This window comes from Methylobacterium brachythecii (assembly GCF_014196345.1).
Lineage (GTDB): Bacteria > Pseudomonadota > Alphaproteobacteria > Rhizobiales > Beijerinckiaceae > Methylobacterium > Methylobacterium brachythecii.
Genome location: NZ_JACIDN010000006.1, coordinates 54815 through 442720 on the forward strand (window position 1 = coordinate 54815; position 387906 = coordinate 442720).

Below are 387906 nucleotides of genomic sequence, written 5' to 3' on the forward strand. Positions count from 1 at the left end.
TGTGGCTCGGCTGGCGGCTCGTAGATGCGGTGGTCGACCGCTACTTCACCAGTGGCGAAGGCGGTCGCATGAGCATGGACAACATCCTGGTCTCGCTCGGCTTCGGCGCGCTCAAGATCGGCCTCGTCGCGGCGGGGCTCACCTACATCGCCATCCAGCTGTCGCTTCCCTACGAGGGCGTCGTCGCGAGCCTCTCCATCGGCGGCCTCGCCGTGGCCTTCGCCTCTCGCGAGACCCTGTCGAACGTCTTCGGCGCCGGCATCCTCGCCATCGATCGGCCATTCCGGCGCGGCGACTGGATCGCCACGGGCGACACCAAGGGCACCGTCGAGCATGTCGGCATCCGCTCGACGCGGGTGCGCACGGCCGATGACAGCCTGATCATCGTGCCGAACGGCAAGCTCTCGGATGCGACGGTGAACAACCTCGGCACGCGCCGCTTCCACCTGAATTCGGCCAAGCTGCCGATCCCCTATGACACGACGGTGCCGCAGATCGAGGCGCTGGTCTCCGGAGTGAAGGACCTCGTGGCCGAGATTCCCGAATCGACGCCGGAGCGCACCTCGGTCGCGGTCTCCGCGCTGAGCCAGGACGGGATCGAGGTCACGCTGAAATACGGCCTCGACGTGCGCAACGGCGCGAACGAAACCGAGATCGTGAATCGCCTGATGATGAACATCCTGCGGCTCTGCGAGCGCTTGGGCATCCGGGGCGGCGGCGAGACACCTGTCGCGGCTTGATGCGCCGTTGACGACGCCGACGAGACGACAGAGGGTGCCGCCGAAGACGGGAGGTTCCATGAGCGTCGAGAGCGGACGAGCCAACCGCATCGCCGTCGTCGGCGGGGGCTCATGGGGAACGGCGCTGGCCAATGCTGCGGCCTGCGCCGGCCGGGAGGTCACGCTCTGGCTGCGCGACCCCGTCGGGGCCATCCATATCCAGAAGACGCGCGACAACACGCGCTACCTGCCCGGCATCCCGCTGCACGACCAGGTCCAGGTCACGAGCGATGAGGGACGCGTGTCGGAGGCCGGCACCATCCTGCTCGTCACCCCGGCTCAGACGGTGCGCGAGGTGCTCGGCCAGCTGAGCCCCCATCTCCGCGATACCGCGTTGGTTCTCTGCGCCAAAGGAATCGAGCGGGGTACCGACTCCTTCATGAGCGACGTCGCCGCAGAAGCGATGCCGTCCTCGACGGTCGCCGTGCTATCGGGTCCGAGCTTCGCCACCGACGTCGCCCGCGGCCTGCCGACAGCCGTGACGCTCGCCTGCGCCAACGGCGCGGAGGCGGCGCGGTTGGCCGGCCTGATCTCCGGCCCGGCTTTCCGGCTCTATCACACTGACGACGTACGGGGTGTCGAGATCGGCGGTGCCGGCAAGAACGTGCTGGCCATCGCCTCGGGCATCGTTGCCGGACGCGGCCTCGGCGAGAGCGCGCGCGCGGCGCTGATCGCCCGCGCCTTCGCGGAGCTGATGCGGTTCTCGAAGGCCTATGGCGGCCGTGCGGAGACGCTGATGGGGCTCTCGGGTCTCGGCGACCTCGTGCTCACTGCCTCGTCGACGCAATCGCGCAACTTCGCCTTCGGCGATCGCCTCGGACGTGGTGCGACGCCGGAAAAGGCCGCGGGTGGAAAGCTCGCCGAAGGCGCCTTCACCGCGGCGGCGCTGATCGATCTGGCGCGGGCGCGCGACGTCGAGATGCCGATCGCGGAAGCGGTGGCCGACGTCGTTTCCGGCGTGTCCGACGTCGATGGGGTGGTGGCCCGGCTGCTGGCCAGGCCGCTCAAGGCGGAGCGGGACTGATCGGCGGCGAGCTGGATCAGGCCTCGCGGATGATCCCACTCGCGACCAACGCTTCGATGGCAGCCTGATCGTAGCCGGCCTCCGACAGGATCGCCCTGCCATGCTGGCCGAAGGTCGGCGCCGGCCCGTGGACTCGTCCGGGCGTCTGCGAGAACTTCACCGGCAGTCCGAGCGTCTGCATCCGGCCCGCCTTCGGATGATCGACCTCGACCACCATCTCGCGCGCGAGTGTCTGCGGGTCGCGCTGCATGGCCAGCACGTCGAGGACGGGTCCGGCCGGGACGCCGCCGTCTTCGAGCCGTGCCAGCCACGTCTCGGAATCGGCCTTCCGGAAATGCGGCGCGAGGGCCGCGACCAGATCCGCGCGATGGGCCATGCGGTCCCGGTTCGCCGCGAAGCGCGGATCGTTCGACAGCTCTTCGACACCCAGAACGCCGATCAGGCGCAGCCAGTTGGTCTGGTTGGCGGCGCCGATAGTGATCCAGCCATCAGACGTTTCGAACGCCTCGTAGGGCGCGTTCAGCGGATGGGCCGAGCCCATCGGACCGGGGGCGATGCCGGTCGCCATGGCGATGGCCGATTGCCAGTAGGTGAGGGTGATGCCGGCCTCGAACAGCGAGGTGTCGACGGCCTGGCCCTCGCCGGTCTTGAGCTTGTGAGCATAGGCCGCGAGCACGCCCATCGCAGCGAGGATGCCGGCGGTAATGTCGGTGACCGGTGGCCCGCATTTCATCGGCGGCCGGCCAGGGCCCTCGCCGGTGGTGCTCATCAGGCCACTCATGCCCTGGGCCACCAAATCGAAGCCGGCGCGATCGGCATAGGGGCCGGTGCGGCCGAAGCCCGAGAGGGCGCAGTAGATCAGCCCAGGAAAATCCTTTCGGAGCGTCCCGTAGCCAAGCCCGAGCTTCTCCATCGTGCCGCCGCGATAGTTTTCGATGAGCACGTCGGCATCGGCGAGCAGGCGGCGGAGGACTGCCTTGCCCTCCTGGCTCTTGAGGTCGAGGGCGATGCCCCGCTTGCCGCGGTTCATCATCATGTAGGCGGCGCTCTCGCCCTCGATCGAGGGCGGGACCGAACGGCGGGTGTCATCCCCGCCGTCGATCTTCTCCACCTTGATGACCTCGGCACCCATGTCGCCGAGCATCAGCCCGCAGACCGGGCCGGCCATGATGTGAGCGAGCTCGACGACGCGGACGCCCGCGAGGGGGCCCTGGCCCGTGCTTTTCTCCGTCATGCCGTCCCTTCGTTCAGCGTGAGGGTCAGGCGGCCTTCTTCAAGCCGCTCGGTGCCGTCGTGTCCGTCGACGCATCTTCGAACTTGCGCTCGGGATGCATGGTGAAGGCGAGCACGGCGCCGAGCAGGCAGAGGCCGATCGAGCCCATGAAGGGCAGCGTCCAATCCCCGGTCTTGTCGACGACGAAGCCGAACACGATCGGAGAGACGATCGCCGCTACCGCGGAGCCGGTATTCATTAGGCCGCTCGCCGTGCCGGCGTATTTCGGAGCGATGTCCATCGGCACGGACCAGATCGGACCGATCACCAACTCGGCGAAGAAGAAGCCCGACGAGAGCAGCAGTGCGACGTAGGTCAGGTCCTTGGTGTAAAACACGCCGGTCAGGCTCGCCGCGGCGCCAAGGAAGCCAACCACGATGATCGAGAGCCGGGCGAGTTTGATGCTTCCGGTCTTCTTCAGGATACCGTCGCTGAGAACGCCGCCTAGCGTGTCGCCGACGACGCCGGCGAAGAACACGCCGGAGGCGAAGAGCGCCGAGTTCTTCAGGTCGAGCCCGTAGCTCTCCTTGAAGAAGGACGGGATCCAGCCGAGGAACAGCCACAGCGTCCAGCCGTAGCAGAAATAGGTGATCGTCACCGGCGCGATGCGCTTGGTGAGAGCCCACCACGGCACGGACTGCGAGGCGCCCGGCGCGCGCGGTGCCGGGAGCACGTCGAGCTCGGCCTGCGTGATGCTTTTGTGATCGGCCGGATTGTCGCGGAAATAGATGTACCAGATGGCGACCCAGACGAAGCTCGCGAAGCCGAGGATCACGAAGCAGTAACGCCAGCCGACATGGTAGATCAGGAAGGCGACGATCGGCGGGGCGACCGCGTTTCCGAGGCGCGCGAAGGCGTGGGTGATACCCTGCGCGAAGCCGCGCTTGCCCGGCGCCGTCCAGTTTTGCATGGCGCGGGTCGCGGTCGGGAAGGTCGCGCCCTCACCGAAACCGAGCAGCACGCGGGCCAGGAACAGGCTGATCAAGCCGCCGATCATGCCCGTTAGGATCGTCGCCATGGCCCAGATCAGGCCGCAGACCAGCAGCGTGCGCCGCGCGCCGAACTTGTCGCCGATCGAGCCGCCGATGACCTGGAAGATCGCATAGGGGTAGGCGAAGGCCGACAGGATGAGACCGAACTCGGTCTTCGACATCCCAAGTTCTTTCATGATCTCGCCGCCGGCCGTCGCGACGTTTACCCGGTCGAGATAGGTGATGAAATACATCAGGCAGAGCAGCAGGAGCACGCTGTTCGTCGCGCTGATGAGCGGCGGCTTCGATTTGGCCGCGATGGGCGTCGTCATGGGCGTTTCCCTCACAAGGTTCTTTTTCGTGTTTGTTTCTCGACGCCTCCGTCGAGGGGGCGTGAACTCGTCTCTTGTTGCCCTCGCGGCCCGCAGCGGAAGTCCCTACTGGGCGAGGGAGGCTGCCCGCAACCGTGCAGATGAGCCGTCGGGCGTTTCTGCACGGCTCGCGAAGTTCGTGGCCTTGGCGAGGATGACCTCTGCGGCGCGCTCGCTGCCGGCGCGATCGACGTCGAGATTGGCCGTGACGCGGATCTGATCGCGGCCGAGCGCGCGGATACGGACGCCATCCTTCAGGCAGGCCTCGGCGAATTCGGCAGCGCTGATGCCGAGACCGGCCACCGAGAAGCAGAGGATGTTGGACTGGCCCGCGGTCTCGTCGAAGACGAGGCCCGGGGCATTGCGGACGGCCTCGTGGATGCGGTGCGCGTTGGCGTTGTCCTCGGCCAACTGGTCGATATGGTTGTCGAGAGCGTAGAGGCCTGCCGCGGCGAGCACGCCGCTCTGGCGCATGGCGCCGCCCAGGCGGTACTTCCAGCGCCAGGCTTCGACCACGAATTCCCGCGAGCCGCAGAGCACGGCGCCGACCGGGCAGCCGAGACCCTTGCTGAGGTCGATCCACGCGCTGTCGAAGCCCTCGGCATAGTCCTTCGCAGAGATCCCGGTGGCGACCACCGCGTTGAGCAGGCGGGCCCCGTCGATATGCGCCTTGAGACCCTTGGAATGAGCGAGATCGCGGATCGCCCGCATCACGCCGAGATCCCAGACCGTGCCGCCGGAGAAGCTGGTGGTCTGTTCGATGGAGATCAGGGCCGAGCGCGGCGCCGTTCTCTGCGGCACCCGAATCGCCGCCTCGGCCTGTTCGAGCGTGTAGAGCCCGACCCGGGTCGGCAGCGGCTTGACCGACACCCCGCCGATGGCCGCCGCGCCCGCTGCCTCGGTGTTGTACATGTGAGACTGGTCGTCGCAGATGATCTCGTCGCCAGCCCGGGTCTGCACCAGGATCGAGGTCAGGTTGCACATCGTGCCGGACGGCATGAACACGCCGTCCTCCATGCCGAGGATCTCGGCCACGCGCTCACACAGGGCGTTGGTGGTCGGGTCCGAACCCGACTGCTCGTCGCCGACCTCGGCGCGTGCCATGGCCTCGCGCATGCCCGGCGTGGGCTTCGTCTGCGTGTCGCTGAACAGATCGATCATGACGACGTAAGGGCCCTCTGTTCGCACGCGCGGGTCGAAAGAACGATGTCCGCCCGCCGCTGCGCCGACCGTTCCCGGCCCGCGCGGCTGCGGGCCAGGACCGTCGGCTCAGTCGTCGCGGCCGGTCCGCAGGCTCGTCATGGCGGCGAGCACGCCACCCCGCTGATGCGGGATGCCGGCCGCGTCAAGACCCATCTCGACGCCGGAAAGCGCGCCCATCAGCGACAGCTCGTTGCATTCGCCGAGATGCCCGATGCGGAAGACGCGCCCCGCGAGCTTGGCGAGCCCGGTCCCGAGCGACATGTCGAACCGATCGAGCACCAGTTTGCGGAAGGCGTCGGCGTCGTGGCCATCGGGCATCAGGACGGCGGTCAGCACGGGCGAGAATTCGGACGGTTCCTCGCAGAGCACCTCCAGGCCCCAGCCCTGGACGGCGGCGCGCGTCGCGGCGGCGAGGCGCTGGTGCCGGGCGAAGACCTGCGGCAGACCTTCCTCCAGCAGCATGGCGATCGCCTCGCGCAGGCCGAACAGAAGGTTGGTGGCCGGGGTGTAGGGAAAGAAGCCGTCCGTGTTCGGCTTCAACATCTCCTCCCAATCCCAATAGGAGCGCGCCAATGTGTTTGCCTTCGCCGCTGCCCGCGCCTTCTCGGAAATCGCGGTGAAACCGAGGCCGGGGGGCAGCATCAGCCCCTTCTGCGAGCAACTCACCGTGACGTCGATTCCCCACGCGTCGTGCTGCAGGTCTGCGGAGCCGAGGCCGGAAATCGAGTCCACGAGCAGCAGCGCCGGATGGCCTGCCTGGTCGATCGCGCGGCGCACCTCGGCGATCCGGCTCGTCGCGCCGGTCGAGGTTTCGTTGTGGACGACCATCACCGCCTTGATCGCGTGTTCGCGATCCTCGGCGAGCTTCGCCTCGACGATCGCCGGATCGGCGCCGCGCCGCCAGTCGCCGGGCACGAAGTCGACCTCGATGCCCCAGCGTGCGGCCATCTTCTGCCACAGGGTCGCGAAATGGCCGGTCTCGAACATCAGCACGCGATCGCCCGGCGACAGGGTGTTGACGATCGTGGCCTCCCAGGCACCGGTGCCGGAAGAGGGGTAGATGATCACCGGTGCCTTGGTCTGGAAGACGGCCTTGCAGCCTTCGAGGACCTCGTGTCCAAGCCGGGCGAATTCCGGCCCGCGGTGATCGATCACCTGCCGATCCATCGCTCGCATGACGCGATCGGGGACGGGGCTCGGGCCCGGAATGTTCAGAAAATGGCGTCCCGTACGCGTCGTCATAACGGCCTCCCGGTGCTGGCATCTTCCTCAAAGGCCGCCAGCTTATTCAAGCATTTTGCATTCAAAATTCGAGATGGCAAGTCAGATTTGTGGACATAATGCATGTCGACGGGTGATCCCGCCACTGCTACGACCCCAGCATGAGGAAAAATGCACATGTCCGTCACCGGCCTTGAGCCGCTCCCCGCGAGGGACGAGCGACGTGATCAGCCCGAACCATTGATGCAATCGCTGCACGGCGAGGTGCTGGAGCGGCTGCGTGACTTCATCGTCGAGGGCAATCTCAGTCCCGGCGCCCGGGTACCTGAGCGGCTCCTTTGCGAACGATTCGGCATTTCGCGAACGCCCCTGCGCGAGGCCTTGAAGGTCCTGGCCTTTGAGGGCCTGATCGATCTGTTGCCCAACCGCGGCGCGCGCGTTCGCCGGATCGGCGAGCGCGAATTGACCGAGTTGTTCGACGTGATGGGCGGCCTCGAAGCCCTGGCGGGACGGCTCGCTTGCGAGAAGATCTCGGAGGAGGCCTTCGCCGCGCTCGAACGCCTGCATCACGAGATGTACGGCCACTATCTGCGGCGCGATCTCCACGGATACTTCGCCTGCAACCAAGCGATTCACGACGCGATCGTCGCAGCGGCCGACAACGAGCCGTTGAGGACGACCTACGCGAACTTCGCCGGCCGCCTGCGGCGGACGCGCTACGCCGCCAATCTCGACGACGATCGGGACCGTTGGAGCGAGGCGATGCGCGAGCACGAAGAAATGCTCGACGCTCTTCGCCGCCGTGCCGGCTCCGAGATGAGCGACATCCTGTTCCGCCACCTCCGCAACAAGCACCGCGCCGCCGCCAAGCGCGAAGGACAGGCCGATGAGAATGGCGTCGAGGAAGCGGTGACGGCCTGAGCCAGACGGGCATTGCCCGCTTGGACACCGGATCACGCATTCAAGTTGAGAGTCTTTCCGATCATTTTTGAATTCATTTTGACGGACCTGATCCGCATGCCAGAGGCGCGTTGCGAACTTGAGCAAAAATGAATTTTGAATTATGTATACAAACGTTCGCCGAAGTGGCGATGATCCGGATAGCGACCGGTCGAATGCGATGATGGCCGGAAGGGAAACGGATCATGGACGGTGACAGCGCGAGAGGGGCTCCGAAAGTCGGACGTCTGGAGCAACGCTTGTCGCAGGCCCTTCAGGGCGACGTTCGTTTCGACGCGTTCACGCGCGGGCGCTACAGCACGGATGCCTCGATCTACCAGATCATGCCGGCGGGCGTGGTGCTGCCGAAGAGCCGCGACGACCTCGCGGCGACCCTGACCATCGCCGCCGAGCACGGCGTGCCCGTCATCATGCGGGGAGGGGGCACCTCGCAAAACGGCCAGCCGATCGGCTCGGGGCTGGTGGTCGATTGCTCGCGCCACTTCAACGCGATGACCGCCTACGACGCGGAGGCCGGCACCATCACCGTCGAGCCGGGCATGGTGCTGGAGCGGCTGAATACGCGCGTAAAGGCCGATGGCTGGTTCTTCCCGGTCGAGCCCTCGACGGCGACCCGCTGCACCATCGGCGGCATGGCCGGCAACAATTCCTGCGGCGCCCGCTCGCTGCGCTTCGGCAAGATGAGCGACAACGTGCTGGCCATGGAGGCCCTGTTCCACGATGCGGAAGCCTTCGGCTTCGGGCTGACCGGAAACGAGACCCTCGGCGTCACCGGCTCGGCCAGGGCGGAGGAACTGGCGCGGCGCATGCTCGCGCTGGCGCAGGACAACCGCCAGGAGATCCTCGACAGGTATCCGAACGTCCAACGACGCGTCGGCGGCTACAACCTCGACAGCCTGATCGAGCCTCGCCCGAACCTCGCCCACCTGCTGGTCGGCTCCGAGGGCACGCTCGCCGCGACCACCTCGGTGACCCTGAAGCTGTCGCGGTTGCCGACGCATCGGGTGCTCGGCATCTGCCACTTCCCATCGTTCCGCGCGGCGATGGAGACGACCCAGCACCTCGTCGCCCTCGGCCCAGTCGCGGTCGAGCTCGTCGACAACAACGTGCTGGTGCTCGGCGCCGACATCCCGCTGTTCAAGGCGACTCTCGCCGACATCACCCGCGGCAAGCCCAATTGCCTGCTGATCGCCGAGTTCGCCGGCGACGATCTCGATACGCTGAAAGCGGATCTGAAGCGTCTCGATGCCTGCATGGCCGATCACGGTTTTTCCGATGCCGTGGTCGAGGTGCTGGAGCCTTCCCGCCAGAAGACCGTCTGGGAGGTGCGCGAGGCCTGCCTCAACATCATGATGTCGATGAAGGGCGATGCGAAACCGATCTCCTTCATCGAGGATTGCGCGGTGCCGCTGGAGCACCTCGCCGACTACACCGACGCCGTCACCGAGGTTTTCACGAAGCACGGCACCCGCGGTACCTGGTACGCGCACGCCTCCGTCGGCTGTCTGCACGTGCGGCCGATCCTCGACATGAAGGATGCCGGCGGCGTTCGGCAGATGCGGGCCATCGCGGAAGAGACCGCCGATCTCGTGCGGCGCTACAAGGGCTCGTATTCGGGAGAGCACGGCGACGGCATCTCGCGCTCGGAATTCGTCGAGCCGCTGTTCGGCGCGACCCTCACGCGGGCTTTCGAGACGGTGAAGGACGGTTTCGATCCCGAGAACCGGCTGAACCCGAATAAGATCGTCCGCCCGCTGAAGTTCGACGACCGCTCGCTGTTCCGGTTCAAGCCGGATTACGCGGTGCAGCCGATCGAGACGGCCCTCGATTGGTCGGACTGGGGCGGGCTCGGTAGCGCCGTCGAGATGTGCAACAACAACGGCACCTGCCGGAAGCTCGCCGGCGGCGCGATGTGTCCCTCTTATCGCGCCACGCGCGAGGAGCAGCACCTTACTCGCGGCCGCGCCAACTCCCTGCGCCTCGCTCTCTCGGGCCAACTCGGCAAGGACGCCTTCACCTCGGCCGACATGAAGCGCACGATGGATCTGTGCGTGTCCTGCAAGGCCTGCCGGCGCGAATGCCCCACGGGCGTCGACATGGCCAAGATGAAGATCGAGTTCCTTCATCACTACCATGCCGAGCACGGCCTGCCGGCCCGCGACCGGGTGATCGCGGAGATGCCGCGCTATGCGGGAATTGCCGCGCGGCTCGCCCCGCTGATGAACCTGCGCAACCAGATCCCGGCGCTCGCCAAGCTCGGCGAGCAGATGCTCGGCCTCTCGGCCCGGCGCTCGCTGCCGGAATGGCGCCGGCCCTGGCGCGAGCAGGGGCCCGTTGCCAAGCCGGCGGATGTGACCGGCGAATGGCAGGACGTCATCCTGTTCGGCGACACCTTCAACCGGGCCTTCGAGCGCGAGAACCTGGAGGCGGCCGAGCGGGTGCTGAAGGCGGCCGGCTACCGGCTGCATCGCGTGGTCGCGCATTCGGGCAGCCGCCCGCTCTGCTGTGGCCGGACGTATCTCGCTTCCGGGCAGACCGACCGCGCTCGTGAGGAGGCCCGTCGCACGCTCGACGCGCTGCTGCCCTTCGTGCGAGCCGGTGCCCGCGTGGTCGGGCTTGAGCCGTCCTGCCTGTTCACCTTCCGCGACGAGTTTTTGTCATTGCTGCCCGGTGAGGAAGCGAAAGCGCTGGCCGAGCAGGCCTTCCTGTTCGAAGAGCTTCTCGCCGCCGACCTGCAGGCCGGGCGCATCACCCTGGACCTCGCCGACCAGGCCGGCCGGGTGGCGCATCTGCATGGCCACTGCCACCAAAAGTCCTTCGGGGCGATGGGGGCTGTGGAGACGGTGCTCCGCGCGGTGCCGGGCCTCGATGTGAAGGTGATCGAGTCGAGCTGCTGCGGTATGGCCGGCGCTTTCGGCTACAAGGCCGAGACCATCGACGTGTCCTTCGCCATGGCCGAGCTGTCTCTGTTTCCGGCGCTCCGCAAAGCCGGCCCCGACGACCTCGTCGTCGCCGACGGCACCAGCTGTCGCCATCAGATCCATGACGGCGTTCAGCGAGAGGCCGAGCACGTGGCGCGGGTGCTCGACAGGGCGCTGCTGTCGACCGCCGAATAAGCCTCACCGTCATTGCGAGGCGAAGCCGAAGCAATCCAGGGCCAACGGGCTGACGTCCGTGCGTTGGCCCTGGATTGCTTCGCCGCGCTCGCAATGACGGGCGTGGGCGATGACTTCCGGCGCCGGCCTGCCACGTGTAGACGGTCGGCCTTCCTCCACGGAGCCGCCCCACGATGGCCTATTGGCTGTTCAAGTCCGAACCCTCGACCTGGTCCTGGCAGCAACAGGTGGAGGCGGGGGAGGGCGGTACGTTCTGGAGCGGCGTGCGCAACCATCTCGCCAAGAACCAGATGCAGGCCATGACGGTCGGCGAGCGCGGCTTTTTCTACCACTCGAACGAGGGCAAGGCGGTCGTCGGCATCGTCGAGGTGATCAAGCCATACTATCCGGACCACACTGACGAGTCCGGCCGCTTCGGCATGGTGGACATCAAGGCCGTGAAGCCGCTGCCGCAGCCCGTCACGCTCGACGCGATCAAGGCCGAGCCGCGGCTCAAGGACATGGTGTTGGTGAACAACTCTCGGCTTTCGGTTCAGCCGGTGACGGAGGCCGAGTGGGCGATGGTCTGCGCGATGGGCGGATTGCAGAAGGGCTGACGTCTCACGAACGTGACGTTCCGCCGCTTGCATTCCGAATGAATCAGGCGTTCGCCTCAGCGCCTGGGGCCCTTTCGGAGACGCCGCCATGACAACCCGTGAACCCCTTCTGAAACCGGTACCGATCGCCGAGCTTCGGCCGACCCAGATCACGGTCGGCTACAGGGAGGTCGAGGAGAAGCGCAAGCGCTGGCGGGAGCACGATCCCGACAAGAAGGCCGCGTTCCTCGGCTCGCACATGATCCCGGTCCTGCTCGGACCGAAGAAGCGCCACTACGTCATCGACCACCATCACCTCGCTCGCGCACTGCAGGAGGAGGGCGAGGAGAACGTGCTGGTCAACGTGGTCGCCGACCTGCACGCGCTCGACAAGGACGCCTTTTGGACGGTGATCGATCTCAAATCATGGTCCCACCCCTACAACGACGAGGGTGTCCGCGTCGGCTATGCCGAGGTTCCCAAGAAGATCTCCGAGCTCGTCGATGACCCGTTCCGCAGTCTCGCCGGAGAACTCCGTCGGGCCGGCGGCTTCGCCAAGGATACGACGCCGTTCAGCGAATTCCTCTGGGCGGACTTCCTGCGCAGGCGGATGAAGCGGAAGGCTGTCGAGAACGACTTCTCGAAGGCGATCGAGGAGGCGCTCGGCCTCGCGAAGTCGATGGATGCCGGCTACCTGCCGGGCTGGTGCGGTCCGGTCGAGAGCTGACGCGACAGCGCGGCGGCTCCTGCGAACGCAGCCAGGAACGCGGCGATCACCGCGTTCCAGCCGGCCAGCGAGATCCCAAGAAAGCTCCAGGCCGCCTTGGTGCAATCGACGGGCTGTTTGACCGCAAGGTCTTTCAGGAAATCGTTGATGTCGGCCGCGGCGGCCGACCCGCCGCCGCAATCGCTCGGTCCCGGCCAAAAGCCCCACTCGGCACCCGCGTGGTAGATGCCGAGGCCCGACCCGTAGAGCATCACCAGGGCGATCAGGCCGAGGATCAGCTTCGGGCCGCGTCCCGGCGCGATCATCGCCAGCGCCGCCAGCGGCAGCGAGAGGTAGTAGGGCACACGCTCGGTCAGGCAAAGCTTGCACGGCACGTAACCCAGGACATGCTCGAAATAGAGCGCTCCACCCACCGTCAGCACGGCACCGAGCAGGACCAAGAGCGCAGCCGTCCGGGGGCGCAGCAAGGGGCCGAGGCGCATCAGAACACCACCTTGAGCGCGAAGAAGCCGAGGATGATCACCGCCACCGAGATCGCCACGACGACGTTGAGGTGCCGGTCGAGCACCGCGCGGATCGAGAGGCCGTAGCGGCCGAGCAGTCCCGCCAGCACGAAGAAGCGAGCGCCGCGGGTGATGATCGAGAGCACCACGAACCAGAACAGGCTGTAATGGGCGAAGCCCGAGGTGATGGTCACCAGCTTGTAGGGGATCGGCGTTAGTCCCTTCAGTAGGATCACCCAATGCCCGTACTTGGCGTAGGATTCCTGGAAAGTGTGGGCCTTGTCGGTCAGCCCGTAGAGCTGGAACAGCCACTGGCCGACGGAATCGAAGAGCAGCGCGCCGATCGCATAGCCGAGGAGGCCGCCGAGAACGGAGGCCACCGTCGCGATGGTGGCGTAGAGCCAGACCCTCTCCGGCCGGGTCACCGCCATCGGCACCATCATCGCGTCGGGGGGCACCGGAAAGAACGAACTCTCTGCGAAGGCCACCACGCCGAGCACCCAGGGCGCCGACGGCGTGGCTGCGAGCGCGAGTATCCACTCGTAGAGGCGGCGGATCATGGAGCTTGGGCCCGATCGGAAAATCCGCGGTCCTTTGAGCACGGCTTGGCCGCAGAGGCGAGTGTCCTCGACGTCTCGTCGTCCGATCGATGTTCCCTCAGATCCCTACGATTCCGACGAAAAGGGCGGCGATCGTCGCCCCGATGACCGGGCCGACGACCGGGATCCAGGCGTAGCCCCAATCCGAACCGCCCTTGCCGGGGATCGGCAGGAGCGCGTGCGCGATGCGCGGCCCGAGGTCGCGGGCCGGGTTGATGGCGTAGCCAGTGGGGCCACCGAGCGAGAGGCCGATACCCCAGACCAGCACGCCGATGATGTAGGGAGCTACGCCGGTCGGGAAGGCTCCGGGTGCAACGACGGCCTTCGAGACCACCGCGTAGATCACCAGCACCAGGACGAAGGTGGCGATGATCTCGGCCAGGAGGTTCGCGCCCATGTTGCGGATCGCCGGCCCCGTGCAGAAGCAGGCGAGCTTGAGATCCTTGTCCTGTGTCGCCCCCCAATGCGGCAGGTAGTGCAGCCAGACGATCGCCGCGCCAAAGAAGGCACCGATCATCTGGGCGGGGATGTAGACGCCGAGCTTGCTCAGGTCGCCGGTGGCGACGGCGGCCGCGACGGTCACGGAGGGGTTGATATGCGCATCGGCGCTGCCGGCAGCGGTGGCCACGAAGATCCCGGCGATCGTGCCGAAGCACCAGCTCGCTGTGATCCCGACCCAGCCCATGGCCTCACCCTTGGACTTCGCCAGCAGCGCCCCGGCCACGACGCCGTCGCCGAAGATGATCAGGGTCATCGTACCCAACATTTCGCCCAGGAACGGCGAGGTCATGGCGTATCCTCCTGTGTCGCGCGTTCTCGCGCTGACGTCGCTGAAGTCTTCGACCGGATCACGCCCCTCTGCCGTCATTGCGAGCGAAGCGAAGCAATCCAGCCGAACTCGTCGAGCTCCGCGCATCCCTGGATTGCTTCGCTGCGCTCGCAATGACGGGGGGGGCGGACGGAGCCCTCAATCCTCGTCGGTCTTCCAGTCGAAGGAGCGCTTCACCGCGCGGCTCCAGGCGGCGTAGATCTTCTTGCGCTGGCCGGTATCCATCTTCGGCTCCCAGCGATGGTCGACGCTCCAATTGTGCTTGAGGTCGTCGAGATCCTTCCAGTAGCCGGTGGCGAGACCGGCCGCGTAGGCGGCGCCGAGCGCGGTGGTCTCGGTGACCTTCGGGCGCACCACCGGAACGTCGAGGATGTCGGCCTGGAACTGCATCAGCGTATCGTTGGCGACCATGCCGCCATCCGAGCGCAGCTCCTTCACCGCAATGCCGGAATCCTTCTCCATGGCCTCCAGGACTTCCTTGGTCTGGAAAGCCGTGGCTTCGAGCACCGAGCGGGCGATGTGGCCCCGGTTGGCGTAGCGGGTCAGGCCGATGATCAGCCCGCGTGCGGCGTCGTTCCAGTGCGGTGCGTAGAGGCCGGAGAAGGCCGGCACGAAATAGACGCCGCCATTGTCCTCGACGGTCGCGGCGAGCTTTTCGACCTCGGCGCTCTCCTTGATCATCCCGAGGTTGTCGCGCAGCCACTGCACCAGCGAGCCGGTCACAGCGATCGAGCCCTCGAGCGCGTAGACGGGCTTCTGCCCGTCGAGCCGATAGGCCAGCGTCGTGACGAGGCCGGCGCTCGACGGGACGGGTTTCCCGTCGGTGTTCATCAGCGCGAAGCAACCGGTGCCGTAGGTGTTTTTCGCCTCACCCGGTGTGAAGCAGGTCTGGCCGAAAAGGGCGGCCTGCTGGTCGCCGAGGATTCCGGCAATCGGGACGCCCTCAAACGGCACCTTGGTCTCGCCGTAGACCTCGCTCGACGAGACGATCTTCGGCAGCATCGCGCGCGGGATGTCGAAGGCCTTCAGCATGCCCTCGTCCCATTCGAGCGTCTCCAGCGACATTAGCTGCGTGCGGCTGGCATTGGTCACGTCGGTGAGGTGCAGGCCGCCCTCTGCGCCGCCGGTGAGGTTCCAGACGAGCCAGGTGTCGATGTTGCCGAAGAGCACGTCGCCGGCCTCGGCCTTCTCCCGGGCGCCCTTCACGTTGTCGAGGAGCCAGCGCAACTTCAGCCCGGAGAAGTAGCTGGCCAGCGGCAGGCCGGTGACGTCACGGAATCGGTTGGGGCCGCCCTTCTTGGCGAATTCAGCGACGAGACGGTCGTTGCGGGTGTCCTGCCAGACCAGAGCGTTGTGCAGCGGCTCGCCGGTTGTCTTGTCCCAGATCAGCGTGGTCTCTCGCTGATTGGTGATGCCGATGGCGACGAGATCCTTGGGCTTGAGGTCGGCCTTTTCGAGGGCCTTCTTCATCACCTTGCGGGTCTTCTTCCAGATCTCCCGCGGGTCGTGCTCGACATGGCCCGGCTTTGGAAAGATCTGCTCGTGCTCCTCCTGGGCCACCGAGACGACGGTGCCCTTGCGGTCGAACACGATGAAGCGGCTGCTCGTGGTGCCCTGGTCGATGGCACCGACATATCGGCTCATGGCTCATCCCTCCCTGGGATTCGTCTGCTGTTTCGCCCCGTCGGTCTTTTGCCGGTCGGGCTCGTCTCGGTGATTACGCGGCCTGTGCGGCCTTCCCCTCGATGTAGGCCTGAAGGCGCGTCTCGCTCTCCGCACTCGTGTGCAGGCCGAGCTTGGAGCGGCGCCACAGGATGTCGTGAGCCGTGATCGCCCATTCCTGGTCGCGGAGGTAATCAACTTCCCGCGCGGTCAGGCCGCCATCGAAGGCCTCGCCGAGATCGGCGAGCGATCTGGCATTCCGAACGATGTCTCGCGTCCGTGTTCCGTAGGCGCGCGACAGCCGTCGGGCGGTCTCCGCAGGCAGGAACGGCGCCTCGGCTTTCAGCGCGTCCAGGAAGGCGTCGAAATCCGCACCGGGCATGTCGCCGCCCGGGAGGGCCGCAGCGCCGGTCCAGGCTGGTTTGAGACCGGGAAAGTAGTCTTCGAGCTTCTCGATCGCGTGTTCGGCGAGGCGGCGATAGGTCGTGATCTTACCGCCGAAAACCGAGAGGACCGGCAGGCTGCCGTTCTGGTCGGAAACGTCGAGCACGTAGTCGCGCGTGACCGCGGAGGCGTTCGCGGCGGCATCGTCGTAGAGCGGGCGCACGCCCGAATAGCTCCAGACTACGTCCTCCGGACCAATGCTTTTCGCGAAGGATCGGTTGATGCAGTCGCAGAGATAAGCGGTCTCCTCGGGCGAGATCGTCACGGCGCCGGGCTCGCGCTCGTAGGGCACGTCGGTGGTGCCGATCAGCGTGAAGTCGCGCTCATACGGGATCGCGAAGACGATGCGCTGGTCGGGCTGCTGCAGGATGTAGGCCTGCTCGCCCTCGAAGAGCCGCCTCACGACGATGTGGCTGCCCTTGATCAGGCGCACCGCTGCGCGGCTGTTGATTCCCAGCGTTTCGCCGAGCGTCTCGCTGACCCAGGGGCCGGCCGCGTTGACCACTGCCTTGGCGCGAACCGTCTCGGCGGCGCCGCTCCTCTCGTCGTGAAGTTCCGCAACCCAGGCATCGCCCTCGCGGCGGGCCGAGGCGACGCCGGTCCGTGTACGGATCTCCGCGCCGCGCAGCTGCGCATCCATGGCGTTAAGCACGACGAGCCGGCTGTCCTCGACCCAGCAATCCGAATAGACGAAGCCTTTGTTGAGACGCTCCTGCAGCGGCTTGCCCAGCGGCGACGTTCGCAAACGAACCGAAGCCGAGCCCGGCAGCGTTCGCAACCGCGCGAGATGGTCGTAGAGAAAGAGCCCGATCCGCAGCATCCAGGCCGGGCGAAGGCCCTCGTCGCGGGGAAGCACGAAGCGCAACGGCCAGATGATGTGCGGGGCGAGGCGGAGCAACCGCTCTCGCTCGGCCAGGGCCTCTCGGACGAGGCGAAACTCGTAATATTCGAGATAGCGCAAGCCGCCATGGATCAGCTTGGTGCTCGATGACGAGGTGAACTCGGCAAGATCCCCGCGCTCGCAAAGCAGCACTTTCAAGCCCCGCCCCGCCGCGTCGCGCGCGATGCCGGCACCGTTGATGCCGCCGCCAATGACCAGCAGATCGTAGGCAGTCTGCAAAACTCACTCCCGGAACTGGCGCAATGCCGATCCGGAACCATATTGCGCACTTCATGATGTTCGCAAGCGAAAATTTCAGCGTTCGCGAACGATCATTTCTGTTCGATGACATGTGCGATCGGGTGCCTTCCCTCGTCCCAGAGTAGGGAGCGGACGCGGCACGTCGCTGATCCGGTCAATCGGCAGCCGTACCTGGAGCGATTGCCGCCTCGATCCCCTGCCGCTCCATGAGCGCGGCGATGTCGGGTGGGGGAGCCCGGTCGGTGAACAGGGTATCCACCTGCTCCAGGCTGCCGACGCGCACCATTGGACGGCGGGAGAACTTGCTGTGGTCGGCGACCAGGAACGTGGTCTCGGCATGCGCCAGGATCGCCTGGGTGGCGCGGATCTCTTCGTAGTCGAAATCGAGCAGCGTACCGTCGCCATCGATGCCGCTGCAGCCGATCACGGCATAATCCACCCGGAACTGGCTCAGCGTATCGAGGGTGAGCTGTCCGAGCACGGCCCCGTCGCGGCGGATCGTGCCACCCGCCGCAACGATACGAAAATCGGTTGCCTCTGCGAGCGAGAGCGCGACGTGCAGGTTGTTGGTGACGATCGAGAGGTCGTCGTGCCGGGTCAGTTCGCGGGCCACGGCCTCGGTCGTCGTCCCGATCCCGATGAAGACCGAGCAATGCGAGGGGATCCGGCCGGCAGCGAGGCGACCGATCCGCGTCTTCTCGGCGGAGAGCGTGACCCGGCGGTCCGCGTATTCCACGTTTTCGACACTGGAGGGCAGGCCGCCGCCGCCGCGGTAACGCTCCAGGCGCCCTTCGGCGGAGAGTTCGTTGAGGTCGCGCCGGATCGTCTGCACCGTCACGCCGTGGCTCGCTGCCAGCGCTTCGATCGTCACGAAGCCGCGCTGGCGGACCGCTGCGACGATGGCCGCGCGTCGCGCCTCGACGGCGGAGGTCTCCTGACGAGAATCGGATCGGTCGGAGGCACGGGCCACGCTGTTCGGAACTCCTCTGCCGTTTCGCGGCTCGATGGGTCGACTTAACTCCCGGGCCGGGCGTGCACCATCACACCCGAGTTGCGCCCGCGGGAGCGCAATTTCCCGGCCCCGCGTGCGGGCCTGCACATCCTTCGGCGACGAATCCGCTCAAACCGGAACCAGAAGATTACTGCCAAGTTAACGCAGCAATCAAACGGTCAAGCTCCACCCGGGTGGTGGACGAACATTTGGGCAGCCACGTCATGCGCCAGCGTTACACTGTTCTCGCCGCTCTCGTCGCCACCTCGCTCCTCGCCACGCCGATGGTGATCGGAGCCAGCAACGCACTGGCCACCTCGGACAGCCCCGAGAGCGTGACCCAGGCCGTCGCAGTGACGCCCGTCGAGATCGCGCCGGTCGCCAGCGCCGTCACGCCGGAGACCTGCAACCGCAAGGTCCGCGTGGTCTATAGCGGCTACGCCAACGTGCCCGCCGGCTGCCCGACCGCCAGCCGCTGATCAGAGCCCGAAGCGCGCCCAGGCGGCGCGCTCTTCGATGGCCCCGATCCAGGCATCGGGGATCGCAGCGGCCGTCGCGCCGGGTCCGGCCCTTCGCAACAGCCGGGCGAGGAACGAGCCCTTGGCCTCGGCGACGAGCTTGAGATCGACCTTCTCGCCGAACCGCGCCCTCATCGTCGTGCGCAAGTCGCCAAGCGCATCGACGAGACCGAGCTCAAGAGCCTGACGGCCACTCCAGACCGCGCCCGTGAACAGACTCTGGCCGCTCGGCAGCCGCGGGCGCCGCTCGCTGACGAGGCTCGTGAAGAGGCCCTGCACGTCGGCCTGGATGGCCTTCAGGCGCTCTACGTCGGCCGGGTCCTCGGGCCGGAACGGATCGAGCATCGCCTTGGCCTCGCCCTGCGTGTGGACACGCCGCTCGATGCCGAAACGCTCGATGAGCTTGTCGAAGCCGAACCCCGCCGAGACCACGCCGATCGAGCCGACCAGCGAGGCCGGGTCGGCGATGATCTCGTCTGCGGCACAGGCGATCATGTAGCCACCGCTCGCAGCGACATCCTCGACGAAGGCGAAGACCGGCAGCTTCTTCTCGGCGGCCAGGGTGCGGATGCGCCGATAGATCAGGTGCGACTGTGCGGCCGATCCGCCGGGCGAATTGACGATCAGCGCTACCGCGGCGATGCGCGGCATGGCGAAAGCCCGCTCCAGGCTGGGCGCGAGCGTCGCGATGGAGAGGCCCGGACGGATCGGCGAGACCGCGCCAATTGCCCCATTGAGCCGTAGCACCGCCACGCGCGGCGGCGTCTGGCGCCATCGCGCGGGAAGGAAGCGGCGCAGGCCGTCGGCAATCACGGTGGTGCTCGGCATCGTGTTCAGATCCGGGGAAACGGGCTGATGCTCTGCGTAAAGCGCAGAGAGACGTCACGCCACTGTGATCCGCCCTCCACGCATCGGGGCGGCCACTGGTTACCATCTTGAGCAATCTTTTGAGATCGTCGCGAAAGGCCGTCACCTTCGAAGACGAGGGCCAGCTGGCGCCGCAACTGACTGATGACGTTCGCAATAAGTCCCGCCGCCGGCAACATAGGCATTGAGCTTGCTCTAGACGCCAAGGGCGGGAACTACGTGTTTCAACCCCTCTCAAAACATAAATGAGGACAAATCGACAATTCCCATTGAGCGTTGTTTATGGATCATACGCTCGTGTCGAGTCGCGATCCGTCCACGCGCTACGACCGTGCACTTGGGCGGCCACTCAGCGGAGGAAGCAAGACGTCATGCGTGCCTTACGTTTGATGATGTTGATCATCGGGATGCTCGGGGGCGCTATCGGCCTCAGCGCATCCGTCAATGCCGCGCCGATGCCAGTTGCCGGCATCGTTGCCGAGACGAGCCCAGCCCCGACGGTCGAGAAGGCTTATTACTACTTCGTCCGCCGTCGCTACTACCGTCCGCGCTACTATTACCGCCCGCGGTATTATCGCCGCTACTACTACCGTCCGCGGTATTACTATCGTCCGCGCTACTATCGTAGACGCTTCTTCTTCTGATCGCGAACCGATCACAGGCACGGCAGGGGCGCTCGCGGGCGCCCCTTTTTCATGACTCCAGGCCTCCGCCACGATGCAGGGCCTCGGCCTCCGCCGTGAAGCAGCCGGATGCATCGTGAAGCACCAGGGGCGGCAACAGCGAGAACGGTCCCCGGCTCCCCATCACGGCACCGATCAGCACGCGGATCGCCGGGCGATCGGGAGCGGTATGGATCGGGCGTACGGTGATCGTCCCGAAGCGCTTGCGCATCGCGTCGAGGCAATCGGGCAAACTGTCTGCACGATGGATCAGGCCGAGCCGTCCACTCGGGCGCAGCACATCGGCGCAGGTGCGCAGCCATGCTTCCAACCCGTCTGCCGCGAAGGTGTGAGCGGAGGCTTTCCCCGCAATCGGTGAAGGGCGATGGCGCCCTTCCTCGAAGAAGGGCGGGTTCGTCACCAGGATGTCGGCCATGTCGGGCGACAGGCCTGCCTCTCGCCGCCGCGTACCCGGCGCGAGCACGTCAGCCTCGACGACGGTGGCGCGATCGGCGAGGCCGTTCTCGCCGATGTTCTGCCGCGCCAGGGCGGCAAGCCCCTCGTCCCTTTCCACCAGGACGACGCGACAACCCGGGTGGAGCGCGGCATAGGCGAGCCCGACGGCGCCGGTCCCCGCACCGAGGTCGCAAATGACGGCGCCCGGGTGTGGATCGAACAACCGCGCCAACAACACGGCATCAGTGCCGGCCCGGTGGGCGCCGCGCGGCGGCTGGCGCAGGCTCAGACGGCCGCCGAGCCAGCGATCCGGTTCAGCGGGCTCCGTCATCGCGGAGTTCCGACGCAAGGCCGGCATCGGTGAGGATACGCCGAGCCTGCCGGACATGATCGTCGGGGACCAGAAGGCGGCGTCCGAACGCGCCGATCGAGCCCTCCATCAGACTCATATGTTCGTCCGCGACCAGGACCGGGATCTCGGCGCCTTCCAGCAGCGAGCGCGCAAAGCCGATCAGGACGACGTCGTTGGTGCGGATCAGCTCGGTCACGGGTGCGCGGCTTCCCTGCGGTAGGCGCCCGCTCTAGCATCCAACCCGAGCTCACGCACGGGTGAGGCGCGTCCGATGCGACCGCGCGCGTGTTGCGAGGCAGCACGGCCCGTGCGAAGGGGTCGCGTACGTCCGGGATGCGGGGCCCCATCCGCATGCGGACAGGTTCGCAGGCAGGTGCGTTTTGGGCGTCGTCGTTTCCCTCGATGAGAGCCGCTCCGATCCGGAAAGCTCCCTGAACGATCTCGTCGCCCTCGTCGCGGGCGGCATGGAGCGGGTCAACACCACGATCCTGTCGCGCACCGGCTCGGCCGTCACGATGATCCCCGAGGTCGCGCAGCACCTGATCGCCTCGGGCGGCAAGCGTCTGCGCCCGATCCTGACGCTCGCCTGCGCCGATCTCTGCGGCTATCGCGGAGATGACGGCGCGGTGAAGCTCGCGGCCAGCGTCGAGTTCATGCACACGGCGACCCTCCTGCACGACGACGTCGTGGACGAGAGCGACATGCGCCGTGGTCGGGTCGCCGCCCGCATCAAGTGGGGCAACGAGGCGAGCGTCCTCGTCGGCGACTTCCTGCTCGGCCAGGCCTTCCGCATGATGGTGGAGGTGGGCTCGCTGCGTGCCCTCGACATCCTCTCCTCCGCTGCCACCGTGATCGCGGAAGGCGAGGTGATGCAGCTCACCGCCGCCAAGAACACCGAAACCAGCGAGGACGAGTACCTCGCCGTGATCCGCGGCAAGACTGCCGAGCTGTTCGCCGCCGCCTGCGAGGTCGGGCCGGTTCTTGCCGAACGCCCGCGCGCGGAGCAGGCGGCCTGCCGCTCCTACGGCATGAATCTCGGCATCGCCTTCCAGCTCGTCGACGACGTGCTCGATTACGGCGGCACCAGTGCCAGCCTGGGTAAAAACGTCGGCGACGATTTTCGCGAAGGCAAGATCACGCTGCCGATCGTGCTGGCCTTCCGGCGTGGCTCCGAGGAGGAGCGCACCTTCTGGCGGCGCACGCTGCAGGACGGCGAAATCGCCGAGGGCGATCTCGAAACTGCGCTTGCCATCCTGCGCCGCCATCGCGCGCTCGAAGACACCACGGAGCGCGCCCGTCACTACGGCGCAATGGCGCGCGACGCGCTGGCCTTGTTCCCGAACGGGCCTGTGAAGACGGCGCTGCTGCAGGTCGTGGATTTCTGCATCGCGCGGGCGCACTGAAGGCGCCCGGTCAGCTCAGCTCAGCGTCGTCGCCTCGATCCACCAGCTCGGCCGCTCGGCACCGATCGCCGCCGCCGCTCGCGCTGCCGCCTGTTCGTCCGAGAAGACGGCAAACACCGTCGCGCCCGAGCCCGACATGCGCGCGAGCCGGCAACCTGGCTGGTCGCGCAGGGCGCCGAGCGCCTCGCCGATGATCGGGGCGACAGTCAGCGCAGGAGCTTCGAGGTCGTTGCGCGCCGGAGTAATGGCCGCAAGCACGCCATCCAGATCCAGACCGGCCTCGATTGCCGGGTGCTCTGCCCCGGGCAACGTCTGGCCGACGGCGAGCCCCAGCGCCTTGAACACGGGTGCGGTCGAGACCGGCACGCCGGGATTGATCAGCAGAGCCGGCAGCGGCGCCAGATCGAGCGCCGGCCCAAGATCTTCGCCAGCCCCGCGCATCATCCGCGCCCGCGGATCGAGGCAGACCGGCACGTCGGCCCCCGCAGCGCGGGCAGCCGCAATGATCGCGGGATGATTGAGCGGCAAGGCGTTGAGCTGCGCGAGTAGGCGCAGGGCCGAGGCCGCGTCGGACGAGCCGCCTCCGATGCCCGCCGCCACGGGAAGGCGCTTGTCGAGCGCGAATGCGCCGACGCGCAGGCCCGAGATGGCCGCCGCCAGATGGCGAGCCGCCCTCAGGACGAGATTGTCGTCGGTCGGACCGGCAGGCCCTGCCGTGGGACCGAAGACGTCGAGGCTCAGGGTCGCGCCCGGCTCCAGCGTCAGCGTGTCGCCGACACCGGCAAACGCGACGAGGCTTTCGAGCGCGTGATAGCCGTCACGCGCACGCCGGCCGAGGACGTGCAGCGTGAGATTGATCTTGGCCGGAGCCAGGGTGGTGAGCGCGGTCACGGAACGTCGCTGGGGCTGAACGGAATCGAAGCGCGGCCATAGGCGACCGCGCAAGACCCGGCAAGCAAGCCGCCTGCTAGCCGCCCGGCTTCTTGTCGGTCTTGTCGGCCGCGCCCGGAGGCTCGCTCGGAGCCGGCGCGCCCTTCGGAAGCTCCGGGTTTTCGGCGTTGTGCGGGGCCGCCACCGGGGCCGGGGTCTGCTCGGCCGGAGCGGGCGGATTCTGCGCCGTCACTGCCGGTTTGTCGGGATCGGGCAGGCCGTCCTTGAGCTTGGCGTTGATCTTGGCGAGGTCGTCCGGCTCGGGGTTCAGGTCCTTGGCGTGCTGCCACTGGAACTTGCCCTCCAGCCGGCGGCCGGTGCGCCAGTAGCCGTCGCCGAGGTGATCGTTGATGGTCGGATCGCCGGGCTTCAGCTCGACGGCCTTCTCCAATTCGCGCACCGCGTCGTCCCAACGGCCGAGGCGGAAATAGGCCCAGCCGAGCGAGTCGATGATCATGCCGTCGCGCGGCGATAGGTCGACGGCCTGCTTCAGCATCTTGAAGCTCTCGTCGATGTTCATGTTCCGGTCGACCCAGGAATAGGCGAGGTAGTTCAGCACCTGGGCGCGCGCGTTGGGCTGGGTCGGCGAGATCAGGTCGAGCGCCTTCTTGAGGTCGGCCTCAGCCTTGGGCCACTCGCCGGCGCGCTCGTAGGCGGTTCCGCGGAAGTAGAACAGCGTCCAGTAGCCGGCCTCCTGCGCGGGGCCGATCAACTTGATCGCACGGCTATAGGTCTCGGCGGCATCGGCGAACTTCTTGCGCGAGCGCTGGACGTTGCCCAGGGCCGAGATCACGTCGACGTTGTCAGGATGGTCCTTCTGGACGGCGTCGAGATGCTGAAGCGCCTCCTCGCCCTTGCCCATCTGCTCGAGGTTGAGGCCGATCTGGATGTCGGCATTGAGCTTGAGCGGCGAACTGGCCGGGATCTGGCCATAGGCCTCGTTGGCGCGATCGGCCTGCTTCATCCGGTCGAGCGTGTCCGCCAGCGTCAGGCGGGCGACGCCGTGATCCGGGTTCAGATAGAGGGCGAGCCGGAGGTAGACCACCGCCGGCAGCTCGTCGCCCTGCGTCGAGCCGGCGGAACCGAGCCCGTAAAGCACCTCGGAGGCGCCTTCCTGAGCCGAGTTGATCAACTGGCTCAGGGGCTTGCCGGCCTTCAGCTTGTCGAGGGCATCGGTGACGATCGGATGCCGCGGCAGCACCTTGTCGAAATCCGTATAGGCCTGGATGGCGACATCGGTCTTGCCCGCCGCAGCCTCGAAGCGGGCATAGCCGTCGACGATGCGCAGGGTGTTGTGATCGGCGTCGTAGGCCGCCTTGAGACGGCGCTCGGCCTCTGCCTTGTCGCCGACGAGGTTGGCGATCAGGCCGGCATGGTAGTCGCGAAACACGTTGAAGTAGCGCTCACCACGCAGCTTGTTCACCGTGTCGAGGGCGCGCTTGCCGTCATTGGCGCCGGCATAGGACCAGGCGGTGAGCAGGGTCGAGGTCAGGTCCGCGGCCGCGCCCTTGCCGCTGCGGCCGAAGCTCTGGCGAGCCGCCGAATATTGACCGGCCTTGAGCTGGCGAACGCCGAGCGAAAGCTGGGCGAGACCGTTCGCGCCCTCGCGGGTCGAGAGGCGCTCCGCGGCACGGAAAGCGTCGGTCATCGCGCCGTCGGCGAGCAGCGAGACGAAGGCGCGCTCCAGCAGTTCGGCGTTGCGCGGATCGCCTTTCACCGCCTCGCGGTAGAAGCTCGCGGCCGCCGACGTGTCCTTGGCGGCGCCGGCGATGTAGGCGGAGAGGAAGTTGCCTTCGAGGGACTCGGCCGGCTCGTATTCGGAGATCGGCGAGGATTCGCGCGGCTGCGCCGCCGCGGCGGAGAGGCTCGTCGGCACCGACGAGGCGAGGAGCAGGGTGAGCGCCGACAGGGTCCGGCGGCGGGCGGCGTTTCCGTTCATGATCACCAGATACGGCTCCTTCGTGCGCTGGCGAGCGGCCTGCGCCGATGTGGCGGGGGACACTAATCCCTTCCGCCGTCTCCGCAAGCCATGGCCTAACGGCGAAAGCATGGCGCGCGCGGGCGCTTCACTGCGACCGCGGTGAAGCGGTCCATGCTCGACACGAGACCTCGCAGGCTCTGCCCGGGACTGCTCGAGCTACAGGTTCGTGTAGTTCGGGCCACCCGGTCCTTCCGGGGTCTCCCAGTTGATGTTCTGGTTCGGGTCCTTGATGTCGCAGGTCTTGCAGTGGACGCAGTTCTGCGCGTTGATCTGGAAGCGGATGCCGTCGCTGGCACTCGTATCCTCGACCCACTCATAGACGCCGGCCGGGCAGTAGCGGCCGGAAGGGCCGCCGAACACGTCGTGCTCGGATGTCTTCTGCAGGGTCATGTCCTTGACCTTGAGGTGGACAGGCTGGTCCTCCTCGTGGTTCGTGTTGGACAGGTAGACCGAGGACAGGCGATCGAAGCTGATCTTGCCGTCGGGCTTCGGGTATTTGATCGGCTGCACCTCGGAGAGCGGCTTCAGGCAGGCATGGTCCGGCTTGCCGTGCTTGAGCGTGCCGAAGACCGAGGCGTTCAGCAGCGTGTTGGTCCACATCTCGAAGCCGCCGAGGCCGGTGCCGAGCGCCGTTCCATAGCGCGATAGCAGTGGCTTTACGTTGCGCACCGGCTTGAGATCGCGACCGATCGCACTGCCACGCCAGCCCTGTTCGTAGGTCGTCAGTTCGTCGCCCTGGCGGCCAGCCGAGAGCGCAATCGCGATCGCTTCGGCCGCTTGAAGGCCCGAAAGGACCGCATTGTGCGAGCCCTTGATGCGCGGCACGTTCACGAAGCCGGCGGCATCGCCGACGAGGCAGCCGCCCGGGAAGACCAGCTTCGGCACCGACTGCCAGCCGCCCTCGTTGATGGCGCGGGCGCCGTAGCCGATGCGCTTGGCGCCTTCGAAGACCTCGCGGATCATCGGGTGGGTCTTGAAGCGCTGCAACTCTTCGAACGGCGACAGAGTCGGGTTCTCGTAGTTCAGGTGCGTGACGAACCCGACGGAGAGCAGATTTTCCCCGAAATGGTACATCCAGGAGCCGCCGCCGGTCTTGTTGGACAGCGGCCAGCCCAGGGTGTGCTGCACAAGGCCGGGCTCGAACCTGTCGGCGGCGAGCTGCCAGAGCTCTTTCACGCCGAGTCCGAATTTCTGGTAATCCGCGTCCTTTGCGAGATCGAACTTGGCGATCAGCTGCTTGGTCAGCGAGCCGCGCACGCCTTCCCCGAACACCACGTATTTGCCGCGCAGTTCCATGCCGCGCGTGAAGTCGTCGCGCGGCTGCTCGTTCTTGCCGATGCCGAGGTCGCCGGTGGCGACGCCCGTGACGGCGCCAGCCTCATCGAACAGGATCTCGGAGGCTGGGAAGCCCGGATAGATCTCGACGCCGAGTGCCTCGGCCTTTGCCGCGAGATATTTCGTGACGTTCGATAGGGAGCCGATGAACTTGCCGTGGTTCGACAGCAGAGGCGGCATCACGAAATTGGGAATCCGCATCCCGCTATGCGGCGTGAGGTAGAGGAAGACGTCGCGCTGCACCTCGGTGGTGAGGGGTCGCTCGTCGTCCTGGCGCCAATCGGGCAACAGCGCGTCGAGGCCCGACGGATCGATCACGGCGCCGGAAAGGATGTGCGCGCCGACCTCGGAGCCCTTCTCGACGACGACGACGTTGATCTCCTCGCCCTTCTCGGCGGAGATCTGTTTCAGCCGGATCGCGGTTGCGAGGCCGGCCGGCCCCGCGCCGACGACCACGACGTCGAAGTCCATGCCCTCGCGTTCCGGCAACGCCATCCTCTTATTCCTCCAAGTCTTCCTTCGGCGCGTCAGACCTCACGGACGAAGCCGGAGCGGGCGCATATGCTCAAGATGTCTCTCAACCCATTCCAAACTAGGAACGCAAGTCGCCTCTGGTAGGAGAGCCCTTGGTCGACCAAGTGCAACCACAACGGCAAGTCGCGGTGCGCGGGCCGCAAGAGAGTGTTGTCCACAGCGCCGATCCGAGCCACATCAGCGCCATGGCGTCCCTCGGCCCCGATCGCTCAGACCTGATCGCGCTCCTCGACTTCCACGCGGAGGCCGGCGTCGACATCATGCTCGACGAAACCCCGCACGATCGCTTCACGGAAGCGGATCTGGCGCCGCCGGCCCGCGAAACGTTCGGCGACACGCGACGGGACGTCCCATCCGCCCCCAGGCCCGAACTCCGCCGCGAACCGCTGCCCTCCCGCGACGCGACGCCCGAGCCGAGGCCGGCGGCGCCCCGCACCTTCGGAGGATCGGCCTCGGCGAAGCCCGAGGAAGCCGCGATCGACGCGCGAGCGAAGGCCGCCGAGACCCAATCGCTGGAGGCACTCGAGGCGCTGCTGCGCGACTTCGAGGGCTGCGGCCTGCGCTTCACCGCCAAGAACCTCGTCTTCGCAGACGGCAATCCGGCGGCGCGGGTCATGTTCGTCGGCGAGGCGCCGGGCGCCGACGAGGACCGGGTCGGCAAGCCCTTCATGGGCCGCTCCGGCCAGTTGCTCGACCGGATGATGGCGGCAGTCGGGCTCGACCGGACGAGCGCCTACATCGCCAACATCGTGCCCTGGCGTCCGCCGGGCAACCGCAATCCGACGCCGCAGGAGGTCGCGATCTGCCGGCCCTTCATCGAACGGCAGATTGCCCTGGTGAACCCTGCGATTCTCGTCTGCCTCGGCGCGCCTTCCACGCAGACGCTCACGGGCACCAAGGACGGCATCCTGCGGGCGCGCGGGCGCTTCTTCCCCTACGCGCTGCCGGATGGCCGCGAGATCAGGGCGCTCGCCACGCTGCATCCGGCCTATCTGCTGCGCCAACCGGTGCAGAAGCGGCTGGCCTGGCGCGATTTCCGCGCTTTGCGGGCGGCGCTCGACGCCACGACCTGATAGGCTGCGCGGGTTCAAGCGGAACCGTATTTTTCCTCAGATCATTCTCAAGCCAGACGCCGGCCTCGCCCCGGCGGCACATCACGGGACGAGACGGCCATGCGTTGGGACGATTTCCGCAGCTCGGACAACATCGAGGACCGTCGCGGCGAAGGCGGCGGTGGCATAGGCGGGGGCTTTCCCGGCGGCGGGGCCGGCGGACTCGGCATCGGCACCATCGTGATCCTGTGCATCATCGGCTGGGCCACGGGCATCAACCCGGCGATCCTGATCGGCGGCTACTCGCAGGTCACCGGCGGCGGGGGCGGCATGCCCCGCGAGGAGCGCGCCGATCCCGACACGCAGGCGCGCCGCCGTGCCCCGCCCACCGACCAATCCGGAAAATTCGCCGCCGCGATCCTGGGCAATACCGAGGACGTCTGGAAAGAGGTGCTGCCGAACCAGACGGGCAAGCAGTACACGACCACGACGATGGTTCTCTACAAGGGCGGCACCCGCTCGGGCTGTGGTGATGCGCGGGCGGCGATGGGGCCGTTCTACTGTCCGATCGACAAGAAGGTGTATCTCGACACGACCTTCTTCCAGGATATGCAGCGCAAGTTCGGCGTGAAGGGCGAGTTCGCCTATGCCTACGTGATCGCGCACGAGGTCGGCCACCACGTCCAGGACGTGCTCGGCATCCTCGGCAAGGTCCAGGGGCGGCAGCAGAACGCGAGCAGCAAGACCGAGTCGAACCAGCTCTCGGTGCGCATCGAGCTCATGGCCGACTGCCTCGCCGGCGTCTGGGCCAAGAACTCGAACGACAAGTGGAACTCGCTCGACCAGAGCGACATCCAGGAGGCCCTGAACGCCGCCAGCGCCATCGGCGACGACAAGCTGCAAGAGCAGAGCCAGGGCTACGCCGTGCCCGACAGCTTCACGCACGGCTCGTCGGCCCAGCGGATGCGCTGGTTCACCACCGGCTACAAGAGCGGTCAGACCAAGTCCTGCGACACGTTCCGGGCGGCCTCCAACAACTGACGCCGGACCGAGTCGGCCAGGACGGGTAACGCCGGGCCGGACGTGGCGAATGTCGGATGTGGGGATGCGCCGGATTGGCCAGCGCATCGTCCTCCGAACGAAAGCGATGACGCGATGCTTCGATCGATCGAGTGGCACGCGTCGCGACGGTTTCGCTTCCGCATGACGGTTGCCGGCTTCGCGGCCTTGTCGATCCTCGGGCCGCATGTCGTGCAAGCGGGCTGCAATGCACCCGTCGCCGTCCAGGTGCTCGGTTCGGGCGGCCCCGTTTCCGACGATGCCCGCGCCAGTTCCGGCTATCTCGTCTGGATCGACGGTGAAGCGCGTCTGCTGATCGATGCCGGCGGCGGCGTCTTCCTGCGCTTCGGCGAAGCCAAGGCGCGGTTCGACACGCTCGATGCCATCGCGATCACCCATCTCCACGCCGACCACGTCACGGACCTCGCGGCGATCCTGAAAAGCGGATTTTTCAGCGACCGCAAGCGCCCCCTGCCGATCATCGGGCCGACGGGCAGCCCCGCTTTCCCCGGCATGCGCGCCTACATGGATGCCCTGTTCGATGCGCGGCGCGGAGCCTATCGCTATCTCTCAGGCTATCTCGACGGATCAGGCGGCCTGGCGAAGGCGGAAATTGCCGAAATCTCGGCAAAATCGGAAAAGCCGCAGAAGGCCTTCGCCAACGCCGCGTTCAAGCTCAGCTCCGTCGGCGTGATGCACGGCCCGGTGCCGGCGCTCGGCTACGTCGTCGAGGTGAGAGGACGCAAGTTCGCGTTCTCGGGAGACCAGGGCGGCGACAATCCCGATTTCACCGCGATGATCGAAGGGGCCGACATCCTGGTCATGGATCACGCCGTGCCGGAGGATGCAGGCCCGGTCGAGGCCGCGCTGCACGACCGGCCGAGCGAGATCGGCAAGCTCGCCAAGGCCGCGCACGTCCGGAAGCTCGTGCTGTCGCACAACATGGCGCGCAGCCTGAACGTCCTGCCGAAGAACCTCGCCACGATCGCCGAGCATTACACGGGACCGACGGTGGCGGCGGACGATCTGATGTGCTTCGAGCCAGAGGGCGACGCCAAGAAATAACGCGCTAAAGGCGCTGGCTCACTCCACCCGCGCCCAGCCCTGAGGCATCAGCCGTTCCTGTGGGCGGAAGCGGGCCTTGTAGTCCATCTTCCGCGAGCCCTCGACCCAGTAGCCGAGATAGAGATAGGGCAACCCCATCTCCTGCGCCCGGCGGATGTGATCGAGGATCATATAGGTGCCGAGCGAGCGCGAGGCCTCGTCCGGGTCGTAGAACGAGTAGACCATCGACAGGCCGTCGGCGAGCACGTCCGTCAGACAGACGGCGACCGGGCCGCCACGCCCGCGCCCGTTGATGGCGGTGTCGGGTCCGCGACGGCGATAGACCACGAGATGTGTGTCGACGTGGCTGTCCTCGATCATCATCGCGTAGTCGAGCACGGTCATGTCCACCATGCCGCCGTCGCCGTGGCGCGCATCGAGGTAGCGGCGGAACAGGGCGTATTGCTCCGAGGCCGGCCGATTGGATTCCGGCGTACCGACTAGGTCAGAGCTGCGCTGCAGGATACGCCGCTGGCTGCCGGTGGGCCGGAAATCGTCGACGAGCACGCGAACCGAGATGCAGGCGCGGCAGGTCTCGCAGGCCGGCCGGTAGGCGATGGTCTGCGAACGGCGGAAGCCACCCTGCGTCAGGATCTCGTTGAGGTCCCGCGCCCGGCGCCCGACGAGATGCGTGAACACCTTCCGCTCCTCCTGACCCTCGAGATAGGGGCAGGGGGAGGCGGCCGTCAGATAGAATTGCGGTGTGTCGCGTGGATGACTCGTCACGCCGATCGATGCCCAGGGTCCGCCGGAGCGGACGATGCCGCGCCGACTTTGGAGTGTAACGGCATCGCCGCGCCGCTCAATGGGCTTCGTGGCAAGTCCCGCCCGTTCGCTCCAGCAAATATCAGGCCCGCACCACCGCTAGTCCGAGGATCAGGTCGTGGCCGAGCCGACGATCGGGGCGCAGCAGGCCGAACAGCACGTCGACGCACCAGAGCAGGAAGGTCGAGATCGCCACGTAGAACAGCAGCGCGTGGATCGCCGCCGTCAGGATGTCCACTCGTCCGCCGCTCTCGGGAGCCACGACGCGCAGCCCGAGCATCCGCATGCCCCAGGTGCTCTGCTTCGAACCACCAACGGTCACCGCGCTGTAAATGATGCCGCTCGCGGGCAGGATCGCGAAAAGCGTCCAGCCGAAACCGAAGGTCAGCAGGCCGATCACCGCAATGGCGGTCGCCAGGATCGCGGTGAACAAGAAGATGAAGGCGATGTCGAACAGATAGGCGACCGTCCGGCCGCCGAGGCTCGCCCGCACATATGGCACGGGCAGGGGGCCGCCATATCCGGTGGCACCGTAGGGCTGAGCGTAATCGGTATGGGGCTGGTTCATCGGGCGCTGCTCGGTGAGGACCTGTCTCCCAGAAAGTAAGAGGCCCTTTCGACCGTTCCAAGGGGCGGTGCCCATGGGCTGCCGGCCCTTCTTTGCCGAGGCCTGCGAGATACGGCAGGCCCCGGCATCGTCGCGTTAGCCGTTGCTGCCGCGGCGGTAGCGCTGCGCGCTGGCATAGCGGGCGTGGAAGTGACCGCGTGCCAGATGTTGCCGCGCCCTGCCGTACCAGGCCATGCGGCGCTGGCCGATATCGGCATGGATCAGACCGCCCGAATAAGAGCCGATGCCACCGACCTCCGGCATACTGCGCAGCACGGCGAGGGTCGCGGAGACTGACTTGGCTTTCGGACGAAAATCCACGGCCGCGCCGCGATAGTGCTGCGAATTGTGGGCGTGGCGTCCGCCACAGGTCGAGGTGATCTGGATCGGACCGACGCGCGATGTCAGATGCGCGATCATGGCCCGCGTGCGCGGTTGTAGGCAGCCCATTCCACGAACCTGGGGCTGAAACGAAACGTAACTGGTCGCGGCCTGCGCCCCGGGCACGATGCCGAGCGCGCAAACGACAAGAAGGGCGAGCGAGAGCAAGCTCCGCATCCAATAGTCCTGTGGCTGTTTTTGGGAAGGCCGCTCGGCTAAGCGAAATCGCTCGCAAGATCAATGCGATAGGCTTGGGGCTGCTGACCGCTCAGCGCAGAGCCAGAGAGCGCTCGGTCAGCGCGACGCCTCGCGCAAATCCCGACGACGAAGACGGCTCACCGGCCGGCGGGATCCGCCGCCACGGCTTCTGGCGTGTCGAGATAATAGTGCCGGAGCAGATAAACGGACGCGCCGCTGACGGGGCCGGACTCCGTGGTGATCGAGTCGAGGCTCGATCCCGGCCCGAAGGCGCAGACGATCCAGCGCGCCTTCGCGGCGTCGCCGCTGCCCGTCAGCCGATAGTCGACGCGGATGCTGTCGGCGGATGAACCAGACCCGACGCGCAGGAGCGAGACGCTGGCATCGCGCGGGACCAGGGCGGGGACGGCGCGTCGGCAGACCGCCGCGCGGCGTGCATCGAGACCCCGGTCGCAGCCCGACAGGGCGGGCAGTAGGAGGACGAGGACGGCGCAGCGCGTCCTCCTGAGCAGGTCACGCACCGGCGCGCAGACGCTCCGCCACGCGCGCGGCGTAGTAGGTCAACACTCCGTCGGCCCCTGCGCGCTTGAACGCGAGAAGGCTTTCGGTCATGGCGCGATCGCCGTCGAGCCAGCCGTTCTTGGCGGCGGCCTCGATCATCGCGTACTCGCCGGACACCTGGTAGGCGAAGGTCGGCACGCCGAACTCGTCCTTCACGCGGCGGATGATGTCGAGATACGGCATCCCCGGCTTCACCATCACCGAATCCGCACCCTCGGCGAGATCGAGGGCGACCTCGCGCAAGGCCTCGAGGCCGTTGCCGGGGTCCATCTGGTAGGTGCGCTTGTCGCCAACCAGGGCCGCCTTGGTGCCGATGGCATCACGGAACGGGCCGTAGAAGGCGCTCGCATATTTGGCCGCGTAGGCCATGATCTGGACATCGCGGAAGCCGGCCTTGTCGAGCCCGGCGCGGATGGCACCGACGCGGCCGTCCATCATGTCGGAGGGGGCGATGATGTCGGTGCCGGCCTCGGCCTGGATCAGGCTCTGCTCGACGAGCACCGCGACGGTCTCGTCGTTGAGGATGGCGCCGTCCTCAATCAGGCCGTCATGGCCGTGGCTGGTATAGGGGTCGAGCGCCACGTCGGTCATGATGCCGATCTCGGGCACCGCCTTCTTCACCGCCCGCACGGCGCGGCAGACGAGGTTTTCGCGGTTGAGTGCCTCGGAACCGCTTTCATCGCGCAGGGCCGGCTCCGTGTACGGAAACAGCGTGATCGCGGGAATGCCGAGGCGCGCGGCTCGTTCCGCGTCTCGCACCACCTCGTCCACACTCCGGCGCTCGACGCCGGGCATGGAAGCGATGGGCTCACGCCGTCCCTCACCCTCGATCAGGAAGAGCGGCCAAATCAGGTCATCCACGCTCAGCGTGTGCTCGCGAACGAGGCGGCGCGACCAGTCTGCCTTGCGGTTGCGGCGCGGGCGCTGGGTGAGGTTCAGGGCGCTCGCGCCGGGAGCCGTCTCTCGCGCCGTCTCGACGGCGAGCGGGCGCGGTTCGTTCGACATGGACAACGGCTCCGGGGGGCGGATTTGGCTTCCGCGCGTCGGCGAGCGCCCTAGCACATCCCGAATCCGTCTAAAAACTGCGCGCCGATCATTTCGGCGTGTCGGATCGCCGCTCGCCCAGCCGTCCTCGGGTCGACGGAAACCGCCACACGGCCGAGGAGACACCATGACGCTGACCCTGCACGCGCACCCCTTCTCCTCCTATTCGTGGAAGGCGATGATCGCCCTCTACGAAGCGGAGACGCCGTTCGAGTCGGTTCTGCTCGATCAAGCGACGTTCGGTGCCTTCAAGGCGCTGTGGCCGATCGGCAAGTTCCCGGTCCTGGTCGACGATACCCGAGGGCAGACCGTGCCCGAGGCCAGCATCATCATCGAGTACCTTGACCTGCACTATCCGGGAGCCGAACGGCTGCTGCCGGAGGACCCGGATGCGCGCCTCGACATGCGGCTGCTCGATCGCTTCTTCGACAACTACGTCTCGACGCCGCAGCAGAAGATCGTGGCCGACCGGATGCGGGCTCCCCAGGCACACGACCAGCAAGGCGTCGACGACGCGCGGGCCATGCTCGCCACCTCCTACCGCTGGCTCGACGACCGGATGGCGACCCGGATATGGGCGGCGGCCGACATGTTCAGCCTGGCGGATTGCGGGGCCGGTCCCTTCCTGTTCTACGCCGATTGGGTTCAGCCGATCGACGCGACCCACCCGCACCTCAAGGCCTATCTCGCGCGGCTGAGGGACAGGCCCTCGGTAAAGCGGGCGATCGACGGGGCGCGGCCTTACCGTCATTTGTTTCCGGGAGGCGTTCCGGATCACGCGGATTGAGCCGCGTGTGCCAAGGTTCGCCTTGACGAAACAGGGGCCCGTCCCCTATAGCCTCGCGCCTTCAACAGGACTCCGCTGGACTTCATCGAATTCACGCGCGGGTTTTTCGAGTGCGCGGCGAGAGCCGCACATCGCTCGCAAAACAGACCGGCGCGTCGTTTGTTCGCGGAACGATACGGGATAAACGTCAATGTCGCGCCGCTGCGAACTCACGGGCAAAGCCGTGCAGGTCGGCCACCTCGTCAGCCACTCGAACCACAAGACGAAGTGCCGGTTCCTGCCGAATCTCGTCAACGTCACCCTGACGTCGGATTCGCTGAACCGCCGCGTCCGCCTTCGCGTCACCGCGCATGCCCTGCGCTCGGTGGAGCATCGCGGCGGCCTCGACGCCTTCCTCGTGAAGGCACGCGAGGTCGAGCTGTCGCAGAACGCGAAGCTGCTCAAGCGCGAGATTCAGAAGAAGCTCGGCGAGACCTCGGACGCCGCCGCAGCCTGATTGGCTCGGCCCGCCGCGGCATCCGGTTCTCTGAGAACTTTAGCCGCCGGGCGCCCTCCGCGTCTCGGCGGCTTCGTCATGCCCGACTGTGATCCATGACCGCGCTGACGCTCGTCATCCCGATCTTCGGCCTCGTGATGATCGGCTGGCTCGCGGCCCTCACCAAGGTGCTGTCCGACCGCGTCAGCGAAGGGCTGTCGGAGTACGTCTTCGCGATCGCGATTCCCGCGCTGATCATCACGACGCTGACGCGCCCCGGCATGAGCGGCGAGATCGCCTGGGGCTACTGGTTCAGCTATTTCGGCGGTGTGGCGGTCGCCTGGGCCATCGCCTCCTTCATCGGCACCCGGCGGGAGGGAGTCGACCGGCGCGGCGCGATCCTGCACGGCTTCGCGGCGAGTCAGTCGAACACGATCTTCGTCGGCGTTCCGATGATCCTGCAGGCCTATGGCGAGGAAGGCGCCTTTCCGCTCTTCATGCTGCTCGCCGTGCATCTGCCGCTGATGATGGGGGCGGCCACCTTCCTGATCGAGTCGGACGGCGACCGTTCTCTCGCGGACCGGATCAAGGGGCTCGGACTCGTCCTGATCAAGAATCCGATCTTCCTGGCGCTGCTGACTGGCATGGCCATGAAGGTGTTCGGCATCAATCCGAGCGGGATGGCCAAGACCCTGCTCACCGACATCGGCAGTACGGCCTCGACCTGTGCGCTGATCGCGCTGGGCGCCGCCCTGAGACGCTACCGCGTGCTGCACGACCTGCCCGGCGCCACCATCATCGCGGCGCTGAAGCTCGGGATGCACCCGTTCGCCGTCTACGTCCTCGCCTTCCACGTCTTCACGATGCCGCCGGCCTATGCGGGCGTGGCCGTGCTGTTCGCGGCGATGCCGGTGGGGATCAACTCGTATTTGCTCGCCGCTCGCTATCGGACCGAGCAGGGCGTCATCGCCGCCTCGCTCCTCGTCTCGACGATCGCCGGGGCCGCAACGACCGTGGGCTGGCTGATGCTGCTCGGGCGGGCGTGAGCCGCGATCAGCGATACGGGTCCAGATAGGTCGGCGCGAGTGCTTCGATCACCGCCTCCACCACGGCGATCTCGCGGTCGCAGAACGTCGTGACGTCGTCGGCGACCGGGTAGAGAAATCCGAACTCCACGGCCTTGTCGATGACGGCGTCGGTCGTGGCCTCGTGAATGTCCGACCAGGGCAGATCCGCCGTTTCGTCGTCGTCGAGCCCATCGAAGTCGACGAACGAGGACAGGCCTCCGTAGTACGTCTCGTGATCGACCCCGAAGATCCTGCCGCCGTGGCGCCCCTCGGCGACCTGCACGAAGTTGTTGCCGCCCGCATCAACCCCGACGAGATAGGCATGCCGCATCAACTCACCGCAATAGAAGTTGAATTCGCCGTCGCCGGTCGCGAGGTCGAAATCGGCGGCAGGGTTGCGGTTGCCGAGCCCAAACAGGTGTCGCGGGCCCTCGGCACGTGCCCGGAGCTTCGCGCGGATCGCCGCTTCCTGAGCGGTGGCGTCGTCGAAGAAATCGCCCGACCCGCCCTTTTCACGATGCCGGTCGGCCACGAAGCTCCAGACCGGATCGCGATACCATGAGAGGCTCAAGCCGTTCTTGCTCTTGAGAAACGCTCGATAGTCCGGCCGCAGGCGCATGCCGAAGCGGGATTCATGCGCGGCGATCATCGCGTCCGTCGCCGGCGCGAAGCCGTGATCCGACAGGACCCGGCCGAGATCGGCCGGCATCATCAGCATCGACGCCGTTGCGGGCCGCCCTCGCGGAGATGGGCGCGCCGAGAAGCTTACCTGCATCGGGATGCAGGCCTCGAAGAAGGCGGCGGGTGGTGTTTCGGACCGGAAGAACGTCGTGTTCGGCGTGACGGCGGTCTCGACGTAGTCGGGCGGCGGAGCTGCTTCGTCCTCGGCATGGAAAACGATCGAAAGCGCGACCGAGACCGTCTCCCCCTTACCCGTCACCTCGTAGCAAAAGCCGATGCGCTCGCCGTTCTCGATCGTGTCGACCGCATGCAGCTCTCGCGGGAACGTCCAGCGATCGTTCCTTTCGTCGTGGCTGCCGCTCCCGTGGGCGGTGATAGTGACCTTGCCCATGCCTTTCTCCGAAAGCGCCGTGCCGCGGCAGCCAGCCGTCAGCCGAAGAACGCCCGTTGCCGCTTCACGCCGGCCTGCTGCAGGTGACTGCGGAGCTCCGCGACCTGCTGCGCCGTGAGGATCCGTTTCGGCAGGATCTGATAGGCTCGCGACGAGATGTAGAGCAGGATCAGCTCGCCGTTCTCCTGCCACTTCACGTAATCGCCCCAGGGCAGGTCGGAGCGCATCGTCTCGCCGACGACCTCGTAGCTGCGCTCGCTCCATCTGACGTGAAGCTCTTCCTTGAGGCTGCGCTGCTCGCGGAATTGCCGGCGAACGGTCCACGGCAGGACCACCCAACGGACGAACAGGAAAAGGCCGTAGAGATAGGCGGCCATCACCAACACGGCGATCGCCGCGATCCAAGCCGCGTCACGGGATGGGGCCACGGCGGCGTAGGTGGCGAGTGCCGCGCCCATGGCAAGCACGGCGACCAACAGGATCGTACTGCGGGTGGCCATGGCGTAACGGTGATGCAGCCGGGCCGCATTCAGCGCATCCGACACGGTCAAGCGGACCACGGCCGGAGGCGCCTCGCTCATCGGGCGCCGGAGACCCGCGTTGCCGCGATCCTCGTAGGCGATCTGCGCGGCGCCGGCCGCGCCGGGGCGCCCCGTGCGTCCTCCTCGAACAGCTCCGCCAGCTTCTCGGTCATCGCGCCACCGAGTTCCTCGGCGTCGATGATCGTCACGGCGCGCCGGTAGTATCGGGTCACGTCGTGGCCGATGCCGATGGCGAGGAGTTCGACCGGCGAGCGCGTCTCGATCTCTTCGATCATCCAGCGCAGGTGCCGTTCGAGGTAGTTGCCAGGGTTGACCGAGAGCGTCGAATCGTCGACCGGGGCGCCGTCGGAGATCACCATCAGGATCTTACGCTGCTCGGGGCGACCGAGCAGGCGCTTATGCGCCCAATCGAGGGCTTCGCCATCGATGTTCTCCTTGAGCAGCCCCTCGCGCATCATCAGCCCGAGATTCTTTCGGGCACGGCGCCAGGGGGCGTCGGCGGGTTTATAGATGATGTGGCGCAGGTCGTTCAGGCGACCCGGCGACGACGGCTTGGCGCCGGCGAGCCACGCCTCGCGCGACTGGCCGCCCTTCCAGGCCCGCGTCGTGAAGCCGAGGATCTCGACCTTGACGCCGCAGCGCTCCAGCGTGCGCGCGAGAATGTCGGCGCAGGTCGCCGCCACCGTGATCGGCCGGCCGCGCATCGAGCCCGAATTGTCGAGCAGCAGCGTGACGACGGTATCGCGGAAATTGGTGTCCTTCTCCTGCTTGAAGGAGAGGGGCTGGAACGGGTCCATGACCACGCGCACCAGCCTGGCCGGATCGAGCTGGCCCTCTTCGAGATCGAAGTCCCAGGCGCGGTTCTGTTGCGCGAGCAAGCGGCGCTGCAAGCGGTTGGCGAGCCGGCCGACCACGCCCTGGAGATGGGCGAGCTGCTTGTCGAGATAGGAGCGCAGTCGCGACAGTTCTTCGGCATCGCAGAGGTCTTCGGCGTGGACCTCCTCGTCGAAGCGCGGATTGTAGACCTTGTATTCGGGGCCGATGACCTGGTTGGGGCGCGGGGTCGGCGGCCGTGAATTCTCCGAGGCCTGCTCCGAGTCGGCGTCATCGGCGTCGTCGGGGAGTTCGCCCGATGGAGCGTCGGCCGATTCGGTTGCTCCCTCGTCGAGATCCTCGGCCTCTTCTTCCGTGACCTCGATCTCGGCGCGGTCGCCCTGCGACTGCTCCTCGGCGTCGCCGCTATTGGGCTGCTGCTCGTCGTCCTGGCTCTCGGACTCGTCCTCGTTCTCGTCGTCCTCCGGATCGAACGGCGTCTCGTCCGCCATGTCGAGGGAGGTCAGGAGGTCGCGCACCGAGCGCGCGAAGGCGCGCTGGTTCTCTAGCGAGCCAATCAGGCCGTCGAGGTTCTTGCCCGCCTTCTCCTCGATATGCTCGCGCCAGAGGTCGACGATCTTTCGCGCGGCGGCCGGGGGGCGCTGGCCGGTCAGGCGCTCGCGCACCATCAGCGCGACGGCATCCTCCATCGGCGCGTCGGCGCGGTCGGTGATGTCCTCGTAGCGGCCGCCGCGATGGTAGCGATCCTCCAGCATCGCGGTGATGTTGGAGGCGACGCCGGCCATACGGCGCGAGCCGATCGCCTCGACGCGGGCCTGTTCGACGGCATCGAACACCGAGCGGGCCTGCGCATTCTCCGGCGCGAGCCGGCGGTGCACGCCGGCATCGTGGCAACCGAGGCGCAAAGCCATCGAATCCGAATGGCCGCGCAGCACCGCCACGTCTTCGGGCGTCAGCTTGCGGGCAGGCTCCGGGAGACGCGCCTTGTCGCCGAGCAGGGCAGGACGGTCGCTGGCGTAGGTGACCTCGACCTCGGAGCGCCGCGCGATCGCCCGCAGGCAGCCGGCCACGGAGCGCTTCAGCGGCTCTGCGACGGGCTCACGGTTGGCGGCAGCCTTGCTGCGGTTGGGGATGGACAAGCGTGTTCGTCCGTCAGCTCAGGGCCACGTTCACCGCGCTCTCGGGCAGCTCCTTGCCGAAGGCGCGCTGGTAGAATTCGGCGACGAGCGGTCGCTCCAGCTCGTCGCACTTATTCAGGAAGGTCACGCGGAAGGCGAAGCCGATATCCTTGAAGATGTCGGCATTCTCGGCCCAGGTGATCACCGTGCGCGGGCTCATCACGGTCGAGAGATCGCCGTTGATGAACGCGTTGCGGGTGAGGTCCGCGACGCGCACCATCCGGTTGACCAGGTCCTTGCCCTGCTCGTTGCGGTAATGGACGGCCTTCGAGAGGATGATGTCCACCTCGCGGTCATGCGGCAGGTAGTTCAGCGTCGTGACGATCGACCAGCGGTCCATCTGGCCCTGATTGATCTGCTGCGTGCCGTGATAGAGTCCCGACGTATCGCCGAGGCCCACCGTGTTGGCCGTGGCGAACAGGCGAAAGGCCGGGTGAGGGCGGATGACGCGCTTCTGGTCGAGCAGCGTCAGGCGGCCGGACACCTCCAGCACGCGCTGAATCACGAACATCACGTCCGGGCGGCCGGCATCGTATTCGTCGAAGACAAGCGCGACGTTGTTCTGGAGCGCCCAAGGCAGAATGCCGTCCTGGAAGGCGGTGACCTGCTTGCCTTCCTGCAGGACGATGGCGTCCTTGCCGACGAGATCGATGCGCGAGATGTGGCTGTCGAGGTTCACCCGCACGCAAGGCCAGTTCAGCCGCGAGGCGACCTGCTCGATGTGCGTCGACTTGCCGGTGCCGTGATAGCCGGTGACCATGACGCGGCGGTTCTTGGCGAAGCCCGCCAGGATCGAGAGCGTGGTCTCGCGGTCGAAGATATAGTCCTCGTCGCGGTCCGGAACGTGCTCGTCGGCCTCGGAGAAGGCGGGCACCTTGAGGTCGAGGTCGATGCCGAAGGCCTCGCGGACGGAGACTTCCCGGTCGGGGAGCGAGGCGTACGTGTCGTCAGAAAGCATGAATGGCCTCTTCGGGGCGCGTGCGCCCGCGTCAATCGCTGGCTTGCGCCTGGCTCTAGGACAGGCCGCTGGACGGAATATCGATGCCTTCCTTAGTCGCCGGGTCCGGCAGCCGCCAAGGGGGCTGGCCGGATATAGTTCCCGGCGACGGGATTGCCGCCCCCCGTTGGGTAGCATCCTTCATGCCGTGGGCGCGCGCCTCGATCAGCAGAGGTTGGCGGCGCGCAGCACGTCGTGGGCGCGGATGATGTCGCGCAGCCGGTCCTCGAAGGAGCGGTCGCCGCCATTGGCGTCGGGGTGGAAGCGCTTCACCAGGGTCTTGTACTGCGCCTTGATCGCCGCCGTGTCGGCCGTCTCGTCGAGGCCGAGCACGTCGAGCGCCTTGCGGGCAGCAGGCGAGAGGCGAGGGCGCATCGGTTCCGGAGGGGCACGGCGCTCCTTGCCGGCGACGCCAGCGGCCCGCAGCACACCGAGCGGGTCGGCATAGGCCCAGTCGCGTTCCGTCTCGGGCTTGCTCTTGTCCGCCGCGCGGCCACCGGTGCCCATCGACCAGGTCGGCCGATGGCCGATGATCGCGTCCTTCTGGAAGGCCTGGACCGCGTCGTCGTTCATGCCGTCGAAGTAGTTGTAGGAGGCGTTGTAGGCGCGCACGTGATCGATGCAGAAGCGAAGGTACTCGCCCTCGTGCTTGCGGCCCTTGGGGGCGCGGTAGAGGCCGGGATGCTCGCAACCGGGCACCTCGCAGAGCGCGTCGGCCGCAGCTTTGCCGGCCGCGCCTTTCCTGCCGCCGCCCTTGCCCGCGCCAGTCTTGCCCGAGTCGGCATTCGGGTCGTCGCATTTGGGCTTGATGCGGATGCTGTCGAACAGCGGCGAGTTGAGATCCATGACGACGCGATTATGAGGGGGTGGACCGGAGACACAAGTCCGACGGGCCTGATGACGCATGCGCCGTTTCGGGCTTGACGGCCACGGGCACCGATCGCCCCCGGTTCGGATCAGCCGGCGCGGCAGGCAGTTGGAGACGACGATGAGCGGCCAGGGCACGCTGAAGGACTGGATCGGACAGAGGCTGCAGGCGGAACTCGCGCCGACCCATCTCGACGTGGTCGACGAGTCCCACATGCATGCCGGCCATTCCGGCGCGCGGCCGGGCGGCGAAACGCATTACAGGGTGGATGTGGTCTCGGCCGCCTTCGAAGGGAAGAGCCGCGTCGAGCGCCATCGCCTCGTGAACGGCATGCTCGCACCGGCCTTCGAGCGCGGGCTCCACGCGCTCGCGCTCAAGGCCCGCACCCCGGCCGAAGCCGGCTGACGCCCTGCCGATGGCGCTCCAATGCACGCCGCAGATCGCCATCGACGAGGCCGAGCTCGAAGAAAACTTCGTGCGCGCCTCCGGGCCGGGCGGCCAGAACGTCAACAAGGTAGCGAGCGCGGTGCAGCTGCGCTTCGACGTGCGGCGCTCGCCCTCCCTGCCGAACGCGGTCGCCGTTCGGCTGATGAAGCTCGCGGGGCGCCGGCTCACCGATGATGGCGTGCTGGTGATCGACGCACGTCAGCACCGCACCCAGGAGCGCAACCGCGCCGACGCCCGCGACCGTCTCGCCGCCCTCGTCGCCGAAGCGGCGGTGCCGCCGAAGCCGAGGCGCGCGACGCGGCCGACGCTCGCATCCAAGACACGTCGGCTCGAAACCAAGAGTCGGCGCGGCGCTGTCAAGCGCATGCGTGGCGATACCGGCGGCGACTAGCCTGTCACGGACGACCGGGCGCGCACTCACGCAATCCCTTCCCGGACGCTTGAAGCGTCGGGGGAGTGGGGTCTGATCAATCCGGAGAAGGTTGCGAACCTAAACCGCGATCTGCCGCCTCAAACGGGCTTGCGCAACACCGCGATCCGCCCCGGTACGTCCCGTCCGCGCTGCCGCCTGACGGCCGCCTGGGAGAGGAAGGCGACGTCGAGCCCAGCACGCCTGACGGCCTCGCACAGATGGGCGTCGCCATGCGCGTAGCGACCATCCGGCCCGAGCACGACGCCGTCGCCGTCATGCGACTGGATCGAGACGGCCGCGAGCGCGCCCGGCTGCAGCACGCGGCCGATCGCCGAGAAGACCGAGGTGAGATCGGGTAGATAGATCAGCACGTCAGCCGCGATCGCAAGGTCGGCGCTCTCCGGCGGCTCCTCTGCGAGGAACACCGTCAGCTCGCCCTCGCAGAGCCGCGCGTAAAGCCCGCTGCGGCGCGCAAAAGCCAGCATTTCCGGTGAGAGGTCGACGCCGGTCAGCGACCCGACGCGCCCCGCAAGCGCGCGTCCCATCAGTCCAGTTCCGCAGCCGAGATCGAGCGCCGTCTCGAATCGGGGTCGAGCATCGCGCAGGGCGTCGAGCGCCTCGATGATCAGTTCCGGTCCGCGATAATGCAGATCGTCGACGAGGTGCCGCTCGAAGCGCGCGGCGTAGCCGTCGAAGAGCGCCCGCACATAGTCCGGCGTGATCGCGGCCAGGGCGTCGCCCGTGCCGAGATCGGCGAGGTGAAGTCGCGCTCCGAGGGCGTCGTCCGGGTCAATGTCCAGTGCCTTGGCATAGGCCGCCCGGGCGGCCTCCTCGGCGGCAGGCTCGTTCGAGGCCAGGAACAACGCCTCGCGCGCCCGGCCGAGCAGGAACCAAGCGGGAGCGTATCGCGGCGCGATCTCGATGGCCTGCTCCGCCATCTCGGCGGCAGCCCCAGCCTCTCCCTCGGCGAGACACGCCTCCGCATAGGCGAAGCGGCGGTCGGCCAGTAGGTCTCCGGAAGAGCGTTGGCGAGACATGGTGTCTGAGGCGGGATGCTGAGGGGTGGCCGCCACCTATATCCGTATCGATGCCGATCAGCGCTTCTGAATTGCTCACCCTGACACGCGAGGGCCTGTACTGCCCGCTCGGACGCTTCCACGTCGATCCGACCTGGCCCGTGGAGCGCGCGCTGATCACCCACGGCCATGCCGACCATGCGCGCTCGGGGCACGGCGAGGTGCTCGCCACGCCGGAGACGCTGCGGATCATGGCCGTGCGCTACGGCGAGGATTTTTGCCGGTCGCGGCAGGAGGCATGCCTCGGCGAGCCGATGCGGATCGGCGATGTGACGGTGCGCTTCGCACCCGCCGGGCACGTGCTCGGATCGGCGCAGATCGCGATCGAGAAGGACGGCAAGCGCATCGTCGTCTCGGGCGACTACAAGCGCGCGCCGGACCCGACCTGCCTACCGTTCGAGGTCGTGCCGTGCGATGTCTTCATCACCGAAGCGACCTTCGGCCTTCCGGTCTTCGTGCATCCCGACACCCGCGGCGAGGTGAGGAAGCTGCTCGACTCGGTCGCGTTGTTTCCCGAGCGTGCGCACATCGTCGGCGCCTACGCGCTCGGCAAGGCGCAACGGGTGATGGCCCTGCTTCGCGAAGAAGGCTGGGACCGGCCGATCCACCTGCACGGCGCGATGGAGAAGCTCACCGAACTCTACAAGCAGGAAGGCATCCCGCTCGGCGAGACGCCGAAGGTCGTCGCCGCCGAGCGCAAGGACCTGCACGGTGCCATCGTGATCTGTCCGCCGTCCTCGATCCAGGACCTGTGGGCGCGAAAATTTCCCGATCCGGTGACGGCCTTCGCCTCGGGATGGATGCGGGTGCGCGCTCGCGCCCGCCAGAAAGGCGTCGAGCTGCCGCTGGTGATCTCCGACCATTCCGACTGGCCTGACCTCTGCCGCACCATCCGGGAAATCGGGGCGGAGGAGGTTTGGGTGACGCATGGGCAGGAGGATGCGCTCGTCCACTGGTGCGGCACGCAGGGCATCAAGGCCAAGCCGCTGCACATGCTGGGCTATGGCGATGATGGCGAGGCCGAGCCCGATCCTGGCGCGAAGCCGGAGATGGAGGAGGCCTCGGCGTGAACGATTTCGCCCACCTCCTCGACCGCCTCGCCTACGAGCCTCGCCGCAATGCCAAGCTGCGCCTGTTGAAGGACTTTTTCACGAGCACACCCGATCCGGAGCGCGGCTGGGCGCTCGCGGCGATGACCGGGAATCTGAGCTTTCGCGAGGCCAAGCCGGCGATGATCCGGGCGCTCGTGGAAGAGCGGGTCGACCCGGTGCTGTTCGGACTATCGCGGAATTACGTGGGCGATCTGGCGGAGACGGTGGCGTTGATCTGGCCCACCCCGACCGTCATTCCCGGGCGGCGCGAAGCGTCGAACCCGGAATCCACGACTGGCCACGACGGCACGAGCCGCATTCCGTCACGGGTGGATCCCGGGTTCTCGCCTTTGGCGAGCCCCGGAATGACGGGGGAGAGGCGGGACGCCGGCCCCGGCCACAACAATCCGCCTCCCGACGTCCCGACCCTCTCCGACGTCGTCGAAACCCTCGCCACGACCGCTAAGAAAGACCTGCCCCGCCACCTCGCGAACTGGCTCGACGCCCTCGACGAGACCGGACGCTGGGCGCTTCTCAAACTCGTCACCGGCAACTTGCGCGTCGGCGTCTCGGCCCGGCTCGCCAAGACGGCCGTCGGGGCGCTCGGCGGCCACGAGCCCGACGCGATCGAGGAGGTCTGGCACGGGCTGGAGGCGCCCTACGAGAGCCTGTTCGCCTGGGTCGAGGGAAGGGGAGAGCGGCCCGAGACGCTGAACCCGGCCCCGTTCCGCCCGCCGATGCTCTCGCATCCGATCGAGGAGGAGGCGGACCTCGACAAACTCGATCCGGCGGCCTTCTCGGCCGAGTGGAAATGGGACGGCATCCGCGTGCAGCTCGCGGGTGGCCGCGACCGGGACGGGCGGCAGGTCGCCAAGATCTATTCGCGGACCGGCGAGGACATCACCGGCGCCTTCCCCGATCTCGCCGAAGCGATCACCTTCGAAGGCGCCATCGACGGCGAGTTGCTGATCCTGCGCGAGCACCGCGTGCAGAGCTTCAACGTGCTGCAGCAGCGGCTCAACCGAAAGGCGGTGACGCCGAAGCTGCTCGAAGAGTTTCCAGCGCATGTGCGCGCCTACGATGTCTTTGCCGACGAGGGCGAAGACCTGCGCGCGCTGCCGTTTTCGGAGCGGCGTAAGGCCCTCGAAAAACTGATCGGACATCTCGACCACGCCCGCATCGATCTCTCCCCGATCGTGCCGTTCGCGACATGGCCGGACCTCGCGGCGGCGCGGGCCGACCCGGCTTCGGCCGGAGCCGGCGAAGATGCCGACGCGATCGAGGGCGTGATGCTCAAGCGGCTCGACAGCGTCTACCAGCCCGGCCGGCCGAAGGGTCCGTGGTGGAAGTGGAAGCGCGAGCCGTTCGTCGTCGACGCGGTGATGATGTACGCCCAGCGCGGCCACGGGAAGCGCTCGTCCTTCTATTCGGACTACACCTTCGGCTGCTGGCGGGAGGGCGAGGCTGGCGCGGACGAGCTCGTCCCGGTGGGAAAAGCCTATCACGGCTTCACCGATGCCGAGTTGCAGAAGCTCGACCGCTACGTCCGCAACCACACCACTAAGCGTTTCGGCCCGGTTCGCGAGGTGGCCTATGGCCGCGAGGCCGGCCTCGTGCTCGAGATCGCCTTCGAGGGCGTGCAGCGCTCGACCCGTCACAAATCCGGCGTGGCCATGCGCTTCCCCCGCGTCAGCCGCATCCGCTGGGACAAGCCGCCAGCCGAGGCCGACCGGGTTGAGGCGCTGGAGCGGATCCTCGAACGCGGCGAGCGCGAGATCGCGCCGGGCGAGAGCATGGAGACGGATGCATGAGGCCAGCGGGCAAGGTCGGTGCGATCGAGGGGTTATCGAGCGGCGCGGCCGAGCGACAGGCCAGCGCCAGGCTCACGGTCTCGACGCCGGGCCAGGGATTTACGGACATCACCGACGCCGTCGCCGATTTCGTGCGCCAGAGCGCCCTGCGCGACGGCCTCGTCACGGTGTTCTGCCGGCACACCTCGGCCTCGCTGACCATTCAGGAGAACGCCGATCCGGACGTGCGCACTGACCTGCTCAGCTCGCTCAACAGCCTCGCCCCGCGCAATGCCGGCTGGGTGCACGGTATAGAGGGGCCGGACGACATGCCGGCTCATATCCGCACCATGCTTACCGATTCCGGGCTGAGCGTGCCGGTGGTGGACGGACGGCTCGGATTGGGAACATGGCAGGGGATCTATTTGATCGAGCACCGGGACCGGGGGCATCGACGGGAGATTCTGCTTAACGCGATCGGTCGGTAATTCAGAGTTCGGAGCCGGTCGTCGGACCGCGAGGCTCGGATGCTTTAGCCAATCGGCGATACGGCTTCGCCGGCGACGGCCCTTCGAGGAGTCCGTCGCCGGCGAGTGTCCGACAGTTAGCGGTTGCGGTGCTGGTCGCGGGCGGCGTCGTGCGACTTCATCGCGGTGAAGGTCGCGCTGTCCCGGTCGTACCGGCTAATCGCAGGACCGTTGGGGGCCGTGGCGCCGTAGGTCGGCACCTCGAGCTGGGCGCCCCAGACGTTGATCGTGCGAGTCTGCGCGAGAGCGCCGCCAGCCGAACCAACGGCAAGTATAGCAGCGATGACGATGGACTTGATCATGATGTAATCTCCTGAGTTTGGCCTGCGCTTCGGTATTGTTCGCAGATACTCAGGATTTCGGCCGACCTCACGCCAGGTTACGTCGAAGATTTCATTCGCGTGCGGTAGCACACACGCGCATTTGAAGCCTCAGGATCAGTCGCAGGCCGCCGCTACGAACGCGGTGTAGCCCTTCGCCCGCAGCACGCAGGCCGGGCAGGTCCCGCAGCCATAGCCCCAATCGTGGCGTTCGCCGCGCTCGCCGAGATAGCAGGTATGGCTGCCCTCGACGACGAGGTCGACGAGCCGCTGGCCGCCCAATTCCTCGGCTAGTCCCCAGGTCGCGGCCTTGTCGAGCCACATCAACGGCGTGTGCAGCACGAAGCGCCGCTCCATGCCGAGGTTGAGGGCAACCTGCAGCGCCTTGATCGTGTCGTCGCGACAATCCGGGTAGCCGGAATAGTCGGTCTCGCACATGCCGCCGACGATGTGGCGCAGGCCGCGTCGATAGGCGAGGGCGGCGGCGAAGGTCAGGAAGACCAGGTTGCGGCCCGGCACGAAGGTGTTGGGCAGGCCGTCCGCCGACATGGCGATCTCGGTGTCGCGAGTCAGCGCGGTCTCGGAGACGGCGCCGAGCGCGGGGAGGTCGATGGTGTGATCGGGTCCGAGACGGCGCTCCCAGCTCTCGTCGATCCGCCCGAGTCCGCTGCGCAGATTTTCGCGACAGTCGAGCTCGATCCGATGGCGCTGGCCGTAGTCGAAACCCAGCGTCTCGACGCGGGAGAACCGCTCCAGCGCCCAGGCGAGACAGGTCGTCGAATCCTGGCCGCCCGAAAAGAGGACCAGCGCGCCGTCGTCGCTCGGATCAGTCGCCGTCATACTCCGCCCAGGATAGCGGCGTCTCCATCACCTTCACGGAGGAGAGGCCCGGCAGCACCGGCTTCGTCTTATGCCAGATCCAGGCCGCGATGTGCTCGGCGGTCGGATTCTCCAGCCCCTCGATCTCGTTGAGGGTGTGGTGGTCGAGTCGCTCCAGGATAGGCTTGAACGCGCTCTCGACGTCGTAGAAGTCGATCACCCAGCCGCTCTGCGCATCCACCGGCCCCGAGACCGTGAGCTCCACGCGGTAGGAATGCCCGTGCATGCGCGAGCAGCGATGCGTCTGCGGGACGTTCGGCAGGCGGTGGGCCGCCTCGAAGGTGAAGGCCTGGGTGATCTTCATCGTGTCTCGTCCGGCGCGCGCGTCTCGATCGCGGCTGTGGCACCTGAACTCAACGACGAGCTTACTGAAGGAAAATGGTGGAGCCTAACGGGATCGAACCGATGACCTCTTCCATGCCATGGAAGCGCTCTCCCAGCTGAGCTAAGGCCCCACTTGTATCCGAAACGGTCTGGTACGGTCCGTTTCGGAGAAACCTCCCGGCGGTCGGCCCACCGGGGAGGGCGGTTCTATAAGCGGAGGTTTGCCGGGACTCAAGCCCCTTCTCCGCTCCTTTTTTCACCCCTGACAGGTGTGTCGTCAAGGCATCAGGGGCGAGGACGCCAGCGATGGCCGATCAGTTGTCGTCGTCGTTGTCGTCGTCGTTCTCGACGAGATCCGAAACGTCGTCGTCATCCTCCTCTTCGAGGAAGGTGTCGTCGTCGCTGCCCGAGGAGCTGCTCTCCTCGTCTTCACCGTCGTCGCCGTCGACCTTGGCGTCGCTGTCCTCGCTCGCCTCGGCCTCATCGAGGGACACGACCTCCGGACCCGTCTCGTCCTCGTCCTCTTCGTCGTCGTCCTTGCGGTTGACGACCGGCGCCGAGCCGCGGCCGGCAGCTGCCATCTGGAAGACCGTGCCGCATTTCGGGCAGGTCGCCGGATCGCGGGACAGGTCGTAGAACTTCGCGCCGCAATTCATGCATTGGCGCTTGATGCCGAGTTCCGGTCGGGCCACGGGGGGGAACCTCTGGAGGTCGTGTAGGGGGGAGCGCGGCCCCGTTAGTCGGCTCCTGCGAGCATGTCAAATGCCATCGCAACCAAGAGGCCCGTCGCCGGCGGTGCCGACACGTGGCGCGGGCCGGATGACGTGCGGTCGCCCCCATGGTAACCGGCCCCTTCCCGGGGATGCCCCCAATCCCCAAACAGCCCCTCAGCCCCGCCCGTGTCGCACGCCTCAGAGCCTCAGCCCGTCACAGCCTCGCCCGGAACGCCGCTGCGCGGCGCCCTGCGGCCGCCGGGCGACAAGTCGATCTCGCATCGGGCGATGATCTTCGGATTGCTCTCGATCGGGGAGACGCGGATCGAGGGCCTGCTCGAAGGCGATGACGTGTTGCGCACCGCCGACGCGGCGCGGGCTCTCGGCGCCTCGATCGAGCGGCTGGGCGAGGGACGCTGGCGGGTGAAGGGCGTCGGCATCGGCGGCCTGAGCGATCCGGAGGGCGTGCTCGATTTCGGCAATGCCGGCACCGGTTCTCGGCTGATGATGGGCGTGGTCGGCGGCCAACCCATCACCGCGACGTTCGACGGCGATGCCTCCCTCCGCAAGCGCCCGATGCGCCGCATCCTCGACCCGCTGCTGCGGATGGGCACGCAGATCGTCTCCGAGGCCGAGGGCGGCCGCGTGCCGCTGACCCTGCGCGGCCCGGCGGAGGCCATTCCGCTCACCTATGAGACGCCGGTGGCCTCGGCGCAGATCAAGTCCGCGGTGCTGCTCGCGGCGCTGAATGCGCCCGGCATCACCACGGTGATCGAAGCGGCGGCCACGCGCGACCATACCGAGCGCATGCTGCGCCTGTTCGGCGCCGAAGTCGCGGTGACCCCGCACGGTCCCGGCGGTCACGGCCGCTCCATCGCGCTCACCGGCCAGCCGACCCTGCGCGGCACCGATGTGATCGTGCCGGCCGACCCGTCCTCGGCAGCCTTCCCGCTGGTGGCGGCGCTGATCGTGCCCGGTTCGGAGGTGACGATCCACGGCGTGATGATGAACCCGCTGCGCATCGGCCTCATCACCACGCTGCTGGAGATGGGCGCCGACATCGAACGCCTGAACGAGCGCGAGGAAGGCGGCGAGACCGTCGCCGACCTGCGCGTTCGCGCCAGCCGCCTCAAGGGCGTCGACGTCCCGGCCGAGCGCGCGCCGGCGATGATCGACGAATACCCCGTGCTCGCCGTCGCCGCCGCCTTCGCGGAGGGCACCACGCGCATGAACGGCCTGCACGAATTGCGCGTGAAGGAATCCGACCGCCTGGCTGCGGTCGCCGATGGCCTCGCCGCGAACGGCATCGACTACGTGATCGAAGGTGACGACCTGATCGTCCAAAGTGACGGAAGCGCGCCGCGCGGCGGCGGCACCGTGGCGACGCATCTCGATCACCGCATCGCCATGTCCTTCCTGGTGCTCGGCTTGGCGAGCCGCGAGCCCGTCACGGTCGATGACGGGGCGATGATCGCGACGAGTTTCCCGAGTTTCACGCCGAGCATGACCGCGCTCGGCGCCGCGATTTCGGGCTAGGCCGATGCCGCTGGTGATCGCCATCGACGGGCCGGCCGCCTCGGGCAAAGGCACGCTCGCGCGGCGTCTCGCCGTGCATTTCGGGCTGCCGCATCTCGATACGGGGCTGCTCTACCGAGCGGTGGCCCTGCTGATGCTCGATGCCGGAATCGATCTCGGCGACGCGAACGAGGCCGCACGCACGGCCTCCAGCCTCGTCGCCGACCAGCTCGCCGACCCGCGCCTGCGCGAGCGGGCCATGGGCGAAGCAGCCTCACGGGTCTCCGGCATCCCGGACGTGCGAGCGGCACTGCTGTCCTGGCAGCGCCGGTTCGCCTCCGACGAGGCGGGCGCCGTGCTCGACGGGCGCGACATCGGTACCGTGATCTGCCCCGATGCACGGGTGAAGCTGTTCATCACGGCCTCGCCCGAGGAGCGCGCCCGCCGCCGGCACCGCGAACTCACCGGCCGCGGCGAGGAGACCACGCTCGCGGCGATCCTCTCTGACATTCGGGCCCGAGACGAACGAGACAGCTCCCGCAGCGCCGCGCCGCTCAAGGCCGCGGAGGATGCCGTGATCATCGACACCACCGAACTCGATGCGGACGAGGCCTTCGCCGCCGCCCGTCACGTCGTGGAACGCGCTCGCGAGCATTGAGCCCGGATCGAGCGAGTGCCTGGACACTCGCTAGGGTTGCCGTCGATCGTCGCGCCGCGTTCGCCACCGGAAAGATTGCGCACGAGCTTTCCAATCCGGCCAAGCTTGCGCTAAGTTTTTTGACACGTGTCCGGCTCGTCCAGCACGTGATAGCGCAAAGTCGGCAAATAAACGGGGAGCTGGCCTTGAGCCGCTATTTCTTCGACATTGACGACGGCTCGGTCATTCACGACGAAATCGGTCGCGAAATCCGCGATGATCGGACGCTGCGGCGCGAGGCGCTCGGCGTCGTGACGGCTCTGATGGCCGCCGAAGCAGAAGATGCCAAAGAAACAACCCTCGTCCTCTCGGCAAGAGATGAAGCAGGCAAGCTTTCTCTCAAGGTTCGGATGGTGTGTCAGGTCGAGGAGCTGTAACGGAAGAAGGTCGCGCGCGCTTCAATTCGAGAGCGACCATGTCGAGTAGCACGCGAAGCCTAAAATTGCCGTCTGAGCGAAATCTTTCGCGGATTTTTTCGATCTCTGCAACGGTTTCTACTACAAGCTGATCTTCAACGTTGGACACGGCTTGCCCTCCGCAAGATCCTGGCCCTCGGCAACAATACCAAGACTATAGGACATCAACGTAAGATGTATATGCAGAGATCGTGAAATGTCGGATACCCGACATAGCGGCTACTGAAGATTGCGACCTGAATACTCCATTTGCAGCGCTTGCATCTCAAGGGCGAAACAACCCTAAGATACTATCTAAGGTAGTGCAATCGGTCGGTCACTCTGCCTCGATCAGCCGCGCATACTCGGCTTCTGGCAAGCCGTAGGAGGTGCCGGCGACTGCTTCCAACCCGCGCCGATCCACCACGTGAATGCGGCCGCGCCGCGCCTTGATGAGCGCGCGACCCTCAATCATCTGGATCGCCACCGTCACACTGGACCGCTGGACACCGAGCACCACGGCCAGGAATTCGTGCGTCACGGCGATGTCGGAGCCGCCGAGGCGGTCCTGGCACATCAGCAGCCAGCGGGCGAGGCGCGCTTCGAGGTTGTCGGTGAGGTTGGTACGGGCCGTCTGCGCCGTCTGAATGTAGAGCGTATGCACGAAGGTGAGCAGCAGCCGACGCAGCGTCGGGCTCCGATCCACGGCCGTCTCAAGCGCTTCCAAGCGGATTCGGTAACCGCGCCCGGCGGCCTGGACGACCGACGTGTCGGGCGTCCGGTCGATGCCGAGCAGTGACGGCACCGCGCCGACCAAGCCCTCGCAGCCGAGCAGGGCTATCTCCACCTCGCCACCGCTCCTCCCGGTGACGACGGAAACGAAACCGCTCTCCGGGAAGACCAGTTCGCGGATCGGCTGGCCGGGCTCGATCAATACCTGACCGCGATCGAGCGGAACCGGCACGAGGCTGGGAACGAGCAGGGCGAGGTCCGCCGCCATGCACCGCCCGAGCAACCGGTTCCGATATGGTCCCTCCGTGGCCACCGGGGCACTTTCCATGTCCGGAGAGGGGTCACACGCGGTTTCTCGCGACGCTGCCGCCGCGCCGAGGCATGTCGGCCCTTGAATGGGATTTTCCAGTTCCAACACGACGTGCCGACGTCTCAGTCTGGTAGCCGACCGTCACGCCGTCTTGTTGGAGCGGCCCAACGGCCGTTTCAACTCAGGATTCGGATTGCGGCCATAACTCGCGATAAATGGAACCACCTGAGGTTGGTTCCGTCGGCGGCCGGATGTTTCGGTACGCTCGGACGTAGGCTCGCTCGTTCCGAAGCCTTCCGCCCGTGCAGCAGCAGCACGCGAGGATGACCGGTGTGGCGGTTCCAGCTCAAGCGGGACCCGTCGACGGACCTCGGTCGGAGACTCCCCGCCCATTTGCCTCCTCAGGGCCGTAGCGGTTCGGCCCGGTCATGCCGTGCCGGCCGAGTGTCTCGATCAGGAACCACAGGCCGGCCGCCAGCGCGGCGAGGGCGTAGGTCAGCACTGCGGCGGGGTGAGCCTCGGCCTGATCCTCGATCGGCACGAAGCCGAGCGCCGTCTGGGCCAGGGGCAGGGCGAGCCAAAGGCCGGTACGGCCGCGATCATGCAGCCGCCGCACGGTCTGGGCGAAGGCGGCGAGCCCCGGCAGGAGAGCGCCGCCCGCCGTCAGTAGGCCAGCGACGCGCCAGCCCTGCGCAGCCAGCGCGACGGAGAGGCAAGCCAACGCAGCCGTCAGCAAGCCGAGCCGCACTGCGCGCCGGCCATAGGCCCGGCGCGACAGCCGGCCTCGCGGATCGAACCAGTGCAGAGGGCTCAAGGCGCTCATCTCCGAAGGCTTGTCGCGTGAGTCGCGCCGACGGCAAAGGCCGTGTCACGTCCCCCGCGGCTTGGCGCGCCGGGTCGGCGCTTCCGAGAGCGGGTCCTCCGGCCAGGGGTGGCGGGGATAGCGCCCGCGCATCTCCGAGCGCACGGCCGCCCACGACCCCCGCCAGAAGCCTGGCAGATCGCGCGTGATCTGGATCGGGCGCTGCGCCGGCGACAGCAGGTGCAGAACCAGCGGCACCCGCCCGCCACCGAGGCTCGGGTGCCGGTCGAGGCCGAAGAGCTCCTGCACCCGGACTGCCAGGACCGGCTCCGGCCCCGATTCGTAGTCGATCGGAATGTGCGACCCCGTCGGCACCTCGAGATGCGACGGCGCTTCCGCGTCGAGCCGCGCTCGCAGGTTCCAGGGCAGCAGCGCGTCGAGCGCCCGGCCGAGATCGTCGGCGGTGACGGCGTCGCGCCCGGTACGCCCGACGATCGCCGGCGCCAGCCACTCCTCCGCGGATCGGGCGAGCGCCTCTTCCGACAGGTCCGGCCAGTCGCCCGCCTCGGCCGCCCGCAGGAACCGGACTCGGGCCAGCCACTGCCTCTGCCCCGCGCTCCGCGGCAGGCGGTCGAGCCCCAGCCCGGCCAGCCCCCGTGCGAGAATCCGCGCCGAGGCTTCGTCCGGCGGAACGGGCAAGGTGCGCTCGTCCAAGACGACCGCTCCGAGCCGCCGCCCGGTGCGCGCCCTGAGTTGGCCGGAGACGTCGTCGAAGGTGGTCGTCGTGCTCACCGTGATCATGACGGACGCGATCGCGCGAATCTCCTCAGGATCGATCGCAGCGGCGGCCAGGATGCGCGCCGAGCCGGCGCTTCCGGCCAGGTCGGCGACGACGATGAAAGGCTCTCGGGCGAGCGCGCTGGCCGGATCGAGCTGACCGGCGCGGCCCTGGACCATCACATACGCCCCGTCCTTGCCGCGCGACCGCGCGATCCGATCGGGATAGGCGAGCGCCAGGAGAGAACCGGGCCGCGACAGGATTTCCGCCGTCAGATCAGGGCCTTGCGGGGCGAGACCGGCCCGTTCGGCCTGCCGGGCCCAGCCCTCCGCGAGGCGCCGCATGTCCGCCGCCCGGCCGCCGCGCTCACGCGAGAACCGCTCCACGCGCTCCGCCAGGTCGACACCGTCGCCGCCGAGGCCACGCTCGACCAAAACTGCAGCCAGATCAGCGGCTTGGCGCGCAGCGCCGACGCCCGCGGCCGTGACCACCATCCGAGCGAGGCGCGGCGGCAGCGGCAGGGCGCGCAGGGCCTGCCCGGTCGGAGTGATCCGCCCATCCTCGTCGAGACCGCCGAGACGGGTCAGGAGGGCTCGCGCCTCCGCGAGCGCCGGGGCCGGCGGCGGGTCGAGAAAGCGCAGCGTCGTCAGATCCTTGACGCCCCAGGCGGCGCAATCGAGCACCAGGCCCGAGAGGTCGGCCGCAAGGATTTCGGGCCGCGTGAACGGCTCCAGCGCGCCCGTGCCCGCCTCCGCCCAGAGCCGCCAGCACACCCCCGGCTCGGTGCGTCCGGCGCGGCCCCGGCGCTGGTCCACCGAAGCACGCGAGGCGCGGGCGGTGACGAGACGGGTGAGGCCGTTGCCGGGCTCGTAGACCGGCACCCGAGAGAGGCCGGAATCGACAACGATTCGAACACCTTCGATGGTCAGCGAGGTCTCGGCGATGGAGGTCGCCAGCACCACCTTGCGCCGTCCCGGCGGCGGCGGCGAGATCGCCCGATCCTGCTCGCTCTGCGACAGCGCGCCGTAGAGAGGAGCCACGTCCGTTTCCGAGCCGACGCGGCCTTCGAGGCGTTCGGCGACCCGGCGAATCTCGGCCTGCCCGGGCAGGAAGGCCAGCACCGAGCCGGGGTCGGCCCTGAGGGCGCGCAGGATCGCCTCGGTGACGGCATCCTCGATCCGCGTATTGGGGTCGCGATCGAGATGGCGCGTCTCGACCGGATAGGCCCGGCCCTCGGATTCGATCACCGGCGCCTCGCCGAGGAGCCGCGCCACGCGCGCCCCGTCGAGGGTCGCCGACATCACGAGCACCCGCAGTTCCTCTCGCAGACCTCCTTGCGCATCGAGCGCCAAGGCGAGGCCGAGATCGGCATCGAGGGAGCGCTCGTGAAACTCGTCGAACAGCACCGCGCCGACGCCCGATAATTCGGGATCGTCGAGGATCATGCGAGAAAACACGCCCTCGGTGACGACCTCGATCCGGGTTCGGGCAGAAATCCTGGAGCCGAGGCGGACGCGTAAGCCCACCGTCTCGCCGACGCTCTGGCCCAGCGTCTTCGCCATCCGCTCGGCAGCACCACGCGCGGCGAGCCGGCGCGGTTCGAGCAGGATGATCTTCTGGTCGGCGAGCCAGGGCTCTTGGAGCAGGGCGAGCGGCACCCGCGTCGTCTTGCCGGCGCCGGGCGGGGCGACGAGCACGGCCGCGCTCGACACGACCAGCGCCTCGCGCAGTTGCGGCAGGACGGCGTCGATCGGCAGGGAGCTCGTTGGAGGCAGGGACATCGCCGCCGCTCGTGACGCGGAAACGGGGCCGGCGCAACAGAAGGGCCTGGAGGCGCGGTCACCGTCCCCGAAGGGCCGGCCCGCCCTCAGCCGCTACGCGACCGGACACCTGCCAGGAAAAGCGCCACGGCGGCGCGGCGCCGTTTCTCCTGGGCCACCGGATCGACCGTGATGCCGTAAAGCGCCTGTTTCGAGCTGCGGCCGAGGATGAGGTTCAGAAACAAGTCGGCGGCGATCTCGGTATCCTCGACCCGGATCTGCCCTTGGGCGGCAAGCACGTCCAGGAGACGCGCGACGGCGCGCACGCCGCGCAGCCAGCCCTCCTCGTAGGCGAGCTTCGCCATCTCGGGAAACTGCAGGGCCTGAGCGGCGATGCAGCGCGTGAGCGCGGCCGCGCCCGGCTCCTGCGAGCGTGCGAGCAGGCTGCGGCTGAGATCGTCGAGCACGGCCTCCGCGCCACCTGGCTTGGCCTGCAGGGCCTGGGCTTCGGCTGCGCTCAGAGGCGCGAGCCATTCGCGGATTCGCTCGTCCAGGATCGCTTCGAACAGCGCCCGCTTGTCGCGGTAGCGCGCATAGAGGGTCGGCTTGCTGACGCCCGCGGCCTCGGCGACCGCGTCGATCGACGTCGCGTCGAAGCCGCGCTCCATGAAGAGCTGCGTCGCCACCTCGACGATGCGCGCCTCGCGACGGGCTGCTTCCTCCCGCGTCGGGCGTCCACCGCCGCCGCGCTTCGGCGGCTCCTTCGCATCGGCGGTGGCCGACTGCGTCATCGAAAAATCTCCTTGTCGCCCGAGCCGATCGGGCGTATTGCAACGATACCGTATCGTTTCATTAATGCCTAGCGCCGATGAAACCGTTGCCCAGCGATAATCCTCCCGCCCCCGCCATGCCAGAGTCGACTCCACCGACACAGATCCCGGCTCCAGCCGCCGTGCCGGCGCGCAAGCGCCGCAAGGGTCGGGTCGTACTGATGCTCATTCTTCTGGCCGCCATTGGCGGCGGCGGAAGCTATGGTTGGCACTGGTGGACCATCGGCCGCTTCCTGGAAACGACCGAGGACGCCTACCTCCAGGCCGACAAGGTCTCGGTCGCCCCGCGTATCGCAGGCCATGTCGCCGAGGTGATGGTCGGCGACAATCAGCCGGTGAAGCCCGGCGACGTGATCGCACGGCTCGACGACCGCGAATACCGGGTGGCGCTCAAGCAGTCGGAGGCGGATGTCGAGAAGAGCCGGGCGCAGATGCTCGCGACGGCCGCCGCCATCCTGCAGCAACAGGCCCAGATCCAGTCGGCAAAGGCCGAGGTCGACAACACCGTCGCCGCCCTCGACTTCGCCACCAAGGAATATGCCCGCTACCAGAACCTGCTGCAGACCGGCTCCGGCACGGTACAGCGCCAGCAGCAGGCGGATGCGGACCTTCGCCAGAAGAAGGCTGCGCACGACAAGGCCATCGCTTCTCTCGATTCCGCGAACAAGCAGGTCGAGAGTTTGAAGGCGCTGGAGGCCAGCATGAAGGCCACCCTCGAAGGTTCGCAAGCCAAGCTCGAGCAGGCGCAGCTCAACCTCAGCTACACGACGATCACCGCGCCGATCGAAGGCGTGGTCGGCGATCGCTCTCTGCGGGTCGGGCAGTTCGTCTCGGCCGGCACCGGCCTGCTCACCGTCGTGCCGATGGGCCGCGACATCTATCTCGTGGCGAACTTCAAGGAGACCCAGACCGGCGAGATGGTGGAGGGCCAGCGCGTGACCTTCACCGTCGATGCGCTCGGCGACCACGCATTCGGCGGCCGCATCCAATCCTTCTCACCCGGCACCGGCGCCCAGTTCGCGCTGCTGCCGCCGGAGAACGCCACCGGCAACTTCACCAAGGTCGTGCAGCGCGTGCCCGTGCGCATCGCCCTCGATGCCGGCGACCCGTTGCTCGCACGCCTCCGACCAGGCCTCTCGGTCGAGGCGACGGTACACCTCCAGGACCCGATCGAACGGGTTCCCGACCGGCGCAAGCCCGTCCCGGCCCTCGTCAGCGAGGCGCTGCCGCGATGAGTGCTGCCGCGACGGCCATCGTCGCGCCGGAACGAGCTTCCGCCCGCGATTGGCTGGCGGTGTTCGGCGCCATCCTCGGCGCCTTCACGGCGATCCTCGACATCCAGATCACCAACGCCTCGCTCGCCGACATCCAGGGCGCGCTCGGGGCCTCGACGGAAGAGGGAAGCTGGATCTCGACCGCCTATCTGATGGCCGAGATCATCGTGATCCCGCTCACCGGATGGCTCGCCTCCGTGATCGGGCTGCGCCGCTACCTCGCCGTGAACACCATGCTGTTCACCGGCTTCTCGCTCGCCTGCGCGTTGTCGACCTCGCTCGGCCAGATGATTCTTTTTCGCGCCGGCCAGGGCTTCACCGGCGGCGTGCTGATCCCCACCGCCATCGTCATCGTGCGCACCCGGCTCTCGAAGAGCCAGCAGCCGATCGGCATCGCGCTGTTCGGCCTGACCGCGACCTTCGCCCCGGCCATCGGCCCGACGGTGGGCGGCTGGCTCACCGACAACCTGTCCTGGCACTACATCTTCTATCTGAACCTGATCTTCGGACCGCTCGCCGCGGCGATCCAGCTCGGCGCCTTCGACAGTGTCCCGGCCCGTTGGAGCGAACTCCTGAAAGGCGATTGGATCGGCATCGGATTCATGGCCACCGGCCTGCCGGCGCTGACCTTCGTGCTCGAGGAGGGCCAGCGGAAGGACTGGTTCGGCTCGCCGATCATCGTCAAGGCGAGTTTGCTGGCAGCGGCCGGCATCATCGGCTTCATCATCCGCGAGCTGATGGCCGAGCGGCCCTTCATCAACCTGCGGGTCCTCGCCAACCGCTCGGTGGGCGGGGCCTGCCTGCTGATGACCGTGCTCGGCGCGGTCTCCTTCGGCTCGATCTACATCATCCCGGTCTATTGCGCGCAGATCCAGGGCTACAACGCCCAGCAGATCGGCTACGTGGTGATGTGGTCGGGCCTGCCGCAGCTCCTGCTGTTCCCGATGATGCCGCTGATCATGCGGACCTTTGACGCCCGGCTGCTGGTGATCGCGGGGGCGCTATTCTTCATCGCAAGCTGCTGGATCAATGTCGGGCTGACGCACGATGTCGGGGTCGACCAGCTGATCCTGCCGCAGCTTTTGCGTGCCATCGGCCAGCCGCTCTTCGTCATCCCGCTCTCGCAGCTCTCGACGGTGGGCCTCGGACCCCGCGACACGGCGGATGCCTCGGCCCTGTCGAACATGATGCGCAATCTCGGCGGCTCGATCGGCATCGCGATGCTCTCGACCATGATCGACCGGCGCGAGCACATGCATTTCTCGGTGCTCGCCGAGGCCATCACCGTGAACGCCACGCGGACGCAGGAACGCCTCGCTGCCCTGGTCGCGGGCCTACACGGGCACATCGCCGACCCGCTCGCCGCCAAGGGCGTGGCTGTCGGCATGCTGGCACAGCAAGTCCGCCGAGAGGCCTACGTCATGGCCTATGCCGACGGGTTCTGGCTCGTCGGCGTTAGCCTCGTGCTCAGCCTCGCCGTCGTCGCCCTTCTGAAGAAACCGCAGAGGTCCTCGGCACCCGTCGAGGCCCACTGACCCTGTCCTGCCCCGATCGCGCGGTCTCCCTAGCCCGCGTGATGGACGGCCGGTCCGCGCACCGCCCCCTCGCGCGGATCGGCCGTTTCGTTTCAGAGAGCCTTTAGCCGCCGATGTCGAAGGCGGCCAAAGCGGCCATGTTGACGAGGTCGGCATCGGTAGCGCCGAGCGGAACGATCTGCACCGGCTTGTCGAGCCCGACGAGGATCGGACCGAGCACCATGGCTCCGCCGAGTTCCTGCAGCATCTTCGTGGAGATCGAGGCCGAGTGGAAAGCCGGCATCACCAGCACGTTGGCCGGCTCCTTGAGGCGGCTGAACGGGTAGTAGCGCTGCATCAGCTCGCGATCGAGGGCGACGTCCGCCGCCATCTCGCCCTCGTAGGTGAAGTCGAGCTTCATCCCATCGAGGATGCGGACCGCCTCGCGCACCTTCTCCATCCGCTCTCCCTTCGGATGCCCGAAGCTCGAGAAGGAGAGGAGGGCGACGCGCGGCTCCGTGCCGAGCTTCCGCGCGGCGCCGGCGGCCTCGATCGCGATCTGCGCGATCTCCTGCGCATCCGGCATCTCGGTGATCGCGGTATCGGCGACGAGCACCGTGCGGCCGCGTGCGAAGACGGCCGATAGACCGATCACGCGGTGGCCGGGCTTCGCATCGATGACACGGCGAACGTCCTCCAGCGCCAGCGAGTAGTTGCGGGTCGCACCCGTCACCATCGCGTCGGCATCGCCGAGGGCCACCATGGTGGCGCCGAAGACGTTGCGGTCCTGGTTGATCAGCCGGTGGCAGTCGCGCGGGAGATAGCCCTGCCGCTGCATGCGCGCGTAGAGGTGCTCGGCATAGTCGTCGTTCCGCTTCGAGAGCGAGGCGTTGTGGATCTCGATGTTGTCGCGCCGGTCGAGATCGATGCCCGCAGCCGCCGCATTCGCTTTCACGCGATCCTCGCGCCCGACCAGGATCGCCGTGCCGAGGCCCTGGTTGGCGAAGGAGACGGCGGCGCGGATGACCAGTTCTTCCTCGCCCTCGGCGAAGACCACGCGCTTCGGAAACTTGCGCACGCGCTCGAAGACACGGTTGAGCACACCGGCCACCGGGTCGCGCCGGGCCGAGAGCCGGTCGCGATAGGCCGCCATGTCGTCGATGGGCTTGCGGGCGACGCCCGTGTCCATCGCCGCCTTAGCGACGGCCGGCGGCACGGTGTGGATCAGGCGCGGATCGAACGGGACTGGGATGATGTATTCGCGCCCGAAGCGCGGCCGGCTGCCCTGGTAGGCGGCGGCGACCTCGTCCGGCACGTCCTCGCGGGCGAGAGCCGCGAGCGCCTCGGCCGCGGCGATCTTCATCTCCATGTTGATCGCGGATGCGCGCACGTCGAGCGCGCCGCGGAAGATGTAGGGGAAGCCCAGCACGTTGTTGACCTGGTTCGGATAGTCCGAGCGGCCGGTGGCGACGATGGCGTCGGTGCGGATCTGGCCGACCTCCTCGACGGTGATCTCGGGGTCGGGATTCGCCATCGCGAAGATGATCGGGTTCGGCGCCATCGAGGCGATCATCTCGGCCGAGAACGCCCCCTTGACCGAGAGACCGAACACGATGTCGGCGCCTTGCATGGCCTCGGCCAGCGTGCGCTTGTCGGTCGGCACCGCATGGGCCGACTTCCACTGGTTCATGCCCTCGCGGCGGCCCTCATAGACGACGCCCTTGGTGTCGCAGAGGATCACGTTCTGGTGGCCGAAGCCCATCGCCTTGAGCAGCTCGATGCAGGCGATGCCCGCCGCACCCGCGCCGTTCACGACGAGCGTCGCCTTGCCGATGTCGCGGCCCGTCAGGTGTAGCGCGTTGAGGATGCCCGCCGCGGCGATGATCGCGGTGCCGTGCTGGTCGTCATGGAAGACCGGGATGTCCATCAGCTCGCGCAGGCGCGCCTCGATGATGAAGCATTCGGGAGCCTTGATGTCCTCGAGATTGATGCCGCCGAAGGTCGGGCCGAGGAAACGCACCGCGTTAATGAACTCGTCCGGGTCCTCGGTGCCGACTTCGAGATCGAAGGCGTCGACGTCGGCGAAGCGCTTGAACAGCACCGCCTTGCCTTCCATCACCGGCTTCGAGGCCACCGCGCCTCGGTTGCCGAGGCCGAGGATCGCCGTGCCGTTGGAGATCACACCGACGAGGTTGCCCTTGGCCGTGTAGTCGTAGGCCTTCGACGCATCCTCCGCGATGGCGAGCACGGGCACGGCGACGCCGGGCGAATAGGCGAGCGAGAGGTCGCGCTGCGTCGCCATCGGCTTCGTCGCGATGACCTCCAGCTTGCCGGGACGGTCGCCCGCGTGGAAGGCCAGCGCCTCCTCCTCGGTGAAGGTCGGGCGCTTGCGCGGCTGGGCGGGCTTGCTCTCGGTCATCGGCATTTCCTCTTATGGTGCCGGGCCTAGCGCCCATGGGGACTGGGCTCAACCAAGACTTTCGACGATGCTTACCGCGGCACTCGACGGAGCCGCGCGAGCCGTTTCCCCAGCCGAGACGTTGCAAACGCCTGATTCAGCCGATCGCGTCTGCTAAGCTCGGCCGCATGAGCCGCCATGCCGTGCGATCCACGCCCTCCGACCCGCACGCGAAGGCCGGCGACGTCGTGACACCCAAAGAGCCGACATCGTTCGACCGCGCCGGCGCGACGCCGATGATGGCGCAGTACCTGGAGATCAAGGCGGCCAATACCGACTGCTTGCTGTTCTACCGGATGGGCGACTTCTTCGAGCTGTTTTTCGAGGATGCCGAGATCGCCTCGCGGGCGCTGGGCATCGTGCTCACGAAGCGCGGCAAGCATGCGGGTTCCGAGATTCCGATGTGCGGCGTGCCGGTGGAACGGGCCGACGACTATCTCAGCCGCCTGATCGCGCTCGGCCACCGCGTCGCCGTCTGCCAGCAGGTCGAGGACCCGGCCGAGGCCAAGAAGCGCGGGCCGAAATCGGTGGTGCGGCGAGAGGTGCAGCGCCTCGTCACCCCCGGCACCATCACCGAGGACCGGCTGCTCGATCCGGCCCGGGCCAACCTGCTCCTCGCCATCGGCCGCCGAAAGGTGTCGGAACACGCCCACGCCTACGGGCTTGCCGCGTTCGACATCTCGACGGGCCGCTTCTCGCTGAGCGAGGTGGCCGACGGTGCGCTCTCGGCGGCGATCGCGCGTTACGAGCCGCGCGAGATCGTGCTGTCCGAGGCAATCCATTCCGATCCGGCCCTGGCTCGGCTCTGGCGCGATACCTCCGCGGCCGTGGTTCCGCTGGCCCAGGCCGAACTGGAGCCGGCCTCCGCGGAGCGGCGTATCCGCGAACAATTCGGCGTGGCGACCCTGGATGGCTTCGGCCAATTCAGCCGAGCCGAGATCGCGGCGGCCGGCGCGGCGCTGCTCTACATCGAGCGCACGCAGATCGGCACCCGCGTCCCCCTCTCGGCACCGAGCCGCGAGGCGAGCGGCGCGACCCTGTCGATCGATGCGGCCACCCGCGCCAATCTCGAACTGACCCGCACGCTCTCGGGCGACCGCAAGGGCAGCCTGCTCGACACGATCGACCGCACCGTCTCGGCGGGCGGTGCACGGCTGCTCGCCGAGCATCTCGCTGGCCCGCTGACCGATCTCGAGGCCATCGGCGGCCGGCACGCGGCGGTGGCCTATCTCGTCGGCGAACCGAGTCTGTGCGGCCCCTTGCGCGACGCGCTCGCCAGCGCACCGGACATCGCCCGCGCCCTCACGCGTACCGGGCTCGGCCGGGCCGGTCCGCGCGATCTCGCGGCCCTGCGCGACGGGCTCGACGCGGCGGCGCGGATCGCCGACAGACTCGCCGAGCCCAAGGACGCGCCGAGGCTGCTGAAGGAGATCGGCGAGCATCTCGCCGGAGTTGATACAGGCCTCGTCGCCGAACTCGCGGCAGCTTTGGCCGACGAGCTTCCGCTCAACCGGCGCGACGGCAATTTCGTCCGCGCCGGCTATCATGCCGAGATCGACGAGGCGCGCAAACTCGGTCGCGATTCCCGGAAGGTGATCGCCGCCCTTCAGGCCCGCTACGCCGAAGAATCCGGCTGCCGCACGCTGCGGATCAAGCACAACAACGTGCTCGGCTTCTATATCGAGGTGCCGCAGGCGGTGGGCGAGGCTTGCCTCAAGGGCCTGATGAAGGACTTCATCCACCGCCAGACCATGGTGGACGCCATGCGCTTCACCAGCGTGGAGCTGGGCGAGCTGGAATCGAAGATCGCCGGAGCCTCCGACCGCGTCCTCGCCATGGAGGGCGAGGTTTTCGAACATCTGGCCAGCCTCGTGCTCGCTCAGACCGAGGTCGTCGCGGGTGTCGCCGAGGCCTTGGCCTCCCTCGACGTCACCGCGAGCCATGCCGAACTCGCCATCGAGCTGGACTGGGTGCGGCCCCGGCTCGACGAGAGCGTGGCCTTCACCATCGAAGGCGGCCGCCACCCCGTCGTCGAGGCGGCCCTGCGGCGCGGGGGCGAGCCCTTCATCGCCAACGATTGTGACCTCTCCGGCAAAGAGAGCGGACGCATCCGTCTCGTCACCGGCCCGAACATGGGCGGCAAGTCGACCTTCCTGCGCCAGAACGCGCTGATCGTCGTGCTGGCGCAGATGGGCGCGTTCGTGCCGGCGCGCTCCGCCCATCTCGGCCTCGTCGATCGGCTCTTCTCCCGCGTTGGGGCGGCGGACGATCTCGCCCGCGGGCACTCGACCTTCATGGTGGAGATGGTCGAGACCGCTGCGATCCTGAACCAGGCGACCCGGCGCTCCCTCGTCGTCCTCGACGAGATCGGCCGCGGAACCGCGACCTTCGACGGCCTCTCGATCGCCTGGGCCTGCCTCGAGCACCTGCACGAGACCAATGGCTGCAGGGCTCTCTTCGCCACGCATTTCCACGAGTTGACGGCGCTGTCGCAGCGCCTGACCCGGCTCGACAACGCGACCCTTCGCGTCACCGAGCATCGCGGCGAGGTCGTCTTCCTGCACGAGGTGGTGCCGGGCATCGCCGAGCGCTCCTACGGCTTGCAGGTCGCGCGGCTCGCCGGCTTGCCGAAGGCGGTGGTAGCCCGCGCCGGCGCCATACTGAAGGGCCTGGAAGCCTCCGAACGAGACCGGCCGACCCGCCGCAGGATCGACGACCTGCCGCTCTTCGCGAGCCTCGCCGACGCGCCGCCGCCCGAGCCGGCGCAACCCGTCCCGGTCGATGAGGGCATCGGCGCGCTCGTGGACGAACTCGACCCCGATGCGATGACCCCGCGCGAAGCGCTCGACGCGCTCTACCGCCTCAAGAAGGAGCGCGCCCGCAACGCTTGAGCGGCGCAAGACTGCCACGATGTTTGCGGATAAGGCCTTGTCGGGCCGTTTCCGCTTCGGGGGGGGCGCGCCCAGCGCGACCGTGATTGCTTCGCTGCGCTCGCAATGACGGCGAGGCGTAGGTTCTGATCGGCCGGAAACACTCTCGGCGCGAGGAGTTCGACCCATGGCCGCGACGAGTTCTGGCGCGACCGTCCCGCAGGGCCGGAAATTCCGCATGCGCGACCTCTTCGAGGATGCGCGTGTGATCCAGATGCTGGCACTCGGCTTCTCCTCGGGCCTGCCGCTGCTGCTCGTGCTGGGCACCTTCACGCTGCGGCTCGCGCAATCCCAGATCGATATCAAGGCGATCGGATTATTCAGCTACGTCGCGATGCCCTACTCGCTGAAGTTCCTCTGGGCCCCGACCATCGATCGCCTCGACGTGCCGTTCCTTGCCAAGCGGCTAGGGCGGCGGCGCGCCTGGATGGTGACGACACAGATCGCGACCGCCCTCGCCATGGTCCTCATGGCGTTCTCCGATCCGACCAACAGCCTCGCCCTGCTCGGGCTCGGCGCTTTCCTCGTCGCCTTCTGCGCGGCGACGCAGGACGTCGTCATCGACGGCTGGCGCATCGAGGCCGCCGGCACCGATATGCAGGGCATCCTGGCCGCGACCTCGAACCTCGGCTACCGCTTCGGCCTGATCCTGGCCGGCGCCGGTGCGCTCTACATCGCGGCCTATGGCGGCTGGACGCTGGCCTACCTGATCATGGCGGCCTCGATGTCCATCGGCCTCGTGGCGGCGCTGTTCGCCGGCCGCTACGACCGCAAGCGGGAGACGGTCGAGGCCGCCGAGCCCCCCAAGCGCGCGAGCGCGATGGACCGCATGCGCCGCGCCGTCTTCGAACCCCTGACCGAGTTGCACGGCCGCATGGGCAATGCACTGTTTGCGGTTCTGCTACTCGTCGCACTCTACCGCATGCCGGACTTCATCTCCGGCGTGATGGCGAACCCGCTCTACATCAAGCTCGGCTACGACCTGCCGCAGATCGCGACGATCGTAAAACTCGTCGGAATCTGGGTGGGCATCGCAGGCGGCTTCGCGGGTGGCTGGGCGATCTCGCGCTTCGGCATGTTCCCGGCGCTCGTCACCGGCGCTTTCATCGCCGCCGCCTCGCATCTCTCGATGGCGTGGCTCTCCACCGGCGAGCCCGAGTTGTGGCGGCTCGCGGTCACCGTCTCGATCGAGAGCCTGTGCGGATCCTTCGCCGGAATTGCGCTCATCACCTACATGTCCAGCCTGACCACACCCGGCTACGCGGCGACGCAATATGCGCTGTTCTCCTCGCTCTATGCGCTGCCCGGCAAGCTCGTCGCGGGCATGTCGGGCTTCGTGGTGGCCGCCTACGGCTATCCGGCCTTCTTCACGATGACGGCCGCCGTCGGCATCCCCGTCGTCGCGCTCTGCTTCGCGGTGGGACGCGTGCCCGAGCGGGCGAAGGCCAGCGTGGCGACGGCGTCAGGGAACCCTGTCGAGGCCCCGGAAATTTCTCCAACCGGCATTCCTGCGGCAACCGCGAGGGCGCAGACGTGAACGAGATCACCCCGGCCAGCGAAATCCTTCCCGTCCGCGTCGCGCCTTTCGCGTCGCTCAGCGACGAGGACCTGGCGGCGCTGCGCCGCGCGGTCGCCGTCCTCGAGAAGCCGGGTCTCGCCTCCCGGCTCTCGGCAGCGGCCGGCGCGCCCCTCGACATGATCGGCCGCTCGCTTCCCGCGCCGGTGACGGACGTCGTCGCACGCTCCGCGGAAGGCGCGATGCGGGCAGCCCTTCGCGTCGCGCTGGCGACGCTGCCGCACAAGGCCGTGACCCCGACCGGCTCGGAGATCGAGAAAGTGGGGGAGGAGACGGGCAACCGGTTGAGCCGCCTGTTCCAGTCCAGCGACTCGAAGCACAGAGCAATGGCCGCGCTCTCCGGCGCTGTCGGCGGCGCCTTCGGACTGGCGACCCTGGCAGTGGAGTTACCCGTCTCGACGACGTTGATGCTGCGCTCGATCGCCGAGATCGCGCGCGAGGAAGGCGAGGATCTGAGTGATCCCGAGAATGCGCTGGCCTGCGTCGAGGTCTTCGCGCTCGGCGGCAAGAGCGGCGCCGATACGGCACTATCCGAGAGTGGCTACTTCGCCGTGCGCGCGGCTTTGGCCAAGACGATGGCCGAGGCCGCCAAATACGCCGCCCACCGTTCCGTGCTCGACTCGTCCGCGCCCGCTCTGATCCGCTTCGCTTCGCAGATCGCAGCACGCTTCGGCATCGTCGTGTCGCAGAAGGTTGCCGCGCAGGCCGTTCCGGTGCTCGGTGCCGTTGGCGGTGCGGCGGTCAACACCGCCTTCATGAACCACTTCCAAGCCATGGCGCGGGCGCATTTCACGGTCCGGCGCCTCGAGCGCCGCTACGGTGCGGAGCCCGTTCGCGAGGCTTATGCCGCCGAGAAGGAGGCGCTCGGGCTCGCTTGACCGGCCTGAGGCCAGGTCACGCTGCGGGATACAGCGTCTTCAGCAACTGGTGGACGAGGCGCGCCGTCTGCACCTCGCCGCCCTCTGGCCGGCCCGGCTTGGTCGACGGATTCCAGCCGTAGAGGTCGAAATGCACGTGGCGCTTCGTGTTCGGTGCGAAGCGGCGCAGGAAGAGCGCCGCGGTGATCGCGCCGGCGAATGGGCCGCCCGAGACGTTGTTCAGATCGGCGACTTTCGAATCGAGCAGGCTCGCATAAGGCGCGTGCAGCGGAAGCCGCCAGACCGGATCGATCGCGGCACGGCCGGCGGCTTCGACGGCTGATGCCAGCGCATCGTCTTCGGTGAAGAAGGCCGGCAGGTCGGGTCCGAGGGCGGTTCGGGCTGCGCCCGTCAACGTCGCGAAATCGATGATGAGGTCCGGCCGCTCCGCTTCCGCGAGCGTGAGAGCGTCTGCAAGGATCAGCCGGCCCTCGGCGTCGGTGTTGCCGATCTCGACCGTCAGGCCCGAGCGCGCCCGCAGGATGTCGCCTGGACGGAAGGCGTTGCCGGCGATTGCGTTCTCCACCGTTGGAACGATGAGGCGCAGACGCAAATTCAGGCCGGATCCCATCACCATTTCGGCAGCGCTGAGGGCCGCAGCCGAGCCGCCCATGTCCTTCTTCATGAGGAGCATGCCGCTCGACGGCTTGATGTCGAGGCCACCGGTATCGAAGACGACGCCCTTTCCGACGAGGGTGACGCGCGGCGCGTCGGCCGGTCCCCAGGTCAGGTCAATCAGCCGGGGCGGCCGGGTCGAGGCCTTGCCGACGGCATGGACCAGCGGGAATTCCCGTTCCAGCTCCTCGCCGCTCGTCACGCTGATCGCGGCACCGAAGCGCTCGGCGAGGGCGCGCGCAGCGGTCTCGATTTCGGCAGGGCCGAGGTCGTTCGACGGCGTGTTAACGAGATCGCGTCCAGCCGCAACGGCCCGGGCGATGCGCAAGACCGCATCTGCGTCGATCGTCTCGGGCGCTGCCAAAGTCGGCAGCGTTGCCGGCGCGGCCTTGTAGCGGCTGAAGCGATAGCTCGACAGCAGCCAGGCCAGGGTGGCGTCGGCCAGGTCGATGCCGCCTTCCTCGAAGTGGTAACGCCCTTCCGGCAACAGGCCGATGAGGCGGCCGGCCACGAGGCGATCGTGGGCTGCTGCCGTCGTGTCGCCGAGCCCAAACAGCACGCGTTCCAGCCGCCCCTCCGTGCTCGGAAGCAGGCACAGACGTCCGGCCTTCGGCGCGAAGCCCGTCGTCTCGACATAGGCGCGCTGGACGGGCGTCAGACCAGGCTCGACGCGATCCCACTCGGCCAAATCGATGCAGCGGATCGGGATCGCGGCGGTGCCGGCGGGAAGGAGATCGGGAAGGAGATCGGGAAGGTCGGTTCGCATCGGCTCTGAGCGTGGAGGCGGAAAACTGGTTTGCCGGTAGGTCCGGAGCGAATTTACGGGCCGTTAGGGTTAACGGCCTATCACCAAAGGCCGGGGACGGCGATGCCGTGACCGATGGCCATTGGGAGCGGATCATGCGTGCGGCGGCTTCGAGACCTCGCGCCCTCTCGTCCTTCGGAAGGGCAGGGCGGTCGCTCGGCGCCGCGGCGCTCCTCGCGGCTCTCGCAGCCGGATGTCAGTCGCGCTCGCCCGAAACCACGGGCTCCATCGGCAACGTATCCGCGCCGCTCGCTAGCGCGCGCGGGGAGGTCGACGACCTGGGCGCCAAATACACCGCCGACCCGGCCGATGTCGGTATCGCGATGCGCTACGCCTCGGCGCTGCGTGCCACGAACCAGCGCACGCAGGCAGTCGCCGTTCTGCAGCAGACCGCCCTTCGCAATCCGAAGAACAGGACCGTGCTCGCTGCCTACGGGAAGAGCCTCGCCGATGCCGGCAGGTTCGCAGAAGCCGCCGAGGTGCTTCAGAACGCTCACACGCCGGCCCAACCCGACTGGCGCGTGCTCTCTGCGCAGGGGACCGTCGCCGACCAGCTCGGCGATCATGTCAGCGCGCAGGGATTCTACGAGGCGGCCCTCAAGATCGTGCCGAACGAGCCGACGGTGCTGTCCAATCTCGGGCTGTCCTACCTGCTCGGGCGTCAGCTCGATCAGGCGGAGACGACCCTGCGGCTGGCAAGCTCGCAACCGCGCGCCGACGCGCGCGTTCGCCAGAACCTGGCTCTGGCACTCGGGCTGAAAGGGCGTTTCGACGAGGCGGAAACCGTGCTTCGCCAGGATCTTACCCCCGAGGCGGCTGCCGCCAACGTCGCATCACTGCGTGCGGTCGCCGCGCGTCAGGCGAGCGCACAGCCCGCTCAGACGGTCAGCCGCGAATTGCCGAGGGCACCGATCGCCGCGCCGCGTAGCTGATCCGGACAGGGGCAGCCGATCCGGCCGCAGCGGTTCGCGGCCTCGGCCCCTGTCGTTACCCGGCTCCGATCACTTATAGCCGAAGACCTGGATGCTCGCCGGCATCAGGATCACCACGAACAGCACCGGCAGGAAGAACAGAATCATCGGCACCGTCAGCTTTGGCGGCAGCGCGGCGGCCTTCTTCTCGGCCGCCGTCAGGCGCTGGTCCCGGCTCTCCTGCGCCAGAACGCGCAAGGCCTGGCCCACCGGAGTGCCGTAGCGCTCGGCCTGGATCAGCGCCGTGGCGACGGCCTTCACTCCTTCAAGGCCGACACGGTTCGCCAAATTCTCATAGGCCATGCGCCGATCGGGCAGGAACGATAGCTCAGCCACCGTCAGGGCGAGTTCCTCGGCCAGCACCAGGGATTGCGTGGCGATCTCGATGCCGACGCGGCGGAAGGCGTTCTCGACCGCCATGCCCGACTCGACGCAGATGAGCGCGAGGTCGAGTGCATCGGGCCAAGCACGCCTGATCTCGGCCTGGCGCTTACCGATCAGATTGGTCAGGAACAGCTCGGGCAGCTTGATGCCAGCGAAGGTCGCCGCAATCACGATGCCCATCTTGATCGTCGGCGGCTGGTCGAGCACGTTGAGCACGAACAGATAGACCGTGGAGGCCACGGCCATCACGGCGGGCGAGACCAGGCGGAAGAACAGGAAGGCGGTCTCCGCCCCCTGGCCGCGATAGCCGGCCATCACGAGCTTCTTCTTGGACGTGTCGGTGCCGAGCCAGCGGCCGAGATTAAACCGCTCGACGACGTTCTTCATGTACGCCTTCGGCTCGGAACGCAGTGTCGACTTGCTCACGAGCTTCTCGCGTTCGCGCTGACGCAGCTGCTCGCGCTCGTCGCTGACGAGCTTCATGCGCTTGCCGAGCCTGTCCGGCTCCAGCAGGGGCTGAACCAGGGCGAAGGCAGTCGCTGCCACGGCGAAGCCCGTCAGGACCATGGCCCCGAGCTTGGGGTCGGTGAATTGTTCGAGGAATGATAAGTTCATCAGTCACAAGTCCCGGACGCGCCGACCTCGTCGGACCAGTGGTCCGGCCGCCCGCAGTTGGGCGGCCGGTGCAGCTCAAATGTCGAAATTGATCATCTTCTTCATCGCCAGGACGCCGATCGACATCCAAATGCCCGATCCAAGCAGCGAGAGCTGCCCGATATTCGTTGTCCACAGCAGCGAGATGTAGTCGGGACTGGAGAAGTAGGTGAGAAGTGCGACGAGGAACGGCAGACAGGCGATGATTGCTGCCGAGGCCTTCGCCTCCATGCTCATCGCCTGAACTCTGCCGACCATCTTCTTGCGCTCGCGTAGGACGCGGGAGAGGTTGCCGAGGGCTTCGGAAAGGTTACCGCCCGACTTTGCCTGGATACCGATGACGACGGCGAAGAAGTTGACGTCGTTGACCGGGACGCGCTCGTACATCTTGAGGATCGCATCCGACATTGGCACGCCGAGGGCCTGAGCCTCGATGGCGATCCTGAATTCGCTGCGCACGGGCTCCTGGGCCTCCCGCGCGATGATCCGCAGGCAGTCGCCCACGGGAATGCCCGAGCGGATGCCGCGGACGACGACGTCGATCGCGTTCGGCAGCTCAAGCACGAACTTGCCGATGCGTCGCTTCTGCAAGAAGCTCAACATCCAGCGCGGCAGGCCGAAGCCGCCAGCGAATACCGCCCCCAGGCCCGCGAGCAGATTTCCGCTCACGATCAGGACCCCGAAGCCGACGACGAGCCCCATGATCGCGGAAACGACGAAAAATTTCTTTCGCGACCAATCGAGGCCCGCACGGGCCAGCCGGGTCTCGAGGGTGATCTTCGTGTTCGCCTTCTTGGCCTCGATCTCCTTGAGGCTCCTGGCGACCTGCTCGCGGCGGTTGATCGCGGTGGTGCGATCGACTGCGGCTTTCGGAGCTCCGAGGGCCTTTACACGCTGTTCTGCGCGACGCTCGCCGGAGAGGAGCGGCATCAGGAAAACATACGCGACGCCGCCTGCCGCGACGGCAGCCAGACCCGCAGCGATCGAGGCGCCCGCCGCATTCATTCGTTTGCTGCCTCAGGTACGGCTGCGGCGTCGAGGGCGGCGGCAAGCGCTCGTTCCTCGCCGTAGTACCTCGCTCGTTCCCAGAAGCGCGGACGGCCGACGCCGGTGGAGCGGTGACGGCCGATCAGCTTGCCGTTCGCGTCTTCACCGAGGATGTCATAGACCATCAGATCTTGGGTGATGATGACGTCACCCTCCATCCCGAGCACCTCGGTGATATGGGTGATGCGGCGCGAGCCGTCACGTAGGCGCATCGCCTGAACGATGACGTCGACGGAGCCGGTGATCATCTCGCGCAGCGTCCGCGACGGCAGGGTGAAGCCCCCCATCGTGATCATCGATTCGATACGTGACAGGCACTCCCGCGGCGAGTTGGCGTGCAGCGTGCCCATCGAGCCGTCGTGGCCGGTGTTCATCGCCTGCAGCAGGTCGAAGGCTTCCGGTCCGCGCACCTCGCCGACGATGATGCGCTCGGGGCGCATACGAAGGCAGTTCTTGACGAGGTCGCGCATGGTGATGGCGCCCTGTCCCTCGAGGTTTGGCGGCCGCGTCTCCAGGCGGACGACGTGCGGCTGCTGGAGCTGCAACTCGGCCGCGTCCTCGCAGGTGATGACACGCTCATCCTGCTCGATATAGGCCGTCAGGCAGTTGAGCAGAGTGGTCTTGCCGGAACCCGTACCACCGGAAATGACGACGTTGCAGCGGACCTTGCCGATGATCTGGAGGATCTTCGCGCCTTCGGGCGAGATCGCTCCGAACCTGACGAGCTGTTCGAGGGTGAGTTTGTCCTTCTTGAACTTACGAATGGTGAGGCACGGGCCGTCGATGGCGAGCGGCGGCGCGATCACGTTGACGCGCGAGCCGTCGGGCAGACGGGCGTCGCAGATCGGCGAGGCCTCGTCGACGCGCCGGCCGACCTGGCTGACGATGCGCTGGCAGATGTTCATGAGCTGCGCGTTGTCGCGAAAGCGCACCGAGGTCAGCTGGATCTTGCCGGCGACTTCGATGAAGGTCCGCTCGGCCCCGTTGACCATCACGTCGGCGATGTCGTCGCGGGCGAGCAGCGGCTCCAGCGGGCCGTAGCCGAGCACGTCGTTGCAGATGTCGTCGAGGAGCTCTTCCTGCTCGGCGATCGACAGGACGATGTTCTTGAGGCCGATGATCTCCGAGACGATGTCGCGGATCTCTTCGCGGGCACTTTCGCTATCGAGGCGGGCGAGCTGCGCGAGGTCGATCGCCTCGATCAGCGCTCCGAAGATCATGCTCTTGGTGCGGAAGTAATCTTCGGACTTCTGCGGCACCGGCGGCGGGGCGGCAGACTGCTGTCGAGCCGGAGCTTCCGCTACCGGCTGAGCCACGACCGGCTCCGCGAGGCGCGCGACAGGCGCCGCCGTCATCGGCATGGGAGCCGGTGCCGGAGCTGCGGATGAGCCAGTGCGTCTGCCGAACATCGGGTCCCGCGCCTTCAGTGTGCTAGGACGCCTTGCGGCGCGAGAGCTTGGCGAGCAGCGGCTCGAGCATGTTCGGGCGGCTGCGGCGCAACTCGGCGCGGCCGGTGACGGCGGCAGCAAGGCTGCCGAAGATTTCGGCCGGCTTCGCGTTGGCCTGAACCTCAGCGATCATCTGGCCGTTATTCGCCGCCGTCCCGAACAGGGCGGGATCGAAGGGGACCACGGCGCTGAGCGTCAGGTCCAGCGCCTTGGCGAACTCGGCGGCGGCGATCTCCGGGCGCTTCGGCACGCCGACGCTGTTGAGCATCACCCGGGCGCGCGCGTCGTTCGGGCGGTTCTGCGCGAGGAGAGCGAGCAGGTTCTTCGTGTTGCGCAGCGACGCGAGGTCCGGCTGCGCGACGATGAGGATCTCGTCGGCGGCGATGAGCATGCGCCGCGTCCAGGCGGACCATCCCTGTGGGACGTCCAGAACGATGCAGGGGACGGCGGTCCGAAGAAGATCGAGCAGGGCGTCGAAGGAGGCTTCGGAGAGGTCGACCGTCCGGTCGAGGGTGGCCGGCGCCGAGAGCAGGCTGAGATTGTCGCTGCACTTCGAGAGCAACCGGTCGAGCAGGTTCGCGTCGAGGCGCTCTGGCGCGAAGACCGCCTCTGCGATGCCCTGCGGCGGATCCTGGTTGAAGTTCAGGCTCGCCGTACCGAAGGCGATGGACAGGTCTGCGATGACCGTCGCCGTGCCGTGCTCGCGCGCGATGGTCCAGGCGAGGTTGTGCGCCACCGTCGATGAGCCGGCACCCCCGCGAGCGCCGAACACCGCGATGGTCCGACCGACTGGCTTGGCTCCCGGGGCCGAAAACAGGTCCGAGACTGCCGAGATCAGGCTCAAGGGCTCGACCGGAGCCATGAGGTATTCGCTGACGCCGCGCTGGAGAAACTGGCGATAGAGCAGCACGTCGTTGACGTGGCCGATGATGATGACCTTGGTGCCCGGGTCGCAGACCTCGGCCAGCGAGTCGAGGCACTCGAGCGGACGCGACTTGGGTCCCTGGATCTCGATCATGATGACGTTCGGCGTCGGCGCCTGACGGAAGGCCTCGACCGCCGCCGCGCCGCCGCCCATCTGAACGCGGACATGCGCTTTCTGCATGCGCCGGTCGCCGACGGTGGTCTCGATCAGGGCTGCCGTCTCGGCCGTCTCGCAGAAGGCCTGGATGGTGATCCTGGGGACCGCGGCGATGATGCGCTCGTTCGGCTCGTTCGGGTCCGGCATGTGTCGCTTCCGGTTGATGGAGTCTCGCGTGTGACGGCCGAAAAGGCACGGGCCGACCCGACCGTCTAACGATACTGCCTGCTACTGGCTGCTCGTTTTCACCTCGGCCTTTCCATCCTGGTTCCATTTGGTTGATGGATCCTTGCTTTGGCGAAGCTTGTCGATGACCTGGGTCCGCCGAACCGTGTCGATACGGCCCTCTGGTCGGCCGCGGACGAGGTCCACGGGATCGGCGATCTGGGCAGCAATGTTGGAGCGCGTTGCGCATCCGAGATTCCACGAGGGCTCGTTGCGCAGGTTTGAAGCGGGGGTGCTGACGCCCAGATCCTGCGGCCACAATCCGCAGGCGCTCGCAACCTTGGCTTCCATATGCTGGAAGCTGAGCCGCACCGGCGAGGCGAGAGAGGGATCGGCGGCGGCGTAACCCGCCATAGCGATGGCGCCGTTCGGTACGCCGTTCTCGGCGGCGGCACGGCGGATCGCCGCGCCCGTCCGTTCGGCAGCGGCCCCGACAACCGGAGATGCACCGCGCGGCAGATCGATGGCGAGTTGTCCTCGCCCGTAGCGGCGATATTCGAGCAGGAAGGCATCGAGATCGGCCGATTGGCGCGGGTCGAGATGACCAGGGCCAGTCGGGAAGATGTCGAGGGTTCGGCTACCTTCAGCGAGAACGAAGGGATGGCGGGCGCGGACGTCGTACGGGTAGATCGAGCCGGTCGTATCGACGCGGTCGCTCTTGCAGGCGCCGAGAGAAGCGACCAGCAGGGCCAGAACCGCCATAGCAAGCGGCGATCGTGGCGTCGTCGAGGGTCGGAGTGCCATCGTTCGCGATCCTGATACGGCCTGGGGCCGGGCGTGAATGTCTGGAGATGTCAGGTCTGGTCAGTCGGCGATGAAGCCGACATGTCCGCGGTAGCCCTGGCCGAGAGGACGCTTGCCGGCCGAACCGTAGATTTTGTTGACGCGCCCGAGCAGCACGCCCTGGATATCGGTGGCCTCGACGAAGCCGTCGTCGGGACGGCGTGCCTGAGACGGTTGCATCGGCTTGGCGATGTATGGCGTGACCATGATCATCAATTCCGTCTCCTGGCGCTGATAGTCGCGCGAGCGGAACAGAGCGCCGAGAATGGGCAGGTTCATGAGCCCGGGCAGCCCGTTGATGGCCGTCTTCGACTTTTGCTGGATGAGACCGGCCGTCATCATCGTTGCGCCGGAAGCAAGCTCGATCGTTGTCTCGGATTTCCTAACGGTCATGCCCGGTACGGGCGTCGTCTGATCTGAGCCAGCAAATGTGTAATTGAAAGAATTTTGCGGATCGATCTCTCGAACTTCCGTGCCGACACGCAGAGAAATTCTGTTTTCGGATAGAACCACTGGCGTGAAGACCAGGGAAACACCGTAAGGCTTGAACTGCAGACCAACTTGGCAACCGGCTCCGCCAGAGCACGTGACACCTGATGGCACGGGGATTTCGCCGCCGGCCGTGAAGTTGGCCGATTCTCCGGAAATCGCCGTGAGCGTCGGCTCTGCGAGAATGCGCGAGACGCCGGCCTGCTCGAAGGCCCTGAGCGTAGCCGTAAGGCTTCCCCCGCCGCCGGTATTGACCGTTCCGGACAGAAGGTTCCCGTTCGGAAACTGAGAGCCTGACAGGGCGAGAGGGGCCGTGTTGACGAAGTTGAGGTTGGACCAACTACCGTTCACGTTGACGCCGAATTGCTTCAACGCCGTCCGCGCGACCTCGACCAATGTGACGCGCAGCATCACCTGATCCTTCTCGCGGATCGTCAGGTTGTTGATCACGGTCCCGCGCGTCGTCGCAGCTCCCCCGGCGCCAGATGCTCCTCCCATGCTTCCAGCGGCGCCGACGAAGCCGTTCGCCAGATCCATCGCACGGTTGGCATCGGACGCGGAGGCGACGGTGCCCGACAGGATGATCGAGTCGCCCGCCGATCGAACTTCGAAACGGGCGCCCGGAAAGCTCTGCAGCAGAGTCTGCTGGAGCAACGGGAGCTTGAGTTCGCGCGCGACGACCACGTCGAGCGCAGCGATCTGACGGCCGTCGCCGTCCATCACGAAGATGGAGGTCGCGCCCTCCTCCATGCCGATGACGAACACCTTGCGCGTCGATCGCACGACGGCGTTCGCGACGTTGGGATTGGCGACGAAAACTTCTTTCGCGTCTCGCGGGAGGTCGATGATCATCGACCTCCCTCTGGTCAACTCGACCTTCCGAGAGGCCGAGGACTCGTCCGAGCCGACCGACACGACCGGAGCCTGGCCGAGGCCCGAGCGGGATTGCCCTTGCGCTGCGCCCGTCGTCGCGACGGCGATGGCGCAGAGGGCTGGAACGAGCAGGCGCACGCGGTTCATCGTCATGACTGCTTTCCTCAGCGGCGCGGCTGCTGTTGGGCGACGCCGAAGCGTACGATCGTGAGGCCGGCTTCCGGCGACGCATCCGCCGCCGCCGTATCCGCCGTCTTGCCCGTATCCTGAATGCTGCGCAGAGCGAGGGTGATCGCACCGGTCTTCTGCGCGAGCGAGACGACCTCGGCCTGCGCAGGCGTCAGCGCCAACGTGGCGTTGTCTCCGGTGACGACGGTCTCGCCGTTGCGCTCCTGAACGACCTGGCCGACGGCGAGGACGCGGATGTCGGTGAGGATCGTCTGCGCGGTGGGGTCGCCGTTCGTGCCGCCTGCGACCTTTCCGATGCTGATGACGTCGACGTGATCGTTGGGCAGGACGAAGCCGCCCGCCGAGGTCGACCCGCCCCGCTGAATCTCGACTGCGACGGCACGCAGGCCCGTCGGCAGAATTGCCGACATGAAGCCACTGCCGGCCTTCACCAGCTTCTCGGCTCTGATGGGTTCGTTGGCGAGGAAGGTCATCCGGGTCATGGACCCGGCCGTCTCCTCGAGAGCCTTAGGGGCACTCGCTCGCGTGAGGTAGCCGGGTGCGAGCGCCTGGTCGGGCCATCGCTGCCAGCGCAGATCCTCAGGCTTCAGGGTCTGGCCCATCGGCAGGTCAGCCGCCGCGACGAGCACATCCGTCATCGGCAGAGCCGGGGCCTGAGCGACCGGGGAGGGGGGAGGAGGAGCCTCGTCGCCGCTCATCAAGAAGGCCGCACCGCCGCCCGCGACGAGCGCGATGGCGAGAACGGCGAGACGTGCTGGTTTCATCGGAGCTGAAGTCCTGACGACGGTGCGATCACCGTTCGAACGTCAGGTTTGGGTCAGATTCCTCAAATTAAGGTTAATCACTCATGATTGTCCGGTTTCGGCACGGTCCCAACTGCGGGTCGGCAATCAAGTCGACTTCAGCGACGGACAGGGAAGTCAACCGAAGCCCCGCCATCAACCTCCGGTTGATTTGGCGAAGTCTGAGCCGTCGTCCGGCATCGTCACACTTCTAGATTTTATCGTCTTGCTAGCGCGGCAAATGAGGGAATCTCGGCCTCAGAGGCGGTACAAATCCGACCAGAGCGCCGTGTACGGGACGACAGCGAGACCGGCGGCCGCGAGCGCGATTCCGTAAGGCACACCCGTCTTCCCGTCATGCAGATGCATCGCAAAGGGAAGGCGCCGCAGCGGCGATGGCAGCGGATGAGCCCGGGCGGCTAGGAGAAGGAGAGTCAGACCGCCGCCGAGGATGGAGGCGACAAGCAGGTAATCGAGCATGTTGCCCATGCCGATCCAGAGGGTCGTGGCAGCGGCCAGCTTGGCATCGCCTCCGCCAATCACGCCAAAAGCGAACAACGTGAACGTCACCGACAGGGTGAGGAGAGCGGCACCGACGTGCCAGCCGATCTCCGTCCATCCCAATCCCGAAACCGCCACCACGACAGCGAAGGCGGCAACCAAGGCGAGGGAAATCCAATTCGGGATCAGCATCGTCAGCAGATCGCTCGAGGCCGCATAGGCCATCAGGAACGGGAAGACGACGACGAGGCCTACCCAGCTCATGATTATTCTTTTCCTCGCTTTAAGTTCGTGATGCTGCGCCCCAGAAACGCGCGCAAGGACTGATCCGATGATCAATCCTTGCGTTACGCCAATGGCGGCGTCTAAGGCTCCCGATGAGTTGGAAACCTTAGACCGAAAGATCTTGCACGCGATCAGTTGCCGGCGGCGGTGATTTTCGTGGCGATGTCAGCGAACTTGGTGTTCAGGCTGCCGGCCACGCCCTTGACGGCGGCGATGATGGCAACAGCGATGAGGGCGGCGATGAGGCCGTATTCGATGGCAGTCGCGCCGGACTGATCGGCGGCGAAACGCTTCATGATGGTCTTCATGGGTGAATTCCTGGTCTGTCAGCTTGCGCGGTTATTGTCGGAGATCTGTTGTTCGATCTTCGGCTCACCCAATCTGCTCGGGGCGCGTTGCGATAGAGTTAAATGGTTCCGCGAAACCGCGCCTCCCACCAATGTTCGATGTCGATGGTGAAGGGAAGGTTATCGAGACCGTTGCGATCCGGCGCTTTCGGCCACTTTCCAATCACGCCGCGAGGTCACCGCCCTCTTGATGAGCGATCACAGCACCTTTTCGAGCGTGGCTTGAACGCGGTTCCTGCGCCCTCCATATCGGTGCGAGCGGCGAGCGATCGCCGCCGGGAGCGCTGCCTCGGCGGGCTTCCAGATCCACGAAGTGCCTGTCCGGACGTGCCTCGCAAGGGTCGTCCTAGGGCTTCGATGAGGTTCGCGCGAGACGATGACACGGCCTTCTCCGTTCGGGCATCCCTTTCTGTTGGGCTTCGACGAGATCGAGCAGGCTCTCGATCGAGTCTCGAAGGCCGCCAACGACGGTTACCCCCCCTACAACATCGAGCGCGTCGGCCGCACGGAGGCCGAACCAGAACGTCTGCGCATCACACTCGCCGTCGCCGGCTTCACGCGCGATCAGCTCGACGTGATGCTGGAGGAGAACCAGCTCGTCGTGCGAGGCCGCCAGATCGACGACAAGTCGCGCCAGTTCCTGCACCGTGGGATCGCGGCCCGGCAGTTCCAGCGCGCCTTCCTGCTCGCGGACGGCATGGAGGTGCTTGGCGCCGACCTGTCGAACGGGCTGCTGTCGATCGATCTCGCCCGGCCCGAACCCGAGCGGGTCATCCGCAAAATCGCGATCGCCGCCAAGGACGTGTGACGCATCACACCTGACGGAACGATCGTTTCACCCATCCGGAGTTGTCGCCGCAATGAGGCGGGACCACATCCTGGAGAACGCTCTGCCAATCGGAGGGCCACCATGAATGACTTCGACACCAACCCGACCGCTGCCCCGCAATTCAACCCGACCGAGTTCGCCTCACTCGGCGAAGGCCAGATCGCCTATGTCCGGCCCATCCGCTCGGACGAGGTGCGCCAGTTCTTCCCGCAGGCCCCGGAACTGACCCCCGGCCTCGATCTGTTCGCCCTGCTCTCGGCAAGCGGCGCGCCGATCCTGCTCGCCGACTCGCGCGACGTCGCTTTGGCGAACGCGATGGCGCACGACCTCCACACGGTGAGCCTGCACTGAGGATCGCGACGAGGGAGGCGGCCTCGGGGCCGCCTTTCCTCGGCCTAGGCGATGGCCTCGACCGCCCGCAGGATCAGATCGATATCCTGCGGGCGCGACAGGCGGTGATCGCCGTCCTTGATCAGCGTCAACAGCGTTCCCTGCGCCGGAAGCCGGTCGATGGTTTTCAAGGCGTGCACCCAGGGCACGTCCGGGTCGTTCATCCCTTGCAGGATGTGGACAGGGCAACCCGTTTCCACCGGCTCCGTGAGTAGGCAGTTGCGCCGGCCGTCTTCGATCAGCGCGCGCGTGATCGGATAGGGCTCCGGCGCATAGGACGTCTCGCGATACCAGACGCCGCGCTGCTCAATCTCGGCCCGGACCTCGGCGGGAAAGGCCTCCCACATCAGGTCATGCGTGAAATCGAGTGCCGGGGCGATCAGCACGATTCCCGCTGGCGCGGTACGGCCCTGGCGAAGCCTCTCTCGCACCGAGAGGCAGGTCACCCAGCCTCCCATGGAGGAGCCGACGAGGACGGGCCGATCATCGGCGAAGCGTTTGAGGACCGCGAGCGCATCCTCGACCCAGGTCGAGATGACGGCATCGGCGAAGGCGCCACCGGATTCCCCGTGCCCCATGTAATCGAAACGGACCAACGGCCGCTCTCGGCTCTCGGCCCAGGCGTCGAGGGCTTTCGCCTTGGTCGCGCGCATGTCCGACCGGAAACCGCCGAGCCAGACGATCGGCCGCCCCTTGCCAGAGCGGACGCGCACGGCGATGTCCCGTCGCTGTGCGCCGGTGCCGACCGGGATCGTCACGATCGGCAAATCATCCTCGGGGGGCGCCTGAATCGCCTTGTCCTGCAGCATCTTCTATCGTTCCTCGCGATGCGCCGGCGGGAAGCCTCGCGGCACCGGGGCTTCGTTTACGGAAACCTAAAGCGCGCACGCGATCTTGGCGCAATGATCGAGACCGAAATGGCCTGCTGCCGCCGGGCAGCCCGAGGCGCGGCCGAACCTTGCCGCATCGAGGCCTATCGGCCGGGATATTCTGCGTAATGAACGAGCCGAACCATACCGGCACCTTTCCGAGCGAGGCAGCACCGCTCGCCGGCCTCACCATCCTCCAGATCATTCCCGGCCTCGACGCGGGCGGCGCGGAGCGCACGACGGTCGACGTCGCCGAGGCGATCGCCGCGGCGGGCGGACGGGCCCTAGTCGCGACTGAAGGTGGCCGTCTGGTCGGTGAGTTGCAGGCGAAGGGCGGCGTCTGGGTGCCGTTTCCCGCCCAAGCCAAGAACCCGGCAGCGATGGCGCTCAACGCGCTCAAGCTCGCGCAGCTCTGCCGCAGGGAGGGCGTGAAGCTGATTCATGCGCGGTCGCGGGCGCCGGCCTGGGTGGCGCTTGGCGCCGCGCGAAGGCTCGGATTGCCGTTCGTGACGACCTATCACGGCAGCTATTCCGGGGTGAGCGGTGTCAAGGTGCTGTACAACTCGGTGATGGCGCGGGGCGACGTCGTCATCGCCAACTCGCACTATACGGCCGACCTGATCCGCGCGCGGCACCCAGAACAGGCCAGTGACCGGATCCGCGTCATCCATCGCGGGACGGATCTCTCGGTCTTCAATCCTAGCGCGGTCACGGCCGGGCGTGTCGAGGCGCTCCGCCGGACTTGGGGCGTCTCTTCGCATGAGCGGATCATCCTGCTGGCCGCCCGACTCACGGCCTGGAAGGGCCAACGAGTTCTGATCGAGGCGGCGGCGCTCCTGCGCGACCGCGGCCTCAAGGACATCGCCGTGGTGCTCGCCGGTGATGCGCAGGGACGCGAGAGCTACGAGCGGGAACTCGATGCGCTCGTCGCGGCCCGAGGCCTCGACGGCATCGTGCGACGGGTCGGCCATTGCACCGACATGCCGGCTGCCTTCCGCGCGGCCTCGGTGGTCGCCGTTCCCTCCGTCGAGCCCGAGGCTTTCGGACGTTCCGCCGTCGAGGCCCAGGCGCTCGGAACCCCTGTGGTAGTCACGGATATTGGCGCCGTGCCGGAAACTGTGCTGGCCCCGCCGGAGACGGAGGCCGGCCGACGCACGGGATGGCGTGTGCCGCCCAACGACCCGGCCGCCCTGGCAAATGCCCTCGCCGAACTTCTCGCGCTCGGTGCCAGCGCGCGGGACGCGCTGACGCTGCGGGCGAGGAACCACGTCGAGGCGCATTTCTCGCTGGAGGCCATGATTGGGGACACCCTCGACGTGTATCGGGGACTGCTCCAGCGTTAGGGCTTTTCCGGGTACCCAAGGCTCGGCGTGAACCGAAACGGGTCCTTCGAGTTGACTTGTCGGAAGGTTTTGCCAAGGTGATCCAAACCGGCCTAGCCGGTTCACGGGGTGGCCGGAACCTGCCTAGGGCGGATTCGAGGCTGCCGTTTCGTCGTTTTTCAGGAGATCAAAGCCATTCGTAGACCTATGAGAGCCATGCCGGCCCCGCAGAAGGACGGGCCGCGCGCCAACCGGGACATCCGCGGCGTCCGTGAGGTTCAGCTCATCGACCAGGACGGACAGAACAAGGGCGTCGTTCCCTTCTTCGAAGCCCTCGAAATGGCCGAGGAAGTCGGTCTCGATCTGGTCGAGATCGCGCCGAACTCCGTTCCTCCCGTCTGCAAGTTCCTCGATTACGGGCGCTTCCGCTTCCTCGAGCAGAAGAAGCAGAACGAGGCGCGCAAGCGTCAGAAGACGGTCGAGGTCAAGGAGATCAAGCTCCGTCCCGGCATCGACAAGCACGACTACGACACGAAGATGAAGTCAGTGCATCGCTTCTTCGAGGAGGGCGACAAGGTCAAGGTGACCCTTCGCTTCCGCGGCCGCGAGATGGCGCACCAGGATATCGGCCTGCGCCTCCTGGAGAGGGTGAAGACGGAGACGGCAGAGATCGCCAAGGTGGAGAGCGAGCCGATGCTCGAAGGCCGCCAGATGATCATGATCCTGGCGCCGCGCTGAGCCGAAGCGCTCGTACGGTCCAGTCGATCGACGTTATCGCCGCCTTCGAAAGAGGCGGCGTTTTCGTTCGTGGTCCTCCCACCGCCGTCATTCCGGGCTCGCCGAAAGCGAGAACCCGGATGGCCGTGGGGGCGGGGAGAGGCCCTACTTCAACAACGAAATCTGCACGTCGCCGACCCGCCGCTCGACGGCGACGGTGACGTCGTCGCCGTGCCGGTGAACGCGCAGATCCACCCGCGAGTTGCCGAGCTTGAGGTTGTAGAGCGTCACCGCGTCGAGGAAGCGCGGCAGCATTGGGTTGCGCAGCCGGATGCGGTTCTTGTCGTGCACGATCTCCAGGCCGAGACAGGAGGCGAGCAGCGCGAAGGGCGTCGCCGCCGCCCAAGCCTGCGGCGAGCAGGCGACCGGGTAGTTCACCGGCCCGCGCTGGCGGCGGCGCATGAAGCCGCAGAACAGCTCCGGCAGACGCTTCTGGTCCTGGTAGAGCGAGGTGTCGAACAGACCCTGGAAGACGCGGGTGGCCTCCGGTTTCAGTTCGTAACGGGCAAAGCCCATGGCGATCATGGCGTTGTCGTGCGGCCAGATCGAGCCGTTGTGGTACGACATCGGATTGTAGCGCGCCTCGCCCTTGGCGATCGTGCGGATGCCCCAGCCGTTGTAGCCGTCGTTGCAGAGGAGCTGGTCGGCCACCTGCTGCGCACGCTCGGGCTTCGCGATGCCCGTGAACAGGGCGTGGCCGGCATTGGACGAGCGCACGGCACATTGTCGCTTGTCGCCATCGAGCGCGAGCACGTAGGTGCCGATCTCGTCGTTCCAGAATGCCTTGTCGAAGGCCTCGCGCAGGGCGTGGGCCTGCCGCTCGAGCTTGATGGCGAGGTCCGGGTGTCCGGTCAGGACCGCGAGCTTCGCCGCGCCCTTCTTGGCGGCGTAGACGTAGCCTTGAACCTCGCACAGCGCGATCGGCGCCTTGGCCATGCTGCCGTCAGTGTGGAAGATCGAGTCGTGGCTGTCCTTCCAGCCCTGGTTGGCCAGGCCGTTCTCGGTCTCGCGGATGTATTCCACGAAGCCGTCGCCATCGCGGTCGCCGTATGTGTCGATCCACTCCAGCGCGAGTTCGAGTGCCGGCCAGATGTGCTTGATCGTGTCGAGATCGCCGGTGACGTTGTAATACTCGGCGGCCAGCATCACGAAGAGCGGGGTGCCGTCGATGGTCCCGTAATAGTGGCGGAACGGCACCTCGCCGAGCATCGCCATCTCGCCGCGACGGGTCTCGTGCAGCACCTTGCCGGGCTGGGCGTCGGCGGCGGGATCGATGGTCTTGGCCTGGGTCGCGGCCAGGAAGCGCAGCACGCCCTTGCCGAAATTCGGGTCGATCCAGAGCGCCATCATCGCGGTGATGATGCCGTCGCGACCGAAGACCGTGGAGTACCAGGGAATGCCGGCGAAGGGGTAGACGCCCTCCTGCGTCCGGGTCGCCAACATGTAGAGATCCGCCGTGGCCCTACACAGCGACTCGTTGAACTGGTCGTTCGACGAGATGATCGTGGTGATGCCCGCCGTGAGCTGGCGCTGGTCGCGCCGGTTGTCGCGATAGGCTCGAGCGAAGATCCGGCCCTCGGACAGGCCCTTGGTTGGGCGCTCGCCGCCCGCGCTGCCGGCCGCACGCGAGAGTGCCGCAGCGGCATCCTCGCCGGCGCGTTGCGCGGTCGGCACGCTGGTGAAGGCGCGGTGCGACTCGCAGACGACCCGGATGAACATCGAGGTGTGCTCCCCCGGGTCCATCGTTACCTCGAACTCGGCACGGCCCGGCTCGATCCGCTTCGGCGTTGGCCCGAAATGCACCGAGGTGCTGCGCACGATCTCGTCGAGGCCGACGTAGCGGAACTGCACGGTGGTCTCGCTCGCCACCTGGACAGAGCGCTTGCCGAACCGCGTGCGGTTCGTGCCGCGCACCTCGAAGAGGTCCCGAAAATCCGCGTCGAAGGTCACGCAGATCGTCAGGGTGCGGCGGCGCGTGTCGTAGTTGCGCAGGCCGATGCGGTCGTAGCAGGTGCCCTTGAACAGGAACTTGGTGCGCTCGATCGCGATCAGCTCGCGCGGGATCGAGGTGTCGTCTTGCGCGTCGATCCGGATGTCCGGCGTGGTCATGTCGACGCTGAGCGCGCCGTTATCATCCTGCATCACCGAGGACAGGATCAACGGCCGCTGATCCTCGACAGTGAAGGCGAGGCGCGAGAGGTAGCGCGTATCCTGGAAGTAGATCCCGTCCGGGCCGGCGAAGACGCCGATATCGCCGTGGGTGTCGAGAACCGCGAAGGCCTCGCCGTATTTCAGTGACCGCAGCGGCCGCTCCACGAGCGAGGTCTGGGTCTCGATATGGTACTGCGGGAGCGCCTCGTCGGCGTCCTGGAAGCCGAGGTTCGGACGGGTCGTAGTGTTGTCTGGAACGATGACCTTGGCCTTCGCCGCTGCCTCGTCTGCTGCCATGCCGAGTGCCCTTTGCTGCGATGATCCGAGACTGTCCGCGCCCTGGCGCGAATCATAAAGGCCGCCGGATTGACCGGCGGCCCAGTTCGGACACGTCAGTTAGGAGCAAAAACGGCGCCGGCGAGGGGCCGGCGCCGATGAAATGTCAGGCGGGGAGAGCCGCCACGTTGATCGAGGGACGGGGCGAGCCGTTCACCTCGCCATATTGCGGGCTGAAGCTGCCCGCCGTCGGCAGGTCGACGACGTTGCCGCGGTTGGCGAGCAGTTGCTCGTAGGCGGCGACGTACTTGTTGACCATCACCTCGGCGGTGAACTGGCTCTCGAAGTGCTTGCGCACGCCGGCCCGCGACAGATCCTTGGCCTTCATGCAGGCCTCGACGGCCTGATCCATGTTGTCGACCACGAAGCCGCCGACGCCGTCCTTGATCACCTCGGGGACCGAGCCGTTGCGGAAGGCGATCACCGGCGTGCCGGCCGACATGGCCTCGATCATCACCAGGCCGAAGGGCTCCGGCCAATCGATCGGGAAAGCGAGGGCGAGCGCGTTGCCGAGGAAGTCCTTCTTCTGCTCCTCGTTGATCTCGCCGATGTACTCGATCAGCGGATGATGAATCATCGGCTCGATGACGTCGTCCCAGTAATCCTGGTCGGCCTTGTCGACCTTGGCGGCGATCTTCAGCGGGATGCCCGAACGCTTGGCCATCTCGATGGCGCGGTCCGGACGCTTCTCCGGGGAGATACGGCCGAGGAAGGCGAGGTAGCCGCCCTTTGACTCGGGGTAGTACGGGCAGTTCTCCTTCGGCAGGCCATGATGGATCGTGGCCAGCCAGTTGGAATCCTCCGGCATCGGCTCGCGCTGATTGTCCGAGATCGACACCAGCGGCATGCCGGTAAAGGTCTTGTAGACCGGCATGAAGTCCGGCACGTCGAGACGGCCGTGCATGGTGGTGAGGGTCTTGTGATAGAGATCCTCGAACATCGGATACTGCAAGAGATCGATGTGGAAGTGGATGATGTCGAATTCGTGAGCCCGGCGATGCACGTGGTGCAGCATCGCGAGGTGACCCGCGGTGTGATCACGATAGCCGAGCAAGCGCAGACCCTCCGGGTGGCAAGCAGCGAGCTTGGCCGAGGTCTCGGAATCGCCGCTGGCGAACAGGGTCACGTCATGGCCCTGGCGGACCAGTTCTTCTGTGATCCACGAAACGACGCGCTCGGTACCGCCATAGAACTTGGGCGGTACGGCCTCAGCGAGCGGGGCAACCATTGCGATGCGCACGAATACGTCTCCTTGACAGGACGAAGCGAGGTGTTGGTGGGGAATGTACGCACGAGGCCTGAGCCGAACATGAACGAAACCGTAGGCTGAGATTTAAGGTTCCGCAGGCTTGGCCGTTGGGTGTGGATTTCCGGGATGAGCGAATGGAAGCGCTATCTGCAGACGGCCTTCGCGCGACCGACGGAGACGGATCGGACAAGGCTCGAGGTCCTCGCCGGGGCACGACTGCCCGACCGTTATTGGCAGGTCGTCTGCGAGCATCAGGGCCAGGTGCTCGATACCGACGGCCTGGTGTTGCCCGACGAAGGCGAGATCAATTTCGGGGTGCTACTTCTGGCACTGGCGCCGAAGAGCCTCTCGAAGTCCGATGCGTCCTACACCGTCGAGGATTGCTACCGGAGCATGGAAGATCGGTATCCGGCCGGCCTGTTTCCCTTCGCCGACGATACCGGCGGCAATTACTGGGCCTTCGACTTTCGCGCCGATCCTGCGAACCCAGCGGTTGTGTTCGTCGATCACGAAGAGAGCGGTGCGGACGGAGTGACGCTCGCCGCCGACAGCTTCGCCGCCTTCATGGCGCTGGCCGGGCAGCCACAGGACGAATAGACCGTTCGTAGCCGGCGTCGCGATCCGCGTTGAAACCCCGCAATCTTTCTGTCATAAGCCGCCCGCGTCGAACCGCCCGGCCGATAGGGCTGCCGTGGCGGTTGCCGTTGCTTCCAGAAGCATCATTCGCGCAGGAATGCCGGTCACACCGGTCGGCATCCTTTTGCGCTAGGAGAGCCAAATGCCCAAGCTGAAGACGAAATCGGGCGCCAAGAAGCGCTTCAAGATCACCGGCACCGGCAAGGTGATGTACGCCCAGGCCGGCAAGCGCCACGGGATGATCAAGCGGACGACGAAGCAGATCCGCAACCTGCGCGGCACCACGACCCTGTTCGAGGGCGATGCCGCCAACGTGAAGAAGTACTTTTTGCCGAACCAGCGCTGAGCGCTTTCCGGCGAAAATGCATCCTCTTCACCTCAGTTGAATCTGTTTTTCTAGAATCCCAGGAGATCTCCCATGGCCCGCGTCAAGCGCGGCGTGACCAGTCACGCAAAGCACAAGAAAGTTCTGAAGGCCGCGAAGGGCTATTACGGCCGTCGCAAGAATACGATCCGCATCGCCAAGCAGGCGGTCGAGAAGGGCATGCAGTATGCCTACCGCGACCGGAAGAATAAGAAGCGCACCTTCCGCGCCCTCTGGATCCAGCGCCTGAACGCTGCCGTCCGCGAGCACGGCCTGACCTATTCGCGCTTCATCAACGCCCTCGCGCTGGCCGGCATCCAGGTCGACCGCAAGGCGCTGTCCGAGATCGCCATCCACGAGCCGGCGAGCTTTGCCGCCATCGTCGAGAAGGCCAAGGCTGCGCTCCCGGCCGAGACCAAGAAGGCCGCCTGAGCTCCCAAGCCGAGCTCATCGAGCTGACAAGGCGCGGCGCTCGACAGCGCCGCGCCTTCTTTTTTTGGCCGCGCTTGCGCGACTTCGCGCAAAGCGCGAAAGCAGCGCGCGAAAGCCGCCGCCCTCGGACAAGCGATGACCGATCTCGATACCCTCGAACGCGATCTGCTCGGCCAGATCGAGACTGCCTCCGACGAGGCAGCTCTGGAAGCCGTCCGCGTCTCGGCACTCGGCAAGAAGGGCAGCGTCTCCGAGCTCCTGAAGACGCTCGGGGCGATGACGCCGGACGAGCGCAAGGAGCGCGGCCCGCTCATCAACGGCCTGCGCGACCGCGTGACCACGGCCCTCGGCTCCCGCCGCGAGGCGCTTCAGGGCGCCGCCCTCGAAGCCCGGCTCGCCTCGGAGCGGATCGACGTCACGCTGCCCCTGCGCGAGGCGCCGGAGGCGAGCGGGCGCATCCACCCGATCAGCCAGGTCATCGACGAGATCACCGCGATTTTCGCCGATCTCGGCTTCTCGGTCGCTGAAGGCCCGGACATCGAGACCGACGAGTACAACTTCACCGCGCTGAACTTCCCCGAGGGCCATCCCGCACGGGAGATGCACGACACCTTCTTCCTGGCGCCGGACCATCTCGGCCGCCGCAAGGTGCTGCGCACGCACACCTCGCCGGTCCAGATCCGCACGATGCGCTCGGTCGAGCCGCCGATCCGCGTCATCATCCCGGGCCGCACCTATCGGCACGATTCCGACCAGACCCACACGCCGATGTTCCATCAGGTCGAGGGGCTGGTGATCGACCGGCAGGCGAACATTGCCAACCTGAAATGGGTGCTGGAGAATTTCTGTCGCGCCTTCTTCGAGGTCGAGAGCGTCGGCATGCGCTTCCGGCCGTCGTTCTTTCCTTTCACGGAGCCCTCGGCCGAGGTCGACATCCAGTGCACGCGCAAGGGCGGCGAGATCCGCTTCGGCGAGGGCACCGACTGGCTGGAAGTGCTCGGCTGCGGCATGGTCCATCCGAACGTACTGAAGAATTGCGGGCTCGACCCCGACCAGTTCCAGGGCTTCGCCTTCGGCATGGGGATCGACCGCCTCGCCATGCTGAAATACGGCATGCCGGACCTTCGTCCGTTCTTCGAGGCGGACGTCCGCTGGATCGAGCATTACGGCTTCCGGCCGCTCGACGTGCCGAGCCTCGTCGGCGGCCTCACGGCCTGACCCACGATCGTCTCACGAGCCGCGGCTGAAACCCCGGCGGACCGCTCTGGCGTCCGCGAAAGACTGCACCGATGAAATTCACCCTCTCCTGGCTCAAGGACCACCTCGACACCGAGGCGTCGCTCGAAGCCATCGCCGAGATGCTGACCAAGATCGGCCTGGAGGTAGAAGGCATCGAGGACAAGGCGGCGGCCCTGAAGCCGTATGTCGTCGCCAACGTCATCAGTGCCGAGCAGCATCCGAACGCCGATCGTCTGCGCGTCTGCATGGTCGATGCCGGCGACGGGGCGCCGCTGCAGGTGGTCTGCGGCGCGCCGAATGCGCGGGCGGCCATGAAGTCGGTCTTCGCGCCGCCCGGCACCTACGTCCCCGGCAAGAACATCACGCTGTCGGTGGGCACCATCCGCGGCGTCGAGAGCCGCGGCATGCTCTGCTCGGGTGCCGAACTCGGTCTCGGCGAAGATCATGACGGCATCCTCGATCTGCCGGCGGATGCGCCGATCGGTATGTCCTACGCGCTCTTTGCCGGGCTCGATGACCCGGTCATCGAGATCAACCTGACGCCGAACCGCTCCGACTGCGCGTCGATCCACGGCATCGCCCGCGATCTCGCCGCGACCGGGATCGGCACGCTCAAGGGCGATGCCTTCCCGCAATTGCGCGGGGAGGGCGTCTGCCCGGTGCCGCTCGCCATCGAGCTCGGCGAGGACCGCGATCTCTGTCCCTACTTCACGCTGCGCCTCGTGCGCGGAGTGAAGAACGGCCCGTCGCCCGACTGGATGCAGGCACGCCTGCGCGCCATCGGGCTACGCCCGATCAACGCGCTCGTCGACATCACCAACTACCTCACCTTCGACCGCGGTCGGCCGCTCCACGTCTTCGACGCGAAGAAGGTTGCTGGCGGCCTGACGGTTCGCCTTGCGCGGGAGGGCGAGGAGCTGAAGGCGCTCGATGGCCGCACGCACCGGCTCGATGCCGAGACTGTGGTGATCGCCGACCAGAATGGCGTCGAGTCGATCGGCGGTATCATCGGCGGCGAAGCGTCCGGCTGCGACCAGACCACCACCGACGTACTGATCGAGTCCGCGCTCTGGAACCCGCGCAACATCGCCCGCACTGGCCGCCGCCTCGGCGTGATCACCGATGCGCGCTACCGCTTCGAGCGCGGCGTCGACCCGGCCTTCACACTGCCGGGCCTCGATGCGGCCACGCGCCTCGTCCTCGACATCTGCGGCGGCACCGCGAGCCAGACGAGCTTCGCTGGCGAGCCCCCCGAGAGCGACCACGTCATCGATTTCCCCTGGACTGAGGTCCGGCGCCTCGCCGGGATCGAGCTGTCGCGGGCCGAGATGAAGGTGACGTTGGAATCTCTCGGCTTCCACGTCGCCGGCAGCGGCGATCGCGTGAAGGTGCTGACGCCGTCCTGGCGGCCCGACGTCGAAGGCAAGGCCGATCTCGTCGAGGAGATCATCCGCATCGCTGGGCTCGACCGTATCGAGCCGAAACCCCTGCTGCGGCCGGAGACGAGCGCCGTGGGTCCGAAGCTCACGGTGCTTCAGCGGCGCACCCGTAATGCCAAGCGCGCCCTTGCGAGTCGGGGGCTTTTCGAAGCCGTGACCTGGTCGTTCATCCGGCAAGAGGATGCACACCTCTTCGGCGGCGGCCGGCCAGACCTCTCTCTGGCCAACCCGATTGCATCCGATCTCTCCGACATGCGCCCGAGCCTCGTCCCCGGCCTGCTGCGCGGTGCCCAGGCCAATGCCGATCGCGGCTACGGCGACGTCGCGCTGTTCGAGGTCGGCCAGTGCTTCGAGTCCGATCAGCCCGAGGGCCAGACGATCCGTGCCGCCGGCGTGCGCCGTGGGACGGCCCGCCACGCGGGCGCCGGCCGGCATTGGAGCGGCACAGTGCCCGTCGTCGACGCCTTCGAAGCCAAGGCCGACGCGCTGGCGCTGCTCACGGCTGTGGGCATCCAGACCGGCGGCCTGCAGATCGTGGCCGGCGGCCCGGAATGGCTGCATCCCGGACGCTCCGGCACGCTGCAATTCGGCCCGAAGAACCCCGTCGGCTGGTTCGGCGAGATCCATCCGAAGGCGATGAAGGCGCTCGATCTCAAGGGCACGCTCGTCGCCTTCGAGATCACCCTCGATGCGCTGCCGCTGCCGAAATACAAGCCGACCAAGGTGAAGCCGGCGCTGGCACTGTCTGACCTCCAGGCCGTCTCGCGAGACTTCGCCTTCGTGGTCGGCCGCGACGTCGCCGCCGCCGACGTGATCCGCGCCGCGCAGGGGGCCGAGCGCAAGCTCATCACGGGCGTCGACGTGTTCGACATCTACGAGGGCGTCGGCATCCCCGAGAATGCGAAGTCCATCGCGGTCGCCGTGCGGCTGCAGCCGGTGGAGCGTACGCTCACCGATGCCGAGATCGAGGCGGTGAGCGCCAAGATCGTCGCCGAGGTCGCCAAGAAGACCGGGGCGACCCTGCGCGGCTGAGGAGGCGACCATGGACGAAGCTCTCGTCGCACACCTCTCGGAAGCCAAGTTCCTTCCGAGGGATGCGCTCCAGCGTGCGATCGCGGCGCCGGACCTCGTGGCCGATGCCGTTCTGCGCGTCGTCGAAGGTTTCGCCGACGATCCGGACGCGCCGAGCGACGACGAGGCGAACCTGCTGTTCTGGGGCTTGCACGCCCTGGCGGCGGCCCGCGACACTAGGCTCTTCGCACCACTGCTCCGCCTCTTACGTCAGGATCCGGAGGCCCTCGACGGGCTGCTCGGCGATGCCCTGTCGATCACCCTGCCGCGCGTGCTCGCCGGCAGCTTCGACGGCGATACCGACGCTCTGTTCCGTCTGATCCTCGACAGCACGGTCGACGACGCCGTGACGAGCAGCGCCTTCACGGCGATGAGTTTTCTCGTCCGCGAAGGTCGTATCGCACCCGACCAAGCCAAGACCCTTATCATCCGCTTCGACGAGGCCAAGGTCGCCGTTGAGGATAGCCTCGGCTGGACTGGTTGGGAGCAGGCCATCGCCTATCTCGGCCTGGCGGAACTCGCTCCGCGCGTCGAGGCTGCGCGCAAGGACGGCCGCATCACGGACGAGTTCAGCGACCTGCCGTGGTTCCGCCGTGCCCTGCGCCAGGTCACGTCCGAGCCGCCGAGCTTCCAGTCCTTCGAGGGCGAGGCCTACGGCTATCTCGACGATCCGATCCGGCAGCTCGCCTGGACGGCGGAAGAGGCCGGCCAGCCGGTCACCAACCCGTTCAAGGATGTCGGCCGCAACGATCCGTGCCCCTGCGGCAGCGGCAAGAAGTACAAGAAGTGCTGCCTGGATGCCGAGCAGCCGGTACAGCTGCCCAGCCTCTCCTAGATTGAAAAATCAGCCGGCCGTAGGGCTTGCGAAGAAACTGTCGCTCCGGCGCGACTGTCCTGTTGTGCATCCAAATCGTTCTGTTTACAGAACGCGGTCAGCAGAGGCGGCAGAGCCGCCGAGGTCAGTTTTCGAGAGCGAAAGGACGTTCCGATGTCGAAGGAACGCGCAGCGCGAACCATTGCTGCAACCAATGGGGTTGCGCAGGACACGGCCTTCGGAGCCGTCATCTCGCCGATTCATCTCTCCACGACCTTCAAGTTTCCCGCCTTCGAGAAACCCGGCCCCTACGACTATTCGCGCCTGGGCAACCCGACCCGCGACCAACTCGCGGACACCATCGCCAAGCTCGAAGGTGGTGCGCGGGCGATCATGGTGTCCAGCGGCATGGCGGCCCTCGAACTCGCCCTGTCGAGCCTGCGTCCCGGAGATCTCCTGGTCGCGCCGCATGATTGTTATGGCGGCACCTATCGGCTGCTCAGCATGCGCGCGGAGCGCGGGCATTACCGCGTCGCCTTCGTCGATCAGTCCGACGAGCAGGCCCTCGCGGCCGCCCTCGCGCAAAAGCCGCGCGTCGTTCTCGTGGAGACCCCCAGCAACCCGCTCATGCGGGTCGTGGACATCCGCCGTACGACCGCGCTGGCGAAGGCGGCCGGAGCCCTGGCGGTGGTCGACAACACCTTTCTGTCGCCGGCCCTGCAGCAGCCGATCAGTCTCGGTGCCGATCTCGTGGTCCACTCGACGACCAAGTTCCTGAACGGACATTCCGACGTCATCGGCGGAGCCGTGATCGCCGCCGACAAGGCCGTGGGCGAGGAGCTTGCCTCTTGGGCTAACACGATCGGCGTCACGGGTTCGCCCCTCGACGCCTACCTGACCCTTCGCGGCGTCCGGACGCTCTTCGTCCGCGTGGAGCAACAACAGAAGACCGCCGCGTCGATCGCTGCCTATCTCGAATCCAGCCCCGCCGTGGCACGCGTCCACTATCCCGGCCTCGCGAGCCATCCGGATCACGCGCTCGCCAAGACCCAGCAGAGCGGCTTCGGCGCAATGCTCAGCTTCGAGCTCGCCGGCGGACTCGAAGCGGTTCGCTCGTTCGTCGCAGCGGTGCAGATCTTCACGCTGGCCGAGTCCCTCGGCGGGGTCGAGAGCCTCGTGGCGCACCCGCCGACCATGACCCATGCGGCCATGGATGCCACGGCCCTGGCGACGGCCGGCATCACGAACGGCCTCCTGCGCCTATCGGTCGGCCTTGAGGGCGAGCAGGATCTGCTGGCGGATCTCAGCCGGGCGCTGGATGCGACGACCGGGGATTGAGGGGCGCGGCAACAAGCAACTCGGCGAGGCCACTGGCCGGCCTGCTGTCGACGATCTTCACCGAGTCACGGTCTCGCCGCTCAACGGGTTCGCCGGGTCCCAGGCGTAGCTCAGCGTCTCGAACCGCATCGAGCGGGCGTCGACCATGAGCAGGCGCCCGACCAGTGGCTCGCCGAAGGGCACGATCGCCCGGATCACCTCCATCGCCATCAGCGAGCCCATGACGCCGGCCAGGGCACCGAGCACGCCGGCCTCTGCGCATGTCGGCACGGCACCATTCGGCGGTGGGTTCGGGAAAAGACAGCGATAGGTCGGGTTGGGCTGGCCGTCCGGCCCGGTCTCGTGCGCCCGGATCGTGGTGAGCGATCCATCGAACTGTCCGAGGGCCGACGTCACCAGAGGGCGCTTGGCGCGGAAGCAGGCGTCGGAGACGGCGTAGCGGGTGGCGAAGTTGTCAGAGCCGTCGGCGACGACATCGTACTCGGCGGCGAGCGTGGCTGCGCTCTCCTCGGTGAGGCGGAGGGAATGGCTCTCGATCCGAACATGCGGGTTCAGCAGCGAGACCGCCTCCGCCGCGCTCTCGACCTTCGGACGTCCGATATCCGGCGTCCGATGGATCACCTGCCTTTGCAGGTTCGACAGCGACACCACATCGTCGTCGGCGATGCCGATGGTGCCAACACCTGCGGCCGCGAGGTACTGGATCAGCGGCGCGCCGAGCCCGCCGGCGCCGACGACGAGCACACGCGCTTGCTTGAGCTTCGCCTGGCCCGGACCGCCAATGTCGCGCAGGACGAGGTGGCGGGCGTAGCGTTCGATTTCATCGGAGGACAGAGCCATATCCGGCACATAGTCAGCCGACGGCCCGCGCGATAGTCGCGTCCAATGCGGTGCGCTCGCGACAGCCCCGCGGCTCGATCTAGCCTGCCTTCGGCGCGGGCTCGGCCTCGTCCTGTTCGAGGATCAGTCCGGCGAGGTCGCCGCGCTGCCAAGCGAGGCGCATCGGAAACCCGCTCGGTCGATTGCCCGTCACCAGCTTGAAGCGCTGCGGCAGCCGATTGCGGCCCGGTATCCCGATCCGGGCTCCGGTCGTCGACATGTCGCGTAGAACGCAGCGATACTCGATGCCGTCCGGGCAGACCGCGATGGCCGGGATCAGCACGGTCTTTCGATCGAGACCGCGGCGCTCCGCGGCCGATTCCGCGATGGGCGGCGCGGACGAGGAGGGGGAGAGGGGGATCGTCCGCATGAAGACACCACCTTGCGACGACGTGATCTCGCTCAGGTTGTCATCACCCGGTCCAACCCGGATCACAACACCTCTTGCGGGTTGTCCGCAGCCCAGCGTATCCGCGCCCATGCAATTGTGTTTTGCGAGCTTTTTTAACGCGCAGGCAAGGAATTGATGCGTGTTGCAGGTGACGGCATGAACCTCGATCCGCCATCCCCGATCTCGCTCGCCCAGGCGCTGATCCGGTGTGCCTCCGTGACGCCGGAGGAGGGCGGGGCGCTCTCCTTTCTCGACGACCTGCTCAGCGGGGTCGGCTTCCAGGTCGAGCGGCCGGTGTTTTCGGAGGCCGGTACGCCGGACATCGAGAACCTCTATGCGCGGATCGGCACGGGCAGCCCGTGCCTGCTCTTCGCCGGCCATACCGACGTCGTGCCGACGGGCGAGCCCTCCGCCTGGAGTCATGGCCCGTTCTCGGGCGAGGTCGCGGATGGCGTGCTCTACGGCCGCGGCGCCGTCGACATGAAGGGCGGGATCGCCTGCAAACTGGCCGCGACCCTCGCCTTTCTGCGCGAGCGGCCGGATTTTGCAGGCTCGATCGCCTTCCTGATCACCGGCGACGAGGAGGGGCCGGCGATCAACGGTACGGTGAAGCTGCTCGCCTGGGCGCGGGAGCGGGGCGAACGCTTCGACCATTGTCTGCTCGGTGAGCCGACCAACCCGAGTCGGCTCGGCGAAATGATCAAGATCGGCCGGCGCGGCTCGCTCACAGGCGCGATCACCGTCCACGGCCGTCAGGGCCATGTCGCCTATCCGCACCGGGCCGAGAACCCGATCCCCGGCCTGTTGCGTCTTTGCTCGGCCCTGATCGCCGAGCCGCTGGATGGCGGCACCGCGCATTTCGATGCGTCGAACCTCGAATTCACGACGGTCGACGTCGGCAACCCGGCCACCAACGTGATCCCGGCGAACGCGAAGGCAGTGTTCAACATCCGCTTCAACGACGATTGGAGCGCCCACACTCTCGGAGCCGAGATCCGTCGGCGCCTCGAAGAGGCCGCTGGCAATGCTGTTCGGTTCAGCCTTGACCTTCAGCCCTCGAATTCGCCGGCTTTCCTCACCGAGCCTGACAGGTTCGTGGACCTGGTCTCAAGAGCCATCACCGCTGAGACAGGCCTCACACCGAAGCTCTCGACGACGGGGGGCACCTCGGATGCCCGGTTCATCAAGGATGCCTGCCCTGTGATCGAGTTCGGCCTCGTTGGCGAGACCATGCACCAGGTCGACGAGTGCGTAGCGGTGGCCGACCTCGAGCGGCTGACCACAATCTATGCCCGCGTGCTGGAAGCCTATTTCCCGAAGGGCGGCTCGTAGTCGACGCCGACGAAGGTCAGCCCTTGCGCCGGGGCCATCGGCCCGCACCGGCTGCGGTCGGCCGAGGCGAGGATCTCGGCGACATCGTCGGCGCTGATCCGATTGCAGCCGGCGAGCATCAGCGTGCCGACCATGAAGCGGACCTGATGGTGCAGGAACGAGCGCGCCGAGGTCGCGACCACGATCTCGTCGTGCAGGCCCATGGTGCGGACTTCGATGTCCATCTGTTCCAGCGTGCGGATCGGGCTCGCAGCCTGGCACTCGGCCGCTCGAAACGCCGAAAAATCGTGACGCCCGAGTAGCCTTCGCCCGGCCTCATGCATGAGGCCGGCATCCAGCGGCCAAGGCACGTGCCAGACTTGCGCCCTCACAATCACCGGCGGCGGACGCCGGTTGAAGATCCGATAGCGGTAATGCCGACGGATCGCCCGATGGCGCGCGTCGAAATCCTCGCCGACGATCTCCGCACTGACGATCGAGACAGGGTGGGGGCGCAGATGCGCGTTGGTGGCGTCGCGCACCGTGTCGGTCCGCCACGGCTTGGCGAGATCGAGATGGGCGACCTGATGGATCGCATGAACGCCCGCATCGGTACGCCCGGCGCAGGTGAGACGCACCGTCTCTCCTGAGAAGCGATGCACAGCCGCCTCGACAACTCCTTGAACCGTCACTTCTTCCGGCTGGCGCTGCCAGCCGCAGAACGGGGCTCCGTCGTACTCGATGACCAGCTTGTAACGAGGCATCAGGCGAGGCGCGATCCGGGCAAGAGCCGCGCGCCGCGCAGGAAATCCGAGCCCGTCGCAGACCCGCCCTTGCCAGCGCGGCGCAGTTCGAGGAGCCGCACCGCGCCCTGGCCGCAGGCAACGGTGCAGGCCTCGTCGAGCAACGTACCGGGAGTGCCCGAACCTTCCACCCGAGCCGCACGCAGCACCTTCACGCGCTCCGCCCCCTTGCCGAGATCGGCCTGGAAGAACGCTCCCGGAAAGGGCGACAACCCGTTGATGTGGTTGGCGATCTCTTTCGCCGGCTGGGCCCAGTCGATCCGCGCTTCCTCGTTGGTGATCTTGTGGGCGTAAAGCACGCCCTCATCGGGCTGCGGCCTGAAGGCGAGGTCGCCGGCGGCCAACGCAGCGAGCGCCTGGCTCATCAGCTCGGCGCCGAGCGGCATCAGCGCATCGTGTAATTCGCCAGCCGTCATTCCCTCGGTGATCGGCAGGCGCCCTTCGAACGAGACCGGGCCGGTATCCAGTCCCTTCTCCATACGCATCACGCCGACACCACTCTCGGCATCGCCCGCCATGACCGCCCGCTGGATCGGAGCGGCTCCGCGCCAGCGCGGCAGCAGCGAGCCGTGCAGGTTGAGGCAGCCGTGGCGCGGCGCGTCGAGGATCGGCTCCGGAAGCAGCAGGCCGTAGGCGACGACGACCGCGATGTCGGCCTCGTGGGCCGCGAAGACACGCGCCGCCTCTTCCGTCCGAAGCGTGACGGGCGTGTGCACCGCGAGTCCCTCGCTCTCGGCCAAGGCATGGACTGGCGATGGTCTCAGGCTCATGCCACGGCCGGCCTTAGCGGGCGCGCGGGTGTAGACGGCGGACACCTCGTGACCGTCGGAGAGGATGCGCGCCAGTGTCGGCACGGCGAAGTCCGGCGTGCCCATGAAAACGACGTGCATGGCTTTATGGCCCCGCTTCAGGCGGCGTCGCGCTTGGCGGCCTTGGCGAACTTCTTGATGACCCGGTCGCGCTTGAGCTTCGACAGGTGATCGATGAACAGCACCCCATTGAGGTGGTCGATCTCGTGCTGCAAGCAGGTCGCGAGCAGGCCGTCGGCCTCCTTCTCGACGGTCTCGCCATCGAGGTTCATATAGCGAACCTTGACCCGGTCCGGCCGCTCGACCTCGCCGTAGAACTCTGGGATCGACAGGCAGCCCTCGTCGTAGACGCGCAGTTCTTCCGACGCCCAGACGATCTCGGGATTGATGAAAACCGTCGGATCGCGGGCCTCTTCCTCCTTATTGGTGTCGATCGTGACGACGCGCTTGGCCACGCCGATCTGGATCGCGGCAAGGCCGACGCCGGGCGCATCGTACATGGTTTCGATCATGTCTCGCGCGAGCACACGGATCTCGTCGGTGATCGTCGTCACCGGCTCGGATTTCTGGCGCAGGACGGGATCGGGCAGGATCACGAGAGGTCGAACGGTCATGACGGAGAGCGGGCTCGATTGCAGCGCCGCGAAGGCGCGCTGAAACAAGGCTTTCGCATACGGGCCGCCCCGCGGACGGTCAAATCCAGGAACCTCGCCACAGCCATGCCGCCGATCGAATAGCTGCGCCATCAAACCGGCACGCCGGGGAGCGATACTCGCCGTGTAGAGTTAGGCCCCGAACTCCGCGACAGCCCCAGGCTCAACCGTGTTCCCATTCGGCACCCGACGCAGCGCCAAGCGGGCCACCCGTCGCGGCCTGAGTCAGCTCGCGAAGCTCCTGAAAGCGCCGAGCAATGCCTCCGGTAAACGCGCAGCCGCCGCCAAGCCCCGCAAGGAGCCGGTGCGCAAGCCTCCGGGGCGTTTCGTCGAGATCAGGCAGTTGCGCGTCCATTACATCGTCAAGGGCAGGGGACGGCCGGTCGTGCTGGTGCACGGGAACGGCACCATGGCCGAGGATTTCCTGATCAGCGGCCTCATCGAGCGGCTCGCCACCCACTATCGCGTGATCGCGATCGACCGGCCCGGCTTCGGCTACACCGGACGGCCGCGCGCAAAAATCTGGACCGCCGCGGAGCAGGCGGAGCTGATCCATCACGTGCTGGCTGGGCTGAAGGTCAAGCGACCCCTCGTCGTCGGGCATTCCTGGGGGACGCTGGTGGCGTTGGCCCTGGCCGCGTCCGGTCTGCGCGAGCTGCGCGGTCTCGTGCTGCTCTCGGGCTATTATTACCCGAGCCGGCGCGCCGACGTGACGATGTCCAAAACCTTGGCGATGCCGGGCATCGGAGATGCCGCTCGCGCCATGATGAACCCGGCCATGGGACGGCTCGTCGCCGCGCAATCGTTCCGGCACGCGTTCCGACCGGAGATGGTGCCGCGGCGGTTCGAAACCGATTTTCCGGTCGAGATCGCCATGAGCGCCACCCAACTCCGTGCCGCGACGGAGGATGCCTCAACGATGAACGCGGCGGCAAAACAGCTCCAGCACACTTATGCCCGGCTAGAGCTCCCCGTCGCGATCCTCAGCGGCAGTGCCGATGCGGTCGTCGACCTTCACGAGCAGTCGCGCCGGCTCCACGGCGAGATCGGCGGCAGCTCCCTGAAGATCCTGCCCGGGCTCGGTCACATGATCCATTATGCCGGGATCGGGCCGATCGGCCGCGCGATCGATACGCTGATGTCGCCTGCCAGCACGGGTGGCCAGCCTGCGAGGCGGTCCGCAGCCTCGGCCCTTTCGCCACGATCCACCTGATCCGCCGGCGCGACATCGCCCCGAGAGAGGCGAGCCGGCCTCGCTCCCTCAGAACGCCGACCGGCTCCGGATCGCCGCCGAGAGCGTGCCCTCGTCGAGGTAATCCAGCTCGCCGCCGACCGGCACGCCGTGGGCGAGGCGGGTAATGGTCAGGCCGAGATGGCGCAGGGCATCGGTGACGTAATGCGCTGTCGTCTGGCCGTCGACAGTAGCGTTGAGCGCGAGAATGATCTCCTTCACCGCCGGATCACTCGCCCGCTCCACTAGGCGCTCGATGTTGAGATGCTCGGGGCGGACGCCGTCGAGCGCCGAGAGCACGCCGCCGAGGACGTGGTAGCGCGCGCTCACCGCACCCGAGCGCTCCAGCGCCCACAGGTCGGAGACATCCTCGACCACCACCAGCATCGAGGCATCCCGGCTGCCATCGCGGCAGATCGTGCACGGCTCGCTCGTATCGACGTTGCCGCAGGACGAGCAAACCACGATGCGCTCGGCGGCGATCCGCATCGCCTCCGCGAGCGGCCCGAGCAGGGTGTCGCGCTTCTTGATGAGCTGCAGCGCCGCGCGTCGTGCGGAGCGCGGCCCAAGCCCCGGCATGCGCGCCAGAAGCTGGATCAGGCGCTCGATCTCCGGGCCGGCGACGGATTGGGGCATGCGGGCTTGCGTCGTGTGGCGAGGGGACGGCTCGCGGCATACGACGCCGCGGCCCTCGCGCAAAGCGGCCCCGTCATCCCTGGCACCTGCGTCATTCCGGGGCGCCGAAGGCGGCCCCGGAATGACGGCTGAAATCAATCTTTCTGGATTGCATCGCCAGCGCAGCGTCACCTTCACCGGAATACCCTGTGGCGAGACAAAAAAAATTTGTGGTCGACCAAAAGTTCAGTTGACGGCAAACCGTCCTCGACCCAAGCCAGACAGGATCACGGGATGGTGAACCTGCGCGCGGCGGACCTGAACGACCGCGCGGACATCCCCGGAAGACAAGCATCCAGGCCGCGATCAGGGCCCCGAGGAGAAACGGACGTGAACAACATCGGCGACTTCAACGCGGGTCATGGCGCGGAAGCGATCGGCCTGCGCAACCTGGAAGCGGTCCATTGGAATCTCGAGGCGCCCCGCCTCTATGAGGAATCCCTGCGGCGCGGCGAGGCCGAACTCGCCCGTGGCGGCGCCATCGTCGCCAATACCGGCGCCCATACCGGCCGCTCTCCCAAGGACAAATACGTCGTGCGCGACGCCTCCACCGAGGATCAGGTCTGGTGGGAGAACAACGGCTCGATCACCCCTTCACAGTTCGAGACGCTCTACCAGGACTTTCTGGCCCATGCCGAGGGCAAGGAGCTGTTCGCGCAGGATCTGTTCGGCGGAGCCGACCCGGCAAACCGTGTGAAGGCGCGCGTCTTCACGGAACTCGCCTGGCACTCGCTCTTCATCCGCAACCTGCTGATCCGTCCCGAGCGCGAGGCGATCGCCTCCTACGTGCCGGACATGACGATCATCGACCTTCCGAGCTTTCAGGCCGATCCGGCCCGGCACGGCTGCCGCTCCAAGACCGTCATCGCCATCGACTTCACCAAGAAGATCGTTCTGATCGGCGGCTCGGCCTATGCCGGCGAGATGAAGAAGTCTGTCTTCACCTATCTCAACTACATCCTGCCCGGTAAGGGCGTGATGCCGATGCATTGCTCGGCCAATGCCGCCCTCGACGAGGCCGGTGACTCGGCCCTGTTTTTCGGCCTCTCCGGCACCGGCAAGACCACGCTGTCCAACGATTCTTCGCGCCAGCTCATCGGTGACGACGAGCATGGCTGGTCGAACGAGGGCATCTTCAACTTTGAGGGCGGCTGCTACGCCAAGACCATTCGGCTCTCCCGCAACGCCGAGCCCGAGATCTACGCCACGACCGAGCGTTTCGGCACGGTGATGGAGAACGTGGTCATCGACCCACTCTCGCGCATTCCGGATTTCGACGATGCCTCGCGCACCGAGAATACCCGCTGTGCCTATCCGCTCGACTTCATCGCCAATGCCAGCGCCACGGGCCGGGCCGCGCATCCGAAGAACATCGTGATGCTGACCTGCGACGCCTTCGGCGTGATGCCGCCGATCGCCAAGCTCACCGGCGCCGAGGCGATGTACCACTTCCTGTCCGGCTACACCGCCAAGGTGGCCGGCACGGAGCGCGGCCTCACGGGACCGGAGGCGACCTTCTCGACCTGCTTCGGCGCGCCATTCATGCCGCGTCACCCGAGCGTCTACGGCAACCTGCTGCGCGAGCTGATCGCCAAGCACCACGTCGATTGCTGGCTGGTGAATACCGGCTGGACCGGCGGCGCCGTCGGAACCGGCCGGCGCATGCCGATCCGCGTGACGCGTCGGCTGCTTTCGGCGGCCCTCGACGGCTCGCTCTCGAAAGCCGAGTTCCGGCGCGACCCGTATTTCGGCCTCGCGGTGCCGGAATTCGTGCCGGGCGTCGAGCCGCACGTGCTCTCTCCGGTCAAGACCTGGCAGAACAAGGCCGCCTTTGCCGAGACCGCGACCCGGCTCGTCGGGATGTTCAAGGAGAACTTCAAGCGGTTCGAGGCGCATGTCGATGATGACGTGCGCGCCGCAGAGCCGGTGGCCTCGATCGCCGCTTGAGTTGCTGAAAATGAAGAGGCGGCAGCGAGGAAGGGGAGATCCTCGCTGCCGCCGATCGCTGAGGCGATACGGCTTACTTGCCGAGGCCGACGCTGCCGGTCACGCCGCCGACGACGCCACCCACCGCACCGAGCACGGTGCCGAGCAGGCCGCTCACGAGGCCGCCGACCTGATCGACCGTGCCGGACACGGCACCGAGTTCCTGGCTCAGGTCCACCGTGGCGCCAACGCCCACGCCGAGGCCACCACCGACGGCATCCAGCTCCGAAGCGTTGAGCTCACGGATGGTCTCGATGTTCTGCGACATAAATATTCTCCTGAAATGATAGGCTATAAGCAAGGTATTCTTTTGAGAATATCCCGCTTCAAACCTCATCACGAAGCGCTGGTTACGCGTCGCCCATCAACGGGACCATTCCCGGAGGCAGGGATCAACCCAGTTTCCTGCCACGTTTATGGCAGGTCCGGCGGATCTGATCTTTCCCAGGCCGTCCGGAGCCATCGCAAGCGATGGCCCATCCGACCGATACCGTTGAGGTTTTCAGGATCGTTGCACCGCAGCATCGGGCCGCTATCGTCTGCCCGGGCAAACCGTCGAGCGCTTGCGAGTTAGCCGCCGTAAGCCACTGTCAATGCAGCATTTTCCCAGACATGTGCGTCAGCACGCCGCAGGCTAAGGTTGCGCGGCGGCAAATTTGGGCACCGAGGAAGCCTGCAAACGGCCACGCTCGATCCGGGGCTACGCGCCAACACCGTAGTATTCTTGCCGAAATTCGGATCCGGCGCGGCGAGCCGTCAGGTTGCCGGATGGCCAACCGAATTGGGCGCGAGCTGGTTATGAGCCCAGCCGAACCTTGGCAGAAAAAAGGCAAATCAGGGCAGCGAGGCTCGGTCCGACCAACAGCCGATGCTGAGGCTGCTGGCCGGATCCGGGGCTGACTGCCGTCTATTTCCTTGCGAGGCCGCCGAGCGAGCCGAGCAGGCCGCCCGCGAGGTCCTCGACGAGGCCGCGCACGTTCGCGACGCCTCCGGCCGGGATCGAATGGACGGTGTCGATCAATTCGTTGAGGCCGCCGACGCTCACCGAGAGCGCGGACTGGCCACCGCCGACCTGATCGAGTTCGGTCAGGCTGAGCTCACGAGTGGTCTCGAAGTCCTGCGACATAAATATTCTCCGGTTCGATCCATGCACGACGAGGATTTAACCTCAGTCGCGGAAGAAGCATCTGCTCGTCTTCTTCTGAAAACATTCCAACACGCAAAATACAAAGCTGCAACACGACCGGATTTTAGCCACATCGATTGCTTCGGCGGTCACGAACGCGTGAATTTGAGAGAATTTCTCTCTCCTTCATCTCAGGCAACGGCGCAGTGAACGACGGTCACGGCTCATAAGGCGCCCCTCGATCCAACCGGCATCACCGCAGCCTGAACGCATGGGAAAGACGCTCCAACACGTTCCGATCGATGGGCTTTTCTGAAAGGAGTGCGGCGGGGTGCCGCAGCCGTCCATTGCGTCGAAGTCTCAAGTTCGCGATCATCGAGAGAAGAAATTTGCAGATAATTCAGTTTCAGAACCCCCGCAGATCGATCTTCCTGCCGACCCTATAGTTCTCGGCAGAAACATCCTCGTTTACATTGAGACCGTGGGCGGTTTTCTCCTCGGAAATTCAACCGAGCCGGCCGCCGGGACCTGCACATGACTGCAGGACATGCGCTCGGATTGCGTGGCGGTGCCTCTTGTGAGAAGCGGGCGCCGGGAAACGCCCCGCGCAGTCCCTGCGCGTCGTCACAGGTGTTCATGTCCACGCCGCTGTTCCGCAAAGAGGTTTCCGAGGCGCGCCGCAATGCGTGGCTCGGCGAGGCACAGATCGTCCAACCCCTTCCGATCCGCATCGTGGCCTATGTCTGCATCGGTCTCGTCGTCGCGACGCTCCTGTATGCCGTGCTTGGCAGCTACACCCGCCGCGTCCATGCCCAGGGGCTGCTGGCTCCGGATGTCGGACTGATCACCGTGGCCAGCCCCGTCGCGGGGCGCGTCAGCGCCTCGGGCGTCAAGGAAGGCGATCGGGTCGAGCAGGGTCGGCTTCTCTATACCGTGGACGTCGATGCGGTTTCGGCCAGCGGGCCGACACAGGAGCGCGTCATCGCGCAGCTCGGCCGGCAGAAGGAGAGCATGGAGGAGCAGCGCCGCCTGCGCGCCTCCATGGCGGGCACCGAGAAGCGCTCGCTACAGGAGCAGATCGCCAATCTCGAAGCCCAATCCGACCAGATCAAGCAGCAGGTCGAGCTTCAGGAGAAGCTGGTGCCGCCGCTCAAGGCCCGCGCCGATGAGCTGGCCTCCGCCGTCTCGCGGGGCTTCGCCCGCGCGGCGGATTTCCAGAACCAGAACTATCTCTTCATGCAATCGAGCTCGCAGCTCGCGCAGTTCCGTCAGGGCGCCCTTCAGATCGAGGGCAAGCTCGGTGACCTGAAGGCGCAGTTCGCCTCCTTCGACGAGAAGCTCGCCAAGGATCTCGCCGAGATGGATCGTGCCGCCGCGCAGCTCGAACAGCAGAAGGCGGAGAGCGAGGCCAAACGGGCCATCGAGATCCGCGCCCCGGAAAAGGGCATCCTCACCTCGATCCGCGCCCAGCCCGGCCAGAGCGTCGCGGCCGGCGCCACCCTGCTGACCCTGTTGCCGAGCGAGGGCCGGCTCCAGGCGAACCTGTTCGTGGATTCCTCGGCCATCGGCTTCATCGAGACCGGCGCCAGTGTGATGCTGCGTTACGCCGCCTTCCCGTTCCAGCGCTTCGGCCTCTATCGGGGCGTCGTCACCGAGGTGACCCGCGCTCCGCTCGAAGGCGAGGACGCCCCCGAGGAAATGAAGCGGAAGAGCAACGGCGGCGTCTACCGCATCGTGGTCAAGCCCGACGAGGACGGCGTCATGGCCTATGGCGAGCGGCGCCGGCTGGAGGCCGGGATGCGCGTCGAGGCCGATATCGCGCTGGAGCAGCGCGCCCTCTACCGCTGGCTGCTCGACCCGCTCTACCGCGTGAAGCGCAGCGTCGACCTCGTAACGGATGGCGGCAGTCAGGGGCTCGCCAAGTGAAGCTCCTCGACGGCATCTCCCAGGCCGGCCTGCAATTCGGATTCGGCCGGCGCCTGCCCGTGATCCTGCAGGCGGAGGCGGCCGAATGCGGCATGGCCTGCCTCGCCATGTTGCTCGGCTTCCACGGCCGCGAGACCGATCTCGGAGCCCTGAGGAGGCGTCACGCCCTATCGCTCAAGGGCATGACGCTGAGGAACCTGATCGACCTGTCCGGCACGATGGGCCTGGCGACGCGCGCTCTGCGGATCGAGCTGAAGGATCTCGCTCGCCTCAAGACGCCGTGCATCCTGCACTGGGGCCTCAACCATTTCGTGGTGCTGGCCTCGATCAATCGCGGCGGCATCGTCATCCACGATCCCGCCCGCGGCCGGCGCAGGCTGACCCTGGACGAGGCCTCGCGCGATTTCACCGGCGTCGCGCTGGAGGTGACGCCGAACCAGAGTTTCGTGCGCGAGAAGACGGTCAAGGGCCTCGCGCTGGGGGATCTCTTCCGAAACCTGCGCGGTATCCGCCCGGCGATGATGTCGATCCTGGCGCTCTCGATCGGCATCGAACTCGTCAACATCCTGATGCCGATCGCCTCGCAGATCGTCATCGACGAGGTCATCGTCAACGCGGATCTCGACCTGCTCCTCGTCGTCGCGCTCGGGCTCGCGCTGCTGCTGCTGATACAGCTCGCGCTCGGCGTCGCCCGGACCTGGGCGATCATGCTGACGGGCACCAAGCTGAACTATCAATGGTCCGGCAGCTTGTTCGACCATCTTTCGCGGCTGCCCCTCGACTACTTCGAAAAACGGCATGTCGGCGACGTAATCTCGCGCTTCGGCTCGCTCGCCACGATCCAGAAGGGTCTGACCACCGACCTCGTCCAGGCCGTGCTCGACGGCGTGATGTCGATCGGCATGCTGATCATGCTGTTTCTCTACGGCGGCTGGTTGGCCCTGGTGGCCCTGCTCTCCACCGCGGTTGCAGCCGGCCTGCGGGTGGCCGCCTACAACGCCTACAAGGAGGGCACCGAGGAGGCGATCGTCGCCGAGGCGCGCCAGCAGACGCATTTCATCGAGACCGTGCGCGGCATGGCGAGCGTGAAGCTGCTGGGGCTGCGCGAGCGCCGCCGCGGCACCTGGATGAACCAGTTTGTCACCGCGCTGAACGCCCGGCTGCGGCTCCAGCGCCTCGACCTCGTCTTCGGCCGCGCCAGCGAGCTGCTGGCCGGCGCCGACCGGCTGATCCTGCTCGTGCTCGGCGCGCGCGCCGTGATCGACCAGTCGATGTCGCTCGGCATGCTCGTGGCCTTCCTGACATACCGCGACCAGTTCTCGAGCCGCGTCGGCAACCTGATCAATTCCGGCTTCCAGCTGCGCATGCTGAACGTGCAGACCGATCGGCTCTCCGACATCGTCATGACCGATCCGGAAGAGCCGGCCCAGGCAGTCCCGAAGGCCGTGGAGGCACCGGCGATCCCCGGCGCAGCGCGCGGCTCCATCGTCGCGAACGGCCTGTCGCTGCGCTATGGCGCCGACGAGCCCTGGGTGTTTCGCAATCTCAGCTTCCAGGTCGCACCGGGGACCTGCTTCGCCATCATCGGCCCCTCGGGCTGCGGCAAGAGCTCGGTGATGAAAATCCTGATGGGCCTGCTCTCGGCGACCGAGGGCAACGTCCTGATCGACGGGCGCGACATCAAGGCGGTGGGAGCGGCCGCATATCGCAAGCGCATTGCCGGCGTGATGCAGAGCGATGGGCTGTTCGCCGGCTCCATCGCCGAGAACATCGCCTGTTTCGACGAGCATCCCGACCCGGCTTGGATCGAGGAATGCGCCGCCCGCGCGGCGATCCTCAACGATATCCGCAAGACGCCGATGGGCTTCGAGACGCTCGTCGGCGACATGGGTTCGACCCTGTCCGGCGGTCAGAAGCAGCGCGTCATCCTCGCCCGCGCGCTCTACCAGCGCCCAGAAATCCTCTTCCTCGACGAGGCGACCAGCGCGCTGGACGAGCCCACAGAGGCGGCGATCGCCCAGGCCCTACGCGAGTTCAAGATGACCCGCGTCATCGTCGCCCACCGCCCGGCGACCATCGCGCATGCCGATCACGTGCTGGAATTCGAGCGGTTGCTGCCGGCGCCGGGACCGGCGCTTCCCGCAAGGGCTGCCGCACCGGTCGCGTAAGGCCGCTCAGCGCGCGCCTTCGCCGACCACCGAGAACGGTCCCCAATAGGCGGGGTAGGCGCTCTGCGGAGCCGAGCCGTCGTTCACGTAGCCGAGCATCGCCTGGCGCAGGGTCTCAGCGCGACCGACATGGCGAACCAGGCACAGGTTCAGATGGAGCGAGGATGCCGGGCGTGCGACATCACAAGCGTCCTCACGCCGTTTCGCGACTCCGGCGCGAAATCAGAACGGCAGCTTCATGCCCGGGGGAAGCGGCAGGCCCTTGGTCAGCTCGGCCATCTTCTCCTGGGCGGTCGCCTCGGCCTTGCTCCGGGCGTCGTTGATCGCGGCGACGATGAGATCCTCGAGGATCTCGCGCTCGTCCGGGATCATCAGCGACGGGTCGATGGCTACGCCCTTGACCATCCCCTTAGCCGTCATGGTCACGCTGACCGCGCCGCCGCCAGAGGCGCCGCTCACCTCGACAGTGTCGAGCTCGCCCTGCAGGGAAGCCATCTTCTCCTGCATGGCCTGAGCCTGCTTCATGATACCCATGATGTCGCGCATGAGATGGAAAATCCTTCGGTTCGCACTGCCGGCGGCATCGTCTGTGAGACTCGGTCGGCGGGTGCCTTCTATGTCTTGGACGAGGTTACGAGTCCAAGCGTCGCCATGAAGATCTGGGCGGTCTTGGGCATTGCGGCGGTGCGCCGCGGCACCGGCGATACACTGAGCCGGCGCGACGTCCCTGCCGCGGCCTGGATCAGATCTCGTCGTCGGATTCGTCGTCACCCGTGGCATCGGGAGGCGGTGGGGGCACTTCCGTCACGTCGGCGGCCGCTTCCTGTGCCTTGTCGCGCACGTCGACGATCTGGGCGCCGGGGAAGCGGGCCAACACCTCACGCACCAGCGGGTGGCTCGCCGCGTCGCGATGGCGGTTTTCCTCCAGTTCGCGAGCGGCGGCGGCGAGCGTCGGCGCACCGGCCTCTCTCGATACGCTGACCAGCCAATTGCGACCTGTCCATTGCTGGAGCGCCTTGGACAGGTCGACCGGTAGGCTCGACTTCGCGCCCTGGCCGAGGCGCAGCTCGATCCGCCCTTCCTCGAAGCGCACGAGATGCACGTCGCGTTCGAGGGCGATTTTCAGGGTGATGTCGCGGCGCTCGGCGGCGAGCGCCACCACGTCCTCGAAGCGGCCGAGACGCGGGCCCTGCGGTTGCGGAGAGGCCGCGACGACGGCCTCCGGCGCGGGGGCAGGACGCGGCATCGCCGAACCGCCCGGCACGGCGGAGAGCTGAGGTCTCGGGGTATCCTGCAGCGAGGCACGTGGAGCAGGGAGAGGACGTCCGCCGCCTTCTGCGCCGGGGCCGGCACCGGACGCCGTGTCGCTCCGCAGGCTGCGCAAGGCCTCGTCGGGCGTCGGCAGGTCGGCGGCATAGGCGAGGCGCACGAGCGCCATCTCGGCGGCCGCGAGAGGGCGCGGCGCGGCCTGCACCTCGGGGATCGCCTTGAGCAGGATCTGCCAGGCGCGCGACAGTGCCCGCACCGGGAGTTTCTGGGCGAACTCGGCTCCGCGCGTACGCTCGACGTCGCTGAGCGAGGGATCGGCGGCGGCGGCCTCGGGCACCAACTTCAGGCGCGTGACGAGATGGGTGAACCCGGCAAGGTCCGAGAGCACAACCCCCGGATCGGCGCCGGAATCGTATTGCGAGCGCAACTCGCCGAAGGCGGCGGGAATGTCGCCGCGCATGGTAGCTTCGAAAAGGTCGACGACGCGGCCGCGATCGGCGAGGCCGAGCATGTCGCGCACCGAGGCCGCGCTCACCACTCCGGCGCCGTGGGCGATGGCTTGGTCGAGCAGCGAGAGCGCATCGCGCACCGAGCCTTCGGCCGCGCGCACGATGGCGGCGATCGCCTCGGGCTCCACCTCGACGCTCTCGGCCGCGCAGATCTTCTTGAGGTGCTCGGAGAGGACGTCCGCCTCCACGCGGCGCAGGTCGAAACGCTGGCAGCGCGAGAGAATCGTCACCGGGACCTTGCGGATCTCGGTGGTGGCGAAGACGAATTTCGCGTGGGGCGGCGGCTCCTCGAGCGTCTTCAGGAAGGCGTTAAACGCCTTCTCCGAGAGCATGTGGACCTCGTCGACGATGTAGACCTTGTAGCGCGCCGAGACCGGTCCGTAGCGGATGCCGTCGATAATGCCGCGAACGTCGTCGATGCCGGTATGCGAGGCGGCGTCCATCTCCAGCACGTCGAGATGGCGCGATTCCATGATCGCCTGGCAGTGCAGGCCGAGTTCCGGCATCTCCACGGTGGGGCCGGTATCGGGATGGCCAGAGCGGAGGTAGTTCAGGCCACGGGCGAGGATGCGGGCGGTGGTCGTCTTGCCAACGCCGCGCACGCCCGTGAGCATCCAGGCCTGCGGAATACGGTTCGCCTCGAACGCGTTGGCCAGCGTGCGCACCATGGCGCCCTGGCCGATCAGGTCGTCGAAGGTCTGGGGACGGTACTTGCGGGCGAGCACCCGGTAAGGCGTGACGGCGGGTGCCGGAGCCGGCACGCCGGGGAATCCCGGCTCGTCGATCAGCGTGCCGAGGGTGTCGTCCATGCCGCTTCGAATGTCGGGTTGTGCCCCCCCTGGGGCGGCGCGCTCGCCGGGGGCGAGGGTGGGAGGCTGGACAAAGACCCGCTCGGTCTCGTTAGGGCTGCTTCCTTCCGGACCTGACCCGGTTGGCGAGTGAAACGTCCCTCGCCAACCTCCCGAAGCCGTATATGGCCGGGCCGCGCGGGCGATGCAAGCCGGATCGGGCCTCGATGCCGCCTCGTCACATGAGCCAAGCAAAGGCTCGCCGGATGAAGGCGCGACCGTCCTCCAGGACCGGTGTGCCGTGGGCCATTACGACCTTCTCAGCGGGCCAAGCCAGGATGCGTTCGATGGCGGCACGCGCACTGGCGCGATTGGTGAACGCCAGCCGGAACTTGCGGGGTACCGACGGTTCGTCTGCCGTCATCAGATCCCATCGCGCGATCAGGGCACGCCAGCCCCTGAACCATCCCGGCGGAAACTGCTGGAGGAGATCTGCGAACAGGACGGTGCGGCTCGCACGATGGAAGAACACGACCTCCGTCGTGATCCAGCTGCCTCGAACGACGACAAGGTCGAGGTCGTCGCGCCATATCACTGCCGACTGCTCCGTCAGCTCGCCGTCGAAGGCGAGATCCCTACGTTTCTCGGCCAAGCCGAATGGCGCATGCAGCCTGGCGCTCGGATAGGCCAGCCGCCACTCCGACAGAAAGACGTGGTGGAGCGAATTCGGCGCGACGAGATGCCGGACTTCGCTCAAACCGTTCACCGCGCTGCGGATCTCCGCGGAGAGCGCGATGGGCGACCAGACCAGCAGCCCGCCATCCGACAGCCGGATCACGGCCATGCGGGTCGGATAGTGAAATCCGATCGCCGCGGTGACGATTGGGCCGTCGACAAGCCACAATCCTGGGCCGAATTCCTGCAGCGACGGATCGCATCCCATGGCGCCTCGATCTCCGCAGGCGATTCCGGATGCCGGATTTTGACCACATGGATCACCATCGTCGCCCCGAACTTTGCGAACTCGTCGGGACACCATGAGACAGCTCGGAACCGCCATCCTCGCCATCGCCATGCTTGGCGGAGCACACCCGCAAGCGCAGTCGGGAGACGCTGCCGCTTGGAAGGGCGCCTATCGGTACGCGTTCGACGGTGGCAGAACGGCCGGCGGGTCGCCGATCCTGATCACCTACGATCTCGCCGTGGTGCCGGGCGCCGCGCGCGGCGGATGCCTGCTTTCGGCCAGCGGCTTCCAGGCCGACGAGCGCATCGTCTGCCACTCAAGCGGTGATGCGAAGGCATTAACCGTGACGTTCCACGGTTACGAGGACGGCCGGACCGTCAACAAGTACGGCGTCGCCATCTACAAGCCGGGCCAGACCCTCTTCACGCTGGAGCGCGAGCAGGGCGGCACGATGCTGACCCAATGGGACGGATTTCGCCCGGACCTGCCGGCGGCAGCCGCCAATCCGGGCGAGTACTTCAAGGCGATCAGGCGCTGATCGCCGCTGAGGTGCTTGTCACTCCGCCTTGCGCTTGATGATCTCGAAGGTCTTGGGATCGAGCTTCAGATCAGACTTCTTGCCGTTCGCGTCGATGGCGTCGTCCACCTCGATCACGCCGTCGTCCAGCTCGATCTCCTTCCACTTGGTGAAGCCCTGCTGCTTGAGGACTTCTTCGACCTTTGTCTGCTGGTCGGCGGGCAGCTTCTGGTCGGCGAGAGCGGGCAGCGCGAGGGCGAGCGACAGGGCGATTACGGATAGGCCGAGGGCGCGAGCGGACATGTGAGCTCTCCGGATGTGAGGGAACGGCGTTCGAACGGTCCAAATCCGACACATGTTCCGCCACCGTCCCCAGCGCGACGACAGCCTGCGGTTGTCACCGTTTGGCTCCATGCCTAAGCTTCCGGCGGGACAAGGGGCTCGCTTTTCGCCATGGTCACGCGCGTCGCCACCGTGGCGTTCGAGGGGATCGAGGCGCGTGCCGTCGACGTCCAGGTGCAGATCGCGCCGGGCATGGTCGCCTTCAACGTCGTCGGCCTCCCCGACAAGGCCGTTGCCGAATCCCGCGAGCGGGTGCGCTCGGCGTTGATCGCATCGGGGCTGGCCCTGCCGGCCAAACGCATCACTGTGAACCTTGCGCCCGCCGACCTGCCCAAGGAGGGCTCACACTACGACCTGCCGATCGCGCTCGGAGTGATGGGAGCCATCGGCGCGCTGCCGAGCGACGCGCTGGCCGGCTATTGCGTCCTCGGGGAGCTCGCGCTCGATGGATCGCTCACCGCCGTCTCCGGCGTGCTGCCGGCAGCGATGGCGGCGAACGAGCGCGGCCTCGGCCTGATCTGTCCTGCCGCCTGCGGGCCGGAGGCAGCTTGGGCGGCCGGCGACATGGACGTGCTGGCACCGCGCTCGCTGATCCAGCTCGCCAACCACTTCAAGGGCAGCCAAGTGATGGCGCGGCCGGTGGCCGCCATCGCCGCAACGAGCGGGCCGCTGCCGGATCTGCGCGACATCAAGGGCCAGGAGGGTGCCAAGCGTGCCTTGGAGATCGCCGCGGCCGGCGGCCACAATCTCCTGATGAACGGGCCTCCTGGAGCCGGCAAGTCGATGCTGGCCGCCCGGTTGCCCTCGATCCTGCCGGCGCTGTCGCCGCGAGAATTGCTCGAAGTCTCGATGATCCAGTCGGTGGCCGGGCAGATCAAGGGCGGTGCGCTCTCTAACCGGCGGCCGTTCCGGCAACCGCACCACTCGGCCTCGATGGCGGCGCTAGTCGGCGGCGGCATCAACGCGCGGCCGGGCGAGGCCTCGCTCGCCCATGGCGGCGTGCTGTTTCTCGACGAGCTGCCGGAGTTCCAGCCGCAGGTGCTCGACTCGCTGCGCCAGCCGATGGAGACCGGCGAGGTGATGATCGCGCGCGCCAATCACCGCGTCACCTATCCGGCCCGCTTCCAGCTTGTTGCCGCGATGAACCCATGCCGCTGCGGGCAGGCGCTGGAGCCGGGCTATGCCTGCCGGCGCGGGCCGAACGAGCGCTGCATGGCGCAGTACGGCGCGCGCATCTCGGGTCCGCTGCTCGACCGCATCGATCTGCGCATCGAGGTCGGCGCTGTGACCGCCGCCGACCTGATCCTGCCGCCGCCGACGGAAGGATCGCGGGAAACGGCCGCCCGCGTCGCCGCTGCGCGCGAACGCCAGACCGAGCGCTTCGCCGAGCACGGCCTCGGGCCCGCGACCACGAATGCTACCTGTCCTGCAACGGTCATCGAGGCCGTGGCCGCGCCGGATGCCGACGGCACCGCCCTGATCCGCGACGCCGCCGAGACGATGCGCCTGTCGGCCCGCGGCTTCCATCGGACGCTGCGGGTGGCGCGGACCCTGGCCGATCTCGACGGCGAGGAGAGGGTGCGGCGCATCCATCTGGCCGAGGCGCTGTCGTACCGGGCTCGGGCGGACAAGCCGGTTACGGCCTGAGGCGGTCAGAACCGCGCGCGGAAATTGTCATGACGTCCAATTTCGCGGGACATCGACCTCACGCCGTCGGGTCGCGAGGCTAACCCTCCGTCTGCTCGGCGATGTAGCGGCCGAGCGCGCTCGCGGCATTGAGCATGTGAGCCCGCATGTGCCGGGCTGCGGATTCGCCGTCACCTTGGGCCATGGCGGCGAGGATTGCGCCGTGCTCGTCGCGGGAGAAACGGATGCGCTCGCCGTGGCGCAGTTGTGTCCGGCGAAAAGCCGAGAGCCGCCAGCGGATACCGAGGGCCTGTTCGGCCATGAAGGCGTTGTGGGTCGCCTGATACAGCGTCTCGTGGAAGGCTCGGTTGAAGGCGTCGTAGGCGTCGACGTCGCCGGCGGCGACGATCGCGGCCGAGGATTCGTGCAGATCAATCAAGCGGCTCCGTTCGAGAAGCGTCATGCGGTAGGTCGCCAAGCGCGTGCACATCGCCTCGATCTCGGCGGTGGTCTCGAACATGTCGGCGATCCGCTCGGGCGTCATCCGCGTGACGACGGCACCGCGGCGCGGCCGTAGCTCGACGAGGCCGTTGAAGGCGAGCTGACGCAGGGCCTCGCGGACGGGGGTGCGCGAGGCACCGAAGCGCGATGCGAGCTCCTGCTCGTCCAGCGCAGTGCCGGCAGCGAGGCTACCCGAGGTGATCGCATCGGTCAGCGCATTGTGGATGCGGTCCGAGAGCAGCTCGCGCTCCTCGATCACTTCACCTTCCATCGCCCGCGCCCTCGCTTCGCCCTGCACCGACCTGAGCCGACGCGCAACCTAAGCGTCAAGCCATGCGGCGAGCCGCCATCCCCCGTCCTTGCGATTTTTGGTGAAGCCCGGCCGTCGCTGTGAGAGGGTCTCGAGACATATCCCTCGCACGACCGGCACGAGCCGGCGGCGGTCTTCATCCATGAATACGCGAGGAAATGTTCTGCACGTTTCCGTATTCATAACGCCACGAGATCGCTTGAAAATATACGAAACTGTGCAAGATTGCGCAAATTCGCATCCGCAAGAGATGCACGCAAAACCAAAACTCGCTCGGGAGCGAAACGCCATGACCCTGACTCGCCGCCATCTCGTCGCGGCCGGCCTCGCTGCGCCGGCCTTCCTCAAGCTCGGCACAGGCGCCGCTCAGGCGGCGACCACGCTGAAGCTCTCCCACCAGTTTCCCGGCGGCACGGTCGACGAGGGCGATTTCCGTGATCGCATGTGCCGGAAGTTCGCGGCGGCGATCGCCGAGCGCTCGAAGGGCGCGCTGGAGATTCAGGTCTATCCCGGCTCCTCTTTGATGAAGACGAACGCCCAGTTCGGCGCGATGCGCAAGGGCGCCCTCGACATGTCGCTCTATCCGAGCCCTTACGCCGGCGGTGAGGTGGCAGAGCTGAATATCGGCCTGATGCCGGCGCTGGTGACATCCTACGCACAGGGCATCGCCTGGAAGAATGCGCCCGTCGGCAAGAAGCTCGCCGAGGTGCTCGATTCCAAGGGCATCATCCTGGTCTCCTGGGTCTGGCAGGCCGGCGGCGTCGCCAGCCGCGAGCGCCAGCTCGTCGCGCCCGAGGATGCGAAGGGCCTCAAGGTGCGCGGCGGTTCGCGCGAGATGGACATGGTGATGAAGCAGGCGGGTGCCGCCACGCTATCCATCCCCTCGAACGAATCCTACGCCGCCATGCAGACCGGCGCCTGCGACGCGCTGCTGACCTCCTCCACCAGCCTGATCTCGTTCCGATTGGAAGAGCTGTCGAAGCACCTCACCTCCGGCCGCGAGCGTTCCTACTGGTTCATGCTCGAGCCGATCATGATGTCGAAGACGATTTTTGCCGGCCTGCCCAAGGACCAGCAGGATCTCATCATGACCGTCGGCGCCGAGATGGAAGCCTTCGGACAGGAGGGCGCCAAGGCCGACGACACCAAGGTCGAGCAAGTCTTCTCCAAGGCCGGCGCCAAGGTGCAGGCCATCGACGAGCAGACCATGGGCAAGTGGCGTGACATTGCCCGCGACACCGCCTGGAAGGATTTCGCCGCCAAGAGCGCGTCCTGCGCCGAGCTGCTCAAGCTGGCCGAGCAGGTGTCGTGAGCCACGCTTTCGACGCCGCCACCGCGGCTCCGGAGGCGCATGCCGCCACGGAGCCGCGGGTTCCCGGCCTTCTCGGTGTCCTCGACCGCGCCATGCGGTTCGTGAACCAGGTGATCCTGCTGCTCGGTGGCGCCGCGCTCGTCACGGCCTGCCTCGTGCTCAGCTACAGCGTCCTCGTCCGTCACCTCTTCAACGAGGCGACGGAATGGCAGGACGAGATGGCGGTGTTCCTCATCGTCGGCGCCACCTTCTTCTCGGCCGCCGCCGTGCAGGCCAAGCGCGGCCATGTCGCCATCGAGGCGCTGACCGGCCTGCTCTCGCCGAAGGTGAACCGCATCCGCCTGATCCTGGCGGACATCATCAGCCTCGCCTTCGTCGCCTTCTTCACCTGGAAGAGCTGGTCGCTGTTCCATGAGGCCTATGTCGACGGTCAGACCTCGCAATCCACCTGGGGACCGCCGCTCTCGATCCCTTACGGCCTGATGGCCGCGGGGATGACGCTGCTCACCGTCCAGTTCCTGCTGCAGATCGCCGAGGCTGTGTTCTACGGCCCGAAGAGCGCCGGCTGGGCGCAGCCCAAGATCGGGCTCGGCGCCGACGTCAACAAGGACATGCATAACCGGCCCGGCGCGACCCCCGAGGGTCCCGATCTAATGGGCAAGACGGTGGGTACCGTCTCGGGAGACAAGCAATGAGCACCGCCGCGATCGGCTTCCTCTATGCCGGAGCGACGCTCGGGGCGATGCTGTCGGGCATCCCCATTGCCTTCGCTCTCGGCTTCGTCGCGCTCGCCTTCATGTTCGCGTTCATGCCGGGCGCCTCGCTCGATACGGTGACGCAGAACGTCTACGAGGAAATGGCCTCAATCACGCTGCTCTCGATCCCGCTCTTCATCCTGAAGGGCGCGGCGATCGGGCGTTCGAAGGCGGGGCAGGACCTATACTCGGCGATGCATGCCTGGATGCAGCGCATCCCGGGCGGCCTCGGCATCGCCAACGTCTTCGCCTGCGCGCTGTTTGCCGCCATGGCCGGGTCGAGCCCGGCCACCTGCTCGGCGATCGGCTCGGCCGGCATCCCGGAGATGAGAAAGCGCGGCTACTCGCCGGGCTTCGCCGCCGGGATCATCGCCGCAGGCGGCACGCTGGGCATCCTGCTGCCGCCCTCCATCACCATGATCCTCTACGCGGTGGCGGCCGAGCAGTCCCTCGGACGGTTGTTCCTTGCCGGCATCGGACCGGGCCTGCTGCTCGTCGGGCTGTTCTCGAGTTGGGCGGTCTACCGCTTCCGCTCGGAATACGCGGCGGCGAAGCTGGTCTTCGAGGGAGGCGGCCCGCGCTCGCCGATCCTCACCGAGGACCGCTACTCGATGAGCCAGCGCTTCTCGACGCTGCCGCGGGTGCTGCCCTTCGTGGTGCTGCTCACCGGCGTGATGGTCGCGCTCTACGGCGGCTATGCCACGCCCTCGGAGACGGCCGGCCTCGGCGGTCTCCTGGCTCTTGCACTGATCGCGGTGATCTACGGCGTCTGGCGGATCAAGGATGTGAGCCCGATCCTCACGGCGACGCTCCGCGAGTCGACCATGCTGATGCTGATCATCGGCATGTCGCTGCTCTACGCCTACGTGATGAGCTACCTGCACATCTCGCAATCGGCGGCCGCCGCGATCGTGGCGATGCAGCTCTCGCCCTGGCTGCTGCTGGTGACGATCCTGCTGCTCGTGATCGTTCTCGGCTTCTTCCTGCCGCCGGTCTCGATCATCCTGATGACCGCGCCGATCATCCTGCCGCCGCTCAAGGCCGCCGGGTTCGATCTGGTCTGGTTCGGCGTGGTGATGACCATCACCATGGAGATGGGCCTGATCCACCCGCCGGTGGGACTCAACATCTTCGTCATCAAGAACATCGCCCCCGACATCCCGCTCTCGGACATCATCTGGGGCACGCTGCCCTTCGTGATCCTGATGGCGGTGGCGATCGCGCTGCTGTGTTTCGTCCCAGGCATCGCCCTCTGGCTCCCCGACGTGCTGCTGCCGAGCACGCGGTAAGGGGTCACCGCACCACGATGGGTCCTCTGGGCTTCACTCCGGGGGCCGGACGCGGGGCGGTCACTCGCGGTGCAGCACGTGGTCGGCGACGAAATCCTGCAGCCGGCGCGGCTTCTGCGTGCCGACCAAGGCCTGCGGATCGTAGACCTCGGCGACCCAGTCCTCGAAGGCGATCGGGGTGTGGGCGTCGTAGTCCGCGTATGCGCAGAGGAAGCGGTACAGGATACCGGTCTTCGCGCTCCGCATATGGCCGTAGCGCAGCGACAGCTGCCGTGCGGCCTCGGGCACGGCGCGCTTCTCCTGGAAGATCAGGTACAGGGCCGCGGCCAGTCCGGCACGGTCGGCGCCGGACTTGCAGTGGATCAGGGCCGGATAGCGGATCGTCTCGAAGAGCCGCTTGAGCTCCAGCACGGTCTCTGCCTGCGGCGCCTCTCGCGAGCGCACGGTGACGTCGTGCAGGTCGATGCCGAGGTCGCGGCAGGCGTCCCGCTCCAGCGGCCAGGAACCGTATTCCCGCTGTCCTCGCAGGCAGATCACGCTGCGGATGCCGGTGCGATGGAAGCGCGCGAGTTGGCGCGGCGTCGGCTGCGCCGAGCGCCACAGCCGACCGGTCCCGACCCGATGCGCGTTCAGGTAGGCCAGCCGGAACAGGCCATGATCGGCGAACAGCATGTTCAGCCATGCCTTGGCGCGCTCGACGCGACCCTGCAGCGGCCTGTCCCAGCGGGCGACGCGGGCATGCCTCTTCAGGTTCCGACGTAGAAGTTTCTGGTATGCGGCTTCGTCCATCAGGAGCCCATGGGCGGCTGAACCTTGCCCGTCATCGCCGTCAGACGTCCCGCGTCAGCCGGAGCCACGGCTTTTCCCACTTCGGCGAAGCAAGGCCAACCGATACGTCCGCAACCCGGCGATCGTCGAGGCGACGGCGAAGCCATAGGCTCCGCCCGTGAAGTGCCTCTTCAGGACGTAGTATTTGAAGAAGACCGTGAAGGGCTCCGTGGCCATCCTGAGCAGCAGCAGGCTGGGAACCTTGTCGATCTCAGTCGTCTGCAGCCGATAATACGCGACGTTCTTCTTCATCAGGTGCGAGAGCGATCGCAGCGACTGATGCAGGACGGGGCCGCGGATGCGGCCCATATTCTTAGGCTCGAGCTTGATCTCGTCGAACACGGCGCTGTCGGGGAAACGACAGCGCGTCCTGTCGTAGAGCCTGATGTATTTATGGCTGTCGGCCAGCAGGCGCGGCTTGGACCGGCCCGGATAGACGTGCCGGATATCGAACCGGTAGCCGTGGATCTGGGGATCGGGCTGTGGCGTGCCCATGATCGCCGCGATCTCCCGGCGCGCCCCATCGGTCAGCCACTCGTCGGCGTCGAGGTTCAGGATCCAGTCGTTCGTCGCCACGTCTTCCGCGAAGCGCTTCTGCTGCCCGTATCCCCGCCACGCATTGACGTGACAGACCGCCCCGCAAGCCCGCGCGATCTCGAGCGTCCCGTCGGTACTTCCCGAATCGACGACGACGATCTCGTCGGCGATGCCGCGAACGCTCGCCAGGCATCGCTCGATCCTGTCCTCCTCGTTCATCGTAATGACGGTACACGACAGTTTGCGGCTCATGATCGCCAAACGATCTCGGGGACCTCGCCTCGGCGCTGCGGCCGGGAAAATCGGGGACGCAGCGGATCGACCGTGACGGGCACCGCCTGCGCGTGCTCAGCCCATAGCGCAGTCTACGGCATCCGTCGCCTGGCGCGAGACGCCCTCACGGCGCGGCCGGCGCGTCGCGACGACTGAGGAGCAGGCTGTCCCACAGCAGCGCGGCGCGGTGCCAGGCCAGGGCCGATCGCTGGAGGAGGGCGCCCGCGTGGAGGTGGCGCCACAGGTCGTCGTCGCGGGCGAGAAGGGCGGCGAAACGGGCGAACTCCCGGTCGTCCCGCGCGACGAGCCCGTCGATGCCATGCCGGACCCGCTCGGCCAGCGCCCCGATTCCTAGGGTGACGACGGGCAGGCCCATGGCCTGCGCCTCGGCGGCCGCGAGGCAGAAGGTCTCGTCGATCGCACCCGGATACAGCATGGCGCGAAAGCCCCGATAGGCTTGCGCCAGCGCCTCGGCGGTCTGGCGCGGGTGGAACGTCACGCCAGGCCCGAGCGCCCTGGCCGCTGCCGGCCGCAGGCTGTCCTGGGCCGTCCCGAACACGCGAAGCGTGCCGCCGAGCGCCCCATGAACCCCCGAGGCCTGCCAGGCGCGCAAAGTCCGCTCGAGCCCGCGCTGCTGCTGCGAGGCGAAGACGAAGTCCCGCGATGTCCCGTCCGAGACAGGCGCGCGCCGAAAGGTCTCGCCGAGGCCGTGCGGGATCACCTCGCGGCTGCGGAATCGGTAGAGCCGGCTCGCGGCGCGCTCGGCAACCTCCCCGACGAAAACCGCGTCGGGGCGAAGCCGCAGGATCGGAAGCAGGTAGCCTCGGCGCAGCGCCTTCTCGACGGGAAGCGGATTGTGCATCCAGAGCACCGTCCGCGGGCCGCCGGCCAACCCTTCCAGAAGCCGCGGGTCGTTGCTCGATACGGCGACGTCCGCGCGGATGCCGCGCAACTCCTCCAACGGCCGGTTGACGACACCGTCCGCCTCGACGACGCGCTCGGTGCGGGTGAGCAGCGTGACCGCGTGGCCGCGCCGCGCAAGCGCCCGGCAAAGTTCGAGGTTCGTGCTCTCGATGCCGCCCAGGCCCTCGCTCGCCGGCGTCGCGAGATCGAAGCGCGCCCGCGTCGGGCAGATGAAGAGAATGTGCATCGACCGGTCTCCCACGCCATGCCATAAACCGCCCGGATACGGCCAAGTCGAGTGATCGGGGAGCCTGCATCGGGTGGCACGTGGCCGGGCAGCGTGGAAAAGGGCGCTCGATCCCAAACTCTACCTGACGCGCGCCATGCTGCGACTCGAACGATCCGCGCCCGCGCTGACCTCGGCGATCGGCTACCACGCGATCCTCGGCCCTCCCTCGCGCTTCGACTGGCTGAGCGAGAGCCGCATCCCGACGCGGATGACGCAGGCGCCCTACGCCGAAGAATTCCGCGCGCTCAGCATCGCCAATGTCGACGCGCCGACCTGGCATCTCGGCCATCCGGGTCATTCCGCCGAGGGCGGCGTGTCGCGCTTCGGCCCGCTGGAGCCGCTGGAGGTCCGCCGCCTCGCCTCGCTGGTGCCGGACGTTATCGTGCCGGGCCACAACCTACTGCCGGTGGACGCGGCGACCGGGCGGCTCCTCGCCTTCTACGGCAGCACCGAGGTCAATTGGGGCATTGCCTATCCCGGGCTCTCGCGGCTGAAGCGCGTGCGGCTGAAGGGAGCCGCCTGGGCGATCCCGCCGGTGAAGAACTACTTCCACCTTCTCGTCGAGCACATCCTGCCCGTCGTCGACATGCTGCTCACCGAGCGCGAGCGCCTGGCTGGAACTGCGATCACCGTGATCGCCCAGCGCGACCTGCCGCTGCTCGACGCGATCGCGAAGATCCTAAAGCGGCTCGGCATCGCCATCGCCTTCGAGGAGGCGCGGCCCTTCGTGACCTACGCACCGGAGCAGTACCTGTTCTGCAAGCCGGTCGCCGCCTCGGTGGAGCACTTCTACACCTACCCGGACGCTGTCGGAGTTCTGCGGGAGGCCTTCGCCGGCCAAGCATCATCGTCACTGCCGGCCCGGGTCTACGTGCCGCGCACCGGCACCCGCATCCGCCGGCTGATCGGCGAGCCCGAGTTGATCGCGCAGCTGACCGAGCGCGACTTCGCGTCCTTTACGGCGCACAGGGGCAACCCGGAGGAGCAGATCGCCCGCTTCATGGCCGCGCGCGAGATCGTGTCTGTCCATGGGGCGGCGCTGACGAACATCGTCTGGTCGGCGCCCGGTGCGCGGGTCGTCGAGATCTTTCCGTCCAACGCGCGCAAGACCACCTACCTGCACATGGCCTCGCTGCACGACCTTGCCTATGCCCATGTCTCGGGCGGGTCGGAGAACGAGCGGCAGGATTTCATGGTCGACAGCGCCGCGGTGCTGCGCGCTCTGGGCGCTTGACCGCGTCTGCAATCAATGCGGCGACCGGCGTGCTGGCTCGCAAACATACGCCCTATTTGCGGATTACTCCGATCGTCTGCAGCGTTGGAACCGGAGCTAATACTTAAGAATTTCTTCGTATAGGACGGGGTCAGCATGGTCTTTCAGAGGGCAAACTGCCGATGGTGATTTTTGCGTTTTGCCTTCTGTGTGCAGGTGCGATTCTCAGTTTGATTACCCGTGTCCACGGCCTCGTGGCGGTTGCCCTAGGTGTCGTGATCTCGCTGGTTCTCGGCGCGTTTTTCCTGTCGTTCGAAGCCGCCCCAACCTATCCGCTCGGCGTGACCTTCATCGTCGCCATCGTCGCGCTGCAAGTCGGATATGGTCTTGGTGTGGTTTCGCGAGCTGCTCTCGATGGCCGCCTGGATCGCGCCACAAGCTCTACCGCTCGCAAGGAAATCCGGCCGGCGAAGCAGCAGTTGGGCCGCGAGTCGTAAGCCCGGACCGGCTCATGCGCGCCGCGTCGGTCGCGTCATCTCCGCCCATGTTCGAAACGCCAGGGCTTGCATTCGAACGGACGTCAGGCAGCGAGCCCGCTCACGGGAGAGGACTCTCGAGCCACCCCTGGATCATTGCATATTGTACGATTTTGGCCCGGCTATGGATGTCGAGCTTATCTGTGGCGCGCGTCTTATAAGTCTCGATGGACTTGGTCGTAATGCCGAGTCGGCCGGCCACTTCCTTGTTCGTGAACCCAAGGGCGATCAACCGTAGGACCTCGCGTTCGCGGTCCGTCAGTGTGCGTCCTGCCGGTTTACGCCCCATCGTACCCGATACGCCGAAGACTCCCGTGGGAATGATCTGGGCGGCCACGGCCGGATCCAGATAAAGTCCTCCGCGGCTCACGGCATGAACGGCCTCGATGATGCTCGAGCCCGTCGATCGTTTCAACACGTAGCCGCGCACACCCGTCGCTAGAACGCGATGAACGTACGTGGTCTCCTCGCAATCGCTGAGGATGATGACGGCCGTTCCTTCGGCATCCGTTCGGAGTTGCTCGAGGATCGCAAGTCCGCGCATGCCCGGCATTGCGCTGTCGAGGATCGCAATATGAGGGCTATAATCCAGAATACTCCGATAAGCCGCCGATCCTGTGGCGACCTCCGCCACGATGCTCAGCGTATCGATGGTGTGTAACAAGGCTCGGATACCGTCGATAAACATCGGATGTCCGTCGCCGATCACGATCTGAAGGCACTCGTCGGTTACGTTGCGCATGGCCGGACCCCTCAGAAACATTGTGTCCACAAATATTCGCGGGCCTCCGAATCTCGTGAGGCACTGTTCCTCAAGTCGAGACCTAGGACAATTTAACCCCTACTAAATCTCCAAAATTTCGCCGCCGAACGTTAGGTGCGCCGTTTTCCCTGCTCCATGGCTCCCACCATGATCAATGTTGCGGTGCAAACTTGCTAGGGCGCAAACCAGCCGTCAAGCATGGATATTACATTTATGGTCAAAAAGTCAGCTCTTTTCCGCCTATTTTTCCGGCAAGCCCCGCCGAACTAAGCCTTCGCAAAATTTGCCGCCTCAATCGCCACGCGATTGCGCCCAGCGGATATTTCCTTTTGGGCAGGTATATTTTCTGATCAGTGAAATCACGACGACAACCGCACGTTTGCGAGTGCGATGATCTGCACGAGGCGCTTTACAACCCCAGGAATGCAAATCGCATCTGTCACGGCTCGCCGTCGGTCCCGCCTGAAAGCTAGGCGTTAAGCACATGGCTTAGGGGAAAACCTGACGAAGCTGCCAATTTTCCGACAGGCTGAGCCATTGCCGCAGCGCACCAACCTGGGAATAGTTAATAAATCGTTGAGTGCTTGAGGCAACTGACGAGCCTCATGCAGCTACTGTGATCAGTCGGCTCTACACTTTTATGTATTTGTAATTCCGGCGTTCGTACTACCTCCTTCCTCTTAACGACTGACTACGAAGGAGTGGATCGCCGAAGATCCAACCGAACGCGGTACCAAATATGTCCGGAGAACATCCCGTCGGAGGAGAAGTCAGTTGTCCAAACTCTCTCTACAACTTCCTCAAGGCGATTCCGGTGCTCTTGAAGTTCGATCCGTCCGGAGGATGGGAATTAGCCAGGCAGCGGTGGCGAAGCGCGCTTTCGACATCCTCGTCGCTACGACGAGCTTGGCCTTACTGAGCGTGCTCCTGCTGATCGTTGCTTCGGCAATTCTGATCATGCAAGGCCGCCCGATTCTCATTCGGCACCCGCGTGTGGGCAAGGGGGGCGCGATGTTCCCCTGCTTCAAGTTCAGAACAATGGTTCGTGATGCCGATGCGGCTCTAGTCCGGCATCTCGCGAAAGACCCTGGCGCCATGCTGGAATGGCAGGCCACACGCAAACTGAAGAACGACCCGCGCGTAACACCACTCGGCAAAATCCTGCGTGAAACCAGTCTCGATGAACTTCCACAACTGCTCAATATCATTCGAGGCGAGATGAGCGTCGTTGGCCCACGGCCGATCGTTACGCAGGAACTGATCCGCTATGGGAGCGCCATTGCGGAGTACCAATCCGTGAGGCCAGGGCTGACCGGTCTTTGGCAGTGCAGCGGGCGCAGCGACACCAGCTACGACGAGCGGGTCATGCTTGACCGAGAATATGTGCGGCACTGGTCGATGACCGGAGACCTTGCGATCATTTTGAGAACGGTGCCGGCGTTGATGAGTTCTCGCGGCGTCTACTGACGACCCTCCTCATGTCCACGACGCCCCCCGGCGGCAGCGCGGGGGCGTCGGCCCTCTGCCGACCTGCCGGGAGGCCGTCGAACCATGCTTCGATTGAACCCGGCCTGGTCGCCGGATGCGCAGAACGATGCCCCAACTCGCCGAGCGGTCTTCTCGCTAGGGGCGATCGGTACTGCATTACGTCGTTCGCTCTGGACGGTTGTCGGAGCCATGGTTCTGTGCGTCGCGGCCGCGGCGGTCTTCTGTGTTTTCAGCACGCCCACTTACGTTGCCAACGTTCAGCTTCTGATCGAGCCGCAAAAACAGCAGCAGCTCCTCTTGTTCGAGCCAGGCATGCTGGATCTCACCCTCGACAATGCCCAGGTCGAGAGTCAGGTCGAGGTCCTGCGCTCGGAGCGATTGGCAGCCTGGGTCGTCAAGGATCTCAAGCTCGCCACGGACCCTGAGTTCCAGGCCGATCCAAGCCGCATGAATGCGCATCCCGGAGCTGGATCGTCAGGCGATGCGGATCGCGACGAAGCTCAACGCCTGCGCACGACGGTCGCAAACCTCGCCAAGCATGTCGGCGTGCGCCGCATCGGCCAGTCCTACGTCATCGAGATCTCCGCTTGGTCGACGCGCGCGGATCTCGCCGCACAGATCGCCAACGCCTACGCCAGCGCCTATCTGCGAGACCAATTCGACGCGAAGTCGCAAGGCGCCCGGCAGGGCGTGGATTGGCTGAAGCTGCGCATCACAGAGCTGCGCGGGACGTTGAACAACGCTGCGCGCGCCGTCGAAGACTTCAAGTCGAAGAACGGCCTCGTCACCGCCGGCACGAACCTCCTCGTCGAGCAGCAGCTCAGCGAGATGAACACCGAACTCGTCTCGGCCCGCGCACAGACCACGCAATCGGCAGCGAGGCTCGCCCGCGTGCGCGCCGTCGGCGGTGCGGCCGCTGGCAGCGCGTCGGTGGGCGAGGCCCTCAACAATCAGGTTATCACCAATCTCCGCGAGCGGCAGCAGAACGCCATCGCGAAGGAGGCGGAATTCCGGGACCGCTACGGGCCGACCCATGAATCGGTCGTCAAGGCGCAGGCAGATGCGGCCCAAGCCGAGACAGAGATCGCCACCGAGATGCAGCGGATCGCTCAGACCTATCTCAGCGATTACGAGATCGCGGTGGAACGTGAGCGCGCCCTCGAGGGCGAGGTCGGCAAACTCGTTGCCGTCGTGGACAAGCGTCGTCAGTCCAAGGTGGTTCTGTCCGAGATGGAGGCTCAGGCCGAAAGCTACCGGAAGATGTACCAGAACCTCCTCGAGAAACTGACGGAGACGTCACAGAAGGAAACGCTCCCGATCTCGAATGCTCGGATCGTCGCGCCAGCCAACGCTCCACTCGGAAAGAGCAGCCCGAAAACCGGGTTGATTCTCGCGCTCGGCGCCGCTTTCGGCCTGCTCGGGGGAACAGTTTACGCAACGGTGCGGGTAGGCCTCGACCGAACCGTGCGGACCGCCGAGGACGTCTCCCACGCCACCCGGCTCGACTGTTTGGGCCTGATGCCGTTCATCGCCGGAAAACGGTCCGGTGGAAAGGGCGGCAAAGTCGCCCGCCCCATCGGCTTCGAGGTGCTGGAGGCACCGTTCTCGGCCTTCAGCAGGGCGCTCCGGCGGACCAAGATCGCCATCGACGCATCTCGCGAGAGCCGCACGATGACGACGATCGGCATCGTCTCGACGGCTTCGGGAGAAGGCAAAACCAGTATCGCGCTCAACCTCGGTGCCCTCTACGCCCAGGCCCATCTGCGCACACTCCTCGTCGACGCCGACTTCCGAAAGGCCGACCTCACTCGGGCCAACGCTCCCATGGCCACGGCGGGATTGGTCGAGGTGCTCGAGAGCGACGCGGACGCGATCCAGTCGACGCGATTGCCGAACCTGGACCTGCTGCCGTTGGTCTTCACGATGCCGATCGCCCAATCGAGCGACATCCTCAGCTCGCGACAGGCAAGCGTGCTGCTCGCCGCACTGTCGACGTCCTACGACATCGTCATTCTCGATCTCGCGGCAATGCAGGATTCCGCCGACGTCAGAGCGGTGGGTCGGCTCTTGGACGGATTGCTCCTGGTTGCCGCTTGGGGGGAAACCGAGGCCGCGGTCCTGTCCGAGGCTACCCATGCCCTCGACGCAAGCGGAGCCCACGTCTTCGGAGTCGTGCTCAACAAGATCCGCGACACCGCTTCCGTTTCGCAGTCGATCTGAGGCGCGGCGATGCCATCCCCGCACCCCCGTTCCCGGAGGAAGCCTCGCAGGCTTCCTCCGGCGTCGTCAGCGTGCCTCGGCCAGCCGCGCCGGACCGTCAGTCGAGATCGCAGAGCGGCGGTCAGCGCCACCGGCATCCAGACGCTCGCCGTCGACTTTCAGCACGTCGCCCGGCTCGATGACGTCGGTTTCCGTCGCGGTGATCTCTTGTCCACCATCCTGCCCCTGGCGGACCAGGGCGAAGACCGGGTTTCGGCGCCGATCGGCCTGCGCCTGTTCCAGCATGCGCGGCGCAATCACCTCGCTGTCGGTGATCAGGTTCCGCATCGTTTCGGCTTTCTCCCCGATCTTGGCGAGCTTGGTCTGAGTCTCTCGCAGATCCGCCAGCACCCCGGTCTGGCGCTGGTTCTTCAGGTCGAGGACCATGCGCTCGTTGCGGCTGATGTCCTGACGCGATCGAGAGATGGCGAGGACGTTGTCGAGGCGGGCGCTTTCCATCTGGGCCACGGTCTGTTCCAGAGCGAGCTGCCGCGGACTGATCGACAAGCCCCGCTGGACGAGGGCGACGATGCTGTCGAGCTCCTTGCGCGCAAGCGTGACCTGACGATCCTGCGAGGCGATCTTTGCCTGCAGCGTATCGATTTCCGCCTTGATGAGCTCCTTTGCCTGGGCCAGGGCCTCAAGCTGCGACGAGAGGGCTTTGCGCCGGGCGTCGAACAGGGCCTGCTCCTCACGCATCGCATCGGCGACCGCAGGACTGCTCTTACGGGCCGTCACGGCGTCGGGGAACGTGAGCGTGGCGCCCTCCCGCATCTCCACTTCGAGGCGCGATCGGCGGGCGATCAGCGCGGTTTGCTCGATCTCGGCATCGCGCAATTCTCCGCGCGCGCTGATCGCCTCGCGGGACAGGCGCTGCATACCCAGCTCCGGCGGGCGGAAGAAGCCGCCCGCCAGGCTCACGGCCTGGAGAACGGTCAGTCGCGGCCGATAGGGATAGGCGCCGGGCTTGTCGACCTGGCCCACGACGTAGATCGGTCGGAACTGCGAGACCTCGACCGACGCGTCCGGCCGTTGTGTCAGGCCCGCCTTCTTCTGCAACCGCTCGCCGATCACCGCCGCGATCTCCTCCGTCGTACGTCCCGCCGCCTCGATCTCGCCGACGAGCGGCAAGGACAGCAGGCCGCCGGCTTCGACGGTGAACTCGCCGGAGAACGCCGTCCACTCGTAGGTCTCGCCCTTGGCGGCGCGCCACTCGTTGACCCGCAGGCGGACGCGATCCTCCGCTCCCAGCCGGTAGCGCTGCGGCGCAGCCCAGGCCGAGCCGAGCAGCGTCGTCAGCAAAGTTCCCGCAACCACCGACCGAATGACGCCATGCCTCATGGTGTTGGTCTCCTACGCAAATCCCAAGAATCTCTCCTGGAAAGAAAATATCGAACAAATCAATAATACGTGTCAACGACTATTTATGTCAGTTGGATTTTATCTTGTAAAATAACAGGAATCGAATTCCATTATCAAATGTCGACTTGAAGGATAGTTCAAATGTCGCGCATGGATATTATGTCATCTCACTCATTGCCGGTTGACGCCGCACGGGGTGCCGCGGCGCTCGCCGACCATCCGGACTCGTCGATGATGACGAGCAGCGGTGGTGCGGGGCCGACCAGCCTGCCAAGCCATAGCTTCGGCAGCATCGCGCCATTGGACATCTTGTGGGAGCCCGAATCCGCTTCCCACGGATCGAGATCAGGCTCGGATGGGGCTCGGAATGCTCGCTCGCCCGCGCCAGTCCGAAGACTGCGCATCGCAGTCGGGCTGGCGACGGCGGGTCGGCCCGATGTCGCCTGCCAGATGCTGGTGCGGCTTGGACGGCAATCGCGGCCGCCGGACGCAATCTTGGTCTCCGTGCCGACGACGGCCGATATCGGCCTCGAAGCCGCGGGAATGCCGGCCGTTACGCTGCTCGTCGGCGCACGCGGTCTGACCCGCCAGCGTAACGCCATCCTCGAACGGCTGGACGGCTTCGACCTCGTTTGCTTCCTGGACGACGATTTCGTCGTTGGCGACGGCTACCTCGCTGCGATGGAGCAGGCCTTCCTGCGAGATGCTGGCCTCGCTGGAGCGACCGGTGTCGTCCTCGCGGACGGGATCACCGGTGCCGGCTACAGCTTCGCCGATGCAGAGCGCGTGCTCGCTGCGGCGCGCAGCCCGGAGGTCTCCACCTCGGAAGTCTATAGTGCCTACGGCTGCAACATGGTCTTCAGCGTCAGCGCTGTCCGGCAGGAAGGCCTGCGCTTCGACGAAAGTCTTCCACGCTACGGCTGGCTCGAGGACGTCGATTTCAGCCGACGCATCGCCCGGTTCGGGTCGTTGGGGCGCGTCGCGGATGCCCTCGGCGTCCATCTCGGAGTCAAGGGCGGCCGCCAGTCGGGTCTATGCTTCGGCTACTCGCAGATCGCCAACCCGATCTACCTCGTGCGCAAGGGCAGCTACGTCTGGCATCGGGCTGCGTGGCTGATGAGCCGCAACGTCGCGATGAACCTGCTGCGTTCCGCGAGACCCGAACCGCATGTGGACCGCCGCGGACGCCTGGCGGGCAACGCGGCGGCTTTCGCCGACCTGCTGCGTCGTCGCCTGGATCCGGAGCGGATCGACAGCTTGTCCTAACCCTTGAGCGAAACCGTGAGAGAAGCGAGGCTTCCATGATCGAGCGCGTGGTCATCGTCAGCGACGACGCCGTCGAGAGCGGCGGAGCGGCCGGGATCGCCCTCAGTTCCGCGCGGTTGCTGAGCGGCCGGGGCATTCCGGTGACGATCCTCAACGGCAGCGGCGGCGAGGGGTCGGCGGCCCTGGGGGCGGGGATCGAGGTGCACTCGCTCGGGTCGCAAAGCCTGCTTCAAGGAAGCCGCGGCACGGCCGCCGCGCGGGGCCTGTTCAGCCGGGCCGCCATGGGGTTCGTCGACCGCTGGATACGCGAGAACGATACGCCAGGCACGGTCTATCACCTCCACAACTGGCACAAGGTGCTGTCACCGTCCGCATTCGTACCGCTGAGACGCGTCGCCGACCGCCTGCTGATGACGGCCCACGACTACTTTCTCGTCTGTCCGAACGGGGGGCAATTCGAGTTCCCGCGTGGAGAGGCCTGCGAGCGGGTCCCGCTCTCCCTCGGATGCGTGGCCACGAACTGCGATCGTCGCCACTATGCTCACAAGCTCTGGCGGGTCGGCCGCCATGTCGTTCGCGAAGCGACGTTCGACCTGGCGCACAGCCCTGCCAGCATCGTGGCGGTGCATGAGGGTATGCGCCCCTACCTGATCCGCGGGGGCGTCGCGCCGGATGCGATCGCCGTTCTGCGCAATCCCGTGCTGCCCTGGCGAACCGAGCGCATCAGAGCCGAGCAGAACCGCGAGGTCGTCTTCGTGGGGCGCCTCGAACGCGACAAAGGCGTCGACGTGGTCGCCGCGGCCGCGCGTGAAGCGAAAGTTCCACTCTGTGTCGTCGGTGACGGGCCGCTCAAGGACGAATTGAAGGCAGCCTATCCGGAGGCCCGGCTCCTGGGGTGGCGTTCGCCCTCCGAGATCTCGGCCCTCGTCGAGACCGCCCGGCTGATCGTCGTCCCGACGCGCTGGCGGGAAACCTTCGGGCTGGTCACGCTCGAGGCCGCTATGAGCGGCTTGCCGGTAGTGGTCTCTCGCCACGCCCTGATCGCGCCGGAAGTCGTCGATACCGGTTGTGCCGAGGCCTGCGATCCCGACGACCGAGTGGGACTGGCGGCACAGCTCGCACGTCTCGCCACGGACGACCTCCACGTGCGCCGCATGAGCGAGGCCGGCTTCCACCACGGGCGAAGCCTCGCACCGACGCCGGAAGCCTGGTGCGACGGCCTGATCGCGCTCTACCGCGCGAAACTCTCTTCCGCATCCGTTGAACTCCGGCCCCCTCCAACTGTGGAGGCGCTCGCCGCCCTCGGTTAAGGAAAAGCGAGATCATCAGTCTTGTGAAGAAAATCCTGTCGGTTTCTGCGCCGACCAATCAGTTGCTCGAAATTTCAGCAGCGGATTTTCAGGAACTCGAAAGCTCTCGAATAGAATCTCATTTTCGACAAAGGCGAATGACTTTGGTTTCGCGACAGCCTTCGATCGAGCAAGCATTCGCAATGCTGCCGTGATCTCTGCTGAGTCAGACCAACCTGAGGTTTCATCGTGATCGATCTGACCGGCTATCGGCTGACCTTCGACGACGAATTCAACCAACTCAGCGTATCGGCAACGGGCAGCGGCACCGTCTGGGCGGATACCCGCCCGGGCTCATTACTTCGACCCGGAGTCGATATCGGCTTCGGCCAGTCGGCCTTCGTCGATTCCAGCGCCGGGATCCAGCCTTTCTCCATCACGAACGGAGCGCTGAAGATCGAAGCGGCGCCGGCCACCGGCGCGGCGGCCGATCTGGTCTATCCCGGCCTGTGGTCGTCTGGGCTGATCCACGCGGCCGAGACGTTCTCGCAGACCTACGGCTACTTCGAGATGCGGGCCGACTTGCCCGAGGGCGCGGGCTCCTGGCCCGGCTTCTGGCTGCTCGCAGCCGACGGCCATTGGCCGCCGGAACTCGACATCGTGGAGACCTTCGGCGCCGATCCGACCACCTTGACGAACTCGGTGCATACCGAGCAGACCGGAGCGCACACCTTCCAGACCGTCTGGACCAATCAGCCGACCCTTTCGGCAGGCTTCCACACCTTCGGGGCGCTTTGGACGCCCACGACCATCACGTTCTACTACGACGGCACCGCCATCGGAGAACTCGCAACGCCGGCCGACATGCACGGGGCGATGTACCCGGTGATCGCACTGGCGATGTCGCGGGGCGTGGCAGGAACGACCGACGATCCCCGTTCGATGCTGGTTGACTACGTCCGCGCCTATTCGGCCGATCCGAGCGCGACTGCCGTGGCGCTTCAGCACATCGCCTCGCCGGACGGAGCCGACACCTCCGACCTTCACGGGGCGGTGGCGGCGGCGGTCGCGCCGCCCGCGCACGGGACGGACACCCTGATCTTGCACGTCTCCGGAGACTTCTGGAACGGTGGGCCGGAATTCACGGTCACGGTCGACGGCAAGCCTGTCGGCGGCACCTTCGACGTCACGGCCGACCATGCCACCGGGGCTCACCAGGACATCAGTCTTACCGGCGATTTCGGCGCCGGCCCCCATGTCGTCGCGGTCACGTTCGCCAACGATGCTCAGGGACAGCCGGTCTACGATCCGGCTACGGGTTGGCACGTCAACGACCGCAATCTCTACGTCAGCGGTTTCAGCTTTGATGGAGTCGAGCACGGCGTCGAGGCGATGACCGCCAACAACGCTTCCGGCGGCTGCGACTGGCTCGATCCCCACGCCGCCGTTCTCGTCAATAACGGGACGGCAACCTTCGCTTTCAACGGCGCCTCCTCTTCGACCGCCCCCCCGGGGGTGGCACCGACAGCGCCTCCCGCCGCGCCGGTGGAGACCGCTCCGAGCACTCCCGTCACCCCCACTCCTCCTGCCGTCCCCGTGGTCGCGCCCGGCTCCGATACCCTGACCTTCCACGTCTCCGGCGATCTCTGGAACGGCGGCCCTGCCTTCACGGTCACGGTCGACGGCGTGCGCGTCGGAGGGACCTACGAGGTCAGTGCCGATCACGGTTCGGGCGCACGCCAGGACGTCACGCTCACGGGTGCCTTCGGGTCGGGGCCGCACAAGATCGCCGTCGAGTTCGTCAACGATGCCGCGGGAACGCCGGTCTACGATCCTGAAACGGGCTGGCACATGAACGACCGCAACCTCTACGTCAGCGGCTTCAGCTTCGACGGAACGGAGCATGGCGTCGAAGCGATGACGGCCAACTACGCGTCGCGCGGCTGCGATTGGCTCGACCCCCACGCGGCCGTGCTCGTGGATAACGGCTCGGTCCTGTTCCACATCTGAAGCAGAGGGGTCAGGCGATGCGCGGCCGGCGCAGCATCGGCGTAGCGGCGCGACGCAGGCTGGACAAGACGCCGAGAACCGGCTCGTCGACGAGGTAGGTGAACAACGTCGCGACCAACAGGGACAGGGCCAGAAAGGCGGCGAAGACGCCTGCGAGACCAAAGTTGCCGAGCGGCCATAGTGCAACCACCGTCGCAGCGGTGAGCGTGCACAGGATCGGCACGTGGACGAGATAGAGCGAGAACGAGATGCGTCCGAGAAAGCGCATTGCCGGACTGGCGAATGCGCGGCCCAGGCGCGGTGAGCATAGACATCCGTAGACGATGAGGGCTGCGCCGATCGGTTCGAGCCCTTCGCCAGGCATCACCCGCCCAAGCCAGTCAGGCCCCATGGCGACGAGCGTCGCATGGCTGCCGAGGAAGAGACCGAGGCAGAACGACCCCACCGGCGCGACCGCACCGAGCTGACCGCGGATCCAGGCCTCCCGTAGCAGCGCGCCGAGGATGAAGCCGTCGTAGTGGAACCGGTGCATCGCGGCCGCAGCGATCCCTACCGCAACGAGGATCGCGACCCGAATCAGACCCTGCGTCCAGGCATAGACCGCGTAGAGCAGGAACGACCCGAGCAGCTCAATCCGCATGGTCCAGAGCACATTGTTGAAGAGCGATCCGCCGGTGCGGAACGTCCCGACCAGACCGTCGGAGAGCGCGGCGGCCGCCGATGGGATGAGGCCCTGATGGACCCATTGCAGCCAGGGACTCGGCGCGAGCCGATCGAGTTCGCGCGCTGCGTCCGGGATTGCCGAGAGCAGGATCCAGGCGAGGCAGACGCTTGCCGTGGCCGGCAGAGCGAGCCGCAGATACCGCAGGGGCGCCATGAGATAAACGGGCTCGCGCCGGCCGGCCGCGGAGTTCGAGACGACGAAACCGCTCAGCACGAAAAACACCGACACCGAGAACGGCCCGTTGAAGAGCGCTCCGAATGCGGTCCCGTCCGACAGGGAAGGGGTCACGCCCTCGCCGACGGCAAAGCGCGGAGCGAAGGCGCTGAGGAAATGGAAGACCACCACCACGAGAGCGGCGGCGGCGCGCAGTCCGTCGAGCTGATGCAGCCGACCGCGTGCCGGCAACGAGCCGTCGCCGCGCGCGCCTTCTGACGGCCCGCGACCCGGCATCACCCTTTCGAGCGAGGCGCCCGTCGGGAGAAGCTCGGCTCTCACGCCGGAGTCCAAGTTCGGCTTCGACTGCGAGCCGCCTTCAGCGGCATCTGCCAATTCGGTTTCGCACCGACGAAGTCGCAGTACCGCGGATGTTCGAACCGATGCAGCACGAAGGTTTTGACATGCCAATGGTCGGGCACGACGCGCTTCGCCGCCAATCCATGGATCGGTGCGATTTTCATGGCGGGATGCGCGTCGTTGAATTCGCGGATCGCCAGCAGTTCTCCGATGAACTCGCAATGCAGTTCGGAATCGTCGCCGACGATGTCGTCGAAGTAGAAGAAGGGCCGCGGAAGAAAGAGGTCGTGGCCTTCGTCGCAGAGCGCCAGCGCTTTCCGGGTCGACGAATAATAATCCATGTCGAAAGAGATGAAGCCGATCGGCGCTGGCCTCATGTCTTTGACGAACCGCTTCAATCCGGCCTCGACGTCGTCGATCACGAGCCGGGCAGTCGTCAGCCGCGCGGCCAGCGCCTCGAAATCCATGCGGAACTGCCCGGAGCGCCAGATGAACGGTGCGTCCCGGTGGTCGAGTGCCGGAGGCATTCCCTGGCCCGTGTCGAACCCGTAGGCGTCGATCCGTATTCCGAGATGGGCGCCGATCACGGCTGCCACGTTCTCCATGGCCAGGAGGCCGTTGCCACCGGCGACACCGAATTCGAGCACGCTCATCGCGTCGTAGCCGAGCGCCTTCGCCTGCCGGGCGGCCTGATAGATGCCGTAGGCGAATTGAGGTCGATCGATTGCATCGTACCGGACCTGCAGGTCGACGAACGGTGTCAACCGCAGGACGCGCCGCCGCAGGGCACGTCCGAGCCGTACCGGATCTGGAAACATCGCGACCTTTCTCGCTCTCGATCACCGGTTAGGCCGGCGCCCTTCAGGCTCGCTTTGGACTGAGCATCGTCAGGAGACTGTCCATCGGCGTCCGCACGCGGCCGGGAATCCTGGCCGCCAGCGCACGCAGGCGGCCGACGTCCTGCGCCGGGAGCGCGCCGAGGCTCCGCACGGCGACGAGGTAGACGACCGCCCCGCTCCCAATTGCGAGGGGAAGAGACAGCATCGGATCTCGCACTAGGCTGACGCAAAGGAAGGCGACGAAAGCGCAAAGCAGCGCAGCGATCAGGAGTCGCCCGAGATCACCCAGCGGGATCGGGCAACCGAGCCGGCGCATGATGAACCACGAACCCCAAGCGACCATCACGGCATGAACGGCTGCCCGTGACAGGGCAGCTCCCATCATCCCGAAGGACGGCACGATCAGGAAGCCGGCGGCGATCGAGAGCGCGGCGCCGACGAGACCGCTGACGAAGACGAAGTCGCTGCGCTCGTGCGCGTAGATCATCTGCGACCCGACCGACCCCGTCGCTCCGATGGCAGCCCCCGCTACCAGCACGCTGGCGACGGAAATCGCGGCGGAATAGGCCGGCCCATAGATGAGGGGCAGAAGCGCGGGCAGGATCGCGGCGAGGCCGAGACAGCTCGGAAACAGAAGGAAGGCCATGATCCGGGTCGCGGTGGCGTAGGCACTGCGCGTGCGGTCCGTCGCGCGCTGCCCGTAGCTCTCGGCGAAATACGGTAGCAGGCCGCCCGTCAGCAGGAGAGGCCCCTGCGAGGCGAGGTTCGAGAAGGTGAACCCGACCGTGAAAAGGGCGACTGCTTCGCTGCCCTGGTAGCGCTGCAGGAAGAAGATCTCCAACCGCGACCAGATCAGCGTCGTCGTCAGTGCGCCGGCCCACGCATAGAGCGCGAAACGTAGGGTCCGCCTGCGCAAGTCGGGGCTGATCCGGGCGCCGTGGGTCCCGATCCGGATCACCGCCGCGATCGGCAGGAGACCGCCGGCGCAATAGCCGAGCAATGCGCCCTCGGCTCCGTCGAAATGCGCTCCCGCCGTGACGGCAACGAGCTGCATCAGCAGCGAACCGAGTGTCAGTTTCGCGGCGGCGTCGAAGCGCTGCATCCCGCGCAGGAAGCCGAGACCGAAATTCGAGACGAGCTGCGTCGTGAACAGCAGACCGATCAGCCACCAGATCCGGGCCAGCGAGTCGGGGCTTGGGCCATCTGCCTTGAAACCGAGCCAGGCGAAGATGGCGCCTCCCAGCGCCGCCAGCGCGAGGCAGGGGCGCAGCAGGTAGGCCGCGAGACCGAGCGCGTCCGCATCGTCACCTCCTGCGGTCAGCTCGGGCAGATAGCGCGTCAGCGACTGGAAGATGCCGAAATCCGCGAAGGTGACGGCGAGCGTCACCAGCCAGAGCGCGTAGGCGATGACGCCCGTGTCGGTCGGCCCGAGCAAACGCGCGACGAGCACCATGCTGACGAAGCTGCCGAGCGCGGTGCAGAGGCCCGCCAGAGTAGCGAACAGGGAGTTGCGGGCGAAGCGCGATGACATACGCTACCCCGCAGGCCGATCTGCAGGGGAGGGATGTCCGGTGCCAGGGGCGGCCGGTCTTCCGCTTAAGCGCAGGCGATACGCGTCGATGGCGTGTTGGTAGACCTGCACGGTCTCATCCGCCACGCGGCGCGTGTCGAGCCAGTCGAGCTCTCGCACCGCCGCCGCACGCCAGCGAGCCAGGGCGGCGGGATCGTCGAGCAGCCCGCACAGGGTCCTGCCGAGGGTCTCGGGATCGCCCGGCGGTACCAGCAACCCGGCACGGCCGCCCTCGAGCACCTCGGGAATGCCGCCGACGTCGCTGCCCACCACCGCGCAGCCGGCCTCGCGCGCCTCCGCGATGACGAGACCGAAGGGCTCGCTGCGCGAAGCAAGGACGAAGATGTCGGCACCGCGAAAGTAGGACCGCGGGTCCGCCAGAAAGCCGGTGAAGTGGATACGCCCTCCGAGTCCGCTCGCCCGCGCCTGCTCCTCGAACCGGGCGCGGTCGGGACCGTCGCCGACGATGTAGAGGGCAGCGCTCGGATGACGCTCCGCCAGAACGCCGAACGCAGTGATGAGGTCGCCGATGCCCTTGCGGGCGTACAGGCCTGCGACCGTAAGGATGGCAGGATGCGAGAGGGTGGCGACGTCGCCCCCGTCGGGTGCCCGGCGCGGTGAATTCAGCGGCCCGTTGCGCACGACGTCGATCCTGGAGATCGAAATGCGGCGCTTGCTCATCTGCTCTGCCACGGCCGCACTCACGGCGATGACACGGTCGCCCACGCCCATCAGCACGGCGCTGCGCTGCCACTCGTTGTGGACCGTCGTGACCAGTCTCCAGCTGGCGCCAGCGCGCACGAACCGGGCAAGGAGGGCGCCGGTCATCATGTGCGCATGGACGACATCCGGCTTCCAGGAGCGGATCAGGGCCTTCAGTCCCAAGGCCGCCCGCGGCAACGTCAGAGGCTCACGCCAATTCTGGTGCAGGTCTACATGCCCGACCCCATGATCGGCCAGGAGCCTCACATAGGAGCCGCCCGCACTGGCCATGGCGACCGCGTGCCCGCGCTCGGACTGGCGACAGGCAATGTCCACGGCTACGTTCATGATGCCGTTGCCGATCTCGTGGCAGTGGTTGGCGAGATGCAAAATCCTCATGCGCGGGCGCCGGCCAGCCGGCCGGCCTCGATGCCACGCCATCCGTTATAGGCGGAGCGTAGCGCGCGACCGGTCTGGGCCAGTTCGATCGCGAGCAATCCGACGCGGCCGAGCCGCGGATACATCCGCATGACGGCTCCCTCGCGCCACAGACTGTCACGGATTCTGCCCGCGCGCCCCGATGCGACGCCGGATGCGAATTGCGTCACTGTCTCGGTGCGGCCGAAGTCGCGGGAGCGATCGGCGAGACTCAGCATGGCGAGATCGTCACGGCCAGGCCAGATCACCGCCCGCCGGAACCGGCGCCATGCGAGCGCAGCGTCATCCTCGATCCGCGTCAGCGACGCCTCGTCGAGGGTCTCGATACAGGCCAAGACCCCGGAGAAGAGGCCGCGGACGTCATCCGCGATCCGGTTCTCCCAGCCTTCGACCTGCAGATTCGAGCGTGGCTCCTCTGACGGAGACGACGCAGCGAAAGTGCGGACGCTCGGCAGGTCTGGCTCGAGGACGGCTTCGATCAGTTGCCAGAAGCGCAGGCCTGACGTGCGCATTTCCCAGGGCTTGTAGCTGTCGCTCTCGATGGAGAGGCCGCGGGTGCAGTCGAAATGAGGCGTGGCGAGGCGCTTGTAGTTGCTGCGCGCGAATTGCAAGCAGAACCAGCTCCGGTCCGGAATGCCGTCGCGCAGAAGCCGCACCGTGCTGCCATACAGCCCGGTATCGCACAGGATCACGGTCTTTCGGCCGCCGGTGCGCGCCTGCAGATGACGGCGGAAGAGAGCGTCCTGGCCGGCGATCGCCTGTCGGACGGCCACTGCAGCGGGGTCGGGAGCCATCAGGAGCGCTGCAAAAAGCTGCGGCTCGAAGCGTGCATCCCAGTCCGATGACAGGGTCCGATCGGGGCGCTGCGTGAGCGCCAGAGCGACTTCTGCCATCGGCCGCCCCTCGAACTCGCGCCCGAGTTCGGACAGCAAGGCGTCGCCTGGGTCCGGCGCACAGGTCCGAGCGGCCACGAGGCGAGAGACCATCAGGCTTTCCGCGACGACCGGCGAGGTCAGACCGGTGCGGGCTAGGAAACTCTCGTAGACGTGTCTCAGCCGCAGGCCGCCGCGGGCGCAGAACAGCAGCGTCGCTTCTTCCGGATTCGGGAAGAAGCGCAGAGAGAACCAGAGCCGTAAGCTGAATTCGGCCAGGATCGGGCCGAGAACCTCTCGACCGAAAGCTTCCGGACTGGGTACGGAGGATGCCGTCGACGACCCGCTCATGTGAGGGCTGCTCCCCGGCTCCAGAGAAAGCCGTTGCGATGCGAGAGCACGCGTTCCACCCGCGCACGCACCGCGTCCGCCTTGCGCCGGATGCGGATGTGGCGGGGCCGAACGAGGTGAAGAGTTTTCAGCCCGGCGGCCGAAGCCATCGCGACGTCGGCCAAAGCATCATCGCCGATATGCAGAACCTGATCCGCGCGCACTCCTTCCGCGCGCAGCAGTGCGGGAAACAGCGCGCCGGATCGTTTCGTCGCGCCGAGATCGGCGCTTGTATAGATCGCGGCGACCGGGTGGCCGGGCGCCAGCGTATCGAGGAGATGCTCGATGGTCGCGCCGTCGTGGTAGGTGTCGCTCGCCGCCACGACACGGCGCCCCGCTCGCGCCTGCTCTGCCAGCCACGTCAGGAACGGGCGGTTCGGCCTCAGCTGCTGCCGCTCAACTGCGAGTTCGGCCTCCCGCAGGATCGCGGCTTGACGCCCCTCAAGTCCCAAGATTGTTGCGGTCACGGCGACGAGATCCGCGAAGCGCACGTCGCCATCGGGGGTGGCGAGTTCGACGGCCCGGTAAGCTGCCCGCTGCACGCCGATCCGAGTGCGCCATACGAGCCTCGGGTCGATAGCGACGCAGTGCTCGCCGACCAGACGTTGCGACACGAGCTCGGCGATGGTTCGAAATCGGCTGCTCTCAGCCCTGTCGTCTCGGTGGAGCAGTGTGTCGAAGACGTCGCAGGAGATGGTAGTCGTGGTGTCCGAGACGCATGCGAACATCTCATTCCTTTGACGACGATCAGGTCTCGGTACCGCAGCAGCCAGCATCGAGATTTGCGACGTCAGACTTCCCGACGGGCAGCAGATCGCGAAGACGGTGAAAATCTTTTCAGCGTCAGGGAAAATCCGACGGCAATCGGCGCGCGAACTGACTGACCGGGCTGATGACGGCCCGCTAGCGTGGCCGGGCCGGAACGTCGCGGGAGCCTCGCCGCAGCCGATGACAGCGACGGCCGATCTCTGAAGGGGACCGATCCACGATGCGAGTCGCGATCATCCACTATTGGCTCGTCGGCATGAGAGGCGGCGAGAAGGTCGTGGAGTCGCTCTGCCGGATGTTTCCGGATGCCGATCTCTTCACGCATGTCTATCGCCCGGAAGCCGTCAGCGAGCTCATCCGTTCGCGCCGAGTTCAGCAGTCTTTCATCGGCTCGCTGCCGTTCCCGGCAAAACTCTACAAGAACTACCTTCCGTTGATGCCGATGGCGCTCGAGCAGCTCGACTTGCGCGGCTACGACCTGATCATCAGCAGCGAGTCTGGGCCTGCCAAGGGAATCGTCCCGCCGCCGAACTCGCTCCACATCTGCTACTGCCATTCGCCGATGCGGTACGTTTGGAACATGTACCACGACTATCGCCGATCGACGGGCGTGATGAAGCGGATGCTGATGATGCCCGCCGCGCATTACGTGCGCTCGTGGGATGCGCTGTCGGCCCAGCGCGTCGATCATTTCGTAGCCAACTCGCAGACGGTCGCGCAGCGCATCGCGCGCTACTACCGGAGGGACGCCCAGGTCATTCCGCCGCCGGTGGCCGTCGACGACTTTTACATCGAGGCGAAGGCAGGCGGGAGCGAGACCTACCTCATGGCCGGCGAGCTCGTGGCCTACAAGCGGCCCGACCTCGCCGTCGAAGCCTTCAACGCCATGGGACGCAAGCTCGTCGTCGTCGGCGGGGGCGAGATGCTGACGGAGATCCGCCGCATCGCTGGCCCGACCGTGACCGTTCTCGGGCCGCAGCCCTTCGCCGAGCTGCGACGGCTCTATGCCGAATGCGCAGCCCTGATCTTCCCCGGCGAGGAAGATTTCGGGATCGTGCCTGTCGAAGCCATGGCGAGCGGGCGTCCCGTTCTCGCCTACGGCCGCGGAGGCGCCACCGAGACCGTCGTCGATGGCGTCACAGGCCTGTTCTTCCACGAGCAGACCGTCGCGGCGATCGTCGACGGCGTCGCGCGTTTGGAACGCATGACCATCGACCCGCAGGCGATCCGGCGTCTTTCGGAGCGTTTCGCCACGCCGGTCTTCGAGCGCAGGATGCGGGCTTTCATCGAGGCGAGCCTGTCGGACGTCGTCCCGCAACGGCCTCGACCGCCCGCCTTGGTCTCGGTCGGCGCCTGAGAGATGACGTTCGAGTGGATCGGCCTCGCTACGCTGATCGTCGGGCTCCTCGGCCTCGTGCAGAGCCACCGTCTCGCCATCACGGCTTGCATCGCGGCGACGCTACTCGGGGCCGCGGCCGCCTCCATTCTGACGGCGCTCGGCTCGGCGAACCTGCCGCCCGCGCATGTGTTGCTCGGCTTCCTGATGCTCATCGCGTTGCGCCGGCCCTTCGCCGGCCGGATACTGGAGGCCTATGCCTGGCCGCAGCCGGGCTTCTGGCTACTCATGACCGGTCTCTACGCGACCCTGGCCGCCGTCTTCATGCCGCGGCTCTTCGCCGGCACCAGCTACGTCTTCACGATCGCTCGCACCGATCTCGGACCGGGCTTGCTGCTCACACAGCTCGCGCCCGTCAGCGGAAACCTTTCGCAGACCGCTTACTTCGTCGCCGACGTGCTGTGCTTCGGCGTCTTCTACGCCTTTGCGCGCGATCGGAAGTGCCATGGCTGGATCGTGCAGGCGATCCTGATCGGAGGCTGTCTCAACATCGCGTTCGCGGCGCTCGACTACGCCACCTTCTTCACGGGCACGGCCGACTTCCTGGCCTTCATGCGCAACGCCACCTACCGCATGCTCGATACGGCCGAGGTCGTCGGGTTCAAGCGCCTGGTGGGGTCGTTTCCCGAAGCATCCGCCTTCGCGACTGCGACGCTGACCTTCTTCGCCTTCACCTTCAGCCTCTGGCTCGACGGCTACCGATCCCGGATCGTCGGCGGCCTCTCGCTGCTGCTCTTCCTCGCCCTGGTCGCATCGACCTCGACGACCGCCTATGCAGGGCTCTCGGTCTATCTGGCGCTGGTCTACCTCGGCAGCCTCGGACTGCTGCTCTACGGCCGCGTCGGCCCAGCGCGGCTGGCGTTCCTCGCATTTAGCCCGATCGTCGCCCTGATCCTCGTCGGGACGATCAACCTTCATGACACGCTGACGGCCAGCATCAGCGACATCCTGCAACAGCTGATCTTCATGAAGGGGAGTACGGCTTCCGCGATGGAGCGAGCGAGCTGGAACAGTCAGGCGCTGATCAACTTCTACGACAGCTACGGGCTCGGCGTCGGCCCAGGGAGCGCGCGCGCCTCGAACATCGTGATCGCCACCCTCGCGACGATCGGGATCTTCGGAGCCTTCACCTACGCGACCTTCCTGGTCACCTGCCTCGTCGCACCTCGCTTCGAAAGGGATCCTGATCGGCGCATCGTGCGCAAAGCGGCTGCGTCGGCCTGCGCGGCCCTGTTCATCAGCGGCTGCATCGCGGGGACGACCATCGATCTCGGACTGCTGTTCTTCATCTGCGCCGCGTTGGCGGCGACCCCGGTCGACCTCGAGGCGCCGGCGCAGGGGCCGGTCCGATTGGCGGTGGCCCGGCGTCCCGTCCTCCCGCAGCGCGCTCACGGACCCGCGTCTCCGGCCTGATCGACATGGAAGGCAAAGTGGTCATGCACACCCGGCAGCGAAGCCTCATTCTGCTGGGAGGCGCGTTCCTCGCGGCCGCCGTCGTGACCAGTCCTGCGACAGCATCGGAGGGCCTCACAGGGTCCGGCCAGTCAACGAGCGGACCGTTCGCCCTGCAGCTCACGTCACCCGGGCCGACCGGGACCACGACCCATAACCAACTTCTAGGCGCTCAAGCGTCCACCGTTGCGATCGACGATGACCGGATGCGAGTGCGGGCAGACAAGGTCGCGTTCGCGGGCATCGCCAGGGGCATGCGCAGCGTGGCGATCGTGATCGGTGGCGTCTGGACACTTGCAGTCCCCGATGCGGACCAGCGCTTCACGGCGATCGTCGATCTCTCGAAGGCTGAAAATGGTCCGCTGGTCGTCGACGTCTTTGCCTGGGATGCGCCGCCGGATGATCACTCCTTCAAGACCAATTTGAGCCTGCGCGTTCATCTTTTCGTCGAGGGAGGTGCAGACGGCTCCCCACCCACCGAGAGGCCACCGGGCCACCCAGCGCATGGCCGAACCCTGATCTGGAACGAGAGCTTCGACGCGCTGTCAGCGAAGATCTGGTATGCGGGTCCAAAGCCCGACGGACAGGAATACAGCGCAGCCGCGTTCCTCGGCTACAAATCCGCGGAGGCAAGCCCTTACACGATCCGGGACGGCTTCCTCCGGGTGCGGGCGAATTACCGACCTCAGCGAACCGACACAGCGGGATTCGGCCGCCAATGGACCACAGGCCACCTCTCGACGGGCTTCCCCGACGGCTCGGCCAGCGCCGCCTTCCGCAAGGGGTATGCCGAGGTGAGGATGCTTCTTCCGGCCGGCCCGGGCTGCTGGCCCTCGTTCTGGCTCCTCGACCAAAACAGCATTCGCAACAGCGCCAAGCAGGGCGCCGTCGAGATCGACGTCATTGAGGGATACGGACACGCGACGACTTCATACGTCGCGACCGAACATGATTGGCCACCCCCTCCTGCGACCGGGCGTCACCCGATCGCGCAGAGGAACATTACGGGGCTGCCGGACTATTCGCTCGGATTTCACGATTACGGCGTCGAAATCACCGATGACGAGGTGATCTTCTACTTCGACGGCGCGGAGAAATTCCGTGCACCCTTGTATCGCGCCGCCAGCCAGTCGCCATTCTTCATGATGCTTACCCTGGCGATCAGCCAGGACTGGCCGGTCGCGGTGCCACCGTCCGGGTACTACGATCTCTGGATCGACCACGTCCGGGTGTACCGGTAGCCGTCACTTACGCGCGACGATGTAGGCGTAGCTGGCGAAGATGCGCCAATCCCGCCGTTCGACCCAGCGATCGAAGGCGCTGGCGATATGCTTGAGGACCGGGACAGCCGGGAAATAGGGCGTGCCGAAAAATGGAACGACGCAGACCTCGCTGAAACCGATCCGGGTGAGCATCGGCGCGAGCGCGGTCTCGCTCGCTCGGCAGGCCTGATAGAAGGCGGGAAACTTCGGAATCTCGTCTGGATTCCGCGTCCGGTCGATCAGGCGCAGCACCCGGCTGGTGAGAGCTTCCGGCATCGCCCTGTTGATGACGAAGGGCGGCGAGAACAGCGTCGGCACGAAGGCGAAGCCGATCCCGCCCGGCGCCAGCAGAGTGTGGACGTTCGACCAAGCCTTTTCTGCGTCGCGCACGTGCTCGAAGACCATCCGCGAAAAGATCAGGTCGTACACGCCGCGCTCGACGCCCGAGCCGTCGAGATCGCCTGCGATATCGAGCACCAGCCGCCCGAACTCGCCGGGGGCATGGCTCAATTCCTCCGCATCCAGGTCGTTGACCGTCAGATCGAACCCGAGCCGCTCGGCCTCCGCCACGGTGAAGAAGGGGTGACGACCGCCGCCGATCTCCAACACACGACGAACCTTGGCCTCCGAGATCACGCGTTCGAGGCTGGGCTTGAGGCTGGTCCAGGCATCCGCTGCACGCGGAACGATCTGGTCGGCACCAACACAGTTGCGGAGTGATTGGGGCGCTCCCCACGTCTCGGGCCCGTCGCTCAAGATCGATCCCGAGCCTACCGCCATCAGTCTCTCCACCCGGTAAAATCACACAAGCTCGACGCTATTGATAACAACCGCCTCCGGAAACTGAGGAAAAACCTGACTCGGCGCGAATGACTTGGGCTGTGTTGCCAGTTCCAGCACACAAAGGGCTCGCCCAAGGCGCTATGAATATCGAGGGCGCCCCGACGCTGCGCCGCTCATGGACGACGGCCTGTCGCGGCTGCGCAATCAAAGAACTGCACCCTGCCGAGGAACAGCAGGTGAGGCGCTGGGAGCCAAGTCGATACGAAACTCCCTGCGCAATGCCACCTATCGGCAGACGATCAAGCACATGTTCAGAACGATCGAGGGTTAAATGGCAGCAGCCCGCTTCCCGACACGCGGCCGCGGCGAGACACTAATATCCAAAAGATTCAATAGTTTGACTGGACTAATTGGCGGAGAGGGAGGGATTCACACCCCCGTCATCACTCTCCAACCTAAGCCATTGAAACGACGAATCGTTCGGCGCTTTGCGCAGATCCGCGTGTACCACCGGCGTGTACCAGCGGGAAGGTCGGCGACGGCATATCGAAGGAACGGGAGGGCTAGGGCAGCAGCTCGCGCAGAACGGCCTCCGTGTCCTCGGGTTCGACGGCGACCCGGACCGGAATTTTGATCCGCTTCGGATGCCGGAGGTTCGTGGCGTGCACCTCGATCTCGACGGCGCCGCCCGACAGGTCGTCGACCGACACGACGACCGGAACGGTCCAGGTCTCCGGTGCGATGCCATGGCGGAACAGCCTGCATTCGAATTCCCACGTGCTGTCGAGCCGCTCGGGCGTCCGCTGCCAATAGAAGACCTCGGGATCCCTGGAGCGCGGAATGAGATCGAGCGGCGAGGTGTCGAAGCGCGTCGGGGCGAATGCGGAGGCTCGGGAAATCAGGTCCGCGTCTAAGGAACGGCCGAGGGCCCTCGATAGAACACCCTCGTGGGGGAAGATGCTCGATCCGAGGGTGCCCCCCAGCAGTCCGGCCCGCGCCAGGGCCGACCCATAGATCTGATCACGCGCGGCCATGCCCGCGAGGGAACCGGCCTTCACGGCCAAGGTCGATGCGGAATTCGGGCTGACGACCGGCTCCGAGCGGAAGACCTTCGTCCAGGCGGGCGGAACGGGGGGCTGCCGGAGCCTCCTGTCGATCGCCGCCTTGGCGAGGCTGAGTACCGGCGCAGGCGGATCGGCGTCGCCGTCCTTTTCCGCGTCGTGACGCAGGAGGAGGGCGCCCTTGGCCTCGATGGACACGATGACGTCCTTCGCCGGTTCGCTGCCGTCGTTCGATATCTCCAGCTCGAAGACGACCTCGAAGGAGCGTTGTTGGAGCTGGCCCGGCAGGGTCTCGATGAGCGTTCGGGCATCGGCGATCCATCCATCGTAGGCGGCGCCGTATTCGGAGATCTCCTGCTCGGTCGGCTCCTTCCAGTCGAACGGCGCGCGAAGGTGAGCCACGGTCAGGCGACCGGGCGTTGCCGGGGGAGGGGCCTCGTAGTCCGGTCCCGGTTTCGTAAATCCGGTCGTCCGGGGGTGACGCTCCTGCAACCCGGCGAGCATTTCCTCGATCCGGTGCTGCGACAGATCCAGATAGGTCGTCGCCGGGATCGTCAGCTTGGACGCGGTGCTGCCGTCGACGGCGATCCGAGCGACGATCGACGGGCCTTGCTCGTTCGCGGCCTTGAGCTGCTTCTCGAGGTGCTGGATCTTCCTTTCCCGATCGTCGGCCTCTTGCGGCAGCTCCCAATCGAACTTCGAGGGGCGGATGGCCGGCAAATTGTGGCGACGAGCCTTGCCGAGCGGTCCGGTATCCGCGGTGATCAAAGCAACGGATTCGTCGGGGTAGGCGGCCTGGAAGGCGAGAACGTCGGCGATGAAGTTGTCGTCCCCGAGACGGGACGTATCGAGATCCTTCGGAGGAGACCATTTCGGCGGCCATTCGAGATGAAGCTCGACCGTGATGCGAGGACCCGCGGCACCGTCGGACCGCAATTCCAACGGCTCGTCCGCCTCGATCATGTCGCCGATCGTCGAAGACCAGCTGCGGGCACGCTTTTGAGCACGACCGCGGAGATCGAACTTCATCTTGTCGATCTCGCGCTGGGTGTTGCTGCAGATCGCGATCCGGACATGCCGATCCTGGGTGACCACCGACCAGTCGATGTCCTGCGGATCCTTGAAGTGCAGGAGGAAGTTCGTGTCCGGAAAATAGATCATGCGGGTGAGCGGATCGATCGACGCTGCTGGCGGCAGCTCGCGTCTACCATGATATGCCGGGGGTGTATGACGCCGCCGTCATCCCGACGGAAACGCCTCTCGATCTCCCGGATGGCGGCTCGGCTGCCGGTTCATCCCCGATCCGTCCTCATTCGAATCTGCGAAAGGGTGAAGCGGGCCGCCGTCAACTCCTCGCACTCGAGAACCTCCCCCGTTTCGGAGGTCCAATTCCGGGTTCGCTTGTCGAAGCCGAAGATCCGCAGCGTCGGATGGTCGGACAAGGCTTCGGTGACGACGCACAGTCGATAGAAGGGCTGTCGGTCGAGATCGAGCATGGCGCCGTACTCGTTGTGGGTGACTTCGCAGCCGAGCTTGCTGCCGTGAACGCCTTTGACTTCGATGCACAGTTCGAGATCGCCTTTCGACGCATCGAGGTCCCACCCCACGCCTTCGACCTCGCGGCTCACCACCCTGTAGCCGAGGTCTTCGTAGTGCTTGCGGACGCGAGCGACGGCCGCCTTCTCGATCCTCTTGCGGAGCTCCGGATCGGCCTGCCGCGCCCAGCCCTTGCCGACGGCCTTCGAAAGCGGCTGGGACTTCGGATCGGCGACGAAGGCACGGACCTGAGCCAGCCATTTCGGATCGGCCGATAGGGCCGGATAGAACGCGGGCGCGTGTCCGGGCCGGCCGGTCGTCATGGGTTGGAAGCTGAAGGTCCGCTCGTCCCGGTGCAGCAAGCGGCAACGATCGGCAGGGGCCGTCGTATTGAACGACTGGTGCGTGGGACCGCTGACCGACGCCTTTCCGCTTCGCTCCTGGACGCGGCGGTAGACGCGCGCGCCTTCATACCAGCCGACGATGAAGCGTCGGCTCTTGATCCCGGGCCAGCTTGCCGTCCAGACCACGGTGGCGCCGTCCAGAAAGTCGTCGTTTCGCGCGGCGCCGAGTTTGGTAATATTGATGGTGGCGTGATTTACAGGTGCATAGCCATACATGACATCATGTTTTACAGCGAAATTATAGATTTCCGGACCAGGACCAACATCGATGTTGTATCCGAACTTTCCGATCGGCGCGTCTCCGCCGATCAGTCCAGCGTAATTCAACATCCAAGGGATATGTAAAATGAGGATAGGTCGATCGGTCATAGCGCTTCCGACTTCGATGGATGCCCCGATTCTATTGGATATCCCTGCTTTTGACGATGAATTTCATTGCTCTCGACGCATGTTTTCCTTGAAGGGCCAATGGAACAACTTCGGGGCGGATGGATCGACGTTTCTCCGGCTTCGTCGGTCCGCTCATTTTTTCGGAACCGGTCGTCACGGGTGGCGCAGGTGCCGCGCTGGGTTCGGCGGAACGAGCCATTCCTTCGCGAGGACGGGTAGCTGCGATCGATGAGGAAGGTCGACCGCACTGCCGAACCACCGCCCCGCTGCCTGTCGGACGAGCGTACGACTCGGGCACGGGAACAGCTTCGCGCCATCTTCGGAACGGACAACCGCAAGCTCGCGCAGAACCGGGTGAGCCTGCGCTCGTTCCTTGTGCAGGACCCCGAGATCGACCAGGCTCTGACGCGCCTGTTCAACAAGCGCTGCGCGTTCTGCGAACAGAGTAGGCCGACACGCGCCTACCGGTTCCGGCCGATCGAGGAGGCGGGCCCATCGTCGGCGGCTCCTCCCGGCGATGCCGATCGTAGTCATCTCTACTACTGCTGGCTCGTGAACTCCTGGCAGAACCTCTATCCGATCTGCGACGATTGCCGCCCGCGCGAGGAGTCGGTCTTTCCGACGCTCCACCAGCGTTGCCCGATACCGAGCCGGACCCAGATCCGTTCGTACGTCGATCGGGCTCCGGCCTCCTGGCCACACCCGATCGACGAAACACCGCTGCTGCTGGATCCGTGCGGAAGCGATACCCTTGCCCGGCACCTGACGGCATTGCCGGGGGGAGAACTGGTGGGATTGAGCTCGCGCGGAGAGTTCACCATCGAGCATTTCTCCCTCAACCGGCAGCAGCTCGTCGAAGAACGGCGGTCCGCCTACTCCTTCCATCTCGATGAACTGGGTTCCATCCTGAGCGGCCGCAGCAGCTTCTCGGATGTTTCCGAGCTGTTCGATCAGGATTTCGGCGGCACCGGGTACATGCTGCTCAGGGAGATCGCCAAGAAGCTCGTCGGAGGGAAGGCGTCTTCGCAGTCCCTTTCGCCCAAGGTCATCGGCCGCTTCTTCGCGAAGCAGTTCAAACTTCCCTCGTTCGACCGGCGGCTGCGCGATGCGTTCGACGAACTCCTGCACGTCCCGGAGCAGGTCCATGTCCGTCGGAAGCGCAGTCGTCGCCCGCTACGCGGCGACGCTCGCCCGGTCGCCTTCACGATCGAGAACTACAAGGCGCTCGAGAAGATCGAGATCAAGCTGCCGGCGCAGTCCGGAACCTCGACAGCCGCCGCGCAGCTCATCGGACGCTACCCTGGATCGGAATTGGCGCCTGCGATCGTCATTCTCGGTGAGAACGCCGCGGGCAAGAGCTCAATCCTGGAAGGAATGGCGCTGGCCTTGAGCGAGCAGGACGCACGGGATGACCTCAAGCTCGTCGCTTCGGACTGCATCCTCAATCCCGAATGGATGGGAGGCCGCGCCGGTCGGCGCCCAGCTGCGTCGCTGAAGGTCCGATACGAGAACGGCGACGAGGCGACGGTCGCCGTCGGCGCCGGTTTCCCGTTCCGGGAAGGACGCGACCTCGCACGGATTCCGGTCTTCGCCTACGGCGCCTTCCGCCTGTTCCGAAAGGTCGACCGGCGAACCCGGCCATCGGCCAGGATCCGATCGCTGTTCGAACTCGACTACGTCCTTCCGAACCCCGAGCCCTGGCTCGTGTCCCTGGCGGAAACTCCGCTTTTCGAGGAGGTCGCCCGTGCCCTGAAGATGATTCTCGCGATCGATCAGGCCGTCGACGTCATCGACATCGATAGGGACAGGCAGGAATGCGCGCTCGTCGTCAGCACCACGGCGGCGGACGGCGGAACGGCGACAATCCGTACGCCGCTCTCCGCGGTTTCGTCCGGGTTCCGGGCGGTTCTCGCCATGACCTGCGACGTGATGCGCGGATTGACCGCTCTTCAGAGCAGCACCGGCACCACCTTGGCGAAGACGCGCGCCGTCGTTCTGATCGACGAGGTCGAGGCGCATCTCCATCCGAGATGGAAGATGCGGATCATCCAGGGGCTGCGGGAGGCTCTGCCCGGTGTGACCTTCATCATGACGACCCACGATCCCCTCTGTCTGCGCGGCCTCGCACCGTCGGAGGTACGGGTCTTCCGCCGCATAAGACGAACAGAACAGTACGGCTTGCCGCCGACCTTCGTCGAGCAACTGGAAGAGCTACCCCCGATGGGCGGCCTGACGGTCGAGCAGCTGCTCACCTCGGATCTCTTCCAGCTTCACACGACCGATGCTCCGGCGCTGGAGGACAGCTTCGCTCGCTTCGGCGACCTGCTGGCCCGGGAACAGGCCGGCGAACTAATTTCCGGCGACGCCGGCGCGGCCCTGCAGCGAGCACGGATGGCGCTCAGGTCTCAGATCGGCGACGCGATACCGGTCGGTTCGACGGAGGTGGAGCGCCTCATCCAGGAAGCGGTCGAACGGTATCTGCTCGATCGCCGGGGGAAGTCCCATTCCGAGCTGACGCGGCTTCGCGATGAAACGCGAGACGCGATCATCGCCGCATTGGGAGACCTTTGATTGCGTCGCGTCGATCGGGCAACCTTCGCTGGGCCAGCCAGTCTGTCGATCCCGGGGCGCACTGGCCCGAGTGAACTCGATGGCGCTCGCGCGCACTACGCTTCCGGAAGGAAAGGCACTTACCCGTTCAGGGCCTACAAGGGCAACGATGTGCGCCATGCCCTGGACGCGCTGTTCCACGGCAAGTGCGCATACTGCGAAAGCCGCTTCGATGTGACCGCCCCGGTTGATATCGAACACTTCCGGCCGAAAGGGGGCGTCGAAGGCCAAGTCCATCCCGGATATTGGTGGCTCGCGGCCGAATGGACCAACCTCCTGCCGAGTTGCATAGACTGCAACCGGAGGCGCTACCAACCTACTCCGTCGGCGTTCGCCAGCCTCAGCGCGGGGCTGGACCAAGCTCGACGCACGGGCTTCACGAGCGTCAAGACGGGCAAGGAAACCAGCTTCCCGATCTCGGCGCTCGGCGTCCGCAGCATCCAGGAACCCGCACCAGGCATGCTGACGGCCGCCCTGGCTGCCGAGCAATGTCTTCTACTCGATCCATGTACGGACGATCCCGGCCGCCATCTGAGCTTTCATATCGATCGGCTCAATCCGCTCGGCATCGTCTATCCCACCGGCGCCGGACCTGTGGTTCTGCCGGAGCCGACGGCCGCCATACCAGATGTCGAACGGGCGGCCCGAGCTGCCGGGCTCAGCGAACGCGGCGCCGTATCCATACAGGTCTACGGTCTCAACAGGCTGGCGCTCGTCCAAGAGCGGACTCGCGTCCTCAGGAAGCTCGAGTTTCTAGGCAAGCTCGTGGTCGAGCTGTCGGCGACCGCCGACGAGTTGGAAGAGATCGAGGTGCCGGACGCGGAACACCACGCGGTCCGAAACAACGCCATTAAGCGCCTCCGTGCGGGCGCGCGGAGGGCAGTCGCCGAAATCAGGAGCCAGTCCGAACCCGATGCGCCGTTCTCCGAAATGGCGAAGGCGTGGATTGCGGTGTTTCTCGCCGAAATGGCTGCTGCGAAGTCCGTGCGTCCTACAACGCCTCCGCCGGAGCCCTCACAGCCCCCGAAGCCTCCGGCATGCAAGCCGCGGGGAGTGCGACGGCTCATTCTGGATTGAAGGAGGATCCGGTACCTTGGGTCCGCGTCGAAGAGCGGTCGAGCGGAGATCCGCACGCCATGTCTCGAACGAACGCGGGCATCAGGCCGCTTCGAGGTGACGCCTCTTCAAACGGTCCGCTGCCGCCGCCGACCGGTCAGAACCGTAGTCGTAGGCGAAGACCGGAGCCGGCGACACCGAAACCGATGCGTCGGTCACGGTGTAGGGCGCCAGCTTGAGGATCTCCGGCAGAAGCACGGAAGCGGGCCAGCGGCCGTAGTTCTCGGCCTTGGTCCGCGCGGCATGGCCCTGGATCGCATCGAGCTTCTGCTCCGACATCCCGACCCGTCTGCCTTCGGTCTTGAATCGGTGCCGCCACGCATGGGAGGGGCCGACATCCTTACCGACGATGCCGAGGCTCCTGACCCATGATCCGATATGGGCGCCGACCGCCTGGTAGCGCGACGCGTTGTGGGCCTCCCGCTGGACGGGGTTGAGCTCTGGATCGAGGTCTGGCTCGTAGAAGAGCGGTCCGGCCGCACAGGCTTCGACGAATTCGAGAAATCCCTGTTCGACCACGTGGGGATGAAGAGGGATCAGCCTCGGCTTCCGATCCTTCACCCGGCCGGCATCCCGGGTGATCCGCAACGCCCAGACCCCGTCGTCGAAGACGACGTCCTCAGCCCGGAGCTGTGTGATTTCGTTCACGCGGCTGCCGGTATAGGCGCAGAGCCAGGGCACCCATCGCCGGGCGGCCCTATGCAACGGCGACACATCGTCGGGCTGCACGCGCAGACTCGCAGACAGGATGAGGCAGGCCTCCCTATCGTCGAACTCCCGCATGTTCCGGTTCCGGCCGGCGGGCACCTTCACCTTCAGGTCGCGGCTCGGATTCTCCTTGAGCTTCCGTCGGGCGACGAGCCAGCCGTAAACGGCCTTGACCGCCGCCAGATAGACATCGCGAACGGTCACGGCCTCGGGCTTCCTGCCCTTCCCGGCGTCCTTGCCTTCGAGCAGGTGGTCGAGCCATCCCGCGATCGTATCGGCGTCGATCAAGGCGAGGTCGTCGCGTCCCACGTAGCGCACCAGGCTTGCGAAGACCGGAGACCACCGCTTTCTCGTGGCTGGCGACAGCTCGGACGCGGCGGCGTAGGCCGTGAACGACGCCTGAGCGCGGAGGACCGGCTTAATGGCCGCGTGGCGTGGAAACCGGCCGGCCTCGGGATCCGGACGGAAGTCGCCGCCTGCCCAGTAGAAAGGTAGTGCCGACGCCTGAACGACGGCCTCCGCGCATTGCCGTTCGATCGCCCTGCGTGTCCGGGCATCGACGATGAGACCTCGCTCCTCAAGATAGGAATCGATGTGGCGGCCGATGTCGTGGTCGAAATGCTCTCGCTCGCTTTCGTGGAGATCGCCTTTCAGTAGCTTTCCACACATGCTCGTCAAATGATAAAAATAGTGAAGCGAGATACCTTTTCCCGTTAAAGCCAGTTTTGTTATCTTGTCGTACAAATGGCCGCCGATGGTCGCGATTTCCAATACATCAAGTTTTCGATAACCTTGCCTGAGATTGTTCCATTTTTCTTTGTACTTAAGATGAATTTCATTGTAGGCTAACTGAGCTTTGTGCATGTCTTTAGTGCGAAGGCTGATCTTTACGTGATCGCGTCCTACGAGTTCGACTAGATCCTTCGGCACGCGGCGGCGATAGTACAGCACCTCGCTATCGGGATGGGGCCAGGGCTTGAGCGGCTCTTCGTCGTACATTGTCTTCGATCCGGCGATCAGGCCGCGATCATCGCTTGCGGTTCGTAATCATTCGGTGTCCGGCGCCTACGGAGTGTTCGCGCCTAGCCTCTGTCGGCACACGATCCGCGAGTGCGCAAGCGGGGGCCAACGCTGGGTCGGGGTTCGACCGATGCGTTCTGAACGCCGATCCGGAGGTCGCCGAAGGCGTCCTTTCGGTGAAGCTGACGGATGGAGAGACCGGCGGCCTGTTCGGCTTCCCGTTCGACTAGACTCGCTGCCCGTGCCCGATCGTCGGCCGTTTCCATCTTGAGCTCACGGCGACCGATTCGATGGTGTCTGGCGGAGGCGCCTCGGGCATCCGCCGATGGGGATGGCCGCCTTCAACGCGAGCCCGGACAGCAGCGGGGACGCGGCGGCCAGATGGCTTGCGAAATCCTGATGTCCACGCCTCCTGCGGCGCTGCGAGGCCCGGGGAAGCCCCGGGGCGGCAAGCTTGCCGACAGCACTCGAAGACCGGCGCCACGAGATGTCCATTGGACCAACATGTCCAAGTGGCACCGAACGCCCGGGCGGATTGGCTGAAGTCCGCCTCACGCGTCCACACAGGTTCGATCAGCCGATTAGTTCGGCGCCAGCCTATTCGATCAGGGGTTCTTCGCGAACCAATCCGCTCGCTTCATCACGTCTTCGCAGTAGGGCGAATGAGGTCCGTGCTGTCCGTTGTAGGCGGATACCGCGTAACGAAGCGCGGTAGGCGGATCGATCCCCTGGCCTACGAAACGATCGATGTTCTGCCTGAGGAGATTGCAGCCGTACTTGATGTTCTTGTCCGCGTCGTACCACTCGCCGGTCTTCGCGAAGTCATGCGAGTACCAGTCGATCTGCATCAAACCGCGGCCCCAACCCTTTCCGTCGGTAGGCATGGAATGCCCCCACTTCGCAGGATCTCGCGGCGTCCAGTCGCCCGTGCCCGTCGGGCCGACCGGGCGCAAGATCAGGCCCCACTGCGACTCCTTGGACCCGATGGCCAGTACCACGGAAAGATCCAGCTGGCTCTCCCGGCACGCCTCGCCGATCGAAGTCCAATAGTTCGCCTTCGCAGTCTGAAGGTCCCGCTTCAACGCCCATTCCGGGTAGGGCACCGCAGCCGCGAAGACCTGGGCAGCAGCAACCTCGTCGAGCATCGTATGTAGCTCGAGCGCGGTCGATCTCGGCCCGGGAACGGAACTCTCCGCCACGCCTCCCGGAGGCTTCGGCGATGGTTGACTGCTGATCACGATCTTGACGCCCGTCGTGGGCGCGACCGAAAATTCGAAATAGTTGATCCCACCCGGGAAGAAGCCACCGAACTTGGTGTCGCCGGCGGCCACCAGCTCCTTGATCTTGTCCATCGCCTTATCGAAGGCCTCGGACGCCTGCGTGGCGCTGTCGACCGGCTCGGCCGTTTCGACGAGTGCCTTGTCGAGCAGCACCCCGGCATTCGGCATCACCGCCTCTGCAAATTCGTGGTCTTCGAGGGCCGCCACCGCAAAGTCGCTTTCGGTGACGCTCATGAGAAATTCGACTTCGTCCTTCGTAAAGGCCGGATCCCAATGGATGTTATCGGGCACATGACAATGCCCGTAGTGGCCACCCTTGGTGTTCCAGTTGGGAACACTCCTATTGTGATGCCCGGGATCGTTGCCGTCCTTGGGCGGATCCGGGTACCCGCTCGGCCATTGCTTCGGAACATCGTGGGTTTCTTCGATCCAACGACACAGTCGGCCCGCATTCTTCAGGGCGTCGCGATCCTTGTCGCGTCCAGCGAAACCAACGAGTTCGTATTGGATCGCCGAGCTCTTGTTGGTCTGCACGTTACCGGGATGTTTCAACGCGCGGGCGGCGACCGATGTATCGAGGTGCTGATAGATGTGTGTTGCATCGACGGTAAAGTGCGGGATCTTGTGATCCTGATTGTATTTGTCGAACGCGCTCTGGGCCGTGGAACCCTCTGTCGTGTGGTGAACGACCTTGAACGGGTCGTCGTTGTACTTTCCGCCCGACCACGGCAAAGGTTTCCAAACTGCGAAGGGACATATCGCCATTGAAATTTCCGCCCTGGTCGTTCTTGATTTCTGTTTATTTTATTCGATCATGCAAGTTCATGTCAATGATGTCTGTATTTCAATATGACGAAATGTTTTCTATCCTTCTCGTGCCATGAGAGTTTAAATAATTTTGAGCTCATTGTGAATAATCGGAGCTGCCGAAAGTCTAATTTTGATTCCGGCAGAGCAACAGGTCGACATTAATCGAATTCTAACGTCATTTCTTCTTCGCAACAGACCCGCAGGTCGCAGTTCAGCTTTCAGCCAGGACAGCTTGGCAACTTTGTTCAGGATTCACGCAAGCGGACCCTTGGAGCTTCCGGACATGGTCGGGAGCGGGGGCGGCGGCGACGTCTGCTTCCAAGCTTCGTCAGTCGAAGACGGACCGGCGGAAGGCCGCCCTAGTCGCGGGCCAGAATGACCGGATTGGAGGCATAGCCGTCGTCGGCCGATCGGAGTGTTCCAGGAGGACGTGGCGTCCGCGGTTTCTCAGAAGCTCTCGACCCAGGGCCTGACTTCGATCTCCCACGACCAGGCGCTTCGATGCTGGCGGAGCAGATCGACGTAGGTTCGGGCGATCGCATCAGGATCGAGTGTGCTGTCTGGACGATCGGCAGAATCCGTCCGGCCTGCAGGCCGGACACGTCCATCGACGACGGCATGCGCGACATTCATCCCTTTCGGAGCCAGCTCGCGCGCTGCGCTCTGCGCCACCCCGCGCAGCGCGAACTTGCCCATTGCGAACGGGGACGACAGCGCGAAGCCCTTCACGCCGGCCGTGGCTCCGGTCAGCAGGATCGCGCCTTTGGCGGCCGGGATCATGCGCTTGGCTGCCTGCTGGACGGAGTAGAAGGCACCGAGCGCCGTGACGCCCACGGCCCGCTCCGCCTCTTTGGGATCGAGTTCCACGATGGGGCCTCGTACCCGGCCGCTGGCGTTCTAGACCACGACCTCGGGCGCTCCGATCCGTGCCTCGGTCTCGCCAAGATCCCTCCGGAGATCCGGATTGGGGGGCGGTGCCCGTCCGACGCGCCATCATATGGAGACCGTCCCCGAAGACGCCGACGGTACCTGGCTCATTCGGGCTCGGGAAGTTGAGCCATGCGTCCACGATGCTGCTCCGCGATCTCGTCGAGCGAAACAGGTCGGAAATTCCATGCGTCCACGCCTACGTCGCTGCTCGACGGCGTTCCCGGCAGGCTGCCGTGACTATGTCCGTAGAGGGACCAGGATCCGCGGCCCGACTGGTTCCATGCCCGAAGTCCGTAATGGAAGAGCACGATCAGGCGGCCGTCGATCCGTAGCTCCGCGTAATGCTGGACCGAGGCCCACGGCAGCTCGAGGGTATGCTTCCGATCGTGGTTGCCAAGCACGAGATGGACCGCTCGACCGCGCAGGCTCGAGAAGATCTCGCGCATCCGGTTCGGGCCGCATCGATGAGCGAAGTCTCCGAGGTGCCAGACCTCGTCGTTCGATCCGACGACCGAGTTCCACCGTTCGACGAGCGCCTCGTCCATTTCCTCTACGGATGAATACGGCCGACCGCAGAAGCGGATGATGTTCGTATGGCCGAAATGGTGATCGGACGTGAACCAGATCGTCATCGGTATTCGCCGTCGGAGCCATCGTCGACTCGACTTCGAACCCCGAAATATACCTTTTTCGGATAACATGGAACTCGGCTTAATCGGCCGGCTGGCTAATCCTCGCAGCCGCCGGCGCCCCGATGCCCAAGACGCTATACTCCGGCCGGCACAAGGTGCTGGTCGAATGTCTGGTCGCGTATCGCAAGCGCGCGGGCATGACTCAGACCGAGCTCGCAAAACGTCTCGGTCTCTTTCAATCGAAGATCGCGGTGATGGAGGCTGGCGGACGGCGCATCGATCTCATCGAACTGCTGACGATCGCCGACATCCTCGAGTTCGACATCGATGAACTGATCGGCAAGGTGAGAGCGGCGGCGGACTAGGTCACCGACTCGTAAGCCCGCAACCAGATGCGTGTGGCAGCGAGCTTGACGAGGTGAGGTAGTTGGAGGCGTGCTTCTCGTAGCGTGTGGCCACGGCTCTGAAGTGCTTGAGTTTGTTGAAGAAGCGGTCGACGAGGTTCCTGTGGCGGTACAGGAAGGGGCTGAAGGCCGGCTTGCTCACCCGCCGCGTGACGGGCTTGACGTTGGCCCAGGCGCCTCGATCGGCCAGAGCCCGGCGCAGAGCGTCGCTGTCGTAGGCTCGGTCGGCGATGAGCGTCTGGCCAGGCCCGAGGCCCAGCATGGGTGCGGCGCTGCGGCCGTCCTGCGCCTGACCTTCTGAGAGCGTGACGGCGATCGGCAGACCGTCGGCGTCAACGAGCGCGTGGATCTTGGTGGTCAGGCCGCCTCGCGAGCGCCCCATGCACTGGGCTCGAGCGTGGTCCCGAGCGGTGGCAGGCGTGGCGTGCGGACCCCCTTTTTGACGTTGCCGCCGTGCTGATGAACCCGAACGGACGAGGAGTCGATCATCTCCAGGTCGCCGTCGTAGGCGGCGTCGCCGTCGTAGGCGGCCGAGACCGCCGCGAAGACGCGGCCCCAGACGCCGATCTTGGCCCAGCGCCGGAAGCGGTTGGCGTAGGTTGTTGGAGAGCCGTAGCGCTCCGGGATGTCGGCCCATGGAGAGCCTGTCTTCAGCCGCCAGTAGATGCCGTTCAGCACCCGCCGATCGTCCGCCCGAGGCACCCCGCGCGGCTTGTTCGGCGACAACGGCTGAATAATCGACCACTCGAAGTCGCTCAGCTCGTAGCGGCGCGGCGTGCTCATCCCCGCTCCTCCAAGAGCCTTGAATCAGCACTCGATCCATGCCGCCATATATTTATCAGTTCGTAACCTAGCACTTCTCCTTCGAAGGAGGCGGGAAGTGCTTTTCCAGCTCGGGCAGGATCACGGCCATGCGGGTCGCGATCATGACCCTCTCCTCTTTGAACTCGACGCTGATGCCGGCGAGCCGCTGCGTCGGCTCGTTCGTCCCGGCCGCGGTCTCCGGAGTGCTCGCCTTGCCGCAATCGATCATTGCCCCGCCGCTCATCCCGATCGGCTTTTTGGCGTTCTCGACGAAGCCGTCGACGTCCTTCCACTTGTCGCCGTACGGGATGAAGATGTGGTTCTCCCCGCCGTTGGGCAGGCCGCGAGCGACCTCCTCGTCGAGCCGGTAGGTGTTCGTGTAGCGCAGCATCTCCGGGTGGAGCTTCCTGGCCTTCCGCTCGGGCCAACTAACCTTGTTCATCGTGTTCGGGAAGCCGATGGCGGTGTAGAGGCGCCCCTGCTCGTAGGGGGCGTGCCGAGCCATGTCGGCGACCCCGATGTAGGTGCCGCCGAGCTTTTCGATCAGTGCCGGAGGCAGAGCGCAGAACGCGATGTCGTAGCGGTCGAGCTTCCGCAGGTAGTTGGGCGCGGCGCTGACGGCGAAGTCGGCGTCGATCAATTCCAGGTTTGCGCCGCCGCCAACGTAGAGGCTGGTGGGGCGGTTGCCAGAATTATTGTCGATCACGTGCGCCGCGGTGATCATCACCTTCGTCCCGTGCACGTCCAGGAGCACCGCCGACCCGATGTGGACCGGATCGCTGCGGTCGTTCGCTCCGTAGATCGGCTGCACGGCCAACGCGAACTTGGCCGCCGCGCGTGAGGCGTGCTCCTCGTTCCGCTCGCGCATCAGGGTGTTGAGGTCGGCTTGGATCGCCGGGGGTGTGCTCGTGCTCATCCCTGCCAGATAGGGATCCGACCGACCTCCTGCACGGGTCATGAGTTCGTGACCTAGGTCGCATCTCGGGACTTCAGGATCCGAGTCCACCATGGACGGTCCAGGTCCGACGGGTCATCTCGTCGTAGCCGTCGACGGGAGAGGCCAATCCGTCAGGCGCCAGCACGTACCGGAAGCCGGCAGGGCCCGCATCGTCGGGACAGAAGATGGGCGGCAACGAAGGCAGAACGAACGGTGGCAGGCCATCCCAATGCCGGGCTTTCGTCCTCAGTATTCTTGAGATCTGCTCGAGCAGAGGCTCGGCGATCTCTTCGGCCAACATCAGAGGCGGCACGAGTTCCCCTCTCGGCCAGCGGCAGAACGTCGGATCCGAGCCCGTCAAAAGCCAACGGTCTCCGTATCGGAAGCGCAGGAACTCCTGACTCTCGTACTCCGAGAAGGGGCCGGGGCTGCCCAGCAGCCTGTCGAGGCAACCATAGAGGACGGGAGCATCGATCAGATTGAAGACGGCCCGGTAGTTGGCGATCGCGAGGCGTGCACCGACTGTCGTAGCGACTGGGGAGCCGCCGCCGGCCGGCGTCCCGCCGGAGCCGCCCGGACTGGTTGCGACCGCGGTTTCGACGATGTGGCCGAGACCGCCCCGAACGCCCGGCGCGGCACCGAGGCATACGGCATAGCCGTGGAAGATCTTGCCCGCGCCGGGCACCGTCACCGCTCCGACATGCGGGTCGACCTGGTTTCGATAGCCCCGGTCCGCGATCCCCTTCACATCGCCCGCCGTGACGCTTGAGGCGTTGGTTGCTTTCGCTTCGGCCAGCACGACGCCGTGTCCACCGGTCGCCGGCCCGTCGTAGATGAAGTCGCCGAGCCGCCCCGCGAGTCCGGGAAGCAGCTCGGACGAGAGATCCAGCCAGGCGTAACCCATCTTCGCCATGCAGAGGTCGGCGAAGCCTCCGCCGAGGCGCCCGGTCAGTCCGGTCCTCTCGAAGTCCGCGATCGCCTCGAAATCGGAAGAGAGATCGAAGGAAGAGCCGGCATCGTCGACCAGATTGCCGAGGAGGGCCGCAGAACTCGTCACGAGGGCTGCCGAGACCGCCGGTGCCACGCGGCGGATGGCGGCACATTTTGCCATGGAGGCGAACAGGGCCGACGGAACGAAGTCGATCGTGCTCGGAGGGGAGGGCGGCGCGTAGCCGGTGATCGGAGTACGGGATTTGCTGAGCCGGTCGTTCGTGGTCGGTATGGCCGAAACGGTCTTCTTCGACGTGGTCCAGGGCGGCGCCATGGCAGCTCTCCCCGCTGGTCGGTCGGCGACATCGCCGATTCCAGACCTTGCGATGCTACCGCATTGCGTAGGGGAGGGATCAATCTCTTCGCGAAACCACTGCACGAACGGGCGACACGCGGCATGATCGCGCGACGGCCATCCGTCGAATCATGCGGTGGGACCAATGCCGAAGAACATCGTGGTTCTGATCGACGGAACCGGTAACGACGTCGCCTCGGACGCAACCAACGTACTTCGGCTGGCGCGGATGCTGCCGGAGAGCGACCAGCAGAAGTTCGTCTACGATCCAGGTGTCGGCACCCAGGGTGCCCCTACGAGGGATCTCGTGGGGAGGCAGTTGTTCGTCACCACGGTCGACCTGGGCTTCGGCAGCGGGGTCTACGACAAGATTGCGACCGGCTATCGGGCGATCATCGACCGCTACGAGCCGGGGGACAGGCTCTACCTGTTCGGGTTCAGCCGAGGCGCATACGTCGCCCGGGCGCTCGCCGGCCTGATCGGCAAGATCGGGATTCTGGAGCGCGGACGCGACAACCTCGTCCCCTACGCGGTCAAACTCTACGCGGCGCCCACAAACATCGGCGTGTCGAAAACCTTCACGAAAACCTTCTGCGACCGCTCGGCCGACATCCGGTTTCTCGGGCTCTGGGATACCGTGAAGTCGGTATTCAGCGTGGACCTGACGACGAAGCGGCTCACGAGCGTCTCGTTGCCTCGGACCTTCGTGAACAGGTCGGTCTCGGTCGTCCGCCATGCGGTTGCGATCGACGAGCGCCGTCGGTTCTTCAGACCGAACCTGTGGAGCGAAGCCCCGACGGTCGGAACCGCGACCGACGCGAAGCAGGTCTGGTTCGCCGGCGTCCACAGCGACGTCGGCGGCGGATACCCCATCCAGCACAATGCCCTCTCGTCGATTTCGCTTGGGTGGATGGTGCGGGAGGCGATCGAGCATGGCCTTCTGGTCGACGAGATCAGAAGGGCTCGCGTTCTGAAATCGGTGGCGGGACCAGTATCCAAACCACCCCACCTCGCAGCCATGAACGACTCCCTGGTCGGCCGATGGCGATACGCGGAATACTTTCCGAAGCAGGGCCGACCCGGACCGGACGGGGCGGGTCGGACCGGCTGGTACCTCCCGAAGGGCGAGCGCCGCTTCATCCACGAAGGTGCTTTGATCCATCGGAGCGTGATCGATCGGATGACGGGTGGCATCGGGTACGATCCTGGAAATCTGCCGGGAGCCTACGACGTCGTGGAGTGACGCGACCCGAGCCTTCGGCCGCTTGGCGGTCGTTGCGCGTCCCGGTAATGTCTCCCGGGATGCGGGCGGAGGCCTCGTCATGGTCCGTCCGGGTCCCGCGGCGATGCTTCCGCATCGCGAAGCTCGGCACGATGCCTCACGCCGCGAGACCGAGGCCGAATGTACATCCGCAGCCTCAAAGTGCGCGATCTCCGGGCGGTAGCCTCGGCCCGTCTCGAACTGCTTCATCCTGGCAGAGTCGACGGAAGGTCCGGCGCGGACGGGACGTTGCCGAGGCCACGCTTCGACAACGTCAATCTGATCCTCGGCGTGAACGGTGCCGGCAAGAGCACCTTGCTCGACGGCATCGCCCTGGGCGTCCTCTCGCCCATCATCGCGCAGGCCGGCTTCCGCCCGCACTTCCTGATCCGCCGCGGCCCCCTGGAGAAGCATGCGGATCGGGCAACGCTGGACATCGACATGGTGGTCCATCGCCAGGACGGACTGAAGAAGGGGTCCGAGGCACGTCGTCGGGTCGCAACCTCCGTCGAACGCCGGGGCGATGTGGAGCGCATCGTCGGATACGACGACAGCCATCCGATCTGGGAGGGCATGTTCAGCGAGGAGTCGCCCGCATTTCTCATCGTCGGCTACGGCGCGACGAGGCGTGTCGAGAGCTCGGCGAACGTCGATACGGCTGCGCGGAGCAGGGCGCGCCAGCTTCGCTACGAACGCGTCGCATCCCTCTTCGAGGAACAGTTCACCCTACGGCCCCTGACCAGCTGGCTGCCCGAATGGAGCAGCCGGAATCCAGGCCGGCACAAGCAGGTCGTCAACCTGATCAATCGACTGTCCGGCGAAGACGTGCGCTTCACCGGCGTTCTCGAACGTGGCGAGTACGTCTTCCGCACCAAGAGGACGGACGTCCCGTTCAGCGCCCTGTCCGACGGCTACAAGGCCTTCATCGGCTGGGTAGGAGACCTTCTCTATCACGTGTGCATGGGCTGCCCGAAAGGCATGAAGCTCGTCGACAACAAGGGCGTCGTCCTCGTCGACGAGATCGACCTGCACATCCACCCGAAGTGGCAGAGGACCATCATCCCGACGCTCGCCCGGGCGCTGCCGAACATGCAGTTCGTCTTCACGTCCCACAGCCCTCTCGTCGTCGGCACGCTGGAGCGGGCGAACATTCATCTCATCGAGACGAACAGGCTCGGACGTCCCGTGCTCCGGAGACCGGACGAGGAGATATACGGCCTCTCCGCCGATCAGATCCTGCGGTCGGACGTCTTCGGCCTCGAGTCGACGCGGGACCCCTCTTTCAAGGCCCATCTCGATGCGTTGTCGGGCGAAGCCGCGATCGGAGACCGCGAGGCCGCCATGACCTTCATGCGGCAGGTCGCCCAGGGGCAGGGCGCCGCGCTCCCGGAGGAGCCCTCCGAGCCACCCGAATGGGTAAGGCGCCTCGCCGCCAGGAGCACCTGAGGGCACGCCGCGAGATGATCCGCTACGAAACGGCCGAAGCCGAGGAGGTCGGAAGGCGTGTCGACGCGCTCGTGCCGAACTGGCGCGCCCGCGCAGCAAAGGCCACGCAACAGATGGCCGCTCAGCAGAAGTTCTCGGGGGACGGCCCTTCCTGGAGCGATGTGAAGCCGGTCTACATGCGTTTCCAGCACAACAAGTGCATCTTCTGCGAACGCCCCCTTGCCGGCGAGGTCGCCGGGAAGGTCGAGCAGGATGTCGAGCATTTCCGTCCGAAGAACGCGTTGAAGCCCTGGCCGCCCAAACAGCCGAAGGGGCAGCCCGCCCCCTACGTGTTCGGGACCGGCGCTGCGGGTGCCGGCTACTACTGGCTCGCCTACGAGCTCACGAACTATGCCGCATCCTGCAAGCCCTGCAATTCGACCAGAAAGGCGAACTACTTTCCGATCGCATCGGGCAACCGCGGTGGCGCTGGCCAGGACGTCGCCGCCCTCAACGCCGGAGAGCAGCCGTTTCTCCCATATCCTCTCGGCACGGTCGACGTGGATCCTGAGACGCTGATCGCGTTCGACGGCATCGTCGCCAAGCCCATCGCGGCCGACGGACCCGACCACCGCCGCGCGCTCGTCACGATCGACTTCTTCGGCCTCAATACGCGTGAGGAGCTCTGGGCCGACAGGTTCAGAACGATCAGCGACCTATGGACCAAGCTGGAACTGATCGAGACCTCATCGGATGCGCGGCGGGTCGAGACCGCGACGCGCGGCGTCGAAGACGTTCTGTCGGACGCCGCCCCTCAGGCGTCGTGCGCGCGGTCGTTCTACCGCCTCTACAAATCGGACCCGATTGCCGCCTACGATACGTATCTCGTCGCAGAGCGCTTCTGGCGGTCGAAGCTCCGTCCCGCCGAATCCTGAAACGACGACCCATGGTGCGGATGGCCCGACGCTCGTCGCGCTCCGAAGCGGGCAGCACCGTTCACCTGCGCTCCGATGGGCACGGCCACTCCGCGCTGAAGGCCTCGTAGGCGACTCCTGCGGCGGACAGGGGACGTGTCTCCGGCCTGGCCTCGATGAACTTCACGACGACGCCGATCGCAGCGTCGTAGGTCGATCCCGCCGGCTCGCAGAATTGCATCACCCGCTTGTACGTCTCCATCGAGCCCGTCACGTGAAAGGCCTGCAGGCGTGCGCCGTCGACGATGCCTCGAAGGTAGGAGGGGCAGAGCCACTGGCCGATCCGATCCCAATCTGCCGAGGTGCGGTCGTGGCAAATGTCGTACAGACGGCCGGCCGTGAGGCCCTCCGCGCGGACGGATCCGAGGCTTCCACTGCTCGCAACGAGAATGGCCGCGGCCGCCGCAATCCAGCGGGTGTCGAATTTGCCGTTCAATCCGTCCTCCGTCCGTCCATCCCACTCCTTACATGAAGGAGCGGCGAGACCGGCCTAAGGAATGGGACGATACGACTTCGAAGGCATCGGCCCGCGCGCGAACGTTGCTTCGTGAAGGAGCCGGATTGACGGCAGTGGCGTTTCGCGGTCCCTTCGATGAAGGCATAAATGTCTTCGACGGCCCAACCCAGGCGCCGCCCGGCAGGTGTGGAATGGGCGAGGACCTGGATCGTCTTCGGTTACGGATCGACGACGAAGCGGCTGTCGCGATGCAGGTTCGCGCAGCCAGGTCGCTTCTGTCCTGGTCCCAGGCGGATCTCGCGGCACGGGCCGGTGTGGCCACCCGAAGCGTCGCGGACCTGGAAACGCAGACCACGCGTCCGCGGCGCGAAACGCTGACGAAGCTCAAATCCGTGCTGATCGACGCGGGCATCCGCTTCATACGCAGCGATGGTGTCCTAGGCGTCACGATCACCGAGATCGCCGCGGGGCGGACCGACTGTTCGAAATCCGTCTAAATCACGCCGAAGACCAGCTTCGGTCGCCACGGTTGCAGTCGTGGAAAAGGTTCGCTCGGTCGAAATGCCGGCATCCAGCCGATGCGAATTCGCGCTTCTTGGCGAAGTTGGGGAAAACCTCGCAACACAATTGACTATCTGCATCAAAAACGCATTTCTGTTCATATTCGAAGGTCGAGCCTGACCGCGACGTGCGAAAGGCGACGCTTCGACAACACTCCTCGCCCGCCCACCTTGCATCGCCGGGCGTGGAGAGCCGGTCACGGAAGTCATCGGTTCGTCCGGCCCAGCGCCGGACCCCACGCGCGTCTCGGCGGCTAATCCCCGGCGACGCGTCGCAGCCCCGAATCTCAGAACCTTGATTGCCGCCGTCGTAACGGCGGCTCGGGAGTGCGTGCGATGCTACGATCGAATGCCAGGCTCGGCACGTCGATGCCGAAGCGACACTCTCCTCGCGAATGCCGGGCGATCCGACTTCGATCGGAGCGAAGACATCTCGCGCATCATCTCGAGGTGGTACTGGCGGCGCGACGGGACGTCGAGCGGTTCAGCTTTCGTGGGCTCGGCCACCTCGGAGCCTACGCCGCACTCGAGCCGGAAGGCCTCGCCCACGCGACCGTCGTCGGCGCCTCGGGCACGGTGACGATCCTCGCGGCGACGCGGCGGGTGCTCAAGATCGCCTCGCTGCGCTCCCGGCTTTTCGCTCTGCGTCGCCTCGCCGAGGCCTGTGGCCAGCGGGTCGTGATCGCCACACCGCAAGGTCTGCGAAACGAGATCGGACGGCGCCGGATCGGCGGCCGTCCGACATCGGCCGCGAGGTAGCGGCCATGGACGCCAGATCGGATGACGGCGTGGTCGTCGACTTCGCCGATGCCAAGCATCGCCGCAGCGCCTCTCCCGCAAGTAGTCGGAGCGTCGCTTTCATCGCCCAGGACCTGTTCCGAGGAACTGGGATGATGGAGACCGCTGGACATGCCTCGGAGCCGATCGAGATTCGGCTCGACCACCTCTGCGGCCTGACCGACGCGACGGTCTCGCGGCTGGCGGCGCTCGCGGCGGTCGGAACATTGTCGCCGGCATCGGCAGCCCGTCTTGCGCTCCGCCACGCCGAGGAGACGCGAGCGACCGGGGCCTCACGTCGATCCGAGCTACCTGCGGTGATCGACCGAACGGATCTCGTCGTGTCCGGACACCCCTGGGGCCCGTTCGCCCTCCGCCTCGGCCCTTCGTCCTCGGGCGCCTGGATCGGCTACGCCGCCTCCGAGAACGTCGACCGAATGGTCGAGATCTGTCCATGCATGCGAGGTGTCGTCTGTCTTCTGCTCGGACGAGACCATCGGGATCGCACCACCGTCCGGATCCTGAAGTCGAGCCGCTGGCGTACCGTCCTGGCGTCGCGAGCCGCTCTGCAGGCCAAGGGAGGAACCCGGGAGATCCTGATCCTCGGAGGCCTTCCATTCTCCGGGCCGGCCCGATCGCTCGCCATCGCCGAGATCGGGAGCGCTCTGGTACGGGCATCCAACACGAAGCTGCTTGCAGGTTCGGCCGTCGGCAATGCGACGACCATCCGCCGTCTCGGGTGCACGCCGGCGACGAGGGACATCTTCGTCTTCATGGAGATCGCAGTTCCCGGCCTCGTCGATATCGGCGGCCATCCCGGGGGGCTCGTCGCATGAGCGCGGCAGCCCCCGACTCCAACGCCGGCAGGCCGGCCGCCGCGGATGATCGGAGCCGAAAGGCGACGATGCGAAGGTTGCTCACACTCCTGCGATACCGCAGACGTCCGGCGGCAGTTGTCGACGATCCGGCGCGCTCCGTCATCGGACCGCACGTGTCCACTCTCGAGATCGCCCTGGCCGTCCTCTTGGCCGATGCGATCGCCACCACGCCCGGTCTGTTCGACCGCCTTCTCTGGGAAAGTCCCGTCGTCATCGTCACGGCGCCCGACGGCGAAGCGGAGGGGGTCGCCACGCTCCTGAAGGCCTGCTTCTCGGCAGGCAGGCCGCCCCTCGTTCCGCCGGCCGAGCGCGCCCGCGCGAGGCGGAACGGAATTGATCCTTCCGCGAAGCTCTCGGCCAGAATTGCAAAGGCCTTCGGTGAACGTCCGCCGTCGAGCAGCATGGACCTGGAGTTGATCGCCCGGACCTCGGTTCGCAATCCGACGACCCTCTTCGGCGTCTGTCGGCCCGGTACGGAAACGTGGCTTCCTGAACTTCTGCGCCGCCTTTGCGAACACCGCCTGACCCTCGGAGCTTTCGATCCGCTCGCTCTGGCCGTGGCTGTCGAGGCAGCGACGGGATGCCGCCTCGAAAAGCTTCCGAGCGCGGAGTTTGCCGCACGGGTCAGGCCCGACGACTTCGATCTGGCGGTCCATCCCTCTCGGGGTGCGGAGGGATCGCTTGCCCGGCTCGAGGCCATCCTGAAGCCGCGGAGGAGCGACGTGTCCGGCCCCCGGCTCTCGGAGCTGCCCGGCTACGGAGCCGCGGGCGAGTGGGGCGTCCAGCTCGCGAAGGATCTACGGGCCTATCGGGACGGTGCCCTGCCTTGGCGGGACCTCGACCCCGCGGCCCTCCTCTTCGGCCCTGCGGGAACCGGCAAATCGCTCTTCGCGCGCTCACTTGCCCGCGAAGCCGAACTTCCGTTCCTCTCGGGATCGCTGGCCCAGTGGCAAAGCGTCGGAGAGGCCCATCTCGGAACGACCTTGAAGGCCATGCGCGAGTTCTTCGCGGCAGCCAGACGACTCGCGCCGGCCGTAGCCCTGGTCGACGAACTGGATAGCTTCGGGGACAGGGCGACCTTCCTGGAGCATCACAAGAGCTATTCGATCCAGATCGTGAACGGTCTGCTCGAGTGCTTGGACAGCGGAAGCGGGCACGAGGGCATCGTGCTCATCGGGACGACGAACTACCCCTCGAGCATCGATCCCGCGATCCTCAGATCGGGACGTTTCGACCGGCAGATCGAAATCGGTCTTCCCGACCCGGAAGGCCTCGCCGGCATCCTACGCCACCATCTCGGATCCGACCTTGCCGGAGCCGATCTGGGCGAAGCTTCACGGCGCGCGGTCGGCGCGACAGGGGCCGACTGCGCCGCCTGGGTTCGTCGCGCCCGTGCGACGGCCCGCAGGGCAGGCAGGGCCATCGATTTTGCGGATCTCCTCGAGCAGATCGGGAGCGGCACGGAGGCATCCGTCGAATTCGACCGCCGAATCGCTCTGCACGAGGCTGGTCACGCGGTGGCGAGCTACGTGCTGGGCTACCCGGTCCGCGAGGTGAGGCTCGGCAGCAATGCCGCGACGGGACTGGGAAAGACTGAGATCTCGCTTGCGACGAGACACAGCACGCGCCCCGTGTTGGAGGATCTCCTCGTCTGCAAGCTCGCGGGCCGCTGCGCCGAGATCCTGTGCCTGGGCGAGGCGTCGGCCGGTTCGGTCACCGATCTTGCCGACGCCACGAGGATCGCCTGGAACATGAACTTCGAGTTCGGACTCGGGGCGCGGCTCGCTTCGGCCGATCTGCTGCCTCCCGATCCCTACGAGCGGAACGTGGTCGAGGTCGCGCTTTCCCGAGCCTCCGAGAAGGCAACCGCTGTCCTCCAGGACCGGAGGGATCAGCTCGAGGCGATCGCCGATCACCTCTTGAGGAGGCGTTGGCTGAGCTTTGCCGAAATCGAGCAGGTTCTCGACGGGGTCTCGGCCCCAGGTCCGGGCGGCATGTCCGAAACGGAACGCGAATCGGCCGAGTCGCGGCCGATTCCGGTGCCGACGATTTCAAATCGTCTGCAATCTGAGGGAGTTGACGACATGCCATAGACCACTGCTTGACTCGAAGCTCTGCTCGTTGGATGCGTAATAGGCGCCAGTCGAACGGCGCCTACAGAAAGGTCTCAGACAATGATGTTTGATCATCGCATCCGCGAGCAACAACAACTCCCTCTGCAAATCCGGTCGAACCGGATCGATGGAACCGTTTCAATGCTGAATTATACCGTAGATTCGCTCTCTCGGTACGACGGCTATTGCGCCGTGGTGGCCGATACGGGCTTCTTAGAGGAATCCCATCATGAAATTCGACAGCGCAAGATACTTTGACGACACCTACTCCCTCACGACAGACGAACCTTTCGACTCCATCCTGGAGAATGCCGCGCTTCCGCGGCCGATACCCAAGAGCGTAGGCTCCAGATACCCTTTCATGACTACGGCGATCTTCGTGGGCCACGGGCCGCTTGGATCCGCCATCGACGCACTGGGCGGCCCGGAAGCGTTGGTCAGCCTCTGCGGCATGTACTTGTACTGGATCGGAGCGCGTCAGCCCGAGGCCGGCAGGATCTACTTGGAAAGCACGACGTCATCGGCTGCCCTGGCCTCCCAGGACGCTTGGATGCGCATGCTCGAGGACATGGAATTCGGGCGGTTCCGGATCATCGTCTTCCCAAATCTCGAATGTCTTTTCGAGCACATCCCGGACGCCTACAAGTTCAATAAATACTGCAAGCAGTACGAAGTCGAGATCCACACGATGGACCGAGGTCCAACGTCGGATATGGACTTCGCGATGTATCAGTACGTGAGCCGCGAGGACCTTCTACGCCGCTCGCAGTGGTCCAAATCTCCAGCAATCTCTTCCGAAATCCGCCCGTCCGAGGCGGGACGTCCTTTGATCAACATTCCCCAGTTGGAAACGATCATTGGTCTCGCGCTCGATCCTGCCGCCGGATCGCCCTGGATGATCCTTCCGTCGGAGGACGAACGGCGGCTAGTCCTAGCCGACGAGTTCGACGCCCGAGTGTCGATCGACGGACGCAGCCTCGAAACCGGACTTTTGCGCGCCTGCAGCGACGCGCTGGACGAAGCCGAGGCAAATGACGAACCGTCGGCCTTTCCCGGGCCGCCCGCGGAAGTCACCGACCGACGCGATATCGCCCGCCGCCGCCTGCGCTCGGAAATCAACTCCGCATCGCGCGATATCGCAACCTTCGGCAGCCTGGGATGGCTGGAATGGGACGCTGTCACGACCATTCGGCAGAGCCTTTCCGCCATCGAGCTGATATCCGACGGACCTGCACGTCATCGGCTGCGTCTCTCCTTCCAGCCGGGTCTCGCTCTTCCGGATACGATCGTTCCCGGAGCCATCGCGATGGACATCGTGTCCCGCACGCAGGCGTCGTCCTTCCAGGACGGTGACCCGGTACTGCCTCCTCTGCGCCCGATGAGACCGCGGGCCGCGAGATCTTCCCGCCAAATCTAGTCGTCTGCGTCGAGGGTGATCGCATCGCGAGAGCGCTCGACGCCTGGCCTGACCAACCCTCTCGGAAGCTGCCGTCGATCCGGCGTCGGCTTCCGGTGTCGACCTCCCGCGCTTCGGGAGGTTCGGACGGCGCCTCGACGGTGCCGCTGCCCGTCGGGCTTCCCCGAACAGCACTACGCGCCGACGCGGTCGAAATCTCGCGGGCGACGGAACCCAGATCCGAAGATCTTCCGCAGCCGTCGCGCTGCGGAAACGGGCATCCGCGCCATGAGAAGTCAGCAGACCCAGACATCGCGACCGCGCAAACGGCCCCTGGTCAAGACCGAAGGCGAACAACCGAAATCGAGACCTTGCCTTTCCAAAGAGGAAAGACAGGTCGTGATTGCGATTGCTCATTGGGCCGCCGAATATGATCTCTTTCAATACGGAAGGTACAAATAATATGAAACACAAGACCATCACCAAAGTCGCCAACCTGAGCATTGTTGAGGACGTGGAATCAGTCATGAAACACAGTGAAAAATCTAAAGTGAAGGCGATCGTCCGAAGCCTGAAAAAATATTTTACTTCCGGGCCAAATCCTTCGGAAGAAGCTGGCGCGAAGAAGTTTGTCGTCTACCAGCGCAAGTCGCCGGGCAAGGAGTTCGAGAGCAGCATCGCACGACAGCTGGCCTCGACGACTGCCTATGCCAGACGTCACGGAATGATCCCGATGCCGGGGCGGCACATCTTCGCGGACGTGCTTCGGTCAGGTGCGACGCTCAACGAACGAGACGGCTTCGCGCTTCTCCTTGCTGCGATCCGCGCAGGCGGCGTGGATGTCGTTCTGGCGGAGGACGTCAGCCGCTTCTCCCGCATCGTCGGAGACCTCGCGTGGTTCTGGCGGATCTGCCGGCATCACGGGACCGAGGTCCACACGGCCAACGACGGCTTGATCGACCTGACGTCGATCGCGCTGAGCGGCTATCGGGCCGACGAAGAGCGCCGCCGGATGCTCGAGCGGACGCGCCATGGCGTCTGGTCCTGTGCGGCCAAGGGCGGGATGCTCAAGACGTCGCTCTGCTTCGGGTACCGTCTAACGGGCGATCCGGAGCGGCCGCTGGAGATCGATCCCGAGGCAGCCGCCGTCGTCAAACGCATCTACCGCCAGTATGTCCGCGGCGCCGATCCGGCCGCAATCGCGGAGAGCCTGAACCGGGACGGAGTGCGGGGACCGAAAGGGAACGAATGGCTTCCCGCCTCCATTGCTCCGTCGGGGATAGACCACGGCATCCTGGACCACTTTCTCTATATCGGGGCAGAGGTCTGGGGTCGGATCGAGACCAGGCGCGACGAGAACTTCAAGCGTAGTCGCGTGGTCCGCGATCCCTCGAAATGGATCGTCCACCACCATCCCGACCTGGAGATCCTCCGGCGCCCCCTGTGGGATCAGGCGCAGAGGCGGCGAACTGCCGACCGTGCCGCCACGCAGGCCGCCCTCGCCGCAAAGCCCAGGACACCACGGCGGGCGCCGGACGCGCCCGATGGGCCGCTGCTGTCCGGTCTGGTCCGGTGCGGGTGCGGACGTCCGATGAGCTACGGCGGACGGCCGGGAACGCTGGAGTACCTGCACTGCTCGGCGATCTTCTCCGGCGAAAATGATCACCCGGGATCGATCCTGTCGGCCGACGTGGAACGCCGCGTCCTCTCCTTTCTGGCCGACCACCCGCTCGCGGAGGGAGGAACGACCACCGGAACCGCTCCGCCCGTGGAAGGTGCGGCCGCAAGGAAGCGTATGGCGGACGAGGCCGAAAAGCTCCGGGCGAAGGGCGCCTGTCTTGAGGAACGTCTGTCCGCGCCCCCCGGAGACAGCTCCGACGGCCTGTCTCCCGACGTTGTCCGAAAGATGCAGCTTCGCCTGCGACTGCAGCTCTCGGAACTTGAAGACGACCTCGCAGCCATGCCGGAGGAGGCGCCGTGCGCTGCGAAGGTTCGCGTCGAGGGCATCGACCGGCTCGAGGCGCGCAGTGCTTCCTTCCTCGGACCCTTCCCCTTCCGTGTCCGCACGGATGCCGACACCACGCTTCGGCAGCACATCCGCGGACGCATTCATAGCGTGGCGGTGACGCCGAACGGCAGGGGGAAGGGGTACGGCCTTCGTATCGAACTCGCAGACGGGATCGATCGGGGCGAGGGGACCGAAGCTTCACCTCGAACCCATATCGAATTCGAGGTTCCTCCCTCGCATGTCGGATATGCGGCCGATCCGGAGTTCGTCGCCCGACTGACGGCAGCCGCGGAGCGGAAGGTCTTCGCCCTGGACCGCAAGGTCTGGAAGGCGGTCGAACCGCTGTTCGTAGGGCTATCTCAGAAGGGCATTGACGGCAGAGCGCTTGCGCATGCAGCGGTGTTCCTCGCCCTGACGCGCATGCCGCGTCGCCGTGCGCCCGCCTGCTTCGGGCCGGCCGAGAGCTTGAGCGGGCAGCTCGACGCGATGGGCTCGACGGGAGTCTGGAGGAGGCTTGTCGAGCAGCTCCAGGCTCTGAAGTGGCCCCATGCCGCCCATCTCGATCCGGCGGCATACGACGCCGTCCGTCGGCGCGGCGGCCAGGACAAGGCGGCCGAGCAGCTGAGAGCCTCCGCCGTCCGGCTGGAGGGCGAACAGCGGCCCGCATCCCGGCGCCCCTGCAAGCGGAGGATCCAGACCGCGAGAAGGCCGCTCCCGAGCTTCCGTCAGGGGAAAGTTGCGCGCTCCGGCAAGGACCAGAACGGCCACCGCCGAGCCAGCTGAGACCGGGGCGGGGCTCTGCGGACGGAGCCCCGCCGACTTTTCCCGTCCTCGGAGGAACAAGCCGATGAACCCGAAACCGAAGGCCCGTGAAGGCCTCGCCCATCCTCTCGCACACGAGACGGCCGGATCGAGACGTCCGCTCGTGATGGAAGGCCTCGATCGACTGACCCGTGATGGGTCCGCCGACGAAGCGATGCTGGCCGAATTGATCGGATCCGCCAGCGGCTTCCGCGTCCGGTCATCCAAGACGCGTCGGCCCCGTCCCAGCACACGAAATTCCGAAAGGCGCGCCTGACCATGTCACGAGCAACCCAGACGAAAGCCGAAACTCAGACGGCGACAACGGATACGGCCACCGTCATCAACGAGATCTTCGACAATGCGAAGAGAAAATCGAGCGCCGGACCAAGAATAGCGGTCAAGCACGACGGCGGCGGCTTCGAGCATCTCTTCAATAGCTGGATCAAGATGCAGAAGTTCTCTGCCGTATCGACCACCTCTCAGAAGAGATGCGCATTCTACTGCAGATACTCGACTTCCGGCCAAACCGAGAGCTCGATCGAACGTCAAATCGCGAACAATGAGGCGTACGCGAAGCGCAACGGCTTCGTGTTCGCGCCCAAACGCCACCTCTATGCCGATCGCGCGGTCAGCGGAGCGTACACCTACAACCGCAAGGCGCTGGACCAGCTCCTGACCGACGTGAGGAACGGTCTGATCGACGTGGTCGTCGTCGAGGATCTCGACCGGCTGTCGAGGGATCTCGGTGACCTGGGACGGATGTTCCGCACCCTGGAGAGCCGGAACGTCGAGCTGCATGCCGCGACGCGCGGAAAATGCGGCATCATGGAAGTGACGATGGTCGGCTACCTGAGCATGGAACAACGGCTCAAGGTCACGACGATCACGACCCAGGGGCGATGGCTCGCCGCGGCCGACGGCCGGAATCCGACCCAGATTCCCTACGGCTACCGCCGGTCGGCACTTGGCCCGGGCATCATTGAAGAAGAGCCGGAGACCGCCAAGATCGTCCGGCGGATCTTCGATCTGGCCGACAAGGGAGTATCGCCCGGCACCATCGCCACACTCCTCAACAAGGAAGGCGTGAAATCTCCCAAGGGACGCCTGTGGTCGCGCTCGTGTCTCGTGGGCGAGTCCAAACGGTGGCTGGGCATTCTGCGGAACACGAAGTACGCGGGCCTGTCGATCTACGGAAGGATCGAAACGCGGAGGGACCCGGACGACGGTACGGTCACAATGACGGTGCGCCATCCGTCCCGCTGGATCATCTGCGAGAACGGGAAGATCGCCCTCGTCGATCCGGACCAGTGGTTCCGCGTCCACGGCCGGCTCATCACCACGATCTGCACGAAGGTCCGGGGACCTGGCAATCGGGGCGAGTTCGTCTTCAAGGGCGTGACCTTCTGCACCTGCGGTGCGCCCATGTATGGCAGCTTCCTCCGGAAGGACCGGGCTCGGATCCTCTTCTGCTCGGCGGCCCGCCGCGGCGGTTGCAACAACAAGCGGACCGTGACCGCGCATTTCATGGAGCGCGAAATGCTGAGGATCGTGCGAGACGTCATCGCCGCCCCGGAGGCGTCGGCACTCTTCGAAACCGAATATCTCGCGAGGCGGGATCACGTCACCCGCAAGGTCGTCGCGGACCGGACGAGGCTCGAAAGCGCCATCGCCCTGCTCGAACGCAAACTCGAACGGACCTTCGACGAAGATCATTCGCGCGCCCTGAGCCCAGACCGGATCTCGAAGCTTCAGACGAGGCTCGAGAAGGAGCTGGGCGAGCTCGAGCTCGAACTGCAGAACCTGCCCGACCTGGAGGAGATGCCCAAGCTTCCGGACGGCATTGTTGCGGACTTCCGAGACGCGGTCGAGAAGCTGATCGGGAGGCTTCCGATCGAGAAGGTGGGCAGTAGCGATATGGTCCTGTTCCAGGCCCTCCGTGCCGTCGTTCGGCGCGTGGTGGTGAAGATGAAACCCAACGGCGGATACGTTCTGAAGATCGATGGGCACCTCGCCGGGCTTCTGGGCAGTTCTTCGACGGGCGTCTCGCCGACCAGGCGGCTGGTCCGAACGTGCCCCCCTCCCGGCCGAGGGTTCATGGGCGATACGGACCGCCGAACGATGTTCGAAACGATCGCCGACACCGGCAGCTACGACGTTTCCGAAGAGGACTGGCTCGTCGCGGAACCGCTGCTCGGTACGAGGCGCAAGGATGCCATACCGCAGCGCACGGTGCTCAACGCGGCTCTGTTCCACGCACGGACCCGCGTTCCGCTCAACGTGCTGCCGCCGAGGTACGGAACGCCGCACGGCATTTCCAGGGCGGTGCGCATAGTCCTCAGGAGTGGTGCCCTGCAGCGGACGCTCGAGGCGCTCGGCAGCCGCGGATCGAAAGCGGTCGATGGGCTGGACCACTCCGTCTTCGAACGCCGCCTCAAGGATGGTCGTGCAAACCGGAACGTCCGTCGTCCAGTCCGCGGGAAGACGTCGGCTTCACGGGTCGCTCCGTCGCGGAACCGACGCCGCGCGTGACGGTCGTCCAGCCGAAAAGCCCCGTCTCCTCGGAGGAGATGGTGAGTCTGCCCGGTGCGGGGGCTCGCCCGGGCGTTCAGGCGCGGCAGCATGGATCCGCCGACGCCTGAATCTGGAAGACGCGATCGTCTCGTCCCTATGGCTCGTCGGGCACGACGCAGCTTTCCGGGTGTCGCGGCACTCGGAAACGCCGCGGAGGAAGCATCCTGACGTGCCGGCCCGAATGCCCTGTAGCTACGAGGAAGCGCGATCCAACTCGCCGCCGATCACCGGAGATACGCGGCTACCGATACGTCGCAGAGCGTTCGCGTTTCACGACCGAGCAACATGCGCCATGCTGGATCGGTCGCTTCGACATAACGTCGCCCGGGAGGAGCATCCCGCAGCACCGCGGACGTCTCAAGCCGAATGGTTTTGCCCCAAGCCGCGGGGGCTTCCCGAAACGCCCTCCGTCAGATTGTCGGGTAGAGGGCATCATCCGGACCATGGACCGAAGCCTTACCGTGACCGCTCGATCGGTCTATGCTCCCGCATCCGACCGGACGGTTCCAACATCCTCATGCACCTCGTCAATCTGGAGATCGAGAACTTCAGGGCGCTGAAGTCGGTGAAGGTGGTCCTCGATCCGAAGGTGAACGTGTTCGCCGGCGTGAATGGCTCGGGCAAGTCGACCCTGCTCGTGGCCGTCGACCTGCTCTTCTCCCGCTACGTTTCGGCGATGAGCACCGGACGTCCGGTCATGCGCGGGCCGTCGGAGAAGGATGTGGCGTCGGGATCGACGAGCGTCCTTCTGGCGGCTGCGGCTGTTGACGGTAACAAGAAGTTCGGCTGGTACGCGTCAAGCAGATTCAGGGGACTGCACAATCAAACGAAGGTCGAGGGCTCTGAGGAATTCCGAGAATTCATCAAACGTCAACTTGCGAAATTCGAGACCGACGATAAGGCAAGCGTCCCGTTGTTTGCAACATATCCCGTTTCGAGAAGCGATTTCGCCGTATCGCTCAAGGTGCGCAAGGGAGACGACTACAGGCAGTCTGCCGCCTTCCAGGCGACGTCCTTCGGCAAGGCGCGCAACTTCGACGCCTTCTTCACATGGTTCCGACAAAGAGAGGACTTCGAGAACGAACGCCGGCTGGACCGTTCGGACTATCGCGATCACCAGCTGACCGCCGTACGGGAGGCCATCGAACGCCTCCTTCCGGCCTTTCGGGACCTTCGGGTCAGACGTCAGCCGTTGCGCCTCGTCGTCAAGAAGGAGAATACGGAGTTCGATGTCGAGGATCTCTCGCACGGGGAGAAGGGGCTGATCGCCCTGGCGGGCGATCTCGCCAGACGGCTCTCCCTAGCGAATCCGGGACTACAAGCTCCTTTGACGGGTTCTGGCATCGTCATGATCGACGAGCTCGAACTCCATCTTCACCCGGCGTGGCAGCGCAACGCAGTGAACGGCCTGCAGGCAGCGTTTCCCCGAATCCAATTCATCTTCACGACCCACTCGCCCCAGATCATCAGCGAGGTCCAACCCGAGCAGATCTTCCTTCTCAAGGACGGTTCCGCAGTTCCGGCGGTGCGGTCCTACGGAATGGAGAGTACCCAGGTCCTGAGAGAGCTGATGGGCGATCCTGGTCGCCCCCCGGAAGTCGAACATCAACTGCAACTCCTCGACGATCTGATCGATCGAGGCAGCCTCGACGAGGGCGAAGCGAAGTTGAACGAAATGGTCGATCTCCTCGGCGAAAACTATCCGACGCTGATGCTCGCCCGGTCGCGCATCCGACGCAGCAAAGCGCTCCGAGACTTTGAAGCACATCGCTAAGGGCGGAGAACCCGCATCGCTGACCGCTTGGAAGCTGAAGCAGACGGCGGCCGGGATAGAGCCCGCCTGGGGCGACTTCCAGAACCCCGAAAAGGCCGATGGACGCCTCCATCTCCTCGGCGAGCAAGGGGCTATCTGCTGCTACTGCATGGGATCGATCTCGGCAGGCTCGATGCATATCGAGCACCTCGAGCCGAGGTCGATCTATCCGCAAATCGCATTGGACTGGCCGAATTTGCTGGGCTGCTGCGCTCCGAAGAATGAAAAAGGATCGAAACTCGCGACGCAAAGCCATTGCGGCGAATACCGTGGGACGAGCCCGCTCCCGGTCCACCCCCTTCAACCGACCTGCGAGACACGCTTCGGCTACGAATTCGCTGGGCATATTCGGCCCGAGCCGGCGGGGGACGGCGACGCCAGCGCCACAATTACCAATCTAAATCTGAACTCCGAAACCCTACGAAATAATCGAGAGAAATTGATCCAAGATGCGTATGCGGATCTGGAGAAACTTCCTGAAGCAGTTTGGCTGACGACATATATCGACGAAATGAACGGGGTCTTTCCGCAGTTCTCTGCCATGTTCAAATGGTTTTTTGCGAACCATTGGCAGAAGGAAATGCAGGCGTTGGCGGCCGCAGAGAATGTGCCGTAATTTCGTCTATACGTTGGACCGGCAAATAAGATGGGCTTTTCGCATCACGTTCCTTATCGGATTTTGCCTAGCCGTCCGGCTTCCTCGAAATTTTTGACGGCTAAGCGTTCTCATCGCCGAACGGTCTTGGCGAAATAAGTACACGTTCCCCCCGAATCGCGTAGAAACTTCCCAAGCTCAATCGTCGGTCACTTGGGTCGTCGCGCCCCGCCGGGCGCCCAACACGACGATCGGTTCATCCGTTCGACGACTTCCCGGCTCGCTCACGCCGGGCATCCCAGGGGGAGATTGGCCGTGGGGAAACTCGTTGTGGCAAACGCGTGGTGCAATGGCGAAATCGCCTATCTGGCCTGGCGTGCTGACGGACCGATCGCCGACTGCCTCGGATTCATGGTCACCCGTGTCCACGAGACCGGCCCCGAAGCGGGTAGCAGGCGCATCCTGCCCACCTGGATCGCATTCACCGATCAAGCAAATCCCGACTGGCAAAATCAGGACAGTTCGGTCTGGCCGATCCAGCAGTACGAGTGGCGCGACCTGACGTTGCGCCGGTCCCGCGATACAGCTTCGATCCGGCCGATCGATTTCAAGGTCCACTACGAGATCCGTCCGGTCGGCCTGCCGAAGAAGGGGCGCGAAGAGGTACCGGCCTCCGATACGGCACCGTATCTCGATGCCGCCGGCAAGCCCCGCTACGAGGGACCGCAACGGAAGCTCGCCTTCGTCGGACCGGCAATGGCGACGCCCTCGATCGACGTCACCCACACTTTCGGCAAGATCCAGGCGACGTACACGAACGGCATCCTTTCGACCCAGAACCTGCTTCAACAACTGGAGGCGATATCGGGAAGCAAGCCGACGCAGGTGAAGCCGGGGCCGACGACGGGCATAACTCCCGGGCTTCTCAAGACGCTGAAGGCGCACATCCCGGTCAGGAACGATCCGCTCCGGACGTTTCTGACGGGCGACGTTCTCGGCTTCCTCCTCGCCTTCATGGACAGGGCAGCGAAGGAAACGGGCGAACTCTATGGCGCCCTCTACGAACTGCACGACCAGGAGCTCATCGGGAAGCTCGTGGATCTGACGCGCGCCGGGAAGCTGCACCTGATCCTGTCGACCGCCGGTTCAACCGATCCGAACCCCGCCAAGAACTCTCCCAAACCAAAACGGCCAGTGGTGTGGGACACGGAGAACCATGCTGCCCGGGAGGCTCTGCATGCAGTCGCCGGCGCCGACGTGCGGGATCGGCTGTTCAACAACAATTCCCACATCGGGCACGACAAGTTCATGGTCTACGTCGAAGGCGGAACGGCCAAGGCGGTGCTGACGGGCAGCACGAACTTCACGGAGACGGGTCTCTGCACCCAATCGAACAACGTCATCGTGATCGACAACGAAGAGGTCGCCGGCCGCTATCTCGAGTTCTGGAAGAGACTCCGGGACGATCCGCAACCGGCAGGTGTTCCTCTTTCAGACAAGCGAGGGCGACAGGCCATCGTCGGCCTCGCGCCGAACGGCGGTGTCCAGGGCAAGACGCTCCGGAGCGAGAATGCCAAGCCGATGGATGCGATCCGTTCGGAGGACGGCAAGACCACGTTCGAAACGTTCTTCAGCCCGAACACCCAGCAGGCCATCAAGAACAGCTCGTCGCCCACTCCAATCGACCTGGCGCGGGTCTATTCGCTGATGGAGCATGCGAAGGACGCGTTGCTCTTCCTGACCTTTCTGCCCGGCGTGGGCGGCAACCAGAACATCATCGGCAATGCCGCAGATCTGGCCGCCGCCAATCCGAAACTCCTCGTCCAGGGTGCGATCAGCGATCCGAAGGCGCTCCCTCCAAAGGCGGACGACGGCGAGACGGAGTACACGAAGCCCGACGGCACGAAAGAAAAGCTGCCGCAGCGGGCGATCTGGTGGCCCGGAGGAGAGAGCAGCCGTGTCGTCATGGTGCGGGCTGCGGCAATCACGCAGCAGACGGGTGATCTCAGGCCGGAGCTGCTCTCCGCCGGACACGCGATCATCCACGACAAGATCATCGTCATCGATCCGATGGATCCGGTGAACTGCACCGTCATCACCGGAAGCCACAACCTCGGCTACAAGGCCTCATATCAAAACGACGAGAACCTGCTCATCGTCAGGGGCAATCAGGCCCTTGCGATCTCCTACGCGATCCACGTCCTCGACGTGTACGACCACTACGTGATGCGCGCGAAGCTCCAGGATCAGCTTCGAAAGGCACTCCTCGCGAAGGGCGAGCCACCTAAGACGCAGGCAGGCGGCTTTCTCCGCAAGGACGCAGGCTGGCAGGACAGGTGGTTCGCGCCCGACCCGAAGCCGACTTCGCGGGGTTACTTTCTGCCGACTGCGGGACCATGAAGCGGAAGCATATGAAACCGGCAGGTCCGTCGCTTGAACGGCTCGATTCCCGGAAGCCGACGATGATCTGAGTCGATCGCCTCTCACACCGTCTTCATGTCGACGGCTTCCCGCTCCAGACGGACATCGCCCGCATTCGAAGGCGCGCCGGCGGATTAGGCTCGCCATCTGATCCGCGCATCCCCAATACACGCCGGGCCCCGGGTGAAACCCTTCGGCAGTCAAGGGGCCGGCCGACCGCACGGCGGGTGCACGATAGTCGCGTCGGTAAGCACTTCCGGGATGGCCAGCAGGCGAGAAGGCCTATCCAGTTCAAACCGCGATGAATTCGACTGAGGCCTTCGTGAAGGCTTCGGGTGCTTCGACGTTCGACAGATGGGCTGCGGCCAGTTCGACGACACGCGATCGCCCGAAGGTGATCGGGAGGGGTCGAGACGTCCAGCCGTCCAGCGATCAGCAGAGTAGGGGCCTTGATATAGGATATCTCAAGGCGCAGGTCGGCCTCGCGCAACGCCGCGCAGCAGCCCGCATAGCCCACTGCCGGGTTTGCGACGACCATCTCCCGAAACCGTGCGACGACATCGGGATTTGCGAACTGGGAGGGCTGTTCGACCAGATCGACGCCGGCGTCGTGGAGAAGACCCATGCCGAGGTCGGCTTCGGTCTTGCTCCGGTGCTAGTTGACGTCAACGCGAACGCTAGCGCGATCCCCCAGCGCCTGCTTGATGGCAGCGACATGCTGGACATCGTCCCGGACGGTGCGCTTGCCGATCTTCAGCTTGAAGATGTTGTGGCGCCGCGCAGCCAGCATCTGCTCGGCCTCGTCGATATCCCGCTGGGTATCTCCGCTCGCAAGCGTCCAGGCGACAGGGAAGCGCTCCCGGACACGTCCGCCGCCGATCAAGTCGGATACCGGAACGCCGAGGCGTTGCCCTTCGCGTCGAGGAGAGCCGTTTCCACGGTTCACTTGGCGATGTGGTTGCCTGCTACGCTGCGGCCGATCCTCGCCATCGTCTCGGCGACCCGACTGGCATCGCTCTCGAGCAGGATCGGGGTGATGTAGGTGTCGATGGCGAGCTTGATGCCTTCTGGGCTCTCCTCGTCGTAGCTGAGACCGCCGATCGTCGTGCCGTCTCCGAGCCCTTCGATCCCATCGGCATCCCGTGTCCTGACGAGGACGATCGACGGATGGTGCATCGTCGCCATCGCAGGCACGTGCCGACGGATGGTCGGCACGTTTCTGATGAAGGTTTCGACCTGTACGATAGTCGACATGGCCTACGCGGCCTCCCCTTTTCTGATGTGCGGGAAGGGTAGGCCGTCGTTACTGCTCGATCAAAGATCAATACGGTTCGGTGTCATACTCGTTAGGTATCGAAGCGGCGGCGTGACTTCCGTGGCATTGACGCTCGGAACAGAACGTCCGGCGGTCAGGCGAACTGAAAATCAAGTTCCCAGGACGCCACGATGGCGGCCCATCCCGCCACCGTTACCGAAAACGAAGATCCAATCACCTCGCCGAAATTCGAGCCACCTAAGCCGCCGAGATGCATCGCCGGAAATGGCCGCCCGAACATCGCCCCGTCGCTAGATTCTATCAGGCCGAAGCGTGGTCTGACGAATGTCCCCAGCGGGTAAAGGGTTCTCCCCGATCCTTCCGGGGATCGACGCAGGGCGCCCGAAAACTGCCGGGCGTCGTCCGACGTCACTCCTTCCCCGGCCCGGACGAGGGCCTCATCTAACCCGCGCAGTCACACCTTCGGAGGCCTGCCGAAACCGTCTCCGCCCGGTCGGGATCGTTGCTTCCGGTGAGCATCAAGCTCGCGCCCTGGACGATCCCCATCGCGTCCGCGTCAATCCTTCCCGTTCTCGCCGCGAAGGGACGTTTTGGATCCCGCAGGGTTCGGTGAGGCGGGGAATCTAAGTGACCAAATCCGTCATACCTTGTCGCAAGTACGTCGCAAGACACTTGTCGTAAGTCCAGACGTGTTTCGCCACATATCTATCAAGTAAGATATGTGGCGATCAAAATCTAATTCGACAGAATTGAGATAAAAGAAACATCATACAGGGAACAATTGGATAATATCCAATTGTTCCCTGTATGACAAGAATGTCTATTGAAAATCTGCAGGTGCCAACTCTCTACTACAGAAGGATTTATTATAAATGCCGTTCGATAAGTCGAAATACAGAGATATACCATACAATGTCACACCAGACGACATCGACGACTGGAAGAGATTCCCGATCTCATACCTGCATCTGATAGAAATAGCAGGCCCCGGTAATACGAAGCTTTACGCTATACGGATAAGGAGCATTGATGGCGATTTTCTGATGCCCGGAGAAACGTCTTCCGATCTCGAACATATGCATGAGAAGATCGAGCATATGCGCCTGGAGCTGTCGTTTGGTTGGGGCCAAGCGACGAAACGGACACGGGCCCTGTTGGCCGGCATTCAACGCACCCTTTGGGCAGAGCGGGAAGTCGCGGATTCAGCGCCTGCCGAGTCACCGAAGAGCCCCTCAGAGATCTACGGGAGGGTCGTCTCCGAGGAGCATGCGCAGCTGCTGGCGGAGAAGTTTCTGAAAATCGCGACCGATCTTCTCGGCCCTGAGCGCGACGAAGAGGATGTCGAGGAATGACGTGCCGAGCTTCGCTTCGCCCACGAGATGCTGGAGCAGTTCCTTCCCCTTGCAAAGTCGCAGCAGCTGACCGTCGGGCACCGTAGATCGACGATCCGCAGGGTGAACCGAGCCCATGACACTCCTTAGCAGCTCGAGCTGCCGGATCCGCTCCTCAGCGATGAGATGCGCGTACTCGTCGTCGGCAATGGACTGCCGCGCGCTCTTCGGGCCAAGGCTGTGATGGATCGCGCTCTCGGCGAAATCGTCGAGGGCCTCGTCGAAGAGAACTCTCGCTCGTTCGAGGGTCGAGCGACGAAGCTGCGTTTCGAATCCAGGCTCCGTCCGGTGCTTCGAGAAGTGGACCGCGTGTCCGATCGCGTCAGTTTTGCAGAACGCGATGTTTTCGATCTCATGGAAGCCGAGGAAGACGACCCTGCCGGCTCCGAGCTCCGCGGATTTGAAGGTCATGAACGAAGACCGGGCGTCCAGCAGCAACTCCGATCTGCCCAGCGCACTGAGCGCATCGCCGTCGCAAAGGCCGAAGTACGGGCTTTTTGGTTGGCGACGGGCCTGTTCCTCGAGCGCCGCGAATACGCCGCTATGACCGTCGGAAACATCGTCGAAGTCGTCTTGCGGCTGCTTGAACCTGACGAAGGCCGACAGCCTGGGACCCGCAAGCAGACTGAGCAATCGGGGGTCGAGGCGACCCTCGATGTAGCAGACGGCGTTTCTCTCTACGGCCGCATGGACGTCCCTGGGGCTTCGATAGTCGTGGATATCGGTGAACGTGAACCGCCGCCTCATGCCTCGACGGTCTCGCCGACGACAGCTCCTCCCCGACGCCCCGCAGCGGTCGCCCCTTCGACGAATTTGCCGATGAGGGACAGGTCGTGGGTCGTAAACAGGATCGTCAATCCCGCCATTCGTGCACTGAGCTTCTCAAGAGCTGCGAGGAGCAGTTCCGACGTGCGGCCATGCAGGTGCACGTGGAGCTCGTCGATGAGGATGATCGCCGAACGCTTCTCATGAAGCTTGAGCCAAGCAAAGAGCTGCAGCAGCATCTGTTCCCCACTGCCCAGAAGCTCGATCCCATGGGAGCGCCGGTCGCGTTCGAGATCGGATCGCTTGCCGTCCCGATCGGCTTCCTGCCCGCAGGAAAGCGGTTCGGGATCTACGAGGAGGCTCGAATACAGATGATGTTGATTGCTCGTCCGCTCGTTCGGAAACAGTTCCTTACGTATTCCAAATTGCGCGAACACGTATTTGTTCAGCCACCGAACTAGCTTTCGAAATTCCTCCGGTCGTTCCCATTTATAGTAATGAATAACCTGATGGAATAACTCGTTGTTTTTCCATATTGTCGAGAGGCGCTGGACGGATGCATAGCGCGAGCTGACCTGGCGCCTTCTATAGCTAGGTTCGACAACGCCGAAAGTCCAATTGGGCTGAAAGAACAAGACGACGGGGGCCGCCACCTCACCCTGCGAGTGATCGGGAGACCAGCGGCCGTCGTCCTTTCTGACGCTGTCGTAGAACAACTGTCCGTTCTCGTCGCATTGAGGCGGACTGTAGCCGTCTGGGCGACCGCTGAAGCCGATTGTACCTGTTGGAAGATCGTCGAACCTGGGTAGATGAGGAAGATCGAGCTGCGACAGCTGAGATGCGGCATAGCCGAACAAGATGCGAAGCAGAAACTCTCCTCGGGATCGGCCGGATTGATAAATCGCATGCAGATCCAGCACGATCCGGGTCTGTTCGTCCGCACGCGATTTCAGGTAATCCGACTGATCGCTCTGGAGCAGATCGAAAGTCGCGGCAATGCAGTCGAGGATCGTCGTCTTGCCGCACCCGTTCGGGCCGACCATCATGAAGATGTCGGCCAGGGGCCTGGGTGCCTCTTCGTTCCCCGTACGCGGACCGATGAAGGTAACGGTATGAAATCGGTCTCCGCGAAAGGGTCCGATGTTCGAAACGGAAATGCGGACGGGTTTGATCCGCCATCTGCGCGGCGGTCTCATCCTATCCTTGGCCGGCATTCCGCCCATCCATGTCGCCGCGCGCCGCACGGAGCCGGTCGCAGTTGAATGACATAGCTGCGCGCGCTCGTCCGTTCATCCTGCGCGTCGAGGGGCATCGCCCGACGTTGCATGACGAGGAGCATGAGCGTTCGTCGGCGATCGGCATCGCGAGCCTTCCGGAATCGGCCAGCGCCGAAAAACGGGCGACGCCAGCTCATCACTCTCCGGACTCGACGGCCCGGAGGGCCTCGGGCACGGCGGCACCCCAGTCCGCGCACTTGCGCGCGATGATCCGCTTGAACGCTGCGATCTCGGGCGAGGCGTCGCCGATCCGATGGCTCATGATGATAGGCGACGAGACGGCCTCGGCCAGCTCAAGGTAGCGCACGTCCTCCGTCCGCGCTCTCCGCACCGATTCCGGCACGACCGCGATCCCTTCTTCGGCCGCCACCAGCCCGATGGCGATCTGGAGCTCCCGCGCCTCCTCGGGCCAATCTATGTCGCTCCGCATGCAAGCGATCTGCTGCTCGAAAAAGCGGTTTTTGCGTCGGTCGTCACGCGGCTTCGTGCGGCCGAGGAGCGCGCGGTCGCCATCGTGGGCGAGGCACGGTCCGTAGTTCGGCGGATCGCCTCTGCACTCGAAGAAGCGGCCTACCTGTCCGGTGCCGAGATCGAGGCGATCATGATCGCTTCAGCCAACGCGGCCGGTGATCCCGAGGTATCGACCAAGATGGAGGATGCGTGATGTTCGCGCTTCCACCAAACGAACCCGACGTCGGTGATCGGGAGCCCCTGGACGCCGGGATCGACGGACTGTGCGAGATCCTCGATGCCGATCGGGAGGCGGTCATCGAGAGCTTGGCTGACATCATCCGGCGTCGCGCTGCTTTCGAAGAAGCACGGCGCCAGTTTGAGAAGGGAGGCGGTCGCGATGCCTGACTCCGTCCCACTTCTCGCCTCCGAGATCGGCTTCAAAGTCATGGACGACGAATTCCTGCTGTCAAGATTCTTCGATCCCGGGTCTCCCATGGAAAAGGAGCCGCTCGCGTCGGAGATGCGGGCGATCGCCGAGGGCCGCGACCCAACCCACGATGGCCTCGCCGGCGCGCATCCTGGACGACTGGTGGCAAGTCGCGCATCCGCTCTGGGGATATGTCGTGCTGCTCGGCCGGGTGACGGGCCATCCGTTACTCGGCAACAGCAACATCCACACGAGTGCAGTCCGAGCCCTCGCCCTCGATCTCTCATGGGCGCGCACGACGTCGCGACTCTATCGGCTCGGCACTCCGCGCCTCGCAGGATCGCCGCCGAGCACCACATGCTAGGTTGAATACGCGAGGCTTCCTTCGGCTACCGGACGGTGAAGGCATGACAGACATCCCCTATCGGAACGCCCTGATCATCGGAGCAGGGTCCGGCATCAGCGGATCCATGACGCGCCTTCTCCGTTCAGCGGGTCTGCCGGTCATCATTGCCGCGCGGAATACCGACAAGCTGACGCCTCTCGTCGAGGAGACCGGCCCAATCGCTCTCCAAGTGGACGCAAGCGATCCCGTCGGAGTAGCGCGCCTCTTCGACGAGACCGAAGCTCGGATCGGTACGCCCGAGGTCGTGATCTACAACGCCAGCGGCCGCGTGCGAGGCCCAATAGCGGATCTCGATCCCGGGGAGGTCGAGCGGGCCGTGGGGGTCTCGGCCCTCGGTGCCTTCTATTCGGTCCAGCAGGCCGCCAAGCGCATGATCCCGGCCGGCAAGGGCGCGATCCTGCTTACGGGCGCTACCGCCGGCGTTAAAGGGTTCGCTCTGTCATCGCCGTTCGCAATGGGCAAGTTCGCGTTACGGGGGCTGGCTCAGAGCGCGGCACGCGAACTTGCTCCGCAGGGCATCCATGTCGCGCACGTGGTCATCGACGGACGCGTTCGTCCGGTGGGCCATACCGATCCGGAGGACCGGCCCGACAGCACTCTCGATCCTGATGCGATCGCCCAAAGCTACATCAATCTCCTCCGCCAGCATCGGAGCGCCTGGTCGTGGGAGATTGAAATCAGGCCATGGGTTGAGAGCTTTTGACTAGTTCGGCAGCACACGATGCCGCCCACTAGTCTTCGAGTATTTCGTTCGGCAGACGGCGGCTTTGCGGGCGCCCCGGTCGTTTATTGGGTAGATCGCATAATTCCAATACGGACATTCTACGCCTATTGGACTAAACGCGCCGCTTCTCAAGGCTGGAAAGCTCAGTACGTAAGCTCGACCTTAATCATTTCGATTGCGCGGGGTGAGAAACGTTAGGTGAGGAGCACAGCTCCGGCCTTCCGCCGCAACATTTGGAGCTTGGCCCTTGTCCCCACGTCACGACTGAAAAGCTCCCTGGCAACGTTTCATCGCCTGTCGCATGTGATGCAGTTTAACATTTTTGCACTGAGAGGGAACGAAGGGAGGACCAAGAGGCTTCCATGCTGCCCACCCAATGGGCAGAGGAGCATAAAAATGCGTCGCATCGCTTTCGCCGTCCTAGCCGCAACCATGCTGGCGACCCCAGTCCTCGCCGAAAGCGCCAAGCCGGTTGCTCCGCCCGCCGAGGTTAAGTTCGCAACAGCGCCGCCGACAGCAGTGCTCAGCTACAACCTCATTGGACTGACGGTCGTAGATGGCTCCAACAGTACGGTTGGTGAGATCAAGGATCTTATTGTCAACGACGGTAAGCTCGTCGGCTACATCCTATCAGTCGGCGGCTTTCTAGGTATGGGTGAGCACTACGTCGCCGTCGAGCCGTCGTCAGTGGGTCTCACCTACGATGAAAGCGCCAAGAAGTGGGTAGCTTCGGTTAACACGACCAAGGAAAAGCTCAAGGAAGCACCGCAGTTTAAATACGAGGGCAAGTTCAAGCACTAAGGCCACTATGATCGGGAGCACTTTGAGCTCCCGATCATTTCATCCAATATTGGATGTTAAAGTATTCCTCACCTGTAGAGCGCTTGACATGTTTTGTTTGATTAAGTTCGGGCTATCTCATGCCGCGTCGGGCATCCGCTCCAGCAGCTTGTCGAGCGTGATCGGGTAGTCGCGCACCCGGATGCCGGTCGCATTGTAGATGGCGTTGGCGACCGCCGCCGCACATCCGCAGATGCCGAGTTCACCGACGCCCTTGGCTTTCATCGGCGAGGAGATCGGGTCGACCTCGTCTAAGAAGATCACCTCCTGGTGTGGGATGTCGGCGTGTACAGGCACCTCGTAGCCCGCGAGGTCGTGGTTGACGAAAAAGCCGCGGGTCTTGTCGACCACGAGTTCCTCCATCAGCGCCGCGCCAACCCCCATCGTCATCGCTCCGATGACTTGGCTGCGGGCCGATTTCGGGTTCAGGATTCGGCCGCCCGCGCAGACGGCGAGCATCCGTCGGACGCGGATCTCGGCCGTTGCGGCATCGACGCCGACCTCGACGAAATGCGCGCCGAAGGTCGATTGTTGGTACTTGTTGGCGAGGCCCTCGAACTCGATCGCGTCCTCGGCGACGAGCTCGCCGGCCTCGGCAAGCGGGAGGCTGCGGTTGCCGGAACGGACTTGGCTGTCCTCGAATACCGCGTCGTCCGAATTGAAGCCGAGCTTCTGTGTTACCGCCTCGCGCAACTTGGCGCAGGCAGCGTAAACGCCCGAGGTCGAACTGTTGGCGCCCCACTGGCCGCCCGAGCCGGAGGAAATAGGGAAGGAGGAGTCGCCGAGACGCACGACCACTTTGTCGAGGGTGACACCCATCATCTCGGCCGCGGTCTGGCCGATGATCGTGTAGGTCCCGGTGCCGATATCGGTCATGTCGGTCTCGACGGTGACCATGCCGTCGGCTCCGAGCCGGACGCGAGCGCCAGACTTCATTACCTGGTTGTTGCGGAAGGCTGCGGCCACACCTAGCCCAACTCGCCAGCGCCCATCGCGGACCTGACCGGGCGTCGCAACCCGCTTCGACCAGCCGAAGCGCTCGGCGCCGTCGCGCAAGGCTGCCACGAGCTGGCGTTGCGAGAAGGGCCGCTCCGGCTTCTCCGGATCGACCTGGGTGTCGTTCTTGATCCGAAACTGAACCGGGTCCATCCCGAGCCGGTCGGCCATCTCATCGACGGCCATTTCCAGCGCCATCAGGCCCGGCGCCTCGCCTGGTGCGCGCATGGCGTTGCTCTCGGGCAGGTCGAGCGCCGCGACACGCTCGGCCGTCATCCGGTTGGATCCGGCGTAGAGCAGCCGCGTCTGCGCGACTGCGCCCTCGGGCCGGCCGCCCACCTGGTTGCCCGACCAGCTCTCATGCCCGATCGCGATGATCGTGCCGTCTGTGTCCGCGCCGATGCGGATGCGCTGGATCGTGCCCGAGCGATGAACGGTGTTGTTGAACATTAGCGGCCGGGTCAGTGCGACTTTCACAGGCCGTCCCGCCTGCCGCGCGCCGAGCGCGGCGAGGATCACGTCGGAGCGGATCCAAAGCTTGCCGCCGAAGCCGCCGCCGATAAAGGGCGAGATTAGCCGCACCTTCTCCTTCGGCATCTTCAGCGTCTTAACGATGTCGCTGACGCTCCTGTCGATCATCTGGTTGGAGGTCCACACCGTCAGCGCGTCGCCCTCCCAGGAGGCGATGGAAGCATGCGGCTCCATCATCGCATGCGCCTCGTTCGGCGTGGTGTACGTCTCTTCGAGCCGAACCGCCGCCTTGCCGAAGGCAGCTTCGAAATTGCCGATGGCGGTCTCGGCCGGGTTGGTCTGGATCTTGGCGGCCTTGGCCGAGCCCCGCGACGCCGCGAGGTCGAAGGCGCCCTTCGCCTCGTCGTAATCGACCCTGACTAAAGCAGCGGCGGCACGGGCTTGCTCGAAGCTCTCGGCCACCACCAGGGCCACGGCCTGATGGTAATGCGCGACCTCGGGGCCGCCGAGCAGGGGTGCGGTGTTGAACTGACCCAGGCCGAGCGGGCCGGCCGTCTCGGCGGTGACGATCGTCACTACACCCGGCGCGGCCTTGGCCGTCGTGAGGTCCATGCCGGCAATGCGGCCCTTCGCGACGCCGGAGCCGACCACGAAGCCGTATAGGGGCGTCAGCGTCGGGTCGTGCCAATCGTAGGCGTAGGGGGCAGTGCCGGTGACCTTGTAGGGGCCCTCGATGCGGTCGGTCGGCTTGCCGATCACCTTCAGCTGGTCGATCGGGTTCCGGCCGGCGGGCGTGTCGAACTTCATGGCTCAGCCCCTCGCTTCGGTCAGCACGGCGTCGAGCGCGCGCTCGGCGAGCTTAAGCTTGAACGCGTTGTCGCGGGTCGGTTTCGCCTCGGCGAAGGCGCGGTCCGCGACACGCTTGGCGCCCTCCGGCAGGTCGGCCTCGGCCGCCTCGACACGCCATGGCTTCGGCGCCAACCCGCCGAACGCCACCCGTCCGCTGCCATCGCGCTGCACGATCGCCGCGACGGAGACGAGCGCGAAGGCGTAGGAGGCACGGTCGCGGACCTTGCGGTAGAAGTGGGTCCCGCCGACGGGCCTCGGCAGGCTCACCGCCGTGATGAGCTCGCCGGGTTTGAGCGCCGTCTCGACCTGCGGCGTGTCGCCCGGCAGGCGGTGGAACTCCGCGATCGGAATCGTTCGTGTGGCGCCCTTGGCATCGACCGTCTCGACGGTGGCGTCGAGCACACGCAACGCGACGCTCATGTCGCCGGGATTGGTGGCGATGCAGGCCTCGCTCGTGCCGATCACCCCGAGCTGACGCGAGATCCCGCCGATCGCCGCGCAACCAGAGCCGGGCTGGCGTTTGTTGCAGGCCTGCGCGGTATCGTAGAAATACGGGCAGCGCGTGCGCTGGAGCAGGTTGCCCGCCGTGGTCGCCTTGTTGCGCAGCTGCCCCGAGGCCCCGGCCACGATCGCGCGGCTCAGTACGCCGTACTCCTTCCGCACCCGCCCATCGGCCGCAAGGTCGGTGTTGCGCACCAGCGCGCCAATGCGTAGGCCGCCTTCTGCCGTCGGCTCGATTTTATCGAGTCCGAGACCGTTCACGTCGACGAGGTGAGCCGGCATCTCGATCTGCAGCTTCATTAGATCGAGTAGGTTGGTGCCGCCCGCGATGAACTTCGCGTCGGGCCGTGCCGCGATGGCCGAGGCGGCCTCGGCGGGCGTGGTCGGGCGCTCGTAGCTGAAGGCCCTCATCCCTGCCTCCCGGCTACTTCGGTCATGGCATCGACGATGTTGGAATAGGCACCGCATCGACAGATGTTGCCGCTCATACGCTCGCGGATCTCAATGGTGGTGAGCTCGGTCTTCGCGGTGAGATCGACCGTGACGTGGCTCGGGATGCCGGCCTCGATCTCGGCGAGCACTGCCACGCTCGAACAGATCTGCCCGGGCGTACAGAAGCCGCACTGGTAACCGTCATGCTTGACGAAAGCCGCCTGCATCGGATGCAGGGCCCCCGGCTTGCCGAGCCCTTCGATGGTGGTGATGTCATCGTCCTGGTGCATGACCGCGAGCGTCAGGCAGGAATTAATGCGCCGACCCCCGACGATCATGGTGCAGGCGCCGCACTGGCCGTGGTCGCAGCCCTTCTTGGCGCCGGTAAGGTGCAGGTGCTCGCGCACCGCGTCGAGCAGCGTGGTGCGCGTATCGAGCTGAAGCTCACGCCGCTCACCGTTCACCGTGAACGCGACAGGCGAGAGCACAGGGGGGCTGCCTACGGTCGCAGCCTCCGCGCGTGCGGTCAGCGGTAGAATGGTAAGCGCGGTGCAGGCGGACGCCCCCGCGACTACCTCCCGCCGGTTGAAGTCGAGCTCTCCGAACTGTGTCATCGCGCACTCCGAGCCGCATTCGCGAGGCGTTCGCCCGCTCGGACCGCGTTGTCGGGGCGGGGTGCTGCTGTGAATGAGGTCTAAAATAGCCCGGGTGGCGGGTTCGGCCAGTCGGAGACGGGGACATCTCTCTTCGTGGGCGCCGGATGCCGAACCATCAAGGCTATGAAGACGAAGCCCGGACTACCGTTGGACGGCGGCGTCCTGCGTTCTATCTTCGTTCTTTCCACAGGCTCCGACGAACGTGCGATTGACGCTTTCACGAGACCAGGTGATCTGAAGAAGGGTCCTTATCTCAGAGGCCCTGATGCAGACCCCTGACGCACTTCAGCTCCATGGCGAGCGGCACGAGATCCTCCTTCAGATCCGGGACGCCGCGCAGCGCATTCTCGATCATCACGGTCAAGATACCAGGCACATAGAGCCCTTCATCCGTTGCGCGTGGTTTCGTGGGTTCAAGATCACCTCGTACCGTTGGGAGGGCGGCAGGCTCGGGCGCCGTGACGGCAGATGGTGGACGCTGCCCTCCGATCGGCGCGGAGACCCGTTTCAGAACGTTATTGATATCGACGCAGGCGAGCGAGTTGCGTCGCTAGGCTGGCACGCAGATGGCCCTATCCGGGTCGACGGCTTTAGACGAGGGATCTGGGAGATCGAGCTCCTGAAAGCGGCAGGCTTGGCGGTACCGCTTCCGGCAGACGAGATCCAATCGGCATTAGTTGGCCCCCAGACTCGCAATCGCTGGGTGGCGAATGCGCAACTGGATCGCACAGTCGAAAACGTAAAGATCTTCAGTCCGTTGACCTTTTCCGTGATTGGTTACCAACAGTGCATCAGCCAGATTGTCGAGCCGGGAACCGATCTCGCCGAACTCCGTAAACTGATCGAGGATGCATACGGCGCTTCGCGAACTGCCGACGGGCAAGTCTACCTTCGTGGCGCGCCTGTTTCCTGCTTTACCTTAGAAGTGCGAAATGGCGCCCGCTTGGGTCAAACTGGCAGGCCATACGGCAGAACCGCGCTTAGATATCTAATCGGGTCCCACGGTGGTCTCGATGCTGCGGCCAGTCTATTGATGCGATACAATTATGAGCTTCGCCATTCCGCTTGGTGCGAGGAATATCTCCCTTCTCATGCATTGAGGATATTGGAACAGGAAGTCCTTTCGGTGGAGGCAGCACTAGCTTTAGCCGAGACATTGCCTGAATTACCCCATGTAACCATCTTCCATTTAGGTCCAAAACCTTCGAAAGCGCAAATGCGAAAACACCCTGAGTTGTACGGAAGCGTGGCCTACTGATCCCAGCGTCGCCGCAGCCATATTTTTTCTCGTTGTCGCATAGGATCGGCAATTGAGGCGTCGGCAGGCTCGAACCGGTGACGTAACCGTCTACGGCCATTGTGCGCCGGCTAGGCGTCGGCTCGGTCGGCACCCTATCGAAGGGTCGCGGTTTCGCCCGGCTTCAGCGGCCGATCCTCGCCGCCGGGATCGCTCACTGCGTTCAGCCGCTCCAAGTGCTCGAAGACGTGCTCGAACGCTCGTATGACCGCGTGTTCGAAGGAGCCGTCGCCGGTGCCCTGCGCCTGCTTGAGCGCGCTCAGCAGCTGCCGGTGCTTATCTCTATCGTCGGACATGGAAGGTCTCGTGGACGGCTGGCCAGGGCAAAAGGTCAATCCCGGCCCGGTCATGGCGGTTCCAGATTCGGCGCTTCGATTCACAGAGGAACCGGACCGGGGACGCACGCATCGTTCTTGTTGGCGAAAAAAACCCTTTCGGAGACTTGAACATTCAACACCAAAACCGCGGTATCTTCATTTCATGATCTCGCCTGCGGATGGAGCATTAGCATGGTCTTACCTTCGATCGGAGTTGGCCTGAGACCGCGCAGATTGGGTTTGACGCCGGTTCTTGGCCGCGATCTGTGTGTCCGCTTACTTGGCCGATACGTTGACGAAGCGGAAATTTAGCATCGCATAGGTCAAGACGTCAGAACTAAGCGTTCGCTATTTTTGTCAAGCTGGTTGACGCTTCAGTAATGCGTCGAGTCCGCCTACACGGAACCAATGGTATCCATAGCCCTCCATAAAGATACAGTGTTCGCCATCGGCTTCGGCCTCGTTGCGGTTTCCGGTCAGCAAGTCGACCAGGAGTGTGCCCTCGGGAGCCGGGATACCGGTGGCGAAGCGAACCTCGAGCGGTTGCGACGCGAGATTGTGGAGGCAAAGGACGGCATTGCCTCGCCAGTCGTAACGCAAGCCAAGAACGGCGTCGTTCCCGGTTTCTACGGGCACGACATCTCCCCAGCCGATTTCCGGAGCCTCCTTTCTTTGCCGCACCATGCTTTGCATCCATGACAATAGCGATCCGGGATCGTGGCGCTGGTCGGCGACATTCACGTGCGTGAAGCCGTAGGCACCATCCGCGATGATCGCCGTCGACGGCTTATCTGCCCTGCTGAAACCGCCATGACGCTCGGCCGTCCACTGCATCGCGGTCCGGGCGCATTCGCGTTCCTTCAACGAGAGGTCGTCGCCCATTCCAATCTCGTCCCCGTAGCGCAGCACGGGAGTGCCTGGCAGCGAGAGCATCAGCGAATAGGCGAGGCGAATGCGACGTGGATCGCCTGCTAGCATCGGGGCCAAGCGACGGCGGATACCGCGGTCGTAGAGCTGCATGTCCTTGTCCGGCCCAAACGCAGAGAAAACAGCCTGCCGCTGCCGCTCGGTGAGCCGGCCTAGGTCGAGTTCATCGTGATTTCTGAGAAAGGTGCCCCATTGGCAGGAGAATGGACGCGGCTTCGTCTTGGCGATCGCCTTGACCAGAGGCCCCGCATCACCTGCTGCGAGCGCGTAGAAGGTCGCCTGGTTGACCTGGAAGTTGAACATCATGTTCATCCGGTCAGCGTCATCTCCGAAATAGTCGAAGTCCTGCTTAGGCAGCACATTGGCTTCCGCCAGAATGATCGCGTCGCCGCGACGCCACTGCAGGAACTCGCGGAAATCCCTCAGCATGTCGAACTGCTCGCGCGGCTCGCCTTTAACATCAGCGCCCTTCTGCGCGATGACGAAGGGGACCGCGTCCATGCGAAAGCCCGAGACGCCGAGCTCGAGCCAGAAGCCCATGATCTTGAGGATCTCGGCGCGTACCTCGGGGTTCGCTGTGTTCAAATCGGGTTGGAAATCGAAGAAGCGGTGAAAATACCAGGCCTTGGCCTCCCCGTCGTAGGTCCATGTCGTCTTCTGAACGCCGGGGAAGACCATGCCCTTGTCGTAGTTGGTCGGCCGCTTCTCCGACCAGACATACCAGTCTCGATAAGGCGATCTCGGATCGGTTCGAGCCGACTGGAACCAGCGATGCTGATCCGACGTATGGTTCACCACCAGATCGATCAACACCCGCAGTCCGCGCTGACGAGCCGCGTGGGTGAAGGAGACGAAATCCCCGAGCGATCCGTAATTCGGATCGACCCCGTAAAAGTCAGAGATATCGTAGCCACCGTCGCGCTTCGGCGACGGTTGGAAAGGCATTAGCCAGATGGCCGTGACGCCAAGCCCTTGCAGGTAATCGAGTCGGCGCTCCAGCCCGACGAAGTCACCGATCCCATCACCGTCTGCATCCATGAAGCTCCGAACGGACAGGCAATAGATGACCGCGTTCTTGTACCAGAGATCGGTAATCATGAGGCAATCGTCCAGACGCGGGATCGAAATCGACCTTAAACGCTCGAGTTCTCGAAAACGTCGCTCTTTACGAATCTCCCTTCGTTAATCCATTGGCGAGGCTTAGGTGACGGCGATACGCATCGCTGAGAGGCTCGCCTATGGTGGGCGGCCGACAGATGCGAAAACGCCCGCCGCGGCGATCCGGGCGGCCCAATAAGGGTCTGGAGCTAGGCCGATACGGAAGAGGCTTCGCCACTCCAAAACCATGCAACAGGATGCAGAAGTGCGGTGACGCGGGCGGCCCGCACGGCAAGCTTCACAACCGAAAAACTAGTCGAACTCGCGACCGAGCTTCGACGGGTCCCTCACCCAAAGTCCAGCGAATGTCAGTGTAGCGGTGTAGACCGTGAGATTGTGTTCGTCGCGGACAAGCACAGTATAGGCTTGCTGATCGCCATCCTTCGGGATCTCGTCGCGAGCGATCTCAGGAAGCGAATGCATCGCCAAGGATCGGATAGCTTCGTCGCTCCCGCATTCCTGGCCGTCCTGATCTCGCATCAGCGAACGGCCATCGTGAATGTCGAAATGAAAGCGGGGCACGCGCAACTCCTGTGGAGCTGCGAAAACCGCTCCTGGGCCTGCTAAGTTGCCGTGCGATTGCGGACAGACGTGGCACTCGATTTCAATTCGAACGGTATGGGCAAAAATTATCATTGGAAACAAAAGGCCGCCGCGGCGAACCGGGCGGCCTGAGGCTTATCTGGAGCGAAGTCAGTTCGAGTTGCTGCCACCTGCGCTTCCACGCGCGCCCGGCTGGGCCGGCGAACTAGAGTTGCCTCCCGCCGCGGAAGGCGACGAGTTCAAGCCACCCGTCTTGCTGGTGCTCATGCTTTTCGTGGTCGATGTTCGCTTATGGCGGCTTCGCGCATCGGCAGGTGCCGTCATCTGAGCCAGGACCAGCGACGACAGCGCCGCGGCGCAGGCGGCGATCGTGATCTTTTTCATGGTCGATCCCAAAGAGAGTAAGGATCGACGTAACTCGCTGTTGGCGCAGATGGTTCGACGGAAACAAAGAGACGTCTATATCATCCGCAGGTACACCTTGGGCGTTTGAACGGCCGGGGATAAATTTGGGTTTCCCCCTGAGAGCGCCGCGAACAGAGGCGCACGCGCCGATGCCGAAGAAGTTGTGGCATGTCCGACATTCCGCAAGGCGGTCTACCAGGAGTGGATGATTCCAAGCCGCCGAGCTACCGGGTCATGCTCATTGGACGCCGAGGGCAACGTCAGGGCGTCTATTCCCAGTCCCGCGTAGTGGGTAAGTTTGAAATCTGACCCTATTGACCCTGTCTAGCGACTGTCGGGTGCGCGTGTCATGATGGCAGGCATGACAGTTACATCAACCCGACTTCGAGTTTCGGTGGACCAGACAGGGCGGCCGTTGGCGCCATGGTGCTGGTCGCTCCATCGCTACGGCACGAAAGAGCCTTTCATGCGCTCGACGGCTACGTTTTCGAGGCGATCGGAGGCTGAGGGCGCGGGTCGGGACGCCATTGCCAAACTGCGCCTCGACAAGCTTCGCGAAGAGCGCCAGGCTCGCCTCTAATGACCCGCACGACGTGAAACCCGCAAACCGGTCTCCTGATGGAAAGAAGCCCGCTCCAGCAATCGCCGGGCGGGCCAAGGTGCTTAGGGAGGATGATGGGATGCCTGCAAACGTCGCGCCAGACGCAACAAAGCCCGCACCGTGAAACGCCAAATGGCCGATGCGGATTTTGAAGCAGGGCGTCGAGCGGCGATCGGATCGAGAATCGCGATGACGGCATAGCCAAGGATAAAGAGCGCCAGCGCCATGCTGGGCTTGTCGCGAGCGGCCGCCACCAACGCCAGGAATCCGAGGCTGAACAGGCCGAACATTGTTACGATCTGCGCTGCTCGCGGGGCACCTTCGGTCCGAAAGCTGACGCCGCAACGGACGCCAGAAAGGAAGCCATCAGGCCATTCCGAGAAGTGATGGCTCTTAACTGACATGAGAGGCCGGCGCCCAGGCGCCGGCCTTTCTCGTGTGAGGGCGGATGCGGCCTGTGAACAGCTTCAAAGAACGTTTGGATCGACGGCGCCTCGTCCGATCGATCCTCGTTGAGCAGTAGCCGCCAGAGGGTGGGCGGCAGGGGGCTGTCCGCATTCTGACTAGAGCGCCTTCGAAGCCACCATCTGCTACTGGCCAAATCATGCCGGCCGCTTAGCAACCAAGTGAGCCGTTCACGACGGATCGTGCGGTTTCCGAAGCAGACATCCCTTCTGCTAAGTCATCGGCAGAAGTGCGGCCATTGCCGTCAATCACGAGCTTCGCCAACTGGCCTAGACAAATTCAGCTGAATTAAAAATTTGTCCGCGGTCGAAATTGATGTCCTCCATCGCGAGAAGGTAGAAGACGCCTTTAGCACCATAAAGACATTGATGTGGCGGTCGACGTCGGTACGCCCGTCCTCCGTATAGATCTTCACCATGCAATCGACAAGCACCCCAGGTTCCATGAAGACAATAATTGATAGCCGACAGGAATGTATATACGGGTAATAATCAACCTCTACAATATGCAGTAGCCTATTGAAGATTTAGAATACGTATTTTATTCTGATCCATAAGATTATAATCACTCAGCTAACGAAACAATATTCGTACGCCCTGATATAGCTGATCGGCCGCGATCACAGCACGGCCTCGATTAGCCCGAGCTGCTTGGCCTCGTTGGCCTCGATATACCAATTGTACGGCGCACGCTGAAGCACGTCCTCAATAGACACGGTCGAGCCCCGGATGAGGTTTTCAAAGCCCTCGTTCTGGATGACGATCGAGCTTTCGATCTCGTGCAACGTGGCCTTCACCGTCGCAACACAGGTCGTCAGCGGCCCATTGATCTGCAACTCCTTCGAAAGCTTACGTTCGTGGATCATTAGGCGCGTGCCACGCGTGAGGTAGCGGTTGGGACGGGCGAAGAAGCTCATGAAGGTCGTGCCAGCCGAATAGATGGCCGCTTTGCCGAGGAACACGAACCGGCGCTCTGGGCTCAGGTCGCTGTGATAGCGGATATCTTCGCCCATCATGCGCGCGACCTCAGGATCGCCGCCCAAGGTCGAGAGCTCGACCACCACTAGCGTCTTCTCCGACGCTTGCTCGAACTGCCGGCGGAAATCCCGATACATGTCATAGTCGACCGGCCCCGACAGCAGGACGGAAGGCGGACTGAAGGCCGAAGCGGGCAGGGTGTCCATGAATGCTCCTGAGGCTACGGCATCAATGTCTCTGCCGTCAGAGGTCAACCGAGCAGGCATGGAACTGCGCCCGAGCGCGTATGGTTGCACTGCAATATACAGGGATTGTCAGGGCATGTGCGGCGCTTGGTGGAAGACTGGGATGGACATGGCGATGCTGGGCTTTGAGTCCCAAGGCGTCATTGCCTAACGGATTGCACTGTTCGCGTTCGGCGGCCAAAACGCACATATCGAAGCGCAGTTGATGATCACCGAGAAGATTGCCGCAGCCAGTGACGCCGCAATGCAGCTGGCGACTGCGGCGTCGAATGCCAGGGTGATCCCTGGCTACCGCCGCAAGGCCCGAGCGATTTCTCGTCGCCTCAGCTGATGCTGCATTCACTTTCGGCCAGCCGGCGGGCCATCGTGCTCGTTCCAGTCCCATTGCAGGATGGGGCCTGTCGCGTCGCGCTTGATCGGCTAGGTTACCTCAACCGCTCGGGCAAATCTGACTGCAAACGAAGGGACAATGAGGCAGCGGCCAATAGCGTCAATCCGAATACAAGCCTAATAATCAAACACGAGCCGAGGATGATCTATATAGCGTCGTCAGCCAGCCGGCACTGAAGGATCTTCGCCTTGAGCATCGAGATCGCGACTGCTCGTCGATTTTCACAAAATTTTCCCGGCGCTCAGGCCATGCGCGGTTTAGCCTGAAGAGCGATTGGAAAGACCCAGTCGTATAAGAAATTAAAACTGAAAGCATAGAAAAGATAGAAGATTACGATTCCCAAATCGATGACAATAGCCTCCTGAAGACTGATCCCCAAATACCACGCGATGAAGGGGATCAAAAGCGTAACCAGGCCAGCCTCGAATAGTCCTGTATGAACGAGCCGGGTCATTATATTTTTCTCGACGGTTCCTTTCCATCGAAGAAGGATACGATCGAATATCATATTGTAGATGAAGTTCCAGAGCGTCGCGGTTGTCGCCGAGACGATGCCGATGACGCCCATGTGTTCCACCGGCTGCCCAAGCAGGATGGCCGATCCCGGAGTAAAGATCGCCAGCCCGACGATTTCGAACATGAGCGCGTGCCGGACGCGATCGCGGATGGTACGCATTTGGTTGATGACCTCGACTTTTGCTGTGCAGCATTCTATCCGAAGACCTGGCACTCCAAAGTTAGATAGTATCTGAATTACGGATAGATGGCCGTCTCGCTGGACCAGTTGGAAGCGTTCGTGACGGCTGCGGAACGAGGGTCGTTCTCTGCCGCCGCACGTCATCTCGGAAAGGCGCAGTCCGCGGTCAGCACGCTCGTCTCATCCTTGGAGGACGATCTCGGCGTCAAGCTTTTCAGCCGCTCGAGCCGTAATCCTCTGCTGACGGAGGCGGGCACCCGGTTGCTTCCCGAAGCGAAGCTGCTCCTCACCAGGCGTGAGCATCTGATCGGCGTTGCCCGGAGCTTCGACGAGCACATCGAGACCCGTCTGGTCGTTGCGCTCGATGAGCTTTATCCCGAGCCTGCCATCGGATCCCTTTTTGCCGATTTCGCTTGCCAATTTCCCTTCGTCGAACTGGAACTGCTGTTTCCTCACACGGAGGCCGTGACCGGACTGCTGCTCGACGGAAAGGCCGATCTCGGAGTGATGTGGCGTCGGGACGATCTGCCGCCCGAGCTTGGATTCCATACGATCGGCTGGGTCTCGCTCGTTCTCGTCTGTGGACGCGATCACCCCCTGACGCGGTCCCCTGTCGGCTGGGAGGACCTCAAACGCCATCGTCAGATCATGGTCTCCAAGCGCGGCGACCGGGGTGAACGGCACCGGCTACGGGTGGCTGCAGAGGTTTGGTGGGTCGAAAGTCACTGGGTGATCCTTCAGATCCTCCGCCAGGGCCTCGGATGGGCGTTGATCCCGGAGCACATCCTGCATCAGTCGCCGTTCGCAGCCGACCTGACGACGCCTTCGCTCGAGTTCGACGAGGGAGATCACCCGGTGGCGCTGGAACTCGTATGGCACAAGCAGCGGTCCGCAGGCCCCGCGGTCCGATGGCTTCGCGAGCAGTTGGCGAAGAGCGATGCGTGGCGGCGGTCGACGATGGATGGACCGAGCCAAGTTCACGACACCTGACGCAGCCTCCGCTGAACCCGGGCCGAAGATCCGGTCAATGTCGTCGTCGACGACCCTGATGCGCTTGCTCGACTACAGGCTCTCGAGCGCGCGGATCGCTAAACCAGCGCCAACTCGGCTCGACCGGTCGGCGCAGCCTCGGGTCTTGCTTTTCCTTTCATGGCATTGCCGGCGACGTACACCTCGGCAACGCAGCGGTCGTCAGCCATCGTCTGCAGGATGAAGAGTTCCTCGACCAGCGATTTGACCGTCCGCATCCTCAGCTCCATGGCAGGCTTGGCGCAGGAGTCGAGAACGACGATGTCGGCATCGGCTCCGGCATGGAGCGAGCCGATGCGATCGTCGAGACCTAGCGCCCGCGCGTTGCCCAGAGTCATCCGATAGAAGGAGTTCAGGGGCGAAAGACGCTGACCCTGGAGTTGCAGGACCTTGTAGGCCTCGTCCATCGTCTCGAGCATGGAAAAGCTCGTTCCGGCGCCGACATCCGTCGCGACGGACCAGCGGGCTCCGATGCGGTCGAAGCGGTCCCGGTCGAACAGACCGGAACCGAGGAAGAGGTTCGAGGTCGGGCAGAACACGCCGACGGCGCCCGTCTCCGCGAGGACCGAAATCTCTCGGTCGTCCAGATAGATGCAGTGCCCCAGCAGCGTCTTGTCGCCGAGCAGACCGTACCGGGCATAGATGTCCGTGTAGTCGACGGCGTCCGGATAGAGCGAGGTCGCGAAGGCGATCTCGTCCTTGTTCTCGGACAGGTGGGTCTGGACATAGCAGTCTGGGTTCTCTGCCACGAGCGTGCGGCTGACCTCCATCTGCTCTGGCGTCGATGTGATGGCGAAGCGCGGGCTGATCGCGTAGTGAGCGCGTCCTCGGTTGTGCCATTTCGTGATCAGGCGGGTGGTCTCGTCGTAGCTGCGCTGCGGGTTGTCCCGCAGCGCCTCGGGCGCGTTGCGGTCCATCAGGACCTTTCCGCCGATCATGCGCATGCCGCGCTCTTCGGCAGCCATGAAGTAGGCCTCAACGCTCTCGGGATGAACGGAGCAGTAGGCCACCGCGGTCGTGGTGCCGTTCGACAGCAATTCGTCCATGAAGCGGCTCGCGATCGAGGCCGCATAAAGCGGATCGGCGAATTTCTGCTCTTCCACGAAGACGTAGGTGTTCAGCCATTCCAAGAGCTGCGCCCCGTACGAGGCGATGGCCTGGGTCTGCGGGAAGTGAAGATGTGTGTCGATCAGTCCGGGCAGCACGAGATTGGGCCGGTGATCATCGATCGTGACATCGGCGGCCGCGAGGCTCTTCACCCGATCATAGTCCCCGCTCGCGACGATCGCCGCCCCGCGAACCAGCACCGCGCCGTCCTCGAAGAAGCGATAGGACGCCGTGTCGTCGACGCCGCTCGGCTCGTTGACGAAGGTGAGGACGCGGCCTCGGATCAGCAGGTCTCTCATCGCTTCTCTATCTCCCCTGGGCGGCCGTCCGGCACCGGTCGGCGGGAACGGCTCTCGTCCTGCGCAGTGCGGCCATGACGGCAGACGACGGCCGTCCGGCACGCGCCTGCGGTCGTTTCTCCCCGTCGAACCCGAGGATCTTCGTCCACCTTGCGATCTCGCCCGGCGACCAGAGATCGATCGCCTGCCGAGGCCAGCGCGGCGCCGCCGACCGTGTGGTGGAGAGCGCGGCTCCGCTTTCGGGATATTCGTGCCAGCGGCGGACCGGCGGGAACATCCCTGAAGGCCTCCAAACACTTTCAAGAGAAACTTGATAATGTCGCGGGACTGCGGCCGGCGCGATCATCTAAGGAAAGGGCATGTCCTACCTTGATAACGTGAGCGTTTTCGTCCGCGTCATTGAACTCGGAACGCTTTCTGCGGCAGGGCGCGATCAGCGCGTCACGCCGGCCGTCGCCAGCAATCGCATCAAGGAGCTCGAGCGGCATCTCGGCGTACGGCTCTTCAACCGCACCACGCGCAAGCTCACGCCGACCGAGCATGGACGGGTATTCTACAAAGGCGCGATCAAGATCATCGAGGCCGTGAAGGAGGCGGAAGGCACCGTCGCCGACCTCTCGCAGAACCCGAAGGGCGCAATCCGGATCACGGCGCCCCTCGGCATCGGGCGGCGTCTGATCGCGCCCGGCATCCCCGCCTTCCACGCGATGTATCCCGACATAGAAGTGAGGCTGCGCCTGTCCGACCACAACGTCGACATCGTGAGCGAGGGCATCGACATCGCGTTCAAGCTCGGCGTGCTCGAGGATTCGAACCTGCGCATGCGCGGCATCCTCAACAGCGAGCGGGTCATTTGCGCGGCGCCCACCTATCTCGAGAGGCGGGGAACGCCCGCGACCGCCGATGCCCTGATCGCGGACAAGCACGACTGCCTCTTGCTGCGCTATCCGGGCTCGAAGGAATATTTCTGGACGCTCCAGACGGCCGATGGCCTGCGCAAGTTCGAGATCTCGGGACCCTATGATTCCGATGATGGCGACGTCCTGACCGAATGGGCCCTTGAGGGGCACGGCATCATCAACAAGCCGCTGTTCGAGGTGAAAGGGCACCTGAACAATGGAACGCTCGTCGAAATCCTCGCGGACAGTCCGCCGGCACAGGTCCAGCTGGCGGCGATCTATCCCCACAAGCGGTTCCAGGATCCAAAGGTCCGCCTGATGATCGATTTCATGGCCGAACGCTGTCAGCGGCTGATCGGCAAGATGCTCGAGGAGAGGCCGACGAAGCCCCGTCGACAGGGACCGCGCTAGACCTTTTCGCGTTCTGTTCGGACCGAGGTCGTTACCCCTCGGTGTTGGCGCGCGCTCGTCCCGTCTTGCGGTCCTGCGGTTCGGCGAGCGTCGCCGTCAGGATCTCCGCGGCAACCAAGGTCGCGATGACGGAAGGTCGCTTGTCCTTGACCTTGCCGCCGATCGGGCAAATCAGACGATCGAAGAACTTCGTCCCTCCGGCCTCGCGCGCAAGCCAGTTGCGCAACGTCGCTCTCTTCGTCTTCGATCCGATCATGCCGACATAGACGGCATCATCCCGCTGGAGGGCCTCGGCGACGATCAGGAAGTCCAAGGCGTGATCGTGTGTCAGAACCACGAAGGCGCTTCTCGGCGGAGCGTTGCGGACGACCGCCTCCGGCATGGGCGTGAGACAGGTTTCCACGCCGAGCACGGGGCAGGCGGACAACTCCCCTTCACGCGTATCGACGAGGACGACCCGCAGAGGTGCGAGCGCGAGAGCCGCAGTCAGAACCCGTCCGACATGGCCGGCTCCGAAGACGTAGACGTGCGGCCGCGCTGCCATCTCGGCGTTGCTGCGTGCCACGAGCTGCAGGGCGGTCTCCTCCGTCACGTGCGCCAACGACAGGCCGACACGTCCGCCGCAGCATTGGCCAATCGCAGGTCCGAGCGGCACGTCGAGGTTTTCGGCGGCGAAGCCGTTGCGGAGCGCCCGGCGTGCCTGGTCGATCGCCATGAATTCCAGCTGCCCGCCGCCGATCGTGCCGTACAACCGCGTCCGCGACACCACCATCCAGGCGTCCGTATCGCGCGGCGTCGATCCAGCCGCTCCCGACACCGTGACGAGAACGCAGCTCGGCTCGGCACGCAGGAATTCACGAATGTTCTCGGTTGGAGGCAGCATGGCTTCCGTTCCTCGCCGAGTATTTATCGGCAAGGCACGCGCGCTCAGGTAGCGAGTTGGTCCTTCGAGACTTTCAATCAAACCAGGGGCAATCGATCCACGTCGTGATCGTCGTGCCGGCTGTTTCCGCCGCATGCCGCGCCATTGTGTTGCGACGCGATCAACAGATCCAGCGGATCTTGCCAAGGTCACGACACCGTCGCGCGTCCTGTTCACAGATGACGGGCTGCCGGTCCGACCTGCTCGCTCGCGGCCGTCGCACCCGCGCCCGGCGGCTCGCGACGAATGTATTGGAAAAGTTGAAACTGTTTAATCTCGACGCGCGGAATGTCGACCTAGCTTAGTTTCTCCCGAATCTGCACTGTCCGCCATCGCGACTGAAAGCAATGCAGCCATGCATAGCTTTTCCAACGGCCCGGCCAGCACTTCGGCCGGATTCGTCTTCGCGAGACCAGGATCACGAGGCGGGACATACACGCGCTCGGATCACGTAGTGTTCGGCGGCGCGTAAGACGTCCGCCAACGGGAGGATAGAATGTTGGATCGGCTGTTCAAGCTGAGCGAGAACGGCACGTCCGTTCGCACGGAAGTCATTGCGGGCATTACGACATTTCTCACGATGTCGTACATCATCTTCGTCAATCCCGACATTCTGTCGACAACGGGCATGGACCGAAGCGCGGTCTTCGTCGCGACCTGTCTCGCCGCCGCCCTCGGGACACTGGTCATGGCCTTCGTCGCGAACTGGCCGATCGGTATGGCCCCGGGCATGGGCCTGAACGCCTTCTTCGCCTTCACCGTGGTCGCAGCACTTGGCTTCACCTGGCAACAGGCTCTCGGCGCCGTTGCCATCTCCGGCGTCATTTTTTTCATTCTCACGGTCACCGGCATCCGGAGTTGGCTGATCGTCGGCATCCCGCATTCGATGCGCAGCGCGATCGCCGTCGGCATCGGACTGTTCCTCGGCATCATCGCGATGCAAAGCGCCGGTATCGTCGTCGACAGCCCGGCAACGCTGGTCACCCTCGGCGACCTTCACAAGACCGGTCCGCTGCTCGCGATACTCGGGTTCCTGATCATCGCCGTCCTCGACGCCCTGCAGGTGAAGGGCGCGATCCTGATCGGCATAATCATCGTGACAATTCTGTCCTGGCTCCTCGGCGCCGGCGAGTTCCGGGGCGTCTTCTCCACACCCCCGTCGATCCTGCCCACCTTCATGCAGCTCGACATCGTCGGCGCGATGCACGGCGGCCTGTTCCACATCATCCTCGTGTTCGTCCTGGTCGAAGTCTTCGACGCGACGGGGACCCTGATCGGCATCGCCAAGCGGGCCAATCTGATCGAGGAAGGCAAGCCGAACCGCCTCAGCCGCGCGCTGCTCGCCGACAGCACGGCGATCGTCGCAGGCTCGCTCCTGGGGACCAGCAGCACCACGGCCTATGTCGAGAGCGCCTCCGGCGTTCAGGCAGGCGGAAGAACCGGGCTGACGGCGCTGATCGTCGCCCTGCTGTTTCTCGCCGCGCTGTTCATCTCGCCGCTGGCGACCTCGGTCCCGAAATTCGCGACGGCACCGGCGCTGCTCTACGTCGCCGGCCTGATGATGCGCGAACTGGTCGAGGTCGACTGGGACGATGTCACGGAGGCGGCACCCGCAGCGCTCACGGCTCTCGGAATGCCGTTCACCTATTCGATCGCGAACGGCCTCGCTTTCGGCTTCATCAGCTACGTCGGCATCAAGGTCTGCACGGGACGATGGAAAATGCTCCATCCGGCAACGGTGATCGTCGCAGCTCTCTTCGTGATCCGGTTCGCGTTCTTCTCGGGCCACTGAGACTAAAGAGCGATCGACAGCTGCCTTCAGGCTATCGGGGAATAGAACCCGGCCCAGATCACTGGGCCGGGTTTTTTGCGCGCGCGTCGTTCACCGAACGATACCGGGGCGCGACCCAAGGCGTGGATTGGCGACCGCGTGCCGACTTCGGCGGGCCTGAGTCGTTCATTCCACCGCGTTCGCGAGGTCGCCTCGGGCGGGCTTTCAGCCGCAACGCCCGGACCGAGATCGAACTGACATCTGTGCTCCGCCCGATCGGGCCGAGCTTCGACCGGGCCGGTCGAGCTACGAGAGACAACTGAGAAGACCACGATGCGGCGGTTCCGAGGTGGCATATGCGGGTAGGCCACATTGAGCGGAACCGCGTCGAGGCTGGACGTGTGGTCACCGTGCTCAGGCCGCCAATCTCGAAAGGATCGCAGGCGGCGCGGAAGTGCCGATGTCGGCGACAGGGACGCCATCGCTACCTTACCGCACGCCGCTCGGCAAAATGACGCCATCCCGTCATGCCGGGCTCTGACCGAAACCGGTCGGAATCCCGCACGACGCGATGGCGTGAAACATCGAAGGCGGCGTGACGCCGCGAGGATCGCCTATCGACCGTTCTCGAGCCAAGCTGCGATCTGGGCACGCTCGTCGAGGGTCATCTCGGAGACGTTGTTCGGCGGCATGCTGTGGGTCAGCACCGCCTGATGGCGGATGGCTTGCGCCTGCCGCGCGATCGCTCCTTCGGAATCGAGGAGGACGCCTTTCGGAGCGATGCGGATCCCGTCGAATGCTGGCTCTGCCGCATGGCACATCGCGCAGCGGCCCATGACGAGTTCGACCACGTGCTCCGGAGGCGCCGAAAGTGCGGACACCTTCGTTGGCGTCGGTGCCGCCGACGCGGTCACGACCGTCGGCGAAACCTCTGCCCGGGCGGGCAGGCCAAGAAGCGATCGGCCGCCGGCGCTGCCCGTCAGAGCGACGGCGAAAGCGGCGGCAAGTCCTGCAGCGGCCGCTCCCCACGCCCACCAGGGGGAACGATCATGATCGGCATGCCGAACGTTGTAGAAATAGCGGATCACGGCGCCCGACGCGGTGATCAAGGCCACGACCAGCGGGATGGTGGCCCGGCCGTCGAACAACATCGGATAGTGGTTCGAGATCATCAGCAGCACGACCGGCAGCGTCAGATAGTTGTTCTGCATCGAGCGCTGCTTGGCCTGCTTGCCGAGCGCCGGATCGGGCTTCTCGCCCTTCATCAGCGAGGCGACGACCTTGCGCTGGTTCGGGATGATGATGAGAAACACATTGCCCGCCATCCAGGTCGCCATCAGCGCACCCGTGTGGATCAGGGCGCCGCGGCCGCTGAACACCTGGGTGAAACCGTAGGCGGCGGCGGTGATGACCACTAGGCCGATGGCAGCGAGAGTGCCTTCGTTGCGTCCGAGAGGCGACCGGCAGATGCCGTCGTAGATGGCCCAGCCGACCGCCAAGGCACCGACGCCCAGGCCGATCGCCGAGGCCGGCGAAAGATCCAACACCGCCGGATCGACCAGATAGAGCTTGGACTGCGCGTAGTAGACCCAGGCAAGCAGCACGAAGCCCGACAGCCAGGTCGTGTAGGCCTGCCATTTGTGCCAGGTCAGATCCGGCGACATGTGGGACGGCGCGACGAAGAACTTCCGCATCTCGTAGAAGCCACCGCCATGGACCTGCCAGGCCGCCGCGCCTTCGCCCGCCGGAATGTCCGGGGTCCGCTTCAACGACGCGTCGAGATGCATGAAGAAAAACGACGAGCCGATCCAGGCCATCGCCGCGATGATGTGGAGCCAGCGCAGCAGCAGGCTCCCGTATTCCCAGACAAAACTATCCACGACGCGGTCTCTCCTGACTATCGCGTCGATCGTAGCGGTCCGTCCCGAATTGAAAGCCTTCGAAATTCCCCTTCAGTTTCCGAATTTTTCGGAAGATCGACGGCATCACGCTTCGCCGTCGATCTGAGATCTTCAATCCGGCAGTAGCGCCGCTCGGAGGAACCTGTCGCTGTCAGCCGTCCATCGGAGGCGGCGAGGGCAGCTTGTCGCGTAACCGCAGCCACGCGATTTTCTCGATCTGACGAAGTGCTTCCTTGAACTCCTGCTCCACGTCGTTCCGCAGCCGGTCGTCGAAAGCCGCAAGGATCTCCTGCTTGTTCCGACCTTTGATGGCCATGATGAAGGGATGACCGAAGCGGGTCTGATAGGCCGTGTTGAGCTCTTGGAAGCGCGCCAGTTCCTCCTTCGTCAGGGTATCGAGCCCCGCACTGCCCTGTTCTGTGGTCGACGCGTGCGTGAGCTGGCCGGCCAGGGCGAGCCGCCCGGCCAGTTCGGGGTGCGCGAGAATGAGTTCCCGCTTCCGATCCCTCGGCAGCCCCCGAAGGACGCCCACGAGAGTGGCATGGAGACCTTCGGCCAGGTCGTCGCGGTCACGCAGCCCCGTCCGCCAAGCCCGGACGGCGATCTCGGGCGTATCCTCGAAGATGTCGCCGAAGCGCGCCACGAACTGGCCCTGGCTCATGCGGCTCGGCGTCAGCCCCTTCGGGGGATGATGCTCGATCCAGTGCCGGGCAATGTCGATGCGCCGCGGCATCCAGACGCCTTCGTGCCCGGCGACGTAATCGAGGAAGCGCACAAGCGAGGCCAGTCGCCCCGGGCGGCCGATCAGGCGGCAATGCAGCCCGACCGACATCATCTTCGGAGCGGTGGCGCCTTCGGCATAGAGCGTGTCGAACGTGTCGCGGAGATAGGTGAAGAACTGATCGCCGGAGTTGAAGCCTTGCGGAGTGGCGAACCTCATGTCGTTGGTGTCGAGGGTATAGGGCACCACGAGACCCGTGCCGGCCTCGCCGCCGATCCAATAGGGCAGGTCGTCGGCATAGGCGTCCGATAGGTAAGCGAAGCCCCGTTCGATCCCCAGCTCAAGCGTGTGGACGGAGGATCGCCCCGTGTACCAGCCGAGGGGAGGCGACCCCGTGACCTCTGTGTGCAGACGGACCGCCTCGTCCATGGCGGCGGCCTCGGCCTCGCGGGTGAAGTCGCGGTAGTCTATCCATTTCAGACCGTGGCAGGCGATCTCCCAATCCGCCTCGCGCATGGCCGCGACCGCCTCGGGGTTTCGCGCGAGCGCGGTAGCGACGCCGAAGACCGTCACCGGCACGCGACGCTCGGTGAAGAGCCGCCACAGCCGCCAGAACCCGGCCCGCGAGCCGTATTCGTAGATCGACTCCATGTTCATGTGCCGCTGGCCAGGCCACGGCACGGCACCGACGATCTCGGAGAGGAACGCTTCCGACGCAGCATCGCCGTGCAGGATGCAGTTCTCGCCGCCTTCCTCGTAGTTCAGCACGAACTGGACCGCGACCCGCGCGCCACCGGGCCAATTGACCTGAGGAAGTCGACGGCCATATCCAATCATGTCGCGGGACGTCTGCATCTTCGATCCTGTACGCGGCAGCACTTTTCGGCGCTCTTTCGATGCCCCAGGATAACGGGCCCGTGCCGGACGGCTTTTCTGATTTTTTTGAAAGACTTTCGGCAATCGCCCCGTAGTGCGCCGCCGAGAATATGCGGCACTATCGGACGGACCAAAAAGCTGTCTCAATTGAACTGCGTTCACGCCAGCCCGATCTGAGATCGCCGCTAGACTTTGTACCAATGCACGCAGTTCTGCAGGAGCGCGTTGGAGATTTGCGTCGAGAAATTGCGACGGGCCGTGATGGGTCCGTTGCAACGGAAGCAGACCGCGATCGAGTGGCGCGGCCGCATAGGGCCGGCGGCCATCGTCATCGAAAGGCACCGCGCCGGGAAGGATCAACCTTCGCGTCACGCTGCACACTAAAGAAGAATACGTCCATCTCGAAGAGACGGAAAAGCGATCGAGCACGGCACGCGGCAATAGACCGTGTGTATCGATCGTATATTTATTAGGGGGAAGCTAAAGTGCTTTTGCGTGTACTCGCGGCAACCGCGCTATTTCTCGTGCCGACATGTCAGGCCTTCGCGAAGGACTTCGGCGACAACGAGCCGGCGGAGGTTCGGACCGCTCCACCGAAAGAGGCGCCGTTCTTCCTGTTCACCGATACACAGGTGAGCTTCCGCTATCAGTTTCCCTCGGCCGAGCCGGGCGTTCAGGTGCAGCGGGCGGATGGCAGCTTCGCCACGCGTGGCATCCCGAAATACATCACCAGCATCTCGCATGCCGATGCTTGGGCCTACGGCACCAACTTCTTCTCGCTCGACATCCTGAAGTCGGCCAACCAGGACCCGGCCGGCACGACGAATGCGCCCGGCGGCTTCGCACAGTACGATTACGGCGCGACCGAAGCCTACGGCCTCTACCGTGGTACGCTCAGTTTGAACGCCCTGACGGGCACCAAGGCCTTCGTGCTCCCCGGCATCGTCAAGGACGTCTCGCTCGGCTTCGGCTTCGACGCGAATTCCAAGAACACCGCCTTCGGCCCGAAGAAGCGTGACGTCGTCGGTGGCTTGACCTTCTCCGTCGACGTGCCGACCGGCTTCCTCAACGTGTCGGTCAACGCCTACAAGGAGTGGAACCGCAACGGCTTCAACCTGCAGCCGAACCGCGACGTCAGCTTCGACACGGTCCCCGAGTTCGAAATCGTCTACAACTTCCCGCTGACTTTCATTCCGGGTGTCCCGCTCTCGGTCGCGGGCTTCAACAACATCGTTATGCCGAAGGGGCGGGGCGTCACGGACGTCAACGCCTTCGCCTTCAATCCGAAGACCGGCGTCGAATTTCTCTCGCGTACCAATCTCGTGCTCGATCTCGGCAAGCTGATCTGGAATCAGCCCAACAGGCTCGATGCCTTCGTCGGCTTCGAATACTGGTACAACAAGTTCGGCAACGTCGAGCGCGCAGACTTCAAGGGCACCGAGCAGAAAAGCTTCCTGGCCGGATTTGCCATCCATCTTTTCTGACCGGCGACAACCATCGGCCGAGCGACATTCCCGCTCATGAGACGGAAGCAGCACAATAGGCTGCTTCCGATTGCTTTTTGCATTTGCTGATCGTCTCTCGCCGCACGGAGAGCGACCGAAAGATTGACCGAGAGCGGATCAAGAAGCCGTGTCGCCTCCCGACGATGGCCCGGCTTTCGAAAAGTTCGGAAGCTGATTCCAGGTTCTAGCCGCGCGAAGATCGGGCCCTTTGGCTAGGTTGGATCGCTGGGGCACCCGACAGAACGGCCGAACCCATGGCCGATCCCGGATCTTTGGGATGGACCGTCGTCTGGCCGTGCCAGATTTCGAGACCCGGAGGCAGCGGCATCATTCGTCCCGCGTGCCGATATCAGCGGAGTTTGAGTGGATCCATGGCCCGTTCCTATCATGGCCCTGCGGGTGGGTTGCCCGACCAGTCCACCTTGCACACCGGTCGAGCCGTGTTCACGGAAGCCTACGCGGTCATACCGATGGGCGTCATGAGCGACATCGTCACGAGCGCTCTGCCGCTCTGGCGTGGAACCCGAGCCTGGATCCTGGCGCGGCCGATGACGGGCTTCTCCGAGACCTTTTCCCAGTATCTGGTGGAGACCGCGCCCCAAGGCGGCAGCGATCGTCCGGAGCCCGACCCGGGCGTCGAAGGCGTGCTCTTCGTGGTCGAAGGCGAACTGACCGTGACGTCAGCTGGCCGGCCGCAGCGCCTCGAAGCCGGCGGCTATGCCTATCTGCCGCCCGGCGCCGATTGGTCGGTCCGGAACGAAGGCGGCGTGCGCGCGCGCTATCATTGGGTCAGAAAACGCTACGAGGCGGTCGAAGGCCTCGACGTTCCGGAGGCATTCTTCACCTCCGACGACACCATCGAACCGGTCGCCATGCCGGGCACGGACGGTCGCTGGGCTACGACGCGCTTCGTCGATCCCACCGATCTCCGCCACGACATGCACGTGAACGTCGTCACTCTGCAGCCCGGAGCCGTCATTCCGTTCGAGGAAACGCACGTCATGGAGCACGGGCTCTTCGTGCTCGAGGGCAAGGCGGTCTATCGGCTCAATCGTGACTGGGTCGAAGTGGAGGCCGGCGACTTCATGTGGCTGCGCGCCTTCTGCCCCCAGGCCTGCTACGCCGGCGGCCCGGGGCCGTTCCGGTATCTGCTCTACAAGGACGTGAACCGGCACGTCGGCTTCGGCAAAGCGGGGGTCTGACATGGCCACCGAAGCAAGGACATTGACGCTCCGTCCGCTGACCCGTGAGGCCTTCGCGCCATTCGGCGACGTGCTCGATCTGCGCGGCGATCCTCCGAGGCCGATGAACGGCGAAAAGGCTCTGCGCTATCACGCGTTGGGCAGCGCGTCGGTCGCTGGCGACGAGGCGCGAGTCGTCATCAGCATGGTGGTGTCCAAACCGGTCTCCGGCCTCGTCGAGGTCGCGATGGTCGAACGCCATCCACTCGGATCCCAGGCCTTCATGCCGCTGGGGGAGGGGCGTCTCCTCGTCATCGTTTGCCCAGACGAGGATGGCCGGCCCGGACAGCCGCAAGCATTCGTCGCAGCAAGCGGGCAGGGCGTGAACTACCACGCCGATGTCTGGCATGGCGTCCTTGCGCCGATCGACAAGCGGCAGAGCTACTTGATCGTCGACCGCGACGGTCTGGGGAATAATCTGCAGGAGCACTTTTTCGACGCACCTTGGCTGATCCAGTTGCCAGGATCCGGCCTCGATCTCGACGGTGCAGCGAAGTCCTGATCGGCAAGTTGTTCGGAGCGGGCATCGGGGGCGAAATGTTCGTCCTGAAGCCTCCGGGCCTCATCGGGGGACTGCTGCGGTAGGACGCGCCGAAGAGCGGTGCGGGCTTCCGATATGTTCGTAGGAAGCTTCCAGATTTGCGGTGTAGCTGGCAGCAGCCCGCATAGATGAGATCTGTCCGAAGAATAGGCTCTACGGGCCCGTTGGGCCTCGTTGCACATCGAGACCCGAGGAATTCACATGGCACCGTCGGCTTCCCGTCGCCTCACGACCCACGTCCTCGACACGGCCGCTGGACGGCCGGCGGCAGGTCTGTCGGTGAAACTATGGCGTCTCGTAGGGGAAGAGCGGACCATCGTCGCGAGCGTCCAGACGAATGCGGACGGCCGATGCGACGCACCGCTGCTCGCCGACGAAGCCCTGCAGCCGGGCACCTACGAGATCCTTTTCGACGTCGGCGAGTATTTTGAGCGAAACGGCGTCGCTTCGAACTTTCTGGATCTGGTCCCGGTACGCTTCCAGGTCGCCCCGGCTTCGGAAGGCCCGGCGCACCTGCACGTGCCGCTGCTGATCTCACCCTACGGCTACAGCACGTATCGGGGCAGCTGATCGACCGGCGGCAGCGACAGAGCTCTCGGGGCAGACACGAAGACGCCCACCACGGCGAACCGGGTGGGCCGAAGTCGTCGATAAAGCGACGCCATGAAGTACTGAGCTCGGTACCGGATGATCGGGAGCCGAAGCCGCTGACATCTGCGGCATCGGCCTTCGCGCGTGCTTCCAGCCGGCTCCCCCGCGATCTTCAGAGGTCCACGTCGATCGCGATGCCTCTGGCAACGGCCAGATCGACGACGGCCGACGCGACGGCAAGATCCTGGAGCCCGACGCCGGTCCCGTCGAACAAGGTGATCTCGTCGTCGCTGCGACGGCCCGGATCCGTGCGATTGATGACGGCGCCGATCTCGACGATCCCGTCTGCGCTCAGCAATCCGCGCCCGACGGCATGCTGCGCCTCGCCGATCGTGATCGACTGGGCGATCTCGTCGGTAAAGACGGTCGCAGCCGCGACGAGCTCCGCCTCAACTTCCTGCTTGCCCTTCGTATCGGTACCCATGCAGGCCAGATGGGTGCCGGGCCGGACCTGCGCGGCCTTCAGGATCGGCTCGAAGGAGGAGGTGATCGTGATGATGACGTCCGCCTGCCGGCCGAGCTGATCGAGATCGACGCTCTCGAACGGCAGCCCGCGCTCCTTCGCCACCGAGGCGAGCCGCTCCAGAGCCGCAGGCTCGATGTTCCAGCCGATCACCTTCTCGAAGGGGCGCTGGTCGAGCGCCGCCTTGAGTTGGAAGGTCGACTGATGGCCGGCGCCGATCATGCCGAGCACCCTGGCGTCCGGCCGGGCGAGGTACTTGATCGAGACGGCCGAGGCTGCCGCCGTGCGAAGCGCGGTCAGCAGGTTGCCGCCCACGGCCGCGCGACAGCGTCCGCTATCCGCATCGAACAGGAAGACTGTCGACTGGTGGTTCGTCAGCCCCTTGTCGATATTGCCGGGCCAGAAGCCGCCCGACTTCAATCCGAGCGCCAGGCTCTCGCGATCGAAGCCGGACTTGAAGCCGTACAGGGCGTCGGCGTGCCCGATGGCTTCCCGGATGACCGGGAAGTTGTAGGCCGACTTCCTCGCCATCGATCCGAAGACCTTCTCGACCGCAGTGAAGCAGTCTGCGGGCGAGATCAGACCCGCGATCGCACGTTCCGGAACGATTATCATCGGCATAGCTCGTTCGAATCAGAGAGGGGATGCAGTTCGGATCGCGGCGGGATTAGTACGCCTTGCCACGGGCAGAGACCGGCCAGAGCGTTTCGACCTTCCCGTTGCGGACACCCACGTACCAGTCGTGGACGTTGCAGGTCGGGTCGCAGTGGCCCGGAACGAGGCGGAGCTTCTCGTTGATCTTGAGGACGGCGTCCTTGTCCTCGACGACCCCGTGCTCGTCGGAGCACTTGATGTATTTGACGTCGTCGCGGCCGAACACGAATGGCAGGCCACTGTCGACCGACTGCGCCTTGAGGCCGGCATCGACGACGGCCAAGTGCTGCTTCGCGTGGCTCATCACGGACGTGAGGATGAACAAGGCGTTCTCCCACTCGCCCTGGTCGATGCGCTTGCCGTCCTTGTCGTGGATGCGGCCGTAATCGGCATCCATGAAGGCGTACGACCCGCACTGCAGCTCGTTGAACACGCCCGACTTCGATTCGAAGTAGTACGACCCGGTACCGCCGCCCGACACGAGCTCCGGCTCGAGATCGATCGCGACTAGGGCGTCGACCGCCTCCCGGACCTGGGCGATGGCGGTGTCGAGCTTGGCCTTGCGATCCTCGAAGCTGTCGATGTGCTGCATGGCGCCCTGGTAGGCCTGCAGGCCTGCGAAGCGCAGCCCCGGAGCCGAAGCGATCGCCTTGGCGATCTCGACCACGGCCTCACTCGTCTTCACGCCGCAGCGGCCGGCGCCACAGTCGATCTCGACGAAGCAGTCGAGGGTCGTCCCGTGCTTCTGCGACGCTGCCGACAGGTCGGCGACGTTCGCGAGATCGTCCACGCAGACGATGACACGACCGCCGAACTTCGGAAGTCGAGCGAGGCGGTCGATCTTCGCGGGGTCGCGGACCTGGTTGGATACGAGGATGTCCTTGATGCCGGCCCGGGCGAACACCTCGGCCTCGGAGATCTTCTGGCAGCAGACGCCGACCGCGCCGCCGAGCTCGATCTGAAGCTTCAGGACGTCGACCGACTTGTGCATCTTGCCATGGGCGCGATGGCGCATCCCATGCGCCTTCGCATAGTCGCCCATCTTCTTGACGTTGCGCTCGAGCGCATCGAGGTCGAGGATCAGACAGGGCGTCTGGATGTCGGCTTCGTCCATCCCCGGCAGCGCCGGCACGTCGAAGCCGACTTCGAGGTCTGCAAGATTGGTGTGGGCGTTCATCGTTGCTGTCCTCAGTTCCAGGGCAAGTTGTCGAGGTCGACATTGCCGCCAGTGATGATCACGCCGACCCGCCTTCCGGCGAATGTCGTGGGATTTTTCAGGATCGCGGCGAACGGTACTGCGCTTGAAGGCTCCATCACGATCTTCAGACGCTTCCAGATCAGCTTCATCGCGTCGACGATCTCCTGTTCGGAGGCGGTCTGGATGTCGGTGACGTGGTTCCGAACGAAGTGCCACGTGAGATCCTTCAGAGGGACCTTCAGGCCGTCGGCCACGGTGTTCGGCGCATCGTCGGCGATGATGTGCCCAGCCTTGAAGCTGCGGTAGACATCGTCCGCCTGCTCTGGCTCGGCGGCGTAGATCCGCACCTTCGGCGCGAGATTGGACAGCGTCAGGCAGGTTCCGGAGACCATGCCGCCGCCGCCGATCGGTGCCACCACGGCATCGAGTTCGTCGACCTGCTCGATCAATTCGGCCGAGCAGGTGGCCTGCCCGGCGATGACGCGTGGATCGTTATAGGGGTGCACGAACTCGGCGCCGGTCTCGGCGACCACCTCGGCGAAAACCGCCTCCCGACTGGAGAGCGAGGGTTCGCACTCGACGACCCGGCCGCCATAGCCCCTGACCGCATCCTTCTTCGCCTGCGGCGCCGTGCGCGGCATGACGACCGTGCAGGGCACGCCCCGGCGACCGGCCGCGTATGACAGGCAACTGCCGTGATTGCCGCTGGAGTGAGTCGCGACGCCCCTCACGGCTTGCTCGTCCAACAGCCCGAAGACCGCGTTCGAAGCGCCTCGGGCTTTGAACGCTCCGGCCTTCTGCAGATTCTCGCATTTGAAGAACAGCTGCGCGCCGGTCAGCTCGTTCAGGATCCGCGACGTCAGGACCGGCGTGCGGTGCACGTACGGCGCGATGCGACGCCGCGCCTCCAGCATGTCTTCGAGGGTCGGAATGTACATGGTTCCGGCTTCCGTCATGCCGCCTCTCTCTGGATGGCTGCGTGGCCCTGCCGGTAGAATTCCTGGGCCGCAGCGACGCCCGAACCCAGCCGGATCGGGAGACCCAGATCGACGAGTACCATCTCGGCCGTCGCGATCCCGGACAGCGCCATCACGTCGGTCAAGCTGCCGAGATGACCGATGCGGAAGACTTTCCCGACGACGTCGCCCAGGCCCGTTCCGAACGACACGCCGTAGGCGTTGAGCGCGTGGGCAACGAACCTGTTGGCATCGAAGCCGTCCGGGACGCGGATGGCGCTGACCGTATCGGAATGGAGGTCCGGTCGGACGGCACAGAGGTTCATCCCCCAGGCTGCCACGGCCTGTCTGACGCCCCCGGCGATGCGGTGGTGCCGGGCGAAGACGTTCTCGAGACCTTCCTCGAGCAGCATGTCGCAGGCGATCTTGAGCCCGTTCAGCAGCCCGACCGGAGGCGTGTAGGGGTAGGCATCGTTGGCATACCCTTTCGCCATGTCGCGGATGTCGAAGAAGGTCCGTGGAAGCTTGGCAGTCTGAATGGCCTTAAGCGCCCGCTGCGAAAACCCGACGATCGCCAGGCCCGGCGGCAGCATGAAGCCCTTCTGGCTCCCGGTGACCGCGACGTCGACACGCCAGTCGTCCATCCGGAAGTCCATCGAACCGATCGAGCTGACGCCGTCGACGAGGAAGAGCGCGGGGTGCCGGGCTGCGTCCATGGCTTCCCGGACCGCACCGATGTCGGAACGGACGCCCGTCGCCGTCTCGTTGTGGGTCGCGAGGACCGCCTTGATGCGATGCTGCTTGTCGGCCGCGAGAATCTCTTCGAACCGGGCGGCCGGGACACCTTCACCCCATTGCTGGGGAACCACGATCACGTCCAGTCCATGGCGCTGGCACATGTCGATCCAGCGATGGCTGAACATCCCGTTGCGGGTCGCCAGCACCTGATCGCCGGGCGACAGGACATTGCTGATCGCGGTCTCCCAGCCACCGGTTCCGGTGGAGGGAAACACGAAGACTTCGGCCTGAGTGGTCTTCAGGACCTTCTTCACCCCTTCGAGCGCGGGCTTGAGGATCTTCCCGAAGATCGGGCTGCGGTGGTCGATGGTCGGCATGTCGACCGCCTTCCGGAGCACCTCGGGGATGTTCGTCGGGCCGGGAATGAAGATTGGGTTCTGGGTATTCATGATCACGTCCTTGCCTCGGACGAACAATTACCACGAGCCGGAAAAGCGGTATATTTTTTTAAAAACGTTTTTCATTCTGACGAAGAAGTCTGTTTGTGCAGCAACAGGAATAGCTTACATTTTATCGCTGTGCGTGATCGATTTTCACGATAGGTGCTTCTGAAATTCCGAAGGGTCGAGGAGCTGCAATGGACAAGCCGATCCGCCGCCGTGGACGTCCGAAGAGCATCAAGCCGGTCGAGCAGCCTTCGGGCATCCAGGCGCTGAACAGGGCTCTGGACGTCCTCGAAGCACTCGTCGAGCATGAAGGCGTGACGCTGACGGAACTTGCCGGCTATCTTGGGCAATCGACGGCGACCATGCACCGCGTGCTCAACACCCTGGAGAGCCGGCAGTACGTCGAGACCGATCCGAAGAGCCAGGAATGGTTCGTCGGTCCGGAAGCATTCCGGCTGGGCTCGGCATTCCTACGGCACACCAACATCGTCGAACGCAGTCGTCCCGTCCTGCGGGAGCTCATGGCCAAGACCGGCGAGACAGCGAATCTGGGGATCGAGTCGGACGGCGTGGTGCTCTTCGTGAGCCAGGTCGAGACGCACGAGACGATCAGGGCGTTTATCCCGCCCGGGACGAAATCGCCGTTGCACGCGTCCGGTATCGGGAAGGCGCTCTTGAGCACCTTCGACGAGAAGGCGCTCGCGACGTACCTGCGTACCGCGGATTTCGCCCGTTTTACGAACAGGACGATCGGGGGAGCCGAGGATCTGGCGGCAGAGATCCAGAAGACGCGAACGCTGGGCTATTCCATCGACGACGAAGAGCGGACGACCGGCATGCGCTGCGTCGCGGCTTCGATCTTCAACGCCTACGGGGAGGCGGTGGCCGGGATATCCGTCTCCGGACCGACGGTCAGAGTGCATGAAGCCCGGATACCCCAGATCGGGAAATGGGTCGCGGGCGCGGCCCGTGATATTTCCGAGCGCCTGGGCGCCAATAGGGCGGCCCAATCAGGCTAACGCTTCAATGTGCGCCGTCACTTCGTTCAAGCGGTTCGGTTGTGAGCCGCCGAATCGAAGAGACGCCGCATTCAAGACGCCTCCTCCAATCAAGCGAAGGCTGTGTCGGGCAAGAACCGAAAATTTACTTCGGATGGCCGCGTAGTTATGCCGCTCGAATGTTACTCAGGAACCGCTCTACTTCGCTGGTGAGGCATTCCGACTGGCGCGAAAGGTTCGCGGCGGCTCCCACGACTTGGGCCGACGACGTGCCGGTTTGTTCTACGGCTCCCGCCACCTCGGCGATGTTCGTGGTGACTTCGTCCGTGCCGATCGAGGCCTGCGCGACGTTTCGAACGATCTCCTGCGTCGCCGCGCCCTGCTCCTCCACCGCCGCGGCGATCGAGGTCGCAACGCCGCTGATCTCGCGGATGCGTTTTGTGATGCCCTCGATCGCCAGGACCGAGTCGCCCGTGGCCGCCTGAATGCATCCGATCTGCGCGGTGATCTCGTCGGTGGCTCGCGCCGTCTGTCCGGCGAGATCCTTGACCTCTGCGGCGACGACGGCGAAGCCGCGGCCCGCCTCGCCGGCCCGTGCCGCTTCGATCGTCGCGTTCAGGGCCAAAAGGTTTGTTTGGGCGGCGATCGAAGCGATCATCGCGACGGCGTCGCCGATGCGCGTCGCCGCCCCGCTGAGTTCCTTGACCAGAATTCCGGTCTGATCGGCCTCGGACACGGCCTGGTGGGCGAGCCTCGCCGAATTGTCCACCTGTCGGCCGATCTCCTGCACCGAGGATCCAAGTTCCTCGGCTGCGGCCGCCACGGTGCTGACGTTCGAGGATGCCTGTTCGGCCGCCGCCGCCACGTTGAAGGACCTGCTCGCCGCTCGGGTCGCGACGGCCTCCATCGTCTGTGCCGTCGCATGCAGGTCGCCGGCCGATGCCGAAACAGAGCCGACGATGTTGCCGACGACGGACTCGAAACTGTCGGCGATGCCATTCATCATCAGCTTGCGCTGGCCATCGGCGTCGCTCTGCGCCACGGCAACTTCCCGCTCCAGCGCTTCCTTCCTGATCAAACCTTCCTTGAAGCCGGTGATGGCCCGGGCCATCGCGCCGATTTCATCGGCTCGGGCAGTGAACGGGATTGTGACCGTCAGGTCGTTCCCGGCCAGCGCGGTGACAGAGGAGGTGATCCGTTGCAGCGGTCGCACGATAATCTGCCGGAGCAGCACGGCAATTGCCGCGGTTGCGAGCAGCGCAGCGACGGCGGCCAAGGGTGCGGCAAATCTCTGCTGCCGAAACGTCTCGGACTTCAACTCGGATGCAAGCAGAAGCCGGCGCTGTTGCAGTTCGGTGGCGCGATCGGTGTCCTTCATGACCTGTTCGAGAAGCGGCCATGCTTCTCCGGATCGCTCGATCTGCATTGCTGCGGCGTTGGTGGCGGGATTCAATGCCAGCGAAACCTGGCGATCGTAGACCGTACGCGTGAGCTTCTCGACGGCCTGCCGAAGGCTTGCGGTCACGGACGCCATGTCATCGTCGCCGAGGCTCAGCGCTTTGAGGTTGACGAACTGCCCATCGATCTGAGTCAGACGATCGCTGTAGATATTCTGCAGATAGCCACTGCCGGTGATCGTCATTCCGCGGACAAGGGCCTGCACATCGACGATGTGCATCTGTATTTCGCGAAGGACGACGGTTTTTTCCCATTCACGATTCGTGGACTGAGACACTGTCTCGACGTTAGATTGACTTATATAATTGTAACCGGAATAACAAATAATGATTCCCGCCAAAATCGCATTGGCGATAGCGAACTTGGCGATTATGCTGAGTTTGGACATGAGAGCACCGAACAATCTTGCGGTAACTCGTAAGAATTTAAATAGTATAATATAATTTATTGTAAACTGCGCAAAATACTGCGGAAAGCGCCATGTTGATCTGAGCTGGAATTCTAATTGTGCAACGAATGCTGATCGCTCCGATAATTTCGATCGCCTTGCGCGGCCGGGACTCCGCCCAGGGCCATTAGCAATCGTAGTGTGCAGATGAGCTATTTCTACATTTCGATCATCTTGCGTCGGACGTGAACGTCAAAATTTCCGAAGGTCCTTGCGGAATTTTCCAACGTTCCCGACGCTGCGCCAGAGAGAGCCGAACCGTGGCCGCGTCCGGTCAGGCGCCCGTGGCGCGACGCTTACCCAACAGCGGCCGCACTTCCTCCAGCATCGCCATCATGATCGCAGGCACGCCTGCCATCACGAACACATTCTTCATCCGGAAGCCGGGAGCCTTCGCCATCGGGCTGACGATGAGATCCGCGCCGAACGGGATCCGAGCCATACGGAGGCGCGCGGCGTTGAGCTTGCCAGGTTCGAGACGCTCGAGAAGCATCGCCCTTGCGCGCGGGTCGACATCGATCCCGACGCCGAACGCGGAAGCGATGCTGTCGGCCGTCACGTCGTCGTGGGTCGGCCCGATCCCCCCGGTCGTCAGGACGTAGGTATACCGGGTTCGCAGCGCATTCACGGCGTCGACGATCTCGCTGCACTCGTCCGGAACGATGCGGACTTCGCGCAGGTGGACGCCGACCTCGGTCAGCATGTCCGCGATGACGCCGAGGTTTTGATCCTTCGTGTGGCCGGACAGGACTTCATCCCCGATGAGGATAACGGCGGCGGTAGTGGGACGCTCGGTCATCACGGAACCTTCGGATTCCAGCGAGAGCCTATGCGACCGCGGCCGGCTTCTTGACCGACTGAACCGCCATGAGGATGGCTTCGGGCGTGCACGGCGCGTCGAGCACTGGATCGGATCCCGGACCGCCGGCGGCTCTTACCGCATCGCGAACCGCGAGCCAGACCGAGAACCCGAGCAGCATCGGCGGCTCCCCCACCGCCTTCGATTTGAAGATGCTGTCCTTCACGTTCTCGTTCTTGAAAAGGCGCGTCGTGAACTCCGCAGGCACGTCGTTGGCCGTGGGGATCTTGTAGGTGCTCGGCGCATGCGTCAGCAGCTTGCCGTTCTTGGGGTGCCAGACCAACTCCTCGCTGGTGACCCATCCCATGCTCTGAACGAAACCGCCTTCGACCTGTCCCACATCGAGCGCCGGGTTCAGCGATCGACCGGCATCGTGGAGCACATCGGCGCGCACGAGGCGCCACTCGCCGGTCAGGGTATCGATCATCACCTCGCTGATGGCAGCGCCGTAGGCGTAGTAGTAGAACGGGTTTCCGCTCATGGTTTCGCGGTCCCAGTGGATCTCGGGCGTGGCATAGAACCCGTCCGACCAGAGCTGGATGCGCGAGACGTAGGCTTTCGCCACGAGCTCTTCGAAGCTGAGGTTGGTTCCGTTGACTTGGACCCTGCCGCCACTGAGGACGACGTCCTCCGGCTCGCCGCCGTAGATCTGGGAGGCGAAGGCCTCGAGACGCCTCCTGATCTGGCGTGCAGCGTCCTGAGCCGCCTTGCCGTTGAGATCGGCGCCGGTCGAGGCCGCCGTCGCGGACGTGTTTGCGATCTTCTGCGTATCGGTCGCCGTGGAGCGGACGCGCTCGAACCGCACGCCGAGCTCCTCCGCGACGACCTGGGCGACCTTGGTGTTCAGGCCTTGCCCCATCTCCGTGCCGCCGTGGTTCACGATGATCGAGCCGTCCGTGTAGACGTGGACCAGTGCCCCTGCCTGATTGAGATGGGTGAGGTTGAACGAGATACCGAACTTGCAGGGCCCGATATTGATGCCCTTCTTCAGGACCGGGCTCGACGCGTTGAACCGTTCGATCGCTTCCCGCCGCGCCCAGTAGCCGCTCGTCCGGAGCAACTCGCCCGTCAGCTCGTGGATGACGTTGTCGACGATCACCTGGCCGTACGGCGTGACGTTGTTCTGGCGGCGGCCGTAGAAGTTGGTATGCCTCACGGTGACCGGGTCGAGGTTCAGCGCGCCGGCGACACGGTCGAGGATCGCCTCGATCGCGAAGGCTCCCTGTGGGCCTCCGAAGCCGCGGAAGGCCGTGTTGCTTTGCGTGTTGGTCTTCGCCGTGTAGCCGCGGATGGCGACGTTCGGCAGCCAATAGGCGTTGTCGAAATGGCAGATCGCCCGCGTCATAACCGGGCCCGACAGATCGGTCGAGAACCCACAGTTCGAGATCATGGTCAGATCGGCTGCAATGATCAGCCCAGTGGCGTCGAAACCCACCTCGTAGTCGTATTCGAAGCCGTGTCGCCGGCCCGTGATCATGAAGTCGTCGTCGCGGTCGAGCCGCAGCTTGACAGGCCGGTTGAGCTTCGCGGCCGCCATGGCGACGACGCAGACGTGGAGGCCGGACTGCGACTCCTTACCACCGAACCCGCCACCCATGCGCCGGCACTCGACGTGGACGCGGTTCGCAGGCACGCCGAGCGCGTGGGATGCCATCAGCTGCATCTCCGACGGATGCTGCGTCGAGCACTGGATCTTGACGCCGCCATCGTCAGCCGGCGTCGCGTAGGCGATCTGGCCTTCCAGGTAGAACTGCTCCTGCCCACCCAGACTGAGGGTGCCCTTCAGGCGATGCTCGGCGGTCGCCATCGCCTCCGCCGGATTGCCGCGCGTCAGATGCATCGGCGGCAGGATGAAGCTCTGCCGGGAAACCGCCTCCCTGGGATCCAGGACGGCCTCGAGCGGCTCGATGTCGAGAACCTTGCTGGCCTTGGCAGCCGCACGCCGTGCGATCAGCCGGTTCGTCGCAACGACGGCGAAGACGGGCTGCCCGACATACTGCACGGTGTCCTTCGCGAAGATCGGGTCGTCGTGCACGACCGGACCGCAATCGTTCACACCGGGTATGTCGGCGGCTGTCAGGACGGCCACGACGCCGGGAATGGCACGCAGCGCCTCTATGTCGATCGACTTCAGCCGTCCATGTGGGATCGGCGACAGGCCGAGCGCGACGTGGAGCGTTCCTTCGGATTCCGGAATGTCATCCGTGTAGTAGGCGCGGCCGCTGACATGGAGATGGGCTGACTCGTGCGGGCGTGAGATTCCGACCTGCGCGACGGGCGTTCCAACGAGTTCGCTCGGCTCGAAATGCTTGTTCATCGCCGCCTCTCACTGCCGCATGGTCGCGTAGATGCTGGTCTGATCGGGCGCCAAAGCCGGTAGCGTTCCGCTTCTGGTCTCCAGCCAGAAGCGTTCGAGGAGGTTCGCCACGACGAGGGTGCGATAGTTCGAGCTGGCCCGCAGATCCGTCATCGGCGTGAACGCCGAGACAAGGGCGGCCTTCGCCTCTTGGAGAACCGCCTCGGACCAGTCGCTCCCGACCACCACCGCCTCCGCTTCGGATGCGCGCTTCACGGTGGCGGCCATGCCGCCGAAAGCGAACCGGGCCTGGGTGATCGCACCGTCGGCAGAGCGCTCGATCATCAGGCCGGCACAGAGAGCCGAGATGTCGGAATCGTAGCGCTTGGAGACCTTGTAGACCCGAACCTCCTGGCCGGCGGCCGGCAGCGGCACATCGATGCGCTCGAGGAATTCGCCCTCTCTCATCTCGTTCTTCATGTAGTCGAGATAGAACCGGTCCAGCGGTATCCGACGCTGCTCCTTGTTCTTCCGGAGGATCAGCTCGGCGCCGAGCGCCATCAGGGTCGGGGGACCGTCCCCGATCGGCGAGCCGTTCGCGACGTTGCCTCCGATCGTCCCTGCATGACGGACCGGTGGAGAGGCGAAACGGGTGTGGACCTCGCTGAGCGTCGGCCAGTGGGCCACGAGTGCCTTGAACGCGTCCTCGAGGGGCGTGGCAGCCCCGATGCGGAGATACCCGTTGCTCCGCTCGATGACCTTCAGCTCATCGACGGCGCCGATGTAGAGCACGTCGCCGATGTCCCGCATCTGCTTGTTGACCCAAAGCCCGATGTCGGTCGCGCCGGCCAGAAGTCTGGCTTTGGGTTCGGCTTCTCGAAGCTCGGCGAACTCCGCGAGGGTCCGTGGCGCCCAGTATCGCGCCTGCGAGCCTTCATAGCGTGCCGATGCCTCTCCGATCTGCAGCAAGGCCCGCTCGATACGCCCGGTGTCGATCCGCTTCCTCGGTAGGTCGAACATCAGTTGTCCGGCCTCCAGGATCGGACGATAGCCGGTGCAGCGACAGAGGTTGCCGGCGAGATCGTCCGAAAGCTCCGCGCGGGTCGGATGCGTGCCGGCCTCACAGTGCTTCTCGTATGTGGCGGTCAGCGTCATGACGAAGCCGGGCGTGCAGAAGCCACACTGGGAGCCGTGGCATTCGACCATCGCCTGCTGGACCGGGTGGAGGGCATCGTCGTCGTCGCCTTCGGTTGCCTGCCGAAGGTCCTCGACCGTCAGAAGTGCGCAGCCATCCAAGGTGGGGAGAAACTTGATGCATGCATTCATCGGTCGGACCGACAGCCGACCGATCCGCACGGCATTTGTGTCATCGGGAGTCGGGAGTCCCCCGGCGCTCACCGGAGCCATCTCGGCGACGAGCACCGTACAGGCCCCGCAGTCGCCTTCAGCGCACCCCTCCTTGGTCCCCTTCTTCCGCGCGGTCTCCCGCAGCCAATCGAGGACCGTCGCTGTCGGCTCGGCATCAGCGATCTCAACGATCCGACCGTCGTGATAGAAACGAATTGGGGCTCTGGCCTGCATCCTGACGTTTCCTGACGCTTCTTCTCTCCTCCGCGGCCCCGAACTTCGAGCGTACGCGGAAGTTGCCGGTCTCGATCAATCGGCGGCAAGAGCCCCGCGCCCGGACCTGGAAGTCGTTCCGGATCGGGGCACCTGGCCATTGCGCTCTGTGAACGCCCATCCGGCCACCAGACGCGCTCATTCGTGCGACGATCGCTCCCGACGGGAGAGTGAACGGGATGTCTAATCGCGCCTCCCTAGCCCAGCCAGACATGAAATCCGTGAACACCTTCCAGCGGAATCGAAGTCCCGAGCCGTGGTTCGCGGGAGAGGAGAGCCTTTCCGAGGAGCACGGCTACGCTTCGAAGCTACCGGTCGTTCGGTACGAAACCCTGAAACACCTTCCGAAAAAGCAGAGAAATAGAAGGGCGGCCGGCAGGACTGCAGCGGCGATCACTCAACGCCAGATTTTTGTCAGACGACTGATTTCGCTTGTTGAATCTGTGTTCCGAACCGGATCCCAACGTGGATTTTGATCGCGAGATGTCGAAGCCATCGACATGGGAACTGCATCTCGATTGCGATGCGCAAACCAACTGCCGCCTTTCCGATCGAGATTAATTCGCTAGCGTCGAAACTGAAGCGAAGAAATCCGGCGGAACGGACACTGCAAGTTGATCTCACTCGAAAGCATCCGGACGTTCATCCGTGCAGCCGAGTCCGGCAGCTTTTCGGCGGCCGGCCGGCATATGAGGATCTCGCCTTCGGTCGTCAGCTACCGCGTGCAGTGCCTCGAAGATCACCTCGGCTGCCTGTTGCTGACCCGAACGACCCGCAACATGAGCCTCACGGACGCCGGTCGACAGTTCTACGACCATTGCGTCGACGTCCTCGCGTCGGTCGAGGCTGCGGAAAAGAGCGTGGAGACGGCCGGGGCGAGTCCCCGCGGAGTCTTGAAAGTCGCGGCGCCGCTCTTGCTGGGCAGCCAGGTCGTCGCTCCTCTCATCCCGCGGTTCCGTGAACGCCATAGCGAAACCAGCGTGAACCTCAGGCTGTCGGACAGCTTCGTCGACTTCGTGCAGGAATCCATCGACATCGGAATTCGGATGTCGGTGATGGCGGATTCCAGTTTCACGCTGAGGAAGATCGCCGAGATCGAACGGGTGTTCTGTGCCTCGCCCAGCTATCTCTCGGAGGCGCCACCGCTCGAACGGTCCGCCGATCTCCTGAACCACTCCTGCCTGCTGCTCCGGTTTCCGGGATCCGAGCAATACCGCTGGACCATGACCGAACAGGACGAGACCATCACCCTGCCGGTGGCCGGGGAGTTGGACGCGGACAATGGGGAAGTTCTCACGAAATGGGCGCTCGACGGCTTCGGTATCGCGATGAAGCCGCTCTTCGAAGTCGCCCCTTACTTGGCAGACGGTCGTCTGGTTCAGGTTCTGCCGGCAGTGTCACCGGTCTCAGTCACGCTCGGACTGCTCTACCCGTCCCGCAAACTGCTGCCGAACCGGGCCAAGACGTTCATCGGCATGGCAACCGAAGAGATCCGAAGACACCTCGGACAACAACTGGCTCTGGTGGGACGTCAGCTGCCATGACGGATCGCGGAGCACGTCTCGCGTGACGAGGAGCCAGATAAAGGGCTTGCCGTGCCGAGGGCACGGCAAGCCAAGGTTCTGGGAGGAAATGCCTCGGACGCGTGCGGTCGTTGAGACGCGGCGGATGCATGCTCAAAGCTATACGCCGCCGCAGATCCGAATAGATTGCTATTCTGGAAGCTGCTTCTGCTATTCGGCAATGCTCTTCGCCCGACCCTTCAATCCCCCGAATCTGTTGGCGACACCTAACGGGAAATCCACAAACCCGCGCAGGCCGGCATCTGCTAGCGTCCTCCGGTCGAGGTTGGCGACCTCCCGGTTCGGCTGACGGCCGTTCCGTCGTCGTCGGCCAAGCGGACCGAAAGGGATCGACGCGATGATGCCGAAGAGCATTCTGGCAATTCAAGGAGCTTCGTCAGAGGTCGTTCAAGAGCTGCTTTCCTCTTGCGCGCGTGATTGGACAGCCGCCGGTGCTCGGGTCGTCGGAGTGATCGAAACCCGTTGTCCCCGCTCCAATCTCAGAAGTCTGCGGGACCTGCGAACAGGCACCGATTACGTCACCGAGCAGGATCTGGGACCGGGATCCACTGCCTGCCGCCTGATCGCCGATGGGATCATGGACGCCTGCGCATCGGTTCAGAGGCAGATCCTCGCAGGATGCGACATCGTCATCTTGAGCAAATTCGGAAAGCTCGAAGCGAAGCGGACCGGTTTGGTGGCCGCCTTCACGGCAGCGGTCGAGACCGAGACGCCGGTATTGACCGCCGTCTCCCCGACCTTCGTCGAGCAGTGGTCTCGTTTCGCCGGCAACCTCGCCGCTTACGCGCCTCCGAGCCTTATCCCGCTCAACGCTTGGTGGGCAGGCTTCCGACGCCCCGACGACGGAGTGGCGGAAGCTGCCCAGGAGATCTCGATGCAAAAGCAGCGCACCCAGCAAAGGTTTCCCATCGTGCAGGCTTCGGCAACGCACTGAAGATCCGACGGTTTCGAACAAACGGCTGTATCGAAATCGATCGCCTGCATCCGGTTCGGATCTCAAAATCTGGCCCGCCACCGATGCGAAGGCAGTATCGTCGAATTTTCGAAGGTGTTTCGCTAATTTTTGGAAAGCTCTCCACGACGTTTCGCCATACGATTTTCGACAACCTCCGTAAGCGAGGAATCGAAAAAAATCATGGAGGAGACCGCCGTGACCTCAATGACAGAGGAGAGGGCGACTGGCCAGAATCCCGAAGATGAGAGGCTCGGCGTTTGCGCCAATCTCGCCTACGGACTTCAGCATGTCCTGACGATGTATGGCGGAATCGTCGCCGTACCATTGATCCTCGGCCAAGCGGCCGGGCTCAGTTCGAACGATGTTGGGCTTCTCGTCACGGCTTCGCTGTTTACCGGCGGCCTCGCCACCATTCTTCAGACCATCGGCTTGCCCTTCTTCGGCAGCCGCCTGCCACTCGTGCAGGGCGTGTCCTTCTCCGGCGTCGCGACCATGATCGCCATCTCGGGCAACGGCGGCATTCCAGCGATTTTGGGAGCGGTCATCGCGGCTTCGACAATCGGCCTGCTGATCACGCCGGTTTTCTCACGGGTCACCCGGTTCTTTCCTCCGCTCGTGACCGGGATCGTCATCACCACGATCGGGCTGACGCTCATGCCAGTCGCGGCTTTCTGGGCTATGGGAGGTAACAAGACTTCGCCGGACTTCGGTCGGCCGGCCAACATCCAGCTCGCCGCCGTGACGCTCGTGATCGTCCTTCTGCTCAGCAAGCTCGGGAGCGCATCGATCTCCAGGTTGTCCATCCTCCTCGCGATCATCATCGGCACCGGCGTCGCGTACGCAGTCGGAATGACCGACTTCTCGCAGGTAATGAATGGGCCGTTCCTAGCCCCGCCGACGGTCTTCCACTTCGGTTATCCCACCTTCGAGGTCGCAGCCATCATCTCGATGTTCATCGTGATCATGGTGACGCTCGTCGAAACGTCGGCCGACATCCTGGCCGTAGGCGAGATCGTCGAGACGAAAGTCGATTCTCGGCGGTTGGGCGACGGACTCCGGGCCGACATGCTGTCGAGCATTCTCGCTCCCATCTTCGGGTCGTTCACGCAAAGCGCCTTCGCCCAGAACGTGGGCCTCGTCGCCGTCACCGGCGTGAAGAGCCGCTACGTGGTGGCGACCGGCGGCACTTTCCTGGTCGCGTTGGGACTGCTGCCGGTGATGGGCCGCATCGTCGCGGCGGTACCGAGCTCCGTTCTCGGAGGGGCCGGCATCGTTCTCTTCGGAACCGTCGCAGCGAGCGGCATCCGCGCGCTGTCCAAGGTCGACTACGAGAACAACATGAACCTCGTGATTGTCGCGACGTCGATCGGCTTCGGCATGATCCCGATCGCGTCCCCGAGCTTCTACGAGCACTTTCCGGCCTGGGTCGCCACCATCTTTCATTCAGGCATCAGTTCGGCTGCTTTGATGGCGATCGTCCTCAACCTGCTCTTCAATCACCTCAAACTGGGAAACTCGGATCAGCAATCGGTCTTCGTGGCGGGGACCGAGCGAACCATCCGGCATCAGGACATCGCTCGCCTTCTCGACGGCGACCGCTTCCTCAACGGCAAGCTTTACGACGCGAAAGGCACCGAGATACCGGTCGTCGCCGCCAAAGTGCACTGATGGTCGAGTGAGGACAGTCGAGAAGAGTGCCGGGCAAGGCCCCCGATCGACGCCGACGATCGATGTTTCGAAGCTCCAAAACCATCGCTTCCTCCGGTAGAGTCGCCAGACGGATCGCGGTCTGCTGCCGGTTCGGCGGACACCGTCCTAAGTTAGATTGACCGGGTTCTCGAATTCGATGGGGCTGAGCCAGCCGATCGTCGGGTGCCGCCGCACCATTACGAGAAGATCCAAACCGCGCATCGCATTGGAGAACGCCAAATCGCGTAGAGCCATTTTGGACGGAGTCTTGCTTACGAGCTAGGCCATGGATCTGAGTGGCATCACGTCGATCATCGAGCCGAAAAGGCCGGACGTCCTTCCGGATTGGCAGGACGGAGATGCGTGGCTCGCCGGAGGCACGTGGCTGTTCTCGGAGCCGCAACCGCATCTACGCCGGTTGATCGATCTCGCGGCACTCGAATGGGCTCCCAGCACGGTCTCTGATGAAGGCCTTGCCTTGGCCGCGACTTGCACGATCGCGCAGCTGGATAGGCTCGAATTGCCGAGTGGGTGGATCGCTTCCCCGCTGATCGGAGAGTGCTGCCGCGCGCTGCTTGGCTCCTTCAAGATCTGGAATCGGGCCACGGTCGGCGGCAACCTGTGCATGGCCTTGCCCGCAGGACCGATGATCGCGCTGACAGCCGCACTGGACGGCGTCTGCACGATCGTCTCGCCGAACGCAGCGGAGCGGCGCGTGTCGGTGATCGATTTCGTGCTCGGGCCCCAGAAGACCACCTTGGGGCGGGGCGAGATTCTGCGAAGCATCTCGATGCCGGCTGAAGCGCTCGGTCGGCGCACCGCATTTAGGCGGATCTCGCTGAGTCCGAATGGCCGCTCCGGGGCCTTGGTAATCGGTACACTGGATGCGGACCAAAACCTCACGCTGACCATCACGGCATCGACGCGTTGTCCGGTGCAGATCGCGATTGGACCAACTCCTTCGGCGGACACGCTGCGGGAAGAGATCGCGGGAGCGATCGCCGAGGCCGATTGGTACGACGACGTGCATGGGGCGCCGGACTGGCGACGTCATGTGACGTTGCTTCTCGCGGAAGAGATTCGCCGGGAACTCGCGCGATGAGGCTGACGGTGAATGGGCAGGCGCAGGAGGCCGCGCCCTTACCCGGGCAGTGTCTTCGAACCCTCCTGCGAGAGCTCGGCTGGTTCGGCGTCAAGAAGGGTTGCGATGCCGGCGATTGCGGCGCCTGCACGGTCCATGTCGACGGCGAACCCGTGCATTCTTGCCTGCTCCCCGCCTTTAAGGCGGAAGGCAGAGCCGTCACCACGGTCGAGGGCTTGGCGGGGACCTGCCGGCCCGGAGGGGGCGCGCCCGAGAACCGGCATCCGATGCAGGAGGCCTTCTTGAATGCGCAGGGCTTCCAGTGCGGCTTCTGCACACCCGGCATGATCATGACGGCCGCTGCGCTCGATCAGGCCCAGCGGCGGGATCTCGGCACGGCGCTGAAGGGTAACCTCTGCCGCTGTACCGGCTACCGCGCCATCCGCGACGCCATCGCGGGAACGGCTCATGCCGAGGCGCCGCAATCCTGCGAGGCGCCGGTCGGGCGCAATCTGCCGGCGCCCGCGAGCGCGGCCGTCGTCGCGGGGAGGGCGGCCTATACGCTCGACCTCGCCGTCGACGACCTGCTGCACCTCAAGGTGCTGCGCTCTCCCCACGCCCATGCTCACATCTTACGGATCGACCGCGAGGCGGCGCTCGCCGTGCCGGGCGTCGTGGCGGTGTTCACCCACGAGGACGTGCCCGCGCAGCGCTTCTCCACCGGGCGTCACCAGATCAGGGCTGACGACGCGCCCGACACGCTGATGCTCGATCCGATCGTCCGGTTCGTCGGCCAGCGGGTCGCCGCAGTCCTGGCCGAGAGCGAGGCGGCGGCCGAGGCTGGCGTTCGCGCGCTCGTCGTCACCTACGCGCCGCGCGCCGCCTTGCTCGATCCCGAGATCGCGCTGACCGCCGACGCACCGCTCGTGCACGACCCCGGCGACCGCGAGCCACCTCGGCCGGGGGAAGACGCGCCGCCGATTCATGCCCACCCGAACCTCGCCGCCGAGGTGCATGGCGCGATCGGCGACGTCGAAACGGGCTTCGCCGAGGCCGCCCTCGTCTACGAAGAGGAATACGTCACTCAGCGCGTGCAGCACGCGCATCTGGAGACGCATGGCGCGATCGGCTGGCGCGATGCCGAAGGCCGGCTCGTGGTGCGCTCCTCGACTCAGGTGCCTTTCCTGACCCGCGATGCGCTCTGCGACCTGTTCGGGCTTGAGCAAAGCCGGGTGCGGGTTCTCTGCGGGCGGGTCGGTGGCGGTTTCGGCGGCAAGCAGGAGATGCTCACCGAGGATCTCGTCGCCCTGGCGGTGCTTAGGACCGGACGGCCCGTGAAATGGGAGCTGACCCGCCAGGAGCAGTTCACGGCGACGACGACCCGCCACCCGATGCGGGTTCGGGTCAAGCTCGGCGCTCGGAAGGACGGCACGCTGACCGCGATCTCGCTGAAAGTGCTCGCCAATACCGGTGCCTATGCCAACCATGCCGGCGGCGTACTGCACCATGGCTGCAACGAGTGCATCTCCGCCTATAACAGCCCCAACAAACGGGTGGAGGGCTACAGCGTCTACACGCATACGCTGCCCTCCGGCGCCTTCCGCGGCTACGGCCTGAGCCAGACCATCTTCGCCATCGAGTCGGCCATGGACGAGCTCGCGCGTGGGCTCGGAATCGACCCGTTCGAAATGCGCCGCCGCAACGCCGTGCGCCCGGGCGACCCCATGGTCTCCACCAGCCTCGAACCGCACGACGTCGAGTACGGCTCCTACGGCCTCGACCAGTGCCTCGACCTCGCTCAGGCCGCGCTCGCAGAGCATTCCGGCGAGGCGCCGCCCGATCCGTCCTGGCTCGTCGGAGAGGGCATGGCGATGGCGATGATCGACACCATCCCGCCGCGTGGACACTACGCCCATGCCCGGATCCGCCTGGAAACGGACGGCCGCTACGCGCTGTCAGTCGGGACGGCCGAATTCGGCAACGGCACCAGCACGGTGCATGGTCAACTCGCGGCGCAGGCGCTTGCCACAACGCCGGACCGCATTCGGCTGACTCAGGCCGACACCGATGCCGTTCCCCACGACACGGGCGCCTATGGCAGTACCGGCACCGTGGTAGCGGGACAGGCGAACCATCGCGCCGCCCTGGCACTCTCGGTCATGATCCGTGAGGCCGCCGCCGCGCGGCAAGGCGTCGACCCGGACGCGTGCCGGCTAGCGATGGATGCGGTCGAGACGCCGATGGGACGCGTCCCGCTCTCCGACTTCGCACCGATCGAAGCGACCGCGACGGCCGATGGCAGCCCACGCTCGGTCGCCTTCAACGTCCAGGCGTTCCGCGTGGCTGTGCACCCGGCGAGCGGCGAGGTGAAGATCCTGGCGAGCATTCAGGCGGCCGATGCCGGCGTGGTGATCAACCCGATGCAGTGCCGCGGCCAGGTGGAGGGCGGCGTCGCCCAGGCGCTCGGCGCAGCGCTCTACGAGGATTACCGCTTTGCCGAGGATGGCAGCGTCGTCACGCAGACCTTCCGCAACTACCACATCCCGGCCTGCGCCGACGTCCCCGAGACTCGCGTGCTCTTTGCCAAGACCTATGACCGAGTCGGCCCGCTGGGCGCCAAGTCGATGAGCGAGTCGCCTTACAACCCGGTCGCGCCCGCGCTCGCCAATGCGATCCGCGACGCCACGGGAGCACGGCTGACAGCGACGCCCTTCGCACCGGACCGCATCTTCCGTCAGGTCATGCAGGCAGTCGCAGACCGGGAGGCCAGGGCAAAAGCTGACCGCTCCGAAGCCATCGCCGTCGCGAGTCTGTGAGGGCGGCAACTCTGGCGCGTTCTCTCGTGCCTTGACGAGCGCGCCCCCGATGGCTCCCGGTGCAGCCGACGGAATAGGAGCGCGCCGTCGCAACGAGGCAAATGGATTGACCTACCCGCGTGATTTGATCGGCTACGGACGGACACCGCCGAAGGCCCACTGGCCAGGCGGCGCCCGCATCGCCGTGCAGTTCGTCCTCAACTACGAGGAGGGCGGGGAGAACAACATCCTGCACGGCGATCAGGCCTCGGAAGCCTTCCTGACGGAAATCATCGACGCGCACCCCTGGCCCGGCCGGCGGCACATGACGGTGGAGTCGATCTACGAATACGGCGCGCGCGCCGGCTTCTGGCGGATCTGGCGCCTGTTCACCTCACGCGGAATTCCGCTCACGGTGTTCGGCATCGCCACGGCGATGGCCCGGAACCCCGAGGCCGTCGCCGCCATGCGCGAGGCGGATTGGGAGATCGCCAGCCACGGCCTCAAATGGATCGACTACGCCCATTTCGAGCGCGCGGCGGAAGCGGCGGACATGGACGAGGCGATCCGCCTGCACACCGAGATCACCGGCGAGCGCCCGCTCGGCTGGTACACCGGGCGTTTCTCCGCCCAGACGCGCGACCTCGCGATGGAGCGCGACTTCACCTACCTCGCCGATTCCTACGCGGACGATCTGCCCTACTGGATGCAGGGTCCGAAAGCGCCGGCCCTCATTGTGCCGTACACGATGGAGGTCAACGACATGCGCTTCGCCGTGGCCCAGGGCTACAATACCGGCGAGCAGTTCTTCACCTACCTGCGCGACACCTTCGACGTGCTCTACGCCGAAGGGGCCGAGACGCCGAAGATGATGTCGATCGGCCTGCACTGCAGACTGGTCGGGCGCCCCGGCAGGATCGCGGGGCTGATCCGCTTCCTCGACCACGTCGCGGCGCATCAGGACGTCTGGCTGACGCGCCGCATCGACATCGCCCGGCACTGGATCGCCAACCACCCGTCCGCTTGAGCGGCAGTTTGCCGCCGGGGCGTCGATGTGGGGGCGTTCCGCTCAGGTCGTTCTCTCCGAGAAGATCGCCTTCTTGACGATGGCATGGACGCCCCAGTTGCCGTCCACGACCTGCGTGATGCCGAAATCGACGGCGATCGACATCAGAGAGATCGCCTCGTCCTCGGTCAGCCCCTTCGCGTGCATCAGGAAGGACCGCATCTTGCGGAAGGCATCGCGCATGGCGAGGTCGATCGACGACTTCGAGAAGATCGCGTTCTGCGCGTCCGGCCCGAGGTCCTTCAGGTAGTTCGGGTAGCTGAAGCCCGAGAGCACCCAGTCGTCCTTGGTCTCGATCATCGGGAAGTCGAGCGCTTCCAGCGAGGTGCCGGCGAGATCGGCCTTCTTGTGAAGGATGAACTGGAAGGTGCCGGTAAGCGAGCACTCGATGGCCGTGCCGCAGAGCTCGGAATCGCCCTGGCTGGCATGGGGATCGCCCACCGAGAACAGGGCGCCCGACACGGCGACCGGGTAGTACATCGTGGCGCCCTTGCCGATGCGCCAGTTGTCGATGTTGCCGCCGGTGTAGCTCGGCGGAATCGAGTTCACCATGTCGGCCTCGGCCGGCGCGAGGCCCATCGTGCCGAAATGGGGGCGGATCGGCACGCGGATGCCCTTGAGCACGTCGTAGGTGCGCTGGGTCTTGCTGTGGTCGACGGGAATGCCCGGATAGTCGATCGTCGGGTGCAGCACGCCGTTGGGGTCGGTCACGCCCGGCCAGGGGAAGTTGTAGACGGCCTTCGCCCAGTCGCGACCGCCCGAGGCATCGACCTCGTAGATCGTGATGACCTCGCGCTTCTTGCCCTCGAGCATGTCGTCGTAGTGGTAGCCCCACCAGGCGGCTGCGTTGCTGCCGAAGGTCGAGCCCTTGAACTTCGGATTGGCGCACGGACGCGGCGCGACGTCGAGGATGCGCACCTCAAGCACGTCACCCGGCTCGGCGCCGCGGATCGCCACCGGCCCCGTGCAGATATGGACGCCGAGGCCGCCGCCAGGGCCGAGCTTGGCATCCTCGGGGCCAGCGCCGCGGCGCGCGACGCCCTTCTTATCCTTGGTCCAGAGAAACACGCTCTCGGCGCCGGGATCACCCGTCACCATGCGCTCGGCATCGTCGTTGGAATGATGGGTCAGGGTCTCGATGGTGACGTAGTCGCCCGAGGCGATCTCGACCTGCGGCTTCAGGTTCTTGCTGAAATAGCCCCAGTGCACGGTCTCCGCCGAGGCCGGCAGATGGTAGTGCGCGGATTGCGTGACGGCCTTGCCGCTCGCCTGGGCAAGGGCAGGGCTGACGAGCGAAAGACCGCCCGCGGCGATGGCAGCCGCGCCGCCCGAGGCCACGAAGCTGCTCTTCAGAAAGGCACGGCGCTCCGGCTGCATGTCACGCTGATAGCGGAGGCGATGCTCCGCGAAGGCTGCACAGGTCGGATCGTCGCCAAGGCACATCGTGTCTCTCCGCAGCTGAAAGGTCCCGAGCCGTGTATGCAAGGCAGCCGCCAAGCTCGCCCCGGCCGCTCCGTCTTTCGCTCAGCCGGGTTGAGCGGCGAGGTCAGGCTGACGCTTCATCAGATAGGCATAGACGCCGTAGCCCAGCGCACAGCCGATGAACCAGGTGAAGTTGGCGAGGCCCTCTAGGCCGGGAAGCACGGCACAGAGGGCAGGCACGAGGGCCGAGGGAATGATCGCCATCACGGCGGCCCGGTTGTAGCCACCCTCGTACCAGTAGGCGCCACTCGGGCTCATAGTGTAGAGGTCGTCGACGATGACTTGCTGCTTTTTCACGATGAAGAAGTCGACGATCAGGATGCCAAAGAGCGGCCCGATGAAGGCGCCGAGGATATCCAGCGTGTAGTGGATCACAGCCGGGTTGTTGTAGAGGTTCCACGGCGTGATGAAGATCGAGCCGACGGCCGCAATCATGCCGCCCATCCGCCAGGAGATCACCTTCGGCGAGACGTTCGAGAAGTCGAAGGCCGGCGAGACGAAGTTCGCGACGATGTTGATGCCGATGGTCGCCGTCATGAAGGTGAAGGCGCCGAGCACCACCGCGAACGTGCTGTCGATGCGACTCACCGTCTCCACCGGATCGGTGATGAGGTGGCCGAAGACCGGCAGCGTCGTCGAGGTGGTGATGACGGTGAGCAGCGAGAAGCCGAGGAAATTTACCGGCAGCCCCCAGAAGTTGCCCTTCTTCACCGCCTCGAAGCTGCTGCCGTAGCGCGAGAAGTCGCCGAAGTTCAGCATGGGTCCCGAGAAGTAGGAGACCACGAGCGCGATGGCGTTGAACATCACGGGTACGGCGTCCCAGCCGGTATATTTCACCTCGCCCAGCGTCAGCCCGACATTCGAGATGCCCGCCTTCGCGACGAGATAGGCGGCGAGAGCGATCATCACGACGTAGACGGCCGGACCCGCCCAGTCGATGAACACGCGGATCGCCTCCATCCCGCGCCAGAACACGATGGCCTGCAGCACCCACAGCGCCATGAACGAGGCCCAGCCGAGGGTCGAAAGCCCGGCGAAGCCATGCTGTTTGAGATCGCTGTAGGGTTCGAGGTTCGGGAAGAACTTGAGCGCGACGATCATGAAGGCGGCGGAGGCGAGGTAGGTCTGGATGCCGTACCAGGCGACCGCGATCAGCCCGCGAATGATGGCGGGAATGTTGGCGCCCTTCACGCCGAAGGAAGCGCGGCAGATGACGGGGTAGGGCGTGCCCGTTACCTGACTCGGCTTCGCGACGAGGTTGCAGAAGAACTGTACGATCAGGATGCCGATGATCAGCGCGACGAGCACCTGCCAGCTCACGAGCCCGAGCGAGAACAGACTGCCGGCCGTGACGTAGCCGCCGACGCTATGCACGTCGGACATCCAGAAGGCGAAGATGTTGTAGGCGCTCCAGGTCTGATTGCGCAGCGGCGCCAGATCCTCGTTGACCAGATTTTCGTCGTAGGCCGGCTTGATGATGACTGCGGGATGCTCGTCGGGGATGGCTCCCCCATGCGCGGTCTCGCTCGCCCCTGCCATGATGCCCCCGGTGTGACCGTCGCCAGCGCCTCGCCCTGACGGCGCAATCGGTGTGCCAAGCCGAAACGAGGCCGGGGCCGCCAGTTACTTGGTTCGACCTGCGAGCAACGCAGCGAGATCCGAGCCGAGGCCGATGCTTTCCATCGCTGCTCTCGCACCGACCTGCGTGATCTTGGCGCCGGGAGCGGCGAGAACTGCACGGGTGCCAGCCTCGACCGAGCAGATCACCGGGACGGACAGGTGAGGTTGGATACGCGCGGCGAGACCGGCCAGAGCCGCTCCCCCGAGGATCACGACTTCGGCGCCGTCCTCCGAGACGCAGAGCCCGCAGGCCTCTGCCAGATGAGCGAGCGCCAAATTCGGATCGCGGGCGATCTCGCCGCCAGTCGGCGCGATGGTCCGCACACCGGTGAAACGATCGGCGAGGCCCATGACGGCAACGATCTCGCGCAGCATCGCCTCCCAGAGTGCGCCTCCGGTGACGATGCCGAAGCGGCCGGTCTCCGCTGCGGCCCGGCATGACGCCTCGACCATGCCGACGACCGGCACCGGTGAGACTTCCTGCAGCGCGTAGAGTCCCGGATCGCCGAAGCAGGCGAGGTACACCGCGTCGCAGCCCTCGACATGCTCGGCGAGACAGTCGAGCGCCGCGTGACCCGCGATCGCAAGCGCCGCGCGGCTCGCGATGTATCGTGCGCCGAACCGTGCCGTGACTGGGACGACATCAACGGACGGGGCGGCAATGCGTCGGACATGGCTGGTGACCAGATCCGTGACGTTCTCGCTCGTATTCGGGTTGATCAGGAGAATGCGCACGAGGTCTCGCTGAGCGGGAGGCCATCAACAGTCGTACAAGGCCTAGCGGAATTCGTGCCTCTTGCTGGCCTCCGTACGCAGTCGCGAGCGGGCGATGGCGCGGCCAACGCTCGCGAGGGGAGCCTCACGGTCCTTGTCGTCCCGTTACGCCGCACCGAGATAGGCGGCTTCCAGGCCCTTGTCCCCCGACAGCTCCGCGGCGGTTCCGCTGGCGACCACGCGGCCCTGCTCCAGCACGTAGCCGCGATCGGCGACCGTGAGGGCCAGCGCCGCCATCTGGTCGACGATGAGGATGGTGACGCCCTCGTCGCGCAACTCCGCCACCGTTGCGTAGAGCGCGTTGATCATTGCCGGAGCGAGGCCGAGGGAAGGCTCGTCGAGCAGCAGGATGCGCGGATGCGCCATCAGTCCACGGGCGATGGCGAGCATCTGCTGCTCGCCGCCCGAGAGCAGGCCCGCACGACTCTGGGCACGATCGCGCAAGCGCGGAAACCGGTCGAGCAGGCGTTCGATCTCGGCTGGATCGATCGCCTTGCCGCGCCCGAAGGCACCGAGCCGAATGTTCTCGACGACGTTGAGCTCCGGAAAAACCTGGCGTCCCTCCGGCACCAGGATCAGCCCGAGCCGCGCGATCTGGTGCGCCGGAAGCGCGTTCACGCGACGGTCGTCGAACACGACGGCGCCGTCCACCGGGCGCAGCAGGCCTGCGAGGGCCCGCATCGCGGTGGACTTGCCGGCGCCGTTCGCGCCGAGAAGCGCGACGGTCTCGCCGGGGCGCACGTCGAGCCCGACCCGGTCGAGGACGGGCGCGGCGCCGTAGCCCGCCGTCAGGTCCAGGACGGAAAGAACGGCATCGGCCGGCCCTTGCCAGGGCGCGCCGCGTGGCCGTGCCGGCGTATTTGCGCCGCCGAGATAGGCGCGCAGGACCACCGGATCGCGACGAATCTCAGCGGGCTTTCCCTGCGCGATCGGCTTGCCGGCATCCATGACGAGGATGTGGTCCGAAATCCCCATCACCAGCGGCATGTCGTGCTCGACCAGCACCACGGCGATACCGTGATCGGCGATCCTGCGGATCAATTTCGCGAGCGTGTCGGTATCGGCGCGGGAGAGACCTGCGGCAGGTTCGTCGAGCAGCAGAACGGCCGGCCCACCGGCGAGCGCGCGGGCGATCTCGACGAGGCGTCGGTCGACATGGGCCAATTCAGCGGCCGGGCGATCGAGCGAGCCCTGGTAGCCCACGAAGGCGAGAAGCGCCGACGCCGCTTTGCGATCCTCGGCACGCACGAGGCGTGAGAGGCGGCCCGGGGCGAAACCGAGAGCGACGTTGTCGACCACCGCCAGCGATCCGAACAGGCGCGTGGTCTGGTAGGTGCGCGCGATACCGGCCCGGGCAATGACGTGCGCCGGCCTGCCGGCGAGGTCGCGGGTTCCGAGCCGGATCGCGCCGGTGCTCGGGCGATAGAAGCCCGAGATCATGTTCAGCACGGTCGTCTTGCCGGCCCCGTTCGGTCCGATCACGCTGGTGACGGCGCCCGTCAGAGCCGTGACGGCGACGCCCTCCGCCGCCGTGATCCCGCCGAAGCGGATGCCGATCCCCTCGACGACGAGCGCCTCGCCCGCGGCAGGCTCGAGTAGCTGAACATCCGCATCGGCACTCTCGACCCGCTCGTCGCGGGCGCGAGGCAGCAGGCGCCCGAGGCTTCCGACGAGGCCCGACGGCACCAGCCAGAGCACGGCCAGCGTCACGAGGCCGAAGAACAGTAGGCGGTATTCGGCGAGCCCGGACAGCGCTTCCGGCAGCAGCACAGTGACCAGGGCGCCGAAGAGCGGACCGAGTACGGTTCCGGCGCCCCCGACGATCACCAAGAGCACGAACAGGATCGATTGCGAGAACGGGAACGAACTCGGCGCGATGAACAGCATCAGCGGCGGCAGCACGGCACCGGCGAGCCCGGTCAGCGCGGCGGAGATCGCGAAGGCGAGGGTCTTCACGCGAACCGGATCGAAACCGAGCGCGGCAGCGGCGACGTCGGCGTCGCGTACGGCGCGCATCGCCTGGCCGAGGCGGCTGCGGGCGAGGGCATGAAAGCCGAACAGGCTCAGCGACGCCGCGAGCACCGCTAGCGTCGCCAGACCGGCCGGCGACAGAGGCGCGCCGAGCAGGGTGGGCGCATCGGTGACCACGAGACCGTTCTGTCCGCCGGTCAATTCCCCGCCTTCGATCAGGCCGTGCTCGACGATGAAGCCGAAGGCGATCGTCAGCATGGCGAGGTAGGGGCCCTTCACCCGCATCGCCGGTACCGCGACGAGCGCGCCGACGACGGCCGAGACAATCGCCGCCGCCGGCAGCGCCAGCCAGAAGCTCACCCCATTCAGCGTCAGGATAGCACTGGCATAGGCGCCTATGGCATAGAAGCCGGCATGACCGAAGGAGATCAGCCCGGTCAGGCCGAGCAGCACGTTGAGGCCGACGCCCGCCACCGTGGTGAGCGCGACCAGCGCGATCACGAAATGGCTGTAGCCGGAGGTCAGCGCGATCAGGCCGAACGCGGCGGCGGTGAGCGCCGCGATGCAGAGCCGCATCGCCATGGCTGAGCGAAGACGGTGCATCGGGTCAGACCTTGTTGACCGCAGCGCGGCCGAGCAGGCCGTCGGGGCGCAGGGCCAGCGCCAGGATGATCACCGAGAACACGACGAGCTGCGTGTAGGTCGAGCCGAGGGTCGCGGTGACGCCGGCCTCGACCAAGCCGTAGAGCAGGCCCGCCAGGATCACCCCAGTCGCCGAGCCGATGCCACCGAGGATCGCCACGGCAAAGGCCTTGATGCCGAACAGCGTGCCGAGTTCGGCCGAGACCGAAAACAGCGGCGCGATCAGCAGGCCGGCGACGCCCGCGAGCGTCGCCGAGAGGGCAAAGGCGCAGGCGACCGTGCGGCGGACGTTGATCCCCATCAGCCGCGCCGCATCGGCGTTCTGCGCGACCGCGAGCAGGACGCGCCCGAGATCGGTCTTGCGGAACACTGTGCGGATCGCGAAGGCGACGGCGAGCCCCACCACCGGGATGATCAGCTGCAGCGGGTAGACCCCCGCTCCGAGGATCTCCACGGGCTTACTGGCCAGTGGCGAAGGCAGGCTGCGCGGCTCCTTGCCGAAGGTGAAGAGAAGGGCGTTGTCGAGCACGATGCCGCCCGCAACCGTCGCTAGCAGCCAGGCATCCGATCGGCGCTCGACGAAGGGCCGCACCAGAGCGGCCTCGACGAGCAGCCCGAACAGGGCACAGCCGATCAGCGCCGCGACGACCGCGACGGCCATCGGCCAGCCCAACGTGATCCCGAGCCAATAGGCCAGCACCGCGCCGAGGGTGACGAAGCTGCCCTGGGCGAAGTTCACGGTGCCGGACACGGCGTAGGTCACGTGGAAGCCAAGGGCCACGAGCCCATACATGCTGCCGAGCCCGAGGCCGCTGACGAGGATGGAGGTCAGCATCGCAGCGGCTTCAGTTCGTCACGGCGACGATCTCGCCGTCCTTGAAGCGGGTGAAGACGTAATCCTTCGGCCCCAGGGCATCGTGCTGCTCGGGCGAGAACGGCTTCTCGTAGGTTTTGATCAAGCCCTGGTAGGTGCCGATCTTGTAGAAGCCGTCGCGCACCTTCGGGCCCTCGGTCGAGCCGGCGGCCGCGATGGCGAGCGCCAGAAGGTGGGTCGCGTCGTAGGCATTGGCGATGCCGACCGCCGGCGTCACGTCGGCCATCGACTTGATGGCCGGATACTTTGCCTTCAGCGCGTCGAGCACGGCCGTCGCCTTCGGCGACGAGTTCCCGGCGAAGGTGAAGGTCTGGACGAAATGGACCTTGGCGGCGCTCGGGCCGGCGAGTTCGTCGAAGCGGCCGCCCGCGGGGCCCCAATGCGAGACCACCGGCACGGCCCAGCCCATCCGGTCAAGTGACTTCACCACCTGCGCCGAGGGGCCGACATTGCCGACGAGGAATAGCGTGTCGGCACCGGCCTCCTTCAGCCGCGAGAGCTGGGGCACCATGTCGACGTCGTTGGCCTCGTATTTCTCGATGCCGGCCGTCGGAAGGCTCGCCGCCTGCAGCGCGTCCTTGAGGCCCTTCTGGTTCGACTCGCCCCAGGCGTTGTTGACGAGGATCATGCCCGGCTTCTTGGCGCCGTAGGTCTTCACCGCGTAGGCGACGAGCGCCTCGTCGACGAGGGCGTCGACCGCCGAGACGCGGAATGCGAAGTTGTCGGCGGCGCCGTTACGGGTGATGCCGGTTCCGGCCGCCCAGGGGCCCAAGAAAGGCACCTTCATCTGGTTTGCGATGGGCACGATCGCCATGGAGACGGGCGTATCGAGGCCGCCGACCACGGCAACCACGCCGACGCGCTGGATCAGCTCGCGGGCGGCCAGCACGCCTTTCGAGGGATTTGCCTCGTCGTCGCGCGCAACCAGCTCCAGCGGCCGGCCGAGGACGCCGCCCTTCGCATTGATCTCGTCGATGGCGAGCCCCATGCCGCGGGAGATCGCTTCGCCCGACTTGGCGGATTGTCCGCTCAGCGCAGTGACGAGGCCTATCTTGACGGTGTCGGCCGCCTGCGCCCCCGCGACGGCAAGTCCGAGCAAGGCGGTCGTTGTCACCACGATGCGGCGTAGGGAGCGAGGTAGGAGGGAGGACATGGCGCGTCTCCGAGCAGGGGCGTTCGCCTTCAAGCGCAACGCCCGTGCCACCCGAGGTCACGGCGCATACCGGCACAGGGCCTCCGGTCATGCACGTTTCCGAGCAGCCCGTGCTCAATCCATCGTCAAAGTGCATACACTTGCTGCATGCACTTTTTCGAACTTTGCGGCAGTCTGGTGAGAGAGGAGATCACGCGATGAGCGAACCGAGACACGCCGACACCACGGCCCGCGATGCGGCCAATGTCACCGCCTATCTCGAAGCCTCGATGGTGCCCGATCCCGAGACGGCCGCCCGCTACATGGCGCCAGGCACGAAGATTGTGTTCACCGGCGCGAGGGTCTTCGACCACCCCAACGGGGTCACGGCGTTCAACGCGGGGCGCTATGCCTGGGTGAAGAAGCGCATGGAGCGGCTCGACGTCGTTCCAGGTGACGGCGTCACCACCGTCTACAGCCTCGGCACGCTCTACGGCGAATGGCCCGACGGCACGCCGTTCGAGGGCAACCGCTACGTCGACCGCTTCACCGTGCGCGACGGCCTCATCGTCACGATGGAGGTCTGGAACGACAGCGCCGAACGCCTGCTGACCAAGCACGGCATCACGGCCTGAGGGCCGGGGTCAGGCCACTCCGTCTGCCGATTCGACGTAGGGGGCCAGCAGCCGGGCGAGATCGCGCTCGCGCGGGGTCTGCGGCACGATGCGGGCCCGCTCTGCCACCGCGTCGAGATGGTGGTCCATGAGGGTGCTGGCGCACTCGGCATCGCCCTCGACCAGGGCGGCCACGACGTCGCGATGCTCGCTCACGGCGCAATCCGAGGAATGCGGCCGGCTGTAGAGCGACAGGATCAGGGCGCAGCGATAGGCGACCTCGGCCACGTACCGGCTCAGCACGGGACTTCCGGTCATCTCGGCCAGCATCAGATGAAACTCGGTGGCGAGCCGGATCGACACCGCCTCGGGGCCGCTTCTGGCGTCTTCCTCGCGCTTGATCTGGTCGAGAAGCGTCTGGCGCTGCTCCGCGCTCAACCGCCCCGCAAGACGGCGCATCACGAGCCGTTCCAGCCCGATCCGCACGTCGAAGGTGTCGCGCGCCTCATCCCAGCTCGGCGTCGCCACGACGGAGATCCGATTGCGGCGCAGATCGACCAGCCCCTCGCCCGCGAGCCGGCCCAGGGCCTGCCGCGCGATGGTGCGACTGACGCCGAAACGCTCGCCGAGAGCATCCTCCGGCAGGCGGTCGCCGGGAGCAAGCGCCCGCTCGACGATGGCCCGTCGCAGGGCGCGGCAGATCGAGCCGACACGGTCGCCGTTCTCGGACACTTTCGTAGTGCTGGTCATCGAAACCGTGGTGCAATCCGTCATGCATTCGTCTGGCCGCGATCGGGCTCAGGGCTCGTCGATCACGCTGACATGCGCGGCCACGACCTTCCACCCGTCCGGAAAGCGCACCCATGTCTGGCTCTGGCGGCCGACCTTTCCGGGGGCGTTGCCGCGTCGGAACAAGGTCATGGCGACGGCATGGTCGCGGCCATAGGTGGTGATCACCGTGTCCGACAGCTCCCGGTCCAGTCCCCGGGACGGGCGCGAACGCCGGAAGGTGCGGATGGCATCCATGCCGTAGAGGTTCTCGCCTCCGCCGTACCGGATCGTGCGCGGATCGTCGTGGAACAGGGCCTCCAGCGTCGGGACGTCGTTGCCGACGAGCGCGGCCTCGTAGCGGGCGAAAGCCGCCTCGACCTCGGCCTTCGCCTCGGCATCGTCGATCTGCATCGTGGTCACGTCCTTCAATCCAGCTTGGCGACCGGAGCCCGCACCAGCCCCTCGCGTTCGAGATGGCGCGCCACCCGCAACGCCACCTCCTCGCGCCACGGTGCGGCGATGATCTGCACGCCGAGGGGCAGCCCGTCATCCGGCCAGACCGGAACGGCGACGACCGGCAGCCCGATGAACGAGATCGGCTGCGTGAAGATGCCGAGATTGGCCCGGACCGGCAATTCGACGCCATCGAGCACGAAGGTCTTCTGGCCGAGGCGCGGTGCCCGGCAGGGCGTGGCCGGCGCCAGGATGACGTCGACCTCACGGAACAGGTCAAGCACGGCGGCGCGATACCAGCGGCGGAAGCGCTGGGCACGTTCGACGAACGGCGCCGGCATCACCGCGCCGGCGATGAGCCTGTCGCGGACGGCCGGGTCGAAATCGCCGCCGCGCTCGCGCAGCCGATCGAGATGGAGGGTCGCGCCCTCGGCCGCGGTGATGAGATAGGCGGAGGCGCGGGCGCGCGCCGCTTCGGGGATGTCGACGGTCCGTTCGCATCCGAGGGCGCTGGCGAGCGTCCGAACCGCCTCGAAGGCCTCTGGATCGCCGCTGCGCGCGAAGTATCCGCCGGCCACGGCCACCCGAAGCCCGCCGATGCCGGAATCGACAGTGGGAGCCGTCGGCTCGATGCCGCGATCCGCCACCACGGGATCGGCCGGGTCCGGCCCCTGCATCGCGTCGAAGGCGAGGGCGAGGTCCTCGACGCTGCGCGCCATCGGCCCGAGATGGTCGAGGCTGCCGACAAAGGGAAAAGTGCCGCCTCGGCTGAGCCGGCCATAGGTCGGCTTCAGCCCGAAGCAGCCGCACAGGGCCGACGGCACGCGAATCGAGCCGTTGGTGTCCGAGCCCAGCACCAGCGGCACGAGACCCGCCGCGATGGCGCCACCGGAGCCACCGGAGGATCCGCCGGACATATGGCCGAGATCGTGCGGGTTGCGGGTCGGCCCGTCATGCAGGTTCTCGCCGGTGAAGTCGTAGGCGTATTCGCCCATGTTCAAAGCGCCGACGAGGATCGCGTCCGCCGCCTCGAGCCGAGCGATCAGCGTCGCGTCCCGCTCGGCGGGGGCCCGCTCACGATTGATCTTCGAGCCGGCGCGCGTCGGCAGGCCGGCGACGTCGAACAGGTTCTTCACCGCGAACGGCACGCCGGCCAGAGGGCCGAGCGCCTCGCCGCGCGCCCTGGCGGCATCGAGCGCGTCCGCACGCGCCAGGGCGCGTTCCGAGACGACGTCCGTGAAGCTGTTCACGCGCCCGTCGAGCCGGGCGATACGCTCCAGGACAGTGCTGGTGACCGCATGCGCGCCGACACGGCCCGCCGAGACAGCGGACGCGATCTCTGCGGCCGAAGCCGTGCCAAAATCCGTCATCGCATCACGCCTCGTACACCGGAGCCGCCTCGGCTTCGTCAGGCAGCGCGAAGCCGCCGACGAGGGCGGCCGCCGCCTGGAGCACCTTCAGGTTCGCGACGATGGCTGGCGCCCAGTTCGGCTCGATGGTCAGGTCGAGCAGACCGAGGCCTGCCTGCAGATAGGCTTCCGGATCGAACTCGGGTCTCGTCTCTGTCGGCAAGGCAGCCCTCCGGGAAACCATCGTTGGCATCGGCTATGCTGGCCGCCTGCAACGCTCGCGCCACTGGACGTCGGGCGCGGCCGCCGATCCGAGTCCAGGGCGAAGGAACGCGATGACCGAATTCAAGCCGCTCAATCGATTCTCCGTCGAACCCCTGAGCCGGATGACGCGCCGCCTCGCCGACGTAGCGGGCGGCCGGACCGAGCCCGATCTCGTCATCACCGGCGCGCACGTGCTCTCGACCTATTCCGAGCGCATCCTGCCAGACCGCGAAATCTGGATCGCCGGCGGCCGGATCGCGGCGGTGAAAGCCGCCGGCTCACACACGGGTGGCGCTCCTCGCTACGACGCGGCCGGCGGATTGATTGCGCCCGGATTGGTCGATCCGCATCTCCACATCGAGAGCAGCATGATCACGGCCTGCGCCTATGCCGAGGCCGCGTTGATCAACGGCACCACCACGATCTTCTGCGACAGCCACGAGATCGGGAACGTCCTCGATTCCAAGGGAATCGAATGGATGCTCGAGGATGCCCGCGAGGCACCCCTCAACATCTACCTGACGGTGCCGAGCACGGTACCAGCGACCACTCCGGCCATTGAAACGGCCGGCGGTGATCTCACGCCCGAGAAGATCGCGGCCCTGTTCGATGCGTGGCCCGAAGCGCTCGGACTCGGGGAGAAGATGGACTTCGTCGCCGTAGCGATGGGCGAGCCGCGTGCGCACGCGATCATCGCGGCGGCGCTTGAGCGGGGACGCCCGGTCTCGGGCCACATCTACGGGCGCGACTTCGTGGCGGCCTATGCCGCGAGCGGCGTCACCGACACGCACGAAGCGATCGATGCCGACATCGCCGACGACCTCCTGGAAGCCGGCGTCTGGATTTTCCTGCGCGGGGGGCCGCCAACGACGCCCTGGCATTCGCTGCCCAAGGCAATCGGCACGGTGACCGAATACGGGGCCGCCTGGAAACGGGTCTGCGCCTGCACGGACGACCGCGATGCCGACGACCTGCTGAATTTCGGTCTCGACTGGGTGGTGCGCGAGGCTGTGCGCATGGGCATCCCGAAGCCGGCCGCCTGGGCGATGGGCTCTCTGCATCCGGCTACGCGCTATGCGCTCGATGGCGAGATCGGCGGTCTCGGCGGGGGGCGCCGCGCCGATCTCGTGCTTCTCGACGACGACCTCGTGCCGCAATCGACCTGGTATGGCGGCGAGCTTGTCGTGGAGAGCCGCAAGCCAACGCCGCGCCTGGAGGCCGCGCTGGCGAGGCCGTATCGCTATCCTGGGCCCGCCTACGCGACGATACACTTGCCCGATCCGCTGCCCGCGCTCGTGCCGCCGCTTCCCGCCGGACCGTGCATGGTCAACGCGATCCGCACATCGCTGCCCGGCATCGAGCTCGTGCACGAGCGGATCGCACTGACACCGGGCGCGGACTGGGCCTCGACCCTCGCGTCGCACGGCCTCTGCCACGTCGCGGTGGTCGAGCGGCACGGGCTCGGCGGCAACGTCGCGCATGGCCTGCTCAGCGCCTTTGGCCTGAGGGCCGGCGCAGTGGCGAGCAGCGTCGGGCACGATTCGCACAATGGCATCGTCGCCGGACTCGACGAGGCCGACATGCGCATAGCGCTGCAGGCCATCGAGGCCGTCGGCGGGGGCGTGAGCGTAGTCGAGAACGGCCAGGTCGTCGCGCTGGTGCCGCTGCCGATCGCGGGGCTGCTGTCGGACAAGCGGGTTGACGCGGTCGCGGAAGAGGTGAGGGCACTGAAGGCTGCCTGGGAGAAGGCCGGCTGCGCGATCCCCTATATGGGCTTCAACCTGATCCCGCTCTCGGTGATCCCGCAGATCCGCATCACCGACAAAGGACTCGTGCTGGTGCCGGAGATGCAGCAAGTGCCGCTTTTCGAGGCGGCCTGATCACGCGCGCAGCGCGTCGACATAGGCTCGCCAGCCGCCATGCTGGGTGATGTCCCGAGCGCCCGCAGCCGCGTGCGCCTCGCACAGGAAGCCGGTGACGGAGCCGCCATCGGCGAGGGCAATCTTGCCGATCCCAAGCGGGGCCGGGATCGCCGCGACGAAGCGTGCGAACCCCTCGGGCGGGAGCGACCAGATCTCGATCTCGATTCCGGGTCCGTAGAAGCCGGGATCGCGAACCAGACCTGGCTTCGCAGGCTCGGTGCCGGGCAGGGCATAGAGCCGATAATCGGCCTTGGTGCGCGCCTTCCGCTGCAAGGTCGCGCCGAGCGCGACCAGCTCTCCGTTGAGCGGCAGACGCGAGAGATGGGCACCGACCACGGCGAGCGAGATGGCCGTTTCCGCCTGTCTCGGCTCCGCCAGACTGGGCAGGACGGCTTCACGGTCGAGGCCCGAGCCGCAGGATGCACCGCGGTGAAGTGCGTCGGCGACGGGCGCCAGTGCATCGTCGCTGCCGCCCGGGCCGACCAGCGTTACGCCCGCCGGCAGGCCATCACTCCGGAAGCCTGCCGGGACGGCGATCGCGGCAAGGCCGAGCAGGTTGGCGAAGTTGGTGTAGAGCCCCAGGCGGCTGTTGAGCGTGATCGGCTCCGCCTGCATCTCGGCGACCGTGTAGGTGGTGGGGGCGGTCGGCAGCAGTAGCAGATCGACGCGCGCGAAAATGGCCTCGGCCTCGCGCTTCAGTGCCTCGAACCGATAGCGGCCCTTGAAGGCATCGACGGCGCTGAAGCGCTCGGCAGACGCGACGATGGCGCGCACGCTCGGATCGAAATCATCGGCATTCGAGCCGAAGAACGTCTCGACCGCTGCAAGCCGCTCGGCCACCCACGGGCCGCCATAGAGTAGCTCGGCGATCTCACGGAGAGGACCGTAGTCGAACGGGACGGCGATGGCGCCCTTGGCCTCGAGCCGCGCCACCGATGCGTCGTAGAGCCGCTCGGTTTCTCGATCGCCGAAGAATTCGCGATCGGTCCCCGTCAGAACGCCGAAGCGGGGACTGGCCGGGAGTGCGGCGGCCTCGATGCGGCGCGCGTAGCTGTCTGCCGGATCGAAGCCTTCGGCGATGCGGCGGATGGCGATGCCATCCGCGACGCTGAGCGAGAACACGGTGATGCAGTCGAGGCTGCGGCAGGCGGGCACGAGGCCGGTCGTGCTGAGTAGGCCCGGTGTCGGCTTTATGCCGACGAGGTTGTTGAAGGCGGCGGGCACTCGGCCGGAGCCGGCGGTGTCGGTGCCGAGCGCTAAGCTCGCAAGACCCGCCGCGACCGCCACCGCGGAGCCGGAGCTCGACCCACCGGAAATGTAGTCGGCGGAGAAGACGCTGCGCGGAGCGCCATAAGGAGACCGCGTACCGTTGAGGCCGGTGGCAAACTGGTCGAGGTTGGTCTTGCCCGTGACGAGGGCGCCCGCCTGCTTCAGACGCTCGACCACACGGGCGTCGTGCTCGGGCGTGTAGGCGAAGGCAGGGCAAGCGGCTGTGGTGGGAAGGCCCGCGACGTCGATATTGTCCTTCACCGCGAAGGGGACGCCCCAGAGCGGGAGCGAATTCGGCTCTGGATGCTCCGCCATCAAGGCGCGGGCCGCGGCGATCAGAGCCGCGCGGGGCAGCGCCGTGATGAAGATCGCCGGATCGGTCGAGGACTCCATCCGGTCGGCGACGATGGTCGCTACATCGACCGGGCTCATCGATCCCTCGGCGTAGACCGCGCGCAGAGCGGCGAGCGTCAGCATCAAGGGAAGGCCAAGGCTCGCGCCACTCTGCTCACCAGCGTGCATTGCTGCCTCTCATGTATACATGCGGGAGGGCTGACCACGGGACAGCCTGCATCCGTCGTGCCGTGCGTCCACTCGAGCAAGCCTGCTGCCACGTTCGCGGGAACGCGATCGCATTCATGTCTCCGCCAGGGCCCGGGCACCCTCCTGGGCCTCGACAGGGGGATCCGACACCTGCTCGGCGAAGCGTCGGATCAGCCAGCGGCCGGCTGGACCCGGCGGCCTGTCGGTGCGGTAGATCGCGGTGAAGGGCAGGCGGCGGTGCTTGGCTTCCGGCATGTGCAATTCGACCAGACGGCCGGCATCTAGATCGGCCTGGACCATGTGGGCCGGCATGCTGCCCCAGCCGATGCCGGCCAACAGCAGCGTGTGCTTCGAGCTGAGGTCGGACAGGCGCCAAGTGCGGGTAGCGACCACGCCGAATTCCTGGCCCTCCGACAGAGGCGAGCGGTCGGCGATGACGAGCTGGATGTGATCCCGCGCCGCGCCCGGCGTCGAGGCATCCGCAGTGGCGAGCGGGTGCGAGGGCGCCGCGACCTGCAGCATTTCGACGTCGCCCACTGCAATGTGCTCCAGAGGGTCGCTCGCTCGGTCCCACAGCTCCACGCCGATGCCGATCACCGCGCGGCCAGTCGAGACGTATTGCTGGATCGCTCCGAGCGCCTCGACGTTCAGCCGCAAGGCGACCGTTGGAAACTGCACCTGGAACGCACGGAGGGCATCGACAAGCCGCTCACCCGGCATCAGCACGCTCACGACGAGACTGACCTCGGCTTCCAGGCCGCTCAGCATGCCGCTGACCTTCGCCCTCAAGCCATCGAGACTGTGAGTCACCGTGCGCGCCTCGGCCAGCACGGCGTGGCCGGCTTCCGTCAGCTGCGGCTTACGGGTCGATTCCCGATCGAACAACGGCAAGCCGAGCTGCAGTTCCAGATTGGCGATGGCGTAGCTGATCACCGATGTTGCCCGGTTCAGCCGGCGCCCGGCCGCGGCGAAACTCCCGGTCTCGACCACGCACAGAAAAACCCGAAGCTGATCGAGCGTCGGGGTTCCGACGGCCGCCATGCCGAACTCCTCGAACGATGCGCCGATCGGCGCTTCGAGGAGTTCGGCAAGCAAGCCTGAAGCCGAAACCGTGGCCCTGGAGCCTCGATGCGGCAGACGCGAAAAAGCCGGCCCCTGCGGACCGGCTTTGCGAGAGACCGTTTGGCGTCTGCGTTCAGCGGGCGCTGCCGGAGCGGTGGGCACGTGGAGCGGCGATCGAACTGGTGGTGTAGATCCCTTCCACCGAGACCTCGCCGGGGGCTTGGCGGTACGACCGGCCGTCGTAGCCCGAGAGGTTGGAGGCGGCGGCGCTGCCCTCGAAGCCACCCGGAGCCGCAGCGGCCGGGATGCCGGCAGGAGCGGTGTAGCTCTGGGCCGAGGCGACGGCCGGCAGACCAGCGACCAGGGAAAGGGCGAGAACGGAAGCGGTGAGGATACGGGACACGGCGGGCTCCATCAGTTCGGTGTGGCGGCCTGTTGCCGTCATCTGATGGAGTGAAAGTGGACCCGCGCAGCTCCTCGCAAAACCCGAATAAGATCGATGGAAACGTTCGAAAAAATCGAAAAGACATCGATCGGCAAGATCGGTGCCCCGTCAGTGATGCCCCGCCATATGCTGCCCGATCGCGCCGACCTCCGCCTCCGCCGCCAGCGTCTCGTAGACGAGCCGCCCCTCCGACATTACGACGATGCGGTCGGACAATTCGAGGATCTCATCGAGATCCTCGCTGATCAGCAGGACCGCCGCGCCGCCGTTCCGCGCGGCGACGATCCGGTTGCGGATCTCGGATACTGCGGCGAAGTCCAGGCCGAAACACGGGTTGACGACGATCAGGAGATCGACCGGATCGGTCAGCTCCCGAGCCAGGACCGCACGCTGGACGTTGCCGCCCGAGAGCGTAGCGATCGGCGCTTCGGACGAGGCGGTCTTCACTTTGAAGCGGGCGATGAGGTCCTTGGCGCGCCGTGACATGGCACCCTTGTCGAGCCACAGGGTCGGCGGCTTCTGCGGATCGTCGCCGCGCCTGTCGAAGGCCCGGAAGGCGAGGTTCTCGGCCACCGACATCCGCGGCGCGCAGGCGTTGCGCAGCGGCTCCTCGGGGATGAAGCGCACGCGGCGCGAGCGGCTCTCGACCCGCTTGCCAGTATAGGGCGTGCCCGCGACGACGACCCGGCCGCCGGTGGCGCGGATCTGGCCGCCGAGCACGTCGGCGAGTTCCTTCTGTCCGTTGCCCGACACGCCTGCGATGCCAACGATCTCCCGCGCCCGGACGCGCAGGTCGTCGATGGCGATGTGGCGCAGGCCCGAGACATCCGTGGCGGTCACCTTCTCCACGCGCAGGATTTCGCGCTCGGGATCCGGCTCGCCGAGGCGCGCGGCGATGGTCCGGGTCGTGCGCTCGCCGATCATCATCGCCGCCATGTCGTCGCGCGACAGGACGCCGACCGCGCCGCCGCCGACGAGCTTGCCGCGTCGCAGGACGCTGAGTGAGCGGGCGAAGGTCTCGACCTCTCGGAATTTGTGGCTGATCATCAGCACGCTTAGATCGCCGCGATCCGTCATGGCGCGGAGCAGGCCCAGGACCTCCTCGGCCTCGGCCGGGGTGAGCACCGAGGTCGGCTCGTCGAGGATCAGGAAGCGAGCCTTGAGATAGAGCTGCTTGACGATTTCGAGCTTCTGCTTCTCACCGGCCGCCAATTCGGCGACCGGGCGGTCGAGGTTCAGCTTGAACGGCATCCGCCCCATGAAGTCGGCGAGCGCGGCTCGCTCCGAGGACCAGTGGAGGATCGCCGGGGCATCCGCGCGGGAGATCACGAGGTTCTCCGCGCCGGTCAGCGAGGGCACTAGGGTGAAGTGCTGGTAGACCATGCCGAGGCCGCGCGCCTGCGCGCCCTTCGGGTTGGTGATCTCGGCCTCGCGGCCATCGACGAGCACCGAACCTGACGTCGGCGCGTAAAAGCCCATCACGCATTTGACGAGGGTCGACTTGCCGGCGCCGTTCTCGCCGAGCAGGGCGTGGAAGCCGCCCGGCTCGATCTTCATCGAGACGTCGTCGAGGGCGGTGAAGGCGCCGAAGCGCTTCGTCATGCCGATGGTCTCGACGCCGATGGCGCCGGTAGCGGGGGCATCCGGCTCCATCGTGGTCAGCCCATCGCCGCGAGGAGCGCCTCGGAGGAGGCGATGGCGCCGAACACGCCGCCCTGCATCGTCACCATCTTCAGCGCGGCCTCATGGTTGCCGGCATCGGTGGCGGCCGTGCCGTCGGTGACGATGACGCATTCGAAGCCGCGGTCATTGGCCTCGCGCATCGTCGTGTGCACGCAGACATCCGTGGTGATGCCGGTGAGGATCAGGTTGCGGATGCCGCGCTGATTCAGGATCAGCTCGAGATCGGTGGCGCAGAACGAGCCCTTTCCGGGCTTGTCGATGATCGGCTCGCCGGGGAGGGGCGCGAGTTCGGGGATGATCTCCCAGCCGGGCTCTCCGCGCACCAGCACGCGGCCGCAGGGGCCGGGATCGCCGATGCCGGCGCCCATCTGGCGCGAGCGCCAGAGCTTGTTGGCCGGCAGGTCGGCGAGATCAGGACGATGGCCCTCACGGGTGTGGATCACGTGGTAGCCGAGCCGGCGCGCGGCGGCGAGCAGGCTGCCGATCGGCCCGATGGGCGCACGGGTGAGCGCGAGGTCGTAGCCCATCGTATCGACATAGCCGCCGACGCCGCAGAAGTCGGTCTGCATGTCGATGATGACGAGCGCCGTGTTGTCCGGCCGCAGGTCGCCGTCCCAGGGCCAGGGATAGGGCTTAGCCTCGGCGTACCGGCCGTTGGTCGGCATTCCTGCGGCGGGCATGGGGCTGGCGCTCATTCGGCGGCCTCCTTGGTTTCGGAGCTTGCCGTCTCGCCGAATGCCCGCGTTGGGGCAGGGAAGCCGCAGCTCGTCCCGTCGACGACCTGGACCTGGTCCTCCCAGGGCAGCCGGTACCGGCCGGCGGCGAGGTCGTGCATGTAGGTGTAGGGGCAATCCTGCGCACCGCCCTTCACAGCCGTGTAGCCGCGGTGGCCGAACTGGTAGATGTTGTTCTCGACGCCCCAGTGGATGCGTGCCTCGCGCACGAGGTCGGGCCGGACCTCCGCCGTGATGATCTCGTCGACCCGCCCCGTCGTGCCATGGGCGATGACAGTGCCGTCGAAGTTCACAATCATGCCTTCGCCCATGGAGTCGAAGCTGCCGTCCGTGCCGCACATGCAGACATTGGCGGTCACCATCAGGTTGCAGAAGGCGTTGGACTGGTTGGTGAAGCGCCAGGATTGCCGGATCGGCGCGGTGTAGCCGGCGGTGCGGATCATGATCTCCGCGCCCTTGTAGGCGCATTCGCGCGCCATCTCCGGGAACATGCCGTCGTGGCAGATGATTAGCGCAAGCTTGGCGCCCTTCGGCCCGTCGATGACCGGGATTCCGAGATTGCCGGGCTCCCAGGGCTCGACCGGCACCCAGGGATGCATCTTGCGATAGTAGAGCTTCAGCTCGCCCTGATCATCGATGACGACGCCGGAATTGTAGGGGTAGCCGCCGGGATTGTACTCCATGATGGAGAAACAGCCCCAGATCCTGTTGTCGATGCAGGCCTGCTTGAAGGCGGCGACTTCCGGCCCGTCGAGGCTGCACATGATCTCCGGGTTTGTGTCCATCGACAGCCCGTGCAGGGCGTATTCGGGAAACACCACTAGATCCATCGTGCCGAGATTGGCGCGGGCCTTGGCCACCAGCTCGACGATGCGCGCGGTCTGGGCCGCGAGGTCGGCCTTGGTGACGACGTTCGGCAGCTGCAGCTGCACGAGGCCGATGACCACGCCGTTGGGCGATTTGTTCAGTCCGCCAAGTCCGTTCATGGCAGGTCCTATTTCGAGAGGGAGAGCTCGCCCGGAGCACCGGCAAGCGCCCGCTCCGTGGACGAGGTCGCGATCAGCAGCGCGAGGGTGAGCACGTAGGGCGCCGCGTAGAACAGGTAATACCCCTGGGAGATGCCGACGGATTGGAGCGCCGGCCCGAGGGCGCCGGCCCCACCGAAGAGCAAGGCCGCGCCGAAGCAGGCCAGCGGGTTCCAGCGGGCGAAGATCACGAGCGCGACCGCCATCAGGCCCTGGCCGGAGGAGACGCCCTCGTTCCAGGAGCCAGGGTAGTAGAGCGAGAGATAGGCGCCCCCGATCCCGGCGAGCACGCCGCCGGCGGCGGTGGCGTAGAGCCGGACCCGGTCGACGTCGTAGCCCATGGCGCGGGCGGCATCGGCGCTGTCGCCGACGACGCGCACGATGAGCCCAGCCTTGGTATTGCGGAAGGCCCACCACAGCAGAACCGACAGGGCCGCCCCGACGAGGAAGAGCACATTGACCCTGAGCGCCGCCTGGACTTGCGGCAGATCCGACCAGAAGCCGAACGGGATCGCCGGCAGGGGCGGTGCGGAGGGTTGGATGAAGGGCTTGCCGAGGAAGAAGGCGAGGCCGGAGCCGAACAGCATCAGCGCGATGCCGACGGCGACGTCGTTCACGCGCGGCAGGCGACAGACGAAGCCATGCAGCAGGCCGAAGGCGCCTCCGGCCAGCCCGGCGACGGCAACGCCTGCCCAGGGCGAGTCCGTCAGCACGGCGGTGGCGTAAGCCGACATCGCGCCGAAGACGAGGGTGCCCTCAAGGCCGAGATTGATCCGGCCCGAGCGCTCGGTGATGGTCTCGCCGAGGCTGACGAACAGGAACGGCGTCGAGACGCGGATCGCCCCGCCGATCACGGCGATGAGGACGCTCCAGAGACCGAGTTGATCGCTCATCGGTCCTGCCTCACGCCGCGGCGGATGCGGCGGGCGCAGGCATCGTCTCTGCCTTGGCCTGCCAGAGATGGGGGCTGAAGATCTTGAAGCGGCCGTAGAGCGTCTCGCTCATCAGCACGATCAGGAAGAGCAGGCCTTCGAGGACCAGCACCGTCGCGTCGGGCAACTGCATGCGCCGCTGGATCAGGCCGCTGGAGGCCTCGATGCCGCCGAGCAGGATGGCGACCGGAATGATTGCGATCGGGTTCTGCCGGGCGAGGAAGGCGACGAGGATGCCGGTATAGCCGTAGCCGGCCACAAGGGTGCCGTTGGCGGTGCCCTGCACCGCGGCCACCTCGAAGAAGCCCGCGAGCGCCGCGAAGACGCCCCCGAGGGCCGTGAAGCCGACGATGAGCCGGCCGACGGGCAGGCCCTGGATCTGCGCGGCGCGGACATTGCCGCCGGCGATGCGCGCAGCGAAACCGAGGGTCGTGCGATCCATCAGGATGTAGGCGAGGATGCAGGCGATCACGCCGCAGCCGAGGCCCCAATGCACGCCGATCACCGGCATCGGCGGAAGCATGAAGGCATCGCCGATCGGCAGGGTCGAGGGCTTGTTGAGGCTGGTCGGATCCCTCAGCGGGCCCTCGATCAGATGGTTCGCGATCGCGATGGCGATGTAGGACAGGAGCAGGCTGGAGATGGTCGCGTTGACCCCGCGATAGGCCTGGAGCCAGCCGACCGAGCCGATCCAGACGGCACCGGCAAAGGCGGCGGCCAGCGCCATCAGTGGGATCGCGATCACGGCCGGAAACGCCGCCAGGGGCTGAGCGAAAGCCGCCGCGGCGAGGCCTCCGAGCACGATGGCGCCCTCGCCGCCGATCACGACGAGGCCGAGCCGAGCCGGCAGGGCGACGCAGAGCGCCGTGAACAGCAGCGGCGCGGCCCGCTGCAGGCTGTTGCCGAGGGCGAAGGAGGAGCCGAAGCCCGCGCGATAGACGAGATCGACGAGTTGCAGCGGCGACTTGCCCAGCGCGAGCAGGAAGACGCCGAACAGCAGGAAGCCGGCCACCGCCGCGGCGACCGGGATCGCCACGGCTTCGGACCGGCGCGCGAGCCAGGCGCGCACCTGAAGTCCCGTCGAAGGCCGGGCGGCCTGCACCGGCATCACCGAAGGAGCAGCATCCGCGACCACGTGCAGGGCTCTCCGCGAACGAGGAAGATCAGTGAGAACGGCGCCGCAGAAAGCGTGCCATGCGGCGCCGTTGGCCCAGCGTCAGACCGAGCCCTTCACGCCGGCGACGAGGTAGTTCGTGCTTTCGAGCTCGGCCGCCTTCTCGGGATAGGCCTTGCCGGCGGCGACGATCTCCTTGCCGGTATTGTCCTTGAGCGGGCCCTTGATGATCTCGTAGCCACCCTTGAGCATCTCGGCCTTGACCGCGTCGGCATTCTTGCGCGCCGCCTCGCTGACCCCGGGCCCATAGGGGCTCATCTTGACGAAGCCATCGGCAAGGCCGCCGCGCACGAAATTCTGGGGCACCTTGCCGGCCTGCATCGAGGCGATGAAGTCCTTGTAGATCGGCAGCCAGTTCCACTCGGCGCCGGTGAGGTATTTCTGCGGGGCGAGCGGAGATTGGTCGACGTGGTAACCGCAGACGAAGGCGCCACGGCGCGCCGCCGTCTCGACCACGACCTTCGGGCTGTCGACGTGGCAGGTGACGACGTCGGCGCCGCCATCGATCAGCGCGTTGGTGGCCTCGGCCTCCTTGACCGCGAGCGACCATTCGCCGGTGAAGATCACCTGGCAGGTGATGCTCGGATCGACGCTCTGCGCGCCGAGCAGGAAGGCGTTGACGTTGTTCAGCACCTGCGGAATGGGCTTGGCCGCGACGAAGCCGATCTTCTTCGACTTCGAGGCATGCGCCGCAACGATGCCGTTCAAGTACTGGCCCTGGGCAATGTAGCCGAAGTAGGAGCCGGCATTCTTCGGGTCTTTGTCCGACCACAGGCCACCGCAATGGCGGAACTGGATCTTGGGGTTCTTCTTGGCTTCCGCCAGCAGGTAGGGCGAGTAGTAGCCGAAGGAGGTCGGGAAGAGCAGCGTCGCCCCGTCGAGATTGATCATGCTCTCCATGGTCTTCTCGACCGCGTTCGTCTCGGGAACGCGCTCTTCTTCCGTGATCTCGATACCCGGCATGCCCTTCAGCGCCTTTGCGGCCTGGGCATGAGCTTGGTTGTAGCCGTAATCGTCCTTCGGTCCGACGTAGATGAAGCCGACGGTCAGGGAGCCGGCAGCCCGGGCACGGCCGAAGGGAAGCGCGCTCAGAGACAGAGCGCCTGCGCCCTGGAGAAGAAATCGGCGAGAGAAGGGGCGTGCGATCACGGCGAACCGTCCGTTTCGGCGTTAGGCGATGCAATATCGCGAAACTAAGCCGAGCCCGGACTGCGAAGAAGCCAAGATTATTAGCAATGAACCGAGGTCGATCTCCCTCGGCAGAGGCCCGATAGACTCGGAACGCGCCCAAAATTACGGCCGTGTATGCACGGTTTTCGACCAGCGGACGAAGACTCGCGGACGGTCTCAGTCGGCACGCCGCAAAGGCCGGCGACCGCAATTCGTGACGGCAAAAGAAAACCGGCGGCCCGATCGGGCCGCCGGTTTCGAGGGGGGAGCCTGCGCCTTTTGGCGAGAGGCTCAGCGGGCCTGACGGCTGCGATCCGGCGATGCCTTGCGGACCGAACCGGTGGTGTAGGCTGTGTCGTCGGGAGCAACGCGATAGCCGCGACCGGCATTGGCGCCCGCCGTAAAGGCGGAGCCTTCGAGGCCGCCGGGGGCGGTGGCGGTGGGGATACCGGCCGGTGCGGTGTAGCTCTGCGCGAAGGCGGAGGAGGTGAGGGCGAAGCCGAGAGCGGCGCCCAGGATGATGCGTGACGTCATAGCGAGAATCCCTGGTTTGACCCGGCGCCGCTTGACGAACGGCGGCGCTTGATCGAGTTCCCAGAAATTGTGCAACCGTGCCTGCAAAGACAACACGCCTTGCTCGACTATTATGCACAATGTTCGTGCACACATCGCGGACCTTTGCTTGCTGCGATTGACCGCCGTCGCATAAAGCAAAAATAAATCAAATACTTGGTGGCAAAATCCATGCTTTTCCGGCCGATGCAGGCGGATTGGCACGCTTCTTTCGCCAGAGTGCCTTTTCGCACAGCTCGATCGCTGAAAAACGGCAGCGCCCGCGTGCCGATACCCACCGCTGACGCATCGGTGCCGGGGGCAGGCGAGATGCCGAACGAGAGCGGCCCGCGAGCCTGAGCCGCGAGCCGCCTCGGGGTGATGCGGGATGGGGTGGTGAGGCGGCCGGCTCAGCCGCGGCTGATCGTTGCCTCGATCTGCCCGTGCGGCTCGTCCGTCGGCAGGAAGACGGCGCCGGGGTTTTCGAGCCCGAAAGGCGCGAGATTGATCGGGATGTAGTGCTTGTTCGGCATCGCGAAGCTGATGTCGGCGATCTCGGGAACCGCCGCGAGCACGGCTTCGGCCATGCGATACATCGAGTCCTGAACCCCGTAGGAATAGGTCGTGCCGAACACCTCGATCAGGATGTCGAGTACCTTGGCGTTCGTCGTCGTGTAGTCGGCCGGGGCACTGAGCCAGGTCCAGGTGGCGTCCATGGCGGTGGCGGCGATCCGGTCCGTCGTGTCGGCCAGCGTGCGGTACTCATCGTTCACGAAATCGACCCAGCCGGACTGCGTCGTCTTCATGAAGGTGAAGCCACGCAGGCCCGATTGTAGGACTGCCTTGTCGCGGCTCGCCACTAGCTTGACGTAGCCGAAGCCATTGCCGTCGAGGGTGAAGACGTGCCCATGCGGCTTGCCGTCGAAGGCATGACGGCGCCAGCGCGTCTCCTTCGCCTCGATCTGCATTTGCTCGACCTGCGGGTAGGTGTCGAGGAAGAGCTTGGCGACGGCCTCGATGAACGCCTCCTTGTCGAGGGAGATGTTTTTGGCCGCCACGACGTTGCAGATGTTCTTCACGCTGTCGGTGGCGACGCAGGCCCGGTTGTCGCCCTCGGTCCACGACGCATCGAAAGCGCCCTTCATCAGCGCCGTGATGTTGAGTTCACGCGGGGTGTGATGGTCGCCATCGCGCGTGAGCCGCATTACCCGCACGCGGCCCTTGCCGTATTTCGAGGCGGTCAGGGGCATGGTCGTCTCCGGAAAGGTCCAGGGTCGGGGGATCAGTGCTCGGACTTGGCGGCCTGTGCCTTGGCAGCCGCGCGGGCTTCCTCGGCGCTCTGCAATCCGTTGAAGAACAGGTTCAGGAGCACCGCCGAGATCGCGCAGAGCAGGATGCCGGATTCGAGCAACGGGTGCAGCGCATGCGGCATCTGCTTGAAAAAGTTCGGGGCGACGAGTGGGATCATGCCGAAGCCGACCGAGACGGCCACCACGAACAGGTTGTTGCGGTTATGGGCGAAGTCGACCGCCTGGAGGATGCGAGCTCCCGTGGCGCCGACCATGCCGAACATCACCAGTCCCGCGCCACCGAGCACGCATTGCGGCACCGCCTCGACGACTGCGGCGAGCTTCGGGATCAGGCCGAGCCCCAGCATGATGAAGCCGCCGACCACGGCGACGTAGGGCGTGCGCACGCCGGTGACGCCGACCAATCCGATGTTCTGTGAGAACGAGGTGTACGGGAAGGTGTTGAAGACGCCGCCGATGATCGTCCCGAGGCCGTCCCCGCGAAGGCCCTTGGTGAGGCGCTTCTCGTCGACCGGGTCGGCGCAGATCTCGGCGAGCGCCAGGAACATGCCCGTCGACTCGATCATCACGACGACCATCACGATGCACAGGGTGATCACCGAGACGAGATCGAAGGTCGGGAATCCGAAGGCGAAGGGACGCACCACGTCGAACCACGGCGCGGTGGCGACATGGCTGAAATCGACGAGTCCGAAGAAGCCCGCCACGACCATGCCGACGATGATGCCGATCAGCACCGAGGCCGAGTTCACGAAGCCGGCGCCATAGCGGGTGATCGCCATGATCAGGCACAACACGAATGCCGCGATGCCGAGAAAGACCGGTGCTCCGTAATTCGGATTGCCAACGCCGCCCGCGGCCCAGTTCACGCCGACCTTCATCAGCGAGATGCCGATAACCAGGATGATCGTTCCGGTCACCACTGGCGGAAACAGCGGCAGCAGCCGCCCGACGAGCGGTGCGACGAGGAAGGCGAACAGGCCTGCGGCGATCACCGCGCCATAGATGCCGGTCAAACCGATCTCCGGGCTGCTGCCCATGGCGATCATTGGGGTCACGGCTGCGAAGGTCACGCCCATCATCACTGGCATGCGCACGCCAACACCGGGCAGGCCCCAGCTCTGCACGAGGGTTGCGAGACCGCCGGCGAAGAGGTCCGCACTGACCAGCATCGCGATCTGTTCCGGCGCCAGCTTCAGCGCACGTCCGACGATCAGCGGCACGGCGACGGCACCTGCATACATGACGAGGACGTGCTGCAATCCGAGGAGCCCGAGCGCAACCGGCGGCACCTTGTTGACCGGCGCAGCGGCCGCTTCGACCGGGGCGGGATCCGGCGGATCGATCACGACATCGGGGTGGACGGCAGTGTTCGTGGCACTGGTCATGGGAGCGACGCCTCGGCCTCAACAGATCCCCGGCGCGGGTTTCCTCGTTCCACTGGGCAAAGCGTGTGCCACGGGCACGGCAAACCGCAGGGGCGCTCGATCACAATGGCTTGCCGGCAACCGACCGGCCCGGCGATGCGCCATCGATGCCGGATTCAAGTGCATCTGCATGTATCTTGCGCGCCGTTGGGCATGGCGTGAGCCGTCCGTCCGGCTGGCCCGTTGCCTGCACCGGAGCAGGTTGCAATTCATTGCCATCGCACCCCATCCCAGCGAAAGCCGGCTGCCATGACGACGTCGCTCTCCGATCTCAACGCCGCCCCTTCGGCGGACTTCGTCGGGACGCTCGGCGCGGTATTCGAGCATGCGCCCTGGATCGCAGAGGCGAGCGCGGCGCAGCGGCCCTTCGCGACGGTCGGCGCGCTCTATGCGGCGATGATCGACGTGGTCGAGCGCGCAAGCGACGCACAACGGCTCGCCCTGCTGACCGGGCATCCGGAGCTCGCTGGGCGGGCAGCCCGCTCCGGCGAGATCGCACCGGATTCGATCGCGGAACAGGCGGCGGCCGGGCTCGATCGCATGTCGGACGCCGAATACGCACGGTTCGAGGCGCTCAACGCCGCCTATCGCGAAAAATTCGGCATCCCGTTCATCCTGTGCATCAAGCGGCACGGGCGGGCCTCCCTACTCGCTCATTTCGAGGCACGGCTCGCCTCCGTGCCCGACGTCGAGCGGCGCACGGCCGAAGCGGAAGTCATGCGGATCGCTGCGATCCGTCTGAACGCGCTGGTCACCGGTGACGGTCCCCTCCAGACGACCGGCCGGATCTCGACCCACGTGCTCGATACGGTCCAGGGGAAGCCGGCGGCCGGCGTGACGATCGAACTCGTCGAGATCGTCTCGCCAACGGAAACCGTTATCGTGGCGCGCGCGCTGACCAATGCGGATGGCCGGACGGACATGCCACTGGTCGGCGGTCGGCCGGTGCCGATCGGAACCTACGAATTGCGCTTCAGCCTCGGCGATCATTTCCGGCGCGTTGGTCCCGCCCTCGGTCTCGACCTGCCCGAGCCGCCCTTCCTCGATATCGTGCCCCTGCGGTTCGGGGTCAGCGATCCGGAGGGCCATTATCACGTGCCCCTGGTGGCGACCCCGTGGAGCTACCAAACCTATCGCGGAAGCTGAGCCGCATTCGACGTACCGAAAGCGGACGAGGCTCGCAGCCGGCATAGCGCTTGCTGCCCGTTGGATGAGCCAATGGCTCGTCCACTCAGCTGCGAGAGAAACCATCCATGCGTATCCCCGGCGTCGCGATCGGACTCGGTCTTCCTCTCACGGCATGGCTGGTCGCCGCCCTCGTTCTCTCAGGCAGTGTCGTCTGTGGGGCTTCTGGAGTTCGCGCTCAGGGGAGCCTGACACCGCCCGCGGGTCAGCCTCGGATCACGGCGCCCGGCGGCCTTAGGGGACGGGCAGCGCACCGGCACAGGCGGCACCGCCATCACCGATAGGGAACAATTCGGAGCCCTAATCGATTTTCCATAAGTACGACAATGACTTGCCTATCGTTTAGGCACTTATGGAAGGTTCTTGATCATGCGTAGGACATTCTCCGCCGCAATGTTTGTGTGCGGGATGGCGGCATTGATGGGTCCAGCCCTCGCCCAATCGACCGGCGCTCCCGCCGGCAGCGAGCCGGCAACGGCTCCGGGCGGCACGGAAGGGATCGCCGGAGCCCGCAACGAGCGCGAGGCGATCCGCAGCGGCGACGCCATTCCTGCTCCTCGCGGCGTCGGCGAACCCGCTCCGCCGCCGCCCGGCGCGGTCGTGGTGCCGGACCAGCCGCCGCCCGCGCCGCGTCCCTGATCACCGAGCAATGCTGAAAGCAGAAGCCCCGCCGGAGACGATCCGGCGGGGCTTCTCGCATCGGGCTGGCTGACTGCGACTACTGGGTCAGCTTGTCGTCGATACCCTTCACGTACCAATTCATGCCGAGGATCATCGGGTCGGGGGCGTTGTCGCCCTCCTTTACGGCGACCGAGCCATCCTGCTTGAGGACCGGGCCTTGGAAGGGATGGATCTTGCCGTCGGCGATCGCCTTCTTGGTCTCCTCCGCCATCGCCTTGACGTCGTCGGGCATGTTGGTGAATGGCGCCAGCACGACCATGCCGTCCTTGATGCCGCCCCAGGTGTCGTGGCTCTTCCAGGTGCCGTCGAGAACGGCCTTGGCCTCGGAGATCACGTAGCCGTTCCAGTCGTCGGTGATCGAGGTCAGCTGCGCCTTGGGCGCGAAGCGGAACTGGTCGGAGGACTGGCCGAAGGCGAGCTTGCCCTGCTTCTCGGCCTCCTGCAGCGGAGCCGCGGAATCGGTGTGCTGGGTCAGGATGTCGGCGCCTTGCGCCAGCAGCGCCTTGGCCGCCTCGGCCTCCTTGCCCGGATCGAACCAGGTGTTCACCCAGACGATCTTCACCTTGATGTTCGGGTTGACCGACTGCGCGCCGAGCATGAAGGCGTTGATGCCGCTCACCACCTCGGGGATCGGGAACGAGGCGATGTAGCCCACCGTCCCGGACTTGGAGAGCTTGCCGGCGATCTTCCCGCAGACATAGCGGCCTTCGTAGAAGCGTGCCGAGTAGGTCGAGACGTTCTCCGAGCGCTTGTAGCCGGTGGCGTGCTCGAACTTCACCTTCGGGAATTTCTTGGCGACCTTCAGGGTCGGCTCCATGAAGCCGAAGGAGGTGGTGAAGATCAGGCTCGCACCGGAGCGAGCCAGCTTCTCGATGGAGCGCTCGCTATCCGCCTCGGGCACGTTCTCGAGGAAGGTGGTCTCGACCTTGTCCGGCATCGCCTCCTGCAGCGCCTTGCGGCTGAGGTCGTGCTGGTAGGAATAGCCGAAATCGGCCACCGGCCCGACATAGACGAAGCCGACCTTCAGCTTCTCGGCCGAGAGAGCCGGCGCGATCTGGCCGATCGCCATGGCTGCGCCGACCAGCGCGCCGCCGAACTTCGTGAGACTGCCCCGCATCTTGGTTTCCTTCTTGAACGTCACCGGCGCAGGCGGCGGCCTTCTGGACCGATCGCGGGTGCCGCTCACCGGCTCGGCGTGAACACGCGTCCGAGAGCAGCGGGGGCGAGGGAGCCGCCTTGGCGCTGTCCGAGCGAGAGCAAGACCAGGGCCAGGATCGTCGCCAGATAGGGCACCGCCGAGAGGAGCTGGCCCGGCAGGCCGAGGCCAGCCGCCTGGGCATGGAGCTGCAGAACCGTCGCACCGCCGAACAGCAGAGCGCCGGCTGCGACCCGCAGCGGCTTCCAGGAGGCGAAGACCACAAGCGCGAGCGCGATCCAGCCGCGTCCGGCGGTCATGCCGGGGGACCAGAACGGCGTGTAGGCGAGGGAGAGGTAGGCTCCGCCGAGCCCGGCGCAGGCGCCGCCGAACAGCACGGAGAGGAAGCGGACCTTGCGGACATGCAGTCCGAGCGCGTGCGTCGCCACGTGGTCGTCGCCGATGGCGCGCAGGGTCAGGCCCTTGCGCGTGTGCCAGAGGAACCACCAGACCGCCGCCACCAGCCCGGCGGCGAGGTAGACGAAGGCATCCTGCCCGAACAGCAGCTTGCCGACACCCGGCAGGTCGGTCAGCCCCGGGATCTGCAGGTGGGGCGCCGGATCGCGCTTCACGCCAACATAGCTTGCCCCAACGAGCCCCGAGAGGCCGAGGCCAAGGATGGTCAGCGACAGGCCGGAGGCGACCTGGTTCGCGGCGAGCCCGACCGTCAGGATACCGAATAGCGCCGAGAGCAGCAGGCCGCCCGCGGCGCCTCCGAGCGCACCGAGGAGGGTCGAGTCGGTCTGCATCGCCACGGCGAAGCCTGCGGCTGCGCCGAAGATCATCATGCCCTCGACGCCGAGGTTCAGCACCCCGGAGCGCTCCACGACAAGTTCGCCGATTCCGGCGAGGATCAGGGGCGTTGCCGCCGCCAGAACCGTAGCGAGCACCATCTGGACGATATCGAGGGTCATGCCGGGCTCCGAGGCAGGCTCTTCACGCGATCGCGCTCACGGAAAAACACGGCTCGACGGGCCCCCCGGCACAAACCGCACGTGGTAGCGTGCGATCACGTTCGCCCCGAGCACGAGGCCGAGCAGCAGACCCTGGAAGGCGCGGGTCAGATCGAGGGGCAGCCGCAGGTCGATCTGCGCGCCCTCGCCGCCGATGGTGGTCAGCGCGATGACGACGGCGGCGACCAGGATGCCCGGCGGCGAGAGCCGGCCGAGGAAGGCGACGATGATCGCGGTGAAGCCGTAGCCCGGCGAGATCTCGGGCTGGAGCTGACCGATCTTGCCCGCGACCTCGGCGATCCCAGCAAGCCCCGCGGCGCCGCCCGAGATGGCGAAGGCGGCGAGCGTCAGCCGCGCGTCGGAGAATCCGGCGAAGCGCGCCGCCCTTGGGCTCGATCCGACGAGGCGAACCTCGAAGCCGAACAGGGTGCGCGCCAGCACGATCGTCGCCAGCACCACGGCGACGAAGGCGATCAGGACGCCGGCATGCAGCGCATCGCCCTCCATGAGGTAGGGCAGGCGCGCCGCCGGATCGAAGCCGACGCTCTGCGGGAAGTTGAATCCCGCCGGATCGCGCAAGGGACCGCGGACCATGTAGTCGAGCAGGAGCTGGGCGACGTAGACGAGCATCAGGCTCGTCAGGATCTCGGAAACGCCGAGGCGCACCTTCAGGAAAGCCGGGATCATCGCATAGGCGGCGCCGGCCAAGGTTCCGGCGATCAGCATGGTAGGCAGGATCCAGAGGGTCGCGCCCTCCGCGCCATGCGTGAGAATGCCGACCCAGCCGCCGACGAGGCCGCCGACCACGAACTGGCCCTCGGCACCGATATTCCAGAGGTTGGCGCGGTAGCAGAAGGCGAGACCCGTCGCGATCAGCGCCAGCGGCGCGGCCTTCAGCGCGATCTCCTGCAGCGACCAGACCTCGCTCAGCGGCGTCACGAAGTAGGTGACGAAGGCCTGTCCCGGCGAGACGCCGAGCGCCGCCACGGCGATGCCGCCGATCAGCACGGCCGCAACGAAGGCCAACGCCGGCGACAGGATATCGAGGACGGGGGAGCGGCGGGTGCGAGGGACGAGGTCGAGGCGCATGGTGGCGATCGCTCAGTGCGCGTGAGCCGGCACGGGAACCGGCGCCGTCTCGTGGACCAGCGGGAGGTCGCCTACGGGAGCGGCATGATCGCTCGAACCACCCATCAGCAGACCCACGGCCTCGCGGCTGGTTTCGGCGGTCGGGATTGCGGGCGAAAGCGTTCCGTCGTGCAGGACGGAGATCGAGCCGGCGATCTCGAACAGCTCGTCGAGGTCCTGGCTGATCACGAGGATCGCGGCGCCCCGCGCGGCGAGGTCGATCACGGCCTGGCGGATGTGAGCTGCGGCGGCCGCATCGACACCCCAGGTCGGCTGGTTGATCACCAGCACGCCGGGCTCGGCCAGGATCTCGCGGCCGACCACGAATTTCTGCAGGTTGCCGCCCGACAGCGTGCCGGCCGCCGGGTCTGGACCAGCCTTGCGGACGTCGAACGCATCGATGACGCGCTTGGCGAGATCGCGGGCCGAGCCGAGCTTGAGCAGTCCGAACTGGGTGAGCGGCGCCGTCGCATAGCGCGAGAGCAGGGCGTTCTCGGAGAGGCTCATCAGGGGCGCTGCGGCATGGCCGTTGCGCTCCTCGGGAACGAAGCTCGCGCCGAGCCGGCGCCGGGCGTTGATGCGGAGGCCGCCCACCGGCTTGCCGTCGATCCGAACGGCGTCGGGGGAGGGTGCCCGCGTCTCGCCCGACAGGGCGGCGAAAAGCTCGGCCTGTCCGTTTCCGGCGATCCCGGCGATGCCGAGGATCTCGCCGCCGGCAACGCTCAGCGTCACGTCGCGCAACGAGGTCGCGTGCAGGCCGGGAGCGGGGAGGGTGAGGCGTTCGAGATGCAGGCGCTCCTTGCCCGGCGCGACGCCCTGGCGCGGTGTCACGTCGCGCACGGCCGTGCCGACCATCATCGCGGCGAGGGAGCGGGCGGTCTCCTCGCGCGGATTGCAGGCGCCGACCACCTTGCCGCCGCGCAGGATCGTGGCGCGCACGCAGAGCCGGCGGACCTCGTCGAGGCGGTGCGAGATGTAGAGCAGCGCGCGGCCCTCTTCGCGCAGCCGCTCCAGCACCGTAAACAGCATCTCCGCCTCGCCGGGCGTCAGCACCGAGGTCGGCTCGTCGAGGATGACGAGGCTCGGGTCCTGCAACAGGCAGCGGACGATCTCGATGCGCTGGCGCTCGCCCGCCGAGAGCGACCAGACCGGCCGGCTCGGATCGAGATGCAGTCCGTAATCGTTGCCGAGCTTGGCGATGCGGTCCGCGAGCGCCTTGCCGGCGAGTTCCTTCGGCATGACGAGGGCGATGTTCTCTGCGACCGTCAGGTTCTCGCAAAGCGAGAAGTGCTGGAACACCATGCCGATGCCGAGCCGGCGGGCGGCTTCGGGGTTGGGCAACTGCACGATGTCGCCCTTATGGGTGACGACGCCCTCCGTCGGCTCCAGCAGACCGTAGAGGATCTTCATCAGGGTCGACTTGCCGGCGCCGTTCTCGCCGAGAAGGGCGTGGATCTCGCCCGCACGGATTTCGAGGTCGACGCCGTCATTGGCCGTGAAGCTGCCGAAGCGCTTCACGATGCCATAGGCACCGAAGAGGGGGGTCGGCCCTTCCTTGGGGCTGATCTTGGCAGGAGAAGCGGGCGCAGCATCCATCTCAGGAAGTGCCGAACAAGTCGTGTGCCAACCGGGTGTGCTCTTCCCGCAGTTTGCCGGTATCGAGCCCGAGCGGGTGCCCGTCGATCACCCGCCACTGACCGGCGACCATGACCCGGTCGGCCCGATAGGCGCCGCAGAGCACGAGCGTGGCTAGGGGATCGTGCCCGCCGGAGAAGCGTAATTCGTCCAGCGTGAACAGGGCGAGGTCGGCCTCGCGACCTTCCTCGATCCGGCCGATGTCGGAGCGGCCGAGGCAGGCGGCGGATCCCTCCGTCGCCCAGCGCAGGGCGTCGAGATGCGTGACCTTCTCCGCGCCGTAGGTCAGCCGGTTGAGCATGAGGGCATGACGCACGCCCTCCATCAGGTTGGAATTGTCGTTCGAGGCCGAGCCGTCGACGCCGAGGCCCACCGGCGATCCGGCGGCTTCGAGCTCGCAGGTGCGGCAGCAGCCGGAGGCCAGCGTCATGTTCGAGGTCGGGCAATGGCACACGCCGACACCGGCTTTGCCGAGCCGCACGACCTCCTCGTCGTTGAAATGGATGCCGTGCGCTAGCCAGGCCCGGGAACTCATCCAGCCGACCTCTTCGAGATAGTCGACCGGGCGCTGTCCGAAGGCCTCCAGGCAATAGGCGTCCTCGTCCAGCGTCTCGCCGAGATGTGTGTGCAGGCGGCAATCGTAGCGGTCGGCCAGCGCCGCGCTCTCGCGCATCAGCCGCTTGGTGACGTTGAAAGGCGAGCAGGGCGCGAGCCCGATCTGCACCATCGCCCCGGGCGAAGGGTCGTGGAACAGCGAGAGCACGCGCTCGCTGTCGGACAGGATGGTGTCGTCGTCCTGCACGAGGCTGTCCGGCGGCAGGCCGCCGTCGCGCTCGGACAGGCTCATCGAGCCGCGGGTGACGAAGGCGCGGATGCCGAGCGCCTTGGCCTCCTCGACCTGGATGTCGACGGAGGATTCGAGGCCCTTCGGGAATAGGTAGTGGTGGTCCCCCGCCGTGGTGCAGCCCGAGAGCAGCAACTCCGCATAGGCGAGCCGCGAAGCGAGGCGGAAGGCCTCCGGGGTGAGCCGATGCCAGATGGTGTAGAGCGACTTCAGCCACGGAAACAGCGGCTTGTTGATCGCCAACGGATGCGCGCGGGTGAGCGTCTGGAAGAAGTGGTGATGGGTGTTGACGAGCCCCGGGATGACGACGTGGCGCGAGGCGTCGAAGGTCTCGTCCACCGGCCCCGCCGGTTGGCCTCCGGAGACAACACGCTCGACGATGCGCTTGCCCTCCACCACGATGCCGCCGCCGGCATCCTTTGCCAGGATGGCCAGCGGCGTCTTGATCCAGAGTCGACGTCCAGTCCCGTCGTGGCCGTTCATTCGATCTCCTCAGGCGCGATCAACCGGGCGCAAGGCACGTCCCATGCCGTATCTCAAGATCGAACGAGGGTACCGGTTCAGAAGATGTGAATTGCGATACCAGCGAGGAAGCTTTTCTCCTCCGTGCCCTTGAAGGTCGGCGTCTCCTGGTTGCCGAACTTGTTGAGCCAGTACTGGAAGCCGATGAAGGCATCGAGCTTGTTGGGCTGGTTCCAGACCATCTTGCCAACGTCGAGGACGAGGTTGGTCCGCGACAGGAATTCGAGGCCGGTCGGCGGATTGAAGGGGAAGGCAGAGATCTGCGACACGCCGCGGCCCTTCGGCAGGACGATGTTGTTGAAGCCCGCAACCGAGAGCGGCACGCCCGGAATGAAGGTCAGCGGGAAATTGTAGACGATCTCGAACTCGGGGACCGTGTCGAAGCTAACGTCCCGGTTCGGCTGCAAGTTGAAGCCGTTTCGGTTCCATTCTTTGTAGGCATGGGCCGAAACGTTCAGGAAGCCGGTCGGCACGTCGACGGAGAAGGTCAAGCCACCGACGACGTCACGCTTCTTCGGGCCGAAGGCGGTGTTCTTCGAATTCGCATCGAAGCCGTAGGCGAGCGAGACGTCCTTGATGATGCCGGGGAACGAGAAGGCTTTGGTACCCGTCAGCGCGTTGAGGCTCAGCGTACCGCGATAGAGGCCGTAGGCTTCCGTCGCGCCGTAGTCGTACTGCGCGAAGCCGCCGGGCGCGTTCGTGGTGCCGGCCGGATCCTGGTTGGCCGACTTCAGGATGTCGAGCGAGAAGAAGTTCGTGCCGTAGGCCCAGGCATCGGCATGCGAGATGTTGGTGATGTATTTCGGAATGCCGCGGGTCTCGACGCTGCCATTGGCCTTCGTGACCTGAACGCCGGGCTCGGCGCTCGGAAACTGGTACCGAAAGCTGACCTGCGTATCGGAGAACAGGAAGAAGGGCGCTTCCTTCACCGGCGCCGCGGCCGCGACCTTGTCCTTCGTCACCACATCGAGATCGGCAGCCATGCCAGATCCTATCAAACCGAGCGACAATGCAGCCGCCGTGAGCCCCCTTGCGAACATTGTTGTTCTCCCCATTTCGCAAAACTGCGTAGGGAGCAGCAACCGATATGCCATCGCGGCACGGCGATCGGAGGACGGAACCGCCCGTCGCAAAATTGCAACAATTCCAGTCTGGCCAGAGCTGCTCCCCTAGGGAGATCGGTCGTCAGGCACCAGCCGCTCGGCCGATCCAACGCTGCAATTGGCGCTCCGATGCATGTACGTTAAATGGGCTTACCGGTATGGCTGAGCTTGTTTTGTACACCGACTGCATCATGAATGATCTCCGTGCCCCCGGCGCGAACCTCGCTCGATGCGTCGATGCGTCGATGCGGCAGCGGCGCAAAAGTTCGAAGGCATAGCCGAAAGCTGCCTTGACGGCCCGTTGCAGCGCGCTCGGTTCTCGTCTTATTCATCCCCGCGGGCATGCGCCCCGACGTGACGGTGCATCGGACATCGAGACCCAGTGCCTGAGTTCCCGACACGGGCGGATAGCCTCTCGCATGCCATCGCCGAGGCGATACTGTCGGGCGAGTTCGCGCCGGGCACCCATCTCGACGAGCAGGTCCTCGCCAAACGCTTCGGGGTGTCGCGCACGCCTGTTCGCGACGCCCTGCGGCTGCTCAACGGGACCGGGCTGATCGATCTGAGGCCTCGCTTCGGGGCGACCGTCCGCACGATCACGCCGGACGAACTCGACATGATGTTCATCGCCATGGGCGAGATCGAGGCGACCTGCGCGCGTCTGTCCACCTTGAGCATGAGCACGGCCGAGCGCGGCCAGTTGCGGCTACTGCACGAGCGGATGGGGATGCTCGCCGAGGCCGGCGATCACGATGGCTATGTCGTCGGCAACCAGGAATTCCACGAGCGGCTCTACGAGGGCGCTCACAATTCGGTCGTCGACGAGATCGCCCGCAACCTGCGGCGGCGCCTGACGCCCTATCGCCGCTTCCAGTTCCAGGCGCCGGGGCGGTTAGCCCGCTCACATGCCGAGCATGGCCTCGTCGTCCGTGCGATCCTCGCCCGCGACGCAGCCGCCGCGAACTCGGCCATGCTGGTCCATATGAGCATCGTCGAGGATGCGTTCGAGCTGGCGCATGCCGGGAGCTTGGCTGCACGAGAAGCGGCCGGCGGAGGCTTCCGGGACCAGGGGAAAAAAGCGCCACCAGCGCTGACGACCAAAGCGCGCCCGTCGCGCTGAAGGCCCGCACACCCGCCGGATCAACCGAAGCTGCTGCCCATGCGATCGACAGGGTGGCCGAAACTTCGCGCATGATTGGGACCGGATTGAGCAGGCCATTCGCCGACACTGCATACATGATGGCACCGGCCGGCCCGACCGATGGCCCGCGAGGATTTTCGCATGCACCGCATCCTCACAGCAGAGCCCTCGCCGCTTCCGTTCGATCCCGCGAGTACTGCGCTGGTCATCATTGACATGCAGCGTGACTTCCTCGAGCCCGGCGGCTTCGGTGAAAGCCTCGGCAACGACGTGTCGTTGCTCTCGGCCGCGGTCCCACCGGCCAAGGCACTGCTCCTCGCGGCCCGTGCCGCCAGGCTGCTCGTCGTGCATACACGCGAGGGACATCGCCCGGACCTGTCCGACGCACCGCCGTCCAAGCTGGAGCGCGGCGAGCCCACCGCGCGGATCGGAGCGCCCGGCCCGATGGGGCGCATCCTGATCCGCGGCGAACCGGGCCACGACATCATCCCCGAGCTGAAACCGCAGGACGGAGAACCGGTCATCGACAAGCCGGGGAAGGGCGCCTTCTACGCCACCGAACTCGCGGAGGTCCTCCAGGCCCGCAACATCGCGACGCTGATCGTCTGCGGCGTCACTACGGAAGTCTGCGTTCACACGACGGTCCGCGAGGGCAACGACCGCGGCTACCGCTGCGTCGTGGTCGGGGACGCCTGCGGCTCGTACATCCCGGAATTCCATGCGGCCGGGCTCGCGATGATCAAGGCACAGGGCGGGATCTTCGGCTGGGTCTCGACCTCCGATGACGTGATCGCGGCGCTCAGCCCGTCAGGCTGAAGAGCCTTACTGAAAGTGGCGGCACTTCCCGGCTATTCTATTTTCTCGAACGTATCGATCGATCTTATTCGGCTGTTTCGCCAACGCTTCGGGGGCCATCTTCACTCCATCAGATGACGGTCACCGGCGAACGGTCTCCGCCAGCCACACGATCCGATGGAGTTGACCATGACCCGTTTCGTCACCGCCGCCGCTCTCGCCCTGTCGCTCTTCGCCGCCGGCACCGCCGCCCAGGCTCAGAGCTACACCGCGCCCGCCGGCATCCCGGCTCAGGCCGCAAGCGTTCACGGCCGGTAATACAGGCATCGCTCCTGACATCCCCGAGACCGGCCCCGACACTCGGGGCCGGACTTCGCTTGTCGGGGATTACTTCGGCTCGGCGTCGCTCACCGCGTGTGTCCAGGCGCCTTCCGGCTTCTTGGTGATCACCGGCTGGTCGGTGCCGCCGGAGAGCAGGATCGAGACAGTCCGGTCGAAATCGGCCGGCGCGAGTTTGCCGCCCGAGGTGTCGAGCAGCTTGGCGATCTCGCCCATCATGCGCTTCTGGTGTTTTTCCGTCTGCGCGCCGCTGGTATCGTTCTCCAGCACGATCCCGGCCGCCTCGTCCGGATGCTTGGCGGCATAGGCCCAGCCCTTCTCGGAGGCGGCCACGAACTTGCCGAGCTTGGCAACGAAGGCCTTGTCTTTCAGCTTCGATTCCAGGGCGTAGAGGCCGTCCTCGAGCGTTGCGACGCCCTGGTCTTCGTACTTGAACACTACGAGCTGCTCCGGCTTGAAGCCGGCATCGATCACCTGCCAGTACTCGTTGTAGCTCATGGTCGAGACGCAATCGGCCTGCTTCTGGATCAGCGGGTCGACGTTGAAGCCCTGCTTCAGCACCTTCACGCCGCCGGGCGAGCCGTCGGTCTTGAGCCCGAGCGTCGCCATCCAGGCCAGAAACGGGTATTCGTTGCCCGAGTACCAGACGCCAAGCGTGCGACCCTTCAGGTCGGCCGGCGTCTTGATGCCGGTTTCGGCCCGGCAGGTCAGCATCAAGCCGGACTTCTTGAAGGGTTGGGCGATGTTGACGAGGGGCACGCCCTTCTCGCGGGAGGCGAGGGCGGAAGGCATCCAGTCGACGACGACGTCGGCACCGCCGCCCGCGATCACCTGGGGCGGGGCGACGTCGGGGCCGCCGGGCTTGATGGTCACGTCGAGGCCGGCCTCCTTGTAGAAGCCCTTGGCCTGCGCGACGTAGTAGCCGGCGAACTGGGCCTGCGTGACCCATTTCAGCTGGATCGTGACCTTCTCCGCCGCCTGGGCGCCCCCGGTCACCATTGCGATCATCGCCGCCGCACCGGCCAGCGACCTCATCCTGCGTCCTATCGCCATCGTCCTGGTCTCCATCACGAAACGAGATCCCCTTCGGCCGTTGCGGCCGGTGCCCGTCGTCAGCGCGCCGCGCGCATGGACGGATGCCAGCCGGTCGCGGCGCGCTCGGCGAGCGCGATCGCGCCGTAGAAGGCCGAGCCGGCGAGCGCCGCGAGGGCGATCTCGGCCCAGACCATGTCCAGGGAAAGCCGCGCCGCCTCGATCGAGATGCGGAAGCCCATGCCGACGATGGGCGTCCCGAAGAACTCGGCAACGATCGCGCCGATCAGCGCCAGCGTGGCGTTGATCTTGAGGGCCGTGAAGATGAAGGGGAGCGCCTGCGGCAGGCGCAGACACACCAGCGTCGTGAGGTAGCCGGCCGCGTAGGTGCGCATCAGGTCGCGCTCGATTCGGCCCGTGGCGGCGAGGCCCGCTCCCGTCTGAACCAACATCGGGAAGAAGGTCATAACGGCCACGACCGCGGCCTTGGAGGGCCAATCGAAGCCGAACCACATCACCATAATCGGTGCGATGCCGATGATCGGAAGAGCCGAGGCGAAGTTCGCGACGGGAAGCAGGCCGCGCCGCAGGAACGGAACGCGATCGGCGAGGACCGCGGTGCCGAACCCGGCCGCGCAGCCGATCGCGTAGCCGGGCAGGGCGGATTTCACGAAGGTCTGAACGAAGTCAGCCGCGAGCACCGGCAGCGCTCCGCCGAACCGTGCCGCGACCATCGATGGGGGCGGCATCAGCACCGCCGGCACGCCCGCGCCGACCGTGATCAGCTCCCAGAGCACGACAAGCAGGAAGCCGACGAGCAGCGGCACGGCGAGCGCCAGCAGCCCACTGGGTTTTCGCTGCTGCGCCGCCAGCCCAGCGAGGTCGCGCGCCGCCAGAGTCGCGGCCAGCCACAGCAGAAGTGTCCCGAGCCAGAAGCCCGATCCCGCCTGGCCTGCAATATCCGGGCTATGCGCCAAGGCCGACAGTCCAAGACCACCGGCCACGGTGGCGACCGAGAGGATGATGGTGCGGTTCACCTGCCGGCTCATCGCGACCTGACACCCATGGCGCGGTACGTCGCGGCCTCGGCGAGGGCGACTGCTTGGACGAGCAGCGCGGCGAGGAGCGCCGCTCCGATCAACGCAGCCCAGATCTGTACGGTCTGCCCGTAATAAGAACCGGCGAGGAGGCGGGCGCCCAGGCCGGCCTGCGCCCCGGTCGGCAGTTCCGCGACGATGGTGCCGACGAGGCTCGCCGCCAAGGCGATCTTTAGGCTCGCGAACAGGTAGGGCAGGGCGCTCGGCAGCCGCAACCGCAGCAGGATTCCGGTCTGCGAGGCGGAGTAGGTCCGCATCAGGTCGCGCAGCATGCGGTCCGGGGCGTTAAGCCCCTTTACCATGCCGACCGTGACCGGGAAAAAGCAGAGATAAGCCGCGATCAGCGCCTTCGGCATCAACCCGTCAATGCCGACCGCGCCGAGCGCGACGATCACGATGGGCGCCACGGCGAGGATCGGTACGGTCTGCGAAGCGACGATCCAGGGCATGATGCTGGCCTCGACGCTGCGCAGATGCACGATGGCGATGGCGAGCGCGATGCCGAGCGCGGCACCGATAGCGAAGCCGAGCAAAGTCGCCGACAGCGTCACCCAGCCGTGGAAGAGCAGGCTGCGCTTGGAAGACGGCGCGAAGCCGAACACACCCTTCCAGAGTTCGGCTGCGACCTGATGCGGTGCGGGCACGACCGGCCGCTCCTGCTGCATCGTCGCCGTGGCGACGGCCTGTAGATCCGTGGGATTGCCCGCCCGGGCCAGGGCGTCGAAGGTGCCAGTCCAGTTGGCCAGCAGCGCCGAGAGATACCAGACGATCACGATTGTCAGGACGACGGTGGCGATGGGGAGCGCATTGCCCTCGGCCAGGGTTGCTCGTGCCACTGGGCGGGCAGGGGGAGCCAGCGCCTCACTCGTCATAGGCATGGCCCGCGCGGAGGCCTTCCCGCACGCGATGGGCGATGGCTAGGAATTCGGGCGACTCGCGGATCTCCAGCGGGCGCTGGCGCCCGAGCCTGGAGCAATCGACCACGTCGATGATGCGGCCTGGACGCGGCGACATCACTACGACGCGGCTCGACAGATAGACGGCCTCCGGGATCGAGTGGGTGACGAACAGGACCGTCTTGCCGGTCTCCCGCCACAACGAGAGCAGTTGCTCGTTCAGGTGATCGCGCACGATCTCGTCGAGCGCACCGAACGGCTCGTCCATCAGCAGGAGTTGCGGATCGAAGCAGAGGGCTCGTGCGATCGAGGCGCGGCTCTGCATGCCGCCGGAGAGTTGCCAGGGAAATTTTTTCGCGAAGCCGCCGAGATGGACGAGGTCGAGATAGCGCCTCACGCGCTCGCGCCGCTCGGCCTTCGGCACGCCGAAGATCTCCAGCGGCAGCGCGACGTTCCGCTCGATCGTCCGCCAGGGATAGAGCGCCGGTGCCTGGAACACGAAGCCGTAGTCGCGCCTCAGCCGGGCGGCCTCGGCGCTGACACCGTTGACCCAGAGTTCGCCGCCTGTGGGCTGTTCGAGGTCTGCGACGCATCGGAGCAGCGTGGTCTTCCCGCAGCCCGACGGGCCGATGAAGGAGACGAACTCGCCGGCCGCGATCGCGAGATCAACGCCGGACAGCGCGTAGACCGGGCCGTCGGCCGTCTCGTAGGTCAATGAGAGATCGCTCACCGACACAACCGCGCGGGCCGGCTCCGGCGCCCGATCCTCGGTCGCATCGGCGTCGGTCGGGGGCACGGTTCTCAAAGCGGCTGCGCTGGCACGCGGCATGGCGGACCTGATGGGCGGTGGGGTCGGCTGAGACGGTCCACTCCGGGACGGGGCGGAACCGTGTCGAGGCGCCGTCTCCCGGAGATCGAGCATTTTCCGTGCCTCAGGCGAGGCGAAGGGCGGCACGGCGCGCTTCCGCCGCCCAGCCGTTGCCGAGTCCCTCGACACGCTCTGCCGCGCGCAGCGTCCGCAGGTCGGTGCGCTCGTTCGGCACGGTGTAGTAGCGGCGGCTGGCGTAGACGAGCGCGTCGTTCGGCGCTCTGTCGGCGAGGGCGATCACCTCGCAGAACAGCACGTCGTGGGTCGCGACGCTGGTGCGCGAGACGATGCGGCAATCGAACGAGACGAGGGCGCCGGCCAGGACCGGCGCGCCGGTCGATCCGGCGGTCCAGCGCGCCGCAGCGAACCGTTCCGCCATCGGGGTCCTGCCGCCGAAGGCATCCGCCACCGTCCTCTGTGCGGCGGTGAGCGTGTTCACGCACAGGCTCGTGTTGCCGCTGAACGCCGCAAAGGCCGACGAAGAGCGGTTGAGGCAGACGAGGAGCGTCGGCGGCGTGTCGCTGACGCTGCAGACCGCGGAGGCCGTGAACCCGGCCCGGCCGCCGGGACCGTCCGTGGTGACGAGATGCACCGCGCTGGCGAGCAGGGCCATCGCGTCGCGATAGGCCAGCGCGGTAGTGTTCGTGTCGATCGCAGTCATCGCGATGGCCTCTCGCAGAGCGGTCTCACGGCCGCGCCAGGAAGCGCAGCAGCGCTTCGTTGAAGAGATCGGGACGGGTCACGCTGTGGGCGTGGCCGCCATCGATTGCGAGCTCGAGACGGGCATTCGGCAGTCCGGCTGCCAGACGCTCGGAGGCGGTGTAGGGCACCAGCACGTCGTCGCGTGCGGCCATGACCAGGGTCTCGTGTGGGATATCGCCGAGGCGCCCGGTGAGGTCGTAGGATTCGAGCGCGCCGATCCGCGCCAGGGCATTGGCCTCGCCAGGGAAATGGGCGATCCCATGCGCCTCGTCGGCGGCCAGGCGCTCGGCATTCGCCGCAATCCAGGGCGCCGGATAGAGGAAGATCGCCTGGGCTCGAACGAAGGCCTCGACCCCAACCTTGGTCAGCAGGGCCTTGCGGGCAGCGAAGCAGCGGCGGGTGGCCGGCGACATCGTCTCCCAGCCGTTGATCACGACGATGCGCCCGACGCGATCCGGGTGATCGAGGGCGAGCTGCAGCCCGATCAGGCCGCCCAGAGCGTGGCCGACGATGTCGGCAATTCTGACATCGAACCGGTCGAGCGCCGTCAGCATGTCGCGGGACATCTCCGCGATGTCGTGGCCTGGTTCGAGTTGATCCGGCGAGCGGCCGGTGCCGCGGTGATCGTAGGTGACGACGCGCAAACGCTCCGTCAGCGCCGCCATCTGCGGCGCGAAATATCCGGAGGAGCCGCCGAGCCCGGGCGAGAGCAGCACCGTGCGGCCGTCGCTCCGGCCCTGGACCTCGCAATGGATCGGCGCGGCCATCGGCTCAGGCCGCCTTGCCGAGATGCGCGACCGAGGCGATCTCGATGAGCGCGTCGGGCTTCACCAGGCCACACTGGATGCAGTAGCGCGCCGGCTTCTCGTTGGGGAAGTACTCGGCATAGACCGCGTTTATCGCGGCGTAGTCGGCCCAGTCCTTCAGGAAGATGTGGTTGAAGGTGACGTCGTCCATCGTGCCGCCGGCGGCCGTGACGACGCCCTTGATCGTCTCCAACACATGCCGCGTTTGGGCAGAGGCATCGCCGACATGGACGACGTTGGCCTCCGCATCGAGCGGCAAGGTGCCCGAGACGTAGAGGACGCCATCGGCGAGCGTGCCCGGGACGTAGGGCGCCAGCGGCTTGCCCGTTCCGGGCGGGATCACGACGGTCTTGGGCATTCTGGGACGATCTCCGCTGTCGGGACGGATCACTCGGCAGCGAGGGCCGCGCCGGGCTTCAGGGCCGCCTCGAATGACGCAACATCCGAGACCCAGCCGAAAAAGGTCTCGATATTGAACAAGGCGCTCTCCTGCAGGGACGGTGGACCGGCCTGATAGGTCGCGTCGGCAAGGACGATGCCGAAATATTCGAGAAAGAAACCGTCCCTCAGCGTCGACTCGACACAGACATTCGTGGCGATCCCCGTGAAGACCAGGGTGCGAATGCCTCGGGCGCGCAGCAAGCTGTCGAGCTGAGTATTGTAGAAGCCGCTATAGCGCGGCTTCGGCAGCACGATGTCGCCAAGCTCCGGCGTCAGCTCGTCGACGAGGGCATAGTCCCAGGAGCCCTTCGAGAGCAGGCGCTGGTTCAGCTCCGGCCGACGGCGCATCGTCTTGAGCGCGTTCGACTTGTGCCAGTTCGGCGAGCCCGGCCCCCCGGCCTCGATGTAGTCGGGGTCCCAGCCGTTCTGGAACCAGACGATCGGCATGCCCGCTGCTCGGGCAATTACCACGGCCTTGGCGATGGTCGCGATGACCGGGCCCGTCGCCGAGACGTCGAAGCCGGCAATGTCGAGGTAGCCGCCCTTCGAGGCATAGGCGTTCTGCATGTCGACGACGATGAGCGCGCTGGCCGCGACCTCGAAGGCGACCGGCTCCGGCCGGGCCGGCAAGGTGATGCTGCCGTAGCGACCGGCCGGGTCGCGGTATCCCGCGGGGGCTATATCCGACATCAGGCTACCTGCGGGAGCGGTGCGGCGGCGCCGGTAATGTGACGACGCGTCTCCATCAGCGGCTGGATCTTCTGGCCGAAATCGTCGAGCCCTATGAGGAAGTCGTCGAAGGTCAGGAGCACGCCGCCGGTGCCGGGCACCGTCATGACCTCGTCGAGCAGGCGCGCGACCGTGGCGTAGGAGCCCACCAGGGTACCCATGTTGATGTTCACGGCCGAGGTCGGGTCGGCCATCTGGCGGACATTGGTGTCGCTGCCGGATTTCGTATCGGCGGCGCCCTGGACGCCGAGCCAGGCGATCGCCTCCTGGTCGGCGCCGGCCTTGTAGTGCTCCCACTTAGCGAAGGCCGCCTCGTCGGTCTCGTCCGAGATGATCATGAATAGGACGTAGGAGGAGACCTCGCGGTCGGTCTTGGCCTTGGCTTCCTCCAGCCGCGCCACGGTCGGCGCGAAGGCGGTGGGCGTGTTGATGCCCTTGCCGAAGCAGAAATTATAATCCGCGTAGGTCGCGGTGAAGGCCATGCCCGCGCTGCTCTGCCCGGCGCAGATTATCTTCATATCGGCCTGGGGGCGGGGGCTCAGACGGCAATCGTCCATCTGGAAGAACTCGCCCTTCAGATCGCTTTTTCCTGTCTCCCAGAGATCGCGCAGGATCTGAGCGTATTCGGAGAGATACTCGTAGCGCCGGGCGAAATACTCGTCGCCGGGCCAGAGGCCCATCTGCGAGTATTCCGGCTTCTGCCAGCCGGTGATCAGGTTGAGGCCGAAGCGGCCGTTCGAGACCGAGTCGATGGTCGCGGCCATGCGGGCAACGATAGCCGGCGGCAGACATAGGGTCGGGGCGGTGGCGTAGAGCTTGATCCGACTGGTCACGGCGGCGAGCGCCGACATCAGCGTGAAGGAATCGAGGTTGTGGTCCCAAAACTCCGTCTTCCCGCCGAAGCCGCGCAGCTTGATCATCGACAGCGCGAAGTCGAGGCCGTAGCCCTCGGCCTTCAACGTGACCTGCTTGTTGAGCTCGAAGCTCGGCATGTATTGCGGAGCGTTCTCCGACAGCAACCAGCCATTGTTGCCGATCGGGATGAAGACGCCGATGTTCATGGGTTCGGTCATGGCCACCTCGCATGCCCGCGCCACCACTGCATTCGGTCCGTGAGATCCCGTTAGACGCCGATCTCACAACAGTCGAACACGCTCGATGACTTGCGCTGAACATGACGCTAGCGAGTTGGACCGGATGGTCAAACTCCAGATCGGCGGAATTTGACCATTTGCACAAACTCTCCGCGCGATGCCCGCGCAATGATCGGACTTTGCTTATGGCAGCGGCGAAATGACGAGCCGTCCGACGGCCGTTCGCCTTCGAATCAAGAGAGGTTGAGGCTCGCCAGGATCAGGCGCTGCGTGCTCGCAACAGTGGCTTCGAAGAAAGCCTCATCCGACAGCGAGCGCCCCGTGATCGCATCCACCTGTGTCGCGAAGTCGGCGTAGTGCTGCGTGATCGCCCAGATCGAAAAAATCAGGTGGTAAGGGTCGTGGCGCGCGATGCGGCCTTCCGCCATCCAGTCCTGCAGCACGGCCACCTTGGTCTCGACGAGTGCGCGCAAAGGACCTTCGAGCTCCAGACGCAGCAGCGGCGCCCCCTGGACGATCTCCAGGCAGAACAGGCGTGAAGCCTGCGGCTCGTCACGCGACAGCGCGATCTTGGTGCGGATGTAGGCGCGCAGGGCTTCGGCAGGCTCGCTCCGCGCATCGAGCGCCTTGAGGGGATCGAGCCAGACATCGAGCACCCGCCGGAGCACCGCGACGTAGAGGATGTCCTTGGAAGGGAAGTAATAGAGCAGGTTCGTCTTCGAGAGACCTGCGCGCTCCGCGATCTGGTCGATGCTCGCCCCATGCAGGCCGAGTGTGGAGAAAATCTCCAGCGCCGCATCGAGCACGGCATCGCGCCGGATCTCGCCATCACGCCGACGACGACGCTGCACGGCTCCGCACTCAGATCCGGCCAAGACGCTAGCTCCACTTCGGCGGCACCCGCGATTACCCTACGCCTCCCGCGTGGTCGAGGGTGTCGAACGGACGAGCAAGTGAGCGACGATCGCAAAGCGCGCGATCGCGATCGGAAGAACCGTGACGATGGACGTCAGCCTGTCTGGTCACGGCCAACAACGAAGAAAATCCGCCGATCGCCTCAAGGCACGACACTATATCCGCGACGATCGCGTCACGCTCAAGGTGGAGACCCAGACCAACAGGGCAGCGGCGCTGAACGCCGCTCCCAGCGCCGAGACGCCGAGCCAGCCGGTCTCGGCATAAGCCGTGGTTGCGGCGATCGCTCCGAGGGCGCTCCCGATCGAATAGAAGACCATGTAGCCGCCCACGAGCCGGCTTCGCGCTTCGGGATGGAGGGCGACGATCATGCTCTGATTGGTGACGTGAACGGCCTGCACGGCAAGATCCAGCAGGATCACACCGACGACCAGACCGGAGATCGAACGCGGCAGGAGCGCGATCGGCGCCCAGGATGCGAGCAGAAGCGCGAGCGAAACGCCCGTCGTCCATTGGCCCAGACCGCGGTCTGCGAGCCGGCCTGCCCCCGTCGCGGCCATGGCCCCCGCCACGCCGACGAGGCCGAACAGTCCGATCTGGGTATGGGAGTAGGAAAAAGGTGCGACGCTGAGCGGCAGCACCAAAGCCGTCCAAAAGGTGCTGAACGATGCGAAGATCAGGAGCGCGAGGACGCCGCGGACCTTGAGGACTGGCTCGCGGACGAAGAGGGCCGGGATGGAGCGAACCGTGGCTGCGTAGCCCTCGGTGCGTCCCGGCGCTTGCTCTTTCGGCAGGACCCGGCCGAGCAAGCCGACCTTGGCCAGCGTCAGAAAGGCGGAGGCCCAATAAACCCCCCGCCATCCGCCGAGATCGGCCAGCCATCCGGCGACGAAGCGTGCGGCGAGGATGCCGATCACGACGCCGCTGGTCACCCGCCCGACAGCGCTGCCGCGCGCATCCGGCGTCGCGAGGGTCGCGGCGAAGGACACCAAGACCTGAACCACGACGGCCAGCAGCCCCACCGCTGCCAAGCCGGCGAACAGAATTGCTTCCGTCCGGGCCGTGGTCACGGCGAGCAAGGCGATGACCGAAAGCAGGCCCTGGCCCAGGATGAGACGGCGGCGGTCGACGAGGTCGCCGAGCGGAACGATGGCGATCAGACCGAGCCCGTAGCCCACCTGCGTCAGGGTGACGACGAGGCCGACCCTGGCCGGAGAGATCCCAAGATCGCGCGCCATCGCGTCGAGCAGAGGCTGCGCATAATAGACGTTCGCGACGCTGAGGCCGGCCGCCACGGCAAAGACCAGCGTCGTGATCCCCGACAATCCGCCCGGCGGCCGCGAGGGGTGGCGGCTCTCATTGGCAAGACGCATGACGATCCTCCGCGCACGGCAACTGGTCTTAAATTGAGACCAGTTGCCGTGCGCGAGATCCAGTTCTATTTTAGAACCAGTTTGGGCCGAGAGAGGCGCCGTCGTGGTCAAGCGGGTCAGCCTGTGGAATGCCGGATGCCCGGTGGCGCGCGCCCTCGACGTGATCGGCGACTGGTGGTCGCTCCTGATCATCCGTGACGCCGTCGATGGCGTGCGGCGCTTCAGCGAGTTCCAGAGCGGCCTAGGTATCGCAAGGGGCGTCCTGGCGACTCGGCTTCGCGACTTGACCGAGCGGGGCATCCTGGAGACGGCGCCCGCTTCGGATGGCACTGCCTATCGGGAGTATGTCCTGAGCGAGAAGGGGCGTGGCCTCTTCCTCGTGATCGTCGCCCTCCGTCAGTGGGGAAAGGATAACCTCTATCGGCCCGAAGAGCTTCGATCCTCGCTGGTGGATCGTCAGACAGGGCATCCAGTCGCGCGTTTGAAATTGCACGCTCTCGATGGTCGGCCCCTCGGGTGGAGCGACACGCGCGTCGACAAGATGATTGAAATCTATCCGAAGGCCTGATCCGTCACAGCGCTCCATTTTACTGAAGATCGCCCTAGCCGATCCATCGGGCTGTCCGCTTGTAGGAGCGACGAAGATTGTTCCGACGACCGTCTAGGGTCGACACCCGCTGGAACGCCGACGTCTGCTTCAGATCCTCGGGCAGCCCGAAGCCGTCAGTCCGTTATCGGCCAGCTCCTGCCGACAGCTTCGCGCCCATTTGCGTCGTAGCCGGCGATCCAAAGCTTCCTCGAAACCAGACGTTAGTTCTGCCGAAGCTTCGGTGGCCGTGCGTCCTTGGCGATCAGTCAGGCTTAGACAAAGCCGATAACAAAATTCGTATCAATCTACATGAACCGGTCCGCTCCGCCGGATGCCTCGATCGTGTCGCCTGTGACGAAACCGTTCCGGCTGGACACCAGGAAAGCAGCGATGGCGGCGATTTCCTCGGGCGTCCCAGCGCGGCCGATCGGCGTCATCTCTGCGCCGACCCGGGCAAGGACCTCGTCATCGCTGAGACTGGCCAACTCGGACCGATTGCGGCGGACGGCCGGAAGCATGTTGTTGGCCCAGTTGTCCGTGGCGACGGCGCCGATCCCGATCGCGTTGACCAGAATACCGTCTGCTGCAACTTCGAGCGCCAGGGACTTCGTCAGGTTGTTGATCGCTCCGCTGAGCACATGCGAGATCAAGAGCTTTGGATTCGGATAGATCCCGCCGATCGAAGACATATTCACGATGCGGCCCCAGCTCTTCTCTTTCATGTGTGGGATGGCGGCCTTGCAGAGCCGACGCATCGAGACGAGTTTCAGCATCGTCATCTCGTCCCAGTCGCTTTCGGACGAGGTCATCAAGCCGCCGGCATGCGCTCGGCCGGCATTATTCACGAGGATGTCGAGAGAGCCGACAGCGGATAGGGCAGCCTCCACGACCCGATCGGCTGCCCCGGCGCTGGCGACGTCGATCGCGAGCGAGGCGACCTTTGCCCGGCTCTTCTGCTGAAGTTTCGCCTCGGCGGCTTCGAGCCGGTTCTGGTCTCGCGCGACGATCAGCACGGAGGCACCGTTCGCCACGAGTTCTTCCGCGACCGCGAAGCCGATGCCGGTGCTGGCGCCAGTAACGACGGCCGCGCGGCCGGTAATGCCGAGTTCCATGACGTGATCCTTATTTTCGATTAGTTTGGAAGACGGGTATTCTTCGTCTCCGGCAGAAAGCAGAGCGCGGATAGAGAGAGCAAATACAGACAGGTGAGCGCCAGAACGGTGGGCTGATATCCGCCTAGACTAGAGAAAAGAAATGCCGTCAGCACGGGGAGGGGAAAGGCAACGAGGCGGCCCAGGTTGAACACGACGCCTGATGCCGTGGCCCGAATGCGTGTCGCGAACAGCTCGGGCAGATAGATCGGCATCCATGAGAAGACGCCGAGCGTGAATATTCCGAGGATGAAGACTGCGATCAAACTCGGCAACAATGCCGGCGGCACCAAATACATCAGGATGCCGGATAGAATGGCGCCTCCGAAGACGCAGGACATGTACAGCTTGCGTCCAAGCGCCTCGGCCAGGAAACCAGCCGAGATGTAGCCCACGATGGCCCCTGCATTGTAGACGAGGGCGCTTATGCTGGCCCAGGTCGCGGCATGGCGGCCCTCCTTGGCGGCAATCGCGCCGATGAAGGGGCCAGTGAGTGCGCTGATCGCGTAGAAGACCGACACGGTCACTGCTGCCATGACGAGGGTCGCGATCGCCCGGGAACGGGCTTCCCGATCCTGAAGAAGCTCGATCACGGTGAAGTCCCGCTTGGTCGGCGCGGATCTCCGCTCGGCGACCGCCTCCTGCCAGAGCTTCGATTCACCGACCTCGCGACGGATGTAGATCAGGGCAATTGCCGGCAGGACGCCGATCACGAACATCAAGCGCCATGCGTCGGGTCCGAGCGGCTGGATGAAGAGCCACAGTCCCGCAGCGAGGAAGAAGCCGAACCCATAGCCGGATTGCATGACTCCGAGCGCCTTCGCTCGGGCGTGGTCCGGCCAAGTCTCGGCCACCAACGCCGTGCCCGTGCTCCATTCGGAACCGAGAAACAGTCCGGTGAGAAAGCGCAGCGAGATCAATGCGCCGATCGAATAGCTGGCGGCCGTCAGTGCGGTGAAAGCGCAGTAGCCGGCGATCGAGATCATCAGCATTTTCTTGCGGCCGACATAGTCCGCCAAGATGCTTCCGATGACCCCTCCGACCGCCCAACCGGCGAGCGTGGCGCTCAGTGCAGTCCCGATGCTGAGCCTTACCTCATCGGGGCCTGCGTTCGGGATGAGCGACGCGATGGCCGCGCCGCCGACGAGGATGAGGGTGCTCGTCTCGAAACCGTCGAACATCCAGCCGATGAAACTGCTGGTCAGCACACGTCGTTGAAGGGGCCCGATAGGCCCATCACCTGTCATTGTCACAGCGTCCTCCCGTCCAGTCTTCGCTGGATCGCTCGTGTTGTCCGCGATGAAGCGGCTTCAGTTTTTGATTTCGGCTCGCATGCGCCGGTTGAAGACCGGAAGAGCGAGCCCGCAAATCTCGAACCTGCTGAGGATCGGGAGGAGGAACGCCGAGGCGCCGTGGCGGTAGAGCCAGCCCACGTCGCCGGCCAGGATCGCCTCCCGCTCTTCTAGGTTCAGCGGCACGGTCGCCAGCGCGTCCGCGGGTTCGGACTGCATCCGCGCCCGAAAGGCGCTGTCATGCAGGACGCGGCGGCAGAGCTTCTCGACTTGATAGGCGCTCATCGGCCGACGCCTTTCGGAGTCCAGGCCGCGAAGGCGTTACCCAGTTCCGGCTGATTGACGAGGATGTCGGGCGTGGCCGGACCGACCGCGCCGAGCGCGGCTATCCAGGTGAGGAGCTCTCCGGCCACGTTCCCGGCTTCGAGCATCCGTTCCTGGCTCGCAGCCTCGATCAGGGTTTCGATGCGTCCGGTCCGGATCTGTTCGAGCACCCAACTCGCCCAGTCCGGGTCGGGGACGCCGAAGGTCTTGTTCTCGAAGGCGCGGGGTCCGCCGATCTCCAGGCTCAGGGAGCCGCTGGCGAGGATGGCGACTCGCTGCTCGTTGCTCCAACTCGCGATGGCCTCCGCCAGCGAGCGGCCCAGGCGATGGCAACGGCGGCTGCTCGGCAGGGGTGGGACGATGCAGTTGATGAAGACCGGGACGATCGGAACCGACATCTCGGGCGTGAGAAAGTGAAGTGGAACGAGGTGCGCGTGGTCAAGCTGGAACTCGAGCGAGCGCGCGACGTCGAATGCGTCCGCGACGAGGTGGCCGAAGAGATGCCGGGCGAGATCGGAGGCGACCTCAACCTCGTACCAGGGCATCTCCGGTGTCTGGTCGCTCGGTCCGGCCGTGCGATCCGCCAGCCCAATCGCGAAGGTGGGCCAGTTGTCGAGAAAGAACGTATTGAAATGATCGTTGCTTATGGAGACGATCACGTCCGGGCGTGCCGCCATCAGATGTCGTCCGATCTCGCCGAAGAAGCGCGCCGTTTCGGAACGCTCCCCGTTCGCCTTCACCTCGGCCACGAAGCTCGGGGTATGCGGCACGACATAAGCTGCGACGATGTCCGCCAAGAGCATCCGCCTTCATGAGTGTCCGGCGCGCGATGCGTCCGGCAACGCGAGACGAATGCGTTTCACAGCTATGGGGCTTGGAGTCTTTGGCGCTTCGTTTCAGACTCCTGAAAACGGGAGCGGCTCAGTAAGCATCGGAGAGCCGCGAGACGTACCAGCTTCGAGCCGCCCGCCAGTCCCGCGACGACACTCCGCTCGGGAGCAGGTCGAGGTATGGTTCGAGGAGCGCGCGTGCCTCGTCCCGACGACCATGATCGGTGAGAAGCTTCACCAGATCGAACACGACCCGCAGGCCGAGAGCGGGGGCTTCCTGACGTTCGGCGATGTCCAGAGCCCGCCTCAGCTCGCGCTCGCGCGAGGCCGGAGTGGGATTGGTGATCTGCGCGCGAACCCGCAGAAATTCTGACCATGCCCAATGGGCCTCGTCTCGGCCGTCGTCGACGCGATCAGCCAATCGCAAGAACGCTTCGCGGGCGGGATGATCGACATCGGCGTTGATGAGCAGATCCGTGACGAGCGTCGAGTAGAGCGGATCGAAGTCCATGCCGCTGGTAGACGCGAAGACACGCTCGATGCGGGCTTGCGGACGTTCATCGTTGCCGGTCGTGGCCCAGGCCATGAACAACTCGCCGTACACCGTCCAGAACCCGAGGCCATGCCGGCTCGCGGTCTGGACGAGCAGCGGCGCCGCGCGTTCGACGGCAGTCTCATCGCCGTTCAGGGCATGAACCATGCACCAGCCCTCGGCGAGCGCGCAGCAGAGCGTGCAAGCGTGGTCGAGCGCGCGCGCTTTTTCCAAGGCGTCACGCGCAACGTCGATAGCCGTCGCGAACTGACCTTCGATCCACAATATGCGCGAAAGGAAGGCGAGCCCGGCGACGCGTTGGTCGAGACCGAAGCGAAATCGCTGAATCGGAGGGTGCCGATCGTACCATCCGAGTGACGTCTCGATCAGGCGGCGTCCCTCGGCATGTTGGCCCAGGAAATGATGGGACACGCCCGCGATACGCTGCCCTGCGGCGAAGGCCTCACGGTCGTTTCCAAGACTGGCCCGCTCCATCATCTCTCGTGCATGGCGAAGCGAGCCCGCATAGTCGCCGCAGCGCAGATGAAAGAGCCACAATCCGTAATGAGCCTGGAGCCCGACTTCGACGTCGGAGAGTTCCGTGGCGAGTTCGAGGGCACGGCTCCAGGCATTCCTGGTCTCGGCGACGGGGCCTTTTGCCCATGTCAGGCAGGCGCCGAGCGCCGTCTGGGCGGCCATCTCGGCCTGAGAATGGATCGGACCCTGGATCGCGATCCCGCCGAGAATCTCGGAGATCCGGCGTTGGCCTTCATCGTGTTGGGAGTGCTGAATCCAGAATGGCGCCGAGTGTGAGAGGATCGTGACGCCCAGGTCGACATCGCCGGACGCGGAAAGCGCCCAGTCGAGGGCGGCCCGGATATCGTCCAGGCCGGTCGCGTGACGGTTCAGCCAGTCTTCGGTGGGCAAGATCCGCCAATCGACGGAGGCTTCCTCGGACATCGCGGCCGTGAAGCTCGCGTGCCGACGGGCGATCCCGTCGACCTCGTTGCTCTCGGCAAGCTTCTCCAGCGCATCGAAGCGGATCGTTTCCAGCATGTGGAAGTGGGGCTCCGGCCTCCCGGCATCGACGAGAAGGAGGGATTTTCCCTCGAGCTCACCAAGCGTGTCTGCCGTCTGCCACTCCTCTTCCAGGTTCCCCGCCGCAACCTGATGCGCGGCCTCTGGAGTGAAGGCACCCGGGAATACAGCTAGGCGCCGGAACAGCCGCTTCGCCTCTGGGCTGAGCAGATCGTGGCTCCAGTCAACCGCGTTGCGCAGCGTGCGGTGCCGGGCCAGAACCGTTCTGCGCCCGGCGGTCAGAAGCTTGAATCGATCGTCCAGTCCGGTGAGCACGCCGGTCACGCCGAGCGCGGCAACCCGGGCCGCCGCGAGCTCCAAGGCGAGCGGAATGCCATCAAGCCGGCGGCAGATCTCACTGACATCGCAAGCATTGGTGTCCAGAAGCTGGAATTCGCGGGCTCTCTCCTTCGCCCTTTCCACGAAGAGCTCCACCGCCGGATGTCCGAGCGCCTCGCTCGCTTCGCGCATGGTCTTGGGCGGCACCGCGAGCGGACCCAGCCGAAAGACATACTCTCCCGGCATGCCGAGTGGTTCCTGGGCCGTACCAAGGACGCTCAGATTCGCGCTGACTTGCAGGAGGTTCGCCAAGACTTCGGCGGCCGCCTCCACAACATGCTCGCAATTGTCGACCACCAACAGGATGCGGCGGTGTTCGACGTAGCTCCTGAGCCGACCGGGCTGACGTAGCACCGAAGCCGGGATGGAGAGCGCCGTGCCGATCGTTGGCCAGACGAGTTGGTCCTCGGACAGTTTGCCGAGCTCCGCCAGGAATACGCCATCAGGAAACGCGGGGACGAGCCGACGACCGACCTCGTTGGCGAGCCGCGTCTTGCCGACGCCTCCCGGTCCCACGATGGTCACGAGCCTGGCGCGACCCAGGAGCCCCTCGATCTCCGACACCTCCGTCGATCGGCCGATCAGGCTCGTGATAGCGTTCGGCAGGCTGCAGGTCGCAGCGCGCTGGGGCAGATCGGCATGGAGTTGCACCTGCCCCTCGACCGCATCCGTTCCGAGCAGAAGGCGGTAGCCGCGTCCGAACTCGGTCGAGAGCAGGTCCCTGTCGGGGCCGAGCGCCTTCCTGAGCGCAGAGATCTGCGCTTGGAGATTGTTCTCCTCGACGACCGCCCCGCTCCAGACCTTCTCGATGAGCTCGTCTTTTTCGACCAGACTGCCGCGGGCTTCGACGAGCACGCAGAGGAGATCGAAAGCGCGCGCTCTCAACTCTACCCGGTAGTCCCCTCTCACGAGGATACGCATCTCCGGGTAGATGCAGTGGCATCCAAACCGGTGTCCCAACCCGTTGGATTGGCTTAGTTCAACAGACAAAGGCGCGCGTGCTCGCATCCGACGAACCTAACGGCGCTACTCGCCCGTGTCTCGATGTGCCGCCCTTAGCAAAGGTTCTCGGAGAAAGTTCCGACCAGCGAACCCAAACGGGCGGCTGAGCGCCCAAACTAGCCGCCCGGACCAGCACCGGCGCTTATCCAGAGCAGCCGTTCGTCGGCCGTCCGGCAGCTTCGCCGTGGTAGTCCCTGGGGTGACGATTGAGCTTTACCGCCGTCGGCGCGTTCACTCCGTGTCCTCACCCAGACGGGAGCCTCGATGTCGAGCCTATCCGAGCGAAAGGCTCGCCTGATCGTCCACGGCGATCAGCCCTACAATGCCGAACCGCCTCTGGGTCGACTGCGCGCCTCCTACCGGACTTCGGCGGAGAACTTCTATGTCCGCTCGCACGGCGATCTTCCGGACCTCGACTTAGAAACCTGGCGCATTGCCATTTTTGGCGGAGCTGGTGTCAGGCAGGAACTTTCGCTGCACGACCTGCAGACCCGTTTCCCGGAAGCTGTGGTCACGGCAACAATGCAATGTGCGGGCAATCGTCGCGCCGACATGCGCGCGGTTGCCCCGGTATCGGGCGATCCATGGGATGCCGGTGCTATCGCGACGGCCGCTTGGACCGGAGTCCGGCTCGGAGACATCCTGCGCGAGGCGGGTGTTGCGGATGGTGCGGATCTCCACGTGGCCTTCGAGAGCCATGACATGGTGGAAGGACGCCCGTATGGAGCATCGATCCCACTCCGCAAGGCAATGGCGCCCGAAACCTTGCTCGCCTACGCCATGAACGGCGAGCCCCTGCTCCCCGAGCACGGCTACCCAGTCCGCGCGGTCGTGCCTGGCTTCGCCGGCGTTCGCAGTCCGAAATGGCTCCGGCGCCTCACCGTGCAGGACCACCCGTCCGACAACCCAATTCAGGCCGAGGATTACAAGCTGTTCCCGCCCGGCGTGACCGCAGAGACGGCGGACCCGACCAAGGGGCATACCATCGACACGATGCCGCTCAACGCCGCGATCTGTGATCCCGAACGCGGAGCCACCCTTAAGGCCGGACGGAACCGGGTTCGTGGCTACGCAGTAAGTGGCGACAGAGCCATCGTGCGCGTCGATGTTTCCGGGAATGGCGGCCGGTCCTGGACGCAGGCTGATCTGGAGCACGAACAGGATGCGCCATTCGCCTGGACGTTCTGGAGCGTAGAACTCTATCTGGCTCCAGGCGAGCATGAGCTCGCCGTTCGCGCTTGGGACATGGCCGGCCAGACGCAACCCGCGCTGCCGACCGACACCTGGAATCACAAAGGTTACCTTTGCACCTGTTGGCACCGGGTGCGGATCAGTGTGATCGATCAGAACATGAGTAGCTTGATCCCCGCTTCGAATGGCCCAGGCGGCCCGTGAACGGACGGGTTCGCGACATCCGCTCTGTGACGTATCCGCCGCAAGGGAGCGGACCGGCAAAGATCCAACCAACTCAGCCGCTCTACTTCCGAACTTAAACTAGTGGCCCGGACCAGCACCGGCGCTTATCCGGAGCAGCCGTTCGTCGGCCCGCCGGCAACTTCAATTCGGGATGGCTAGCGGAAGTTGGCTCAACGCCTACAAGCGGACCTTCGGCTTTGCGCCCATGGCGTCTCTCGACGAACGCTGTCAGCACCACCAAACCAGATATCGATAAAAACACCTCGGCCTGCCGCAATGAAGCGAGCAATCCAACCAGGTTTCGTCCGAGAATTTTGATGCCGGCAAATGCCTTTGCCGCCGAGGGGACCATTCCTCATCGAAACTCCTGGATTATGAGCAGGCGCGCTCTGTTAGCCTCCAGCCCGATACCGACGGATCGATGCCGCCGTTCGGGTATTGAGACGGATCGCTGGAAACAGACACGACCGATCAGCAAAGCGCGCTTCGGCAGAGCGACGCGCAAGCTCGACTTGTTGCGCTCGACAGCGATCGAAGCCGCTTCGAGAAACTCTTTGAGACGATTGATGACGGTTTCTCGGTTGTTGATTGCGTCATTGATTGCAGCGCGCTCCGCTCGCGGAGGCTTCACCCCGGGGAACCAACGCGGGCCAGAGCCGGTCTCCGGAGAGAAGATCGTTCGAACGGAGAGACCACCATGCCTTTCATTGCGGCCCATGACGGCACACAGCTCTTCTGCAAGGATTGGGGAAGCGGTCGGCCGGTGGTGCTGATCCACGGCTGGCCGCTGGACGCGGACATGTGGGAGTTCCAGCAGCTGGCGCTCACCGAGGCGGGCCTGCGCACCGTCGCCTACGACCGCCGCGGCTTTGGCCGTTCGGATCAGACCTGGTGCGGCTACGATTACGACACCTTCGCCGACGACCTGAAGTCTGTGCTCGACGCCCTCGATCTGCAGGACGTGGCGTTGGTCGGGTTCTCGATGGGCGGCGGCGAAATCGCCCGTTACATGAGCCGTCACGGCGGCGCCCGGGTGACCCGAACGGCGCTCGTCTCGGCGGTGACGCCCTACATGCTCAAGGCCGCCGACAACCCAAAGGGCGTTGACGCATCAGTGTTCGACGGCATGATCGCCGGGCTGAAGAACGACCGTCCGAACTTCATAGCGACCTTCTCCAAGACCTTCTTCGGGGTCGGGATGATCTCGTCTCCGGTCTCGTCCGACCTGATCCAGTGGACCGGCAACCTCGCGATGCTCGCCTCGCCGAAGGCGACGATCGCCAGCGTGACAGCCTTCGGCGAGACCGATTTCCGCGCCGACATGAGCGCGTTTCACGTGCCGACCCTCGTCATCCACGGCGATGCCGACCAGACCGTACCGATCGACGTGTCGGGCAAGGCCACAGCCGCCTCGATCCCCGGTGCCGAACTCGTCATCTACGGAGGCGCGCCGCACGCCGTGCCGTTCACCCATGCCGAGCGGCTGAACAGGGATCTCATCACCTTCCTGAAGGGCTGACCCGCTTTCCGCTCACCACGATCCGAGGAACCATGACAACGAGCCCGATCCTCCAGCCCGTCACGATCGGTGACCTGGAACTTAAGAACCGCATTGTGATGGCGCCGCTGACGCGCAGCCGCTCGTCGACACAGGGCGTGCCACCGGATTTCGCCCAGGATTATTACGGCCAACGCTCGAATGCCGGCCTGATCATCTCGGAGGCGACCAACATCTCGCCTCAGGCCGTCGGTTACGCCTACACCCCCGGCATCTGGACCGAAGCGCAGGTCGAAAGCTGGCAGAAGATCACATCGACGGTCCACGCCAACGATGGCCGGATCTTCCTGCAACTCTGGCATACTGGCCGCATCTCGCACCCGGACGTTCAGCCTGACGGTCAGCTCCCGGTCTCGGCTTCGGCGATCAAACCGACGGGCAGCGCTTTCACCGAAGGCGGCATGAAGGAGCACGTCACGCCGCGCGCGCTCGAGACCGACGAGATCCCCGGTATCGTCGAGCATTATCGCCGCGCCGCCGAGAACGCCAAGCGCGCCGGCTTCGACGGCGTCGAGATTCATTCCGCCAATAACTACCTGCTGGAGCAGTTCGTCCGCGATTCCACCAACAAGCGCACCGATCGGTACGGCGGCTCGATCGAGAACCGCCTGCGCTTCCCGCTAGCGGTGGTCGAGGCCGTCACCGAGGCCTGGGGCGGCGGTAACCGCGTCGGCATCCGCCTCTCGCCCGCCACCACACAACCTGGCGAGACCCCGCTCGATTCGACCACGCACGAGACCTTCGGCGCCTATGTCGACGCACTCAACGCCTACGGTCTGCTGTACATCCACACGATCGAAGGCGTGACCCAGCAGACCCGCGACGTGCCGGACGGCGTCGACTTCCTTGACCTGCGTCGCCGGTTCGAGGGCGCCTATATCGGCAACAACCAGAACACCCTGGATCTCGCTGAGAAGGAACTAGCCGAGGGCCGCGCCGATCTGTTCAGCTTCGGCCGGCCTTACCTCGCGAACCCCGACCTAGTCGGGCGGCTGGCGAGCGGGGCACCATTAGCCGAGGCGCCCAAGCAATATTGGTACGGCGGCGGTGCGACCGGCTACTCCGACTGGCCAGGCATGGACGGGCCGGTGCTGGTACGGCGCTGATTGCCCTTCGGAGATCAGCCCATCGCCGACCGCGACCGACTCGATCTCCATTATCTGGTTAGCATCGTGCCGGAAGTCGAAGAGCACCCTCGATGCCGACGTCGAGGGGCCTTCATGCCACCGGGCCGGATCGCGCCAAAAACTGTCGTTCGAGTTGGTTTTACGACCGCCTCGAAGCGGACGTAAGCGCTGCAACTGAGAAGGTTAGATAACTCCTAGTCCGTCTTCGAACGCCATTTTTAACAAGTGGACGTTCGGCAGGCGCGAGCCGTCAAGAGCAGCGTCGCCCGGATGCGTGGCCGTGCCGACTATCGGCACGGCCTCAGATTGATCCTCAATTCACTACGCCGGCACGACTAGGTTCTTGCGCGTCGGCAGCCCGTCGATGTTGGCACGCTCCAGCTTCGTATGCGCTTGCACGAGGGCATGCGGAGTCAGGGCCATCCACTGCGCCAGTGAGAGATCGGCGTAGTTTGGACTGCGGAACATCTCGAGAAAGGTCAGCTTCTCGCTGCCGGTATTCTCGATGTAGTGACCCATGGCGAACGGAACGTAACCAACATCCCCAGCTTGGTAATCGAAAGTGCGTGCCTTCGATTCCGATCCGAACACCGTCATCCGGCCCTTTCCCGAGAGGTAGTATTGCCACTCGTCGCCGTTCGGATGCCAGTGCATCTCCCGCAAGGCCCCGGGTTCGAGCTCGAAGAGGGCGGCGGCAATCGTCTTCGAGGCTTTGAACAAAGACGAGTCGGTGATGCGCACCGTACCGCCCTTGGTTCGAATGGGATCCTGCGCGGTCATGCGGTGGACGAACGGGTTCGGCACGGGACCGGCGCCCTCCAATCTGTCGCCGGCCAGCGTGCCGGGTTTCGGCGCGGGGAAAATGTACAGTTCCTTCTCGGGAATGTTGGCGAACGCGCTCTCGGGAAGGCCGAAGTTCTTGGCGAGCACATCCTTGGGCGTGTGCGCGAGCCAATCGGTGATCAAAAAGGTGGAATCCTCGGAGAAGGCGCCGTCATCGAAGACGAGGAGGAACTCGCAGCCGTCGACCTCGCTCTCCAGCCCCTGGATCGAGTGCGGGATGCCGGAGGGGAAGTACCAGAGGTCGCCTTCACCCAGATCGTCGGCGAAGGTGCGTCCGTCCTGATCGATTGCGGTGACCCGCGCCTTGCCCTTCAGCATGTAGGCCCACTCGGCTTCCTTGTGCCAATGCATCTCCCGGACGGCATTGGCCTTGAGCCGCATGTTGACGCCGGACATGGCCTTGGAGATCGGCAGTTCGCGGATGGTGGTTTGACGAGCCCAGCCGCCCTCTTCGAGCCGCATATGGCTGTCGGCGAACGACCATTTCAGGTTCGGCAGGGTCCCGTGATCGGTCTTGGGCGGCGCGACGGTCCAACGGTCCTGCGCCTCGCGGGCCGGATTGCGAGGGCCGAGCACGTCCGCGCCGTCACCCCCTCGAATGGGGATTGGGCCATCCGCGGTTGCGCCTTGCGCTCGTGGGCTTGTCGGCATGGTCGCTGCTCCGACCGTGGCGGCTGCGATGAAGCCGCGACGTGACATGTCGTCCATGAATGGTCCTTGATTCGAGCGGATGAACGGGCTGTCATTGATCGTGAACGTCTCGCGGGCGACCATCCTGGCCGCGTGGGAGACGTCCAGCGCGAACGCTGCAGCTCACGTCTTGTTCGATCCGGTTCGTCCGCTGGGGCGACTTGGTGCGCCCTTTTCCTTGGTCTTGCGATCCGGTGCCGGACAGTCGACAGCGGAAATCCGGTCACCGCCTCGAACGATTAGCGTGGTGTGCCTGAAACTAATCGCGGCCCGAGCCCGTAGCCATACTGGAAGAACGATCGTTTCCACGCGCGAAGCCCTGGCTTCAGTGCGCGATGAGTATTGTCGAAATACTGCAACGTAGATAATAAGTCTGCATTTATTGAACAACAATAGAATGATCTTGTTGCCCTGTCGGCTGGATAAAAAATTCGGCTTTACAGGAGAAATCTCATGAACAAGTTCACGCTTGCCTTGACCGCGTTGACCGCCCTTGGCGGTGTCGCCTTCGCGGCCGGTTCAGCCACGGCTGCACCGATGTCCGTCAATGGCATCCAGTCCGAGAGCGGCGTCACCCAGGTGCGCATGATGCAGGGCGATCGAATGATGATGAAGAAGCGCATGATGCGGAAGAAGATGATGAAGCGCCGCATGATGAAGAACCGTATGATGAACGGCGGCATGTGATCTTACACGCCCGATACTTCCGGAGGTCCCTGAACAGGGACCTCTATCTGGCGGCCACGATTTCGAGGATGACCGCTTGGCCCGAACCTACTTGACCCACTCTGCGCCCGAGACCGGCGAAGTCGAGCGTCGCCGTTGGATGTTCCGGCATCCCGTCGTCATCCGCATCACACACTGGATCAATGCGATCTGTCTTCTGGTCTTGCTCATGAGCGGCCTGCAGATCTTCAACGCCCATCCGGCCCTGTACTGGGGCAACATCTCGACCTTCGACACGCCATTGATGGCGATGTCCTCTACCGAGGACGACCCGCCCAAAGGCGTCACGACAATGTTCGGGAAAACCTTCGACACCACCGGCTGGCTTGGCTCCTCGGCGGGTGCCGACGGCGAGCCGGCGGATCGCGGCTTTCCCTCTTGGTTGACCTTGCCGAGCGACCAGGATCTTACCGGCGGCCGCTCCTGGCACTTCTTCTTCGCCTGGGCCTTCGTCCTGAACGGCCTCGCCTACCTGCTCTACGGGGTGATCAGCGGGCAGCTTCGTTTCCGGGTCATCCCGTCCCGCGACCAGGTCCGCCATTTCGGCGCGTCGGTGTGGGAGCACGTGACGCTGCGTTTCCCGCAAGGCGACGAGGCCAAGCGATACAACGTCATCCAGAAGCTCACCTACCTCGTGGTCCTGTTCGTGCTGCTGCCCGTGCAGGTGCTGGCGGGCCTTGCGATGTCTCCCGCGATGGATGCGGCGTTCCCATTCCTGCTGACGCTGTTCGATGGACGGCAGTCGGCGCGCACGGTCCACTTCGTCGTGGCGGGGCTGCTGGCCCTGTTCGTGATCGTACATGTCGCCTTGGTCGTGCTCTCCGGCTTTTGGAACAACATGCGCGGCATGATCACCGGCTGGTTTGTGATCGAGCGCAAGGTCGTGCCGGCCGGCGTCGCAGGGGAGCCCAGGGCATGAGTCTTCGTCCGAGCCGACGCGCCCTCCTGACTGGGGCCTCAGCCGTAGCCGCTGCAGCCATGCTCGGCGGCTGCGACCGCCTCGGCAACACGGAATGGTTCCAGCGCACGCTCAAGACCGGAGAGGACGCCAACCTCTTCGTCCAGCGCCTGCTCCTGACCGAACGCTCCTTGGCCCCTGAATACGCCGAGGCCGACATCTCGCCGTGGTTCAAGCCGAACGGCACCGAGGACCCGCCGGACAAGCCCTACAAAGCCCTAGCGAAAGGCAAATTCGCCAAATACCACCTGGAGGTCGCCGGCCTCGTCGAGGCCCCCTTCAAGTTGTCCCTGGCGGAGCTCCGTAAGCTTCCGGCTCGCACGCAAGTCACCCGGCATGATTGCGTCGAGGGCTGGAGCGCTATCGGCAAATGGACCGGGGTGCCGCTCGCCGATCTTCTGACTCGGGCCAAGCTCAAGCCGGAGGCGCGCTACGTCATGTTCCACTGCGCCGACACGATGGATCACGGCGAGGATGACGGCGGATCGGACGACGCGCAGGATGCCGGCTCCGACGAGATGACCCCCGTTGGCAACGCCAACCCGGCCATGACCAAGCAGGCGGGCACCGGGGAGAGCAGGAAGGATGCCGGTGGCCAGCAGGGTTCGGCAGAGACCGGAGCCAGCGGCGGATCGCCGGTCAGGTACTACGAGAGCCTCGACCTTGTGGACGCGTTCCATCCGCAGACGATCCTCGCCTACGACATGAACGGCAAAGCACTTCCCGTTTCGAACGGCGCCCCGCTGCGGCTGCGCGTCGAACGGAACCTCGGCTACAAACAGGCGAAGTACGTGATGCGCATCGAGGTGGTCGAGAGTTTTGCCCACATCGGCGATGGCAAGGGCGGATATTGGGAGGATCAGGGCTACGCCTGGTACGCCGGAATCTGACTGAAGCCCCAAGCGAGGTGGCTGGCGAACGGCAGGGCTAGGGAACGTGCTCGCCGAGCTTGAGCCGTCTGTCTCCGTCCTTCCCGATCCAGTTCTGGCGCTGTCCAGCTCAAAAGCCGGGAACAGTTCGGATTGGGTACGGTTGCTCGCAGGACCGCATGCGTCGTCGCACGGTTCCCCACCCTTCCCAAATACTGAACGAGGCCACCGTCTGCGGGTCTCGCAGGAGCCGTTTGATGAAAGCACTGTGCTGGCACGGCAAGAACGATATTCGCTGCGATACGGTGCCGGACCCGATCATCGAGGATCCGCGCGACGTCGTCATCAAGGTGACGTCGTGTGCGATCTGCGGCTCCGACCTCCACCTCATGGACGGTTTGATGCCGACCATGAAGAGCGGCGATGTGCTCGGCCACGAGTTCATGGGCGAGGTTGTCGAAGTCGGCGGGGCGCACAAGAAGTTCAAGAAGGGCGACCGCATCGTCGTGCCCTTCAACATCAATTGCGGCGAGTGCCGACAATGCAAGCTCGGCAACTTCTCGGTCTGCGAGCGCTCGAACCGCAACGCCGAGATGGCCGCCGAGCAGTTTGGCTACACTACGGCAGGCCTATTCGGATACTCCCACCTCACCGGTGGCTACGCTGGCGGCCAAGCCGAGTACGTCCGCGTTCCCATGGCCGACGTCGCGCCGATGCTGGTGCCGGAGGGCATGGACGACGAGTCCGTCCTCTTCCTTACCGACATCCTGCCGACCGGATGGCAGGGCGCAGAGCACTGCGAGATCCAGGGCGGTGAAATCATCGCCATCTGGGGTGCCGGCCCGGTCGGGCTGTTCGCGATCCAATCGGCCAAGATCATGGGGGCAGAGCGCATCATCGTCATCGAAGCGGTGCCGGAGCGCATCGCAATGGCGCGCAAGGCTGGGGCGACCGACATCATCGACTTCGAGCACGAAGACGTGTTCGAGCGGATCAAGGAGATCAGCAAGGGCGCAGGCGCCGACGGCGTGATCGACTGCGTCGGCATGGAAGCCTCCGGCCATGGCGGCATTAGCGGCGCGCTCGCGGCTGTCCAGGAGAAGCTGACGGCGACGCAGCGGCCCTACGTGCTCGGTGAGGCGATCAAGGCGGTACGGCCCTGCGGCATCGTCTCGGTGCCCGGCGTCTATGGCGGTCCGGTGCCGATCAACATGGGCTCCGTCGTCCAGAAAGGTCTGACCATCAAGAGCGGTCAGACTCACGTGAAGCGCTACCTGAAACCACTGACTAAGCTGATCCAAGAGGGCAAAATTGACACTACGTCGATGATTACCCATCGCTCGACGAATCTCGCTGACGGGCCGGATCTATACAATACTTTCAAGGACAAGAAGGACGGTTGCGTGAAGGTGGTCTTCCACCCAAGCTAACTTTGCTCAGCCGTAGTCGAATTTTCTCCTGATCAATTCCGCGAGGATAAACATGACTTATCTGCGATACGCAGCCGATATCGAGAAGCCCGCCGCGGACGAGCAGGAGACGATAGACGGCATCGTCAAGGGGATGACGCAGCAATCCGAGACGGTCGAGGCTCGCGAGCACCATGCCGTGCGGGCGAGCCACGCCAAGAGTTCGGCATGCGTCACCGGAGAACTGACGATTTCCGCCGGCCTGCCGTCGGAATTGGCGCAAGGTTTGTTCGCCACGCCCGGGACCTACCCCGTAGCGGTGCGGTTCGCACAGGGCCCCGGAGAGACGCTCGGCGACCGCGTCTCTACCCACCGCGGCATGTCCATCAAAGTGTTCGACGTGCCCGGCGAGAAGCTGCCCGGCCACACCGTCGACACCCAGGACTTCGTGCTGGCGACCGGCACGACGTTTCCGTCCGGGACTGCGGCCGGCTTCCTTCGTGACGGGACCGTCATCGGCAAGGCTACAGGGCTACCGGAGGGGGCCAAGAGCGCCGTCTCTTCGACGATGCGTAACCTCAACAAGGTGTTGCACGCGTTCGGGACCGAGAGTGCGCTCGCCGACTTCTTCGGCCATCCCTACAGCCATCCTCTGGCCGACAGTTACTTCAGCCAGGCGCCAGTGCTTTACGGCGACTACGTGGCCAAGCTCGGCGTGGTGCCGGTCTCGCAGGCGCAGCTCGCCCTAGCGGAATGGCGCCTCGACCCTCACGAAGACGAGAATGGCTTCCGGCATGCCGCAGCCACCTTCTTCCAGGAGAACGAGGTGGTCTACGAGCTAAAGGTGCAGCTCTGGGCGGACGCGGAGAAGCAGCCCATCGAGGACGCGTCGGTCGATTGGCCGGTCTCGATTAGCCCCTACCGGACCGTCGCGACGCTGCGCCTCCCGCGCCAGGACGCCTATGCCCCTGTCCGGGTTCGCTACTTCGACGAGGTGATGACCTTCCGCCCGGCCCACAGCTTAGCGGCGCATCGTCCGCTCGGGTCCGTCATGAGGGCGCGGCTGCAGGTCTACCGGGCGCTGAGCGCCTTCCGACACCGCGAAAACGGGGTGGCCTCCGAGGACACGTCAAGCGTCGAGCAAATCCCGGCGGTGTCGTAGCTCGTCCGTGCCTGCCGAGCCCGGATGTCATAGGATTGGAATAGCGAAAATGTCGAAAGTCGATCAGGCGCGCGTGGGTCTCGCCACCCTCCTCATGGGAAGCGTCATGCTGACCGCGGCCTCGGCATGGGCTGAAGGCAACCTCACCAAGGTCGCGAGCTTCGAGCATCAGGTGACAGGCGTCACCGTCGCGAAGGACGGGCGCATGTTCGTCAACTTCCCGCGCTGGAGCGAGGATGCCCCAGTCTCGGTCGCCGAGCTCAAGGATGGAAAACCGGTCGCCTACCCCGATGACGAGTGGAATTCCTGGCGCAACGCGAAGAAGGACGAGGTCGACCCCAAGAACCACTTCGTCTGCGTGCAGAGCGTCGTCGCCGACGGACAGGATCGACTCTGGGTCGTCGACGCGGCCGCGCCGGCGATGGGGGCCGTCGTCAAGGATGGCGCCAAGCTCGTCGGCATCGACCTGAAGACCAGCAAGGTCGTGAAGACCATTCCCTTCGACACCAGCACCGTGATGCAGGCGTCCTACATCAACGACGTACGCATCTCGCCCGATGGCAAGACGGCGTTTCTCACCGACTCGGGTGCAGAGGGCGCTCTGATCGTCGTCGACATCGACAGCGGCTCCGCCAAACGCGTCCTGTCGGGTCATCCCACGACCATGCCGGACAAGTCGGTGACCGTGGCCTACGACGGCAAGGCATTGCGCCGGCCGGACGGGCGCGGCGTCGAGTTCTCTGCGGATGGCATCGCCCTCTCGCCTGATGGCAAGATGCTTTACTGGCAGGCCATCAAGGGCAAGACGCTCTACAGCATCCCGACCGATGCCCTGACCGGTTGGGCGACCGCATCGTTCGTCCCTGAGCTTCTAAGCGACCGGACGCTGGGCTCCAAGATCGTCACGGTCGGCGAGAACGGACCGGCCGACGGCCTGCTAATTTCTAAGAAGGACGGTCGAATGTACGTGTCCTCCCCGCAGGACAATGCGGTGAAGGTACGAGATCTCGCCGGGACAAATTCCGGACTGACGACACTGGTCCAGGATCCGCAACTACGCTGGCCGGACACGTTCTCCGAAGGGCCGGACGGCGCGATCTACGTGACGACATCACACATTCAGGACTCGGCCGACTACAAGGCGGGCGCGCCCATCACGCTTCCGAGCGAACTTTGGGCGATCAAGCCCGGCCAGGATGAGGTCACAGGTTCAGCAGGATCGCGGTAGCGCTGGGGCCCAGCCCTTCTAACCTCCCTTCGGCTCGACGGCGTTCGGAAAGAAATCAACTAGCCACCAGCAACGCGCTCCGCCGCCCTAGCCGCCATCTTCCGAGCGCGTTCCTCGGCGGCGTCGGCGGCGTCCATGGCATCGTCTAAGCGCTCGGCCCTGCCACGGGTCTCGCAACGCTGGCGAAGCTCGTCGAGTTCTTCCTCTGTTAGGTGCTCGATGCCGATGTAGCGGTTTTGGGCGGCGCTCGCGCGGATGAGTTCGTCGAGCTTGGCCTGGATTGCGGCACCATCGCGATTCTGAGAGTTCTGAATCAGGAACACCATCAGGAAGGTCACGATTGTGGTGCCCGTGTTGATCACGAGCTGCCACGTCTCCGAATACTGGAAGGCAGGCCCGCTGATTGCCCAAGCGACGACAGAAGTAACCCCGAGCGCGAAGGCGATAGGATGGCCTGCCCATTTGGCGACCTTGCCGGCGAAAGCGGTGAAAATCTTGGAGCGGCTCAAAGACAGTCTCCTAGGGCAGGAGACCGCCCCCCGACGTCCCTCCGGCTCAGCTAAGCCGCAGAATATTGCTGTGGTTCCCTGAGGTGCAGGACCACTCTGCATGGGATCGGCCGCGATGAGCCCTGCGCTGCAGCTCGGACCGTTCAAAGGGTCAATTACTAGGGGTCTGAGTTCTGCCTGTCCTTGACGTCATCGTGGTATCCTGAACCGATGGTCCGCTTTTTGGCGGGCAGATGCCAAGAGCAGTCGTTCTGCTTCCGGCCCGAGGCGGCGGAAAACATCGTGCTTGCTTGCAACTGACCGGACCAGTGGATTGGCCATCGCCAAACGCCCATCTAACGATGGAAGAGAGGTAGATGGTCATTTTTCAAAGGATCTGACCCACTATCGCAAATGGATTGCTAGCCGCTGCAGAAGCGAATTTTCGGAAGCGAGATGAATGCATTAGGCCGGATCGGGCCGTGACTCGGTACCGACTTCAAACGAGGCTTGTCGGCCTCTGGATCATGCTGCTCGCGTCGGCGGCGGCGACGGCATACCTGCTGTTTGGTCTCTATACCCAATCGACGGCCGTGCAGGTGTCGCAGGCCGAGCTTGCTGTCGGGCGTGCCTGTCGCGCGATCATCGACCGCTATAGCCTGTCATTGGGTCAGAAGACGACGGACGGGAAGGCGGCCGACCTTCCGCGCATTGTATCGGACGCTTTGAGCGGGTGGCCCGGTATCGAAGGCGGGATCTGGAGCAACGCCGACGGTTCGCTGGCCTATGCCTTCCCAACCTATGAGGGCTCAGGCCCCAAACTGGATCTTCCGGAGGCTGAACGCGGGTCGATCGCCGCAGTGAATGCGGAGACTCGGCAGCTCGGACGTTCAGTCGTTAGCCACCGGTTGACCCGGACGCAGGCACTCCTGGTGCAGGCATGTCCGCTGCACGGTCCCGTTCCAGGGCTGACCGCCTGGACGATGACCCGGGCTCACGTCAACGACGGTCCGGCCTATCCACGCTTTCTGGCGGCCCTTGGTTTCCTTGCTGTAGCGGTGATCGGTTCCGCGGGATTCCTCGGACATTTTCTCTACGGCTACGCCCGTCGCATCGCGCGTCTGGAGGCGGCTCTGGAGGCCCCGAGGAGCGACGGTTCCGATCTCGCTCACCTCGAACCTACAGGCGAATACGAGCTCGACCGCCTAGTCGACGCTCTAAACGCAGCGGGCACTCGCCTTAAGGAAGCACGTGAACAAGCCGTCGCGGCCGAGCGAATGGCCGCCGTCGGGAGGCTGAGTGCCGACGTGGCTCATGAGATCCGCAATCCTATCGGGGCAATGCGCCTGAAGGCCGAGAACGCCTTGGCTGCCGGAGATCCGGTGCGGGCCAAGGCCGCGCTTGGTGCGATCCTAGGCCAGATCGTACGAGTGGAAACGCTGCTGCGCGACCTTCTTAGTCTGACCCAGGCGCGCGCGCTTGTGCGCGCCCCGACGGATATCCGCGCCCTTCTTGTGGAGACCTCCCAGCTGCACGAAGATTTTGCGCGGCAACGCGGCGTTCATATGGTGATGGACTTTGAAGGACTGCCCTCTTCGGACCGCCCCCACATCGATCGAGAGCAGGTTCGACGTGCGCTCGACAATCTTCTGCTGAACGCCCTGCAGCATGCGCCGCCGGATAGCCTCGTGAGCCTGAGCGCTCGTCGGATCATCCGCGAGGGTGCGCCGCGCCTGCATCTGCTCATCTCCGACATCGGACAAGGGATCGATCCGGCGATGCGGTCGCGTCTCTTCGAACCTTTCGTTACGGGACGATCCGACGGTACGGGCCTAGGCCTCGCGATCGTGAACAAGGTTGCGCTCGCCCATCGCGGAAAGACGATGTTCCTCGAAGGAGAGGGCGCGACCACATTTTGGCTGGACCTGCCATGGCAACCATCCTGATCGTCGATGACGACGAGGCCCTGCGCGATGGGCTCGCCGAAACCGTGACGGATCTCGGACATACGCCGCTAGCGGTCCGGTCCGGATGCGAGGCGGTGGCCACGCTTGCGCAACAACCCGTAGCCGCCGTTCTCCTCGATCTGCGCATGCCGGGCGATCTCGACGGGATCGCAACCCTGGGGCAGATCCGAGCTCTGTCCGATCCGCCGCCCGTCACTGTCCTCACGGCGTTTGCGAGTCCGGCCAACACAATCGAGGCGATGCGACTCGGCGCGCACGATCATCTTACCAAGCCGATCGGCCGCGCCGATCTTGCCGAGAACCTCGCATCGATGTTGCTTTGCAGTCCCACCCACATCGCAGAGGAGCCGGCGTGCGAGGCAGCCAACGGTCTGATCGGTTCAAGCGAGGCGATGCGACGCGTTCAGAAGGCGATTGGCCTTCTCGCCGACAGCGGCGCCACGGTGCTGATCCAGGGGGAGACCGGCACGGGAAAGGAAGAGGTCGCGCGCGCGCTCCACGCCTTCTCGGCCCGGCGCGCCCGGCCCTTCGTTCCGGTCAACTGTGCGGCGACACCTGCCGACCTGCTTGAGAGCGAGTTGTTCGGTCATGTCCGCGGCGCCCTGGGCGGAGCAACGTCCGATCGCGCGGGAGCCTTCCACCTTGCAGAGGGCGGTACGCTGTTCCTGGACGAGATCGGCGACATGTCCCCGATGATGCAGGCGAAGATCCTGCGGGTCATCCAGGACAGGATGGTAACGCCCGTCGGCGGAAAACCAGGTCGGGTCGATGTCCGCGTGGTCGCCGCCACTCACCAGGACCTGCAGGGCATGGTCGCCGAAGACCGTTTCCGCGCCGACCTTTACTACCGCCTCAACGTCATACCCATCGTCATTCCGCCGCTACGCGAGCGGCTGGCCGACATCGTGCCGCTCGCGGAACATTTTCTGGCTGTGTCGGGAAAGCGGCTCGGCGACACCGCCTCCACGCGCCTGCTTTCCCACCGCTGGCCCGGCAATGTCCGGGAGCTGCGCAACGTCGTCGAACGCGCGGCGGTGATGACGCGCAGCCGTCTCATCGAGGCGTCGGATCTCGATCTCGCAACTGCAACCTCGTCGCATCGTGCGAACGGCATGATCGAAATCGGCATCGAGGCGGATCTGCCCGGGGCTGTCGCGCGTCTCGAATGCGCGATGATCGTGGCAGCCCTTTCCGAGGCCGGCGGGAACCGGACAAAGGCGGCGCGGCGTCTCGGGATCCAACGGCAACTTCTGTACGCGAAGATCGAACGCTACGGCCTCGGCGGAGCGCCGGACCTCGACTTGTCGCGAGATACGACAGCGACTGTCGCGAAAGCCGACGATCTGGACGTGCTGGGCAGCGTATAAGTCTCTGATCGGATAAAATTTTCGCGTCCAGCCTATGCGCCGGCTCAGACACGGGGAACAGAGCATTGCCCCCTGCGTCGAGCGATCACACAGAGCAGGCGAGCACGTCTCCGCCTCTCGTCGAATAGCTGGCGGACGCAAGAATGACCGACTGGAACGGCACGACGGCCGCAGCGAATAGCTCGCTCCCTGTGGTCGCGGCCGAATAGAGCCGTCGATGAGCACGCACGACGATATCCTGGTCTTCGCCCATGTGGGCGACTTGCACCTGATCGAGCCGGATGCGCAGAATACCTCCGACTACTGGGCCATTCTTGCTCACCTCGAAGAGCTCGACGGGCTCGATTTCGTCTTCCTTCCCGGCGACAACGCCGACAACGGGCGCACCGATCAATACGAGCTCGTCCGTATCGGCCTCGACGGCTTGAGCCTGCCCGTGCACGTCATCACGGGCGACCACGATATGGAGTCGGGCAGCCTCGACGCTTTCTACGGCGGCCTCGGGGTGCGGCAACTGCCCTACGCGGTCACGGTCTCCGGCACGCGCTGCCTTTTCCTCGATATGTGCGGACCGGGCTCGGGCGGCCCCGACTTCCGGCTCGGCGGCTACCAGATCGCGTGGCTCGAAGCGGAACTTCGCGGGGCTGAAGCGCACGGCCGGGACTGTGTCCTGTTCATGCACAGCTACCCGGCCGACCTGACGGATGCCGGCGAGGCGACGCGCGTCGCCGACCTCGTCCACCGCGGTCCCGTCCGCCTCGTCGAGATGGGGCATACCCACTACAACGAACTCTCAAACGACGGCCGTACCATCTACGCCGCCTGCCGCTCCACAGGACAGATCGAGGAGGGGCCGGTCGGCTACGCCGTCGCGGCGGTCGATCGCGGCGTCGTGTCCTGGCGGTTCAGGGAACTCGGCCAACCCTGGCCCTTCGTTCTCATAACGGCGCCCGCCGACGGACGGCTTGCCCAGTCTGAGGATCACCGCGTCGCAGGCGAGACGGAGATCCGCGCCGTTGTTCTGGGCCATGACCGCATCGCGGCGTGTGAGTACAGGATCGATGACGGTCCCTGGAGCCCGATGCGCTCCGACGAGAACGACCGTCGTTACCATGCCTATGTCGATTGGCCGGCCGGCGGCCACCGCCTCGCAGTCCGCGCCCACGATGCCGGTGGCGCCTGTGACGAGGACATTGTCGAGCCGGCAGGTGCCTCCTTTGCGCTCGCGACCTCGAAAGGGATCGGCAGCGACGCAGACGCGCTTGGACCTTGGCCCGATCGGGGCGTGCTCGGCACGCAGCTGGGGCCGAACCGCAACGGGCGGCACTGGTAGCGCGGCACCCACCCCCTGCCTTCACTCCGAATACCTGCAAGGACGGCCGACGCGATGGGCGCTCTCACCCTGACACCCAACCTCGCGACCTGGGGCATCGCCGGCCTCGCTACACTCGGCGTGATACTTCGTCCCTTCTCCTGGCCGGAGGCGATCTGGGCGGTGCTTGGCGCGGCCGCCCTCGTGGCCCTCGGCCTGCTCGCGCCTGCCACCGCCCTCGACGGCGTCCTGAAGGGCACAGACGTCTACCTGTTCCTCGTCGGCATGATGCTGCTCTCCGAGATCGCCCGGAAGGAAGGCCTGTTCGACTGGCTCGCCTCGCACGCGGTGCAGACCGCCAGAGGCTCTGCAACGCGCCTTTTCCTGCTCGTCTACGTCGTCGGCACGGTGGTGACGGTATTCCTGTCGAACGACGCCTGTGCGGTGGTGCTCACGCCCGCCGTCTTCGCCGCAACCAAGGCCGCTGGGGTGAAGCAGCCGCTTCCCTACCTGTTCATATGTGCCTTCATTGCGAACGCGGCGAGCTTCATGTTGCCGATCTCCAACCCGGCCAACCTCGTTGTCTTCGCCGAGCACATGCCGCCGCTCGGCCGGTGGCTCGCGACGTTCACTCTGCCGTCGCTGCTTGCTGTCGTGGCGACCTACGTCGTGCTCCACCTTACGCAGAGGGCGCATTTGAACGCCGAAACAGTGTCCACCAACGTGCAGATGCCGCGTCTCGCGCTCGGCGGTAAGGTCGCGGGCGCCGGCATTGCCGCGACCGGCGCTTTGCTAATCGCAGCGTCCGCCTACGGCCTCGATCTTGGACTGCCGACCTTCGCCGCGGGACTGGCCACCACGCTAGTCGTGCTCCTGATCAACCGAGGCGGCCTCGTAGAGGTCGTCAAAGACGTCTCCTGGAGCGTGCTGCCCCTGGTCGCCGGCTTGTTCGTCCTGGTTGAGGCGCTGGAGAAGACCGGCGTGCTCGGCATGCTCGCCGACGTCCTGAAGCGGTCGGCGGAGACGAACCCCGCCACGGCGGCCTGGGTCGGCGGCGCCATCGTGGCGTTCGGCTCCAACCTCGTGAACAACCTGCCGGCCGGGCTGCTCGCCGGCGCCGCGGTCCAGGCCGCTCACGTCTCCGAGAAGGTCGCGGGCGCCATCCTGATCGGCGTTGACCTCGGGCCGAACCTTTCGGTGACAGGCTCGCTGGCCACCATCCTGTGGCTCACCGCGATCCGCCGCGAGGGCCAGGATGTCTCGGCCTTCGCCTTCCTGAAACTCGGACTCCTCGTGATGCCGCCGGCGCTCGTGCTGGCGCTCGCCTCCCTGATCCTCGTCTGACGCCCGAACCGCTTCGATCCGGAGACGTGCCCGCGTGACCGCCGCCTTACTCTACCCCTTCATCATCGTCGCCGGCATCCTTCAGGCGCTCGGCAACTCGATGAACGCCCAGCTGCGCGGGCATCTCGTCAACCCGTTCCTGGCGGCCTCCGTCTCGTTTCTGCCGATCGTCTTCGTCTTCGCGACGCTGTTCCTCGTCATGCCGGCACCGCTCCCAAGCATGGAGAACCTCGCCTCCATGCCGTGGTACGCACCGCTTGGCGGTGTGGCAGGCGCGGTGGCGGTGTTCGGCGGCCTCGCCTTCGTCGACAAGGTCGGTGCCGGTCCCTTCAACGGCTTGACCCTCACCGCCAATATCCTGACCTCATTGGCGCTGGATGCCTTTGGAATGTTCGGTCTGCAGGGAGGAGGCTTCAAGCCGATGCCCTGGCTCGGCGGTCTGCTGATGGCGATCGGCGTGTCCTTCATCGCCCGGGCGACGCCCGGCGACACTCATGAGCAGGATGCCGGTCACGGTCTCGACGGCCGGCTCCTCTACCCCTTCATCGTCGTCGCGGGCGCGCTGCAAGCGATCGGCGTCGTCTGGAACGCGCAGCTGCGGGGTGCCCTCCTCAACCCGTGGCTCGCCGCGACGGTATCCTTCCTGCCGGTGGTCTTCGTGTTCGTGTTGGTCTTCCTGCTGCTCCCGAAGCCGCTCCCGCAGCGGACGGACGTCGAGGGCGTGCGCTGGTGGATGCCGCTGGCCGGCCTCACGGGTGCGGTCGCCGTGTTCGCCGGTCTCCTGTTTGTGGACAAGGTCGGGGCGGGCGCCTTCAACGGTCTCCTCATCACCGCCAACCTATTGACGTCCGTCGCTCTCGACCATTTTGGCTTGCTCGGCATGAAGCAGGTCACCGCGGGTCCGTCGCGTCTCGGCGGTGCGACCGTGATGGTGGCCGGCATCGTGCTCATCTCCGTGTTCTAACGGCAGGACCGATGATCAACGGACTATCCTGGCTGGTGCGCCGGGAGGTTTTGCTCCTTTCGGCCGGCGCCCTGCTGGCCGCGGGAGCTGCAGCGGCTTGGTACCTGCTGCAGGCGACGGTGTTGACGGTTGCGGTCGCTCCCCGTGACGGGACCGAACCGGAGCTGATCAAGGCCTATGCCGATGCCTTGGACTCTGGCGGAGAGGCGGTCCGGCTCAAGATCCTGTCCTTCGACGATGTGCGCGAGAGCGCCGCCGCCCTCCAGGACGGGCGTGCCGATCTCGCCGTCGTCCGGCCCGACGTTCTCCTGCCGACAAACGGGTTGACCCTGGCGATCCTTCGGGACCAGGCGATAATCATCGTCTCACCCGAGCAGGCTCCCATCAAGGCGTTCCCCAAGCTTGCGGGCAGACGGCTCGGCATCGCCGCGCACCGAGACGCCGATCTCCTGCTGCTCAAGAATCTCCTGGGGTATTACAGCTTAACCCTCGACACCGAGACCTCGGCACTCCCCGCGCGCGACCGGACGGTACGTCTTGTCCGGGTCGATCAAGACGCGGTGGCGGCGGCCTTCCGCGAGAAGCGCATCGACGCATTCATCAGCATCATCGCGCCCTCGGCTCCGAAGGCGCTCGCCCTCGTAAACGCCGCGCGTTCGGTCGCCCGAGGCGGCAAGGTGGAGTTCATCACAGTCGAAGACGACGGTGCTGTCATCGAGCGATTCCCCCGACTGCAGTCCGTGACCGTACCGGGCGGTCTGTTCGGGGGAGACCCGAAGCTGCCGACTGACGATGTGAAGACGGTGGGCGCCTCCTACCGGCTCATGGCCCGAGCCAATCTGAGCCGCGTGGTTGCCGCCGACATCACCCAGCAGCTCTTCGAGAAGCGCACGGCTGCCGCAGCGAAGACTGACGCCGCCGAATACGTCCAGGCGCCGGCCTATGACACCACGGTTGCCGCCACGAGCGCGCGCATACCGATCCATCCAGGCGCCGTCGATTACTACGAGCGAGAGCAGCACGGCTTCGTCGAGCGGTACGGAGACACTCTCTATCTACTCGGCGCTATCGCTGGCGGTCTCGTGTCGGTCCTTGCCTGGATACGCCAGCGCCTCGTCGGTTTAGGTCGTGAGCGGATCGATGAAGTCATCGACAGGCTGCTTGCCCTGACGGAGGAAATCCAAACGGTGCAGGACGCTACGCGGCTGGGGGCGCTAAACGCTGAGATCGACGGCTTGGCCGCGAAGGCGGCCCGATACGCTCGCGCTCGTGAGCCAGACGCACGCACAATGTCGGCGGTCGCCATCGCCATTGAGACGGCACGGTCGACCTTGTGGAACCGGTTGCGCTCAAGGCCAACCTAGAGCTTCGGTTGGAGACGCGCATGAGTGGTGCCGCGGGCGGAAGGCTGCTTTCCCGTTACCTTTGCCCGCAAGCAGCCGGTCCGCTAACGGCCATGATCGGCCCATCGTCGGACGCCCGACCGTTACTCCTCGCACCGTGTCGTTCAGGTGCTCTGTCCCGCCGCCTTCAGAATCAAAGCCGCAACCTCATGAGGATGCGACACGATCGGAAGGTGGCTCGATGGCAGTTCCACGGTCGTGGCGTTCATACGCTTCGCCATGAACCTCTGTAGATCCGCGTGAATGACCCGGTCGTCCACCGATATGGCGTAGTAGGAGGGCTTCGAACGCCACGCAGCTTCGCTGACCTTGCCGAGCATCAACTCCTTACGGAACGGCGTCTGAACAGCATAAAGCGACTTGGCTTTGCGCGTCGGCACGTCAGGGGCGAAGTCGTGGATGAAAGCCTCTTCGGTCAGTCGTCCTTCGTCGCCATCGAATACGATACCTGCGGAGGCAGGCACGGCCGGATATTGCTTGGTCAGCGCCGTGTAATCTTCGTTGGCATCGGGCGCGCGCGCGGCGATGTAGACAAGCGCCGAGACATTCGGATCCGTCCCGGCTTCCGTCACGATGGTTCCTGAAAAGGAATGTCCCGCGAGCACGGTCGGTCCCTTCTGGCGTGCAAGGACTTGGCGACAGGCCGCGACGGCTTCAGGCAGGCTGGTCAACGGGTTCTGAACCGAAGTGACGTTGAGACCGCGGTCCTGGAGGAGCGGAATGACGTCTAGCCACGACGAGCCATCCGCGAAGAGGCCATGAACAAGGACGACATTGGCGGCCTTCGGAACAACCGGTTGCGCTCTCAAGCTTGTAGGAATCAAAGTAGATGCCAGCAACGAGGCTGTCATGACACGCCTGTTGATCTGCATTTCGAAATCCTGATGCTAGGTTTTGGTGTTTTGCGGAATTTTGACCGCCGCCGGAGCGTCCCCGGCGGACGTGCTTGCGAGCGTAAGCCGGCAGTTCGAGGCAAGTGCCGGACGGCTCATGCGATGCGTCGACGGGCGCCTCAGCCGGGATGGGCCTCTGCCCAGCGCCCGTTCTGCGTGCGGCCACCGAACCCGTAGGCGTCGCCGTCGACGGCATGCACGAACACGTAGCTTTCCCCGTGGATCTGTCCGAGGATTTGTTTCATTCCCTCGAAAGCGGCCGCCACAAAGCTCGTGGTCTCGCTCTTCACGTTGCTCTTCTCGGTGATCTTGATGTCGAGCCAGAAGGCCGACAGCCCATCATCCGTTGGGCGGCGTCCAGCAATGAACCAGCCGTCCGGATCGGCCTCTTCCACCAGAACGGCCGTGACATTCGCGTCCTTTCCGAGCCTCTCGGCTCCTAGGGTTCTGGCTAATTCTGCGATCTGCACGCGGAGTTCTGGCCGCGGCTGCGGCGTTACATAACGAACTACTATCATAGGCATTGCGAAATCCTCGATGGAAGACGCACGTGCTTGACATGACTAACATCATAAGAGAAAGTAATGAATTATTGTTTTTCCCATTGCGAAACGCGATCATGCTCGATCTGGTGTCGGTTCGGCTCTTCGTCCTTGCGCTAGACCTTGGCAGCCTGACGCGCGCCGCCGAGGCCGCGGGCACCGTCCAACCCGTCGTCAGCCAGCGGCTCAAGGCGCTCGAGGCGACGCTGGGTCGAAAGCTTCTCGATCGCTCCCCACGCTTCGTTCGGGCTACGGAAGACGGCCGCGCATTTCTTGAGAAGGCGAGGCTTCTCCTCCGGAGCCACGACGAAGCCATGCGCTTCACCGAGGCCCCGGCCGTCCGGTTCTCCCTCGGGTTTAGCGATCATGCTCTTGGGCTCGGGATCGAGCCGGTGTTGCAAGCCGTTCGCAGTGCTCTGCCGGGCAACGCCATCATCGACGTTCGCATGGGGCTTTCTCAAGATTTGCGGCCCCGTTTCGACGCAGGACAACTGGACGCGATCGTCATCCGGCGGGAAAGCGGAGGCAGAGAAGGCGAGGTTCTCGGCAACGACCACTTGGGCTGGCGCGCGGCACAGGGCTGGTCGCGTTCGGCGGATGGCCCTCTACCGTTGGCGACGCTCGGTATGCCCTGTGGCGTCCATGAGGCTGCAATCCGCCTGCTTGACCGCGCCCGCATCCCGTGGCGTGAGTCGTTTCAAGCAAGCAGTTGCGCAGCGCTGTGTGCTGGCGTCCGGTCCGGGCTGGGCGTCGCGCTTCTGGGTGACGCAGCGTGCGATGGGATGCCGGACGCAGGGCCGGCTCTCGGTCTCCCACCGATCCCGGCATCCGAGATCGTCATGTTCGGACGAGCGGGCTCGCCGATCGTGGGCGATGCGTTGCGCGCATTGGAACTGGCCATCCGCAAGCGTCTTCGCTGAAACCGCAGCGGGTCAGCGAAAGGAAGGCGTCATCAGACGCCGATGAGGGTCGGCAATCGATCCAGAGAGGCCTGATGTGCCAGAGGGATTGGCGCACCCTCCGGAGCCGTCATGCCGATGCGGTCATGCCAGAAGGTCGGGAGCCCGACAGCCGCCGTTCCGATGAGGTCGTAGGCGGAGCCTGCCACGAAGAGGCAGCGCGATGCCCCGACCCCGAGCTCGTTCAGGCCGAGCAGGTAAGGACGTGGGTCCGGCTTGTAGAAGCCGGCTCGCTCCGACGTGACCAAGCAGTCGAACGCCACTCCCACCCGGCTCGCGGCGATGCGTCCCAGATGCTCCGAACAGTTGGTAACGATGCCGAGCGGCACCGACCTGGCGGCGAGCTCCTGCAAGGCCTTCGTCACGCCCGGCCAGGGTTGCAGCTCGCCGTAGCGCTCGGCGAGCTGCGCGGTGGCGCTTCGCGGCAGGCCGACCGCATCGGCCGCTTCGGACACCAGATCTTCGTACGGGCGATAGCCGCCGGTGCGGTATGTGTTCCGAAGATACTCGCTTCGCCACCGCAATCCGAGTTCCTCACCCCCGGCCACGGAATTCCAGAGCGACCAGCTATCCAGCAGGGCAGTCAGCAGGTCGAATAGGACGGCGTCGTAACGTTGCTCTGACATTGGCAAACTCCAGATCGATGCAGAGACTTTCGGGTGGCGCGCTGGAAGTCGCGATCAGGGAGCACGCGCGGCAATCGCTTCGACTTCCACGAGGTAGCCGTGATGAAGCTCTGGCACGGGCACGATCGTTCGCGCGGGTTTCGCTTGACCGAAGACCTCGGCGTAGATCCGATTGAAGGCGGCCCAGTTCTCGACGCCGACGATGTAGGCCGTGACGCGGAGCACGTTCCGCGGGCCACATCCCGCCTCGGACAGGATGGTCAGGACGTTGGCGAGGGCCTGCTTGACCTGCCGATCGAAGGGTTGGTCGGCGGTCTGCGTACCATCCGGGCGTGATGCGAGCTGCCCGGAGACGAACACGAGATTCTGCCACGCGGTCGCGTGGGCGTAGTGGCCGGCCGGGATGGCTGCGCCGGTCGTCGCGATGTGCTCGATCGGATCCGTCATGGGGCGCTTTCTTACCAGCCGTTGATACGGGGCCAGATCGCGCCGATGCGACCGGCCGCGTCGAGCACGTGATAGCAATCGTGCTGTGCGCCGGTGGCGCAGGCATGGTTCGGTAGGATGCGGACGCGCGATCCGACCGGCAGTTCGGGAAGCGCCGCATCAAAGCCGGACCGTAGGGCGACGACGCCGTGCTCCTGGTTGGCGTCCGCAACGATGAGATCGTCGTAGGGTCGGCCGGACAGGTCGCAGACCACGCCATAGCTCTGGTCGCACGTCTGCTTGGCGGTTCCGCGGTCCCGCGAGAGCGCCATCCAGCCGGCGTCGATGATGATCCAGCCTTTGCGGCGCTGGTGGCCGATCACGGAGGCGAGCACGGACAGGGCGATGTCACCCATCGCTACGGAGCCGACGCCAGCCTGGTAGAGATCGCCGAACATGAAGACGCCGGCCCGAACCTCGGTGATGCCGGTTAGGTCGCGGGCATAGCGTGCCGTCGGCGTTGAGCCGATACTCACCACGGGACACGGTAGGCCCGCAGATCGCAATGCTCCGGCTGCCGTGACGGCCGCCAGGCGCTCTGCCTCCGCGGCGGCGGCGAGGGCTACGCCGTCGTTCAGTCTGTAGCTGTCGCCGGCATGGAGAAGAACGCCGCGCAGAGTAGCGCCCCCCGATGTTAGACATCGACCAATCGCGACGAGCGTCTCCGCATCACCTGGCGAGACCCCGGAGCGGTGGCCGTCCGCATCCACCTCGATGAAGACGGGGAGCGGGTCACCGATAGCGCGGACATGTGCGGCAACAGCCTCGGCTTGCTCCACGCTGTCGAGAATGATGACGAGATCGACACCGCGTGAACGGAGCGCCGAGACGCGACCGAGCTTCGCCGGGGCGATCCCGACCCCGTAGATCAAGTCCGTCACACCGCCCGCGGCGAAGTACTCCGCCTCCCGCAGTGTCGAGACCATTGCAGGGCCTGCCGGTCCCGACATGGCGATTCGGGCGACGTCAATGGATTTGGCCGTCTTCAGGTGCGGCCGAAAAACGGTGCCAAGTCCCTCGATATGCGACCGCATGGCTTCGACATTCGATCGGAGCTTTGCCTCATCGAGCAACAAGCAAGGCGTCGGAATCTCGACGAGGCTTGTGCCATTCGACGCCGTGCGTGGCTCTGGGGAAGTGGCTGCGGACATCATCAAGACCATGATCGCGGCGGTTTTCGCCGCCTCAGAGACCACGGCCTGCGGGCGCTGCCTATTAACGCGAACTGTTTGCTCGATTAAGCTTCGACTTAATGCTGACTACCGACGATCTCCGTTTCTTTGCCGCGATCGTGCGAGCGACGTCGCTCGCTGCCGCTGCCCGGGATCTGAACGTGTCGCCGCCAGCCGTGACCCAGCGGCTCCGTGCGCTCGAAGAGCGGCTCCGGGTGCATCTGGTCGATCGGTCGGGACGACAACTCACACTGACCGACGAGGGCGAATTGCTCGCCGAACGCGGACGGCTCGTTCTCGAAGACCTGGAAGACCTCGACGACGCCATCGCGACCCGTCGTGGCCAGGTCAGAGGACATCTGCGTGTCATTGCTTCGCTGGGCTTCGGGCGCCGGCACGTGGCACCTGTCGCCTCCCAATTCCAGGAGGATCATCCGGAACTGAAGATCGATCTCATCCTTTCGGATCGCCTCGGCGGCATCCCGACCAGCGGCTGGGATCTGGCCGTTCACGTCGGCGAGCTCGACCACACTGCTTCGAGCCTGGTGATGCGACATCTCGCGCCGAACGAAAGGTGGGCCTGCGCAGCGCCTGACTATCTCCATCGAAACGGCACGCCCGGCGAGCCGGACGCGTTGCATGCCCACGCTTGCATCGCCCTTCGCGAAAACGACGAAGACGTGACCCTCTGGCGCTTCGGATCGATCCACGGCCTATCCGTGGGGAGCGTCCGGATCGAACCTCGCCTCTCCAGCAACGACGGAGACGTCGTTCGGGGCTGGGCGCTAGCTGGGCGCGGCATCATCGTCCGCTCCGAATGGGACGTGGCCGAGGATGTTCGCGAAGGACGTCTGGTCAGGGTGCTGCAAGAGTTCGCCCTCCCTGCCGCACCCGTCGTCGCTCTCCTGGGCTCGCGGCGACAGGCGCGCGCCGCTCGCACCGGCCGGTTCCTCGACGCGCTCCAGGCTGCCCTGGATCCGACGCCTTGGCGGCTGCCTCGCGGGACGACCGGAATGGATCGGTAAAGGGAAATCAGGCGTAGGCGCCGATCATCCCGCTCTCGCCCGCTTCCTCTCGTCGGATTGATGGATCCACCGAATGGTCGGCGAGAAACTTCTCAGCCTCAAGAGCTGCCATGCAGCCCATTCCCGCGGCAACGACCGCCTGCCGGTACACGCTTTCCGCGCAGTCGCCCGCCGCGAAGAAGCCCGGGACCGAGGTTCGTGTCGACCACGGCGATACTCGGATGTATCCGCCGGCCTCCATCTCGACCTGCTCTGCGAACAGCTTGGTCGCCGGGTCGTGGCCGATAGCGACGAAGACGCCGTCGGTGGGCAGCCCTCGGGTAGCGCCCGTTTTCGTGTCCTTCAGGCGCACGCCGGTCACGACCTTGACGGGCTCGTGCTGTCCGAGAATCTCGTCGATCACGTGGTTCCAGACGACCTCGATCTTGGGATGGGCGAACAGCCGGTCTTGAAGGATCGGCTCGGCCCGGAATCGATCGCGCCGATGGATCACCGTGACCTTGGAGGCGAGGTTGGCGAGGTATAGGGCTTCTTCGACTGCGGTATTACCTCCACCGACGACGACGACATCCTTCCCGCGATAAAAGAAGCCGTCACAGGTCGCGCAAGCCGAGATCCCTGCGCCGTTGTATTCGAGTTCAGACGGCAGGCCGAGCCAGCGGGCCTGCGCGCCAGTCGCGGCAACGAGTGTCTCGGCGAGATAGGTGTCTCCGCTATCGCCGACCGCCTTGAACGGACGCGCTCCGAGGTCGACGGAAACGATCGTGTCGTAGACGATCCGGGTACCGACATGCTCGGCTTGTTCGCGCATCTGTTCGACCAGATCGGGTCCCTGGATCGCTCGAGCGAAGCCGGGATAGTTCTCGACCTCGGTGGTAATCGTGAGTTGGCCGCCGGGCTGCAGACCGGTGACCAGCATCGGCTGCAGGTTTGCCCGTGCGCCGTAGATGCCCGCCGTATAGCCGGCGGGCCCGGCGCCGATGATCAGCAGCTTGGTATGATGGGCCGTCATGTCCGCTCCGGCGCTTGCGATCGACGGCGCGAGCGCCCTGCGACCTTGGTCTGTTGAAACAGGAAATCGGTTGCGAGCTTCTCGACGATGCGCACGTGTGTGGAGAGCTGTGCCTCCGCATCGACGAGGCGGCCCGTCACGGCGAGATCGATGATCCTGCGATGCTGCTCGACTGCGGCGCGCATCCTCGAAATCTCGCGCGGCAACCGATGGCGGATCGCGCCGACCTGGTCGGCAATCCCGCGATAGGCCCTCGTCAGGAGTGGGTTGGCTGCTGCCCCGACCAGTGCCTCATGGAACGCAGTGTCCATCACATCGGCCCGGGCAAGATCTCCGTCTTCGAGTGCCAGAGCACCGCCTGAGAGAGGAATGGAGACGGCTGCGACCAGCGCATCCGCATCGCTTGCAGCAGCGATCCGCAAGGCTCCCAATTCGAGGACTGCCCGCATCTCGCAGATGCGGCGCAGATCGGTCGCATCGAGATCCATCACGAACGTCCCGCTCTGAGGTCGGACCACCACGAGGTCCTCCTGCGCGAGACGGGAGAGAGCCTCGCGAACGGGTGTGCGGCTGATCTCCAGTTCCTCCGCGAGCACGCGGTCCGAAAGACGTGCGCCGAAGGCGAAACGTCCGGTGATGATGGCGTCTCGAATGATCGCCTCGGCGCGGAGGCTGAGTTTGCTGTCGTCGGTCATAACTGGAATATCAATTACCCCATCTTGCGCGTCAAGTGGCTAACTGGCATATCAGTTGCACGGGACGAAACGCTCTGAATCAAAAAGCGGGGTCACCCAGTGCCAAACGCCATTCGACGCAAATTCTCCAACCTGACCGTCCAGGTCATCGCTGCCCTTTGTTTAGGCGCAGCAATAGGCATTCTGCTGCCCAATTTCGCAGTCTCACTGCAAGGTTTGAGCGACGTCTTCATCAAGCTTATCAAGATGGTCATCCCCCCGATCGCCTTTCTGACGATCGTCATCGGCATCGCGGAGGTGAGCGATCTCAAGAAGGTCGGAAAAGTAGGCGGAAGCGCCCTTCTATACTTCGAGGTCGCGTCCACCCTCGCGCTCGTCATCGGGATGATCGTCGTCAACGTCGTCAGGCCCGGCGACGGCTTCGACCGCGCCCGGGTCGGCGCTCAGGCGGTCGACATCTCGAAGTACACCAGCACGCCGGCCGGCCAGTACATGACGGAGATCCTGACTCACATCGTGCCGGACAACGCGGTCGCCGCCTTCGCCAAAGGCGATCTTCTGCAGATCGTGTTCTTCGCCATCGTGTTCGGTTGCGCGGCGGTGCTCATCGGAGAGCGTGCGAAACCGTTCGTAGCAGTGGCCCAGGCCGCCAACGACATCCTGTTTCAGCTCGTCTCGATGATCATGCGCTTGGCACCCGTCGGCGCTTTCGGCGCGATGGCCTTCACGGTCGGCAAGTACGGGATCGGTTCGATCCTCGTCCTGGGGCACATGCTCCTGTGCGTCTACATCACCTGTGTCCTGTTCGTCTGCGTCGTGCTGGGCGCGATCGCCCGCGCCTACGGGTTCAGCATCTTCAGGTTCATCCGCTACGTCGGCGAGGAAGTGCTGATCGTACTCGGCACCTGCTCTTCCGAGAGCGTGCTGCCGCGGCTCATGACGAAGCTCAACCGTCTCGGCTGTTCCAAATCCAGCGTCGGTCTCGTCCTGCCGGTCGGCTATTCGTTCAACGCCGACGGCACCGCGATCTATCTCTCGATGGCGTCGCTGTTCATCGCTCAGGCCTACGGCATCGACATGAGCTTCAGCCAGCAGGTCGGTCTGCTGCTGCTTCTGCTCGTGACGTCGAAGGGATCGGGTTCGGTCGCCGGTTCCGGCTTCGTCGTCCTGGCGGCAACGCTCTCGGCGACGCACATCCTGCCTGTCGAGGGGCTGCTCCTGATCATCGGTATCGATCGCTTCATGTCCGAGGCGCGGTCCGTCACGAACATCATCGGCAACAGCCTCGCGACGGTCATCGTGGCGAAGATGAGCGGTGAGTTCGATCCGGCCGCTGCCGAAGCCGCCTACGCCGAACGGTTCGGTCCGAACATGCCGTTTCAGCAGAACCGTCCTCTCTGGGCCTCGAAGCCGGCCGCGTCCGCGTCAGGGCAACCTCCAATTCACGATGCCGCAGTGGTCCTGGCCGGCAAGGAGCCGTGACCAGCAGGTCGATCGAAGACAAAGCCGACAACCGGCCTGATCTTCGACGCTCGGCACCGATCCGAAATCTCGATTTTTCAAGATTTCCACGCCTTCAAACATGGAGAAAAAGATGAGTACCAGCGCAGAACCCGGCGATAGCTTCGTCGCATTCGTTAAACAGGGTTGCGAAACGTGTCAGATGCTCGACGATGTGCTCGGGCGCATCGCGGGCCAATACCCGATTACCGTCTACACTCAGGACGATCCGAGCTTCCCTACCAGCGTTTCGGCGATCGATGACACCTCTCTCGAAAAGTCCTTCTCGTTCGACGTCGAGGCCGTTCCGACCTTGGTCCGCGTGAAGAACGGTCGCGAGGTGTCGCGGACGTTCGGTTGGCATCGCGACGACTGGCAGGCGATGACCGGCCTCGGAGACCTCGGCTCGAACCTGCCCCTCATGCGACCGGGATGCGGCTCGAAATCTCGAGAGCCCGGCGTGTACGATGCTCTGCGGGCCAAGTACGGCAAGCTCGACTTCAAATCCCGGCCGATCGTTCTCGGTGAATGGGACGACGAGTTCGAAGCGACCTACGATCGCGGCTGGAGCGATGGCCTTCCGGTCGTGCCGCCGACCGACACCCGCATCCTTCGGATGCTCGACGGCACCTCGCGTCGTTCCGATGAAATCATCGGAAACGTGCCGCCCAATCTCGCGCCGATCACGGTCGAGAAGATCGCGATCAATGCCGTGATGGCGGGCTGCCGCCCCGAGTACATGCCGGTGATCCTGACCGCCCTCGAGGCCGCGCTCGATCCCCTGTTCACGATGCACGGTCTTCTCTGCACGACCTGCTTCTCGGGCCCGATCATCGTGGTGAACGGACCGATCGCCCGCGAAATCGGTATGAATTCGGGTATCAACTGCCTCGGTCAGGGCAATCGCGCCAACGCCACCATCGGCCGTGCCGTACAGCTGATCATCCGCAACGTCGGCGGCGGCCGTCCGGGTGAGCTGGATCGGGCGGTTCTCGGCGGACCCGGAAAGTACACGTTCTGTTTCGCGGAGGACGAGTCGGATCCGACCTGGCAGACCCTCGCCTCGTCCCGCGGCATCGACCCCGGGAAGAATGCGGTGACGCTGTTCCAGGGCGACGGCATCCAGGGTTTCCTCGATCAGCGGTCTCGGACACCCGAAGAGCTGACGAAGTCGCTTGCGATGTCTCTCCTTGCGGTGGGCCACTACAAGCTCTGCGAGTTCACGAACGCGATGCTCGTCCTCGTACCTGAACACTACGGGATCTTCCGTGACGCCGGATGGGACCGCGACCGCATCACGAGCGAGCTCCATAAGGCCATGGTCAGGCCGGGCAAGGATGTGATCCAGGGCGCTCACGGAGTCGGCGAAGGCATTGCCGTCGGTCGCCGGGACGAGATGGTCAACAAGTTCTGGCCGGAGGGTCTCCTGATCGTTCAGGCAGGAGGCAAGGCGGGATTGTTCTCCGCCATCTGCGCCGGGTGGACCGGCGGTCGTTTCCGCGAGGAATCCAAGCCCGTAACCAAGGAGATCGTGCTGTGAAAGACGGAATCATGCTTCGCGACCCCACTGCCGAGACCTCGTCGGCTCTCCGTGATCGCGTCCCTCCCTTCGACACGTTGGAAGACAGGACAGTCGCCCTGATGGACATCGGCAAGATGCGCGGCGACGAGTTCATCGACCGCCTCGAACAGCTGTGCAGCGAGCGTGGCATCTCGACCCGGCGCTACAAGAAGCCGACGAACACGCGGGTCGCCCCGCGCGAGATGATCAACGATATCGCCGACAACTGTCAGGCCGTCATCATCGCGCTGTCAGACTGCGGCTCGTGCACCTCGTGCTCGACCCACGACCTGAACGATCTGGACAAGAAGGGATTGGCCGGCGTCAGCGTTCTGACGACCGAGTTCGAACAGGCTTTCGAATCCCAGAAGTCGTCGATCGGCCTCGACGCTGCGTCGGTCTACGTCGAGCATCCGTTGCAGAACAAGACAACGGAAGAACTTCATCGCTCGGCCGAAAGTGCCTTCGACGACATCCTTCGGGCAATCAGCATTGAAGTCCCGTCGCTGCACACCTCCAAGGCGGCGTAGCTGCTCATACCGCCCGGTCAGCGGATACGGATCCTCTGACCGGGCTTGGAATCGACGGCCGTTGGGTCGGCCGACTAAATCGAAGCCGCGATTCTGCTTTCGGCCAAAGCAGGGCGATCACGTCGCGCCCAAACCAGCCACTTTGCTAGCCTGGCGATCTGCTCTGGAACAGGCGCTCGGCTTCAGACTCGAATGTTCGGCTTGCATGATCTAAGATTGTTTATCTGCGAGCCTCAGTACATCGGGCGTTGTGCTGAGGCTCGCCAGCTTGTTCATTGGCTTGCCCGCGCGCGGACACTGCCAATCTGATAGAAGCGAGGCGCGCGAGGGAGTTTTCAGCCCATCAACCGATCCAGCGTGATCGGCAATTCGCGCACCCGTATGCCGGTGGCATGGAACACCGCGTTAGCAATCGCGCCAGCCGTGCCGGTGATGCTGATTTCGCCGACGCCCTTGATCCCAAGCGCGTTGACGTGCGGGTCGTGCTCCTCGACCAGAATGGCCTCGACCGAGGGCACGTCGGCGTTCACGGGCACGTGGTACTCGGCGAGGCTCGCGTTCATCGGCCGGCCGGAGCGCTTGTCCATCACCGTGTGCTCGTGGAGTGCGAAGGACAGGCCCCAGATCATCCCGCCGTAATACTGGCTGCGCACCAGCCGCGGATTGATGATGCGGCCGGCCGCGAAGGCGCCGACGAGACGGGTGACGCGGACCTGCCCGAGATCGGGATCGACCTTCGCCTCGGCGAAGACCGCGCCGTGGGCATGCATCGCGTAGGCCTCTCGCGCGGCCTTGTCGCTGCCGGCGTTGCCCTGACCTTCGATGCGCTCGCGGCCGGCCCGCTTGAGGATGTCGGAAAAGCTCTCGCCGCGGCGCTCATCGTCCCGACGCAGTAGCCAGCCGTCGCGGGCGATCGTACCGGCGTTGCCGGCCCCGAAGAGCGGCGAGCGCTCGTCCTGCGTGGCTAGCTCCGAGAGCTGCGCGATGATCGCGGAGCCGGCCTTGTGGATCGCATCGCCCGCCGTCGCGGTATGGGCCGAGCCTCCTGCGATCCCAGCGTTCGGCAGGTCGGAGGAGCCCATCCGGAACTCGACGGCGTCGAGATCGAGCCCGAGCGAATCCGCGGCGATCTGAGCAAGCGCCGTCCAGGCGCCCTGGCCCATGTCGTGGGCGCCGATCAGCATGCTCGCGCTGCCATCCGCGCGCAGCTCCGCGCTCGCCTGCGCCTGCATCATCAAAGCGGGGAAGGTCGCGGTCCCGACGCCCCAGCCGACCAGCAGGCCGTCTTGATCGCGCATCGAGCGCGGCTCGGGCTTACGTGCGGACCAGCCGAAGGCCTCGGCGCCCTGGCGATAGCACTCGCGAAGCGCCTTCGAAGAGAATGGCTTGCCGGAAAGCGGCTCCTTCTCGGCGTAGTTCTTCAAGCGGAATTCCAGAGGATCCATGCCGCAGGCTTCCGCCATCTCGTCGATGGCGCTCTCCAGAGCCGCGCTGCCAGAGGCCTCGCCCGGCGCGCGCATGAACATCGGCGTGCCGATGTCGAGCCGTACAGCCCGGTGCGTCGCCGAGATGTTGGGGCTCGCATAGAGCGTGTGCGAGACGCCGCCGCTCGGCTCGAAGAAATCGTCGAAGGTGCTCGAAGCGGTGAGCGTGCAATGCTCCAGCGCGGTGAGCGTCCCATCGCCTTTGGTGCCCAGGCGAAAGCTCTGGCGCGTCTGCGCCCGGTGCCCGACAGGGCCGAACATCTGCTCGCGCCGAAGCACCAGCTTAACCGGCCGGTCGACCAGCTTCGCCGCCATGACGCCGAGCACCTGCGGCCCGGCCGGCGTGCCCTTCGAGCCGAAGCCGCCGCCGAGGAATGGGCTGCGGATGTGGATCTTCTTCGGGTCGATCCCGAACAAGCCGGCGAGCCGCCCTTGAGCGATCGAGAGCCCTTGTGTCGGCATATCGATCGAGAGGCCGCCGTCCTTCCACTCGGCAACGATGGCGTGGGGCTCCATCGCGTTGTGGTACTGCGACGCCGTCTCGTAGGTCGTTGCGATGCGCGTCTCGGCCTCGCCGAGCCCGGCCTCGACATCGCCCTTGCTGGCATCTGGCGGCTCGCCGACGCCGACGGAGGGCGGCACGATCGGCTTCTCCGCATCGAGCCCGACGCGGGCGGCCTCCACGTTGTAGCGCGGCGCGAGGAGCGCGACGCCTTCGGTTGCGGCTTCCAGTGTGTCCGCGATCACCACGGCGATCGGCTGGTTGGCGTAGCGGACGGCCGAATCCTGGAGGAGATCGAGCCGAAAGGTGAAGGGGGTGTCCTTCTTGTCGGGATGCATAGCGAGCTTGGGCGCGTTCTCCGGCGTCATGACATCGACGACGCCAGGATGCGCACGCGCCGCCGCCACATCGAGATGCGTGACGCGGCCGCGCGCGATCGTGCTCACTGCCGTCACGGCGTGCAGGAGGCCTTCGGGATGGTTGTCGGCGGCGTAGGTCGCGCCGCCTGTGACCTTGAGCAGCCCGTCGCGCCGCGTGAGCGGTTGGCCGATGCTGGAGCCGTGGCGGATGCGTGCGGCGTTCTCAGGCATGGATCGCGCTCCCTTGAGCGGCCTGGAAGACGGAGGCAGGCAAGGCGGGCACGCGCTCGGGTGTGCCGGCGGCGGCGAGGGTGAGCGCGCGCACGATCAGGCGACGGGCGAGCTCGATCTTGAAGGCGTTGTCGCCCGACGGCTTGGCCGCCGCGAGCGCGGCATCGGCTGCCTTGCGGTAGCTAGCCTCGTCCGGCGCGGCGCCGTCGAGTATCGCCTCGGCTTCGCGAGCCCGCCAGGGCTTCAACGCGACGCCGCCGAGCGCGACGCGCGCCTCCGCGACGCGATCACCTTCGAGGTGAAGTGCTGCTGCGACTGAGACCAATGCGAAGGCGTAGGAGGTCCGCTCCCGGATCTTCACGTAGCGGCTCCGCGCGGCAAAGGCGGCGGCCTCGACCGGCAGGCGCACAGCGACGATCAGATCGCCCGGCTCCAGCACGGTCTCGCGCTGTGGTTCGTCGCCCGGCAGCCGATGGAAGGCTTCGAGCGGCACCTCGCGCCGGCCGGCCTTGCCATCGATCTCGACCACCGCGTCGAGCGCGACAAGCGGCACGCACAAATCGGACGGATGCGTCGCGACGCAATGCTCGCTCCAGCCCACCACCGCGCTGGTGCGGTTGGCGCCGTGAAGTGCGTCGCAACCGGCGCCGGGTTCGCGTTTATTGCAGGCACTGGCGGGGTCGTAGAAGTACGCACAGCGCGTGCGCTGCATCAGGTTGCCAGCCGTGGTCGCCGCGTTGCGCAGTTGTGCTGAAGCACCTGCGAGCACCGCTTCCGCGACGCTCGGAAAGGTCTTCGAGAATTCTTGGTCGTAGGCGAGGTCGGTGTTGCGCACGAGCGCGCCGATCCGCACCGCGCCGCCCTCCAATCGCTCGATGCGGTCGAGGCCCGGCAGATGCGTCGTGTCGACGAGGCGGGTGGGCTTCGTGATCCCGCCCTTCATCAGGTCGAGCAGGTTCGTACCTGCGCCAAGATAAGTCGCGCCCGGCTCGGAGGCGGCCGCGACGGCCTCGGCGACGGAGGCGGGGCGGATGTACTCGAAGCGGTTCATGCGGCGCCCCCGTTCATGCGGGAAGGCATGTTCTTCTGCGCTTCGATCACGGCCTCGGTGATGCCGCGATAGGCGCCGCATCGACAGAGGTTGCCGCTCATCGCCTCGCGGATGCGCTCGGGATCGTCGCCGGCATCGCCCTCGTGGATCAGCCCGACCGCACTCATGATCTGGCCGGGCGTACAGAACCCGCACTGAAAGCCGTCATGCTCGATGAAGGCGGCCTGGAGTGGATGCAGAGTGCCGTTCTCGGCGAGCCCCTCAATCGTCAACACCTCGGCCCCGTCGAGACTGACGGCGAGCGCGAGGCAGGAATTGATGCGCCGCCCGTTCACCAGCACGGTGCATGCTCCGCACTGGCCGCGGTCGCAGCCCTTCTTTGAGCCGGTGAGGTGGAGCCGCTCGCGCAGGAGGTCGAGAAGAGTGACCCGCGGATCGTCGAGATTGATCGCGCGGCGCTGTCCGTTGATGGTCAACGCGATGGGGAAGCTCATGCTGGCTACGTCCCGCTTCACAGGTTGGAAGCGTTTCAAGTAGCTTCAGGCAGCCCAACGGCCAGGTGCGAAAGTGATGGCAAGGACCAGAGCGGACATCGCAATCTGCGGAAAGTAGCGCGCTTCAATGCGTAAGTCCGGCGGATCCGACGCCGTTTCAGCAATGTGGTGAGGCCCCCGCAGGCCATCCATGGCGCGGCGGGAGTGGCCGTTACCTAGTGCCGTATCAGGGCAGCAACACGAGAGATGCCGACGTTTACGTCAGAAGCTAGAATCCTCGATCGCGCTACTCGTCCGTCGGTAGAGGCCTTAACCTGAGCCGCGCTGCGGGTTGAAGGCCTCCGCTACGAGAAACCAGGTCGATTTTTTCGCCGTGATCCTCTGGCGGGAGCAGACCTACGCTCCACATGTGCGAGCTAGGCTGAGGACGCGCCGCTCCTTGGTCTCCTGCGCGAGATCTGCTGCGAGCGGCTGCTCTGCTGGTTCTCGTCTGAGGGCCGGCGGTTCGATCCGAGGGTGCTAGCTGGGCCGTCGGAGGGCACGCATATCTATTCCTGTTGGCCTGAGCGTCTGGTCGGATCCCTGCAGGCAGCGCTCGACTTCGCCTGCTGGCCGCCGAAGCAGATCCATATCGAGCGCTTCGCGGCGACTCTCGACGAGAATTTCAAGCCGGAGCCGTTCGAGGCGCTGATCGAGTCGACCTGCCAAACGCTCCATGTGCCGGCCGATCGCTCGCTGCTCGACGTCCTGCGAGAGCACGGCTTCCCACTGCCGTCGTCCTGCGAGATGGGAGTCTGCGGCTCCTGTGAATGCGGCTATCGCGACGGCGTCGCGCTTCACCGCGATTCGTCGCTGCCTCTCTCCAAGCGTCAGGATCGCATGATGCCCTGCGTCTCGCGGGCACGCGTGAGCCTCACGCTCGCACTCTGAGTGCGCAGCCGTCAGGAGCGCGCGATGAAACGTTTCGTCCGCTCCGATTGCGGATTGGCGAAGAAGTCGTGCGGCGTGGCCACTTCTCGCACCCGGCCGGCATCCATGAACACGATGGTGTCGGCGACCTTGCGGGCGAAGGCCATCTCGTGGGTGACCACCACCATGGTCAGGCCGTCCTGCGCGAGCCCGCGAATGACCGCGAGCACTTCGCCGACCATTTCAGGATCGAGAGCGCTGGTCGGCTCATCGAACAGGATCACCTTCGGTTTCATCGCCAGGGCACGGCTGATGGCGACGCGCTGCTTCTGGCCGCCTGAGAGCGTGTGTGGGTAGGCATCGGCCTTCTCAGCCAGTCCGACACGAGCCAGGATCGCGCGGCCCTCCGCCTCGACCTCGTGCCTCGGACGGCCGAGCACATGGACCGGCGCTTCGGCCACGTTGCCGAGCACCGTGAGATGAGGCCACAGCGCGAAATGCTGGAACACCATGGCGATGCTCGTCCGGGCGGCGGCGAGCTCGTTCCGGGCCATGCGTTTCGCGTCTCGTCCGAGACCGGTCCGGCCAATCGGCTTGCCCTGGATCAGGATGTCGCCGGCGCTCGGCTCTTCCAGCCAGTTGAGGCAGCGCAGGAAGGTCGACTTGCCCGATCCGCTCGGACCGAGGATGCAGGTCGTCGTACCAGTGGCGACGTCGAGATCGATGTCGCGCAGGACCTCGAAGCCGCCGAAATCCTTGCACACGCCTCTCGCCGAGATGGCGGGTTCGAGCTCAGCCATAACGCACCCTCCGCATCCGCTCCATTCGACGCACGCCCGCTTCGATCGCCAGCGACATCAAGAGGTAGAGCCCGACCGCCGCCGCGAAGGGCGCGAACGGAGCGAAGGCGTTCGCACTGACGAAATTTGCGGCGAAGGTCAGCTCCTGGACCGTGATGATCATCAGGAGTGCGCTGTCGCGGATCGTCGTGATGACCTGATTGCCGATCACCGGAGCGGCCGTGATCGCGACCTGCGGCAGGATGATCCGGCGATAGAGCAGGCTGCGCGAGAGCCCGAAGGCCTGTGCCGCCTCGATGTTGTCGCGCGCGATACCGAGGAACGCGGCCCGGAAGATCTCGACCAGATAGGCCGTGTTGTAGAGCGTCAGCGAGACGAGGCCGGCCCACCAGGGGTCGAGGCGCAGGCCGAGCTCGGGCAGGCCGTAATAGACGACGTAGGCGAGCAGCAGGAACGGCACGCATCGCAACAGGTCGACGAGTTCCGCGAACAGGCGGCGCAGGGGTGCGGGTGCCTCCGTCAGCATGATGGCGCCGAGGATGCCCAAGGGCACGCTCAGCACCAGACAGCCGAGGACGAGCGACAGGGTGTTCGCCACGCCCCACAGGAAGACGTCCCGATACTGCCAGGAGACCAGGATCCCGCTCATAGGGGCGTCAGCCCCATGCGTCGGGCGAGCCGGCGTTCGATCACGCGCTGGCTACGGACCAGCACGGCGATCAGGACCGTGTAGATCAGCGTGGCCAGGAGGAAGGGCGGCAGCGGCTCGTAGGTCTCGGCGCCGACGCGGCTCGCCGCGCGGGTGATCTCGACAACGCCGATCACCGCCACGGCCGGGGTGCATTTCAGGAGGATGGTGACCTCGCTGACGAGCGGACCGAGGCTCGCGCGCCAGATCTGCGGGAAGACGATGCGCGTGAAGACCTTCGTGTCGGTCATGCCGAACGCAATTGCGGCCTCGCGCTGGTCACGCGGAAAGGCCTGCAGCGCCGCGCGCCAGATCTCGCTGCTGAACGCCGCGGTGTTGGCCGTCAGCGCCAGGATCGCGGCCGGGACGGGATCGAGCTCGAGCCCTATCGCCGGCATCACGAAATAAACGAACAGCACGAGCGTCACGAACGGCGTCGCGCGCACGATGGTGACGAAGGCCGCCAGCAGACCCTCGATCACCGGGATCCGGCGCCAGCGCAGGAGCGCGAGCAACAGCCCCATCGGGAGGCTGAGCAGGATGCTGATCGCCGACAACGCAGCCGTGACGAGCGCGCCGTCGAGGATCGTGCGGATGGCTGGCCAGGTCACGGCCGTGTCCCCGTCTCTCGCAGGATTGCCGCGCTACTTGGTCGGCGTGGACGGCATGTCCTTGAAGGAACGGCCCAACCACTTCTCCTGCAGCGCATAGAGTTCGCCGTTCGCGCGCACCTTCGTCATGAACTCATCGAGATAGGCGAGCAGGCTGTCGTTGCCCTTGGCCACCGCCCAGGCCGCAAACGTCGGCGCGCCGACCGCCTCGCCCATCTTGAAGCGCTTGGGCTGCTCCTTGGTCAGGCTGGTGAGGTTGACCACGCCGTTGATCACGTAGTCGAGCCGGCCATTGGCGAGATCCTGATAGGCTTCGGGCAGCGACGTGTACTGCATCACCTTGCCGAGCTTGCCGCCCGTGGCGGCGAGCTTCGGCTCCAGATCGGCAAGGGCCGCGTAGGAGGCGCCCCCGGACTGGACGCCGACCGTCTTGCCGGCGAGGTCGGCGACGCCCTTGATCCGGGTCTCGTCGGCGCGGACGACGTAATATTGCGTCGCCTCGGCGATCGGCATGGTGAAGGCGAGACTCTGGATGCGCTCGGGCGTGATCACCGCGGCCGTCAGGGCGACGTCGTACTTGCCCGTCGCGACGCCGGCGAGGAGCCCCGTCCAGGGGATGATCTGCTGATCGATCTTGAACGGCGCGGTCTTCCGCAGCAGGGCGAGGAGTTCGTGGTCCAGGCCCATCGGAGTGCCGTTCTCGACATATTCGAACGGCTTGTAGCTGTCCTCGGTCGCGACGGTCATGGCCTTGCGGGCCTTGATCTCGTCGAGGTTCGCCGACTGCGATGCAGAGGCGCCGAGCGTCAGCACGGTGGCGACGGCGAGACCGAGATGGACCAATCTGCTGCGGATGAGAGGCATGGCTCAGCCCTCCTGCTGGGTTGACGGCTGCGATGATGCGGCGTCGCGGCGGGCGATCAGATCGATCTCGACCAGCGCGTCGTAGGCGAGCCCCGTGACCCCGACGCAGGTGCGCGCCGGCAGCCGGTTCGGGGGGAAGAAGGCGCGATAGGCGGTGTTGAACTCGGCGTAGTCGCGCTTGAACTCAGTCAGGAAGGCGCGCACCGAGACGACGTGTTCCAGACTGAGGCCGATCCCTGCCAGGACGGTCTGGAGGTTCGCCATAACGTAGCGCGTCTGCGCCTCGATCCCGTCGGGCAGCAAGCCCGGCCGCTCCGGCGTGTCGGGCATCTGACCCGTCACGAACACGAAGCCGTCGGTTTCGACCGCGTGGCTGAACGGCGCGACCGGGGTCGGGCCGCCGGTCACCATGTGAAAGAGCATCGGAGGCGATGTCGTCTCGGCGTGCTGCACCTGATCTCCTTGCCGCGGGCCCGGTGCCCGAGCACCAGATTTGCCACGTTCGCGAACCACTATTGTAACGGTCAAGTTAGGCCATATTGTCCGATGACGCGCGCGGATAAACAGGGCAATACGCTCGAATTGGCGGCTGCGGCAGAGATCGACCGAGACAATGCCTCGTGCAATCGATGGAGACAGGATGCGGCCGGTCTGGACCGAGACGATCGAGCGGATCGCCGGCCCGCGTTACCTCGCCATCGTCAATGCGATCGAACTCGCGCTGCAGTCGGGCGCGCTGCGCCCCGGCGATCGGCTGCCGCCCCAACGCGATCTGGCCGGGTGGCTGTCGCTCAACACCGGGACGATCGGCAAGGCTTATGCCGAGATGCACCGGACGGGACTCGCCCGGGGCGAGGTCGGGCGCGGGACCTTCCTCAACGAAGCCCAGGCCTCCGACGGCCCGTCATCCCTGGGCGCGCCGGCCTTGCGCCGGACTTTCATCGACCTGTCCCACAACTTCCCCCCAAACGCGATGCGCCACCCGGCCCTCGACGTGATCCGTCCAGCGTTTGCCGATGCGGTCGATGTCGGTGGCCTGTTGGCGAGCCAGGTCGATATCGGGCTTCCCCGGCATCGCGCCGTGGCCGCGCGCTGGCTCGGCCGCTTCGGAATCGAGGCCACAGCCGACAATATGCTGGTCACCTGCGGCGGGCAGCACGGCCTGCTGCTCGCTTTGATGGCCCTCACCCGACCGGGCGACGCCGTCCTGTCGGAGGAACTCTGCTTCTACGGCCTGAAATCCGCGGCTGCGATGCTGGGGCGCTCGCTGGTCGGCGTCCGCATGGACCGCGAAGGCATCGTGCCGGACTATCTCGACGTTGTGTGCCGCCGGACGGGCGCGAAGGTCCTGTTCTGCACGCCGACCCTTCACAATCCGACGACCGCGACGATGTCCGAGGATCGGCGGCGGGAAGTAGCAGAGATCTGCTCGCGCCACGACGTCCTGATCGTCGAGGACGACGTCTACGGCTTCCTGCCCGACCCGCAACCGCTGCCACTGGCGGCCATGGCGCCGGACAGGGTCGTTCACATTTCGAGCCTGTCGAAGCTCGTGGGCCCCGGACTGCGCATCGGTTTCATGAGGGCGCCGTCTCACCTGGCGCCCGCTTTCGGAAAGGCGCTCCGCGCCAGCACGCTGATGGCCTCACCCTTCAACGCTGAATACGCCACACGCCTGTTGTCGTCACCGCAACTGGACGAAGTCGTTGCCGGCATCCGCTCGGAGACCGCGGCGAGACAGGCGCTCGTCGCGGACGTGCTGCCCGAGCCGGCCCTCATGACCCATCCGCAAGCCTATCATTTCTGCCTCAAGCTGAAGAACGGCTGGTCGGCGGAAGCCTATACCCAGGCTGCGGAGAAACTCGGGGTTGGGGTGACGCCCCTCAGCCTTTTCGAAGTTTCGGCACTACATCAGAGCGACAGCGTTCGCGTCTGCGTCAACGCAGCGTCGGACCGGATCTCGCTCACCGCGGCGCTGGCAAAGCTGTCGGAGCTTCTTCGGGAAGGCGCCCCCGCAGACGTGCGGTACCGCGCGGCCGTTTGATCGGATCACCGACAGCCTTATGCGCCCTGCACAAGAATACGCATGACCTTGCCTTGGGCAGACTTTATCCGATCTGGCCGGACCGCGTTCGGTCCGAAAGCTTACGCCTCGGCGCACGCCGGAAAGGAAGACCAGTATGGGGCCGCCGCCAAGGGTCGTCAGCATGACGAAGCCTTCACGGATCTCGCCTGCATACCACCAAGAGCCAGGGGACCGACCGAGGCTCTCGCGCGGTGATCGTGAGACCGTCGGACCTTTTCTTCGCGTTCAAATGAAGGGTCGCCCACCGGTGACCGCGATCGTCGCCCCGGAGGTATAGCTTGCTTCATCGGAGGCCAACATCACGTAGGCGGCCGCAAGCTCCCGCGGCTGTCCGGCCCGGCCCATAGGCGTGTTGCCGCCGAAGTTCTGCACCTTTTCCGGCGGCATGGTCGAGGGGATCAATGGCGTCCAGATTGGACCCGGCGCGACGCAGTTCACTCGGATGCCTCTCTTCGCCAGGATCTGGGCGAGGCCTGCCGTGTAGTTGTGAATCGCGCCCTTCGTGGTGGCGTAGGCGAGCAATTGAGGGCTCGGCTGGTCGGCATTGATCGAGGTCGTGTTGATGATCGAAGCGCCTTCGCGCATGTGCGGGAGAGCAGCTTTCGTCAAATAAAACATCGCGTGGATGTTCGTCGCGAAGGTCAACTCCCACTCCTCGTCGCTGATTTCCTCTGGGCTGGAGAACGTGGCCTGATGAGCGGCATTGTTGACGAGCACATCGACGTGGCCGAATTCGCCCACGGCCCTGTCGACGATTGTGCGGCAATGCGCGGCGCTTTTGATATCGCCCGACACCAGCACCGCCTTACGCCCTGCCTCCTCGATGAGACGACCTGTCGCCTGAGCATCCTCCTCCTCGTCGAGATAAGAGACGAGAACGTCCGCGCCTTCCCGTGCGAAGGCGATGGCGACAGCGCGTCCAATCCCGGAGTCAGCGCCGGTGATAATAGCTTTCTTGCCGTCCAGGCGACCTGAGCCCCGGTAGCTGGTCTCACCATGGTCGGGCTGCGGACGCATCGCCGCGGTCGAGCCGGGCATGGGTTGCTGCTGTTTTGGAAAGAGCGGAGGTCCGCTATCGGCCATGTCGCTGTCCTCTTGGCTGCCGAAATCCGCAGCGTCCTGCGGTCAACCTTACGACCCGCCAAAAGATCACGATGTCGTTCGACAGGATGCGCGGATGGAGTTCACGCAGGACGAAGTTCGGACCGGTCTAAGCTTGGACGCGTGCGCACCCGTCGGATCTCAAACTCCCGGCCACCAGCTCACCGAGACGCACGGTGGTTTCCAAGCCCTTCGGCTTAATATGAAGCCTAGAGCGACGCTGCGTGCTCAACCCTCCTCGGGCAGCGCTGGCCCCCGGAACGCGTCGAGCGAGTCCGGCACCTTCAATTTCACCGGCGCACCGGACCTGGCGCTCTCGTAGATCGCCTCCATTAGCATCTGGTCCTGCACACCCTCCTCGCCCGGGGTGCGCGGCTTGCGGTCCTGCAGGATGCAATCGGCCATGTGGTCGAGCTCGGCCGCGAACTGGTTCTTCGGCTTCAGGACGATTTCGTCCTGGCTCGTGGCATCCCCATTGCGCGACGTCACGATGAGGCGCTGACCCTCGTAGAGGTAGGCGTTGGGCATGTCGACGACGGCCTTCTCGAAGTTCAGGCGGTGATGCTTGTCGTCGCGGCCGCCGTAGCTGGTGAAGCAGTTCGCAATAAATCCGGAGGGGAAGATCAACTGGAACGAGACCGTCTCCTCCACATCGGCGAAACGCGGATCATTCGGCGGCGTGACAGTGTGGGCGAAGACTTGGATAGGCTCCTCGCCGGTGAGGAACCGCGCCGTGTTCAGGCAGTAGAGGCCGATGTCGGGCAGCGAGCCGCCCCCAGACATGATCCGCTTGTGCCGCCACTGCTCGGCACCGTTCTCCGCCACCGTCTGGACGTTGGTCGCGCTCATGCCGAGCAACCGGCCGAAGGTCTTCTCGCGGACGAACTTGGCAAGCCGCCGATTGTAGACCTCGTACTGGATCCGGTAGGCGATCATAAGCTTCACGGCTGCCTTCTCGCAGGCGGCCACCATGGCGCGGGCGTCGGCCGACGAGGTCGCCATCGGCTTCTCGCAGAGGACGTGCTTACCGGCCGCCGCGGCCCGCTCGACGAACTCCCGGTGCATCGCGTTCGGCAGCACGATGTAGACCGCCTTGATCTCCGGATTGTCGCGGATGCGGTCGAAGCCGGCGTAGTCGAAGCAGGCGCTTTCGGCGATGCCATATTGCCGGGCCACGGCCGTGAGCTTTTCCGGTGTGCCTGAGACCAGGGCCACTGGCTTGGCCTTCTTGCTCTCGCCAAAGGCTGGGAGGATCTCTTCGAGCGCGAGGCGTCCGAGGCCGACGATAGCGAACCCGACGCGCTCGGAAGGCGGCATCGGCGCCGGCGTTGGACCCGAGGGTGTGTCGGCCGGCGCGCGCCAGTTCGGGAACTTCACCTTGCCGCCTTCGACGCTGCCGGTGTCGACCTTGGTCGGAGCCGGATAGCTCGGGGCCGCCTGGGCGGCACTACCCAACACGATGCCCGAGGCACCGATGCCCGTGATCTTCAACAGGTTGCGGCGGTGAAGGTCGACGCGTTTCGACAAGCAACGGCTCCATAGATGCGGAAGGATCTCGGGTCGGCGATCCGAATGTTGGCGGGCGTCGCTCCGGTTCAGGCGGCGAGCACCACAGCCTTTCGGATGTAGACGGGGCTCTTGATCTGCCGGGCAATGAAGTCGGCGACGTCGGCACGGGGGATCATGCCGTTGTGCCAGGAGGCTGCCGATTCCAGGACTTGGTATTTTCCGGTCCTCGACCCCGATGTCAGCACACCGGGCCGCACGAACGTCCAGTCCAAGGAGCTGCGCCGGATACGCATCTCCTGAGCGTCCTTGTCGTCGTAGGCACGGCCGAACACGAGGCGAAACGGCAGGCGCTGCAGCGGACCTATCGCCTCGCGGCTGTCGCCCGTGCCGAAGCCAGTAACAGAGATGATGCGGCGAATGCTTGCCTTCTCCATCGCCGGCACCAGGACGTTGGTGGCCGCGCTGAACAGCGTCACCGGCTTGAACATGGCGCGGAAGGGAACGCCCAAAGCCTGAACGACGACATCGATCCCATCGAGCGCCGCCTCGATGTCGGCCGCCAGCAGGGCGTCGCCTGGAAACCGTTCGAGATTTGAATCTTCAATGTCGATGGTCGAGGCCGAGCGGGCGAAGGCGCGCACGCCGTGCCCAGCCCCCAGCACCGCTTTCACTGTCTCCAGTCCGACGCCGTTGCTGGCGCCGATCACGAGCACATGCGCCATGGCTGGATCAGCCCTCGCTCGTGCCGGGTATGGCGACCGGGGTCGTCTGCTGATGCTGCACCACTCGCCATTCCTCGTGAGAGAGACGTCGTAGGGTCGAGGTGCAATGCGCCTCGTAGGTCTCGTCCTCGCGAGAGGCCCGGGCATGGTAGGCGATGACGATCAGCCCCTCCTCGGGACGTGCGACCTGGCGGTTCGAAAGTTCGACGTCGATCCAGCGCGGCGTGTTCGCGACGGCTTCGATGGCCTGCTTCCCGCTCAGCACGAAAGGCGGCTGCGGCAGGACCATGAGGCACTCCTCGTCGATGAGCTTGCGATAGTTTTCCGCATCGCCGAGCCAGAGGCTCTTTTCGAACGACCAGACACGATCATCATCCATGATGTTCTCCTTGCTTCAGATGGAGGTGGAAGGGTCGTCAGACTGTGTCGACGGTGCCCTTGTCGATCTCGGCAGTGTTGCCGCCCTGATCGTCGGTGCCGGCCTCGTCCCAGGCCTGGAGCCAAGCGGTGCGGTCTTCGGAGCCTTCCGGATAAGGACAGCTCTCACGAGTTTTGCCGTAGACCCGGGCATTGCGCCCCTTGATGAATGGACTGTCGCTGGCGGTTGCGCCTTCGGTCATGGGAGCCTCCAAAATTGATTGTGTCGCCCGGGAGCGTGGTCTCGATCCGAGCCGGCATGCTGGCAAAAGAAATCCCGCCTGGCATGGCCAAGCGGGATGGAGGTTTGAACGCTCGGGGCTGAATGCGTTCCGTGATGGGCAATGGGCCGGAGCGCCGTTGGTTGCACCAGGCAAACGTCTAAGTGGATAGGGGTCGTTGGCCGGGTCATTCTTGTGTGGCTCCGAGCGATCCGCCAGCCGCAGTTGAAGCTTCGGCTAGATGCCAGAGATGCCGCCCATGGTTCTCGCAGCCGGCCTCCACGGTCACCGCAACCGGCTTGGGATCATCATCCATCGGTCAGGCCGCCTTCGAGGGGTCGTGGCCCCAATTCATCAGTGACAGGCGCCACGGCGAGTGCTCGATCTCGGCCTGATCCTTTGGGCCACCCTGTTTGAGGTGACGTCGCACGTACCCGATGACCTTGCGCATGTGGCCGTAATCGTCGTCCGACAGGTCGGACTTCTTCTTGTGCAGCATGTCGACGATACGCCGGCCTTCTGCATGGCCGGTGGCTTCGCCGCCGTCCTTCTTCTGGCCGACCGAGCGACTCTTCTCGGTCTTGAGATGCTTTTCCAGCACGGACGCTGTCATATTGACGACCTCTTTGAACTCTCGATAGGTCGCTTCGTGATCGTGCTCTTCTGCCATCGCTAACCTCCGATCTGTGGAGGGCAGTTGTGTTGGCCGGCAAACCCGAACCGGACGCTCGCGTTCCAGATCGCCCCTGCGGCGCAAGCGCCCCGCCAAGCCTGGGGGCGCCTTTCGGCCTCATGCGCCTCGATGCAACCGAGGGACGGCTATGCTGTTCTTTTGCGCGCGAGGAGATCTCCGATGGCACGCAGAATCTTGATCACGGGGGCGAGCGTGGCCGGACCGGCTCTCGCCTTCTGGCTCGCGCGAGCCGGCGAGGACGTCACGGTGCTGGAGCGGGCGCCGACTTTCCGGGACGGCGGGCAGAACATCGACATCCGAGGCGCAGGGCGCACGGTTCTCGCGCGCATGGGCCTGGAGCCGATCGTCAAGGAGCAGGGGACGGGCGAGACGGGTATCCGTTTCGTCGACGAGCGCGACAAGACCTGCGCGGCATTCGGCCAAGCCGAGTTCGGCGCGGACGGACCGACCGCTGAGTTGGAGATCCTTCGCGGTGACCTTGCCCGCATCCTGGTCGAAGCCAGCCGCCGCGAAGGCGCAACCTACCGCTTTGGCGACTACATCACCAGAATCGGACAGCACTGCCTAGAGGTCGACGTGACCCTTTTCGGGGGCTCCCGCGAGCGCTTCGACGCGGTCATTGCTGCAGAGGGGATCGGATCCTCCACCCGCAAGCTCTTACTCGGCAAGGATCACGACCGCGAGCCTGTCGGCCTATCCATGGGCTACTTCACCATCCCTCGGGGTCACGGCGATGGCGACATGGCACGCTGGTATGCCGCGCCCGGTGGCCGCAGCGTTCTCCTGCGCCCGGACCGATACGGGACCACTCGGGTTGTACTGACCTTACGTGAGGCGCCCTGCGGCTATGAGGATCTGCCGCTCGAAGAGCAGCGAGCAGCCTTGGTTGAACGCTTCGCAGATGCGGGTTGGGAAGCACCTCGGGTGCTGGAGGGTCTGCGCGCGGCGGAAGATTTCTATTTCGAGACGGTCGGACAGATTGACGTCGACCGCTGGTCGGAAGGCCGGATCGCACTGACGGGAGACGCGGCCTGGGCGACCGGTCCGATCACGGGGATGGGGACCAGTCTCGGATTGATCGGCGCCTATGTGCTGGCGGGCGAGATGTCCCGCACCCAGGATATCCCGACCGCCTTCGCTGCTTACGAGCGGGTGATGCGGCCTATTGCGGAGAAAGGGCAGAACTATCCGAGGTTCGGGCCGAGACTGCTCCAGCCGAGCACGCGCTTCGGGATCGCATTCCAGCACGCCGTCCTCGCCGTCGCGGCCGCGCCGTCGGTGCGAAGCGTGGCGGGCAGGCTGTTCGCCGGGAAAGAGAATGGGCCCGATCTGCCGGATTACGGCTTGGACACAAGGACCTGACAGTCCAGGCCTGTCGCAACGGCCATGGCAAAATGCCCATCTCAGAGGTGGAGGGTCCGAAACCTTCGAGCAGGCGTTCGAACCTGTCGCAGTCGCGACCGGCGGCTTACCGACTCGCAACGAGGCAAGCCCCAGCAACGCTGCACTCGACGCCGTGCTGGACCTGTTGGAGCCGCGATTCGGCTTGCGAGCATTAGATAGAGCGCGCGCAGCCGCCTGAACCATCGCTTCGAAAGGGCGGATCGTTCTCCGAAAGCGGGCTCCATAAGGAGCAATTTGGAGCGCGCTCTAGGTCCGTTCGAGGTGCCGCCGTACCGTGATCGTGATTTCGCTGTCGAAGCGGGAGGGATCGAAGCCGTTGAGCTTGAGCTCCTGAAGCAGCTCTTCGATGAGAATTCGGGCAGCACGAGCGGCGACCTTCGGTTCCTCAGCCTTGACGATCGCGGAGCGGGTGAAGGTTGGTCGTCCGGTGCTCGTCATCGCCCGCTCTCATGCCGCCGTGACGGTCGTGTCCGCTGTCGGCACATGTCACTCGCCCGGCAATCGGGCCGAACGGCGACGATGCCGTCCGACCGCACGTTGCAAATCCGGGGTCAGTGGTCGGCGATGAGATCCTTGATGCGCGAGGCCAACGTCTCCAGGACGAACGGCTTGGTCAGGACCTGCATTCCGGGTCGAAGGTACCCGTTCCCGAGAACCGCATTCTCGGCGTAGCCGGTGATGAACAGAACCTTCAGATCGGGCCGGCGCTCGCGCCCGGCATCCGCCATCTGGCGCCCGTTCATGCCTCCTGGGAGCCCCACGTCTGTTACCAGCAGATCGATGCGGACATCGGACTGCAACACCTTCATTCCGGCGACGCTGTCGGCAGCCTCGATCGCGGTGTAGCCAAGATCCTCCAGCACTTCGGTGACCAACATGCGCACCGAAGGCTCGTCGTCGACGATGAGCACAGTCTCACCCTGACCCGCGCGTCCGACCTCGGCGAGCTTCCGCGTCACGTCGTCCTCGTCGGCCTCGCCGTAGTGGCGCGGCAGGTAGAGGCAGACCGTCGTACCCTCTCCGACCTCCGTATAGATCCGGACCTGACCGCCGGACTGCCGCGCGAAGCCGTAGACCATCGACAAGCCCAGCCCGGTGCCCTCGCCCATGGGTTTCGTGGTGAAGAATGGCTCGAACACCTTGTCGACGAGGTCGGGCGCCATGCCGGTGCCCGTGTCGGTCACGCAGACGCTGAGGTACTGGCCAGGAGGCATGTCGTGTCGACGCCCCCCGCTCTCGTCGATCCATTTGTTCGCGGTCTCGATCGTGATGCGTCCACCGTCCGGCATCGCGTCGCGGGCGTTGATGCAGAGATTCAGCAGCGCATTCTCCAACTGGCCCGGATCTATCAACGACGGCCAAAGGCCGGCGAGGCCGACGACCTCCAGATGGACCGCAGGCCCGACCGTACGCCGGACAAGCTCCTCCATGTCCTTGACGAGGCGGTTCACGTTGGTGGGCTTGGGATCAAGCGTCTGTCGGCGTGAGAAAGCGAGCAGGCGGTGAGTCAGCGAAGCGGCTCGCTTCGCCGCACCCTGGGCCACCGTCATGTAGCGGTCGAGATCGCCGATCCGACCCTGGGACATCCGGGTCTGCATCAGCTCGAGTGAACCGGAGATGCCTGCGAGGAGATTGTTGAAGTCGTGCGCGAGGCCGCCGGTCAATTGCCCGACGGCCTCCATCTTCTGGGACTGCCGCAGGGCCTCTTCGGCCTTGGCCAGCGCCTCTGCCTGTCGCTTGACCTCGGTGACGTCGCGCACGGACGAATAGATCAGGCCGTCGCGAGGCACGCCGTTCCAGGACAGCCAGACGTAGCTGCCGTTCTTGTGGCGATAGCGGTTCTCGAAGGTGAGCTGAGGCTCTCCACGCGCCAGTCCACCCGCGGCCGCCATCGTTGGCGCAATGTCGTCGGGATGCACGAAGTCGAGAAAGGGCCGTGCCTTCAGCTCGGCTTCCGTCCACCCCAAGGTCAGTGGCCACGCTGGATTGAGGCTCACGAAGTAGCCGTCGAAGTTGGCGACGCAAAGCAGGTCCGAGGAGGCCTGCCAGATCTGGTCGCGTTCGGCCGTTCGGATCGAGACTTGGCGGGCGAGGTCGGCTTCGGTTTGCTTGCGCGCGGTCACGTCCTGCACGAACACGTGATACCCGTCGACGCGACCGCTCGCGTTCCGTCGCGGGAGGTAGCGGATCTCGGCGATGCGGGGTTGGCCGTCGCGACGCGGCCAATCCAGTTCGAAGGTGACGTTCTCTCCCGCGAGGGCGCGTTCCATGAACGGCCTGCGCGCGGCATAGCCCTCCGGATCGAGAAGTTTCCTGACATCCCGGCCGACGACCTCCGCGGCGGGGATAGAAAACCAGTCCTCGTAGGCCTTGTTGGCGAAGCGATAGACATGGTCGTCGCCGATGAAGGCGATCAGAACCGGCAGGGCGTCCGTGATCAGGCGGAGATCGCGCTCTCCGGCTTCGGCGCGCTTCTCGACCGTACGCCGCTCGGTGATGTCCGAAAAGAAGATGGCGACCCGGTGCGCAGCCGGATCACCGGTCCGCAAAGCCCGCACGTCGAACCAGCGCCCGAATACGTCTGCGTAGTGCTCGAAATGGGCCGGTTCGCCCGTCAATGCGACGCGACCGTAGGTGTCGAACCAATGTCTTTCGAGATTTGGCGCGAACTCGCTGACCCATTTTCCGGCGACGTCGGCACCGGTCTGTTGGACGAAGGCGGGATTTGCCTCGACGATGAGGTAGTCGACGGGACGCTCGCCCTCGAACTTCATCTCGACGATGCAGAAGCCGACCTCGATGCTCTCGAACAGGGTCCTATAGCGCGCCTCGTTCTCGCGAAGGGCGACCTCCGCCAAGGTGCGCTCGGTGACGTCGTGCCCCTCGACGAAGATCCCGCTGACCGAACCGTGCGCGTCCGTAATAGGCTGGTAGACGAAGTCGAGATAGCGCTCGTTGACCCGGCCACCGGGCACCGCCTGGACGGCGTATCTGGCACCCGACGCTCTGTGGATCCGTCCGGATCGAAACACGTCGTCGAGCAGATCGACATAGCCTTGGGCCGCCGCATCCGGCAGCGCCTCGGATACGGTGCTTCCGATCACGTCTCGATGGTCGATCGCCCGTTGGTAGGCGGCGTTCGTCAGAGTGAAGCGATGTTCGGGCCCACTCAACAAGGCGATGAAGCTCGGGGCCTGGTCGAACATCTGCGCGAGCGAGACCGACTCGGCTCGGAGACGGCGCACTTCGGCTTCCAGCTGCTCGCGCGAAAGGCTTGCCAGGTCGTGTGTGAGGGCAGGGGGCATTCGAAGCAGCTAATCCGGGATTGTGTTGAACTTGGCTCCGGCCTGCCGTGTCGGGAGCCTTCTCGGGTTGTCTCCAGTATGCGCGGTAGGGAATCGAGACACAGGGAGCGATGCTCGCCTTCGGAGCCGTGTTCCACCGGAGGACGCTATTCGGTGCGCTCTTTGAAAGGTGCTTCGCTATCGCCGCTCAGGAGTATCGGAGACAGCTGCCGGAACGACCATGGCGCGGACGGCAAAGCCCGATCGAAGCGAAAGGCTACATCGAAGCGATTGCCGTCCCATTCTTTCGGAACTCCGGGAATCTTCTGCGAGCCGCACAGCAAAGGCATGATGCTGCCCGCAATCGCCTTATGCTCCCAGAATATCAGAACCACTCCGGTCAAATCGAGAACTTCCGCCACCAAGTCTTTCTCATTGCCGACCCCAAACTTGGTAATTGGCTCGAGGCCAAGACGTTGGGCAGTAGGAATAGCTGTCTCATACGGCCTATGACTGAACTTGGCTTTCTTCGCGATCGGCTCAGGCTTAGCCGCGTAGACGATGCCGGGACGCGGATAGCCCTCGCTGCCAAGCCCCGAACCGAACAATGCCGCCCAGGCACCCGCTCGCTGCCAACCACGGACGACGAGCGACTTGTCATCGTCGTTGCCATCCACATCGGTGCCCGGGCCCGGGTATCCGCTCTGCGGCTTCTCGGCGTGCCGAGCGAGAATGATGGTGAGTGCAGACATGCAGACTCAAACATCGACGTGACGCCAAAGGATCCGGACGCCTGAGAGCGGGACGCTTTCGGAGCGAGTGCCCGATCGTGCGGCAACTGATCCGATCCGCCGTTGGCGCTCGCCGGCGGGCGACTCACCCACCGACATAGGCCGCGAGCTCGTCCGGTGTGCCTTGCGGAAAGGCCATCTTCAGATGGTCCAGAAACGCGGAGACGCGAGCGCTGAGAAGTCGGCGGGTCGGATAGAGAGCCCAGAGTTCGATCTCGGGGCCCTCGACGTCGCCCCAGGAGACCAGCGTGCCCGCGGCGATGTCGTGGCTCACCAGCGAGATCGGCAGGCATCCAGCCCCGATGCCGGCCCGGACCGCATCGCGGACCATCATGACCGACGATAGGCGCAGTACCGGCTCGAAGGGGATGCGCGACTCTCCGGATGCGCGCACCTTCCATGCATCGCCGCCGCCAGGTCCACGCGTCACGGCCGCTACGGCTCGATTGCCCGAAGGGCGACCTAGGGACGGGCATGCGACGACGACCATACGGTCCCGCAGAAAGATGCGCCCGACAAGGCTCTCGTCCCTCTCCGGATTGACCCGTATCACGAGGTCGTAGCCCTCTTCGACCATGTCGACGGCACGGTCCTCCGTCGTGATCTCGAGCCGTACTTCGGGGTGCCGGGCCGCGAATTCGGCAGCCAGCTTCCCCATCGCGACCTGCGAGATCAGGAGTGGCGCGCTGACCCGGAGCCTGCCTCTCGGCTTCGTGCCGCCGGAGGCGATGGCCGCCGCGGTCTCGTCGAGCTCGGTCAGGAGCATCCCCGTACGTTCGTGGAGTGCCCGTCCTTCCTCGGTGAGCTTCAGCGTGCGCGCCCCGCGCTCGAACAGGCGCAACGAAAGTGCGCCCTCCAGTTCGGCCACCCGACGGGACAACGTCGCCTTCGGACGGCCAGCGGCACGGGCCGCCCGCCCGAACCCTCCGTGTCGAGCGACGAGATTGAAGTCGGCGAGCGCAAGCAGATCCATGTGTTCCATCCACGAGACGGCTTGTCCAAATATGACGACTTTTAGCGCGATGCTGGATCACTCATTTCCGGCCTGTCACCAACGACAACCCCGGAGATTTCCCATGACCATCCTCGTAACCGGCGCCACCGGCAGCATCGGCCGTCAGGTCGTCGAACAGCTCGAGAAACGCGGCGCCGACGTTCGCGCGCTCGTTCGCGATCCCGCCAGGGCCGACCTGCCCGTGAACGTATCCGTCGTCCAGGGCGACATGCTCGAGATCGAATCCCTGCGGAACGCCTTCACGGGCGTCTCCACCCTGTTCCTGCTCAACGGCGTGCTGGCGGACGAATTCACCCAGGCACTGATCGCTCTCAACGTCGCCCGGGAGGTCGGGATCAAGCGGGTCGTCTATCTCTCGGTGATCCACAGCGACGTCTACGTGAACGTGCCGCATTTCGCGGGAAAGTTCGGCGTGGAGCGCATGATCGAGGGGATGGGCTTCCAGGCCACCATCCTGCGTCCCGCCTACTTCATGAGCAACGAATGGACGATCAAGGATGTCGTCCTGCAGCACGGGGTGTACCCCATGCCCATCGGCTCCAAAGGGCTGGCCATGGTCGACGCGCGCGACCTCGGCGAGATCGCTGCCATCGAGCTCGTACGCCGCGAGCAGGCTACCGGGCCGCTTCCTATCGAGCGGATCAACGTCGTCGGGCCGGAGACGCTAACCGGTGAGGGCGTGGCCGCAATCTGGTCGGAGGTGCTGGGCCGCCCGGTCGTCTACGGCGGGGACGATACTGCCGCTTTCGAGCAGAATCTGCGGAACTTCATGCCGGGCTGGATGGCCTACGACATGCGCATGATGGCGGAGCGCTTCCTGACCGACGGCATGGTCCCGGAGGCCGGCGACGTCGAGCGCCTCACCCGGCTCCTGGGCCGCCCGCTGCGCTCCTATCGCGGTCTCGCCACCGAGATTGCCACGACGGCCTGACCGCCGAGTGTCTCGCAATCCCATCGGAAGGACATCGTCATGATCTATTCGACCGCGACCGTCCCGGTGAATCCGGACGGGGAAACCAGGATGACCCGCGCCCAGGCGTGGCAGGGCCTGGTCCTCAAGGCACGCGACGCCCGCCTTTTCCTACCGCCCAACCTCTGCACCCGCTGCGAGGTCGTGGAGGAGAGTGCGACGCACATCGTGCGCGAGGCCACCATCGCAGGCAGCGACCTACGCGAGGTCATCGCCTTCGAGCCCGAGCGCAAGGTGACCTTCTTTCAGGCCACCGGCCCCAGGGAGGGTGCCATCGTGAACGAGCTGTTCGAGGACGACGCCGGCACGCTCAAGCTGCGGTTCTACTGCTATCTCGGCCTGCGCGGTAAGGCGCCGGGTGGACCCGAGGAGCAGGCCGAGCAGGTCCAGTTCGACAGCGACGATGGCTACAGGGCCGCCCTGCTGTCGACACTCCGGCGCACGCGCGAGTTGCTTGCCGAGGGCAAAGTCTAGAAGCGCACTAGCAGGGTTGCTCGATGAGGCAGCCCTGCCAACGGCAAAGCGGCCTCGTCGAAGGCGGACATCCCGTCCTCGTGGATCTGTTGCGACGCAGGACGATCGAGGTCCGTCGGCCTGCGGAAACCGGTGCTCCGATCATCATCGAAAATTGCGCGACTTCACGCGGATCGATGGCTGCGCATCGTTCCGTTCGAGTGCTGCATCGATCGTCAGATCGGGGATGAAGATGTCTCGTGGCCCTCTTCCGAGTTCATCTTCCCTGTTCGACGATCGCGCCGGACGATCGCGCATGTCCGGCGACCCACCGTGCCGCGCCTCGTCTCCGCGCCCGGTAGGCAGCTTGGTCAAATCGAGATCACCGATCCGACGCAGCATCGGCGAGAGATCGGTGAGTTCCTCCGCGATCAGATGCACGATCCGCCCCTGGCGTTGAACGCGACCCCGACAACCCATGAGGCCCGCCGTCAGGACGAGCGAACGCTGGCGCTCGAAGAGAGCGGGCCAGACGATCAGGTTGGCGATCCCGGTCTCGTCCTCGAGGGTGATGAACATGACGCCCTTGGCCGAGCCCGGCTTCTGACGGATCAGGACGATTCCTGCGACCTCGATCCGCGACCCGTTCCACCAGCGGCCAAGGTCGCTGCAAAGCCTGCGACCGGTCCGGGCCAGTTCCTCGCGCAGGAAGCTGAGCGGATGGGCCCGCAACGACAGGGCCGTGGCGCGATAGTCCTCCGTGACCTCCCGGCCGGCGGTCATGGGGACGAGGGCGACATCGGGTTCGTCGAGTTCCGGGCGCAGCTTTCCATCTCGTGCGTCGGCGGCCGCGAACAGGGGCAGCGGCTCGTCCCGCAGACCTCGGATCGCCCAAAGCGCGTCGCGTCGGGGCATGTCGAACGCCGACCGGAAGGCGTCTGCGGCGGCGAGCCGGCGCAGAGAGGTCGCCGGAACACCTGCACGCAGCCACAGATCGTGGATGGACGCATAGGGGGCGTCGCCGCGGGCGATGACGATGCGGGCGCCATGCAGATTGGCCAAGCCTCGCGCCATGCGCAGACCGAGCCGGACCGCGAGGTAGCGTCCGCCTTCGTTCCGTTCGAGCGTGCAGTCCCAATCCGATCGGTTCACGCAGATCGGCCGCACTGCGACCGCGTGCTCCCGGGCATCGCGGACGAGCTGGGCAGCAGCGTAGAAGCCCATGGGCTGGGCGTTCAGGATCGCGCAGCAGAACACATCCGGATGGTGGCATTTCATCCAGGAGGACGCGTAGGCGATCAGAGCGAACGAGGCCGCGTGGCTCTCCGGGAAGCCGTATGAGCCGAAGCCCTCGAGCTGCTTGAAGGTGCGCTCCGCGAAGTCCGGCGCGTAGCCGTTGTCGATCATGCCGGCGATCAGCTTGTCGCGGAACTTCGTCACGCCCGCGGTAAACTTGAACGTGCCCATCGCGCGCCGCAGCTTGTCGGCTTCGGACGGGGTGAACCCCGCGGCGACGATGGCGACCTGCATCGCCTGCTCCTGGAAGAGCGGAACGCCGAGCGTCTTGCCGAGGACACGCTCGAGCTCCGGCGTCGGATAGGTGACGGGTTCGATGCCTTCGCGCCGGCGCAGGTACGGATGGACCATGTCGCCCTGGATCGGGCCCGGGCGGACGACGGCGACCTCGATGACGAGATCGTAGAACGTCCTCGGCTTCATGCGCGGCAGCATGGCCATCTGCGCGCGGCTCTCGATCTGGAAGACGCCGATCGTGTCGGCGCGCCGGATCATCGCGTAGGTCCGTTTGTCTTCAGACGGGATCGAAGCGAGATCGTGCGGATCGCCTTTGTGCTCCCGGAGGAGGTCGAAGGCCCGACGCATGCAGCTCAGCATGCCCAGGCCGAGGACATCGACCTTCATGAACTTCAGGGCTTCGACGTCGTCCTTGTCCCATTCGATCACCTGTCGGTCGACCATGCTCGCCGGCTCGACCGGCACGAGCTCGTCGAGGCGGTCGTTGGTCAGGACGAAGCCGCCGGGATGCTGGGAAAGGTGCCGGGGCGTTCCGATCAGCTGCCGGGCGAGATCGAGGGTCAGCCTCAGGCGTCTATCGGCGAGATTGAGGTTGAGCTCCTTGGCGTGCTTCTCCTCGACGCCGTCGGCCGACCAGCCCCAGACGAGCGAGGCGAGGGCGCCGGTCAAGTCCTCGGGGACGCCGAGCGCCTTGCCGACCTCGCGCACGGCTCCGCGCGCCCGGTAGCGGATGACCGTCGCACAGAGAGCAGCCCGATCGCGTCCGTAGGTCTCGTAGACCCACTGGATCACCTCCTCGCGGCGCTCATGCTCGAAGTCGACGTCGATGTCGGGTGGCTCGCGCCGCTCCTCCGAAATGAAGCGCTCGAACAGCAGGCCTTGGCGGACAGGATCGATCGAGGTGATGCCGAGGACGTAGCAGACGGCGGAATTCGCGGCCGATCCGCGCCCCTGGCAGAGGATATCGCGGCTTCTGGCGAAGCGGACGATCGAATTCACCGTCAGAAAGTACGGCGCATAGGCGAAGCGCTCGATCAGGGTCAGCTCGTGGCGAAGCTGCATTGCCACCGCGTCCGGCACTCCTGCCGGATAGCGCCGGCCAGTCCCCGTCCAGACGAGCTCCTCGAGCGTCTCCTGGGGGCTCTTCGACGGATCCTCGCGTTCCTCCGGATACTGGTACGTGAGTTCGTCGAGGCCGAAGCGGCAGCGCTCGACGATCTCGAGCGTGCGCTCAAGCGCGTCCGGATGGGTCGTCATGAGGCGGTGCATCTCCGCCGGCGGCTTGAGATGCCGGTCGGCATGGGCATCCAGTCGGAAGCCGGCGGAGTCGAAGGTACAGCCCTCGCGGATGCACGTGACGACGTCCTGCAGCAGGCGACGCTCCTCGGCATGGTAGAGGACGTCTCCGGTGGCCACGCAGGCGACGCCAGCCATGCGGGCGAGCTCCGCCAGCCGGGCGAGCCGGGTGTGATCGTCCTGGACGAAGCGTCGGGTCAGGGCGCAGTAGAGCCGGTCGCCGAAGACCGATCGCAATCGCCCCAGATCTGGTAGCAGGCGAGGGGAAACCGGATCCGAAGCGAGGACGATCGCCACCAGCCCTCCGCTCCAGGCGAAGACATCCTCGCTGGTCAATCGGCAAGCGCCTTTGCCGGCCGCCCGCTTGCCGATGGTCAGGAGACGGCAGAGCCGCCCGTAGGCCGCCCTGTCGGTCGGGTAGACGAGCAGGGGGGGACCGCCCTCGGGATCAAGGCGGCACCCAACGACCATGCGCGTGCCGGTGACCTTGGCTGCCTCGTGGGCACGCACGATGCCCGCGAGCGATCCGCGGTCCGTCACGCCGACAGCTTCGATCCCGAGAAGAGATGCGGCCGCGAAGATTTCCTCCGGAGAGGATGCGCCGCGCAGGAACGAGAAGTGTGTGGTGGCCTGAAGCTCGGCGTATCTCACCCGAACACCCCGTGCAGCCACCAGCGCGGGCCGGCCTCCATCGGACCATCGCGAAAAAGCCAGTAGCGGCCGCCGCCTTCGACCTCGACACGGTAGTAGTCGCGCAGCGATGCCATTTCGCCGTCGGCCCGCCACCACTCGCCGCGGACCCGTTCAGGCCCGTCGGCACGAACGACCCGGTAGCGCCGGCCGCGCCAGGTGAAGGCCGCGGGCGGCGCATCCGGCATCATCGCGATGGCGGAGACCGGCTCGGGCGGATCGACGAGGAGTGGCGGCCGGGCGAGCCCTTCCGGCCAGGACGAAGCGTCGTCCGGAGCCAGGGCAGCGACGCGGCGCACGGAGCGTTCGGGCACCCGGCTCTCGACAGGTACGGCCCGATAGAGCCGGCCGGCGCCCATGCGGGCCGCATGGCGGTCGACGAGTACCGACAGGTCGGGCCGCGAGCCCGGGTCGGTGCTTCCCGGCATTCCCTCGACCTGTACGGCAGCGAGAGGTTCGACTTCGGCGGCCGTCAGCATCGCCTCCTCGATGCCATAGCCTGGATCGACCGCCGGTAGACGCGCCTTCAGAAGGCGTGACAGATGGCTGGGCTCGCGGGTGGCTGCCGCGGTTCCGATGCATATCGCCCTGACGCCGCCGTCGATTCTGGAGAAGGCGAGATCGAGCCGGCGGACTCCGAGACCGCGGCGGGCGAGCTCGGGGATGAGAGCGTCGACAAGGTCGTCCGTCACGCGTTCGAGCGTCTCGGCAGCCGAGATCGGTTCGGCGAATGCCCTGCGCACAACGACGGCATCCGGAGGTGCGATCCAGGCGATCGGCTCGTGCGCGTGACCCAACGCCTGGTCGAGGCGACGCAGGACGGCGTTCCCGAGGCGGCCGGCCAGCGGCCCCCGTGGCACCGCCGCAACCTGCGCGATCCGCTCCAAGCCGAGTTCGCGCAGTCCGGCGGCGGCATCCGAGGTCAGCCGCAGGGCCTCGACCGGAAGCCCGGCGAGAGCCGCCGTCATCCCGCCCGGTGGCACGATCGGCACCGAGCCTCTCGGCGCATGGCGCGCGACGGCCCAGGCCGCTCCGGGCGTATCGGCCACCGCGAGGCGGACGGCGCAGCCGCCGCCGCGGAGGCGGGCTGCGAGGGACTTCAGGAGCGCAGACTCGCCGCCGAACAGATGGGACGAGCCTGCGACGTCGACCCAGATCCCGGTCGGCGGATCGGCCGCGACCAGTGGACCGCACCAGAGGCTCCAGAGTGCGAGCCGCACGAGCGCGGCCTCGTCCTCCTCGGGCCTGCCGTCGACGACGACGAGGTCGGGTACGAGTGCCTGCGCATGGGCAATCGTCATGCCCGGCTCCAGACCTGCGGCCCGGGCCGCACGGCAGACGGCCGCCACGATCCGCGAGGGACCGTCTCGGGCAGCCGTGACCAGAGGCCTATCCCGCGGCGGCGCCGTACGATCGTGCTTGCGGATGCGGTCGGTCGGCCAGGTCGGCAGGAAGAGCGAGACGACCCGCCTCATCGCAGGCCTCGAGCACCCAGGAGGAGGCAGCCGTACCAGCGGGAGCGCCCCGGCACCGTTCCAGGTCTACGCACCATCGGGCACGGCCGAAACCGGGGTGCGAACCCGGCACCGACGGCCGCGCGCCTACCTTCCAGCGAGATGCCGCGGCACTCGCGGCGAACACCGCCGTCGGTCGCCGGCCGAGGCGACGGAGAAGAAATACCGTCGCTCCTGATCCCTCGGCCGCGAGCTGAAGGCGTCGCGTCGCGACGAGCCCGATCTTCGCCACCTCCGCCACGACGGCGACCAGTCCGCCGAATCGCGCGCCCTCCTCGACCAGCGGTAGCAGCGCCGCATCCCGGGAAGGTTCCGCGTAGAGGACCCGCTCGGCTCGAAGACCGGCTCCCGCAAGGGCAGGGGGGAACGGCGCCTTGGAAGGCATGCACCACAGAACCTGTCCGTCCAGCCGTGCCAGGATGCCTGCAACGAAGAGGGTGCATGCCGCAGCGTCCGAGAGATCGGAGCTGTTCGGGACGACCTCGTGGACCGCTCCGAGTCTCAGCCCGCGTCCGGGCAAGGCGGAGTCGATCGGATCGAGGCCGAATGGGAGAGTGGCGCGGCCGCTCTCCCCGCCCGGGCAAGCGTGCTCCAGCCGCTCGATGCGGTCGCGGAGGCAGGCAATATCTCGCGCCCGATCGAACGACATTCACAGAACACCGGCTCCGGAGATCGGCGGATGGGGCGCGTCGTCAACGCGCATGCACAGCGCCGTCGAGGCACTTGCACCGGCATCCGAATTTGAGAACACAACGTGAACAGACAGCCGGTTCCGGCGCGGGTCAATCGATTCGAGACCCGGAGGCCGAAATCCGATGTGAGGCGATGTTGAAAGTTCGGGAAACGACGAGTGCCGGCAAGGCGTTACCGCTTCCATTCGACGGATGGTCGGGATGCCGTCTTCGATCTGACCGGCCGACTGGTCGAGCGGCAGCGCGAACTCAGGTCGCATGCCGTCGACGTGGCGCGCCGACTGATGGAGCGACGTGCCTCTGGCGTAGACTGGTCGTGCTGGACCGTCGAAGTCTATGACGCTACCGGGCGCTGCGCGATGTACGTGCCGTTCGTCGAAGCTTGCCGCGGGCCGAGGCCTCGATAGCCCCCGTCGCGAGCGTATCCCCTTGTCGACGACGTGGTTTCGAAACCCGACATCTTCGAATGGTGCAGATGAAGCACGATGGGAGGAAAACCTTGTCGGTTTGGGTCGATGAGCTGGCATTCCTGAAGCCGAACCGATAAATGGGCGCTCTCTCCTAAGATTTCTTCGGAATCGCGGTATCTATATGATGACTAGCCGAAACTCGGCAATCTTATAGAGTAATTCTTGATCTCCTTCCTCCAGTCAAAATAAGTAAGCATCAGAATTAACTTGTTACCAGGATGGAAATCGATACTTTGCCATCGAGTATTTCGAATATACCATCCCGACGTCGGCGGGGCTGAAGCTGAACTATGGCTGTCGCCGTCGGAACCCACGCCTACTCGCTAGGGACCTCGCCATGCACCGGGCTGGGGCTCTCCTGGACGGCGAACGAACTGGATGAAGCGATCGAGGGCTCGGTCGCCGCCGTGATCTTCGACGATGCAGGAAACGCCAACATCGCGACGTTGCTCGCGGGGCTCGCGGAGACGCAGTTCGAGCAGGCCGGTATCGCGGAGATCCTCCGGACGCCAGGAGGCTTCGAAAGCTGGCGGGTCGGCGAGGCGATCGCGGAGACGTATCTGACGGATCATCGCGATTGCACGTTCCCGTGGCCCGACGGCCGGGACGAGCGGAAAAGCGGTTCGTCGCTGCCGGGAGCGGACCTCGTCGGCTTCACGACCGACGCGCAAGGGACCTGCTTCGCGTTCGGCGAGGTCAAGACCTCGAGCGAGGACAAGCATCCCCCGGGAGCGACCTATGGCCGGACGGGCTTGAAGCAGCAGCTGGAGGACCTTCGGGACAGCGCGAGAATCCGCACGGATCTCATCCGCTACCTCGGGCATCGCGCATCCGGGGCGGACTGGTTACCCCGGTTCAGGGACGCAGCTCGGCGCTATGTGAGGAACGGCGCCGACTTTCGGGTCTACGGCATCCTGATCCGCGACGTCGGTCCCCACGAGGACGACCTGCGCGTTCGCGTCGCCGCCTTGAACGAGGGTTGTCCCGCCGGAACGGGCATCGAACTCCTATCCGTTTACCTTCCAGGTGGTAGCATCGACGAGCTCGTCGCGAAGACGCAGGCTGCGAAGCCGGAGGGGAGCGCATGACCGTTTCCCTGGCGGCTCTCGAGAGCCTGTCGGCCCACTGGGCCGTGGGCGCAATCGATCAGGCCGATCGAAACAGAGCTGCAGCGCTGGTCAACGAGCGGCTGGCCGTGCGTGCGGTCGGCCATCAGATCGCTTTCGACTTCACCGAGCAGGCGGGAGACGACGAGCTTCTCGACCGCCTCGCTCTCGCCTACGAGATGGCGGCCATCGAGGGCCTCGATGCGTTGAGCCGTGCGTCAGGCGGAAGCGAAGTCTTGCGCTCCCAGTGTGTCGCATCCGCCTATCGCGCGTACGACATCCGCCGTCTGCTGCCGGCCCCCGATACGACGCTCGAGCGCATCCACCACGTTCTGCAGATTTCGGCACTCGCCTATTGCGGAGAACGCTGGTCCGACCTGAGACGTTGGTACCAGGAGAGCCCCGCAGCCTTGGTGTCGCCTTCGATCGCCGATGTCGCGTGGGACGAGCGCCTGCTCTTCCGGATCTTCGAATGTTGGGTACGGCTGTTCCGCAAGGATGGCTGGAACGACCTGCACGCCATCCACGAAATCATCGCCGGCCTTCGCAAGGACCAGAAGGAACACGAAGCCGCAAGCCTGAAGACGGGATCCGACGCGGCCGATCGGGCGACCGCCTTTCGGCTCATCGCCCTGTACAACTGGGCCAAGGCCACCGAGGTCGTGGCGGAGTACATCCTGCAGGGCGGTGCGCAGACGGTCTTCGGCCAGATCGACAAGAACTTCGAGGCAGCGATCGCCGCAGCGGCAGCCGCCGGCGATCCGCAGCACGAGGTCATGATGCGCTGGCTGCATGCAGCCGCCCGCATCATGATCACGAGTTCTCTCTGGTGGGGAACCCGCACCGTAAACTCGCGCGTGACCGATTTCGTGCGAGCCCTGACGCGGCGCGAACACCAGGCGATGTTCGAATTTCTGCCACCGCAACGGGCGGCTCTTCTGGAGGAGGGGCTTCTCGACCAGGCGAAGACCGCGATCGTCGTCGACATGCCGACATCGGGCGGAAAGACGCTGCTCGCCCAGTTCCGCATTCTGCAGGCGCTCAACCAGTTCGACGTACAGAAGGGCTGGGTCGTCTACGTCGCGCCGACCCGCGCGCTCTCGGCGCAGATCACCCGGCGGCTCAGGCGGGATTTCGAGCCGATCAACATACGGGTGGAGCAGCTCACGGGCGCCATCGAGGTGGACGCCTTCGAGGAGGAGCTCCTGTCCGACCTGGAACGCCCCTTCAGCGTTCTGGTCGCAACACCCGAGAAGCTGTCGCTCGTCATCCGCAACAAGAAGGTTTCGCGACCTCTTGCACTCGCAGTCATCGACGAAGCGCAGAACATCGAAAACGAATCGCGCGGCCTTCGCATCGAGCTGCTTCTAGCGACCATCAAGCGGGACTGTCCGCACGCGAACTTCCTGCTCCTCATGCCGTACGTCGAGAGCGCCGGGACCCTGGCAAGATGGCTTGCGCAGGACGTGAGCGCAGGGAAATCGATCAGCCTGAGCACGTCCGCCTGGAAGCCCAACGAACGCATCATCGGTCTCTATCGGGCGGCTCCCGACAACTCGGTGACTGCCGGCTGGAGGCTCGAGTTCGAGACATTGACGGTTACGGAGAAGGCCATGCCCCTCCGCGGCACGCATCGCGCCGGCGGCGTGAAGCCGATCAACGTGCCGAAAAGCAAGGTGCTCAACGGAACGCGACAGATCGGACTCGGTCTCCAGACGGCGGCAATGGCCACCGTGATGTCGGGGCGTGGCACGAGCATCGGCGTTGCAAACCGGATCGACACCGTCTGGAAGATGGCTCGGCATTCCGCGGCGGCTCTGCCCGAGGTCGAGGACCTGCCAAGCGAGGTACGCCTCGTGCAGGATTTCCTACGCACGGAGGTCAGTCCGGAATTCGAACTGATCTCGATGCTCGCCCATGGCGTCGGCGTCCATCACGCCGGCCTGTCCGACGAGATCAAGACACTCATGGAGTGGCTCGCGGAAACCGGCCATCTGCGTATCCTCTGCGCCACTTCGACCATCGCTCAAGGCATCAACTTCCCGGTCAAATCGATCTTTCTCGCGTCGCGGTTCGTTCCGCAGAGCGGACGTTCAGTCGAGATGTCACCGCGCGAGTTCTGGAACCTCGTCGGCAGGGCAGGGCGCATCGGCCAGGACAGCGTCGGCGTCGTCGGCCTTGCCGAAGGCGAGGGGCGACGCGACCTCATCGAGTACGTCGGTCGGAGCACGGGCGCGCTCGCTTCCCGTCTCGTCTCCTTGCTCGACGAGCTGGAAGCAAGCGGGCGGCTGCACGAGCTTCAGAGACACATCTACCACCCGCAGTGGGTGGATTTCCGCTGCTACGTCGCCCACCTTTGGGCCGAGAAGAAGAACCTCGATGCCGTGCTCGCCGAGTCCGAGCAGCTCCTCCGGCAGACGTATGGCTACACGACGTTGAGGAACGATCCGGTCGCGCGCTCGAAGGCCGATACGCTTCTCGAGGCCACCCGGAGCTACGCTCGCAACCTCGCCGAAAACCCGGGCTTCGCCGATTTGGCGGACTCGACCGGCTTCTCTCCCGAAGGTGTCCGCGAGGCCATGAAGGGGCTCCGCAATCTCGAGGACAAGCTGACCCCCAGCGATTGGACGCCGGAGAGCCTGTTCGGGGCAGGGGGTAAGATGGCCGAGCTGTTCGGCGTGATGCTGCAGGTTCCACAGCTGAAGGAGGGCCTTTCAAGCGTGAGCGGCGAAGGCTTCGACAACACCCATCTTTCGAACATCACAAGGGATTGGGTGAACGGGCAACCGCTCGAGGAGATCGCGCGGAGATATTTCGCCACTGGGGAGGGGGGATCGGACACCGATGCCCTGACCAACGCGTGCAAGGCGCTATATCGGGCCATCGTCAACAATGGCACCTGGGGGCTTTCGGCCTTGAGCCGGGTATCCGGCCTGGACTTCGACTCTCTGCCCGAAGCGGAACGGCGGCGCCTCAACGCGCTACCTGCCATGATCTACCACGGGGTCCGGACGGAGGAGGCCGTGCTGATGCGGATGAACTCCACTCCACGAAGCGCGGCGGAGACACTCGCCGGCATGTATCGCTCGGCCGTGAAGGGCGACAGGGCCCGGTACTCGGTCGGACGGGCGCGGGCCTTCTTGAACGGCATGACCACTGCCGATTGGAACAGGAGCCGTCCCGACGGGGCGGCCCTGACCGGCGAGGACTACCGTAGCGTCTGGCGGGTACTGTCGGGCGAGGCCAGCTAGAAGCGCCGAACCCAGGTGCCGGGCCGCCACGGCTGGAGCCGACCACACCGGGACGCCAGGTGCCCGGTCAGGGCGAACCGGCTCCGGAGCCGCTGCGATCTCCGAAAGCGTCGCTTCCACCGGTCCGAGGCGGACTTTCCGGATCCGAGCCGCGCCCTTGCTGCCCCTCGATGGACGACGTCGGGCCGATGGGAACGGCATGAGGGTGACGGCGCTGGAAGGTCCGAACGGCATCCATCCCGTAGGCTGACGTATTGACGTTGTAGATACGCCGGATACATTTGGCGGCATGCGGAAGGGATCGATATCAGGCTCGGATAGCGCGGAGGCTGCGGTAGCGGTCGCCGAGCGACCGCCTGCCACCGACCCGAAGGGCAGCATCAACATGCGCATCGATGCAGGCACGCGTCGCCTGATCGACGATGCCGCCGAGGTGATGGGCAAGACCCGAACGGAGTTCATGATCGAGACCGCCCGAAGGGAGGCCATCGACGTGCTGCTCGACCAGCGGCTCTTCACGCTCGAGCCCGCGCGCTACGATGCCTTCGTCAGATCGCTCGACGAGCCGCCCGCACCGGGACCGAAGCTTCGCGCGCTCCTTCGTCGGACGCCGGTGTGGGGCAGCTAGACGGCGATCGGGACATACCCGAGCCACCCCTTTCACCACCCGTTCCGCTGAACGCTGCGCACGACACCTCCGGGTTCGAGTGCGGCGAGCCCGTCCTCGATGCGTGGCTCCGGACCAAGGCGCTGAAGAACGAGGGTCGCTTCTCGCGCACGTACGTCGTGTGCCGGGCCGATCGCGTCGTCGCCTACGTATGCATTCTTGCAGGTGCCGTCGATCGTGCCGAAGCCCCGGGAGCGATGAGGCGGAACGCGCCGTCGGCCATACCCGTCTCGATAATCGGTCGGCTGGCGGTGGACCGGCGAGAGGCGGGCAGGGGGCTCGGCGCCGACCTCCTGTCGGACGCCCTGCGCCGGATAGCCATCGCCTCGCAGAGCATCGGCATCGGAGCCGTCCTGGTCCACGCCAAAAGCGAGGAGGCCAAGACCTTCTACCAGCGCAGGGCCGAGTTCCTCGAATATCCGGCATCCAGCCGGGCCCTCTTCCTGCCGATCGATACGTTGATCGCGGCGTTCAGCTGAGAGTCGGAGAAACAAGCCTTTGGGTGATGCGAAGCGGCGCAGGCAGCAATGCTCCGAATGGCCTCGTTCGGAGAGCCATCGGGACGTCGTCGACCTGCACATCCTGCCTCCGGTCGCGGAGATCGATGGCGAGTTCATCCGCCGCCTGACCGGCAACGACGACATTCCGTCCGCGCAAGAGGTGATCCTGCGCGCCTTTCGCGCGGTGGCCGGCGAGCGCACCTTCCATGCCGGCTTCTGCCTCGGAGACGGGCAGGTCTTCAGCCCCATCGGCATCGCCGTCATCGAGCGGCTGATGATGGAGACCCCGGGGGCGGCGCTTCATGTCGTCCCGATCGTCGACGAGGACATCGCGTGGGACATCGTGCTGCGGCATCTGCGAACCTTCGCCGGCAAGGTCCTGCTGTTCGCATTCCCCGATTCCGACATCTACGATGCCGGGACCGCCGAGATCTCGTACTCGCCGGACATCCGCCAGTTCGATGACGAAGGGCGCTTGCTGCGCCGATCGACGGCCGCCCAGCGTCACAGGATCCGCGAGCGGAAGGCCGCCATGCTCGGCCGCCCGTCACCGCCGAGGTTCCTCCCGGTACCGGGCCAGCCTCCGGAGGATGCGCCCTGGATCTTCCGCATCGGTACGCCGGCGGGGAAGGTGATACGGGCGGCGGTCTGGAACGGCCGCCGAAACTATGCGCACGAGATGCCGGACCGAATTCTCCACTTCGTGGGAGGCGACAGGATCGCGGTCGTGCAGGTCGACAGCCCCGTGGGGGTCGACCGACGGTCCTCGCTCGATCTGACGCACCATCTCGCCGCCGACTTCGACGGCGTGATCCACTGGGCGCGCGACACGGCGACCTTCCGGTCGATCCTTGGATCGTTCATCCGGCTCGATCTCGAATCCGTTCCGCCGCCGGAGCTGCCCGAGGATTGGGATCCGGAGGTCACGTTCTTTCCGGCGAACCCGAGCGGCGAGAAGGACCTGCGATGAGGCCGCGCGGGAATCCGGCCGTTGCCTCCGACCGCCCTATCGAGATCTCGGGCGCTTCTCGATCGAACCTTGGTATCGTGGAAAGCGGCCAGGCCACCGTTCGGTCGTGTCGTCGTCGATCCGGAAGCCCAGAGGCCGCAGGCTCCGTCTCGAGGCGCTGCAGCGATTCGACCACCGCCGCGTCCTGACCGCGATGATTTCAACCGCCAACATTGCAGATATTACGGCACGCAACTCGATGAGCTTATATAACAACGCCATTGATTCGATAAATATCGGAGTCCAGGATTTCGAATCCTTGGATCCTCGAAGACTTGTGTCAGCGATTAGAAATATCCAAGCTGGCACTATTCTACTGTGCAAGGAAAAACTTCGACGACTCTCACCGGATGGCGAGGTGCTTCTGAAGCAGAAGATCGAGCCGGTCGTCGCGGCAAACGGCGTGATGGTCTTCAAGGGGATAGGCAACAAGACCGTGGACGTCCACGGCATCAAGGAGAGGTTCAGGACGTTCCGGATCCCCCTCGAATGGAAGCCGATCGAGAAGATGACGGCGATTCGGAACGAGATGGAACACGCGTACTACCAAGGTCGGCCCGAACTCGCCCGCGAAGCCGTCTCCGGTGCCTTTCTGGCGATCCGCGAGATCCTGGTCCGCATCCTCGAAGTGGATCCCGGCACGGCGCTCGGCAAGGAATGTTGGGCTGCCCTTCTGGAAAACCACGAGCTGTTCGAGCAGGAGGCTCAGGCCTGCCGCTCGTCGGTGGAAGCGGTGCGGTGGAGAACGGAGAGCGCGCTCGCTGCCTCCAATGAATTCGCCTGCGTCGAATGCGGCTCGATGCTGGTCAGGCAGCGCGACCCCGAAAACGAGAAGCAGGAGAGCGCCGCGTTCTCCTGCGCCGCCTGCGGCACATCTCTCGAAACCGAAGCTCTGATCGCCGGCGGCCTCGAGAAGGCCCTCTACGCCGACTGGTATATCGCCATGACCGACGGTGGGCCGCCTCCGGTCGCATGCTGCCCGGAATGCGATCACGAGACCTTCGTCGTCGACGACGACACGTGCGCCGCCTGCGGGTTTACTCCGGGGGACAACCGCACCTGCGAAGTATGCGGGAATCCGTTGAGCTTGGACGATCTCCGGGAAGGCAACGGGCTCTGCAGCTATCACCGCCGCTACGTGGCCGATTGACCGCGTCGGTCTTGCTGGAAGTCCGGGTTCCGCCGCTCGACGGCGTCCGATCGAGCCGCTCGATACCTCGGCCGGCGAGCTTGGCACCGAGAGCGCCATGGCTCCGGCCATGGTTTTCACCGGACCGTTAAAAATCGTGGCCGGCGATCTCGGCGTAGTAGCGGCTGTCGCGTTCCGCCTGCAGCTCTTCGAGCGATACGGGAACGAGCCCGAACTCGAGATTGTACATCGGCATCTGCCATGCATCGAAGAGCAGATGGGCGTGCTTCTCCTCCGCTATGTCGGTGAAGAGCTTTTCCCGATCCAGGCGTTCGAGAAGCGTCCGTGTGAGACGCCGACAGTCGTCGAAGCACTGCCGGTCGACGAATTCCAGCTGCCCCCAGATCTCGGCAACGGCGAGCAGGCCGGCCGGCGCGAAGATCCCCAGCGCCGAAAGGGCCTCCGCCGTCCGCAGCGCCGGCGCGCTGCCGAACATGCCCTGGGTCGCAAGGCCCCTCGGTACGCTCCACCCTCGAACGCCGTCCTCCTGGGCTTCGACATCCACGTAGAGGCGGCTCTCCCGGCTGTAGATCTCCCAGTTCGGCAGGATGAATTCGCCGTACTCGCCCTCCACGAAGTGCGCCTGGCGATGGCTGTCGACGTAGTCTCGGAGTTGGTCGACGTCGACCGGTTTCCATGAGACCGCGTTCGCATAGATCAACCGGGCCAGGTGATCGTAGAACCATCGCACCATGGGTCCGACGCGCGACCCGATGGATTTGCGGGGACAGCGTACGATGTCCAGAAGGATCAGGATCTTGGCCGCCTCCTCCTCGGCGTGCCCTTCGAGGATGTTCGCTTCCCGGGGGCAGTCCTGGAGCTTGCGCGATGCCGCCCACAGTCCCTGGGCGCTCCCGAGGATCAGCGGCAGACCTTCCGCAATGAAGTCCAGGCGATCCGCGAACGGCATGCCGCAGAGAAGCTTCGCCTGATGCAGACCGATCTCGAGCTTGCCCAAGGACGCTTCCTTCCAGAAGCTCGGCTCGCCGCGACCTCGACGCGGGACCGAGGCCTGCATCCTAGGATTTCGGCGTCCGAACGGAAGTGGACAGTCTGCCGATCCGCCCAGGGAGGAGTCGCCACTCCGATTGCCCGGCCCTCGGCGGACTGCTGTCGGGACGCTGTCGTGGCGCGCCTGGTCCCGACGGCCCTAGCATGCCACCTCTTTCGGAAGTCGCGGAGGCTGCCTTGATACCGGATGCAACGACGCTCCGTCCCGAGATCCTGGCCATTTGGGTCAGGTCGATCCGGACGACGATGAACTGGTCGCAGGAAGCCTTGGCGGCGGCGGCCGGCGTGAATGTCAGGACGGTGCAGCGCGTCGAGAAGGGCGAACCTTCGACCATCAACACCCGTCGGGCTCTTGCGCGGGGTCTGGGCTACGACGACTTCGGCGTCTTCGACGATCCGAGCTTCGTGCAGACCGTCGAGGGGATGCTCGATACGATCGGCACGGCGAGCAGGGAGGCCTCCGGACGGCAGCATCCCGACCACGTTCCGGTCGAGATCAGGCCGGTCCAAGGAGGGGCCGATCTGGAACAGCTCGTCGATCGTGCGCAGGCCATCGTCTTCCACTGCGAGGACCAGGCGCCCCGACCGGCTCGGGAGAGCGTGGCCGCGATGTTCGACCTGATGGGCGACCTGAAGGACCTATGGGTCGAGATGTCCTTCGGGCAGCGGCTCGGATACCGGGACGATCTCGCAAGACTGAAGGACGAGATCGAGGGCCACGGCATGGATCTATACTGGGCCCTGAGGCCGACGAGATTGGTCGGCGAAAGCTGGACCGACAAGACACCCGTGTCGACGACCATCGGCTATCTGACGATCGTGTCGAACGAGAAGAAGCTCACTTCGATCATGGTCCCGCGAAAAATCATGTAGCTTCGACGCATGACGACCGACGCCGAGTACATCGCGCACTACCAGCCGGATAAGCTCTATACGCACCCGGCACCTGCCGGGGCCTACGCGACGATCGTGGGAGAGAGCGAGGAGATCCGGATCGGCGAAGTCGCGGTGACCGCCCGCTGCAGGATCGCGGTGACGGCTTTCCATGTGAAGGATCGGGGCGACTACGGGCAGTTCAAGATCAGGAAGCTTCTGTTCCACAAGACGCATGGCTGGCGCGAGGACGGCGCCGTCCAGGTCAATCAATTCCAACTCGCGCAGATGAGGGAATTCCTGGCGATCCTGTCGAGTCTCGATCTCGGCGAGGCGCAGAAGACGCGCGTTTCCTTGGAGAACCTTCACGTCGGGGCGCTTGGAGCGTTGCTGTCGAGCGCGAAGGGAGCCGAGCTGATCGACGCGTTGGCCGCGAGCCCCGACCTGCATGTCGATATCTACGCCGTCGGCACGAAGCGCAGCGCACTCCGGGAGTTCGAGGATCTGCTTCGGGATCCGGAAATTCCGGAGGCGACGTGGCAGGCGTTCTTCGAGCGCAATCCCTGGATCTTCGGCCACGGGCTCAACTACGTGTTTCTCGACAAGGTTGCCCCGAAGCTCGAGGCATCGACGACGGGTAGTTCGTTCGATCGGTCCGGCAAGCGGGCCGATGGGCTGATGATGACGAGGGCGGAGGTCAGCCAGTACGTCCTCGTGGAGATCAAGAGGAACGCGACCCGTCTTCTACAGGGCAGGCCCTACAGGTCCGGATGCTGGAGCATCTCGGACGAACTCGCGGGAGCCGTCGCGCAGGTCCAGAAGACCGTCTTCGAATTCGTGCGCCATCGCTTTCGCGACGAAGGCAGGAACGCCGACGGTTCTTTCACCGGCAACTTCGTCCACGCCGTCGAGCCGCGGAGCTATCTCGTCGTCGGAACGCTCGATCAGGTTCGGGACGACCCCGACCAGATCGCGAGCTTCGAACTCTTCAGGCGAAACGTGCGAGCGCCGGAGATCCTGACGTTCGGCGAGCTGTTCCATCGCGCCCGCTGCATCGTCGAGAACGTCTCCCGGCAGCCGGCCCGCTGACGGCGACAGGTCTCGGACGATCCTCCGGCACCGGCCACGTTCGATCGACGACGCATCGATCGGCGAGGTCGTCGCAGATGACCGACTTCATCGTTGCTCCGAGCGGGCAGTCCCCCGGCCTCGTCAGTCCGAACGCCGACGAAACAAACGAGACCTGAGACGGAATCGCGAAAACGCGACGGGCGCCCCGCCGCCATGGGGAGAGGCACCCGGGTCGAAGCTTAGTCATTCGTGTTGCCTGGGCCCTACAGCCAAGCTCAGCCGTTAGGCGCATCCTGTCGGTCGGAAATGCGTCGCCAACGGTGCAAATTCGGCCTTGCGGTGTGGCATTGTGCGCACAAGCAAGTGAATTTCCACCGAAAGGGCATATTTCCCGCAGAGCAGCGAAGTGTAAGGTCGCAGCTTCGAGTCGGGTCGCCTCGTCCGGGCTGCGTTTCGAGGAGTGTCGCATGGGTCGCCCGCCCGACGGCGTGATGGCTTACAGCACGTCTTCCCCGGCTTCGGGACGCTCCCGCACGCCTCATGAGGGCAAGGAACCGGCGTCCAAAGCCTCGGAAAAGGCCGCCGCCAACCCGATGATCTCGCCTCAGGAGCTTGCGAAGCTCGCCGAGGACGACTTCAAATCGCCCGAAGACATCAGGCTCCTCATCGAGCGCCGGAAGGCGGAATTCGATAAAGAGTGGGTGATCGACCCGAAAAGCGAAGATGACTTCGACCCCCTGACCCGGTAAGCATCCTGCCCGCATTTCAGCGGACGGAAACGACCGGGGGTTACTGGTGGCGGGGCTGGGAGTCGTACGCGGCTTTCACGGGACGACTGTGAAAGCGGCACAAGCCATAATCGACGGAAGCCTCAATCTCAGTACTCGCCCGGCTTCCTGGCTCGGTTATGGCCGGTACTTCTTTCAGGACGCACCCGACTACGCACGGAAGTGGGCCGAGATGACCGCGGGTCGGGCCAGCCGCGGCAACGAGGGCGGCCCCGCGGTCCTCGCCGTCGATATCGACCTCAGCCGGTGCCTGGATCTCGCCAGCGGAGCCTATTGGAGCTTCGTCAAGCAGGCCGCGAACCAGTACAGAGCGCCCAAACGGCAGCTCGGCCCTCTATCGATCTATCTCGATGCCGGCATCTCGAACAAGGTCGCGCTCGGACGGAACTTCGAGGATTGCGACATCATGAACGCGGTCGTCGAGAGCCTGAAGAGGCGCATGCAGTCTCTCGGCGGCGACATCACGACGGTGCGCTCGGCCTTCATCGAAGGCACGCCGATGCACGAGACGTCCTGGCTGTTCTCGAATTCGTGCATCATGCTCTCGGTACTGGAGAAGAAGGCCTTCGTCTCCGCCTTCGAGCAGGTGATGTAGCTGGGCTTCACCCCGGTCCGGCATCCTGCCGTTCCTTCGCGAGATCGTATCGGGGCATCCGGGCCACCGCCGGCATCATGACGTCGACGGGAAATCGCCCGTACCGTTCGCCTTCCGTGCGCGGGGCATGCCCCTGGATGGCATCCAGCAATGCGCCGTCGATCCCAGCGCGGCGGCCGACGGTCTTGAAGCGGTGCCGCCAGCCGTGGTTCGGATCGACGCCCGGATCGTCGACGCCGATAGAGCGGACCCAGGCAGCGAGGCGCTCGCCCACTTTCTTGTAGATCGGGTGCGCGGCCTGCCCGTTCCGTCCGCGGGCCGGGTCGTAGAACAGCGGCCCCGGCCCCCGTTCCTTCGCGAATGCGAGGAAGCCCTGCTCGACGAGGTGGGGATGGACCGGGACGTCGCGCCATTTCCTGTTCTTCACGCTGCCGGCCTCCGGGGTGATGCGAAGGAACGGGATGCCGTTCTCCACGCGCACGTCGCTGCCGCGCAGCTGCGTCATCTCGTTGACGCGCGCGCCGCCGTAGGCGCACAGCCACGGGATCCAGCGGCGCGCCGCGGCATGCTCGCGGGAGAGCCTCGTATCCTGGGGAGCCAGGGAGGCGCGAAGGATCGCGTAGGCCTCTCCGTCGGTGAAGTCGCGGTCGCGCGTCGTCGGCTTGTCCGGCACAGCGACGACGATGTCGGCGGCCGGGTTCGCGGTCATGCAGCCCTCGGCGACCGCCCAGTTCATCAATGCCTTCACGGCGGCGACGTATGCGTCGCGCACGGTCCGCGGATCGCGACCCGAGGCGAGGAGGTCGCGCTTCCACCCGATCAGGTCGTCGCGGGTCACGAGCTCCAGATCGTCGGTGCCGCAGGCCTCCTCGAGGGCCACGAAGACCCCCGTCCAGCGCTTGACCGTCGAAGGAGCGAGTGCGGCATCCTTGGCGTAGGCTTCGAAGGTGCCTCGCCAGGGGGCGGACTTCCGGCTCGAAGGAGCGGTCGGCGGCGGTTCGGGCGGCCCTGGTAAGGAACGGGCGATGCCGGCGGGTGTCTCGTCCGATGCCGCAGAGGCGAGGGCGCCCGCGGCACGACGAAGGAGCGACCAGCGCTCTTCGACCTCGATGGCCGTGAGCAGATACTGCGTGCGCGCGACCGTCGGTTCCTTCGTCCGAAGGCTCTTTCGTTCCTCCGTCCGGCCGACGAGGAAGAGCAATTCCTTCGGAACGCGACGGCGGAACCAGTACGTATGGGTCTTGGGGTGACGCCAGGGGCGGGAGATGCCGAGCACCATCTGTGTACCACGCGCGTGTACCACAAAGGCGCCGAAACAGCCCCATGTGGGGCCGATTTGTCTTTAAAATCAATGACTTAGGTTTTTAATGGCGGAGAGGGAGGGATTCGAACCCCCGATGGGCTTGCACCCATGCCGCATTTCGAGTGCGGTGCATTCAACCGCTCTGCCACCTCTCCAATCCTGGCCGCCGAGCGGGCACGCTGGGCTGTCGAAGGCCCATGCCGGGATCGCGCCGGCCCCATGGGGCGCGGCGAGGGCCGGGTGATAGCGGAGGGGACTGGGTCTGGCAAGGCGAACCTGGGCCACACGCGCTCGGCTTTTCACCAGCCCCCGCCATGAACAGGATTCGGAGGGCGCACGGCGCCATCCACAGCCTTTGAGGGGTCGGATTAACCCCTCGTTAACCGCGCTGGACTGTTCTGGATCCGTTCTCAACGCGAGTCGGAGAGGGACCATGACCGAAGCCATGATGCGCAGCAGCGCCGTCGCCACCGCGAGCCCGGTGGAGGAGATCGCCCAGGCCTATCTCAGTACCGCCGAAGGCGATGCCGCCGTGGCCCTGCGCCGCGCGATCACCGATGCGTTGTCCGACCTCCTGGAGGCCGAGCGGCGCTCCCGCGAGACCGGCCGGATGATCTCCCGCGGCTACGTGCGCCGGCCGGGATAGAGCGGCCCGGCCGCCCTGAAGACGCGGCCCACGAAACGGGCGCCGCCTCGGCACGTTGACCTCCCGGCCGCGCCACACGCTCGATCAGGAGACGCCATGAGACGGATGCTTTTGGCCATTGCCGCGCAGCCGCTGCTGGCCGCACCGGCCCTCGCGCAGAGCGTGCCCTCTGATCCGACCACGATCAGCCTCGGCGGATTGCAGACGAACCCGCCGGGCGCGGCGAACACGCTCACCAATCCCGGGCAATTGTCGCTCGGCGGCCAGACGAGCGCGGCCGGCGGCGGTGGATCGGGCGGGGCTGGGATTGCCAGCTCGGCCGCCAATCCCGGCCAGCTCGATTTCAGTCGGACCAACGGCACCGGCGGGGCGCCGTCGGGCGGCGGCGCCGGCATCGCGTCGAGCTCGGCCGCGACGTCGCAGACGGACGACGCGTACCTGTATCCGCTCTACGGCAAGCACTTCTGACACGTAGCGGTCAGGTCTTGGGGGTGAAGGTGCCCGCCGCGCGCAACGCCTCGGTGACGCCGCTCATCGTGATCTGCACCCCGACGCAGAGCAGGATGAAGGCCGCAAGCCGGGCGATGACGCGAATGCGCGATTTGCCGAGCAGGTCGGTGATCCAGTCGGCCCAGCTATAGGTGAAGCCGATCGCTGCCGCGATGGCGAGCGCCGCGACTGAGGTGCCCGTGGCAAAGGCCGCGAATTCGGCACCGCCCGATGGCCGGTTCGAGCCGAGAGCGATCGCCACCGCGATGGAGCCCGGCCCCGTCGTCAGCGGCAGGGTCAGCGGGAAGAACGCGATGTCGTCCTGGCCCCGCGCATCCTCGGCCTGGGCCTGCTTCTTGTCCTCGTTCCGTTCCGGCGCGTTCAGGAGGTGCCAGCCGCTCGCCGCCACCACCAGGCCGCCGGCCACGCGGAGCGCCGGGATCGAGACCCCGAAGAAGTCGACGACATAGGCACCGATCCAGAGCGAGGCGAGCAGCACGATCGCCGAGTAGACCATGACGCGCCTGGCGAGCAGCGTCCGGTCGGCATGCGTCCGGTCGCCGGTGATCTGCGCGAAGATTAGCGCGCCCCCGAGCGGATTCACGATGGAGAACAGCGCCGAGGCCGCCGCCAGAAAGCTTTTCGCGGCTTCGATCCACCACATGGCGACGGTCCGGTTGGTTGGGTGGGATGAGGTAGAGGAGAGCGTGGGTGAGGCGCAAGGACGGGGGTGCGGTCGCACGGCAGATCCCCGTCATTCCGGGGCGCCGGAGGCGAACCCGGAATCCACCCGTGATGCGGGGCGGGGGCAACTGTGGCGGCCAGTCGTGGATTCCGGGTTCCGCTGCGCGGCCCCGGAATGACGGGGGAGGACAGATTACGCGTTCAGCTGTTCGTAGAGGTCGGCCCAATCCGGGTTAATCGCCTCAATGAGAGCGAGTTTCCAAGCGCGCCGCCACTTCTTGATCTACTTCTCCCGAGCGATGGCCTCGTCTATGCGCTCGTGGACCTCGTACCAGACCAATCGATCGATATCGTATCGAGACGAGAAGCCGGGCGTCGCCTTCGTTCGGTGCTCCCAGATGCGTCGAGCTAGGTGGCTCGTCACTCCGAGGTAGAGAGTGCCGTCCCGCTTATTAGCAAGCAGATAAACGGCCCCCCAATACGTCACCACTGTCATTCCGGACCCGGGCAGCGGGATCCGGAATCCACGCGTGATTCAAAAAGTTTCGAGCTCAGTCATGGATTCCGGGTGCCGCTGCGCGGCCCCGAAATGACTAACAAGGAGAGCCGTGCCTTACGATCCCTGCGCGCCCGTTACCCGCCACACCGCCTTCCCCACATCATCCGTCACCAGCAGTGCGCCGCTTTTGTCGAGCGTCACGCCCACCGGGCGGCCTTGGGCCTTTTCGTCGGCGTCGAGGAAGCCGGTCAGCACGTCGAGCGGCTTGCCGGAGGGCTTTCCGTTCTCGAAGGGGACGTAGATCACCTTGTAGCCGCTCTTCGGCCGGCGGTTCCACGAGCCGTGCTGGGCGACGAAGATGCCGCTCTTCCAAGTCTCGGGGAGGGAGGATCCCATCGAGAAGGCGATGCCGAGGGACGCCGTGTGGGTGCCCACCGCATAATCCGGCGCGATCGACTTCGAGACCCGTTCGGGGTTCGGCGGCTGCACGCGGGCATCGGCAGTGTTGCCCCAATAGGCCCAGGGCCAGCCGTAGAAGGCGCCCTCCTGCACATGGGTGATGTAGTCGGGCACGAGATCGCTGCCGATCTCGTCGCGCTCGTTGACAACCGTCCAGAGGGCGCCGGACTGCGGTTCGAGGGCGAGGCCGTTCGGGTTGCGCAGGCCGCCGGCGAACTCGCGAAAATCCTTCGAGGCGATGTCGTAGACCCAGATCGCCGCGCGGCCTTTCTCCTTGTCGAGACCGTTCTCGCCGACATTCGAGTTCGAGCCCACGGTGACGTAGAGCTTCTTACCATCGGCACTAGCGATGACGTTCTTGGTCCAGTGGTGGTTGATGCCCGAGGGCAGGTCGACGAGCTTTTCCGGCGTCGCCGTGATCTCGGTCTGCCCCTCCTGGTAGGGCACCTTCACCAGCGCGTCGGCATTGGCGACGTAGAGGTCGCCGCCGACCAACGCCATACCGAAGGGCGAAGCCAAGCCCTTGAGGAAGTCGTGGCGCTCCTCCGCGACGCCGTCGCCATCCTTGTCGCGCAGCAGGGTGATCTTGTTGGGGCTCGGCACGCCGGCACCCGCCAGCGTCTTGACCTTGTCGGCGACCCAATCGGCGATGCCCGTGGAGGGATCGTCGGTCTTCGGCTTGTTCGTCTCGGCGACGAGTACGTCGCCATTCGGCAGCGTGACGACCCAGCGCGGATGGGTGAGGCCGGTGGCGAAGGCCTGGACCGCCAAGCCCTGAGCCGGCGTCGGCTTGGCGCCGTTCTGCCAACCGACGACGCGGGCGATGTTCACCGTCGGCATCACGGTGCCGTTGGGCGGCGGCAGCGTCGGGCTCGCGCCAATGCCGGCCGAGTAATCGAGCGTGGCCTGCTCGGGGAACAGGATGAACTTGTAAACGGCGGCACCGCCCAGGAGTACCACGGCAAGGGCCGCAAGGCCGGCTTTCGATCCTGTCCGCATCGGGATGTGCGCTCTGCTGCTAGGCGACGCGAGAGGCGCCGCCGACGGCCTTCAACGCCGGGAGCGTGGATCAGTTCGGGGGGCAGGGGATTTTGGGACGGGCGAAACGCTCGCCCGTCATTCCGAGGCTCGCGTCGAGAGAAGCCGGAATGCACTCGTAGTGCCCGCGTACAGCGCGGAAGGAGTATCTAGTCGTGGATTACAGTTTCTCCTTCGGCGCCCTGCAATGACCGTCGTCAACGGTCTCAGGCCGCGACGGCCTCGGCTTCCGTTCCCTTCGCCTCCTCAGCTCCGGGATGACGGCGGGTGGAGTAATAGAGGCCGATGGCGTTCCAGAAGGCGTCGCGGACGTCTGGCGCGAATTTGTCGAGGCAGGCTTCCAGCGCAGCGCGGCCGAGTTCGGAGGCCTCATTCAGTGCATCGTCGATCGGCGTGGCAAGATCGGACATGGTGGCCTTTCGCGGTGCAATAACGCGAAGGTCAACGCCCAAGCTGAAACTTCGATCCCGGCTATCGATCCCGAGGGAGGCCCTGGCCAGCCGCCCAAGGCGCAGCCGCGCGGCCAAGCTAGATGGAACGGCCTCAAGAAAGCGGTGCGCTACGGCACTCGCGGCGCAGCCAGCGGAGGCAGATTCCGCCTCGGCCGGCCGGCAGCGAGGATGGCGCTAGGGGCCTCCCCATGAGTGACCACCCCCGCCCGGCGCAAGCGTGGCACCGAAGTCACAGGGTGGGAAGAAGCGTGGCCATTCCCGCGATAGGGTTTCCGAAACCCTTTACGCCTAAGCTTCGGCTAACGATCCTGGGGCAGACGGCAGAGTCGTTCCCTGAAGCATCCTTCGGTGACGTGGACCCGGTCCCTCGTCGAAGCCTGCGGCCCCAGCGAACGCCGAAGCAGAAGCGATGGAGCTCGCATGAACCGGAACCAGAGCAGCCTGATCGGCAGTCTCCTCCTGGTCGGCCTTACGGGCTCTGGCCTCGGCGGCTGCGGAGTGCTCCCCACCGGTGGCGAGATGACGACGGGTTCGATCCCGGCCAAGAACGCCAAGGTCGTACAGACCCCGACCCGCGCGGACCGCGAGTGCCTCGCCCGCGCCATGTACTTCGAGTCGAACCGAACGGACGAGGACGGCATGCTCGCCGTCGGCACCGTGGTGATGAACCGCCTCGACAACCCGAAATATCCCGGCAGCGTCTGCGAGGTGGTCGGCCAGAAGCGCCAGTTCGCCAACGGCGTGCTCTCCAAGCCGGTACGCGACCAGGACCGTGCGCGCATCGAGAAGGTCGCCGACCTGATCCTCTCGGGCGAGCGCCACAAGGAAGTCGGCGCAGCGATGCACTTCCACACCGCCGGCTACCACTTCTCGTACACGAACATGCACTACGTCGCGCTCGCTGGCGGCAACCAGTTCTACGAGAAGACCGATCGCGAGGGCTACCTGCCGGCGATCCTGCCGCATGCCGTCGTCCAGACCGCCTCGGGCAAGCTCGTCCCGATCCAGATGGCGTCCCTCGCCGACGCGCCCGACGCATTCACCACCGGTGCGCCGCGGCCGCGCATGCCGTCGATCCAGGCGACGCAGGTCGCCTATGGCCTGACCCTGCCGCAGGGCGTTCCGACCCGGTACAGCTCCGCTCCGGCCCAGTAGGAACCCAGGACTGCCCAGCGACGAGCCCAGAATCAGACCCGGGAATTCCCGGTGTCGGCAAGACGGTTTGCGACGAGAGCCTTCACGTCCTAGATCAGAGCTCGGGTGACAGGCGCCCGCGCTCTCCCATTCGGACCATCATGGCCGTCGTCCTCGACCTCCTGAACAACGATCACCGGCCCAGGGCGGAACGCCCGCGCCATCCCGAGAAGGCGCATCGGCCGGACAATCCGATCCAGAAGAAGCCCGACTGGATCCGCGTCCGCGCGCCCGGCTCGAAGGCCTGGGCCGAGACCAACAAGATCGTCCGCGAGAACGGCCTCGTCACCGTCTGCGAGGAGGCGGGCTGCCCAAATATCGGCGAATGCTGGGAAAAACGGCACGCCACCTTCATGATCATGGGCGACACCTGCACGCGGGCCTGCTCGTTCTGCAACGTGCGCACCGGCCTGCCGCAGGGCCTTGACCAGGCCGAGCCCGACAAGGTCGCCGACGCGGTGGCCAAGCTCGGCCTGCACCACGTCGTCGTCACCTCAGTGGACCGCGACGACCTCGCCGACGGGGGCGCCGAGCATTTCGCCCGCACCATCGCGGCCATCCGCAAAGCGAGCCCCGGCACTACGATCGAGATCCTCACGCCCGATTTCCTGAGGAAACCCGGGGCTTTGGAGCGCGTGGTGGAAGCGCGGCCCGACGTCTTCAACCACAATCTCGAGACGGTGCCCGGCAAATACGTCACCGTGCGCCCCGGTGCGCGCTACTTCCACTCGGTGCACCTGCTGCAGCGGGTGAAGGAACTCGATCCGACCATCTTCACCAAGTCGGGCATCATGGTCGGCCTCGGCGAAGAGCGGAACGAGATCGTGCAATTGATGGACGACCTGCGTTCGGCCGACGTCGATTTCCTGACGGTCGGCCAATACCTTCAGCCGACCTCGAAGCATCACGCGGTGATCCGCTTCGTTCCTCCGGACGAGTTCAAGAGCCTGGAAAGCACGGCTTATTCCAAGGGCTTCCTGCTGGTCTCGGCGACGCCCCTGACGCGTTCATCGCACCATGCCGGCGAGGATTTTGCCCGGCTCAAGGCGGCCCGTCTGGCCAAGCTCGGCCTCACTCGCGAGGCGGCGATCGCCTGATGCCGTCCTTCCGCATCACCCGCCACGTGCGGCACACGCCGCAGCAGATGTACGATCTCGTGGCCGACATCGAGCGCTACCCGGAATTCCTGCCGCTCTGCGAGTCTCTGCGCGTGCTGCGCAGGCAAGAGGGCGCAAACGGCAATCCGGTGCTGATCGCGGAGATGGGAGTCGGCTACAAGGCGATTCGCGAGCGCTTCACCACCCGCGTCGGTCTCGATCCGCAGAACCTCAAGATCACCGCCGAGTACATCGACGGGCCGTTCAGGCACCTCGAGAACCGCTGGGCGTTCAAAGACAGCGCCAAGGGCGGCTGCGACGTCGAATTCTTCATCACCTATGAGTTCAAGAGCTTCGCCCTCGGGCTGCTCATGGGCAAGATGTTCGACAAGGCCTTCCGCAAGTTCACGGATGCCTTCGAGAGCCGCGCAAACCACGTCTATGGCGAAGCAGCTGCCTGACCGTCGGCAAGTCGCCAGCGCAGATCCGAGTAACATCATCCTGACGAGCGGCGCTCGGCCCCGTTGCCGAAAGCGTTTTGCGCAGGCTAGTCAGAACCGAACACGATCCAGTCCGGATCACTGGAACGAGCCCCGTCCGATGCGTGCTGCAGTTTCGATTATCTGTCTCGCTCTTTCCGCGGCGACGGCGGTCGCGCAGCCACGGCCTTTTACGCCTGCGCTGACCTGTGCCGCGGTGAAGGGCATCGTCGCGCGTCAAGGCGCGGTCGTTCTCGCGACGAGTGCTCACGCCTATGAGCTGGTCTTCCTCGACAGCGGCGCCTGCCGGGGCGAGGTCACGGCCGTCCCGGCCTTCGAGCCGGCGCTCGACGATCCGAACTGCTTCGCCGGATACCGCTGCCAGCAGCGCAACAACGGCAATACCAGCGGGAAATAAGCCAGGGGCGCCTGCATTCCCGTTCCGGGACGCTCCACCTGGGCGCCGATTGAATGGCGGCTAAGAGCTTGCTGCCAGAGTGTGCGAGAGCCGCGTTGCGTATCGGCTCCGTCGTGCAGCCACGACACGCCCCGCCGCTCTGGGTTTCGGTCCGAGCGGCGGGGCCGCCTACGCCGTCGCTCCCGTTCCCATCAATGCTTGATCAGGCTCTCGACGCTCTCGTTCGGGCCGATCTTTCCGGCAAAGCGTGCGAGCTTGGTCAGGCTCGACTCAGCCAGTCCGCCAGCGTTGGCGAAGGTGGCGAGCGCCATGCTGACGAGGAACTCGGACTCCTCCTGCGTCATCGCGCGACCGCTCAAGGTGCTGGCCGCGCCCTTCACCGCGAGGACCGCTTGACGAAACGCAGGATCGCTCTTGAGCTCTTCGAGACGCTTCATCGTACCTTCCGCCTTCGCTGATCCGCCGCCGGCTGCCGTGGCTCACCGCTGCGCAATGCGCAACCGTTCAACGGTGTTCCCGTAAAGCAACGCTTTGGGCGATTTGCGGTGCAGGGGAGTTTCGGCGCTCTCAGCGCCATGTCTCGCCACGGGTTCGACGCAAAGCACCCGTACCCGCCGAAGACTGCTCGAATGTTTCGAGACTCTGCAAAACTGGGCCGGCGAGAGCGGCCCGAGGTGTCGTGGTCATGTATCCTGTGGTCGCCGTATTGCTGCTCGCCGTGATGATCGCGATCATCGGCAGCCTCCCGACGACGGGCCCCTGGGGCTTCGCCGCGATCGCGATCATCGTGGCCGCCCTGCTCGTGCCGTGGACCCAGGCTGAGTGAGGCTGCGGCGCGGTCGCGTCATTCGATCGCTTCCATCGCGAGCGACAGGCGTGAGCGCAAGATAAACGCGCCGGTCTCGTCGCGGACCGCGGCGACGAAATCCTCGCGTTCCAGGTCAGGTGAGAGATCGCGTAGGATCGTCGTCATGATGCGTAGGAGCTTGTGACGGACCGCGGCGACGTCCGGCAGGTCGAAACCCTCGGTGTCGCGCACGTGCTCGGTGCCGGTATGCAGGTCGATGAAGAAGCGAGGCACGGGTATCCGGTTCTACGTGGGAATTTTACCCACGATCCTAGTGCTTACGTAATCGAAGCGGAAGCAGCAAGATCGCGCATCTCGCGAAAAATTGCGAGTACGCGATTGAAGTTCTCGGCAGTCGAACTCGCGCAAGCGACTGTCCCGTGTCTTTCAATGGACAATATACGACTTGCACGTGACAGCCGAGACCGAATGCTCGGCTGAGTTGCGACAGTAAAAAGCCAGCCTTTGCCTGCGCCGTCAGGGCATGCGCCGTGCCCTCTCCGACATCACGGACCGTGCTCACCCGCGTCATGACGGCGGTGATGATCCGCAGCAGCGGGCGACCCGAAAGGCCGGTTCTCGAAAGCTTGCGGTGCGCAGCTTACCGAAACGGCTTTCGAAACGATCGGGAAAACGTCAAGCTATCGCCCCCGTAGAACAGCCGGAAGCCTCATGTCGATCGGCCGATCACCCTGGCGCGTCATTCCAGGCTTGGTCCTGGCGCTCGCCGCCGTGCCGGCCCGAGCCGAGATCCAGGTCCAGGCGGCGAAGATCACGGCGGGCGAACTCTGGGTGCTCGGCTCGGCAGGCGAGCCCGACGCGGAGATCACGCTGGACGGCGCGTTCCCGCGCCGCACCGATGCCAAGGGCAATTTCGAGTTCCGGGTTGTCCATCATCCGGCAACCTGCATCGTCACCCTCCGCACGGAACGCCAGGAGCGGCAGGCCGTGGTCGCCGAATGCGGCCAGCAGGGTCCACCGGGGCCGCAGGGGCCGATCGGTGCGACGGTGACCTCCGTCATCCCGGGGCCGCCCGGCCTGCCCGGAGAGCCGGGTCCGCCCGGCGATGCAGGTCCCCCCGGTCCGCAGGGCGAACACGGCGAGGCTGGCCCGGCCGGGCCGTCGGGCGCCGACGGACGGAACGGAGCCGATGGTGCGCGCGGGGAGAAGGGCGAGCCCGGTCCAGTCGGGCCGCCGGGCGCCGAGGGGCGGAACGGCGCCGATGGTGCGCCCGGCGCGGCCGGGGAGAAAGGTGAGCCCGGTCCAGCCGGTCCGGCAGGCGACACGGGCCGGCCGGGAAGCGCCGGCCCATCAGGTCCACCGGGACCGGCGGGCGACCGCGGGCAGCCCGGACCTCCAGGGCCTGCTGGTCCTGCAGGGTCTCCCGGCAAGGCCGGCCCAGCCGGGCCGCGCGGCCCTGCCGGACAGGCTGGCGCCGCGGCGGCGCCTGCCAGGCCGCCGGCCCGCGCGCCGAGGGCCGAGCCGGAGACCACCACTACGGCTCCGCGTGGGTCGCGGCGCGCGCCGGCCGAGGAGGATCCCGATCCCGACGTCGTCCGGTAGGACGGCCTCAGGCCATCTCGTCGACAGATGCCCGTGCACGTCGACCGACGCGCAGTCGGGCAACGCCTCGATGAAAGGCGCGTCCGGCCCGACCTCAGATCAGCCTGTCCGGCGGTCCGTGGCGCGCATGCGCGGCGAATCGGTGGAGGCTGCCAGACCGCGGCCGCCGACGGTCCGCGCAGTGCTCGACGATGGTGAGCTGGCGGAGAGATGCGCGATGACGAGGTCCGCAGTCTCGTCCGAGAGATCGGAGATGATCAGGCCGGCTCCAGCGAAGACCGTGCAACGGCCGTCGAACGCGCGATGCTTGCGAATGTCAGACATGACGCCTCCTGCGATCCGTCCATGACAGCACAACTCTCGGCGGGCGCCAATGCCGACGCAGGCCAATGCTGTCCGGGCAACGCCGGGAGGCCGCGCCGCTCACCGCACCAGAGCGAGCAGCCCGATGGTCACCGCGAAGGCGATTGAGAGCGCACCTGACCCCAGCAAAGTCATGTCGATCACCCAATCGCCTTTGCCCTCGATCCATTTCCAGGACATGGCTGCGCTCCCTCTCTGCGCAAGAGTGATGACTCCGCTCTATTGCTCGGCTGTGTCTATCTGCCGCCGCCGCACGGACTTCTCGTTTCCGGGCGGCCATCGCCATGCACCGCCGGGGAGCAGGCGCGCAGGACGCGGCGTTGTTCTCCCGTGAGCTGCAGGAGTGCCCATGGCCGATCCCTATGATCTCGAGCGTTTCGTCGAGGCTCAAGCGACAAGCTTCGACCAGGCACTGCGGGAGCTCGTCGCGGGCCGCAAGCGCAGCCACTGGATGTGGTTCGTCTTCCCGCAATGCTCCGGCCTCGGATCGAGCGACATGGCACGACGCTATGCGATCAGCGGCCTCGACGAAGCACGCGCCTTCCTGCGGCACCCCATCCTCGGCACGCGCCTGCGGACCTGCACCGCGGCCGTGAACGCCGTGAGCGGCCGCACTGCACACGACATCTTCGGATCGCCTGATGACATGAAGTTCCGCTCCAGCATGACCCTATTCTCGCGCGCAGACCCGAGCGTTGCGGAGTTCGGCGAAGCACTCACGGCCTATTTCGGGGGCGACGAAGACATGCGTACGCTGGAGAGCCTTTCGCACGGCTGACCGCCCGGTCCCATACGAGAACGGAAGCCTCCTTTCAGTGCGAAGTTAGTGGTCGCGATCCTCGACGACGCGGCGAAGGCCGATTGGTCCACTGGCGTCTGAAGGACGCGCGGTCCGAACGATCGTCTTCCCACGACTGCGAACATCCTTTTGCGAACAGAGCCCGGGCTCAGATCGGGGGAGCTTTTTCCGCGCCATGCATGACGAGCCCCGACTAGTCCCAGGCCGCTGAATCCAGCGCCTTTCACATAACCAGCGACTAAATTCGCTGCCGGCTCGTTCGTTCTCCCTATGACCGCAACGGACGGCAGGCACTGAAACGAGCAGTCGCTCCAAAGGGCAGACGCACGTTTCGATGTCACGCGTTCGAAGCGGTCTTGCGTGGCACGTGCCTGATCGCGGGCAAGCGTGTCGCAACGCCGGCCGCTGGTGACGAACCGCAGTCCGATGGGACGACGCGGCGTCGCTACGGAGCCGCGAAGCGGGACAGGAGAGACAACCGTGATCTTCGATCGGGACGACATCACGTTCATCGTCGTGGTCAACCACGAGGAGCAGTATTCGATCTGGCCGGAATACAAGGAGATCCCGGCTGGCTGGCGCGCCGTCGGCAAGAGCGGGCCGAAGAAGGACTGCCTCGCCTATATCGAGGAGGTCTGGACCGACATGCGGCCGCTCAGCCTGCGCAAGCACATGGAGGAGCAGGCCGCTGCCGGGGGCGGAGCCAGTCCGTCGGTCCACTGATCGCGGTGGCGCGGGAGAGCGACAACGCGGCGGTTCGGCTGTTCTGCCTGCCCTATGCGGGCGGCAGTGCGATGGCCTATGCGCGCTGGCGGCGGCTTCTGCCGTCCTGGATCGCGGCGGAACTCGTCGAGTTTCCCGGCCGCGGCGCGCGCATGGACGAGCCGCTCGGCACCGATCCGCACGACCTCGCCTGGCGGCTGGCGGACGAGATCGGCGAGCGGCTCGACCAGCCCTATGCCCTGTTCGGCCACAGCCTCGGGGCGGTCGTCGCCTACGAGCTGGCCCATGTGCTGGTCGCGCGCGGCGCGCCGCTGCCGCTGGTGCTGTTCGCCTCGGGCACCGAGGCACCCTCCGTGCGGGACGACAGCGACTGGCGCCGCCCGCGAAGCGATGCCGAGCTGATCGCCGAGCTGCGCGCCATGCGCGGAACGCCCGAGGAAGCGATCGCCAGCTCCGAGCTGATGGAGACGATCCTCCCGATCCTGCGCGCCGACTTCCTGATGTGCGGTGCCTTCGCCTACCGCCCCCGCCGCAAACTGCCATGCCCGATCCACACGCTCGGCGGCACCGAGGACGATTGCGCCGTGGCGGCGCTCGAAGCCTGGGGCCGCGAGACCGAGGCCGGCTTCCGGCTCGATCTCGTGCCGGGCAGCCACTTTTTCATCCATGAGCGGCAGGCCGAGGTGCTCGGCCTGATCGAGAAAGACCTGGCCGAGCGGCTGCCGAAAGCCGCGCTCGCAGCCACCGCCTGATCGACGCCGACGCCGAGACGACACGAAACCCGCAGACGGAGCCACCCGCGACATGAGCGCCTTCACCGTCCGTCCCCTCCTCGAGGGCACCAGCCTGCCGATGCTGTTCGAGGCATCCGGCTCGTCGATCCTGCTCTCGGACGCGCTGCCCGAGATGCGCCCCGAGATCGACAAGCACCTGCGCACCGGCGGCGGCGTGATGTTCCGCGGCTTCGACCTCGACGGGGCGGATGCCTTCCGCGCCTTCGCCGGCGATTTCGGCCATCCGCTGCTGACCTACGAGTTCGGCTCGACGCCGCGCAGCCAGGTCACCAAGGGCGTCTACACCTCCACCGAATACCCGCCGCACCAGCACATCCCGCTGCACAACGAGCAGGCCTACACCCGCGATTGGCCGATGAAGATCTGGTTCTACTGCATGCAGGCGGCGCCCGAGGGCGGCGAGACCCCGATCGCCGACAGCCGCGCCATCTTCAACGACGTGCCGGAGGCGATCCGCCAGGCCTTCGTCGACAAGGGTCTGATGTACGTGCGCAATTACGGCAACGGGCTCGACGTGCCGTGGCAACAGGTCTTCGGCACCGAAGACAAGGCCGAGGTCGAGGCCTATTGCGCCAAGCACGGCATCACCTGCGACTGGAAGGATGACGGCGAGCTGCGCACCCGCCAGGTCTGCCAGGGCGCCGCGCGCCATCCCGTCACCGGCGAGTGGGTCTGGTTCAACCAGGCCCATCTGTTCCACGTCTCGAACCTCGAGCCCGAGGTACGCGAGAGCCTGCTCGACATAGTCGAGGACGAGGAAGAGCTGCCGCGCAACGTCCTCTACGGTGACGGCAGCCCGATCGACGACGCGACCCTCGAGACCGTGCGCGACGTGCTGAAGCAGCACACGGTGATCTTCCCCTGGCAGAGCGGGGACGTGGTCATGCTCGACAACATGCTCACGGCGCATGCCCGCACGCCCTTCAAGGGCCCGCGGAAGGTCATCGTGGCGATGGCCGAGGCCCACGGCCAGCACTGATTTTCCCGGCGGCCCATGGCCCGCCTTTTCGCCGCGGCATCACACCCAGTCAGCGATCAGCATGCGAAACGACTCTCTCGTCGACCGACTGCGGAGCCACGCCGCGCTTAAGCCCGAGGCCCGCGCCCTGCGCTTCCTCGACGGCGACACGCTGGGCGCCGACCTGACCTATGCCGAGCTCGACACGCGCATTCGCGCGGTGGCGGCGCATCTGCAGCAGGGCGTGGCGCGGGGCGAGCGTGCGCTGCTGCTCTTCCCGAACAGCGTCGATTACGTCGTCGCCTTCTATGCCTGCCTCTATGCCGGGGTGATCGCGGTGCCGGCCTACCCGCCGGTCCGCGGACGCTCGCAGCACGCCACGCGCCTGCGCGGCATCATGATCGATGCGCAGCCGCGCTTCATCCTGACGACCGAGGCACTGAGCGCGCTCGTCGCCGCCGAGCTGCCGCCGGATGCCGAGACCCGGATCATCGCGGTCGACGGCGTGCCGGTCTCTGCGGCCTCCGACTGGCGGGAAGCCTCGCCGGTGCCGGATGACATCGCCTTCCTGCAATACACCTCCGGCTCGACCGCCCAGCCGAAGGGGGTCTGCGTCTCGCATGCCAATCTCGCAGCCAACGAGCGCGCGATCACCGATGCCTTCCGCATGAGCCAGGACGACATCGTCGTGAGCTGGCTGCCGCTGTTCCACGACATGGGCCTGATCGGCGGCCTGCTGCAGCCGCTCTACCTCGGTATTCCCGCGGTTCTCATGGACCCGAAGAGCTTCACCGAGCGCCCGCGCCGATGGCTGGAGACGATCCAGCGCTTCGGCGCCACCTTCAGCGGCGGTCCCGACTTCGCCTACGCGCTGTGCGCCGACCGGATCAGCGACGCCGTCGCCGAGACGCTCGACCTCAGCACCTGGCGCATCGCGTTCAGTGGGTCGGAATTCGTCCGCGCCGGCACCCTCAACCGCTTCACCCGGCGCTTCGCGGCGAGCCGGTTTTCGCCCAAGGCGTTGTGCCCCGGCTACGGGCTAGCCGAGGCGACCCTGTTCGTCACCGGCAGCCCGCCCGGCGAGAGCGCGAGCATCGTCAATTACGACCGCACGGCACTCGGGCAGGGCCGGGTCGTCGAGGCGGAGGACGGCTCGCCGCTGGTGGCGGCCGGTCATACCCGGCCCGACCATACCATCCACATCATGCGCACCGATGGCAGCCGCATGGCCGATCAGGACACGATCGGCGAGATCTGGGTGCGCGGCCCGAGTGTCGCCCGCGGCTACTGGCGCAACGAGGCGGCGACGCAAGCCGCCTTCGTCGAGACGGAGAGCGGCCATTGGCTGCGCACGGGCGATCTCGGCTTCGTGCGCCGGGACGGAGGCGTCGTCGTCACTGGGCGCATCAAGGACATGCTGATCGTCCGCGGCCAGAACCTCTTCGCCCTCGATATCGAAACGGCGGTGGAGGCCGAGATCGAGGCGGTGCGACCGGGCCGCGTCGCCGCGTTCCCGGTTGAGATCGATGGCCGCGAGGGCATCGGCATCGCCGCTGAGTTCCGCCGCGGCATCGCCAATCTGGTGCCGGCCGAAACCCTGCGCGAAGCCCTGGCGAAGGCCGTGGTGCAGGCCTGCGGCGAGGCGCCCGTGGTGAGCGTGCTGCTCAACCCACGCGGCATGCCGCTCACCACCAGCGGGAAGCTGCAGCGCGCGGCCTGCGGCATGCGCTGGGAGAACGGGCTGGATAGTTTTGCCGTGTTCGTCGGTGGCAAGCGACTGGAGGCAGTGGCTGACACCGCGCCATTCTCCCAAAGCCCTCATCCTGAGGTGGTGGTTGGGCATGAGAACGCTCGCAGCCTCGTCGACGCTGCCGTTCTCGACGCCTGGCGCGAGGCCCTCGGCATCTCCGCGATCGTACCGACGGACGACTTCTTCATGCTCGGCGGCAACTCCATCGCCGCCGCCCAGGCCGCCGCTGCCCTGCGCGAGACCCTGAAGGTCGAACTCGACCTCTCTGCCTTCTTCCGCCACCCGACCCTCTCGGCCTTCGCCGCCCATGTCGGCACGCTGCCGCGCGCCGCCGAAGACAGCGTTCCGCCGGTCGTGCCGGTCTCGCCTGCAGCGCCGCTGGCGCTGTCGCACGCCCAGGAGCGGCTCTGGTTCCTCTGGCAGATGGACCCGGCCAGCACCGCCTACATGGTGGCCGGGGCGATCCGGCTGCGCGGTAATCTCGATGCCGGCTCGCTGTCTCACGCTCTCGACGCCGTCGTTGCCCGGCACGAAGCCCTGCGCACCACCTTCGAGGCGGGCGACGGCGGCGGAACGCAGATCATCCACGAGGCGGCCCCGGTGCCGGTTGAGATCGTCGATCTCACCGTGGTCGACGGCGTGGAACGGGCCGATGCCATCGCTGCGCGGACCCAGGACGCGCTGGCCGTACCCTTCGACCTAACCACGGGTCCGCTGCTGCGCGCCAGCCTGTTGCGGCTCGGCCCGGGCGAACACGAATTCGTCCTCACCGCTCACCACATCGTGGTCGATGGCATCTCGATGGGCGTGCTGCTCGACGAGATCGGCGCCCTCTATCTCGACGCCGCGGCGTCCCTGCCGCCGCTCCCGGTGCAATACGCCGACTACGCCGCCTGGCAGCGCAACTGGCTCGGCGCCGGCGAGGGCGAGCGCCAGCTCGGATTCTGGGCCGAACGGCTCGGCACCGAGCATCCGGTGCTCACCCTGCCGCATGACCGGCCTCGTCCGGCGCAGCAGAGCCATCGCGGCGACACGGTCACGCTCGCCATCGAGGTCGATCTCGCCGGCCGGGTTCGCGCGCTGGCCCGAACCGAACAGGCCAGCACCTTCATGGTGCTGCTCGCGGCCTATGCCGTCCTGCTTCACCGCAATTCGGGCGAGAGCGACCTGCGCATTGGCGTGCCCACCGCAAATCGCCGGCTGAAGCCGCTGGAAGGGCTGATCGGCTTCTTCGTCAACACGCTGGTGCTGCGCCTCTCCACCGATGACCGGCTGACGTTCTCCGGCCTGCTGGCCCAGACCAAGCACGCCGTCATCGAGGCGCTTGCGCATCAGGACATACCGTTCGAGCGCGTCGTCGAGCGCCTCGCGCCCGAGCGCAACCTCGGCCACAACCCGCTCTTCCAGGCCAAGTTCAACTACATGGCCGAGCCTCGTGGCTTCACCTCGGTGCCAGGGCTCGACGCCGAGATCCGCATCGTCGACCTCGCCGGCGCGCATTTCGATCTCGCGCTCGACATTCTCGACGGCGCCGAGGGCATGAAGGCGACGTTCAACTTCGCCACCGACCTGTTCGACCGCGACACGATCGAGCGGATCGCCGCGCAGTTCGGTGACGTTCTCCGTCAGGTCGCGGTTGCGGCCGATCGCCCCCTGGCGGACCTCACGCTTCCGGAGGCGGCCCGGCGCGCGATCGCCATCGAACGGCAGGCCTTTACGGCTGCAACGTTTCCCCAGCTCTTCGCCAATGCCGTGCAGTCCTGGCCCGAGGCCGAGGCCGTCGTCGACGCCGAAGGCGGCCTGACCTATGCGGAACTCGATGCCCGCTCGAATGGGCTCGCGACCGATCTTCGCGCCAGAACGATCGCCGCCGAGACCCGCGTCGCCATCCTCGCCGAGCGGTCGAACGCTTTCGTGATCGCACTTCTCGGCGTGATGAAAGCCGGTGGCGTCGCCGTGCCGCTCGACCCGTCATGGCCGCTCGGCCGCATCCGGGCCGTGCTGGACGATGCCGGCATTGCCACCTTCCTGTCGGCCGGAGACGCGCTCACACTCGCCCGCGAGACCGGCCGCACCGTCATCGATGCCGGCAGCGTCTCACCGCAGCCAGGCTCGGCAGCTTTCCCGGCGATCGATCCGCATCAGGCGGCCTACGTCATCTACACCTCGGGCTCGACCGGCAAGCCGAAGGGCGTCGTGGTCGCTCATGGCGCACTCGCCAACTACGTGCAGGCGCTGCTGCTGCGCCTGCAGCCCGAGCCGGGCGACGTCATGGCCATGGTCTCGACCCCGGCGGCCGATCTCGGCCACACCGTGCTGTTCGGTGCGCTGGCATCAGGCGCGAGCCTGCACCCGTTTCCGCGCGAGGATGCCTTCGATGCGGCGCTGTTCGCCGCCCGCATGCGCGATCACGCCGTCGATATCCTCAAGATCGTCCCGAGCCACCTGCGCGGGCTGATCCAGGCGGACGCCTCCGGCGGCGTGCTGCCGCGCAAGACACTCGTTCTCGGCGGCGAGGCCTGCGATCCGGCGCTCGTCGCGGAGATCCGCCGGTTGCGGCCGACGTTGCGCATCCTCAATCACTACGGGCCAACGGAAACGACGGTCGGCGTTCTCACTCACGAGGTCGGTGAACCAAAGGAGGTCGTGCCAGTCGGCTTGCCCCTTGCCAATTGCGAAGCCCATGTCCTCGATGCCTCGCTGAACCCTGTCCCGGCCAGCGTCGCCGCCGAGCTATATGTCGGCGGCGACGGGCTCGCCCGTGGCTATCTCGGCAACCCCCTCGCGACGGCGGAGCGCTTCGTGCCGAACCCGTTCGGAGCGCCGGGCAGCCGGCTCTACCGGACCGGCGACCGGGTGCGCGCCGACCGCGACGGCAACCTCGTCTTCCTCGGTCGCAGCGACGACCAGATCAAGCTGCGCGGCTACCGCATCGAACCTCGCGAGATCGCGCAGATGCTCGCGGCCGATCCGACCTTGGCGGACGCCGCCGTTCTGGCGCAGCCCGTCGCGCTGGACGAGCCTGCGCGCCAGCTCGTGGCCTACGTGACCGCCGCGCCAGGGGCCGCCCCCGAGCCCGCGGCGCTCAAGACGAGGCTCGCTGGGCAGCTGCCGGACTACATGGTCCCGGCGCACATCCTGCTGCTCGACCGCCTGCCGCTCACGGCCAACGGGAAACTCGACCGCAAGGCGCTGCCGCTTCCCGAGGCGGCACCCACGGCGACCGCAGCCGCCGAGCCGATGGGCGATGTCGAACAGGCCATCGCCGAGATCTGGTGCCAAGTGCTGCGACGCGACAGCGTCGGCGCCACCGACAACTTCTTCGAGCTGGGCGGGGATTCGATCCTCAGCCTCCAGGTGATCGCCCGGCTGCGCAAGCGCGGCATCAAGCTCACCCCGAAGCAAATCTTCGATCGGCAAACCGTCCGCAGCCTCGCCGAGGTCGCCGGAGCGGTGGCCCCGAAAGCCCCCGCCTCGAAGCCGGTCGAAGCGCCAGCCACGTCCATCCCGCTGCTGCCGATCCAGGACCGTTTCTTCGCCGAGGTCACCGTCGACCGGCATCACTGGAACCAGTCGCTTCTGCTCGCCGCGCGCGAGCGGCTCGATCCGGAGCCCCTGGCCAAGGCCTTGCAGGCGCTTCTCGACCACCACGAGGCGCTGACGACGCGATTCGACGAGGGCGCGTCCGGTTGGCGAGCGGAGCGCGGGGCATCGGCACCCCGCGCCGACCTGTTGCGACGGGTCTCGGCCGTGAATTCGGCGGCTGTCGCCGGCCTCTGTGCCGAGGTGCAGGCCAGCCTCGATCTCGGCGCCGGCCGTCTGGTCCAGGCCCTGCTGATCGACAGGTCCGAGGGCGGGCAGCACCTGCTGCTCGCGATCCACCATCTCGCGGTCGACGGCGTGTCCTGGCGTGTCTTGCTCGAGGATCTCGCGACGGCCTACGCTCAGGCGAGCGAGGGGCGGCCGATCGATCTCGGGGCGAAGACCGATAGTTTCGCGCAGTGGGCCACACGCCTGCGCGAACCTCCTGCGCCGGCAGCGGAGCTTCCATTCTGGCTGGCCCAGGGCAACGGCTTGGATGCCGGCCTGCCGAGCGACCGCATTCCGGCGACACCCGAACTCCTGGCGGATGCCGAGACGGTGGCCTGCACCCTCGATGCCGGCCTCACCCGCCGCCTCCTGACCGAAGCGCCTTCCGCTTACCGCACTCAGGTCAACGATCTGCTTCTCGCCGCCCTCGCGCGCACATTGAGCGGCTGGTCCGGCCAAGACGCCGTGTTGGTCGAACTCGAAGGCCATGGCCGCGAGGACGTCTTGCCCGGCATGGACGTGTCGCGAACCGTCGGCTGGTTCACGACCGTGTTCCCCCTGCGTCTCGAGGGAGCGGGCGACGAGGCAGGCGCTCTGATTAAGCGCACCAAGGACGCCATCCGCGCGCTCCCCGAGCGCGGCATCGGCTATGGTCTGCTGTCTCGTTTCGGCAGCGCCGAGCAGCGCGCGGCGCTCGAGGCATCGCCACAACCGCAGGTGACCTTCAACTATCTCGGCCAACTCGATGCGAGCTTCGATTCCGATAGCCTCTTTGCCCTGACCGACGAGGATCCGGGCTCGTCTCGCTCGCCGAAGGCGCCGTTCGGCCGCCCGCTCGGCATCGTCGGCGAGGTGCGCGAGGGCTGCCTGCGCCTCTCCTGGCGCTACGGCCGGCAGCGGCACGACCGGGCCACGATCGCGCGACTGGCCGAGCTTTACGCCGACACCCTGCGCGACCTCGTCGAGCACTGCGCCGGCGCGTCCGGCCTGACGCCGTCCGATGTCCCGCTCGCTGGCCTCGACCAAGCCGGTCTCGACTCCTTGCTCGGCGCGTCCGGCCTCGACCCACGCGGCACCGAGGACATCTATCCGCTCGCCCCGACGCAGGCCGGCATTCTGTTCCACAGTCTCTCGGAGGGCGACAGCCGGCGCACCTACGTCAACCAGATCGCGGTGACGGTCGAAGGCATCGATGGCGCCCGGATCGAAGCGGCCTGGACGAGTGCCACGCGGCGGCATGCCGTGCTGCGCACAAGCATCCATTGGCAGGGCCTCGACGGCACCGCCCTCCAGATCGTGCACGCCGACCCCGCATTACCCTTGGTGGTCGACGATTGGCGCGGGGCCGATGGCCTCGAACGGCGCATCGCGGAGGCCGAGCGGGCCGAGCACGAGGCACCGTTCGCACTCGATCGAGCCCCTCTGCAGCGGGTTCGGCTGATCCGCCTGGACGATGCGCCAGGAGGAAGGCAGCGGCATCGCCTGATCTGGACGAGCCATCACATCCTGATGGATGGCTGGTCCTCCGCACGCCTGCTCGCCGAGATCATGGGAGCCGAGGGTGCGGCTTCGTCCGGCGGCCGCTATCGCGACTACATCGCGTGGCTCGCCACCCGCGACCAGGCGGCGGCCGAGGGGTTCTGGCGCGAGGAACTGGCGCCCCTCGACGAGCCGACGCTTCTGGCACCGGCTCTGCATCGAAGTGGCACCGGAGAGCCGGGCCATGGCAGCCTGCCGCTCGCCCTCGACGGCGACGCCTTCGCGCGCCTATCGGGCTTCGCCCGGCGCGAGCGCATCACACTGAACACGCTGGTGCAGGGGGCATGGACCCTCGCCCTGCGCCGCCTCACCGGGCGGGACGCGGTTGTCTTCGGCGCCACCGTCGCGGGCCGGCCCGACGAGCTTCCGGGCGCCCAGGACATACTCGGGCTGTTCATCAACACGCTGCCCGTCATTGACGACGCCTCTCCGGCGACGGGCGTCGCTGCGTGGCTGCGCACGCTCCAGGACAGGAACCTGCGCCTGCGTGAGCATGAGCATACGGCTCTCGGCCAGATCCAGACCCTCGCCGGACGGCCCGGCCAACCGCTCTTCGATACGATCGTGGTGTTCGAGAATTATCCGATCGACGAGACGCTGTTGCTGGAAGGAGAGGCCGACTCGGCTCGCCCCGCCTTCACCGACCTGCGCCATGCCAGCCCGACCAACTACGCGCTGACGCTCTACGTCTTTGCGGGTGCGGACCGGCTGGACCTGCGTTTCGACCACGATCTCGCGCTTTTCTCGGCCGAGCAGGTCGACCTGATTCGGAGCAGCGTCGCGGGCCTTCTCGCGGCGCTCTGCGAAGATGCCGAGCGGTCTCTCGGAACCGTGTCGGCTGCCGACGACGTGGCCCGGATCGCGGCGGCTTTGGCGGCGACGCGGGCAGCGGATGCGGCCGATGGCGGGTCTCTCGCCCTGATGCCTGAGGCGATCGCGGCGCGGGCTGCGCGCCATCCCGATGCCGTCGCGCTGGTCGAGGCCGACGGTGCGCTGCTGAGCTACGGCCAGCTCGAGGCACGGGCGGAGCGTCTGGCGGCGCATCTGCGCGGCCTGGGCGTGGGGGCCGGTTCGGGAGCGCCCGGCGCCGGCGAGAGCCGGGTCGGCCTGGCGCTCGGCCG

Annotated in this window: 343 protein-coding genes, 2 tRNA genes, 1 other RNA gene and 6 pseudogenes (1 of these 352 running past the window's edge); 155 read left to right on the forward strand and 197 right to left on the reverse strand. The window is 65.7% G+C overall.

Annotation, left to right across the window (positions count from 1 at the left end):
• Nucleotides 1–740: the 3' portion of a mechanosensitive ion channel family protein gene (locus GGR33_RS16275; RefSeq protein WP_183507089.1), read on the forward strand. It extends 1498 nt beyond the left edge of the window; only the last 740 of its 2238 coding nucleotides appear in the window; the start codon falls outside the window, past its left edge; the stop codon is at nt 738–740.
• Between the two features lie 58 nt (nt 741–798).
• Nucleotides 799–1803 (forward strand): NAD(P)H-dependent glycerol-3-phosphate dehydrogenase, encoded by a 1005-nt coding sequence (locus GGR33_RS16280; RefSeq protein WP_183507091.1) that lies wholly within the window; start codon nt 799–801, stop codon nt 1801–1803.
• A 16-nt stretch (nt 1804–1819) separates the two neighbouring features.
• Here GGR33_RS16280 and GGR33_RS16285 read toward each other — a convergent pair whose 3' ends face one another.
• The 4 genes from GGR33_RS16285 to GGR33_RS16300 all read right to left on the reverse strand — a co-directional run bounded on the left by GGR33_RS16285 (nt 1820) and on the right by GGR33_RS16300 (nt 6863).
• Nucleotides 1820–3037, reverse strand: a complete 1218-nt coding sequence (locus tag GGR33_RS16285) for a CaiB/BaiF CoA transferase family protein (protein ID WP_183507093.1) — start codon at nt 3035–3037, stop codon at nt 1820–1822.
• 25 nt (nt 3038–3062) lie between these two features.
• On the reverse strand, nt 3063–4379 hold the full coding sequence (locus tag GGR33_RS16290) for an MFS transporter (RefSeq protein ID WP_183507095.1): 1317 nt from the start codon (nt 4377–4379) through the stop codon (nt 3063–3065).
• Between the two features lie 105 nt (nt 4380–4484).
• Nucleotides 4485–5579, reverse strand: coding sequence for a threonine aldolase family protein (locus tag GGR33_RS16295; protein ID WP_183507097.1), 1095 nt, complete (start codon nt 5577–5579; stop codon nt 4485–4487).
• 108 nt (nt 5580–5687) lie between these two features.
• Nucleotides 5688–6863, reverse strand: coding sequence for a pyridoxal-phosphate-dependent aminotransferase family protein (locus GGR33_RS16300; RefSeq protein ID WP_183507099.1), 1176 nt, complete (start codon nt 6861–6863; stop codon nt 5688–5690).
• A gap of 156 nt (nt 6864–7019) precedes the next feature.
• On the opposite strand from GGR33_RS16300, the gene GGR33_RS16305 reads away from it, so the two are divergent.
• From GGR33_RS16305 to GGR33_RS16320, 4 genes are all read left to right on the forward strand, one after another.
• Nucleotides 7020–7763, forward strand: coding sequence for a GntR family transcriptional regulator (locus GGR33_RS16305; RefSeq protein WP_246413196.1), 744 nt, complete (start codon nt 7020–7022; stop codon nt 7761–7763).
• 224 nt (nt 7764–7987) lie between these two features.
• Nucleotides 7988–10918, forward strand: a complete 2931-nt coding sequence (locus tag GGR33_RS16310; RefSeq protein WP_183507103.1) for an FAD-binding and (Fe-S)-binding domain-containing protein — start codon at nt 7988–7990, stop codon at nt 10916–10918.
• 173 nt (nt 10919–11091) lie between these two features.
• On the forward strand, nt 11092–11514 hold the full coding sequence (locus GGR33_RS16315; RefSeq protein WP_183507105.1) for an EVE domain-containing protein: 423 nt from the start codon (nt 11092–11094) through the stop codon (nt 11512–11514).
• An 88-nt stretch (nt 11515–11602) separates the two neighbouring features.
• Nucleotides 11603–12220, forward strand: coding sequence for a ParB-like protein (locus GGR33_RS16320; RefSeq protein ID WP_183507107.1), 618 nt, complete (start codon nt 11603–11605; stop codon nt 12218–12220).
• On the opposite strand, the gene GGR33_RS16325 is transcribed toward GGR33_RS16320, so the two are convergent.
• The 6 genes from GGR33_RS16325 to GGR33_RS16350 form a co-directional block, all read right to left on the reverse strand.
• Nucleotides 12184–12702 carry a disulfide bond formation protein B gene (locus GGR33_RS16325; protein ID WP_183507109.1) on the reverse strand — a complete coding sequence of 173 codons (519 nt, stop codon included), beginning with the start codon at nt 12700–12702 and terminating at the stop codon, nt 12184–12186. The genes GGR33_RS16320 and GGR33_RS16325 overlap by 37 nt on opposite strands.
• Nucleotides 12702–13283 carry a YqaA family protein gene (locus GGR33_RS16330; RefSeq protein WP_183507111.1) on the reverse strand — a complete coding sequence of 194 codons (582 nt, stop codon included), beginning with the start codon at nt 13281–13283 and terminating at the stop codon, nt 12702–12704. Before GGR33_RS16330 ends, GGR33_RS16325 begins: the two co-directional genes overlap by 1 nt.
• Nucleotides 13284–13380: 97 nt before the next feature.
• Entirely contained in the window at nt 13381–14112 is a 732-nt protein-coding gene (locus tag GGR33_RS16335) for an MIP/aquaporin family protein (RefSeq protein ID WP_183507113.1), read from the reverse strand.
• A gap of 177 nt (nt 14113–14289) precedes the next feature.
• Nucleotides 14290–15795, reverse strand: a complete 1506-nt coding sequence (gene glpK, locus GGR33_RS16340; RefSeq protein ID WP_183507115.1) for a glycerol kinase GlpK — start codon at nt 15793–15795, stop codon at nt 14290–14292.
• Between the two features lie 73 nt (nt 15796–15868).
• A complete protein-coding gene (gene glpD / locus GGR33_RS16345) occupies nt 15869–17377 on the reverse strand; it encodes a glycerol-3-phosphate dehydrogenase (RefSeq protein ID WP_183507117.1) in 1509 nt (502 codons plus the stop codon).
• Between the two features lie 175 nt (nt 17378–17552).
• Nucleotides 17553–18368 (reverse strand): DeoR/GlpR family DNA-binding transcription regulator, encoded by an 816-nt coding sequence (locus GGR33_RS16350; protein WP_183507119.1) that lies wholly within the window; start codon nt 18366–18368, stop codon nt 17553–17555.
• Between the two features lie 245 nt (nt 18369–18613).
• Here GGR33_RS16350 and GGR33_RS16355 point away from each other — a divergent pair, with 245 nt between their 5' ends.
• A complete protein-coding gene (locus tag GGR33_RS16355; protein WP_183507121.1) occupies nt 18614–18868 on the forward strand; it encodes a hypothetical protein in 255 nt (84 codons plus the stop codon).
• On the opposite strand, the gene GGR33_RS16360 is transcribed toward GGR33_RS16355, so the two are convergent.
• Nucleotides 18869–19735, reverse strand: coding sequence for a S49 family peptidase (locus tag GGR33_RS16360; protein ID WP_183507123.1), 867 nt, complete (start codon nt 19733–19735; stop codon nt 18869–18871). It lies immediately after the preceding gene.
• Nucleotides 19736–20145: 410 nt separating this feature from the next.
• On the opposite strand from GGR33_RS16360, the gene GGR33_RS16365 reads away from it, so the two are divergent.
• Nucleotides 20146–20418 carry a hypothetical protein gene (locus tag GGR33_RS16365; protein ID WP_183507125.1) on the forward strand — a complete coding sequence of 91 codons (273 nt, stop codon included), beginning with the start codon at nt 20146–20148 and terminating at the stop codon, nt 20416–20418.
• A 49-nt stretch (nt 20419–20467) separates the two neighbouring features.
• On the opposite strand, the gene GGR33_RS16370 is transcribed toward GGR33_RS16365, so the two are convergent.
• On the reverse strand, nt 20468–21223 hold the full coding sequence (locus GGR33_RS16370; protein ID WP_183507127.1) for a tRNA1(Val) (adenine(37)-N6)-methyltransferase: 756 nt from the start codon (nt 21221–21223) through the stop codon (nt 20468–20470).
• Nucleotides 21207–21440 carry a putative signal transducing protein gene (locus GGR33_RS16375; protein WP_183507129.1) on the reverse strand — a complete coding sequence of 78 codons (234 nt, stop codon included), beginning with the start codon at nt 21438–21440 and terminating at the stop codon, nt 21207–21209. The genes GGR33_RS16370 and GGR33_RS16375 overlap by 17 nt, the downstream gene beginning before the upstream one ends.
• Nucleotides 21441–21624: 184 nt before the next feature.
• On the opposite strand from GGR33_RS16375, the gene GGR33_RS16380 reads away from it, so the two are divergent.
• Nucleotides 21625–22647: a polyprenyl synthetase family protein gene (locus GGR33_RS16380; RefSeq protein ID WP_183507131.1), complete on the forward strand. Its 1023-nt coding sequence runs from the start codon at nt 21625–21627 to the stop codon at nt 22645–22647.
• A 15-nt stretch (nt 22648–22662) separates the two neighbouring features.
• Here GGR33_RS16380 and GGR33_RS16385 read toward each other — a convergent pair whose 3' ends face one another.
• From GGR33_RS16385 to GGR33_RS16395, 3 genes are all read right to left on the reverse strand, one after another.
• On the reverse strand, nt 22663–23538 hold the full coding sequence (locus tag GGR33_RS16385; protein ID WP_183507133.1) for a 4-(cytidine 5'-diphospho)-2-C-methyl-D-erythritol kinase: 876 nt from the start codon (nt 23536–23538) through the stop codon (nt 22663–22665).
• Nucleotides 23539–23614: 76 nt separating this feature from the next.
• Nucleotides 23615–25516: a tetratricopeptide repeat protein gene (locus tag GGR33_RS16390; protein ID WP_183507715.1), complete on the reverse strand. Its 1902-nt coding sequence runs from the start codon at nt 25514–25516 to the stop codon at nt 23615–23617.
• Between the two features lie 198 nt (nt 25517–25714).
• A complete protein-coding gene (locus tag GGR33_RS16395) occupies nt 25715–27388 on the reverse strand; it encodes an electron transfer flavoprotein-ubiquinone oxidoreductase (RefSeq protein ID WP_183507135.1) in 1674 nt (557 codons plus the stop codon).
• A 224-nt stretch (nt 27389–27612) separates the two neighbouring features.
• On the opposite strand from GGR33_RS16395, the gene GGR33_RS16400 reads away from it, so the two are divergent.
• From GGR33_RS16400 to GGR33_RS16410, 3 genes are all read left to right on the forward strand, one after another.
• Nucleotides 27613–28500, forward strand: coding sequence for a uracil-DNA glycosylase (locus tag GGR33_RS16400; protein ID WP_183507717.1), 888 nt, complete (start codon nt 27613–27615; stop codon nt 28498–28500).
• A 99-nt stretch (nt 28501–28599) separates the two neighbouring features.
• Nucleotides 28600–29520 (forward strand): KPN_02809 family neutral zinc metallopeptidase, encoded by a 921-nt coding sequence (ypfJ, locus tag GGR33_RS16405; RefSeq protein ID WP_183507137.1) that lies wholly within the window; start codon nt 28600–28602, stop codon nt 29518–29520.
• 114 nt (nt 29521–29634) lie between these two features.
• The gene (locus tag GGR33_RS16410) at nt 29635–30603 is read left to right on the forward strand and encodes an MBL fold metallo-hydrolase (protein ID WP_183507139.1); all 969 of its coding nucleotides are present in this window, start codon (nt 29635–29637) and stop codon (nt 30601–30603) included.
• An 18-nt stretch (nt 30604–30621) separates the two neighbouring features.
• On the opposite strand, the gene GGR33_RS16415 is transcribed toward GGR33_RS16410, so the two are convergent.
• The 5 genes from GGR33_RS16415 to hemB all read right to left on the reverse strand — a co-directional run bounded on the left by GGR33_RS16415 (nt 30622) and on the right by hemB (nt 34159).
• Complete coding sequence (locus GGR33_RS16415) at nt 30622–31368, reverse strand: arginyltransferase (protein ID WP_183507141.1); 747 nt, start codon at nt 31366–31368, stop codon at nt 30622–30624.
• 121 nt (nt 31369–31489) lie between these two features.
• Entirely contained in the window at nt 31490–31975 is a 486-nt protein-coding gene (locus GGR33_RS16420; RefSeq protein WP_183507143.1) for an RDD family protein, read from the reverse strand.
• A 135-nt stretch (nt 31976–32110) separates the two neighbouring features.
• Entirely contained in the window at nt 32111–32563 is a 453-nt protein-coding gene (locus GGR33_RS16425) for a hypothetical protein (RefSeq protein WP_183507145.1), read from the reverse strand.
• 167 nt (nt 32564–32730) lie between these two features.
• Nucleotides 32731–33114, reverse strand: a complete 384-nt coding sequence (locus GGR33_RS16430; RefSeq protein WP_284211551.1) for a hypothetical protein — start codon at nt 33112–33114, stop codon at nt 32731–32733.
• On the reverse strand, nt 33107–34159 hold the full coding sequence (hemB, locus tag GGR33_RS16435) for a porphobilinogen synthase (protein ID WP_183507147.1): 1053 nt from the start codon (nt 34157–34159) through the stop codon (nt 33107–33109). The genes GGR33_RS16430 and hemB overlap by 8 nt, the downstream gene beginning before the upstream one ends.
• Nucleotides 34160–34325: 166 nt before the next feature.
• Between hemB and GGR33_RS16440 the strand changes: the two genes are divergently transcribed.
• The 3 genes from GGR33_RS16440 (at nt 34326) to GGR33_RS16450 (ending at nt 36506) form a co-directional block, all read left to right on the forward strand.
• Nucleotides 34326–34985: a glutathione S-transferase family protein gene (locus GGR33_RS16440; protein ID WP_183507149.1), complete on the forward strand. Its 660-nt coding sequence runs from the start codon at nt 34326–34328 to the stop codon at nt 34983–34985.
• Between the two features lie 190 nt (nt 34986–35175).
• Nucleotides 35176–35481, forward strand: coding sequence for a 50S ribosomal protein L28 (gene rpmB / locus GGR33_RS16445; protein WP_183507151.1), 306 nt, complete (start codon nt 35176–35178; stop codon nt 35479–35481).
• A 95-nt stretch (nt 35482–35576) separates the two neighbouring features.
• Nucleotides 35577–36506, forward strand: a complete 930-nt coding sequence (locus GGR33_RS16450) for an AEC family transporter (RefSeq protein WP_183507153.1) — start codon at nt 35577–35579, stop codon at nt 36504–36506.
• 7 nt (nt 36507–36513) lie between these two features.
• Here the strand turns inward: GGR33_RS16450 and GGR33_RS16455 are convergent, their stop codons facing one another.
• From GGR33_RS16455 to GGR33_RS16475, 5 genes are all read right to left on the reverse strand, one after another.
• Nucleotides 36514–37599 (reverse strand): SMI1/KNR4 family protein, encoded by a 1086-nt coding sequence (locus GGR33_RS16455; RefSeq protein ID WP_183507155.1) that lies wholly within the window; start codon nt 37597–37599, stop codon nt 36514–36516.
• A gap of 38 nt (nt 37600–37637) precedes the next feature.
• Nucleotides 37638–38180 (reverse strand): YcxB family protein, encoded by a 543-nt coding sequence (locus GGR33_RS16460; RefSeq protein WP_183507157.1) that lies wholly within the window; start codon nt 38178–38180, stop codon nt 37638–37640.
• Nucleotides 38177–40114: a cobaltochelatase subunit CobT gene (gene cobT, locus GGR33_RS16465; protein ID WP_183507159.1), complete on the reverse strand. Its 1938-nt coding sequence runs from the start codon at nt 40112–40114 to the stop codon at nt 38177–38179. The genes GGR33_RS16460 and cobT overlap by 4 nt, the downstream gene beginning before the upstream one ends.
• 13 nt (nt 40115–40127) lie before the next feature.
• Nucleotides 40128–41111, reverse strand: coding sequence for a cobaltochelatase subunit CobS (cobS, locus tag GGR33_RS16470; RefSeq protein ID WP_183507161.1), 984 nt, complete (start codon nt 41109–41111; stop codon nt 40128–40130).
• Between the two features lie 204 nt (nt 41112–41315).
• Nucleotides 41316–41996 carry a J domain-containing protein gene (locus tag GGR33_RS16475; RefSeq protein WP_183507164.1) on the reverse strand — a complete coding sequence of 227 codons (681 nt, stop codon included), beginning with the start codon at nt 41994–41996 and terminating at the stop codon, nt 41316–41318.
• A 142-nt stretch (nt 41997–42138) separates the two neighbouring features.
• Between GGR33_RS16475 and GGR33_RS16480 the strand changes: the two genes are divergently transcribed.
• Nucleotides 42139–42423: a BolA family protein gene (locus tag GGR33_RS16480; protein WP_183507166.1), complete on the forward strand. Its 285-nt coding sequence runs from the start codon at nt 42139–42141 to the stop codon at nt 42421–42423.
• 10 nt (nt 42424–42433) lie between these two features.
• Nucleotides 42434–42856, forward strand: coding sequence for an alternative ribosome rescue aminoacyl-tRNA hydrolase ArfB (gene arfB / locus GGR33_RS16485; RefSeq protein ID WP_183507168.1), 423 nt, complete (start codon nt 42434–42436; stop codon nt 42854–42856).
• Between the two features lie 119 nt (nt 42857–42975).
• On the opposite strand, the gene GGR33_RS16490 is transcribed toward arfB, so the two are convergent.
• Entirely contained in the window at nt 42976–43914 is a 939-nt protein-coding gene (locus tag GGR33_RS16490; protein ID WP_183507170.1) for a class I SAM-dependent DNA methyltransferase, read from the reverse strand.
• A 50-nt stretch (nt 43915–43964) separates the two neighbouring features.
• Here GGR33_RS16490 and GGR33_RS16495 point away from each other — a divergent pair, with 50 nt between their 5' ends.
• Genes GGR33_RS16495 through GGR33_RS16505 form a run of 3 tightly spaced genes read left to right on the forward strand, consistent with a single transcriptional unit; the run spans nt 43965 to nt 47322 of the window.
• Nucleotides 43965–45023: a ligase-associated DNA damage response exonuclease gene (locus GGR33_RS16495; RefSeq protein ID WP_183507172.1), complete on the forward strand. Its 1059-nt coding sequence runs from the start codon at nt 43965–43967 to the stop codon at nt 45021–45023.
• Nucleotides 45020–46855 carry a cisplatin damage response ATP-dependent DNA ligase gene (locus tag GGR33_RS16500; RefSeq protein WP_183507174.1) on the forward strand — a complete coding sequence of 612 codons (1836 nt, stop codon included), beginning with the start codon at nt 45020–45022 and terminating at the stop codon, nt 46853–46855. Before GGR33_RS16495 ends, GGR33_RS16500 begins: the two co-directional genes overlap by 4 nt.
• Nucleotides 46852–47322, forward strand: a complete 471-nt coding sequence (locus GGR33_RS16505) for a secondary thiamine-phosphate synthase enzyme YjbQ (RefSeq protein ID WP_183507176.1) — start codon at nt 46852–46854, stop codon at nt 47320–47322. The genes GGR33_RS16500 and GGR33_RS16505 overlap by 4 nt, the downstream gene beginning before the upstream one ends.
• Nucleotides 47323–47438: 116 nt before the next feature.
• On the opposite strand, the gene GGR33_RS16510 is transcribed toward GGR33_RS16505, so the two are convergent.
• From GGR33_RS16510 to GGR33_RS16530, 5 genes are all read right to left on the reverse strand, one after another.
• Nucleotides 47439–47663 (reverse strand): hypothetical protein, encoded by a 225-nt coding sequence (locus GGR33_RS16510; RefSeq protein ID WP_183507178.1) that lies wholly within the window; start codon nt 47661–47663, stop codon nt 47439–47441.
• A 135-nt stretch (nt 47664–47798) separates the two neighbouring features.
• Nucleotides 47799–48521 (reverse strand): 7-cyano-7-deazaguanine synthase QueC, encoded by a 723-nt coding sequence (queC, locus tag GGR33_RS16515; protein WP_183507180.1) that lies wholly within the window; start codon nt 48519–48521, stop codon nt 47799–47801.
• Nucleotides 48508–48864, reverse strand: a complete 357-nt coding sequence (queD, locus tag GGR33_RS16520) for a 6-carboxytetrahydropterin synthase QueD (protein ID WP_183507182.1) — start codon at nt 48862–48864, stop codon at nt 48508–48510. Before queD ends, queC begins: the two co-directional genes overlap by 14 nt.
• Before the next feature lie 75 nt (nt 48865–48939).
• A tRNA-Ala gene (locus GGR33_RS16525) sits at nt 48940–49015 on the reverse strand.
• Nucleotides 49016–49198: 183 nt separating this feature from the next.
• On the reverse strand, nt 49199–49576 hold the full coding sequence (locus GGR33_RS16530) for a TIGR02300 family protein (RefSeq protein ID WP_183507184.1): 378 nt from the start codon (nt 49574–49576) through the stop codon (nt 49199–49201).
• A gap of 207 nt (nt 49577–49783) precedes the next feature.
• On the opposite strand from GGR33_RS16530, the gene aroA reads away from it, so the two are divergent.
• The 3 genes from aroA (at nt 49784) to GGR33_RS16545 (ending at nt 52186) form a co-directional block, all read left to right on the forward strand.
• Nucleotides 49784–51133 (forward strand): 3-phosphoshikimate 1-carboxyvinyltransferase, encoded by a 1350-nt coding sequence (aroA, locus tag GGR33_RS16535; protein ID WP_183507186.1) that lies wholly within the window; start codon nt 49784–49786, stop codon nt 51131–51133.
• A 4-nt stretch (nt 51134–51137) separates the two neighbouring features.
• On the forward strand, nt 51138–51770 hold the full coding sequence (cmk, locus tag GGR33_RS16540) for a (d)CMP kinase (RefSeq protein WP_183507188.1): 633 nt from the start codon (nt 51138–51140) through the stop codon (nt 51768–51770).
• A gap of 185 nt (nt 51771–51955) precedes the next feature.
• Nucleotides 51956–52186, forward strand: coding sequence for a DUF6894 family protein (locus tag GGR33_RS16545; protein ID WP_183507190.1), 231 nt, complete (start codon nt 51956–51958; stop codon nt 52184–52186).
• A 355-nt stretch (nt 52187–52541) separates the two neighbouring features.
• On the opposite strand, the gene GGR33_RS16550 is transcribed toward GGR33_RS16545, so the two are convergent.
• The 4 genes from GGR33_RS16550 to GGR33_RS16565 form a co-directional block, all read right to left on the reverse strand.
• Nucleotides 52542–53204 carry a Crp/Fnr family transcriptional regulator gene (locus GGR33_RS16550; protein WP_246413197.1) on the reverse strand — a complete coding sequence of 221 codons (663 nt, stop codon included), beginning with the start codon at nt 53202–53204 and terminating at the stop codon, nt 52542–52544.
• A gap of 388 nt (nt 53205–53592) precedes the next feature.
• Complete coding sequence (locus tag GGR33_RS16555; protein ID WP_183507194.1) at nt 53593–54060, reverse strand: DUF805 domain-containing protein; 468 nt, start codon at nt 54058–54060, stop codon at nt 53593–53595.
• Between the two features lie 54 nt (nt 54061–54114).
• Nucleotides 54115–56607, reverse strand: coding sequence for an ATP-dependent helicase HrpB (gene hrpB / locus GGR33_RS16560; RefSeq protein WP_183507196.1), 2493 nt, complete (start codon nt 56605–56607; stop codon nt 54115–54117).
• 86 nt (nt 56608–56693) lie between these two features.
• The gene (locus GGR33_RS16565) at nt 56694–57377 is read right to left on the reverse strand and encodes a TetR/AcrR family transcriptional regulator (protein WP_183507198.1); all 684 of its coding nucleotides are present in this window, start codon (nt 57375–57377) and stop codon (nt 56694–56696) included.
• A gap of 116 nt (nt 57378–57493) precedes the next feature.
• Here GGR33_RS16565 and GGR33_RS16570 point away from each other — a divergent pair, with 116 nt between their 5' ends.
• Together GGR33_RS16570 and GGR33_RS16575 are read left to right on the forward strand one after the other, a co-directional pair.
• Complete coding sequence (locus GGR33_RS16570; RefSeq protein ID WP_183507200.1) at nt 57494–58651, forward strand: HlyD family secretion protein; 1158 nt, start codon at nt 57494–57496, stop codon at nt 58649–58651.
• Nucleotides 58648–60225, forward strand: coding sequence for a DHA2 family efflux MFS transporter permease subunit (locus GGR33_RS16575; RefSeq protein ID WP_183507202.1), 1578 nt, complete (start codon nt 58648–58650; stop codon nt 60223–60225). The genes GGR33_RS16570 and GGR33_RS16575 overlap by 4 nt, the downstream gene beginning before the upstream one ends.
• Before the next feature lie 103 nt (nt 60226–60328).
• Here the strand turns inward: GGR33_RS16575 and GGR33_RS16580 are convergent, their stop codons facing one another.
• Nucleotides 60329–62623 (reverse strand): NADP-dependent malic enzyme, encoded by a 2295-nt coding sequence (locus GGR33_RS16580; protein ID WP_183507204.1) that lies wholly within the window; start codon nt 62621–62623, stop codon nt 60329–60331.
• Between the two features lie 167 nt (nt 62624–62790).
• On the opposite strand from GGR33_RS16580, the gene mutS reads away from it, so the two are divergent.
• The 3 genes from mutS to GGR33_RS16595 all read left to right on the forward strand — a co-directional run bounded on the left by mutS (nt 62791) and on the right by GGR33_RS16595 (nt 68046).
• Nucleotides 62791–65553 carry a DNA mismatch repair protein MutS gene (gene mutS, locus GGR33_RS16585; RefSeq protein ID WP_183507206.1) on the forward strand — a complete coding sequence of 921 codons (2763 nt, stop codon included), beginning with the start codon at nt 62791–62793 and terminating at the stop codon, nt 65551–65553.
• A 166-nt stretch (nt 65554–65719) separates the two neighbouring features.
• Nucleotides 65720–67129, forward strand: coding sequence for an AmpG family muropeptide MFS transporter (locus GGR33_RS16590; RefSeq protein WP_183507208.1), 1410 nt, complete (start codon nt 65720–65722; stop codon nt 67127–67129).
• Nucleotides 67126–68046 carry an EcsC family protein gene (locus tag GGR33_RS16595; RefSeq protein ID WP_183507210.1) on the forward strand — a complete coding sequence of 307 codons (921 nt, stop codon included), beginning with the start codon at nt 67126–67128 and terminating at the stop codon, nt 68044–68046. Before GGR33_RS16590 ends, GGR33_RS16595 begins: the two co-directional genes overlap by 4 nt.
• A 16-nt stretch (nt 68047–68062) precedes the next feature.
• Here GGR33_RS16595 and GGR33_RS16600 read toward each other — a convergent pair whose 3' ends face one another.
• A complete protein-coding gene (locus GGR33_RS16600) occupies nt 68063–69466 on the reverse strand; it encodes a leucyl aminopeptidase family protein (RefSeq protein WP_183507212.1) in 1404 nt (467 codons plus the stop codon).
• Between the two features lie 134 nt (nt 69467–69600).
• Here GGR33_RS16600 and GGR33_RS16605 point away from each other — a divergent pair, with 134 nt between their 5' ends.
• A complete protein-coding gene (locus GGR33_RS16605; protein WP_210302067.1) occupies nt 69601–70437 on the forward strand; it encodes a tetratricopeptide repeat protein in 837 nt (278 codons plus the stop codon).
• Nucleotides 70438–70506: 69 nt separating this feature from the next.
• Here GGR33_RS16605 and GGR33_RS16610 read toward each other — a convergent pair whose 3' ends face one another.
• The 9 genes from GGR33_RS16610 to GGR33_RS16650 form a co-directional block, all read right to left on the reverse strand.
• On the reverse strand, nt 70507–71475 hold the full coding sequence (locus GGR33_RS16610) for a type II secretion system F family protein (protein ID WP_183507214.1): 969 nt from the start codon (nt 71473–71475) through the stop codon (nt 70507–70509).
• A 75-nt stretch (nt 71476–71550) separates the two neighbouring features.
• On the reverse strand, nt 71551–72519 hold the full coding sequence (locus tag GGR33_RS16615) for a type II secretion system F family protein (RefSeq protein ID WP_183507216.1): 969 nt from the start codon (nt 72517–72519) through the stop codon (nt 71551–71553).
• The gene (locus GGR33_RS16620; protein ID WP_183507218.1) at nt 72516–73970 is read right to left on the reverse strand and encodes a TadA family conjugal transfer-associated ATPase; all 1455 of its coding nucleotides are present in this window, start codon (nt 73968–73970) and stop codon (nt 72516–72518) included. The genes GGR33_RS16615 and GGR33_RS16620 overlap by 4 nt, the downstream gene beginning before the upstream one ends.
• Nucleotides 73971–73992: 22 nt before the next feature.
• Complete coding sequence (locus tag GGR33_RS16625; protein ID WP_183507220.1) at nt 73993–75237, reverse strand: CpaE/TadZ family protein; 1245 nt, start codon at nt 75235–75237, stop codon at nt 73993–73995.
• A gap of 81 nt (nt 75238–75318) precedes the next feature.
• Nucleotides 75319–76059 (reverse strand): CpaD family pilus assembly protein, encoded by a 741-nt coding sequence (locus GGR33_RS16630; RefSeq protein ID WP_183507222.1) that lies wholly within the window; start codon nt 76057–76059, stop codon nt 75319–75321.
• Between the two features lie 60 nt (nt 76060–76119).
• Complete coding sequence (locus GGR33_RS16635; protein WP_183507224.1) at nt 76120–77613, reverse strand: type II and III secretion system protein family protein; 1494 nt, start codon at nt 77611–77613, stop codon at nt 76120–76122.
• An 11-nt stretch (nt 77614–77624) separates the two neighbouring features.
• Nucleotides 77625–78413: a Flp pilus assembly protein CpaB gene (gene cpaB / locus GGR33_RS16640; RefSeq protein WP_183507226.1), complete on the reverse strand. Its 789-nt coding sequence runs from the start codon at nt 78411–78413 to the stop codon at nt 77625–77627.
• Nucleotides 78414–78689: 276 nt separating this feature from the next.
• The gene (locus GGR33_RS16645; protein WP_183507228.1) at nt 78690–79196 is read right to left on the reverse strand and encodes an A24 family peptidase; all 507 of its coding nucleotides are present in this window, start codon (nt 79194–79196) and stop codon (nt 78690–78692) included.
• A gap of 152 nt (nt 79197–79348) precedes the next feature.
• Nucleotides 79349–79525, reverse strand: coding sequence for a Flp family type IVb pilin (locus tag GGR33_RS16650; RefSeq protein ID WP_183507230.1), 177 nt, complete (start codon nt 79523–79525; stop codon nt 79349–79351).
• Nucleotides 79526–79940: 415 nt separating this feature from the next.
• On the opposite strand from GGR33_RS16650, the gene GGR33_RS16655 reads away from it, so the two are divergent.
• Nucleotides 79941–80372, forward strand: a complete 432-nt coding sequence (locus GGR33_RS16655) for an Hsp20 family protein (RefSeq protein WP_183507232.1) — start codon at nt 79941–79943, stop codon at nt 80370–80372.
• 102 nt (nt 80373–80474) lie between these two features.
• Nucleotides 80475–80744, forward strand: a complete 270-nt coding sequence (locus GGR33_RS16660) for a BQ00720 family protein (protein ID WP_183507234.1) — start codon at nt 80475–80477, stop codon at nt 80742–80744.
• Between the two features lie 44 nt (nt 80745–80788).
• Here GGR33_RS16660 and GGR33_RS16665 read toward each other — a convergent pair whose 3' ends face one another.
• Entirely contained in the window at nt 80789–81592 is an 804-nt protein-coding gene (locus GGR33_RS16665; RefSeq protein ID WP_183507236.1) for an alpha/beta fold hydrolase, read from the reverse strand.
• Nucleotides 81593–81780: 188 nt separating this feature from the next.
• Between GGR33_RS16665 and GGR33_RS16670 the strand changes: the two genes are divergently transcribed.
• Nucleotides 81781–82995 (forward strand): glycosyltransferase family 4 protein, encoded by a 1215-nt coding sequence (locus tag GGR33_RS16670; RefSeq protein ID WP_183507238.1) that lies wholly within the window; start codon nt 81781–81783, stop codon nt 82993–82995.
• A gap of 195 nt (nt 82996–83190) precedes the next feature.
• Nucleotides 83191–83712, forward strand: a complete 522-nt coding sequence (infC, locus tag GGR33_RS16675) for a translation initiation factor IF-3 (RefSeq protein WP_246413198.1) — start codon at nt 83191–83193, stop codon at nt 83710–83712.
• A gap of 144 nt (nt 83713–83856) precedes the next feature.
• On the opposite strand, the gene GGR33_RS16680 is transcribed toward infC, so the two are convergent.
• Both GGR33_RS16680 and GGR33_RS16685 read right to left on the reverse strand, forming a co-directional pair.
• Nucleotides 83857–86199: an amylo-alpha-1,6-glucosidase gene (locus tag GGR33_RS16680; RefSeq protein ID WP_183507242.1), complete on the reverse strand. Its 2343-nt coding sequence runs from the start codon at nt 86197–86199 to the stop codon at nt 83857–83859.
• Between the two features lie 145 nt (nt 86200–86344).
• Entirely contained in the window at nt 86345–87478 is a 1134-nt protein-coding gene (locus GGR33_RS16685; protein ID WP_183507244.1) for a glycosyltransferase family 4 protein, read from the reverse strand.
• A gap of 135 nt (nt 87479–87613) precedes the next feature.
• Here GGR33_RS16685 and GGR33_RS16690 point away from each other — a divergent pair, with 135 nt between their 5' ends.
• The 7 genes from GGR33_RS16690 (at nt 87614) to metB (ending at nt 94820) form a co-directional block, all read left to right on the forward strand.
• Nucleotides 87614–88084, forward strand: a complete 471-nt coding sequence (locus GGR33_RS16690) for an SMI1/KNR4 family protein (RefSeq protein WP_183507245.1) — start codon at nt 87614–87616, stop codon at nt 88082–88084.
• A gap of 181 nt (nt 88085–88265) precedes the next feature.
• The gene (gene rpmI / locus GGR33_RS16695) at nt 88266–88469 is read left to right on the forward strand and encodes a 50S ribosomal protein L35 (RefSeq protein WP_056244427.1); all 204 of its coding nucleotides are present in this window, start codon (nt 88266–88268) and stop codon (nt 88467–88469) included.
• A gap of 72 nt (nt 88470–88541) precedes the next feature.
• The gene (gene rplT / locus GGR33_RS16700) at nt 88542–88919 is read left to right on the forward strand and encodes a 50S ribosomal protein L20 (RefSeq protein WP_147047232.1); all 378 of its coding nucleotides are present in this window, start codon (nt 88542–88544) and stop codon (nt 88917–88919) included.
• A 135-nt stretch (nt 88920–89054) separates the two neighbouring features.
• Complete coding sequence (gene pheS, locus GGR33_RS16705) at nt 89055–90137, forward strand: phenylalanine--tRNA ligase subunit alpha (RefSeq protein WP_183507247.1); 1083 nt, start codon at nt 89055–89057, stop codon at nt 90135–90137.
• Nucleotides 90138–90208: 71 nt separating this feature from the next.
• Nucleotides 90209–92629, forward strand: coding sequence for a phenylalanine--tRNA ligase subunit beta (gene pheT, locus GGR33_RS16710; protein WP_183507249.1), 2421 nt, complete (start codon nt 90209–90211; stop codon nt 92627–92629).
• A gap of 10 nt (nt 92630–92639) precedes the next feature.
• Entirely contained in the window at nt 92640–93503 is an 864-nt protein-coding gene (locus GGR33_RS16715; protein ID WP_183507252.1) for a DUF1186 domain-containing protein, read from the forward strand.
• 153 nt (nt 93504–93656) lie between these two features.
• A complete protein-coding gene (metB, locus tag GGR33_RS16720; RefSeq protein WP_183507254.1) occupies nt 93657–94820 on the forward strand; it encodes a cystathionine gamma-synthase in 1164 nt (387 codons plus the stop codon).
• 57 nt (nt 94821–94877) lie between these two features.
• Here the strand turns inward: metB and GGR33_RS16725 are convergent, their stop codons facing one another.
• Nucleotides 94878–95660, reverse strand: coding sequence for a HesA/MoeB/ThiF family protein (locus tag GGR33_RS16725; protein ID WP_183507256.1), 783 nt, complete (start codon nt 95658–95660; stop codon nt 94878–94880).
• Between the two features lie 79 nt (nt 95661–95739).
• Complete coding sequence (locus tag GGR33_RS16730) at nt 95740–96069, reverse strand: PilZ domain-containing protein (protein WP_183507257.1); 330 nt, start codon at nt 96067–96069, stop codon at nt 95740–95742.
• A 177-nt stretch (nt 96070–96246) separates the two neighbouring features.
• Between GGR33_RS16730 and dapE the strand changes: the two genes are divergently transcribed.
• Nucleotides 96247–97422: a succinyl-diaminopimelate desuccinylase gene (gene dapE / locus GGR33_RS16735; RefSeq protein ID WP_183507259.1), complete on the forward strand. Its 1176-nt coding sequence runs from the start codon at nt 96247–96249 to the stop codon at nt 97420–97422.
• Here the strand turns inward: dapE and truA are convergent.
• The 3 genes from truA to GGR33_RS16750 are packed head-to-tail and all read right to left on the reverse strand — an operon-like array spanning nt 97398 to nt 99627.
• Nucleotides 97398–98165, reverse strand: a complete 768-nt coding sequence (truA, locus tag GGR33_RS16740) for a tRNA pseudouridine(38-40) synthase TruA (protein WP_183507261.1) — start codon at nt 98163–98165, stop codon at nt 97398–97400. The genes dapE and truA overlap by 25 nt on opposite strands.
• The gene (gene fmt, locus GGR33_RS16745; protein ID WP_183507263.1) at nt 98165–99094 is read right to left on the reverse strand and encodes a methionyl-tRNA formyltransferase; all 930 of its coding nucleotides are present in this window, start codon (nt 99092–99094) and stop codon (nt 98165–98167) included. The genes truA and fmt overlap by 1 nt, the downstream gene beginning before the upstream one ends.
• A 17-nt stretch (nt 99095–99111) precedes the next feature.
• The gene (locus GGR33_RS16750) at nt 99112–99627 is read right to left on the reverse strand and encodes a peptide deformylase (protein ID WP_183507265.1); all 516 of its coding nucleotides are present in this window, start codon (nt 99625–99627) and stop codon (nt 99112–99114) included.
• Between the two features lie 208 nt (nt 99628–99835).
• Between GGR33_RS16750 and GGR33_RS16755 the strand changes: the two genes are divergently transcribed.
• Nucleotides 99836–100879, forward strand: a complete 1044-nt coding sequence (locus GGR33_RS16755) for an alpha/beta fold hydrolase (protein WP_183507267.1) — start codon at nt 99836–99838, stop codon at nt 100877–100879.
• A 48-nt stretch (nt 100880–100927) separates the two neighbouring features.
• Here the strand turns inward: GGR33_RS16755 and recR are convergent, their stop codons facing one another.
• The gene (recR, locus tag GGR33_RS16760; RefSeq protein ID WP_183507269.1) at nt 100928–101533 is read right to left on the reverse strand and encodes a recombination mediator RecR; all 606 of its coding nucleotides are present in this window, start codon (nt 101531–101533) and stop codon (nt 100928–100930) included.
• Nucleotides 101534–101902: 369 nt separating this feature from the next.
• Here recR and GGR33_RS16765 point away from each other — a divergent pair, with 369 nt between their 5' ends.
• On the forward strand, nt 101903–103519 hold the full coding sequence (locus tag GGR33_RS16765; protein ID WP_183507271.1) for a phosphoenolpyruvate carboxykinase: 1617 nt from the start codon (nt 101903–101905) through the stop codon (nt 103517–103519).
• A gap of 73 nt (nt 103520–103592) precedes the next feature.
• Here GGR33_RS16765 and GGR33_RS16770 read toward each other — a convergent pair whose 3' ends face one another.
• Nucleotides 103593–103826, reverse strand: a complete 234-nt coding sequence (locus GGR33_RS16770; RefSeq protein WP_183507273.1) for a hypothetical protein — start codon at nt 103824–103826, stop codon at nt 103593–103595.
• Nucleotides 103827–104465: 639 nt separating this feature from the next.
• Nucleotides 104466–104684, reverse strand: a complete 219-nt coding sequence (locus GGR33_RS16775; RefSeq protein WP_183507276.1) for a hypothetical protein — start codon at nt 104682–104684, stop codon at nt 104466–104468.
• 21 nt (nt 104685–104705) lie between these two features.
• On the opposite strand from GGR33_RS16775, the gene GGR33_RS16780 reads away from it, so the two are divergent.
• The 3 genes from GGR33_RS16780 (at nt 104706) to GGR33_RS16790 (ending at nt 108778) form a co-directional block, all read left to right on the forward strand.
• Nucleotides 104706–104894, forward strand: coding sequence for a hypothetical protein (locus tag GGR33_RS16780; protein WP_183507278.1), 189 nt, complete (start codon nt 104706–104708; stop codon nt 104892–104894).
• Nucleotides 104895–105320: 426 nt separating this feature from the next.
• On the forward strand, nt 105321–106610 hold the full coding sequence (locus GGR33_RS16785; protein WP_183507280.1) for a beta-barrel domain-containing protein: 1290 nt from the start codon (nt 105321–105323) through the stop codon (nt 106608–106610).
• On the forward strand, nt 106607–108778 hold the full coding sequence (locus tag GGR33_RS16790; protein ID WP_284210878.1) for a peptidase domain-containing ABC transporter: 2172 nt from the start codon (nt 106607–106609) through the stop codon (nt 108776–108778). The genes GGR33_RS16785 and GGR33_RS16790 overlap by 4 nt, the downstream gene beginning before the upstream one ends.
• A gap of 222 nt (nt 108779–109000) precedes the next feature.
• Here GGR33_RS16790 and GGR33_RS16795 read toward each other — a convergent pair whose 3' ends face one another.
• From GGR33_RS16795 to GGR33_RS16810, 4 genes are all read right to left on the reverse strand, one after another.
• Nucleotides 109001–109324 (reverse strand): YbaB/EbfC family nucleoid-associated protein, encoded by a 324-nt coding sequence (locus GGR33_RS16795; protein WP_183507282.1) that lies wholly within the window; start codon nt 109322–109324, stop codon nt 109001–109003.
• Between the two features lie 196 nt (nt 109325–109520).
• A complete protein-coding gene (locus tag GGR33_RS16800; protein ID WP_183507284.1) occupies nt 109521–111365 on the reverse strand; it encodes a DNA polymerase III subunit gamma/tau in 1845 nt (614 codons plus the stop codon).
• 57 nt (nt 111366–111422) lie between these two features.
• Nucleotides 111423–111519: signal recognition particle sRNA small type (gene ffs, locus GGR33_RS16805), an RNA gene on the reverse strand.
• Between the two features lie 63 nt (nt 111520–111582).
• A complete protein-coding gene (locus GGR33_RS16810; RefSeq protein WP_183507286.1) occupies nt 111583–112287 on the reverse strand; it encodes a DUF4336 domain-containing protein in 705 nt (234 codons plus the stop codon).
• Nucleotides 112288–112381: 94 nt separating this feature from the next.
• Between GGR33_RS16810 and GGR33_RS16815 the strand changes: the two genes are divergently transcribed.
• Nucleotides 112382–112846: a DUF5991 domain-containing protein gene (locus GGR33_RS16815; protein ID WP_183507288.1), complete on the forward strand. Its 465-nt coding sequence runs from the start codon at nt 112382–112384 to the stop codon at nt 112844–112846.
• 18 nt (nt 112847–112864) lie between these two features.
• Here the strand turns inward: GGR33_RS16815 and GGR33_RS16820 are convergent, their stop codons facing one another.
• Nucleotides 112865–113128, reverse strand: coding sequence for a PepSY domain-containing protein (locus GGR33_RS16820; protein WP_183507290.1), 264 nt, complete (start codon nt 113126–113128; stop codon nt 112865–112867).
• Between the two features lie 150 nt (nt 113129–113278).
• Here GGR33_RS16820 and GGR33_RS16825 point away from each other — a divergent pair, with 150 nt between their 5' ends.
• A complete protein-coding gene (locus GGR33_RS16825) occupies nt 113279–114814 on the forward strand; it encodes a YifB family Mg chelatase-like AAA ATPase (RefSeq protein ID WP_183507292.1) in 1536 nt (511 codons plus the stop codon).
• Between the two features lie 79 nt (nt 114815–114893).
• On the opposite strand, the gene GGR33_RS16830 is transcribed toward GGR33_RS16825, so the two are convergent.
• The gene (locus tag GGR33_RS16830) at nt 114894–115565 is read right to left on the reverse strand and encodes a GntR family transcriptional regulator (RefSeq protein WP_183507294.1); all 672 of its coding nucleotides are present in this window, start codon (nt 115563–115565) and stop codon (nt 114894–114896) included.
• A gap of 328 nt (nt 115566–115893) precedes the next feature.
• On the opposite strand from GGR33_RS16830, the gene dctP reads away from it, so the two are divergent.
• Genes dctP through GGR33_RS16845 form a run of 3 tightly spaced genes read left to right on the forward strand, consistent with a single transcriptional unit; the run spans nt 115894 to nt 118960 of the window.
• A complete protein-coding gene (gene dctP / locus GGR33_RS16835; protein ID WP_183507296.1) occupies nt 115894–116916 on the forward strand; it encodes a TRAP transporter substrate-binding protein DctP in 1023 nt (340 codons plus the stop codon).
• A complete protein-coding gene (locus tag GGR33_RS16840; RefSeq protein ID WP_183507298.1) occupies nt 116913–117611 on the forward strand; it encodes a TRAP transporter small permease in 699 nt (232 codons plus the stop codon). Before dctP ends, GGR33_RS16840 begins: the two co-directional genes overlap by 4 nt.
• On the forward strand, nt 117608–118960 hold the full coding sequence (locus GGR33_RS16845) for a TRAP transporter large permease (protein ID WP_183507300.1): 1353 nt from the start codon (nt 117608–117610) through the stop codon (nt 118958–118960). Before GGR33_RS16840 ends, GGR33_RS16845 begins: the two co-directional genes overlap by 4 nt.
• A 60-nt stretch (nt 118961–119020) precedes the next feature.
• Here GGR33_RS16845 and GGR33_RS16850 read toward each other — a convergent pair whose 3' ends face one another.
• The 3 genes from GGR33_RS16850 to GGR33_RS16860 form a co-directional block, all read right to left on the reverse strand.
• Complete coding sequence (locus GGR33_RS16850) at nt 119021–119749, reverse strand: fused DSP-PTPase phosphatase/NAD kinase-like protein (RefSeq protein ID WP_183507302.1); 729 nt, start codon at nt 119747–119749, stop codon at nt 119021–119023.
• A 54-nt stretch (nt 119750–119803) separates the two neighbouring features.
• Nucleotides 119804–120577, reverse strand: coding sequence for a glycosyltransferase family 2 protein (locus GGR33_RS16855; protein ID WP_183507304.1), 774 nt, complete (start codon nt 120575–120577; stop codon nt 119804–119806).
• Between the two features lie 145 nt (nt 120578–120722).
• Nucleotides 120723–121748: a glycosyltransferase family 4 protein gene (locus GGR33_RS16860; protein WP_183507306.1), complete on the reverse strand. Its 1026-nt coding sequence runs from the start codon at nt 121746–121748 to the stop codon at nt 120723–120725.
• Between the two features lie 136 nt (nt 121749–121884).
• Here GGR33_RS16860 and GGR33_RS16865 point away from each other — a divergent pair, with 136 nt between their 5' ends.
• Together GGR33_RS16865 and GGR33_RS16870 are read left to right on the forward strand one after the other, a co-directional pair.
• The gene (locus GGR33_RS16865) at nt 121885–123024 is read left to right on the forward strand and encodes a glycosyltransferase family 61 protein (protein WP_183507308.1); all 1140 of its coding nucleotides are present in this window, start codon (nt 121885–121887) and stop codon (nt 123022–123024) included.
• 161 nt (nt 123025–123185) lie between these two features.
• Nucleotides 123186–123500 carry a hypothetical protein gene (locus tag GGR33_RS16870; RefSeq protein ID WP_183507310.1) on the forward strand — a complete coding sequence of 105 codons (315 nt, stop codon included), beginning with the start codon at nt 123186–123188 and terminating at the stop codon, nt 123498–123500.
• A 100-nt stretch (nt 123501–123600) separates the two neighbouring features.
• Here GGR33_RS16870 and GGR33_RS16875 read toward each other — a convergent pair whose 3' ends face one another.
• Nucleotides 123601–124281, reverse strand: coding sequence for a response regulator (locus GGR33_RS16875; RefSeq protein ID WP_183507312.1), 681 nt, complete (start codon nt 124279–124281; stop codon nt 123601–123603).
• 795 nt (nt 124282–125076) lie between these two features.
• Here GGR33_RS16875 and GGR33_RS16880 point away from each other — a divergent pair.
• Together GGR33_RS16880 and GGR33_RS16885 are read left to right on the forward strand one after the other, a co-directional pair.
• A complete protein-coding gene (locus tag GGR33_RS16880; protein WP_246413199.1) occupies nt 125077–125769 on the forward strand; it encodes a sugar transferase in 693 nt (230 codons plus the stop codon).
• A gap of 84 nt (nt 125770–125853) precedes the next feature.
• Entirely contained in the window at nt 125854–128010 is a 2157-nt protein-coding gene (locus GGR33_RS16885) for a GumC family protein (RefSeq protein WP_183507314.1), read from the forward strand.
• 66 nt (nt 128011–128076) lie between these two features.
• Here the strand turns inward: GGR33_RS16885 and GGR33_RS16890 are convergent, their stop codons facing one another.
• Nucleotides 128077–129390: a polysaccharide biosynthesis/export family protein gene (locus tag GGR33_RS16890; RefSeq protein ID WP_183507316.1), complete on the reverse strand. Its 1314-nt coding sequence runs from the start codon at nt 129388–129390 to the stop codon at nt 128077–128079.
• Between the two features lie 525 nt (nt 129391–129915).
• On the opposite strand from GGR33_RS16890, the gene GGR33_RS16895 reads away from it, so the two are divergent.
• From GGR33_RS16895 to GGR33_RS16905, 3 genes are all read left to right on the forward strand, one after another.
• Nucleotides 129916–130677 (forward strand): glycosyltransferase family 2 protein, encoded by a 762-nt coding sequence (locus tag GGR33_RS16895; RefSeq protein WP_284210953.1) that lies wholly within the window; start codon nt 129916–129918, stop codon nt 130675–130677.
• A 35-nt stretch (nt 130678–130712) separates the two neighbouring features.
• Nucleotides 130713–131987, forward strand: a complete 1275-nt coding sequence (locus tag GGR33_RS16900; protein WP_183507318.1) for a glycosyltransferase family 4 protein — start codon at nt 130713–130715, stop codon at nt 131985–131987.
• 228 nt (nt 131988–132215) lie between these two features.
• Complete coding sequence (locus GGR33_RS16905; protein ID WP_183507320.1) at nt 132216–133976, forward strand: carbohydrate-binding domain-containing protein; 1761 nt, start codon at nt 132216–132218, stop codon at nt 133974–133976.
• Between the two features lie 10 nt (nt 133977–133986).
• Here the strand turns inward: GGR33_RS16905 and GGR33_RS16910 are convergent, their stop codons facing one another.
• From GGR33_RS16910 to GGR33_RS16935, 6 genes are read right to left on the reverse strand one after another with little or no spacing between them, the layout of a single operon-like run.
• Nucleotides 133987–135195: an acyltransferase family protein gene (locus tag GGR33_RS16910; protein WP_183507322.1), complete on the reverse strand. Its 1209-nt coding sequence runs from the start codon at nt 135193–135195 to the stop codon at nt 133987–133989.
• Nucleotides 135192–136031, reverse strand: coding sequence for a hypothetical protein (locus GGR33_RS16915; protein WP_183507324.1), 840 nt, complete (start codon nt 136029–136031; stop codon nt 135192–135194). The genes GGR33_RS16910 and GGR33_RS16915 overlap by 4 nt, the downstream gene beginning before the upstream one ends.
• A gap of 43 nt (nt 136032–136074) precedes the next feature.
• Nucleotides 136075–137583, reverse strand: coding sequence for a lipopolysaccharide biosynthesis protein (locus GGR33_RS16920; RefSeq protein WP_183507326.1), 1509 nt, complete (start codon nt 137581–137583; stop codon nt 136075–136077).
• A 3-nt stretch (nt 137584–137586) separates the two neighbouring features.
• A complete protein-coding gene (locus GGR33_RS16925; protein WP_183507328.1) occupies nt 137587–138723 on the reverse strand; it encodes a glycosyltransferase in 1137 nt (378 codons plus the stop codon).
• Nucleotides 138720–139985 carry a glycosyltransferase gene (locus GGR33_RS16930; protein WP_183507329.1) on the reverse strand — a complete coding sequence of 422 codons (1266 nt, stop codon included), beginning with the start codon at nt 139983–139985 and terminating at the stop codon, nt 138720–138722. Before GGR33_RS16930 ends, GGR33_RS16925 begins: the two co-directional genes overlap by 4 nt.
• A complete protein-coding gene (locus GGR33_RS16935) occupies nt 139982–140800 on the reverse strand; it encodes an HAD-IA family hydrolase (protein WP_343068550.1) in 819 nt (272 codons plus the stop codon). The genes GGR33_RS16930 and GGR33_RS16935 overlap by 4 nt, the downstream gene beginning before the upstream one ends.
• A gap of 212 nt (nt 140801–141012) precedes the next feature.
• On the opposite strand from GGR33_RS16935, the gene GGR33_RS16940 reads away from it, so the two are divergent.
• The 3 genes from GGR33_RS16940 to GGR33_RS16950 are packed head-to-tail and all read left to right on the forward strand — an operon-like array spanning nt 141013 to nt 144881.
• Nucleotides 141013–142149, forward strand: coding sequence for a glycosyltransferase (locus tag GGR33_RS16940; RefSeq protein ID WP_183507332.1), 1137 nt, complete (start codon nt 141013–141015; stop codon nt 142147–142149).
• 3 nt (nt 142150–142152) lie between these two features.
• Entirely contained in the window at nt 142153–143601 is a 1449-nt protein-coding gene (locus tag GGR33_RS16945) for a hypothetical protein (RefSeq protein ID WP_183507334.1), read from the forward strand.
• A 5-nt stretch (nt 143602–143606) separates the two neighbouring features.
• Complete coding sequence (locus GGR33_RS16950; RefSeq protein WP_183507336.1) at nt 143607–144881, forward strand: glycoside hydrolase family 16 protein; 1275 nt, start codon at nt 143607–143609, stop codon at nt 144879–144881.
• A gap of 3 nt (nt 144882–144884) precedes the next feature.
• Here the strand turns inward: GGR33_RS16950 and GGR33_RS16955 are convergent, their stop codons facing one another.
• The 3 genes from GGR33_RS16955 to GGR33_RS16965 form a co-directional block, all read right to left on the reverse strand.
• Entirely contained in the window at nt 144885–145682 is a 798-nt protein-coding gene (locus GGR33_RS16955) for a class I SAM-dependent methyltransferase (protein ID WP_183507338.1), read from the reverse strand.
• Nucleotides 145683–146248: 566 nt separating this feature from the next.
• Nucleotides 146249–147907, reverse strand: a complete 1659-nt coding sequence (locus GGR33_RS16960) for a PIN domain-containing protein (protein WP_183507340.1) — start codon at nt 147905–147907, stop codon at nt 146249–146251.
• A 131-nt stretch (nt 147908–148038) separates the two neighbouring features.
• Nucleotides 148039–149055 (reverse strand): protein NO VEIN domain-containing protein, encoded by a 1017-nt coding sequence (locus tag GGR33_RS16965; protein ID WP_183507342.1) that lies wholly within the window; start codon nt 149053–149055, stop codon nt 148039–148041.
• A gap of 249 nt (nt 149056–149304) precedes the next feature.
• On the opposite strand from GGR33_RS16965, the gene GGR33_RS16970 reads away from it, so the two are divergent.
• Both GGR33_RS16970 and GGR33_RS16975 read left to right on the forward strand, forming a co-directional pair.
• Nucleotides 149305–151647: an AAA family ATPase gene (locus tag GGR33_RS16970; protein ID WP_183507344.1), complete on the forward strand. Its 2343-nt coding sequence runs from the start codon at nt 149305–149307 to the stop codon at nt 151645–151647.
• Nucleotides 151648–152763: an HNH endonuclease family protein gene (locus GGR33_RS16975; protein WP_183507346.1), complete on the forward strand. Its 1116-nt coding sequence runs from the start codon at nt 151648–151650 to the stop codon at nt 152761–152763. It abuts the gene before it with no gap.
• Nucleotides 152764–152844: 81 nt separating this feature from the next.
• Here GGR33_RS16975 and GGR33_RS16980 read toward each other — a convergent pair whose 3' ends face one another.
• From GGR33_RS16980 to GGR33_RS16995, 4 genes and pseudogenes are all read right to left on the reverse strand, one after another.
• Nucleotides 152845–154509 (reverse strand): DUF6538 domain-containing protein, encoded by a 1665-nt coding sequence (locus tag GGR33_RS16980; protein WP_183507348.1) that lies wholly within the window; start codon nt 154507–154509, stop codon nt 152845–152847.
• Nucleotides 154510–155135: 626 nt separating this feature from the next.
• The gene (locus GGR33_RS16985; protein WP_183507350.1) at nt 155136–156575 is read right to left on the reverse strand and encodes a transglycosylase SLT domain-containing protein; all 1440 of its coding nucleotides are present in this window, start codon (nt 156573–156575) and stop codon (nt 155136–155138) included.
• A gap of 492 nt (nt 156576–157067) precedes the next feature.
• Nucleotides 157068–157559: pseudogene (locus tag GGR33_RS16990) on the reverse strand (SDR family NAD(P)-dependent oxidoreductase); the annotation flags it as partial.
• A 95-nt stretch (nt 157560–157654) separates the two neighbouring features.
• Complete coding sequence (locus GGR33_RS16995; RefSeq protein WP_343068553.1) at nt 157655–158251, reverse strand: metallophosphoesterase family protein; 597 nt, start codon at nt 158249–158251, stop codon at nt 157655–157657.
• A 53-nt stretch (nt 158252–158304) separates the two neighbouring features.
• Between GGR33_RS16995 and GGR33_RS17000 the strand changes: the two genes are divergently transcribed.
• On the forward strand, nt 158305–158547 hold the full coding sequence (locus tag GGR33_RS17000; RefSeq protein WP_183507354.1) for a helix-turn-helix domain-containing protein: 243 nt from the start codon (nt 158305–158307) through the stop codon (nt 158545–158547).
• On the opposite strand, the pseudogene GGR33_RS17005 reads toward GGR33_RS17000, so the two are convergent.
• The 3 genes and pseudogenes from GGR33_RS17005 to GGR33_RS17015 all read right to left on the reverse strand — a co-directional run bounded on the left by GGR33_RS17005 (nt 158544) and on the right by GGR33_RS17015 (nt 161591).
• A pseudogene (locus tag GGR33_RS17005) lies at nt 158544–159369 on the reverse strand (IS5 family transposase). The gene GGR33_RS17000 and the pseudogene GGR33_RS17005 overlap by 4 nt on opposite strands.
• A 67-nt stretch (nt 159370–159436) precedes the next feature.
• The gene (locus tag GGR33_RS17010; protein WP_183507356.1) at nt 159437–160306 is read right to left on the reverse strand and encodes a trypsin-like serine peptidase; all 870 of its coding nucleotides are present in this window, start codon (nt 160304–160306) and stop codon (nt 159437–159439) included.
• 73 nt (nt 160307–160379) lie between these two features.
• Nucleotides 160380–161591, reverse strand: coding sequence for a hypothetical protein (locus tag GGR33_RS17015; RefSeq protein WP_183507358.1), 1212 nt, complete (start codon nt 161589–161591; stop codon nt 160380–160382).
• 166 nt (nt 161592–161757) lie between these two features.
• On the opposite strand from GGR33_RS17015, the gene GGR33_RS17020 reads away from it, so the two are divergent.
• From GGR33_RS17020 to GGR33_RS17030, 3 genes are all read left to right on the forward strand, one after another.
• Nucleotides 161758–162855 carry a DUF2235 domain-containing protein gene (locus tag GGR33_RS17020; RefSeq protein WP_183507359.1) on the forward strand — a complete coding sequence of 366 codons (1098 nt, stop codon included), beginning with the start codon at nt 161758–161760 and terminating at the stop codon, nt 162853–162855.
• Nucleotides 162856–163122: 267 nt separating this feature from the next.
• Nucleotides 163123–164319 (forward strand): AAA family ATPase, encoded by a 1197-nt coding sequence (locus GGR33_RS17025; protein ID WP_246413202.1) that lies wholly within the window; start codon nt 163123–163125, stop codon nt 164317–164319.
• A complete protein-coding gene (locus GGR33_RS17030) occupies nt 164286–165233 on the forward strand; it encodes an HNH endonuclease family protein (protein ID WP_246413203.1) in 948 nt (315 codons plus the stop codon). The genes GGR33_RS17025 and GGR33_RS17030 overlap by 34 nt, the downstream gene beginning before the upstream one ends.
• 61 nt (nt 165234–165294) lie before the next feature.
• Here the strand turns inward: GGR33_RS17030 and GGR33_RS17035 are convergent, their stop codons facing one another.
• On the reverse strand, nt 165295–165708 hold the full coding sequence (locus tag GGR33_RS17035) for a Rap1a/Tai family immunity protein (protein WP_183507363.1): 414 nt from the start codon (nt 165706–165708) through the stop codon (nt 165295–165297).
• Between the two features lie 212 nt (nt 165709–165920).
• Between GGR33_RS17035 and GGR33_RS17040 the strand changes: the two genes are divergently transcribed.
• The 10 genes from GGR33_RS17040 to GGR33_RS17085 all read left to right on the forward strand — a co-directional run bounded on the left by GGR33_RS17040 (nt 165921) and on the right by GGR33_RS17085 (nt 181645).
• Nucleotides 165921–166226 carry a helix-turn-helix domain-containing protein gene (locus tag GGR33_RS17040; RefSeq protein WP_246413204.1) on the forward strand — a complete coding sequence of 102 codons (306 nt, stop codon included), beginning with the start codon at nt 165921–165923 and terminating at the stop codon, nt 166224–166226.
• 432 nt (nt 166227–166658) lie between these two features.
• On the forward strand, nt 166659–167048 hold the full coding sequence (locus GGR33_RS17045) for a hypothetical protein (RefSeq protein WP_183507365.1): 390 nt from the start codon (nt 166659–166661) through the stop codon (nt 167046–167048).
• Nucleotides 167049–167053: 5 nt separating this feature from the next.
• Nucleotides 167054–167902, forward strand: coding sequence for a hypothetical protein (locus tag GGR33_RS17050; RefSeq protein WP_183507367.1), 849 nt, complete (start codon nt 167054–167056; stop codon nt 167900–167902).
• 155 nt (nt 167903–168057) lie between these two features.
• Nucleotides 168058–170037, forward strand: coding sequence for an AAA family ATPase (locus GGR33_RS17055; protein ID WP_183507369.1), 1980 nt, complete (start codon nt 168058–168060; stop codon nt 170035–170037).
• A gap of 250 nt (nt 170038–170287) precedes the next feature.
• Nucleotides 170288–171475 (forward strand): hypothetical protein, encoded by a 1188-nt coding sequence (locus GGR33_RS17060; RefSeq protein WP_183507371.1) that lies wholly within the window; start codon nt 170288–170290, stop codon nt 171473–171475.
• Between the two features lie 505 nt (nt 171476–171980).
• Nucleotides 171981–174245 (forward strand): recombinase family protein, encoded by a 2265-nt coding sequence (locus GGR33_RS17065; protein ID WP_183507373.1) that lies wholly within the window; start codon nt 171981–171983, stop codon nt 174243–174245.
• A 297-nt stretch (nt 174246–174542) separates the two neighbouring features.
• Nucleotides 174543–176795: a recombinase family protein gene (locus GGR33_RS17070; RefSeq protein WP_183507375.1), complete on the forward strand. Its 2253-nt coding sequence runs from the start codon at nt 174543–174545 to the stop codon at nt 176793–176795.
• Between the two features lie 559 nt (nt 176796–177354).
• Nucleotides 177355–178611, forward strand: coding sequence for an AAA family ATPase (locus tag GGR33_RS17075; protein WP_183507377.1), 1257 nt, complete (start codon nt 177355–177357; stop codon nt 178609–178611).
• Nucleotides 178595–179266, forward strand: a complete 672-nt coding sequence (locus tag GGR33_RS17080) for a retron system putative HNH endonuclease (RefSeq protein WP_183507378.1) — start codon at nt 178595–178597, stop codon at nt 179264–179266. The genes GGR33_RS17075 and GGR33_RS17080 overlap by 17 nt, the downstream gene beginning before the upstream one ends.
• 294 nt (nt 179267–179560) lie before the next feature.
• On the forward strand, nt 179561–181645 hold the full coding sequence (locus GGR33_RS17085; protein ID WP_183507380.1) for a phospholipase D-like domain-containing protein: 2085 nt from the start codon (nt 179561–179563) through the stop codon (nt 181643–181645).
• A gap of 676 nt (nt 181646–182321) precedes the next feature.
• Here the strand turns inward: GGR33_RS17085 and GGR33_RS25985 are convergent.
• From GGR33_RS25985 to GGR33_RS17105, 5 genes are all read right to left on the reverse strand, one after another.
• Nucleotides 182322–182549, reverse strand: coding sequence for an enolase C-terminal domain-like protein (locus GGR33_RS25985; RefSeq protein ID WP_246413205.1), 228 nt, complete (start codon nt 182547–182549; stop codon nt 182322–182324).
• Nucleotides 182550–182608: 59 nt separating this feature from the next.
• Nucleotides 182609–182920 carry an enolase-like domain-containing protein gene (locus GGR33_RS25990; RefSeq protein WP_246413206.1) on the reverse strand — a complete coding sequence of 104 codons (312 nt, stop codon included), beginning with the start codon at nt 182918–182920 and terminating at the stop codon, nt 182609–182611.
• A gap of 1254 nt (nt 182921–184174) precedes the next feature.
• Nucleotides 184175–185080: a hypothetical protein gene (locus GGR33_RS17095; protein WP_183507382.1), complete on the reverse strand. Its 906-nt coding sequence runs from the start codon at nt 185078–185080 to the stop codon at nt 184175–184177.
• Nucleotides 185077–186312: an ATP-binding protein gene (locus GGR33_RS17100; RefSeq protein WP_183507384.1), complete on the reverse strand. Its 1236-nt coding sequence runs from the start codon at nt 186310–186312 to the stop codon at nt 185077–185079. Before GGR33_RS17100 ends, GGR33_RS17095 begins: the two co-directional genes overlap by 4 nt.
• A gap of 199 nt (nt 186313–186511) precedes the next feature.
• A complete protein-coding gene (locus tag GGR33_RS17105; protein WP_183507386.1) occupies nt 186512–186805 on the reverse strand; it encodes a type 2 periplasmic-binding domain-containing protein in 294 nt (97 codons plus the stop codon).
• Nucleotides 186806–186889: 84 nt separating this feature from the next.
• On the opposite strand from GGR33_RS17105, the gene GGR33_RS17110 reads away from it, so the two are divergent.
• From GGR33_RS17110 to GGR33_RS17130, 5 genes are all read left to right on the forward strand, one after another.
• Nucleotides 186890–187039, forward strand: a complete 150-nt coding sequence (locus tag GGR33_RS17110) for a hypothetical protein (RefSeq protein WP_183507388.1) — start codon at nt 186890–186892, stop codon at nt 187037–187039.
• Complete coding sequence (locus GGR33_RS17115) at nt 187039–187233, forward strand: hypothetical protein (protein ID WP_183507390.1); 195 nt, start codon at nt 187039–187041, stop codon at nt 187231–187233. Before GGR33_RS17110 ends, GGR33_RS17115 begins: the two co-directional genes overlap by 1 nt.
• Before the next feature lie 152 nt (nt 187234–187385).
• Nucleotides 187386–187619, forward strand: coding sequence for a DUF6634 family protein (locus GGR33_RS17120; protein ID WP_183507392.1), 234 nt, complete (start codon nt 187386–187388; stop codon nt 187617–187619).
• A gap of 43 nt (nt 187620–187662) precedes the next feature.
• Nucleotides 187663–188364 carry an SDR family NAD(P)-dependent oxidoreductase gene (locus GGR33_RS17125; RefSeq protein WP_183507394.1) on the forward strand — a complete coding sequence of 234 codons (702 nt, stop codon included), beginning with the start codon at nt 187663–187665 and terminating at the stop codon, nt 188362–188364.
• Between the two features lie 417 nt (nt 188365–188781).
• Complete coding sequence (locus GGR33_RS17130) at nt 188782–189186, forward strand: PRC-barrel domain-containing protein (RefSeq protein WP_183507396.1); 405 nt, start codon at nt 188782–188784, stop codon at nt 189184–189186.
• A gap of 117 nt (nt 189187–189303) precedes the next feature.
• On the opposite strand, the gene paoC is transcribed toward GGR33_RS17130, so the two are convergent.
• From paoC to paoA, 3 genes are read right to left on the reverse strand one after another with little or no spacing between them, the layout of a single operon-like run.
• The gene (paoC, locus tag GGR33_RS17135) at nt 189304–191499 is read right to left on the reverse strand and encodes an aldehyde oxidoreductase molybdenum-binding subunit PaoC (protein WP_183507398.1); all 2196 of its coding nucleotides are present in this window, start codon (nt 191497–191499) and stop codon (nt 189304–189306) included.
• A gap of 3 nt (nt 191500–191502) precedes the next feature.
• Nucleotides 191503–192453 carry an FAD binding domain-containing protein gene (locus GGR33_RS17140; RefSeq protein WP_183507400.1) on the reverse strand — a complete coding sequence of 317 codons (951 nt, stop codon included), beginning with the start codon at nt 192451–192453 and terminating at the stop codon, nt 191503–191505.
• Nucleotides 192450–193088: an aldehyde dehydrogenase iron-sulfur subunit PaoA gene (gene paoA, locus GGR33_RS17145; protein ID WP_183507402.1), complete on the reverse strand. Its 639-nt coding sequence runs from the start codon at nt 193086–193088 to the stop codon at nt 192450–192452. The genes GGR33_RS17140 and paoA overlap by 4 nt, the downstream gene beginning before the upstream one ends.
• A 307-nt stretch (nt 193089–193395) precedes the next feature.
• Here paoA and GGR33_RS17150 point away from each other — a divergent pair, with 307 nt between their 5' ends.
• Nucleotides 193396–194388 (forward strand): hypothetical protein, encoded by a 993-nt coding sequence (locus GGR33_RS17150; protein WP_183507404.1) that lies wholly within the window; start codon nt 193396–193398, stop codon nt 194386–194388.
• A 134-nt stretch (nt 194389–194522) separates the two neighbouring features.
• On the opposite strand, the gene GGR33_RS17155 is transcribed toward GGR33_RS17150, so the two are convergent.
• From GGR33_RS17155 to GGR33_RS17180, 6 genes and pseudogenes are all read right to left on the reverse strand, one after another.
• Nucleotides 194523–194723, reverse strand: coding sequence for a hypothetical protein (locus tag GGR33_RS17155; RefSeq protein WP_183507406.1), 201 nt, complete (start codon nt 194721–194723; stop codon nt 194523–194525).
• 378 nt (nt 194724–195101) lie between these two features.
• Nucleotides 195102–196769 (reverse strand): alpha-amylase family protein, encoded by a 1668-nt coding sequence (locus GGR33_RS17160; RefSeq protein WP_183507408.1) that lies wholly within the window; start codon nt 196767–196769, stop codon nt 195102–195104.
• A 312-nt stretch (nt 196770–197081) separates the two neighbouring features.
• The gene (locus tag GGR33_RS26575) at nt 197082–197465 is read right to left on the reverse strand and encodes a DUF6894 family protein (RefSeq protein WP_425488789.1); all 384 of its coding nucleotides are present in this window, start codon (nt 197463–197465) and stop codon (nt 197082–197084) included.
• A gap of 57 nt (nt 197466–197522) precedes the next feature.
• Nucleotides 197523–197756 (reverse strand): hypothetical protein, encoded by a 234-nt coding sequence (locus tag GGR33_RS17170; RefSeq protein ID WP_183507412.1) that lies wholly within the window; start codon nt 197754–197756, stop codon nt 197523–197525.
• Nucleotides 197757–198536: 780 nt separating this feature from the next.
• A pseudogene (locus GGR33_RS26580) lies at nt 198537–198740 on the reverse strand (DUF3429 domain-containing protein); the annotation flags it as partial.
• Between the two features lie 722 nt (nt 198741–199462).
• Nucleotides 199463–200026: a ClpP family protease gene (locus tag GGR33_RS17180; RefSeq protein WP_183507416.1), complete on the reverse strand. Its 564-nt coding sequence runs from the start codon at nt 200024–200026 to the stop codon at nt 199463–199465.
• 244 nt (nt 200027–200270) lie between these two features.
• Here GGR33_RS17180 and GGR33_RS26585 point away from each other — a divergent pair, with 244 nt between their 5' ends.
• Nucleotides 200271–200396, forward strand: a complete 126-nt coding sequence (locus GGR33_RS26585) for a hypothetical protein (RefSeq protein ID WP_425488790.1) — start codon at nt 200271–200273, stop codon at nt 200394–200396.
• A gap of 301 nt (nt 200397–200697) precedes the next feature.
• On the opposite strand, the gene GGR33_RS17190 is transcribed toward GGR33_RS26585, so the two are convergent.
• Nucleotides 200698–201132: a PACE efflux transporter gene (locus GGR33_RS17190; RefSeq protein WP_183507417.1), complete on the reverse strand. Its 435-nt coding sequence runs from the start codon at nt 201130–201132 to the stop codon at nt 200698–200700.
• An 87-nt stretch (nt 201133–201219) separates the two neighbouring features.
• Here GGR33_RS17190 and GGR33_RS17195 point away from each other — a divergent pair, with 87 nt between their 5' ends.
• Nucleotides 201220–202143, forward strand: a complete 924-nt coding sequence (locus tag GGR33_RS17195; protein WP_183507420.1) for a LysR family transcriptional regulator — start codon at nt 201220–201222, stop codon at nt 202141–202143.
• A 98-nt stretch (nt 202144–202241) separates the two neighbouring features.
• Here GGR33_RS17195 and guaD read toward each other — a convergent pair whose 3' ends face one another.
• On the reverse strand, nt 202242–203588 hold the full coding sequence (gene guaD / locus GGR33_RS17200) for a guanine deaminase (RefSeq protein WP_183507422.1): 1347 nt from the start codon (nt 203586–203588) through the stop codon (nt 202242–202244).
• Nucleotides 203589–203947: 359 nt separating this feature from the next.
• On the opposite strand from guaD, the gene GGR33_RS17205 reads away from it, so the two are divergent.
• Nucleotides 203948–204898, forward strand: a complete 951-nt coding sequence (locus GGR33_RS17205; RefSeq protein WP_183507424.1) for a LysR family transcriptional regulator — start codon at nt 203948–203950, stop codon at nt 204896–204898.
• A 31-nt stretch (nt 204899–204929) separates the two neighbouring features.
• Here the strand turns inward: GGR33_RS17205 and xdhC are convergent, their stop codons facing one another.
• Nucleotides 204930–205781, reverse strand: a complete 852-nt coding sequence (gene xdhC / locus GGR33_RS17210) for a xanthine dehydrogenase accessory protein XdhC (protein ID WP_183507426.1) — start codon at nt 205779–205781, stop codon at nt 204930–204932.
• A 535-nt stretch (nt 205782–206316) separates the two neighbouring features.
• Here xdhC and GGR33_RS17215 point away from each other — a divergent pair.
• Nucleotides 206317–207612, forward strand: a complete 1296-nt coding sequence (locus GGR33_RS17215; protein WP_183507428.1) for an NCS2 family permease — start codon at nt 206317–206319, stop codon at nt 207610–207612.
• Between the two features lie 593 nt (nt 207613–208205).
• On the opposite strand, the gene GGR33_RS17220 is transcribed toward GGR33_RS17215, so the two are convergent.
• Together GGR33_RS17220 and puuE (GGR33_RS17225) are read right to left on the reverse strand one after the other, a co-directional pair.
• Nucleotides 208206–209471, reverse strand: coding sequence for a urate hydroxylase PuuD (locus GGR33_RS17220; protein WP_183507430.1), 1266 nt, complete (start codon nt 209469–209471; stop codon nt 208206–208208).
• 172 nt (nt 209472–209643) lie between these two features.
• Nucleotides 209644–211068, reverse strand: coding sequence for an allantoinase PuuE (gene puuE, locus GGR33_RS17225; RefSeq protein WP_183507432.1), 1425 nt, complete (start codon nt 211066–211068; stop codon nt 209644–209646).
• Nucleotides 211069–211574: 506 nt separating this feature from the next.
• On the opposite strand from puuE (GGR33_RS17225), the gene GGR33_RS17230 reads away from it, so the two are divergent.
• The 4 genes from GGR33_RS17230 to uraH all read left to right on the forward strand — a co-directional run bounded on the left by GGR33_RS17230 (nt 211575) and on the right by uraH (nt 214946).
• Nucleotides 211575–212573, forward strand: coding sequence for a hypothetical protein (locus GGR33_RS17230; RefSeq protein WP_183507434.1), 999 nt, complete (start codon nt 211575–211577; stop codon nt 212571–212573).
• Between the two features lie 392 nt (nt 212574–212965).
• The gene (locus GGR33_RS17235; RefSeq protein WP_183507436.1) at nt 212966–213796 is read left to right on the forward strand and encodes a bifunctional allantoicase/(S)-ureidoglycine aminohydrolase; all 831 of its coding nucleotides are present in this window, start codon (nt 212966–212968) and stop codon (nt 213794–213796) included.
• Between the two features lies 1 nt (nt 213797).
• The gene (locus GGR33_RS17240; RefSeq protein ID WP_183507438.1) at nt 213798–214337 is read left to right on the forward strand and encodes an ureidoglycolate lyase; all 540 of its coding nucleotides are present in this window, start codon (nt 213798–213800) and stop codon (nt 214335–214337) included.
• 240 nt (nt 214338–214577) lie between these two features.
• Nucleotides 214578–214946, forward strand: a complete 369-nt coding sequence (gene uraH / locus GGR33_RS17245) for a hydroxyisourate hydrolase (RefSeq protein ID WP_183507440.1) — start codon at nt 214578–214580, stop codon at nt 214944–214946.
• A gap of 193 nt (nt 214947–215139) precedes the next feature.
• On the opposite strand, the gene bhcD is transcribed toward uraH, so the two are convergent.
• The 4 genes from bhcD to bhcA are packed head-to-tail and all read right to left on the reverse strand — an operon-like array spanning nt 215140 to nt 219485.
• A complete protein-coding gene (gene bhcD, locus GGR33_RS17250) occupies nt 215140–216105 on the reverse strand; it encodes an iminosuccinate reductase BhcD (protein WP_183507442.1) in 966 nt (321 codons plus the stop codon).
• Between the two features lie 52 nt (nt 216106–216157).
• Nucleotides 216158–217321, reverse strand: coding sequence for a 3-hydroxy-D-aspartate aldolase BhcC (bhcC, locus tag GGR33_RS17255; protein WP_183507444.1), 1164 nt, complete (start codon nt 217319–217321; stop codon nt 216158–216160).
• A gap of 11 nt (nt 217322–217332) precedes the next feature.
• Nucleotides 217333–218280: a beta-hydroxyaspartate dehydratase BhcB gene (gene bhcB / locus GGR33_RS17260; RefSeq protein WP_183507733.1), complete on the reverse strand. Its 948-nt coding sequence runs from the start codon at nt 218278–218280 to the stop codon at nt 217333–217335.
• 14 nt (nt 218281–218294) lie between these two features.
• Nucleotides 218295–219485, reverse strand: a complete 1191-nt coding sequence (gene bhcA, locus GGR33_RS17265) for an L-aspartate--glyoxylate aminotransferase BhcA (RefSeq protein ID WP_183507446.1) — start codon at nt 219483–219485, stop codon at nt 218295–218297.
• Between the two features lie 188 nt (nt 219486–219673).
• Between bhcA and bhcR the strand changes: the two genes are divergently transcribed.
• Nucleotides 219674–220501, forward strand: a complete 828-nt coding sequence (gene bhcR / locus GGR33_RS17270) for an HTH-type transcriptional regulator BhcR (protein ID WP_183507448.1) — start codon at nt 219674–219676, stop codon at nt 220499–220501.
• A 145-nt stretch (nt 220502–220646) separates the two neighbouring features.
• Here the strand turns inward: bhcR and GGR33_RS17275 are convergent, their stop codons facing one another.
• The 4 genes and pseudogenes from GGR33_RS17275 to xdhA form a co-directional block, all read right to left on the reverse strand.
• A complete protein-coding gene (locus tag GGR33_RS17275) occupies nt 220647–222326 on the reverse strand; it encodes a methyl-accepting chemotaxis protein (RefSeq protein ID WP_183507450.1) in 1680 nt (559 codons plus the stop codon).
• A gap of 361 nt (nt 222327–222687) precedes the next feature.
• Nucleotides 222688–223185 (reverse strand): annotated as a pseudogene (locus tag GGR33_RS17280) (competence/damage-inducible protein A); the annotation flags it as partial.
• A 28-nt stretch (nt 223186–223213) separates the two neighbouring features.
• Nucleotides 223214–225562 (reverse strand): xanthine dehydrogenase molybdopterin binding subunit, encoded by a 2349-nt coding sequence (gene xdhB / locus GGR33_RS17285; RefSeq protein ID WP_183507454.1) that lies wholly within the window; start codon nt 225560–225562, stop codon nt 223214–223216.
• Nucleotides 225563–225571: 9 nt separating this feature from the next.
• Nucleotides 225572–227122: a xanthine dehydrogenase small subunit gene (gene xdhA / locus GGR33_RS17290; protein ID WP_183507456.1), complete on the reverse strand. Its 1551-nt coding sequence runs from the start codon at nt 227120–227122 to the stop codon at nt 225572–225574.
• A gap of 653 nt (nt 227123–227775) precedes the next feature.
• Between xdhA and GGR33_RS17295 the strand changes: the two genes are divergently transcribed.
• From GGR33_RS17295 to puuE (GGR33_RS17320), 6 genes and pseudogenes are all read left to right on the forward strand, one after another.
• Entirely contained in the window at nt 227776–228705 is a 930-nt protein-coding gene (locus GGR33_RS17295) for a LysR family transcriptional regulator (protein WP_183507458.1), read from the forward strand.
• Nucleotides 228706–229081: 376 nt separating this feature from the next.
• Entirely contained in the window at nt 229082–229678 is a 597-nt protein-coding gene (locus GGR33_RS17300) for a DUF2478 domain-containing protein (RefSeq protein ID WP_246413207.1), read from the forward strand.
• A gap of 225 nt (nt 229679–229903) precedes the next feature.
• Entirely contained in the window at nt 229904–231367 is a 1464-nt protein-coding gene (locus tag GGR33_RS17305; RefSeq protein WP_183507737.1) for a nucleobase:cation symporter-2 family protein, read from the forward strand.
• A gap of 307 nt (nt 231368–231674) precedes the next feature.
• Nucleotides 231675–232490: an FAD binding domain-containing protein gene (locus GGR33_RS17310; protein ID WP_183507460.1), complete on the forward strand. Its 816-nt coding sequence runs from the start codon at nt 231675–231677 to the stop codon at nt 232488–232490.
• On the forward strand, nt 232487–235285 hold the full coding sequence (locus tag GGR33_RS17315) for a molybdopterin-dependent oxidoreductase (RefSeq protein ID WP_183507462.1): 2799 nt from the start codon (nt 232487–232489) through the stop codon (nt 235283–235285). Before GGR33_RS17310 ends, GGR33_RS17315 begins: the two co-directional genes overlap by 4 nt.
• Before the next feature lie 49 nt (nt 235286–235334).
• Nucleotides 235335–236285: pseudogene (gene puuE / locus GGR33_RS17320) on the forward strand (allantoinase PuuE); the annotation flags it as partial.
• A gap of 48 nt (nt 236286–236333) precedes the next feature.
• On the opposite strand, the gene GGR33_RS17325 reads toward puuE (GGR33_RS17320), so the two are convergent.
• From GGR33_RS17325 to GGR33_RS17350, 6 genes are all read right to left on the reverse strand, one after another.
• Nucleotides 236334–237773: an acetamidase/formamidase family protein gene (locus GGR33_RS17325; RefSeq protein ID WP_183507467.1), complete on the reverse strand. Its 1440-nt coding sequence runs from the start codon at nt 237771–237773 to the stop codon at nt 236334–236336.
• A gap of 81 nt (nt 237774–237854) precedes the next feature.
• On the reverse strand, nt 237855–239351 hold the full coding sequence (locus GGR33_RS17330) for an NCS1 family nucleobase:cation symporter-1 (RefSeq protein WP_183507469.1): 1497 nt from the start codon (nt 239349–239351) through the stop codon (nt 237855–237857).
• An 84-nt stretch (nt 239352–239435) separates the two neighbouring features.
• Nucleotides 239436–240167, reverse strand: coding sequence for an aspartate/glutamate racemase family protein (locus GGR33_RS17335; protein WP_183507471.1), 732 nt, complete (start codon nt 240165–240167; stop codon nt 239436–239438).
• 144 nt (nt 240168–240311) lie between these two features.
• Nucleotides 240312–242780 carry a branched-chain amino acid ABC transporter ATP-binding protein/permease gene (locus tag GGR33_RS17340; RefSeq protein ID WP_183507473.1) on the reverse strand — a complete coding sequence of 823 codons (2469 nt, stop codon included), beginning with the start codon at nt 242778–242780 and terminating at the stop codon, nt 240312–240314.
• Between the two features lie 4 nt (nt 242781–242784).
• Entirely contained in the window at nt 242785–243654 is an 870-nt protein-coding gene (locus tag GGR33_RS17345) for a branched-chain amino acid ABC transporter permease (RefSeq protein ID WP_183507475.1), read from the reverse strand.
• A gap of 10 nt (nt 243655–243664) precedes the next feature.
• Nucleotides 243665–244846 (reverse strand): ABC transporter substrate-binding protein, encoded by a 1182-nt coding sequence (locus GGR33_RS17350; protein WP_183507477.1) that lies wholly within the window; start codon nt 244844–244846, stop codon nt 243665–243667.
• 197 nt (nt 244847–245043) lie between these two features.
• Here GGR33_RS17350 and GGR33_RS17355 point away from each other — a divergent pair, with 197 nt between their 5' ends.
• Nucleotides 245044–245460: a nuclear transport factor 2-like protein gene (locus GGR33_RS17355; protein WP_183507480.1), complete on the forward strand. Its 417-nt coding sequence runs from the start codon at nt 245044–245046 to the stop codon at nt 245458–245460.
• Between the two features lie 9 nt (nt 245461–245469).
• Here the strand turns inward: GGR33_RS17355 and GGR33_RS17360 are convergent, their stop codons facing one another.
• Genes GGR33_RS17360 through GGR33_RS17375 form a run of 4 tightly spaced genes read right to left on the reverse strand, consistent with a single transcriptional unit; the run spans nt 245470 to nt 248256 of the window.
• On the reverse strand, nt 245470–246189 hold the full coding sequence (locus GGR33_RS17360) for a GntR family transcriptional regulator (RefSeq protein ID WP_183507481.1): 720 nt from the start codon (nt 246187–246189) through the stop codon (nt 245470–245472).
• A gap of 48 nt (nt 246190–246237) precedes the next feature.
• Complete coding sequence (hpxZ, locus tag GGR33_RS17365; protein ID WP_183507739.1) at nt 246238–246621, reverse strand: oxalurate catabolism protein HpxZ; 384 nt, start codon at nt 246619–246621, stop codon at nt 246238–246240.
• A 14-nt stretch (nt 246622–246635) separates the two neighbouring features.
• Nucleotides 246636–248033 carry an AtzE family amidohydrolase gene (locus tag GGR33_RS17370; RefSeq protein WP_183507483.1) on the reverse strand — a complete coding sequence of 466 codons (1398 nt, stop codon included), beginning with the start codon at nt 248031–248033 and terminating at the stop codon, nt 246636–246638.
• A 4-nt stretch (nt 248034–248037) separates the two neighbouring features.
• Nucleotides 248038–248256: a DUF4089 domain-containing protein gene (locus tag GGR33_RS17375; RefSeq protein WP_183507485.1), complete on the reverse strand. Its 219-nt coding sequence runs from the start codon at nt 248254–248256 to the stop codon at nt 248038–248040.
• 91 nt (nt 248257–248347) lie between these two features.
• Here GGR33_RS17375 and GGR33_RS17380 point away from each other — a divergent pair, with 91 nt between their 5' ends.
• Nucleotides 248348–250156, forward strand: coding sequence for an adenine deaminase C-terminal domain-containing protein (locus tag GGR33_RS17380; RefSeq protein ID WP_183507488.1), 1809 nt, complete (start codon nt 248348–248350; stop codon nt 250154–250156).
• Here GGR33_RS17380 and atzF read toward each other — a convergent pair whose 3' ends face one another.
• From atzF to GGR33_RS17440, 12 genes are all read right to left on the reverse strand, one after another.
• Complete coding sequence (gene atzF / locus GGR33_RS17385) at nt 250157–251989, reverse strand: allophanate hydrolase (protein WP_183507490.1); 1833 nt, start codon at nt 251987–251989, stop codon at nt 250157–250159.
• A 114-nt stretch (nt 251990–252103) separates the two neighbouring features.
• Complete coding sequence (locus GGR33_RS17390; RefSeq protein ID WP_183507741.1) at nt 252104–253051, reverse strand: LysR family transcriptional regulator; 948 nt, start codon at nt 253049–253051, stop codon at nt 252104–252106.
• A 154-nt stretch (nt 253052–253205) separates the two neighbouring features.
• Nucleotides 253206–253475: a hypothetical protein gene (locus tag GGR33_RS17395; RefSeq protein WP_284210913.1), complete on the reverse strand. Its 270-nt coding sequence runs from the start codon at nt 253473–253475 to the stop codon at nt 253206–253208.
• Between the two features lie 150 nt (nt 253476–253625).
• Nucleotides 253626–255170, reverse strand: a complete 1545-nt coding sequence (locus tag GGR33_RS17400; protein WP_183507492.1) for an ABC transporter ATP-binding protein — start codon at nt 255168–255170, stop codon at nt 253626–253628.
• A 5-nt stretch (nt 255171–255175) separates the two neighbouring features.
• Nucleotides 255176–255865, reverse strand: coding sequence for a biuret amidohydrolase (biuH, locus tag GGR33_RS17405; protein ID WP_425488796.1), 690 nt, complete (start codon nt 255863–255865; stop codon nt 255176–255178).
• A 26-nt stretch (nt 255866–255891) separates the two neighbouring features.
• Entirely contained in the window at nt 255892–256920 is a 1029-nt protein-coding gene (locus GGR33_RS17410) for a formamidase (RefSeq protein WP_183507496.1), read from the reverse strand.
• Nucleotides 256921–256928: 8 nt separating this feature from the next.
• Nucleotides 256929–257852, reverse strand: a complete 924-nt coding sequence (locus GGR33_RS17415; protein WP_183507498.1) for an ABC transporter permease — start codon at nt 257850–257852, stop codon at nt 256929–256931.
• A 10-nt stretch (nt 257853–257862) separates the two neighbouring features.
• Nucleotides 257863–259026, reverse strand: a complete 1164-nt coding sequence (locus tag GGR33_RS17420) for an ABC transporter permease (protein ID WP_284210914.1) — start codon at nt 259024–259026, stop codon at nt 257863–257865.
• Nucleotides 259027–259107: 81 nt separating this feature from the next.
• On the reverse strand, nt 259108–260214 hold the full coding sequence (locus GGR33_RS17425) for a BMP family ABC transporter substrate-binding protein (protein WP_183507500.1): 1107 nt from the start codon (nt 260212–260214) through the stop codon (nt 259108–259110).
• 312 nt (nt 260215–260526) lie between these two features.
• Nucleotides 260527–260769 (reverse strand): hypothetical protein, encoded by a 243-nt coding sequence (locus GGR33_RS17430; RefSeq protein WP_183507502.1) that lies wholly within the window; start codon nt 260767–260769, stop codon nt 260527–260529.
• 428 nt (nt 260770–261197) lie between these two features.
• Nucleotides 261198–262037 carry a factor-independent urate hydroxylase gene (gene pucL, locus GGR33_RS17435; RefSeq protein ID WP_183507504.1) on the reverse strand — a complete coding sequence of 280 codons (840 nt, stop codon included), beginning with the start codon at nt 262035–262037 and terminating at the stop codon, nt 261198–261200.
• 32 nt (nt 262038–262069) lie between these two features.
• Nucleotides 262070–263485 (reverse strand): nucleobase:cation symporter-2 family protein, encoded by a 1416-nt coding sequence (locus GGR33_RS17440; protein WP_183507506.1) that lies wholly within the window; start codon nt 263483–263485, stop codon nt 262070–262072.
• 288 nt (nt 263486–263773) lie between these two features.
• Between GGR33_RS17440 and uraD the strand changes: the two genes are divergently transcribed.
• Nucleotides 263774–264670, forward strand: a complete 897-nt coding sequence (gene uraD / locus GGR33_RS17445) for a 2-oxo-4-hydroxy-4-carboxy-5-ureidoimidazoline decarboxylase (RefSeq protein WP_183507508.1) — start codon at nt 263774–263776, stop codon at nt 264668–264670.
• Nucleotides 264671–265129: 459 nt separating this feature from the next.
• Nucleotides 265130–265348 (forward strand): hypothetical protein, encoded by a 219-nt coding sequence (locus tag GGR33_RS17450; protein WP_246413208.1) that lies wholly within the window; start codon nt 265130–265132, stop codon nt 265346–265348.
• A gap of 79 nt (nt 265349–265427) precedes the next feature.
• Here GGR33_RS17450 and GGR33_RS17455 read toward each other — a convergent pair whose 3' ends face one another.
• The 6 genes from GGR33_RS17455 to GGR33_RS17480 form a co-directional block, all read right to left on the reverse strand.
• Nucleotides 265428–266507, reverse strand: coding sequence for a BMP family ABC transporter substrate-binding protein (locus GGR33_RS17455; RefSeq protein ID WP_183507512.1), 1080 nt, complete (start codon nt 266505–266507; stop codon nt 265428–265430).
• A 65-nt stretch (nt 266508–266572) separates the two neighbouring features.
• On the reverse strand, nt 266573–267499 hold the full coding sequence (locus GGR33_RS17460) for an ABC transporter permease (protein ID WP_183507514.1): 927 nt from the start codon (nt 267497–267499) through the stop codon (nt 266573–266575).
• 36 nt (nt 267500–267535) lie between these two features.
• The gene (locus GGR33_RS17465; RefSeq protein WP_183507516.1) at nt 267536–268627 is read right to left on the reverse strand and encodes an ABC transporter permease; all 1092 of its coding nucleotides are present in this window, start codon (nt 268625–268627) and stop codon (nt 267536–267538) included.
• A gap of 12 nt (nt 268628–268639) precedes the next feature.
• Nucleotides 268640–270262 (reverse strand): ABC transporter ATP-binding protein, encoded by a 1623-nt coding sequence (locus GGR33_RS17470; RefSeq protein ID WP_210302055.1) that lies wholly within the window; start codon nt 270260–270262, stop codon nt 268640–268642.
• 1 nt (nt 270263) lies between these two features.
• The gene (locus GGR33_RS17475) at nt 270264–271628 is read right to left on the reverse strand and encodes an 8-oxoguanine deaminase (protein ID WP_183507518.1); all 1365 of its coding nucleotides are present in this window, start codon (nt 271626–271628) and stop codon (nt 270264–270266) included.
• Between the two features lie 77 nt (nt 271629–271705).
• A complete protein-coding gene (locus GGR33_RS17480) occupies nt 271706–272707 on the reverse strand; it encodes a hypothetical protein (RefSeq protein WP_183507520.1) in 1002 nt (333 codons plus the stop codon).
• A gap of 445 nt (nt 272708–273152) precedes the next feature.
• On the opposite strand from GGR33_RS17480, the gene GGR33_RS17485 reads away from it, so the two are divergent.
• From GGR33_RS17485 to GGR33_RS26280, 3 genes are all read left to right on the forward strand, one after another.
• A complete protein-coding gene (locus tag GGR33_RS17485) occupies nt 273153–273890 on the forward strand; it encodes a GntR family transcriptional regulator (RefSeq protein WP_183507522.1) in 738 nt (245 codons plus the stop codon).
• A gap of 162 nt (nt 273891–274052) precedes the next feature.
• Entirely contained in the window at nt 274053–274727 is a 675-nt protein-coding gene (locus GGR33_RS17490) for a cysteine hydrolase family protein (protein ID WP_183507524.1), read from the forward strand.
• 168 nt (nt 274728–274895) lie between these two features.
• Nucleotides 274896–275024 carry a hypothetical protein gene (locus tag GGR33_RS26280; protein WP_281381179.1) on the forward strand — a complete coding sequence of 43 codons (129 nt, stop codon included), beginning with the start codon at nt 274896–274898 and terminating at the stop codon, nt 275022–275024.
• A gap of 69 nt (nt 275025–275093) precedes the next feature.
• Here GGR33_RS26280 and GGR33_RS17495 read toward each other — a convergent pair whose 3' ends face one another.
• The 11 genes from GGR33_RS17495 to GGR33_RS17545 form a co-directional block, all read right to left on the reverse strand.
• Nucleotides 275094–276080, reverse strand: coding sequence for an ABC transporter substrate-binding protein (locus GGR33_RS17495; RefSeq protein ID WP_183507526.1), 987 nt, complete (start codon nt 276078–276080; stop codon nt 275094–275096).
• A gap of 77 nt (nt 276081–276157) precedes the next feature.
• Nucleotides 276158–277126, reverse strand: coding sequence for an ABC transporter permease (locus tag GGR33_RS17500; RefSeq protein WP_183507528.1), 969 nt, complete (start codon nt 277124–277126; stop codon nt 276158–276160).
• Nucleotides 277123–278046 (reverse strand): ABC transporter permease, encoded by a 924-nt coding sequence (locus tag GGR33_RS17505; protein ID WP_183507749.1) that lies wholly within the window; start codon nt 278044–278046, stop codon nt 277123–277125. The genes GGR33_RS17500 and GGR33_RS17505 overlap by 4 nt, the downstream gene beginning before the upstream one ends.
• A complete protein-coding gene (locus tag GGR33_RS17510; RefSeq protein WP_183507530.1) occupies nt 278036–278899 on the reverse strand; it encodes an ABC transporter ATP-binding protein in 864 nt (287 codons plus the stop codon). Before GGR33_RS17510 ends, GGR33_RS17505 begins: the two co-directional genes overlap by 11 nt.
• Nucleotides 278900–279002: 103 nt before the next feature.
• Entirely contained in the window at nt 279003–279599 is a 597-nt protein-coding gene (locus GGR33_RS17515; protein ID WP_183507532.1) for a flavin reductase, read from the reverse strand.
• Between the two features lie 25 nt (nt 279600–279624).
• On the reverse strand, nt 279625–280407 hold the full coding sequence (rutD, locus tag GGR33_RS17520; RefSeq protein WP_183507534.1) for a pyrimidine utilization protein D: 783 nt from the start codon (nt 280405–280407) through the stop codon (nt 279625–279627).
• A 4-nt stretch (nt 280408–280411) separates the two neighbouring features.
• On the reverse strand, nt 280412–280804 hold the full coding sequence (rutC, locus tag GGR33_RS17525; RefSeq protein ID WP_183507536.1) for a pyrimidine utilization protein C: 393 nt from the start codon (nt 280802–280804) through the stop codon (nt 280412–280414).
• 29 nt (nt 280805–280833) lie between these two features.
• Entirely contained in the window at nt 280834–281577 is a 744-nt protein-coding gene (rutB, locus tag GGR33_RS17530; RefSeq protein ID WP_183507538.1) for a pyrimidine utilization protein B, read from the reverse strand.
• Nucleotides 281577–282677 carry a pyrimidine utilization protein A gene (gene rutA, locus GGR33_RS17535; RefSeq protein WP_183507751.1) on the reverse strand — a complete coding sequence of 367 codons (1101 nt, stop codon included), beginning with the start codon at nt 282675–282677 and terminating at the stop codon, nt 281577–281579. Before rutA ends, rutB begins: the two co-directional genes overlap by 1 nt.
• 266 nt (nt 282678–282943) lie before the next feature.
• Nucleotides 282944–283585, reverse strand: a complete 642-nt coding sequence (gene rutR / locus GGR33_RS17540) for an HTH-type transcriptional regulator RutR (RefSeq protein WP_183507540.1) — start codon at nt 283583–283585, stop codon at nt 282944–282946.
• 195 nt (nt 283586–283780) lie between these two features.
• On the reverse strand, nt 283781–284998 hold the full coding sequence (locus GGR33_RS17545; protein WP_183507542.1) for an MFS transporter: 1218 nt from the start codon (nt 284996–284998) through the stop codon (nt 283781–283783).
• A 103-nt stretch (nt 284999–285101) separates the two neighbouring features.
• Between GGR33_RS17545 and GGR33_RS17550 the strand changes: the two genes are divergently transcribed.
• Nucleotides 285102–285566 (forward strand): winged helix-turn-helix transcriptional regulator, encoded by a 465-nt coding sequence (locus GGR33_RS17550; RefSeq protein ID WP_183507544.1) that lies wholly within the window; start codon nt 285102–285104, stop codon nt 285564–285566.
• Nucleotides 285567–285892: 326 nt separating this feature from the next.
• On the opposite strand, the gene GGR33_RS17555 is transcribed toward GGR33_RS17550, so the two are convergent.
• The 5 genes from GGR33_RS17555 to GGR33_RS17575 all read right to left on the reverse strand — a co-directional run bounded on the left by GGR33_RS17555 (nt 285893) and on the right by GGR33_RS17575 (nt 292140).
• A complete protein-coding gene (locus tag GGR33_RS17555; RefSeq protein WP_183507546.1) occupies nt 285893–286699 on the reverse strand; it encodes an SDR family oxidoreductase in 807 nt (268 codons plus the stop codon).
• A gap of 20 nt (nt 286700–286719) precedes the next feature.
• Entirely contained in the window at nt 286720–287946 is a 1227-nt protein-coding gene (locus tag GGR33_RS17560; protein ID WP_183507548.1) for an MFS transporter, read from the reverse strand.
• 102 nt (nt 287947–288048) lie between these two features.
• Nucleotides 288049–288315 carry a hypothetical protein gene (locus GGR33_RS17565; RefSeq protein WP_183507551.1) on the reverse strand — a complete coding sequence of 89 codons (267 nt, stop codon included), beginning with the start codon at nt 288313–288315 and terminating at the stop codon, nt 288049–288051.
• Entirely contained in the window at nt 288312–289151 is an 840-nt protein-coding gene (locus tag GGR33_RS17570) for a DODA-type extradiol aromatic ring-opening family dioxygenase (protein WP_183507553.1), read from the reverse strand. Before GGR33_RS17570 ends, GGR33_RS17565 begins: the two co-directional genes overlap by 4 nt.
• A gap of 124 nt (nt 289152–289275) precedes the next feature.
• Nucleotides 289276–292140, reverse strand: a complete 2865-nt coding sequence (locus GGR33_RS17575) for an ATP-binding protein (RefSeq protein ID WP_425488791.1) — start codon at nt 292138–292140, stop codon at nt 289276–289278.
• A 258-nt stretch (nt 292141–292398) separates the two neighbouring features.
• Here GGR33_RS17575 and GGR33_RS17580 point away from each other — a divergent pair, with 258 nt between their 5' ends.
• Nucleotides 292399–293529: a molybdopterin-dependent oxidoreductase gene (locus tag GGR33_RS17580; RefSeq protein ID WP_183507557.1), complete on the forward strand. Its 1131-nt coding sequence runs from the start codon at nt 292399–292401 to the stop codon at nt 293527–293529.
• A gap of 376 nt (nt 293530–293905) precedes the next feature.
• Here GGR33_RS17580 and GGR33_RS17585 read toward each other — a convergent pair whose 3' ends face one another.
• Entirely contained in the window at nt 293906–294268 is a 363-nt protein-coding gene (locus GGR33_RS17585) for a hypothetical protein (protein WP_183507559.1), read from the reverse strand.
• Between GGR33_RS17585 and GGR33_RS17590 the strand changes: the two genes are divergently transcribed.
• Nucleotides 294248–295069: an alpha/beta fold hydrolase gene (locus tag GGR33_RS17590; protein ID WP_183507561.1), complete on the forward strand. Its 822-nt coding sequence runs from the start codon at nt 294248–294250 to the stop codon at nt 295067–295069. The genes GGR33_RS17585 and GGR33_RS17590 overlap by 21 nt on opposite strands.
• Before the next feature lie 32 nt (nt 295070–295101).
• The gene (locus GGR33_RS17595; protein ID WP_183507563.1) at nt 295102–296214 is read left to right on the forward strand and encodes an alkene reductase; all 1113 of its coding nucleotides are present in this window, start codon (nt 295102–295104) and stop codon (nt 296212–296214) included.
• A gap of 342 nt (nt 296215–296556) precedes the next feature.
• Here GGR33_RS17595 and GGR33_RS17600 read toward each other — a convergent pair whose 3' ends face one another.
• Nucleotides 296557–297786 carry an oxalate decarboxylase family bicupin gene (locus tag GGR33_RS17600; protein ID WP_183507565.1) on the reverse strand — a complete coding sequence of 410 codons (1230 nt, stop codon included), beginning with the start codon at nt 297784–297786 and terminating at the stop codon, nt 296557–296559.
• A 435-nt stretch (nt 297787–298221) separates the two neighbouring features.
• On the opposite strand from GGR33_RS17600, the gene GGR33_RS17605 reads away from it, so the two are divergent.
• From GGR33_RS17605 to GGR33_RS17630, 6 genes are all read left to right on the forward strand, one after another.
• The gene (locus GGR33_RS17605; RefSeq protein ID WP_183507567.1) at nt 298222–298455 is read left to right on the forward strand and encodes a hypothetical protein; all 234 of its coding nucleotides are present in this window, start codon (nt 298222–298224) and stop codon (nt 298453–298455) included.
• 76 nt (nt 298456–298531) lie between these two features.
• Nucleotides 298532–299413 (forward strand): cytochrome b/b6 domain-containing protein, encoded by an 882-nt coding sequence (locus tag GGR33_RS17610; RefSeq protein ID WP_425488792.1) that lies wholly within the window; start codon nt 298532–298534, stop codon nt 299411–299413.
• A complete protein-coding gene (locus GGR33_RS17615; RefSeq protein ID WP_183507569.1) occupies nt 299410–300342 on the forward strand; it encodes a molybdopterin-dependent oxidoreductase in 933 nt (310 codons plus the stop codon). Before GGR33_RS17610 ends, GGR33_RS17615 begins: the two co-directional genes overlap by 4 nt.
• A gap of 236 nt (nt 300343–300578) precedes the next feature.
• Nucleotides 300579–301751 carry a zinc-dependent alcohol dehydrogenase gene (locus tag GGR33_RS17620; RefSeq protein WP_183507571.1) on the forward strand — a complete coding sequence of 391 codons (1173 nt, stop codon included), beginning with the start codon at nt 300579–300581 and terminating at the stop codon, nt 301749–301751.
• A 52-nt stretch (nt 301752–301803) separates the two neighbouring features.
• Nucleotides 301804–302892 carry a catalase family protein gene (locus tag GGR33_RS17625; RefSeq protein WP_183507574.1) on the forward strand — a complete coding sequence of 363 codons (1089 nt, stop codon included), beginning with the start codon at nt 301804–301806 and terminating at the stop codon, nt 302890–302892.
• 49 nt (nt 302893–302941) lie between these two features.
• A complete protein-coding gene (locus GGR33_RS17630; protein ID WP_183507576.1) occupies nt 302942–304120 on the forward strand; it encodes an L-dopachrome tautomerase-related protein in 1179 nt (392 codons plus the stop codon).
• Nucleotides 304121–304179: 59 nt separating this feature from the next.
• On the opposite strand, the gene GGR33_RS17635 is transcribed toward GGR33_RS17630, so the two are convergent.
• The gene (locus GGR33_RS17635; protein WP_183507578.1) at nt 304180–304629 is read right to left on the reverse strand and encodes a low affinity iron permease family protein; all 450 of its coding nucleotides are present in this window, start codon (nt 304627–304629) and stop codon (nt 304180–304182) included.
• 506 nt (nt 304630–305135) lie between these two features.
• Between GGR33_RS17635 and GGR33_RS17640 the strand changes: the two genes are divergently transcribed.
• From GGR33_RS17640 to GGR33_RS17665, 6 genes are all read left to right on the forward strand, one after another.
• Entirely contained in the window at nt 305136–306554 is a 1419-nt protein-coding gene (locus GGR33_RS17640) for a sensor histidine kinase (protein WP_210302058.1), read from the forward strand.
• Nucleotides 306539–307942: a sigma-54-dependent transcriptional regulator gene (locus GGR33_RS17645; protein ID WP_183507582.1), complete on the forward strand. Its 1404-nt coding sequence runs from the start codon at nt 306539–306541 to the stop codon at nt 307940–307942. The genes GGR33_RS17640 and GGR33_RS17645 overlap by 16 nt, the downstream gene beginning before the upstream one ends.
• Before the next feature lie 217 nt (nt 307943–308159).
• Entirely contained in the window at nt 308160–309275 is a 1116-nt protein-coding gene (locus tag GGR33_RS17650) for a metallophosphoesterase family protein (RefSeq protein ID WP_183507584.1), read from the forward strand.
• A 54-nt stretch (nt 309276–309329) separates the two neighbouring features.
• The gene (locus tag GGR33_RS17655) at nt 309330–310598 is read left to right on the forward strand and encodes an arsenic transporter (protein WP_183507586.1); all 1269 of its coding nucleotides are present in this window, start codon (nt 309330–309332) and stop codon (nt 310596–310598) included.
• Between the two features lie 34 nt (nt 310599–310632).
• Nucleotides 310633–311562: a DMT family transporter gene (locus GGR33_RS17660; RefSeq protein WP_183507588.1), complete on the forward strand. Its 930-nt coding sequence runs from the start codon at nt 310633–310635 to the stop codon at nt 311560–311562.
• An 11-nt stretch (nt 311563–311573) separates the two neighbouring features.
• Nucleotides 311574–312926: a TAXI family TRAP transporter solute-binding subunit gene (locus GGR33_RS17665; protein WP_183507590.1), complete on the forward strand. Its 1353-nt coding sequence runs from the start codon at nt 311574–311576 to the stop codon at nt 312924–312926.
• A 143-nt stretch (nt 312927–313069) separates the two neighbouring features.
• Here GGR33_RS17665 and GGR33_RS17670 read toward each other — a convergent pair whose 3' ends face one another.
• Nucleotides 313070–313837, reverse strand: a complete 768-nt coding sequence (locus GGR33_RS17670; protein WP_183507592.1) for an alpha/beta fold hydrolase — start codon at nt 313835–313837, stop codon at nt 313070–313072.
• 140 nt (nt 313838–313977) lie between these two features.
• Entirely contained in the window at nt 313978–314253 is a 276-nt protein-coding gene (locus GGR33_RS17675) for a hypothetical protein (RefSeq protein WP_246413211.1), read from the reverse strand.
• A gap of 164 nt (nt 314254–314417) precedes the next feature.
• Here GGR33_RS17675 and GGR33_RS17680 point away from each other — a divergent pair, with 164 nt between their 5' ends.
• Nucleotides 314418–315320 (forward strand): LysR family transcriptional regulator, encoded by a 903-nt coding sequence (locus GGR33_RS17680; protein ID WP_246413244.1) that lies wholly within the window; start codon nt 314418–314420, stop codon nt 315318–315320.
• A 32-nt stretch (nt 315321–315352) separates the two neighbouring features.
• On the opposite strand, the gene GGR33_RS17685 is transcribed toward GGR33_RS17680, so the two are convergent.
• The 3 genes from GGR33_RS17685 to GGR33_RS17695 are packed head-to-tail and all read right to left on the reverse strand — an operon-like array spanning nt 315353 to nt 317622.
• Complete coding sequence (locus GGR33_RS17685; RefSeq protein ID WP_183507594.1) at nt 315353–315985, reverse strand: HAD-IA family hydrolase; 633 nt, start codon at nt 315983–315985, stop codon at nt 315353–315355.
• Nucleotides 315986–316039: 54 nt separating this feature from the next.
• Nucleotides 316040–316432 carry a RidA family protein gene (locus GGR33_RS17690; protein ID WP_183507595.1) on the reverse strand — a complete coding sequence of 131 codons (393 nt, stop codon included), beginning with the start codon at nt 316430–316432 and terminating at the stop codon, nt 316040–316042.
• An 11-nt stretch (nt 316433–316443) separates the two neighbouring features.
• Complete coding sequence (locus tag GGR33_RS17695) at nt 316444–317622, reverse strand: DSD1 family PLP-dependent enzyme (RefSeq protein ID WP_425488793.1); 1179 nt, start codon at nt 317620–317622, stop codon at nt 316444–316446.
• Between the two features lie 101 nt (nt 317623–317723).
• Between GGR33_RS17695 and GGR33_RS17700 the strand changes: the two genes are divergently transcribed.
• Nucleotides 317724–318668, forward strand: coding sequence for a LysR family transcriptional regulator (locus GGR33_RS17700; RefSeq protein WP_183507597.1), 945 nt, complete (start codon nt 317724–317726; stop codon nt 318666–318668).
• Nucleotides 318669–318675: 7 nt separating this feature from the next.
• Here the strand turns inward: GGR33_RS17700 and trxB are convergent, their stop codons facing one another.
• Entirely contained in the window at nt 318676–319680 is a 1005-nt protein-coding gene (trxB, locus tag GGR33_RS17705) for a thioredoxin-disulfide reductase (protein WP_183507599.1), read from the reverse strand.
• Nucleotides 319677–320375, reverse strand: a complete 699-nt coding sequence (locus GGR33_RS17710) for a GntR family transcriptional regulator (RefSeq protein ID WP_183507601.1) — start codon at nt 320373–320375, stop codon at nt 319677–319679. Before GGR33_RS17710 ends, trxB begins: the two co-directional genes overlap by 4 nt.
• A 99-nt stretch (nt 320376–320474) precedes the next feature.
• Here GGR33_RS17710 and dctA point away from each other — a divergent pair, with 99 nt between their 5' ends.
• The 3 genes from dctA to GGR33_RS17725 all read left to right on the forward strand — a co-directional run bounded on the left by dctA (nt 320475) and on the right by GGR33_RS17725 (nt 323966).
• Entirely contained in the window at nt 320475–321857 is a 1383-nt protein-coding gene (gene dctA / locus GGR33_RS17715; protein ID WP_284210929.1) for a C4-dicarboxylate transporter DctA, read from the forward strand.
• A gap of 112 nt (nt 321858–321969) precedes the next feature.
• A complete protein-coding gene (locus GGR33_RS17720; RefSeq protein ID WP_183507603.1) occupies nt 321970–323415 on the forward strand; it encodes a thioredoxin family protein in 1446 nt (481 codons plus the stop codon).
• A gap of 11 nt (nt 323416–323426) precedes the next feature.
• Nucleotides 323427–323966: a UGSC family (seleno)protein gene (locus tag GGR33_RS17725; RefSeq protein WP_425488797.1), complete on the forward strand. Its 540-nt coding sequence runs from the start codon at nt 323427–323429 to the stop codon at nt 323964–323966.
• Between the two features lie 335 nt (nt 323967–324301).
• Here GGR33_RS17725 and GGR33_RS17730 read toward each other — a convergent pair whose 3' ends face one another.
• The 3 genes from GGR33_RS17730 to GGR33_RS17740 are packed head-to-tail and all read right to left on the reverse strand — an operon-like array spanning nt 324302 to nt 328087.
• The gene (locus GGR33_RS17730; RefSeq protein WP_183507607.1) at nt 324302–326542 is read right to left on the reverse strand and encodes a xanthine dehydrogenase family protein molybdopterin-binding subunit; all 2241 of its coding nucleotides are present in this window, start codon (nt 326540–326542) and stop codon (nt 324302–324304) included.
• A complete protein-coding gene (locus GGR33_RS17735) occupies nt 326535–327593 on the reverse strand; it encodes an FAD binding domain-containing protein (protein ID WP_183507609.1) in 1059 nt (352 codons plus the stop codon). The genes GGR33_RS17730 and GGR33_RS17735 overlap by 8 nt, the downstream gene beginning before the upstream one ends.
• Nucleotides 327590–328087 carry a (2Fe-2S)-binding protein gene (locus GGR33_RS17740; RefSeq protein WP_183507611.1) on the reverse strand — a complete coding sequence of 166 codons (498 nt, stop codon included), beginning with the start codon at nt 328085–328087 and terminating at the stop codon, nt 327590–327592. The genes GGR33_RS17735 and GGR33_RS17740 overlap by 4 nt, the downstream gene beginning before the upstream one ends.
• A gap of 516 nt (nt 328088–328603) precedes the next feature.
• On the opposite strand from GGR33_RS17740, the gene GGR33_RS26440 reads away from it, so the two are divergent.
• Nucleotides 328604–329017 (forward strand): 2Fe-2S iron-sulfur cluster-binding protein, encoded by a 414-nt coding sequence (locus tag GGR33_RS26440; protein ID WP_284210933.1) that lies wholly within the window; start codon nt 328604–328606, stop codon nt 329015–329017.
• Between the two features lie 11 nt (nt 329018–329028).
• On the opposite strand, the gene GGR33_RS17750 is transcribed toward GGR33_RS26440, so the two are convergent.
• The 5 genes from GGR33_RS17750 to GGR33_RS17770 are packed head-to-tail and all read right to left on the reverse strand — an operon-like array spanning nt 329029 to nt 332382.
• Nucleotides 329029–329796: an amino acid ABC transporter ATP-binding protein gene (locus tag GGR33_RS17750; RefSeq protein ID WP_183507613.1), complete on the reverse strand. Its 768-nt coding sequence runs from the start codon at nt 329794–329796 to the stop codon at nt 329029–329031.
• The gene (locus GGR33_RS17755; RefSeq protein WP_183507615.1) at nt 329789–330445 is read right to left on the reverse strand and encodes an amino acid ABC transporter permease; all 657 of its coding nucleotides are present in this window, start codon (nt 330443–330445) and stop codon (nt 329789–329791) included. The genes GGR33_RS17750 and GGR33_RS17755 overlap by 8 nt, the downstream gene beginning before the upstream one ends.
• Nucleotides 330442–331095, reverse strand: a complete 654-nt coding sequence (locus GGR33_RS17760; RefSeq protein ID WP_284210935.1) for an amino acid ABC transporter permease — start codon at nt 331093–331095, stop codon at nt 330442–330444. Before GGR33_RS17760 ends, GGR33_RS17755 begins: the two co-directional genes overlap by 4 nt.
• Before the next feature lie 33 nt (nt 331096–331128).
• Nucleotides 331129–331959, reverse strand: coding sequence for a transporter substrate-binding domain-containing protein (locus tag GGR33_RS17765; RefSeq protein ID WP_183507617.1), 831 nt, complete (start codon nt 331957–331959; stop codon nt 331129–331131).
• A 3-nt stretch (nt 331960–331962) separates the two neighbouring features.
• Entirely contained in the window at nt 331963–332382 is a 420-nt protein-coding gene (locus GGR33_RS17770) for a RidA family protein (protein WP_183507619.1), read from the reverse strand.
• Nucleotides 332383–332599: 217 nt separating this feature from the next.
• Here GGR33_RS17770 and GGR33_RS17775 point away from each other — a divergent pair, with 217 nt between their 5' ends.
• Entirely contained in the window at nt 332600–334003 is a 1404-nt protein-coding gene (locus GGR33_RS17775) for an aminotransferase-like domain-containing protein (protein WP_183507621.1), read from the forward strand.
• 267 nt (nt 334004–334270) lie between these two features.
• On the opposite strand, the gene GGR33_RS17780 is transcribed toward GGR33_RS17775, so the two are convergent.
• The 6 genes from GGR33_RS17780 to GGR33_RS17805 all read right to left on the reverse strand — a co-directional run bounded on the left by GGR33_RS17780 (nt 334271) and on the right by GGR33_RS17805 (nt 338685).
• The gene (locus GGR33_RS17780) at nt 334271–335128 is read right to left on the reverse strand and encodes a glucose 1-dehydrogenase (RefSeq protein WP_183507623.1); all 858 of its coding nucleotides are present in this window, start codon (nt 335126–335128) and stop codon (nt 334271–334273) included.
• 246 nt (nt 335129–335374) lie between these two features.
• On the reverse strand, nt 335375–336673 hold the full coding sequence (locus GGR33_RS17785) for a Gfo/Idh/MocA family protein (protein WP_183507625.1): 1299 nt from the start codon (nt 336671–336673) through the stop codon (nt 335375–335377).
• 68 nt (nt 336674–336741) lie between these two features.
• A complete protein-coding gene (locus GGR33_RS17790) occupies nt 336742–337377 on the reverse strand; it encodes an NAD(P)-dependent oxidoreductase (RefSeq protein ID WP_183507627.1) in 636 nt (211 codons plus the stop codon).
• Nucleotides 337378–337384: 7 nt separating this feature from the next.
• Nucleotides 337385–337756 carry a DUF4440 domain-containing protein gene (locus GGR33_RS17795; RefSeq protein ID WP_183507629.1) on the reverse strand — a complete coding sequence of 124 codons (372 nt, stop codon included), beginning with the start codon at nt 337754–337756 and terminating at the stop codon, nt 337385–337387.
• A 37-nt stretch (nt 337757–337793) separates the two neighbouring features.
• Nucleotides 337794–337997: a ribosome modulation factor gene (locus tag GGR33_RS17800; RefSeq protein ID WP_183507631.1), complete on the reverse strand. Its 204-nt coding sequence runs from the start codon at nt 337995–337997 to the stop codon at nt 337794–337796.
• Between the two features lie 337 nt (nt 337998–338334).
• The gene (locus tag GGR33_RS17805) at nt 338335–338685 is read right to left on the reverse strand and encodes a DUF3140 domain-containing protein (RefSeq protein ID WP_183507633.1); all 351 of its coding nucleotides are present in this window, start codon (nt 338683–338685) and stop codon (nt 338335–338337) included.
• Between the two features lie 183 nt (nt 338686–338868).
• On the opposite strand from GGR33_RS17805, the gene GGR33_RS17810 reads away from it, so the two are divergent.
• A complete protein-coding gene (locus GGR33_RS17810) occupies nt 338869–340071 on the forward strand; it encodes an FAD-dependent monooxygenase (protein ID WP_183507636.1) in 1203 nt (400 codons plus the stop codon).
• A gap of 288 nt (nt 340072–340359) precedes the next feature.
• Here the strand turns inward: GGR33_RS17810 and GGR33_RS17815 are convergent, their stop codons facing one another.
• The 4 genes from GGR33_RS17815 to GGR33_RS17830 form a co-directional block, all read right to left on the reverse strand.
• Nucleotides 340360–340551: a hypothetical protein gene (locus GGR33_RS17815; protein ID WP_183507638.1), complete on the reverse strand. Its 192-nt coding sequence runs from the start codon at nt 340549–340551 to the stop codon at nt 340360–340362.
• A 113-nt stretch (nt 340552–340664) separates the two neighbouring features.
• Complete coding sequence (locus tag GGR33_RS17820; protein WP_425488794.1) at nt 340665–343358, reverse strand: PAS domain-containing protein; 2694 nt, start codon at nt 343356–343358, stop codon at nt 340665–340667.
• A gap of 206 nt (nt 343359–343564) precedes the next feature.
• Nucleotides 343565–344149, reverse strand: coding sequence for a histidine phosphatase family protein (locus tag GGR33_RS17825; RefSeq protein WP_183507642.1), 585 nt, complete (start codon nt 344147–344149; stop codon nt 343565–343567).
• Nucleotides 344150–344273: 124 nt separating this feature from the next.
• Nucleotides 344274–345161 carry a LysR family transcriptional regulator gene (locus GGR33_RS17830; RefSeq protein ID WP_183507644.1) on the reverse strand — a complete coding sequence of 296 codons (888 nt, stop codon included), beginning with the start codon at nt 345159–345161 and terminating at the stop codon, nt 344274–344276.
• 103 nt (nt 345162–345264) lie between these two features.
• On the opposite strand from GGR33_RS17830, the gene GGR33_RS17835 reads away from it, so the two are divergent.
• Together GGR33_RS17835 and GGR33_RS17840 are read left to right on the forward strand one after the other, a co-directional pair.
• Nucleotides 345265–346134 carry an NmrA/HSCARG family protein gene (locus GGR33_RS17835; protein WP_183507646.1) on the forward strand — a complete coding sequence of 290 codons (870 nt, stop codon included), beginning with the start codon at nt 345265–345267 and terminating at the stop codon, nt 346132–346134.
• 39 nt (nt 346135–346173) lie between these two features.
• On the forward strand, nt 346174–346647 hold the full coding sequence (locus tag GGR33_RS17840) for an AtaL-like protein (protein ID WP_183507649.1): 474 nt from the start codon (nt 346174–346176) through the stop codon (nt 346645–346647).
• A 144-nt stretch (nt 346648–346791) separates the two neighbouring features.
• Here the strand turns inward: GGR33_RS17840 and GGR33_RS17845 are convergent, their stop codons facing one another.
• A complete protein-coding gene (locus GGR33_RS17845) occupies nt 346792–350106 on the reverse strand; it encodes an error-prone DNA polymerase (protein ID WP_183507651.1) in 3315 nt (1104 codons plus the stop codon).
• Nucleotides 350103–351620, reverse strand: a complete 1518-nt coding sequence (locus GGR33_RS17850) for a DUF6504 family protein (RefSeq protein ID WP_183507652.1) — start codon at nt 351618–351620, stop codon at nt 350103–350105. The genes GGR33_RS17845 and GGR33_RS17850 overlap by 4 nt, the downstream gene beginning before the upstream one ends.
• 889 nt (nt 351621–352509) lie before the next feature.
• Between GGR33_RS17850 and GGR33_RS26590 the strand changes: the two genes are divergently transcribed.
• From GGR33_RS26590 to GGR33_RS17880, 7 genes are all read left to right on the forward strand, one after another.
• Nucleotides 352510–352758: a DUF6894 family protein gene (locus tag GGR33_RS26590; protein WP_425488795.1), complete on the forward strand. Its 249-nt coding sequence runs from the start codon at nt 352510–352512 to the stop codon at nt 352756–352758.
• 353 nt (nt 352759–353111) lie between these two features.
• Complete coding sequence (locus GGR33_RS17855) at nt 353112–353909, forward strand: hypothetical protein (RefSeq protein WP_183507654.1); 798 nt, start codon at nt 353112–353114, stop codon at nt 353907–353909.
• A complete protein-coding gene (locus GGR33_RS17860; RefSeq protein ID WP_183507656.1) occupies nt 353906–357178 on the forward strand; it encodes a DEAD/DEAH box helicase in 3273 nt (1090 codons plus the stop codon). Before GGR33_RS17855 ends, GGR33_RS17860 begins: the two co-directional genes overlap by 4 nt.
• 289 nt (nt 357179–357467) lie before the next feature.
• Nucleotides 357468–357806, forward strand: coding sequence for a type II toxin-antitoxin system TacA family antitoxin (locus GGR33_RS17865; RefSeq protein ID WP_183507658.1), 339 nt, complete (start codon nt 357468–357470; stop codon nt 357804–357806).
• Nucleotides 357807–358042: 236 nt separating this feature from the next.
• The gene (locus tag GGR33_RS26445; RefSeq protein ID WP_343068560.1) at nt 358043–358324 is read left to right on the forward strand and encodes a GNAT family N-acetyltransferase; all 282 of its coding nucleotides are present in this window, start codon (nt 358043–358045) and stop codon (nt 358322–358324) included.
• A gap of 19 nt (nt 358325–358343) precedes the next feature.
• On the forward strand, nt 358344–359315 hold the full coding sequence (locus tag GGR33_RS17875; protein ID WP_183507662.1) for a hypothetical protein: 972 nt from the start codon (nt 358344–358346) through the stop codon (nt 359313–359315).
• Nucleotides 359316–359421: 106 nt separating this feature from the next.
• Nucleotides 359422–360504: a hypothetical protein gene (locus tag GGR33_RS17880; RefSeq protein WP_183507664.1), complete on the forward strand. Its 1083-nt coding sequence runs from the start codon at nt 359422–359424 to the stop codon at nt 360502–360504.
• Between the two features lie 127 nt (nt 360505–360631).
• On the opposite strand, the gene GGR33_RS17885 is transcribed toward GGR33_RS17880, so the two are convergent.
• Nucleotides 360632–361501 (reverse strand): hypothetical protein, encoded by an 870-nt coding sequence (locus GGR33_RS17885; RefSeq protein ID WP_246413212.1) that lies wholly within the window; start codon nt 361499–361501, stop codon nt 360632–360634.
• A 197-nt stretch (nt 361502–361698) separates the two neighbouring features.
• Here GGR33_RS17885 and GGR33_RS17890 point away from each other — a divergent pair, with 197 nt between their 5' ends.
• The 4 genes from GGR33_RS17890 to GGR33_RS17905 all read left to right on the forward strand — a co-directional run bounded on the left by GGR33_RS17890 (nt 361699) and on the right by GGR33_RS17905 (nt 364881).
• Nucleotides 361699–362427, forward strand: a complete 729-nt coding sequence (locus GGR33_RS17890; RefSeq protein WP_281381180.1) for a helix-turn-helix domain-containing protein — start codon at nt 361699–361701, stop codon at nt 362425–362427.
• 9 nt (nt 362428–362436) lie between these two features.
• Nucleotides 362437–363516, forward strand: coding sequence for a Shedu immune nuclease family protein (locus GGR33_RS17895; RefSeq protein ID WP_183507668.1), 1080 nt, complete (start codon nt 362437–362439; stop codon nt 363514–363516).
• A 449-nt stretch (nt 363517–363965) separates the two neighbouring features.
• Entirely contained in the window at nt 363966–364247 is a 282-nt protein-coding gene (locus GGR33_RS17900) for a hypothetical protein (RefSeq protein ID WP_183507670.1), read from the forward strand.
• 211 nt (nt 364248–364458) lie between these two features.
• Entirely contained in the window at nt 364459–364881 is a 423-nt protein-coding gene (locus tag GGR33_RS17905; protein ID WP_183507672.1) for a hypothetical protein, read from the forward strand.
• A 7-nt stretch (nt 364882–364888) separates the two neighbouring features.
• On the opposite strand, the gene GGR33_RS17910 is transcribed toward GGR33_RS17905, so the two are convergent.
• Nucleotides 364889–366160 (reverse strand): DUF6538 domain-containing protein, encoded by a 1272-nt coding sequence (locus GGR33_RS17910; RefSeq protein ID WP_210302060.1) that lies wholly within the window; start codon nt 366158–366160, stop codon nt 364889–364891.
• Between the two features lie 89 nt (nt 366161–366249).
• Nucleotides 366250–366339, reverse strand: a tRNA-Ser gene (locus tag GGR33_RS17915).
• Nucleotides 366340–366617: 278 nt separating this feature from the next.
• Between GGR33_RS17915 and GGR33_RS17920 the strand changes: the two genes are divergently transcribed.
• Nucleotides 366618–366830, forward strand: coding sequence for a hypothetical protein (locus GGR33_RS17920; RefSeq protein ID WP_246413213.1), 213 nt, complete (start codon nt 366618–366620; stop codon nt 366828–366830).
• Between the two features lie 96 nt (nt 366831–366926).
• Complete coding sequence (locus tag GGR33_RS17925; protein WP_183507674.1) at nt 366927–367298, forward strand: hypothetical protein; 372 nt, start codon at nt 366927–366929, stop codon at nt 367296–367298.
• A gap of 10 nt (nt 367299–367308) precedes the next feature.
• Here the strand turns inward: GGR33_RS17925 and GGR33_RS17930 are convergent, their stop codons facing one another.
• From GGR33_RS17930 to GGR33_RS17945, 4 genes and pseudogenes are all read right to left on the reverse strand, one after another.
• Nucleotides 367309–367983: a MarC family protein gene (locus tag GGR33_RS17930; protein ID WP_183507676.1), complete on the reverse strand. Its 675-nt coding sequence runs from the start codon at nt 367981–367983 to the stop codon at nt 367309–367311.
• 213 nt (nt 367984–368196) lie between these two features.
• Nucleotides 368197–368499 (reverse strand): annotated as a pseudogene (locus tag GGR33_RS17935) (GIY-YIG nuclease family protein).
• A 117-nt stretch (nt 368500–368616) separates the two neighbouring features.
• The gene (locus tag GGR33_RS17940) at nt 368617–369960 is read right to left on the reverse strand and encodes a PQQ-dependent sugar dehydrogenase (RefSeq protein WP_183507678.1); all 1344 of its coding nucleotides are present in this window, start codon (nt 369958–369960) and stop codon (nt 368617–368619) included.
• Between the two features lie 245 nt (nt 369961–370205).
• Nucleotides 370206–370409 carry a hypothetical protein gene (locus GGR33_RS17945; RefSeq protein ID WP_183507680.1) on the reverse strand — a complete coding sequence of 68 codons (204 nt, stop codon included), beginning with the start codon at nt 370407–370409 and terminating at the stop codon, nt 370206–370208.
• Between the two features lie 462 nt (nt 370410–370871).
• Between GGR33_RS17945 and GGR33_RS17950 the strand changes: the two genes are divergently transcribed.
• The 4 genes from GGR33_RS17950 (at nt 370872) to GGR33_RS17965 (ending at nt 373639) form a co-directional block, all read left to right on the forward strand.
• Entirely contained in the window at nt 370872–371606 is a 735-nt protein-coding gene (locus tag GGR33_RS17950) for a cell wall hydrolase (RefSeq protein WP_183507682.1), read from the forward strand.
• 140 nt (nt 371607–371746) lie between these two features.
• The gene (gene lipA / locus GGR33_RS17955) at nt 371747–372742 is read left to right on the forward strand and encodes a lipoyl synthase (protein WP_183507684.1); all 996 of its coding nucleotides are present in this window, start codon (nt 371747–371749) and stop codon (nt 372740–372742) included.
• Entirely contained in the window at nt 372742–373203 is a 462-nt protein-coding gene (locus tag GGR33_RS17960; RefSeq protein ID WP_183507686.1) for a type II toxin-antitoxin system RatA family toxin, read from the forward strand. Before lipA ends, GGR33_RS17960 begins: the two co-directional genes overlap by 1 nt.
• A 139-nt stretch (nt 373204–373342) precedes the next feature.
• On the forward strand, nt 373343–373639 hold the full coding sequence (locus tag GGR33_RS17965; protein ID WP_183507688.1) for a hypothetical protein: 297 nt from the start codon (nt 373343–373345) through the stop codon (nt 373637–373639).
• A 191-nt stretch (nt 373640–373830) separates the two neighbouring features.
• Here GGR33_RS17965 and GGR33_RS17970 read toward each other — a convergent pair whose 3' ends face one another.
• Nucleotides 373831–374076 carry a hypothetical protein gene (locus GGR33_RS17970; protein WP_183507690.1) on the reverse strand — a complete coding sequence of 82 codons (246 nt, stop codon included), beginning with the start codon at nt 374074–374076 and terminating at the stop codon, nt 373831–373833.
• A gap of 242 nt (nt 374077–374318) precedes the next feature.
• On the opposite strand from GGR33_RS17970, the gene GGR33_RS17975 reads away from it, so the two are divergent.
• Complete coding sequence (locus GGR33_RS17975; RefSeq protein ID WP_183507692.1) at nt 374319–374465, forward strand: hypothetical protein; 147 nt, start codon at nt 374319–374321, stop codon at nt 374463–374465.
• Nucleotides 374466–374483: 18 nt separating this feature from the next.
• On the opposite strand, the gene GGR33_RS17980 is transcribed toward GGR33_RS17975, so the two are convergent.
• Entirely contained in the window at nt 374484–374720 is a 237-nt protein-coding gene (locus GGR33_RS17980; protein ID WP_183507694.1) for a DUF6894 family protein, read from the reverse strand.
• A 438-nt stretch (nt 374721–375158) separates the two neighbouring features.
• On the opposite strand from GGR33_RS17980, the gene GGR33_RS26285 reads away from it, so the two are divergent.
• Entirely contained in the window at nt 375159–376049 is an 891-nt protein-coding gene (locus GGR33_RS26285) for a collagen-like domain-containing protein (protein ID WP_183507696.1), read from the forward strand.
• A gap of 99 nt (nt 376050–376148) precedes the next feature.
• On the opposite strand, the gene GGR33_RS17990 is transcribed toward GGR33_RS26285, so the two are convergent.
• Nucleotides 376149–376373, reverse strand: coding sequence for a hypothetical protein (locus GGR33_RS17990; protein ID WP_183507698.1), 225 nt, complete (start codon nt 376371–376373; stop codon nt 376149–376151).
• A gap of 388 nt (nt 376374–376761) precedes the next feature.
• On the opposite strand from GGR33_RS17990, the gene GGR33_RS17995 reads away from it, so the two are divergent.
• The 5 genes from GGR33_RS17995 to GGR33_RS18015 all read left to right on the forward strand — a co-directional run.
• Nucleotides 376762–377190, forward strand: a complete 429-nt coding sequence (locus GGR33_RS17995) for a DUF1810 domain-containing protein (RefSeq protein ID WP_183507700.1) — start codon at nt 376762–376764, stop codon at nt 377188–377190.
• A gap of 501 nt (nt 377191–377691) precedes the next feature.
• Nucleotides 377692–377934 (forward strand): MbtH family protein, encoded by a 243-nt coding sequence (locus GGR33_RS18000; RefSeq protein WP_284212177.1) that lies wholly within the window; start codon nt 377692–377694, stop codon nt 377932–377934.
• Nucleotides 377935–377939: 5 nt separating this feature from the next.
• Nucleotides 377940–378686 (forward strand): thioesterase II family protein, encoded by a 747-nt coding sequence (locus GGR33_RS18005; protein ID WP_284212176.1) that lies wholly within the window; start codon nt 377940–377942, stop codon nt 378684–378686.
• A gap of 52 nt (nt 378687–378738) precedes the next feature.
• The gene (locus GGR33_RS18010) at nt 378739–379707 is read left to right on the forward strand and encodes a TauD/TfdA family dioxygenase (protein WP_183507704.1); all 969 of its coding nucleotides are present in this window, start codon (nt 378739–378741) and stop codon (nt 379705–379707) included.
• 61 nt (nt 379708–379768) lie between these two features.
• Nucleotides 379769–387906, forward strand: an 8138-nt coding sequence (locus GGR33_RS18015) for a non-ribosomal peptide synthetase (protein WP_183507706.1), incomplete at its 3' end; no start/stop codon positions are given.

What these genes read in the sequence shown, in the direction of transcription:
- GGR33_RS16725 (WP_183507256.1), bottom strand. Translation starts at nt 95,660, where the DNA reads ATGGCTCTGTCCTCCGATGAAATCGAACGCTACGCCCGCCACCTCGTC.
- GGR33_RS17930 (WP_183507676.1), bottom strand. Translation starts at nt 367,983, where the DNA reads ATGTGGTGGATCGAAGCCGCGAAAAGCTTTCTGGCGGCGGCCTCGGCG.
- GGR33_RS17825 (WP_183507642.1), bottom strand. Translation starts at nt 344,149, where the DNA reads ATGTCTGCACTCACCATCATTCTCGCTCGGCACGCCGAGAAGCCGCAG.
- bhcB (WP_183507733.1), bottom strand. Translation starts at nt 218,280, where the DNA reads ATGTACATTCCGACCCTCGAAGACATGCTGGAGGCGCGGCGTCGCATC.
- GGR33_RS17170 (WP_183507412.1), bottom strand. Translation starts at nt 197,756, where the DNA reads ATGAAAAAGATCACGATCGCCGCCTGCGCCGCGGCGCTGTCGTCGCTG.
- GGR33_RS17105 (WP_183507386.1), bottom strand. Translation starts at nt 186,805, where the DNA reads ATGCGGAGCGACATAGATTGGCCCGAGGAGGCGCGGGAGCTCCAGATC.
- trxB (WP_183507599.1), bottom strand. Translation starts at nt 319,680, where the DNA reads ATGACGGCCCATCATACCAAGCTGCTGATCATCGGCGCCGGGCCCGCC.
- GGR33_RS17370 (WP_183507483.1), bottom strand. Translation starts at nt 248,033, where the DNA reads ATGACGGATTTTGGCACGGCTTCGGCCGCAGAGATCGCGTCCGCTGTC.
- GGR33_RS17190 (WP_183507417.1), bottom strand. Translation starts at nt 201,132, where the DNA reads ATGCGTACCATCCGCGATCGCGTCCGGCACGCGCTCATGTTCGAAATC.
- GGR33_RS16310 (WP_183507103.1), top strand. Translation starts at nt 7,988, where the DNA reads ATGGACGGTGACAGCGCGAGAGGGGCTCCGAAAGTCGGACGTCTGGAG.
- GGR33_RS16610 (WP_183507214.1), bottom strand. Translation starts at nt 71,475, where the DNA reads ATGAACTTATCATTCCTCGAACAATTCACCGACCCCAAGCTCGGGGCC.
- GGR33_RS17900 (WP_183507670.1), top strand. Translation starts at nt 363,966, where the DNA reads ATGGGTCGCCCGCCCGACGGCGTGATGGCTTACAGCACGTCTTCCCCG.
- GGR33_RS16780 (WP_183507278.1), top strand. Translation starts at nt 104,706, where the DNA reads ATGCACGACGAGGATTTAACCTCAGTCGCGGAAGAAGCATCTGCTCGT.
- GGR33_RS17700 (WP_183507597.1), top strand. Translation starts at nt 317,724, where the DNA reads ATGCTGACTACCGACGATCTCCGTTTCTTTGCCGCGATCGTGCGAGCG.
- GGR33_RS17595 (WP_183507563.1), top strand. Translation starts at nt 295,102, where the DNA reads ATGACAACGAGCCCGATCCTCCAGCCCGTCACGATCGGTGACCTGGAA.
- paoA (WP_183507402.1), bottom strand. Translation starts at nt 193,088, where the DNA reads ATGACACAGTTCGGAGAGCTCGACTTCAACCGGCGGGAGGTAGTCGCG.
- GGR33_RS17890 (WP_281381180.1), top strand. Translation starts at nt 361,699, where the DNA reads ATGCCACCTCTTTCGGAAGTCGCGGAGGCTGCCTTGATACCGGATGCA.
- GGR33_RS17350 (WP_183507477.1), bottom strand. Translation starts at nt 244,846, where the DNA reads ATGTCCTCCCTCCTACCTCGCTCCCTACGCCGCATCGTGGTGACAACG.
- GGR33_RS17455 (WP_183507512.1), bottom strand. Translation starts at nt 266,507, where the DNA reads ATGCGGGGCAGTCTCACGAAGTTCGGCGGCGCGCTGGTCGGCGCAGCC.
- GGR33_RS26575 (WP_425488789.1), bottom strand. Translation starts at nt 197,465, where the DNA reads ATGATAATTTTTGCCCATACCGTTCGAATTGAAATCGAGTGCCACGTC.
- GGR33_RS17575 (WP_425488791.1), bottom strand. Translation starts at nt 292,140, where the DNA reads ATGCGAGCACGCGCGCCTTTGTCTGTTGAACTAAGCCAATCCAACGGG.
- GGR33_RS17065 (WP_183507373.1), top strand. Translation starts at nt 171,981, where the DNA reads ATGAAACACAGTGAAAAATCTAAAGTGAAGGCGATCGTCCGAAGCCTG.
- hemB (WP_183507147.1), bottom strand. Translation starts at nt 34,159, where the DNA reads ATGTCGAACGAACCGCGCCCGCTCGCCGTCGAGACGGCGCGAGAGACG.
- GGR33_RS16325 (WP_183507109.1), bottom strand. Translation starts at nt 12,702, where the DNA reads ATGCGCCTCGGCCCCTTGCTGCGCCCCCGGACGGCTGCGCTCTTGGTC.
- xdhB (WP_183507454.1), bottom strand. Translation starts at nt 225,562, where the DNA reads ATGAACAAGCATTTCGAGCCGAGCGAACTCGTTGGAACGCCCGTCGCG.
- GGR33_RS16865 (WP_183507308.1), top strand. Translation starts at nt 121,885, where the DNA reads ATGCTGCGACTCGAACGATCCGCGCCCGCGCTGACCTCGGCGATCGGC.
- cpaB (WP_183507226.1), bottom strand. Translation starts at nt 78,413, where the DNA reads ATGAAACCAGCACGTCTCGCCGTTCTCGCCATCGCGCTCGTCGCGGGC.
- GGR33_RS17440 (WP_183507506.1), bottom strand. Translation starts at nt 263,485, where the DNA reads ATGACCAGTGCCACGAACACTGCCGTCCACCCCGATGTCGTGATCGAT.
- GGR33_RS17415 (WP_183507498.1), bottom strand. Translation starts at nt 257,852, where the DNA reads ATGAGCGATCAACTCGGTCTCTGGAGCGTCCTCATCGCCGTGATCGGC.
- bhcR (WP_183507448.1), top strand. Translation starts at nt 219,674, where the DNA reads ATGGACAAGCCGATCCGCCGCCGTGGACGTCCGAAGAGCATCAAGCCG.
- GGR33_RS16455 (WP_183507155.1), bottom strand. Translation starts at nt 37,599, where the DNA reads ATGGGCAAGGTCACTATCACCGCCCACGGGAGCGGCAGCCACGACGAA.
- GGR33_RS16730 (WP_183507257.1), bottom strand. Translation starts at nt 96,069, where the DNA reads ATGCGGACGATCCCCCTCTCCCCCTCCTCGTCCGCGCCGCCCATCGCG.
- GGR33_RS17905 (WP_183507672.1), top strand. Translation starts at nt 364,459, where the DNA reads ATGACCGCGGGTCGGGCCAGCCGCGGCAACGAGGGCGGCCCCGCGGTC.
- GGR33_RS17605 (WP_183507567.1), top strand. Translation starts at nt 298,222, where the DNA reads ATGAACAAGTTCACGCTTGCCTTGACCGCGTTGACCGCCCTTGGCGGT.
- GGR33_RS17060 (WP_183507371.1), top strand. Translation starts at nt 170,288, where the DNA reads ATGAAATTCGACAGCGCAAGATACTTTGACGACACCTACTCCCTCACG.
- GGR33_RS17580 (WP_183507557.1), top strand. Translation starts at nt 292,399, where the DNA reads ATGTCGAGCCTATCCGAGCGAAAGGCTCGCCTGATCGTCCACGGCGAT.
- GGR33_RS16665 (WP_183507236.1), bottom strand. Translation starts at nt 81,592, where the DNA reads ATGCTGCAGGACAAGGCGATTCAGGCGCCCCCCGAGGATGATTTGCCG.
- GGR33_RS17310 (WP_183507460.1), top strand. Translation starts at nt 231,675, where the DNA reads ATGGATCTGAGTGGCATCACGTCGATCATCGAGCCGAAAAGGCCGGAC.
- GGR33_RS26285 (WP_183507696.1), top strand. Translation starts at nt 375,159, where the DNA reads ATGTCGATCGGCCGATCACCCTGGCGCGTCATTCCAGGCTTGGTCCTG.
- GGR33_RS16770 (WP_183507273.1), bottom strand. Translation starts at nt 103,826, where the DNA reads ATGTCGCAGAACATCGAGACCATCCGTGAGCTCAACGCTTCGGAGCTG.
- GGR33_RS17125 (WP_183507394.1), top strand. Translation starts at nt 187,663, where the DNA reads ATGACAGACATCCCCTATCGGAACGCCCTGATCATCGGAGCAGGGTCC.
- GGR33_RS17860 (WP_183507656.1), top strand. Translation starts at nt 353,906, where the DNA reads ATGACCGTTTCCCTGGCGGCTCTCGAGAGCCTGTCGGCCCACTGGGCC.
- GGR33_RS16815 (WP_183507288.1), top strand. Translation starts at nt 112,382, where the DNA reads ATGAGACAGCTCGGAACCGCCATCCTCGCCATCGCCATGCTTGGCGGA.
- GGR33_RS16955 (WP_183507338.1), bottom strand. Translation starts at nt 145,682, where the DNA reads ATGGCGGTAGGCTCGGGATCGATCTTGAGCGACGGGCCCGAGACGTGG.
- GGR33_RS17945 (WP_183507680.1), bottom strand. Translation starts at nt 370,409, where the DNA reads ATGTCCGATCTTGCCACGCCGATCGACGATGCACTGAATGAGGCCTCC.
- GGR33_RS16965 (WP_183507342.1), bottom strand. Translation starts at nt 149,055, where the DNA reads ATGACCGATCGACCTATCCTCATTTTACATATCCCTTGGATGTTGAAT.
- GGR33_RS16395 (WP_183507135.1), bottom strand. Translation starts at nt 27,388, where the DNA reads ATGGCGTTGCCGGAACGCGAGGGCATGGACTTCGACGTCGTGGTCGTC.
- GGR33_RS17855 (WP_183507654.1), top strand. Translation starts at nt 353,112, where the DNA reads ATGGCTGTCGCCGTCGGAACCCACGCCTACTCGCTAGGGACCTCGCCA.
- GGR33_RS17670 (WP_183507592.1), bottom strand. Translation starts at nt 313,837, where the DNA reads ATGCAGATCAACAGGCGTGTCATGACAGCCTCGTTGCTGGCATCTACT.
- GGR33_RS17505 (WP_183507749.1), bottom strand. Translation starts at nt 278,046, where the DNA reads ATGACGAGTGAGGCGCTGGCTCCCCCTGCCCGCCCAGTGGCACGAGCA.
- GGR33_RS17940 (WP_183507678.1), bottom strand. Translation starts at nt 369,960, where the DNA reads ATGCGGACAGGATCGAAAGCCGGCCTTGCGGCCCTTGCCGTGGTACTC.
- GGR33_RS16660 (WP_183507234.1), top strand. Translation starts at nt 80,475, where the DNA reads ATGAATGACTTCGACACCAACCCGACCGCTGCCCCGCAATTCAACCCG.
- GGR33_RS17840 (WP_183507649.1), top strand. Translation starts at nt 346,174, where the DNA reads ATGATCTATTCGACCGCGACCGTCCCGGTGAATCCGGACGGGGAAACC.
- pheS (WP_183507247.1), top strand. Translation starts at nt 89,055, where the DNA reads ATGACCGATCTCGATACCCTCGAACGCGATCTGCTCGGCCAGATCGAG.
- GGR33_RS16825 (WP_183507292.1), top strand. Translation starts at nt 113,279, where the DNA reads ATGGTCACGCGCGTCGCCACCGTGGCGTTCGAGGGGATCGAGGCGCGT.
- GGR33_RS17665 (WP_183507590.1), top strand. Translation starts at nt 311,574, where the DNA reads ATGATCAACGGACTATCCTGGCTGGTGCGCCGGGAGGTTTTGCTCCTT.
- GGR33_RS16575 (WP_183507202.1), top strand. Translation starts at nt 58,648, where the DNA reads ATGAGTGCTGCCGCGACGGCCATCGTCGCGCCGGAACGAGCTTCCGCC.
- paoC (WP_183507398.1), bottom strand. Translation starts at nt 191,499, where the DNA reads ATGAAGTTCGACACGCCCGCCGGCCGGAACCCGATCGACCAGCTGAAG.
- GGR33_RS17480 (WP_183507520.1), bottom strand. Translation starts at nt 272,707, where the DNA reads ATGTTCGCAAGGGGGCTCACGGCGGCTGCATTGTCGCTCGGTTTGATA.
- GGR33_RS17910 (WP_210302060.1), bottom strand. Translation starts at nt 366,160, where the DNA reads ATGGTGCTCGGCATCTCCCGCCCCTGGCGTCACCCCAAGACCCATACG.
- GGR33_RS17360 (WP_183507481.1), bottom strand. Translation starts at nt 246,189, where the DNA reads ATGACCAGCACTACGAAAGTGTCCGAGAACGGCGACCGTGTCGGCTCG.
- cmk (WP_183507188.1), top strand. Translation starts at nt 51,138, where the DNA reads ATGCCGCTGGTGATCGCCATCGACGGGCCGGCCGCCTCGGGCAAAGGC.
- GGR33_RS17795 (WP_183507629.1), bottom strand. Translation starts at nt 337,756, where the DNA reads ATGGATGATGATCGTGTCTGGTCGTTCGAAAAGAGCCTCTGGCTCGGC.
- GGR33_RS17375 (WP_183507485.1), bottom strand. Translation starts at nt 248,256, where the DNA reads ATGGTTTCCCGGAGGGCTGCCTTGCCGACAGAGACGAGACCCGAGTTC.
- GGR33_RS16290 (WP_183507095.1), bottom strand. Translation starts at nt 4,379, where the DNA reads ATGACGACGCCCATCGCGGCCAAATCGAAGCCGCCGCTCATCAGCGCG.
- fmt (WP_183507263.1), bottom strand. Translation starts at nt 99,094, where the DNA reads ATGCACGTCGTTTTCATGGGCACGCCGGACTTCGCCGTGCCGACACTG.
- GGR33_RS16550 (WP_246413197.1), bottom strand. Translation starts at nt 53,204, where the DNA reads ATGGCGGCGGACCTCGCCCTGCTCGTTCCCAGCCTCGTGCCGGTTCCG.
- GGR33_RS16980 (WP_183507348.1), bottom strand. Translation starts at nt 154,509, where the DNA reads ATGTACGACGAAGAGCCGCTCAAGCCCTGGCCCCATCCCGATAGCGAG.
- GGR33_RS17205 (WP_183507424.1), top strand. Translation starts at nt 203,948, where the DNA reads ATGTCCTACCTTGATAACGTGAGCGTTTTCGTCCGCGTCATTGAACTC.
- GGR33_RS17645 (WP_183507582.1), top strand. Translation starts at nt 306,539, where the DNA reads ATGGCAACCATCCTGATCGTCGATGACGACGAGGCCCTGCGCGATGGG.
- GGR33_RS16785 (WP_183507280.1), top strand. Translation starts at nt 105,321, where the DNA reads ATGTCCACGCCGCTGTTCCGCAAAGAGGTTTCCGAGGCGCGCCGCAAT.
- truA (WP_183507261.1), bottom strand. Translation starts at nt 98,165, where the DNA reads ATGCCTCGTTACAAGCTGGTCATCGAGTACGACGGAGCCCCGTTCTGC.
- GGR33_RS17140 (WP_183507400.1), bottom strand. Translation starts at nt 192,453, where the DNA reads ATGAGGGCCTTCAGCTACGAGCGCCCGACCACGCCCGCCGAGGCCGCC.
- GGR33_RS17470 (WP_210302055.1), bottom strand. Translation starts at nt 270,262, where the DNA reads ATGGATGCTGCGCCCGCTTCTCCTGCCAAGATCAGCCCCAAGGAAGGG.
- bhcA (WP_183507446.1), bottom strand. Translation starts at nt 219,485, where the DNA reads ATGAATACCCAGAACCCAATCTTCATTCCCGGCCCGACGAACATCCCC.
- GGR33_RS17100 (WP_183507384.1), bottom strand. Translation starts at nt 186,312, where the DNA reads ATGCCGGCCAAGGATAGGATGAGACCGCCGCGCAGATGGCGGATCAAA.
- GGR33_RS17865 (WP_183507658.1), top strand. Translation starts at nt 357,468, where the DNA reads ATGCGGAAGGGATCGATATCAGGCTCGGATAGCGCGGAGGCTGCGGTA.
- mutS (WP_183507206.1), top strand. Translation starts at nt 62,791, where the DNA reads ATGAGCCGCCATGCCGTGCGATCCACGCCCTCCGACCCGCACGCGAAG.
- GGR33_RS17155 (WP_183507406.1), bottom strand. Translation starts at nt 194,723, where the DNA reads ATGTCCGACGATAGAGATAAGCACCGGCAGCTGCTGAGCGCGCTCAAG.
- dctP (WP_183507296.1), top strand. Translation starts at nt 115,894, where the DNA reads ATGACCCTGACTCGCCGCCATCTCGTCGCGGCCGGCCTCGCTGCGCCG.
- GGR33_RS17400 (WP_183507492.1), bottom strand. Translation starts at nt 255,170, where the DNA reads ATGGAGCCGGATGCCCCCGCTACCGGCGCCATCGGCGTCGAGACCATC.
- cobS (WP_183507161.1), bottom strand. Translation starts at nt 41,111, where the DNA reads ATGCTTTCTGACGACACGTACGCCTCGCTCCCCGACCGGGAAGTCTCC.
- GGR33_RS17330 (WP_183507469.1), bottom strand. Translation starts at nt 239,351, where the DNA reads ATGGCAGGGGCGAGCGAGACCGCGCATGGGGGAGCCATCCCCGACGAG.
- GGR33_RS17380 (WP_183507488.1), top strand. Translation starts at nt 248,348, where the DNA reads ATGACCGAATTCAAGCCGCTCAATCGATTCTCCGTCGAACCCCTGAGC.
- hrpB (WP_183507196.1), bottom strand. Translation starts at nt 56,607, where the DNA reads ATGTCCCTGCCTCCAACGAGCTCCCTGCCGATCGACGCCGTCCTGCCG.
- GGR33_RS16355 (WP_183507121.1), top strand. Translation starts at nt 18,614, where the DNA reads ATGCGCCAGCGTTACACTGTTCTCGCCGCTCTCGTCGCCACCTCGCTC.
- GGR33_RS17755 (WP_183507615.1), bottom strand. Translation starts at nt 330,445, where the DNA reads ATGAGCGGGATCCTGGTCTCCTGGCAGTATCGGGACGTCTTCCTGTGG.
- GGR33_RS17500 (WP_183507528.1), bottom strand. Translation starts at nt 277,126, where the DNA reads ATGAGCCGGCAGGTGAACCGCACCATCATCCTCTCGGTCGCCACCGTG.
- GGR33_RS17345 (WP_183507475.1), bottom strand. Translation starts at nt 243,654, where the DNA reads ATGCTGACCTCCATCCTCGTCAGCGGCCTCGGGCTCGGCAGCATGTAT.
- ypfJ (WP_183507137.1), top strand. Translation starts at nt 28,600, where the DNA reads ATGCGTTGGGACGATTTCCGCAGCTCGGACAACATCGAGGACCGTCGC.
- GGR33_RS16850 (WP_183507302.1), bottom strand. Translation starts at nt 119,749, where the DNA reads ATGGACGAAGCCGCATACCAGAAACTTCTACGTCGGAACCTGAAGAGG.
- GGR33_RS17830 (WP_183507644.1), bottom strand. Translation starts at nt 345,161, where the DNA reads ATGGATCTGCTTGCGCTCGCCGACTTCAATCTCGTCGCTCGACACGGA.
- GGR33_RS17790 (WP_183507627.1), bottom strand. Translation starts at nt 337,377, where the DNA reads ATGGCGCATGTGCTCGTGATCGGCGCCAGCAACGGCGTCGGACTGGAG.
- GGR33_RS17800 (WP_183507631.1), bottom strand. Translation starts at nt 337,997, where the DNA reads ATGACCGAAGGCGCAACCGCCAGCGACAGTCCATTCATCAAGGGGCGC.
- GGR33_RS16795 (WP_183507282.1), bottom strand. Translation starts at nt 109,324, where the DNA reads ATGCGCGACATCATGGGTATCATGAAGCAGGCTCAGGCCATGCAGGAG.
- GGR33_RS17495 (WP_183507526.1), bottom strand. Translation starts at nt 276,080, where the DNA reads ATGAGGTCGCTGGCCGGTGCGGCGGCGATGATCGCAATGGTGACCGGG.
- GGR33_RS17305 (WP_183507737.1), top strand. Translation starts at nt 229,904, where the DNA reads ATGACAGAGGAGAGGGCGACTGGCCAGAATCCCGAAGATGAGAGGCTC.
- GGR33_RS17730 (WP_183507607.1), bottom strand. Translation starts at nt 326,542, where the DNA reads ATGCCTGAGAACGCCGCACGCATCCGCCACGGCTCCAGCATCGGCCAA.
- GGR33_RS16690 (WP_183507245.1), top strand. Translation starts at nt 87,614, where the DNA reads ATGAGCGAATGGAAGCGCTATCTGCAGACGGCCTTCGCGCGACCGACG.
- GGR33_RS17735 (WP_183507609.1), bottom strand. Translation starts at nt 327,593, where the DNA reads ATGAACCGCTTCGAGTACATCCGCCCCGCCTCCGTCGCCGAGGCCGTC.
- rpmI (WP_056244427.1), top strand. Translation starts at nt 88,266, where the DNA reads ATGCCCAAGCTGAAGACGAAATCGGGCGCCAAGAAGCGCTTCAAGATC.
- GGR33_RS17045 (WP_183507365.1), top strand. Translation starts at nt 166,659, where the DNA reads ATGCCGAAGCGACACTCTCCTCGCGAATGCCGGGCGATCCGACTTCGA.
- GGR33_RS17240 (WP_183507438.1), top strand. Translation starts at nt 213,798, where the DNA reads ATGGCCACCGAAGCAAGGACATTGACGCTCCGTCCGCTGACCCGTGAG.
- GGR33_RS17515 (WP_183507532.1), bottom strand. Translation starts at nt 279,599, where the DNA reads ATGACTGCGATCGACACGAACACTACCGCGCTGGCCTATCGCGACGCG.
- hpxZ (WP_183507739.1), bottom strand. Translation starts at nt 246,621, where the DNA reads ATGCAGATCGACGATGCCGAGGCGAAGGCCGAGGTCGAGGCGGCTTTC.
- GGR33_RS16580 (WP_183507204.1), bottom strand. Translation starts at nt 62,623, where the DNA reads ATGACCGAGAGCAAGCCCGCCCAGCCGCGCAAGCGCCCGACCTTCACC.
- GGR33_RS16885 (WP_183507314.1), top strand. Translation starts at nt 125,854, where the DNA reads ATGCTTCGATTGAACCCGGCCTGGTCGCCGGATGCGCAGAACGATGCC.
- guaD (WP_183507422.1), bottom strand. Translation starts at nt 203,588, where the DNA reads ATGAGAGACCTGCTGATCCGAGGCCGCGTCCTCACCTTCGTCAACGAG.
- GGR33_RS17490 (WP_183507524.1), top strand. Translation starts at nt 274,053, where the DNA reads ATGCACCGCATCCTCACAGCAGAGCCCTCGCCGCTTCCGTTCGATCCC.
- GGR33_RS17895 (WP_183507668.1), top strand. Translation starts at nt 362,437, where the DNA reads ATGACGACCGACGCCGAGTACATCGCGCACTACCAGCCGGATAAGCTC.
- GGR33_RS17010 (WP_183507356.1), bottom strand. Translation starts at nt 160,306, where the DNA reads ATGAGCACGAGCACACCCCCGGCGATCCAAGCCGACCTCAACACCCTG.
- GGR33_RS17300 (WP_246413207.1), top strand. Translation starts at nt 229,082, where the DNA reads ATGATGCCGAAGAGCATTCTGGCAATTCAAGGAGCTTCGTCAGAGGTC.
- GGR33_RS17685 (WP_183507594.1), bottom strand. Translation starts at nt 315,985, where the DNA reads ATGTCAGAGCAACGTTACGACGCCGTCCTATTCGACCTGCTGACTGCC.
- GGR33_RS16510 (WP_183507178.1), bottom strand. Translation starts at nt 47,663, where the DNA reads ATGATCAAGTCCATCGTCATCGCTGCTATACTTGCCGTTGGTTCGGCT.
- GGR33_RS17020 (WP_183507359.1), top strand. Translation starts at nt 161,758, where the DNA reads ATGCCGAAGAACATCGTGGTTCTGATCGACGGAACCGGTAACGACGTC.
- GGR33_RS17625 (WP_183507574.1), top strand. Translation starts at nt 301,804, where the DNA reads ATGACTTATCTGCGATACGCAGCCGATATCGAGAAGCCCGCCGCGGAC.
- GGR33_RS16370 (WP_183507127.1), bottom strand. Translation starts at nt 21,223, where the DNA reads ATGACGGAGCCCGCTGAACCGGATCGCTGGCTCGGCGGCCGTCTGAGC.
- rplT (WP_147047232.1), top strand. Translation starts at nt 88,542, where the DNA reads ATGGCCCGCGTCAAGCGCGGCGTGACCAGTCACGCAAAGCACAAGAAA.
- GGR33_RS16615 (WP_183507216.1), bottom strand. Translation starts at nt 72,519, where the DNA reads ATGAATGCGGCGGGCGCCTCGATCGCTGCGGGTCTGGCTGCCGTCGCG.
- GGR33_RS17235 (WP_183507436.1), top strand. Translation starts at nt 212,966, where the DNA reads ATGGCCCGTTCCTATCATGGCCCTGCGGGTGGGTTGCCCGACCAGTCC.
- queD (WP_183507182.1), bottom strand. Translation starts at nt 48,864, where the DNA reads ATGAAGATCACCCAGGCCTTCACCTTCGAGGCGGCCCACCGCCTGCCG.
- GGR33_RS17615 (WP_183507569.1), top strand. Translation starts at nt 299,410, where the DNA reads ATGAGTCTTCGTCCGAGCCGACGCGCCCTCCTGACTGGGGCCTCAGCC.
- rutB (WP_183507538.1), bottom strand. Translation starts at nt 281,577, where the DNA reads ATGTCGGATATAGCCCCCGCGGGATACCGCGACCCGGCCGGTCGCTAC.
- GGR33_RS17655 (WP_183507586.1), top strand. Translation starts at nt 309,330, where the DNA reads ATGGGCGCTCTCACCCTGACACCCAACCTCGCGACCTGGGGCATCGCC.
- GGR33_RS17770 (WP_183507619.1), bottom strand. Translation starts at nt 332,382, where the DNA reads ATGCTCTTTCACATGGTGACCGGCGGCCCGACCCCGGTCGCGCCGTTC.
- GGR33_RS17075 (WP_183507377.1), top strand. Translation starts at nt 177,355, where the DNA reads ATGCACCTCGTCAATCTGGAGATCGAGAACTTCAGGGCGCTGAAGTCG.
- GGR33_RS17355 (WP_183507480.1), top strand. Translation starts at nt 245,044, where the DNA reads ATGAGCGAACCGAGACACGCCGACACCACGGCCCGCGATGCGGCCAAT.
- GGR33_RS17965 (WP_183507688.1), top strand. Translation starts at nt 373,343, where the DNA reads ATGCGTGCTGCAGTTTCGATTATCTGTCTCGCTCTTTCCGCGGCGACG.
- GGR33_RS16915 (WP_183507324.1), bottom strand. Translation starts at nt 136,031, where the DNA reads ATGTTTCCAGATCCGGTACGGCTCGGACGTGCCCTGCGGCGGCGCGTC.
- GGR33_RS16830 (WP_183507294.1), bottom strand. Translation starts at nt 115,565, where the DNA reads ATGGAAGGTGAAGTGATCGAGGAGCGCGAGCTGCTCTCGGACCGCATC.
- GGR33_RS16460 (WP_183507157.1), bottom strand. Translation starts at nt 38,180, where the DNA reads ATGAGCGAGGCGCCTCCGGCCGTGGTCCGCTTGACCGTGTCGGATGCG.
- GGR33_RS16390 (WP_183507715.1), bottom strand. Translation starts at nt 25,516, where the DNA reads ATGAACGGAAACGCCGCCCGCCGCCGGACCCTGTCGGCGCTCACCCTG.
- GGR33_RS16360 (WP_183507123.1), bottom strand. Translation starts at nt 19,735, where the DNA reads ATGCCGAGCACCACCGTGATTGCCGACGGCCTGCGCCGCTTCCTTCCC.
- GGR33_RS17815 (WP_183507638.1), bottom strand. Translation starts at nt 340,551, where the DNA reads ATGACGAGCACCGGACGACCAACCTTCACCCGCTCCGCGATCGTCAAG.
- GGR33_RS17465 (WP_183507516.1), bottom strand. Translation starts at nt 268,627, where the DNA reads ATGCGCCTCGACCTCGTCCCTCGCACCCGCCGCTCCCCCGTCCTCGAT.
- GGR33_RS16440 (WP_183507149.1), top strand. Translation starts at nt 34,326, where the DNA reads ATGACGCTGACCCTGCACGCGCACCCCTTCTCCTCCTATTCGTGGAAG.
- GGR33_RS16970 (WP_183507344.1), top strand. Translation starts at nt 149,305, where the DNA reads ATGAGGAAGGTCGACCGCACTGCCGAACCACCGCCCCGCTGCCTGTCG.
- GGR33_RS16420 (WP_183507143.1), bottom strand. Translation starts at nt 31,975, where the DNA reads ATGAACCAGCCCCATACCGATTACGCTCAGCCCTACGGTGCCACCGGA.
- GGR33_RS17460 (WP_183507514.1), bottom strand. Translation starts at nt 267,499, where the DNA reads ATGACCCTCGATATCGTCCAGATGGTGCTCGCTACGGTTCTGGCGGCG.
- GGR33_RS16935 (WP_343068550.1), bottom strand. Translation starts at nt 140,800, where the DNA reads ATGCTGGCTGCTGCGGTACCGAGACCTGATCGTCGTCAAAGGAATGAG.
- GGR33_RS16670 (WP_183507238.1), top strand. Translation starts at nt 81,781, where the DNA reads ATGAACGAGCCGAACCATACCGGCACCTTTCCGAGCGAGGCAGCACCG.
- GGR33_RS17000 (WP_183507354.1), top strand. Translation starts at nt 158,305, where the DNA reads ATGCCCAAGACGCTATACTCCGGCCGGCACAAGGTGCTGGTCGAATGT.
- GGR33_RS17180 (WP_183507416.1), bottom strand. Translation starts at nt 200,026, where the DNA reads ATGGACACCCTGCCCGCTTCGGCCTTCAGTCCGCCTTCCGTCCTGCTG.
- metB (WP_183507254.1), top strand. Translation starts at nt 93,657, where the DNA reads ATGTCGAAGGAACGCGCAGCGCGAACCATTGCTGCAACCAATGGGGTT.
- GGR33_RS17120 (WP_183507392.1), top strand. Translation starts at nt 187,386, where the DNA reads ATGGCCTCGCCGGCGCGCATCCTGGACGACTGGTGGCAAGTCGCGCAT.
- GGR33_RS18010 (WP_183507704.1), top strand. Translation starts at nt 378,739, where the DNA reads ATGAGCGCCTTCACCGTCCGTCCCCTCCTCGAGGGCACCAGCCTGCCG.
- GGR33_RS17740 (WP_183507611.1), bottom strand. Translation starts at nt 328,087, where the DNA reads ATGAGCTTCCCCATCGCGTTGACCATCAACGGACAGCGCCGCGCGATC.
- GGR33_RS16300 (WP_183507099.1), bottom strand. Translation starts at nt 6,863, where the DNA reads ATGACGACGCGTACGGGACGCCATTTTCTGAACATTCCGGGCCCGAGC.
- GGR33_RS17050 (WP_183507367.1), top strand. Translation starts at nt 167,054, where the DNA reads ATGGACGCCAGATCGGATGACGGCGTGGTCGTCGACTTCGCCGATGCC.
- GGR33_RS16900 (WP_183507318.1), top strand. Translation starts at nt 130,713, where the DNA reads ATGATCGAGCGCGTGGTCATCGTCAGCGACGACGCCGTCGAGAGCGGC.
- GGR33_RS16800 (WP_183507284.1), bottom strand. Translation starts at nt 111,365, where the DNA reads ATGGACGACACCCTCGGCACGCTGATCGACGAGCCGGGATTCCCCGGC.
- GGR33_RS16945 (WP_183507334.1), top strand. Translation starts at nt 142,153, where the DNA reads ATGACGTTCGAGTGGATCGGCCTCGCTACGCTGATCGTCGGGCTCCTC.
- GGR33_RS16365 (WP_183507125.1), top strand. Translation starts at nt 20,146, where the DNA reads ATGCGTGCCTTACGTTTGATGATGTTGATCATCGGGATGCTCGGGGGC.
- rpmB (WP_183507151.1), top strand. Translation starts at nt 35,176, where the DNA reads ATGTCGCGCCGCTGCGAACTCACGGGCAAAGCCGTGCAGGTCGGCCAC.
- GGR33_RS16315 (WP_183507105.1), top strand. Translation starts at nt 11,092, where the DNA reads ATGGCCTATTGGCTGTTCAAGTCCGAACCCTCGACCTGGTCCTGGCAG.
- GGR33_RS16635 (WP_183507224.1), bottom strand. Translation starts at nt 77,613, where the DNA reads ATGACGATGAACCGCGTGCGCCTGCTCGTTCCAGCCCTCTGCGCCATC.
- GGR33_RS16280 (WP_183507091.1), top strand. Translation starts at nt 799, where the DNA reads ATGAGCGTCGAGAGCGGACGAGCCAACCGCATCGCCGTCGTCGGCGGG.
- uraD (WP_183507508.1), top strand. Translation starts at nt 263,774, where the DNA reads ATGACGACGTCGCTCTCCGATCTCAACGCCGCCCCTTCGGCGGACTTC.
- rutD (WP_183507534.1), bottom strand. Translation starts at nt 280,407, where the DNA reads ATGGCCGCGCCGATCCATTGCGAGGTCCAGGGCCGGAGCGACGGCCGC.
- GGR33_RS16620 (WP_183507218.1), bottom strand. Translation starts at nt 73,970, where the DNA reads ATGTTCGGCAGACGCACTGGCTCATCCGCAGCTCCGGCACCGGCTCCC.
- GGR33_RS17765 (WP_183507617.1), bottom strand. Translation starts at nt 331,959, where the DNA reads ATGCCTCTCATCCGCAGCAGATTGGTCCATCTCGGTCTCGCCGTCGCC.
- GGR33_RS17040 (WP_246413204.1), top strand. Translation starts at nt 165,921, where the DNA reads ATGGGCGAGGACCTGGATCGTCTTCGGTTACGGATCGACGACGAAGCG.
- pheT (WP_183507249.1), top strand. Translation starts at nt 90,209, where the DNA reads ATGAAATTCACCCTCTCCTGGCTCAAGGACCACCTCGACACCGAGGCG.
- pucL (WP_183507504.1), bottom strand. Translation starts at nt 262,037, where the DNA reads ATGCCCCTGACCGCCTCGAAATACGGCAAGGGCCGCGTGCGGGTAATG.
- GGR33_RS17070 (WP_183507375.1), top strand. Translation starts at nt 174,543, where the DNA reads ATGTCACGAGCAACCCAGACGAAAGCCGAAACTCAGACGGCGACAACG.
- GGR33_RS16645 (WP_183507228.1), bottom strand. Translation starts at nt 79,196, where the DNA reads ATGAGCTGGGTAGGCCTCGTCGTCGTCTTCCCGTTCCTGATGGCCTAT.
- GGR33_RS17150 (WP_183507404.1), top strand. Translation starts at nt 193,396, where the DNA reads ATGCAGACCCCTGACGCACTTCAGCTCCATGGCGAGCGGCACGAGATC.
- GGR33_RS16985 (WP_183507350.1), bottom strand. Translation starts at nt 156,575, where the DNA reads ATGGCGATATGTCCCTTCGCAGTTTGGAAACCTTTGCCGTGGTCGGGC.
- GGR33_RS17835 (WP_183507646.1), top strand. Translation starts at nt 345,265, where the DNA reads ATGACCATCCTCGTAACCGGCGCCACCGGCAGCATCGGCCGTCAGGTC.
- GGR33_RS16410 (WP_183507139.1), top strand. Translation starts at nt 29,635, where the DNA reads ATGCTTCGATCGATCGAGTGGCACGCGTCGCGACGGTTTCGCTTCCGC.
- GGR33_RS16925 (WP_183507328.1), bottom strand. Translation starts at nt 138,723, where the DNA reads ATGAGGATTTTGCATCTCGCCAACCACTGCCACGAGATCGGCAACGGC.
- GGR33_RS16875 (WP_183507312.1), bottom strand. Translation starts at nt 124,281, where the DNA reads ATGCGCAACGTAACCGACGAGTGCCTTCAGATCGTGATCGGCGACGGA.
- GGR33_RS17095 (WP_183507382.1), bottom strand. Translation starts at nt 185,080, where the DNA reads ATGAGGCGGCGGTTCACGTTCACCGATATCCACGACTATCGAAGCCCC.
- GGR33_RS17510 (WP_183507530.1), bottom strand. Translation starts at nt 278,899, where the DNA reads ATGCCGCGTGCCAGCGCAGCCGCTTTGAGAACCGTGCCCCCGACCGAC.
- GGR33_RS17810 (WP_183507636.1), top strand. Translation starts at nt 338,869, where the DNA reads ATGGCACGCAGAATCTTGATCACGGGGGCGAGCGTGGCCGGACCGGCT.
- uraH (WP_183507440.1), top strand. Translation starts at nt 214,578, where the DNA reads ATGGCACCGTCGGCTTCCCGTCGCCTCACGACCCACGTCCTCGACACG.
- GGR33_RS17160 (WP_183507408.1), bottom strand. Translation starts at nt 196,769, where the DNA reads ATGATTACCGATCTCTGGTACAAGAACGCGGTCATCTATTGCCTGTCC.
- GGR33_RS17725 (WP_425488797.1), top strand. Translation starts at nt 323,427, where the DNA reads ATGCTTCGCGACCCCACTGCCGAGACCTCGTCGGCTCTCCGTGATCGC.
- GGR33_RS17640 (WP_210302058.1), top strand. Translation starts at nt 305,136, where the DNA reads ATGCTGCTCGCGTCGGCGGCGGCGACGGCATACCTGCTGTTTGGTCTC.
- lipA (WP_183507684.1), top strand. Translation starts at nt 371,747, where the DNA reads ATGGCCGTCGTCCTCGACCTCCTGAACAACGATCACCGGCCCAGGGCG.
- xdhA (WP_183507456.1), bottom strand. Translation starts at nt 227,122, where the DNA reads ATGCAGGCCAGAGCCCCAATTCGTTTCTATCACGACGGTCGGATCGTT.
- GGR33_RS26585 (WP_425488790.1), top strand. Translation starts at nt 200,271, where the DNA reads ATGATCACCGAGAAGATTGCCGCAGCCAGTGACGCCGCAATGCAGCTG.
- rutA (WP_183507751.1), bottom strand. Translation starts at nt 282,677, where the DNA reads ATGAACATCGGCGTCTTCATCCCGATCGGCAACAATGGCTGGTTGCTG.
- GGR33_RS16860 (WP_183507306.1), bottom strand. Translation starts at nt 121,748, where the DNA reads ATGCACATTCTCTTCATCTGCCCGACGCGGGCGCGCTTCGATCTCGCG.
- GGR33_RS17805 (WP_183507633.1), bottom strand. Translation starts at nt 338,685, where the DNA reads ATGGCAGAAGAGCACGATCACGAAGCGACCTATCGAGAGTTCAAAGAG.
- GGR33_RS17695 (WP_425488793.1), bottom strand. Translation starts at nt 317,622, where the DNA reads ATGTCCGCAGCCACTTCCCCAGAGCCACGCACGGCGTCGAATGGCACA.
- GGR33_RS17710 (WP_183507601.1), bottom strand. Translation starts at nt 320,375, where the DNA reads ATGACCGACGACAGCAAACTCAGCCTCCGCGCCGAGGCGATCATTCGA.
- GGR33_RS16715 (WP_183507252.1), top strand. Translation starts at nt 92,640, where the DNA reads ATGGACGAAGCTCTCGTCGCACACCTCTCGGAAGCCAAGTTCCTTCCG.
- GGR33_RS16630 (WP_183507222.1), bottom strand. Translation starts at nt 76,059, where the DNA reads ATGGCACTCCGACCCTCGACGACGCCACGATCGCCGCTTGCTATGGCG.
- GGR33_RS17995 (WP_183507700.1), top strand. Translation starts at nt 376,762, where the DNA reads ATGGCCGATCCCTATGATCTCGAGCGTTTCGTCGAGGCTCAAGCGACA.
- GGR33_RS17390 (WP_183507741.1), bottom strand. Translation starts at nt 253,051, where the DNA reads ATGGCGGCCGTCGGAACCCCGACGCTCGATCAGCTTCGGGTTTTTCTG.
- GGR33_RS17430 (WP_183507502.1), bottom strand. Translation starts at nt 260,769, where the DNA reads ATGACGTCACGCATCATCCTGGGCGCCGCTCTCGGCTTCGCCCTCACC.
- GGR33_RS17410 (WP_183507496.1), bottom strand. Translation starts at nt 256,920, where the DNA reads ATGAACGGACTTGGCGGACTGAACAAATCGCCCAACGGCGTGGTCATC.
- GGR33_RS16335 (WP_183507113.1), bottom strand. Translation starts at nt 14,112, where the DNA reads ATGACCTCGCCGTTCCTGGGCGAAATGTTGGGTACGATGACCCTGATC.
- GGR33_RS16490 (WP_183507170.1), bottom strand. Translation starts at nt 43,914, where the DNA reads ATGTCTCGCCAACGCTCTTCCGGAGACCTACTGGCCGACCGCCGCTTC.
- GGR33_RS16650 (WP_183507230.1), bottom strand. Translation starts at nt 79,525, where the DNA reads ATGAAGACCATCATGAAGCGTTTCGCCGCCGATCAGTCCGGCGCGACT.
- GGR33_RS16570 (WP_183507200.1), top strand. Translation starts at nt 57,494, where the DNA reads ATGCCAGAGTCGACTCCACCGACACAGATCCCGGCTCCAGCCGCCGTG.
- GGR33_RS17850 (WP_183507652.1), bottom strand. Translation starts at nt 351,620, where the DNA reads ATGAGGCGGGTCGTCTCGCTCTTCCTGCCGACCTGGCCGACCGACCGC.
- GGR33_RS16475 (WP_183507164.1), bottom strand. Translation starts at nt 41,996, where the DNA reads ATGGATCTCAACTCGCCGCTGTTCGACAGCATCCGCATCAAGCCCAAA.
- glpK (WP_183507115.1), bottom strand. Translation starts at nt 15,795, where the DNA reads ATGAGCCGATATGTCGGTGCCATCGACCAGGGCACCACGAGCAGCCGC.
- GGR33_RS17115 (WP_183507390.1), top strand. Translation starts at nt 187,039, where the DNA reads ATGTTCGCGCTTCCACCAAACGAACCCGACGTCGGTGATCGGGAGCCC.
- puuE (WP_183507432.1), bottom strand. Translation starts at nt 211,068, where the DNA reads ATGCAGACGTCCCGCGACATGATTGGATATGGCCGTCGACTTCCTCAG.
- GGR33_RS17325 (WP_183507467.1), bottom strand. Translation starts at nt 237,773, where the DNA reads ATGTGCCTTGGCGACGATCCGACCTGTGCAGCCTTCGCGGAGCATCGC.
- GGR33_RS17960 (WP_183507686.1), top strand. Translation starts at nt 372,742, where the DNA reads ATGCCGTCCTTCCGCATCACCCGCCACGTGCGGCACACGCCGCAGCAG.
- GGR33_RS17650 (WP_183507584.1), top strand. Translation starts at nt 308,160, where the DNA reads ATGAGCACGCACGACGATATCCTGGTCTTCGCCCATGTGGGCGACTTG.
- GGR33_RS17585 (WP_183507559.1), bottom strand. Translation starts at nt 294,268, where the DNA reads ATGGGCCGCAATGAAAGGCATGGTGGTCTCTCCGTTCGAACGATCTTC.
- GGR33_RS17195 (WP_183507420.1), top strand. Translation starts at nt 201,220, where the DNA reads ATGGCCGTCTCGCTGGACCAGTTGGAAGCGTTCGTGACGGCTGCGGAA.
- GGR33_RS16940 (WP_183507332.1), top strand. Translation starts at nt 141,013, where the DNA reads ATGCGAGTCGCGATCATCCACTATTGGCTCGTCGGCATGAGAGGCGGC.
- GGR33_RS16655 (WP_183507232.1), top strand. Translation starts at nt 79,941, where the DNA reads ATGACACGGCCTTCTCCGTTCGGGCATCCCTTTCTGTTGGGCTTCGAC.
- GGR33_RS17990 (WP_183507698.1), bottom strand. Translation starts at nt 376,373, where the DNA reads ATGTCTGACATTCGCAAGCATCGCGCGTTCGACGGCCGTTGCACGGTC.
- GGR33_RS16890 (WP_183507316.1), bottom strand. Translation starts at nt 129,390, where the DNA reads ATGAGGCATGGCGTCATTCGGTCGGTGGTTGCGGGAACTTTGCTGACG.
- GGR33_RS16505 (WP_183507176.1), top strand. Translation starts at nt 46,852, where the DNA reads ATGAGGCCAGCGGGCAAGGTCGGTGCGATCGAGGGGTTATCGAGCGGC.
- GGR33_RS26445 (WP_343068560.1), top strand. Translation starts at nt 358,043, where the DNA reads ATGAGGCGGAACGCGCCGTCGGCCATACCCGTCTCGATAATCGGTCGG.
- GGR33_RS16450 (WP_183507153.1), top strand. Translation starts at nt 35,577, where the DNA reads ATGACCGCGCTGACGCTCGTCATCCCGATCTTCGGCCTCGTGATGATC.
- GGR33_RS16855 (WP_183507304.1), bottom strand. Translation starts at nt 120,577, where the DNA reads ATGAGCCGCAAACTGTCGTGTACCGTCATTACGATGAACGAGGAGGAC.
- GGR33_RS16845 (WP_183507300.1), top strand. Translation starts at nt 117,608, where the DNA reads ATGAGCACCGCCGCGATCGGCTTCCTCTATGCCGGAGCGACGCTCGGG.
- GGR33_RS16680 (WP_183507242.1), bottom strand. Translation starts at nt 86,199, where the DNA reads ATGGCAGCAGACGAGGCAGCGGCGAAGGCCAAGGTCATCGTTCCAGAC.
- GGR33_RS17030 (WP_246413203.1), top strand. Translation starts at nt 164,286, where the DNA reads ATGGGTAAGGCGCCTCGCCGCCAGGAGCACCTGAGGGCACGCCGCGAG.
- GGR33_RS16775 (WP_183507276.1), bottom strand. Translation starts at nt 104,684, where the DNA reads ATGTCGCAGGACTTCGAGACCACTCGTGAGCTCAGCCTGACCGAACTC.
- arfB (WP_183507168.1), top strand. Translation starts at nt 42,434, where the DNA reads ATGGCGCTCCAATGCACGCCGCAGATCGCCATCGACGAGGCCGAGCTC.
- GGR33_RS17950 (WP_183507682.1), top strand. Translation starts at nt 370,872, where the DNA reads ATGAACCGGAACCAGAGCAGCCTGATCGGCAGTCTCCTCCTGGTCGGC.
- GGR33_RS17780 (WP_183507623.1), bottom strand. Translation starts at nt 335,128, where the DNA reads ATGGCCGATAGCGGACCTCCGCTCTTTCCAAAACAGCAGCAACCCATG.
- GGR33_RS16995 (WP_343068553.1), bottom strand. Translation starts at nt 158,251, where the DNA reads ATGTTATCCGAAAAAGGTATATTTCGGGGTTCGAAGTCGAGTCGACGA.
- GGR33_RS17620 (WP_183507571.1), top strand. Translation starts at nt 300,579, where the DNA reads ATGAAAGCACTGTGCTGGCACGGCAAGAACGATATTCGCTGCGATACG.
- GGR33_RS16810 (WP_183507286.1), bottom strand. Translation starts at nt 112,287, where the DNA reads ATGGGATGCGATCCGTCGCTGCAGGAATTCGGCCCAGGATTGTGGCTT.
- GGR33_RS17315 (WP_183507462.1), top strand. Translation starts at nt 232,487, where the DNA reads ATGAGGCTGACGGTGAATGGGCAGGCGCAGGAGGCCGCGCCCTTACCC.
- GGR33_RS16930 (WP_183507329.1), bottom strand. Translation starts at nt 139,985, where the DNA reads ATGAGCGGGTCGTCGACGGCATCCTCCGTACCCAGTCCGGAAGCTTTC.
- GGR33_RS17925 (WP_183507674.1), top strand. Translation starts at nt 366,927, where the DNA reads ATGAGACGGATGCTTTTGGCCATTGCCGCGCAGCCGCTGCTGGCCGCA.
- GGR33_RS17340 (WP_183507473.1), bottom strand. Translation starts at nt 242,780, where the DNA reads ATGCACCGTCTTCGCTCAGCCATGGCGATGCGGCTCTGCATCGCGGCG.
- GGR33_RS17545 (WP_183507542.1), bottom strand. Translation starts at nt 284,998, where the DNA reads ATGCGTCTTGCCAATGAGAGCCGCCACCCCTCGCGGCCGCCGGGCGGA.
- GGR33_RS17275 (WP_183507450.1), bottom strand. Translation starts at nt 222,326, where the DNA reads ATGTCCAAACTCAGCATAATCGCCAAGTTCGCTATCGCCAATGCGATT.
- GGR33_RS16625 (WP_183507220.1), bottom strand. Translation starts at nt 75,237, where the DNA reads ATGCCGGACCCGAACGAGCCGAACGAGCGCATCATCGCCGCGGTCCCC.
- GGR33_RS16960 (WP_183507340.1), bottom strand. Translation starts at nt 147,907, where the DNA reads ATGATCTATTTTCCGGACACGAACTTCCTCCTGCACTTCAAGGATCCG.
- GGR33_RS17565 (WP_183507551.1), bottom strand. Translation starts at nt 288,315, where the DNA reads ATGAGCGCCTATCAAGTCGAGAAGCTCTGCCGCCGCGTCCTGCATGAC.
- xdhC (WP_183507426.1), bottom strand. Translation starts at nt 205,781, where the DNA reads ATGCTGCCTCCAACCGAGAACATTCGTGAATTCCTGCGTGCCGAGCCG.
- GGR33_RS16820 (WP_183507290.1), bottom strand. Translation starts at nt 113,128, where the DNA reads ATGTCCGCTCGCGCCCTCGGCCTATCCGTAATCGCCCTGTCGCTCGCC.
- biuH (WP_425488796.1), bottom strand. Translation starts at nt 255,865, where the DNA reads ATGCCGACCAACGGCCGGTACGCCGAGGCTAAGCCCTATCCCTGGCCC.
- GGR33_RS25990 (WP_246413206.1), bottom strand. Translation starts at nt 182,920, where the DNA reads ATGTCGACTATCGTACAGGTCGAAACCTTCATCAGAAACGTGCCGACC.
- GGR33_RS17680 (WP_246413244.1), top strand. Translation starts at nt 314,418, where the DNA reads ATGACTAACATCATAAGAGAAAGTAATGAATTATTGTTTTTCCCATTG.
- GGR33_RS17015 (WP_183507358.1), bottom strand. Translation starts at nt 161,591, where the DNA reads ATGGCGCCGCCCTGGACCACGTCGAAGAAGACCGTTTCGGCCATACCG.
- GGR33_RS16400 (WP_183507717.1), top strand. Translation starts at nt 27,613, where the DNA reads ATGGCGTCCCTCGGCCCCGATCGCTCAGACCTGATCGCGCTCCTCGAC.
- queC (WP_183507180.1), bottom strand. Translation starts at nt 48,521, where the DNA reads ATGACGGCGACTGATCCGAGCGACGACGGCGCGCTGGTCCTCTTTTCG.
- GGR33_RS16600 (WP_183507212.1), bottom strand. Translation starts at nt 69,466, where the DNA reads ATGCGAACCGACCTTCCCGATCTCCTTCCCGATCTCCTTCCCGCCGGC.
- bhcD (WP_183507442.1), bottom strand. Translation starts at nt 216,105, where the DNA reads ATGATAATCGTTCCGGAACGTGCGATCGCGGGTCTGATCTCGCCCGCA.
- GGR33_RS16495 (WP_183507172.1), top strand. Translation starts at nt 43,965, where the DNA reads ATGCCGATCAGCGCTTCTGAATTGCTCACCCTGACACGCGAGGGCCTG.
- GGR33_RS16950 (WP_183507336.1), top strand. Translation starts at nt 143,607, where the DNA reads ATGGAAGGCAAAGTGGTCATGCACACCCGGCAGCGAAGCCTCATTCTG.
- GGR33_RS16590 (WP_183507208.1), top strand. Translation starts at nt 65,720, where the DNA reads ATGGCCGCGACGAGTTCTGGCGCGACCGTCCCGCAGGGCCGGAAATTC.
- recR (WP_183507269.1), bottom strand. Translation starts at nt 101,533, where the DNA reads ATGCCCCAATCCGTCGCCGGCCCGGAGATCGAGCGCCTGATCCAGCTT.
- GGR33_RS17630 (WP_183507576.1), top strand. Translation starts at nt 302,942, where the DNA reads ATGTCGAAAGTCGATCAGGCGCGCGTGGGTCTCGCCACCCTCCTCATG.
- GGR33_RS16870 (WP_183507310.1), top strand. Translation starts at nt 123,186, where the DNA reads ATGGTGATTTTTGCGTTTTGCCTTCTGTGTGCAGGTGCGATTCTCAGT.
- GGR33_RS17450 (WP_246413208.1), top strand. Translation starts at nt 265,130, where the DNA reads ATGGGTCCAGCCCTCGCCCAATCGACCGGCGCTCCCGCCGGCAGCGAG.
- GGR33_RS16480 (WP_183507166.1), top strand. Translation starts at nt 42,139, where the DNA reads ATGAGCGGCCAGGGCACGCTGAAGGACTGGATCGGACAGAGGCTGCAG.
- infC (WP_246413198.1), top strand. Translation starts at nt 83,191, where the DNA reads ATGCCGGCCCCGCAGAAGGACGGGCCGCGCGCCAACCGGGACATCCGC.
- GGR33_RS16920 (WP_183507326.1), bottom strand. Translation starts at nt 137,583, where the DNA reads ATGTCATCGCGCTTCGCCCGCAACTCCCTGTTCGCTACTCTGGCGGGC.
- GGR33_RS17475 (WP_183507518.1), bottom strand. Translation starts at nt 271,628, where the DNA reads ATGAACGGCCACGACGGGACTGGACGTCGACTCTGGATCAAGACGCCG.
- dapE (WP_183507259.1), top strand. Translation starts at nt 96,247, where the DNA reads ATGAACCTCGATCCGCCATCCCCGATCTCGCTCGCCCAGGCGCTGATC.
- GGR33_RS16305 (WP_246413196.1), top strand. Translation starts at nt 7,020, where the DNA reads ATGTCCGTCACCGGCCTTGAGCCGCTCCCCGCGAGGGACGAGCGACGT.
- GGR33_RS17920 (WP_246413213.1), top strand. Translation starts at nt 366,618, where the DNA reads ATGACCGAAGCCATGATGCGCAGCAGCGCCGTCGCCACCGCGAGCCCG.
- GGR33_RS16320 (WP_183507107.1), top strand. Translation starts at nt 11,603, where the DNA reads ATGACAACCCGTGAACCCCTTCTGAAACCGGTACCGATCGCCGAGCTT.
- GGR33_RS16750 (WP_183507265.1), bottom strand. Translation starts at nt 99,627, where the DNA reads ATGACCGTTCGACCTCTCGTGATCCTGCCCGATCCCGTCCTGCGCCAG.
- GGR33_RS17775 (WP_183507621.1), top strand. Translation starts at nt 332,600, where the DNA reads ATGCGGCCGGTCTGGACCGAGACGATCGAGCGGATCGCCGGCCCGCGT.
- GGR33_RS16330 (WP_183507111.1), bottom strand. Translation starts at nt 13,283, where the DNA reads ATGATCCGCCGCCTCTACGAGTGGATACTCGCGCTCGCAGCCACGCCG.
- GGR33_RS16295 (WP_183507097.1), bottom strand. Translation starts at nt 5,579, where the DNA reads ATGATCGATCTGTTCAGCGACACGCAGACGAAGCCCACGCCGGGCATG.
- GGR33_RS16605 (WP_210302067.1), top strand. Translation starts at nt 69,601, where the DNA reads ATGCGTGCGGCGGCTTCGAGACCTCGCGCCCTCTCGTCCTTCGGAAGG.
- GGR33_RS17130 (WP_183507396.1), top strand. Translation starts at nt 188,782, where the DNA reads ATGCGTCGCATCGCTTTCGCCGTCCTAGCCGCAACCATGCTGGCGACC.
- GGR33_RS16565 (WP_183507198.1), bottom strand. Translation starts at nt 57,377, where the DNA reads ATGACGCAGTCGGCCACCGCCGATGCGAAGGAGCCGCCGAAGCGCGGC.
- GGR33_RS17690 (WP_183507595.1), bottom strand. Translation starts at nt 316,432, where the DNA reads ATGACGGATCCGATCGAGCACATCGCGACGACCGGCGCAGCCATCCCG.
- GGR33_RS17970 (WP_183507690.1), bottom strand. Translation starts at nt 374,076, where the DNA reads ATGAAGCGTCTCGAAGAGCTCAAGAGCGATCCTGCGTTTCGTCAAGCG.
- GGR33_RS17590 (WP_183507561.1), top strand. Translation starts at nt 294,248, where the DNA reads ATGCCTTTCATTGCGGCCCATGACGGCACACAGCTCTTCTGCAAGGAT.
- GGR33_RS17720 (WP_183507603.1), top strand. Translation starts at nt 321,970, where the DNA reads ATGAGTACCAGCGCAGAACCCGGCGATAGCTTCGTCGCATTCGTTAAA.
- rutC (WP_183507536.1), bottom strand. Translation starts at nt 280,804, where the DNA reads ATGCCCAAGACCGTCGTGATCCCGCCCGGAACGGGCAAGCCGCTGGCG.
- GGR33_RS17750 (WP_183507613.1), bottom strand. Translation starts at nt 329,796, where the DNA reads ATGGCTGAGCTCGAACCCGCCATCTCGGCGAGAGGCGTGTGCAAGGAT.
- atzF (WP_183507490.1), bottom strand. Translation starts at nt 251,989, where the DNA reads ATGCACGCTGGTGAGCAGAGTGGCGCGAGCCTTGGCCTTCCCTTGATG.
- GGR33_RS17600 (WP_183507565.1), bottom strand. Translation starts at nt 297,786, where the DNA reads ATGGACGACATGTCACGTCGCGGCTTCATCGCAGCCGCCACGGTCGGA.
- bhcC (WP_183507444.1), bottom strand. Translation starts at nt 217,321, where the DNA reads ATGAACGCCCACACCAATCTTGCAGACCTCGAAGTCGGCTTCGACGTG.
- GGR33_RS16285 (WP_183507093.1), bottom strand. Translation starts at nt 3,037, where the DNA reads ATGACGGAGAAAAGCACGGGCCAGGGCCCCCTCGCGGGCGTCCGCGTC.
- GGR33_RS26280 (WP_281381179.1), top strand. Translation starts at nt 274,896, where the DNA reads ATGACCCGTTTCGTCACCGCCGCCGCTCTCGCCCTGTCGCTCTTCGCC.
- GGR33_RS17555 (WP_183507546.1), bottom strand. Translation starts at nt 286,699, where the DNA reads ATGGAACTCGGCATTACCGGCCGCGCGGCCGTCGTTACTGGCGCCAGC.
- GGR33_RS17215 (WP_183507428.1), top strand. Translation starts at nt 206,317, where the DNA reads ATGTTGGATCGGCTGTTCAAGCTGAGCGAGAACGGCACGTCCGTTCGC.